309 protein-coding genes, 4 tRNA genes and 7 pseudogenes are annotated in these 343,568 nt (G+C 71.0%); 222 read left to right on the top strand and 98 right to left on the bottom strand.

Going from position 1 to position 343,568, the window contains the following annotated elements:
• Positions 1-639 precede the first annotated feature (639 nt).
• A complete protein-coding gene (locus P3T39_RS06550) occupies positions 640-1,038 on the bottom strand; it encodes a PLD nuclease N-terminal domain-containing protein (protein WP_280696368.1) in 399 nt (132 codons plus the stop codon).
• Between the two features lie 79 nt (positions 1,039-1,117).
• On the opposite strand from P3T39_RS06550, the gene P3T39_RS06545 reads away from it, so the two are divergent.
• The 3 genes from P3T39_RS06545 to P3T39_RS06535 all read left to right on the top strand — a co-directional run bounded on the left by P3T39_RS06545 (position 1,118) and on the right by P3T39_RS06535 (position 3,911).
• Complete coding sequence (locus P3T39_RS06545; protein WP_280696367.1) at positions 1,118-2,569, top strand: menaquinone biosynthesis decarboxylase; 1,452 nt, start codon at positions 1,118-1,120, stop codon at positions 2,567-2,569.
• Positions 2,566-3,459, top strand: a complete 894-nt coding sequence (gene mqnP / locus P3T39_RS06540; RefSeq protein ID WP_280696366.1) for a menaquinone biosynthesis prenyltransferase MqnP — start codon at positions 2,566-2,568, stop codon at positions 3,457-3,459. Before P3T39_RS06545 ends, mqnP begins: the two co-directional genes overlap by 4 nt.
• A 71-nt stretch (positions 3,460-3,530) precedes the next feature.
• A complete protein-coding gene (locus P3T39_RS06535; RefSeq protein WP_280696365.1) occupies positions 3,531-3,911 on the top strand; it encodes a VOC family protein in 381 nt (126 codons plus the stop codon).
• A 74-nt stretch (positions 3,912-3,985) separates the two neighbouring features.
• Here the strand turns inward: P3T39_RS06535 and P3T39_RS06530 are convergent, their stop codons facing one another.
• A complete protein-coding gene (locus P3T39_RS06530) occupies positions 3,986-4,696 on the bottom strand; it encodes an MOSC N-terminal beta barrel domain-containing protein (protein ID WP_280696364.1) in 711 nt (236 codons plus the stop codon).
• Positions 4,697-4,814: 118 nt separating this feature from the next.
• A complete protein-coding gene (locus P3T39_RS06525; protein WP_280696363.1) occupies positions 4,815-5,513 on the bottom strand; it encodes a cyclase family protein in 699 nt (232 codons plus the stop codon).
• Positions 5,514-5,629: 116 nt separating this feature from the next.
• Between P3T39_RS06525 and P3T39_RS06520 the strand changes: the two genes are divergently transcribed.
• The 6 genes from P3T39_RS06520 (at position 5,630) to P3T39_RS06495 (ending at position 11,196) form a co-directional block, all read left to right on the top strand.
• Positions 5,630-6,271: a UbiX family flavin prenyltransferase gene (locus tag P3T39_RS06520; RefSeq protein WP_280696362.1), complete on the top strand. Its 642-nt coding sequence runs from the start codon at positions 5,630-5,632 to the stop codon at positions 6,269-6,271.
• A 136-nt stretch (positions 6,272-6,407) separates the two neighbouring features.
• On the top strand, positions 6,408-6,869 hold the full coding sequence (locus tag P3T39_RS06515; protein WP_045305763.1) for an Lrp/AsnC family transcriptional regulator: 462 nt from the start codon (positions 6,408-6,410) through the stop codon (positions 6,867-6,869).
• Positions 6,870-6,884: 15 nt separating this feature from the next.
• Entirely contained in the window at positions 6,885-7,847 is a 963-nt protein-coding gene (locus P3T39_RS06510) for a threonine/serine dehydratase (protein WP_280696361.1), read from the top strand.
• Positions 7,848-7,894: 47 nt separating this feature from the next.
• Positions 7,895-9,058: an aminofutalosine synthase MqnE gene (gene mqnE / locus P3T39_RS06505; RefSeq protein ID WP_280696360.1), complete on the top strand. Its 1,164-nt coding sequence runs from the start codon at positions 7,895-7,897 to the stop codon at positions 9,056-9,058.
• A 154-nt stretch (positions 9,059-9,212) separates the two neighbouring features.
• On the top strand, positions 9,213-10,145 hold the full coding sequence (locus P3T39_RS06500) for a L,D-transpeptidase family protein (protein WP_280696359.1): 933 nt from the start codon (positions 9,213-9,215) through the stop codon (positions 10,143-10,145).
• Between the two features lie 109 nt (positions 10,146-10,254).
• Entirely contained in the window at positions 10,255-11,196 is a 942-nt protein-coding gene (locus tag P3T39_RS06495) for a beta-ketoacyl-ACP synthase III (RefSeq protein WP_280696358.1), read from the top strand.
• Positions 11,197-11,501: 305 nt separating this feature from the next.
• Here P3T39_RS06495 and P3T39_RS06490 read toward each other — a convergent pair whose 3' ends face one another.
• Positions 11,502-12,143: a TetR family transcriptional regulator gene (locus P3T39_RS06490; protein WP_280696357.1), complete on the bottom strand. Its 642-nt coding sequence runs from the start codon at positions 12,141-12,143 to the stop codon at positions 11,502-11,504.
• Between the two features lie 337 nt (positions 12,144-12,480).
• On the opposite strand from P3T39_RS06490, the gene P3T39_RS06485 reads away from it, so the two are divergent.
• Positions 12,481-14,775 carry a serine/threonine-protein kinase gene (locus P3T39_RS06485; RefSeq protein WP_280696356.1) on the top strand — a complete coding sequence of 765 codons (2,295 nt, stop codon included), beginning with the start codon at positions 12,481-12,483 and terminating at the stop codon, positions 14,773-14,775.
• 52 nt (positions 14,776-14,827) lie between these two features.
• Here the strand turns inward: P3T39_RS06485 and galE are convergent, their stop codons facing one another.
• Positions 14,828-15,811 (bottom strand): UDP-glucose 4-epimerase GalE, encoded by a 984-nt coding sequence (gene galE, locus P3T39_RS06480; RefSeq protein WP_280696355.1) that lies wholly within the window; start codon positions 15,809-15,811, stop codon positions 14,828-14,830.
• A 206-nt stretch (positions 15,812-16,017) separates the two neighbouring features.
• Here galE and P3T39_RS06475 point away from each other — a divergent pair, with 206 nt between their 5' ends.
• The 4 genes from P3T39_RS06475 (at position 16,018) to P3T39_RS06460 (ending at position 23,200) form a co-directional block, all read left to right on the top strand.
• Positions 16,018-17,640: a glycosyltransferase family 2 protein gene (locus P3T39_RS06475; RefSeq protein WP_280696354.1), complete on the top strand. Its 1,623-nt coding sequence runs from the start codon at positions 16,018-16,020 to the stop codon at positions 17,638-17,640.
• 209 nt (positions 17,641-17,849) lie between these two features.
• Positions 17,850-20,759 carry a bifunctional glycosyltransferase family 2 protein/CDP-glycerol:glycerophosphate glycerophosphotransferase gene (locus tag P3T39_RS06470; RefSeq protein WP_280696353.1) on the top strand — a complete coding sequence of 970 codons (2,910 nt, stop codon included), beginning with the start codon at positions 17,850-17,852 and terminating at the stop codon, positions 20,757-20,759.
• A complete protein-coding gene (locus P3T39_RS06465; protein WP_280696352.1) occupies positions 20,756-21,898 on the top strand; it encodes a glycosyltransferase in 1,143 nt (380 codons plus the stop codon). Before P3T39_RS06470 ends, P3T39_RS06465 begins: the two co-directional genes overlap by 4 nt.
• A gap of 174 nt (positions 21,899-22,072) precedes the next feature.
• On the top strand, positions 22,073-23,200 hold the full coding sequence (locus tag P3T39_RS06460; protein ID WP_280696351.1) for a trypsin-like peptidase domain-containing protein: 1,128 nt from the start codon (positions 22,073-22,075) through the stop codon (positions 23,198-23,200).
• Positions 23,201-23,294: 94 nt separating this feature from the next.
• Here the strand turns inward: P3T39_RS06460 and P3T39_RS06455 are convergent, their stop codons facing one another.
• Entirely contained in the window at positions 23,295-24,494 is a 1,200-nt protein-coding gene (locus P3T39_RS06455) for a sensor histidine kinase (protein WP_280696350.1), read from the bottom strand.
• A gap of 308 nt (positions 24,495-24,802) precedes the next feature.
• Here P3T39_RS06455 and P3T39_RS06450 point away from each other — a divergent pair, with 308 nt between their 5' ends.
• From P3T39_RS06450 to htpX, 11 genes are all read left to right on the top strand, one after another.
• The gene (locus tag P3T39_RS06450; RefSeq protein WP_280696349.1) at positions 24,803-25,210 is read left to right on the top strand and encodes an NADH-quinone oxidoreductase subunit A; all 408 of its coding nucleotides are present in this window, start codon (positions 24,803-24,805) and stop codon (positions 25,208-25,210) included.
• Between the two features lie 71 nt (positions 25,211-25,281).
• Positions 25,282-25,863 (top strand): NADH-quinone oxidoreductase subunit B family protein, encoded by a 582-nt coding sequence (locus P3T39_RS06445; RefSeq protein ID WP_280696389.1) that lies wholly within the window; start codon positions 25,282-25,284, stop codon positions 25,861-25,863.
• The gene (locus P3T39_RS06440; protein WP_280696348.1) at positions 25,860-26,966 is read left to right on the top strand and encodes an NADH-quinone oxidoreductase subunit C; all 1,107 of its coding nucleotides are present in this window, start codon (positions 25,860-25,862) and stop codon (positions 26,964-26,966) included. The genes P3T39_RS06445 and P3T39_RS06440 overlap by 4 nt, the downstream gene beginning before the upstream one ends.
• A gap of 2 nt (positions 26,967-26,968) precedes the next feature.
• A complete protein-coding gene (locus tag P3T39_RS06435) occupies positions 26,969-27,922 on the top strand; it encodes an NADH-quinone oxidoreductase subunit H (RefSeq protein ID WP_280696388.1) in 954 nt (317 codons plus the stop codon).
• The gene (locus P3T39_RS06430; RefSeq protein ID WP_280696387.1) at positions 27,919-28,470 is read left to right on the top strand and encodes an NADH-quinone oxidoreductase subunit I; all 552 of its coding nucleotides are present in this window, start codon (positions 27,919-27,921) and stop codon (positions 28,468-28,470) included. Before P3T39_RS06435 ends, P3T39_RS06430 begins: the two co-directional genes overlap by 4 nt.
• 2 nt (positions 28,471-28,472) lie before the next feature.
• Positions 28,473-29,132, top strand: coding sequence for an NADH-quinone oxidoreductase subunit J (locus tag P3T39_RS06425; protein ID WP_280696386.1), 660 nt, complete (start codon positions 28,473-28,475; stop codon positions 29,130-29,132).
• 6 nt (positions 29,133-29,138) lie between these two features.
• A complete protein-coding gene (nuoK, locus tag P3T39_RS06420; RefSeq protein WP_280696347.1) occupies positions 29,139-29,507 on the top strand; it encodes an NADH-quinone oxidoreductase subunit NuoK in 369 nt (122 codons plus the stop codon).
• Complete coding sequence (locus tag P3T39_RS06415; protein WP_280696346.1) at positions 29,504-31,549, top strand: NADH-quinone oxidoreductase subunit L; 2,046 nt, start codon at positions 29,504-29,506, stop codon at positions 31,547-31,549. The genes nuoK and P3T39_RS06415 overlap by 4 nt, the downstream gene beginning before the upstream one ends.
• A 52-nt stretch (positions 31,550-31,601) precedes the next feature.
• Positions 31,602-33,155 (top strand): NADH-quinone oxidoreductase subunit M, encoded by a 1,554-nt coding sequence (locus P3T39_RS06410; RefSeq protein WP_280696345.1) that lies wholly within the window; start codon positions 31,602-31,604, stop codon positions 33,153-33,155.
• 51 nt (positions 33,156-33,206) lie between these two features.
• Positions 33,207-34,805, top strand: a complete 1,599-nt coding sequence (locus P3T39_RS06405; protein WP_280696344.1) for an NADH-quinone oxidoreductase subunit N — start codon at positions 33,207-33,209, stop codon at positions 34,803-34,805.
• Positions 34,806-34,934: 129 nt separating this feature from the next.
• Positions 34,935-35,798 carry a zinc metalloprotease HtpX gene (gene htpX / locus P3T39_RS06400; protein WP_280696343.1) on the top strand — a complete coding sequence of 288 codons (864 nt, stop codon included), beginning with the start codon at positions 34,935-34,937 and terminating at the stop codon, positions 35,796-35,798.
• A 7-nt stretch (positions 35,799-35,805) separates the two neighbouring features.
• Here htpX and P3T39_RS06395 read toward each other — a convergent pair whose 3' ends face one another.
• The 5 genes from P3T39_RS06395 to P3T39_RS06375 form a co-directional block, all read right to left on the bottom strand.
• Positions 35,806-36,258 carry a hypothetical protein gene (locus tag P3T39_RS06395; protein WP_280696342.1) on the bottom strand — a complete coding sequence of 151 codons (453 nt, stop codon included), beginning with the start codon at positions 36,256-36,258 and terminating at the stop codon, positions 35,806-35,808.
• A gap of 113 nt (positions 36,259-36,371) precedes the next feature.
• The gene (locus P3T39_RS06390) at positions 36,372-36,725 is read right to left on the bottom strand and encodes a hypothetical protein (RefSeq protein ID WP_280696341.1); all 354 of its coding nucleotides are present in this window, start codon (positions 36,723-36,725) and stop codon (positions 36,372-36,374) included.
• 68 nt (positions 36,726-36,793) lie between these two features.
• The gene (locus P3T39_RS06385; protein WP_280696340.1) at positions 36,794-37,441 is read right to left on the bottom strand and encodes a hypothetical protein; all 648 of its coding nucleotides are present in this window, start codon (positions 37,439-37,441) and stop codon (positions 36,794-36,796) included.
• 64 nt (positions 37,442-37,505) lie between these two features.
• Positions 37,506-38,081, bottom strand: coding sequence for a TerD family protein (locus tag P3T39_RS06380; RefSeq protein ID WP_280696339.1), 576 nt, complete (start codon positions 38,079-38,081; stop codon positions 37,506-37,508).
• 145 nt (positions 38,082-38,226) lie between these two features.
• A complete protein-coding gene (locus P3T39_RS06375; protein ID WP_280696385.1) occupies positions 38,227-39,651 on the bottom strand; it encodes an LCP family protein in 1,425 nt (474 codons plus the stop codon).
• Between the two features lie 460 nt (positions 39,652-40,111).
• Between P3T39_RS06375 and P3T39_RS06370 the strand changes: the two genes are divergently transcribed.
• The 5 genes from P3T39_RS06370 to P3T39_RS06350 all read left to right on the top strand — a co-directional run bounded on the left by P3T39_RS06370 (position 40,112) and on the right by P3T39_RS06350 (position 43,751).
• Positions 40,112-40,519, top strand: a complete 408-nt coding sequence (locus P3T39_RS06370) for a BlaI/MecI/CopY family transcriptional regulator (RefSeq protein WP_280696384.1) — start codon at positions 40,112-40,114, stop codon at positions 40,517-40,519.
• 3 nt (positions 40,520-40,522) lie between these two features.
• A complete protein-coding gene (locus tag P3T39_RS06365; RefSeq protein WP_280696338.1) occupies positions 40,523-41,470 on the top strand; it encodes a M56 family metallopeptidase in 948 nt (315 codons plus the stop codon).
• A gap of 81 nt (positions 41,471-41,551) precedes the next feature.
• Positions 41,552-41,953, top strand: a complete 402-nt coding sequence (locus P3T39_RS06360) for a YccF domain-containing protein (RefSeq protein ID WP_280696337.1) — start codon at positions 41,552-41,554, stop codon at positions 41,951-41,953.
• Between the two features lie 505 nt (positions 41,954-42,458).
• Positions 42,459-42,662 (top strand): cold-shock protein, encoded by a 204-nt coding sequence (locus tag P3T39_RS06355; protein WP_280696336.1) that lies wholly within the window; start codon positions 42,459-42,461, stop codon positions 42,660-42,662.
• Between the two features lie 168 nt (positions 42,663-42,830).
• Positions 42,831-43,751 carry a squalene/phytoene synthase family protein gene (locus P3T39_RS06350; RefSeq protein WP_280696335.1) on the top strand — a complete coding sequence of 307 codons (921 nt, stop codon included), beginning with the start codon at positions 42,831-42,833 and terminating at the stop codon, positions 43,749-43,751.
• A gap of 8 nt (positions 43,752-43,759) precedes the next feature.
• Here the strand turns inward: P3T39_RS06350 and P3T39_RS06345 are convergent, their stop codons facing one another.
• Positions 43,760-44,650: a LysR substrate-binding domain-containing protein gene (locus P3T39_RS06345; RefSeq protein ID WP_280696334.1), complete on the bottom strand. Its 891-nt coding sequence runs from the start codon at positions 44,648-44,650 to the stop codon at positions 43,760-43,762.
• A 126-nt stretch (positions 44,651-44,776) separates the two neighbouring features.
• On the opposite strand from P3T39_RS06345, the gene P3T39_RS06340 reads away from it, so the two are divergent.
• Positions 44,777-45,148 carry a nuclear transport factor 2 family protein gene (locus P3T39_RS06340; RefSeq protein ID WP_280696333.1) on the top strand — a complete coding sequence of 124 codons (372 nt, stop codon included), beginning with the start codon at positions 44,777-44,779 and terminating at the stop codon, positions 45,146-45,148.
• A 43-nt stretch (positions 45,149-45,191) separates the two neighbouring features.
• On the opposite strand, the pseudogene P3T39_RS06335 reads toward P3T39_RS06340, so the two are convergent.
• Positions 45,192-45,401 (bottom strand): annotated as a pseudogene (locus tag P3T39_RS06335) (NADP-dependent oxidoreductase); the annotation flags it as partial.
• A gap of 1 nt (position 45,402) precedes the next feature.
• Between P3T39_RS06335 and P3T39_RS06330 the strand changes: the two are divergent.
• Positions 45,403-45,492: pseudogene (locus P3T39_RS06330) on the top strand (LysR family transcriptional regulator); the annotation flags it as partial.
• Between the two features lie 95 nt (positions 45,493-45,587).
• On the opposite strand, the gene mug reads toward P3T39_RS06330, so the two are convergent.
• The gene (gene mug, locus P3T39_RS06325) at positions 45,588-46,157 is read right to left on the bottom strand and encodes a G/U mismatch-specific DNA glycosylase (protein WP_280696332.1); all 570 of its coding nucleotides are present in this window, start codon (positions 46,155-46,157) and stop codon (positions 45,588-45,590) included.
• A 123-nt stretch (positions 46,158-46,280) separates the two neighbouring features.
• Here mug and P3T39_RS06320 point away from each other — a divergent pair, with 123 nt between their 5' ends.
• A complete protein-coding gene (locus P3T39_RS06320) occupies positions 46,281-46,754 on the top strand; it encodes a hypothetical protein (protein ID WP_280696331.1) in 474 nt (157 codons plus the stop codon).
• A gap of 322 nt (positions 46,755-47,076) precedes the next feature.
• Here P3T39_RS06320 and P3T39_RS06315 read toward each other — a convergent pair whose 3' ends face one another.
• The gene (locus tag P3T39_RS06315) at positions 47,077-47,565 is read right to left on the bottom strand and encodes a YajQ family cyclic di-GMP-binding protein (protein ID WP_280696330.1); all 489 of its coding nucleotides are present in this window, start codon (positions 47,563-47,565) and stop codon (positions 47,077-47,079) included.
• Positions 47,566-47,780: 215 nt separating this feature from the next.
• Between P3T39_RS06315 and P3T39_RS06310 the strand changes: the two genes are divergently transcribed.
• A tRNA-Tyr gene (locus tag P3T39_RS06310) sits at positions 47,781-47,861 on the top strand.
• 129 nt (positions 47,862-47,990) lie between these two features.
• On the opposite strand, the gene P3T39_RS06305 is transcribed toward P3T39_RS06310, so the two are convergent.
• Positions 47,991-48,590, bottom strand: coding sequence for a superoxide dismutase (locus P3T39_RS06305; RefSeq protein WP_280696329.1), 600 nt, complete (start codon positions 48,588-48,590; stop codon positions 47,991-47,993).
• 369 nt (positions 48,591-48,959) lie between these two features.
• Between P3T39_RS06305 and P3T39_RS06300 the strand changes: the two genes are divergently transcribed.
• The 4 genes from P3T39_RS06300 (at position 48,960) to P3T39_RS06285 (ending at position 54,366) form a co-directional block, all read left to right on the top strand.
• Positions 48,960-49,574 (top strand): universal stress protein, encoded by a 615-nt coding sequence (locus P3T39_RS06300; RefSeq protein WP_348534310.1) that lies wholly within the window; start codon positions 48,960-48,962, stop codon positions 49,572-49,574.
• Positions 49,575-49,585: 11 nt separating this feature from the next.
• Positions 49,586-49,987 carry a hypothetical protein gene (locus tag P3T39_RS06295; RefSeq protein ID WP_280696328.1) on the top strand — a complete coding sequence of 134 codons (402 nt, stop codon included), beginning with the start codon at positions 49,586-49,588 and terminating at the stop codon, positions 49,985-49,987.
• A 196-nt stretch (positions 49,988-50,183) separates the two neighbouring features.
• Positions 50,184-52,055 (top strand): APC family permease, encoded by a 1,872-nt coding sequence (locus P3T39_RS06290; protein WP_280696327.1) that lies wholly within the window; start codon positions 50,184-50,186, stop codon positions 52,053-52,055.
• 316 nt (positions 52,056-52,371) lie between these two features.
• Complete coding sequence (locus tag P3T39_RS06285; RefSeq protein ID WP_280696382.1) at positions 52,372-54,366, top strand: APC family permease; 1,995 nt, start codon at positions 52,372-52,374, stop codon at positions 54,364-54,366.
• A gap of 378 nt (positions 54,367-54,744) precedes the next feature.
• Here P3T39_RS06285 and P3T39_RS06280 read toward each other — a convergent pair whose 3' ends face one another.
• Complete coding sequence (locus tag P3T39_RS06280) at positions 54,745-56,040, bottom strand: hydrolase (RefSeq protein ID WP_280696326.1); 1,296 nt, start codon at positions 56,038-56,040, stop codon at positions 54,745-54,747.
• 256 nt (positions 56,041-56,296) lie between these two features.
• Between P3T39_RS06280 and P3T39_RS06275 the strand changes: the two genes are divergently transcribed.
• The 6 genes from P3T39_RS06275 to P3T39_RS06250 all read left to right on the top strand — a co-directional run bounded on the left by P3T39_RS06275 (position 56,297) and on the right by P3T39_RS06250 (position 58,936).
• Positions 56,297-56,369, top strand: a tRNA-Thr gene (locus P3T39_RS06275).
• Positions 56,370-56,412: 43 nt separating this feature from the next.
• Positions 56,413-56,485 (top strand) — tRNA-Met (locus P3T39_RS06270).
• 82 nt (positions 56,486-56,567) lie between these two features.
• Positions 56,568-56,732 carry a 50S ribosomal protein L33 gene (gene rpmG / locus P3T39_RS06265; RefSeq protein WP_006604855.1) on the top strand — a complete coding sequence of 55 codons (165 nt, stop codon included), beginning with the start codon at positions 56,568-56,570 and terminating at the stop codon, positions 56,730-56,732.
• Positions 56,733-56,847: 115 nt separating this feature from the next.
• A complete protein-coding gene (locus P3T39_RS06260) occupies positions 56,848-57,306 on the top strand; it encodes a MaoC family dehydratase N-terminal domain-containing protein (protein ID WP_280696325.1) in 459 nt (152 codons plus the stop codon).
• 4 nt (positions 57,307-57,310) lie between these two features.
• Complete coding sequence (locus tag P3T39_RS06255) at positions 57,311-57,733, top strand: MaoC family dehydratase (RefSeq protein WP_280696324.1); 423 nt, start codon at positions 57,311-57,313, stop codon at positions 57,731-57,733.
• A gap of 162 nt (positions 57,734-57,895) precedes the next feature.
• Complete coding sequence (locus P3T39_RS06250; protein ID WP_280696323.1) at positions 57,896-58,936, top strand: UDP-N-acetylmuramate dehydrogenase; 1,041 nt, start codon at positions 57,896-57,898, stop codon at positions 58,934-58,936.
• A gap of 67 nt (positions 58,937-59,003) precedes the next feature.
• Here P3T39_RS06250 and P3T39_RS06245 read toward each other — a convergent pair whose 3' ends face one another.
• Both P3T39_RS06245 and P3T39_RS06240 read right to left on the bottom strand, forming a co-directional pair.
• The gene (locus P3T39_RS06245; RefSeq protein WP_280696322.1) at positions 59,004-60,032 is read right to left on the bottom strand and encodes an adenosine deaminase; all 1,029 of its coding nucleotides are present in this window, start codon (positions 60,030-60,032) and stop codon (positions 59,004-59,006) included.
• Positions 60,033-60,268: 236 nt separating this feature from the next.
• Positions 60,269-61,507: a pyridoxal phosphate-dependent aminotransferase gene (locus tag P3T39_RS06240; protein WP_280696321.1), complete on the bottom strand. Its 1,239-nt coding sequence runs from the start codon at positions 61,505-61,507 to the stop codon at positions 60,269-60,271.
• A gap of 259 nt (positions 61,508-61,766) precedes the next feature.
• Here P3T39_RS06240 and P3T39_RS06235 point away from each other — a divergent pair.
• From P3T39_RS06235 to P3T39_RS06185, 11 genes are all read left to right on the top strand, one after another.
• Positions 61,767-61,839: transfer RNA gene (locus tag P3T39_RS06235), tRNA-Trp, on the top strand.
• A 247-nt stretch (positions 61,840-62,086) separates the two neighbouring features.
• Positions 62,087-62,353 (top strand): preprotein translocase subunit SecE, encoded by a 267-nt coding sequence (gene secE, locus P3T39_RS06230; protein ID WP_280696381.1) that lies wholly within the window; start codon positions 62,087-62,089, stop codon positions 62,351-62,353.
• Between the two features lie 213 nt (positions 62,354-62,566).
• On the top strand, positions 62,567-63,472 hold the full coding sequence (nusG, locus tag P3T39_RS06225) for a transcription termination/antitermination protein NusG (protein WP_280696320.1): 906 nt from the start codon (positions 62,567-62,569) through the stop codon (positions 63,470-63,472).
• A 192-nt stretch (positions 63,473-63,664) separates the two neighbouring features.
• A complete protein-coding gene (gene rplK, locus P3T39_RS06220) occupies positions 63,665-64,099 on the top strand; it encodes a 50S ribosomal protein L11 (protein ID WP_280696319.1) in 435 nt (144 codons plus the stop codon).
• A 107-nt stretch (positions 64,100-64,206) separates the two neighbouring features.
• The gene (rplA, locus tag P3T39_RS06215; RefSeq protein WP_280696318.1) at positions 64,207-64,929 is read left to right on the top strand and encodes a 50S ribosomal protein L1; all 723 of its coding nucleotides are present in this window, start codon (positions 64,207-64,209) and stop codon (positions 64,927-64,929) included.
• A 172-nt stretch (positions 64,930-65,101) separates the two neighbouring features.
• Entirely contained in the window at positions 65,102-66,031 is a 930-nt protein-coding gene (locus P3T39_RS06210; RefSeq protein WP_280696317.1) for a hypothetical protein, read from the top strand.
• Positions 66,032-66,073: 42 nt separating this feature from the next.
• Positions 66,074-66,901 (top strand): hypothetical protein, encoded by an 828-nt coding sequence (locus P3T39_RS06205; protein WP_280696316.1) that lies wholly within the window; start codon positions 66,074-66,076, stop codon positions 66,899-66,901.
• A 391-nt stretch (positions 66,902-67,292) separates the two neighbouring features.
• Positions 67,293-67,856: a 50S ribosomal protein L10 gene (gene rplJ, locus P3T39_RS06200; protein WP_280696315.1), complete on the top strand. Its 564-nt coding sequence runs from the start codon at positions 67,293-67,295 to the stop codon at positions 67,854-67,856.
• Positions 67,857-67,943: 87 nt separating this feature from the next.
• Positions 67,944-68,327 (top strand): 50S ribosomal protein L7/L12, encoded by a 384-nt coding sequence (rplL, locus tag P3T39_RS06195; RefSeq protein ID WP_280696314.1) that lies wholly within the window; start codon positions 67,944-67,946, stop codon positions 68,325-68,327.
• A gap of 739 nt (positions 68,328-69,066) precedes the next feature.
• On the top strand, positions 69,067-72,543 hold the full coding sequence (gene rpoB, locus P3T39_RS06190) for a DNA-directed RNA polymerase subunit beta (protein ID WP_280696313.1): 3,477 nt from the start codon (positions 69,067-69,069) through the stop codon (positions 72,541-72,543).
• 99 nt (positions 72,544-72,642) lie between these two features.
• Positions 72,643-76,536: a DNA-directed RNA polymerase subunit beta' gene (locus P3T39_RS06185; RefSeq protein ID WP_280696312.1), complete on the top strand. Its 3,894-nt coding sequence runs from the start codon at positions 72,643-72,645 to the stop codon at positions 76,534-76,536.
• A 37-nt stretch (positions 76,537-76,573) separates the two neighbouring features.
• Here P3T39_RS06185 and P3T39_RS06180 read toward each other — a convergent pair whose 3' ends face one another.
• Positions 76,574-76,696 (bottom strand): hypothetical protein, encoded by a 123-nt coding sequence (locus P3T39_RS06180; protein WP_280696311.1) that lies wholly within the window; start codon positions 76,694-76,696, stop codon positions 76,574-76,576.
• Here P3T39_RS06180 and P3T39_RS06175 point away from each other — a divergent pair.
• The 8 genes and pseudogenes from P3T39_RS06175 to P3T39_RS06140 all read left to right on the top strand — a co-directional run bounded on the left by P3T39_RS06175 (position 76,695) and on the right by P3T39_RS06140 (position 83,777).
• Positions 76,695-77,455 (top strand): annotated as a pseudogene (locus P3T39_RS06175) (Sir2 family NAD-dependent protein deacetylase). The gene P3T39_RS06180 and the pseudogene P3T39_RS06175 sit on opposite strands and share 2 nt — an antisense overlap.
• Before the next feature lie 156 nt (positions 77,456-77,611).
• Complete coding sequence (locus P3T39_RS06170) at positions 77,612-78,295, top strand: DUF4097 family beta strand repeat-containing protein (protein ID WP_280696310.1); 684 nt, start codon at positions 77,612-77,614, stop codon at positions 78,293-78,295.
• Positions 78,288-79,664 (top strand): histidine kinase, encoded by a 1,377-nt coding sequence (locus P3T39_RS06165; RefSeq protein WP_280696309.1) that lies wholly within the window; start codon positions 78,288-78,290, stop codon positions 79,662-79,664. The genes P3T39_RS06170 and P3T39_RS06165 overlap by 8 nt, the downstream gene beginning before the upstream one ends.
• A gap of 44 nt (positions 79,665-79,708) precedes the next feature.
• A complete protein-coding gene (locus tag P3T39_RS06160; RefSeq protein ID WP_280696308.1) occupies positions 79,709-80,389 on the top strand; it encodes a response regulator transcription factor in 681 nt (226 codons plus the stop codon).
• 220 nt (positions 80,390-80,609) lie between these two features.
• A complete protein-coding gene (locus P3T39_RS06155; protein WP_280696307.1) occupies positions 80,610-80,918 on the top strand; it encodes a GNAT family N-acetyltransferase in 309 nt (102 codons plus the stop codon).
• Between the two features lie 20 nt (positions 80,919-80,938).
• The gene (locus P3T39_RS06150) at positions 80,939-81,475 is read left to right on the top strand and encodes a hypothetical protein (RefSeq protein ID WP_280696306.1); all 537 of its coding nucleotides are present in this window, start codon (positions 80,939-80,941) and stop codon (positions 81,473-81,475) included.
• 77 nt (positions 81,476-81,552) lie between these two features.
• Positions 81,553-82,761 (top strand): cytochrome P450, encoded by a 1,209-nt coding sequence (locus P3T39_RS06145; protein ID WP_280696305.1) that lies wholly within the window; start codon positions 81,553-81,555, stop codon positions 82,759-82,761.
• An 11-nt stretch (positions 82,762-82,772) separates the two neighbouring features.
• Positions 82,773-83,777, top strand: a complete 1,005-nt coding sequence (locus tag P3T39_RS06140) for an ADP-ribosylglycohydrolase family protein (protein ID WP_280696304.1) — start codon at positions 82,773-82,775, stop codon at positions 83,775-83,777.
• Positions 83,778-83,865: 88 nt separating this feature from the next.
• Here the strand turns inward: P3T39_RS06140 and P3T39_RS06135 are convergent, their stop codons facing one another.
• Positions 83,866-85,116 carry a DUF2786 domain-containing protein gene (locus P3T39_RS06135; RefSeq protein ID WP_280696380.1) on the bottom strand — a complete coding sequence of 417 codons (1,251 nt, stop codon included), beginning with the start codon at positions 85,114-85,116 and terminating at the stop codon, positions 83,866-83,868.
• 559 nt (positions 85,117-85,675) lie between these two features.
• On the opposite strand from P3T39_RS06135, the gene rpsL reads away from it, so the two are divergent.
• The 4 genes from rpsL (at position 85,676) to tuf (ending at position 90,095) form a co-directional block, all read left to right on the top strand.
• Complete coding sequence (gene rpsL / locus P3T39_RS06130) at positions 85,676-86,047, top strand: 30S ribosomal protein S12 (RefSeq protein WP_014144289.1); 372 nt, start codon at positions 85,676-85,678, stop codon at positions 86,045-86,047.
• Positions 86,048-86,049: 2 nt separating this feature from the next.
• Entirely contained in the window at positions 86,050-86,520 is a 471-nt protein-coding gene (gene rpsG / locus P3T39_RS06125) for a 30S ribosomal protein S7 (RefSeq protein WP_030457432.1), read from the top strand.
• A 39-nt stretch (positions 86,521-86,559) separates the two neighbouring features.
• Positions 86,560-88,665: an elongation factor G gene (fusA, locus tag P3T39_RS06120; protein WP_280696303.1), complete on the top strand. Its 2,106-nt coding sequence runs from the start codon at positions 86,560-86,562 to the stop codon at positions 88,663-88,665.
• A gap of 236 nt (positions 88,666-88,901) precedes the next feature.
• Positions 88,902-90,095, top strand: a complete 1,194-nt coding sequence (tuf, locus tag P3T39_RS06115; protein WP_280696302.1) for an elongation factor Tu — start codon at positions 88,902-88,904, stop codon at positions 90,093-90,095.
• Between the two features lie 176 nt (positions 90,096-90,271).
• Here the strand turns inward: tuf and rfbC are convergent, their stop codons facing one another.
• A complete protein-coding gene (gene rfbC, locus P3T39_RS06110) occupies positions 90,272-90,862 on the bottom strand; it encodes a dTDP-4-dehydrorhamnose 3,5-epimerase (protein ID WP_280696301.1) in 591 nt (196 codons plus the stop codon).
• Entirely contained in the window at positions 90,859-91,734 is an 876-nt protein-coding gene (rfbA, locus tag P3T39_RS06105; RefSeq protein WP_280696300.1) for a glucose-1-phosphate thymidylyltransferase RfbA, read from the bottom strand. The genes rfbC and rfbA overlap by 4 nt, the downstream gene beginning before the upstream one ends.
• Positions 91,735-91,815: 81 nt before the next feature.
• Between rfbA and rfbB the strand changes: the two genes are divergently transcribed.
• The 38 genes from rfbB (at position 91,816) to truA (ending at position 115,736) form a co-directional block, all read left to right on the top strand.
• On the top strand, positions 91,816-92,799 hold the full coding sequence (gene rfbB / locus P3T39_RS06100) for a dTDP-glucose 4,6-dehydratase (RefSeq protein ID WP_280696299.1): 984 nt from the start codon (positions 91,816-91,818) through the stop codon (positions 92,797-92,799).
• The gene (rfbD, locus tag P3T39_RS06095; protein WP_280696298.1) at positions 92,796-93,674 is read left to right on the top strand and encodes a dTDP-4-dehydrorhamnose reductase; all 879 of its coding nucleotides are present in this window, start codon (positions 92,796-92,798) and stop codon (positions 93,672-93,674) included. Before rfbB ends, rfbD begins: the two co-directional genes overlap by 4 nt.
• A 302-nt stretch (positions 93,675-93,976) precedes the next feature.
• Positions 93,977-94,342, top strand: a complete 366-nt coding sequence (locus P3T39_RS06090) for a DUF2304 domain-containing protein (RefSeq protein ID WP_280696297.1) — start codon at positions 93,977-93,979, stop codon at positions 94,340-94,342.
• Positions 94,339-95,139, top strand: a complete 801-nt coding sequence (locus P3T39_RS06085) for a glycosyltransferase family 2 protein (protein WP_280696296.1) — start codon at positions 94,339-94,341, stop codon at positions 95,137-95,139. Before P3T39_RS06090 ends, P3T39_RS06085 begins: the two co-directional genes overlap by 4 nt.
• Positions 95,140-95,147: 8 nt before the next feature.
• Positions 95,148-96,032, top strand: a complete 885-nt coding sequence (locus P3T39_RS06080; RefSeq protein WP_280696295.1) for a glycosyltransferase family 2 protein — start codon at positions 95,148-95,150, stop codon at positions 96,030-96,032.
• Positions 96,033-96,040: 8 nt separating this feature from the next.
• The gene (locus tag P3T39_RS06075) at positions 96,041-97,354 is read left to right on the top strand and encodes a hypothetical protein (protein WP_280696294.1); all 1,314 of its coding nucleotides are present in this window, start codon (positions 96,041-96,043) and stop codon (positions 97,352-97,354) included.
• Positions 97,355-97,830: 476 nt separating this feature from the next.
• The gene (gene rpsJ, locus P3T39_RS06070; RefSeq protein ID WP_012785157.1) at positions 97,831-98,139 is read left to right on the top strand and encodes a 30S ribosomal protein S10; all 309 of its coding nucleotides are present in this window, start codon (positions 97,831-97,833) and stop codon (positions 98,137-98,139) included.
• A gap of 14 nt (positions 98,140-98,153) precedes the next feature.
• A complete protein-coding gene (rplC, locus tag P3T39_RS06065) occupies positions 98,154-98,801 on the top strand; it encodes a 50S ribosomal protein L3 (RefSeq protein ID WP_100889769.1) in 648 nt (215 codons plus the stop codon).
• 4 nt (positions 98,802-98,805) lie between these two features.
• The gene (gene rplD, locus P3T39_RS06060; protein ID WP_280696293.1) at positions 98,806-99,483 is read left to right on the top strand and encodes a 50S ribosomal protein L4; all 678 of its coding nucleotides are present in this window, start codon (positions 98,806-98,808) and stop codon (positions 99,481-99,483) included.
• Positions 99,483-99,803, top strand: coding sequence for a 50S ribosomal protein L23 (gene rplW / locus P3T39_RS06055; RefSeq protein ID WP_280696292.1), 321 nt, complete (start codon positions 99,483-99,485; stop codon positions 99,801-99,803). The genes rplD and rplW overlap by 1 nt, the downstream gene beginning before the upstream one ends.
• Positions 99,804-99,846: 43 nt before the next feature.
• Positions 99,847-100,683 carry a 50S ribosomal protein L2 gene (rplB, locus tag P3T39_RS06050; protein ID WP_280696291.1) on the top strand — a complete coding sequence of 279 codons (837 nt, stop codon included), beginning with the start codon at positions 99,847-99,849 and terminating at the stop codon, positions 100,681-100,683.
• A gap of 11 nt (positions 100,684-100,694) precedes the next feature.
• A complete protein-coding gene (gene rpsS / locus P3T39_RS06045) occupies positions 100,695-100,976 on the top strand; it encodes a 30S ribosomal protein S19 (RefSeq protein ID WP_280696290.1) in 282 nt (93 codons plus the stop codon).
• A 58-nt stretch (positions 100,977-101,034) separates the two neighbouring features.
• Positions 101,035-101,382 carry a 50S ribosomal protein L22 gene (gene rplV / locus P3T39_RS06040; protein WP_280696289.1) on the top strand — a complete coding sequence of 116 codons (348 nt, stop codon included), beginning with the start codon at positions 101,035-101,037 and terminating at the stop codon, positions 101,380-101,382.
• Positions 101,382-102,206 carry a 30S ribosomal protein S3 gene (gene rpsC, locus P3T39_RS06035; RefSeq protein ID WP_280696288.1) on the top strand — a complete coding sequence of 275 codons (825 nt, stop codon included), beginning with the start codon at positions 101,382-101,384 and terminating at the stop codon, positions 102,204-102,206. Before rplV ends, rpsC begins: the two co-directional genes overlap by 1 nt.
• Positions 102,207-102,209: 3 nt before the next feature.
• Positions 102,210-102,629: a 50S ribosomal protein L16 gene (rplP, locus tag P3T39_RS06030; RefSeq protein WP_057231329.1), complete on the top strand. Its 420-nt coding sequence runs from the start codon at positions 102,210-102,212 to the stop codon at positions 102,627-102,629.
• Positions 102,629-102,853 carry a 50S ribosomal protein L29 gene (rpmC, locus tag P3T39_RS06025; protein WP_280696287.1) on the top strand — a complete coding sequence of 75 codons (225 nt, stop codon included), beginning with the start codon at positions 102,629-102,631 and terminating at the stop codon, positions 102,851-102,853. Before rplP ends, rpmC begins: the two co-directional genes overlap by 1 nt.
• The gene (rpsQ, locus tag P3T39_RS06020) at positions 102,853-103,125 is read left to right on the top strand and encodes a 30S ribosomal protein S17 (RefSeq protein WP_014136278.1); all 273 of its coding nucleotides are present in this window, start codon (positions 102,853-102,855) and stop codon (positions 103,123-103,125) included. The genes rpmC and rpsQ overlap by 1 nt, the downstream gene beginning before the upstream one ends.
• A gap of 102 nt (positions 103,126-103,227) precedes the next feature.
• Complete coding sequence (gene rplN, locus P3T39_RS06015) at positions 103,228-103,599, top strand: 50S ribosomal protein L14 (protein ID WP_030232481.1); 372 nt, start codon at positions 103,228-103,230, stop codon at positions 103,597-103,599.
• A gap of 15 nt (positions 103,600-103,614) precedes the next feature.
• Positions 103,615-103,926, top strand: a complete 312-nt coding sequence (rplX, locus tag P3T39_RS06010; protein ID WP_030232484.1) for a 50S ribosomal protein L24 — start codon at positions 103,615-103,617, stop codon at positions 103,924-103,926.
• The gene (gene rplE, locus P3T39_RS06005; protein ID WP_030280779.1) at positions 103,926-104,495 is read left to right on the top strand and encodes a 50S ribosomal protein L5; all 570 of its coding nucleotides are present in this window, start codon (positions 103,926-103,928) and stop codon (positions 104,493-104,495) included. Before rplX ends, rplE begins: the two co-directional genes overlap by 1 nt.
• Positions 104,496-104,499: 4 nt before the next feature.
• Entirely contained in the window at positions 104,500-104,685 is a 186-nt protein-coding gene (locus P3T39_RS06000; protein WP_045305888.1) for a type Z 30S ribosomal protein S14, read from the top strand.
• A gap of 309 nt (positions 104,686-104,994) precedes the next feature.
• Positions 104,995-105,402, top strand: a complete 408-nt coding sequence (rpsH, locus tag P3T39_RS05995) for a 30S ribosomal protein S8 (protein WP_033213994.1) — start codon at positions 104,995-104,997, stop codon at positions 105,400-105,402.
• A gap of 22 nt (positions 105,403-105,424) precedes the next feature.
• Positions 105,425-105,964, top strand: a complete 540-nt coding sequence (rplF, locus tag P3T39_RS05990) for a 50S ribosomal protein L6 (RefSeq protein ID WP_280696286.1) — start codon at positions 105,425-105,427, stop codon at positions 105,962-105,964.
• A 3-nt stretch (positions 105,965-105,967) separates the two neighbouring features.
• Complete coding sequence (gene rplR, locus P3T39_RS05985) at positions 105,968-106,351, top strand: 50S ribosomal protein L18 (RefSeq protein WP_280696285.1); 384 nt, start codon at positions 105,968-105,970, stop codon at positions 106,349-106,351.
• Between the two features lie 48 nt (positions 106,352-106,399).
• The gene (rpsE, locus tag P3T39_RS05980) at positions 106,400-107,020 is read left to right on the top strand and encodes a 30S ribosomal protein S5 (RefSeq protein WP_280696284.1); all 621 of its coding nucleotides are present in this window, start codon (positions 106,400-106,402) and stop codon (positions 107,018-107,020) included.
• Positions 107,020-107,202 carry a 50S ribosomal protein L30 gene (gene rpmD / locus P3T39_RS05975; RefSeq protein WP_030055835.1) on the top strand — a complete coding sequence of 61 codons (183 nt, stop codon included), beginning with the start codon at positions 107,020-107,022 and terminating at the stop codon, positions 107,200-107,202. The genes rpsE and rpmD overlap by 1 nt, the downstream gene beginning before the upstream one ends.
• 1 nt (position 107,203) lies before the next feature.
• Positions 107,204-107,656, top strand: coding sequence for a 50S ribosomal protein L15 (rplO, locus tag P3T39_RS05970; RefSeq protein ID WP_280696283.1), 453 nt, complete (start codon positions 107,204-107,206; stop codon positions 107,654-107,656).
• A gap of 266 nt (positions 107,657-107,922) precedes the next feature.
• Positions 107,923-109,230, top strand: coding sequence for a preprotein translocase subunit SecY (gene secY, locus P3T39_RS05965; RefSeq protein WP_280696282.1), 1,308 nt, complete (start codon positions 107,923-107,925; stop codon positions 109,228-109,230).
• Positions 109,230-109,889 carry an adenylate kinase gene (locus tag P3T39_RS05960; RefSeq protein ID WP_280696281.1) on the top strand — a complete coding sequence of 220 codons (660 nt, stop codon included), beginning with the start codon at positions 109,230-109,232 and terminating at the stop codon, positions 109,887-109,889. The genes secY and P3T39_RS05960 overlap by 1 nt, the downstream gene beginning before the upstream one ends.
• A gap of 125 nt (positions 109,890-110,014) precedes the next feature.
• A complete protein-coding gene (gene map / locus P3T39_RS05955) occupies positions 110,015-110,854 on the top strand; it encodes a type I methionyl aminopeptidase (protein WP_280696280.1) in 840 nt (279 codons plus the stop codon).
• Positions 110,855-110,975: 121 nt separating this feature from the next.
• Positions 110,976-111,401 (top strand): large conductance mechanosensitive channel protein MscL, encoded by a 426-nt coding sequence (gene mscL / locus P3T39_RS05950; protein WP_280696279.1) that lies wholly within the window; start codon positions 110,976-110,978, stop codon positions 111,399-111,401.
• A gap of 188 nt (positions 111,402-111,589) precedes the next feature.
• Complete coding sequence (gene infA, locus P3T39_RS05945) at positions 111,590-111,811, top strand: translation initiation factor IF-1 (protein WP_003956442.1); 222 nt, start codon at positions 111,590-111,592, stop codon at positions 111,809-111,811.
• A 35-nt stretch (positions 111,812-111,846) separates the two neighbouring features.
• Complete coding sequence (rpmJ, locus tag P3T39_RS05940) at positions 111,847-111,960, top strand: 50S ribosomal protein L36 (RefSeq protein ID WP_003956441.1); 114 nt, start codon at positions 111,847-111,849, stop codon at positions 111,958-111,960.
• A 174-nt stretch (positions 111,961-112,134) separates the two neighbouring features.
• Positions 112,135-112,515, top strand: a complete 381-nt coding sequence (gene rpsM, locus P3T39_RS05935) for a 30S ribosomal protein S13 (protein ID WP_280696278.1) — start codon at positions 112,135-112,137, stop codon at positions 112,513-112,515.
• Between the two features lie 72 nt (positions 112,516-112,587).
• Positions 112,588-112,995 (top strand): 30S ribosomal protein S11, encoded by a 408-nt coding sequence (rpsK, locus tag P3T39_RS05930; protein WP_030232513.1) that lies wholly within the window; start codon positions 112,588-112,590, stop codon positions 112,993-112,995.
• Positions 112,996-113,139: 144 nt separating this feature from the next.
• Positions 113,140-114,162, top strand: a complete 1,023-nt coding sequence (locus P3T39_RS05925) for a DNA-directed RNA polymerase subunit alpha (RefSeq protein WP_030263446.1) — start codon at positions 113,140-113,142, stop codon at positions 114,160-114,162.
• Between the two features lie 125 nt (positions 114,163-114,287).
• Positions 114,288-114,752: a 50S ribosomal protein L17 gene (gene rplQ, locus P3T39_RS05920; protein ID WP_280696277.1), complete on the top strand. Its 465-nt coding sequence runs from the start codon at positions 114,288-114,290 to the stop codon at positions 114,750-114,752.
• 75 nt (positions 114,753-114,827) lie between these two features.
• Positions 114,828-115,736, top strand: a complete 909-nt coding sequence (truA, locus tag P3T39_RS05915; protein ID WP_280696276.1) for a tRNA pseudouridine(38-40) synthase TruA — start codon at positions 114,828-114,830, stop codon at positions 115,734-115,736.
• A gap of 68 nt (positions 115,737-115,804) precedes the next feature.
• On the opposite strand, the gene P3T39_RS05910 is transcribed toward truA, so the two are convergent.
• Positions 115,805-116,956: a hypothetical protein gene (locus P3T39_RS05910; protein ID WP_280696275.1), complete on the bottom strand. Its 1,152-nt coding sequence runs from the start codon at positions 116,954-116,956 to the stop codon at positions 115,805-115,807.
• 105 nt (positions 116,957-117,061) lie between these two features.
• Here P3T39_RS05910 and P3T39_RS05905 point away from each other — a divergent pair, with 105 nt between their 5' ends.
• From P3T39_RS05905 to glmM, 4 genes are all read left to right on the top strand, one after another.
• The gene (locus P3T39_RS05905) at positions 117,062-118,720 is read left to right on the top strand and encodes an ATP-binding cassette domain-containing protein (RefSeq protein ID WP_280696274.1); all 1,659 of its coding nucleotides are present in this window, start codon (positions 117,062-117,064) and stop codon (positions 118,718-118,720) included.
• 210 nt (positions 118,721-118,930) lie between these two features.
• On the top strand, positions 118,931-119,374 hold the full coding sequence (gene rplM, locus P3T39_RS05900; RefSeq protein ID WP_035848207.1) for a 50S ribosomal protein L13: 444 nt from the start codon (positions 118,931-118,933) through the stop codon (positions 119,372-119,374).
• Positions 119,375-119,425: 51 nt separating this feature from the next.
• Positions 119,426-119,929, top strand: a complete 504-nt coding sequence (rpsI, locus tag P3T39_RS05895; protein ID WP_280696273.1) for a 30S ribosomal protein S9 — start codon at positions 119,426-119,428, stop codon at positions 119,927-119,929.
• A gap of 176 nt (positions 119,930-120,105) precedes the next feature.
• Positions 120,106-121,470, top strand: a complete 1,365-nt coding sequence (gene glmM / locus P3T39_RS05890; RefSeq protein ID WP_280696272.1) for a phosphoglucosamine mutase — start codon at positions 120,106-120,108, stop codon at positions 121,468-121,470.
• A 67-nt stretch (positions 121,471-121,537) separates the two neighbouring features.
• Here glmM and coaA read toward each other — a convergent pair whose 3' ends face one another.
• Complete coding sequence (gene coaA / locus P3T39_RS05885; protein ID WP_280696271.1) at positions 121,538-122,530, bottom strand: type I pantothenate kinase; 993 nt, start codon at positions 122,528-122,530, stop codon at positions 121,538-121,540.
• A gap of 100 nt (positions 122,531-122,630) precedes the next feature.
• On the opposite strand from coaA, the gene glmS reads away from it, so the two are divergent.
• Complete coding sequence (gene glmS, locus P3T39_RS05880; RefSeq protein WP_280696270.1) at positions 122,631-124,487, top strand: glutamine--fructose-6-phosphate transaminase (isomerizing); 1,857 nt, start codon at positions 122,631-122,633, stop codon at positions 124,485-124,487.
• 71 nt (positions 124,488-124,558) lie between these two features.
• Here the strand turns inward: glmS and cspE are convergent, their stop codons facing one another.
• Positions 124,559-124,768, bottom strand: a complete 210-nt coding sequence (cspE, locus tag P3T39_RS05875; protein WP_280696269.1) for a transcription antiterminator/RNA stability regulator CspE — start codon at positions 124,766-124,768, stop codon at positions 124,559-124,561.
• A gap of 85 nt (positions 124,769-124,853) precedes the next feature.
• Between cspE and P3T39_RS05870 the strand changes: the two genes are divergently transcribed.
• The 6 genes from P3T39_RS05870 to P3T39_RS05845 all read left to right on the top strand — a co-directional run bounded on the left by P3T39_RS05870 (position 124,854) and on the right by P3T39_RS05845 (position 130,562).
• Positions 124,854-125,261 (top strand): holo-ACP synthase, encoded by a 408-nt coding sequence (locus P3T39_RS05870; RefSeq protein WP_280696268.1) that lies wholly within the window; start codon positions 124,854-124,856, stop codon positions 125,259-125,261.
• Between the two features lie 16 nt (positions 125,262-125,277).
• Positions 125,278-126,789: an NAD(P)H-hydrate dehydratase gene (locus tag P3T39_RS05865; protein WP_280696267.1), complete on the top strand. Its 1,512-nt coding sequence runs from the start codon at positions 125,278-125,280 to the stop codon at positions 126,787-126,789.
• 279 nt (positions 126,790-127,068) lie between these two features.
• Positions 127,069-128,268 (top strand): alanine racemase, encoded by a 1,200-nt coding sequence (gene alr / locus P3T39_RS05860; protein ID WP_280696266.1) that lies wholly within the window; start codon positions 127,069-127,071, stop codon positions 128,266-128,268.
• A 26-nt stretch (positions 128,269-128,294) separates the two neighbouring features.
• On the top strand, positions 128,295-129,641 hold the full coding sequence (locus P3T39_RS05855; protein ID WP_280696379.1) for an alpha/beta hydrolase: 1,347 nt from the start codon (positions 128,295-128,297) through the stop codon (positions 129,639-129,641).
• Between the two features lie 52 nt (positions 129,642-129,693).
• On the top strand, positions 129,694-130,200 hold the full coding sequence (tsaE, locus tag P3T39_RS05850; RefSeq protein WP_280696265.1) for a tRNA (adenosine(37)-N6)-threonylcarbamoyltransferase complex ATPase subunit type 1 TsaE: 507 nt from the start codon (positions 129,694-129,696) through the stop codon (positions 130,198-130,200).
• A 161-nt stretch (positions 130,201-130,361) separates the two neighbouring features.
• Positions 130,362-130,562, top strand: coding sequence for a hypothetical protein (locus P3T39_RS05845; protein ID WP_280696264.1), 201 nt, complete (start codon positions 130,362-130,364; stop codon positions 130,560-130,562).
• 51 nt (positions 130,563-130,613) lie between these two features.
• Here the strand turns inward: P3T39_RS05845 and P3T39_RS05840 are convergent, their stop codons facing one another.
• Positions 130,614-131,225 carry a hypothetical protein gene (locus tag P3T39_RS05840; protein ID WP_280696263.1) on the bottom strand — a complete coding sequence of 204 codons (612 nt, stop codon included), beginning with the start codon at positions 131,223-131,225 and terminating at the stop codon, positions 130,614-130,616.
• A 133-nt stretch (positions 131,226-131,358) separates the two neighbouring features.
• Here P3T39_RS05840 and tsaB point away from each other — a divergent pair, with 133 nt between their 5' ends.
• From tsaB to P3T39_RS05815, 5 genes are all read left to right on the top strand, one after another.
• A complete protein-coding gene (gene tsaB / locus P3T39_RS05835; protein WP_280696262.1) occupies positions 131,359-132,012 on the top strand; it encodes a tRNA (adenosine(37)-N6)-threonylcarbamoyltransferase complex dimerization subunit type 1 TsaB in 654 nt (217 codons plus the stop codon).
• Positions 132,013-132,155: 143 nt separating this feature from the next.
• Entirely contained in the window at positions 132,156-132,656 is a 501-nt protein-coding gene (gene rimI, locus P3T39_RS05830; RefSeq protein WP_280696378.1) for a ribosomal protein S18-alanine N-acetyltransferase, read from the top strand.
• Positions 132,649-133,731 (top strand): tRNA (adenosine(37)-N6)-threonylcarbamoyltransferase complex transferase subunit TsaD, encoded by a 1,083-nt coding sequence (gene tsaD, locus P3T39_RS05825; protein WP_280696261.1) that lies wholly within the window; start codon positions 132,649-132,651, stop codon positions 133,729-133,731. Before rimI ends, tsaD begins: the two co-directional genes overlap by 8 nt.
• The gene (locus P3T39_RS05820; protein WP_280696260.1) at positions 133,728-134,042 is read left to right on the top strand and encodes a hypothetical protein; all 315 of its coding nucleotides are present in this window, start codon (positions 133,728-133,730) and stop codon (positions 134,040-134,042) included. Before tsaD ends, P3T39_RS05820 begins: the two co-directional genes overlap by 4 nt.
• The gene (locus tag P3T39_RS05815; RefSeq protein ID WP_280696259.1) at positions 134,039-134,911 is read left to right on the top strand and encodes a polysaccharide deacetylase family protein; all 873 of its coding nucleotides are present in this window, start codon (positions 134,039-134,041) and stop codon (positions 134,909-134,911) included. The genes P3T39_RS05820 and P3T39_RS05815 overlap by 4 nt, the downstream gene beginning before the upstream one ends.
• On the opposite strand, the gene P3T39_RS05810 is transcribed toward P3T39_RS05815, so the two are convergent.
• Both P3T39_RS05810 and P3T39_RS05805 read right to left on the bottom strand, forming a co-directional pair.
• Positions 134,893-136,083 (bottom strand): class I SAM-dependent methyltransferase, encoded by a 1,191-nt coding sequence (locus P3T39_RS05810; protein WP_280696257.1) that lies wholly within the window; start codon positions 136,081-136,083, stop codon positions 134,893-134,895. The two genes, P3T39_RS05815 and P3T39_RS05810, sit on opposite strands and share 19 nt — an antisense overlap.
• A 165-nt stretch (positions 136,084-136,248) precedes the next feature.
• Positions 136,249-136,674 carry a DUF6234 family protein gene (locus P3T39_RS05805; protein ID WP_280696256.1) on the bottom strand — a complete coding sequence of 142 codons (426 nt, stop codon included), beginning with the start codon at positions 136,672-136,674 and terminating at the stop codon, positions 136,249-136,251.
• Between the two features lie 260 nt (positions 136,675-136,934).
• Between P3T39_RS05805 and groES the strand changes: the two genes are divergently transcribed.
• From groES to P3T39_RS05790, 3 genes are all read left to right on the top strand, one after another.
• Positions 136,935-137,240, top strand: a complete 306-nt coding sequence (gene groES / locus P3T39_RS05800; RefSeq protein WP_280696255.1) for a co-chaperone GroES — start codon at positions 136,935-136,937, stop codon at positions 137,238-137,240.
• A 95-nt stretch (positions 137,241-137,335) separates the two neighbouring features.
• Positions 137,336-138,970 carry a chaperonin GroEL gene (groL, locus tag P3T39_RS05795; RefSeq protein ID WP_280696254.1) on the top strand — a complete coding sequence of 545 codons (1,635 nt, stop codon included), beginning with the start codon at positions 137,336-137,338 and terminating at the stop codon, positions 138,968-138,970.
• A 241-nt stretch (positions 138,971-139,211) separates the two neighbouring features.
• Positions 139,212-140,210, top strand: a complete 999-nt coding sequence (locus P3T39_RS05790) for a LysR family transcriptional regulator (RefSeq protein WP_280696253.1) — start codon at positions 139,212-139,214, stop codon at positions 140,208-140,210.
• An 85-nt stretch (positions 140,211-140,295) separates the two neighbouring features.
• Here P3T39_RS05790 and P3T39_RS05785 read toward each other — a convergent pair whose 3' ends face one another.
• Positions 140,296-140,622 (bottom strand): WhiB family transcriptional regulator, encoded by a 327-nt coding sequence (locus tag P3T39_RS05785; RefSeq protein WP_280696252.1) that lies wholly within the window; start codon positions 140,620-140,622, stop codon positions 140,296-140,298.
• A 536-nt stretch (positions 140,623-141,158) separates the two neighbouring features.
• Here P3T39_RS05785 and P3T39_RS05780 point away from each other — a divergent pair.
• The 11 genes from P3T39_RS05780 (at position 141,159) to P3T39_RS37515 (ending at position 158,962) form a co-directional block, all read left to right on the top strand.
• Entirely contained in the window at positions 141,159-141,770 is a 612-nt protein-coding gene (locus P3T39_RS05780; RefSeq protein WP_014136228.1) for a response regulator transcription factor, read from the top strand.
• 305 nt (positions 141,771-142,075) lie between these two features.
• Positions 142,076-142,753, top strand: coding sequence for an RNA polymerase sigma factor ShbA (shbA, locus tag P3T39_RS05775; RefSeq protein WP_280696251.1), 678 nt, complete (start codon positions 142,076-142,078; stop codon positions 142,751-142,753).
• A 285-nt stretch (positions 142,754-143,038) separates the two neighbouring features.
• Positions 143,039-144,541 carry an IMP dehydrogenase gene (guaB, locus tag P3T39_RS05770; RefSeq protein ID WP_280696250.1) on the top strand — a complete coding sequence of 501 codons (1,503 nt, stop codon included), beginning with the start codon at positions 143,039-143,041 and terminating at the stop codon, positions 144,539-144,541.
• A 238-nt stretch (positions 144,542-144,779) separates the two neighbouring features.
• Positions 144,780-145,907, top strand: coding sequence for a GuaB3 family IMP dehydrogenase-related protein (locus P3T39_RS05765; protein ID WP_280696249.1), 1,128 nt, complete (start codon positions 144,780-144,782; stop codon positions 145,905-145,907).
• Positions 145,908-146,294: 387 nt separating this feature from the next.
• The gene (locus tag P3T39_RS05760; protein ID WP_280696248.1) at positions 146,295-148,205 is read left to right on the top strand and encodes a serine/threonine-protein kinase; all 1,911 of its coding nucleotides are present in this window, start codon (positions 146,295-146,297) and stop codon (positions 148,203-148,205) included.
• Positions 148,206-148,558: 353 nt separating this feature from the next.
• The gene (locus P3T39_RS05755; RefSeq protein ID WP_280696247.1) at positions 148,559-149,692 is read left to right on the top strand and encodes a hypothetical protein; all 1,134 of its coding nucleotides are present in this window, start codon (positions 148,559-148,561) and stop codon (positions 149,690-149,692) included.
• A gap of 242 nt (positions 149,693-149,934) precedes the next feature.
• Positions 149,935-151,608 carry a serine/threonine-protein kinase gene (locus P3T39_RS05750; protein ID WP_280696246.1) on the top strand — a complete coding sequence of 558 codons (1,674 nt, stop codon included), beginning with the start codon at positions 149,935-149,937 and terminating at the stop codon, positions 151,606-151,608.
• Between the two features lie 66 nt (positions 151,609-151,674).
• Positions 151,675-153,306 carry a succinic semialdehyde dehydrogenase gene (locus P3T39_RS05745; protein ID WP_280696245.1) on the top strand — a complete coding sequence of 544 codons (1,632 nt, stop codon included), beginning with the start codon at positions 151,675-151,677 and terminating at the stop codon, positions 153,304-153,306.
• Between the two features lie 55 nt (positions 153,307-153,361).
• Positions 153,362-155,173, top strand: coding sequence for a GMC family oxidoreductase (locus P3T39_RS05740; protein ID WP_280696244.1), 1,812 nt, complete (start codon positions 153,362-153,364; stop codon positions 155,171-155,173).
• A 930-nt stretch (positions 155,174-156,103) separates the two neighbouring features.
• Positions 156,104-157,699 (top strand): glutamine-hydrolyzing GMP synthase, encoded by a 1,596-nt coding sequence (gene guaA / locus P3T39_RS05735; RefSeq protein WP_280696243.1) that lies wholly within the window; start codon positions 156,104-156,106, stop codon positions 157,697-157,699.
• A gap of 201 nt (positions 157,700-157,900) precedes the next feature.
• Positions 157,901-158,962, top strand: a complete 1,062-nt coding sequence (locus tag P3T39_RS37515) for a Rieske 2Fe-2S domain-containing protein (protein ID WP_348534309.1) — start codon at positions 157,901-157,903, stop codon at positions 158,960-158,962.
• A gap of 48 nt (positions 158,963-159,010) precedes the next feature.
• Here P3T39_RS37515 and P3T39_RS05720 read toward each other — a convergent pair whose 3' ends face one another.
• A complete protein-coding gene (locus tag P3T39_RS05720) occupies positions 159,011-159,244 on the bottom strand; it encodes a hypothetical protein (protein ID WP_280696242.1) in 234 nt (77 codons plus the stop codon).
• Positions 159,241-160,845 (bottom strand): PspC domain-containing protein, encoded by a 1,605-nt coding sequence (locus tag P3T39_RS05715; RefSeq protein WP_280696241.1) that lies wholly within the window; start codon positions 160,843-160,845, stop codon positions 159,241-159,243. Before P3T39_RS05715 ends, P3T39_RS05720 begins: the two co-directional genes overlap by 4 nt.
• A gap of 240 nt (positions 160,846-161,085) precedes the next feature.
• On the opposite strand from P3T39_RS05715, the gene P3T39_RS05710 reads away from it, so the two are divergent.
• Both P3T39_RS05710 and P3T39_RS05705 read left to right on the top strand, forming a co-directional pair.
• Positions 161,086-162,435 carry an ATP-binding protein gene (locus tag P3T39_RS05710; protein ID WP_280696376.1) on the top strand — a complete coding sequence of 450 codons (1,350 nt, stop codon included), beginning with the start codon at positions 161,086-161,088 and terminating at the stop codon, positions 162,433-162,435.
• On the top strand, positions 162,428-163,123 hold the full coding sequence (locus P3T39_RS05705) for a response regulator transcription factor (protein ID WP_280696240.1): 696 nt from the start codon (positions 162,428-162,430) through the stop codon (positions 163,121-163,123). The genes P3T39_RS05710 and P3T39_RS05705 overlap by 8 nt, the downstream gene beginning before the upstream one ends.
• Before the next feature lie 166 nt (positions 163,124-163,289).
• Here P3T39_RS05705 and P3T39_RS05700 read toward each other — a convergent pair whose 3' ends face one another.
• Positions 163,290-164,543 carry an acyltransferase gene (locus P3T39_RS05700; RefSeq protein WP_280696239.1) on the bottom strand — a complete coding sequence of 418 codons (1,254 nt, stop codon included), beginning with the start codon at positions 164,541-164,543 and terminating at the stop codon, positions 163,290-163,292.
• Between the two features lie 293 nt (positions 164,544-164,836).
• On the opposite strand from P3T39_RS05700, the gene P3T39_RS05695 reads away from it, so the two are divergent.
• Together P3T39_RS05695 and P3T39_RS05690 are read left to right on the top strand one after the other, a co-directional pair.
• Positions 164,837-166,105 (top strand): hypothetical protein, encoded by a 1,269-nt coding sequence (locus tag P3T39_RS05695; protein ID WP_280696238.1) that lies wholly within the window; start codon positions 164,837-164,839, stop codon positions 166,103-166,105.
• Positions 166,106-166,188: 83 nt separating this feature from the next.
• A complete protein-coding gene (locus tag P3T39_RS05690; RefSeq protein ID WP_280696237.1) occupies positions 166,189-167,712 on the top strand; it encodes a glycosyltransferase family 39 protein in 1,524 nt (507 codons plus the stop codon).
• Between the two features lie 77 nt (positions 167,713-167,789).
• Here the strand turns inward: P3T39_RS05690 and P3T39_RS05685 are convergent, their stop codons facing one another.
• Positions 167,790-168,899, bottom strand: coding sequence for a C40 family peptidase (locus tag P3T39_RS05685; RefSeq protein WP_280696236.1), 1,110 nt, complete (start codon positions 168,897-168,899; stop codon positions 167,790-167,792).
• A 296-nt stretch (positions 168,900-169,195) separates the two neighbouring features.
• Between P3T39_RS05685 and pcrA the strand changes: the two genes are divergently transcribed.
• Positions 169,196-171,826, top strand: a complete 2,631-nt coding sequence (gene pcrA / locus P3T39_RS05680; protein WP_280696235.1) for a DNA helicase PcrA — start codon at positions 169,196-169,198, stop codon at positions 171,824-171,826.
• Positions 171,827-171,877: 51 nt separating this feature from the next.
• On the opposite strand, the gene P3T39_RS05675 is transcribed toward pcrA, so the two are convergent.
• Positions 171,878-172,621 carry a M23 family metallopeptidase gene (locus P3T39_RS05675; protein WP_280696234.1) on the bottom strand — a complete coding sequence of 248 codons (744 nt, stop codon included), beginning with the start codon at positions 172,619-172,621 and terminating at the stop codon, positions 171,878-171,880.
• Between the two features lie 126 nt (positions 172,622-172,747).
• Positions 172,748-173,539: an alpha/beta fold hydrolase gene (locus P3T39_RS05670; RefSeq protein WP_280696233.1), complete on the bottom strand. Its 792-nt coding sequence runs from the start codon at positions 173,537-173,539 to the stop codon at positions 172,748-172,750.
• 330 nt (positions 173,540-173,869) lie between these two features.
• Here P3T39_RS05670 and P3T39_RS05665 point away from each other — a divergent pair, with 330 nt between their 5' ends.
• Positions 173,870-174,277 carry a cobalamin B12-binding domain-containing protein gene (locus tag P3T39_RS05665; protein ID WP_280696232.1) on the top strand — a complete coding sequence of 136 codons (408 nt, stop codon included), beginning with the start codon at positions 173,870-173,872 and terminating at the stop codon, positions 174,275-174,277.
• Positions 174,278-174,416: 139 nt separating this feature from the next.
• On the opposite strand, the gene P3T39_RS05660 is transcribed toward P3T39_RS05665, so the two are convergent.
• Together P3T39_RS05660 and P3T39_RS05655 are read right to left on the bottom strand one after the other, a co-directional pair.
• On the bottom strand, positions 174,417-176,117 hold the full coding sequence (locus P3T39_RS05660; RefSeq protein WP_280696231.1) for a DUF5691 domain-containing protein: 1,701 nt from the start codon (positions 176,115-176,117) through the stop codon (positions 174,417-174,419).
• A 253-nt stretch (positions 176,118-176,370) separates the two neighbouring features.
• A complete protein-coding gene (locus P3T39_RS05655; protein ID WP_280696230.1) occupies positions 176,371-177,711 on the bottom strand; it encodes an SWIM zinc finger family protein in 1,341 nt (446 codons plus the stop codon).
• A 237-nt stretch (positions 177,712-177,948) separates the two neighbouring features.
• On the opposite strand from P3T39_RS05655, the gene P3T39_RS05650 reads away from it, so the two are divergent.
• The 5 genes from P3T39_RS05650 to sucD all read left to right on the top strand — a co-directional run bounded on the left by P3T39_RS05650 (position 177,949) and on the right by sucD (position 185,792).
• The gene (locus P3T39_RS05650; protein WP_280696229.1) at positions 177,949-179,073 is read left to right on the top strand and encodes an AAA family ATPase; all 1,125 of its coding nucleotides are present in this window, start codon (positions 177,949-177,951) and stop codon (positions 179,071-179,073) included.
• A gap of 31 nt (positions 179,074-179,104) precedes the next feature.
• On the top strand, positions 179,105-181,594 hold the full coding sequence (locus P3T39_RS05645) for a DUF5682 family protein (protein WP_280696228.1): 2,490 nt from the start codon (positions 179,105-179,107) through the stop codon (positions 181,592-181,594).
• A gap of 518 nt (positions 181,595-182,112) precedes the next feature.
• On the top strand, positions 182,113-183,342 hold the full coding sequence (locus P3T39_RS05640) for a VWA domain-containing protein (RefSeq protein WP_280696227.1): 1,230 nt from the start codon (positions 182,113-182,115) through the stop codon (positions 183,340-183,342).
• 369 nt (positions 183,343-183,711) lie between these two features.
• Positions 183,712-184,887: an ADP-forming succinate--CoA ligase subunit beta gene (sucC, locus tag P3T39_RS05635; RefSeq protein WP_280696226.1), complete on the top strand. Its 1,176-nt coding sequence runs from the start codon at positions 183,712-183,714 to the stop codon at positions 184,885-184,887.
• A 17-nt stretch (positions 184,888-184,904) separates the two neighbouring features.
• Positions 184,905-185,792: a succinate--CoA ligase subunit alpha gene (gene sucD, locus P3T39_RS05630; protein WP_280696225.1), complete on the top strand. Its 888-nt coding sequence runs from the start codon at positions 184,905-184,907 to the stop codon at positions 185,790-185,792.
• A 118-nt stretch (positions 185,793-185,910) separates the two neighbouring features.
• Here the strand turns inward: sucD and P3T39_RS05625 are convergent, their stop codons facing one another.
• On the bottom strand, positions 185,911-187,629 hold the full coding sequence (locus P3T39_RS05625; RefSeq protein ID WP_280696224.1) for a LuxR C-terminal-related transcriptional regulator: 1,719 nt from the start codon (positions 187,627-187,629) through the stop codon (positions 185,911-185,913).
• 117 nt (positions 187,630-187,746) lie between these two features.
• Here P3T39_RS05625 and P3T39_RS05620 point away from each other — a divergent pair, with 117 nt between their 5' ends.
• Complete coding sequence (locus P3T39_RS05620) at positions 187,747-189,177, top strand: DUF6350 family protein (protein ID WP_280696223.1); 1,431 nt, start codon at positions 187,747-187,749, stop codon at positions 189,175-189,177.
• A gap of 26 nt (positions 189,178-189,203) precedes the next feature.
• Here P3T39_RS05620 and P3T39_RS05615 read toward each other — a convergent pair whose 3' ends face one another.
• Complete coding sequence (locus tag P3T39_RS05615; protein WP_280696222.1) at positions 189,204-189,812, bottom strand: hypothetical protein; 609 nt, start codon at positions 189,810-189,812, stop codon at positions 189,204-189,206.
• A 498-nt stretch (positions 189,813-190,310) separates the two neighbouring features.
• On the opposite strand from P3T39_RS05615, the gene purN reads away from it, so the two are divergent.
• Both purN and purH read left to right on the top strand, forming a co-directional pair.
• Positions 190,311-190,970 (top strand): phosphoribosylglycinamide formyltransferase, encoded by a 660-nt coding sequence (purN, locus tag P3T39_RS05610; RefSeq protein ID WP_280696221.1) that lies wholly within the window; start codon positions 190,311-190,313, stop codon positions 190,968-190,970.
• On the top strand, positions 190,967-192,550 hold the full coding sequence (purH, locus tag P3T39_RS05605) for a bifunctional phosphoribosylaminoimidazolecarboxamide formyltransferase/IMP cyclohydrolase (protein ID WP_280696220.1): 1,584 nt from the start codon (positions 190,967-190,969) through the stop codon (positions 192,548-192,550). The genes purN and purH overlap by 4 nt, the downstream gene beginning before the upstream one ends.
• Positions 192,551-192,610: 60 nt before the next feature.
• Here purH and P3T39_RS05600 read toward each other — a convergent pair whose 3' ends face one another.
• From P3T39_RS05600 to P3T39_RS05590, 3 genes are all read right to left on the bottom strand, one after another.
• A complete protein-coding gene (locus P3T39_RS05600; RefSeq protein WP_280696219.1) occupies positions 192,611-193,285 on the bottom strand; it encodes an RDD family protein in 675 nt (224 codons plus the stop codon).
• 150 nt (positions 193,286-193,435) lie between these two features.
• On the bottom strand, positions 193,436-193,846 hold the full coding sequence (locus tag P3T39_RS05595) for a DUF2752 domain-containing protein (RefSeq protein WP_280696218.1): 411 nt from the start codon (positions 193,844-193,846) through the stop codon (positions 193,436-193,438).
• A 35-nt stretch (positions 193,847-193,881) separates the two neighbouring features.
• On the bottom strand, positions 193,882-194,286 hold the full coding sequence (locus P3T39_RS05590; RefSeq protein ID WP_280696217.1) for a hypothetical protein: 405 nt from the start codon (positions 194,284-194,286) through the stop codon (positions 193,882-193,884).
• 267 nt (positions 194,287-194,553) lie between these two features.
• Here P3T39_RS05590 and P3T39_RS05585 point away from each other — a divergent pair, with 267 nt between their 5' ends.
• From P3T39_RS05585 to P3T39_RS05535, 11 genes are all read left to right on the top strand, one after another.
• Positions 194,554-195,411, top strand: coding sequence for a bifunctional methylenetetrahydrofolate dehydrogenase/methenyltetrahydrofolate cyclohydrolase (locus tag P3T39_RS05585; protein ID WP_280696216.1), 858 nt, complete (start codon positions 194,554-194,556; stop codon positions 195,409-195,411).
• A gap of 4 nt (positions 195,412-195,415) precedes the next feature.
• Positions 195,416-195,826 (top strand): DUF3017 domain-containing protein, encoded by a 411-nt coding sequence (locus tag P3T39_RS05580; RefSeq protein ID WP_280696215.1) that lies wholly within the window; start codon positions 195,416-195,418, stop codon positions 195,824-195,826.
• Between the two features lie 420 nt (positions 195,827-196,246).
• Complete coding sequence (locus tag P3T39_RS05575) at positions 196,247-197,452, top strand: mannosyltransferase family protein (RefSeq protein WP_280696214.1); 1,206 nt, start codon at positions 196,247-196,249, stop codon at positions 197,450-197,452.
• A 59-nt stretch (positions 197,453-197,511) separates the two neighbouring features.
• The gene (locus P3T39_RS05570) at positions 197,512-198,048 is read left to right on the top strand and encodes a phosphatase PAP2 family protein (protein WP_280696213.1); all 537 of its coding nucleotides are present in this window, start codon (positions 197,512-197,514) and stop codon (positions 198,046-198,048) included.
• Positions 198,045-199,055, top strand: coding sequence for a decaprenyl-phosphate phosphoribosyltransferase (locus P3T39_RS05565; RefSeq protein WP_280696212.1), 1,011 nt, complete (start codon positions 198,045-198,047; stop codon positions 199,053-199,055). The genes P3T39_RS05570 and P3T39_RS05565 overlap by 4 nt, the downstream gene beginning before the upstream one ends.
• On the top strand, positions 199,052-199,552 hold the full coding sequence (locus P3T39_RS05560; protein ID WP_280696211.1) for a GtrA family protein: 501 nt from the start codon (positions 199,052-199,054) through the stop codon (positions 199,550-199,552). Before P3T39_RS05565 ends, P3T39_RS05560 begins: the two co-directional genes overlap by 4 nt.
• A 93-nt stretch (positions 199,553-199,645) precedes the next feature.
• Entirely contained in the window at positions 199,646-200,635 is a 990-nt protein-coding gene (locus tag P3T39_RS05555) for a malate dehydrogenase (RefSeq protein ID WP_280696210.1), read from the top strand.
• Between the two features lie 72 nt (positions 200,636-200,707).
• A complete protein-coding gene (locus tag P3T39_RS05550) occupies positions 200,708-202,021 on the top strand; it encodes a hemolysin family protein (RefSeq protein ID WP_280696209.1) in 1,314 nt (437 codons plus the stop codon).
• 30 nt (positions 202,022-202,051) lie between these two features.
• Positions 202,052-203,089, top strand: a complete 1,038-nt coding sequence (gene trpS, locus P3T39_RS05545) for a tryptophan--tRNA ligase (RefSeq protein WP_280696208.1) — start codon at positions 202,052-202,054, stop codon at positions 203,087-203,089.
• 13 nt (positions 203,090-203,102) lie between these two features.
• Positions 203,103-203,660, top strand: coding sequence for a 2'-5' RNA ligase family protein (locus P3T39_RS05540; protein ID WP_280696207.1), 558 nt, complete (start codon positions 203,103-203,105; stop codon positions 203,658-203,660).
• 343 nt (positions 203,661-204,003) lie between these two features.
• Positions 204,004-204,402 (top strand): stealth conserved region 3 domain-containing protein, encoded by a 399-nt coding sequence (locus P3T39_RS05535; protein ID WP_280696206.1) that lies wholly within the window; start codon positions 204,004-204,006, stop codon positions 204,400-204,402.
• On the opposite strand, the gene P3T39_RS05530 is transcribed toward P3T39_RS05535, so the two are convergent.
• The 3 genes from P3T39_RS05530 to P3T39_RS05520 all read right to left on the bottom strand — a co-directional run bounded on the left by P3T39_RS05530 (position 204,361) and on the right by P3T39_RS05520 (position 211,393).
• On the bottom strand, positions 204,361-206,793 hold the full coding sequence (locus tag P3T39_RS05530) for a CDP-glycerol glycerophosphotransferase family protein (protein WP_280696205.1): 2,433 nt from the start codon (positions 206,791-206,793) through the stop codon (positions 204,361-204,363). The genes P3T39_RS05535 and P3T39_RS05530 overlap by 42 nt on opposite strands.
• A gap of 214 nt (positions 206,794-207,007) precedes the next feature.
• Complete coding sequence (locus tag P3T39_RS05525; protein ID WP_280696204.1) at positions 207,008-210,628, bottom strand: bifunctional glycosyltransferase family 2 protein/CDP-glycerol:glycerophosphate glycerophosphotransferase; 3,621 nt, start codon at positions 210,626-210,628, stop codon at positions 207,008-207,010.
• Positions 210,629-210,757: 129 nt separating this feature from the next.
• Positions 210,758-211,393, bottom strand: coding sequence for a methyltransferase (locus P3T39_RS05520; protein ID WP_280696203.1), 636 nt, complete (start codon positions 211,391-211,393; stop codon positions 210,758-210,760).
• 314 nt (positions 211,394-211,707) lie between these two features.
• On the opposite strand from P3T39_RS05520, the pseudogene P3T39_RS05515 reads away from it, so the two are divergent.
• The 5 genes and pseudogenes from P3T39_RS05515 to P3T39_RS05495 form a co-directional block, all read left to right on the top strand.
• A pseudogene (locus tag P3T39_RS05515) lies at positions 211,708-212,559 on the top strand (glycosyltransferase); the annotation flags it as partial.
• Positions 212,560-213,068: 509 nt separating this feature from the next.
• Positions 213,069-215,090, top strand: a complete 2,022-nt coding sequence (locus P3T39_RS05510; RefSeq protein ID WP_280696202.1) for a hypothetical protein — start codon at positions 213,069-213,071, stop codon at positions 215,088-215,090.
• 179 nt (positions 215,091-215,269) lie between these two features.
• Positions 215,270-217,024 (top strand): hypothetical protein, encoded by a 1,755-nt coding sequence (locus P3T39_RS05505; RefSeq protein WP_280696201.1) that lies wholly within the window; start codon positions 215,270-215,272, stop codon positions 217,022-217,024.
• 140 nt (positions 217,025-217,164) lie between these two features.
• On the top strand, positions 217,165-218,079 hold the full coding sequence (locus P3T39_RS05500; protein WP_280696200.1) for a YihY/virulence factor BrkB family protein: 915 nt from the start codon (positions 217,165-217,167) through the stop codon (positions 218,077-218,079).
• A gap of 37 nt (positions 218,080-218,116) precedes the next feature.
• Positions 218,117-218,965: a class I SAM-dependent methyltransferase gene (locus P3T39_RS05495; RefSeq protein ID WP_280696199.1), complete on the top strand. Its 849-nt coding sequence runs from the start codon at positions 218,117-218,119 to the stop codon at positions 218,963-218,965.
• Here P3T39_RS05495 and P3T39_RS05490 read toward each other — a convergent pair.
• Positions 218,962-220,176 carry a D-alanyl-D-alanine carboxypeptidase gene (locus tag P3T39_RS05490; protein ID WP_280696375.1) on the bottom strand — a complete coding sequence of 405 codons (1,215 nt, stop codon included), beginning with the start codon at positions 220,174-220,176 and terminating at the stop codon, positions 218,962-218,964. The genes P3T39_RS05495 and P3T39_RS05490 overlap by 4 nt on opposite strands.
• A 190-nt stretch (positions 220,177-220,366) precedes the next feature.
• Here P3T39_RS05490 and P3T39_RS05485 point away from each other — a divergent pair, with 190 nt between their 5' ends.
• Complete coding sequence (locus P3T39_RS05485; protein WP_280696198.1) at positions 220,367-220,606, top strand: hypothetical protein; 240 nt, start codon at positions 220,367-220,369, stop codon at positions 220,604-220,606.
• A gap of 72 nt (positions 220,607-220,678) precedes the next feature.
• On the opposite strand, the gene P3T39_RS05480 is transcribed toward P3T39_RS05485, so the two are convergent.
• The 4 genes from P3T39_RS05480 to sdhC are packed head-to-tail and all read right to left on the bottom strand — an operon-like array spanning position 220,679 to position 224,107.
• A complete protein-coding gene (locus P3T39_RS05480) occupies positions 220,679-221,452 on the bottom strand; it encodes a succinate dehydrogenase iron-sulfur subunit (protein ID WP_280696197.1) in 774 nt (257 codons plus the stop codon).
• Complete coding sequence (sdhA, locus tag P3T39_RS05475) at positions 221,452-223,194, bottom strand: succinate dehydrogenase flavoprotein subunit (RefSeq protein WP_280696196.1); 1,743 nt, start codon at positions 223,192-223,194, stop codon at positions 221,452-221,454. Before sdhA ends, P3T39_RS05480 begins: the two co-directional genes overlap by 1 nt.
• 35 nt (positions 223,195-223,229) lie before the next feature.
• Entirely contained in the window at positions 223,230-223,721 is a 492-nt protein-coding gene (locus P3T39_RS05470) for a succinate dehydrogenase hydrophobic membrane anchor subunit (protein WP_280696195.1), read from the bottom strand.
• A gap of 5 nt (positions 223,722-223,726) precedes the next feature.
• Positions 223,727-224,107: a succinate dehydrogenase, cytochrome b556 subunit gene (gene sdhC, locus P3T39_RS05465; RefSeq protein WP_280696194.1), complete on the bottom strand. Its 381-nt coding sequence runs from the start codon at positions 224,105-224,107 to the stop codon at positions 223,727-223,729.
• A gap of 273 nt (positions 224,108-224,380) precedes the next feature.
• Between sdhC and P3T39_RS05460 the strand changes: the two genes are divergently transcribed.
• A complete protein-coding gene (locus P3T39_RS05460) occupies positions 224,381-225,106 on the top strand; it encodes a hypothetical protein (RefSeq protein ID WP_280696193.1) in 726 nt (241 codons plus the stop codon).
• Between the two features lie 7 nt (positions 225,107-225,113).
• Here the strand turns inward: P3T39_RS05460 and P3T39_RS05455 are convergent, their stop codons facing one another.
• On the bottom strand, positions 225,114-225,728 hold the full coding sequence (locus P3T39_RS05455; protein WP_280696192.1) for a 2-oxo-4-hydroxy-4-carboxy-5-ureidoimidazoline decarboxylase: 615 nt from the start codon (positions 225,726-225,728) through the stop codon (positions 225,114-225,116).
• Positions 225,729-226,043: 315 nt separating this feature from the next.
• Entirely contained in the window at positions 226,044-226,787 is a 744-nt protein-coding gene (locus tag P3T39_RS05450; protein WP_280696191.1) for an SDR family oxidoreductase, read from the bottom strand.
• A 171-nt stretch (positions 226,788-226,958) separates the two neighbouring features.
• Here P3T39_RS05450 and P3T39_RS05445 point away from each other — a divergent pair, with 171 nt between their 5' ends.
• A complete protein-coding gene (locus tag P3T39_RS05445; RefSeq protein ID WP_280696190.1) occupies positions 226,959-228,548 on the top strand; it encodes a methylmalonyl-CoA mutase family protein in 1,590 nt (529 codons plus the stop codon).
• A gap of 88 nt (positions 228,549-228,636) precedes the next feature.
• On the opposite strand, the gene P3T39_RS05440 is transcribed toward P3T39_RS05445, so the two are convergent.
• Positions 228,637-230,703 (bottom strand): S53 family peptidase, encoded by a 2,067-nt coding sequence (locus tag P3T39_RS05440; RefSeq protein ID WP_280696189.1) that lies wholly within the window; start codon positions 230,701-230,703, stop codon positions 228,637-228,639.
• A gap of 472 nt (positions 230,704-231,175) precedes the next feature.
• Between P3T39_RS05440 and P3T39_RS05435 the strand changes: the two genes are divergently transcribed.
• The 7 genes from P3T39_RS05435 to P3T39_RS05405 all read left to right on the top strand — a co-directional run bounded on the left by P3T39_RS05435 (position 231,176) and on the right by P3T39_RS05405 (position 239,960).
• Positions 231,176-232,366, top strand: a complete 1,191-nt coding sequence (locus tag P3T39_RS05435; protein ID WP_280696374.1) for an amidohydrolase — start codon at positions 231,176-231,178, stop codon at positions 232,364-232,366.
• 279 nt (positions 232,367-232,645) lie between these two features.
• Positions 232,646-233,707 (top strand): BMP family ABC transporter substrate-binding protein, encoded by a 1,062-nt coding sequence (locus P3T39_RS05430; RefSeq protein ID WP_280696188.1) that lies wholly within the window; start codon positions 232,646-232,648, stop codon positions 233,705-233,707.
• Positions 233,708-233,964: 257 nt separating this feature from the next.
• The gene (locus tag P3T39_RS05425; RefSeq protein ID WP_280696373.1) at positions 233,965-235,662 is read left to right on the top strand and encodes an ABC transporter ATP-binding protein; all 1,698 of its coding nucleotides are present in this window, start codon (positions 233,965-233,967) and stop codon (positions 235,660-235,662) included.
• 5 nt (positions 235,663-235,667) lie between these two features.
• Complete coding sequence (locus P3T39_RS05420; protein ID WP_280696187.1) at positions 235,668-236,819, top strand: ABC transporter permease; 1,152 nt, start codon at positions 235,668-235,670, stop codon at positions 236,817-236,819.
• A 73-nt stretch (positions 236,820-236,892) separates the two neighbouring features.
• Entirely contained in the window at positions 236,893-238,161 is a 1,269-nt protein-coding gene (locus P3T39_RS05415; protein ID WP_280696186.1) for an ABC transporter permease, read from the top strand.
• Positions 238,158-238,553 (top strand): cytidine deaminase, encoded by a 396-nt coding sequence (locus tag P3T39_RS05410; protein ID WP_280696185.1) that lies wholly within the window; start codon positions 238,158-238,160, stop codon positions 238,551-238,553. Before P3T39_RS05415 ends, P3T39_RS05410 begins: the two co-directional genes overlap by 4 nt.
• Positions 238,554-238,676: 123 nt before the next feature.
• Entirely contained in the window at positions 238,677-239,960 is a 1,284-nt protein-coding gene (locus tag P3T39_RS05405; protein ID WP_280696184.1) for a thymidine phosphorylase, read from the top strand.
• A gap of 116 nt (positions 239,961-240,076) precedes the next feature.
• Here P3T39_RS05405 and P3T39_RS05400 read toward each other — a convergent pair whose 3' ends face one another.
• Complete coding sequence (locus P3T39_RS05400; RefSeq protein ID WP_280696183.1) at positions 240,077-241,387, bottom strand: MFS transporter; 1,311 nt, start codon at positions 241,385-241,387, stop codon at positions 240,077-240,079.
• A 66-nt stretch (positions 241,388-241,453) separates the two neighbouring features.
• On the opposite strand from P3T39_RS05400, the gene P3T39_RS05395 reads away from it, so the two are divergent.
• Positions 241,454-242,407, top strand: a complete 954-nt coding sequence (locus tag P3T39_RS05395) for a LysR family transcriptional regulator (protein WP_280696182.1) — start codon at positions 241,454-241,456, stop codon at positions 242,405-242,407.
• 94 nt (positions 242,408-242,501) lie between these two features.
• On the opposite strand, the pseudogene P3T39_RS05390 reads toward P3T39_RS05395, so the two are convergent.
• Positions 242,502-242,795, bottom strand: a pseudogene (locus P3T39_RS05390) (MFS transporter); the annotation flags it as partial.
• Between the two features lie 120 nt (positions 242,796-242,915).
• Between P3T39_RS05390 and P3T39_RS05385 the strand changes: the two are divergent.
• Both P3T39_RS05385 and P3T39_RS05380 read left to right on the top strand, forming a co-directional pair.
• A complete protein-coding gene (locus tag P3T39_RS05385; protein WP_280696181.1) occupies positions 242,916-244,064 on the top strand; it encodes an adenosine deaminase in 1,149 nt (382 codons plus the stop codon).
• A gap of 229 nt (positions 244,065-244,293) precedes the next feature.
• Positions 244,294-244,680, top strand: a complete 387-nt coding sequence (locus P3T39_RS05380; protein WP_280696180.1) for a hypothetical protein — start codon at positions 244,294-244,296, stop codon at positions 244,678-244,680.
• A gap of 129 nt (positions 244,681-244,809) precedes the next feature.
• On the opposite strand, the gene P3T39_RS05375 is transcribed toward P3T39_RS05380, so the two are convergent.
• From P3T39_RS05375 to P3T39_RS05355, 5 genes are all read right to left on the bottom strand, one after another.
• Positions 244,810-244,992 (bottom strand): PspC domain-containing protein, encoded by a 183-nt coding sequence (locus tag P3T39_RS05375; protein ID WP_280696179.1) that lies wholly within the window; start codon positions 244,990-244,992, stop codon positions 244,810-244,812.
• Between the two features lie 188 nt (positions 244,993-245,180).
• Positions 245,181-245,948, bottom strand: coding sequence for a VanZ family protein (locus P3T39_RS05370; RefSeq protein ID WP_280696178.1), 768 nt, complete (start codon positions 245,946-245,948; stop codon positions 245,181-245,183).
• 68 nt (positions 245,949-246,016) lie between these two features.
• Positions 246,017-246,385 carry a hypothetical protein gene (locus P3T39_RS05365; RefSeq protein ID WP_280696177.1) on the bottom strand — a complete coding sequence of 123 codons (369 nt, stop codon included), beginning with the start codon at positions 246,383-246,385 and terminating at the stop codon, positions 246,017-246,019.
• A complete protein-coding gene (locus tag P3T39_RS05360; protein ID WP_280696176.1) occupies positions 246,382-247,932 on the bottom strand; it encodes a HAMP domain-containing sensor histidine kinase in 1,551 nt (516 codons plus the stop codon). The genes P3T39_RS05365 and P3T39_RS05360 overlap by 4 nt, the downstream gene beginning before the upstream one ends.
• 48 nt (positions 247,933-247,980) lie before the next feature.
• The gene (locus P3T39_RS05355) at positions 247,981-248,664 is read right to left on the bottom strand and encodes a response regulator transcription factor (protein ID WP_280696175.1); all 684 of its coding nucleotides are present in this window, start codon (positions 248,662-248,664) and stop codon (positions 247,981-247,983) included.
• A 275-nt stretch (positions 248,665-248,939) separates the two neighbouring features.
• On the opposite strand from P3T39_RS05355, the gene P3T39_RS05350 reads away from it, so the two are divergent.
• Positions 248,940-249,851, top strand: coding sequence for a SigE family RNA polymerase sigma factor (locus tag P3T39_RS05350; RefSeq protein WP_280696174.1), 912 nt, complete (start codon positions 248,940-248,942; stop codon positions 249,849-249,851).
• Positions 249,852-250,080: 229 nt separating this feature from the next.
• On the opposite strand, the gene P3T39_RS05345 is transcribed toward P3T39_RS05350, so the two are convergent.
• Positions 250,081-251,301, bottom strand: coding sequence for a helix-turn-helix domain-containing protein (locus P3T39_RS05345; protein ID WP_280696173.1), 1,221 nt, complete (start codon positions 251,299-251,301; stop codon positions 250,081-250,083).
• Positions 251,302-251,470: 169 nt separating this feature from the next.
• Here P3T39_RS05345 and P3T39_RS05340 point away from each other — a divergent pair, with 169 nt between their 5' ends.
• Both P3T39_RS05340 and P3T39_RS05335 read left to right on the top strand, forming a co-directional pair.
• The gene (locus P3T39_RS05340; protein ID WP_280696172.1) at positions 251,471-252,418 is read left to right on the top strand and encodes a diaminopimelate decarboxylase; all 948 of its coding nucleotides are present in this window, start codon (positions 251,471-251,473) and stop codon (positions 252,416-252,418) included.
• Positions 252,419-252,421: 3 nt separating this feature from the next.
• A complete protein-coding gene (locus tag P3T39_RS05335; protein WP_280696372.1) occupies positions 252,422-252,763 on the top strand; it encodes a hypothetical protein in 342 nt (113 codons plus the stop codon).
• On the opposite strand, the gene P3T39_RS05330 is transcribed toward P3T39_RS05335, so the two are convergent.
• Positions 252,760-253,692, bottom strand: a complete 933-nt coding sequence (locus tag P3T39_RS05330; protein ID WP_280696171.1) for an AraC family transcriptional regulator — start codon at positions 253,690-253,692, stop codon at positions 252,760-252,762. The two genes, P3T39_RS05335 and P3T39_RS05330, sit on opposite strands and share 4 nt — an antisense overlap.
• Positions 253,693-253,835: 143 nt before the next feature.
• Between P3T39_RS05330 and P3T39_RS05325 the strand changes: the two genes are divergently transcribed.
• Positions 253,836-254,822 (top strand): zinc-dependent alcohol dehydrogenase family protein, encoded by a 987-nt coding sequence (locus P3T39_RS05325; RefSeq protein ID WP_280696170.1) that lies wholly within the window; start codon positions 253,836-253,838, stop codon positions 254,820-254,822.
• 84 nt (positions 254,823-254,906) lie between these two features.
• Here P3T39_RS05325 and P3T39_RS05320 read toward each other — a convergent pair whose 3' ends face one another.
• The 5 genes from P3T39_RS05320 to deoC all read right to left on the bottom strand — a co-directional run bounded on the left by P3T39_RS05320 (position 254,907) and on the right by deoC (position 259,687).
• Positions 254,907-255,548: an ATP-binding protein gene (locus P3T39_RS05320; protein ID WP_280696169.1), complete on the bottom strand. Its 642-nt coding sequence runs from the start codon at positions 255,546-255,548 to the stop codon at positions 254,907-254,909.
• 115 nt (positions 255,549-255,663) lie between these two features.
• On the bottom strand, positions 255,664-256,062 hold the full coding sequence (locus tag P3T39_RS05315; RefSeq protein WP_280696168.1) for a hypothetical protein: 399 nt from the start codon (positions 256,060-256,062) through the stop codon (positions 255,664-255,666).
• Positions 256,063-256,301: 239 nt separating this feature from the next.
• On the bottom strand, positions 256,302-257,222 hold the full coding sequence (locus P3T39_RS05310) for an aldehyde dehydrogenase family protein (protein ID WP_280696167.1): 921 nt from the start codon (positions 257,220-257,222) through the stop codon (positions 256,302-256,304).
• A complete protein-coding gene (locus P3T39_RS05305; RefSeq protein ID WP_280696166.1) occupies positions 257,215-258,696 on the bottom strand; it encodes an aldehyde dehydrogenase family protein in 1,482 nt (493 codons plus the stop codon). The genes P3T39_RS05310 and P3T39_RS05305 overlap by 8 nt, the downstream gene beginning before the upstream one ends.
• A 4-nt stretch (positions 258,697-258,700) precedes the next feature.
• The gene (gene deoC / locus P3T39_RS05300; protein WP_280696165.1) at positions 258,701-259,687 is read right to left on the bottom strand and encodes a deoxyribose-phosphate aldolase; all 987 of its coding nucleotides are present in this window, start codon (positions 259,685-259,687) and stop codon (positions 258,701-258,703) included.
• Between the two features lie 88 nt (positions 259,688-259,775).
• Between deoC and P3T39_RS05295 the strand changes: the two are divergent.
• Positions 259,776-259,931, top strand: a pseudogene (locus tag P3T39_RS05295) (ATP-binding cassette domain-containing protein); the annotation flags it as partial.
• 28 nt (positions 259,932-259,959) lie between these two features.
• Here P3T39_RS05295 and P3T39_RS05290 read toward each other — a convergent pair.
• Positions 259,960-260,505 carry a TetR/AcrR family transcriptional regulator C-terminal domain-containing protein gene (locus P3T39_RS05290; protein ID WP_280696164.1) on the bottom strand — a complete coding sequence of 182 codons (546 nt, stop codon included), beginning with the start codon at positions 260,503-260,505 and terminating at the stop codon, positions 259,960-259,962.
• 96 nt (positions 260,506-260,601) lie between these two features.
• On the opposite strand from P3T39_RS05290, the gene P3T39_RS05285 reads away from it, so the two are divergent.
• Positions 260,602-261,849: an NAD(P)/FAD-dependent oxidoreductase gene (locus P3T39_RS05285; protein ID WP_280696163.1), complete on the top strand. Its 1,248-nt coding sequence runs from the start codon at positions 260,602-260,604 to the stop codon at positions 261,847-261,849.
• A gap of 66 nt (positions 261,850-261,915) precedes the next feature.
• Positions 261,916-262,608: a PH domain-containing protein gene (locus tag P3T39_RS05280; protein ID WP_280696162.1), complete on the top strand. Its 693-nt coding sequence runs from the start codon at positions 261,916-261,918 to the stop codon at positions 262,606-262,608.
• A gap of 209 nt (positions 262,609-262,817) precedes the next feature.
• On the opposite strand, the gene P3T39_RS05275 is transcribed toward P3T39_RS05280, so the two are convergent.
• The 3 genes from P3T39_RS05275 to P3T39_RS05265 all read right to left on the bottom strand — a co-directional run bounded on the left by P3T39_RS05275 (position 262,818) and on the right by P3T39_RS05265 (position 266,171).
• Positions 262,818-264,515: a phospho-sugar mutase gene (locus P3T39_RS05275; RefSeq protein WP_280696161.1), complete on the bottom strand. Its 1,698-nt coding sequence runs from the start codon at positions 264,513-264,515 to the stop codon at positions 262,818-262,820.
• A 226-nt stretch (positions 264,516-264,741) separates the two neighbouring features.
• Complete coding sequence (locus P3T39_RS05270; RefSeq protein WP_280696160.1) at positions 264,742-265,575, bottom strand: purine-nucleoside phosphorylase; 834 nt, start codon at positions 265,573-265,575, stop codon at positions 264,742-264,744.
• Between the two features lie 158 nt (positions 265,576-265,733).
• Positions 265,734-266,171 (bottom strand): gamma-glutamylcyclotransferase, encoded by a 438-nt coding sequence (locus tag P3T39_RS05265; RefSeq protein ID WP_280696159.1) that lies wholly within the window; start codon positions 266,169-266,171, stop codon positions 265,734-265,736.
• Positions 266,172-266,294: 123 nt separating this feature from the next.
• Between P3T39_RS05265 and P3T39_RS05260 the strand changes: the two genes are divergently transcribed.
• A complete protein-coding gene (locus P3T39_RS05260; protein ID WP_280696158.1) occupies positions 266,295-267,749 on the top strand; it encodes an NAD(P)H-quinone dehydrogenase in 1,455 nt (484 codons plus the stop codon).
• A 198-nt stretch (positions 267,750-267,947) separates the two neighbouring features.
• Entirely contained in the window at positions 267,948-268,910 is a 963-nt protein-coding gene (locus P3T39_RS05255) for a DeoR/GlpR family DNA-binding transcription regulator (RefSeq protein WP_280696157.1), read from the top strand.
• Positions 268,911-269,187: 277 nt separating this feature from the next.
• On the opposite strand, the gene P3T39_RS05250 is transcribed toward P3T39_RS05255, so the two are convergent.
• The 6 genes from P3T39_RS05250 to P3T39_RS05225 form a co-directional block, all read right to left on the bottom strand.
• Entirely contained in the window at positions 269,188-270,963 is a 1,776-nt protein-coding gene (locus tag P3T39_RS05250; protein WP_280696156.1) for a biotin carboxylase N-terminal domain-containing protein, read from the bottom strand.
• A 251-nt stretch (positions 270,964-271,214) separates the two neighbouring features.
• Positions 271,215-271,979: a hypothetical protein gene (locus P3T39_RS05245; protein WP_280696155.1), complete on the bottom strand. Its 765-nt coding sequence runs from the start codon at positions 271,977-271,979 to the stop codon at positions 271,215-271,217.
• 261 nt (positions 271,980-272,240) lie between these two features.
• On the bottom strand, positions 272,241-272,837 hold the full coding sequence (locus P3T39_RS05240) for a nucleoside triphosphate pyrophosphatase (RefSeq protein WP_280696154.1): 597 nt from the start codon (positions 272,835-272,837) through the stop codon (positions 272,241-272,243).
• A gap of 59 nt (positions 272,838-272,896) precedes the next feature.
• A complete protein-coding gene (locus P3T39_RS05235; RefSeq protein WP_280696153.1) occupies positions 272,897-273,022 on the bottom strand; it encodes a hypothetical protein in 126 nt (41 codons plus the stop codon).
• Between the two features lie 134 nt (positions 273,023-273,156).
• A complete protein-coding gene (locus P3T39_RS05230) occupies positions 273,157-273,375 on the bottom strand; it encodes an acyl-CoA carboxylase subunit epsilon (protein ID WP_280696152.1) in 219 nt (72 codons plus the stop codon).
• 76 nt (positions 273,376-273,451) lie between these two features.
• Entirely contained in the window at positions 273,452-275,041 is a 1,590-nt protein-coding gene (locus P3T39_RS05225; protein WP_280696151.1) for an acyl-CoA carboxylase subunit beta, read from the bottom strand.
• Positions 275,042-275,559: 518 nt separating this feature from the next.
• Between P3T39_RS05225 and P3T39_RS05220 the strand changes: the two genes are divergently transcribed.
• The 4 genes and pseudogenes from P3T39_RS05220 to P3T39_RS05205 all read left to right on the top strand — a co-directional run bounded on the left by P3T39_RS05220 (position 275,560) and on the right by P3T39_RS05205 (position 280,241).
• A complete protein-coding gene (locus P3T39_RS05220) occupies positions 275,560-276,453 on the top strand; it encodes a biotin--[acetyl-CoA-carboxylase] ligase (RefSeq protein WP_280696150.1) in 894 nt (297 codons plus the stop codon).
• Between the two features lie 193 nt (positions 276,454-276,646).
• Positions 276,647-277,762, top strand: a complete 1,116-nt coding sequence (locus P3T39_RS05215; protein WP_280696149.1) for an adenylate/guanylate cyclase domain-containing protein — start codon at positions 276,647-276,649, stop codon at positions 277,760-277,762.
• 323 nt (positions 277,763-278,085) lie between these two features.
• A pseudogene (locus P3T39_RS05210) lies at positions 278,086-279,111 on the top strand (sensor domain-containing diguanylate cyclase); the annotation flags it as partial.
• An 872-nt stretch (positions 279,112-279,983) separates the two neighbouring features.
• Positions 279,984-280,241, top strand: a complete 258-nt coding sequence (locus tag P3T39_RS05205) for a hypothetical protein (RefSeq protein ID WP_280696148.1) — start codon at positions 279,984-279,986, stop codon at positions 280,239-280,241.
• A gap of 51 nt (positions 280,242-280,292) precedes the next feature.
• Here the strand turns inward: P3T39_RS05205 and fdhD are convergent, their stop codons facing one another.
• The gene (fdhD, locus tag P3T39_RS05200) at positions 280,293-281,108 is read right to left on the bottom strand and encodes a formate dehydrogenase accessory sulfurtransferase FdhD (RefSeq protein ID WP_280696147.1); all 816 of its coding nucleotides are present in this window, start codon (positions 281,106-281,108) and stop codon (positions 280,293-280,295) included.
• 199 nt (positions 281,109-281,307) lie between these two features.
• Between fdhD and hutH the strand changes: the two genes are divergently transcribed.
• From hutH to hutI, 7 genes are all read left to right on the top strand, one after another.
• Positions 281,308-282,882: a histidine ammonia-lyase gene (gene hutH, locus P3T39_RS05195; RefSeq protein ID WP_280696371.1), complete on the top strand. Its 1,575-nt coding sequence runs from the start codon at positions 281,308-281,310 to the stop codon at positions 282,880-282,882.
• Between the two features lie 356 nt (positions 282,883-283,238).
• Positions 283,239-284,108 carry a MurR/RpiR family transcriptional regulator gene (locus tag P3T39_RS05190; protein WP_280696146.1) on the top strand — a complete coding sequence of 290 codons (870 nt, stop codon included), beginning with the start codon at positions 283,239-283,241 and terminating at the stop codon, positions 284,106-284,108.
• Positions 284,109-284,207: 99 nt separating this feature from the next.
• A complete protein-coding gene (locus tag P3T39_RS05185) occupies positions 284,208-284,510 on the top strand; it encodes a hypothetical protein (protein ID WP_280696145.1) in 303 nt (100 codons plus the stop codon).
• A gap of 141 nt (positions 284,511-284,651) precedes the next feature.
• Positions 284,652-286,325 (top strand): urocanate hydratase, encoded by a 1,674-nt coding sequence (gene hutU / locus P3T39_RS05180; protein ID WP_280696144.1) that lies wholly within the window; start codon positions 284,652-284,654, stop codon positions 286,323-286,325.
• Between the two features lie 17 nt (positions 286,326-286,342).
• A complete protein-coding gene (locus P3T39_RS05175; RefSeq protein ID WP_280696370.1) occupies positions 286,343-287,536 on the top strand; it encodes an allantoate amidohydrolase in 1,194 nt (397 codons plus the stop codon).
• A complete protein-coding gene (locus P3T39_RS05170; RefSeq protein WP_280696143.1) occupies positions 287,518-288,876 on the top strand; it encodes a formimidoylglutamate deiminase in 1,359 nt (452 codons plus the stop codon). The genes P3T39_RS05175 and P3T39_RS05170 overlap by 19 nt, the downstream gene beginning before the upstream one ends.
• Positions 288,877-288,962: 86 nt before the next feature.
• Complete coding sequence (gene hutI, locus P3T39_RS05165) at positions 288,963-290,132, top strand: imidazolonepropionase (protein ID WP_280696142.1); 1,170 nt, start codon at positions 288,963-288,965, stop codon at positions 290,130-290,132.
• A 67-nt stretch (positions 290,133-290,199) separates the two neighbouring features.
• Here the strand turns inward: hutI and P3T39_RS05160 are convergent, their stop codons facing one another.
• Both P3T39_RS05160 and P3T39_RS05155 read right to left on the bottom strand, forming a co-directional pair.
• A complete protein-coding gene (locus P3T39_RS05160; RefSeq protein ID WP_280696141.1) occupies positions 290,200-291,711 on the bottom strand; it encodes an oligopeptide:H+ symporter in 1,512 nt (503 codons plus the stop codon).
• Positions 291,712-291,996: 285 nt separating this feature from the next.
• Positions 291,997-293,526, bottom strand: coding sequence for a peptide MFS transporter (locus P3T39_RS05155; protein ID WP_280696140.1), 1,530 nt, complete (start codon positions 293,524-293,526; stop codon positions 291,997-291,999).
• Positions 293,527-293,676: 150 nt separating this feature from the next.
• On the opposite strand from P3T39_RS05155, the gene P3T39_RS05150 reads away from it, so the two are divergent.
• A complete protein-coding gene (locus tag P3T39_RS05150) occupies positions 293,677-294,351 on the top strand; it encodes a response regulator transcription factor (protein WP_280696139.1) in 675 nt (224 codons plus the stop codon).
• Between the two features lie 43 nt (positions 294,352-294,394).
• Entirely contained in the window at positions 294,395-295,630 is a 1,236-nt protein-coding gene (locus P3T39_RS05145; protein ID WP_280696138.1) for an ATP-binding protein, read from the top strand.
• Positions 295,631-295,687: 57 nt separating this feature from the next.
• Here the strand turns inward: P3T39_RS05145 and P3T39_RS05140 are convergent, their stop codons facing one another.
• Positions 295,688-296,209 (bottom strand): GtrA family protein, encoded by a 522-nt coding sequence (locus P3T39_RS05140; RefSeq protein ID WP_280696137.1) that lies wholly within the window; start codon positions 296,207-296,209, stop codon positions 295,688-295,690.
• A 238-nt stretch (positions 296,210-296,447) separates the two neighbouring features.
• Between P3T39_RS05140 and P3T39_RS05135 the strand changes: the two genes are divergently transcribed.
• Genes P3T39_RS05135 through P3T39_RS05125 form a run of 3 tightly spaced genes read left to right on the top strand, consistent with a single transcriptional unit; the run spans position 296,448 to position 299,112 of the window.
• Complete coding sequence (locus tag P3T39_RS05135; protein ID WP_280696136.1) at positions 296,448-297,605, top strand: 5-(carboxyamino)imidazole ribonucleotide synthase; 1,158 nt, start codon at positions 296,448-296,450, stop codon at positions 297,603-297,605.
• Positions 297,602-298,135, top strand: coding sequence for a 5-(carboxyamino)imidazole ribonucleotide mutase (purE, locus tag P3T39_RS05130; protein WP_280696135.1), 534 nt, complete (start codon positions 297,602-297,604; stop codon positions 298,133-298,135). The genes P3T39_RS05135 and purE overlap by 4 nt, the downstream gene beginning before the upstream one ends.
• Before the next feature lie 8 nt (positions 298,136-298,143).
• Positions 298,144-299,112, top strand: a complete 969-nt coding sequence (locus P3T39_RS05125) for a TAXI family TRAP transporter solute-binding subunit (protein WP_280696134.1) — start codon at positions 298,144-298,146, stop codon at positions 299,110-299,112.
• Positions 299,113-299,239: 127 nt separating this feature from the next.
• Here P3T39_RS05125 and P3T39_RS05120 read toward each other — a convergent pair whose 3' ends face one another.
• The 3 genes from P3T39_RS05120 to P3T39_RS05110 all read right to left on the bottom strand — a co-directional run bounded on the left by P3T39_RS05120 (position 299,240) and on the right by P3T39_RS05110 (position 302,715).
• Positions 299,240-300,559 (bottom strand): HAMP domain-containing sensor histidine kinase, encoded by a 1,320-nt coding sequence (locus tag P3T39_RS05120; protein WP_280696133.1) that lies wholly within the window; start codon positions 300,557-300,559, stop codon positions 299,240-299,242.
• Positions 300,559-301,224, bottom strand: coding sequence for a response regulator transcription factor (locus tag P3T39_RS05115; protein ID WP_280696132.1), 666 nt, complete (start codon positions 301,222-301,224; stop codon positions 300,559-300,561). Before P3T39_RS05115 ends, P3T39_RS05120 begins: the two co-directional genes overlap by 1 nt.
• 156 nt (positions 301,225-301,380) lie before the next feature.
• Positions 301,381-302,715, bottom strand: a complete 1,335-nt coding sequence (locus P3T39_RS05110; RefSeq protein ID WP_280696131.1) for an MFS transporter — start codon at positions 302,713-302,715, stop codon at positions 301,381-301,383.
• Between the two features lie 158 nt (positions 302,716-302,873).
• Here P3T39_RS05110 and P3T39_RS05105 point away from each other — a divergent pair, with 158 nt between their 5' ends.
• On the top strand, positions 302,874-304,088 hold the full coding sequence (locus P3T39_RS05105) for a dipeptidase (protein WP_280696130.1): 1,215 nt from the start codon (positions 302,874-302,876) through the stop codon (positions 304,086-304,088).
• Positions 304,089-304,165: 77 nt separating this feature from the next.
• On the opposite strand, the gene P3T39_RS05100 is transcribed toward P3T39_RS05105, so the two are convergent.
• Together P3T39_RS05100 and P3T39_RS05095 are read right to left on the bottom strand one after the other, a co-directional pair.
• Positions 304,166-304,576 carry a CoA-binding protein gene (locus P3T39_RS05100; RefSeq protein WP_280696129.1) on the bottom strand — a complete coding sequence of 137 codons (411 nt, stop codon included), beginning with the start codon at positions 304,574-304,576 and terminating at the stop codon, positions 304,166-304,168.
• Positions 304,577-304,622: 46 nt separating this feature from the next.
• Positions 304,623-305,966 (bottom strand): UDP-glucose/GDP-mannose dehydrogenase family protein, encoded by a 1,344-nt coding sequence (locus P3T39_RS05095; RefSeq protein WP_280696128.1) that lies wholly within the window; start codon positions 305,964-305,966, stop codon positions 304,623-304,625.
• A 220-nt stretch (positions 305,967-306,186) separates the two neighbouring features.
• On the opposite strand from P3T39_RS05095, the gene P3T39_RS05090 reads away from it, so the two are divergent.
• Complete coding sequence (locus P3T39_RS05090) at positions 306,187-307,338, top strand: LCP family protein (protein ID WP_280696127.1); 1,152 nt, start codon at positions 306,187-306,189, stop codon at positions 307,336-307,338.
• Positions 307,339-307,450: 112 nt separating this feature from the next.
• Positions 307,451-308,614, top strand: a complete 1,164-nt coding sequence (locus P3T39_RS05085) for an acyl-CoA dehydrogenase family protein (protein WP_280696126.1) — start codon at positions 307,451-307,453, stop codon at positions 308,612-308,614.
• A gap of 60 nt (positions 308,615-308,674) precedes the next feature.
• Here P3T39_RS05085 and P3T39_RS05080 read toward each other — a convergent pair whose 3' ends face one another.
• A complete protein-coding gene (locus P3T39_RS05080) occupies positions 308,675-310,030 on the bottom strand; it encodes an LCP family protein (RefSeq protein WP_280696125.1) in 1,356 nt (451 codons plus the stop codon).
• Positions 310,031-310,520: 490 nt separating this feature from the next.
• On the opposite strand from P3T39_RS05080, the gene ssuE reads away from it, so the two are divergent.
• The 3 genes from ssuE to P3T39_RS05065 all read left to right on the top strand — a co-directional run bounded on the left by ssuE (position 310,521) and on the right by P3T39_RS05065 (position 314,736).
• On the top strand, positions 310,521-311,099 hold the full coding sequence (gene ssuE / locus P3T39_RS05075) for an NADPH-dependent FMN reductase (protein WP_280696124.1): 579 nt from the start codon (positions 310,521-310,523) through the stop codon (positions 311,097-311,099).
• 273 nt (positions 311,100-311,372) lie between these two features.
• Positions 311,373-312,161, top strand: a complete 789-nt coding sequence (locus P3T39_RS05070; protein WP_280696123.1) for an ABC transporter ATP-binding protein — start codon at positions 311,373-311,375, stop codon at positions 312,159-312,161.
• 10 nt (positions 312,162-312,171) lie between these two features.
• Positions 312,172-314,736: an FtsX-like permease family protein gene (locus P3T39_RS05065; protein ID WP_280696122.1), complete on the top strand. Its 2,565-nt coding sequence runs from the start codon at positions 312,172-312,174 to the stop codon at positions 314,734-314,736.
• Positions 314,737-314,868: 132 nt separating this feature from the next.
• On the opposite strand, the gene P3T39_RS05060 is transcribed toward P3T39_RS05065, so the two are convergent.
• Complete coding sequence (locus tag P3T39_RS05060; protein WP_280696121.1) at positions 314,869-316,431, bottom strand: LCP family protein; 1,563 nt, start codon at positions 316,429-316,431, stop codon at positions 314,869-314,871.
• A 186-nt stretch (positions 316,432-316,617) separates the two neighbouring features.
• Between P3T39_RS05060 and P3T39_RS05055 the strand changes: the two genes are divergently transcribed.
• Together P3T39_RS05055 and P3T39_RS05050 are read left to right on the top strand one after the other, a co-directional pair.
• A complete protein-coding gene (locus P3T39_RS05055) occupies positions 316,618-317,679 on the top strand; it encodes a glycosyltransferase family 2 protein (protein ID WP_280696120.1) in 1,062 nt (353 codons plus the stop codon).
• Positions 317,680-317,749: 70 nt separating this feature from the next.
• Positions 317,750-318,361: an acyltransferase gene (locus P3T39_RS05050; RefSeq protein ID WP_280696119.1), complete on the top strand. Its 612-nt coding sequence runs from the start codon at positions 317,750-317,752 to the stop codon at positions 318,359-318,361.
• Between the two features lie 51 nt (positions 318,362-318,412).
• On the opposite strand, the gene P3T39_RS05045 is transcribed toward P3T39_RS05050, so the two are convergent.
• The 4 genes from P3T39_RS05045 to P3T39_RS05030 all read right to left on the bottom strand — a co-directional run bounded on the left by P3T39_RS05045 (position 318,413) and on the right by P3T39_RS05030 (position 324,134).
• On the bottom strand, positions 318,413-320,059 hold the full coding sequence (locus tag P3T39_RS05045) for an LCP family protein (RefSeq protein WP_280696118.1): 1,647 nt from the start codon (positions 320,057-320,059) through the stop codon (positions 318,413-318,415).
• A 140-nt stretch (positions 320,060-320,199) separates the two neighbouring features.
• On the bottom strand, positions 320,200-321,840 hold the full coding sequence (locus P3T39_RS05040; RefSeq protein WP_280696117.1) for an LCP family protein: 1,641 nt from the start codon (positions 321,838-321,840) through the stop codon (positions 320,200-320,202).
• Between the two features lie 139 nt (positions 321,841-321,979).
• On the bottom strand, positions 321,980-323,305 hold the full coding sequence (locus P3T39_RS05035; RefSeq protein ID WP_280696116.1) for an LCP family protein: 1,326 nt from the start codon (positions 323,303-323,305) through the stop codon (positions 321,980-321,982).
• A gap of 37 nt (positions 323,306-323,342) precedes the next feature.
• Complete coding sequence (locus P3T39_RS05030; protein WP_280696115.1) at positions 323,343-324,134, bottom strand: TIGR03089 family protein; 792 nt, start codon at positions 324,132-324,134, stop codon at positions 323,343-323,345.
• Between the two features lie 102 nt (positions 324,135-324,236).
• On the opposite strand from P3T39_RS05030, the gene P3T39_RS05025 reads away from it, so the two are divergent.
• Both P3T39_RS05025 and P3T39_RS05020 read left to right on the top strand, forming a co-directional pair.
• On the top strand, positions 324,237-325,382 hold the full coding sequence (locus tag P3T39_RS05025; protein ID WP_280696114.1) for an N-acetylmuramoyl-L-alanine amidase: 1,146 nt from the start codon (positions 324,237-324,239) through the stop codon (positions 325,380-325,382).
• A gap of 176 nt (positions 325,383-325,558) precedes the next feature.
• Positions 325,559-326,467, top strand: a complete 909-nt coding sequence (locus P3T39_RS05020; RefSeq protein ID WP_280696113.1) for a DNA-3-methyladenine glycosylase 2 family protein — start codon at positions 325,559-325,561, stop codon at positions 326,465-326,467.
• Positions 326,468-326,762: 295 nt separating this feature from the next.
• Here P3T39_RS05020 and P3T39_RS05015 read toward each other — a convergent pair whose 3' ends face one another.
• From P3T39_RS05015 to P3T39_RS05000, 4 genes are all read right to left on the bottom strand, one after another.
• A complete protein-coding gene (locus tag P3T39_RS05015; protein WP_280696112.1) occupies positions 326,763-327,560 on the bottom strand; it encodes a hypothetical protein in 798 nt (265 codons plus the stop codon).
• Between the two features lie 42 nt (positions 327,561-327,602).
• Positions 327,603-328,889, bottom strand: coding sequence for a coenzyme F420-0:L-glutamate ligase (locus P3T39_RS05010; RefSeq protein ID WP_280696111.1), 1,287 nt, complete (start codon positions 328,887-328,889; stop codon positions 327,603-327,605).
• A complete protein-coding gene (gene cofD / locus P3T39_RS05005; protein ID WP_280696110.1) occupies positions 328,889-329,848 on the bottom strand; it encodes a 2-phospho-L-lactate transferase in 960 nt (319 codons plus the stop codon). Before cofD ends, P3T39_RS05010 begins: the two co-directional genes overlap by 1 nt.
• A gap of 137 nt (positions 329,849-329,985) precedes the next feature.
• On the bottom strand, positions 329,986-330,627 hold the full coding sequence (locus P3T39_RS05000; protein ID WP_348534308.1) for a cysteine dioxygenase family protein: 642 nt from the start codon (positions 330,625-330,627) through the stop codon (positions 329,986-329,988).
• Positions 330,628-331,311: 684 nt separating this feature from the next.
• Between P3T39_RS05000 and P3T39_RS04995 the strand changes: the two genes are divergently transcribed.
• The 3 genes from P3T39_RS04995 (at position 331,312) to P3T39_RS04985 (ending at position 337,437) form a co-directional block, all read left to right on the top strand.
• Entirely contained in the window at positions 331,312-331,584 is a 273-nt protein-coding gene (locus P3T39_RS04995; RefSeq protein WP_280696109.1) for a WhiB family transcriptional regulator, read from the top strand.
• A gap of 300 nt (positions 331,585-331,884) precedes the next feature.
• Positions 331,885-335,751 (top strand): glycosyltransferase family 2 protein, encoded by a 3,867-nt coding sequence (locus tag P3T39_RS04990; RefSeq protein WP_280696108.1) that lies wholly within the window; start codon positions 331,885-331,887, stop codon positions 335,749-335,751.
• Between the two features lie 9 nt (positions 335,752-335,760).
• Positions 335,761-337,437: a DUF5719 family protein gene (locus P3T39_RS04985; protein ID WP_280696107.1), complete on the top strand. Its 1,677-nt coding sequence runs from the start codon at positions 335,761-335,763 to the stop codon at positions 337,435-337,437.
• 110 nt (positions 337,438-337,547) lie between these two features.
• Here P3T39_RS04985 and P3T39_RS04980 read toward each other — a convergent pair whose 3' ends face one another.
• Positions 337,548-338,006, bottom strand: coding sequence for a metallopeptidase family protein (locus tag P3T39_RS04980; RefSeq protein WP_280696106.1), 459 nt, complete (start codon positions 338,004-338,006; stop codon positions 337,548-337,550).
• 130 nt (positions 338,007-338,136) lie between these two features.
• Here P3T39_RS04980 and P3T39_RS04975 point away from each other — a divergent pair, with 130 nt between their 5' ends.
• The 6 genes from P3T39_RS04975 to P3T39_RS04950 all read left to right on the top strand — a co-directional run.
• A complete protein-coding gene (locus tag P3T39_RS04975; protein ID WP_280696105.1) occupies positions 338,137-338,508 on the top strand; it encodes a DUF3499 domain-containing protein in 372 nt (123 codons plus the stop codon).
• A 166-nt stretch (positions 338,509-338,674) separates the two neighbouring features.
• Positions 338,675-340,060 carry a phosphomannomutase/phosphoglucomutase gene (locus P3T39_RS04970; protein ID WP_280696104.1) on the top strand — a complete coding sequence of 462 codons (1,386 nt, stop codon included), beginning with the start codon at positions 338,675-338,677 and terminating at the stop codon, positions 340,058-340,060.
• A gap of 168 nt (positions 340,061-340,228) precedes the next feature.
• Complete coding sequence (locus P3T39_RS04965; RefSeq protein WP_280696103.1) at positions 340,229-340,411, top strand: Trm112 family protein; 183 nt, start codon at positions 340,229-340,231, stop codon at positions 340,409-340,411.
• A 39-nt stretch (positions 340,412-340,450) separates the two neighbouring features.
• Entirely contained in the window at positions 340,451-341,689 is a 1,239-nt protein-coding gene (locus tag P3T39_RS04960; RefSeq protein ID WP_280696102.1) for an SIS domain-containing protein, read from the top strand.
• A gap of 136 nt (positions 341,690-341,825) precedes the next feature.
• On the top strand, positions 341,826-342,800 hold the full coding sequence (locus P3T39_RS04955) for a cation diffusion facilitator family transporter (protein ID WP_280696101.1): 975 nt from the start codon (positions 341,826-341,828) through the stop codon (positions 342,798-342,800).
• 265 nt (positions 342,801-343,065) lie between these two features.
• A partial coding sequence (locus P3T39_RS04950) for an adenosylhomocysteinase (protein ID WP_280696100.1) occupies positions 343,066-343,568 on the top strand: 503 nt, incomplete at its 3' end.

Raw genomic sequence — 343,568 nt, 5'->3', positions numbered from 1 at the left:
GAGCCGTCAGCTTCCCCTTGGCATGCTGCGCCTCGGTCGCCTTCTCGCTCGGGCCCCGGCGGACCTTCTCCCGGAGGTCGTGCAGCTCGGCCACCCGCCCGTGAGCGTCGGCCGGGATCTCGGGGATCTCGTCGCCGACCGGCGCCTCGTGCAGAACCGTCATCTCGAACCACTCCAAGTGTGAGGGAACTGTCCGACAGCCGGCCTGCTGTGGCGGCTGCTGCTGCGAACACTTCTTCACCTACGACACTACGAGGGGACGGGCCCGGGTTTCGGCGTCGATTCCGTACAAGGTCGGGCCCGAGAACATGTGAAAGCCGTACAGAAAGCATGTGTGGTGGCCCGGTGACACGCAGCCCGGGACCGGTCACCGGGATGAGTGGCGGGGGAGGTGCACGATGGCTGGACTGTGCAGGTCAGGAGGGCTTTCCGGGGCTCTGGGGGCCGTTTTGCGGGCCTTCTGCGGGCGAGGTCGCGGTGTCGGCCGCAGCGCACGGGCGGGGCCTGATTCCGGCGCCGGATGGTAGGGATGCGCCAAACCCGGTCCGGCACGCGGGCCGACCTGGGGGGAGGGCGCCGAACGGGTGGGAGGCGGGCTGCCGGGCCCGGTTCCGGGGAGCCCGAAGCCGTCGGACGCCGTCAGTGCCCGGGGCCGTCCTCCGGCTCGTCCCCGCCGCGCAGCTCCTCCTCGCGGCGGCGCAGGTCGGCCTCCCACTGCCGGAGCATGTCCTCGTGCTGATGGGCGTCCTTGTGGGGAGTCTCCTTGCCCAGGGAGGCCAGGAACTCGGGGTCGTCGTCGGGCGCGAGCCGACGGCCGCCCCGCGCACCGCCGGCGGTGCCCGGGTGGGCTCCGGCGTGGCCGCGCCGCTTGCCCGCCGCCAGCCAGGCGATCGAGCCGACCAGCGGGAAGAGCAGCACGATGATCACCCAGGCCACCTTCGGCAGGTGGCGGACCTCTTCCTCGGGGGTGGTCAGGCAGTCGATGAACGCCCAGATCCACAGGGCCAGGACGAGCAGTGGCGGCAGGATCCTCAGCACAGCGGTGATCTCCCCCGGGCGATGACAGTTGGGGCCCTCTTGGCGGGCCCAGGGTAGTCGGTGTCGGATACTGACACGTATGGCATACGACGATCTCCGCTCGTTTCTCCGGGCACTGGAACGTGAAGGCGACCTCAAGCGCATCAAGGCCGAGGTCGACCCCTATCTGGAGATCGGAGAGATCGTCGACCGCGTGCAGAAGGCCAAGGGCCCGGCGCTGCTGTTCGAGAACGTCAAGGGCGCCTCGATGCCGCTGGCGATGAACGTCTTCGGTACCGAGCGCCGGCTGGCCAAGTCGCTCGGCCTGAAGTCGCCGGACGAGATCTCGGAGAAGATCGCCGGTCTGCTGAAGCCCGAACTGCCGCAGGGATTCACCGGTTTCCGGGACGCCTTCGGCAAGCTGGCCTCGATGGCGCACGTGCCGCCGCGCAACGTCAAGGACGCCCCCGTCCAGGAGGTCGTCCTCACCGGGGACGACGTCAACCTGGACGAGCTGCCCGCACTCTTCACCTGGCCGCTGGACGGCGGCTCCTTCTTCAACCTGGGTCTGACCCACACCAAGGACCCGGACACCGGCATCCGCAACCTCGGTCTGTACCGCCTCCAGCGGCACGACAGGCGGACCATCGGGATGCACTGGCAGATCCACAAGGACAGCCGCAACCACGCCGCCGTCGCCGCCAAGCGCGGCGAGCGGCTCCCGGTCGCCATCGCCTTCGGCTGCCCGCCCGTCGTCACGTACGCGGCGACCGCGCCGCTGCCGGGCGACATCGACGAGTACCTGTTCGCGGGCTTCGTGGCCGGCGAGCGGGTGCGGATGGTCGACTGCAAGACCGTTCCGCTCCAGGTCCCGGCCGATGCCGAGGTGGTGCTGGAGGGCTGGCTGGAGCCCGGCGAGATGCTGCCCGAGGGGCCGTTCGGCGACCACACCGGTTTCTACACGCCGCAGGAGCCGTTCCCGGCGCTGAAGATCGACTGCGTGACGATGCGCCGCCGTCCGCTGCTCCAGTCCATCGTGGTCGGCCGCCCGCCGACGGAGGACGGGCCGCTCGGCAAGTTCACCGAGCGCTTCTTCCTGCCGCTGCTGAAGATCATCATCCCGGACATCGTCGATTACGACCTGCCCGAGGCCGGCGGCTTCCACAACTGCGTGATCGTCTCGATCGACAAGAAGTACCCGAAGCACGCCCAGAAGGTCATGCACGCCATCTGGGGTGCCCACATGATGTCGCTGACCAAGCTGATCATCGTGGTGGACTCCGACTGCGACGTGCACGACTACCACGAGGTTGCCTGGCGCGCCTTCGGCAACGTCGACTACAGCCGGGACCTCACCGTGGTCGAAGGCCCGGTGGACCACCTCGACCATGCCTCCTACCAGCAGTTCTGGGGCGGCAAGGCGGGCATCGACGCCACCCGCAAGCTCCCGGAGGAGGGCTACACCCGAGACGGCGGCTGGCCCGAGATGGTCAGCTCCGACCCGGAGACCGCCGAACGAGTGACCCGCCGCTGGAAGGAATACGGACTGTGACCACCGCCGCAGTCACACCGGGTAGGACCAGGGCCTTTCTCCGCCTGGTCGTGATCGAGCACTCGGTCTTCGCCCTGCCCTTCGCGTACATCGCCGCGCTCACCGCGATGTTCCTGGACAACAGCCGGATGCACTGGCGCGAGCTGGTCCTGGTCACCGTCTGCATGGTCGGCCTGCGTACCTTCGCGATGGCCGCCAACCGGATCATCGACCGTGAGATAGACGCCCGTAACCCCCGTACGGCCAACCGCGAGCTGGTCACCGGTGCGGTCTCCCTGCGTACCGCGTACACCGGCTCGGCGATAGCCCTGCTGGTCTTCCTCGGCTCGGCCGCCGCGCTCAACACCCTCTGCCTGCTGCTCGCCCCGATCGCCGTCATCCCGATGGTGGTCTACCCGTACGGCAAGCGCTTCACCGACTTCCCGCAGGCCGTCCTGGGCATCGCCCAGGCGATGGGCCCGATCGGCGCCTGGCTGGCCGTCACCGGCACCTGGTCCTGGGACGCCGTGGTGCTGGGCCTCGCCGTCGGCATCTGGATCGGCGGCTTCGACCTGATCTACGCCTGCCAGGACGTCGCCGCCGACCGTGCCGACGGCGTCCGCTCCGTCCCGGCCCGCTTCGGCATCTCGGGTGCGCTGTACGGCGCCCGCGCCTGCCACGCCGTCACCACCGGTCTGCTCGTCTGGTACGCCGTCCGCACGGACGCGGGCCCGGCCTTCTGGGTCGGCCTGGCCGTGGTGGCCTGCGCCTTCGTCTACGAGCACTCCATCGTGAAGCCCGGCGACATCTCGCGCCTGAACCGGGCCTTCTTCAGCATCAACGGCTTCGTCGGGATCTCCCTCTTCGCCTTCGCGCTCCTCGACCTGATCATCCGCGGCCTGGGCGTGTGATCCTCCCGGCCGCACCCGCCGCTGCCTATGCTGCCGAGCAAAAGGGCGGGTGCGGCCGGCGAGGAGAAACGATGATCGGCAAGCTGCAGTGCGTGGTGCTGGACTGCCACTACCCGGCCGGGCTGGCGCACTTCTACGGCGCCGTCCTCGGCGGCGAGGTCGACCGTCCCGACGCCCGGTGGTCGCTGGACGAGGAGTGGTCCACCGTGCACCTGCCCGGCGGCATGGTGCTGGGCTTCCAGCGGGTCGAGGACTACCGCCCGCCGATGTGGCCGGATCCGGCGCACCCGCAGCAACTGCACCTGGACATCGAGGTCGACGACCTGGACGCGGCCGAGGAGCGGATTCTGACACTCGGCGCGGTCCGCAAGGACGCCGAGACGGGATGGCGGGTCTACGTGGACCCCGCCGGACACCCGTTCTGCCTGATCGAGCGCACCCCTCGGGGCTGACGGGTTCACCAAGAGCGTCCGCCAGCAGGCAACCCGTCAGGACGGGGCGTCCCAGAGCCTCGCGCCCTGAGAACTCAGGTCAGCGAGACGGTGTCGCCGACGCGGAGGCATCCCGGGTGGGTGACCTCGGCCAGCGCGTCGAGGCGGGTGTCGTGCGCCCGGGCGATCGCCTTGAGGATCTCGGGGGCGTGCGGCAGACTCGGCTGCGCGGTGCCGGTCATCGCACAGCGCTCGCTGGAGCGGGTGAAGGCCAGCCCGGCGCCGCCCTTCACCCGGCCCTCACGGCCGAACCAGTCGTCCTCGACGAACGGCCGGGTGCCCGGCGGGGTGCGCAGCAGGATGTTGGGACGGAAGCGGCGTTCGTCCACGATCGCGGACGGTACGGCTCGGCGGACCCAGTCGAGGGTGGCCGTGCTGAGCACGCTGACCGGCAGCTGGTCGAAGTGGGAGACGGCGTCCTCACGGGCCAGTTGGACGTCCTCGCGCTGGAGGTAGGCGCGCAGGAAGGCGTCCGGGTCGGCGACGGGCGTGCCCAGGGGGTCGAGCAGTTCGGGTGCGTCGAGCCGGTTGCCCAGGCGGGAGGAGAGCCGCAGCAGGCCGTCCATCCGGCGGAAGCGGCGGGTGTTCTTGCCGGAGCCGAACTTCCCGTCCCCGTCCCGGACGGCGTACAGCCGGTCCCCGGCCAGCCCGCGTTTGTCCACCTCGACGGCATCCATCCGCTCGCCACCGGTGGACTTGACCGGGTAGCGCCAGAGGGCCTCGACCACACCGATGATCTCTGCCATGAGGAGGAGCCTAGCGGCGGCCTTCAAGGATGGTCTAGACCTATACCTGCGCACTGCCTCAGGGGCAGGAGGCACTCCGACGACCTTGCACTGTCCGGGGCCGATCGGGTGCCGAGGCTCAGCCCAGGCGGGCGATCGCGCGGGTCGGTGCGCCGTCGGCGGCGACCAGGCGGAGCGGGAACAGGGAGAGCTCGATCGGGAGGCCGGCCGACTGGGCGTCGAGCAGCGGGGTCAGGCCGGTGAGGTTCTCGGCGATCACCGCGCCGCCCGGGGTCCCCAGCAGGATCCGGTGGGCGGCCAGGGTGGTGTCCTCCTCGGCCGGGCCTGGGTCGGGGTCGTGGTCGGGGGTGGGGTCGATGCTGAGGGCGTCCACGCCGAGAGTGCGCACGCCTGCGGCGGCGATCGCCTCGGCCGCCTCGGGGGTGAGCCAGGGGTGGGCGAGGTAGCGGTCGGTGCCCCAGTACCGGGGCCAGCCGGTGGCGAGCAGCAGGATCGTGTCGGGGGTGCACCGCTCCAGCGCAGCTGCCAGCCGATCGGGCGTCACCCCGGTACGGGGGTCGAGTCCGCGCAGGTCGGCGACGACGGCGGGGCCGGTGAACAGCTCCAGCGGCAGCCCGTCCAGCGTGGGCCAGGTGACGTCCACGTGGTACGGGGCGTCCACATGCGTACCCGACTGCGAACCCAGGTGCAGGCCGAGCACGTTGACCCCGGCGGTGGCCGTGGTGAGCGCGGGTCGCAGTTCCACCTCCGGATCCCCGGGGTAGACGGGCATACCGGTGGTGACCGGATGCGTGAGGTCGATCAGCGTCGGAGCCATACCCACATCCTCCCGCAAAGGGCCGGCCGGGCAGAGCCCCGCGCCCCGGGGCCACCCCCTGCCCCCGGAGGGCTCTCCCGAAGGGTTGGCTCGTCGCCCGGGCTATGGTGCGGAGCATGCAGCAGCAGAGGGTGCGTCAGCCGTGGGTGGTCGGGGTCTCGGGAGCGTCGGGGACGCCGTACGCGGCCTCCGTGATCAGGGCGTTGCTGGCGGCGGGCGAGGCGGTGGACCTGGTGGTGAGCCGGGCGGCGCGGCTGACCATCCTGGACGAGACCGGGGTCTCGTTCCGTGACGCGCACTGGCAGGAGGACCTGACGGCCTGGACGGGCGCCGAGGAGCTGGACGACGTCCGCTACTGGGCGGCGGGCGACTTCGCCGCCGGCCCTTCCAGCGGTTCGTACCCGGCGAAGGGGATGCTGGTGGTCCCGGCGACCACCGGCGCGGTGGCCGGGATCGCGCTCGGCCTGAGCAAGGATCTGCTGCAGCGCGCGGCCGCCGTGACCCTGAAGGAGCGTCGCCCGCTGGTGGTGTGCGTGCGTGAGACACCGCTCGATGGGGTGACGCTGAAGCACCTGGTGGAGCTGGACGCACAGGGTGCGGTGGTGCTGCCGGCCTCGCCGGGCTTCTACGCGGGCGGCTCCACGGCCCGTGAGCTGGTGGACTTCGTGGCGGGCCGGGTGCTGGACGCGGTGGGCGTGCCGCACGGGCTGTACCGGCGCTGGGAGGGCGAGCTGGGTTCGGGGGGCAAGACCGCCTAACGGCAAGGTCGCGTAAAGGTCCGCAGCGGGGGAGAGTATGTTCTTTGCGATATCCGGGTTGATCCGCGCACAGCGCCTTTGATTCCGGATAATGATCTGTGGGTCTGTAGCGGTTCGGAAGGACGCGGGCGGATATATGGACACGGTTGACAGACAGCTCATCCAGGCGCTGAGGGAGAACGGCCGCGCCTCGTACGCCGAGCTGGGCCGTCTGGTGGGCCTGTCGGGCCCGAGTGTGACGGATCGCATCAACCGGCTGGAGCAGGCCGGTGTGATCACCGGCTACCGCGCCACGGTCAACCCGGCTTCGCTGGGTTTCGGTGTCACCGCCCTGATCGGTCTTCAGCTGACCGACGCGGCCGACCACGAGGACGTCGCGCACCGGCTGAAGGATCTCGCCGAGGTCGAGGACTGCTGGTTCATCGCCGGTGACGACTCGTACATGCTCAAGGTCCGGGTGCCGGACGTGGAGGGCCTGGAGTCGGTGGTCAAGCGGCTCTCCGGCACCAAGGGCGTGGCCCGTACCAGGACCACGGTTGTACTCTCCACCAAGTGGGAGAACCGCGTGAGCGAACTCCCCCTGGACGCCTTGGAGTAGAGACGGGGAGGGCTCATGACTCTGGTCGGCCTGGAGGAGCTGCGCGCCGCGCAGCAGCGGATCGCCGGTGTCGCCGTACGGACGCCCCTCATGCCGTGCCCGTGGGCCTCGGTGGGCGCGCGGCGGCTCTGGCTGAAGCCGGAGAGCCTGCAGCCGACCGGGGCGTTCAAGATCCGTGGCGCGTACAACCGGCTGGCCGCTCTCGGGGAGGACGAGCGGGCGCGCGGCGTGGTGGCCCAGTCCAGCGGCAACCACGCCCAGGCGGTGGCGTACGCGGCGCAGCTGCTCGGTATCAAGGCTGTCATCGTGATGCCGGACACCTCACCCGCGATAAAGGTGGAGAACACCCGTTCCTTCGGTGCCGAGGTGATCCTGGTCGCCCCCGGCGAGCGGGACACCCTGCCCGCCGAGCTGGCGGCCGAGCACGGCTACGTCTGGGTGCCGCCGTACGACGACCGGTACATCGTGGCCGGTCAGGGCACGGTCGGCCTGGAGATCGGCGAAGACGCCCCGGACGAGCTCGACACCGTGCTGGTGCCGGTCAGCGGCGGCGGCCTGGTCTCCGGTACGGCGGCCGCGCTCAAGCTGACCTGCCCGGGCGTGCGGGTCGTCGGCGTCGAGCCGGAGCTGGCGGCGGACGCTCAGCAGAGCCTGCGCACCGGCCGGCTGACGGTCTGGCCGGTGGCAGACACCTACCGGACGATCGCGGACGGGCTGCGCACGCCGTCCGTCGGCGAGCTGCCCTTCGAACACCTCCAGGCGTACGTGGACGACATCGTGACGGTCTCCGAGCAGGAGATCCGGGACACGGTGGCGCTGCTGGCCCGCCGGGGCCGGCTGGTCGCGGAGCCCTCGGGTGCGGTGGCCCCGGCCGCGTACTTCCACCGGGCCGAGGAGCTCGGCGGCCGGGTCTTCGCAGCCGTCGTGAGCGGCGGCAACGTCGAACCCAAGCTCCTTGCCGAGCTTCTCCAGGCGTAGGCTCGGTCCGGCACAGTGTCGGCAGGATCGAGGAGGCGGGGCACCGCATGGACGCAGGGCTCAAGCGCGAGCTGGAGGCGAAGGTCTACGCGGGTGAGCGGCTGACCCGCGAGGACGGCATCGCACTCTACGAGAGCGACGACCTGGCCTGGCTGGGTGGCCTCGCCCACCACGTGCGGACGCGGAAGAACGGCGATGTCGTCCACTTCAACGTCAACCGCCACCTCAATATGACCAACGTCTGCGCCGCCTCGTGCGCGTACTGCTCGTTCCAGCGCAAGCCGGGCGAGAAGGACGCGTACACCATGCGGATCGAGGAGGCCGTCCGCCTCGCCAAGGCGATGGAGGTGGACTCGCTCACCGAGCTGCACATCGTCAACGGCCTGCACCCGACCCTGCCGTGGCGCTACTACCCGCGTTCGCTGCGCGAGCTGAAGGCGGCGCTGCCGAACGTCTCGCTGAAGGCGTTCACCGCCACCGAGATCCACTGGTTCGAGAAGATCAGCGGCCTGTCGGCGAGTGAGATCCTCGACGAGCTGATCGACGCCGGTCTCGAGTCGCTGACCGGCGGGGGCGCGGAGATCTTCGACTGGGAGGTCCGCCAGCACATCGTCGACCACGAAACCCACTGGGAGGACTGGTCGCGGATCCACCGCCTGGCGCACGAGAAGGGTCTGAAGACCCCGTGCACCATGCTGTACGGGCACATCGAGGAGCCCCGCCACCGGGTCGACCACGTGCTGCGGCTGCGTGAACTGCAGGACGAGACCGGAGGTTTCCAGGTCTTCATCCCGCTGCGCTACCAGCACGACTTCCACGACTCCAAGGACGGTGTGGTCCGCAACCGGCTGATGGCCCGTACGGAGATGGCCACCGGCGCCGAGGCCCTGAAGACCTTCGCGGTCTCCCGGCTGCTCTTCGACAACGTCCCGCACGTCAAGGTCTTCTGGGTGATGCACGGCGTCACCACCGCCCAGCTGGCGCTCAGCCACGGCGCGGACGACATGGACGGCTCGGTGGTCGAGTACAAGATCACCCACGACGCGGACAACTTCGGCACGCCGAACAAGCTCGGCCGTGACGACCTGCTCGACCTCATCAGGGACGCGGGCTTCCGCCCGGTCGAGCGCAACACCCGTTACGAGGTCATCCGCGAGTACGACGGTCCCGACCTGCAGCGCCGTGAGACCCCGCAGGCGATGCGACTCTGATCACACCGTGACGCACCCCTCGGGTCCAACCGCCCGAGGGGTGCGCGGCGTCTTCGAGGACGGCATCTCCCGCCCAGCGAGCGCGCGTATGCTCACAGGCTCACCACACGCCACGGGTTCCGTCCGGCCCGGTGGCTTTGGAAGGATCGTCAGCATGTCCGTTTCCCATCGCGTCACCGTTCAGCCCTATGCCGGGACCGGCCCCGAGGCGGTCCAGGGCGAGGAGGGAACGGCTCGCCGTCCACGGGGGCACCGGCGCAAGGCGCGCAAGCGCCGCGGCAAGGCGCTGATGGGCGGTACGGCGATGCTGCTGGCGGCCACCGCGGGCTGGTTCACGGTGGGCCCGGGAAGTGGCAGTTCGCCGCAGGTCACCGCCGCGGGCAGCGCTGACAAGCCGGACCCTGACGCCGCGTCGCTCAAGGCCGGCACCACGCAGGCGGGGACGCTCCGCAGCGAGCCCGCCGCCGCCAACCGCTCGGACCGCGCCGACGGCACCTATGCGTCGATACCGGGCCTCGGCCCGGCCTTCAGCGCGAAGATCCCGCAGCAGACCCGCCAGCTGGTGGTGGCCTCCGGCAAGGACCGGAACGCCTCCGACACCACCGTCACCCTGTGGACCCGCACCCCCGACAACCGCTGGAAGCCCGGCACCGCCTGGCAGGGCCACAACGCCTACAAGGGCTGGACCACCGACAAGCACACGGACGACCTGCACAGCCCGATCGGGGTCTTCTCGCTGACCGACGCGGGCGGCCGCAAGGCCGACCCGGGCAGCAAGCTCCCCTACGACCAGGACTCCCACTTCGTGGTCGGCGGCACCGGCTTCAACGGCGAGCAGCTGGCCGGGTCCTTCGACTACGTGGTGGCGATCAACTACAACCGGGTCACCGGGGTCTCCCCGCTGGACGGACGCTTCCCCGACGGCAAGTCCAAGGGCGGCGGCATCTGGCTGCACGTGGACCACGGCGGCCCGACCCACGGCTGTGTCTCGCTGCCCGAGGACCAGATGATCGAGTTGCTCAAAACACTGGATCCGGCCGCCCACCCGATGATCGCCATGGCGGATGCCGCCACCCTGGCGACCTGACCCCGCCCTTTCACCGCAAGGCGGTTGTCCGGCCCCTACAGCTTCTGGCCTGGGACGTTGTACCCGGACGTCAGCACCGGACCGGCGGGTAACGGGGTTGAGTGGCAGTATGACCGCCTCCAGAATCGTGTCGCTCGGCCACTACCAGCCGCCCAAGGTCCTCACCAACGACGACCTGGCGAAGCTGGTCGACACCGACGACGAGTGGATCCGCAGCCGGGTCGGCATCCGCACCCGGCACATCGCGGTCGAGGAGACCCTGGTCGACCTCGCCACCGAGGCGGCGCAGAAGGCGCTGGCCAACAGCGGACGGCAGGCCGGGGAGATCGACCTGGTGGTGGTGGCCACCTGCACCGCCGTGGAGCGCAGCCCGTACACGGCCGCCTCCGTCGCCGCCCGCCTCGGTATCCCCTCGCCGGCCGCGTACGACATCAACACGGTCTGCTCGGGCTTCTCGTACGCGCTGGCGACCGCCGACCACGCGATCCGGGCCGGGGCGGCCACCCGGGCGCTGGTGATCGGTGCCGAGCGGATGACCGACACCATCGACTGGACCGACCGCACCACCTGCGTGATCTTCGGCGACGGCGCGGGCGCGGCCGTGGTGGAGGCGGTCCCGGACGAGCGGGCCGGGATCGGCCCGGTGGTCTGGGGCACCGAGACGGAGAAGACCGACGCCGTGGTGATCACCGGCTGGGACCCGACCATCAGTCAGCAGGGTCAGGCGGTCTTCCGCTGGGCCACCACCAAGATCGCCCCGCTGGCCAGGGAGACCTGCCACAAGGCCGGTCTCGACCCGGCCGAGCTCAAGGGCTTCGTCGCACACCAGGCCAATCTGCGGATCATCGACGCGATCGCCAACAAGCTGGGTGCCCCGGACGCGGTGATCGCCCGCGACGTGGTCGACTCCGGCAACACCTCGGCGGCCTCCATCCCGCTGGCCCTGAGCAAGCTGGTGGAGCGCGGCGAGCTGCGCTCCGGCGACCCGGTGCTGCTCTTCGGCTTCGGCGGCGGGCTGGCCTACGCCGGGCAGGTCGTGCGCTGCCCCTGAGCGGCCCCCGGACATAGCTGTGGGGGGGGGGGGGGGGGCGGGGCCCCCCCCCCCCCCCCGGGGGGGGGGGGGGGGGGGGGGCCCCCCGCCCCCCCCGGGGGGCCCCCCCCCCCCCCCCCCCCCCCCCCCGCCCCCCCCCCCCCCCGGGGGGGGGGGGGGGCCGCCCCCCCCCCCCCCCCCCCCCACAGTGGTTTCAAGCGCGTCGCGGTACGCCGGCGAACCTCCCCCGAGGACACAGCCGCCGTCCGACGCACCCCGGACAGGAGGCCGGAGCTGCGCGCAGTGGATGGGTGGTACGGGTGGACCTACTTCGGCGGCTTCTTACCGGTGACGCCCAGGTAGACCTGCAGGGCCAGATTCGGCCTGAGGTCCTTGACCTTGACGCCCCACGAGGTGAACGCCTTCGAATGCTCTGCCGCGGAGGCGAGCAGCGAGACCAGCGCGCCCGACACGGCGGCCGGATCGACCGTCTTGTCGGTCTTGCCCTGGTTCGCCTTGACGGCTTCGGTGAGGGGAGACACCACCGAGTTGAGAACCTTCATGCGGATCTTGAAGAACCGCTTGTCCCCCTCGGCTGCACCGAGAGTGACGACTCGGAGAATGGCGTCGTTCTTGCGCCAGAAGGCAAGGAATCCGTCCACCAGTTCTTCCGAAGTGGCGTAGCCGGTCTTTCCTGCCCAGGACTTTCCATCGACGAGCTCTTTGAGCCCGGCGCTGTCCTCGGCCATTTCCTCGGCGATCTCGAGGACAGCGCCCTCGACATCCGGGAAGTACTGGTAGAAGGTCGCGGGGGAGGTACCCGCCATACGGGCGACGTCGATGACCTTGACGTCCCGGTAAGGCGACGTGCTGAGCATCTCGCGGAGGCAGTCGAGCAGCTTCTGCCGCGTCTCCTGTCCGCGTCGCCCGGCGACGCGACCGTCGACGGTGCGAACTTGTCCTGTCATGCCGTCAGCTTACCGTGGCACGATCTTGGCGCGATTCGGTGATGCGACTATTACTCCGCCCGGGGGTGGTATGAGGCGTTCATCGGGGCGCCTCCCGCGAAATTCGTTACGGATCTGAAGCCCCCCCGTGTGCTGATGACCCCACAGCGTGACGGCCGGTCGGCTGAGGGGATGTCGGGTAGCTCAGAGTGACCGTCAGGGACGCTTCGGGACGGCGTCCGGGCGCCTGCGGTCCTGGCGTGTCACCCGCAGGGGAGATTGGATCCGGCGGGGCGGGCATTGGAGAATCGGGGCGGCGACCCGGCAGGGTGGCGGTGAACGGGGAGGAGGCAGCGGAGTGGATCAGCTGACGGCGCACGATCCGAGGCGGATCGGGCCCTTCGAGGTGCTGGGGCGGCTCGGCGCGGGCGGGATGGGGCTGGTCTACCTGGCGAGGTCGGCGTCCGGCCGGCGGGTGGCCATCAAGACCGTCCGGGGGGAGCTGGCCGAGGACGAGCTGTTCCGGGTCCGCTTCGCGCGCGAGATCGCCGCCGCCAAGACGGTCGGCGGCTTCTACACGGCGGCCGTGGTGGACGCCGACGCCGACGCCAGGGTGCCCTGGCTGGCCACCGCATACGTGCCCGCGCCCTCGCTGGAGGACCTGGTCACCGAGTGCGGACCGCTGCCGGTGGACGCCGTCCGCTGGCTGATCGCCGGGATCGCCGAGGCGCTGCAGTCGATCCACACGGCCGGTCTGGTGCACCGTGACCTCAAGCCGTCCAATGTGCTGGTGGTCGAGGACGGCCCGCGCGTGATCGACTTCGGCATCGCCGCCGGGGTGTCCAACGCCCGGCTCACCATGACCAACGTCGCCGTCGGCACTCCCGCCTACATGTCCCCCGAGCAGGCCAGGGACAGCCGCAGTGTGACCGGCGCCAGCGACGTCTTCTCGCTCGGCTCGCTGCTGGTCTTCTGCGCCACCGGGCACCCGCCCTACCGGGGCGGCAATCCGGTCGAGACGGTCTTTCAGCTGCTGCGCGAGCAGCCGGACCTCTCCGGGCTGCCGGTCGAACTGGTCGATCTGGTCAGGGCCTGTATGCGGCCGGCGGCCGAGCACCGGCCGACGCCCGCTCAGATCCAGTCCGAGCTGGCCCCGCACCTGTTCTCCAGGGACGACGCCTCGGGGGAGGCGGGGGACTGGCTGCCTCCCAGTGCACTGGCCCTGATCGAGCAGCGCCGCGGCCGCCGCCCGTCCGCCGTGCCCCCGCAGCCCGTGGTGCCGCCGCCCGCCCCCGTGGTGCCGCCGCAGCCGCCCGCCCCACCGCTCACCCCGCCCGTCGCGCCCCCGGCGCCGCCCGCCCGCAGCGGCGTGCCGACCGACGAGGTGGCCACCGAGAAGCTGGCGGACCGGCGGCGGCAGGCCGCCGGCGGCTCGGTCGAGGTGCAGCTCTCCGGCGCGGCCGTACGGATAGGGCCAGGACCACGGGCCGACCAGACCGGCGCCGCCGACCGCGCGGCGGCCGGGACGGACTGGGTGCGCCGCGCCACCCCGCCTCCGGCGGCCCGCTGGCGGCCGTGGCGGTTCCGGATGTCCAACGACGTCTGGGGCACCCCCGTGGTCGCCGACGGCACCCTGTTCGTCTCCAGCTTCGAGGTGCACGCCCTGGACATCGGCTCAGGGCAGCGCCGCTACAAGACCCGCGACGTCGCCTGGGCCCTCACCGTGGACGCCGGCCGGGTGTACGCCGCCGACGGCCCGCACCTGTACACCGTGGACGTCGCCGACGGCACCGAGCGCTGGCGCAGCTCCCTGGACGGCTGGATCTACTCCCTGGACGCCGCAGACGGTGTGCTCTGCTGCGGCATCAGGGGCGGCGGCGTCCAGCTGCGCTCGGCCGCCAACGGTGCCGAGCTGTGGCGCGCCGACGACGCCCAGCAGGACTACGAGAACCCGCAGTCGGGCCCCTCGCTGGTGGCCGGAGCGGCGTACTACCACGGTGGCGGACGGCTGCACTGCGTCGATCCGCGCGGCGGTGGCGAGCGCTGGTCGGTGCCGGTCGGCGAGGACGTCCCGTCCAGGCCCGTCGAGCGCGCCGGGGTGCTGTACATCACGGCCGGGCACCGGGTGCACGCACTGGACGCCGCCACCGGTCGGGAGCGCTGGCGCTTCGACGCGGCCGTGGTGCTCTTCACCCCGCCCGCGCTGGACGCCACCTCGGTGTACGTCGCGGACTACCTGGGCACCGTGTACGCGCTGGACGCGGCGAGCGGCCGCGAGCGCTGGCGCGGACGCACCGGCAGCCGGCAGGGCGCCGAGCCGGTGGTGGTCGCCGACGGCGTCGCCCTGGTCGGCGCCGGGGACACCCTGTACGCCTTCGACACGGCCTCGGGACGGGAGCGCTGGCGCTACACCGCCAGGGGCGAGATCGTCGGCTCTCCGGCCACCGCGGACGGCCTGGTCCACCTGGGCAGCCGCGACCACTCGCTGCACACCCTGGACCTGGCCTCCGGGCGCCTGCGCTGGGAGCTCGGCACCAAGGGCGAGCTGACCGGCTCTCCGGTGGCCGTGGGCGGCCGGGTCTTCGTCGGCAGCAAGGACCGCTGCGTGTACGCCCTCGACGCCTTCTACGGCACCGCCGTCCCCCAGGGCTGACCCTCCGGGGGCAAGGGCGAGCACCCCTGGGTGCTCGCCCTTCTGGCCCCGGTCAGGCCTGGCGGGCCTCGGGGTGGCGGCTGAGCCAGCCCTCCCAGGCGGAGGCGACCATGGTGTCGACGTCGTACTCGGCCGTCCAGCCGAGCTCCTTGCGGATCAGGTCGGCGGCGGCCACCACGCGGGCCGGGTCGCCGGGACGGCGCGGGGTGACCTCGGGGGCGATGTCCCGGCCGGTGATCCTGGCGATCACGGCGAGCATCTCGCTGACCGACACACCCTCGCCGCGCCCGATGTTCAGGGTCAGGCTGACCGGCTCGGCGGCGGCGTCGAGCCGCTTGACGGCCGCGACGTGCGCCGAGGCGATGTCCGAGACGTGGATGAAGTCGCGGATGCAGGTGCCGTCCGGGGTCGGGTAGTCGGCGCCGAAGATCAGCGGGGGCAGGCCGTCGGTCAGTCGCTGGAAGACCATCGGGACGAGGTTGGTGACGCCGTCGTCGGCCAGCACCGGCGAGGCCGCGCCCGCGACGTTGAAGTACCGCAGCGAGACCGTGGAGAGCCCGTACGCCTTGGCGGCCGCGTCGAGCAGCCACTCGCCGACCAGTTTGGTCTCGCCGTACGGGTTGATCGGCGCGCAGGGCGTGTCCTCGGTGACCAGGTTCACGTCCGGCATGCCGTACACGGCGGCGGAGGAGGAGAACAGCACCTTGCGCACGCCCGCCGCGACGGCCGCGTCCAGGACGGTCCGCAGACCCTCCACGTTCTCCCGGTAGTAGAGCAGCGGCTCGGCCACAGACTCGCCGACCTGCTTCTTCGCGGCGATGTGCAGCACGCCGGTGACCTCGTGGGCCGAGATCGCCTCGTCGAGGGCGGCCCGGTCCAGGGTCGAGCCGACGACCAGGGGCACGCCCTCGGGCAGCCGGTCCCGGGACCCGCTGCTCAGATCGTCCAGCACCACGACCCGCTCGCCGGCCGCGACCAGCTGGTGCACCACATGTCCGCCGATGTAGCCGGCTCCGCCGGTGATCAACCAAGTCATGGCCGGAATCCTATGCCGAGTGCTCTCGGCGGGGTCCGGTCCGGAGCGGGCGGGGACGCCGGGACGGGCCGATCCGGCGCCGAATGGAACCGGACACCCGGCAAGGACCGTCCGGTACGATCGCAAGCGATTATTGGGATCACCGGGCGGCCGTCCCTCCCCTGAGTGGCGCGGATGTGAGTGTGATGGAGGGGCTAGGGGCCCGAATGACCAGTAGCAATTCCGGCAATCCTCCCCGGGTCGGCATCGTGGTGATCGTCTTCAACGACGCCGAACGAATCGCCGACGCGGTCCACTCCGCCCTGGCGCAGGGCGAGGCGGTCGGCGAGGTCATCGTGGTGGACGACGCTTCCACCGATGGCACTGCCGAGCGACTGGCCCAGCTGGCCGCCGAGGACAGCCGGGTGCGGGTGATCACCAGGACCGAGAACAGCGGTGGCTGCGGCACCCCCCGCAACCAGGGGCTGAGCGCTGCCCGCGAGCAGTACGTGATGCTGCTGGACAGCGACGACGTCCTGCCGCCCGATGCCGTCCGCACCCTGCTGGACACCGCCGTCGCCGAGCGGGCCGACGTGGTCGCCGGTGTCTGCGTCCGCCGGGAACTGCCCGCCGGTACCGACAGCCCGTGGCAGCGCGACCTCTTCCCGGCCGACGGTGCCCCGCCCGAGCGCTACGACGGCATCGGCGCCCGGCCCGACTTCCTGCGCGACACGCTCTGCGCCAACAAGCTCTACGAGCGCGCCTTCCTGGACCGCCACGGGGTGCGCTTCGCCGAGGGCGCGGTGCACTACGAGGACTTCGTCTTCACGGCCCGCCTCTACGCCGCCCGCCCCCGGCTGATCGCGATCAGTGACACCGTCTACCTCTGGCACGTCCGCCGGGTCGTCGGCCAGCCGTCGATCTCGCTCCGCCGGGACGAGATCCGCAACTGGCAGGACCGGGTGGACGCGCACGCCGAGGTGGTCCGCATCCTGCTCGACGCCGGGCAGCCGGAGCTGGCGAGCGCGGCCCGGACCAAGTTCGTCGACTACGACCTGCGGATGTACGCCCGTGAGCTCCGTCACAAGTCCGCCGGGTACCGCACCGAGTGGTGGCGGATCGCCCGTGCCCACCTGACGGGCTTCGAGCCCGCCGTACTGGCCGCCGCCACCCCCTCGGGCCGCTGGGTCGCCGAGGTGCTGGAGGCCCGCCCCGAGGCCGTCGAGGGCGCCGAGCTGCGCCGCGTGGGAGAACTGGCCGCCAGCCCGCCCAGGCTCGCCCCGCCGTACCCGGTCGACGTCGAGGGCCGCCCCGAGCTGGTCGAGGGCGTCCCGTTGACCGGGCTGACCGAGCTGGCCCCGGAGGAGCTGCCGGTGGCCGTGGACGGCGTCGTCCGTCTCGCCCCCGACTGCACCGTACGGCTGCGGATGCACGACGCCTACGGCGTGGTCTCCGCCGCTCGGCCGGTCGCGGCCGCGCTGGAGCTGAGCACCAGGGTCGGCCCGCCGCTGACCGTCCGCCGCCCGCTCGAACTGGCCCCCCACCCAGAGGGCGGCTGGACGGCCGCCACCTCGGTGGACACCTTCGAGCTGCGCGACGCCGGTGAGATGACCGCCTGGGCCGTCCGGATCGAGGTCGTCTTCGCCGACGGCAGCCGCGTCCTCACCGCCGTCCGCTCGGCGACGCCCGCCAAGCGCCATGCCGTCTTCCGGCCGCCGTCCCGGATCGCCCTCGTGCAGGTGTACGAGACCGGAAACGGCGAGCTGGGCCTGCGCGTCGCCGACGGCGTCCGCGGCGGCTGGGAGGTCGTCCGCAGCCGCTTCCGCCGCGCACTCGCCCGCCGCAGCTGAGGCTCCCCGCCGGGGGGCCGCCGGTGCCCGGTGGACGGGGCCGGGCGAGGCGGATGGCAGAATTTATGGGATTCCCGTGGGATTTCCACAGGAAACGCAGTATGTCCTGCCATGTGGACATCGCCCGGTGGCCCGCCGCCGGTCGACAACGCCCGAGGGCCCGGTACCACCGGGGCCTGTGCTCACCCGACGACAAGGACCCTCGCTCTATGCCCCCCAGCCAGGCGACGCCGCTGGTCAGCATCATCGTGATCGTCTACAACGACGCTGCCCGGCTGCCGCGGGCAGTGAGCTCCGCACTCCGTCAGTCGCTGCGCGGCGTCGAGGTGCTGATCGTCGACGACTGCTCCACCGATGACAGCTTCGCGGTCGCCCAGCGACTCGCGGCCGAGCACCCCGGCCAGGTCCGGGCGCTGCGCCTGGCCGAGAACAGCGGCGGCTGCGGCGGCCCCCGAAACCACGGCATCGCCGAGGCCGAGGGCGAGTTCGTGATGTTCCTGGACAGCGACGACGAGCTGGACGATCACGCCTGCCGCAACCTCTACGAGGCCGGCCGGCGCACCGGCGCCGAGTTGGTCTGCGGCCTGAGCGTCCGCCGCTTCCTGGGCAACCGGCACGGCAAGACCGACGCCTGGTATCCGTGGATCTACTCGCGCACCAGGACCCTGGACTCCATCGCCGAGATGCCCGATCTGCTGGTCTGGGACACCCTGTCGACCAACAAGGCGTACCGGCGCAGCTTCCTGACCCGGGCGAAGCTGCAGTTCCCGCTCGGCATCCTCTACGAGGACCTGCTCTTCTCCTCGCAGGCGTACCTGGCCGCCGAGCGGATCACCCTGATCCCCAACCGGGTCTACTTCTGGGACCAGTGGCCGTCGTCCAAGGACAAGAGCGGGGCCTCGCTCTCCAACCGCCGTCACGAGATCCGCAACTTCACCGACCGGCTGGAGATCCACCGCCGGATCGACGCGATGCTCGCCGACCGGGGCATGGCCGAGCTCAAGTACTGCAAGGACGTGAAGTTCCTCAAGCACGACCTGGTGCTGCACCTGCGCGACCTGCCCTTCCTGCCGGAGGACTTCCGGCAGGAGTTCGCCGAGCACGCCCGCGCCTACCTGGCGGGTCTCGACCCGGAGGCGGTCGCCGAGAGCCCGAGCATCCAGCGGATCTGCGCCTACCTGCTGACCAAGGGCGACTGGGCGAACCTGCTCCCGGCGATCGACACCCTGCTCAACCGGGACAAGCTCTCCAGCACCCTGGTCGAGAAGGACGGCCGGATCTTCTGGTGCGACGGGCACCTGGACGACCCCGAGGGCCGCCGGGTCCTGGAGGTGACCGACCAGGGCTACCACGCCAGGGCGATCGGCCAGCTCTTCCTGCGCAACCAGCTGACCCGCTACGCCTCCGGGCCGCAGGGCGTCGAGCTGGCCGGCCGGATCGTCAACCCGCTCGGCCGGATCCCGGCCGGGGCCAAGCTCGCCGCCAAGCTGGAGTTCACCAGCCGCCGCAAGACGCTGCAGTCGAAGTTCGCCTTCCCGGTCCGCGAGGTCCGGCACGACGGCGACGGGATCGTCTGGTCCGCCACCGTCGATCTGGCCAAGGCGCTGCGGCCGCTCGGTGTGATCGACGGCGTCTGGGACGTCCGCTGCGTGCTCACCGCGGACGGCGAACGCACCAGCACCCGGCTCACCGTCGGTGACCTCGACCTTTCGGCGTCCCCCGCCGCCCCGGTCCGGCCCCGGCTCACCCGGTTCACCGGCGACCGGCTGGAGCCGCACCGCTCCGCCCGTGGCCACCTGGCCTTCGAGCTGACCGCCGAGGGCAACGCCGCCCGCAAGGGCACCGACCTGATCGAGCGTGCCCTGCGCGGCGAGGCCGGACCGATCGCCAACACCGCCGTGGACCGGGCTCGCGCGGGCGTGCGCGGTGCGCTCAAGCTCAGGCGGCAGCTGAACAACGGCGACACCAAGCTGAAGGTCTACCACCAGCTGCTGAACCGGTTGCCGGTGGTCAAGGGCCAGGTGGTCTTCGAGAGCCAGCAGGGCAAGCAGTACAGCGACAACCCGCGTGCGGTCTACGAGGAGCTGGTGCGGCGCGGCGCCCCGATGAAGGCCGTCTGGTCGTACTCGGACAGCCCCAAGGGCTTTCCGTCCGGTGCCACCCTGGTCAAGCGCTGGTCGTGGGACTACCTGCGGGCGCTCGCCCAGGCCGAGTTCTGGGTGGACAACCAGGGCTTCCCGTACCGGCTGCGCAAGCGGCCCGAGACGACGTACATCCAGACCTGGCACGGTTCGGCGCTCAAGAAGATGGGCTTCGACCTGGCCTCGCTCAAGCGGCAGACCCCGGTCCAGCAGGCCGAGTACCTGGCCGGTCTCGACCGCTTCGACCACTTCGTGGTCCGCTCCGAGCACGATGTGCGCACCCTCGCCCCGGCGTACCGGGTCAGCGAGGAGCGGCTGCTGCGGGTCGGTTACCCGCGCAACGACATGCTGCGGCGCGAGGGCACGGCCAAGGACCACCAGCTGGCCGGCGAGCTCGGCATCGACCTGACCAAGCCGGTCGTGCTCTACGCGCCGACCTTCCGCTCGGACGCCGCCGGCAAGGTGAAGTCCTTCGAGCTGCCCTTCGACGTCGAGGACTTCGTCGAGCGCTTCGGCGACCGGATGACCCTGCTGGTGCGCTGTCACTACCTCAACAAGGTGGTGCTGCCGCCGTCGGTAAGCGGCAAGGTGATCGACGTCTCCGACGTGCAGGAGGTCACACCGCTCTACCTGATGGCGGACGCGCTCATCACCGACTACTCGTCGCTGATGTTCGACTATGCCCTGCTGGACCGGCCGATGCTCTTCTTCGCCTACGACTGGGACGAGTACGCCGACGACGTCCGCGGCACCTACTTCGACCTGCTGCGGGAGGCGCCGGGCCCGGTGCTGCGCGAGATCGGGGACCTCTACGAGGCGCTTGCCGACCTGGACCTGGTCGGCAAGGAGTACGCGGATGCCCGGCGGCAGTTCGTGGCCGAGTACGGCGAGTACGACCAGGGCGATGCGGCGAAGCGGATCGCCGATCTGATGTTCGGTGCACCCGGTGCCCAGACGGAGCAGGAGGCCGGTCGATGAGCCGCGACATCTTCATCGTCAGCAACAGCGTGGACGAGCTGGGCGGCGTCTCCAGCTGGTCGCACCGGATGGCCGAGCTGCTCAGCGCCAGGGGCCACGGGGTGCAGCTGATCGGCATCGCCCCCGCCGTGCTGCACAAGGACTTCGGCGACGACCTGCCGTACGGCATGACCACCCTGTACAGCGAGCGCCCGGCGTCCGCGTGGACCCCCCGCTACCCCTGGCAGCGCCTGGATGGCAAGGCCCGCCGTCAGGAGGCGCAGCGCGCGGCCGGGGTGCGCAGCGCGGCCGCCCGGATGAACCAGCTGTTCCGGGCCGCCCGCCCGGGTGCGGTGGTCATCGTCACCCAGGTTTGGGCGATGGAGTGGGTGGCCCAGGCCGACCTGTCGGGCCTTCAGGTGATCGGCATGACCCACGAGTCGTACGAGACCTGCAAGGCCACCTCGCGCTACGGCCGGGTCAAGCGCTACTACGCGGATGTCGACCGGCTGGTGGCGCTCACCGACGAGGATGCCGACGCCTGGATCCGCGACGGGATGAACAGCACCTGCGGCATCCCCAACCCGCTGCCCTTCTCGCTGCCCGAGACGGTGCCGTCGGCCACCAAGACCGTGATCAGCATCGGGCGACTGTCCCAGGAGAAGGGCTACGACCTGCTGCTGGAGGCGTGGGCCACGGTCGTGGACCGGCGCCCCGGCTGGCAGCTGAAGGTCTACGGCCTGGGAGAGGAGGAGGCGGCGCTGCGGGCGCAGTGCACCGCGCTCGGCCTGGACGGGTCGGTGGAGTTCGCCGGGCGGACGGACGATGTGCCCGGCGCGCTGGCCGGTGCCTCGATCTTCGCGATGTCCTCGCGCGGCGAGGGCTTCCCGATCTCGCTGATGGAGGCGATGGCCTGCGGTGTGCCGTGTGTGGCCTTCGACTGCGCGCCGGGTGTCCGCGAGATCATCCGGGACGGCGAGGACGGCCTGCTCGCGCCGACCGGCAACACCACCGCCCTGGCCAAGCAGCTCGGCCGTCTGATGGACGACCAGGAACTGCGCGACACCATGGCGAAGAAGGCCCGAGAGGCGATCGTCCGGTATTCGCCGGAGCAGGTGACGGCCCGCTGGGAGGAGCTCTTCGCCCTCCTGGACTCGTAGCCGTCCCGGGCCGGGGTGCGTGGTCGTCCCCGGCCCGACACGTCCTCGGGTTGCCAGGCGCTGCCGCGACTCCCGGGCGGTGCCCCGGGCGCGCCATGCCATGAATCGGACATACCGGTGAAATGCTGACAAAGTTCGGCCCTTCACCACGTCCGGAACCGGAGGCAGGCCAAGGTGCACCCCAAGAAGGAACCCACCCGTCCGATCCCGGCGGGGCCGCGCCCCACCGGTCCCAGGGTGCTGCTCTGCGGTGTGGCCGCTGCTCTGACCGGGCTGCTGGTGAGTGGCTGCACCAGCAGCTCGTCGTCCTCCTCGACCGCCTCCTCCGCCTCGCCGAGTGCCTCGGGCAGCACCCTCGCAGCGAGCAACGGCGGTCTCCAGTTGCAGGAGGACTACCAGAAGGTCATCTCCGATGTGCTGCCCTCGGTGGTGCAGATCACCACCCCGAACGGCCTCGGCTCCGGGATCGTCTACGACACCAAGGGCAACATCGTCACCAATGCCCATGTGGTCGGCACAGCCCAGAGCTTCTCCGTCAGCCTGGCGAACAGTGCCAAGACCCTGGACGCCACCCTGGTCGCCAGCTACCCGGATGCCGACCTCGCGGTGATCCGGCTGAGCAGTCCGCCGAGCGGCCTCAGGCCGGCGACGTTCGCCGACAGCAGCAAGGTCGAGGTCGGACAGATCACCCTGGCCATGGGCAGTCCGCTGGGCCTGTCCTCCAGCGTCACCCAGGGCATCGTCTCGGCCACCGGTCGGACAGTCACCGAACCGAGGAGCCCGGACGCGCCGGGGGCCACCATCGGCAACATGGTGCAGACCTCGGCCGCCATCAACCCCGGCAACAGCGGTGGCGCACTCGTCAACCTGAACAGCCAGGTGGTCGGGATCAACACCCTGGCCGCCGTGGACCAGGAGGCCAACGGCAGCGCCGCGCCGGGCATCGGCTTCGCCATCCCAGCCGTGACCGTCACCAGCATCGCCGACCAGTTGATCAAGGAAGGCAAGGTCACCAACTCCGGCCGGGCCGCCCTCGGCATCTCGGCCAGGACGTACTTCAACTCCGACTTCCGGCCCGCCGGTGCCGTTGTCGTCACCACCACCTCGGGCGGCCCGGCCGCCTCGGCCGGGCTCCAGACGGGCGATGTGATCACCAAGCTGGGCGATACCGAGATCGACTCGCTCGGCGCGCTGACCACCGCCCTGGCCTCGCTCCAGCCGGGCGCCAAGGTCACCGTGACCTACCAGCGGGACGGCCAGAGCAAGACCGCCGACGTCACCCTCGGCACCCTGGAGAGCTGACCCCCGTCACGACCCCGGGCCCGGCAGCCGCACCGCGCAAGGGTGGCGGCTGCCGGGCCCGGTCGTGTCTTGCCGGTCGTGTCTTGTGCGGGCCTCAGCGCGCCCTGGTCCGCCAGGGGAGCTCGACCGTGACGCCGGTCGGACCGCCCACGGGGCTCTTCACCACCAGGACCCCGTCCACCGCGCCGACGCGCTCGCCGAGGCCGGCAAGACCGCTGCCCGGGTAGGCCGCGGCGCCGCCCCTGCCGTCGTCCTGGACCAGCACCATCAGACGGTCGGCGGCGCGCCAGACGTCCACCGTGGCGGTGCGGGCGCCGGAGTGCTTGGAGATGTTGGTCAGCAGCTCGCTCACGGTGAAGTACGCGATGCCCTCGACCGCCGAGTCCGGGCGCTGCACGGTGCCGTCCGGGCCCTTGAGATCGACGTGCACCTTGACGCCCCCGGGGACGGTGCAGCGGGCGGCGACCGCCGAGAGCGCGGCGTCCAGGCCGCGGTCGGTCAGGACGGCGGGGTGGATGCCCCGGGCGAGGTCGCGCAGCTCCTGCAGGGCCAGTTTCACCTCGCCGTGCGCGGCGTCCACCATCTGGGCGGCGGCCTGGACACCCTCGGTGTCCGAGGCCTCGGCGGTCTCGGCCAGCTTCTCCTTGGCGAGGCCGAGATCCATCGCCAGGGCGACCAGCCGGGCCTGGGCGCCGTCGTGCAGGTCGCGTTCGATCCGGCGCAGGTCGGCGGCGGCCGTGTCGACGACCGCTCCCCGGTCGTCCTCCAGCTCCTTGACCCGCTCGGTGAGCGCGCCCGGGGCGAGCAGGCTGCCGATCAGCATCCCGTCCACCGCGCCGAGGCAGCGCATCGCCCAGGGCAGCACCGGCCAGCCGACGACCAGCAGGAGCAGGGTCAGCGTGAAGCTGAGGATGCCCCAGGGCAGCAGCAGGATCGCGTAGAGCGCGCAGCGCCAGCTCAGCCAGTCGGTGAGCACGGCGATCACCCAGCCCGCCACCCCGGTCCTGGCGACGACCACCGGGCCGGGATCCGGTACGTCCAGGTCGAGCCCGACCCGTGCCCGGCGGCGCGCCAGGGAGCCGAGGGCACGGCAGCCCACCAGCCCGGCCGCGAGCAGCGGCAGCCCGACCACGGTGACGGCGAGCCCCAGACCGGCGGTCAGCGTCACCGCGGTGAAGACGAAGCCGACGACGCCGATCGGCAGGTTGAGCAGCAGGTGCTGCACCTGACCCCACATCTTCGCCCCGTACGGCGCAGGGCGGTTCTGTGGGTGGCTCGGCGGCGCGTCGTTCATGGCGTTGACCCTCTCGCTGGACTGTTGCGTCCAGCATTCCGGGTCGGCGCATGATGGGGCCATGGGGGTGATCGGCGTCCCGGTCAGGGGGTTATCCCCACCCTGCCGGTGCACCCGGACACGGAGGTGCCGCGTGGGACAGCGCAGGGCCCGGTGTCCACCGGACGTCTTGAAGACCGGGCAGGGTGTGGGAAGAGTACATCGCTGCACTTAGACTCACGCCGTAGCGATGGTTATGACCGCGTAAAAAGAGGCCCAGTGAGCCCACCGGGAACGGTGGGACCGGGGCGATCTGGAGGCGAAGAAGCATGGAGGGGCCGCTGGCCGCTGCCGACCCCGCCGTGGGCGGCGGTTACTTCGACGCGTACGCGACGGTGGGCCTGATGGCCGTCGTCGGCGTGCTCTTCGTCGCGGTGGCCTTCACCGCCAACCGTCTGCTGCGGCCGGTGGTGTACTCGCCGGAGAAGCTGCTCACCTACGAGTGCGGTGTCGACCCGGTCGGCGAGGACTGGGCGCACACCCAGGTCCGGTACTACGTCTACGCCTTCCTTTATGTGATCTTCGCGGTCGACGCGATCTATCTCTTTCCCTGGGCGACGGTCTTCGCCGCCGCCGGGTTCGGCATGACCACCCTGGTGGAGATGTTCGTCTTCATCGGCTTCCTCGCGGTGGGTCTGCTCTACGCCTGGAGGAAGGGCGTTCTGGAATGGACGTGACCCACGACGTGAACGACAACGTCACGCACAGCCACTCGCACGGTTCCGGCGACGGACCGATCGCGCTCGGCATGCCCGATCCGGCGCGTCCGGGCGGGGTCGAGCCGCAGCGCCTGGGCCCGCTCGCCCGGCTCGCCCCCGACCCGGTCAAGGTGGTGCTCAACTGGGGGCGCCGCTACAGCCTCTGGTGCTTCAACTTCGGCCTCGCCTGCTGCGCGATCGAGTTCATCGCCGCGTCGATGGCCAAGCACGACTTCATCCGGATGGGAGTCATCCCGTTCGCGCCCGGCCCGCGCCAGGCCGACCTGATGATCGTCTCGGGCACGGTGACCGACAAGATGGCCCCGGCCGTCAAGCGCCTCTACGAGCAGATGCCCGAGCCCAAGTACGTGATCTCCTTCGGCGCCTGCTCCAACTCGGGCGGCCCGTACTGGGACTCGTACTCCGTCACCAAGGGCGTGGACCAGATCATCCCGGTCGACGTCTATGTGCCCGGCTGCCCGCCGCGCCCCGAGGCGCTGCTCCAGGGCATCCTCAAGCTGCAGGAGAAGATCGCGGCCGAGTCGCTGCCCGCGCGGTACGCGGCACCCGCGTCCGCGCTGCGGCGGCCGCTGGTGCCCGGTCCCGCGCGGACGCCGGAGGGCGCGAAGTGATCCCCGTCGGTGCTGAAGAGGTCGCGGCCGCGATCGGCGAGTGGGCCACCGCCGGCGAGGCGTACGAGCTGCTGACCGTGGACGTCCCCGCCGAGCACTGGATCGAGGCGCTCACCGCCGCCCGCGACGGCCTCGGGCTCGGCTTCTTCGACTGGCTGAGCGCGGTGGACGAGCTGGCCGAGGGCTTCTCGGTCGCCGCCCACCTCGCCGCGCCCGGCGAGCCGGGCGTACGGCACCTGGTGGTGCGTACCCGGATCCCGCGCGAGGGAGCCGTGCTGCCGACCGCCGTCGAGGTCTACGCTGGTGCCGCCTGGCACGAGCGGGAGACCCACGAGATGTTCGGCATCGACTTCACCGGCCACCCGCACCTGGTCACCCTGCTGCTGCCGGACGGCTTCGAGGGCCACCCGCTGCGCAAGGAGTTCGTCCTGGCCGCCCGCGTCGCCAAAGACTGGCCCGGCGCCAAGGAACCGGGCGAGAGCGACCACGGCGGTGGCCCGGCACGCCGCAAGATGCAGCCCGCCGGTGTCCCCGACCCCAACGAGTGGGGCCCGCTCAAGGGCACCCTGCCGCCTGCCGCCGAGCGTCCGGCCCGCGTCGCCCGAGGGCCGCGCGCGGCCGCCGGCGCAGCTGCGGGTGCGGCTGCTTCCGCCACCGAGGGCGGGCCCGCGGTGCGGGCGGACCGGCCGCGCCGGACCCGCACCATCGGCGACGGTTCGGTGAGCCAGGCTGCTCCTGCGGGTGAGACTGCGCCCGGGGAGGGCGGTGCGCCGATCCGGGCGGACCGGCCGCGCCGGACCCGCAGCATCAGCGAGGGCTCGGTGAGCCAGGCTGCTCCTGCGGGTGAGGCCGGTGCGACCGGCGAGGCGGGCGAGGCCGGCGTGTCGGCCGAGCAGCCGCAGCCGTCGGCACCGGGCCGGCCGACCGTTGCTCGTACGCAGTCCTCCGACGCCCCGTGGCACGCTCCGGTCCCGGCCGAACCTGCGTCGGCCGAACCGCGAGCCGTCGACGCGACCTCGGCCGAGCAGACCCCGGACGAGAAGACGCCGGCCCCCGAGGCCCCCCCCACCCAGGCACCCGCCCAGGACGGAGACAGCACGTGAACCTGCTCGACACGCTGCTGCGCTGCGTCGCCGCCCTGGTCGTCTTCCTGACCTTCCCGCTGATCATCGGCCAGACCGAGCACAAGGTGATGGCCCATATGCAGGGCCGCCTCGGTCCGATGTACGCGGGTGGTTTCCACGGCTGGGCCCAGCTGGTCGCGGACGGCGTCAAGTTCGCCCAGAAGGAGGACGTGGTCCCGGCCGAGGCCGATCGCAGGGTCTTCCAGCTGGCCCCGGCGGTCTCGCTGCTCCCGTACCTGATCGTGCTGCTGGCCATCCCGGTGGGCCCGGACGGGTTCGTCGGTCAGGCCGTGGACGCCGGTCTGTTCTTCGTGCTAGCCGTCCTGGGCGTCGGTGTCATCGGCAAGCTGATGGCGGGCTGGGCCTCGGCGAACAAGTTCTCCCTGCTCGGCGGTCTGCGGACGGCCGCTCAGCTGATGTCGTACGAGCTGCCGATGGTTCTCGCCGCCGCCTCGGTGGCGATGGCGGCCGGGACCATCTCGCTGCCCGGGATCCTGGGTGCCTTCCACTGGTGGTGGGTGCCGTGGCAGCTGATCGGCGCGTTCGTGTTCTTCACGGCGGGTCTGGCCGAGCTGCAGCGTCCGCCGTTCGACATGCCGGTGGCCGACTCCGAGATCATCTTCGGCGCGTACACCGAGTACACCGGCCTGCGGTTCGCGTTCTTCCTGCTCTCCGAGTACGCGGGCATCCTGGTGGTCTCCGCGCTGACGGCGGTGCTCTTCCTGGGCGGCTGGCACGGGCCGATGCCGGAGCACCTCGGCTGGCTGTGGACGATTCTCAAGACCTTCGCGCTGGCGTTCGTGGTGATCTGGATCCGGGTCACCTACCCCCGGCTTCGCGAGGACCAGCTGATGCGCTTCGCCTGGACGTGCCTGATCCCGCTCGCGCTCCTACAGCTGGCCATCACCGGCGTCGTCAAGGTGGCGATCTCCTGATGAACATTCCAGGCACCGGCCTCGCCAAGGGCTTGGCCGTCACCCTGCGGACGATGACGAAGAAGTCCGTCACCGCGCAGTACCCCGAGGTGCAGCCCGAGCTGCCGCCGCGCACCCGCGGTGTGATCGCGCTGCTGGAGGAGAACTGCACGGTCTGCATGCTCTGCGCCCGTGAGTGCCCCGACTGGTGCATCTACATCGACTCCCACAAGGAGACGCTGCCCGCCGCCGACCCGAACGCGCGCGCCCGTACCCGCAATGTGCTGGACCGCTTCGCGATCGACTTCTCGCTCTGCATGTACTGCGGTATCTGCATCGAGGTCTGCCCGTTCGACGCGCTGTTCTGGTCGCCCGAGTTCGAGTACGCGGAGACCGACATCCTGGAACTGACCCACGAGCGCGACCGGTTGCGCGAGTGGATGTGGACGGTCCCGCCGCCGCCCGCGCTCGACCCGGCGGCCGAGGATCCCAAGGAGATCGCCGCCGCCCGCAAGGCGGCCGAGAAGCTGGCCGCCGCGGCCGAGGCCGCCAGAGGTGAGTCGGAGTGAACATGCTGCTCGCCACGGCCGGTCCGCTGGACCCAGCCACCCGCTCCTTCCTCTCCCCGACCGGCGTGGAGGTCGTCTTCCTGCTGGTCGGACTCGCCGTACTCGGCTCCGCCGTGATCACCGTGACCACCAAGCAGCTGGTGCATGCCGCGCTCTGGCTGGTCGTGTCGCTCGGTGGCCTTGCGATCGAGTTCCTGCTGCTGACGGCCGAGTTCATCGCCTGGGTGCAGGTGCTGATCTACCTCGGCTCGGTGGTCGTCCTGGTGCTGTTCGGCCTGATGCTCACCAAGGCGCCGATCGGCCGCTCGCCCGACGCCGACTCCGGCAACCGCTGGGTGGCGCTCGGTGTGGCCCTGGCCGCCGCCGGGACGCTGGTCACCCTCGTCGTGGACGCCTTCCGCACCTCCTGGGTGGACCTGGGCGCGGGCGGCGGCAGCACCAAGGTGACCGGCGAGAGCCTGTTCCGGCACTGGGTACTGCCCTTCGAGGCGCTGTCCGTGCTGCTGCTGGCCGCGCTGGTCGGCGCGATCGTGCTCTCCCGCACGCGTGACAAGCGGCTGCCCAGGCCGCGTGCCGGCAAGCTCCGTGCGGGCAAGCCGGTCGGTTCCAACGGCCCGGCCGCGCGGGTCACCGCCTCGACGACCCCTCCGCAGGAGAGCTGACCGCCGATGCACCTCGTGTACCCAGCCGTCCTCGCCGCGCTGCTGTTCAGCGTCGGTGTCTACGGCGTGCTCGCCCGGCGCAACGTCGTCCTGGTGCTGATGTCCGTCGAGCTGATGCTCAACGCCGTCAACCTGAACCTCGTCGCCTTCGACGCCTGGCTGCGCGACTCGCTGCACGCCGGGCAGGCGCTCACGCTCTTCACCATCACCGTCGCCGCCGCCGAGATCGGCCTCGGTCTCGCCATCGTCCTGCTGGTCTTCAGGACCAGCGGGACGGCGGACATCGACCGTCTCACCGCCCTCGGCGACCCCAACGAGGACACCGCTGAACCGGAGACGGCCGGAGCCTCCGAGAACAAGGCGGCCGCCGTATGAACCTCGCACTCCCCGCCCTGGTGCCCGCGCTGCCCGCGCTCGGTGCCGCCGCGATCTTCGCCACCGGCCGCCGCGCCCCCGGCTTCGCCCGGCCGCTGGCCGTCCTCCCGGTGGCCGCCTCGGCCGTGCTGGCCCTGGTCGTCGCGCTCCAGCTGGGCACCGACCAGAGCCTGGACGCCGCCACCCGGCTCACCCCGACCGGCGGGCCGGACATCCTCCTGGCCATCCACCTGGACGGCTTCAGTTCACTGATCTCCCTGCTGGTCGGCCTGGTCGCCACGTGCGTGCAGATCTACTCCACGGCCTATCTGAAGGACGATCCGCGCTACCCCTCGTACGCGGCGCTGGTCTCGCTCTTCACCGCCGCGATGTTCCTGGTCGTGTACTCCGGCGACCTGATCGTGCTGCTGGTCGGCTGGGAGATCATGGGCATCTGCTCGTACTTCCTGATCGGCCACCACTGGGAGACCGCCGACGCCCGTTCGGCCTCGCTCAAGGCCTTCCTGGTCACCAAGCTCGGCGACGTCCCCTTCCTGTTCGGGATCTTCCTGCTGGGGGCGGACGCCGGAACGTTCAGGATCAGCGGGGTGCTTCAGGCGGCGGCCGAGGGCAGACTCGGCCACCCGACCCTGATCGCGCTGCTGCTGCTCGCCGGAGTCGCCGGCAAGAGCGCCCAGTTCCCGCTGCACACCTGGCTGCCCGACGCGATGGCGGGCCCGACGCCGGTCTCCGCGCTGATCCACGCCGCCACCATGGTCGCCGCCGGCATCTACCTGGTCGCCCGGCTGCTGCCGGTCTTCCTGCTCTCCGGCGCCGCGCTGCTGGTGCTCTCCGTGATGGCGGCCGTCACCATGGTCGGCTCCGCTCTCTGCGCCCTCGCCCAGGACGACCTCAAGCGGGTGCTCGCCTACTCGACCGTCGGCCAGCTCGGTTACATGGCCGGCGCCCTGGCCAGCGGCGACCGCGACGCGGCCGTCTTCCACCTGGTCAGCCACGGCGCCTTCAAGGCACTGCTCTTCCTCACCGCCGGTGTGGTCATCCACGCCGCGCACACCAACTCCATCTCCGCGATGTCCCGGATGCCGGGTCTGCGGGGGCGCGTCCCCGACGCCTACTGGACGATGGGCATCGCGCTGGTCGCCCTGGTCGGACTGCCGCCCTTCGCCGGGTTCTTCAGCAAGGAGGCGGTGCTCACCGCCGCCGAGCACGCCGCGACCGGCGAGGCACTCACCAACGGCCTCGGTCCGGCCTCGGCGGTGCCCTCCGCCGCCGGGTGGATCGTGCTCGTCTCCGGCGCGCTCACCGCGCTGCTCACGGCGGCGTACGCGACCCGGCTCTGGCTGGTCGCCTTCCACTCGCCGGCGGGTGCGGCAGCACCCGTCACCGACCAGGCCAACGGCCACGCCGCCGGCGCGCCGTACTCGCCCGAGATCGACGAGGCCGACCCGGCCCAGGCCGAACCGCACGCCATGCGCTGGCCGCTCTGGGTGCTCGCCGTCCCGACCATGGGACTGGGCGTTGCCGGGCTGCGGCCCGAGTGGCTGCCCAGCCTGCTGGACGGCGGCTCGCTGCGGCCCTCCACCGGCACCGCCGTGGTCGGCACCGGTCTCGCCCTGGCCGGGGTGCTGATCGCGTACGCGGCCTGGCGCTCCGCCACCGCACGCGCCGCCGCCCCCGGCCGAGTGCCCGGACAGGCAGGGCCGCCCGCCGTCGAGGCGATCCCGGCGGCCGAGCCCGCCGTGACGCCCGTCGCCGACCCGGGACGGACCTTGCTCGGCCCGCTCTTCGGCCCCGCCCAGCAGGGCTTCCACGTGGACCGCCTCTACACCGTGCTCTTCGTCCGCCCGACGACCGCCGCCGCCCAGCTGGTCCGCTTCCTGGACCGCGAGGTCGTCGAGACCTATGTGCGCGGCGCGGGCAACGGCGCCACCCTGCTCGGCTGGCTCGTCCGGCGCGCGCAGAACGGCAACGCGCAGACGTACGTGAGCGCACTGCTCGCCGGCGTCGTCCTGCTCGCCGTCCTGGTGGCGGTCGGCTCATGACCCGTACCGCCCCCTCCGTCCCATCCACCGCAGCACGCCCTTGGAGCCCCCGATGAACGCAGTCCTCATCGCCCTCCTGCTGCTGCCGCTGCTCGGCGCCGCCGCCACCCTGGCGCCGTTCGGCGCCGACCCCGAGGCCGCCGACCGGCGCGCGCTGCGCCTCGGAGTGGCCGTCACCGGTGCCGTGCTGCTGCTCACCGTCGGGCTTGCGGTCGGCTTCGACCACGGCACGCCGAGCCGGATGCAGGCCGTCACCGACCTGCGCTGGATCCCGGCCGTCAACGTCCGCTTCCACCTCGGCGTGGACGGCATCTCGCTGCCGCTGATCGTGCTCACCGCCCTGCTCACCTTCCTCTGCGCGGTGTACTCGACCAAGCGGCTGCCGAGCGGCGAGGGCACGCCCAGCGCCCGGTCGTTCACCGGCCTGCTGCTGCTCCTCGAGGTCGGCATGCTGGCCACCTTCGCGGTGCTGGACCTGGTGCTCTTCTTCCTGGCCTTCGAGATCGTGCTGATCCCGATGTACTTCCTGATCGCCCGCTGGGGGAGCGGGCAGCGAGTGCCGGCCGCCAACCGGTTCATCCTCTACACGCTGCTCGGCTCCGCCGTGATGCTGCTCGGCTTCCTGCTGATCGGCACCCAGGCGGGCACCTTCGACATGACCGAGCTGGCCGCCGCCCACGGCAGGGGGCTCAACCACACCACCCAGGTGATCGCCGCCCTGGCCATCGTCGTCGGCCTCGCGGTGAAGGCCCCCGCCTGGCCACTGCACAGCTGGCTCCCGGACGCGCACACGGCTGCCCCCACCGTCGGCTCGGTGCTGCTCGCCGGTGTGCTGCTGAAGATGGGAACGTACGGCCTGGTCCGTGTCCTCCTCCCGATCGTGCCGGACGGCACCGCCACCTTCGCCCCCTACCTCGGGGCCTTCGCCGCCGTCGGCATCGTCTACGGTTCACTGGCCTGTCTGGCGCTGGCGCGGCCCGGCGCCAAGGGCGACCTCAAGCGCCTGATCGCCTACTCCTCCGTCGGCCACATGGGCTTCGTGCTGCTCGGCATCGCCTCCCTCACCCCGGTGGGCGTCAACGGCGCGCTGTTCGCCAACATCGCCCACGGCCTGATCACCGGCCTGCTCTTCTTCCTGGTCGGCGCCGTCAAGGACCGCTACGGCACCGCCGATCTGGACACCCTCGCGGGTGCCACCGGGGCAGCCCTCTACGGCCGGGCACCGCGCATCGGCGCGCTGCTCGCATTCGCCGCCGTCGCCAGCCTCGGCCTCCCCGGGCTGGCGGGTTTCTGGGGCGAGCTGCTGGCGATGTTCGGCGCCTTCGACCCGGCCGCCGGGCTCTCGCGCCCCGCCTTCGTGACGTACATGGTGATCGCCGGACTCGGCACCCTCCTCACCGCCGCGTACCTGCTGGTCGTCGTCAAGCGCGTCTGCATGGGCGACCCCGACCAGCCGGCCGTGGCGGCCGAGATCCCGGACCTCCGCCCGTACGAGGCCGTCAGCTGGACCCCACTGGCCGCGCTCACCGTGGTGGCCGGGCTCTGGCCCGCCCTACTGCTCGGTCTGTCCGACCCGGCCGTCAAGCACCTCCTCGGGGGTGGCTGACCGATGCTCCCCACCCTGCTCGGCTCTCACCTCCCCCTGGGGCAGCCCGCCATGACCTCGTCCGACGCCGGCCCACTGGCCGCCACCAGCCCGCTGGCCGCCGCCGACCCGGGCAGCCTCATCCAGTCGATCGACTGGATGGCCATCGCGCCCCCGCTGATCGCCGCCCTGGCCGCCATCGCCGTGCTGCTCGCGGACCTCTTCCTCCCGGCGGGCCGGAAGAAGGCCCTCGGCTGGCTCACCGTCGGCGGACTCGCCCTCGCGCTCATCGCACTCCTCCCGCTGGCCCATGGTGACGTTCGGTCGACCTTCTGCCTGCGGAACGTAGCAGCCGCCACTGACACTGCGACCATCAACGGCGGAGCGTGCTCCTACGTGGCGGACCACTTCGCGCTGGCCTTCCAGCTGCTGGCGCTGGGGGGCGCGCTGATCGTGGCCCTGCTCTCCGTCCACACCGTGGACGAGGAGGCGTCGATCAGCGGATCCGCCGCGGGTCTGCCCGCCGGCGAGTACTGGTTCCTGCTGCTCAGCAGCGCCACCGGCGCCGCCCTGCTGCCCGCCTCCCGCGACCTGGCGACGCTGATCATCGCCCTTGAGGTCGCCTCGCTGCCGGCCTTCGCACTGGTCGGCCTGCGCCGGGACGGCCGGGGCGCCGAGGCCGCACTGAAGTTCTTCCTCTCCTCGGTCACCGCGACGGCCGTGATGCTGTTCGGCGTCAGCTTCGTCTACGCCGCCACCGGCAGCCTGCACCTGTCCGCCGTCGCGGACGGCCTGACCCACGCCCCGGCGCAGCTCAAGCCGCTGGCCGAGGCGGGCGCGGCGCTCACGCTGGTCGGCTTCGCGTTCAAGGTCGCCGCCGTCCCGTTCCACTTCTGGGTGCCCGACACCTACACCGGCGCGCCGATCCCGATCGCCGGTTACCTCTCGGTGGTCGGCAAGGCGACCGGCCTCTCCGGTCTGGCCCTGGTCACCACGCTCGCCTTCCGCCCGTACGGCCACACCTGGGGCCTGGCGCTGGCGGTGCTGGCGGCACTGACCATGACGGCCGGCAACGTGGCTGCGCTGCGCCAGCGCGGGAGCACCGCGCACAGCGCCGTCCGGCTGCTCGCCTGGTCCTCGGTCGGCCAGGCCGGCTATCTGCTGGTGCCGCTGGCCGCCGCCGGGTACGCCGACGCGGCCGAGCCGATCGGTGCCACCGTCGCGTACGCGCTCATCTACGGCGTGGTGAACCTCGGCGCCTTCGCCGTGGTCGCCGCCGTCGGCCGCGGCACCGGCAGCCGGCTGGACGACTACGCGGGCCTGTTCGCCCGCCGTCGCTGGACGGCGCTCGCGCTGGCCTTCTTCCTGCTCTGCCTGGCCGGACTGCCCCCGGGCATCGTCGGCCTGTTCGGCAAGGTGGTGGTCTTCAGGGCGGCCGTGGACGCCGGCCTGGGCTGGCTGGCCGTGGTGATGGCGGTGAACGTCGTGATCGCCCTGTACTACTACCTGGTCTGGACGGCCAAGCTGTTCGCCCCGGCGGAGCAGCCGCTCACCGACCGCCGTCTCCCGGCCCCGCTGGCCGCCACCATGGGCCTGACCGCCGTTGTCGCGGTCGTGCTCTCGGTGGCGCCGCAGCTGGTCCTCCAGGTGGCCGGCGGCAGCCTGTTCTGAGAACCCGGCAACGCCCCAGCCCACTGGGCGGTCTGTGCACAAGGGAACGAACTCGGCTCATCCCGCCGTTGATCTCAGCAGAGGGATGTGAACCGAAGGCTTCCCGCCGCACCACTTGGAGGGCCTGCCGTGCACCGCCAGCACAACGGGTTGAGAACGGCCGCGCTGATCGGCGGCCTGTCAGCGCTGATTCTGGTGATCGGCAGCTTCTTCGGCCGTACCGGCTTCGTGCTGGCCCTGCTGATCGCCCTGGGCACCAACGCGTACGCGTACTGGAACAGCGACAAGCTGGCCCTGCGGGCCATGCGGGCCCGCCCGGTGAGCGAGATCGAGGCGCCGCAGCTGTACCGGATCGTCCGTGAGCTCTCCACCTCGGCCCGCCAGCCGATGCCCCGTCTGTACATCTCGCCCACCCCGGCGCCGAACGCCTTCGCCACCGGCCGCAACCCGCGCAACGCGGCGGTCTGCTGCACCGACGGCATCCTGCAGCTGCTGGACGAGCGCGAGCTGCGCGGGGTGCTCGGCCATGAGCTGAGCCATGTCTACAACCGGGACATCCTGATCTCCTCGGTGGCCGGGGCGCTGGCCTCCGTGATCATGTTCCTGGTGAACTTCGCCTGGCTGATCCCGTTCGGCCGCAGCGAGGACGACGACGGTCCCGGCCTGTTCGGCATGCTCGCCATCATGATCCTCGGCCCGCTCGCCGCCACCCTGATCCAGCTGGCCGTCAGCCGCTCCCGCGAGTACCAGGCCGACGCGGACGGGGCCAGGATCACCGGTGACCCGCTCGCCCTGGCCGGCGCCCTGCGCAAGCTGGAGGTGGGCACCCTGCGGCTGCCGCTGCCGCCGGAACCGCAGCTCCAGACGGCCAGCCACATGATGATCGCCAGCCCCTTCCGTCCGGGGGAGGCCGGTGCCCGGCTCTTCTCCACCCACCCGCCGATGGCCGAGCGGATCGCCCGTCTGGAGCGGATGGGCGGCTACCACCGCTGAGCGCGGATCACATGGTGGTGTGGGAGTGGTAGAGGCACAGCGACCAGAGAATGATGCTGTCGATCGCGATCACCACCAGCGACCAGAGCGGGTAGTACGGCAGGAAGACGAAGTTCAGCGCCAGACCGAGGGAGACCACCAGGATGGCGATCACTCGTCCCCATGAGGAGCCCTTGATCACGCCGTAGCCGACCGCCGCGATGGCCAGGCCCCACACGATGTGGATCCATCCCCAGGCGGTGAGGCTGAACTCGAAGGTGTAGTGCTGGGTGGTCACGTAGACGCTGTCCTTGGCCACCGCGACGATGCCCTGGAGGATCCCCAGCAACCCGTTGACCAGCATCATCACCCCGGCGAACAGCACCAGCCCGGTGACGGCAGCCGTGGGCCGCGATCCGGGTGAGTGCCCGCCCGGAGCGGGGCCCGACGGGTCGTGGAGCGGACCAGAAGCCTGAGACATGGTTGCCTCCCTGCTGCTGTGGACGCTTCAACATTCAATGATTCGTCCGTCATCTGCAGCGTAGAAGGCCCCCGCGACCTCGCAACTCGTCGGGCCGGGGCGGCAGGCGGCCGCTAGCGCCGTCGGAAGATCCGCTTGATCGCGAACACGATCGCGACGATCAGTCCGATCGCGAAGAGGATGATCAGCAGGATCACCACGATCACTGCGATGCCGAGCTTCTTGAAGAAGCCGCCCTTCTTCTTGGTGTCCTTGGTCTTGGCGGCGAGCTGTTGGGTGCCCTGCGTCTGCGGCTGCACCGGCGCGGCGGCCGGTGCGGGAGCGGCGATGCCGGCGGCGGGAGCGGCTGGTGCGGCGGCCACCGTACGGGCCGTCACAGGGGCGGCCTGGGCGGCGGTCTGCTGGCCCAGCAGCAGCGCGGCCAGCATCAGAGCGGGCACGGCCCCTGCGATACGGCGTATGTTCACTTCTGGTTCCTCGGGTCTCTCGTACGGTTCGGCGGACCGGCTCCCCGGCAGGTCCGTCCGGCCCGAGGCTACTGGAGCCGAAGGAGGAGGAAGGGCAGCAGTCCCCGCTCCAGCAGCGCCGTCCGCCATGCCTCGCGGGCCCGCTCGAGCTCCTCGGAACGGGCAGTGCCCGGCGCTGCCTCGGACTGCACCGCCTCGGACTGGGCGGCGCGGCGGCGGGCAGCGGTGGCCAGAAGTCCGGAGACCCCCGCGACGACACAGATTCCGGCGACCACGGCCGCCGCCCAGCCCGCCGTGAGCAGTGAGTCGGCCAGGTGGCGCTGGGACTTGGCCAGTCCCAGCGCGTACCCGAGCAGCAGCAGGATGCCCGCGGCGGTGCCGGTGAGCAGGGGAACGAGGACGGCGAGTACACCCATCAGCCCGCCCGCCCAGTCGGGGTCGATGCTGCGGGAGTCGCCGGTCCCCGTGGAGTCGGCCGGGCCCGAGGTGCTGCGGACCCGCAGGTACTCGATGTACTCGTCGGCAGCGGCTGCCGCGATCTCGCCGCTGGCCGTGCGGGCGAGCGCGCGGAGCTGTTCGCTGCCGAGCCCCGGGTTCCGCCGCAGCGCCTCCCGGATCTCGTCCCTGGCCAGGGCCTGACCGAGCGCCAGCTCGAAGTCGGCCCGGTCCTGCTGGGGCAGCTGGGTCAGCTGAGGCGGACGGGGAAGTCGGTCCATGCGTTCCCCCGGGTCATGGATAGGGATGGAACGGCCGTCGGCCCGTACGGGCCTGTCGGTCCGCTCAGACGTTGACGCCGTAGTCCAGGGCGATGCCGCGCAGGCCGGAGGCGTAACCCTGGCCGATGGCGCGGAACTTCCACTCGGCGCCGAGGCGGTAGAGCTCGCCGAAGACCATGGCGGTCTCGGTGGAGGCGTCCTCGGTCAGGTCGTAGCGGGCGATCTCGGCGCCGGTGGCCTGGTCGACCACGCGGATGAAGGCGTTGCGGACCTGGCCGAAGTTCTGCAGTCGGGTGTCGGCGTCGTAGATGGAGACCGGGAAGACCACCTTGGCGACCCCGGCCGGGATGGCCATGAGGTCGACCTTGATCTGCTCGTCGTCGCCGTCCCCGCCGCCGGTGAGGTTGTCACCGCTGTGCTCGACCGAACCCTCGGGGCTGCGCAGGTTGTTGAAGAAGACGAAGTGCTGGTCGCTGAGCACCCGGCCGGCCTCGTTGCAGAGCAGCGCGCTGGCGTCGAGGTCGAAGTCGGCGCCGGTGGTGGAGCGGACGTCCCAGCCGAGGCCGACGATGACGGCCGTCAGGCCGGGGGCCTCCTTGGTCAGCGAGACGTTGCCGCCCTTGGAGAGAGTGACTCCCATGATTGCCCCTCCTGGAGTTCTCGCGCCGGTCCGACAAGGCGCGTGCTTGGCTGTGCAGCCGGTCTGGTCAATGAATCTACATCACTGTAGAGAAGGCGAGAATCGGTCTGCCGAGCTTGACGACAAGTCAGTCCCCGGGCGCCGGTCAGCCGTACGAGACATTGCTGCACAGGTCGTCGTCGGCGGAGCGGGCCGCGCCACTGACGCTGGTCGGCAGCGGCCCCGACGGAACTGCGGGGCTCGCGCCGCCCGAGGAGGCGAAGTCCCGGCCGAGGATCAGGTTGATGCCCGAGCGGTCGACCGGCTCGAGTCGGGCGCCGGGGAAGAGCTGGGCCACCTTCTCGGCCCCGGCCTTCTCGCCGGGTCCGTACTCGACGACGGTGGTGGCGTGGTTCTGGGCGGCCGCGTTCGCCTTGCCGGTGACCGTGAACTCGGCCCCCTCCAGCAGGTCGGCGGCCTTGGTGGTCAGCCCAGGGGTGGTGGTCCCGTTGTAGACGGCGACTCCGAGACCGGCGCCCTTCACCGACGGCGTGGTGGAGGGGCTCGGTGCCGCGTCCGTCGGCGAGGCGCTGGACGTGCCCGGGGTGCCGCTGCCCGCGTCCTGGCCGTCCAGGGTGCGGTCGGCCTTCAGTGCGGCCCACAGCTGGTCGATGTCGGGGTGGACCAGCGAGACCCGCGCGCCGTTGTACTGCCAGGGAGCCGTGAGGAACTTGACGTTGTGCAGGTCGATGTCCTTCAGCGACAGGGCGAAGGACATCAGCTTGTCGGCCGAGCCCAGGCCCGGGTCGACGGTCAGCGACTTGGTCGCCGCGTCGGCGAGCGGCAGCAGGGTGGTCGGATTCATGCCCTGGCTCTTGATGTTCTTGATCAGGGATGAGAGGAAGGCCTGCTGACGCTGCATCCGGCCGATGTCCGAGCCGTCGCCGATGCCGTGCCTCAGCCGGACGTAGTCCAGGGCCTGCTGGCCGGACAGCTTCTGCGGGCCCTTCGGGAAGAGCAGCTCGCCCTTGCTGCCGAGGTTGGGGTTGAGATCACCCTCGTAGACGGCGTTCGGAACACAGACGTTCACCCCGCCGACCGCGCTGGTCATGGCCGCGAAGCCCTGGAAGTTGACGACTATGGTGTGGTCGACCCGCAGGCCGGTCAGCTTCTCGACGGTGTTCTGGGTGCACGCCGGGTTGCCCTGGACGGAGTCGCCGACCGAGAAGGCGCTGTTGAACATGACGTTGGTCTGCGGCGCCGTCCACTTGCCGTTCGCCTTGCAGGGCGGGATGTCCACCAGCGAGTCGCGGGGGATCGAGACGCCCACCGCGTGCTTGTGGTCGGCGTAGACGTGCAACAGGATCGTGGTGTCCGAGCGCGCCCCGCCGTCGCTGCCGCCGCCGAGGTCCTTGTTGGCGCCGTCGCGCGAGTCGGAGCCGATCAGGAGCAGGTTGACCGGGGTGTTGCCGTTGGCGTCCGGGCCGGCGGCCGCCGGGCGGTCCGCGCTGAGGCCGCCGCCGTCGAAGGTGCTGATGTTGGCGTTGAGCTTGTAGTAGATCCCGGCGCCGCCGAGGACCGCCACCGACATCGTCGCCGCGCCCGCCCAGAGGGCGATCTCCTTCTTGCTGCGTCGCCGCTTCGTGCCCTGGTCGCCCGGGGCCCGGGCCGCTCTCGGCTCCGCCGTCCCGTCGCCGGCAGTCGGGCGACCTCGGCGAGGCGTACGCGGTTCCGGGTCGGTCATGCGCGCACCTTTCGCGGCGGGTACAGGGGGGGTCTCGCTGCTGCGGAAGCGGCAGGCGAAGGCGCCTGGCCGTCGCGATGCGGGCGAGAACGGCGGCGGGTGAGCGCAGAGCCGGGCCGGCCGCACCATCTTCTACAGTCGTGTAGAGGACCAGCGAAGCATACAAAGTCACCACGGTGAAGTCACCCCTCCCGGTTCCACCGGCGACCCGCTCTCCGCGCCGGACGACGGCGTGGGGTGGCTCAGTAGGATGAGAGGCGTGCCCCGGCCCGGCGGGGCGGCAGCAGCGGAGGGGGAGGTCGTCGCCATGGGCGAGGAGCTGAACGCATCGGCGAGGGACCCCCGGGTGCGCCGGCGGGGCCAGGGCGAACTGGAGGCCCAGGTCCTCGCCGTCCTGCGGAAGTCACCCGGCCCCGCGACCGCAGGCTGGGTGCAGGAGCGCCTGGACGGCAACCTCGCCTACACCACCGTGATGACCATCCTCTCCCGGCTGCACGCAAAGAACGCCGTCTCCCGCACCAGGACAGGCCGCTCCTACCTCTGGCTCGCCGCCTCCGACGCCGCCGGCCTCGCCGCCCTGCGGATGCGCAAGGTCCTCGACAGCGAGGACGACCGCGACGCGGTGCTCGCCAGTTTCGTCAGCGCCCTCCTCCCGCACGACGAGCACCTGCTGAGGGCCCTGCTCGACAGCACATCGGACGACCAAGAAGGCTGAGAGATGGGTTTCTTCGTCTTCCTTCCGCTCGTCCTCCCGCTCACCGCACTGCCGATCTCCCGCCTGGCCGAGCAGCACCTCCACCCGCGCAGTGCGGCCCGCCTGCTCACCACCATCAGCGTCGTGATGGCCGTGTGCAGCGCACTGTGCCTCGGGCTGCTCGGCGTGGTCGGCACCGCGCAGATCCCCGGCAACCCGCTCCCCGACAGCTGGTCGGACCCGGAGGTCCGGGCGGCCGTACCGTTCCACGAGATCGTGGGCACCGCCGCACTCTGCCTCCTCGGACTGCTCATCGCGGCCTGCGCCCTGATCGCCGTCCGCCACCTGCGGATCCGCTCCCGCGCCCGACGGGCCCTCGCCACGGCACCCGGCGACCTCGACCTCGCCGTCCTGCCCGACGACAGTCCGTACGCCTACGCGCTGCCCGGCGCACCCGGACGGATCGTCGTCTCCACCGGCATGCTCGACAGCCTCAGCTGCGACGAACGCGAAGCCCTGCTCGCCCACGAACGGGCCCACCTCGCCAACCACCACCACCGCTACCTGCTCGCCACCCAGCTCGCCAGCTGCGCCAACCCCTTCCTGCGGCCGCTGCAGCAGGCCGTCGCCTACGGCGCCGAACGGTGGGCCGACGAGGAGGCCGCCCAGGCGGTCGGCGACCGCCGCCTGACCGCCCGCGCCGTCGCCAAGGCCGCCCTGGTCTCCCACGGCGCCGCCGCCCACGGCCTCGGCGCCTCCCCACTCGCCGCCTTCGCCGCGCCCGGCCCGATCCCGCGCCGCGTGGCCGCGCTCCTCGGCCCCGTCCCCACCAGCGCCAACTGGCCCCCCGCCCACAGCCCGGCCGGCCTCGCCGCCATGGTCGCCGCTGCCGGTGCGGCTGCCTCGGCGCTCTCCGCCCTCAACGCGGCGGTCGCGCTGCTGCTCGTCCTCAAGGCCGTCACTCCGCTGTAGCCCTTCGCCCCGGATCCGCGCCCGCCGGCCGGAGTGTGTCCGCGCACGGTGGGGGGAAGAGAAGCGTGGGAGGGTGGGCGCATGAGGGTGCTCGATTTCGTACTCAACGTCCTGTGGCTGATCTTCTGCGGGATCTGGATGGCCATCGGCTACGCCGTCGCCGGGATCATCTGCTGCGTCTTGATCATCACCATCCCGTTCGGCATCGCCAGCTTCCGTATCGCCGGGTACGTGCTGTGGCCGTTCGGGCGGACGACGGTGGAGCGGCCCGGTGCCGGGGCGGCGTCGTTCGTCGGCAACGTGATCTGGTTCGTCTTCGCGGGCTGGTGGCTGGCGCTCGCGCATCTGGCGACGAGTATTCCGCTGTTCCTGTCGATCATCGGAATCCCGTTCGGGTGGGCCAACCTGAAGATGATCCCGATCTCGCTGATGCCGCTGGGGCGGGAGATCGTCTCCACTGACGAGAAGTTCGGGGGCCGCTGACTCCACGGGACGGCCTTGGATAATGGCCGGCCGAGGTCAGTAGAAATTATGAGTGGATATTCGTAGCGGGTGGATGTGAAGCCGCCCGTTGCACGGCGGCGCTGCCGGAGCACCGGTCGAGTCCGCTGGTCGAGCTGGCCCCCGGAGCGGATGGCAGGCCGCCGAACGGGTGGTTGCCGCGTCCGGTTCGCGCCCGTTGCGGCACGCCCGGAGCGGTGCGGCGCCAGGGCTGCGACACGGTCGGGCTCGGCTCGGCCGACACGCCGCACAGGGCTTGGGGTGCCTGTTTTTCAACCGGACACGATTTTCCCTTGCCGATCGGGCGTACCGTGCTACGCTGGACCAAGTTGCAGTTTTGGTTCCCATGAATTTATGTGCGCCTGCTGGTTTCGACCCCGCGGCGCATTTTTTATTTTCTTCTCCGGTTTCTTTGGATGGGTGATCAGGGCGACGACGCGGCGACCCGCAAGGTGCGGGACGCTGGATTCACCTGAAGGAGAAATCAATGGCCACCGGTACCGTGAAGTGGTTCAACGCCGAGAAGGGCTTCGGCTTCATCGAGCAGGACGGCGGCGGCGCCGACGTCTTCGCGCACTACTCCAACATCGCCGCCCAGGGCTTCCGCGAGCTCGTCGAGGGCCAGAAGGTCCAGTTCGACGTCACGCAGGGCCAGAAGGGCCTGCAGGCGGAGAACATCGTCCTCGTCTGATCCGACGGTCGATGTGAGCGGCGACAGCGCCGCACCGAGGGGCTCGCAGGAGACTGCGGGCCCCTCGTCGTCGTCCGGCTCGGGTGCTCGACCGGACGGACGGACCTGCTTCGGTACCGTGTGGGCGGGCTTCCGATCCCGCGTGCCGATGAAGGAGAAGACACCGCCGTGCCGACCTGGCGCCGTACCCTGACCGCCGCCGGAATCACCGAGGCGCCGGTGCGCGCGGTCTACACGGCTGCCGCCCGGCGGGTGCTGCGGCGGGAGCAGGCCCCGTACCTGGCGCTGCGACTGCTGGCGGAGCCCGCGTTGGTGCCGTATCTGGCGGCCGGACTGGCGTTCATGAACCTGGTGGACGATGTGGCCGAGAGCGGTTCCGTGGAGCAGCGCACGGCCGGTCTGCGCCGGCTGGGCGAGCGGACGGCCGAGGCGCTGTCCTCGGGGCACAGCGCCGACCCGGTGCTGGCGGCGTACGCGCATGCGGTGGCCGCGCGCGCCCTGCCGCTCTCGTGGGTCTCGTCCTTTCTGGAGGGCGCGGCCGCCGTCGAGGCGTCGTTCGCGGGCTTCGAGACCGACCGGGACTATCAGGCGTACCTGGACGACTACGCCTGCCCCGGTCTGCTGGTCTTCGCCGGGTTGCAGTACGAGGGCGGGCCGGATGCGCGGGCGGCGGCCGGTTGGCGGCGGTTCGTGGACGCGGCCCAGCGGGTGGACTTCCTGGCCGATCTGGCCGGGGACTTGGGGGACGGCCGGCTGTGCATACCCCGTGAGCAGCTGGACCGGTACGGGGTGACGCGCCGCCAGCTGGAGCAGGGTGCCGACACCGAGGCGGTGCGGGCGCTGCTGGCCGAGCTGTGCGGGCAGGCGAGGGCGGCGCTGGAAGGCTCTCGGGATGTGATCGGCCTCAGCGCTCCGGGGCTGCGGCCGGTGGTGCAGGTGATGGCCGAGTTGATGGAGTGCCAGTTGCGGGCGGTCGAGCGAGCGGGAGCCGGGGCGCTGAGACGCGATGTCGGATACGGCGTGGTGGCGCCGCTCCGGGTGCTCGCGCGGGCCCGGCGCGACGCCGGGCGGAGTCTTCGGGCCGGGTAGCGGAGGGCTCAGCGGTCCGGGAGTGCGGCTCGGGCGTGCCGGACCAGGGAGTTGGCGGCCGGGCTGACCGGTCCGTTGGCGCGCCAGGCGAGGGCGAGGCGTCCGCGCAGACCCGGGCGGGTGATGGTCAGCGGGTGCAGTGTGTCGGGGCGCGAGAGGGCGAGGGACTCGGGCAGGACGGCTGCGCCCAGGCCGCGTGCGGCCAGTTCGGCGAGGACGTTCGGATCGCGCGCCTCGAAGGCGATCTGCGGGCGGAGTCCGGCTGCGGCGCAGGCGTTGTCGAGTGCGGCACGCAGCCCGGTGCCGACGGGGAGGCACATCAGGGGCCGCTCGGTGAGGGCGCCGAGCGTGATGCTGTCGCGGCCGGCCAGCGGGTCGGTGTGGTCGACGGCCAGAACGAACGGCTCGTCCACCACGGTCTGGATGTCGATACCCGCCGGGGTCGGGCCGGCCAGGCCGATGATCGCCAGGTCGATCCGTCCGGCCAGCAGGGCCTGGACCAGCTGGTCGGAGTTGTCCTCGGTGAGGCCGATCTGTACGGCCGGGTGGGCCTGGTGGAAGTCGGCCAGGAGCCCCGGCAGGTCGATGCCGGGTCCGAGCGAGGTGACGGTGCCGACGGCGACCTGCCCCCGGACCAGGCCGGTGAGCTCCTGGACGGCCTGCCGGGCGCCCTCGACGGCGGCGAGCGCGGCCCGGGCATAGGGCAGGACGGCGGCGCCGACCTCCGTGGGGCGCACCGTACGACCCGAGCGGTCGAGCAGCTCCTGTCCGAGTTCGCGCTCCAGCTGGCGGATCTGCGCGCTCACCCCGGGCTGGGCGACGTGCAGCCGGGCTGCGGCGCGGGTGAAGTTGGCCTCTTCGACGACGGCGACCAGATACTCCAGCTGGCGAAGTTCCATAACGATTAATGCTAGCAATCAGAAGATCCAGATGTTGGACGTATGGAAGCCAGGGGGTGCAGAGTAGCGGTACGGCGGGCCGGACAGCGGACGCCGCAAGGGAATTGACGGGGAAGGACGTATCTCATGACCGAGAATGCCGCGCAGGTGGCCGCCGCCTACTTCGAGTCCTGGCGGACGAAGGACTTCGACCGTCTGGGGTCGCTGCTCGCCGATGACGTGACCTTCGCCGGACCGCTCGGGCAGGCGAACGGTGCCGAGGAATGCCGGCAGGGGCTTGAGGGGCTCGGGCGGATCACGACCGACGTGGTCGTCCAGCAGACCTTCACCGACGGCTCGGACGTACTGACCTGGTTCGAGCTGCACACCACCGTGGTGCCGCCGTTCTCGGTCGCGAACTGGAGCCGGGTGGAGAACGGGCGGATCACCAGGGTCCGGGCGACCTTCGACCCGCGTGCCCTGCTCGCCGCGTCGGAGCCCCGCAAGGACGAGGAGTGACGGCCGTCGGGCCGAGCGCCGGCGCGTGAAGCCCGGGGCGTGCTCAGCGCGGGTCGGAGACCCGGACGGTCATCTTTCCGGTGTTCTCCCCGCGCAGCATGCCGAGGAAGGCGTCGACCACGTTCTCGAAGCCCTCGATGACGGTCTGGTCGGCAAGGACCCGGCCGGAGCGCAGGTGCGAGGCCAGGAACTCCTGCAACTCGTCCTGCAGATGGCCGTAGTTGCGCACCAGGAAGCCTTCCAGCCGCAGGCTCCCGCAGGTGCGGATCGTCCGGGAGGTCGGCCGCGGCACCGCCGGTGAGGTGGCCGGCGGCCGTGCCGATCTCGGCATCGCCACCCTCGACACCCCGTGGCCGTCCGGGCGCTCGTCCGGGAACTCCGCTCGGCCGATCTTCCGGACGGACTCGCCGCAGCCGCCTGACCGCCGCCGGTCGCGTCGTCAGTCGACCGGCGGCAGCGACTCGCGCAGTATGCGGAACTCGGCCGCCAGGCCGTCCAGCGTGTAATGGGCGTTCAGGCCGCTGGGGTTGGGCAGTACCCAGACCTCGGTGCCGCCGATCCGATCCGGCTGGCAGCCGATCCGGGCCCGCGGCCGGCCGAAGCCCGTACGGTAGGCGCCGATCCCCAACACGGCCAGTGCGTAGGGGCGTAGCCGCTCCACCCGCTCCACCAGTGCGGCGCTGCCCTGTCGGTACTCCTCGGCGCTCAGCTCGTCGGCCTTCGCGGTGGTGCGGGCGACGACGTTGGTGATGCCCAGGCCCAGTGCCGGCAACTCCCCCTGCTCGTCCGGCCGGAGCAGGCGGGGAGTGAAGCCGGAGCGGTGCAGCGCGGGCCAGAAGCGATTGCCTGGACGGGCGAAGTGATGGCCGGTGGCACCCGACCAGAGCCCGGGGTTGATCCCGCAGAAGAGCACTCGCAGTCCCGGGGCGGTGACATCGGGGATGGTCGTGCCGTGGGCGGCGGCGAGCTGTTCGGCGGTGGGGCGGACGGTCCTGGTCGGGTTTGTCATCGGGCCAGTCTGCCCGGCGCGGGCTTCGGCCTCCCATTCCCGGTTCCTGGCTTAAGATCTAATAAATACTCAGTTCGATTATTTCTGTGGTCCGGCATGGCGCGAGTAGCGCAGAATGACTGAGTGTCATACGAACTCAGAGCGCTGATCGCCACTGCCGAACTGGCCAGTGTGGTGGCCGCGGAGGTCCGGCTCGCGCGGGCCGTGCGGCTGGAGCAGGAACTGGCGCTGATCCCGATGACGGATGCGCTCCTCGCCGCCCTCCATCAGCCCGAGGGTGCTGTCGTGCCGGGCTTCGGGTTCTTCCCCGGCGGCTTCGGCCACCGGCTGGGGGCCTGGTCCAAGGCCGGTCCGGTCGCCTATGTCGAGGCCGACTACTTCGGTGGCCACGGCAGTCAGCAGGCGGCGGTCTGGGTGGACGGGAAGATCGAACTCGGCCCGCTGGCCAGCGCGCCGGGCGAGCCCTTCCCCGCCGAGGGCAGTCCGATATCCCGAGTGCTGCGCCGGCTCGGCGCACACTCCTCCTGCGGGGGCGACGAGTTCGAGGCGGTCGGTCTCGGACGGCACCGCCACCTGGAGGGCTGGCTGGGGCACTGACCCGGCCTCACCCGGCGTGCTCCGAGCTCGGCGCCGCCGGGGCATGGCGCCATTCGGCGTACATTCCGTGTGCGAGCGGTGGCCGGGCCGTACGGGGTGGCCCAACGTGTGGGGCAGGCGAAATGCCTGAACCTCACCGAAAGGAAGACGCAACTCGTGCGCGCCTCCCGGACGCCGTCCAGGGCCTGCCGGGCAGGCTGCCGGCCTCACCGGCACCTGACCGGAGTGGTCGCGCCTCGGCCCCGGACCGTGCACGGTCCGGGGCCGAGGTGTGCGGCCGACGGCGCGACCGCTCTGCGCCGGTTCAGCGACAGGCGCGGGTTCAGCGGTAGTTCACGAACTGGATCGCGAAGTCGAGGTCCTTGCCCTTCAGCAGGGCCTGGATCTCCTGCAGGTCATCCCGGCTCTTCGAGGTGACACGCAGCTCGTCGCCCTGGACCTGGGCCTTGACGCCCTTGGGGCCCTCGTCACGGATGATCTTCGCGACCTTCTTGGCATCCTCCTGGGAGATGCCCTCCTTCACATCCGCGAAGATCTTGTACTCCTTGCCGGAGAGCTGCGGGTCGGCCGCGTCCAGCGCCTTGAGCGAGAGCCCGCGCTTGATGAACTTGCTCTGCAGCACGTCCAGGATCGCCTTGACCCGCTCCTCGCCGCTGGCCTTCATCTCGATCTTCTCGCCCGACCGGCTGATCTCGGCGCCGACGTTCTTGAAGTCGAAGCGGGTGGCGATCTCGCGGGAGGTCTGGTTGATCGCGTTGTCGACCTCCTGCCACTCGACCTTCGAGACGATGTCGAAACTGGAGTCGGCCATGGTGTGTTGGTCTCCTTGATGCTCTGGCTTCACTGTCCGCGCCCGCCCGCACGGGGCAGGCGCCGCCCCAGCCTATCCAGCACGGCCCCCGCCCGCCCCCGACAGCCACGCGGCCCGCGTGATCGTCACGGGGCCTATCGAGTGGCGAACCACCCCCACCCATCAGGTATGGTTTACCACGTCGAACGGGGCGAGCCCCGGGAGGCGCAATCCCTGGCTGGTTGCCCGAGTGGCCAAAGGGAGCAGACTGTAAATCTGTCGCGCAAGCTACGCAGGTTCGAACCCTGCACCAGCCACCGGATAACGGAACGGCCCCTGATCAGCGGAAACGCCGATCGGGGGCCGTTCTCGTTCCGGGCCGCAGCGGGCCGTAGTGGCCCGCAGGGCCGGCGGGGCCGCTGCTGCGGGCCCCGCCGGACGAGGGGTCAGGCCTGGGTGGCGGCGAAGCGGGTGCTGACGTCGGTCCAGTTGACGACATCCCAGAGCCGGGTGACGTAGTCCGGGCGGACGTTCCTGTACTGCAGGTAGTAGGCGTGCTCCCAGGCGTCGAAGGCGAGCAGCGGGGTGGTGCCCTGGCCGACGTTGCCGTGGTGGTCGTAGACCTGCTCGACGATCAGGCGCTTGCCGAGCGGCTCCCAGGAGAGGATGCCCCAGCCGGAGCCCTGGACGCCGACGGTGGCGGTGGTGAGCTGCTTCCGGAACGCCTCGAAGCTGCCGAAGTGCTCACTGATGGCGTCCCCGAGGGCGCCCTCGGGACGGTCGCCGCCCTCGGGGGAGAGGTTCTGCCAGAAGAGGGAGTGCAGGACGTGGCCGGAGAGGTGGAAGGCCAGCGTCTTCTGCAGGCCGACCAGGCCGCCGAGCTGCTCCTTGTCCCGCGCCTCGGCGAGCTGCTCGATGGTGTCGTTGGCGCCCTTGACGTACGCGGCGTGGTGCTTGGAGTGGTGCAGTTCGAGGATCTCCGCCGACATGGCGCGCTCAAGGGCGGAGTAGTCGTACGGAAGGTCGGGGAGCGTGTACTGACCCATGGTTGAGATGGCTCCTAGTCGCTGTGCTTCACAGGTGGTCGCCGTGCCCGGCCAACACTATTGCGTATAGGTTGCAATTACATCTGAATGGCAGGAGAGTGTTGCGCGGGGGTGGGGGCCAGTCAGCCTCCCCGCTGAAGACCGTCCCGGCGTCCCGCCGGGAGTCCTCCGCCAGAGCTGATCGTCTTCCCGACCGGCGACCGCCGGGACACCTGGCCGACCCACCCCCACCACCCCCTCGGCCCGGTGACGCCGATTCGGTCGCGGCCGGTCCGTCCACGCACCGTCAGGGTCGCGTACGGATCTCCCACCGCCCCGTCAGGGCTCCGTCAAGGAACCGCTCGCGGGCCCTGGCCGCTGATTCGCTGGATGCGTCGAGCCGGACGGGCCGAGCAGAGCGAAGGGGCGGAGATGGAGCACAGCCGGGAGTACGGGGCGGAGCGCCGCCTGGTGGTCGGCGTCAGCGGCTCGCTGGGCAGTCTGGCCGCCCTGCACCGGGCCGTCGCCGAAGCCCGCCGTACCGATGCCGAGGTGCTCGCCGTGCTCGTCTGGGAGCCCCCGGGCGGGGAGCACGGCTACCGCCGCTCGCCCTGCCCCCCGCTGCTCACGGCCGTCCGCGACGCCGCCGTCGAACGGCTCAGGACGGCACTGGACGACGCCTTCGGCGGCACGGTGGCCGATCTCGGGGTGCGCTTCGAGTCGCTGGCGGTCCGCAGCGAACCCGGCTATGCCCTGGTGCAGTTGGCCGACCGGCCGGGCGATGTCCTGGTGGTCGGGGCGGGCGGCGGCCGCAGGCTGCGCCCCTCGGTCGCGAAGTACTGCCTGAGGCACGCCAGTTGCCCCGTGCTCGCGGTGCCGAGGCCACCGCTCCAGCGTGAACTGGAGAGGTGTGGGCATTGGTCCGTCCGCAACCTCCGTACGCTCTGGCACCCGCGAACTCCCGAGACCGTCCAAGAAGATCTCGAACTCGCCTTCAAGCGCTGAGGGGCCGGGCCGTGCAGCTGTACCGGGCCAGGCCCGGCAGCCACTGGTACCGTCCGGTCACCTCCCGGCTCGCGGTGGACATGTCGGGCGCGCTCGGGCTCGTTGGCGGCGCCGCGCTGGCCGGGGCACTCGCCGGGGTGGGGGAGTTGCGGGAGAGCTGGTTCGCGCTGGGCGCGTACGCCGTGCTCTGCGGCGTACTCGGTGCGGTCTCGCGCCCGGCGGCGGCACCGCTGATAGCGGGTGCGGGCTGGCTCTTCTTCGACGGCTTCGTCGTCCACCGCTACGCCCAGCTCGGCTGGTCGGGCACCGGGACCGAACTGGCCCGCTTCGCGCTCTTCGCCGCCGCCGCCCTGCTCGCCTCGCTCCCGGCTGCCCTGCCGCGCCGGAGGGTACGCGTCGAGCGGCTTGCCTGAAGCAAGGGGCAACCGGCGGGACGCGGGGCTGTCGGGCCCCCGGGTTCTGCAGGGGGTGCAGAGCTGCCCGTGCTCCGGGGTGCCGTCAACACGGCGTCAGTTCGCCCGATCGCCGCGTCAAGAAGCCGTCAGGAGCGGCCGGTGAAGCGCCCGGCCCGGTGACGATCAGAGAACACCGACGATGGAGGTCAGGCCGATGCCCGGCACCGACATACAGCGCCCGGCGAATGCCGTCGCTGCCGACGAGGAGCCACCCGATACCGACGCCCGGCAGGAGGACGCGCACTCCCGCGACAAGCTGACAGCCCTCGGCGGTCTGGCTGCACTGTCGCTGGACGCGATGGCCTCCGTCGCCTACGGCCCGGAGTCGATCGTGCTGGTGCTGGCCGCCGCCGGGGCGTACGGCCTCGGGTTCACGCTCCCCGTCACCGTCGCGATCGCCGTACTGCTGGCCGTCCTGGTGGCGTCCTACCGCCAGGTGATCGCCGCCTTCCCGGACGGTGGTGGCTCATACGCCGTCGCCAAGGCGCACCTCGGCCGCCGGGCCGCGCTGACCGCCGCGGCCTCGCTGGTCATCGACTACATCCTGAACGTCGCCGTCTCCGTCACCGCCGGTGTCGCCGCGCTGACCTCCGCCGTGCCCTCGCTGTTCGACCAGCGGGTCTGGCTGTGCCTGGGCGTTCTGGCCCTGGTCACGGCCGTGAATCTGCGGGGAGTCGCCGAGTCCGCGCGCTGGTTCATGGCCCCCACGGCGGTCTTCGTCCTCTCCATCCTGGCGATCATCGTCGTCGGCCTCTTCCGGGACGCGCCCGCCAGTACCGAGGCCGCCGCCGGACACGCCTCCACGCTCGCCGGGAACGCCACCACCGTCGGCGCGCTGCTGCTGCTCAAGTCCTTCGCGGCCGGCTGTTCGGCGCTGACCGGTGTCGAGGCGGTGGCCAACGCCGTCCCGTCCTTCCGTACGCCGCGGGTCAAGCGCGCCCAGCACACCGAGGTCGCGCTGGGCGCGCTGCTCGGTGTGATGCTGATCGGCCTCGCCGTGCTGATCGGCCGCTTCCACCTCCAGCCGGTCGAGGGCGTCACCGTGCTCGCCCAGCTGGCGGACGCCTCGCTCGGCCACGGCTTCGGCTTCTACCTGGTCCAGTTCGCCACGGTCGTCCTGCTGGGGCTCGCCGCCAACACCTCCTTCGGCGGCCTGCCCGTCCTGATGCGGCTGCTGGCCCGCGACAACCACCTGCCGCACGTCTTCGCGCTGCGCGCCGACCACCAGGTCCACCGGCACGGTGTGCTCTTCCTCTCGCTGGTCTCGGCCGTGCTGCTGGTCGGCTCGGGCGGCGATGTGAACAGCCTGGTGCCGCTCTTCTCGATCGGTGTCTTCGTCGGTTTCACCATCTGCCAGGTCGGCATGGTCAGGCACTGGAACGGCGAGCGCGGGCCCGGCTGGCGGGGCAAGGCACTGCTGAACGGCTTCGGCGCGCTGCTCACCGGCACCGCCACGCTGGTGGTCACCGGTACCAAGTTCACCGAGGGCGCCTGGGGCATCTGCCTCGCCCTGCCGCTGCTGGTCGTCCTCTTCGAGCTGGTGCACCGCACCTACGCCCGGATCGGCGAGCGGCTGGAGCTGGGCCGGGTGCCCGGCGCGGTCACGCGGCAGCGCTCGCTGGTCGTCGTCCCGGTCACCGCGATCTCCCGGCTCACCAGGGACGCCCTCTCGGCGGCGGTCTCGCTCGGCGACGAGGTCCTGGCCGTCACCGTCGTCCACACCGCCCCGGACGCCGAGGACCGGCAGGCCGCCGAGGCACTGCGCCGCGACTGGGAACTCTGGCAGCCAGGGGTGCCGCTGGTGGAGGTACCGGACGCGCACCGCCGGCTCGGCGCTCCGCTGGCCGCGTACGTCAATGAGCTCGGTGTCGAGCGGTCCTATGAGCGGATCACCGTACTGATCCCCGAGGTCGAGCCCACCAGGCTCTGGCAGCGTGCCCTGCAGAACCAGCGCGGCGCGGTGATCGACCGGGCGCTGCGCCGCCGGACCGACGCGGTGGTCTGCCGCCTGCGGCTGCGGATGTAGCGCCGAAGCGGGCGGCGGTACCGGGAACAGGCTGTGCGCAGGCTGGAAACGGCCTGAAAGATAACTGTTAGCCCATATGCCCGATTACAGCTCGACATCTTGACGCAGCCTTAACGCCGGGCCCGCACCCCACCGCAGGCCCCGCCCAAATCGCTTGCGCCAACTGCTCCGACCTGGGGAAACATTGCTCCCAATGGGCGAGTGGACGCCGCGCCGCGCGCCGCATGGGCCTATTAAGACCCCGTATAGGGGCCCTACGCTCGCTGGTGTGTTCAACGTGCCCCAGGCGCTCAAGCGCCTTGTGATCGGTAAGGCCATGCGCAGCGAGGAGCTGGGCGAGACGCTGCTGCCCAAGCGTCTCGCCCTGCCGATCTTCGCTTCCGACCCGCTCTCCTCGGTGGCCTATGCCACCGAGGAGATCCTGCTGGTGCTCACCGTCGGTGGCACCGCGTTCCTCTACCTGACCCCGTGGATCGCGGCGGCCGTGGTCGCGCTGATGGCGGTCGTGGTGATGTCGTACCGCCAGGTGGTGCACGCCTATCCGGGTGGTGGCGGCTCGTACGAAGTGGTGACCAGGAACCTCGGGGCCAAGCCCGGACTGGTGGTGGCGGCCGCACTGCTCGTCGACTACGTGATGACCGTCGCCGTGTCGGTGGCCTCCGGCGTGGACAACATCATCTCGGCGTTCCCGGGCATCAACGACTACCGGGTCCCGATGGCGGTCGCCTTCGTGGCGCTGCTCGCCGCGATGAACCTGCGTGGCGTACGGGAGTCGGGCAAGGCCTTCGCCGCGCCGACGTACCTGTTCATCGGCGGCATCCTGCTGATGATCGCGACCGGCCTGATCAAGATGGCCTTCGGGCACACCCCGGTGGCCGCCAGCGCCCAGTACGGCATCGCGCCGATCGACCACAACGACACCCTGAAGGGCATCGGCCTGCTGATGCTCGGCCTGCGCGCCTTCGCCTCGGGCTGTACCGCGCTGACCGGGGTCGAGGCGATCTCCAACGGTGTGCCGGCCTTCCGGGCGCCGAAGGCGAAGAACGCCGCCCGCACCATGAGCGCGATGGGCATCATCGCCGTGGTGATGTTCATCGGCGTGACCGTGCTGGCGCTGGTCGCCAAGGTGCACAAGACCGATGACAGCTGCCAGCTGATCGGGTACGTCGGCGACTGCCACAGCTACTCCCAGCCGACCGTGATCGCCCAGCTGGCCTCGGCGATCTTCGGCGGCGACCACAGCATCATGTTCTACGTGATCCAGGCGGCCACCGCGCTGGTCCTGGTCCTGGCCGCGAACACCGCCTTCAACGGCTTCCCGCTGCTCGGCTCGATCCTCGCCCAGCACAGCTACCTGCCCCGGCAGATGCACACCCGAGGCGACCGGCTGGCCTTCTCCAACGGCATCATCGCGCTGGCAGTGGTCAACATCGCGCTGCTGTGGGCCTACAAGGCGAACGTCAACAACCTGATCCACCTGTACATCCTGGGTGTGTTCACGTCGTTCACGCTGTCCCAGATCGGCATGGTCCGGCACTGGAACGAGGTCCTGGGCACCGAGACCGACCCTGCGGTCCGTGGCTCGGCCCAGCGCTCGCGCGTGATCAACGCCTTCGGTGCGCTGACCACCGGTCTGGTGCTGGTGATCGTCATGGCCACCAAGTTCACCCAGGGCGCCTGGCTCGCCGTGGTCGCCGCGCTCGTGCTGTTCGTGATGATGCGCGGCATCCGCAGGCACTACGACTCGGTCGCCGACGAGCTGGCCGTGGAGGACCCCCGCGAGGAGTCGGTCCGCCCGTCCAAGGTCCATGGCATCGTCCTGGTCTCCAAGCTGCACCGGCCCACCCTGCGCGCCCTCGGCTACGCCCAGGCCTTCCGGCCCGACGCACTGGAGGCCGTCTCCGTCGCGGTCGACAAGGACGCGACCAAGGAGCTGGAGGAGCACTGGGACCAGTACGACATCCAGGTCCCGCTCAAGGTGCTGGACTCCCCTTACCGTGAGATCACCAAGCCGGTGGTCGCCTACGTCCGCTCGATCCGCCGCACCAGCCCGCGGGACGCGATCGCCGTCTTCATCCCGGAGTACGTGGTCGGCCACTGGTGGGAGCACCTGCTGCACAACCAGTCGGCGCTGTGGTTGAAGAGCCGCCTGCTCTTCACCCCCGGCGTGATGGTGATCAGCGTGCCCTGGCAGCTCACCTCCGCCCGCCGGGCCGACCACCCGTCCCGCCGCGCCCCGGGCTCGGTCCGCCGTGGCGAGCCGGCGATCAAGTCGGAGCACGAGAAGCTCCCGGCCCCCGAGAACGTCTGACGTACGGCCGGCGAGGCCCCGGACAGCACCGCTGTCCGGGGCCTCGTGCGTCAACGGGGTGTCAAGAGCGGTCCGCCACCCGCCAAGGGGGCGTCAGGAGCCGCGTGGCAGCCCTCGGCGGCGCATAGCGTCGTCCTCGAAGGCCGGAGCCGCTCCGTGGGGGATGCGGCAGCCGGCCGCACGGTGGGCGTGGGGGTCCACCGGCCGCGTTGCCCAAGCGGCAGATCGGGCGCCGCCGTACCGGGGAGACGGGTACGGCGGCGGCCCAGGCATCGCCGCAGCTCTGAGAGCCAAAGCTTTGCGCGCCGCGGTCCTGAGGGCCGCAGTCTGCGACAGCAGCGCGCCGACCACGCGGTATCCACCCCCCGCCGCGGCGGCTCAGCCCGGGCTGCTCTGGCGGGGCAGCGCGAGGGCGACGGTGTCCGCGAACTCCCTTACCGCGCTGGTGCGGCTGACGATCCGCCCGCTGTGCACCACCAGCCGGCTGTGCCCGCCGGCCAGCGCCCCGGCGAGGCTGTCGCCGCGTACCGCGAGCAGCTCGGCGGGGAACCCCGCGTCCACCCGGACCGGGGGCAGACCGAGGGTGATCCTGGCCTGGTTGCTGACCGCCTCGTACGCGGCCTCAGGGTCCAGCGTGCCGCCCGCCGCCAGCAGGTAGGCGGCCTCCAGCGGGTCGGCCCGGCCGACCGGGTTGCTGAGGTCGCGCAGGGCGCCGCTGCCCGCCGCGAACGGCACCCTGGCCTCGGCCAGCTCCCGCACCAGTGAAGGCCGCAGGCCCGGGGCCGGGCCTTCGAGGCCGGTGCAGCAGCCGTTCTGCGGCAGGCAGACGAGCCGGATGCCGCTGGTGGCCAGCACGGCGGAGCCGCCGGGTGCCAGGGCGCTGCACGGGCCGAGGGTGATCCGGGGGCGCAGCGGGGCGAGGGCGCCCGCGAGCCGGGCCAGCTGCGCCGGGTCGGCGGCGGCGGTGTGCAGGTCCACGGGGCAGTCGGCCTCGCGGGCGGCGTCCAGCAGCACCTGGACGTAGCCGACCGGGTCGGGGTCGAGGTCGGGACAGCCTCCGGCGGCGGTGGCGCCGAGCCTGAGGGCCTCCCGCAGCTGGGCCCGTCCGTCCGCCCCGGCGAGGCCCGTGAGCAGTCGGGGCATCGCGACCGCCTGGAGCTCGGCGAGCCCGCGCAGCGCCTGCCGGGCGGTGAGTACGGCCTCCAGGCGACGCAGGCCGTGGACGTCGCCGATCCGGACGTGGGTGCGCTGGGCGGTGGCGCCGTAGCCAAGCGAGGTGAGGGCGGCCTCGGTGACCCGGCGGACCAGATCGGGCGCCTTCTCCGAGGGCGGGGCGGCCAGGGCGGCGGAGAAGGCGGCGTCGTAGTGGGCGTGCGCCTCCGCCGGGGCGGGGAGCAGCAGGTAGCCGCCGAGGTCGATCCGGGCCCCAGTGGTGGAGGTCGGGCTGCCGGGGAGGGCGGGCAGCGGGCCGAGGCTGCCGGTGGTGCCGACGGCCTGGATCCGGTCGCCGCTGATCCGGACGTCCACCACCCGGCCGTCGGCCAGCCTGGCGCCGGCGAGCAGCAGGACGGGCCCGTGGCTGAGCGGCCCCTCCTGCCCCACCCCGGGGCAGGAGGGCGGGTTGCCGGCTCGGCCGGGCCCCGGGCCGTCGGCGGGTGTTCTGTCAGCGCTCATCGGCCGGCTCCTCGCTGTCCGACGGCCCAGGGGCGCCCCGCGAGCCGCAAGATCACTGAGGGTCGAGCCTATGGGGAATGGGGGCGGGGCGCTCGGAGGCTGGCAAAAGTCGTATCGGGTCGGGCCGTGGGTTCTCAGGCGCGCCTCGAACGCGAGTCTCGGATCGGTGCGTCCGTACGGCCTGCCGACCTGGGATCTTCCGCGTCGGATACGGATTTCACCTCTGGCCGGGAAACGTGTAATCTCTTCCTCGTTCGCCCCTATAGCTCAGTCGGTAGAGCGTCTCCATGGTAAGGAGAAGGTCTGCGGTTCGATTCCGCATGGGGGCTCTGGTGAGAAGCCTCACATTTCGGTGTGAATGCTGATCATCTAAGCGGTGTAGCTCAGTTGGTAGAGCAAGCGGCTCATAATCGCTGTGTCACCGGTTCAAGTCCGGTCACCGCTACCCGCGTAGTCGATCGGGAGATCGAACTCCCGATCGGCTACTCTTGTCGTGTTCTTATTCGTTGTCCCAGGAAGGCACTCCCGTGGCTGCCACCGACGTCCGCCCGAAGATCACGCTGGCCTGCGTGGAGTGCAAGGAGCGGAACTACATCACCAAGAAGAACCGGCGTAACGACCCGGACCGTCTTGAGATGAAGAAGCACTGCCCCCGCTGCAACTCGCACACCGCGCACCGCGAGACCCGCTGACCCCGCAAGGTGTCGCCGGGCCTGTGTGACATAGGCTCTTGGCTCCAGGCCGCATCCCGCAAGGGGCGCGGCCTGGAGCTTTTTTCGCATGACCAAGTAGTCAGAGGAGTTGCCCATGCCGCTCGACCCCTCGTTCATCGGGCGGACGTACCCGCCCACCGCGCCGTACGAGGTCGGCCGGGAGAAGATCCGCGAGTTCGCCGTCGCGGTCGGGGACGCCAATCCGGCGTACACCGACCCGGAGGCCGCCAAGGCGCTCGGACATCCGGATGTGATCGCGCCGCCGACCTTCCCGTTCGTGATCACGTATCAGGCGTCCGCCCAGGTGGTCGAGGACCCCGAGCTGGGCCTGGACTTCTCCCGGGTGGTGCACGGCGACCAGAAGTTCACCTACACCCGCCCGGTGCGGGCCGGTGACCGGCTGGCCGTCACGGTGACCATCGACAACATCAAGTCGATGGTGGGCAACGACATCCTCTCGGTCCGTGGCGAGGTGCACGACGAGGGCGGTGAGCACGTGGTCACGGCGTTCATGACGCTGGTGGCGCGCGGCGCGGACGAGGCGGGGGAGTAGCACCATGGCGATCAGCTTCGACGAGGTCGAGGTCGGCACCGTGCTGCCGGCCCAGTCCTTCCCGGTGACCCGGGCCACCCTGGTCCGCTACGCGGGCGCCTCGGGTGACTTCAACCCGATCCACTGGAACGAGAAGTTCGCGCTGGAGGTGGGCCTGCCCGACGTCATCGCGCACGGCATGTTCACCATGGCCGAGGCGATCCGGGTCGTCACCGACTGGGTCGGCGACCCGGGCGCGGTGGTCGAGTACGGCGTGCGCTTCACCAAGCCGGTGCCGGTGCCCAACGACGGCGTCGGCGCGGTGATCGAGGTCAGCGGCAAGGTCGCGGCGCTGCTGGACGACCGGCGGGTGCGGGTCGACCTGGTGGCGATGAGCGGCGGCCAGAAGGTGCTCGGCATGTCCCGGGCCGTGGTCCGGCTCGCCTGACGTCCAGGAGGCCGGGGAGGTCCGCCTCCCCGGCTGGCCCCCCGCAGGCACGGCTCCGCACCTCCGGGCAGTGCCTGGCCGACGTCGCAGCCAGGATCGGCTGGGCCGAGGCGGAGCGACGCCTCGCCGAGCCGCTGGAACACACCCCGTAGTCTGGAGCGCGTGCTTGTAGAACACGACGCCCCGCTCGCCCCGCTGACCACGCTCCGGCTCGGCGGGCCGGCCCGCCGCCTGGTCACCGCCACCACGGACGCCCAGGTCATCGCCACCGTCCAGGAGGCCGACGAGGCCGGGCAGCCGCTGCTGGTCATCGGCGGCGGCTCCAACCTGGTGATCGGGGACGCCGGATTCGACGGCACCGTCCTGCGGATCGCCACCACCGGCTACGACCTGGACGGCACCACGCTGGAACTGGCCGCCGGAGAGGTCTGGGCCGAGGCGGTCGCCCGCACGGTCGACAAGGGCCTGGCGGGCATCGAGTTCCTGGCAGGCATCCCCGGCTCGGCCGGGGCCACCCCGGTGCAGAACGTCGGCGCGTACGGCCAGGAGGTGGCGGGCAGCATCACCGAGGTCGTCGCGTACGACCGTCTGGCGCGCGAGACCGTCACCCTGGACAGCGCCGAGTGCGAGTTCTCCTACCGGCACAGCCGGTTCAAGGCGCAGCCGGACCGCTACGTGGTGCTGCGGGTGCGCTTCGCGCTCGAGGACGCGGGCGGGCAGTCCTCGCCGGTGAAGTACCCCGAGGTGGCCCGGACCCTGGGCACCGAGGCCGAGCAGCGGGTGGACCTGCGAACGGCGTACGAGACGGTGCTGCGACTGCGGGCCGGCAAGGGCATGGTGCTGGACCCGGACGACCACGACACCTGGTCGGCGGGCTCCTTCTTCACCAACCCGATCCTGACGTCCGACCAGTTCGCCGCCTTCCAGGCCCGGCTGGACGGGCGGAGTGCACCGGCGTACCCGGCGCCGAACGGCTGCACCAAGACCTCCGCCGCCTGGCTGATCGACCAGGCCGGTTTCGGCAAGGGCTGGGGCAGCGGCCCGGCGACCCTCTCCACCAAGCACACGCTCGCGCTCACCAACCGGGGCGGCGCGAGGACGGAGGACCTGCTGGCGCTGGCGCGGGCGATCCGGGACGGAGTGCGGGACGCCTTCGGCGTGGAGCTGGTGAACGAGCCCGTGATGGTGGGCGTCACCCTCTGATCGCCGGGTGAGCTTCCAGAGCCACGCGCCCCTGAAAGCTCACCCGCTCGCCCGTGCTCCTGAGGGGTCAGTCGGTGAGCCAGGCGTCGATGTCGGCGAGCAGGACCTTCCGGACGTCGTCCGGGGCGCGTGAGCCTCGGACGGACTGGCGGGCCAGTTCGGCGAGTTCGGGGTCGGTGAAGCCGTGGACCTCGCGGGCCAGCCGGTACTGCGCGGCCAGTCGGGAGCCGAAGAGCAGCGGGTCGTCGGCGCCGAGCGCGAGCGGGACGCCGGCCTCGAAGAGCGTCCGCAGCGGGACCTCCCCGGCGCGTTCGTAGACGCCGAGCGAGACATTGGAGGACGGGCAGACCTCGCAGGTGATCTGGCGGTCGGCCAGGCGCTGCATCAGCCGAGGGTCCTCGGCCGCCCGGACGCCGTGGCCGATCCGGGCCGCGCCCAGGTCGTCCAGGCAGTCCCGGACGGACTCGGCTCCGGCCAGTTCGCCGCCGTGCGGGGCGGCCAGCAGTCCACCCTTGCGGGCGATGGCGAATGCACGGTCGAAGTCCCTTGCCAGGCCGCGTCGTTCGTCGTTGGAGAGACCGAAGCCGACCACGCCCTGGTCGGCGTAGCGGACGGCGAGCCGGGCCAGCGTGCGGGCGTCCATCGGTGACTTCATCCGGTTCGCGGCGACCAGCACCCGCATCCCCACCCCGGTCCGCTCGGAGGCATCCCGGACGGCGTCCAGGATCAGCTCCAGCGCGGGGATGAGGCCGCCGAGCCGTGGTGCGTACGAGGTCGGGTCGACCTGGATCTCCAGCCAGCGGGAGCCGTCCCGCCGCTCGTCCTCGGCGGTCTCCAGGACCAGGCGGCGGATGTCCTCCTCGTCGCGGAGTACCGAGCGGGCGGTGTCGTACAGCCGCTGGAAGCGGAACCAGCCGCGCTCGTCGGTGGCCCGCAGCTTGGGCGGAGTGCCCGAGCTGAGCGCCTCGGGCAGTCGGACCCGGTGCTTGGCGGCGAGTTCCAGCAGGGTGGCGGGCCGCATCGAGCCGGTGAAGTGCAGGTGCAGATGGGCCTTGGGGAGGTTCCGGATATCGCGGGGCGGCAGCTGGTGGTCCAATCCGGCTCTCCTTGGTATTCCGACGACGCGAATCCACTACATCGGGCTCCTGCCCACAGGCAGCGGTCAGGGCTTGGCCGTCATGAGTCCGTGTCAACGGGCGAGTGAGAAGCCGCCTCGTTCACGAGGGGGAGGAGTCACTCACTGATCCTGCCGTATTCGGTACAGGAACGGGAAGCGCCCCCTTCGGGTCCCCCGAAGGGGTGAAGGGGGCGACACGTCCCAGTCGGCCTGTGTCAGTCGCGGGCCTCGCCGAGCAGCTTCTGCATCCGGCTGACGCCCTCGACCAGGTCGGCGTCACCCAGCGCGTACGACAGGCGCAGGTAGCCCGGGGTGCCGAAGGCCTCGCCGGGGACGACCGCGACCTCGGCCTCGTCCAGGATCAGCGCGGCCAGCTCCGAGGAGTCCTGGGGCCGCTTGCCCCGGATCTCCTTGCCCAGCAGGGCCTTGACGGACGGGTAGGCGTAGAAGGCGCCCTCGGGCTCGGGGCAGTAGACGCCCTCGATCTCGTTGAGCATCCGCACGATCGTCTGGCGACGGCGGTCGAAGGCGGTCTTCATCTCCTCGACGGCCGCCAGGTCGCCGGAGACGGCGGCCAGCGCGGCCCGCTGGGCCACGTTGGAGACGTTGGAGGTGGCGTGCGACTGCAGGTTGGCGGCGGCGCTCACCACGTCCTTGGGGCCGATCATCCAGCCCACCCGCCAGCCGGTCATGGCGTAGGTCTTGGCCACGCCGTTGACCACGATGCACTTGTCGCGCAGCTCGGGCAGCAGGGCGGGCAGCGAGGTGAACGTGGCGTCGCCGTACACCAGGTGCTCGTAGATCTCGTCGGTGAGCACCCACAGGCCGTGCTCCAGCGCCCACTCGCCGATCGCCCGGGCCTCGGCCTCGGTGTAGACCGCGCCGGTCGGGTTGGACGGCGAGACGAACAGCACGACCTTGGTGTTCTCGGTCCTGGCCGCCTCCAGCTGCGCCACCGAGACCTTGTAGCCGGTGGTCTCGTCGGCCACCACCTCGACCGGCACACCGCCCGCGAGCTGGATCGACTCGGGGTAGGTGGTCCAGTACGGCGCCGGGACGATGACCTCGTCGCCCGGGTCCAGGATGGCGGCGAAGGCGTTGTAGATGGCCTGCTTGCCGCCGTTGGTCACCAGTACCTGGGAGGCGTCCACCTCGTAGCCGGAGTCGCGCAGCGTCTTGGCGGCGATCGCGGCCTTGAGCTCGGGCAGGCCACCGGCCGGGGTGTAGCGGTGGTTCTTCGGGTCCTGGCAGGCGGCGACGGCGGCCTCGACGATGTAGCCGGGGGTCGGGAAGTCGGGCTCGCCCGCGCCGAAGCCGATCACGGGACGGCCGGCTGCCTTGAGGGCCTTGGCCTTGGCGTCCACCGCGAGCGTCGCGGACTCGGCGATGGCGCCGATCCGGGCGGAGACGCGGCGGTCTGCGGGGCGGATGGGGGCGGGGGTGGAAGCGCTCATACCTGCATCGTTGCAGAGTCTGCGACGGCCGGGGGAAGCGGTTTCAGCATGTGTACCGCTCCGTCCACGATGTGTGCGTTCACGGGCGCCCTCCGACGGATCCTCGACGGGGGACGGCCGAAGGGGTTCGACCAATCGCCGAAGAACCCGTACACTCACTGCTCGATGGCTTCCGAACTGCGGATCCGCCGAGGCGTACAGCACGCAGCGGCGCGGATGCGGTAGGTTGGGGGGCATCTCCGGAGCCGCGAGGCACCGTAGGGCAATAGCTCAATTGGTAGAGCACCGGTCTCCAAAACCGGCGGTTGGGGGTTCGAGTCCCTCTTGCCCTGCTGCTTGATCCGCACTAAGCCCGTTCGCTCCGCAGAGCGAGCGGGCTTGATGCGGAAAGGGCCCCAATAGCACTGCTTTCGCCGGACCGCCCGTGTTTCACAGGCACGCAAGCGACGCTCGGCAGGACCCGGATTCAGGTGAGGACGAGTGACGGAGACCACGGGCTCCACCGCAACGCCTGAGAGCGGCAACCCCGAGGGTGCCGACGGCGCGGACGAGACCACGCCTGTCGACGCCGATGGCAAGGTGCTCTCGCGCCGCGAGCGCAAGCGAGCCAACAAGGCTTCGGGTGGCGACCAGAAGTCCGGCAAGCGGGCCAAGAAGGGCCTGTTCGCCCGGATCGGGCTGTTCTACCGCCAGATCATCGCCGAGCTGCGCAAGGTCGTCTGGCCGAGCCGCTCCGATCTGATCCAGTACACCAGCGTCGTGGTGACCTTCGTGGTCGTGATCATGGGCCTGGTGTACGGCCTCGACACCGGTTTCGGCAAGCTCTCCTTCTGGATCTTCGGCTGACCCTCGGTCTCCTGCGCACCACCACCCGACCCGGGCCGTCCCTCGCCACTGCGCAGGGTGCCCGGGTCGAGCTGTCGGCGCCGACCGGACGAGCCCGCTACCGTTGACTCGGTACTGTTGAGTTATCCGAGTCTTCATCCACGCGTGCCCGCGAGGGCGCCGGGTGGCCCCGGAGCCGTTCCATCTCCACATCCCAGGAAAGAAGCAGCCACCGTGTCTGAGTCCCCCCTGTACGACGCCGCCGAGCTGGACGCGGCCGACGCCGTCGACGCCGAGGCTGCCGAGCAGATCCTCGACGCGGCGGACGCCGAAGCGGACGAGGTCGAGGCTGCGGACGAGGCCGAGGCGGGCGTGGCGGCCGAGAGCGCCGCGATGCACGAGGAGCCCGAGGAGGAGGCCGCGGCGGACGAGGCGTTCGCCGAGGCCGTGGCCGAGGTCGAGACCGCTGAGGCTGTCGAGGTCGCCGAGGTCGCCGAGGTCGCCGAGGTCGCCGAGGCCGTTGAGGCTGTCGAGGTCGACCCGGTCGCCGAGTTCCGCGAGAAGCTGCGCTTCGCGCCGGGCGAGTGGTACGTCATCCACACCTACGCGGGCTACGAGAACCGGGTCAAGCAGAACCTGGAGCAGCGCGCGGTCTCCCTGAACGTCGAGGAGTACATCTTCCAGGCCGAGGTGCCGCAGGAAGAGGTCGTCCAGATCAAGAACGGCGACCGCAAGACCATCCGCCAGAACAAGCTCCCCGGCTACGTCCTGGTGCGCATGGACCTGACCCCCGAGTCCTGGGGCGTCGTCCGCAACACCCCGGGTGTCACCGGCTTCGTCGGCAACGCGTACGACCCGTACCCGCTGACCCTGGACGAGGTCGTCAAGATGCTCGCCCCCGACGTGGAGCGCCAGGCGGCCAAGGAGGCCGGCAAGCCCTCGCCGGTCAAGCCGAGCGAGATCCAGGTGCTCGACTTCGAGGTCGGCGACTCGGTCACCGTCACCGACGGCCCGTTCGCGACCCTGCAGGCGACCATCAACGAGATCAACCCCGACTCGAAGAAGGTCAAGGGCCTGGTCGAGATCTTCGGCCGGGAGACCCCGGTCGAGCTGTCCTTCGACCAGATCCAGAAGAACTGACGCAGTCCGAAGAGCCGATGCAGATCTAATGCATTAGGTTTTGGGTTCGGGGCGGGGCTTCGGCTCCGCCCCGAACCCGTTTTGGTCCAGCGGCGCATCCGCGTTAGCCTGGCTCGATGTGTGTATTCCCGGCCGGGTGTCGCCCCGGCCGGTGCACACCAGCAATCACCTCTCGGAAGGACCCGGAGAGAAATGCCTCCCAAGAAGAAGAAGGTCACGGGGCTTATCAAGCTCCAGATCAACGCTGGTGCGGCTAACCCCGCCCCGCCGGTCGGCCCCGCGCTGGGTCAGCACGGCGTCAACATCATGGAGTTCTGCAAGGCGTACAACGCTGCGACCGAGTCGCAGCGCGGCATGATCGTGCCGGTGGAGATCACCGTCTACGACGACCGCTCCTTCACCTTCATCACGAAGACCCCGCCGGCCGCTCGCCTCATCCTGAAGGCCGCGGGCATCGACAAGGGCTCCAGCGAGCCGCACAAGACCAAGGTCGCGAAGCTCACCAGCGCCCAGGTCCGCGAGATCGCCACCACGAAGCTCCCCGACCTGAACGCCAACGACCTGGACGCCGCGGAGAAGATCATCGCCGGCACCGCCCGGTCGATGGGCATCACGGTCGAGGGCTGAAAGTCCTCGCCCCCGCAGGGCTGATTGATTCAGCCCCGCGTCCCACGTGGTAGGGCCTGCGCGGCCCGTACACACCACGACTCCTCCATTCACCTTCAGGAGAAGCAGTGAAGCGCAGCAAGGCTCTCAAGGCCGCGGACGCCCAGGTCGACCGCAGCCGTATCTACGCCCCGCTCGAGGCCATCCGCCTCGCCAAGGCGACCTCCACCACCAAGTTCGACGGCACCGTCGAGGTTGCCATGCGCCTGGGTGTCGACCCGCGCAAGGCCGACCAGATGGTCCGCAGCACCGTGATCCTCCCGCACGGCACCGGTAAGACCGCTCGGGTCCTGGTCTTCGCGACCGGCGAGCGTGCCGAGGCCGCGCGTGCTGCCGGCGCCGACATCGTCGGTGCCGACGAGCTGATCGACGAGGTCGCCAAGGGCAAGCTGGACTTCGACGCCGTCGTCGCCACCCCGGACCTCATGGGCAAGGTCGGCCGCCTCGGCCGCGTGCTCGGTCCCCGTGGCCTGATGCCGAACCCGAAGACCGGCACCGTCACCCCCGATGTCGCCAAGGCTGTCAACGACATCAAGGGCGGCAAGATCGAGTTCCGCGTCGACAAGCACTCGAACCTGCACTTCATCATCGGTAAGGTCTCCTTCACCGACGAGCAGCTGGTCGAGAACTACGCCGCCGCGCTGGACGAGGTCCTCCGGGCCAAGCCCGCCGCCGCCAAGGGCCGCTACATCAAGAAGACCGCGGTCTCCACCACCATTGGCCCCGGCATCCAGGTGGACCCGAACCGCACCCGCAACCTCCTGGTCGAGGAGGACCCGGCCGCCGTCTGAGCCCTTGAGCTCTAGGCTGCCGCGTCCTGGGCGCGACTGAAGTCCGTACGACGGGCCCGTACCCCTTCGGGGGTGCGGGCCCGTTGTCGTACCCCGCCCTTGTCCGGCCGCGGGGGGCATCGGTTAGAGTCCGACCCAATCTGATCAGCGTGAGATATGAGGGGGGAACACTGTGCGCACCCTGCGCCTTGCCTCAGTCGTCGCGGCCTCGGCCCTGCTGGTGGGCGGACTCACCGCCTGCAGTAGTTCCGGGAGCGGCGCCGCCGACACAGCCGGGCCTGCCGCCTCCGGCGCCACGGCGCCGTCCGCCGCCTCCGGCAGCGGGGCGCCGAGCACCGGAGCGGCGGGCGGATCCGACACCGGCGGTGGGGCGGTGAAGCCCGACGCGAACCAGGACCCGAAGGCCGCTCTGCTGGCCTCGGCCGCCGTGATGGAGAAGGCCAGGGGCGCCAGGCTGACCCGGACCACAGGTGGTGGCGGCTCGGGCACGTACGTCTGGGCGACGAGTGGACCCGCCCTCGACCTCGCGCTGAAGGACGGCGGCACGGAGTCCAGGATGCTGGTCGCCGGCCAGGCGCTGTACACCGGTCTGGACGCCGAGACCGCCGCGCTGGTGAACGGCAAGAAGTGGCTGAAGCTGGACCCTAAGTCGACCGGTGACGGGAGCAGGGCCGGCGGCGGCGAGGACTACGGTTCGATCGCCAGCATGCTCGTGACGCTCAGCCCGGGCGCGCAGCTGACGGCCAACGCCGGGGCGGGGAAGCTGGCCAGGGTCGGCGAGGAGAAGATCGACGGTGCGGACACCGTCCACTACCGCAGCGAGGCCCCCGTCGATGCGTTGGCCAAGCTGCTGCCGATCTCCCAGGACCGGCGGGAGCTGGTGACGGGGATGCTCAAGAAGGACGGCGACAGCTCCACCGTCGACTTCTGGATCGACGGCAAGGGTGAGCTTCTCCAGCAGACCAACACCAACATGGGCGCCGGGCTGGGGGGCCCGCAGACCTTCAAGTACAGCGAGATCGGTACCACCCAGGCGGCCAAGGCACCCGCCGACAGCGAGGTCATGGACTTCGCGGACATGTTGAAGAGCCTGGGCAACTGACCTGAGCGCAGGGCACGGTCGAGCGAGCGGAGGAGCACGGGAATGGCACTGGTAAGGCGGGCGGTGACCGCAGCGCTTGCCGCCTGCCTGTTGGCCGGGTGCGGCAGCGGCGCGGGCGGCGCGGGCTCCTCGCCGGGCACCTCGGCCGACAGCCCCTCAGCCCTCGCCACTCCCACCGACCGTTCGCCGCACGGTGTGCTGCTCTCCGCCCAGCTGCAGATGGACACCGCGCGCCGCGCGAAGTTCGGCTACCGGCTGGACGGGGAGGGCGCCAGCGGGATGCTCTTCTGGGCGCCGAAGACCGTCCTCGTGCTCAACCGTTTCGGCACCGCACAGCAGCTCATAGTGCTCGACACCACCGCCTATCTGGGGGGTGACCAGCCCACTGCCGCCAGGCTCGGCGGGCGGCACTGGCAGAAGTTCACCACCGTCCCGGGCCCGGACGGCCAGCGCGAGGTCCCGTACTCGGCGCTGGTCGACCGGCTCAACCCGATGGTGGCGCTCACGGCGGCGGTGGCGGCCTCGGACCCGCAGCTGGTGGGGGAGGAGAAGCGGACCGAGGGAGTGGTCCAGCACTACCGGGTGACCGTCTCCGCCGACGCGTACGTCGCCGCGCAGACCCAGCTGAGCGCCGCCCGCCGGGCCGCCCTCAGGAACGCCCTGGGCAAGGTGGCCTTGGTGACGCTCGACTTCTGGCTGAACGACAAGGACCAGCTGGTCGAGCTGCACCGGGCCGGCCAGGGCCCGTCGGTCAAGCTGGACGACACCGTCCAGTACACCGAGCTCGGCGGCCCGCTCTCGGTGCAGGCCCCGGCCGAGGGCGACACCGTGGACGCCGGGAAGCAGAGCCTGCCGCCGCTGACGCCTTAGATCCGCGCCCCTGGGATGCCCTGTCCTGATGGGCTGCCTACCGGCGGACGCCCTGAGAGCGTCCGGGGCGGATTTGGTGGTTTTCCGGACGGTCCGGTACGGTGGTGTCTGCCAAAGACCGCTGGCTGTGGTTCTGCGCCCGTAAGGGGGCGGAGCCACCGAAGGATCTGCGATTTTCGCAGACGGCCCGCGCAGGAGTGTCTGGAGCTTGGACTTCCGGTCCGTACGGTTTTCCGTGCGGCCGTCGAGGTCTCACTGAGCCCCGTGCGACTGCGCACTGGGGCTCTCACTGTTTCTGCAGGGCTTCCTCCTGGCCGGTCGGTTCGAGGCGTTGAATGGTCGACTTTCGCGGTCGGCCCGACTTCGACATCACGGAAGGAGGCGTAAGCCAATGGCAAGGCCCGACAAGGCTGCTGCCGTCGCCGAGATCACGGACAAGTTCCGTGCCTCGAACGCGGCCGTGCTGACCGAGTACCGCGGTCTGACGGTGAAGCAGATTAAGACTCTGCGTCGCTCGCTGGGTGAGAACGCCCAGTACGCCGTGGTGAAGAACACGCTGACCAAGATTGCGGCCAATGAGGCCGGGATCTCCGAGCTGGACGACCTGTTCGCGGGTCCGACGGCTGTCGCCTTCGTCACCGGTGACCCGGTGGAGTCGGCGAAGGCTCTGCGTGACTTCGCCAAGGACAACCCCGCTCTGATCATCAAGGGCGGTGTCCTTGACGGCAAGGCGCTGTCCGCCGATGACATCAAGAAGCTCGCGGACCTCGAGTCCCGCGAGGTGCTGCTCGCCAAGCTGGCCGGCGGCCTGAAGGCGTCCATGGCCAAGGCCGCGGCGACCTTCCAGGCTCCGCTGGTCGAGTTCGCTCGTACCGCCGAGGCGCTGCGTGCGAAGGTCGAGCAGGGCGGTGCCGGTACGCCGGCTCCCGCCGCCGAGGACGCTGCCGCGGAGTAATCCGCGAAGGCTGCTGCCTCGCTGCGGGCCCGTACGCCCGCCAACCAATACATCCGGCACCTGCCGATTTAGTGGAAGGACGCCATCATGGCGAAGCTGACCCAGGACGAGCTGCTCGCGCAGTTCGAGACCCTGACCCTGATCGAGCTCTCCGAGTTCGTCAAGGCGTTCGAGGAGAAGTTCGACGTCAAGGCTGCCGCTCCGGTCGCCGTTGCCGCCGCCGGTGGCGCTGCCGCCGCCGTCGAGGCCGTTGAGGAGCAGGACGAGTTCGACGTCATCCTCGATGGCGCCGGCGACAAGAAGATCCAGGTCATCAAGGAGGTGCGCACCCTGACCTCCCTCGGCCTGAAGGAGGCCAAGGACCTCGTTGACACCGCCGGTGCGAAGGTCCTGGAGAAGGTTGCCAAGGACGTTGCCGAGAAGGCCAAGGCTGCCCTCGAGGCCGCTGGCGCCAAGGTCACCGTCAAGTGACTTCTCGCCCCCTCTGAGGGGGCTCACGGGCCGGGCCGATCACCCTTGCGGGTGGTCGGCCCGGCCTGTTTCCGTACCCGCCGGTCACCTGACGGGATAGTGGTCGATCGGCTGTGCGCTCGGCCACTGTCGGTGGGGGCGGGTATGGTGATCGCTGTCATCGCAGACGGCTCCCACCACGGGTTCTGTAACGCCCTGGGGGCGTCGAACGATGAGCAGACCGAGGTCCACGCTCTGGTGTGGGCCTTGACGAACGGCACCGGGCGCGCGATTCTCAAGGCGCGCGCCCAGCGTGGAGTTCACGTTCCAAGTCGGAGCGGCCCCGGATGCATATTCAGTGGCCCCGACGGGAAGTGACTGCATGTGAGGTGCGGTGGCCCGGCGTAGTCCGGGCCAAGGTTGTGCGAGGCAGGCGCCGTCCTGCGGCACGGTCCCCCGGCGGGGGTCGGGCCGGCTGGATGGCTACCGGAGGGAGCGTCCGATTCGGTCTCCGAATCAGGGCTTGTCAACAGTGTGCCTTTTGGCTACACTGTCCCTTTGCGCTGCCTGTTAGCTGCTCCGTGACTCGTCGCCCGGAGTCTGCGTTGCCCTGAAGGGGTCTGGCACCGCCTCCGCAAAGCGGCTCTGACCTGGGACTTGCTCCCGGCTGAGACCCTCGGCGCCGGAGGTGGCTCCAAGCCTTTGCAGGCCCGGCTGGTACGCGCGTAGTGAGCTCCGAGCCCTCGGAAGGACCCCCCTCTTGGCCGCCTCGCGCAACGCCTCGAACACATCCGCCGCATCCACCGCCCCGCTTCGCGTTTCGTTCGCGAAGATCAAGGAGCCCCTTGAGGTCCCGAACCTCCTGGCCCTGCAGACCGAGAGCTTTGACTGGCTGCTCGGCAACGCGGCCTGGAAGTCCCGGGTCGAGGCGGCCCTGGAGAGTGGTCAGGACGTCCCCACCAAGTCCGGTCTGGAGGAGATCTTCGAAGAGATCTCGCCGATCGAGGACTTCAGTGGGTCGATGTCGCTGACCTTCCGCGACCACCGTTTCGAGCCGCCGAAGAACTCCATTGACGAGTGCAAGGACCGCGACTTCACGTACGCGGCTCCGCTCTTCGTCACGGCCGAGTTCACCAACAACGAGACCGGTGAGATCAAGTCTCAGACGGTCTTCATGGGCGATTTCCCGCTCATGACCCACAAGGGCACGTTCGTGATCAACGGCACCGAGCGCGTCGTCGTGTCGCAGCTGGTCCGTTCCCCCGGCGTGTACTTCGACTCGACGCTGGACAAGGTGTCCGACAAGGACATCTACTCCGCCAAGATCATCCCCTCCCGCGGTGCCTGGCTGGAGATGGAGATCGACAAGCGCGACATGGTCGGTGTCCGCATCGACCGCAAGCGCAAGCAGTCGGTCACCGTTCTGCTGAAGGCCCTCGGCTGGACCAACGAGATGATTCTCGAGGAGTTCGGCGAGTACGAGTCGATGCGCGCCACCCTGGAGAAGGACCACACCCAGGGCCAGGACGACGCACTCCTCGACATCTACCGCAAGCTGCGCCCGGGCGAGCCGCCCACGCGTGAGGCCGCGCAGACGCTGCTCGAGAACCTCTACTTCAACCCGAAGCGCTACGACCTCGCCAAGGTCGGCCGCTACAAGGTCAACCGGAAGCTGGGCAACGCCGAGTCCCTGGACTCGGGCGTGCTCACCGAGCCGGACATCATCAACACCATCAAGTACCTGGTCAAGCTGCACGCCGGTGAGGTCGACTGGCGTGACAACGAGGGCCGCGACATCGTGGTCGAGGTCGACGACATCGACCACTTCGGCAACCGTCGCCTGCGCAACGTCGGCGAGCTGATCCAGAACCAGGTCCGTACGGGTCTCGCCCGTATGGAGCGTGTCGTGCGCGAGCGCATGACCACCCAGGACGTCGAGGCGATCACGCCGCAGACCCTGATCAACATCCGGCCGGTCGTCGCCTCCATCAAGGAGTTCTTCGGCACCAGCCAGCTGTCCCAGTTCATGGACCAGACGAACCCGCTGTCGGGCCTGACCCACAAGCGTCGTCTGTCCGCGCTGGGCCCCGGTGGTCTCTCCCGTGAGCGCGCCGGCTTCGAGGTCCGTGACGTTCACCCGTCGCACTACGGCCGTATGTGTCCGATTGAGACCCCTGAAGGTCCCAACATCGGTCTTATCGGCTCGCTGGCCTCGTACGGCCGGGTCAACGCCTTCGGCTTCATCGAGACCCCGTACCGCAAGGTCGTCGACGGTGTCGTCACCGAGAAGGTCGACTACCTGACGGCCGACGAGGAGGACCGCTTCGTCATCGCGCAGGCCAACGCCCCGCTGACGGACGACCTGCACTTCGCCGAGCCCCGTGTCCTGGTCCGTCGCCGTGGCGGCGAGATCGACTACATCCCGGGCACCGAGATCGACTACATGGACGTCTCGCCGCGCCAGATGGTGTCGGTCGCGACCGCCATGATCCCGTTCCTCGAGCACGACGACGCCAACCGCGCGCTCATGGGCTCGAACATGATGCGTCAGGCGGTGCCGCTGCTGAAGAGCGAGGCCCCGCTGGTCGGCACCGGCATGGAGTACCGCTGTGCGGTCGACGCCGCCGACGTGATCACGGCCGAGAAGCCGGGTGTGGTCCAGGAGGTCTCCGCCGACTACGTCACGGTGGCCAACGACGACGGCACGTACACCACGTACCGCGCCGCCAAGTTCACCCGCTCCAACCAGGGCACCGCCTTCAACCAGAAGGTGCTCGTGGACGAGGGCGCCCGGGTCGAGACCGGCCAGGTGCTCGCGGACGGTCCTTGCACCGACGAGGGCGAGATGGCCCTCGGCAAGAACCTGCTCGTGGCGTTCATGTCCTGGGAGGGTCACAACTACGAGGACGCGATCATCCTGTCGCAGCGCCTCGTGCAGGACGACGTCCTCTCCTCGATCCACATCGAGGAGCACGAGGTCGACGCCCGTGACACCAAGCTGGGCCCGGAGGAGATCACCCGGGACATCCCGAACGTCTCCGAGGAGGTCCTCGCCGACCTCGACGAGCGCGGCATCATCCGTATCGGCGCCGATGTCGTCACCGGCGACATCCTGGTCGGCAAGGTCACGCCCAAGGGTGAGACCGAGCTGACCCCGGAGGAGCGCCTGCTGCGCGCGATCTTCGGTGAGAAGGCCCGTGAGGTCCGCGACACCTCGCTGAAGGTGCCGCACGGCGAGTCCGGCAAGGTCATCGGCGTCCGCGTCTTCGACCGCGAAGAGGGCGACGAGCTGCCCCCGGGCGTGAACCAGCTGGTCCGCGTCTACGTGGCCCAGAAGCGCAAGATCACCAATGGTGACAAGCTCGCCGGCCGTCACGGCAACAAGGGTGTCATCTCCAAGATCCTGCCGGTCGAGGACATGCCGTTCCTGGAGGACGGCACCCCGGTCGACATCATCCTCAACCCGCTGGGTGTCCCGTCCCGAATGAACCCGGGACAGGTCCTGGAGATCCACCTCGGGTGGCTCGCCAAGCAGGGTTGGGACGTATCCGGCCTCGCCGACGAGTGGGCCCAGCGCCTGCAGGCGATCGGCGCCGACACGGTCGAGGGTGGCACCAACCTCGCCACCCCGGTCTTCGACGGCGCCCGCGAGGACGAGATCACCGGCCTGCTGGACAACACCACCCTCACCCGTGACGGTGAGCGCCTGGTGAACTCCACTGGCAAGGCCCGGCTGTTCGACGGCCGCTCCGGCGAGCCGTTCCCGATGCCGGTCTCGGTCGGCTACATGTACATCCTCAAGCTGCACCACCTGGTCGACGACAAGCTGCACGCCCGTTCGACCGGTCCGTACTCGATGATCACCCAGCAGCCGCTCGGTGGTAAGGCGCAGTTCGGTGGTCAGCGATTCGGTGAGATGGAGGTGTGGGCCCTGGAGGCGTACGGCGCTGCGTACGCACTGCAGGAGCTGCTCACCATCAAGTCCGACGACGTCCTCGGCCGAGTCAAGGTCTACGAGGCCATCGTCAAGGGCGAGAACATCCCCGAGCCCGGCATTCCCGAGTCCTTCAAGGTCCTCATCAAGGAAATGCAGTCGCTCTGCCTCAACGTGGAGGTGCTGTCCTCGGACGGCCAGTCCATCGAGATGCGGGACTCCGACGAAGACGTGTTCCGCGCTGCCGAGGAGCTCGGCATTGACCTGTCCCGGCGCGAGCCGAGCAGCGTCGAAGAGGTCTGACGGAGGTTGGGCCGGCCTGGTTGAGCCCAGGCCGGCCCGCCCCCAGGCCCCCTCAGACCACAGATAACTCTCGACTTACGAAAGAGGGCTTGACGACCAGTGCTTGACGTCAACTTCTTCGACGAGCTCCGTATTGGCCTGGCCACGGCCGACGACATCCGCCAGTGGTCGCACGGCGAGGTCAAGAAGCCGGAGACCATCAACTACCGCACCCTGAAGCCCGAAAAGGACGGCCTCTTCTGCGAGAAGATCTTCGGCCCGACCCGGGACTGGGAGTGCTACTGCGGTAAGTACAAGCGCGTCCGCTTCAAGGGCATCATCTGCGAGCGCTGCGGCGTCGAGGTCACCCGCGCCAAGGTGCGCCGTGAGCGGATGGGCCACATCGAGCTGGCCGCTCCGGTCACCCACATCTGGTACTTCAAGGGTGTCCCGTCCCGTCTGGGCTACCTGCTGGACCTGGCGCCGAAGGACCTCGAAAAGGTCATCTACTTCGCCGCCTACATGATCACCTGGGTCGACGACGAGCGCCGTCAGCGCGACCTGCCGTCGCTGGAGGCGCATGTCTCCGTCGAGCGTCAGCAGATCGAGAACCGCCGCGACGCCGACCTCGAAGCCCGCGCCAAGAAGGCCGAGACCGACCTGGCCGAGCTGGAGGCCGAGGGCGCCAAGGCCGACGTCCGCCGCAAGGTGCGTGAGGGCGCCGAGCGTGAGATGAAGCAGCTGCGCGACCGTGCCCAGCGCGAGCTGGACCGCCTCGACGAGGTGTGGAGCCGCTTCAAGAACCTCAAGGTCCAGGACCTCGAGGGCGACGAGCTGCTCTACCGCGAGCTGCGCGACCGCTTCGGCACCTACTTCTCCGGCTCGATGGGCGCCGCGGCCCTCAAGGACCGCCTGGAGACCTTCGACCTGGCGGAGGAGGCCGAGCGCCTCCGCGAGATCATCCGCACCGGCAAGGGCCAGAAGAAGACCCGTGCGCTCAAGCGCCTCAAGGTCGTCTCCGCCTTCCTGCAGACCAGCAACAAGCCCAACGGCATGGTGCTGGACTGCGTGCCGGTCATCCCGCCGGACCTGCGTCCAATGGTGCAGCTGGACGGTGGCCGCTTCGCGACCTCCGACCTGAACGACCTGTACCGCCGCGTGATCAACCGCAACAACCGCCTGAAGCGGCTTCTCGACCTCGGTGCCCCCGAGATCATCGTGAACAACGAGAAGCGCATGCTCCAGGAGGCCGTCGACGCGCTCTTCGACAACGGCCGTCGTGGTCGCCCGGTCACGGGCCCCGGCAACCGTCCGCTGAAGTCGCTGTCCGACATGCTCAAGGGCAAGCAGGGTCGTTTCCGTCAGAACCTGCTCGGCAAGCGAGTCGACTACTCGGCCCGTTCGGTCATCGTCGTCGGCCCGCAGCTGAAGCTGCACCAGTGTGGTCTGCCCAAGGCCATGGCGCTGGAGCTCTTCAAGCCGTTCGTGATGAAGCGCCTGGTCGACCTGAACCACGCGCAGAACATCAAGTCGGCCAAGCGCATGGTCGAGCGCGCCCGCCCGGTCGTGTGGGACGTCCTCGAAGAGGTCATCGCCGAGCACCCGGTTCTGCTGAACCGTGCGCCCACCCTGCACCGCCTCGGCATCCAGGCCTTCGAGCCGCAGCTGGTCGAGGGCAAGGCCATCCAGATCCACCCGCTCGTCTGCACCGCGTTCAACGCGGACTTCGACGGTGACCAGATGGCCGTCCACCTGCCGCTCTCCGCGGAGGCGCAGGCCGAGGCCCGCATCCTGATGCTGTCCTCGAACAACATCCTGAAGCCGGCCGACGGTCGCCCCGTCACCATGCCGACCCAGGACATGGTGCTGGGTCTGTTCTTCCTCACCTCGGACCGCGAGAACGTGAAGGGCGCCGGCCGCTCCTTCTCGTCCACCGCCGAGGCGATCATGGCCTTCGACGCCCGCGAGCTGGACGTCCAGGCCCCGATCGACCTGCGTCTGCCGGTCGGCACCGTGCCGCCGCGCGGCTGGGTCGCCCCGGTCGACGAGGAGGGCCAGTCGAGCTGGTTCGAGGGCGAGTCCTTCCGACTCAGCACGACCCTGGGCCGCGCGCTCTTCAACGAGCTGCTGCCCGAGGACTACCCCTTCGTCGACTACGAGGTCGGCAAGAAGCAGCTGTCGGCCATCGTCAACGACCTGGCCGAGCGCTACCCGAAGGTCGTCGTCGCCGCGACGCTCGACAACCTGAAGGCGGCCGGCTTCCACTGGTCGACCCGTTCCGGTGTCACCGTCTCGATCTCGGACGTCGTCGTCCCGCCGAGCAAGGGCCAGATCCTTGAGGGCTACGAGGCGCAGGCCGAGAAGATCCAGAAGCAGTACGAGCGCGGTCTGATCACCAACGACGAGCGCAAGCAGGAGCTCATCGGCATCTGGACCCGGGCGACCAACGAGGTTGCCGAGGCCATGAACGCGAACTTCCCGAAGACCAACCCCATCTTCATGATGGTCGACTCGGGTGCTCGTGGAAACATGATGCAGATGCGTCAGATCGCCGGTATGCGTGGTCTGGTGTCCAACGCGAAGAACGAGACCATCGCGCGGCCGATCAAGGCGTCGTTCCGTGAGGGTCTGTCCGTGCTGGAGTACTTCATCTCCACCCACGGTGCCCGTAAGGGTCTCGCGGACACCGCCCTCCGTACCGCCGACTCCGGTTACCTCACCCGTCGTCTGGTCGACGTCTCCCAGGACGTCATCATTCGCGAGGAGGACTGCGGCACCGAGCGCGGCCTGAAGCTGTCGATCGGTTCCGTGGACGCCACCGGCGTGCTGCGCAAGGCCGACGACGTCGAGACCAGCGTCTACGCCCGGATGCTCGCCGAGGACATCACGGTGGACGGCAAGCTCATTGCCACCGCCAACACCGACCTCGGTGACGTCCTCATCGACGAGCTGATCCGCCACGGCATCGGCGACGTCAAGGTCCGCTCGATCCTGACCTGTGAGTCGGCCGTGGGCACCTGTGCCTTCTGCTACGGCCGCTCGCTGGCCACCGGCAAGCTGGTCGACATCGGTGAGGCGGTCGGCATCATCGCCGCCCAGTCCATCGGTGAGCCCGGTACCCAGCTGACCATGCGTACCTTCCACACCGGTGGTGTGGCCGGTGACGACATCACCCAGGGTCTGCCGCGTGTCGTCGAGCTCTTCGAGGCCCGTACCCCCAAGGGTGTGGCCCCGATCTCGGAGGCGCAGGGCCGGGCCCGCATCGAGGACACCGAGAAGACCCGCAAGATCGTCATCACCCCGGACGACGGCACCGACGAGATCGCCTACCCGGTCTCCAAGCGTGTCAAGCTCCTGGTGAGCGAGGGCGAGGCGGTCGAGGTCGGCCAGAAGCTGACCGTCGGTGCCACCAACCCGCACGACGTCCTGCGCATCATGGGCCAGCGTGCCGTCCAGATCCACCTGGTGGCCGAGGTCCAGAAGGTCTACAACTCGCAGGGTGTGTCGATCCACGACAAGCACATCGAGATCATCATCCGGCAGATGCTCCGCCGCGTGACGATCATCGAGTCGGGCGACGCCGAGCTGCTCCCGGGCGAGCTCGTCGAGCGCGGCCGCTTCGAGACCGAGAACCGTCGTGTGGTCTCCGAGGGCGGTCACCCCGCCTCCGGTCGTCCGCAGCTGATGGGTATCACCAAGGCCTCGCTGGCCACCGAGTCCTGGCTGTCGGCCGCCTCCTTCCAGGAGACGACCCGGGTCCTCACCGACGCGGCGATCCACGCCAAGTCGGACCCGCTGCTGGGCCTCAAGGAGAACGTCATCCTCGGTAAGCTCATCCCGGCCGGTACGGGTCTTCCCCGCTACCGCAACATCCGGGTCGAGCCGACCGAGGAGGCCAAGGCCGCCATGTACTCGGCCGTCGGCTACGACGACTACGACCTGTCGCCCTTCGGCGCCGGCTCCGGCCAGGCGGTCCCGCTGGACGACTACGACTACGGCCCGTACACCGGCTGACAGTTCGGCTCGCAACGCCGCAGGGCGGCCACCCCGATCACGGGGTGGCCGCCCTGCGGCGTTCTGCGTTGCCCGTTCCTCGGGCCGGTGCGGCCAGCGCCTCGCCCTTGAGGATGGCATCGAGACCGTACGCAGGCGGCGGCCCGTACGGTCCGGGCATGAGTGCGAAGCGTCCGCTGATTGCCGTGCTGACCGGGGCCGGGATTTCGACCGGTTCGGGGATTCCGGACTACCGGGGGCCGCAGGGGTTGTGGCAGCGGGATCCCAAGGCGCAGGAGTTGTGACGATCGGGCCGTATCTGGCCGATCCCGAGGTGCGGCGCCGTTCGTGGCTGATGCGCCAAGGCGCCGGGGCGGCAGGGGCGGAGCCGAATGCCGGGCATCTGGCGCTGGTGGAGCCGGAGCGCAGCGGGCTGCCGGTGCGGGTGCTGACGCAGAACGTGGACGGGCTGCACCAGCGTTCGGGGCTGCCCGAGCGGAAGGTGCTGGAGCTGCACGGGACGGCGCAGCAGGTGCAGTCGTCCGTTGCCGGGTGCGCAGTGGGATGGCACAGGCGCTGGAGCGTGTGGCGGCGGGGGGCCGGACCCGGCGTGTCAGACCCGGCGTGTCAGGAGTGCGGGGGAGTGCTCAAGCCGCGCACGGTGATGTTCGGTGAGGCACTGGACCCGGTGGTGCTGGGCCGGGCGGAGGCGATTGCCAAGGCGTGCGATCTCTTCGTGGCGGTCGGCACGCTGCTGCAGGTGTATCCGGTGGCGGCGCTGCCGCAGACGGCACTGGACGGAGGCGCCCGGCTGGTGATCGTGAACGCCGAGCCGACGCCGTACGATCCGGCGGCGTACGAGGTGATCCGCGAGGCGATCTCGCTCGCGCTGCCCGCGTTGGTGCGGCGGATCGTCGCGGGCGGGCTCGTCGGGGAGTGAACCCTGCGGGGGAGACCCTGAGCCGGGGGGCTCTCCCCCGCAGGGGGGAGACGGATAAACCGCTCTGGAGGGGGATCCGGAGCGCGGTGGCCGACGGGCAGTCTGATGGCGTGCCGGTCGCAGTGGACACCCGGCCGCCGATCGAGGGGAACTGCCGTGAACTACAAGGTCCGTCTGCTGACATACACCGCCATCACCGTCGTCGTCGTGGGCGGCATGTCCGGCTGCTTCCCGGACGACGACAAGACGAAGAGCGTCAGTTACGGCATCTCGGATCCCGTGCAGACGCTGGTGATCGAGGGCAGCACCGGAGACATCCGGGTGACGGGCGGCGGCAGCGGTGTCCAGGTGGTCGAGCATCAGACGTACCGCTCCAAGCCGCCCGCCGCCGTCCACAGCACCGCCGGCGGCACGCTCACCCTCAGCTACAAGTGCCCCGACGGCAACTGCGGCGTCGGGTACGAGGTGGAGGTCCCGGCCGGCACGGTGGTGCGGGTCAGCGACGACACCGGTGCTGTCCGGCTCACCGGCCTGAGCGGGCAGATCGAGGCCCGCAGCGACACCGGCAGCATCGAGGCCACCCGGCTGAGTGCCGCCAGCGTCGACCTCAGGACGAGCACCGGTGGTGTCACGGCCTCCTTCGAGACCCAGCCCGAGACGGTCAAGGCCACCACGGACACCGGCAGCGTCCGGGTGAAGGTGCCCGCCGGAGATCCGTACACCGTCGCCGCGAGGGCGGACACCGGCAGTGTGAACGTGGCGGTCAGTCAGCAGCCCGGCGCCAGGCGCACCATCACCGCCAGCACCAGCACCGGGAATGTGACGGTCGCCAATGCCTGAGCACCCCTTCGGGGGTGGTGGCCGGCTTCCTGCGCCGGTCGGTGCGGCGCTGGTCCGCCTGGTACGGCAGGATCATCCCCCGGAGCACGGCGGGGGAGGGGCGGACGTGGAGCGGATAACGCGCGCACAGGCGCGGATCATGGCGCTGGGGCAGCGCTGGCAGGCTCGCGTAGGCAGGGTCAACCCGTACGTGGTGGACATCGGGCTGACGGTGTTCTCGGCGCTCATCTCGGCCTGGGCGGTGTTCTTCGACAACGCGGGCTGGGGCTGGTGGATCTATCTGCTGGCCGTCTCCAGCGCCTTCGGGCTGCCCTGGCGGCGCCGCCTCCCGGGCACCGTGTTCCTGCTCACGGGGCTGCCGGCGCTGGCGCTGTCGTATGCCGCGCACTCGGCGCAGCCGCAGGTCTCGCTCTCCGCCGTGCTCGCGATGTACACCCTCGCCGACCGGGGCCGGGACTGGCAGCGCTGGCCGCTGCTGGTCATCACCGTGGTCGCCAACATCCTCGGCACCCACTCGCCGAACGGCATGCTGTTCAGCCTGCTCATGACGGTCGGCAGCTTCACCTTCGGCGCGCTGGTGCGCGACTGGCGCAGGCTGGCCAGGACGGAGGCCGAGCGGGCGCATCAGCTGGGTCTGCAGGCCGCCAGCGAGGCGGCCCGGGCGGTGGCCGAGGAGCGCAGTCGGATCGCCCGTGAGATGCACGACATCCTGGCGCACGCGGTCTCGCTGATGGTCATTCAGGCCGAGGCGGGCCCGCTGGTGGTGCACAAGGATCCGGACCGGGCGATCCGGGCCTTCGACACCATCGCCGACTCCGGCCGTGACGCGATGGTGCAGCTGCGCCGGGTGCTCGGTGTGCTCAAGGAGGAGGGCGCGAGCCCCGAACTCGCCCCGCAGCCCCGGCTGACCGAGCTTCCCGCCGTGGTCGAGCGGGTGCGTCAGGCGGGTGTCCGGGTGGAGCTGGAGCTGACCGAGCTGGACCGCGCGATGCCGGCCGACGTCGAGGCGGCGGCCTACCGGATCGTCCAGGAGGCGCTGACCAATATCGTCAAGCACTCCGGCGCGGACTGCGCCGCGATCCGGGTCGCCCGGCTCGCCCGGACGCTGGAGATCGTGGTCTCCGACAACGGGCGCGGCGCGGCGGGTGCGGGTGCGGGTGCGGCAGGCGTGACGGGTGCGACGGCTGCGGCGGTTGCAAAGGGCGGGCCGAACGGGCGGCCGGTGGACGGCTGGTCGGGCGGGCGGGGCCTGGTCGGTATCCGCGAACGCGCCGCGGCCTGCGGGGGCAGGGCGACGGCCGGTCCGGGGCCGCAGGGCCAGGGGTTCCTGGTCACCGCGCAGCTGCCGCTGAGCGCAGCCGTACTGTAAGACCGGCCGTACGGCGAGGGCCGTCGAGAGGGATGGGAGCTGCGGTGAACGCGATTCGAGTGGTGGTCGCCGACGACCAGGAGCTGGTGCGGGCGGGGTTCGGCATGATCCTGGACGCCCAGCCGGACATCGAGGTGGTCGCCGAGGCGGCGGACGGCGCGCAGGCCATCGAGGCGGTCCGGGAGCACCGCCCCGACGTGCTGCTGCTGGACGTCCGGATGCCCGTGATGGACGGCCTGGAGGCCGCCCGCCGGGTCTACGCCGAGTTCCCGGGCACCAAGGTGATCATGCTGACCACCTTCGACATCGACGACTACGTCTACGACGCCCTCTACGCCGGGGCCAGCGGTTTCCTGCTCAAGGACGTGCGCCGGGACGACCTCGCGCACGGCGTCCGGATGGTCGCCTCCGGCGAGGCCCTGCTGGCGCCGTCGGTGACACGCCGTCTGATCGCCGAGTTCGCCGCGCGCAAGCCCTCGGGGCCGGCCGCCGTGGTGCGGGCGCCCTCCAGGCTGCTCGACCAGCTGACCATCCGCGAGCAGGAGACCCTGCGCCTGCTCGCCCGTGGCCTCTCCAACGCCGAGATCGCGGCCGAACTGGTGGTCAGCGAGCACACCGTGAAGACCCATGTCAGCAATGTGCTGAGCAAGCTCCAACTGCGAGACCGGGTGCACGCGGTGGTCTTCGCGTACGAGGCGGGCGCGGTGGTCGCCGGCGAGGTGTAGGCCGTGTCCGGCCACGCTCCTGATGCACTGCGCGACCGCCGCGGTCGGCCCGGGCGGAAAGGGGTTGCCGCCCTGGAGGCACCGTGATTTTCCGTTCCACCGTCGAGTCCGATCTCGACCGCTTTCTCCCGCTCCTGGTCGCCGACCCGGCCGCCGACATGATGACGGCCGACGCGTACCGGTTGAAGCTCGCCGACCGTGAGTACCGCCCCGAGTGGACGTGGATCGCCGAGGAGAGCGCTCCTGGTGGCGGATCGCCGAGACGGCGGACGGAAAGGTGGTCGGCTTCGGCTTCCCCTCGCGCAATCCCGCCTTCCCCGTGGTCGGCTACCTCGGGGTGCTGCCCGGACACCGTGGCCGGGGCTACGTGGATGGGATACTCGCCGAGAACACCCGCCTCCTCGCCGTCGAGCTCGGCGCCGAGACCGTCCGCGCCGACACCGATCTGACGAACCTGCCGATGGCGGCGGCCTTCGAACGGGCCGGCTACCGCAACTTCGCCCGCCGACTGGTGCTCTCCGCGCGCTGAGTCCTGACCAGGTGAGAGAGATGACCGGAGAAGCGGCGATCGGCCGGATCCACATGCTGGCGATCGAATGGATCGTCGACTGGCAGTGGGTTACGGCCGATCGCCTGGTCCAGGCGGCCGAGGACGCGCTCCGCGCCGGAGTCGACACCCCGTCGCTCTGGTTCCTGGCGGAACTCGGGCGCAGCGAGAACGCCGAGGCACGTGAACTGTTCGGCGGCGTCCTCGACGAGCTGGGGCTGCGGCCCCAGCTGCCCGGGGACAGAGCCGGGGCCCGCTGGGAGCTGGCCCACTGGTGGGCCGGTCAGATCGCCGAGGGTGTGCTCGACCCCGCCCTCGGGGCCAACCTGATCTGGCGGGAGGCCGCGAACGAACTCGGCCACCCCCAGGCCCTGCAACCCTTCGTCCGCTGGGCCAGCGAACTCGACGACTGGCACGAGGGCTTCGCCATGTCCCGGCAGCGGATCCTCGACAACATCGTCGCCGCTGCCGGGGACCTGGTCGGCCGCGCGCCGTGCGGCGGGGTCCGGCCCTTCCCGCAGGGGCCGCACGGGCGGTAGGAGAGGCGTGCAACCTTGCCCGTCCCGGTTCCGCACGCGTCCGACTAGCATGGCCACCCGACCAGCAGGAGTGATCGATGTCTGCTCAGTTCGACCCCTGGTCCGCCGAGTTCGTGGCGCACCCCTACGAGGCGTACACGGCCCTGCGCGAGCAGGCGCCCGTGAGCTACTACGGGCCCAGCGACCAGTGGCTGGTCTCCCGGTACGAGGACGTCAGCGCGCTGCTGCGGGACCGCCGCCTCGGCCGTACCTACAGCCACCGCTACACCCACGAGGAGTTCGGCCGCCCGGCGCCCGACCCCGCCCACGAGCCCTTCCACACCCTCAACGAGCACGGCCTGCTCGACCTGGAGGCCCCCGACCACACCCGGATCCGCCGACTGGTCTCCAAGGCCTTCACCCCGCGCATGGTCGAGTCCCTGCGCCCCACCGTGGCCCGGCTGGCCGGCGAACTGGTCGGCCGGCTGGTCGAGGACGGCGGCGGTGACCTGATCGCGCGCGTCGCCGAACCGCTGCCGGTCGCGGTGATCGCCGAGATGCTGGGCGTGCCCGAGGCCGACCGAGGGCTGCTGCGCCCGTGGTCGGCCGACATCACCGGCATGTTCGAGCTCAACCCCTCGGCGGAGGTGGCGAAGCGGGCCGTGCGGGCGAGCGTCGAGTTCTCCGAGTACCTGCGCAAGCTGATCGCCGAGCGGCGGGCCGACCCCGGCGACGACCTGATCAGCGCGCTGGTCCAGGTCGCCGACGGCTCGGACGCGCTTCGGGAGCAGGAGATGGTCTCCACCTGCGTCCTGCTGCTCAACGCGGGCCACGAGGCCACCGTCAACACCACCGGCAACGGCTGGTGGGCCCTCTTCCGCAACCCCGGTGAACTCGCCCGGCTGCGCGGCGCGGTGGACGAGCTGCTGCCCACCGCCGTCGAGGAGCTGATGCGCTACGACACCCCGCTGCAGATGTTCGAGCGCTGGGTGCTGGAGGACATCGAGGTCGCCGGGGTCACCGTCCCGCGCGGGGCCGAGGTCGCCCTGCTCTTCGGCTCCGCCAACCGCGACCCGGCCCGCTTCACCGACCCCGACCGCCTTGACCTGGGCCGCAGCGACAACCCGCACATCACCTTCGGCGCCGGAATTCACTTCTGTCTGGGCGCTCCGCTTGCCAGACTGGAACTCACCGAGTCGTACGGGGCGCTGCTGCGCCGGGCGCCCGCTCTGCGGCTGGTCCGCGAGCCGAACTGGCGTCCCGGGTACGTCATCCGGGGGCTGGAAAAGCTGATCGTCGAGGTCTGAGGGGGCACATGATGGGCAGCGCGACCGGAGCACTGCTGGGCCTGGCGATCGGCGACGCCCTGGGCCACCGCACCGAGTTCGACGAGATCGAGCACATCGCGGCCTGGTGCCCCGACTGGCGCGAACTTCCCCTGCCCGAGCCCGCGTTGGTGACCGACGACACCCAGATGACGCTCGCCCTCGCCCGCGGACTGCGGACCGCCCTCGCGGGCGGCCCGCTCACCCCGAACTCCCTGGAGGCGCCCGTACGGGCCGAGTTCGTCGCCTGGTACCGCTCGGAGGACAACAACCGGGCGCCCGGGCAGACCTGCCTGCGGGCGTGCTGGCGGCTCAGCAAGCCGGACCTGCGCTGGCAGCAGGCCAGCGAGGTGGGCTCCAAGGGCTGCGGCGCCAATATGCGGGTCGCCCCGCTCGGACTTATCCCCGGCCTGAGCGACTCCCAGCGCTCCGGCGCCGCCCAGTTGCAGTCCGCGCTCACCCACGGCCACCCCACCGCGCTGGCGGCGAGCGACCTCACCGCGCACGCCGTACGACTGCTCACCGAGGGCGCCGAGCCGCGCGAACTCCCTTCGCTGTTGCGGGAGTACGCGCACGCCAGGCGTACCCGCTACGACGCCGACTGGCTCGGGGACCTCGCCGCCCATGCCCAGGACCCCTCGGCGGAGTCCTTCACGGCACGCGGCTGGGACGACTGCCTCTTCGTCCTCGACCGCCTGGACGCCGCCCTCGCCCGGCCCTCGCTGGAGACCGACCCCTGCGAGATCACGGGCGAGGGCTGGATCGCCGAGGAAGCCCTGGCCACCAGCCTGCTCTGCTTCCTGCTCCTGTCCGACGACCCGGTCGCCGCAGTCCGCCGGGCCGCCTACTCCTCGGGCGACTCCGACTCCATCGCCTGCCTCACCGGCGCCTTCGCCGGCGCCCACCACGGCGAGTCGGCCTGGCCCGAGGACTGGGTGCGCCGGATCGAGTACCGGGACGAGCTGCTCGACCTCGGTGCACTGTGGGACGGCCGCTGACCGCAGGGGGAGACGAGTAAGGGCCGGGGAGTTGCGCTCCCGACGCCCGCAGTGACGGCGTTCTGCTGCGAGCGCGGACGGTGCTCGCCTAGCGTCGAATGGCTCCCGCGCGGCCGTGCAGCGACGCCCGGTCGGCGGCGGCCCGCCCGGCGGCCCAGCCCTCGCCGTCGCTGACCCGCACCCGCTGGGCGGTCAGCTTCGGGAACATCCGGCCCACCGCGCCGTCCACCGCCTCCTCGCGCGCCGCCAGGACCGGCAACAGCCGCTCGTCCGGCGCCAGTTGCTCGGAGGTGCCGTCCTCGCGCAGATGCCGCCCGGCGGCCGCGTCGCTGGTCGCCTGCTCGGTCGCGGCCGTCAGCCGCTCCCGGATCCGCGCGGCGTACGCGACCAGGAAGGACTGCCGGAAGGACTTGGTACGGGAGGCGCCGTCCAGGTGCTGTCGGCTCCCTGCCCTGTGCATGGCGGAGGTCGCCTGCACCAGAAGCGAGGTGTAGAGCAGCTCGACCGCGTCCAGGTCGGAGTCGAAGCCGACGATCGTGCAGAACCCGAACTCCTTCGCCCACACCACCCGGCAGCGGTTCGCCGCAGCTACGGCGTCCAGCAGCATCGTCTTCGGGCCCTCGTACGGGTTGTCCACACCGATCCGCAGCGCCGCCGGGGCGTCCTTCGACGGGTGGGAGGCGGCCAGCAGGGCCTCGTCGATGCTGTGCTGGGCCATCAGCTGCTGGGCCTTGGCAGTCAGCGCCTCGGCCTCCTCCGGATACTCCGTGGACTCCGCCTTCGCCAACAGCGCCCGGATCCGCGACAGCATCCTCGGCTCGCCCTCGACCGGGCCGCTCGGACGCTGCGGTGCGACGCCGGGGACGGGGCCGACCGGCGCGATCGGGGGCAGTTGGCTCCAGCTGCGCAGCAGCTCCAGGAGGGCGGTGGCCAGCGCGAAGCGGTCCAGGCGGTGGCGGTGCGCGAAGCCCGGCAGATACTGGTCGTCCGCCTGCCACCACGCCTCGACGGACAGCTCGCGCAGCTGCTCCTGCCAACGGCGGTCCAGAGCGGCGGCGGGGTACCGGCGGCCCTCGGCGGCGATCAGGTCCACGGCCAGCGCCTGGTGCACCGGGCCGAGGCCGCGCCGCACCACCCGTGCCAGATCGCTCGGACGCCAGCCATTGGCCCAGGCCCGGCCGACCGCCCGCTCCGCGAACGCCAGCACCGCACGGCTCACCTCCGGCCAGCGCTCGGGCGAAGCCGCGAGCAACGAGGCCCCGGTGTCCAGCGCCAGATCGAGCCCCTCCGCCGGAGCCCCGATCACCTGATACGCGGCCTGCTCGACCAGCTCGTCCATGGCAGGCCCCCGCTCACCCTTGCGCTTACCCACGGTGCATCTGCCTTCTCCCGCACGCCGAAACCCCCACCCAATGATGCCGGAGCCCCGGGCGATGCCCCGATCACCGCCTACGGCGGGCAACAAGGGGTGCTGCCGCCGGTTCCGCCGCCACTGTTCACCGGCCGGGCACATCCGGTCGACGGTCAGGACTCGCCGCTGTCGGCCATCTGTGGTAAGACGGCAGAGCCCGGTTACGCCGTCCGGGCGCCCGTGCCCCTTCAGGGCTGAGCTGCGGCGTTGCATTTGTTTTGACCGGCGCCGATGCGCTAGGTACGCTCTGACCTTGTGCCTGGGGTGTCCCCGGGTCCTTGTGCGTGCATGCACACCGGCCGCCGCGCCACACCGGAGCTTCGCAACACGCTCCGCTCGCGCGAGCGCCGTCGCTGCACATCAGCATCATGGGATTCCGTGATTCCTCCACTTAAGAGGCTCAACACACCCGACCGCGTGGGTCGGCGAGTTGGGGTCACCGCAGGTTAGTTTGACGCAGCCTTGGCACACAGAAAACGGAGAAACGGTGCCTACGATCCAGCAGCTGGTCCGAAAGGGCCGGCAGGACAAGGTCGAGAAGAACAAGACTCCCGCGCTGAAGGGCTCCCCCCAGCGCCGCGGTGTCTGCACGCGTGTGTACACGACCACCCCGAAGAAGCCGAACTCGGCGCTTCGTAAGGTCGCCCGTGTGCGCCTCACCAGCGGGATCGAGGTCACCGCTTACATCCCGGGCGAGGGCCACAACCTGCAGGAGCACTCCATCGTGCTGGTGCGCGGTGGTCGTGTGAAGGACCTTCCTGGTGTCCGCTACAAGATCATTCGCGGTTCGCTTGACACCCAGGGTGTCAAGAACCGCAAGCAGGCTCGCAGCCGCTACGGCGCCAAGAAGGAGAAGTAAGAATGCCTCGTAAGGGCCCCGCCCCGAAGCGCCCGGTCATCATCGACCCGGTTTACGGCTCCCCGCTGGTGACGTCGCTGGTCAACAAGATCCTGCTGCACGGCAAGCGCTCCACCGCCGAGCGGATCGTCTACGGTGCCCTCGAGGGCGTCCGTGAGAAGACCGGTGCCGACCCCGTGGTCGCCCTCAAGCGCGCGCTTGAGAACGTCAAGCCGACCCTTGAGGTCAAGTCCCGCCGCGTCGGTGGCGCCACCTACCAGGTGCCGGTCGAGGTCCGCCCGGGCCGCGCCAACACCCTGGCGCTGCGCTGGCTGGTCGGCTACTCGCGCGCTCGTCGTGAGAAGACCATGACCGAGCGTCTGCTGAACGAGATCCTGGACGCCAGCAACGGTCTGGGCGCCTCGGTGAAGCGTCGCGAGGACACCCACAAGATGGCCGAGTCCAACAAGGCCTTCGCGCACTACCGCTGGTAGTCCGTACCCCGTCACTAGACAGAGAGAGAACGAGCCACAATGGCTGCAACCTCCCTTGACCTCGCCAAGGTCCGCAACATCGGGATCATGGCGCACATCGACGCGGGCAAGACCACCACCACCGAGCGGATCCTGTTCTACACCGGTGTCTCGTACAAGATCGGTGAGGTCCACGATGGCGCTGCCACCATGGACTGGATGGAGCAGGAGCAGGAGCGCGGCATCACGATCACGTCGGCCGCGACGACCTGTCACTGGACGCTCGACAATGTCGAGAACACCATCAACATCATCGACACCCCGGGCCACGTCGACTTCACCGTCGAGGTGGAGCGCTCGCTGCGCGTGCTCGACGGTGCCGTGACGGTGTTCGACGGCGTTGCCGGTGTCGAGCCGCAGTCCGAGACCGTGTGGCGGCAGGCTGACCGCTACGGCGTCCCGCGCATCTGCTTCATCAACAAGCTGGACCGCACGGGCGCGAACTTCTTCTTCTGCGTCCAGACCATCGTGGACCGCCTCGGCGCGACCCCGCTGGTCATGCAGCTCCCGATCGGTGCCGAGTCCGACTTCGTCGGCGTCGTCGACCTGGTGAAGATGAAGGCTCTGGTCTGGTCCGCCGAGGCCACCAAGGGCGAGATGTACGACACCGTCGACATCCCGGCCGAGCTGGCCGAGCAGGCTGCCGAGTACCGCGAGGCGCTCATCGACACCGTGTCGAACATCAGCGACGAGGTGATGGAGCTCGCCCTGGAGGGCGAGGACATCCCCGAGGAGCTGCTGGTCGCCGCGATCCGTCAGGGCACCCTGAACTCGGACTTCACCCCGATCTTCTGCGGCACCGCGTTCAAGAACAAGGGCGTTCAGCCCCTGCTCGACGCCGTCGTGAAGTTCCTGCCGTCGCCGCTGGACATCGAGTCCATCAAGGGCCACAAGCCCGGCGACGAGTCGGTGGAGATCGCCCGCAAGGCCTCCGACGACGAGCCGCTTGCCGCGCTTGCGTTCAAGATCATGTCCGACCCGCACCTGGGCAAGCTCACCTTCGTCCGGGTTTACTCGGGCCGCCTGGAGTCCGGCACCTCGGTGCTGAACTCCGTCAAGGGCAAGAAGGAGCGCATCGGCAAGATCTACCGCATGCACGCGAACAAGCGTGAGGAGATCGACTCGGTGGGCGCCGGCGACATCATCGCCGTCATGGGTCTGAAGCAGACCACCACCGGTGAGACCCTGAGCGACGAGAAGAACCCGGTCATCCTGGAGTCCATGGACTTCCCGGCCCCGGTTATCCGCGTCGCCATCGAGCCCAAGTCCAAGGGTGACCAGGAGAAGCTGGGTGTTGCCATCCAGCGTCTCGCCGAGGAGGACCCGTCCTTCCAGGTCAACACGGACGAGGAGACCGGCCAGACCATCATCGCGGGTATGGGCGAGCTGCACCTCGAGGTGCTGGTCGACCGTATGAAGCGTGAGTTCAAGGTCGAGGCCAACGTCGGCAAGCCGCAGGTCGCGTACCGCGAGACGATCCGCAAGGCCGTCGAGCGTATCGACTACACGCACAAGAAGCAGACCGGTGGCTCCGGCCAGTTCGCGAAGATCCAGATCGCGATCGAGCCGATCGAGTCCGGCGAGGGCTACGAGTTCGTCAACAAGGTCACCGGTGGCCGTGTGCCGAGGGAGTACATCCCCTCGGTCGACGCCGGTTGCCAGGAGGCCATGGAGTTCGGTGTTCTCGCCGGTTACCCGCTCCAGGGTGTCCGCGTGACCCTGCTCGACGGTGCTTCGCACGACGTCGACTCCTCCGAGCTGGCGTTCAAGATCGCCGGTTCGATGGCCTTCAAGGAAGGCGCCCGCAAGGCCGGTCCGGCCCTGCTGGAGCCGATGATGGCCGTCGAGGTCACCACGCCCGAGGACTACATGGGCGATGTGATCGGCGACATCAACTCCCGCCGTGGCCAGATCCGGGCCATGGAGGAGCGTCACGGTGCTCGCGTCGTCAAGGCGCTGGTGCCGCTCTCCGAGATGTTCGGCTACGTCGGTGACCTGCGCAGCAAGACCTCTGGTCGCGCAAGCTACTCGATGCAGTTCGACTCGTACGCCGAGGTTCCGCGGAACGTGGCGGACGACATCATCGCCAAGGCCAAGGGCGAGTAAGTACCGACTCCGGTCGGCTCCTTACCCGAGCTCACAGGACTTCCCGACAATCGGGATGTTTGTGACCCCTTAGGCTATTAGGAGGCAAACCCGGGGGGATCTACCCAGATCCCCCCGGCGCCTCCGGCCCCCACCCGCGGGACGGCATGGAGCGCACTCCAGCGTTCCGTACCAAACCCGATCACAAGACCAACTGACGTCGTACGGCGTACAGAACTGTCCTCAGGAGGACTGCAGTGGCGAAGGCGAAGTTCGAGCGGACGAAGCCCCACGTCAACATCGGCACCATCGGTCACATCGACCACGGTAAGACGACCCTTACCGCGGCCATCACCAAGGTGCTGCACGACGCGTACCCGGAGATCAACCCCTTCACGCCGTTCGACCAGATCGACAAGGCGCCGGAAGAGCGTCAGCGTGGTATCACCATCTCGATCGCTCACGTCGAGTACCAGACCGAGGCGCGTCACTACGCTCACGTTGACTGCCCGGGTCACGCTGACTACATCAAGAACATGATCACCGGTGCCGCCCAGATGGACGGCGCCATCCTGGTGGTCGCCGCCACCGACGGCCCGATGCCGCAGACCAAGGAGCACGTCCTCCTGGCCCGCCAGGTCGGCGTCCCCTACATCGTTGTCGCCCTGAACAAGGCCGACATGGTGGACGACGAGGAGATCCTGGAGCTCGTCGAGCTCGAGGTCCGTGAGCTCCTCTCGGAGTACGACTTCCCGGGCGACGACCTGCCGGTCGTCCGCGTCTCGGCGCTGAAGGCGCTCGAGGGCGACAAGGAGTGGGGCGAGAAGCTCCTCGGCCTGATGCACGCGGTCGACGAGTCGATCCCGACCCCGGCCCGCGCCGTGGACCAGCCGTTCCTGATGCCGATCGAGGACGTCTTCACGATCACCGGTCGTGGCACCGTCGTCACCGGTCGTATCGAGCGTGGCATCCTCAAGGTCAACGAGACTGTCGACATCATCGGCATCAAGGAGACCAAGACCACCACCACGGTCACCGGCATCGAGATGTTCCGCAAGCTGCTCGACGAGGGCCAGGCCGGTGAGAACGTCGGTCTGCTCCTCCGTGGCATCAAGCGCGAGGACGTCGAGCGCGGCCAGGTCATCATCAAGCCGGGTTCGGTCACCCCGCACACCGAGTTCGAGGCCCAGGCCTACATCCTGTCGAAGGACGAGGGTGGCCGCCACACCCCGTTCTTCAACAACTACCGCCCGCAGTTCTACTTCCGTACCACGGACGTGACCGGCGTTGTGACCCTCCCCGAGGGCACCGAGATGGTCATGCCGGGCGACAACACCGCCATGTCGGTCGTGCTGATCCAGCCGATCGCCATGGAGGAGGGCCTCAAGTTCGCCATCCGTGAGGGTGGCCGCACCGTCGGCGCCGGCCAGGTCACCAAGATCGTCAAGTAATTCCGACGCTCTGACCTGAGCTCTGCACCGCAGGCTCAAAACACAGAGGGCCCTCCCCGTCCGTCAGGACGGGGAGGGCCCTCTGTGTTTTCACGACGACGGGTTCACGACGACGGGTTCGCGACGGCGTCGGCGGCGGAGTGCCTGCTGATGGCGTGTCGCTTCGGCCTCCTGTCTCACAGCCCCGCGGTGTACGCCCGACAGGTCCGGTACGAGGGGAGCAGGCCGCTCGCCAGCGCCTCGGTCAGCGAGGGCGCTTCGGTGTCCTTGGCGGAGAGCTGCGGGACCTCGACCGGCCAGTCGATGGCCAGTTCCGGATCGAGCGGGTGAACGCCGTGTTCACCGGTCGGATTGAAGGTCTCCGAGCAGAGGTAGGAGAGCGTGGCGCCGTCGGTCAGCGCACAGAAGCCGTGTCCGAGACCCTCCGAGAGGTAGACCGCGCGGCGGTCCACATCGTCCAGCCGGACGCCTTCCCAGTGGCCGAAAGTGGGGGATCCGACCCGCAGATCCACCACCACGTCCAGCACCGCACCGCGTACGCAGGTCACGTACTTGGCCTGCCCGGGCGGGACATCGGCGAAGTGGACGCCGCGCACCACGCCCCGGGCCGAGACCGAGAGATTGGCCTGGGCGAGTCGCAGGGGATGGCCGACCATCTCGGTGAGCCGGTCGAAGCGGTACCACTCGGTGAACAGGCCGCGTGGGTCGCCATGCAGCTGCGGAGTGACCTCGAAGGCGCCTTCGATGGCCAACTCGCGGAATTTCACTGGGAGTTCTCCTCGTCGAGCAGATCCGTCAAGTACTGGCCGTAGCCGCTCTTGCGCAGGGGCTCGGCCAGCGACCGCAGCTGGGTCGAGCCGATCAGCCCGGCGCGCCAGACCGCCTCCTCCAGACAGCCGATCTTGAAGCCCTGGCGCTCCTCGATCACCTGGACGAAGTCGGACGCCTGCATCAGCGAGACGAAGGTGCCGGTGTCCAGCCAGGCGGTGCCCCGGTCGAGCTTGGTGACATGCAGCTCGCCGGCCTGGAGATAGACGTCGTTGACGCCGGTGATCTCCAGCTCGCCCCGGGCGCTGGGCCGCAGACCCCGGGCGATCTCCACCACCCGGTTGTCGTAGAAGTACAACCCCGGTACGGCGTAACGGGACTTGGGGAACTCGGGCTTCTCCTCGACGGAGATCGCCTGGCCCTCCTCGTCGAACTCCACCACACCGTACGCCCTCGGGTCGGCGACCGGGTAGGCGAAGACCAGGCCGCCCTTGAGCTCGGTGTGCTGGGCGAGGCGGGTGCCCAGACCGCTGCCGTGGAAGATGTTGTCGCCCAGGATGAGCGCCACCGACTCGTCGCCGATGAACTCGGCGCCCAGGAGGAAGGCCTGGGCGATCCCCTCCGGTCTCTCCTGGACGGCGTACTCCAGTCGCAGCCCGAACTGCGAGCCGTCGCCCAGCAGTCGGTGGAACTGGGACTGGTCCTGCGGGGTGGTGACGATCAGGATCTCGCTGATGCCCGCCATCACCAGGGTGGAGAGCGGATAGTAGATCATCGGCTTGTCGAACACCGGCAGGAGCTGCTTCGAGACCGCGCGGGTCAGCGGCCACAGTCGTGAGCCGGTGCCGCCCGCCAGGAGAATTCCTCGCATGGGAGGCAGGTTATGCGTCCGGGGCCGAAGAGTCCCGACCTGATTTCGCCGATCTTCACCGAGAGGTACACTGTGCGCACTATGCGCATCCTCGTTACCGGCGGTGCCGGGTTCATCGGTTCGGAGTTCGTCCGATCGCAGCTCGGCGCGGACGACGAGGCCAGGATCACGGTCCTGGACAAGCTCACCTACTCGGGGGTCGAGGCCAATCTCGCCCCCGTGGTTCACCATCCCGGGTACGCCTTCGTCCGGGGCGACATCTGCGACCCCGAGGTGGTCGACGGCGTGATGCCGGGCCACGACGTGGTGGTGCACTTCGCCGCCGAGTCCCATGTGGACCGCTCGATCGAGGGTGCGGGCCCGTTCGTGCGGACCAATGTGATGGGCACTCAAGTCCTGCTGGACGCCGCCCGGAAGCACGGCGTGGCGCGCTTCGTGCACGTCTCCACAGACGAGGTCTACGGCTCGATCGCGGAGGGCTCCTGGACGGAGGAGTGGCCGCTGGTCCCCAACTCCCCGTACTCCGCCTCGAAAGCGGGCTCCGACCTGCTGGCGCTGGCCTACCACCGCACCCACGGTATGGACGTGGTGGTCACCCGCTGCTCCAACAACTACGGGCACCACCAGTTCCCGGAGAAGGTCATCCCGCTCTTCACCACCAACCTGATCGACGGGAAGAAGGTGCCGCTGTACGGCGACGGCGCCAACGTCCGCGACTGGCTTCATGTTTCGGACCACTGCCGGGGCATCGACCTGGTGATGCGCGGCGGCCGCGCCGGGCAGGTCTACAACATCGGCGGCGGCACCGAGGTCACCAACAAGGAGCTGACCGGCATGCTGCTGGAGGCCGCCGGCTGCGGCTGGGAGATGGTCGAGCGGGTGCCCGACCGCAAGGGCCACGACCTGCGCTACTCGCTGGACATCGGCAGGATCCGCGCGGAGCTCGGGTACGAGCCACAGGTCTCCTTCGCCGACGGTCTGGCCGCCACCATCGCCTGGTACCGGGAGAACCGCGACTGGTGGGAGCCGCTCAAGCAGGGCCTCAGGCCCGGGATCCAGGCATGACGCACACGACGCGCTGGCTGGTCACCGGCGCGGGCGGGATGCTCGGACGGGACTTGCTGGACGTACTGGCCGGGGAACCGGTCACCGCCCTGGACCGGGCGGCCCTCGACATCACCGACGCCGAGGCCGTCCGAGCCGCCGTCGCCGGGCACGACGTGGTGGTCAACTGCGCGGCCTGGACGGATGTGGACGGCGCCGAGAGTGCCGAGGAGTCCGCAACCGCGGTGAACGGTACGGCGGTTGCCGATCTGGCGGTCGCCTGCGCCAGGAGCGGTGCGCGACTGCTGCAGGTGTCCACCGACTATGTGCTGCCCGGCGACGCCGAGCACCCGTACCCCGAGGACGCCGCCACCGGGCCGCTGAACGCGTACGGCCGCAGCAAGCTCGCCGGAGAGCGGGCGGTCGCCGAACTCCTGCCCGACGCCGGGTACATCGTCCGTACCGCCTGGCTCTACGGCGAGCACGGGCGGAACTTCGTCGCCACCATGCTCTCCCTCGCCGCCCGGCAGGAGAACGTCCAGGTCGTCGACGACCAGTACGGCCAGCCCACCTGGTCGTACGAACTGGCGCTGCGGCTGGCCGAGTTGGGCCGATCCGGGCAGGCGCCGCCAGGGGTCTACCACGCCACCGCCGCGGGGCGCGCCAGCTGGTACGAGCTGGCACGGGCGGCGTACGAGCTGAGCGGCCTCGACCCGGAGCGGGTGCGGCCGACGGACTCCTCGGCCTTCTCCCGCCCGGCCAGGCGGCCCGGCTTCAGTGTGCTGGGCCATGCCCGCTGGGCCGAGGCCGGACTGCCGCCGTTGCCCGAGTGGCGGGAGTCGCTGGCCAGGGCACTGGACCGGCCAGCCTTCCGCGCACTGGTGGCCAAGCACTGAGCCCGGGGATCTCCGTGAGCAACGGCGCAACCACCTGAGGCGCGCGTGGATCTCCGTGGGCAACCGTGCAACCACCTGAGGGGCGCGGGGGACTGCGCGGGCAACCGTGCACGTGGGTGGGGGCTGGTCGCGCAGTTCCCCGCGCCCCTGGGTGGTGCGTGGTTGGTGAGCTGCGCGAAGTCTGTACGTGGTTGGTGCGTGGCCGGTCTGTGTGGAATTCACTCGTTTGGCGCGTTACTCGGGATCTGTGGTGGGCGTTCCCTTCTCAGGGACCGCCCTGGCCACGGAAGGCGTCAACGGCTGTGCAACTCTCGACCCTCACCTCGATCACCGGCATCGTGGTGCTGGCCTACATCCTGGAACTGCTCCGCAGGCAGCAACTGCGTGAGAAGTACGCGGCCATCTGGCTCTGTATCGGCCTGGTGGTGGCCCCGCTGGGGTTCTTCCCCTCGCTGCTGGACTCCACCGCCCGCAGCGTCGGGGTGGCCTCCGGGGTCAGTCTGGTGCTCTTCGCCGGATTCGTCCTGGTGCTGCTGGTCAGTCTCCATCTCAGCTGGGAGGCAAGCCGGTTGGAGGCCAAGACCCGTACCCTGGCCGAGGACGTCGCGCTGATCCGCTCCCAACTCGCGGAAAGCGCAACCCCGTCCGGCGGGGGAGAGGTCCGATGACCCCCGACGGGCGAAGCGTCCTGATCATCCTTCCGGCGTGGAACGAGGCCGACGGCCTCTCCGCCGTGCTCGGCGAGATCAAGCAGCAACTTCCGTACGTGGACACTCTGGTGGTGGACGACGGCTCCTCGGACCGGACGGCCGAGGTGGCCGCCGCCGCGGGTTCGGCGGTGGCCCGGCTGTCGTTCAACCTCGGCGTCGGCGGTGCGATGCGGCTCGGCTACCGCTACGCCCGTGAGCACGGCTACGACGTGGCGGTCCAGGTGGACGCCGACGGTCAGCACGACCCGTCCTACGTCCCGGCCCTGCTGGCGCACCTCGGGGAGGCCGACCTGGTGATCGGCGCCCGCTTCTGCGGCGAGGGCGAGTACAAGGTGCGCGGCCCGAGGCGCTGGGCGATGCAGCTGCTCTCCGCGATCGTCTCCCGGATCGCCCGTACCCGGCTGAGCGACACCACCTCCGGATTCCGGGCCTGCAACCGACCGCTGATCGAGTTCTTCGCGCGCTGGTACCCCGTCGAGTACCTCGGTGACACGGTGGAGAGCCTGGTCGCTGCGGCCCGCTGCGGCTTCGCCGTCCGCCAGGTGCCGGTCGCGATGCGCGCCCGCACCACCGGGCGGCCGAGCGCCTCGCCCGTGAAGGCGATGATCTACCTGGTCAGAGCCGGTCTGGTCCTGCTGCTCGCGGTGATCCGGCGGATGCCGAAGGAGCTCAGGGAGCTTGCCCCCGGCTCACCCGCCTACGCCGCCTATCTGGAAGAGCTGCTGGCGAGGCGTCAGCTCGCGGCGGAGGGGTGAGCGGCCGGATGTCGCGTTTCGAGATCGCACTGCCGTACTACGGCGACGTCCCCCTGATGCAGGACGCCGTCCGCAGCGTGCTGGCCCAGGACGGCACGGACTGGCGGCTCACCGTGGTGGACGACGGCCGTGAGAGCGGTGTGCCCGAGTGGTTCGAGCAGCTCGCCGACCCCCGGGTCCGGTACTACCGCAATGAGCGCAACCTGGGCGTCACCGGCAACTTCAACCGCTGTGTCGAACTCGCCGAGTACGAGTACCTCGTCCTGATGGGCAGCGACGACCTGATGCACGCGGACTACCTGGACGTCGTCCGCAAGGCCGCCGAACGCGAGCCCAAGGCCGCGATGATCCAGCCCGGCGTCCGGGTGATCGGCAGCGACGGACGGCCGTACGAGACCCTCGCCGACCGCACCAAGCGAAGGCTGTACGCCCCCAGAGGCCCTGCGCGGGCGCTGCTCGGCGGCGAGGAGCTGGCCGTGAGCCTGCTGCGCGGCAACTGGCTGTACTTCCCGTCCATCTGCTGGCGCACCGAGGCCGTCCGGCGCTTCGGCTTCCGAGCCGACCTCGGGGTGATCCAGGATCTCGCCCTGGTGATCGACCTGCTGGTGGCGGGGGAGAGCCTGGCCACCACCCCCGAGGTCTGCTTCAGCTACCGACGGCACGCCGGGAGCGAGTCCTCGGCCAAGGCGTACTCCGGACACCGCTTCGGGGAGGCCAAGCGCTTCTTCCGGGAGACCGCCGACCGGCTCGCCGCCTTCGGCTGGCACCGCGCGGCCCGGGTCGCCCGGCTCCACCTGTCCTCCCGGCTGCACGCCCTCACCCTGCTGCCCGCAGCCGCCCGCCACGCCGGTGGGGCGGGCATCTCGGCGATGCTCGGCCACGCCACCCGATAGCGCCGACCGTGGACCCAACAGCCAAGCTGCGCAGGGCACTTCCACCCGGCACCCAGGCCGTTGCGATCGGTACGGCGATCCTCGGCGCCGCGTCCTACCTGCACCTGGCGATCGCCGGGCACAGCCTGCCCATCCGGGACATGGCGGGCGTCTCGGTGCTCTGGACGATTGTGACGTCTGTCGGCATCGGCCTGTTCTTCCCCGTGGAGCAGGAGCTCACCCGGATCGTCGCCGCCCGCGCCGTGCGCGGCGAGGGCGCGGGCCCCGTACTGCGCCGGGCCGCCCTGCTCACCGGTGGCATCCTGGCCGCCGTCCTCGGCGTGATGGGCGCCGCGGCCCGGCCAGTGGCCGGGCTGCTCTTCCACGGTGATCTCGGCCTGCTCGCCGCCCTCGGCACCGCCTTCACCGCGATGGCCTGCTGCTACCTGACCAGAGGCGTACTCGCCGGTCTGGGCCGCTTCGGCGCGTACGGCACCCAGCTCGGCCTCGACGGCGGCCTGAGGATCCTGCTGGCCCTCGGCTGCGCCGTACTAGGGCTGCACTCCGCGCTCGCCTTCAGCCTGATCCTGACGGCGGCCCCGCTGCTCGCGCTGCTCGCCACCCTCCCCGCGACCGTTCGTGCCGCCCGGGCCGGGCCGCCGATCGGCTGGTCCGAACTGGTGGGTGGACTGGGCCTGTTGGTGTGCTCCACGCTGCTGGCCCAGTGGATGGTCAGCGCCGCAGTGGTCAGTGTCCAGCTGCTCCAGCCGGCCGCCGTCGACCTGGTCACCGCCCTGCTCAGCGCCCTGGTGCTGGCCCGGGTGCCGATCTTCGTCTTCGGGTCCCTGCAGGCGTCCCTGCTCTCCGGCCTGGCCGCCTACGCCGCGCAGGGGCGGCACGCCGCCTTCGGCGCGCTGCTGCGCAAGGCCGCCCTGGTGGTCGGGCTGCTCTCACTGACCCTGGGCCTGCCCGCCGTGGTGCTGGGGCCGTGGCTGATCCGGCTGCTCTTCGCCGCCCCGCCCGTGCTGACCAGGTGGGGCTTTCTCTGGCTGGTGCTCGGCACGCTCTGCTATCTGCTGGCGATGGTGCTCGGCCAGGGCCTGATCGTGCTGCACCGCCACCGCACCCAGCTCGCCTGCTGGGCGCTGGGCGCCGCCGTCCTGACCGCCGTCACCCTGCTGCCGGGCGGGCTGGGCGCCAGGGTCTGCCTGGCGTACGCCGCCGGGACGGCGGTCACGGTCGCCGGGATGCTGGCCGGGCTGCGCCGCCGTCCGGGTGGGCCGGTCCCGGAGGGGGCTGCCGAACGGGCACTGGACGCGGCCGCGGTGGACGGTTCGGTTTGACAGTCCGTGCCACCTGGGTAGTGTGCCGGGTCCCGATTGGCGTTCGGGTCCTTTCCTGTGGCAGTATGTCCAAGTTGCTCGGTTGAGTGCCGATGCTGCGCGCCTCCCGCCGGGAGGACTGGAAGCGAGTCCCATGTACTCGTCGTTCCCGTGATGGCCGTTCATGTGTCCACGTGCTTTGTGTGGATCGCAGTGGTGTGTAAGCGACACCGCGGCAGCTGCGGGGCGAAAGTACGGGAATCTTCCGGGAAGCGTGGGCGGGGCCTCGACCCGGCGCCTGGTGGGTGCAAGACCTCCACCGATCGAGAGCAGAATCCGAGAGAGGAACATCTCTCCGGTTTTTTGCAAGCGACAGGGCGACACGCCCGACCGCGTGGGTCGGAAGAAGTAACCATCCAGGGGTGCCACCGGACCAGTCCACCCGGACGAATCCGGCCGTAGAGGCAACAGACGACACAAAGGACTACTGAGTAGCCATGGCGGGACAGAAGATCCGCATCCGGCTCAAGGCCTACGACCACGAGGTGATTGACTCCTCGGCGAAGAAGATCGTCGAGACCGTCATTCGCACTGGTGCGCAGGTCGCAGGCCCGGTGCCGCTGCCCACTGAGAAGAACGTGTACTGCGTCATCCGCTCGCCGCACAAGTACAAGGACTCGCGCGAGCACTTCGAGATGCGTACTCACAAGCGTCTGATCGACATCCTCGACCCCACGCCGAAGACGGTTGACTCGCTGATGCGTCTCGACCTGCCGGCCGGCGTCGACATCGAGATCAAGCTCTGAGAGGCGCACCGAAGATGGCTAAGCAGATTAAGGGCATCCTGGGCGAGAAGCTCGGCATGACCCAGGTCTGGGACGAGAACAACCGGGTTGTCCCGGTGACTGTCGTCAAGGCTGGGCCCAATGTCGTGACCCAGGTCCACACCGCCGACAGCGAGGCCGGCTACGACGCCGTCCAGCTCGGCTTCGGCGAGATCGACCCCCGCAAGGTGAACAAGCCCCTCGCGGGTCACTTCGCCAAGGCCGGTGTCACCCCGCGCCGCCACCTGGTCGAGATCCGTACCACGGATGCCTCCGAGTACACCCTCGGCCAGGAGATCACCGCTGAGCTGTTCGAGGCGGGTGTCAAGGTCGACGTGACCGGCACCTCCAAGGGCAAGGGCTTCGCCGGTGTCATGAAGCGTCACAACTTCAAGGGCCTCGGCGCCGGTCACGGCACCCAGCGCAAGCACCGTTCGCCCGGCTCGATCGGTGGCTGCGCCACCCCGGGTCGTGTGTTCAAGGGCATGCGTATGGCGGGTCGGATGGGCCACGAGCGTGTGACCACCCAGAACCTGACCGTGCACGCGGTCGACGCGGAGAAGGGTCTGCTGCTCATCAAGGGCGCGATCCCGGGTCCGAACGGCGGCCTCGTCCTCGTCCGCACTGCGGCGAAGGGGCTGTGAATAAATGAGCACCATTGACATCCTGTCGCCGAACGGCGACAAGGCCGGCAGCGTCGAGCTGCCCGCCGAGATCTTCGACGCCAAGGTCAGCATCCCGCTGATGCACCAGGTCGTCGTGGCGCAGCTCGCTGCGGCCCGTCAGGGCACTCACAAGGTCAAGAACCGTGGCGAGGTCCGTGGTGGCGGCAAGAAGCCGTACCGCCAGAAGGGCACCGGCCGCGCCCGTCAGGGCTCGACCCGCGCGCCGCAGTTCGCCGGCGGTGGCGTTGTGCACGGTCCCGTGCCGCGTGACTACTCGCAGCGGACCCCGAAGAAGATGATCGCCGCCGCTCTGCGCGGTGCGCTCACCGACCGGGCCCGTCACGAGCGCATTCACGTCATCACCGCCGTGACCGCGACCGAGGCGCCGTCGACCAAGGCCGCCAAGGGCCTGTTCGGCAAGATCACCGAGCGCAAGAACGTCCTTCTGGTCGTCGAGCGCGAGGACGAGCTGGGCCTCAAGTCCGCTCGCAACCTGCCGCACGTCCACATCCTGGACGCCGGTCAGCTGAACACCTACGACGTGCTCGTCTCCGACGATGTGGTCTTCACCCAGGCCGCCTTCGAGCGCTTCGTGACCGGTCCGGTCGCGTCCGCCAAGGCCGTTGCCGCTGAGGGCGAGCTCGAAGGGAGCGCCGCCTGATGAGCGACGTTACGAGCAAGACGTTCACGGACCCCCGTGACGTCCTGGTGAAGCCGGTCATCTCCGAGAAGAGCTACTCGCTCCTCGACGAGAACAAGTACACGTTCATCGTGTCGCCGGGCGCCAACAAGACCCAGATCAAGCAGGCCGTCGAGGCGGTCTTCTCGGTCAAGGTCGAGGCCGTCAACACGATCAACCGTCAGGGCAAGCGCAAGCGCTCCAAGACGGGCTTTGGCAAGCGCAAGGACACCAAGCGCGCCATCGTGACGCTGGCCGAGGGCAACCGCATCGACATCTTCGGTGGTCCGGTCTCCTCCTGACGGAGAGACGGATCGTCGATAAGGACGAGGACGAGAGAGCCAAATGGGCATCCGCAAGTACAAGCCGACTACGCCGGGCCGTCGTGGCTCCAGCGTGGCCGACTTCGTAGAGATCACGCGGTCCACGCCGGAGAAGTCGCTGGTTCGCCCCCTGCACAGCAAGGGCGGCCGTAACAACGCCGGTCGTATCACCGCTCGCCACCAGGGTGGCGGACACAAGCGCGCCTACCGCGTGATCGACTTCCGTCGTCACGACAAGGACGGCGTGCCGGCCAAGGTCGCTCACATCGAGTACGACCCCAACCGCACCGCGCGCATCGCGCTCCTGCACTACGCGGACGGCGAGAAGCGCTACATCATCGCCCCGCGCGGTGTTGCTCAGGGTGACCGGATCGAGAACGGCGCTGGCGCCGACATCAAGCCGGGCAACAACCTGCCGCTGCGCAACATCCCGGTCGGTACCACCATCCACGCGGTGGAGCTGCGCCCCGGTGGCGGTGCCAAGATGGCCCGCTCCGCCGGTTCGGGCATCCAGCTGCTCGCGCGTGAGGGCAAGATGGCGCACCTGCGCATGCCCTCCGGTGAGATCCGCCTGGTCGACGCGCGCTGCCGCGCCACCATCGGCGAGGTCGGCAACGCCGAGCAGTCGAACATCAACTGGGGCAAGGCCGGCCGTATGCGCTGGAAGGGCGTCCGCCCGACCGTGCGTGGTGTGGCCATGAACCCGATCGACCACCCGCACGGTGGTGGTGAGGGTAAGACCTCCGGTGGTCGCCACCCGGTCTCGCCGTGGGGTAAGCCCGAGGGCCGTACCCGTCGCCCGAACAAGGCGTCGGACAAGCTCATCGTGCGCCGCCGCAAGACCAACAAGAAGCGCTAGGAGCAGGTCAGATGCCGCGCAGTCTCAAGAAGGGCCCCTTCATCGACGGCCACCTTCTCAAGAAGGTGGACGTTCAGAACGAAGCCGGTACCCAGAACGTCATCAAGACCTGGTCCCGTCGTTCCGTGATCTCCCCGAGCATGCTCGGTCACACGATCGCGGTTCACGATGGCCGCAAGCACGTCCCGGTGTTCGTCACCGAGTCGATGGTCGGCCACAAGCTCGGCGAGTTCGCTCCGACCCGTACCTTCCGTGGCCACGTCAAGGAAGACCGCAAGTCGAAGCGTCGCTAAGCGCCTGAGCTTGACGCGCCAGAACGACTCAATGACTTACTCCATTAAGGGGACAACCATGGAAGCCAGGGCCCAGGCGCGGTACATCCGCGTCACGCCCATGAAGGCCCGCCGCGTGGTGGACCTCATCCGTGGCATGAGTGCCACGGAGGCCCAGGCCGTCCTGCGTTTCGCTCCGCAGGCAGCCACCGTGCCGGTCGGCAAGGTGCTCGACAGCGCCATCGCCAACGCCGCACACAACTACAACCACTCCAACGTGGACGACCTCGTCATCTCCGAGGCGTACGTTGACGAGGGCCCGACCCTGAAGCGGTTCCGTCCGCGTGCTCAGGGCCGTGCCTACCGGATCCGCAAGCGGACCAGCCACATCACCGTGGTCGTCAGCAGCAAGGAAGGGACCCGGTAATGGGCCAGAAGGTTAACCCGCACGGGTTCCGTCTCGGCATCAGCACGGACTTCAAGTCCCGCTGGTACGCCGACAAGCTGTACAAGGACTACGTCAAGGAAGACGTTGCCATTCGTCGCATGATGACGAAGGGCATGGAGCGGGCCGGTATCTCGAAGGTTGAGATCGAGCGCACCCGTGACCGCGTCCGCGTTGACATCCACACCGCTCGCCCCGGCATCGTCATCGGTCGCCGTGGCACCGAGGCCGACCGCATCCGCGGCGACCTCGAGAAGCTGACCGGCAAGCAGGTCCAGCTGAACATCCTCGAGGTCAAGAACCCCGAGCTGGACGCCCAGCTCGTGGCTCAGGGCGTCGCGGAGCAGCTGTCCTCCCGCGTGTCGTTCCGCCGTGCCATGCGCAAGTCGATGCAGGGCACCATGAAGTCCGGCGCCAAGGGCATCAAGGTCCAGTGCTCCGGTCGTCTCGGCGGCGCCGAGATGAGCCGTTCGGAGTTCTACCGCGAGGGCCGTGTGCCGCTGCACACCCTTCGTGCGAACGTCGACTACGGCTTCTTCGAGGCCAAGACGACCTTCGGCCGTATCGGCGTGAAGGTCTGGATCTACAAGGGCGACGTCAAGAACATCGCCGAGGTCCGCGCTGAGAACGCCGCTGCCCGCTCGGGCAACCGCCCGGCCCGCCCCGAGGGTGGTCGTCCCGCCCGCGGTGGCGAGCGCCGTGGTGGCGAGCGCGGTGGCCGTGGCCGTCGTCCCGCCGCTGCCGAGGCCCCTGCGGCCCCGGCCGCCGAGACTCCGGCTGCTGAGAACACCGGAACGGAGGCCTGACCCATGCTGATCCCTCGTAGGGTCAAGCACCGCAAGCAGCACCACCCCAAGCGCCGTGGCGCTGCCAAGGGTGGCACCGAGCTCGCGTTCGGCGAGTACGGCATCCAGGCCGTGACCCCGGCCTACGTGACGAACCGGCAGATCGAGTCCGCTCGTATCGCCGTCACCCGTCACATCAAGCGTGGCGGCAAGGTCTGGATCAACATCTACCCGGACCGTCCCCTCACCAAGAAGCCGGCCGAGACCCGCATGGGTTCCGGTAAGGGTTCGCCGGAGTGGTGGATTGCCAACGTTCACCCGGGACGGATCATGTTCGAGCTGTCCTACCCCAATGAGAAGGTTGCTCGTGAGGCGCTCACCCGCGCTGCTCACAAGCTCCCGATGAAGTGCCGGATTGTCCGGCGCGAGGCAGGTGAGAGCTGATGTCGGCCGGCACCAAGGCTGCTGAGCTGCGCGAGCTGGACAACGAGGCTCTCGTTGCCAAGCTCCGCGAGGCCAAGGAGGAGCTGTTCAACCTCCGCTTCCAGGCGGCGACCGGGCAGCTCGACAACCACGGACGGCTCAAGCTCGTCCGTCAGGACATCGCGCGGATCTACACCCTGATGCGCGAGCGCGAGCTGGGCATCGAGACGGTGGAGAACGCCTGATGACTGAGAACACCAACGAGACGCGCGGTTTCCGCAAGACCCGTGAGGGTCTCGTCGTCAGCGACAAGATGGACAAGACCGTCGTCGTCGCCGTCGAGGACCGCGTCAAGCACGCTCTGTACGGCAAGGTCATCCGCCGTACGAACAAGCTGAAGGCGCACGACGAGCAGAACGCGTGCGGCGTGGGCGACCGGGTCCTCCTGATGGAGACCCGCCCGCTGTCCGCGACGAAGCGCTGGCGCGTCGTCGAGATCCTCGAGAAGGCCAAGTAACGAAGTCGATGTGGTACGGCCGTATGTGCATCGGGTCCCCTGTGGACGCCGGTGTGAGCAGCGGCCGGCCCGTCAACTCTCGTTGACGATCAGGAGAAAGCTGTGATCCAGCAGGAGTCGCGACTGCGCGTCGCCGACAACACGGGTGCCAAGGAGATTCTCTGCATCCGCGTTCTCGGTGGCTCCGGTCGCCGCTACGCCGGCATCGGGGACGTCATCGTCGCGACCGTCAAGGACGCGATCCCCGGCGGTTCGGTGAAGAAGGGCGACGTCGTCAAGTGCGTCGTCGTTCGCACCGTCAAGGAGCGTCGTCGCCCGGATGGCTCGTACATCCGCTTCGACGAGAACGCCGCTGTCGTCCTCAAGAACACCGAGGGTGACCCCCGTGGCACCCGCATCTTCGGCCCGGTGGGCCGCGAGCTGCGCGACAAGAAGTTCATGAAGATCATCTCGCTGGCGCCGGAGGTGCTTTAACCCATGGCGAACAGCATGAAGATCAAGAAGGGTGACCTGGTTCAGGTCATCACCGGCAAGGACAAGGGCAAGCAGGGCAAGGTCATTCAGGCCATGCCGGCTGAGAACAAGGTCCTGGTCGAGGGTGTGAACCGGGTCAAGAAGCACACCAAGCCGGGCCCGGGCACCCAGGGTGGCATTGTCACCGTCGAGGCTCCCGTGCACGTCTCCAACGTCCAGCTGGTCGTGGAGAAGGACGGCAAGAAGGTCGTCACCCGCGTTGGTTACCGCTTCGACGACGAGGGCAACAAGATCCGCGTTGCCAAGCGAACCGGTGAGGACATCTGATGTCTGAGACGACTGTTGAGAAGGTGGCCCCCCGTCTCAAGGAGCGTTACAACTCCGAGATCAAGGGCCAGCTGCAGGAGCAGTTCTCGTACGAGAACGTCATGCTGATCCCCGGCCTGGTCAAGGTCGTGGTCAACATGGGTGTCGGCGAGGCTGCCCGTGACAGCAAGCTGATCGAGGGCGCGATCCGCGACCTGACCGCGATCACCGGTCAGAAGCCGGCCGTGACCAAGGCTCGCAAGTCCATCGCGCAGTTCAAGCTGCGCGAGGGCCAGCCGATCGGCACCCACGTCACCCTCCGTGGTGACCGCATGTGGGAGTTCCTGGACCGTCTGGTGTCGCTGGCTCTGCCGCGTATCCGTGACTTCCGTGGTCTCTCCCCCAAGCAGTTCGACGGCCGTGGCAACTACACCTTCGGTCTGACCGAGCAGGTTATGTTCCACGAGATCGACCAGGACAAGGTCGACCGTCAGCGCGGTATGGACATCACCGTCGTGACCACCGCTCAGACCGACGACGAGGGCCGGGCGCTCCTGCGCGCTCTGGGCTTCCCGTTCAAGGAGGCGTGAGCCAATGGCGAAGAAGTCCCTCATCGCAAAGGCCGAGCGTAAGCCGAAGTTCGCTGTCCGGGCGTACACCCGGTGCCAGCGCTGCGGCCGTCCGCACTCGGTGTACCGCAAGTTCGGCCTGTGCCGTGTGTGCCTCCGTGAGATGGCCCACCGCGGCGAGCTGCCGGGCGTGACCAAGAGCTCCTGGTAGTCCTCCTCTTCATTCAGAAGAGGGACATCCACCAGCTCTGGGCATCCAGCGACGCAGAGGTGCCCGGCCCCACTCCTTCTTCCCCTTCGGGGGGAGTTTGGGCTCCCGCCAGGGATCCCGTAAGGTAGTGGGGTCGGGCCCCCTGCCGCGGCATTCCCTATGGATGCACGCGGCTCTCTTATGAGGGCTCGCACACCCAGTCTTACTACGTCGTAGGTCCCCTGCGCTTGTGCCCCTTTCGCACTCTTCCGAGTGCGCGGAGGGGGACCTGGCGCGGAGAAACCACGGCGAGAGAGGCCTGAGGCCACCATGACCATGACCGACCCCATCGCAGACATGCTCACGCGTCTGCGTAACGCTAACTCGGCGTACCACGACTCCGTGGCGATGCCGGCTAGCAAGATCAAGGCGCACGTCGCCGAGATCCTGCAGCAGGAGGGGTACATCTCCTCCTACAAGGTTGAGGAGCCCACTGAGGGCGAGGTCGGCAAGAAGCTGACCATCGAGCTCAAGTTCGGCCCGAACCGTGAGCGCTCCATCGCCGGCATCAAGCGCATCAGCAAGCCGGGTCTGCGCGTTTACGCAAAGTCCACCAACCTGCCGAAGGTTCTCGGCGGCCTGGGCGTGGCGATCATCTCCACGTCCTCCGGCCTCCTGACCGACAAGCAGGCCGCCAAGAAGGGCGTAGGCGGAGAAGTTCTCGCCTACGTCTGGTAATTCGGGAAACGGAGGTACAGCAATGTCGCGCATTGGACGGCTGCCCATCCCGGTTCCCGCCGGCGTGGACGTCACCATCGATGGCCAGGCGGTCTCGGTGAAGGGCCCGAAGGGCTCTCTCACCCACGTTGTCGCCGCGCCGATCGAGATCGGCAAGGACGAGAACGGCACCCTGGTCGTCACTCGCCCGAACGACGAGCGTCTGTCGAAGGCCCTGCACGGGCTGAGCCGCACGCTGGTGGCGAACATGATCACCGGCGTGACCGCGGGCTACCGCAAGTCGCTGGAGATCAGCGGTGTTGGTTACCGAGTCGCAGCGAAGGGCTCCAGCATGGAGTTCCAGCTCGGCTACAGCCACCCGATCCTGATCGAGGCCCCGGAGGGCATCTCCTTCGTGGTCGAGTCGCCCACCAAGTTCCACGTGGACGGGATCGACAAGCAGCTGGTCGGCGAGGTTTCGGCCAAGATCCGCAAGCTGCGTAAGCCCGACCCGTACAAGGCCAAGGGCGTCAAGTACGCGGGCGAGGTCATCCGCCGCAAGGTCGGAAAGAGTGGTAAGTAAGCGATGAGCGTCTCTGTCAAGATCGGCAAGGGCAACGCCTACAAGAGCACCGCTCGCAAGCGCCGCGCGATTCGCGTTCGCAAGCGTGTCGTCGGCACCGAGGTGCGTCCGCGTCTCGTTGTGACGCGCTCGAACCGTCACATGGTCGCCCAGGTCATCGACGACGCCAAGGGTCACACCCTGGCGTCGGCGTCCACCCTCGACGTGTCCATCAAGGGCACCGAGGGCGACAAGACCGAGCTGGCCAAGAAGGTCGGGAGCCTGGTCGCCGAGCGCGCCAAGGCCGCCGGCATCGAGTCGGTCGTCTTCGACCGCGCGGGCAACCGGTACGCCGGCCGCATCGCCGCCCTGGCGGACGCGGCCCGTGAGGCCGGGCTCGACTTCTAAGCCGCTCGTCGGCTCTGTCGACGGACGTAAACGAGAGAGGTAATTCCAATGGCTGGACCCCAGCGCCGCGGTAGCGGCGCCGGCGGCGGCACCGGCGGCGAGCGGCGCGACCGTAAGCGTGACGACCGGGGCGCTGCCCAGGTTGTCGAGAAGACCGCTTACGTCGAGCGCGTCGTCGCGATCAACCGTGTCGCCAAGGTTGTCAAGGGTGGTCGTCGTTTCAGCTTCACCGCGCTGGTCGTGGTGGGCGACGGTGACGGCACCGTGGGTGTCGGTTACGGGAAGGCGAAGGAGGTTCCGGCCGCCATCGCCAAGGGTGTTGAGGAGGCCAAGAAGAGCTTCTTCAAGGTCCCCCGTATCCAGGGCACCATCCCGCACCCGATCCAGGGCGAGAAGGCCGCCGGCGTCGTGCTGCTGAAGCCGGCGTCCCCCGGTACCGGTGTTATCGCCGGTGGCCCGGTGCGTGCCGTCCTGGAGTGCGCCGGCGTTCACGACATCCTGTCGAAGTCGCTCGGCTCGGACAACGCGATCAACATCGTGCACGCCACCGTGGCTGCTCTGAAGGGCCTCGTGCGCCCCGAGGAGATCGCCGCCCGTCGTGGCCTGCCGCTGGAGGACGTGGCTCCCGCCGCTCTGCTGCGGGCGCGTGCTGCCGGGGTGAGCGCCTGATGGCTCGCCTCAAGATCACGCAGACCAAGTCCTACATCGGTAGCAAGCAGAACCACCGTGACACCCTGCGTTCGCTTGGTCTCAAGCGCATGCACGATGTGGTCGTGAAGGAGGACCGTCCCGAGATCCGCGGGATGGCCCACACCGTCCGTCACCTCGTCACGGTCGAGGAGGTTGACTGACATGGCGGACTCTCCGCTGAAGGTCCACAACCTGAAGCCTGCCCCGGGTGCCAAGACCGCCAAGATCCGTGTTGGTCGTGGTGAGGGCTCCAAGGGTAAGACCGCAGGTCGTGGTACCAAGGGCACCAAGGCCCGTTACCAGGTTCCGCAGCGCTTCGAGGGTGGCCAGATGCCCCTCCACATGCGCCTGCCGAAGCTGAAGGGCTTCAAGAACCCGGCCCACAAGCAGTTCCAGGTCGTGAACCTGGAGAAGCTGGCCGAGCTCTACCCGCAGGGTGGCGAGGTCACCATCGCCGATCTGGTCGAGAAGGGCGCCGTTCGCAAGAACGAGCTCGTCAAGGTCCTCGGCCAGGGTGACATCTCCGTGGCGCTGCAGGTGACGGTCGACGCCGTCTCCGCCTCGGCCGCAGAGAAGATCGCCGCCGCCGGTGGCTCCGTGACCGAGCTCATCTGAGACCGGTGACCTACGGGCCCGGTACTTCCCGAAAGGGAGGTACCGGGCCCGTTCTCTTTGTGTGTCAAATCCGGGCATCTGGTACCCCATAAGAAGGGGACCGGCGGCACACGCTTTTTCCGAGTGGCCACACACTGTTAGAGTCCGTGGAGTTCCCTTGTACGCTGGCGCGAGATTTGCCTGCGCCGCCCGTATCGGGGCTCGTAATCTCCCCCCATCAGGACCGACCCTCCCGCCGACGACGCGTGGGAGGCGCAGGAGGCACCGTGCTCAGTGCGTTCGCGCGGGCGTTCCAGACGCCCGACCTGCGCAAAAAGCTGCTGTTCACGCTGGGCATCATGGTGCTGTTCCGGCTGGGCGCACACATCCCAGTGCCGGGCGTCAACTTCGTCGCGGTCAACCAGTGCTACAAGCAGACGACTTCCGGTCTGTTCGGCCTGGTCAACCTCTTCAGTGGTGGAGCACTGCTCCAGCTGACGATCTTCGCGCTCGGCATCATGCCGTACATCACGGCCAGCATCATCCTCCAGCTCCTCACCGTGGTGATTCCGCGGCTTGAGGCGCTGAAGAAGGAGGGGCAGGCCGGTACGGCGAAGATCACCCAGTACACCCGGTACCTGACCATCGCGCTCGCGGTGCTCCAGGGCACCGGCATCGTGGCCACGGCCTCCAGCGGCGCGCTGTTCTCCGGCTGCCCGCTGGCCAACCAGATCGTGCCGGACCAGTCGGTCTTCCGGATCGCGGTCATGGTCATCACGATGACCGCCGGCACCACCGTGATCATGTGGCTGGGTGAGCTGATCACCGACCGCGGTATCGGCAACGGCATGTCGATCCTGATCTTCACCTCCATCGCGGCCGGCTTCCCGGGCTCGATGTGGGCAATCAAGACGTCGGGCAAGCTCTTCGGCGGCTGGGGCGAGTTCTTCAGCGTCATCCTGGTCGGCGTCGTCGTCGTGGTCCTGGTCATCTTCGTCGAGCAGGCCCAGCGCCGGATCCCCGTCCAGTACGCGAAGCGGATGATCGGCCGCCGCGCCTTCGGCGGCACCTCGACCTACATCCCGTTGAAGGTGAACCAGGCCGGTGTCATCCCGGTCATCTTCGCTTCGTCGCTGCTCTACATTCCGGCCCTGGTGGTTCAGCTGACCAACAGCCAGGCCGGCTGGGCGACCTGGATCCGCACCAACTTCGTCAAGGGCGACCACCCGATCTACATGGTCACGTACTTCGTGCTGATCGTGTTCTTCGCCTTCTTCTACGTCGCGATCTCCTTCAACCCCGAAGAAGTTGCCGACAACATGAAGAAGTATGGTGGGTTCATCCCGGGTATCCGGGCCGGCCGCCCGACGGCCGAGTACCTTAACTACGTGCTGACCCGAATCACGTGGCCGGGTGCGCTCTACCTGGGCCTGATCGCGTTGATCCCGATGATCGCCCTGGTCGCCTTCGGACAGCAGACCAACTTCCCGTTCGGCGGCACCAGCGTGCTCATCGTCGTCGGCGTCGGACTCGAAACTGTGAAGCAGATCGAGAGCCAGCTCCAGCAGCGTAATTACGAAGGGTTCCTCCGCTGATGCGTATCGTCCTCGTCGGACCTCCCGGGGCCGGGAAGGGTACTCAGGCGCATGTGCTCGCCAAGACCCTGTCCATCCCTCACATCTCCACCGGTGACCTGTTCCGCGCCAACATCAGCCAGGGCACCCCGCTGGGGCTCGAGGCGAAGGCGTACATGGACGCGGGCCGCCTGGTACCGGATGAGGTCACCATCGGCATGGCCAAGGACCGGATGCTGCAGCCGGACGCCAGAGGCGGTTTCCTGCTGGACGGCTTCCCGCGCAACCTGGGCCAGGCCAAGGCACTGGACGAGTTCCTGACCGAGCAGGGCATCGCCCTGGACGGGGTGCTCGACCTGGAGGTCCCCGAGGACGAGGTCGTCAAGCGGATCGCCGGCCGCCGGCTGTGCCGCAAGGACGGCGCCCACGTCTTCCACGTGGTCTACAACCCGTCGGCCGTCGAGGGCGTCTGCGACGAGTGCGGTGGCGAGCTCTACCAGCGCTCGGACGACACCGAAGAGGCCGTCCGGGTCCGCCTGGAGGAGTACCACTCCAAGACCGAGCCGATCATCGGCTACTACGCGGACCAGGGCCTGCTGGTGACCATCTCGGCGCTCGGCAAGGTCGACGAGGTCACCGAGCGCGCGGTCTCGGCCCTGGAGCAGAAGAAGCACGCCTGACGACGTCCGAGACGGCCGGGAAGCCCCCAGGAGGGGCTTCCCGGCCGTCTCGGCGTCGTACGGTGGTACGAGCACGGCCGCCCGGCAAGGACCGGGCGCGCGACAACAGTGGAAGGCGTGACCAGATGGTGGAGATCAAGACCCCCGAGCAGATCGCGAAGATGCGGGCGGCCGGGCTGGTCGTCGCCGAGGCGCTCAAGGCCTGCCGGGAGGCGGTCGCCCCCGGCATCACCACGGGCGAGCTCAATGACATCGCGGACAAGGTCATCACCGGCCACGGTGCCACCTCGAACTTCCGGGCCGACCACGGTGGTCTGTGGTTCCCGGGTGTGATCTGCGCCTCGGTCAACAACGAGGTGGTGCACGGCATCCCGGGTGACCGGGTGCTTCAGGAGGGCGACCTGATCTCGATCGACTGCGGCGCGATCGTGGACGGCTGGCACGGCGACGCCGCCATCTCCGTCCCGGTCGGCGAGGTCCGGCCGGAGGTCGCGATGCTCAGCGACGTCACCGAGGGCTCGATGTGGGCGGGTATCGCCCAGATGAAGAAGGGCAACCGCCTGGTCGACGTCTCCAAGGCGATCGAGGGCTTCATCCGCCGCCAGCCGCTGCCGCCCAAGGGCAAGTGGGGCATCACCGAGGGATACGGCGGCCACGGCATCGGCACCTCGATGCACATGGAGCCCCACGTGCTGAACTACGTCGAGGGCCGCCGCGGCAAGGGCGTGAAGCTGATCCCGGGCACCGTGCTGGCGATCGAGCCGATGGTCTCGCTCGGCACCCCGCACACCGCGGTGCTCGAGGACGACTGGACGGTCGTCACCAACGACGGCACCTGGGCCGCGCACTGGGAGCACTCGGTGGCCGTCACCGAGCAGGGCCCGCTGGTGCTCACCGCCTTCGACGGCGGCAAGGCCGCGCTGGCGAAGCTGGGTATCACCGCAGCTCCGGACCCTCTGGCCTGATCGTCCGTCGGAGTAACGCTGTTTCAGGGCCTGGCGGCCTTCTGTCGCCAGGCCCTTTGTCCTATTTTGGTGCTGCTAAGCTCCCAGGCTCGGCCAGGACCTCAGGACAAAGGGGACAGCAGTGCTCAAGGGCTTCCGCGACTTCATGATGCGCGGCAACGTGATCGACATGGCGGTCGGTGTCGTCATCGGTGCGGCCTTCACCGCGGTGGTGACCGGCTTCGTCTCGGCCTTCCTCACCCCGCTGGTGGGTGTGGTGGTCGGCGCGGCCGGGGACTTCAGCAGCTACAAGTTCAGCGTGGCGGGGGTCACCTTCCCGTACGGTCAGTTCCTCAACGTGCTGATCGCCTTCTTCATGACCGCGGCGGTGCTGTACTTCTGCGTGGTGCTCCCGATCACCAAGGCGACCGCCCGGTACCTGCCCAAGAAGCCCAAGGTGGCCAAGCGCCCCTGCCCCGAGTGCCTGACCGAGATCCCCGAGGCCGCCCGCCGCTGCTCGGCCTGCACCGCGCATGTCGAGCCGCTGGCCTACGCCCCGCAGCGCTGATTTCGTCTTGGTGCGGTGCTTGGTTTACGATGGTGCGTCGGCTCACTCGTAGCGTGCTTCGGCACGCCCTCTTCCCACAGGGCCCGTCCTTTGCGGCGGAACCAGCCTTGACAGGGGTGGGGTGGACCCAGGCTCGCACGAGCGTGCCGCATGCGGTAGCCGGCCCCGGAAGGTGGATCTCGCAGTTCATGGCAAAGAAGCAAGGCGCCATTGAGATCGAGGGCACCGTGATCGAGTCTCTTCCGAACGCCATGTTCAAGGTCGAGCTGCAGAACGGTCACAAGGTCCTCGCGCACATCAGCGGCAAAATGCGTATGCACTACATCCGCATCCTCCCGGACGACCGGGTCGTTGTAGAGCTCAGCCCTTACGACCTGACTCGCGGCCGGATCGTCTACCGGTACAAGTAAGCAACTGTCAGATCTAGACCCGGAGAACCTGAACCATGAAGGTCAAGCCGAGCGTCAAGAAGATCTGCGACAAGTGCAAGGTGATCCGCCGCCACGGTCGGGTCATGGTGATCTGCGACAACCTGCGCCACAAGCAGCGCCAGGGCTGATCTCGCCCCAGCATTTCTCGTAGTACTTCGCGCGACGCGAAAACGTCATAAGCGGGCCGTCCGATCCAGCCGAGAGGCTGGACTGCCACCCCCGGTCAGAGGCCGGGGCTCCCATACCGAGAGGTATCGGAGTAGGCGGCACGTCAGACCTCTGAAGAAACACAGGAGCCATGAATGGCACGCCTCGCCGGCGTTGATCTCCCCCGTGAAAAGCGGATCGAGATCGCCCTCACCTACGTCTACGGCATCGGCCGTACCCGCGCCCAGCAGACGCTGGCCGAGACCGGTGTGAACCCGGACGTCCGCGTCCGCGACATCACCGAGGACGACCTCGTCAAGCTGCAGAAGTTCATCGACGCGAACTTCGAGGTCGAGGGTGACCTCCGCCGTGCAGTGGCCGCCGACATCCGCCGCAAGGTCGAGATCGGTTGCTACGAGGGTCTGCGTCACCGCCGTGGCCTGCCGGTCCGCGGTCAGCGCACCCACACCAACGCGCGTACCCGCAAGGGCCCGCGTCGCGCGATTGCCGGCAAGAAGAAGCCGGGCAAGAAGTAGTCCGCCCGTTAACCGGACATCCCTCCGGCCCGCGGGTTAGCGGACCGACCACCTCAGTAGGAGAACAGACTTATGCCCCCCAAGGGTCGTCAGGCTGCCGGCGCGAAGAAGATCCGCCGCAAGGAAAAGAAGAACGTCGCTCACGGCCACGCGCACATCAAGAGCACGTTCAACAACACCATCGTTTCGATCACCGACCCTGCGGGCAACGTGATCTCCTGGGCCTCCGCCGGTCACGTCGGCTTCAAGGGCTCGCGCAAGTCCACCCCGTTCGCCGCGCAGATGGCCGCCGAGGCCGCTGCCCGTCGCGCGCAGGAGCACGGCATGCGCAAGGTTGACGTCTTCGTCAAGGGTCCGGGCTCGGGCCGCGAGACCGCGATCCGTTCGCTCCAGGCCACCGGCCTGGAGGTCGGCTCCATCCAGGACGTCACCCCCACCCCGCACAACGGCTGCCGTCCGCCGAAGCGCCGCCGCGTCTGACGCGGTGCCTTCGGGCACGCAGTCTGCTTGAAACCTCGTACGGGGTCCTGCTCGGTTGATTCGGTACCGCGTGCAGGACCCCGTACGCTTGGTCCTGTCGGCATCAAATAGTGGGTGCCGAAGACAACTGGAGGAATACCCCTCATGCTGATCGCTCAGCGTCCCTCGCTGACCGAAGAGGTCGTCGACGAATTCCGCTCGCGGTTCGTGATCGAGCCGTTGGAGCCGGGCTTCGGCTACACCCTCGGCAACTCGCTCCGCCGTACGCTCCTCTCCTCGATCCCCGGCGCTGCTGTCACCAGCATCCGGATCGACGGTGTCCTGCACGAGTTCACCACCGTGCCGGGCGTCAAGGAGGACGTCACCGACCTCATCCTGAACATCAAGCAGCTGGTCGTCTCCTCGGAGCACGACGAGCCGGTCGTGATGTACCTGCGCAAGCAGGGCCCGGGTGTGGTCACCGCCGCCGACATCGCGCCGCCGGCCGGTGTCGAGGTGCACAACCCCGAGCTGGTCCTCGCCACGCTGAACGGCAAGGGCAAGCTGGAGATGGAGCTGACCGTCGAGCGCGGTCGCGGCTACGTCTCCGCCGTGCAGAACAAGGCTTCCGGCCAGGAGATCGGCCGCATCCCGGTCGACTCGATCTACAGCCCCGTGCTGAAGGTCACCTACAAGGTCGAGGCCACCCGTGTCGAGCAGCGGACCGACTTCGACAAGCTGATCGTCGACGTCGAGACCAAGCCCGCCATGCGCCCCCGTGACGCCATGGCCTCGGCCGGTAAGACCCTGGTCGAGCTGTTCGGTCTCGCCCGCGAGCTGAACATCGACGCCGAGGGCATCGACATGGGCCCGTCCCCGACGGACGCCGCCCTGGCCGCCGACCTGGCGCTGCCGATCGAGGAGCTGGAGCTCACCGTTCGGTCGTACAACTGCCTCAAGCGCGAGGGCATCCACACCGTGGGTGAGCTCGTTGCCCGCTCCGAGGCCGACCTGCTCGACATCCGCAACTTCGGTGCGAAGTCGATCGACGAGGTCAAGGCGAAGCTGGCCGGCATGGGCCTGGCCCTCAAGGACAGCCCGCCCGGATTCGACCCGACCGCTGCCGCCGACGCCTTCGGCGCCGACGACCTGGACGACCAGGGTTACGCGGAGACCGAGCAGTACTAAGGATTTGTGATGGGGGCGACTCCCCGTGAGTCGCCCCCGTTCCATGCAAGTCGTGCGGGCACAGTGCTCGTACGCCCGCTGCGGTACCTGATACGGCCGCAGTCGGAGATTCAAGGAGAAATCCCATGCCGCGTCCCACCAAGGGTGCCCGCCTCGGCGGCGGCCCGCACCACGAGCCGCTGCTGCTCGCCGGTCTGTGCCGGGAGCTGTTCCAGTACGGCCGCATCACCACGACCGAGGCCAAGGCCCGTCGGATGCGCCCGCTGGCGGAGAAGCTGATCACCAAGGCGAAGAAGGGCGACATCCACAACCGTCGCCTGGTCCGCAAGACCATCACCGACGTCGCGGTGCTGCACACCCTCTTCACCGAGATCGCGCCGCGCTACGAGAACCGCCCGGGTGGTTACACCCGTATCACCAAGATCGGTCCCCGTCGTGGCGACAACGCCCCGATGGCCGTGATCGAGCTGGTCGAGGCGCTGACCGTCGCGCAGACCGCTGTCGGCGAGGCCGAGGGTGCCACCAAGCGCGCCGTCAAGGAGGCCGACGAGGCCGCCGCGGTCGAGACCACCGAGGTCGAGAACGCCTGACACCTTTAGGTGTGTGACGGGCCCGCTCTCCCAGCGATGGGGGAGCGGGCCCGTTCCTTATCGTGTGGAGAAGCAGTGCTGAAGGATTGCGAGCAGACGCCGCCGCAGCAGGACGGCCCCTCGGAGGGGTTCAGACGGATCAGGTTCGACCTGGCGTACCAGGGCGCCGAGTTCTCCGGCTGGGCACGGCAGCGGGGCCGCCGCACCGTGCAGGAGGAGATCGAGAGCGCGCTGCAGATCGTCACCCGGAGTCCGGAGCCGTACGCGCTGACCGTGGCCGGGCGGACCGACGCCGGGGTGCACGCGCGCGGCCAGGTCGCCCACGTGGACCTGCCGGTCGAGCTGTGGGTCGAGCACGGGGAGAAGCTGCTCCGCAGGCTGGCCGGGCGGCTGCCCGCCGACATCCGGATCTACCGGGTGAGCGAGGCTCCGTACGGTTTCGACGCCCGGTTCGCCGCGATCTGGCGTCGGTACGCCTACCGGGTCGCCGACCACCCCGGCGGGGTGGACCCGCTGCTGCGCGGCCATGTGCTCTGGCACGACCGCCCGCTGGACGTCGAGAAGATGAACGAGGCGGCCGGGCTGCTGCTCGGCGAGCACGATTTCGCCGCGTACTGCAAGAAGCGCGAAGGCGCGACCACCATCCGCACCCTGCTCGAACTGCACTGGGACCGCGTGCCGGTGGACGCCTACGCGGCCCAGGAGGGGACGCTGGCGGTGGCCACCGTCCGGGCGGACGCCTTCTGCCACAACATGGTGCGCTCGCTGGTCGGCGCGATGCTGCTGGTCGGGGACGGACATCGGCCGGTGGAGTTCCCCGGCGAGGTGCTGGCGGGCCGGGTGCGCAACAGTGCGGTCAACGTGGTGCGACCGTACGGGCTGACGCTGGAGGAGGTCGGCTACCCCGCCGACGACCAGCTCGCCGAGCGCAACCGGGCGTCCCGGCGGATGCGCACCCTCCCGGGGCAGCCGCTCGGCATGTGAGCAGGCACCCGATCAGCCATGCCCCTGGTGGTCCGTGCGTGGCTGATCGGGTTGCCTGTGGCGCTGCGTCAGCCGGTGGGGGAGGAGCTCGGGGCGGGTGAGCCTGCGGGGGCGGTCCTGGCGGCGTCCATGGCGGCCTTGCCGCGGGCCGTCAGGATGGTGTTGGCGTAGCCGACCAGGTCGCGGGCGGCCACCGGGATGGCCTTGTCGGCGGCCGTGGCCGGCTTGCCGTCGGACCGGCCCGCGAGAGCGACCATGAGGTAGCGGCCCAGGGAGTCCCGGCTGGTGCGGCAGGCGGTGTCGCCCTGGCAGAACTTCGGTGCGTTCCCGTCGGCCAGCGCCTTGACGGTCATCGAGGACGCGGCGGAGACCGTCTTGACGGCGTTGCCGCTGTTGGGGAAGTCCACGATGGCCAGCGTCACGGCGACCGGGCCGTTGACGTAGGTGGCCCGGAAGACGTGCAGGCAGCCGTTGCTGTTCAGGACCTTGGCCAGGTCGGCGTCGGCCGCGCCCGAGCAGTCCTTGAGGTTGGTGACATCCGTCGCGGCGAGGCTGTACTGGTGGCCGTTGGTAGTGATCTTGTCGTCGGCGAAGAGACTCTTCACGTTCAGCGGGACTGTGTCGGTCTTGACCCGGCTGATGAAGCCCTCGGGCGAGGTCGGCGCGGGGGCCGGAGTGCCGTTGTCGCCGTCGTCGCCGCCGTCGGTGGGAGCGGCGCTCGGGCTGCCGGTCACGGAGGCCTGGGAGGTGCCGTCCTTCTTGCCGGAGAGCACCAGCGTGGTGGCCACGATCCCGACCACGGCGGCGACCGCCAGCACACCGCCGCTGATCATCAGCAGGCGCTTGCGGCGGCGGTTGGCCGCCTCGTTCTGCTCGGCCAGCTCCATCCAGTCGGGCTCGCCCGCCTGTGCGAGGGGCGGATAGCCGTACCCGCCCTGCGGCGGCGGGTAGCCGTAGCCACCGCCCTGGGCGGGCGGGTAGCCGTAGGTGGGCTGGGCCGGGGGGTAGCCGTAGCCGGAGGCCGGCGGCACGGACGCGGCCGGGAAGCCGGGCTGCGGCTGTATCGGCTGCTGGCCCGGGGCAGGGGCCTGCGGCTGGGCATGGGAGGGGAACTGTGCGGCTGGCGGTGCCGCCTGCGGCGGGACCGCCGCGGGGTTCTGCGGCTGCTGCTCGCCCGACTGCTCGCCCGGTCCAGGTGTGGTTGCCGACCCATCGCTCATAAGCGCGAATTTTAGGGCATGACCTGGTCCTGGCCTGGTCCGCATACCGAATCGGTACCGAAATCCGTTTGGGCCGGGGAGGTGGGCCGTAGCAAAATCCGACCTATGGGACACGTCGAGATTTCGCACCTTGAGTACTACCTGCCGGACGGGCGGGTGCTGTTCGACGACGCGTCCTTCCGGGTGGGGGAGGGCGCCAATGTCGCCCTGGTCGGCGCCAACGGTGCCGGTAAGACCACCCTGCTGCGCATGATCGCCGGGGATGTCCAGCCGCACGGCGGCACGGTGACGGTCAGCGGCGGCCTGGGCGTGATGCGCCAGTTCGTCGGCACCACGGGACGCGAGGACCAGCGGGAGACTCCCGGCGCACTGCCGCCGGACGCCTCCGTACGCGACCTGCTGGTGTCGGTCGCCCCCGCCCGGATCGCCGTCGCCGCCCGCGCCGTGGACGCCGCCGAGCTGGCGATGATGGCGCAGGAGGACGAGAAGACGCAGATGCAGTACGCCCAGGCCCTCGCCGACTGGGCGGACGCCGGCGGCTACGACTACGAGACCGACTGGGACGTCTGCACCATGGCGGCCCTCGGCATGCCCTTCGACAAGGCCCAGTGGCGCGGCCTGAACACCCTCTCCGGCGGTGAGCAGAAGCGGCTCGTCCTGGAGGCGCTGCTGCGCGGCCCCGAGGAGGTGCTGCTGCTGGACGAGCCGGACAACTACCTGGACGTCCCGGGCAAGCGCTGGCTGGAGGAGGCGATCCGGGCCACCTCCAAGACGGTCCTGTTCATCTCGCACGACCGTGAGCTGCTCTCCCGCACCGCCGACAAGATCGTCAGCGTCGAGTCCGGTGCGGCCGGCAGCAGCGTCTGGGTGCACGGCTCCGGCTTCGACTCCTTCCACCAGGCCCGCAAGGAGCGCTTCGAGCGCTTCGAGGAGCTCGGCCGCCGCTGGGACGAGGAGCACGCCAAGCTCAAGAAGCTGGTGGTCAACCTGCGCCAGGCGGCCTCGGTCAGCCATGACATGGCCTCCCGGTACTCCGCCGCGCAGACCAGGCTCAAGAAGTTCGAGCAGGCCGGCCGCCCCGAGGCCCCGCCGCGTGAGCAGAAGATCAGCATGCGGCTCAAGGGCGGCCGTACCGGCGTGCGGGCCCTCACCCTGGAGAAGCTCGAACTCACCGGCCTGATGCGGCCGTTCGACCTGGAGATCTACTACGGCGAGCGGGTCGCGGTGCTGGGTTCCAACGGCTCCGGCAAGTCGCACTTCCTGCGGATGCTGGCCGGGGACGAGACCGTCGCGCACACCGGCACCTGGAAGCTCGGCGCCCGCGTGGTGCCCGGTCACTTCCGGCAGACCCACGCCCACCCCGAGCTCTTCGGCCGTACCGTCCGTTCGATCATCGAGGAGGAGCACGCGCTCGACCGCAAGGCCGCGATGGGCGTGCTGCGCCGCTACGAGCTGGACCGCCAGGAGGAGCAGCGCTTCGAGTCGCTCTCCGGCGGCCAGCAGGCCAGGCTGATGATCCTCAAGCTGGAGCTGTCCGGTGTGACGGCCCTGCTGCTGGACGAACCCACCGACAACCTGGACCTGGAGAGCGCCGAGGCCCTGCAGGAGGGCCTGGAGGCCTTCGACGGCACGGTCGTGTGCGTCACCCACGACCGCTGGTTCGCCAGGACCTTCGACCGTTTCCTGGTCTTCGGCTCGGACGGCAAGGTGTACGAATCGCCCGAACCGGTGTGGGACGAGACTCGTGTGGAGCGCGAGCGATGACTGTTTTTGACCCGTACGGGCCCGCCCGGTAGGCTGGGCGCTTGTTGTGCGTATTGGCTCGCTCCATCTCACGTGAGAGGTCGGTACGCCGGAGATACCAGGCCGATGACCAGCGGCCCCCCTTGAATTGCGTCCAAGTGGGTCCAGGCTGATCTCTTCGTCCAGGTGCTCCTGTCAGGACTCACTCACTGAAAAGCGAAGGCTACGACCGTGCGTACGTACAGCCCCAAGCCCGGCGACGTCCAGCGTCAGTGGCACGTCATCGACGCGACCGACGTCGTGCTCGGCCGCCTGGCCTCCCAGGCCGCCAACCTCCTCCGGGGCAAGCACAAGGCGATCTACGCGCCGCACGTTGACACTGGTGACTTCGTCATCATCATCAACGCGGACAAGGTGCACCTCTCGGGTAACAAGAAGACCCAGAAGCTGGCCTACCGCCACAGCGGTTTCCCGGGCGGTCTCCGCTCGGTCCGCTACGACGACCTCCTGGACAAGAACCCGGAGAAGGCCGTCGAGAAGGCCATCAAGGGCATGATCCCCAAGAACAGCCTGGGCCGTCAGATGCTCTCGAAGCTCAAGGTCTACTCGGGCGACCAGCACCCGCACGCTGCCCAGCAGCCGGTGCCGTTCGAGATCACCCAGGTCGCGCAGTAATTCCGGCCACCCCACCCCATCACTGATTTTTAGCAGGAGCTGAGGAACACCGTGGCCGAGACTGCCATCGAGAACACCCTCGAGGTCGACTTCGACGAGACCGTCGAGGAATACACCTCCGAGACCGAGTACACCTCTGAGTCGCTGGCCGGCCGCTTCGGCGAGGCCACCCCGGGCGCCGGCCTCGGCCGCCGCAAGGAGGCGATCGCCCGCGTGCGCATCGTCCCGGGCACCGGCCAGTGGAAGATCAACGGCCGCACCCTGGAGAACTACTTCCCCAACAAGGTGCACCAGCAGACCGTCAACGAGCCCTTCAAGCTGCTTGAGCTTGACGGCCGTTACGACGTCGTCGCCCGCATCTCGGGTGGCGGCGTCTCCGGTCAGGCCTACGCGCTGCGCCTCGGCGTTGCCCGTGCGCTGAACGAGGCCGACGTGGACAACAACCGCGGCGCCCTCAAGAAGGCCGGCTTCCTGACCCGTGACGCCCGCGCCGTCGAGCGCAAGAAGGCCGGTCTGAAGAAGGCCCGCAAGGCGCCGCAGTACAGCAAGCGCTAAGCACCTCCGCCGGGGGGCGTACCATCTGCGATGGTTCGCACCCTTGGGTGCAGTCGTACGCCCCGGAGCACCCCGTGTGCTCCGGGGCGTCGTGCTTTTCTCCCCTTCACGCCGGTGCGGAGGCAGGGGAACCGCGAGAAATTGGCCAGTGACTTTGGCGACGGAGGACCAGGAACGTGGGACGACTCTTCGGTACGGATGGTGTGCGCGGTGTGGCCAATGAGGGCCTGACCGCCGAACTGGCGCTCGGCCTGTCGGTGGCCGCCGCGCACGTTCTCGGCGATGCGGGGGCTTTCGACGGCCATCGCCCGGTCGCGGTGGTGGGCCGTGATCCGCGCGCGTCCGGGGAGTTCCTGGAGGCCGCGGTGATCGCCGGTCTGGCGAGTGCCGGCGTGGACGTGCTGAGGGTCGGCGTGCTGCCGACGCCCGCCGTGGCGTACCTCACCGGTGCGCTCGGCGCCGACTTCGGTGTGATGCTCTCCGCCAGCCACAACGCGATGCCGGACAACGGCATCAAGTTCCTTGCGCGCGGCGGCCACAAGCTCGACGACGCCATCGAGGACGCCATCGAGGCGCACTACACCCGCTACGGCGTCGGGGACGAGAACTGGAAGCGCCCCACCGGTGCCGCCGTCGGCCGGGTCCGCCAGTACACCGAGGGCTTCGACCGCTACGTCGCCCACCTGATCGGGGTGCTGCCCAACCGCCTGGACGGCATCAAGGTCGTCATCGACGGCGCCCACGGCGCCGCCGCCCGGGTCGCCCCCGAGGCCTTCGCCCGCGCGGGCGCCGAGGTCGTGCACACCCTGGGTACCGAGCCGACCGGGCTCAACATCAACGACGGCGTCGGCTCCACCCACCTGGACAAGCTGCGCGTCGCGATGAAGGAGCACCAGGCCGACCTCGGTATCGCCCTGGACGGCGACGCCGACCGCTGCCTGGCCGCCGACGCCGAGGGCGACGAGGTGGACGGCGACCAGATCATCGCCATCCTCGCCGTCGCCATGAAGGAGGCCGGCACGCTGCGCCGCAACACCGCCGTCGCCACCGTGATGTCCAACCTGGGCTTCAAGCTGGCGATGCAGCGTGAGGGCATCGAGCTGGTGGAGACCGCCGTCGGCGACCGGTACGTGCTGGAGGCGATGAAGCAGGAGGGCTACGCGCTGGGCGGCGAGCAGTCCGGGCACGTCATCCTGCTGGACCACGCCACCACCGGCGACGGCACCCTGACCGGTCTGATGCTGGGCGCCCGACTGGCCGCCACCAAGCGGCCGCTGGCCGACCTGGCCGCCGTGATGACCCGCCTGCCGCAGGTCCTGATCAACGTCAAGGGCGTGGACAAGAGCCGGGTGACCACCTCCGAGGAGCTCACCCAGGCGGTCAAGGAGGCGGAGGCCGAGCTGGGCGACACCGGCCGCGTCCTGCTCCGCCCCTCGGGCACCGAGCCGCTGGTCCGGGTCATGGTCGAGGCGGCCGACCCGGAGCAGGCCAAGGCCGTCGGCGAGAAGCTGGCCGAGGCCGTGCGCACCCACCTGGGCTGAGCCCACGTCAACAGCCCCTTGCCCGGCGGGCAAGGGGCTGTTGAATGCCCGTCGGGGTGAGCGCGCGTCAGAGTTTGCGCAGCAGTGCGCGACGGACCTTGTGGTCCGCGCCCTTCTGCAGGACCAGGGTCGCCCGGCCGCGGGTCGGCAGCACGTTCTCCAGCAGGTTCGGCTTGTTGATGGTGCGCCAGACCTGGCGGCCGTACTCCATCGCCTCCTCCTCCGGCACCTCGGTGAAGCGGCGGAAGTAGGAGTTGGGATCCTGGAAGGCCGTGTTCCGCAGCTTCCTGAACCGGTCGAGGTACCAGCTCTCGATGTCGTCGGTGCGGGCGTCCACGTAGATCGAGAAGTCGAAGTAGTCGGCCACCGCCAGGCGGGTGCGGCCGTCGGTGCCCGGCAGGGCGGGCTGCAGTACGTTCAGGCCCTCGACGATCAGGATGTCGGGGCGCTCCACGGTGAGCCGCTGGTCAGGCACGATGTCGTACACCAGGTGCGAGTAGACCGGCGCGGAGACCCGCTCCTTGCCCGCCTTCACGTCCGCCACGAAGCGCATCAGCGCCCGGCGGTCGTAGGACTCGGGGAAGCCCTTGCGGGCCATCAGGCCGCGGCGGCGCAGCTCGGCGTTGGGGAGCAGGAAACCGTCGGTGGTGACCAGCTCGACCCGGGGGTGCTCGGGCCAGCGGGCGAGCAGGGCCTGAAGCAGGCGGGCGGTGGTGGACTTGCCGACCGCGACCGATCCCGCCACCCCGATCACGAACGGGGTGCGGGTGCGCTCGGTGTCCGGCGTGTCCAGGAACGTGCCCAGGGTGCCGCGCAGTTCGTGCGTGGCGTGGATGTAGAGGTTCAGCAGCCGGGACAGCGGCAGATAGACGTCTCTGACCTCGTCCAGGTCCAGTGCGGTGCCCAGGCCACGGAGTCGCTCCACCTCCTCGGCGGTCAGCGGCATCGGCGTGCGCTCGCGCAGGGCGCTCCACTCGGCCCGGTCCAGATCCACGTACGGGGAGGGGGTGGGCGTGGCGGGGGCGCCCCTCGTACAGAGTTCGGTCAGCACATGCTCCATTGTGGGCCGTCGCGGACCACCTGGGTGGTGTGGTGTCGGTCACGGGCCTTGGCCCACCGGCGTTTATAGGGCGAACGCCGCCGCGCTTATGCTGGCTCACATGTGCGGAATTGTTGGATATGTGGGGTCCCAGACGGCCCTCGACGTAGTGATCGCAGGACTGCAGCGCCTGGAGTACCGGGGGTACGACTCCGCCGGTGTGGCCGTGCAGACCCGGGGCGCCGACGGGCAGTGGAGCCTCGCCACCGACAAGCGGGCCGGAAAGCTCGCCAACCTTGAGAAGTCCCTTGCCCAGACGCCGCTGCCCGGCGGCACCACCGGCATCGGCCACACCCGTTGGGCCACCCACGGCGGCCCGACCGACGCCAATGCCCACCCTCACCTGGACGACCTCCAGAAGGTCGCCGTCGTCCACAACGGCATCATCGAGAACTTCGCCCAGCTGCGTGCCGCGATCGCCGAGCGGGGTCACACCCTGCGCTCGGAGACCGACACCGAGGTGGTCGCCCACCTGCTGGCCGAGGCGTACGACGGTGACCTGGCCGAGGCCATGCGGGCCGTCTGCTGCCAGCTGGACGGCGCGTTCACCCTGGTGGCGGTACACGCGGACGCCCCGGACGTGGTGGTCGGCGCCCGTCGCAACTCCCCGCTGGTCGTCGGCCGCGGCGAGGGCGAGAACTTCCTCGCCTCCGACGTCGCCGCCTTCATCGCGCACACCCGCGAGGCGATCGAGCTGGGCCAGGACCAGGTCGTCGAGCTGCGCCGCGAAGGTGTGACGGTCACCAACTTCGACGGCACCCCGGCCGAGGTCCGCGAGTACCACGTGGACTGGGACGCCTCCGCCGCCGAGAAGGGCGGCTACGACTACTTCATGCTCAAGGAGATCGCCGAGCAGCCGAAGGCCGTCGCCGACACCCTGCTCGGCCGGATCGGCACCGACGGCCGGCTGACCCTGGACGAGCTGCGCATCCCGGACTCGGTGCTGCGCGAGGTCGACAAGGTCGTCATCGTGGCCTGTGGGACGGCGTTCCACGCGGGCATGATCGCCAAGTACGCGATCGAGCACTGGACCCGTATCCCGTGCGAGGTCGAGGTCGCCTCGGAGTTCCGCTACCGCGACCCGATCATGAACGACCGGACCCTGGTCATCGCCATCTCCCAGTCCGGCGAGACCATGGACACCCTGATGGCGCTGCGCCACGCGCGCGAGCAGGGTGCCAAGGTGCTGGCGATCTGCAACACCAACGGCTCGACCATCCCGCGTGAGTCGGACGCCGTGCTGTACACGCACGCCGGTCCCGAGGTCGCGGTCGCGTCCACCAAGGCGTTCCTGACCCAGCTGGTGGCCTGCTACCTGGTCGCGCTCTACCTCGGCCAGGTGCGCGGCACCAAGTGGGGCGACGAGATCTTCGACATCATCCGCGAGCTCGGCGACGCGCCGAAGCAGGTCGAGCAGGTCCTGGAGACCATGGAGCCGGTGCGCGAGCTGGCCCGCTCGCTGGCCGACGCCAAGTCGGTGCTCTTCCTCGGCCGCCACGTCGGCTTCCCGGTCGCCCTGGAGGGTGCGCTCAAGCTCAAGGAGCTGGCGTACATGCACGCCGAGGGCTTCGCGGCGGGCGAGCTCAAGCACGGCCCGATCGCGCTGATCGAGGAGGGGCTGCCGGTCGTCGTGGTGGTGCCGTCCCCGCGCGGGCGCTCGATCCTGCACGACAAGATCGTCTCCAACATCCAGGAGATCCGGGCCCGTGGCGCCCGCACGATCGTGATCGCCGAGGAGGGCGACGAGGCCGTCGTCCCGTACGCCGACCACCTGATCCGCATCCCGGCCACCCCGACCCTGCTCCAGCCGCTGGTGTCCACCGTTCCGCTCCAGGTCTTCGCCTGCGAGCTGGCCACCGCCAAGGGCCACGAGGTCGACCAGCCGCGCAACCTGGCCAAGTCCGTGACGGTCGAGTAGCCGAGCGACAGGTGCCACAGAGGGCCCGCCCTTCCCGGCTGTCCGGGAGGGGCGGGCCTTTCGCACACCGGCTAGATTGCGGTCACGTTGACGGCTGACGGGCCCTTCTGGCCGTCCTGGATCTCGAACTCCACGTTCTGGCCTTCCGCAAGGGTCTTGAAGCCGTTGCCCTGGATCGCGCTGAAGTGGACGAAGACGTCCTTGCTGCCGTCAGCGGGGGTGATGAAGCCGAACCCCTTGGACTCGTTGAACCACTTGACCTGACCCTTGAGCTTTGACATCGGTACTTTCCTCACTCGACGGGGATGCGCTTGGTGCGGCACCCCTGAACCGCTGGTAGCCATCCTTTCCCAGGCGTCGGCTTCTATGTCAGTGATCCGAATAATCGAGGCAAGGAGTCGCAGGGTGATCATCGGGGTCGGTATCGACATCGCGGAGATCGGTCGGTTCGAGGCGTCGTTGGCGCGTACACCCGGCATGGTGGAGCGGCTGTTCACCGAGGCGGAGCTGCTGCTGCCGTCCGGGCAGCGGCGCGGGGCGGCCTCCCTGGCCGCACGGTTCGCGGCGAAGGAGGCGCTGGCCAAGGCGCTGGGCGCGCCGCGCGGACTGTGCTGGACGGACGCCGAGGTGCACACCGAGGACTCCGGGCGCCCGGTGCTGCGGGTCAGCGGCACGGTCGCGGCACGGGCGGCCGAGCTGGGTGTGACCTCGTGGCACGTATCGCTCAGCCACGACGCGGGCGTAGCGTCGGCGGTAGTGATCGCTGAAGGCTGAGCCCGGGGAGGGCGTCGTGCGCCAGGCACATACGGTCGAGCAAGTACGGGCAGCGGAGGCCGAACTGATGGCCCGCCTTCCGGAGGGCGCCCTGATGCAACGTGCCGCTGCCGGACTGGCCGCAACCTGTGCCCGGCTCCTCGGACGGGTGTACGGCAGCCGCGTCGTGGTGCTCGCGGGCAGCGGCGACAACGGCGGCGACGCCCTCTATGCGGGGGCCCGGCTGGCCCGGCGCGGCGCGGCGGTGAGCGCGATCCTGCTCAGGCCGGAGCGGGCGCACGCGGACGCCCTCGCCGCGCTGCGGGCGGCCGGCGGCCGGGTGACGGCCGATCGGGCGGAGTTCGGGCGAGCCGACCTGGTACTCGACGGGATCGTCGGCATCGGCGGCCGGGGCGGGCTGCGGCCCGAGGCACAGCCGTACGTGAGCGCCGAGCGGCGCGGCGTGCTCGTCGCCGTGGACGTACCGAGCGGGGTGGACCCGGACAGCGGCGAAGTGCCGGGGGCCGCGCTGCGGGCGGATGTGACGGTGTGCTTCGGCACCTACAAGCCGGGGCTGCTGATCGACCCCGGCGCTTCGTACGCGGGCGCGCTGCAGCTGGTGGACATCGGGCTGACACCGCCAAGCCCCGCCGTGACGGCGCTTCAGCACCGCGATCTGGCCGCGCTGCTGCCGGTGCCGTCGGCGGAGAGCGACAAGTACCGGCGCGGGGTCGTCGGAGTCGCGGCTGGGTCGGCGCGGTACCCCGGGGCTGCGCTGCTGGCGGTGGCGGGTGCGCTGCGGGGCGGCGCGGGCGCGGTGCGGTACGTGGGCACGGCGGCCGAGGAGGTCGTCCGGCGCTTCCCGGAGACACTGGTCACCGAGGGCGGCCCCGCCGGGGCCGGGCGGGTGCAGGCATGGGTGGTCGGACCGGGTTCCGGCGACGGGGCCGCACGGGCGCTGGAGGAGGCACTGGCGAGCCAGGTCCCGGTCCTGGTGGACGCCGACGGCCTCACCGAACTCGCCCGCCTGGGCCCCACCGCCCTGGCCGGTCGCACCGCACCCACCCTGCTCACCCCGCACACGGGCGAAGCCGCCCGCCTGCTGGCGCGCGCGGGCGGGGACGGTGACCCGGTGACGTCCGTGGGGGCGGAGGTGTCCGGTGTGCGGGGCGGGGGTGCACCACCTGCGGCCGAGGAGTTGGCCGCTGCCCGGCTTGCCACCGTGCGGCGGCTGGCCGGGGCGTACGGGGCGACGGTGCTGCTCAAGGGCTCCACGACGGTGATCGCCACGCCCGACGGGGAGGTACGGGTCAACCCGACCGGCACCCCTTGGCTGGCCACGGCGGGCAGCGGCGACGTCCTCTCCGGGCTGGCGGGTTCCCTGCTCGCTGCCGGGCTCGGTCCGCTCGACGCCGCCTCGGCCGCCGCCTACCTGCACGGTCTCGCAGGTCGCGAGGCCGCCGCCGGCGGCGCCCCGGCCACCGCGCTGGACGTCGCCGCCGCACTGCCCGCGGCGTGGCGGACCGTACGGACGTCGGCCGGGGCCTGAGCCGGGCCGATGGGCCGGGTACGCATCCGTCGTCAGCCGGGCAGTCCCTGGGGGGTGCGAGGCTCCGCTCGATCAACTGCGTGCGCGACCAGCCGTGCACTGCCGCAGCTCTTGGTCATCTCTGGTCGCGCAGGTTCCTCCCGGGTGCTCATCCCGGGGTCATCCGTTCGGTGGACAGGGGGAACCTTGCGGTGGATCTACGCGTCTCCAGAGGTTCTGCCGCCGCGTCGACGAGGGGTCCGCCGGGGGCGCCGGGCGGGTCTGGGAGACTGATACGCGATGACAACTGCGAACACGACCGGTACGGCCCTGCTCACCCATGGGGCCCGGGCCGAGGCGACCATTGATCTGGCCGCCCTGCGCGGGAACCTGGCTGCGCTGCGCGACCGCACCGACGGCCCTGCACTGATGGCGGTGGTCAAGGCGGATGCCTATGGCCACGGCGCGGTGCGGTGTGCCCGCGAGGCCGTCGCGGCCGGCGTGAACTGGCTGGGTACGGCGACGCCGGAGGAGGCGCTGGCGCTGCGCGCGGCGGGGATCGGCCCGGACCAGGCGCGCGTGCTGTGCTGGCTCTGGACCCCGGGCGGCCCCTGGCAGCAGGCGCTCCGCGCCGAGCTGGACATCTCGGTGAGCGGCCAGTGGGCCCTGGACGAGCTGCTGGCGGCGGTCCGCGCGACCGGCATCAGCGCCCGGGTGCACCTGAAGGCCGACACCGGCCTGGGCCGCAACGGCTGCCAGCCGCGCGAGTGGCCCGAACTGGTGGCTCAGGCACTGCGCGCCGAGGCGGAGGGCCTGATCCGGGTGGTGGGCATCTGGTCGCACTTCGCGGCGGCGGATGAGCCGGGCCACCCGTCCATCCAGGCGCAGCTGGACAGCTTCTCCGCAGCCCTGGCCTACGCCGAGAGCGCCGGGGCGCGCCCGGAGGTGCGGCACTTCGCCAACTCCCCGGCGACGCTGCTGCTGCCGCAGTCGCACTACGACCTGGTCCGTACGGGCCTGGCGATGTACGGGCTGTCGCCCGTTCCCGAGGTCGGCTCGCCGGCCGACTTCGGGCTGCGCCCCGTGATGGCGCTGAGGACCCGCCTTGCGCTGGTGAAGTCGGTGCCGGGCGGCCACGGTGTCAGTTACGGGCACCACTACACGACCCCCGGCGAGACCACCCTGGGCCTCGTCCCGGTCGGTTACGCCGACGGCATCCCGCGCCACGCCAGCGGCACCGGTCCGGTGCAGGTGGGCGGCAAGTGGCGGATCGTCGCGGGCCGGGTGGCGATGGACCAGTTCGTCGTGGATCTCGGCGGTGACACGCCCGAGGTCGGCGAGGAGGTGCTGCTCTTCGGCAACGGCGAGCACGGCGGGCCGACGGCCGAGGACTGGGCGCTGGCCTGCGGCACCATCGCGTACGAGATCGTCACCCGGATCGGCGCCCGGGTACCGCGCCGCTATCTCGGCGGCTCGCAGGGCACGGGTCTGCTGCCGTGAGTGAGCCGACCGTCAGCCGCAACCCGGTGGCCGCCGTGGCGAAGGCCGCCGAGTCGGCCTCGGCCGGGGTGAGCCGGGCCGGGCTGATCGGTATCTCGGTCGGCGTGGTCGCGGCCGGTGCCGCCGCCGGGGTGGCGATAGAACGGCTGACGGTCGGCCGTACGATGCGCCGCCGGGCGCGGCAGGAGCTGGACGCCGCCGCCCCGTACGGTTCGCTGCGCGGCCGCCCGCGCACGGTGGCGGCCCCGGACGGCACCGAGCTGTACGTGGAGCTGGACGGCACCGGCTGGGCCGGCCCCGTCCAGGTGCACCCGGAGGACGGCAGAGGCGGGCGGGGCTGGTTCTCCCGCATGCGCGGCGAGAACCACGTCGACCGGACGGGGCTGCCGGGCGTACTGGCGGGCTCCGGCGCGCTGGTGCGGGCCGCCAACCGCCGCAGCTTCGGCGCGGCGGCCCCCGAGACCCCGGGCGCGGCGGTCACCGTGATCTTCTGCCACGGCTACTGCCTCAGCCAGGACAGCTGGCACTTCCAGCGCGCCGCACTGCGCGAGGGCATGCGGCTGGTCTTCTGGGACCAGCGCAGCCACGGCCGCTCCGAGCGCTCCCGCTCCTTCCTGGCGGGGGAGGCGTCCTCCATCGACCAGCTGGGCGGCGACCTCAAGGCGGTCGTGGACGCCGTCGCCCCCGAGGGCCCGATCGTCCTGGTCGGCCACTCGATGGGCGGCATGACCGTGATGGCACTGGCCGACCAGTACCCCGAGCTGTTCCGCGACCGCGTCGCCGGGGTCGCCCTGATCGGCACGCTGGCGGGCAACTGGAACTCCGTCACCCTCGGGCTGCCCGCCGCCGGTGCCAAACTGCTGCGCCGCCTCGCCCCCGGGGTGGTGAGACTGCTGGGCCGCCAGGTCGAGCTGGTGGAGGCCACCCGCCGCCTGGGCTCGGACCTGACGGGTGTGCTGTACCGCAGGTTCTCCTTCGGGACGAAGGATGTGGACCCGGCCGTGATCCGGTTCGCCGAGCAGCTGCTGGACGCCACCCCGATCGACGTGGTGGCCGAGTTCTACCCGGCCTTCGGCGCCCACGAGAAGACCGAGGCCCTGGTCGCACTGCGGGGCATCCCGACCCTCGTCCTGGCCGGTACCAAGGACCTGCTCACGCCGCCCGAGCACAGTGAGGCGATCGCCCGGGAGCTGCCCGAGGCCGAGCTGGTGCTGGTCCAGGACGCCGGCCACCTGGTGATGCTGGAACGCCCGGAGCTGGTGGACCAGCGCCTCGCCGGGCTGCTCGGGCGGGCCGTCGAGCACATCGGCGCGGCTCCGCTGCCGCAGGCCGTCCGCGACCTGGCCGGGTCGGACGGCGACCCCGAAGCCTGACCGTCACCGGCACCAGCCGGTCGAACACCCCCGGAAGGAATCCGTGACCCCGATGGGCTCGCAGACCGCCATCACTGTTGCCTCCCCCGAGCGGATGAACCGGCTCGGCCGGGACCTCGCCGCGCTGCTCAGGGCGGGTGACCTGGTGCTGCTCTCCGGCGAGCTGGGCGCCGGGAAGACCACCCTGACCCGCGGCCTGGGCGAGGGCCTCGGCGTACGGGGCGCGGTGACCTCGCCGACCTTCGTGATCGCCCGGGTGCACCCCTCGCTGACCGGTGGTCCCGCGCTGGTGCACGTGGACGCCTACCGGCTGGGCGGCGGACTGGACGAGATGGAGGACCTCGACCTGGACGTCTCGCTGCCCGAGTCGGTGATCGTGGTCGAGTGGGGCGAGGGCAAGGTCGAGCAGCTGACCGAGGACCGGCTGGAAGTCCGGATCGAGCGGGCGATCGGCGGCACGGCCGAGGACGATTCGGACCCGCGCCGGGTGACGGTGACCGGTCTCGGCGAGCGCTGGGCGGCCGTCGATCTCTCGGCCCTGGCTGTCGAGCCGGCCTGAGCCGAACGGCCCGGTCCCACCGGATTCCATCACCGGATCGAGTGAAGGCGGTCGCACGTACGAGGGAGGTTTCCGACAGGGCGTCGGCAAAGTGTTGCGGCCGGGCCCTCCGGCATGGTGGGATGGTGCTGCGGTTAGGTCTGCCTAACTAGGGAGGCGCCATGTCGAGCACCACCCCCGCCGCCAAGCCCACCCCGCACCGGCGGGTTCCGGATGACTGCCCCGCCGAGGACGGCCCGGCGGTCCCGATGCGTACGTTGCTGGCCGCCTGCGCGGCCGCCGCCGCCGTGTCCACCCCGCCGAAGCCGGAGGCGGACGCCAAGTCGGCGAAGCCTCCCGCCCACACCCCGAAGGCCGCGTAGGCCGCAGCCCGCCGCCACATCCCCCCCGGGGGGGATCCGGCGGTCCCGGGGCTACGGGATCACGACGACCTTGGTGCCGGTCGGGGCGAAGTCCCACAGTGTCTGGCCGTCGGTCCGGCTGGAGCGGATGCCGCCGGTCTTCAGCCTGCCCGCGTCCGCGGTGGCGGACGGCGAGGCGCTCGGGGTGACCGTCCCGCCGTTCACGGCGGCGCTGAAGCCGAAGACCGTCCCGCTCTGCTGGCTGAAGCGCACCACGTGCTCGATCTGCACGCCGTCGGTGCCGGTGGTCGAAGCCGTGCGGCTGTAGACGCTGTAGTTGCCGGGGCTCGGCTCGGCCGTCCCCGGGGTGACCTTGAAGGCCGCCTGGACCGGCGGCGTCTTCCTCGGGTCCACCAGCCAGACCGAGTTGCTGCCGAGCGAGTACACCACCCGGCGGCCGGTGCCCGAGGTGGCGGGCAGCGGGGGAGGGGTGGGGGCGGCGCCGGCGGCCGGGGCGGTCGTGGTGCCGGTGCCGGCACCGGTGCCGGCACTGGTGCTCGCCGACGGCTTGGCGGCAATGGCCCTGGTCTCCGCGCCGTTGGCCTGGAACGCCAGCAGGCCGACCACCGCCAGGGCACCGACGGTCAGGCCGGTGACCACCACTCCAGGACGCGTGTTCGCCACGTGCGCTCCGATCGCCGCCTCATGCTGTCCGGGCCCATCGTGCCAGGTCTGTCGGGCTGCACCGGACCGATCCGGACGTGTGTTCCGAACCAGTACGAAATGTCGACCCCGGCGACCCTCTAACCTTGACCCCGTGCTGCTGCTCGCGTTCGACACCGCAACCCCCGCCGTCACCGCCGCCGTCCACGACGGCACGGCCGTCCTCGCCGAGACCTTCCAGGTCGACGCCAGAAGGCATGGCGAGCTGCTGCTCCCTGCCGTGGAAGAGGTGCTGCGCACCGCAGGCGTCGACAAGCACCGGCTGACCGCCATCGCGGTCGGTGTCGGCCCGGGCCCCTACACCGGTCTGCGGGTCGGCCTGGTCACCGCCGCCGCGCTCGGAGACGCGCTCGGGGTGCCCGTCCACGGTGTCTGCACCCTGGACGCCATCGCCCACCAGGCCCGTGCCGAGGGCCTCACCGGACCGTTCACGGTTGCCACCGACGCGCGTCGCAAGGAGGTCTACTGGGCCTCGTACGACGACTCCGGCATCCGGGTGCAGGGCCCCGCCGTGGACCGCCCTGCCGAACTGGCCCCCGAGGCTCGCTCGGTCGGCGCCGGAGCGCTGCTCTACCCCGACACCTTCCCCCACGCGCAGGGGCCCGAACACGTCTCGGCCGGTGCGCTCGCGGACTTCGCCGCCACCGAGCTGGCCGCCGGGCGCGAACTGCTGCCCAATGTCCCGCTCTACCTGCGCCGGCCGGACGCCCAGGTGCCTGCGGGCTACAAGGCGGTGCTGCCGGCGTGAGCGAGCGTAGCGAGCTCACCGATCGGCCCGGCAGCGAGCGTAGCGAGCTCACCGATCGGCCCGGCAGCGAGCTCACCGATCGGCCGACCGGCGACCGGATCGAGCCCACCGATCGGCGCCGCCGTGCGGTGGCCCTCCGGCCGATGCGCTGGTGGGACATCGACCCGGTGATGGAGCTGGAACTCCGGCTCTTCCCCGAAGACGCCTGGTCGCACGGGATGTACTGGTCCGAGCTGGCCGAGGTCCGTCCCGGCGGCACCCGCCACTACACCGTCGCCACCACGCCCGACGGCGCCATCGTCGGCTACGCAGGGCTGATGGTGGTCTCCGGTGAGGGCGATGTCCAGACCATCGCGGTCGAACCCGGCCACCAGGGCACCGGCCTCGGCAGCGCTCTGCTGGCCGATCTGATCGCGGAAGCCGCCCGCCGGGACTGCGCCGAGCTGCTGCTGGAGGTACGGGTGGACAACCCGCGCGCCCAGCGCCTCTACGAGCGCTTCGGCTTCCAGCCGGTCGGCATCCGGCGCGGCTACTACCAGCCCGCCAATGTGGACGCACTGGTCATGCGTCTCGACAACCCGCAGGAGGACGCCCCGCAGCAGGACGTCCCGCAGTACGACGTGAAGGAACCTGAGCATGGCTGACGAACCGCTCGTCCTCGGTATCGAGACCTCCTGCGACGAGACCGGAGTCGGCATCGTCCGGGGGACCACCCTGCTCGCCGACGCGGTCGCCTCCAGCGTCAACGACCACGCCCGCTTCGGCGGCGTCGTCCCCGAGATCGCCAGCCGGGCGCACCTGGAGGCGATGGTCCCGACCATTCGGCGCGCCCTGGACACCGCCGGGATCAAGGCGTCCGACCTGGACGGCATCGCCGTCACCGCAGGTCCCGGCCTCGCCGGGGCGCTGCTGGTCGGCGTGAGCGCGGCCAAGGCGTACGCGTGGGCGCTGGACAAGCCGCTGTACGGGGTCAACCACCTCGCCTCGCACATCTGCGTGGACCAGCTGGAGCACGGCCGGCTGCCGCAGCCCACGATGGCCCTGCTGGTCTCCGGCGGCCACTCCTCGCTGCTGCTCAGCGCCGACATCACCACCGATGTCCGCCCGCTCGGCGCCACCATCGACGACGCGGCGGGCGAGGCCTTCGACAAGGTCGCCCGGGTGCTCGGCCTCGGCTTCCCCGGCGGCCCGGTGGTGGACCGCAAGGCCCGCGAGGGCGACCCGAGGGCGATCGCCTTCCCGCGCGGTCTGAGCGGCCCCAAGGACCCCGAGTACGACTTCTCCTTCTCCGGCCTCAAGACGGCCGTCGCCCGCTGGGTCGAGGCCAGGCGCCGGGCGGGCGAGAGCGTGCCGATCGCCGATGTCGCCGCTTCCTTCCAGGAGGCCGTCACCGATGTGCTCACCCGCAAGGCCGTCAAGGCGTGCAAGGCCAACGGTGTCGACCATCTGATGATCGGCGGCGGTGTGGCGGCCAACTCGCGGCTGCGCGAGATGGCCCAGCAGCGCTGTGACAAGGCGGGCATCGTGCTGCGGGTGCCGCGTCCGGGCCTGTGCACCGACAACGGCGCGATGGTCGCCGCGCTCGGTGCCGAGATGGTCTGGCGCGACCGGGCGCCGTCCGCCTTCGACCTCTCCGCCGACTCCTCGCTGCCGGTCACCGAGGTCTCGGTGCCGCACACCGACCTGCACTCCGCCGCGCACCGGGCGCTTCAGTCGTGACCGTCGCGCAGATGTGGGAGGCCAGGGCGGCCGAGGGCCGGGGCGGCGAACTCTACCGCTGGGTGCACGACGCCGCCCTGCCCGCGCTGCGCGGCTCGGCCGGTCCGGCCCGTACGGAGGTGTTCACCGCCCCGGGGGACCGGGTGCTGCTGATCACCTGGTGGACGGCGGAGCCGTCCCCCGTCCCCGACCCGCCCGCCGAACTGCTCTCGCGCCCGGTGCACCGCTGGAGCTTCACCAGCAACCACGTGGAACAGCGTGACGTCCCTGTGAGTGTTGGGCGGACAAGGACTGGGAGCGCGGCGCGGTGAGGAACTTCAGGACGTACGCGGCCGGGGCGGCGGTACTGCTGCTGTCGGTCACGGGGTGCAGCAGCGGCGGCGGTGGCGGCAAGGCCGCCGCACCCGAGAGCCCGGCGGCCCCGACGGCCCAGGCCTCCGCCGCACCCCAGGCCTCCGATTCCCCGGGCGCGCCGCAGACCGCGGCGTGGTCGAAGTGGGGCCTCAAGCCGCTGCCGCAGGCGCCCGCCGCGCCGGCCGACAAGCCGATCAAGCTGGCCAGGACCGGCACGGTGCCGGTCTTCAGCGAGGTGCCGACCAAGGACAAGGTCGTCTTCGTCACCATCGACGACGGGGCCGAGAAGGACCCCAAGTTCGTCGAGATGCTCACCGACCTCAAGGTGCCGATCTCGATGTTCCTGACCAAGGACATCGTCAAGAACGACTACGGCTACTTCAAGCCGCTCCAGGCCCTCGGCAACCACATCCAGAACCACACCGTGGACCACCCGCAGATGAGCAGGATCTCGGCGGCCAGGCAGAAGTCCGAGGTCTGCGACGACCAGTCGGCGCTCACCCAGCAGTACGGCACGGCCCCGCTGCTCTTCCGCCCGCCGTTCGGCGACGGCGCGCACACCGCCACGCTGAACACCGCGGTGCAGGAGTGCGGGCCGCGCGCCGTGGTGCTGTGGCGGGAGTCGATGCAGATCCACGACATGCAGTACCAGTCCGGCGACAAGAAGCTGAAGCCCGGCGACATCATCCTCGCCCACTTCCGCGGACCCTCGGAGCTCAAGGGCGAGACCATGACCCAGATGTTCGGCGAGCTGCTCAGCCGCATCCAGGAGCAGGGCTTCGCGGTCGCCCGCCTGGAGGACTACATTCAGGCGCCCACCGGCTGAGCGGCCGTCACCGGCCGGCCCAGCATCATCAGCGGGCCGTGGTCGGTCCGGCTGAGGATCACCGTCAGCTCGTTCGGCCCGCTGGGCTTGAGCTGGCGGCGCAGCTCCTCCGGGGTGATGCCGATACCGCGCTTCTTGATCACCACCGTGCCGACCCCGCGCTCGCGCAGCAGGGCCTTCAGCTTCTTCACGTTGAAGGGCAGGACGTCGGAGATCTCGTACGCGTGCGCGTAGGGGGTCGCCACCAGCCGGTCGGAGGTCAGGTAGGCGATCATCGGGTCGATCAGCGTCCCGCCGATCTGCTCGGCCACCTCGGCGACCAGGTGGGCCCGGATCACCGCGCCGTCCGGCTCGTAGAGGTAGCGGCGCACCGGGCCGGCCGCGGGGTCGGGCAGCAGGCCGCCGGTCAGGGTGCGGTCGCCGGGAAGCAGGGTCGCCCGGTGCGGGTGGGCGGCCCGGGTGCCGAACCAGATGGCCGCCTCCTTCACCTCGCCGTGGTCCGAGACCCACTCGGCCTCGGCGCCCTCGGGGACCAGCTCGTGCGGGATGCCGGGCGCGATCTTCAGTGCACCGAAGGGCGTACGGCGGGCTGCCTCGATCGCCCAGGAGAGCGGCGGCGAGTACGCCTCCGGGTCGAAGACCCGGCCGCGTGAGGTACGGCGCGCCGGGTCGGTGAAGACCGCGTCGTACCCGGTCACATCCACCTCGGTGACATCCGCGCAGCGCACCTCGATCAGCTCGGACAGGCCCAGCGCTGCGGCGTTCGCCTCGGCGACGGCGCAGGTCAGCGGGTCGCGGTCGACCGCCAGCACCGAGATGCCGACGCGGGCCAGCGCGATCGCGTCCCCGCCGATCCCGCAGCACAGGTCGGCCAGGCGGCGCACCCCGAGCGCGGCGAAGCGCTGCGCGCGCCACTCGGCCACGCTGCGGCGGGTCGCCTGCTCGACGCCGTTCGGCGTGAAGTACAGCGCATCCGCCTGCTCGCGGAACTTCGCCCTGGCCCGCTGCCGCAGCTGTGCCTGGGCGAGCGCGGCCGACACCAGCCCGGCCGGGTGGTCACGGCGCAGCCGGGTGGCCAGCGCCAGCTCCTCGCCGGGCTTGAAGTCGCGCAGCTCGGCCAGCAGCGCCCGGCCCTCGTCGGTCAGCAGGGCCCGGAACGATTCGATCTCCACGGGGCCATTCTCCTCGGTCGGCGCGCGACGACGACCGGCACCGTCGAGGGCGCTGCCCCGCTCACCCGCGGCGGTACCCGTTCCCCGGTGCGGACTGGCGGCGACGGTGTTGGCCGTCGGCCCGGCGCGGGCGTGCAGGGGTCGTCAACCTCCTTGTGGCCGGGGTCAGTTGCACTTGCCGCTGCCGCTGCCGCTGCCGCTGTAGCACGGCTGGTGGTTCGACGGGAGCGGGTGGGGTCTGCGCTCCTCGTCGTGGCGGTGGCCGTACCCGTAGTTGACGGAACCGAGAACCAGCAGGATGACGAGTGCGACCACCATGGCGGCCGGGGCGATCCGCAGCCGGAAGCAGGCCGTCACCACGGCGGCCAGCAGAAGGGCGGCGGTGAAGCCCCAGTACGTCACCACCGGGGGCCAGTCGTACGGCAAGGGCAGGGTGCCGTCCGACGTCTGCCAGTTCCGGAAGAAGGTCCGGAGGACCAGCAGGGCGGCGGCGACGGCGCCGGCCGGCACGAAGGCGGCGAGCAGCACGCCGGTGACCAGGAAGTCGTTGTCCCGGCGCAGGCGCGGCGGTTCTGACGCGTGATCGGACATGGCGGCAGTCTGCTCCGGCCGGGGTGGGTCGTACATGCGTACGGCTACTCGGGTGCGGCGGCGAGTTCTGCCGAATACCGAGCCACGCCGTTGGCACTCTGGTTGACTGAGTGCTAACGGCCGCCTATGGTCGTTCCTGGCACTCCCCACCGGGAGAGTGCTAATGCGATGGAGTGTGTCTGACCCCCGCGACGGCAGATCCGCAGACATCGCCACCGACCTGTAGAACAACCCCGTAATCTCCGAAGGGGAGCTCGGACGTGACCGCCAGCAGCAAGGTTGCCATCAAGCCGCTCGAGGACCGCATCGTGGTCCAGCCGCTCGACGCCGAGACCACCACGGCCTCCGGCCTGGTTATCCCGGACACCGCCAAGGAGAAGCCCCAGGAGGGCGTCGTCCTGGCCGTCGGCCCGGGTCGCTTCGAGGACGGCCAGCGTCTTCCGCTCGACGTGACCGTCGGCGACGTCGTCCTGTACTCGAAGTACGGCGGCACCGAGGTCAAGTACAACGGCCAGGAGTACCTGGTCCTCTCGGCCCGCGACGTCCTCGCGATCATCGAGAAGTAAGACGTACCGACCCGCCCCGGATTCGTGTCAGCACTGACAGGAGCCCGGGGCGCGGTTGTTGGCTCACGTATGCAGAAACCTTAGGGAACGGAACCATGGCGAAGATCCTGCAGTTCGACGAGGACGCCCGCCGCTCGCTGGAGCGCGGTGTCAACAAGCTGGCCGACACCGTCAAGGTGACCATCGGCCCCAAGGGCCGCAACGTCGTCATCGACAAGAAGTTCGGCGCCCCCACCATCACCAACGACGGTGTGACCATCGCCCGCGAGGTCGAGCTCGACGACCCGTACGAGAACCTTGGCGCGCAGCTGGTCAAGGAGGTCGCCACCAAGACCAACGACGTCGCGGGTGACGGCACCACCACCGCCACCGTGCTCGCCCAGGCCCTGGTCAACGAGGGCCTGCGCAACGTCGCCGCCGGCGCCGGCCCGGCCGCCCTCAAGAAGGGCATCGACAAGGCCGTCGCCGCCGTCTCCGAGCACCTGCTCTCCGTCGCCCGCGAGATCGAGGGCAAGGACGACGTCGCCGCCGTCGCCTCCCTGTCCGCCCAGGACACCCAGGTCGGCGAGCTGATCGCCGAGGCGATCGACAAGGTCGGCAAGGACGGTGTCATCACCGTCGAGGAGTCGAACACCTTCGGCGTGGAGCTGGACTTCACCGAGGGCATGCAGTTCGACAAGGGCTACCTCTCGCCGTACTTCGTCACCGACGCGGAGCGTCAGGAGGCGGTCCTCGAGGACCCGTACATCCTGATCAACCAGGGCAAGATCTCCTCCATCCAGGAGCTGCTCCCGCTGCTGGAGAAGATCCTGCAGGGCGGTGCCTCCAAGCCGCTGCTGATCATCGCCGAGGACGTGGACGGCGAGGCGCTCTCCACCCTCGTGGTGAACAAGATCCGTGGCACCTTCAACGCCGTGGCCGTCAAGGCCCCGGGCTTCGGTGACCGCCGCAAGGCCATCCTCGGCGACCTGGCCACCCTGACCGGTGCCACCGTCATCTCCGAGGAGGTCGGCCTCAAGCTCGACCAGGCCGGTCTGGACGTGCTGGGCAGCGCCCGCCGCGTCACCATCACCAAGGACGACACCACGGTCGTCGACGGCGCCGGTGACCACGAGGCCGTGGCCGGCCGCGTGGCCCAGATCAAGGCCGAGATCGCCGTCACCGACTCGGACTGGGACCGCGAGAAGCTGCAGGAGCGCCTGGCCAAGCTGGCCGGCGGCGTCTGCGTCATCAAGGTCGGCGCCGCCACCGAGGTGGAGCTCAAGGAGCGCAAGCACCGCCTGGAGGACGCCATCTCGGCGACCCGTGCCGCGGTCGAGGAGGGCATCGTCGCCGGTGGCGGCGCCTCCCTCGTCCACGCCGCCAAGGTGCTGGACGGCGGCCTGGGCCTGTCGGGCGACGAGGCGACCGGTGTCGCCGTCGTCCGCAAGGCGCTCGCCGAGCCGCTGCGCTGGATCGCCCAGAACGCCGGCCTCGAGGGCTACGTCATCACCCACAAGGTCGCCGAGCTGGAGGCCGGCCACGGCTACAACGCCGCCACCGGCGAGTACGGCGACCTGCTGAAGGCCGGCGTCATCGACCCGGTCAAGGTCACCCGCTCCGCCCTGGAGAACGCCGCCTCCATCGCCTCCCTGCTGCTCACCACCGAGACCCTCGTGGTGGAGAAGAAGGAAGAGGAGGAGGCCGGTGGCGGCCACGGCCACTCGCACGGCCACGGCCACTCCCACTGACGCCTGACTCAGTGACCGGAGGCCCGGCCCGTACCCTTGGGGGTGCGTGCCGGGCCTCCGGCGTCTCCCCAGGGTGATCACTGTGCGCGCGAAGTCGGATGCAACTGCGGTCAGCCGGGCGCGGTGGACACGTTGTACCCCCGGGCAGAGCCCTGCGCCCCTGAGTGGTCGGCCGATTGCGTGAGCATGGCGAGCATCAGGAAAATTTTGCGATGGCCAAAGTCTGCCTTATAACTGAGGCATGATCGAGGCCCGCCATCTGCGTGTTCTGCGTGCTGTCGCCCGGACCGGCTCCTTCTCCGCCGCCGCCCGCGAACTCGGCTGTACCCAGCCCGCCGTCAGCCAGCAGATGAAGGCTCTGGAGAAGTCCGTCGCCACACCGCTGGTGGTCCGCTCGGGGCGGGGCATGCAGCTGAGCGAGGCGGGCCAGGTGCTGCTCAAGCACGCCACCGGCATCCTCGCCGGACTCTGTGCCGCCGAGGAGGAGGTGGCCGCGATCGCCGGGCTGCGGGCCGGGCGGGTACGGCTGGTCTCCTTCCCGACCGCCAGCTCGACCCTGGTCCCGCCGGCCGTCGCCCGGCTGCGGGGCGCCCATCCGGGCGTGCGTGTGTCGCTGGTGGAGGCGGAGCCGCTGGAGTCGCTGGCGATGCTGCGCGGCGGTGAGTGCGAGATCGCGCTGGCCTTCCGCTACCCGGACTCCCAGGGCGGTCTCTTCCCCGCCAGTGCGCACAGTTCGCCGCGCGAGGCCCGCGCCGAGGCGGCCCTGGAGGCCGCCGCCACGCTGGCGGCCAACGACTGGTCGGATCTGGTGGTCCGGCCGCTGCTGGACGATCCGCTGGTCGGCCTGCTCCCGGCCGGGCACCCGCTGGCCGGACGGGACGAGAGCAGCCCGGTGGACCTGGCCGAACTGGCAGCCGAACAGTGGATCGCGGGCTGCCCGCAGTGCCGGGGTCATCTGGTGGAGCTCTGCGCCGCCGCGGGCTTCGACCCCCGGATCGACTTCGCCACCGACGACTACCCGGCGGTGGTCGGCCTGGTGGCGGCCGGGCTCGGGGTGGCGGTGCTGCCCGGCCTCGCGCTGCGATCGGTGCGTCATGCGGGTGTGGTGGCGGTTCCGGTGCGGGCGGCGACCGGTGATCCGGCCGTCCGCCAGGTGGTCGCCCTGACCCTGCCGGATCTTGCGGAGGTACCGGCCGTCTCCCTGATGCTGGATCAGCTCTCGGGTTCCGTCGTCGACTGACCGGTGGTCGGGGAGGGGTCCTCGTAAGGGCGTGAGGCATGCGGAAGCCTCGTGAAGAAACGTTTCTTCACGAGGTGTCGGACCGTCAGTGCCCCGCTGTCGTGGGTGCAGCGAGCGGGGCCTCGACCAGGCGGTTGCGCGAACGCCCCATCAGTTCCTCGCGCTCGTCCTCGGTCAGCCCGCCCCAGACGCCGTACGGCTCTCGTACGGCCAGCGCGTGTGCCGCGCACTGGGCCCTCACCGGGCACCGCATGCAGACCTCCTTGGCGCTTGCCTCGCGCGAGCTTCGCGCAGCCCCGCGCTCGCCCTCCGGGTGGAAGAAGAGCGAACTGTCCACGCCGCGGCAGGCGGCGGAGAGCTGCCAGTCCCAGAGGTCTGCGTTGGGGCCGGGGAGGCGGGAGAAATCTGCCATGGCTCATTCCCTTCGAGGGTTCGACGCCGGGAGACTCGTCGGCTCGGCGAGGCTGCGATGGGCCGGTATGGACACCTGGAAATATGACTTACGGCAACCACTGGGACAAGTCACCCACAGAGTTACACAACAGTCAATGACCGTACAGAAGCTATAAAAACGGACAAACAGGGGCATGGTGTTTGGCGAGCCTCGCTGTGGCAACCGGGTGGCGCCGGGGGCGTGGGCGGGCATCCTGGCGCGCGTGTGGTGCGCGGACCGCGCGCGAGCAGCACAAAAGTGCGGCGTGTGCACCGCGAGGTAGCTGATCCGTAATGGGTTGGCCACGTACAGTGGTGGAGATGGCCCTGAGGGCCGTAACTCATTCGAGTGACGGTCGTTGGTTGTGCGGAGGCGGTTAGCGGGCGCTGGGCGTCGGGAACGATCGCGGGGTAGTCGGCGATCCGAACGAAGTCCGTCGCCAATCGGCCGTGTCGGAGAGAGTTCGAACCAGCCAGGAGGCTCAACGTGACGCGGATCAGCTGCGGAGGACGGTCATGACATCCGTACTCGTCTGCGACGATTCACCCCTCGCCAGGGAGGCGCTTCGCCGCGCGGTGGCGACGGTGCCCGGTGTCGACCGGGTGACCACTGCGACGAACGGTGAGGAGGTACTCCGCCGCTGGGTGGCCGACCGCTCCGATCTCGTTCTGATGGACGTCCGAATGCCTGGCCTGGGCGGGGTGGAGACGGTCCGGCGGCTGCTGTCGGCCGACCCGGGCGCGCGCATCATCATGCTCACCGTCGCCGAGGACCTGGACGGGGTCGCCCTCGCGGTCGCCGCCGGCGCCCGCGGCTACCTGCACAAGGACGCCTCGCGGGCCGAGCTGCGGGCCACCGTCACCCAGGCGCTCGCCGACCCGACCTGGCGGCTCGCCCCGCGTCGGCTGCGCAGCCCCGACATGGGTGCGGCTCCCACGCTGACGGCGCGTGAGATCCAGGTGCTGGAGGGGATGAGCCACGGCCGCAGCAACGCGGAGATCGGCCGGGAGCTCTTCCTCTCCGAGGACACCGTCAAAACCCATGCCCGGCGCCTGTTCAAGAAGCTGGGCGCATCGGACCGGGCACACGCGGTGGCCCTCGGCTTCCGCTGGGGCCTGGTCCGCTGAGCGAGGGCCGCCCGGCTGTTTCGATCGCTCAGACGTATGACGTTGAGGTCCCGAGGCTGCACCATGGAGTAGTGGAGCACCTCGGGGACCGGCGGACAGGAACTGCGGCGACGAGTGCGGCCGCAGGAGGCTCGGCGAGCGGAACGACAATGGGCCCCTCCGGCCCGGTGGCGGAGTCGGAGGGCGGGGCGGGAGGCGGCGCGGTGCGTACGGTGCCAACGCACAACGGTGCGGTGCATAACGTTCCGATGCACAACTCCGGACGCGGTGCCGCGTTTTCCGGCTCGACAAGGCACCATGGACCGATGTACGACGACGAGGCCCGGTCCGAAGAGCCACCCCCCGGTGCTCCCGCGACCGATCAGTCGTACCCGGAGGACAGCGAGACCCGTCGGCCGGTGCTCGGCACCGGCGGTTCGGCGCAGTTGGGCGGTCTGGTGACCGCCGCCGTCCGCGGCGAGGGTCCGGCGATTGATGCGTTGCTCGCCTATGTCCACCCGCTCGCCCTGCGCTACTGCCGTGGCCGGCTGGTCCGACTGCCGGGTGGCGCCCGGCACCATGTGGACGATGTGGCCCAGGAGGTCTGCGTCGCGGTGCTCTGTGCGCTGCCGCGCTACAAGGATGAGGGCCGCCCGTTCGAGGCCTTTGTGTACGGGATCGCCGCGCACAAGATCGCGGACCTCCAGCGGGCCGCGATGCGCGGACCGGGATCGACCGTGATCCCCCCCGACGACCTGCCGGAGCTTCCCGACGAGGCGCTCGGCCCGGAGGAGCGGGCGCTGCTCAGCAGCGACGCCGCCTGGGCCAAGGAACTGCTCTCCAACCTGCCCGCCAGGCAGCGCGAGCTCGTGCTGCTGAGGGTGGCCGCCGGGCTGTCTGCGGAGGAGACGGGTGAGGTGCTCGGCATGTCGCCGGGTGCCGTCCGGGTGGCCCAGCACCGGGCGCTGAGCCGACTTCGGGCGCTGGCGGAAGAGTCCTCGTAGCTCCAGCGTTGTCAAGGGGGCGCGATTCAATACCCCGGACACCAGTACCATGGGGTATCGGCGCCTGGTCGGGTCGCCCAAAGTTTCGTAGGTGCGTGCGAGGTTCCCTTGGAGGTTCCTCCAAGCGTGCGGAGCGTTCTGGTGGCCTGAGCCTGAGCCGGTGTGCGCGGGCGGACCATGGCCGTACGACGGCCGATCCTCCGCCCAGCTGAGAGCTACGCGCCCGGAAACCCCTCACCGGGTGCGGATTCAGATCGACGGCCCGCCACGGAAGGTCCCCCTCACATGTCTTATAACGCCGCAGGCGTACCCGAGAAGTTCGCCATGCTCGGGCTCACGTACGACGACGTCCTGCTGCTGCCCGGGGCTTCCGAGGTGCTGCCGAACGAGGTGGACACGTCCTCGCGGATCTCCCGCAACGTCCGGGTCAACATCCCGCTGCTCTCGGCGGCCATGGACAAGGTCACCGAGTCCCGGATGGCCATCGCGATGGCCCGCCAGGGCGGCGTCGGCGTGCTGCACCGCAACCTGTCCATCGAGGACCAGGTCAACCAGGTCGACCTGGTCAAGCGCTCCGAGTCCGGCATGGTCGCCGACCCGATCACCGTCGGCCCCGAGGCCACGCTGGCCGAGGCCGATGCGCTCTGTGCCAAGTTCCGGATCAGCGGTGTTCCGGTCGCCGACCCCGAGGGCAAGCTGCTCGGCATCGTCACCAACCGCGACATGGCCTTCGAGTCGGACCGCAGCCGCCAGGTCCGCGAGATCATGACCCCGATGCCGCTGATCACCGGCAAGGTCGGCATCTCCGGCGACGAGGCCATCGGCCTGCTGCGCCGTCACAAGATCGAGAAGCTGCCGCTGGTCGATGACGAGGGCCGGATCAAGGGCCTGATCACCGTCAAGGACTTCGTCAAGGCCGAGCAGTACCCGAACGCGGCCAAGGACGCCGAGGGCCGTCTGCTGGTCGGTGCCGCCGTCGGCGCCTCCGCAGAGGCCTTCGACCGCGCCCAGGCCCTGGTCGGTGCGGGCGTCGACTTCCTGGTCGTGGACACCTCGCACGGCCACAGCCACAACGCGCTCGCCTGGATCGCCAAGATCAAGGCGGCCGTCGGCGTCGATGTCATCGGCGGCAACGTCGCCACCCGGGACGGTGCCCAGGCGCTGATCGACGCGGGCGTGGACGGCGTCAAGGTCGGTGTCGGCCCGGGCTCCATCTGCACCACCCGCGTGGTTGCCGGTATCGGCGTCCCGCAGGTCACCGCCATCTACGAGGCCTCGCTGGCCTGCCAGGCGGCCGGGGTGCCGGTGATCGGCGACGGCGGCCTGCAGTACTCCGGCGACATCGGCAAGGCGCTGTGCGCCGGTGCGGACACCGTGATGCTCGGCTCGCTGCTGGCCGGCTGCGAGGAGTCGCCGGGTGAGCTGATGTTCATCAACGGCAAGCAGTTCAAGTCGTACCGCGGCATGGGGTCGCTGGGTGCCATGCAGTCGCGCGGCCAGGGTCGCTCGTACTCCAAGGACCGGTACTTCCAGGCCGAGGTGGCCTCGGACGACAAGCTCGTGCCCGAGGGCATCGAGGGCCAGGTGCCGTACCGGGGTCCGCTGGGTGCGGTGCTGCACCAGCTGGTCGGTGGTCTGCGGCAGACCATGGGCTACGTCGGCGCCGGCACCATCGAGGAGATGCAGACCAAGGGGCGGTTCGTCCGGATCACCTCGGCGGGGCTGAAGGAGAGCCACCCGCACGACATCCAGATGACCGTCGAGGCGCCGAACTACACCACCCGGTGACGGTGCGCTGAGCGATGGGGCCCGCTGCCGTCCGAGGACGGTGGCGGGCCCTTTCCCGCTCTCGGGTGCCCCCCTATGGGCCGACCGATCCCGTCCGCTGAACGGTTCTGTGCAGTTCTCCACGCCGATGGGGGGCTCCCGATGGGTCGCTCGGGCGCCGGGGTGTGCGGGTGCGGGATACTGGGGGCGGCCGGGGTGACCCGGTCGGTACGAGCATTACGCAGCAGAAGGGCTCGAAGTGACTGAGATCGAGATCGGGCGAGGCAAGCGCGGCCGCCGGGCATACTCCTTCGACGACATCGCCGTCGTCCCCAGCCGTCGCACCCGGGACCCGAAGGAGGTCTCGATCGCCTGGCAGATCGACGCCTACCGCTTCGAGCTGCCGTTCCTGGCGGCCCCGATGGACAGCGTGGTCTCGCCGGCCCAGGCCATTGCCATCGGCCAGCTCGGCGGCCTCGGCGTGCTGAACCTGGAGGGTCTGTGGACCCGCTACGAGGACCCGCAGCCGCTGCTGGACGAGATCGCCGCCATCAAGGACGAGGCCGCCGCGACCCGCCGCCTGCAGGAGATCTACGCGGCCCCGATCCAGGCCGACCTGATCGGCAAGCGGATCAAGGAGGTGCGCGAGTCCGGTGTGGTGACCGCCGCCGCGCTCTCGCCGCAGCGCACCGCCGAGTTCTCCAAGGCCGTCGTGGACGCCGGTGTGGACGTCTTCGTGATCCGTGGCACCACGGTCTCCGCCGAGCACGTCTCGGGAGCCGCAGAGCCGCTGAACCTGAAGCAGTTCATCTACGAGCTGGACGTCCCGGTCATCGTCGGCGGCTGCGCCACGTACACCGCCGCGCTGCACCTGATGCGGACCGGCGCGGCCGGTGTGCTGGTCGGCTTCGGCGGCGGCGCCGCGCACACAACCCGCAATGTGCTGGGCATCCAGGTTCCGATGGCGACCGCCGTGGCCGACGTGGCCGCCGCCCGCCGCGACTACATGGACGAGTCCGGTGGCCGCTATGTGCACGTCATCGCGGACGGCGGTGTCGGCTACAGCGGTGACATCGCCAAGGCCGTCGCCTGCGGTGCGGACGCGGTGATGATCGGTGCCGCGCTGGCCCGTGCCACCGACGCCCCGGGCAAGGGCTTCCACTGGGGCATGGAGGCCGTCCACGACGAGCTGCCGCGCGGAAAGCGGGTGGACCTGGGCACGGTCGGCACCACCCAGGAGATCCTCACGGGTCCGTCGCACACCCCCGACGGCACCATGAACCTCTTCGGTGCGCTGCGCCGCGCGATGGCCACCACCGGCTACTCGGAGCTCAAGGAGTTCCAGCGGGTCGAGGTCACCGTCAACCCGGCGCTCAACCACCGTTAGGCGCCGTCACCGCTGACGGACCGTACTCGACATCAGGGCCCCCTCCTCGGCGGGGGCCCTGATGCGTTTGGCGCCGGAGGCGGGTGTGCGCAGGGTGGTGTCCCTCCGGGGAGATTCGGTGAACGGTCGAAGGTGCCGGTGAGGACAACGGGCGCTCGGGCGGTCATTTCTGATGGCGGATCGGATACGGACCATCGCTCTCCCGGCCGGAACCCGACGGCGAACCCCGGGGCGGGTGGTGGGACGCCGCCAGGACAGGGGATGATGGAGGCTTGGCGTTCGGAGCCCCGCCGCCGGGTGCAGTCCACGGCCCCGGCCGGTCTGTCCACGGCCTCCGCCGACGCGCCGTCATCCCGAACGCCGCCGCACATGGGGGAAGAGGCACCAATGACCCAGCCGCAGGGTTCCACCGGACGTCTCCTCGCCGGCCGTTACCGGCTGAACGAGGTGCTCGGCCGGGGCGGGATGGGGACCGTGTGGCGGGCCGAGGACGAGCTGCTCGGCCGGATCGTCGCGGTCAAGGAACTGCGTATGCAGGGCGGCACGGACGAGGACGAGAAGCACCGTCTGATCGTCCGTACGCTGCGCGAGGCCAAGGCGACCGCGCGGATCCGGCACACCGCCGCCGTCACCGTCTTCGACGTGGTCGAGGAGGACGAGCGGCCGTGGATCGTGATGGAGCTGGTCGAGTCGCGCTCGCTGGCCGAGGTCATCAAGGAGGAAGGCACGCTGAGCCCCGGCCGGGCCGCCGAGATCGCGCTCGACGTGCTGGGCGTGCTGGGCGCCGCCCACAGCCAGGGCATCCTGCACCGGGACGTCAAGCCGTCGAACGTCCTGATCGGCGAGGACGGCCGGGTGGTGCTCACCGACTTCGGTATCGCCAGCGTCGAGGGCGACGCCTCGATCACCTCCACCGGCATGCTGGTCGGCGCACCCTCGTACATCTCGCCGGAGCGGGCGCGCGGGCAGAAGCCGGGACCGCCCGCCGACCTCTGGTCGCTCGGCGGCACGCTGTACGCGATGGTCGAGGGCCGTCCGCCGTACGACCGGGGGTCGGCGCTGGCCACGCTCACCGCCGTGATGACCGAGACCCTGCCCGTGCCCGAGAAGGCCGGGCCGCTTCAACCCGTCATCGAGGGCCTGCTGGAGAAGGATCCGGCCCGGCGACTGGACGCCTCCACCACCCGCTCGATGCTCAAGCGCATCGTCGCCCAGGAGACCAGCAAGGCGGAGGCCACCACCCAGCAGGCCGTACCGCCTCCCGTCGTTGACGCGCCGTCGGTCGAACCGAAGAAGCCCGGCAAGCCGGAGAAGGCCGAGGAGACCGGCAAGGCCGCCCAGGCGGTCGAGGCCGAGGGCGTCAAGGGCCCGGAGGGTGCGAAGACCGAGGGTTCCAAGCGCAGGGTGAGCGGACTGCTGGGGACGGTACGCGTCGGCAGCAGGTCGGCCGAGCCGCCCGCTGCGGCGTCCATACCCGGGCCCGCGCCCGCCCCGGTTGCCGCGCCCGCGCCCGCGCCGATACCGGTGCCGCCGTCCGCAGCGCCGCCCGGCGAGCGCGGCTTCGCCCAGCGGCCCGCGGTGCTCGCCGGGGCCGCGCTGGTGGTCGTCCTGCTGGTGGTGGCCGTGTTGTTCGTGCTGCTGCGTGACAAGGCCGACGGCGCCCAGAGCGCCAAGTCCTCGGCCGGCGTGGCCGCGTCGGCCCTGTCACCCTCGCCGTCGGCCTCGAAGGCCGCTGCCGCGCCGCCCGCCACCACCCCCGGTGCTGCGAGCCAGAGTGCCGCCGTCTCGCCGAGTACCCGGCCGCCGGCGAGCAACCCGCCCGCCACACCGGTGAACAGCGCCGCCGCCCCCGGCACGGACATGCCGGCGGGCTTCCACCGGTACACGGATCCGTCGGGCTTCTCGATCGTCATCCCCGACTGGCTGGAGAACCAGGGGGTCGACTCCAGCGGCCGCACGTTCGAGGGGAACGGCGCGAAACTGGTCGTCGCGTGGACCGACGAACCCGGCAAGAGCGCTCTCGGCGCCTGGCAGGAGGAGGAGAAGTCGGCGTCGGGCGGCTGGAACAACTACCAGCCCATCCAGATGAAGCAGATCACCTACCGGCAGTGGAGCAACGCGGCCGACTGGGAGTGGACGTTCGGCAGCAAGACCACGCTGCACTCGCTCAACCGGGGCTTCGTCACCGGCAAGTACGGCTACGCCCTCTACTGGACCATCCCGGACGAGGCCTGGAACGCACCCGCCAACGCCCAGGCCCGTGAGATCGGCTTCAGCAGCTTCCAGCCCGCGTCCTGAAAGCGGCCGCCGTGGCCCGGATCTGCTCGGCGAAGCTCCCGGCCTCGACCACGTCCTCCGAGAGGCTCCGCCAGTAGGCACTCACCGGAGTCAGTTGCACTGTCCAGGGGCGCGCCGGCCATCGTGACGGCCTTGAGCAGCTCGCCGTTCAGCCGGGTCTTCGCCGTCGTGCCGGTGACCGCGTCCGGTGCAACCGGGAGCGGAGGCATGCCGTCCTTGAGGAAGAGCAGGCGGCGGTGGTCAGGACGAGGGCGCCCCGGCGGAATCGGATCGGTCCGGTCCATGGGCCGATCCTGCCCATCGGGCCACGTACCCTGACGGGACTGGCAGTCCGACCGAGTTGAGGAACGCGCATGCGAGCGGCCCCCGGCCAAGTGGTGGCCGGACGGTACCGGTTGACGGACCGTCCGGAGGGTCGCGGTCTGCTCGCGCTGGACCTGCAGACCGGCGACCAGGTGCTGGTGCACGCCCTTGACCTGCCGGAACTGCTGATACCCGGCCGGTTCTCGGTCGAGCCCGACCCTGCGTTCGGCGGGCGGATCGCCCGGCTGGTGGCGGCTTCGGTCGAGGGCGCACCGGCCCATCCGAGGCTCCTCCTCGGGGTCGAGGCCGTCGCCGAGGAGGAACTGCTCTGGGTGGCCGAGGAACGTCCGGCGGGCCTGTCGCTCGCCGAACTGACGGAGTCGGGTCCGCTCCCGCCGTACCGGGCGGCGGAGATCGCCGCCGACCTGGCGGGGGCGCTGCACACGCTGCACCGGGCCGGTCTGGCGCACGGAAACGTAACTGCGGACACCGTGGTGGTCTGCGAGGACGGCGCCGCGCTGCTGGGCGGCCTGCTGCTGGGTGCGGCCGAGGAGGAGCTCTGCGCGGCCCTGGGCGGCCCCGAGGACGGCTCGCCGGGTCTGCTCCAGGCCCGGCGCATCCTGGAGGCCAGATCGGCCCTGCTGGGCCCGCGCGCCGAGCGCTGGGCCCTGGAGACGGGCCCCGCCGGGGACTGCTGGGCGCTGGGCGTCCTGCTGTACCGGTTGCTCACCGGCCGCGCGCCGTACCCGGAGAACGACCTGCCGACTCTGCTGGCCGCCGTCCGTACCGGGCGGCCCGAACCGGCCGACGGCTGCGGGCCGCTGCGCCCGCTGGTCGAGCGGCTGCTGCTGCCCGACCCGGCCGCTCGGGCCGGGGCGGCACAGGTCCGGCGGGAGCTGGCCGAGCTGCTCGCCGGGGCCCCGGACCCGTACGGGCCGCAGGCCCGCGCCGACCGGGCTGCCGTCCCGCAGGGGCTGCCGGTGCGGCGGCCGGAGGGGCCGTTGGTCCGCTATGCGGGCGGGTCGTCGGTGTGGCGGCACAGGCCTGGCGCGGCAGAGCCGCAAGGGCGGGGGGTCGGGCGGCGGTCGGTGGTGCCGCCCGCGCTGCTGGGTCCGCTGCTGGTCGGCGGGGTGCTGGTGCTGCTGGTGGCAGCCCTGGTGCTGGTCGTGTCGCTGGCGGGTTGAGCGGCCCGTGCGTTCCGGCTGCTTCCGAGTAGCAGCCGTCTGCCGCCGGGTAGTTGGGCGTCCGACGGGATCAACGCGACGTAAGGCCAAGGTCACAGCGTGGTCACCTGGGCGGGGTGAGATTCCGGGACCGGCCCGGGGCGCCTAACCTGTGCATGGAAGTTGTCCTATCGGTGAGTCAACGGTGCACCGGAACCACCTCCGTCAGGGTGACGGTGGGCTGATGAGGGGGAACGGTCGCCATGGGCGTGCAGGACCAGTCGGCGCAGGCCAGAGACGCGCAGCGAGTGCTGGTCGGGCGCTACACCCTGGGCGATCGGCTCGGCCGCGGTGGGATGGGCACGGTATGGCGGGCCCGGGACGAGATGCTGGACCGCGAGGTGGCGGTCAAGGAGCTGACGGTCAACCACCTCCCGGAGGAGGAGTTGGAGATCCTCCAGTCCCGGATGAAGCGCGAGGCCAGGGCCGCCGCGCGGATCAAGCACCCGGGCGTGATCACCATCCATGACGTGGTGGAGCAGGACGGCCGCCCGTGGATCGTGATGGAGCTGATCGACGGCCGCTCGCTGGCCGATGTGATCAGCCAGGACGGCACCCTGCTGCCCCGGGAGGCCGCCGAGGTCGGCGTGCAGGTGCTCGCCGCCCTGCACCGGGGCCATCAGCTGGGCGTACTGCACCGGGATGTGAAGCCCGCCAACGTGCTGCTGGAGCACAACACCGGACGGGTCGTACTGCTGGACTTCGGCATCGCCACCTTCGAGGGCTCCACCGAGCTGACCCGCCCCGGCGACCTGGTCGGCTCGCCGGACTACCTCGCGCCCGAGCGCGCCCAGGGCGAGCGCCCGGGGCCGGCCTCCGACCTGTGGGGGCTCGGCGCGACGCTGTACGCGGCGGTGGAGGGCGAGTCGCCGTTCCGCCGCACCTCCCCGATCACCACGCTGGCGGCGGTGGTCGGCGATCCGCTGCCGGAGCCGCGCCGGGCCGGGGCGCTCGGTCCTGTCCTCGCCGCGCTGATGGCCAAGGATCCGGCGGAACGGCCGGGCGCGGACGAGGCGCTGCGGATGCTGACCGAGGTGACGGCCGGGCACACCCTCGACATCAAGCCGGTGCCGAAGGTCGCGCAGAAGATGCCGACCCAGAGCGTGCCGGTGGTGGACCGCTCGGAGGCGGCGGAACCGGCTGCCGAGGAGGCCGGGCAGGCACAGTCGGCCCGGCTCACCCGGCCGACCGTCGCTGCCGCCGAGCCGGTGCCCGCGCCCGCTCAGGCGCCCGCTCAGGCCGAGCCGCCCGCCACGGTGAAGCCCGAGCGCCGCAAGGGCCTGCGGATCGCGGTGGCCCTGGTGGTCGCCGTCGTGCTGGCCGGCGGTGCCGCGTACGCGGCACCCAAGCTGCTGCACCACAACCCGACCGCGCAGGACGCGGGCCCCGCCGTGAGCATCTCCGAGGCCCCTGCCCCGGGACCGGCGCCGACCGGCTACACCTGGGTCGACGACCCGGCGGGCTTCCGCTTCCCGGTGCCGAACGACGGCACGCCGTGGGTGCGCACGACGGACAGCCTCGGCCAGATCCTGTACAGCCCGGACGGCCGGATCCACTTCCTGCAGTTCGCGGTCACGGTCGGACAGTCGCTGACGCCGCGTGAGCACTTCCTCCAGATGGAGGGCGGCATCACCAAGACGCTGAGCAACTACCACCGGGAGAACCTGAGCGACACCAAGGTGAACGGGCACGAGGCCGCCTCCTGGGAGTTCACCTTCGTCGCGACGGACGGCTCGCGGCGGCACGCCAAGGAGGTGGAGTTCCGGGACGACAACGGCACGTCGTACGGCCTCTACGTCTCCGCCCCGGACAAGGACTGGATCACCGCGCAGCGGCGGCTCACCACGGTGCTCAACAACTTCACCCCGATGCGCTGACGGTCCGGCGAAATCGCGTGTTACCGACGGGTACCGCACCGGCGGCCGAGCGCCTAGGCTGCGCCCATGACGGACATCACGGCAGACGGTCAGGCCCCTGTCCGGGGCGAGTCGCGCAACCCGGCCGCCGGTGGCGGCGCCCGTACGGTCGCCTCGGCCATCCCGGTCTCGCTGGTCGACCGGCTCGCCAGGGGTGTCACCGCGACCGGCGAACCGGTCCTGGTGCACACCGCCGCCCCGCTCACCGGCGAGCGGCTCGCCACCCTGCCGCAGTCCGCCCCGGCGGATGTCGAGGTGGCGTACCAGCTGGCCCGCCGCGCGCAGCGCAGCTGGGCCGCGCTGCCCGTCCGACGCCGTGCCGCCGTCCTGCTGCGCTTCCACGACCTGCTGCTCAAGCGGCAGGACGAGGTGCTCGACCTGATCCAGGCCGAGACCGGAAAGGCCCGGCTGCACGCCTTCGACGAGGTGCTGGCCGTCGCGATGGCGGCCCGGCACTACGGCCGCAAGGCGCCCGCCTACCTGCGCGACCGCCGCCGCCCGGGCGCCGTCCCCGCACTCACCCACGCCGTGGAGTCCCGCCGCCCCAAGGGCGTGATCGGCCAGATCTCCCCGTGGAACTACCCGCTGGAGCTCTCCGTCGGCGACGCGCTGCCCGCCTTCGTCGCCGGGAACGCCGTGGTCAACAAGCCCGACACGCAGACCGCGCTCACCGCGCTGTGGGCCCGCGAGCTGCTGGTCGAGGCCGGGCTGCCGGCCGACCTCTGGCAGATCGTGATCGGCGACGGGCCGGTCGTGGGACCCGCCGTGATCGAGCACGCCGACTACGTCTCCTTCACCGGCTCCACCAACACCGGCCGCCAGGTCGCCCGGCAGGCCGCCGCCCGGCTGGTCGGCGCCTCGCTCGAACTCGGCGGCAAGAACGCCATGCTGGTGCTCGCCGACGCCGACCTCGACCGCGCCGCAGAGGGCGCGGTGCGGGCCTGCTTCGCCTCCGCCGGGCAGCTCTGCATATCCATCGAGCGGCTCTTCGTGCACCGCTCGGTGGCCGAGGACTTCCTGGCCCGGTTCGTCGCCCGCACCGCGGCGCTGCGCCTCGGCGGCGGCCTGGCGTACGGGGCGGACATGGGCTCGCTGGTCTCCGAGCGCCAGCTGGAGACCGTCACCCGGCATGTCGAGGAGGCCGCCAAGGCCGGGGCCATCGTCCTCACAGGTGGCCGCCCCCGCCCCGACCTCGGCCCGCTCTTCTACGAGCCGACCATCCTCGACGGCGTCACTCCCGAGATGGCGGTCTGCGCCGAGGAGACCTTCGGCCCGGTCGTCTCGATCTACCGCTTCGACGGCGAGGACGAGGCCGTCGCCGCCGCCAACGCCACCCCGTACGGCCTCAACTCCAGTGTCTGGACCAGGGATTCGCGCCGAGGGCGCGCCGTCGCGGCCCGGCTGCACACCGGCACGGTCAATGTCAACGAGGCGTATGCGGCGGCGTACGGCTCGGTCGCCTCCCCGATGGGCGGTATGGGCGACTCCGGGCTCGGCCGCCGGCACGGCGCCGAGGGCATCCTGCGCTACACCGAGGCGCAGACCATAGCCACCCAGCGGCTGATGCCGCTCGCACCCTCCTTCGGCCTGGATGACGAGCGCTTCGCCGCGCTGTTCACCACCGGCCTCAGGGCGATGAAGGCACTGCGGCTCAAGTAGGCGGCTGGCGTCGCCAATTCTGTTACCCGGCAGGTTACTTCGAAGGAGCAGTGACATGGCGTCCGGCGGCATGGTCCAGGGCGGCGGGCCCGACTACGACGTGGTCGTGATCGGCTCGGGCTTCGGTGGTTCGGTCGCGGCGCTGCGGCTGACCGAGAAGGGCTACCGGGTCGCCGTCCTGGAGGCCGGGCGGCGCTTCGGTCCCGACGAGCTGCCCAAGACCTCCTGGGACACCAGGAACTACCTGTGGGCGCCCGCACTCGGTCTGTACGGCATCCAGCGGATCCACCTGCTGGCCAATGTCCTGGTGCTCGGCGGCGCGGGGGTGGGCGGCGGCTCGCTCAACTACGCCAACACCCTGTACGTCCCGCCGAAGCCCTTCTTCGAGGACCGCCAGTGGCGGCACATCACCGACTGGCAGGAGGAGCTCGCCCCCTTCTACGACCAGGCGCAGCGGATGCTCGGGGTGCGCACCAACCCGACCGTGACCCCCTCCGACGTCCATCTCAAGGCCGCCGCCGAGAAGATGGGCGTCGCGGACACCTTCCACCTCGCCCCCGTCGGCGTCTTCTTCGGCGACGGCCGTGACTCCGACGGCACCGCCAAGGCCGCGCCGGGCGCCGAGGCGGAGGACCCGTACTTCGGCGGGGCGGGCCCGCGCCGCAAGGCGTGCATCGAGTGCGGCGAGTGCATGACCGGCTGCCGCCACGGCGCCAAGAACACGCTCACCGAGAACTACCTCTTCCTGGCCGAACGCAACGGAGCCGAGATCCACCCGCTCACCACGGTGGAGCGGATCCGGCAGGCGGGGGAGTACTTCGCCGTGGACGTGCGGCGTACCAACTCCCGCTCCAGGGACCGGATCAAGGCCGGAGCCCGGACGGTGACCGCCGCCCGGGTGGTGGTCGCCGCCGGGACGTACGGTACCCAGACCCTGCTGCACCGGATGCGCGACCGGGGCCACCTGCCCGCGATCTCGTCCCGGCTCGGCGAGCTCACCCGTACCAACTCCGAAGCGCTGGTGGGGGCTTCGACCACCGACCGGCGGTACGGCTCCCGGGTGGACTTCACCAGGGGCGTGGCCATCACCTCGTCGATCCACCCGGACGAGAACACCCATATCGAGCCCGTCCGCTACGGCAGGGGATCGAACGCGATGGGCGCGCTGAGCGTCCAGCAGGTGCCCGGCGCCGGGCGCGGCCCGCGCTGGCTGCGCTACGCGGCCACGGCGGTCAGGCACCCGCTGATCTTCGCGCAGTCGATGAACCAGCACCGCTGGTCCGAGAAGATCATCATCGGCCTGGTGATGCAGTCGCTCGACAACTCGCTGACCGTCTCGCTGAAGAAGACCGGCCCCGGCAAGGGCAGGCTGACCTCCCGGCAGGGCCACGGCACCCCCAATCCGACCTGGATCCCCGCCGCGGAGGAGGGCGCCAGGGCCCTGGCCGAGTCGATCAACGGCTTTCCCGGCGGCACCATCGGCGAGATCTTCGACATCCCGATGACCGCCCACTTCATCGGCGGCTGCCCGATCGCCGACGGCCCCGAGCGCGGCGTCGTCGACCCCTACCAGCGGCTCTACGGCTATCCCGGAATCAGCGTGGTGGACGGCTCCGCGATCTCCGCCAACCTCGGCGTCAACCCCTCGCTGACCATCACGGCCCAGGCCGAGCGGGCCATGTCGATGTGGCCGAACAAGGGCGAGGCCGACCCCAGGCCCGCCCAGGGCGAGGCGTACCGGAAGGTCGCCGCCGTCACCCCGAAGCAGCCCGCCGTACCGGCCGGGGCCTTCGGTGAGCTGCGGCTGCCACTGCTGGCGGTGCCGAAGGTACCCGCGCGAGGCTCCGCGCCGAGCCCCGGCGAGTAAGACCCTCCGGCAATTGGGGGGTGGGTGAAGGAGCGGCGTTGGGGTGCGTGCATCGCAAGGCGGACGGGTCGAAGCAGCGATGGACAGGGCAAAGGGCCCCGTGGGGGAACGGGGCCCTTTGTCGCTCAGCACTCGGCGTCAGGGCGGCACCGGTGCTGGGGCGACGGCGCCGGGGGAGGAGCGCCGTCTCTTCGGATGGCTCTGGGATCGGCGCACCCTCACGGAGCGTGAGATGAAAGCCGTTTTCTCCGGCGGCCCGAGCGGCTGCCCGGACAGGTGCTCGGGCCGCCCCGGAGTCGAATCGGGTCGCTCTGCGGAGGTGTGGCCAACCCCCGCAGTCAGCATCGTGCTGGACGGGAGCCTTACTGTGCAACCGATTCGACGCAGTTCGGCACAGTCCAATTTCCGGTGGCCCCGCCTGCCGTACCCTGTGCGCCGCAATCCGGCTCGGTCCCGACGCCGTCCGGGGGACGGATGGTGGTGACTACGGTCCGTAGTAGTGGTGGCCGTGGGTGTGTGCCGGGGTGGTCGGCCGTGGGCGGGGGCGACCGGGCGGTGCGGCGGCCGGGGCCGGGCGTCCCGGGCTCCGGCCGCCGCACCTCCATTGGTCAGTCGTGACCGGCGGCTGTCCCCTGCCGTCCGGCCACTGCACCCGAGCACGGTCCCACGGCGGGCCGCGCCCGGTACGGCCGGGGGCGGCAGCGCCACGTGCACGGGTGGACTGAGATGAGATCCACGCGTGGTTCGGTGGCCGTACCGGGCGGCCCGAACCTGGGGGGTGCGAGGCGCTCGTACGGTCGTCCGGTGCAACGATTCGGCGCCTGGAGAGGTCACGGTGCGGCCTCCTGGCAACTGGGTGAAACCACAGTCTTCGTGCCGCCCGGTAGACTCAGGGGCAGACACCCCCACACCGCTGCCGGAAGGCCGTCCGTGTCCTCTGCTATTCCCGACAAGTCCGCACACGAGCTCGACACCGTCCTGGTCGTCGACTTCGGTGCCCAGTACGCCCAGCTCATCGCCCGTCGGGTGCGTGAGGCGCGGGTCTACAGCGAGATCGTCCCGAGCACCATGCCGGTCGCCGAGATGCTCGCCAAGAACCCGAAGGCGATCATCCTCTCCGGTGGCCCGTCCTCGGTCTACGAGGAGGGCGCACCGCGGCTGGACCGCGCCATCTTCGAGTCCGGTGTGCCGGTCTTCGGCATGTGCTACGGCTTCCAGCTGATGGCCATCACCCTCGGCGGCACCGTGGACAACTCCGGTGCCCGCGAGTACGGCCGGACCGAGCTTGCCGTCGGCAAGACCGGTTCCACCCTGTTCGAGGGCACCCCCGCCCAGCAGTCCGTCTGGATGTCGCACGGCGACGCCTGCTCGGCCGCTCCCGAGGGCTTCACCGTCACCGGGTCCACCGACGTGTGCCCGGTGGCGGCCTTCGAGAACGACGAGAAGAAGCTGTACGGCGTCCAGTACCACCCCGAGGTGCTGCACTCCGACTACGGTCAGCAGGTGCTGGAGCACTTCCTGTACCGCGGCGCCGGTATCGCCCCGACGTGGACCACCAGCAACGTGGTGGACGAGCAGGTCGCCCTGATCCGCGAGCAGGTCGGCACCAAGCGCGCCATCTGCGGCCTCTCCGGCGGCGTGGACTCGGCCGTGGCGGCCGCCCTCGTCCAGAAGGCCATCGGCTCCCAGCTCACCTGCGTGTACGTGGACCACGGTCTGATGCGCAAGGGCGAGACCGAGCAGGTCGAGAAGGACTTCGTCGCCGCGACCGGCGTCCAGCTGAAGGTCGTCGACGCGCAGGAGCGCTTCCTGAACGCCCTCGCCGGGGTCACCGACCCCGAGGAGAAGCGGAAGATCATCGGCCGCGAGTTCATCCGGGTCTTCGAGCAGGCCCAGGTCGAGATCATCGCCGAGGCCGGCGCGCACGGCGAGCCGGTCGAGTTCCTGGTGCAGGGCACCCTCTACCCGGACGTGGTCGAGTCCGGCGGCGGCACCGGCACCGCGAACATCAAGTCGCACCACAACGTCGGCGGCCTGCCCGAGGACCTCGAGTTCCAGCTGATCGAGCCGCTGCGCAAGCTGTTCAAGGACGAGGTCCGGATGGTCGGCCAGGAGCTCGGCCTGCCGGAGGAGATCGTCCAGCGCCAGCCGTTCCCGGGCCCGGGCCTGGGCATCCGGATCGTCGGCGAGGTCACCAAGGAGCGCCTGGACCTGCTCCGCGAGGCCGACGCCATCGCCCGCGAGGAGCTGACCGCCGCCGGTCTCGACCGCGAGATCTGGCAGTGCCCGGTCGTCCTGCTCGCGGATGTGCGCAGCGTCGGCGTCCAGGGCGACGGCCGCACCTACGGCCACCCGATCGTGCTGCGCCCGGTGTCCTCCGAGGACGCCATGACCGCAGACTGGTCGCGTCTGCCGTACGAGGTGCTGGCCCGGATCTCCACCCGGATCACCAACGAGGTCAGCGATGTGAACCGCGTGGTGCTGGACGTCACCAGCAAGCCGCCGGGCACCATCGAGTGGGAGTAGTCCTCCCTCAGGCCCGGTCCGGCCGATCTTGCCGGACCGGGACCGGGCTCAGCCCGAACGGCCGCGCCGCCACTTCCGTATCGAAGGGAGTGGCGGCGCGGCCGTTTGCGGTGCGGACGCTACGGGGGAAAGCCACTCAGAACAGTGCAGAATCGGACCGGACCTGTCAGCAGTTGACGGGCCGAGAGCGAAGGGGTCGGCATGACGACGGCGGCGCACGACGGACAGGAACGGTCGGGCAGAGCCGGTCGGGCGGTCGAGCTGCGGGCTACCGCCTCCCGGTACGCGCTGCTGCCGCTGCGGATCTTCCTCGGAGCGACCTTCGTCTACGCGGCCTTCGACAAGCTCTCCGACTCGCACTACCTCGCGGGCGCCGGCGACCCGGCCTCCTTCGTCTCGCAGACCCAGGCGGTGAAGGCCGCCAGCCCGATCGGTTTCCTGCTCGGGCCCGCCCTCAACGCACCCACCGTCTTCGCGCTGCTCATCGCCTTCGGTGAACTGGCGGTCGGGCTCGGCACGCTCTTCGGGCTCTGGGGCAGGCTCGCGGCGCTCGGCGGCGCACTGATCAATTTCAGCCTCTGTCTCACCGTCAGCTGGAACGTCACGCCGTACTACCTCGGCAACGATCTCGCCTATCTGATGGCCTGGACCCCGCTGCTGCTGGCCGAGACGCCCTACCTCTCGATCGACGGCTATCTCGCCCGGCGGGCCGAGCGGGACCGGGAACGCGGGCTGGAGGAGGGCCAGGTCATGCGGCGGGCGCTGATGGACGGCGGGATCGCGGCCGTCGCGCTCGGCGGCGCGGGGCTGCTCGCCGGCTCGCTGACGGCCACCTTCGGGCGGTCGAAGAGAGCCATCACGCCCGTCACACCCGCCCCGCCGACGGCGACGGCCACCCCGTCGGCCCCGACGACCACGGCCACCCCGTCGGCCGCCGCTCCCGCCCCGGGCGGCAAGGTCTCGATCGCCGTCTCGGCCGTGCCGGTCGGCGGATCCGCGCAGGTCGCGGACCCCGAGACCGGTGACGCGGTCTACATCGTCCAGCCCAAGAGAGGCCAGTACTGCGGTCTCTCCTCGATCTGCAGCCACTCCGGCTGCACCGTGGACGCCCCGAAGAACGGCCAGCTGCTCTGCCCCTGCCACGGCTCGCGCTTCGACGCGGCGACCGGCGCCGTGATCAACGGACCGGCCACCAAGCCGCTGCCCAAGTACACCGTCACCAGGGAGGGCGACCGGCTGGGCCTCGGGGCGATCGAGCACTGAGCGCGCCGGCCCGCAGTCGCGGGCCCGTCGGGGCTTGTGGACCAGGCCCTACCGGCCGTCCTGGCCGTCCGCTCCCGGAGGCTGGGTCTCACGTCCGCGCCGGGACATCGCCGCGACCGCACCGGCCAGGCCCGCCACCCCCAGCACGATGAAGGTCACCGGGATGACGATCCGCCCGTTGACCGAGAGGCCGCCCGGCGAGGCCATCAGGTAGAGCACCGCGATCACGGTGAACAGCCCGCCCGCGATCAGCGAGAAGAGGTCGAGTCGGTGCTTCCTCATGCCTGTACCACCTGGATGTCGCCGAGCCCGAGCTTGACTGTCAGGTCGAGCGTCCCCTTGGACGCCCGGCCGTTGGCCGGGTGCAGCTGGTACTCCCGGCTGTTGCCCACCCCGGAGGCGGACTCGCCGTTCGGCATCTGGACGTTGCCGACGGCGTTGCGCAGCGTCAGCCGGACGTCCACCCCGGCCGGGACGGTCACCAGCAGATCGCCCATACCCACCCGTACGGTGGTGCTGAGCGTGCCGCCCGCCGGGTCGAGGCCGCTCAGATCGAGCTGGGCGTCCCCGGCGCCGAGGGTGTAGTCGCTCTGCATCTCGGCCGCCGAGGCCGGGGCCCAGTCACGGTTGCCGAAGGCCGACTGGACGGTGGCCCCGGAGCCCGAGATCCCCGTCAGCAGCACGGTCAGCAGCAGCGCGGGGATGACCAGTCCACGCGCCCGGCCGAACTTCGCCGCGATCAGCAGCGCCACCCCCAGGCCAAGCAGCGTTGCCGCCACCACGGTGGAGAGCCGCACGGTGGAGCCCTGGAGGTAGGGCACCCACCAGGCGAGCGCACCGGCGCCGCCCGCGAGCAGCAGCCCCAGCGGACCGAGGAAGGACCGGTGCCGCCGCGGTCGCGTCACCGTTGCGGCACCTGCCGCTGCTCCGGACGCCGGGCCGGTCTTGCGCAGCGGATCGCCCTCCGGCAGGTCGGCGCGCTGCCACCATGCCTGCGCGGGCGCACCCAGCGGCAGGGGAGCTCCGGGCGGGGGCGTGTGCGCCGCGTACGGGTTGCGCTCCGGGTGCCGTGGATCCCACAGGTAGCCCGAGGAGCCTGGCGCGGGAGTGTCCGCGGGCACGGTGCCTTCGGCGCGCGCCCGCGCGTGCTGTTCGCGAGCGAGTTGCTCGGACTCGTCCATGGGCGGCGGATCCCCGGGGTCGCCGGTGGGCCCGGCCTCCTTGGAGAGGTTGACCCGCAGCTGCCCGTCCCAGGACGCCTTGCGGGTGTCCCACTGGGCCTTGCGGCTGTCCCACTCGACCTTGCGGTCCTGCCACTCGGTCTTGAAGTCCTGCGCGAACCGCTGCCCCCAGGCCGACCAGTCGAAGTGCCCGTCCGGCCCTTCGGCCAGCCGGTCGTACGGCCCGCCGGAGCCGTGGTGGCGGCCGAGTCCCTTGGCGCGCCGGCGCCGCTCCGGGTCGTACCGGACCGCCATGAAGATCATTCCGCCCAGCAGCAGGAACGGGAACATCTGGCCGCCGTCGCCCATCGAGGAGAAGAACACCCCGGTGCCGATCACGGTCAGCAGCACCGCACCGACCGACTGCCCGTCGACCCGGCCGGTCAGCACCCGCTGGAGCTCGGTCCGCCCCGGCCTGCCCTCGACCGGCTCCCTCGGGACGATCAGCCAGGCCAGCCCGTACAGGAAGAGCCCGAGCCCGCCGGAGAGGCAGAGCACTGCCGTGACCACCCGGAAGACCACCGGGTCGATGTCCAGATGGCGGCCGAGCCCGCCGCACACACCGGCCACCACGCGGTGGCGCTCGCTGCGGGTCAGCGGCGGTCGCTGCTCCGGTCGGGTGGCGGCCGCTTCCTGGTCCGCTGTGCTCTGCTCGTCCGTCATGCCCTCCATCCTCCCGGTCCGAAGGGCCGCGCCCAACCGGCAGCGGCCCGGTGCGGACCCTGATCTCTCCCTGAGACGCAGCTCGGGGACGTACCCTGATGCGCCCGGAGGTGCAAACGTGTGACCATCGGTGGCGTGGCAGCACCCGGCACCGATCCCAAGAACCCCGCCCCTGACAGCCCGTCGGCTGCGGGGCCGGAACCGACCGCGCTCGACGCGGAACGACCGCCGTACCGCAAGCTGTACCGCAGCCCGCACGGACGGATGCTCGGCGGTGTCGCGCACGGGCTCGCCGTGCACCTGGGGCTGCCGGTCGCCTGGGTCAGGGCGGCGTTCGTCCTCCTCTTCTTCGCCCAGGGCATAGGTGTGCTGCTGTACGCGGCGTTCTGGTTCGTGGTGCCGATCGGCATCGGTGAACCCGCGCGCAGCGGCGGCACCCAGTGGGTCTACCTCAACGGGACCTTCGTCCCCGCGGGCGGGGGCGCCGGCGGCGAACTCCGCAAGGGCGGTTCGCGCCGGATCGGCCGGCTGCGTGAACTGCTCCAGCGCACCTTCCACGGCGAGCCCACCGAGACCGGCGGCGCGGCGGCCGCCTCGGCCGTCCCGCCCGAGAGCACCCGGGGCGGCCTCGGCCAGCTGTTCGCCCTGCTGATGCTGGTGGTCGGCATCATGGCGCTGCTCAGCGCCCTGCACATCCAGACCGCCAAGCCGTACGTCTGGCCGCTGCTCACCGTCGGCGTCGGTGTGGCCCTGGTGTGGCGGCAGGCCGACGACTCACGCTGGCAGCGCTGGTTCGGCCTTGAGGAGGCCACCAAGCGGCGTGCCGCCTACACCCGGGTCGGCGGGGGAGTGCTGCTGGTGGTGGCCGGGATCGTCGGCTTCCTCGTCCTGCAGAACAGCAGCTCCACCCTGGCGGCCGTCATCGAGGCCTCGGTCGCGGTGCTGGCAGGTGTGCTGGTCCTGGTGGGCCCGTACGTGCTGCGCATGTGGCAGGACCTCGGCGCCGAGCGCACCGCGCGTATCCGAGCCCAGGAGCGCGCCGAGATCGCCGCCCACATCCACGACTCCGTGCTGCACGCCCTGACGCTCATTCAGCGCCGCGCCGAGGATCCCAAGGAGGTGCTGCGGCTCGCCCGCGCCCAGGAGCGCGAACTGCGCCTGTGGCTCTACCGTCCGGAGGCCGCGGCCGAGGCCGCGCCCGACACCCTGGCCGAGCGGATCCGCGAGGTCGTCGCCGAGGTCGAGGACCGGCACGGTGTCGCGGTGGAGCTGGTCTGCGTCGGTGACTGCCCGATGGACGACCGGATCGCGGCACAGATGCAGGCGGCGAGGGAGGCAATGGTCAATGCGGCCAAGTACGGTGGCGGGGGACCGGTCCAGGTCTACGCAGAGGTGGAGGGGAGGACGGTGTCGGTGTTCGTGCGCGACCACGGCCCCGGCTTCGACCCGGACACCGTGCCCGAGGACCGGATGGGCGTACGGGAGTCGATCATCGGCCGGATGAAGCGCAACGGCGGCACCGCACGGGTGCGGCCCGCGCCGGACGGCGGCACCGAGGTCGAGCTGGAGATGGAGAGAGCTGATGACTGACCTTGCTGGTGCGGCCGCCGGGGGACCGGGACGGGTGGCGCGTGTGGTCCTGGTGGACGACCACCGGATGTTCCGGACGGGCGTCCGCGCCGAGATCGGCCGTACCGAGACCACCGGCATCGACGTGGTCGGTGAGGCGGACGACGTCGAGTCGGCGGTCCAGGTGGTCGCCGAACAGCGGCCCGACGTGGTGCTGCTGGACGTCCACCTGCCCGGCGGCGGTGGCGTCGAGGTGCTGCGGCGCTCGGCCCCGCTGATGGGGGACTCGGGCGGGGTGAAGTTCCTGGCGCTGTCGGTGTCGGACGCCGCCGAGGACGTGATCGGCGTGATCCGGGGCGGTGCGCGCGGCTATGTCACCAAGACCATCACCGGCACCGACCTGGTCAACGCCGTCTTCCGGATCGCCGACGGCGACGCGGTCTTCTCGCCGCGCCTGGCCGGTTTCGTCCTGGACGCCTTCGCGGCCACCGACACCCCGCCGGTGGACGAGGACCTGGACCGCCTCACCCAGCGCGAGCGCGAGGTGCTGCGGCTGATCGCGCGCGGCTATGCGTACAAGGAGATCGCCAAGCAGCTCTTCATCTCGGTCAAGACCGTGGAGAGCCATGTCTCGGCGGTCCTGCGCAAGCTCCAGCTGAGCAACCGCCACGAACTCACCCGCTGGGCCACGGCCCGCCGGCTGGTCTGAGCCCGGCGGCAGCCGGCAGGACCGGGCAGTGGAGAAGGTGATTCCCGGACGCGGAACGGCTCGCGTCCGGGAATCACCCCTCTTCGGGGCCGGGTGGGGACGGCTGCCCTGCGGGCGCAGCGGTCGGGCGGTGCAGCAGGGGTGGCTGCCGTACCGCCCGTGACGGTCAGGTCGTGCCGTTGTGTGCGGCGGCGGCCGGGCTCCCGGCTGCCGCCGCGGACCGCCGGTCGAGGGCCTTCAGGACGCGGCGCCCCAGCTTCTGCCCGGGCAGCTCGACCAGACGGTACGTCAGGTGGCCGAGCAGCAGGACGGCCGCCAGGAAGATCAGCGCGGGGATGAACCTGCCGGGCCCGGTGCTGGGGAAGGTGCCGTCGGGGATCAGCCAGCGGACGGCGTGCAGGACGGGTATGTGGACCACGTACACCGAGTAGCTGATCGCGCCCAGCCAGGTGAGAACGCGCGGGAAGCGGCGGTGACGCAGCAGCATGCCGAGGCCGAAGGTGAGCCAGGCGGCGGCGTACGGCAGGGAGAAGCCGATCCAGCCGGAGGTCCAGGTCCGGTAGAGCGCGTCGCCGTGGTTGTACAGGTAGCCGGCCAGGACGCCGGAGACCAGGACGAAGCCGCAGCAGAGCGTCCCCTGCAGGCGGTCGAGCCGGCCGCGTTCGATGCGGTGGATCGCGGTGCCGGCGAACATCGTCGCGAGGATCATCATCGACTCGAAGAACGTCGACCTGGCGTTGAGGAACAGCAGGACCGCCCCGAGTCCGCCGAGGACCAGCGAGCCGAGCCTGACCAGCGCCGTCCGCCCGGTGAGGATGCAGACCAGGCCCATCGCCATGACGGCGGCGGCGGCCGCGATGAGATTGCGGGTCGAGCCCTGGTCGACGGTGATCATGGCGGGTGTGACCGCGGCCCCCAACAGCAGGGCCAGCGCGGCGAATCCTATGGCGATCGGGCTGCTCCACCGGTGCCGGCCCTGGACGAAGAGCGCCCCGACGAAGAAGTAGAAGACCATCTCGTAGCAGAGCGTCCACATCGCGCCCAGCGCGCTCGGCACGTTCAGCATCTCGTGCAGCAGCAGGGTGTTGGCCAGCGCGGAGCGCACCGGGTGGTCCAGGACGACATCGGGCACGGCGGACTGGGTGCGCGGAAGGATCAGCAGCGCGGCCGCAATGACCACGATGAGCAGTGGATAGATTCGGAAGATGCGACCGATCCAGAACCCTCTGACGTCGCCCCGCCGTTCCAGCGAGGCGGGCACAATGTAACCGCTGACCAGGAAGAACAGCATAACGGCGTATATACCGAGATCGAACTCCCGGTTAATTGTTCCCCCGTACGGGAGCAGGTGCAGCAACCCGAAATGATGAACGGCGACCAGCAGTGCGGCCACACCGCGCAGGGCGTCCAACCATCCCATGCGAAGGGCTGGTTGGCCTGACGTCGGCCGACCGGCGCCGTCTACGGGTTTGGCAGGCTGCTGTTCGATTACGGTCACGGGCAGAGGCTAGCCCAACCCGCCGCCTCCGTACACCGATTGCCTGTTCGCTTAACGCCGGGCACAATCCTTGCCCATTGGGCGACTGGTGAACGGGCGCGTTTTTTTCCAGGGTCATAATGAGGGTGCGCGGTCGCGTATGCGGGCGGATTCCGAAGTGGGTTGCGCGAACCATGACCGCTGCCCGCCCGTACCGGCTCGAACGACGGAGCAAGATGTCAGACACCTCGGTCGAGGGTGGGGCGCGGACCCGGGCGGCGGTCACCGCTCCCGGCGCGCTGCGCCCGCTCACCCCGCACCACGGCGGGCGGGGACTCCTCAACCGCCTGCTCGCCTCGGCCCGTTACGCGGCCCCCGCCCTGCTCGGCTACGCGGCGGTCCGGGCCGTCGGACTCGCCTTCCTGGCGCTGTGGGACGCCAAGCACGGCACTCACAGCCTGCACCGGCTGAGCACGATGTGGGACGCGTACTGGTACCAGGACATCGCCGTGCACGGCTATGCGGGCTCCAGACCCGTTCCCGGTCCGCACGGCCCCTACCAGGCGTACGCCTTCTTCCCCGTCTACCCGATGCTCGTCCGGCTCGTCTGGTGGGTGCTGCCGCTGCCGGTCAACTACGCGGCGCTGCTGGTGGCCTGGGCCGGGGCCGTACTGGCCGCCTGGGGCATCTTCGCGGTGGCGGCCGGGCTGTACGGCCGTCGGACGGGTGTGATCGCGGCGGCCCTGTGGGGGGTGACCCCGTACGCCGTGGTGGAGAACATGGCGTACTCCGAGCTGCTGTTCACCGCCTTCGCCGCCTGGTCCATGTACGCGGCGGTGACGCACCGTTGGCTCTGGGCCGGAACGCTCAGCACACTCGCCGGGCTGACCAGGCCGACCGGGGTCGCCGTGGCGGCGGCGGTGGGGATCGGCGCGCTCGGCACACTGGCCGCGCACCGGTGGCACCGCCGCGGCGCCCGGGCCGCGCAGCCCGGCGAGGCCTGGGGGCGGCCGCTGCTCGGGATGACGGTCGCCCCGCTCGGTTTCGCCGCCTTCATCGCCTGGGTCGGTGTGCAGAAGGGCAGTTGGGACGGCTACTTCCGGGTCCAGGAGGCGTGGGAGTCGCACTTCGACTACGGCCGCTCGACCTTCGAGGTGCTCCGGTCGATGCTCGTGGACGCAAGTCCGGTGTGGCTGACCGATGTGGTGGTGGCCGGGACGCTCGCGGCCTCCGTGCTGCTCTTCGTGATCTCCGTACTGCAGCGGCAGCCGCTGACGCTGCTGGTGTTCAGCGGGGTGGTGCTGCTGCTGGCGCTCGGGGACGCGGCGTACTTCAACTCCCGCGCCCGTTTCCTCCTCCCGGCCTTCGCCCTGCTGCTGCCGGTGGCGGCCGGTCTGGCCAGGCTGCGCACCCGGGGCGCGGCGGCCGCCGTCCTCGGCTTCGCCGCGCTCTGCTCCGCCGGGTACGGAGGCTATGTCGCCTTCGTCTACACCAACTCGCCCTGAGCGCCCACCACGTGCCTTAGGGATCCAGCACTTCGAGATCCAGCCCGACCCAGAGATCCGGCCGTTCCGAGCGGGAGTCCGCGATGACAGCGAGTGCGACCCAGACCGTACCGATAGCCGGGCGAGAGCCCGGCCCCGCCCGGGGCTCTCGCCGCGCACTCGCGTCCGGCGGCCGCTTCCACTGCCTCTGGCCCGCCCTGCTCACCCTGCTGATCGGTCTCTACCGCAGCGGGCGTCCCGCGCTCTGGCCCGACGAACTGGTCACCGTGTCCGCGGCCCGCCGCAGCACCGCGGAACTCTTCGACCTGCTCGGCCATGTGGACGCGGTCACCGGCGCCTACTACCTGCTGATCCACTGCTGGATCGGCCTGTTCGGGGACTCGCAGGCCATGCTGCGACTGCCCTCGGCGCTCGCGATGGCGGGCGCGGCGGCCTTCGTGGTGCTCACCGGCGAGCGCCTGTTCGGACGGCGTGCCGCACTGGTGGCCGGGACGCTCTTCGCGCTCCTCCCGTCCGTCTCCCGCTACGCCCAGGAGGCCCGCGGCTACGCCTTCGCGGTCCTCGCGGTGTCCGCCGCGACCTGGCTGCTGCTGCGAGCCGTCGACCGGCCGAGGCCGCTCCGCTGGGCCGTCTACGGCTGCGCGGTGAGCGCGGCCGGGATCTTCCACCTGGTCTCGCTGGTCTTCCTGGCAGCTCACGGTGTGGTCGTGCTGGCCCGCTGGTGGCGGCTGCGGCGGCACGCGGTGCCCGGACAGGGCCTGGCCGGCTTCTGGGCCGCCGCCGTGGCGGGGCTGCTTCCGGTGCTGCCGCTCGCCCTGCTGGGCCGTCGTCAGGTGGGGCGGCAGCTGGCCTGGTTGGAGGCACCGACCCTCCGCTACGTCGTCGACGTGTTCTGGCGCTCGCTGTTCGGCTCGACCGCGGTGAGCCTGGTGGTCCTGGCCCTCGCGGTACTGCCGCTGGCCTGGTCGCGCGGGCGGCGGCCCGCCTACGAGATCGGGCTGATGGCGGTGCTGCCGATCGTGCTGATCTGGCTGGTGTCCCAGGGCACGACCGCGTACTTCCTCGACCGCTACCTCCTGTTCACGCTGCCCGCCTGGGCGGTACTCGCCGGAGCCGGGCTGACCGCGCTGCGCCCGAGGTGGCTGGCGCCGCTCGGACTCGTCCTCGTGCTGATCGCCGGGCTGGGCGAGCAGCGCAGCAGCCGCGAGCCGTTCGCGCGGACGAACTGGGACGCCAAGTCGGCCGCCGCAGTGATCGCCCAGGGCTACCGGCCGGGCGACGGTCTGGTGGCACTGCGGGGCAGCACCCTCGCCTTCCTCCAGGTCGACACCGCGATCCGCTACCACCTGCCGCCCGCGGTCGAGCCGAAGGACGTCCTGGTGGCGCGTAGCGCGGAGCGGATCGGCGACATCTACCCGCAACTGTGCCCGGACCCCGTCGCCTGTATCGGGAACACCCCCCGGGTGTGGGTGGTGGCCACGGGCTCCTCGGTGGACAAGCCGCTCGGGGAGTACGGCGCTCCGCAGGCCGACGCGCTGGCGGCCCTCTTCCCCAGGCGCACGGTGACGGCGGTGCCCGGCATGATCGTGACGCTGCTGGAGCGCTGAGCTCGCGTCGCTGCGGGTGCTGTCGGCTCAGGGCTCCCGGCTGCCGGGACGCCCAGTGCTACGCGGGACGGCCAGTGCTACGCGGGACGGACAGCGCCGCCGAAAGGCATGGCGTCGACGGACTCGAACCGGACCGGTGCGCCCGGGTGCGGAGCGTGGATCATCCGGCCGTGGCCTGCGTAGAGGCCGACATGGCTGACGCCGGAGTAGAAGAACACCAGGTCGCCGGGCCGGAGTTCGCCGCGTGGAACCCGAGGTGCGGCGCCGATCTGGGCGTAGGTGGTGCGCGGGAGCGGGACCCCGGCGGACTGCCAGGCGGCCTGGACCAGCCCGGAGCAGTCGTACGAGTCCGGCCCGGTCGCGCCCCGGACACAGGGCTTGCCGAGCTGGGACCGGGCGAAGGCGATCGCCGCCGCGGCCCGGCCGACCGCCGGACCGGCGGCCGCGTCGGACCCGGCTGCGTCGGACCCGGCTGCGTCGGACCCGGCTGCGTCGGACCCGGCTGCGTCGGACCGGGTGGAGCCGGTGCCCGTGGAGTCGGCGCCGCCGAGGGCGACGGCCCGCTCACCAGCGGTGAGCCGGTCGAGCAGTGCCTGCGCCCGGGCCAGTTTCCGCTGGACGGCGGCCCGGTCGGCGGCGAGCTGCCGTTGGCGGTGGGCCGGTTCGGTCAGCCCGGACCCGGTCTCGGCGGCCCTGGTGTCCGGGGCAACGCTCTGCTGACCGTACTGCTGGAGGGTCTGCTGTTCGATCGCCCCGGCCTGGTCGAGCATCCCGGCGCGCTGCAGGAACTGCTGCGGGTCGTCGGTGAGGGCGAGCTGGAGAGCTCCGGAGAGACCGCTGCTGCGGTACCGCTCGGAGGCGAGGGAGCCCAGCCGGGTACGGGCGGCAGCGAAAGCGGTGGTCCTGCGGGCCGGCTCGTCCTGGAGCCGCCCGACCTGCCGCTGGAGTACGTCGGTCTGCTCCCCGGCGCCGTCGTAGCGCCCGGGGGACTGCTCGGCCTCCAGGTAGGGCGCGTCCACCTGGATCCTGATCTGCTCGGTGGCGGGTGCAGGCTCGGCCTGGGCGGGCGCGGCGAGGGCGGTGACGGAGGCGGTCACCGAGACGGCGGCTCCGGTGGCGACGGAGGCCACGGTGCCGGGCCGGAAGCGGCCCGGGTGGCCGGTCCGGGGTTTCCTGTGCGACGCCATGGCGGCGTCCTCCTTTCGGGCCGGGCCACGGTGGTGCAGGTGGTACCTGGTGCGGGTGGGACCTGGCGCGGGTGGGTGGAGACCCGCTGCGGACCGGCTTCGGACGGGGACGCTAGTGGTCCTGCGGGGGCCGCCGGGCCGTCAGTCACGGCTCTGAACGGTTTTCTGCGGAAGTGTCCGTTCCACTGGGAGATGGTGAACGGAACGGCGCCACTGCGGTCTTGAAGTGGGCGGATGCGGGAGGGGTGGGATCGTCCGGCGGGGTTGTCGGCGCCGGGTCATAGACTCGAAGGGCCATGACTAGCCTCTTTGACGACCTCCCGCTCCCCGGCTTCGAGGCCCCCGCCGCCGGGTCGAAGCAGACCGCCGCCACCGACGAGCCGTACGACCCGTCCGCCTCGTACGAGCCGGCTGATTCGTACGAGCCGTACGAAGAGGCACCGTACGAGGAGGACTTGCCCGACGGCCTGTTCCGGACCGACTACGCCGCCGCCACCGAGCGCGACGCCTGGCACCGCAACGGCGCCGCCCGTACGGTGGCCGACCCGGCACAGCTTCTGGAGGGCATGAACGACCCGCAGCGCGAGGCCGTGCTGCACGCGGGCTCCCCGCTGCTGATCGTGGCCGGTGCTGGCTCCGGCAAGACCCGGGTGCTGACGCACCGGATCGCCCACCTGCTGGCCGCGCGCGGGGCGCAGCCGGGGGAGATCCTGGCGATCACCTTCACCAACAAGGCCGCCGGCGAGATGCGCGAGCGCGTCGAGGCACTGGTCGGTCCGCGTGCCCGCGCGATGTGGGTCTCCACCTTCCACAGTGCCTGTGTGCGGATCCTGCGCCGGGAGTCCAAGCTGCTGGGCTTCACCTCCAGCTTCTCCATCTACGACTCGGCCGACTCGCAGCGGCTGATGTCCCTGGTCTGCCGCGACCTGGACCTGGACCCGAAGCAGTTCCCGCCGAAGTCCTTCACCGCGAAGATCAGCAACCTCAAGAACGAGCTGATCGACGAGGAGACCTACGCCGACCAGGCGGCCAACCCGATGGAGAAGAAGCTGGCCGAGGCGTACGTCCTCTACCAGCGGCGCCTGCGCGAGGCCAACGCGCTGGACTTCGACGACATCATCATGACGACGGTGAACCTGCTCCAGGCCTTCCCCGACGTGGCCGAGCATTACCGGCGGCGCTTCCGGCACATCCTGGTCGACGAGTACCAGGACACCAACCACGCCCAGTACACGCTGGTGCGAGAGCTCAGCGGCGGCTCCGCCGTCAGCGCCCCGAAGCGCACCGTGGACGGCGACTGGGTCAACGAGGCTGCCGGGCGCCTGGCCGAGGTGCCGCCCGCCGAGCTCTGCGTGGTCGGTGACGCGGACCAGTCGATCTACGCCTTCCGTGGCGCGACGATCCGCAACATCCTCCAGTTCGAGGAGGACTACCCCAACGCCACCACCATCCTGCTGGAGCAGAACTACCGCTCCACCCAGACCATCCTCACCGCCGCCAACGCCGTCATCGAGCGCAATGCCAACCGCCGCAAGAAGCGCCTGTGGACGGCCGGCGAGGACGGCGAGAAGGTCGTCGGCTACGTCGCGGACGACGAGCACGGCGAGGCGCAGTTCATCGCCGACGAGATCGACCGGCTGACGGACGCCGGTGACGCCCGCCCCGGTGACGTGGCGATCTTCTACCGGACCAACGCCCAGTCCCGCGTCTTCGAAGAGGTGTTCATCCGGGTCGGCCTGCCGTACAAGGTCGTCGGTGGCGTCCGCTTCTACGAGCGCAAGGAGGTCCGGGACGTCCTTGCCTACCTGCGGGTGCTGGCCAATCCCGAGGACACCGTGCCGCTGCGCCGGATCCTCAACGTCCCCAAGCGCGGTATCGGCGACCGTGCCGAGGCCATGATCGACGCGCTCTCCGCGCGGGAGCGGATCAGCTTCGCCCAGGCGCTCGTGCGGGTGGACGAGGCGTACGGGATGGCCGCGCGCTCGGCCAATGCGGTGAAGAAGTTCAATGCGCTGATGGCCGGGCTGCGCCAGGTCGTGGAGTCCGGCGCAGGACCGGCCGCCGTGCTGGAGGCGGTCCTTGAGGAGACCGGCTACCTGGCCGAACTCCAGGCGTCCACCGACCCGCAGGACGAGACGCGGGTGGAGAACCTCCAGGAGCTCGCCTCGGTGGCGTTGGAGTACGAGCAGGACCCTGGCGAGCGGCCGGACGCGGACGACGAGGGCGCGCCGCCGGTCGGCTCGCTCGCCGACTTCCTGGAGCGGGTCGCGCTGGTCGCCGACTCCGACCAGATCCCGGACGACGAGGACGGCGCGGGCGTCATCACGATGATGACCCTGCACACCGCCAAGGGGCTGGAGTTCCCGGTCGTCTTCCTGACCGGCATGGAGGACGGGATCTTCCCGCACATGCGCGCGCTCAACCAGGTCAAGGAGCTGGAGGAGGAGCGCCGCCTGGCCTACGTCGGCCTCACCCGGGCCCGGCAGCGGCTGTACCTCACCCGCTCGGTGCTGCGCAGCGCCTGGGGCCAGCCGTCCTACAACCCGGCCTCGCGCTTCCTGGAGGAGATCCCGGACACGCTGGTGGAGTGGAAGCGGACGGGAGGGGCGGCCGTGCCGTCCTCGCGGGGCTTCTCGTCCTCGCGCTCGTCGGGCGGGTCGTCCTACGGCTCGTCCGGTTCCTCCTCGTCGGGGGCCTCGCGGACAGCGGCCGGGCCGAAGTCAGGCTGGGGCCAGTCGGCCCGCCGGATGGTCGAACGCGAGGTGGTCTCGCTGGCCGTCGGCGACCGGGTCACCCACGACAGCTTCGGCCTCGGCACGGTGGTGGCCACCACGGGCGTGGGCGACAAGGCACAGGCGACGATCGACTTCGGGGGCTCGGGCCGCAAGCAGCTGCTGCTGCGGTACGCGCCGGTGGAGAAGCTCTGACATCCTGACGTCTCCCGTTGGAGCTCAGCCGTTGGAGCTCGGCTGTCGGCCTCAGCGCGGGTCGAGGCCGCGTTCGAGCAGCCAGGGCAGCGGGTCCACCGGGCCCGCGCCCGGCGGGCGGACCTCGAAGTGCAGATGCGGTCCGGTGCTGTTGCCGCTGCTGCCCGAGTAGGCGATCACGTCCCCGGCCCGGACCTGGCCGCGCCGCACCCGGTAGGTGGCGAGGTGGCAGTACCAGGTCTGGGTGCCGTCGGGGGCGGTGACCTGTGCCATGTAGCCGTACGCGGTGTTCCACCGGGTCCGCACGGTGCCGTCGGTGACGGCGCGGACCGGGGTGCCCCGGCGGACCGGGAAGTCGATACCGGTGTGCCGGGTCAGCCAGTGCGTGCTGCTCTCACCGAAGCGGGCGCTCAGGCCGTGGTCGGCGACGGGGAGCGTGAAGCGGGGGCGCTCCCGCTCCTTCCTGCGCTGCTCCTCCGCCGCCTCCTGCTGTTGCTGACGTCTCGCCAGTTCCTGGCGGGCGGCCGAGCGGGTCGCCCGGTCGGCGGCTTCCTCGGCTCCGGCTCCGGTACCGGTGGGTGGTGCGGTTGTCGGGGGAGCGGTCCCCGGTGCCTGAGCGACGGGGGCGGGCACCGTGCCGAGGGAGGCGACGGCTGCCGCACCGAAGACACCCAGTGTCGCCATCGAGGGGAGTGCCACGGTCAGCACGGCCGTGCGGGTGGCGGCCCGGCTGCGGGCCCGCGCCTGGGCGCGGGCGGCAGCCCGGGAACCGGAGCGGAGACCGTCGGCTGTCATGGCTGCCTCGGAGAGTCGGAGGTGAGCACTCGGATAATTCGGGTACTCGGGCACTCGGACGAGCGGAACCGGAGAAAGCAGCCGAGACTGTAGTGCTTATGGAGCAGCCAGGACAAAACGTGCATCTCAGGAGGCGTGGCGTTCTGTCAGCGGCCCTGCCTCCCGTGCCTCCAGGGCGTTCCGTACGGACTCGACCGCGCGTGGGTGAGCGGGCAGGCCGACATGTCCGGCGCCCGGTACGAGCTGGTTGTCGGCGTCCAGGTCCGGGTGGTGCAGCCAGGCATGCGGGCCCGGCAGGATCAGCTCGTCCAACTCGCCCCGGACTGCGGTGAAGTGGGTACGGCATCCGGGCGCCGGCAGCCGGAGCTCGGCCAGCAGTGCGCTGTCCGGCCTGAGTTGACGGGTGATCGGGAAGGGCGTGGGCAGCAGTGCGGCCGTCGTGCCCTCGTGCGGGGTCGCCAGGGTGATCAGGATGTCCACCAGCTCGTCGCCGCCCAGGCGTTGGACGTAGTACCGGGCGATCAGTCCGCCCAGGCTGTGTCCGACCAGTGCGACCGGGGCGCCGTCGTGCGCCTCTCTGGCCCACTCGACGTGCCGGGCCAGCAGAACGGCGGCGGCGCGCACATCCTTGGTCAGCGGGCTGTGGTTGAGGGCGTGCAGATGCGTCCAGCCGTGGCCGGCAAGGGCTCGGCGGAGCGGTGTGAAGACCGCCCGGTTGTCGATGAAGCCGTGCAGCAGCAGGACCGGGCTGTGGTGCGCGGGCGGCGCAGCGTACCGGGCCGGGCAGGGGCGTGCCCGCCGTTCGGGCTGGACACCGGTCGGGTAGCGGAGCAGGTGTCCGGCGAGGGCGGCGGCCTCCGCGCCCGCGCCACGGACGGTACGGACGGTGTCGGCGGCCCGTTGGAAAGGGATGGTCATTCGGCTCTCCCCGGCAGGACGGCGCGGGGGCCCACGGTCCGGTCGGCACCGGGGGTGGGCAGTGCTCGTGGGAGGGTGCAGGCAAGGCGTGTTCGCGGGAGTGCGCGGGACGCTCGCACAGGTCTATGCAGGGTGGTGTGCAGGGCGCGGGAGCGGGTACGCACAGCGGCGACTGGTGGGTGGTGCTGTGATTTTCCCCTCCTCTTGACGGGCGAAACAGCCAACCGGCCCCGGTGGCGCTAACCTCCCCTCAGGTTTGTTATCGGTGGTTAACCGCGCACGTCCGATCAGTCGGCCGGTGTGGTGGACGACGTGGTCCAGGAGGCAGTGATGGGTGTGTCAGGGCCGATCCGTGTGGTGGTCGCCAAGCCGGGCCTGGACGGCCACGATCGAGGCGCCAAGGTCATCGCACGGGCACTGCGCGACGCCGGTATGGAGGTCATCTACACCGGGCTGCACCAGACGCCGGAGCAGGTCGTGGACACCGCGATCCAGGAGGATGCGGACGGCATCGGGCTGTCGATCCTCTCGGGTGCGCACATGACCCTGTGCGCGCGGGTCATCGAGCTGCTCAAGGAGCGGGACGCCGCCGACATCAAGGTCTTCTGCGGCGGGATCATCCCCGACGACGACATCGCCGAACTCAAGCGGCTCGGCGTCGCCGACATCTTCACCCCTGGGACCCCGACCCGGGACGTGGTGGCCTGGGTCGAGGCCAACCTGCGCGCCGCCGGCTGAACCACGCCGAGCTGAGCCCTGCCCGGTGGAAGCCGCACCGTCCAGGGCTCAGCGCCCCTGAGCCGTGCGCGGCTGTTCGCAGGGTCCGCTCGCAGGGCCCGCTCGCGCGGCTGAGGCCGTGCGCGGTGCCGCCGGATGCTCAGCCGTCCAGTTCGATGAGCATCGCCTCCCGGAAGCGCAGCGTCGCGGCCAGCCGGTTGAAGGTGTCGGCCCAGGCGCTGTCGGCCGCGGTCTCGGCGGCCAGGGCCTCGACGGCGGGGGCGGTCTCGGGCGCCAGCGCGCGCTCGGTCATCCCCAGCACCCCGCTGTGGCTCCACGGGTACGCCCCGGACTGGGCGGAGCGCGACAGGGCCGCCACCACGGCGGTGCTCAGCGGCGGTGTCCACGGGGTGGCGCAGGCCCCCAGCAGCTGGAACGCCTCGCCGAGCCCGTGTGTCTGGATGAACGCCGCTGTCCAGGCCGCCCGTTCGGCCGGTGGCAGGACGGCGAGCAGTCTGGCGGGCGCGCCCGCCGCACCGCCTGCCCGTCCGGGGCGGGGGACCGGGCCGAGGAGTGCCCGTGCCCAGTCGGCGTCGCGCTGACGGACGGCGGCGCGCGCCCAGCCCTCCCGGAGGTCGTCGGCCCAACTTCCGGCCTCGGCAGGCGGAGTGCTGCCCTCGCCCTTGCCCGCGTCCTCGTCCTCGCCGGTGCTCTCGGCCTCGGGCCCGCTGTCGCCGACGGGCAGGCGGAGCAGTTCCCCGGGGGTGAGCCCGGCCTCGGTGGTCCACAGGCTCAGGGGCGCGGCCGCGATGACCTCGCCGAACCACCAGGCCCGTTCGCCCCGCCCGGTGGGCGACTTGGGAGGTATGCCGTCCCGTTGCATCGCCGCGTCGCACTCGCTGGGTGGGTTGACGACCAGCCGGACACCGTCCGCCCCGGACTTCGGACGGGCGAGGCGTACGGCGGCGCGGGCGCGCTCCGCCATCCGGGTGGCGAGCGCGGACTGCGGCAGGGTGGAGAGCAGCTCGGCGGCCGTGGCCCGGACGTTCTTGCTGCGGTCCGAGAGAGCGGCCTCCAGAAACGGCTCGTCGATGGGGGAGAGGCCCTCTGCCAGGGCGTCCAGGAACAGCACTCGATCCTCGGCGCGCTCGGTGGACCAGGTGGTGCGCAGCAGCGCGAGGGCGGCGGCCGGGTCGCTGCGGCGGAGCCTGGTGAGACAGGTGACCCGCTCGGCGAACAGGCCCTCCTGCCAGAGCCGATCGACCGGGGTGTCCGAGTCGGGGGTGTCCGAGTCGGGAGTGTCCGGGGTGCCGGGGGCGTTGGCTGCCTCTGCTGCGGTGCGGGTGACGAACCGCCAGTCCGGGTTCTGAGCGGCCAGCCAGCGGCCGAGCGGGCCCGTCAGGGCGACCGTGTCCGCGCGCAGTTCACTACGGGCCCGAGCGGCATCCAGCAGCGCAGGGACGAGCGCTGCGGGCGCTCGGTAGTCGCGCTCTCGGGCGGTGGCGAGCCACTGCGGCAGCAGCTCGCCGAGATTGGCCACCATGCCCGCACCGCTGCGCCCGCCGACCAGGACGGCTAGCCGCCGGGCGGCGGCCTCCGGCAGCTCGCGCCGCGTGTCGGGCGCAGCCGGGTCGGGCAATCCGTCGGCCTCGGCGGCCACCGCGCCGGCTCGCCGCCGGACGGCCTCCAACGCGGCCAGCTCCAGCAGAGCGGTCGCGGCGTCCGTACGGTCGACGGCGCTTGCTGCCTCGACGAGCGCGGGGGAGCCGCTCAGCTCGGGCAGCGGGCGGCGGTCGGTGCCCAGCAGGGCGGTGGTCTGGAGCTCTTCCCAGCTGTCGTTGACGGTCGTGAAGGCGGTCACTGCTCGGCTCCTCTGCTCCGGCGGGTCGGCTGGTCCTCGACGGTGCGTATGGCGGTGGCGGGTTGGGGTGAACGACTGGGGCCGGGCAGGATCCGGCGCTGCGGTCCTGCCCGTCTGCGCCCGGGCGGGGCCGGACGGCCTGCGGGGTGCGCGGTGCCGGCGAGCCGGAGCGGACCGCCCTGGGCCCGCACCCGATGACGGTCGATCCTCACGCTCACGCCCCGGCGGGCGGTGGGCGGGCCGGAAGAGGTGGTCACTGGGCCACCCCCGTCGGGCGGTTGTCCCGGCCCCAGGCGGTGACCGGGGCGAAGCCCGCGTGTCCGTACTCTCCGAAGAGCGTCACCGGGTGGCCCGCCGAGACGGCGGCCAGTCGCCACAACGCGGAGTCCGGGGTGCTGCCGCGCCGGACCGGAATGCTGTGCCGTCCGTCCGTCAGCTGCCAGCCTTCGGGGCCGAGCACGGGCACCGCGCCGCTCAGCGTGGTGGGCCAGGAGTCCAGCCACGGATCGTCCGCCACCGCCGCGCCGTACTCGGTGACGGCCTCCGTCACCGACAGCCCGCCAGGGGCCTCGGACGGGCCCGCCTCGGGTGCGCCGTACCGGGTGCCGAGGACGGCACGGAGCGGCCGGACGCCGGGATGGAAGGCCAGGTCGGCTTCCAGCAGGCGGCCGGTGGGGAGGGCCAGATCGGGCGCCTGGCCGGGGCGGCCGAAGGAGAGCAGCAGGGCGGGACGCCCGGTCTTGGCGCCGCGCAGCCAGATCCGACGGGTGGTCAGCCGCTCGTCCGAGCCCCCTTCGAGTGGCACTGTCCGGGTGCCGAGCACCAGCCAGCGGTCCCGCACCGTCGGCCCGGCGAGCAGCTCGGCGGTGTCGGTGGTGAAGCCGACCCTGGTTCGTACGGTCGCGGCGAGTGGCTCGGGCAGTTGCCCGACCCGGCCGTACGCGCCGGCCAGCAGGTGCAGCAGCGCGTACTCGGCGAGCAGGCCCTGCTGCGGGGTGTTGTCCAACTCCCTTGCTCGGGAGGCCAGGCCGGGCGCCTGGGCGTCGACCATCCGGGCCGCGACCTCGCCCCAGCCGCCCGCGACCGAGGTGTGGTCGGCCAGCCCGTGCCGTATGCGGTCGGCGATGCGGAGCCGCAGCTCCTGTGCGCCCGCCGCGACCCGGTCGGCCCGGCGGTCGGCCCGCCGCTGTGCCGCTGCCGGGTCGGCCGCCACTGCCTCCGCCCTCGCCGCCCGGCGTTCGACGGCCTGCTCGCTGCGCTGCTGACGGCCGTTCAGCCACTCGGCGGCCCACTCGGGTGGCTCGGCGTTCCCGGTGACCGCCTCCGGGCTGCCGCTCCACAGCAGCAGCAGGCCCAGTGCGTGTTTGCACGGGAACTTCCGGCTGGGGCAGCTGCACTTGTACGCGGGTGTGGTCAGCTCGACCACTGTCCGGTACGGCGTACTGCCGCTGCCCTTGCACTGCCCCCACAGCGCACCCTGCCCCCAGCCGACCTGCGACCAGGGCGCGGGCGCCGACAGCTTCCCGGCCGCCTTGCACGACGCCTGGTCGGGCGCGAGGGACAGGACGTGTTCGGTGCTCCAGCGTTCCTCCATGCCGATGACGCTAGGAGGGGGCACTGACAAACGAGCCGGGCGAACTGACGTCCGGTCACCGGGGCGGCGTCCGCTGTCAGTGGTCGGGTGCATGGTTGTTCCAGCAAGACGGGAACAGGCGTACGGCCAACCCGTTTTCGCACGTCGGACGACATCTGCGCGGATGCTCCCCACTGATCCCCAACCACCCTGAGGCCCTTTCGGAAGGGCCGGGCGGCCGACCCCGAGGAGCTTTTGATGACCACCCTTGCGAGTGAATCCCCGACCCCGGACGGCGCCGCGGCCGAGGTTCTGCGCCGGCACGCCGAGGACGCGTTCGCGGCCGAGCTTGCCGCCCTCGCCGCGCAGGACGACCGGCCGCGCCCCGAGCGGTGGCGGCTCTCGCCCTGGGCCGTCGCGACCTATCTGCTGGGCGGCGAGCTGCCCGACGGCACCGTGATCAGCCCCAAGTACATCGGCCCGCGCCGGGTCGTCGAGGTCGCGGTCACCACGCTGGCCACCGACCGCGCCCTGCTGCTGCTCGGCGTCCCCGGAACCGCCAAGACCTGGGTCTCCGAGCACCTCGCCGCCGCGATCAGCGGTGACTCGACCCTGCTCGTCCAGGGCACCGCGGGCACCCCCGAGGAGGCCGTCCGCTACGGGTGGAACTACGCCCAGCTGCTCGCGCAGGGCCCCAGCCGGGACGCCCTGGTGCCCTCGCCGGTGATGCGGGCGATGGCCGACGGCAAGATCGCCCGCGTCGAGGAGCTCACCCGCATCCCGGCGGACGTCCAGGACAGTCTGATCACCATCCTGTCCGAGAAGACCCTGCCCATACCCGAGCTCGGCGCCGAGACCCAGGCCGTGCGCGGCTTCAACCTGATCGCCACCGCCAACGACCGCGACCGGGGCGTCAACGACCTCTCCAGCGCGCTCCGCCGCCGGTTCAACACCGTGGTGCTGCCGCTGCCCGGCTCGCTGGAGGAGGAGGTGGACATCGTCACCCGCCGGGTCAACCAGCTCGGCCGCTCCCTCGATCTGCCTGAACTGCCCGGCGGTGCCGAGGAGATCCGACGGGTCGTCACCGTCTTCCGCGAGCTGCGCGACGGCATCACCGCCGACGGCCGCACCAAGGTCAAGACGCCCAGCGGCACCCTCTCCACGGCCGAGGCGATCTCCGTCGTCACCAACGGCCTTGCCCTGGCCGCCCACTTCGGCGACGGCGTGCTGCGCGCCGCCGACGTCACCACCGGTATCGCCGGGGCGGTCGTCCGTGACCCGGTCGCCGACCAGGCGGTCTGGCGCGAGTACGTAGAAGGGGTGATCCGCGAGCGTGACGGCTGGAAGGACTTCTACCGTGCCGCCCGCGAGCACTCCCGCTGATCCGTCGGACTTGTTGAGAGGGGAGGGCACCATGAGTACCGAGGTGACCTTGCTGGGCGTACGTCACCACGGGCCGGGATCGGCCCGCGCGGTGGCCGCCGCGCTGGAGCAACTACGGCCGGACGCCGTACTGATCGAGGGCCCGCCCGAGGCCGATCAGATCATCATGCTGGCGGGCGAGAAGGACATGGTGCCGCCCGTCGCCCTGCTCGCCCACGCCGTCGACGACCCGGCCAAGGCCGCGTTCTGGCCCTTTGCGGCCTTCTCACCCGAGTGGGTCGCCATCCGGCACGCGGTCGAGCACGAGATCCCGGTCCGCTTCATCGACCTCCCGGCGGCTCAGACCTTCGCCCTGGCGGGGTCTCCCGGGGGAGTGCCGGGGGGCACTTCCCCGGAATCCGACGCGGAATCCGACGCGGAATCCGACGCGGAATCCGAGGCGGAATCCGAGCCGCCGGCCGTCCTGGATCCGATCGGCGCGCTCGCCGAAGCCGCCGGGCACGATGACCCCGAGCGCTGGTGGGAGGACGTGATCGAGCACCGCGTACCCGGCGCCGACGCACTCGCACCGTTCGCGGCCGTCGCCGACGCGATGGCAGCCCTGCGCGAGCACAGCGCCGACAACGGTGGTCGCGCCGCCGGCGTCGGCCGCCGGGACGAGCTGCGCGAGGCGTACATGCGTCAGCAGATCCGCGCCGCCCGCCGGGCCGGGCATACCCGGATCGCCGTGGTCTGCGGCGCCTGGCACGTTCCCGCACTCCGGGCCATGCCGACGGTCGCCCACGACCGGGCCCTGCTCGCCGGCCTGCCGAAGAAGGTGAAGACCGACATCACCTGGGTGCCCTGGACGCACCGCAGGCTCTCCCAGCACACCGGCTACGGCGCGGGTATCGACTCGCCCGGCTGGTACCACCACCTGTTCACCGCCGGGTCCGAGCCGGTGGCCCGCTGGATGACCAGGGTCGCCGAGCTGCTCCGCGCCGAGGACCACCCGGTCTCCTCCGCCCACGTCATCGAGGCCGTCCGGCTCGCCGACACGCTCGCGGTGATGCGCGGCCGCCCGCTCGCCGGGCTCACCGAGACCCTTGACGCCGTACGGTCCGTCATGTGTGACGGCTCCGACATCGCCCTCGCCCTGGTGCACGAACGGCTGGTGGTGGGCGATGCCCTGGGCGAGGTGCCCGACGCGGCGCCCGCCGTCCCGCTCCAGCGCGACCTTGCCAGGCTCCAGCGCAGCCTCCGCCTCAAACCCGAGGCGGAGGAGCGTCTGCTCGACCTCGATCTGCGCAATGAGCTGGACGTCTCCCGCTCCCAACTCCTGCACCGGTTGCGGCTGCTGGGCCTCGACTGGGGCATGCCGAGCCGATCCGCGGTCAACTCCACCGGCACCTTCCGGGAGAGCTGGCGGCTGCGCTGGGAGCCGGAGTTCGCGGTACGGATCGTCGAGGCCGCCCAGTGGGGCACCACGGTCGAGGAGGCCGCGACCGGCAAGGCCGTCGAGGCGGCTGCAAAGACGGCCGAACTCGCCGAACTCACCGGCCTCGTCGAGCACTGCCTGCTCGCCGGCCTGCCTACGGCGCTGCCCGCCGTGATGCGGGTCCTCGCCGACCGGGCCGCGCTGGACACCGACGTCGCCCACCTCGCCGATGCGCTCCCCGCACTGGTCCGGGCCCTGCGCTACGGCGACGTGCGCGGCACGGACAGCAGCGCGCTGGACGGCGTGGCCCGCGGCCTCGCCGACCGTGTCTGCGTCGGCCTCCCACCCGCCTGCACGGGCCTCGACGCGGACGGCGCCGCCACCATGCGCACCCGCCTCGACGCCGTCCATGCGGCAGTCGGCCTGCTGGAGCCGGCGGTGCGACAGAAACAGCGGGCGGCTGAGGTCGCCTCGGAAGCGGAAGCGGAAGCGGAAGCGGAAGGCGGGGCTGGCGGCCCGGCGAGGCCCGGCGAGGCCGAGTCGCTGGCCGGGCGGTGGGCGGCGACGCTGCACTCGCTCACCCGCCGCGAGCCCTCGGCCGGTCCGGCCACCGGTGTGCCGGGGCTGTTGCGGGGCCGGGCGGTCCGGTTGCTGCTGGACGACGGACGGTTCGACTCCGAGGAGGCCGGGCGGCGCATGGGCCTGGTCCTCTCGACGGCCAACGCCCCGGCGGACGCGGCCGGTTGGGTGGAGGGCTTCCTCTCCGGCGGCGGCGCCCTGCTGCTGCACGACGCGCGGCTGCTGGGATTGCTCGACGAATGGCTGAGCGGAGTCCCGGGCGAGGTCTTCGTCGACGTACTGCCGCTGCTCCGGCGCACGTTCGCCGAGCTGGAGGCGGGCGTCCGGCGGACGGTCGGCGAACGGGTCGCCGCCGGTCCTCTCGGTGCCCCCACGGTGGCGGCGGCCGTCGCCACCGCCGACATCGACCACACCAGGGCCGACGCGGCACTCCCCACCCTCGCCCTCCTGCTCGGCCTGCCAGCCACGGGGCAGGCCCAGGCGGCTCCCCGGATCCCCCGCCAGTCCGACCGTCGCGCCTCCTGACGACAGGTCACCAGTCCCGGCCCGCGAGGTGACCGCACGGCGATGCCGGTGCCTGCGGGCGGCCGAGGGCGGGCCGAGCGCAGCTGCCAGGCTCGGCGTCACCCGATCCCCGAGTGCCGCGCGCACATCGTGGCGCCTGTGCCCGCCCGGTCAGGTGGCCGCGAGGCGGCAAGGCCCCGCTCTGGTCGGTGACTTCGGCTCTGCCGCCGGTGCGGCCGGACCGGCCGACGGCCGTCTGGGCGCCGGTGTCGCGAGAGCCGCGAGAGCCGCGATGTCAGTGGCATCCACGAGGCTGATGGTCAGCCGGTCGAGCCGGGCAGACGGGACGTCAGGCGTCGAACTGTCCTTCCGAGCCAACCGCCGTCGCCGTCCGAACCCCACCCACACCCACCGCCCCCAACGGTCCATCCACCCACCCACCCATCCATCCATCCATCCATCCATCCATCCATCCATCCACCCATCCGCCCAACCGTCCCCGCGTCCGACCCGAGAGCTCTCCAGACGAGGAGATCGAGATGCCCACCGCAACCGGCCCCACCGCAACCGACCCCACCACCCTCCCGGCCGCAGGCACGGACGCCGCCGCCGAGCGGCTGCGCCGTTGGCGGCTCGTCCTCGGCGGCGAGTCGGACGGCACCGGCTGCCGCCTCACCGGCCGGGACGCAGCGATCGACGGTGCGCTGGCCGCGCTCTACCGGGGTGCGGCCGACCCGGCGGCGGACGGCAGGCGCCAGGGCTCGCGCAGCGCGGGTCTCGGCGGCTCGGCACCGCAGGTGGCCCGCTGGCTGGGGGACATCCGGGAGTACTTCCCGACCTCCGTGGTCCAGCTGATGCAGCAGGACGCGATCACCCGCCTCCGCCTCGACCGGCTGCTCCTGGAGCCGGAGATGCTGGAGGCGGTCGAGCCGGACGTCCATCTGGTCGGCACGCTGCTCTCACTGAAGCACGCCCTGCCCGAGACCACCCGGGAGACGGCCCGGATGGTGGTCGGCAAGGTGGTCGCGGAGCTGGAGCGCCGTCTGGCGGACCGCACCCGGGCGACGCTCGGTGGCGCGTTGGACCGCAGCGCCCGGGTCAACCGGCCGCGCCACCGCGACATCGACTGGGACCGCACCATTCGGGCCAACCTGAAGAACTACCTGCCCGAGGCCGGCCCGGGCGGCCGGGGCACGGTCGTCCCCGAGCGCCTGATCGGGTACGCCCGGGCCCAGCGGGCGGTGAAGAAGGACGTCATCCTCTGTATCGACCAGTCGGGTTCGATGGCACCGTCGGTGGTGCACTCGGCGGTGTTCGGGGCGGTGCTGGCCTCGATGAAGAGCCTGGACACCCGGCTGGTCGTCTTCGACACCTCGGTGGTCGACCTGACCGAGCAGCTGAGCGATCCGGTGGACGTCCTGTTCGCCACCCAGCTCGGCGGCGGCACGGACATCAACCGTGCCCTCGCCTACTGCCAGTCGAAGATCACCCGCCCGTCCGAGACCATCGTGGTGCTGATCAGCGACCTCTACGAGGGCGGTATCCGCAACGAGATGCTCAAGCGGGTGGCCGCGATGAAGGCCGCAGGCATCCAGTTCATCGCCCTCCTCGCGCTCTCGGACGAGGGCGCCCCGGCATACGACCACGCGCACGCCGCCGCCCTGGCCGAACTCGGGGCCCCGGCCTTCGCCTGCACGCCGGACGTCTTCCCGGAGATCATGGCCGCCGCGATCGAGAAGCGCCCGCTGCCCGTACCGGAGCAGTGCTGACAACCCGGGGAGACGGAGTGCGGAACTGACGGAATCACCTCTCCTTCACACCTCCGGCCGCGAGATCCGGCCCGTCTTCACCCGACCTGCGTACCCCGTGTGAGCTGGGGCGCACGACAAGCTCGGATACGCCCGTTGTGACGGTTCTCACCAAAGCGGACGGGGCCCGGGGCGAAACAGGGCCGCCCCACGGGGATAACCTGCCAGACGGACGTGACGCGCGTGTTGATTGACGGTGCGCCCGAGGCTCCGCAGGCCGCAAGGCCGTACATCTGCGTACCTGCCCAGCCCCGACGACCCGCAGCGAAGATCCTGCCGTGGCACGCTCGTAGAGACACAATCCGCGACCACGAACAAGGACGAACACACGTGGACCTGTTCGAGTACCAGGCGAGGGACCTCTTCGCCAAGCACGGCGTGCCCGTGCTTGACGGCGATGTCATCGAGACCCCGGAAGCTGCCCGCGCGATCGCGGAGCGCTTCGGCGGCCGCGCCGTCGTCAAGGCTCAGGTGAAGGTCGGTGGCCGAGGCAAGGCCGGTGGCGTCAAGCTCGCCTCCGACCCGGCGGACGCTGTCGCCAAGGCCGAGGCGATCCTCGGTATGGACATCAAGGGCCACACCGTTCACAAGGTGATGCTGGCCCAGACCGCGGACATCAAGGACGAGTACTACGTCTCGTTCCTGCTGGACCGCACCAACCGCACCTTCCTGGCCATGGCCAGCGTCGAGGGCGGCGTGGAGATCGAGGTCGTCGCCGAGGAGAACCCGGACGCGCTGGCCAAGATCCCGGTCGACGCCAACGAGGGCTGCACCCCGGAGAAGGCCGCCGAGATCGTTGCCGCGGCGAAGTTCCCGGCCGAGGTCGCCGACCAGGTCGCCGACGTGCTGCAGAAGCTCTGGAAGGTCTTCATCGCCGAGGACGCGCTCCTCGTCGAGGTCAACCCGCTGATCAAGTCCGGCGACGGCAAGATCATCGCGCTTGACGGCAAGGTCTCCCTGGACGAGAACGCAGAGTTCCGTCAGCCGGAGCACGAGGCGCTCGAGGACAAGGCCGCCGCCAACCCGCTGGAGGCCGCTGCCAAGGCCAAGGGCCTCAACTACGTCAAGCTCGACGGTGAGGTCGGCATCATCGGCAACGGCGCGGGTCTCGTCATGAGCACCCTCGACGTGGTCGCCTACGCCGGTGAGAAGCACGGTGGCGTCAAGCCCGCCAACTTCCTCGACATCGGTGGCGGTGCGTCCGCCGAGGTGATGGCGAACGGCCTGGAGATCATCCTGGGCGACACCGACGTCAAGTCGGTCTTCGTCAACGTCTTCGGTGGCATCACCGCCTGTGACGCGGTCGCCAACGGCATCGTGCAGGCCCTGGCCCTCCTCGAGGAGAAGGGCGAGCAGGTCACCAAGCCGCTCGTCGTCCGTCTGGACGGCAACAACGCCGAGCTGGGTCGCAAGATCCTGACCGACGCCAACCACCCGCTGGTCGAGCAGGTGGACACCATGGACGGTGCGGCCGACCGCGCCGCCGAGCTCGCGAACGCCAAGTAAGGAAGGGGACTAACACCATGGCTATCTTCCTTACCAAGGACAGCAAGGTCATCGTCCAGGGCATGACCGGCTCCGAGGGCATGAAGCACACCCGCCGCATGCTCGCCTCGGGCACCCAGATCGTCGGTGGCGTGAACCCGCGCAAGGCCGGCACCACGGTTGACGTCGACGGCACCGAGGTGCCCGTCTTCGGCACCGTCGCCGAGGCCATCGAGAAGACCGGTGCCGATGTCACCGTCATCTTCGTGCCGCCGAAGTTCACCAAGGACGCCGTCGTCGAGGCGATCGACGCCGGGATCGGCCTCGCGGTCGTCATCACCGAGGGTGTCCCGGTCCACGACTCGGCCGCCTTCTGGGCGTACGCCGGTGCCAAGGGCAACAAGACCCAGATCATCGGCCCGAACTGCCCCGGCCTGATCTCCCCCGGACAGTCCAACGCGGGCATCATCCCGGCGGACATCACCAAGGCCGGCAAGATCGGCCTGGTCTCCAAGTCCGGCACGCTGACCTACCAGCTCATGTACGAGCTGCGTGACATCGGCTTCTCCTCGGCCGTGGGCATCGGCGGTGACCCGGTCATCGGTACCACCCACATCGACGCCCTCAAGGCGTTCCAGGAGGACCCGGAGACCGAGCTCATCGTCATGATCGGTGAGATCGGTGGCGACGCCGAGGAGCGTGCCGCGGCCTACATCGCCGAGCACGTCACCAAGCCGGTCGTCGGCTACGTCGCGGGCTTCACCGCCCCCGAGGGCAAGACCATGGGCCACGCCGGCGCCATCGTCTCCGGTTCCTCGGGCACCGCCCAGGCGAAGAAGGAGGCCCTGGAGGCCGCCGGTGTCAAGGTCGGCAAGACGCCGTCCGAGACCGCCCGCCTGGCCCGCGAGCTCTTCGCCGCCAAGTGAGCCGCGCGGCCGACGCCGGCCGTTAGGCCGTAGTCGAGCACGCACAGAGGCGCCCCCGCCAAGGACCACCGGTCCCGGCGGGGGCGCCTCCGGCGTTCCCGCGCTCTGCCACCGGCCGTCAGCCGTCCCAGTCGGAGTACCAGAACGGCGCGGGCAGGCCGGAGGGCGAGGGGGTCGGGCAGAGCCGCAGCGGCGGGCACGCCGCGGACGGGACGGCGACCGGCGGTGTCGGCTGCGCCTGCTGAGCCGACTCGTTGCCCGGAGCGCTCGGCACTCTCTGTGAAGGACGGACCGGAGGCTGGAGCGGCACGGCCACCGGCGGAACCCTCGGCGGGCGGACCCGCAGCGGGGGAGGCGCGACCAGCGGCAGCGGACGGCCCGGCGTCGGGCCGCACCACGCGGTGTGCAGTCCGGGCTCGCCGACCGGGAGGGCCGGACCCGCGCTCCCGCTGCCCACACCCGTGCAGAGCGGTGGCGGTACCGGTGCAGGCGGCCGGAACAGCCGTGACGGACCGAAGCCGGCGGCAGTCACCACGATCGCGCCGCCCATCGCCACGACCACCGTCGTGGCGGAAGCCGTCAACAGGCCGCTGCGCAGCCTGTTCTGCACCTTCAGCCGCAGCGTCGAGGGACGGTGCGGCGCCGGGCAGCCGTGCACTGCCGCCCGGTGCAGCAGGGCGCCCAGCTGCTCTCCGAAGCCCGGTGCCGCAGGGTCCTGCCCCACCAGATCGGGTACGGACCGCGAGAGCGCCACGCGGGCCGTGAGCACCCGCCCCTGGGCCGCGGCCGAACTCGACTCCACCTCCGCCGCCAGCTCGGCCACGGGCAGTCCCAGCAAGTCGTGCAGCACCAGTGCATGCCGCTGGGGTCGGGAGAGCCGTCGAAGGGCCTTCAGCAACGCCTTGTCGCGGGACGTCAGCCGCTCCTGCTCGGTGGAGCGTTGCTGCTCCTGGCGCGCCGGGTGGACCTTGATCCGACGGCGCGGCAGACGCCACGGATGCGTACGCCGGGGACCGCCCCGGCGCCAGGGGGAGAGCGCCGCCTCGAAGGCGTACGCGCGGACCCAGCCCTCGGGGTCCGGGAGCACCGACACCTCGCGCCAGTTGCGACCGGCGGCGCCGAGCGCCAGGTGAACGGCATGCACGGCACGGTGGCGGCAGGCGATGAGCAGGAAGGTCTGCTGCACCAGCCGGGTGTGCACGGCGGCGCACAGCGCATCGAGGTCGGCGAAGACGAGCCGCGCCGGGATCGACGGTCCGTCGAGCGGGTCGAGCAGGATGCCGTTCGCGTCCTTCAGCGCCCTGGACGCCCTGGACGCCCCAGACGCCTTGGACGCCCTGGACGCCCCGGACGCCCCAGACGCCCCGGACGCCCCGGACGCCTTGGGGCCTTTGGCGGTCCCGGGGAGCTCAGGGCCCTCTTCGGCACTCGCCACGTCTTCTGCGCCGCTCGCAGGCTCCGCAGTGCTCGTGTCCTCCGCGTCACTCGCCTCCTCCGGCGCGGTCGGCTCCGGGCCGGAGGAGGCGAGTGGCGACTGGGCGGCGGGCGGAGTCGGTGCTCCCGGTGCTGCCAGCGCGGCCAGTGCTGTCGGAACGGAGGCGTTGAGCACGGTCGCCTGAGCGGCTGCCTCCGCCCTGGTGCGCACGCCCAGCTTCCGCATGGCCCGGTACAGATGGCTGCGGGCCGTGTTGGGGGCGATGCCGAGTTTCTGGGCGATGGCCCGGAGGTCCTCACCGGCCGCGAGCCGGGCCAGAACCTGGGCCTCACGCGGCGACAGCGCCCGGAGCAGCCTGGCCGCCTCCGGGTACCTGCGTGCCGCTGTAGGTGTTGTCGTCACCGCACCACCTGGCCGCTGACGCGCGTTCGGGATTGGCACATAAGCAAATAATCCGGGACACGGCGAGATTTTGCCGCTTGACGTGGCGCAACGGGTGACCTTGGGAGCATGAAGCCCATGACGCAGCTGATGGGTCGTCCGATTCTGGGCGTGCCGGGCGAATTGGGCACCCGTTCGGTCCTCGCTGACCTGCTCGCCGGCGTACGGACGGCACTGCTCACCCTCGCCGGGGTCGGCCTTCCCGTCCTCGGGCTCTGGGTGTGCACCCCGTACGCGAACGACACCGCCTCCGGCGCGGGGCGGCTCGTCTGCGCGCTCTGGCTGCTCGGTCACGGCGCACCGCTGACCGGCGCCGATCAGACGTCTCCCGTGACGCTCACGCCGCTGCTGCCGACCCTGTTCACCGCAGTGCTGCTCTTCCGGACGGGGGCGGGTGTGGGGCGGCGCGAGCCCGTTCAGTGGCGAGCACTGCCGGCGGTGTGCGCCGGCTATCTGGCCGTCGCGGTGGCCGTGGTGGCCGCGTGTACGAGCGAAGGGCCCTTCCGGGCCCGCCCGTTGCTCGATCTGCTCGCTGTCGCGGCACTGGTCGCCGCCGCCCTGTGGGGCGGCGCGCTGGCGGAGGGGGCGCGCCCCGGGAACGGCCGGCGGCCGCAGTGGGCGGTGCACTCCGTCGCACGGCTGTGGACCCGGCTCCCCGAGTGGGCCAGGCCGACCGGCGGCGGCCCGGCCGTACGGCGTGCCGCCGCGGCCGGGGGCCTCGGTCTGGTGGCGGTGGGGGGGCTGGTGCTGATCGCCGCCCTGCTGGTCGGCCTCGGCGCGGCCGGAAGATCCGCCAGGACTCTGGACCAGAGCGCGGCCGGCTATGCGGGGCTGCTCGTCGTCTGCCTTCTGCTGCTGCCCAACGCGGTCCTGTGGTCGGCCTCGTACGCGCTCGGGACCGGCTTCGCGGTGGGTACCGGTACGGCGGTCGCGCCCACCGGTACCCGGCTCGGACCGCTGCCCGACTTCCCGCTCTTCGCGCTGCTGCCCGATGCCGGCCCTCCCGGGTGGCGGGCGGCGGCCTGCGCGCTGCCGCTCCTCGCGGGCCTGGTGCCGTCGCTGCTGATCGGCCGAGCGGCAGCCGGGGAGCGGCTCCCGGCCGCGCGGGAGGAGGAATCTGGCGAACCGTCGGATGCCGAGGCGGCCGACGGCCGACCGTGGCACCCGGCGGCAACGGCGTTCGCCGTGCTAGGCAGCGCGTTGCCGACCGGTCTCGCGGCGGCGCTCTGTGCCTGGCTGGCGGGTGGTGCGCTCGCGGGCGGACGGATGTCCGAGCTCGGCCCGGCCCCCTGGCTGGCCGGACCGGCCGCCGCGGGCTGGCTGGCAGCGGTTACCCTCCCGGGCGCGCTACTGAGCCGCTGGTGGCTCACCCGCGCCGGTGCACCCGCCTGGTGGGAGCGGTTCACCTCCCTGGCCAACCGTCGCACCGTCCGGAGCCGGGCCGCCCTCCATCGCACCCTCACCCGGGCCGCCGACCTCCAGCCCCCCTGGAAGCGCGCCCGGGACTGACGCGGCTCGGCGGTGGCGAAGATCTGCTACTGGTTGGCGCCGTTGTACAGGTCGACCAGCATCTTCGGGCCGAGGGGGCTGCAACCCTGCTGCGCCTCCGCCGTGAGGGAGTCGTTCACGCAGGTCACGTAGTCGTTGTAGTAGAGGTTGACGCCGAGGAAGCCGAGGACGAAGAGCACCGCGACGCCCCCCGTCACCAGGCCGCCCACCGCCGCCGGGGTCTGCGGGCGGACCGGCGTCGGGCCGACCGGGGCCGGTGTGCCCTCGGTGGCGCTCTGCCGGGGGGAGCGCAGCGCGCTGACGCCCCAGTAGAGGGCGAGCGCGCCGAGCAGCAGGGAGACGTACGCGATCCCGGTGACCAGGCAGAACAGGGCGCCCATGCCTGCGGCGAGGGCGTAGCGGGAACGGCGCTGAACGGGGTCGTTCGGGTCGAACTTCGGCTGCTGCGGTGCGGACCAGCCGCCCTGGTAGTGCGGGCTCCAGGGGTGCGGCGGCGGTACGGCGGCCCGCTCGTCCTCGTCCTCGGGGGCGGCCGGGGGCTGCTGCGGGGTGCGCGGCTGCCACGGCTGATCGGGGGCACCCGCAGGCGGGGGCGCGAAGGGGTTGCGCTCGCCGGTGTCGTCGCCGCTGCTCATCGGGTCAGCCATTCCTTCTCGTCGGTGCGATCGGTGCGGGTGTCGGTACCCGTTCGGTGCGGGTCCGCGCAACCAATGATCCCGCAGGTCGCTGTGGGCCGTACGCCGCCCTGCCGACCTGGACCATCGCTCCCTTCCCGCGGGTATCTCCGCAGACTGCAACGATGCACTGCCCAGGGGCACAGGACCATGTACTGCCCAGGGGCACACCGAACCCGATCGGCCACGCAACCACCCGGGGCCCCGCGCCCCCGGGGAGTGCATGGCCGACGAGAGATCCCCGTCTCAACTACGCGCGTAGCGCCGCCAGGTGCGTACGGGTGGCCTCCGACCAGCCGTTATCGTGGTGACGGTCAGCAGCTCAGAACGGTTCCCGGGCCCGCAGTGCAGCGTATGTCCCGGCACCCCGACATTCGGCTTTGACCTGTTCGCCGCCCGTAGTGGCCCCACCGACGGTGGATGTACCAGCGGGCGCAAAGACGTACGGAGATTCGCGCAGTGGCCGCTGCTTCCGCCCAAGTCTTTCCGCCGCGCACGTCGGGACCGGCCCGTCTGGTGGTCCTGGTCTCAGGCTCCGGCACCAACCTCCAGGCGCTGATCGACGCCGCCGCCGATCCGGCCTTCGGGGCCGAGATCGTCGCCGTCGGTGCCGACCGGACCGCCATCGCAGGCCTCAAGCGTGCCGAACAGGCGGGTATCCCGACCTTCGTCCACCGGGTCCAGGACCACCCCGACCGGGCCGGCTGGGACCGCGCGCTGACCGCCTCGGTCGCCGCCCACAGACCCGACCTGGTGGTCTCGGCCGGATTCATGAAGATCCTCGGCGCCGAGTTCCTGGCGGCCTTCGCCGGACGGATCGTCAACACCCATCCCGCCCTGCTGCCGTCCTTCCCCGGCGCCCACGGTGTCACCGACGCGCTCGCGTACGGGGTGAAGGTCACCGGCTGCACCGTCCACCTGGTCGACGCCGGTGTGGACACCGGGCCGATCATCGCGCAGGGCGTCGTCGAGATCGAGGACGCCGACCACGCCGATGGCGGCGACGCGCTGCACGAGCGCATCAAGACTGTCGAGCGCACCCTGCTCGTCGACGTCGTGGGCCGCCTGGCCCGCGAAGGTCACCGCATCGAGGACCGAAAGGTATGGATCCCGGCATGAGCGCCGCCTCCAGCACCACGCCCCCTGTCTCCGAGAACGTCCGGCCGATCCGCCGCGCCCTGATCAGCGTGTACGACAAGACCGGTCTGGAGGAGCTGGCCCAGGGCCTGCACGCCGCCGGGGTCGTCATCGTCTCCACCGGTTCCACCGCCGGGCGGATCGCCGCCGCCGGTGTCCCGGTCACCGAGGTCTCGGAGCTGACCGGTTTCCCGGAGTGCCTGGACGGGCGCGTGAAGACGCTGCACCCCCGCGTGCACGCCGGTGTGCTCGCCGATCTGCGCCTTGAGTCGCACCGTGCGCAGCTGGCCGACCTGGGCGTCGAGCCCTTCGACCTGGTCGTGGTGAACCTCTACCCGTTCAAGGCCACCGTCGCCTCCGGCGCGACCCCGGACGAGTGTGTCGAGCAGATCGACATCGGCGGCCCGTCGATGGTTCGCGCCGCCGCCAAGAACCACCCCTCGGTCGCCGTGGTCGTGGACCCGGCCCGCTACGCCGACGTGCTGGGTGCCGTCGCCTCGGGCGGCTTCGACCTGCTGACCCGCAAGCGCCTCGCGGCCACCGCCTTCGCGCACACCGCCGCGTACGACGTGGCCGTGGCCAACTGGTTCGAGACCTCGGGCTACACCGAGACCGAGGACGCGTTCCCGGCCTTCCTCGGCGCCGGTTACGAGCGCCAGAACGTGCTCCGCTACGGCGAGAACCCGCACCAGGGCGCGGCCCTCTACTCCGACGGCACGGGTGGCCTGGCCGGCGCCGAGCAGCTGCACGGCAAGGAGATGTCCTACAACAACTACGTGGACACCGACGCCGCCCGCCGGGCCGCGTACGACCACGCCGAGCCGGCCGTCGCGATCATCAAGCACGCCAACCCGTGCGGCATCGCCACCGGCAAGGACGTCGCCGAGGCGCACCGCAAGGCGCACGCCTGCGACCCGCTCTCCGCCTACGGCGGTGTGATCGCGGTCAACCGCCCGGTCACCCTCGAACTGGCCGGGCAGATCGCCGAGATCTTCACCGAGGTCGTCGTCGCCCCGGCGTACGAGGACGGTGCGGTCGAGGTGCTGGCCCGCAAGAAGAACATCCGGGTGCTGCGCGCCCCCGAGGCTCCGTGCAACCGCAAGGAGGCCCGTCCGATCTCCGGCGGCGTGCTGCTTCAGGAGACCGACCGGATCCACGCCGAGGGCGACGACCCGGCGAACTGGACGCTGGCCACCGGTGAGGCCCTGTCGGAGGCCGAGCTGGCCGAGCTGGCCTTCGCCTGGCGGGCCTGCCGGGCCGTCAAGTCGAACGCGATCCTGCTCGCCAAGGACAGCGCCTCGGTCGGCGTCGGCATGGGCCAGGTGAACCGGGTCGACTCCGCCAAGCTGGCGGTGGCGCGGGCCGGTGAGCGCTCGCAGGGCTCCTACGCAGCGTCCGACGCGTTCTTCCCGTTCCCGGACGGCCTGCAGGTGCTGATCGACGGCGGCGTCAAGGCCGTTGTGCAGCCCGGTGGTTCGGTGCGCGACGAAGAGGTGGTCGCGGCCGCCGCCGCGGCCGGGGTGACGATGTACCTGACCGGCACCCGCCACTTCTTCCACTGATCGGACGAGCGAACGCCGAGGGCCCGTACTTCGCAGGAAGTACGGGCCCTCGGGCTTGGCTCACTGGGCCTTGACGACCACGGTGTTCATGACCTTGTCGGCAAAGGTCTGCTTCTTCGCGTCCCACAGCGGCCACAGGTAGCCGATGCAGCAGATGCTGTCCAGGACGTGGCAGATCTGGCGGACGAAGGCCATGCCGAAGCCCATCGGCTGGCCGTCGGTCTCGCGCACCAGGCGGATGTTGACCGCCCGCTGGCCCAGGCTCTGGCCCTTGGTGCCCTGCAGGTAGGCGAACAGCAGGAGCGCGGCCAGCTGCAGCACACCGCCGAGCAGGAAGAAGACCGAGCCGCTGCTGCTGGTGGTGGTGGTCGCGGGGGTGGTGCCGTAGGTGCCGGCGGTGTTGATGGTCTGCACCGTCTGGCTGATCATCTTGCTGTAGCCGATGCCCAGCACGATGCCGGGGATCAGGAAGATGGTGAACTGGTCGATGATGCGCGCGACCACGCGCGAACCCCAACCGGCGTAGAACGGCTGAACATAGGCCGCGTTGCCGTACGGCGGGCCCGGCTGCGGCGGGATGCCGTAGCCCTGCGGGGCGCCGTAGCCGGGGGCCGGGGGCTGCTGCTGCGGGTAGCCGTAACCCGGCTGCGGGGGCTGCTGCTGCGGGTAGCCGTAGCCGGGCTGCGGCGGGGGCTGCTGGCCGTACGGGTTGTTCGGGTCGGGCGGGTAGCTCATGGATGCCTCCGAGCAGGATGGGACGTGGGACGGGTGGTACGGGGACGAATCCCGTGGACGGACGGGCAGTTGAGCGTGCCGACCGGGTGGGACACTAGCGGACCGGCCTGACACCGAGACAGGGTCAAAGCCGCCAGAGATCCGCGGAGTTCAGGGGCGGATGATGCCGAATCGGCACAACTGCCATGCCCAGGCGACCGTTAAGGCGGCGCCCAGCAGGAGATTCCGGCGCCTGTCCGGCAGTTGCCACCACCAGCGGCCGGGGCCGAGCGGCGCGGCCAGCAGTCCGACGGCGGCCACCACCGTGACCGGGTTCGCGGCCAGGGCGGCCGACCAGTGCCCGTGGCCGGCCTCGATGAAGACCGTGGTGCTGCCGCAGGCCGGGCACGGAATGCCGGTGAACCGGCGCAGCAGGCAGAGAGCACCGGGGTCGTGCGCATCGTGCAGCCCGGCCACCGCCAGTGCGGCCGCGGCAACGCCGCCGACGCGCAGCACCACCCGAAGCACGGCGCCAGAGAGCCGGTCGGCGGACTGGTGCCAACGGCCCGTCAAGCCGTTCACCAGGCCCGCGACGCTCGTAGCTGATACGGCCACGGTCAACCGGCGCTGACCACGAGCAGGACGACGAGCGCGATGGAGATCAGCAGGGCCAGGGTGTTGAGCACGATGCCGCCGAGTGAGGCGTTGCGGCCGATGCCGGTGGTGCCCGAGCGGTTCAACCCGCCGATGCCGATGCCGAGTCCGATCAGCCCGAGGACGCCTCCGTACAGGAAGAAGCTGAGCAGCACCGCGACGAAACCGAGCGCGACCGAGGCGGTGGCCAGCGAGTTCGGCTGCGGCGCGAGGGGAGCGGGCGGCGGGGCCATGAACGGTTGCGGCTGCTGCGGGTAGCCGTAACCGGGCTGCTGCGGCGGCTGCTGGTACTGCGGTGCACCGTACGGCTGCTGCTGGCCGTGACCGCCGTACGGACCGGGCGGCGGTGTCTGATACGGATTGCTCACTTGTCTCTTCCCCCGGGGTCTCCCCGTTGTTGTCTCCGACGGCCCGTCACCGGACGCAGCCGACGGACGTCGGGGATTACAAGGCTCCTATCGTCAACCGGGCCGCGCGGCGGTGTCCAGCCGAGGCTGGTCCGGGCGCCCAACTGTGGCGCAACCGCAACCCGAAGCCCACAATCCGTATTCCGGATCGGCACATACGGCGCCGCCGTCCCGCGCTCGATGCGCTCGGCGACGAGGGCACCCCGACGGATCCAGGAGAATGGGGCCATGACTGCCCAGATTCTCGATGGCAAGGCCACCGCCGCCGCGATCAAGTCCGAACTGGCCGTGCGCGTCGCGGCCCTCAAGGAGCGGGGCATCGTCCCCGGCCTCGGTACCGTCCTGGTCGGCGACGACCCGGGCAGCCGTTGGTACGTCAACGGCAAGCACAAGGACTGTGCGGAGGTCGGCATCGCCTCCATCCAGCGCGAGCTGCCCGCGACCGCCACCCAGGAGGACGTGGAGAACGTCGTCCGCGAGCTCAACGCCGACCCGGCCTGCACCGGCTACATCGTCCAGCTGCCGCTGCCCAAGGGACTCGACCAGAACCCCGTCCTGGAGCTGATGGACCCGGACAAGGACGCCGACGGCCTGCACCCCACCTCGCTGGGCCGCCTGGCGCTGGGCATCGAGGGCCCGCTGCCCTGCACCCCGCTCGGCATCGTCGAGCTGCTGCGCCGCCACAAGGTCGAGATCAACGGCGCCGAGGTGGTCGTACTCGGCCGCGGTATCACCGTGGGCCGTTCGATCGGCCTGCTGCTCACGCGCAAGAGCGAGAACGCCACCGTCACCCTCTGCCACACCGGCACCCGTGATCTGGCCTACCACCTGCGCAAGGCCGACATCATCGTGGCCGCTGCCGGTGTGCCGCACCTGGTCAAGCCGCAGGACGTCAAGCCGGGCGCGGCCGTGCTGGACGTGGGTGTCAGCCGGAACGGCGAAGGCAAGATCGTCGGAGATGTCGACCCCGAGGTGGCCGAGGTGGCCGCCTGGATCTCCCCGAACCCCGGCGGTGTCGGCCCGATGACCCGCGCGATGCTGCTCAACAACATCGTCGAGGCGGCCGAGCGCCGCGCCGGTCGCTGAGCCGATGGCCATCAAGGTGAGCCGGTCGCGTCGGCGGCCGGTGAAGACCACGGGCACGCTGCCGCCGGAGGGCTCGGCGGCGGCGCTCGGCCGCAGCCACGTCCTGCCGGTCCGGCAGTGGCCGATAACGCTGGTTCTGGGGGTGGCCTGCCTCGGGCTCGCCATCACCTGGTTCGGTGACTTCAAGCCGGGTCTGCTGACGGTCGGCTGCTCGCTGCTGCTGGGGGCCGTGCTGCGGCTGACCCTGCCGGAGGTCGGCATGCTGGCGGTGCGCAGCCGGTTCACCGACATCAGCGTGCTGGCCTTCCTGGGCGGTGTGATCGTGCTGCTCACCCTGGTCGCGCAGCCGGACCCGTGGCTGCACCTGTCGGTGCTGGACAACATCGGCCAGCTCATCGGCCGCCAGCGCCACTGACCGACCGCGCCGACCGGCGCGGGAGGCTCGCTGACGGTGCCCGGCTGCCCCGGGCACCGCAGTACCCGTCGACGCCGTCGACGTGATCGAGCAGGCCGACGCGATCAAGCAGTAGGGGCTCGGCGGAGTGGCGCCGCCCGGCCGGCCGGGTCGTACCGGCAGTGGCCGAGGGCCCGGTACGCATGCGTACGGGGCCCTCGCCGCCGCTGTGGGACGTCGCCGTGGTTCGCGCAAAGTGTGCGTACGCGGTATCGGCCGGGTGAGAGGCGGGCGACTATACTCCGTCGGGTCGCTTCATCGGCCCTGCGGTGCGGTCTCGCGGTGTGACCGAGGGGCGGCGCCCATTCCCCGGGAGGACGAGTCGCCTGGGGCGCTCGGAGCGCGTCGAGCGCGACATCCGCCCAACCCCAGGACCCACTCATGACCTCAGCAGTAGAGCAGGCGCCCGCCACCCGGGTCGCCGGGCCCCGTGCGTCCGCCGCCGGCCCGAGCGCCCGGCTCGTCCGGCAACTGCGCGCCGCCGCGCCCGCCCTGGCCGTGTACGCCGGTCTGCGGGTGATGAGCCTGCTGGTCTTCTTCTGGCTCGCCGCCCAGGCCAAGGTCGACCCGCTGCACAACTTCGGTACCCAGTGGGACTCGGAGTTCTACAACGACATCGCGCGGCACGGCTACCCGAGTGAGCTGTACACCACCCCGGAGCCGGGCCGGCCGCTGACCTCCACGACCCAGGCGTTCTTCCCGCTCTACCCGCTCCTGATGCGCTGGCTCGCGCTGCTCCCCGGCGTCAGCGTGACCACCGCCGGGGTGGTGATCTCCTGCGTGGCCGCTCTCGCGGCCGCCTGGGGCCTGTTCAAGATCGGCAGCCACCTGCGCGACGCCAGGACCGGTGTCGTCCTCGCCGGCCTCTGGGCCGTCTTCCCCGCCGCCGGTGTCCAGCAGGCCGTCTACACCGAGTCGCTCTTCATGGCTCTGGCCGTCTGGGCGCTGTACGCAGGGCTGCGGCACCGCTGGGTGACCGCCGGACTGATCTGCATCGTCTGCGGCCTGACCAGGCCGACCGCCGCCTCCGTGATCGGTGCCGTCGGCCTGGCCGCCCTGGTCGCGCTCTTCCGGCGCACCGACGGCTGGCGCCCGGTGGCAGCGATGGTGCTCGCGCCGCTCGGCCTGCTCTCGTACTTCGGCTACCTCGCCGTGCGGTACGGGCGGGTGGACACCTACTTCGTGATCCAGAAGAACATCTGGGGCGAGACCTTCGACGGCGGGAAGACCACCTGGAACACGCTGATGGGCGTGCTCCCGGCGACCGGTGGGCTCTACCTCCTGATCGTGGTGACCGCGGTCTGCCTGCTGGCCGTGCCCGGACTGACCTTCCTGATGCTCCGTGAGCGCCTCCCGCTGGTCCTGCTCTCCTACGGCCTGGCCTCGCTGGTGCTGGTGCTCGGAGTCCACCACTGGGCCGGCACCATCCCGCGCTATCTGATGCCGGTCTTCCCCCTGCTGATCCCCCTTGCGTACGGTCTCGCCAAGTCCCGGCTCTCGACCAGGATCACGGTGCTGCTGACGCTCGGGGTGGCCTCCGGCTGGTACGCCGGCTGGCTCGTGCTGCACGCCAACATGGCCCCGTAGCCGCAGGCCCCGCCGCGGCCGCCGACTTCGTCGTACGCCTTCCGAGAGGACAACTCCCCATGCCTGACCTGAGCGGTGCCGTGGCGAACGCCGACCGGCGGATCTCGCTCGCCGTGCGCGGACGCTTCAAGGACCAGCGCTCCGTCCAGGCCAGTCGTGCCCTGTCCTTCTGCGGTGAGCACGCCGCCGGCTGGCTCGCGATCGGTCTGGCGGGAGCCGTCGTCGACACGGAGCGCCGCGGGCAGTGGCTGCGCGCCACCGCCGCCGTCGCCGGCGCACACGCCGCCAGCATGGTCGTCAAGCGGGTCGTCCGCCGGCCCCGGCCGCACGGCCCCGGCCTGGAGCCGCTGGTGCAGACGGCGGGCAAGCACAGCTTCCCCAGCTCGCACGCTGCCTCCTCGGCCGCAGCCGCGGTCGCCTTCGCACCGCTCATGCCCGCCTCCGCGCTGGCCCCGGCCGCCGCCGCCGCGATGTGCTTCTCCCGCATCGTGGTCGGTGTGCACTACCCGAGCGACATCGTCGGCGGCGCCGCGATGGGCGCCGGCCTGGCCCGGCTCGGCCGGAAGTGGATAGCAGCCGGAGGACGGGACCGATGACCGACACCGCCGTAGCGAAGCACACCGCCGCAGCCGATGAGAGTGCCCCGGTCGAGGAAGCCACCGTCGGTGACGAGGCCAGCGAGGCCAACGAGGCCGCCGAGGCGCCGTTCCGGCCCGCCCGGTTCCGCCTCGGCGCCCTGCCCGCAGGGCTGCTGCGCAACGCCCGCCCGCGTCAGTGGGTGAAGAACGTCCTCGTACTGGCCGCGCCCGGTGCGGCCGGCCTGCTGGACGACGGGTCGGTGCTCAAGCAGGCCGCTGTCGTCTTCGTCCTGTTCTGCGCCGCCGCCTCGGGGATCTACTTCATCAACGACGCGCTCGACGTCGAGGCCGACCGGGCCCACCCGGTCAAGCGCAACCGGCCGATCGCGGCGGGCATCGTCCCGCTGCGCGTCGCCTACGCGGCCGGTGCGGTGCTCGGACTCGGCGCCCTGGCCGGCGCGCTGCTGCTGTGCAACGTCGGCACCGCCATCGTGCTCGGCACCTACCTGGCCATGCAGCTGCTGTACTGCACCAAGCTGAAGCACGCCCTGGTCGCCGACCTGGCCTTCGTCACCTCCGGCTTCGTGCTGCGCGCGATGATCGGCGGCGTCGCGGCGGGCATTCCGCTGTCCCGCTGGTTCCTCATCACCACCGGCTTCGGCTCGCTCTTCATGGTCGCCGCCAAGCGCTACTCGGAGCTCGTGCTGATGGGTGACCAGGCGGCGGAGTCGCGCAAGCTGCTCGCCTCCTACAGCACCAGCTACCTCCGTTTCGTCTGGCAGGCCTCGGCGAGCATCGCGGTGCTGGCGTACTGCCTGTGGGCGCTGGCCGACCCGGTCAACCAGGACACCCTGTGGCGGCAGCTCTCGATCGTCCCGTTCGTCTTCGCGATACTGCGCTACGCGCTGTTCGCGGACCGCGGTACGGCCGGAGCGCCCGAGGACGTCGTCCTCAAGGACCGCGCCCTGCTCGGCCTCGGCCTGGTCTGGGGGATCCTCTACGCCTTCTCGGTCGTCGGACTGTGAACGCGAAACTGCGCGCCCTGCTGCCCGAGTTGACGAAGTTCGGGGTGGTCGGCGGCGCCGGATTCGCCACCGACGTCCTGCTCTTCCTGCTGCTGCGCCAGCAGGCCGGCATCGGGTCGATCCCCGCGAAGGTGATCTCGCTCGCCGCCTCGATCCTGGTCGCCTACCTGGGCAACCGCTGGTGGACGTACCGCGACCGGGTGGGCGGCCGGGCCGACGGCCGGATCGGCCGCGAGACCCTGCTGTTCGTCACCGTGAACATCGGCGGCGCCCTGATCCAGCTGGCCTGCCTGGGCATCTCCCGGTCCGTCCTGGGCTTCACCAGTGCCACGGCGGACCTGGTCTCCGGCAGCCTGGTCGGGATGGCCCTGGCGACCATGTTCCGTTTCTGGGGCACCAGGACTCTCGTCTTCCCGGAGACGGAGGCTCTCCCGAGGGCGGAGGCTTTCCCGGAAACGGAGGCTCCCGCCGACACCGAAGCGGCAGCCTTGCGATAACCTGACGCCAGTTCTCTCGATGTCGAGAGATCATCCTCGGCTCCGGCGCGCCGACGTGCCTGGGGCACTGGCGATTTGCTGGAGAAGGTAGAAATGACTCGCACCCCCGTCAATGTCACCGTCACCGGAGCGGCCGGCCAGATCGGCTACGCGCTGCTCTTCCGCATCGCCTCGGGCCACCTGCTCGGCGCGGATGTGCCGGTGAACCTGCGCCTGCTGGAGATCCCGCAGGGCGTCAAGGCCGCCGAGGGCACCGCGATGGAGCTGGACGACTGCGCCTTCCCGCTGCTGCGCGACATCACCATCACCGACAACGCCGACGTCGCCTTCGACGGTGCGAACGTCGCGCTGCTGGTCGGCGCCCGCCCGCGTACCGCCGGCATGGAGCGCGGCGACCTGCTCCAGGCCAACGGTGGCATCTTCGGCCCGCAGGGCAAGGCCATCAACGACAACGCCGCGGACGACATCAAGGTCCTGGTGGTCGGCAACCCGGCCAACACCAACGCCCTGATCGCCCAGCGCCACGCCCCGGACGTCCCGGCCGACCGCTTCACCGCGATGACCCGCCTGGACCACAACCGCGCGATCGCCCAGCTCGCCAAGAAGCTCGGCGTCACCGTCAACGAGATCAAGAAGCTCACCATCTGGGGCAACCACTCGGCCACCCAGTACCCGGACATCTTCCACGCCGAGGTCGTGGGCAAGAACGCCGCCGAGGCCGTCAACGACGAGAAGTGGCTGGCCGAGGAGTTCATCCCGACCGTCGCCAAGCGCGGTGCGGCCATCATCGACGCCCGTGGCGCCTCCTCCGCCGCCTCGGCCGCCAACGCCGCCATCGACCACGTCCACACCTGGGTCAACGGCACCGCCGAGGGCGACTGGACCTCCATGGGCATCGTCTCCGACGGCTCCTACGGCGTGGAGCCGGGCATCATCTCCTCCTTCCCGGTCACCACCAAGGACGGCAAGTTCGAGATCGTCCAGGGCCTGGAGATCAACGAGTTCTCCCGCAAGCGGATCGACGCCTCCGTCGCCGAGCTGGTCGAGGAGCGCGACGCGGTCCAGGCCCTCGGCCTGATCTGAGCCGAACGCTGAACCGAAGGCTGCGGCCGGGCATCCGAAAGGGGCCCGGCCGCAGCCTTACACTGGCCCACCGTGAGTGAAACCCTGCAGGACGCCGCCCTCGTCCTGGTCTTCATCATGCTGGGCGGCCTGTTCAACGTCGCCGAGATCTCACTGATCTCGCTGCGCGAGGGCCAGATCCGGGAGTTGGAGGCCCGCGGCACCCGAGGCGCCGCCCGCGCCGCGCACCTCGCCGCCGACCCCAACCGCTTCCTGGCCGCCGTCCAGGTCGGCGTGACCTGCATGGGCTTCCTCTCCGCCGCCTTCGGCGCCGACACCCTGGCCGGGAAGGCCACCCCGTTCTTCGTCGGCCTCGGTCTCACCACCGGTGTCGCGGACGCCGTCGCCCTGGTCGGGCTCACCCTGGTGATCAGCTACGCCTCGCTGGTGCTGGGCGAGTTGACCCCCAAGCGGATCGGCCTTCAGCGCGCCGACTCCATCGCGGTGCTGGCCGCGCCCGTGGTCGATGTGATGTCCGTCGTCCTGCGCCCGGTGATCTGGCTGCTCGGGGTCTCCACCAACGTGATGGTGCGGCTGCTCGGCGGTGACCCCAAGGCCGGGCGAGGCAGCATGAGTTCGGAGGAGCTGCGCGGCCTGGTCGCGGCCAACACCGAACTCGGCAGCGACGAACGCGCCCTGATCGCCGACGTCTTCGCGGCCGGGGAGCGCCAGCTGCGCGAGGTGATGGTGCCGCGCACCGAGGTCACCTTCCTGGACGCCGACCGGGTGCTCACCGAGGTCCGTGAGGAGACCAGCTCCTCCCCGCACTCCCGCTACCCGGTGGTCGAGGGCTCCTACGACGCCGTGGTCGGCTTCGTCCACGTCCGCGACCTGTACGGGCCGCGCGGCGGGCAGGCGGTACGGATCCGCGACCTCGCCCGGCCGGTCAAGCTGCTGCCCGCCACCAAACGGGTGCTGGAGGCGATGAGCGAGATGCGCCGCGAGGGCCACCACCTGGCCATCGTGGTGGACGAGTACGGCGGCACGGCCGGGATCGTCACCCTGGAGGACCTGGTCGAGGAGGTGATCGGCGAGATCCGCGACGAGTACGACGCCCAGGACACCACCGCCACCCGCCGGCTGGCCGGCGGCGGCATGGAGCTGGACGGGCTGCTCAACCTCGCCGACTTCGCCGAGGAGACCGGCGTCACCCTCCCCGAGGGCCCGTACGAGACCGTCGCCGGATACCTGGTGAGCGCACTCGGACGGCTGCCGAGAGCGGGTGACCAGACCGTCACCGAGCACGGCGTACGGCTCACCGTGGCCAAGCTCGACGGCCGCCGGATCGAACGCATCAAGGTGAGTGCTGTCACACTGTCCGAACCTCCGAGCCAAGACGTTTCCTGACCGGTCGGTGGAGCTGGAACAATGGCACCCATGGTCAACGCAGCGGTCACCGGTCCGGTGAAGGACCGTCCCCGGGTGCTCTCCGGCATCCAGCCCACCTCGGGCTCCTTCCACCTGGGCAACTACCTGGGCGCGGTGCGCCAGTGGGTCTCCCTCCAGGAGGAGAACGACGCCTTCTACATGGTCGTCGACCTGCATGCGATCACCGTCGAGCAGGATCCGGCGACACTTCGCCAGAACACCCGGATCTCGGCGGCCCAGCTGCTCGGCGCCGGTCTCGACCCCGAGCGCTGCACCCTGTTCGTGCAGTCGCACGTGCCCGAGCACGCCCAGCTCGGCTGGGTGATGAACTGCCTCACCGGCTTCGGCGAGGCCGCCCGGATGACCCAGTTCAAGGACAAGTCCGCCAAGCAGGGCAGCGACCGCACCTCGGTCGGCCTCTTCACCTACCCGATCCTCCAGATCGCCGACATCCTGCTCTACCAGGCCGACGCCGTCCCGGTCGGCGAGGACCAGCGCCAGCACCTGGAGCTCACCCGCGACCTCGCCGAGCGCTTCAACACCCGCTACGCGCCCACCTTCACCGTGCCGAAGCCGTACATCCTCAAGGAGACGGCCAAGATCCTGGACCTCCAGGACCCGACCGCGAAGATGAGCAAGTCGGCCGCCTCGCCCAAGGGCCTGGTCAACCTGCTGGACGAACCCAAGGCCAGCGCAAAGAAGTTCAAGAGCGCCGTCACCGACACCGGCACCGTGGTCTCCTACGACGAGGAGAACAAGGCCGGGGTCTCCAACCTGCTGCGCATCCACTCCGCGCTGAGCGGCCAGTCGATCGAGCAGCTGGTCGAGCACTTCGAGGGCAGGATGTACGGCGCCCTGAAGACCGAGCTGGCCGAGCTCTTCACCGAGTGGGTCACTCCCTTCCAGGCCCGCACCAAGACCTACCTGGACGACCCGGCCGAACTGGACCGCGTCCTCGGACTCGGTGCCGAGAAGGCCCGCGAGGTCGCCTCCCAGACCCTCGCCACGGTCTACGACCGCATCGGCTTCCTGGCGCCGAAGCGCTGAGTCCCAGCCGCCGATGCCGTCGATCGAGCTGCCCGGTGGTGGCGACCTGACCGAGGTCGTCACCATCGGTGTGTCCATAACCGTCCCGGAACCGTACGGCAGTGCCGTCCAGGACGCCCGCGACGGGCACGGCGACCCGCTGGCCCGCTCGATACCGACCCACGTCACCCTGCTGCCGCCGACCGAGGTCCGGGCCTCCGGGCTGCCCGAGATCGAGAAGCACCTGACCGCGGTCGCCATCGAGCACTCCGCCTTCCGGATGCTGCTTCAGGGCAGTGGCACCTTCCGGCCCGTCTCCCCGGTGGTCTTCATCCGGGTCGAGGAGGGCTCCCAGGAGTGCCGTGTCCTGGAGGCCGCCATCCGCTCGGGGCCGCTCGCCAGGGAACTCGCCTTCCCCTACCACCCGCATGTCACGGTCGCCCACGGCCTCGCCGACGAGATCCTCGACCGGGCCTACGAGAAGGCCCGTGCCTTCCACGCGGCCTTCGCCGTACCGGGCTTCTGCCTCTCGCGCTTCGACGCCGACGAGGTCTGGCGCCCCTGGCGCGGCTACACCTTCGGCCGAGGCTGAGCCCCCGGGGGCCGATGCAAAGGGGCAAGGGGCAACTCCTAGGGGCGCCCCGCGCCCCTAGGGGTGGTGCAACTTGCCCGCTGCTGCGGGCGGCCGGGGTGCGGTACGTCGTGATGCCGCACCCGCTGGTGGGCTGCCGGATCGCCGTCGCACCCGGCCTGCGGCCGACGGTGCTCGCAGCTCTCGCCGGGGCGTTCGCCGAACAGCACTGCTACGCCGATCTGTTGGGCCACGACGAGACCTTCGAGACGGTACCGGCCGGGATGCTGGTCGAGGCGGTCTCCGCGTACGAGCAGCTGAGGAACGAAGAGCTCGCGGCCGAGGACGAGTCCGCCACCTGGAGGTGTCGGCGCACCGCTTCCCGGCCGAGCTGGCCGCGACCTCCGCCTCCGTCTTCCGCTCCCGGACGGATGTCGCCCCGACCACCCTGGCCGCGCACTTCGGTTATCCCACCGCTCGGGCGACCTGGAGCGAGATCGGCCACACCTATGTGGACGTGGACAGGTACGCGGGTCTGGAGCTGCTGGAGCGGCTGCTCGCCGACCGTTCCTCGGACACCTTCTGCCTCAACGACGGCCGTCTGGACGGGATCCCGCCCGAGGAGCAGGACCGCAGGGTGGTCGGCTTCCTACAGGCGTACTTCCCGGTCCCGGGCCCGTTCGAACTGCCGGGCGCGGGGCGGGAGTCCGGCCTCCAGGTGTCACAGAGCGAGCATCCGGTCGACGACCCGGGCGGCGGCTGAGCCGTCGTCCAGGTGGCAGAACCGGCGGCGGAACGCCGCGTACCGGTCCGCGTGCTCGGCGGCCACCGCGTCCACCCGGCCGAGTGCCGCGACCAGTTCGGCCGAGGTGGCGAGCAGCGGCCCGGGGGCTTCGGCCTCGAAGTCGAGGTAGAAGCCGCGCAGGTCGTCCCGGTAGTGGGTGAGGTCGTGGGTGAAGAAGAGGATCGGGCGGCCGGTGTTGGCGAAGTCGAACATCACCGAGGAGTAGTCGGTGACCAGGACGTCGGCGATCAGCAGGAGTTCGGCCGTGTCGGGGTAGTCGCCGACGTCGTACAGGAAGCCGTCGCCGCTGACCGGCAGGCGTTGCAGGACGTGTGAGTGCGGGCGGACCAGCAGCACGTGGTCGTCGCCCAGCGCGCGGCGGGCGGCGCCCGGATCGAGTCGGAGGTCGAGCCGGTAGCCGTCGCCCAGGCGGGCGTCCTCGCGCCAGGTGGGTGCGTAGAGGACGACCCGCCTGCCCTCGGGGATGCCCAGGCGGCGCCGGACGGTGGCGGCAAGCCGGGGGTCGGGGCGGGCGAGCAGGTCGTTGCGGGGGTAGCCGCTCTCCAGGATCTCCCCGGTGTAGCGGAAGGCCCGGCGCATGATCGGGGTGCTGAAGGAGTTGGGCGACAGCAGGAGGCTCCACTGCGGGGCTTCGCGCGCCAGCCGGTCCAGGTAGCCGTCGTCGGCGAGCCAGCCGGTCTCGACATCGTGGGCGATCCGCTTCAGCGGGGTGCCGTGCCAGGTCTGGACGACGAGCTGCCCGTCGCGGCGTTCGACGAACTCGGGGAAGTGGGTGTTGCCGACCAGGTACCTGCTGGTCGCCAGTGCCTCGTACCACTCGGGGCTCCAGACCGTCACCGCCTCGACGCCGTCGGGCAGCGCCGCCTGGGCGTCGTCGACCGCCCAGAGGTGGCGCAGCCCGGGTTCGCGCCGCGCCAGCTCGGCGTGGATCGCCCGGGGTGAGTCGGCGTAGCCGCGGCCGCCGAAGACGTCGTACAGCACGGTGTCGCGCAGTGGGCGCTGCCGGGCGGCCGGGTAGCGCCGGGTGCGCAGGTGGAGCTGGCGGTGGGCGCTGCGCTCGGCGGCGGGGAGTACGGGGGTGGAGTCCAGGATCAGGGTGTCGTGCCAGCGCCGTTGCAGCAGGATGCGTTTGCCCTGGGCCTCGGCCAGGAGCGGCAGGGCGCGCAGGACGTCGGGGCCGAGAACGACCCGCTGCTCGTGCGCGGCGTCGCCCGAGGGCCGGATCAGCGCGTCCCAGACGCCTTTGCGCAACGGCAGCCGGGTGCCGTACGAGGTGGGGGCGGTGACCGGTACCCGTACCCGGAACCGGTTGCCCGTCAACGGCTCGACGGGGAGCAGCTGTTCGCCGCAGCCGCCGCCGTGGCGCAGCACGAGTTCGTACGAGGTGTCGTCGCGCTGCGGGAAGTGGCCGGTGAGCAGGAAGCCGTCGGCGGCCGGGGCCAGGGTGTCCACCACCGGGACGCTGGGCTGCTCGCACAGTTGCAGATGGCTGTCGGCGAGGTGCTTCAGCCGGAGCGTCCGGCCTTCGGCGGGCAGCGCGAACTGGGTGGCGCAGTCGCCGGAGCGGTGGTCGAGGACGAGTGGTTCCGACCGGCCGTCGGCGTAGTGGAGGACCGGATCCCAGTGGGTGGTGTCGTCCTGGCCGGGCGTCGGCCGGCCGCTCTGCTCGAAGGCGCCGAGCGGGATGCGGACGGTGAGGGTGCGGCCGCCACCGGGGAGGGCCGGGCCCGGCAGGGCGGGCAGTGCGATGACGGCCCCGGACTGGCGGTGTGCCAGGCGGACGGTGGCCCCCTCGGGCCCCCGGCTGCTCAGGCAGGCCAGTTCGACGCCGTCACCGACCGCGCGGGTGGCGCTGACCCTGGCCCGTGCGGTCTCGACCCGCAGATGCAGCTGGTCGTCCTGGAAGTACGGGATGGCCTGGACGCCCTCGGCGACCCAGGCCGCGGGCGGGTACTCGCCGGAGCCGCACCAGTGGGCGGCGAAGCCGCCCGGCTGGAGCCGCAGCCCGGCCAGCAGCAGGCCGCCGATCCGCCACACGCCGTCCTCCCAGCGGCCGCCGCGCCGCAGCAGCGCGGGGTCGATCCGGACGGTGAACCCGGCCCAGTCCAGGTTGAGTCCGGGCTCGGCGAGGTCGTCGGTGATCTCGGGGAGATAGCGGGGGGTGGTGCGCAGCACGGTGAGGCGGCGCTGGTCGGGCCGGTGGAGGGTGATCAGGGTGCGGGCGGTGCCCAGGCGGTCGGCGCTGCGTCCGGGGGCGTGGGCGTGGCCGACGAGTTCGAGCAGTCCGTCGACCCAGGCGGCGGTGCGGATCCCTATCCGGGGAGCCGGGACGGCGGGCGCTGCCGGCATCGTTCGGCGGGGGAGGGGAACGCGGGGGAGGGAAATGGAGAAGCCGAGGGATCTGGCGGATGAAGGTCGAGGCACCGGAATGCCCTTCGCGCTGCGGGAATCGAGACCCTGCTGATATCCCCGTATTCCACACCACATTCATCCGGCGGGTCAATTTTCAAATGAAAGTGAAAATATGACGGCCCGCTATTAAAAACAGCGGGCCGTCCAGTGGTCAGCTACTGCCCCTGCGCAGCAGCGCATCCACCACCCGGGCCGACGCCTGCCCGTCGTCCAGGTCGCAGTACCGCTCCCGGAACGCCGCGTACCGGTCCGCGTGCTCGGCGGCCACCTCGTCCACCCGGCCGAGTGCCGAGACCAGTTCGGCCGAGGTGGCGAGCAGCGGCCCGGGGGCCTCGGCCTCGAAGTCGAGACTGAAGCCGCGCAGATTGTCCCGGTAGTGGGCGAGGTCGTGGGTGAAGAAGAGGATCGGGCGGCCGGTGCCGGCGAAGTCGAACACCACCGAGGAGTAGTCGGTGACCAGCACATCCGTGATCAGGAGCAGCTCGGACATGTCGGGGTAGGTGCCGACGTCCCAGACGTAGCCGTTGCCGGCGCCCGGGATCTGGCCGCACATCACCTCATGGCTGCGCACCAGCAGGACCTGGTCCCCGCCCAGTGCCGCCTGCGCGGCGGCCAGGTCGATCCGCAGGTCCAGCTGGTAGCCGTCCTGCGGTCGGCGCCGGTCCTCGCGGAAGGTCGGGGCGTACAGCACCACCTTCCTGCCCTCGGGCAGGCCGAGCCGCTCGCGGACCTGTTCGGCGGTCTTCTCCCGGTCGGTGGCGAGGAGCAGGTCGTTGCGCGGGTAGCCGCTCTCCAGGATCTCGCCCTGGTAGCGGAAGGCCCGGCGCAGCACCGGAGTCGACCAGCGGTTGCCGGAGACCAGCAGGCTCCACTGGCCCACCTCGCGGTCCAGGTGCTTGAGGTACTGGGCGTCGGTGAACCAGACCTTCTCGAAGTCGTGCCCGATCCGCTTCAGCGGAGTGCCGTGCCAGGTCTGCAGGACGACCTGGCCGGGGCGGCGTTCGAAGAAGTCGGGCAGGTGGGTGCTGGTCACCACGTACCGGGCGGTGGCCAGCGCCTCGAACCACTCGGTGGACCACTGCCGGACGGCTCCGGCGGTCTGCGGCAGGTCCGACTGCCGGTCGTCGGAGGTCCACAGGTGGCGCAGCGGTGCGCCCCGGCGGACCAGTTCCTCGTGCACGGCCCGTGGTGAGCCGTCGTACCGGGTGCCGAAGGCGGCGTTGTAGAGCACGGTGTCGGTCAGCGGACGCTGTTGCAGCGCGGGGAACTCGCCCCGCAGCTGCCGCTGACGGTAGCCGCTGCGCTCCTGCGGACGCAGGTCGGAGTGCGACTCCAGGGAGAGGCAGTCGTAGCGGCGGCGCTCCAGGGCGATCCGCTTGCCCCTGGCCTCGACCTCGAGCGGCAGCGAGCCGTGGCAGGAGGGTGCCAGCAGCACCTGCGGCCACGGGCTGTCGACGGGTGCACCGACGGGCCGGAAGAAGACCTCCCAGGTGCCCCGGCGCAGCGGTACCTGCCCGGCGAAGGAGGCCGTGGGCACGGCGGGCAGCGCGGCCCGGAACCGGCCCTCGGTGATCTCGACGGGGTAACTGTGCTCCTCCTCGCGCCAGTTGTGCCGGATCACCAGCTCGTACCGGTGCGTGCCGGGGAGCGGGAAGCTGCCGCTGAGCAGGAAGCCGTCGCCGCCCCTGGCGGCCGCCACCTCCTCGACCACCGGCTGCAGGACCTGGTCGGTGAACTGGAGATACCCGCTGGGGGAGGGCTTGGAGTAGAGCGCCCGCCGCCCGTCCTCGATCGGTACGTCCAGCTGGGCGGGGGCCCGGCGATCGTCTATCACCACGGGCACGGCGGAGCCGTCGAGCAGCAGCAGCTCGGTGTCCCAGCGGTCGCGCAGCCGGTCGGCGGCGGCCGGGTCCAGCGCGTCCCAGGCGGCCCGGACGGCGGTCAGCTCCCGGATCGCGAAGCCGGCCGTGAACGGGATGTGCCGTCCGGCGGGAGTGCCGAGCTCCAGCGGGAAGAGCAGCTCGCGCTCGGACTCGACGTGCTTGAGCCGCAGCCTCGCCCCGGCCAGATCGGCCCCGGACCGCACCGTCCCGGTGATCCGAACCTCGCCCGAGGCCGAAGCCACCTGCACCGCACGGGCGCGGACCTGCTCGACCCGCAGGTAGACGTGGTTGTCCTTGAGCCAGGGCACGATCCGCACGTCGTCCTCGACCCAGTGCACCGGCGGGTACTCGGCGGTGTCGCTCCAGCCGCCGGAGATCCGGCCCTTGTAGACACCGCCCTTGCCGACGCCCGCGATCAGCACCCGCCAGGAGCCGTCCCGCCAACGGCCCCGGTGCTTGAGCCGCTTGGGGTCGATCACGGCGGTGAACCCGGCCCAGTCGCAGTTGTAGAGATCGTGCGGGGAGGAGGCGGTGGCCTCCGGGCTGTACACCGTCCTGGTCTGTACGGCGAGCACCCGGTGGCCCTTGGCCTCGCGCAGCACCAGCACCTTGACCATGTCGTGCCGGTGCTCGGCGCCCAGGTGCTCGGGGAAGGCGTGCCCGCCGATCCGCAGCTTCCCGTTCTCCCAGGCCGATTCGTACAGCCGGCTGCGCATCACCAGCGCGTTGTCCAGGCGCAGCACCTCGGCGGGCACGCTTCTGCGGCCGCCGCGCAGGAAGGGGTAGTCGGCGTACGGGCGGAGCAGGCCGCGGGCGGGGGCTGCGCCGTTGCTGTCCTTCTCGAAGCGCATCTGTTCGACGAACTCGTCCATCCGCCCCTGCAGGGTCAGGTGGTACTTGAGCCGCAGCGGCGCCCGCAGCCTGCGGACCTGCTCGGGGCCGATCGCGCGCAGCAGTCGGCCGACGTGCTCCCGGTAGGCGTCCCGGTAGTCCTGGTCGCCCTCCAGCACCGACCAGAAGAACATCGGGATCTCCTCGACCAGGTTGTTCTCGTCGTAGGAGCGCAGATAGCGGCGGTACTTGGCGTCGCGCTGCTCCAGCAGCCAGGCGCGGACCAGCTCCATCGACCTGACCCGGTCGATCAGCCCCTTGGGGTTGGTCCGCATCTGGGTGATCGACATCTCGCCGACCTCGCGCTCGCGCCAGTGGTAGATCGGCTCGCAGAGCACGTCGACGCTGCCGGCCAGGAAGTGGTGCGGCACGCTGACCGGCGCGTCCTCGTAGAGGATCCCCTCGGGGTAGAGCACGCCGGCGGCGTCGAAGAACGAGCGGCGGTACACCTTGTTCCACGCGGTCCGGTCGGTCACCAGCGAGGGGATCTCGGTGACATGGGTCCGCAGCCTGGTCTCCTTGAACGGCTTGCGGTGCCCGCCCGACGGGTAGTACCCGACGGCGCGGAAGCGCAGCACATTGCCGGTGGCGAAGTCGGATCCCGTCTCGTCCAGGGTGCCGATCATCAGCTCGTACGCGCTGGGCGGCAGGGTGTCGTCACTGTCCACGAAGGCGAGGAACTCGGTGCCCTTGCCGAGGTGCCGGTAGCCGGTGTTGCGGGCGGCACCGAGGCCCTTGTTCTCCTGCCGCACCAGCCGGAACCGGGGGTCCTTGGCCGCGTACGCCTCGGCGATGGCCGCACTGCCGTCCTTGGACCCGTCGTCCACCATGACGCACTCGAAGTCGGGGAAGGTCTGCGCCGCGATCGAGTCCAGGCACTCCTCCAGATAGCGCTCGACGTTGTAGATCGGGACGACGACGGAGAGGCGGGGAGGCATCGGCTGCGCGGGCCTTTCATCGGGGATCTTGGCGGCCAGGGCCAGAGCGGCGTCGGCCAACCGGGGAGGTCCGGGGCTGGCAACACGGGCGGATAGTACAGCCCGGAAGTAACCGTTTCGGGGAGCCGAGCCGGGCTCGGCGCGGGGCGTTCCGGCGGCCCGCCGACGGCGGTCGGGGCCCGCCGGTGCTCAGGGGACGAGGGCCACCAGGACGTACTCGTTGTACTTGAAGAACCTCCCCGCGAACTGCGGAAACGGGAAGGAGTACCGGCGTTCCACCGTCAGCCGGGCCTGCTCGGCGTGCGCGCGAAGGCCGTCGAAGTCCACGAATCGGACGTGCGTCGGATCCGATCGGTACCCGGCCGGCTGAGGGGTGATCAGGACGACCCGGCCGCCGGGGCGCACGCTCGGCAGGTAGCTCTTCAGCAACTGTTCACCTGTCGCCGCGTCCAGGTGCTCCAGCACATGGGCGACCAGCATGCCGTCGAAGGCCCCGGGCCCGGACAGCTGCGGATCGGCCTCGAACTCGGCTGCGGTGTAGGCCTCGAGACCGCGTGCCCGGGCGGTGGCCACCGAGGTCTCGTTGTGGTCCACGCCGACGCTGCCCACCGCGCAGTGCTGGAGGTTGCGGCCGACCCCGCAGCCGACGTCCAGCACCCGGCCGAGACCGAGCCGCCGCAGGTTCCAGCGGTACGGAGCCTGGGCGGGCAGCAGCCGCCTGAAGCCGGACTGCTCCAGGGTGACCAGCCGCTCGGTGTAGGCGGCGTCGGCGGTGGCACCCCCCTTGGGGGAGCCGGGCTGCTGCGGCTCGCGGACTTCGGACATGGCGGGGCCTCCCCAGGCTGCCGACGCGGGATCTCCCGGACGCGGCGCGGTAGGTGTGCGATGGAGCTGTCACGGAGAGTAGAGGTGCCAGGCGGTCCTCGTGCGCGCGATTCACCCGAAGGTACGACGGAGGTAACCGAGACTCCGCCGGCTCGTTACGGCGTTGATGGCACAGTCGGTCGAGGCCGCTCGGGGGTGCGGGAAGGCTCCGTGAGGGCTGCGCCGCGACCGGTTTCCCAGGCCGCACCAGGCCTGTGCCGCCCCGGCGTCCGGTGAACTCCGGCGGCCTTCGCGTCCCCCTGGAATGAGTACCAATGCCCCGTTTCAGCGTGATCGTCCCGGTCTACCGGGTCGAGGCATTTCTGACCGAGTGCCTTGAATCCGTCCTCACCCAGTCCTGGGCGGACTTCGAGCTGATCGCGGTTGACGACCGCTCACCCGACGGCTGCGGCGGCATCCTGGACCGGGCCGCCGAACAGGACGGGCGCATCCGGGTGGTCCACCTCGCGGAGAACGTCGGCCTCGGCCGCGCCCGCAACGCCGGGCTCGAACAGGCCACCGGCGACTACGTCCTCTTCCTGGACAGCGACGACACGCTCACCCCCGGACTGCTCGCGGCCGTCGAGGACCGGCTGAACGACTGCGCCGACCCGGAGGTCCTGGTCTACGACTACGCCCGCTCGTACTGGGACGGCCGCGTCGTCCGCAGCAGTTCGGCCCCCGTCTTCGCCCGCCGGGGGCCGGACGTCTTCGACCTCGACCAGCGCCCCGACCTGCTCGAACTGCTGATGGTGGTCTGGAACAAGGCGTACCGCCGCAGCTACATCGAAGAACAGGGCCTGACCTTCCCGGCCGGGTACTACGAGGACACCCCCTGGACCTTCCCCGCCATGCTCGCCGCCCGCCGGATCACCATGCTCGACCGGGTCGGCGTCCACTACCGCCAGCGCGAGGGAGGCGGCAACATACTCGCCACCGCGACCCGCCGGCACTTCGACGTCTTCGACCAGTACGACCTGGTCTTCGCCTTCCTCGACCGCCGCCAGGACCTGGCCCGCTGGCGCGCCGTGGTGTACGGGCGGATGCTGCACCACCTCAACACCGTGATCAGCAAGCCGGGCCGGATCCCGCCCGGCGACCGCCGCGAGTACTTCCGCCGCGCCGCCCGGCACTGCGCCCGGCTGCGGCCGGCCGGCTACCGGTCCACACCGGGCAGTGGCGGAGTCCGCGCCGAACTCCTCAGTCGGGGACGCTACTTGACCTACCAGAGCGTCCGGGCGCTGGCCCGCACCCGCCACGCCGCCGCCCGAGCCGCCCGCCGTCTCCGGCCGACCCCCGCGGCCGGCGGCAGCCAGGCACTGTCTCAGGGGCGCGAGCCTCTGCATTGATCAACCGTGCACCTTCGCAAGGGGTCGTTCGCGCAGTTCCCCGCGCCCCTGGTGGTGCATGGCAGGCCTTTCCGCGTAACCGTGCACCCTCGTAGGGGGTTGTTCGCGCGCGCAAGATCCGTCGTCCATGCGGGTGGTCGTCGCCGGTGGGAGTCGAACGGTGATGGAGGGGAGGCCCGGACTGTGCCAACCTCGGTCCGGTGGGGCCGCCTCGCCGGCGGAGCGCCAGGCCGCGCGCTCACCGTTTCCGCCCCACCTCCCGACGGAACCGACGGAAGCGGGCCACCATGCCGGACGCGGTCACCAAGGCTCCCAAGGACTCCGAGGTCCACCGCACCCGCCCCGGCCGCCTCGACCCGGCCCTGCTGTCCGTGGCCGCCGCCCTGTTGGTCGCTCCGCCGCTGCTCCATCTGCTCCGGGCCGACCTGCTCACCCTCGCCCTGCTCTGGGGCCTCACTGCTCTCCAGTTCCGCTCCCGCCTCACCGTGCTCGACCGGCTGGCGCTGTCCGCCGGGCTGCTCACCGGCTGGTGCTGTCTGCTGGGCGTCCTCGCCTCGCTCTGGCCCTGGGGCCTGCACCCGGTCGCCCTCGCCGAGGCCACCGTCCTGCCGCTCGCCGCAGCCGTACTGACGCGTCCTCAGTGCATCCGCCCCGGCTTCCCCCTCGCCGACCGCCTGCTGCTGCTCGCGGTCGCCGCCGTCGGCTGGTTCTACCTCGGCCCGCTGCTCGACAAGGACGCCACCGGCCGTCTGGCCGCCCTGTTCCACGGCGAGGACCTGGCCAGGCACTTCGCGCTGTACGACAGCGTGCTCCGGTTCGGCGGCTACCTGGTCTTCCACCGCGAGCAGGCCGCCGTCGCCCTCCAGGACGGCTTCCAGAGCTATCCGCAGGGCAGCCACCTGGTCCTCGCCGTCCTCACCGCCTTCGCCAGGGGCGGCACCGCGACGCCGGAGGCACTCGTCAGCCTCGGTGCCTTCACCCTGCTCGTCGGAGCCCTGCTCGCCGCCTGCGTGGCGGCCGCGCTCTGGGCGGTGTGCCGGGTGGCCGGACCGGCGTTCGGCGGCTGGGCGGTGCTGCCGCTGTGCGCACTGACCGGCGGCTACCTGGTGCTCGTCGAGGCGACGCCGCTGCTGTTCGCGGGTTTCGAGAGCGAGATCTTCGGGCTCGCCCTGTTCGCCCTGCTCACCGCGCTGGTCCTGCGCCCGCTCGCCCGGCCGGGCGAACAGCTGCTGCTGATGGGCTCGTTGACCGTCGGCCTCTCCTTCGTGTACTACCTGCTGCTGGGCGCCGCCGTCCCGCTGCTGCTGATCTGGGCGGTGGTGCACCGGCGCCGCTGGCGCCCCGTGCGGCGGGCCGCGTCGGCCGCCGCCGTACTCACCGGTGCGGCCGCGGCACTGCCCGTGCTCGCCAACTGGCAGCAGGCGGATTCGGCCTCCGTCCTGGCCATGCCGGGCGCGGTCTATCCGATCGCCCGGCACCTGCTGCTGCCGCTGCTCGCACTGACCGTTCTCGGCCTGCTCACCCGGGCCGCCCGGCGCAATTCCGTACGGCGGGCCGCACTCTGCGCCGTTCTGGCGGTGGCCGGGCTCGCGCTGTCGCTGCGGGAGTACCAGATCGCCAGCACCGGGAGCACCGCGTACTACTACGAGAAGCTGCTGCACCAACTGGTCGTGGTCGGTGTGATCGCGCTCGCCGCCGCCGTGGTGCCGCTGTTCGGGTCGCCCGAGCGGCGCAGCCCCACGGTGGGCACGACCGAGTGGCGGGCCCGCGCGGGCCGGCCGCTGCGTGCGCTCTGGGCCGGGACCGCCGCCTTCGCGCTGCTGGCCGTCCTGGTCCTCAACGCCCAGCCCGACAAGTGGATCACTCGCAGCGGCTGGCAGGACAGCAGCGGTGCCGTCTACCGGCACGGCGGTCGTGCCGCCCCGTTCAGTGCCGCCCTGGTCACGGCCGTCAACGCCACCCGCCCGGTGCCCGACCCCCGGATCGGGGTCCTGCTCACCGAGCCCCGCCAGGGCGAGGACCCGCGCTTTTACGAGGGCAACCTCTGGCTGGGTGTCCTCGCCCGCGACAACGGCTGCTCGTGGCGCGCCTGGATCTGGGGCCGCTGGCGCCGCAGCCCGCAGCAGATCGTGGACTTCGCCGACAGTTCGTCGGTCCCGCTGCGGGTCTACCTGGACGACCCCGAGCTCGCCGCCGACACCGAACGCCTCGCCGGACCGGACCGCCCCGGCCGACTGGAGATCGCCCTGGTCCGCTACGGCGGGGACGGTCGCCCGGTCGTCACCGAAAGCCCGGGCGACCATGACTGACGGACCGTCAACAATGCTTTCCGCAATGCCCGTCAGGGCGAAAGAAGCCCCGATTCAGTACCCCACTCGGGTGATGTCTCGTTACGCCGGGCGCAGTGCCGGAGGACTGCCCGGCGCCGCCCGACGGTGAGGCCGCGCCACCCGCACTACTCGTCACCTCCCGACGGAAACGGAGCAGCATGCCCGACGTGGTCGCCGAGGCACCCGACGAACCCCGGCTCATCCCGCCCGACCCGCCATCGCCCGCCTCCCCGCCCCGGCCCAGAACACCCGCCCGACGGCTGCTCGCCGCCTCGGCCGAGGCGGCTGTCGCACTCGTCCTCGCCGTCGGCTTCATGGTCTGGGCCCGCAACATCCAGGTGGACCCGATGATCAGGGTCGGTCAGGTCAGCGGCCTGGCCAAACTCCAGTTCCGGGCCGCCCTGTTGACGATCCCGCTGCTCGCCGCCGTCGTGCGGGCCGCCCACCGGGCCGAGGACCGCCGCTACGGGCTGGTGCTCCGGCTCGGCTGCGCCGCCGTCGCGGGACTCGGTACCGGCATCGTCGCGGGCGGCATCGCCGTCGCCCTGCGCGGCACCCCCTGGGGCCTCGGCGGTCAGGACGGCGACCCGGGCACTCTCCAGGGCTACGCCGCCTCCTTCCTGCGCGGCGAAGGACTGCCCGACGTCTACCCGCCCGGCTTCATCGTGCTGCTTGCCGCGTGGGCCAAGTACCTACGCCAGGGCCACGTCGGTTTTGCCCTCAAGGACCTCCAACTCCTGCTCAGCGCCGTCTTCGGCCCACTCTGCTACCTCGCCTGGCGCACCCTGCTCCGCCCCGTCTGGGCACTCGTCCTCGCCCTGCCCGCCGCGATCCTCTTCCTCGACCCGATCCGGCCGTACAGCCACCTGGTGATGGTGGTGCTGCTGCCGCTGATCGGCCGCCTGCTCACCGAACTCGTCCTCGCCGGCCGCCGGACCGTCCGCGCCGCCCTGCTGCGCGGCGCCGCCCTCGGCGCCGTCCTCGGCCTGCTCTTCCTGGTCTACTCGGGCTGGTTCGTCTGGTCCACCCCGGGTGTCCTGGTCGCCGTCCTGGTTCTGGTCCCGTGGCGGCAGGGCAGAGCCGCGCTGGCCAGGGCCGCCGCACTGCTCGGCGCCACGGGGGCCGCTGCGGCCGCCGTCGGATCCCCGCTCCTGCTCAAGCTGGCCGAGCACGGTGCCAGCACCGTCGACCGCTACGCCTACTTCGACGTCTACACCGACCCGGCGTACGTCCTCGGCTGGCGTTCGGACCGCTCCGGCTGGCCCGCCGCCTGGGCCTGGCCACCGCCCGGCGAACTGGCCGGGCAGACCACCTTCTCGCTGCTCGTGCTGGCCGGCCTCGGTCTCGCCCTGGCGCTCGGCCTGCGCCGGCCTCCGGTGATCGCCGCGCTCAGCTGCCTGGTCAGCGCCTGGGTGCTGCGCTTCTGGTTCGCCGGGCACATGCAGCGCGACCAGGCCGTGATGCTCTACCCGCGCACCACCTGGCTGATCCTGTACTCGCTGATCGTCCTCACCGTGCTCGCCGCGATGCTGCTCTCCGGTGCCCTGCGCACCGCCTGGCTGCGGCTGACCCCCGGCCGACCGGTACGGCTGCCGCGGTTCCTCGGCCGACGGCTGGCGGCGGGATCGCTCTGCGCGCTGGCCGTCTTCGGCGCGATGGCCGCCTCGTGGTCCGCCAACCGGTACATGCCCGCCGTGCCGCAGACCGGCACGATGGGCATCGACGCCTGGCGCTCGCACACCCTGGAACGCGCCGACGGCAGCTGCCCGCGCTACGCCCCCGGGCACACCTGCACCGCTCCGCACGAGGACTGGCGGCCGCAGGACAGCAAGGACACCCGGCTCTGGTGCGGCAACGTCGACTTCAAGAACTGGACCGCCTACTGCGGCGGCAAGCCGCCGTCACCGGAGTAGGACCGCAGGGTCCAGGCCGCCGATGCTGCTGATGACGTGAACTCGGAGTGCCGTATCCCGTCCGGCCGACCTGCCGGGATATACAGGGTTGCTGTCTGCTCTGTCCCTTTCGTCTGCCCCGGCGGGGCGGGAGCGTGCCGATGGAATTCCTGACCCGACTGCCGGTGATCGGCCCGCTCGTCGCCCGGGTGCTGCGCAGCCGCCCGTACCTGGCATATGCCCACTTCACCGCACTCAGGGGCAACCGTCTCGCCGGAGCCGTCACCTTCTTCGGCTTCCTCGCCCTCTTCCCACTGCTGACCGTGGCCCTGGCCATCGCCGCCGGTACGCTCTCCGCCTCCCGGGTGCAGCAGCTGCAGAAGGACATCGGCCGGCAGGTCCCCGGCCTGTCCAGCGCACTCGACCTGAACGCTCTGGTCGCCAACGCCGCGACCATCGGGGTGATCAGCGGCGTCGTCCTGCTGGTCTCGGGCCTCGGCTGGGTGGACACCATGCGCGGCTCGATCCGCGACATCTGGCAACTGCCCGAGGAGAACGCCAACTTCGTGCAGCGAAAGGTCTGGGACTGCGTGGTCCTGGTCGGTCTCGGCCTGGTCACCACCGTCTCCCTGGGTGCCTCCGCCGTGGGCAGCAGCCTGGCCCAGCGGGTGGCCGAGCGGATCGGCCTCGCCGGTGACGGTCCCGGCCGCTACCTGCTGACCGCCGTCGGCTTCCTGATCGCGGTCGCCTCCGACCTGGTGCTCTTCGCCTACCTGCTCGGTCCGTTCCCCCGGATCGGCGGCCAGCACCGCAGCGCGGTACTGACCGGTGCGCTGATCGGAGCGGTCGGCTTCGAGGTGCTCAAGGTACTGCTCTCCTCCTACCTCAACAGGGTGGCCGGGAGGAGTCTGTACGGCGCCTTCGGCGTCCCGGTCGCCCTGCTGCTCTGGATCAACTTCGTCTCCCGGCTGCTGATGTACTGCGTCTCCTGGACCGCCCTCGCCGATCCCGAGGCCGCCCGCGAACGCGCCGCCGAACAGGCCAGGGCCGCCCTCGCGGCCGCCACCTCCGACTGACCGCCCACGCCCCGCCACCCCCCCCTGGACCCACTCCGTGATCACCACAGAAGCCGACCCCGGCAACCCCACCCCCCGTACTCCGGACGACGTTCCCGGCTGGTTCTGGAAGGCCGACCAGCAGGTCTTCGACTGGCTGCTGGACCGTCAGACCGCCGCCGGGACCACCGGCGACATCCTGGAGCTCGGCACCTATCTCGGCCGCAGCGCGATCCTGCTCGGCGGCCACCTCGGGCCCGGCGAGACGCTCACCGTCTGCGACCTCTTCGACTCCGATGCACCGGACGATGACAACTCCGCCGAGATGTCCATGTCCTACCGGCACACCCTCACCCGCCGGGCCTTCGAGGCCAACTACCTGGCCTTCCACCGCCGGCTGCCCACGGTGATCCAGGCCCCGACCTCGGTCCTCGCCGACGGACGCATTCCCGCCGGGAGCTGCCGCTTCGTCCATGTGGACGCCTCGCACCTGTACGAGCACGTGGCCGACGACATCCAGGTGGCCAGGGCCGCGCTCGGCCCGAACGGCCTGGTCAGCCTGGACGACTACCGCTCCGAGCACACACCGGGCGTCGCGGCGGCGGTCTGGCAGGCGGTCTTCGACCACGGCCTGCGGCCCGTCTGCCTGACACCCGAGAAGTTCTACGGCACCTGGGGTGACGCCGAGGCCGCCCGGCACGAGCTGTGCACCCGGGACTGGCGCGCCGAGGGGTACCGGATGGACGAGGAGACCATCGCCGGCCACACCGTCCACCGCCTCGCCTGGGACGAACCCGCCGGGCCCGCCCCGCAGCCGCCCAGGCGCTCCACCACCCGCCGCCTCGCCCTCGACCTCCTCCCCCCGATCGCGACCCGAGCCCTCCGCCGCCGCCTGGCCGCACGCTAGGCCCTGCCCGGGCGAGACTCTGCGTGCTCAGCGGGGTCCACGGCGGTTGCGCCCACGGCCTCGGTGCCGGTCTCGGACGGGGTCCCGGGCCAGAGCCGCCGGGCCCGGCGACGCCTCGTCAGCAGACGGAGCAGCGCGGCCATCCCGGCCATCCCGGCCAGCCCGCACAGCCCGGCCGCGACCCAGCCGCCCACCCCGGCCTCGTCCCGCCGCACCGCCGCCGTTTTCGCGGGCCCACCGGCCTGTGCGGCCCTGGCCGTCTGGGCCGCGGCGTCGTCCTTCCCCGCCGAATCCTCCACCAACTGCCCCACGGGGGCGACCTTCCCGGCCGCCGCGAAGCCCCAGTCGAGGAGCGCCGCCGTCTCGTCGTAGACCTTCATGTACGACTCCGGGTGCATCACCGCGACCAGCAGCGTCCGGCCGCCGCGCTCGGCGGCCCCGACGAAGGTGGCACCGGCCTTGGTGGTGAAGCCGTTCTTGACCCCGATCAGACCGGGGTAGCGGCCCAGCAGCCGGTCGGTGTTGGCGATGCCGAAGCTGGTGCGCCGGCCGGTGGCCTGGTCGAGGGCGCCGGGGAACACGGCCACCTTGGTCGCGCAGTAGGACCGGAAGTCGGCGTTGCGCAGCCCGGCACGGGCGAACAGTGTGAGGTCGTACGCCGAGGAGAGCTGCCCGTCCTCGTCGTAGCCGTCGGGGGAGACCACATGGGTGTCGCGGGCACCCATCACCTCCGCGCGGGCCTGCATCTGGGCGACGGTCTGCTCGATCCCGCCGTTCATATGGGCGAGGACGTGCACTGCGTCATTGCCCGAGCGCAGGAAGACACCGCGCCACAGATCCTCGACCCGGTAGTCGAGGTCCTCCTTGATGCCGACCAGGCTGCTGCCGGCGCCGAGGTTCTTCAGCTCCTCGGCAGCGACCCGGTGCACCGTCGAGCGCGGGAGCTTCGGCAGGACGGTGTCGGCGAACAGCATCTTCAGCGTGCTGGCCGGGGGCAGCCGCCAGTGCGCGTTCTGCGCGGCCAGGATGTCGCCCGTTCCGGCGTCCGCGACCAGCCAGGACCGGCCGGTCAGGCCGGCCGGCAGCGCGGGCGCCCCGGCCCCGGGGGCCACCTGGACCCCGGGCTGTGCCAGCCGGGCGCCGCCGAGTGCCGACATCCCCGGCGGGGGCTGGTCATCCCGGGGAGCCGCCGTGGCGGCGCAGAACGACATGGCGGTGGCGACGACCGCACAGCGGTACGTGAAGTGACTGACTGGGAGCACGCGGTGACCGTACCCGCGGTGCCGGGCGGTCGGTCGCCGCGCCGAAAGCGTCCCCCCAACGAGTGCCGGTCACTCGGCTGACCGGCGCACTCCTCATACTGGACGGTGACCCGTCTGCCCACCCGTCCAAGGACTTCCCATGAAGCTCAGCCGCCGCACCTCCTGGTTCCTCACCGCCTTCGGCGTCTGGTCCCTGATCATCTGGACCACCTTCGTGAAGAACCTCTGGAAGGACTCCGGCGGCCAGGCCTTCACCGGCGGCGACCACTCCCAGCCCACCGCCTTCTTCTGGATCCACCTCCTCCTCGCCATCACCTCCATGGTCCTCGGCCTCCTGGTCGGCAGTATCGGCGTCCGAGGACTTCGAAAGCAGCGCTGACGAGCAGCAACGCCTGAGGCCCCGTCCGGTCGGACGGGGCCTCAGGCGTTGTTCAGGTGATCGTCCAGGCGATCAGAAGCGGCGAGTCACCAGCGCTCGCTTCACTTCCTGGATCGCCTTGGTGACCTCGATGCCGCGGGGGCAGGCCTCGGAGCAGTTGAAGGTGGTCCGGCAGCGCCAGACGCCATCACGGTCGTTGAGGATCTCCAGGCGCTGCTCGGCACCCTCGTCGCGCGAGTCGAAGATGAAGCGGTGCGCGTTGACGATCGCGGCCGGGCCGAAGTACTGGCCGTCGTTCCAGAAGACCGGGCAGGACGAGGTGCACGCGGCGCACAGGATGCACTTGGTGGTGTCGTCGAACCGCTCGCGGTCCTCCTGGGACTGCAGGCGCTCGCGGGTCGGCTCGTTCCCCTTGGTGATGAGGAACGGCATGACGTCCTTGTACGCCTGGAAGAACGGGTCCATGTCCACGATCAGGTCCTTGAGGACCGCGAGGCCCTTGATGGCCTCGATCGTGATCGGCTTCTCCGGGTTGACGTCCTTGAGCAGGGTCTTGCACGCCAGCCGGTTGCGGCCGTTGATGCGCATGGCGTCGGAGCCGCAGATGCCGTGCGCGCAGGAACGACGGTAGGTGAGGGTGCCGTCCTGCTCCCACTTGACCTTGTTGAGAGCGTCCAGGACGCGCTCCTTGGGGTCCATCTGGAGCTGGTAGTCGACCCACACCGGGTCCGGGTGCTCCTCCGGGTTGAACCGGCGGATCCGGAGGGTGACGGTGATCAGCTGGGTGCCGTCGGCCTCGGCCGCGTCCAGAGCGGCCGAGTGCTTCTCCACGGTCGGAGTGCTCATCAGTACTTACGCTCCATCGGCTGGTAGCGGGTCTGCACGACCGGCTTGTAGTCGAGGCGGATCGAGGTGGTGCCGTCCTCGGCAACCTCCTGGTACGCCATGGTGTGCTGCATGAACTTCACGTCGTCGCGCTTGGGGAAGTCCTCGCGGAAGTGACCGCCGCGGGACTCCTCGCGGGCCAGCGCGGAGACGACCAGCACCTCGGCCAGGTCGAGCAGGTTGCCCAGCTCCACGGCCTCGAGGAGGTCCGTGTTGTAGCGCATGCCCTTGTCCTGGATGGCGACGTTCTTGTACCGCTCGCGCAGCCCGGCGATGTCGGCGACGGCCTGCTTCAGGGTGTCACCGGTGCGGTACACGGACGCGTTGGTGTCCATGGACTCCTGCAGCTCCTTGCGGATCTGCGAGACCGACTCGGTGCCGGTGGACTCACGCAGGCCGTCGACCAGGTCCTGGACGAGCTTGCCCGGGTCGGCCGGGAGCTCGACGTAGTCGTGGTTGTCGGCGTACTCGGCGGCGGCGATGCCCGCGCGGCGACCGAACACGTTGATGTCCAGCAGCGAGTTGGTGCCCAGACGGTTGGCGCCGTGCACCGAGACGCACGCGACCTCGCCGGCCGCGTACAGGCCGGGGACGATGTCGGTGTTGTTGCGCAGCACCTCACCCTCGACGTTGGTCGGGATGCCGCCCATGCCGTAGTGCGCGGTGGGCTGGATCGGGATCGGGTCCGTGTAGGGCTCGATACCGAGGTAGGTACGGGCGAACTCGGTGATGTCCGGGAGCTTGGCGTCCAGCTGCTCCGGCGGCAGGTGGGTCAGGTCCAGGTAGACGTGGTCGCCGTCGGGACCGCAGCCACGACCCTCGCGGATCTCGCTGTAGATGGCACGCGAGCAGACGTCACGGGACGCGAGGTCCTTCATGACGGGGGCGTAGCGCTCCATGAAGCGCTCGCCGTCCTTGTTGCGCAGGATGCCACCCTCGCCACGCGCACCCTCGGTGAGGAGGATGCCCATGCGCCAGATGCCCGTCGGGTGGAACTGGAAGAACTCCATGTCCTCCAGCGGCAGGCCCCGGCGGTACGCCACGGCCTGGCCGTCACCGGTCAGGGTGTGGGCGTTCGAGGTGACCTTGAACATCTTGCCGGTGCCGCCGGAGGCGAAGACGACCGCCTTGGCCTGGAAGACGTGGATCTCGCCGGTGGCCAGCTCGTAGGCGACGACGCCCGCGGTCTTGCCCTCGTTCATCAGCAGGTCGAGGACGTAGAACTCGTTGAAGAACTCGACACCGTGCTTGACGCAGTTCTGGAACAGCGTCTGGAGGATCATGTGGCCGGTGCGGTCCGCCGCGTAGCAGGACCGGCGGACGGGGGCCTCACCGTGGTTGCGGGAGTGCCCGCCGAAGCGGCGCTGGTCGATCCGGCCCTGGTCGGTCCGGGAGAAGGGGAGACCCATCTTCTCCAGGTCGAGGACGGCGTCGATGGCCTCCTTGCACATGATCTCGGCGGCATCCTGGTCGACCAGGTAGTCACCGCCCTTGACCGTGTCGAAGGTGTGCCACTCCCAGTTGTCCTCCTCGACGTTGGCGAGGGCGGCGCACATGCCGCCCTGAGCCGCGCCGGTGTGGGAGCGGGTGGGGTAGAGCTTGGTCAGCACCGCGGTGCGGCCGCGCTGCGTCGACTCGATGGCCGCGCGCATGCCGGCGCCGCCCGCGCCGACGATGACGGTGTCGTACTGGTGAATCTGCATGGGGGTTTGTCGCCTCGTCCGGGTCGCTTACCGAATTAGATGTTCGGGTCGAAGGTGAAGATCACCAGGGTGCCGAGCAGGACCGTGAAGACGGTCGCGGCACCGAGGAGGAGCTTCAGCCACAGGCGAGTGGAATCCTTCTCGGCGTAGTCGTTGATGACCGTGCGCATGCCGTTGGCGCCGTGCAGCATGGCCAGCCACAGCATCAGCAGGTCCCAGCCCTGCCAGAACGGCGAGGCCCAGCGGCCGGCCACAAAGGCGAAGCTGATCTTGGAGACACCGCCGTCGAGGACGATGTTGATCAGCAGGTGACCCAGGATCAGGACGACCAGCACGACACCCGACAGGCGCATGAACAGCCAGGCGAGCATCTCGAAGTTGGTGCGCGTACGGCGAGGGGTCCTCTTCGTACGGGTACGGGCCGGCTCGACGACGAACGCGTCGGCCGGGTTGCCGGTGCCCAGACCCTGGCCCGTGTGGGCGTGGGCGGAGGGGACGACCAGCGTGTCGGAGATCTCAGTAGCCATCGGGATCAGCCCCCGAACCAGGTGCGAAGGGTGTGCTGCAGGATCGGGTAGAAGGCGCCGGCCAGCAGGACGACCCAGATGCCGACCACGGACCAGAGCATCTGCTTCTGGTACTTCGGGCCCTTGGCCCAGAAGTCGACCGCGACGACACGCAGGCCGTTGAGGGCGTGGAACAGGATGGCGGCGGTCAGGCCGTACTCCATCAGGTTCACCAGCGGCGTCTTGTACGTCTGAATGACGGAGTCGTACGCCTGCGGCGACACCCGCACCAACGCGGTGTCGAGGACATGTGCGAACAGGAAGAAGAAGATGAGGACGCCGGTGACTCGATGAGCCACCCAGCTCCACATGCCTTCCCGGCCGCGGTACAGCGTTCCAGCCGGCACGGAAAACCCTCCGGAAGCGGATTGGGGGCTCGGCCGGCTTCGGTGTCGGTCAGCCCGGCCGGGTACGGTCCACCGGCCGCGAGCATCCTATCGACGCCTTGTCGTGAACCGCCTCCGGGGGTGTCAGGTGTGATCAAAGCAGCACTCACGGCCTAATGGCACCCGGATGCAGTGACGGTGCGTGCCCGTCCGGTTGCGCTACGGTGCCGCGCACCCCACCGCCCGCTCCCACCTCCCCCGGACTTCGTCAGGGGGTACCCCTGAGGACCGCCCGTGCCGTACCGCCCCCTCCGAGTCCTCTGCTGCGCGCTGCTCGCGCTGGTGGCCGGCTGCACCACCGTCACCCCGTCCTCGGACCGGGCGGGGGCCGCCCAGCAGCTGACCGCCGATCAGCTGCGCGCCGCCGCCGTCGGCGATGCCGACCTCGGCCCCGGGTACGCGGTCACCGTGATGACCCCCGGCCATGAGACGGCGCAGGGTGCGGACCACGAGACCTCGGACACGGCGGCGTGTCAGCCCGTGCTCAACGCCCTGGCACCGACCAAGGCGACCTCCGGGCCGATCGCCGAGACCGACCTGAGCGTGGCGCCGGCCACCGGGCCGACGGGCAGCGTCTACACCGGCCTGCTGGCCTTCAGGCCCGGGCGTGCCGCGGACATCCAGACCGAGCTGGAGCAGGTGCTGGCCCAGTGCGGCAGCTTCACCTCGATCGGACACAGCGCCGGCCCGGCGGGGCACACGGGGGGCGTGGTGCGCACCAGGCATCGGCTGACCAGGCTCGACACGCCCACCCCCGAGGGAGCGGACGGCGCGACCGCGTTCACCCTGACGAATGAATCGGGTTCGGCCGTGCTCGCGCAGCGCGCCCTGATGGCGCGGACGGGCACGGTGCTGGCGGTCTTCAGCACCGTCGGGGTGGGCAAGGATCAGCCACCCGCGCCGGACGACAGGCTCGTCCGGGCGCAGGTGGCGAAGCTGCTGAAGGCGCAGCAGCGGTAGGGGCGGGCTAGCGGGCGGGGCTGGCCTGTGAGTGGGTGGCGACCAGGTGTTCCAGTCTGGTCAGGGCGATCCGACGGAGTTCGTCGGAGGCGATCAGCCGCTCCTCGTCCGGGTCGTTCGCCAGCCGGGTGCGGATGGAACTGAGCACGGTGTCGAGCATCTCCTCGGGGTCCACGCCGTCCAGGCAGACCACGAAGACATGGCCGAACCGTGCCTCGTACGCGGCGTGCGCCGCGCGCAGGGCGGTGTGGGCCGCCTGGCTGCCGGGTGCGCGCATGCCGAGCAGTGGCTGCGGCATCCAGCTCTCGTCCGCCAGCGCCTCGGCCAGATCGGTCGGACGCAGGTCGTACGAGGCCTCGCTGGCCGCGGCCAGCAGGGACTCTATGTCGGGGTAGGGGCGATGGGCGGTGAGCCGCAGGGCCCATCGGTGGCTGCCGCAACAGGCCAGCAGGGCCTCCTCGGCGGCGCCGGGGTCGGCCTCGTTGAAGCGGTGAAGCCCGAGCAGGGACGGCGCCGACAGGGGGGTGAGTCGCTGCGGCGGGATGTCGCTGGCCAGCGGGTCCTCCTCGTGAGGAGTGGGCAGGGAGGTGGGTGCTCCACCCAGCATGGGGTACGGGGGCACCGGGTCGGCAGACGAAAGCTAAGTGCTGTGCGATAGCGCGACGTACCTGTGGAAGCGGGGCCGGGGCGGGTGTCAGAAGGCCCGGCCCGGCAGCGGGACCACGGTAGTTGAGGGCTCATCAGTTTGGGAGGTGGCGCGCAGAATTCATCCGATCGAGCTATCAAGTTGTGACGTTGACACCCGCAAGTCAGGTAGAGGCAACCAAGCGCAAGTCACCTGGTGGGGCGAGGTCCCCCGCGCCCCTTGGGGGTCGCGCCTGCGCCACCGCGCTCCTTGGGGGTTCGCGCCTGCGTTTGCCGGTGCTGCTTGTGGGGGTCAGAGGTCGCGGTGGACCTTGTGGTTGGCGGCCTGGGCGCGGGGGCGGACCACCAGGAGGTCGATGTTGACGTGGGAGGGGCGGGTGACGGCCCAGGAGACGGTGTCGGCGATGTCCTCGGAGGTGAGCGGCTCGGCGACACCCGCGTACACCGCCGCGGCCTTGTCCTCGTCGCCCCGGAAGCGGGTGACCGCGAAGCCCTCCGACCTGACCATGCCCGGGGCGATCTCGATCACCCGGATCGGCTCCCCGCACAGTTCCAGCCGAAGTGTCGCCGCGATGGTGTGCGCGGCGTGCTTGGCCGCGACGTACCCGCCGCCGCCCTCGTATGCGGCCAGCGCCGCCGTGGAGGAGAGCACCAGCACCGTCCCGTCGCCGGTGGCCCGCAGGGCGGGCAGCAGTGCCTGCGTCATGTGCAGGACGCCGATCACGTTGACTTCGTACATGGCACGCCAGTCGTCCGGGTCGCCGTTCTCGACGGACTCCGCACCGATGGCGCCGCCGGCGTTGTTGATCAGCACGTCCACCCGGCCGACCTCGGCCGCGAAGGCGTCCACGGCGGCGCGGTCGGTCACGTCCAGGGTGTAGGCGCGACCGCCGATCTCCTTGGCCAGGGCCTCGATCCGTTCGGTGCGTCGTGCGGTGAGGACCACCTCGAAGCCGTCCGCCGCCAGCCGTCGGGCGGTCGCCGCGCCGATTCCGCTGCTCGCACCGGTGACCACGGCCACCTTCTGCTCGGTCATTGCCACTCCTGGGGAGAGATACCGGTTGTGCAACGATCATCGCATTCGGCCGGTCATCCCAATCCGAGGGTGGGGGGCCTGCGGGCGAGGCCACGGCCGTGGCGGGTGCCGGTTTTGCGCATGCCCCACTACATTGCGTAGCAGTCGCGCCCTCACCCCGCGGAGGATCCCATGGCAGCCGAGCCCCGCCGTTCCGAGTCCGGTCACCCGATCGAGCCGCTCTACGGTCCCGAGGCGCTCGCCGACTGGGATCCGGCCGCCAAGCTCGGCAGGCCCGGTGAGTACCCCTTCACCCGGGGCGTCTACCCGACGATGTACACCGGCAAGCCGTGGACCATGCGCCAGTACGCGGGCTTCGGTACCGCCGCCGAGTCCAACGCCCGCTACAAGCAGCTGATCGCCAACGGCACCATGGGCCTCTCGGTCGCCTTCGACCTGCCGACCCAGATGGGCTACGACTCGGACGCCCCGATCGCGGCGGGCGAGGTCGGCAAGGTCGGCGTGGCGATCGACAGCGTCGAGGACATGAGCGTGCTGTTCGGCGGTATCCCGCTGGGCGAGGTCTCCACCTCGATGACCATCAACGCACCGGGCAGCCTGCTCCTGCTGCTCTACCAACTGGTCGGTGAGGCACAGCAGGTGGCGTCCGACCGGCTCACCGGCACGATCCAGAACGACGTGCTGAAGGAGTACATCGCGCGCGGGACGTACATCTTCCCGCCGAAGCCGAGCCTGCGGCTGATCGCGGACGTCTTCCAGTACTGCCGCGCCGAGATCCCGAAGTGGAACACCATCTCGATCTCCGGCTACCACATGGCCGAGGCCGGGGCGAACCCCGCGCAGGAGATCGCCTTCACGCTCGCCAACGGCATCGAGTACGTCCGTACCGCCGTTGCCGCCGGGATGGACGTGGACGACTTCGCGCCGCGCCTCTCCTTTTTCTTCGTCTCCCGCACCACGCTGCTGGAGGAGGTCGCCAAGTTCCGTGCGGCACGCCGGATCTGGGCCCGGGTGATGCGCGAGGAGTTCGGTGCGAAGAACCCCAGGTCGCTGATGCTGCGCTTCCACACCCAGACCGCAGGCGTCCAACTCACCGCCCAGCAGCCGGAGGTGAACCTGGTCAGGGTCTCGGTCCAGGCGCTGGCGGCGGTGCTCGGCGGCACCCAGTCGCTGCACACCAACAGCTTCGACGAGGCGATCGCGCTGCCCACCGAGAAGGCCGCCCGACTGGCACTGCGCACCCAGCAGGTGATCGCGTACGAGACCGACGTCACCGCGACCGCGGACCCGTTCGCGGGCTCGTACGCGGTCGAGTCGATGACCGACGAGGTCGAGGCCGCCGCGCTCCAACTCATGGCCAGGGTCGATGAGATGGGCGGTGCGGTGGCCGCGATCGAGCAGGGCTACCAGAAGTCGGAGATCGAGCGCACCGCGTACCGGATCCAGCAGGAGACCGACTCCGGCGCACGGACCGTGGTCGGCGTCAACCGCTTCCAGCTGGACGCCGAGGAGCCCTACGAGCCGCTGCGGGTGGACCCGGCGATCGAGGCCCGGCAGGCCGAGCGGCTGGCCAGGCTCCGTGCGGAGCGCGACAGTTCGGCCGCCGAGCGGTCGCTTACCGCGCTGCGCAGGGCGGCCGGGGGCAGCGACAACGTGCTCTACCCGATGAAGGAGGCGCTGGCGGCCAGGACGACCGTCGGCGAGGTCTGCGACGCGCTGCGCGAGGTCTGGGGGACGTACACCCCGGTCGACCGCTTCTGAGACCGGCCGCTGAGACCGGCTTCCGGCACCGGTCGGGAAGGCCGAAGGGCCCCGGGTCGCGGACGACTCGGGGCCCTTCGGTTCATCCTCAGTGCTTGCGCAGCTGGAAGGACTTGAAGTAGTCCACACCGTTCGGGGTGCCGACACCGGTGGCGGTGTCGTAGCCCTTCGACGCGGTCAGACCGTAGTCGGCGCCGACCTTGTACAGGCGCACCTTGAGCTGGCCGCCGATCATGCCGAGGTCGACGACGTTGCCGAACGGGGTGTGCACGGCGGCGTTGTTGACGTCGTGGAACGCCTTGGTGCCGGCCCGGTCGTAGAGGACCGGGTTGGCGAAGCCGATCGCACGGCCGCCGCGCTCCTGGATGGTGTCGGCCAGCACGGCCGCCAGCTCCGGGGAGGAGACCGAGGTGCCGCCGTAGCCGCCCTCGCTGTAGGCGCCCTTGTCGGGGGTGTAGCCGACCAGGGTGGCGGCGACCAGGTCACCGCTCATCGCGACGTCCGGGGTGGCGCGCAGCGGGGTCAGCGACTTGGTGCCGTCTGCCGCCACCTTGGCGATGGAGTTCGGGACGACGCCCTTCTGGTACCAGGGCTGCTGGAAGTCCTTGGAGACGCCGCCGCCACCACCGAAGTAGAAGAAGCCGGGCATCGGGTCCCAGGACTTGCCGTCGGCCGAGAGCACCGAGCGCTGGTCGCCCATGGAGACCTCGTGGCCGTACTTGCCGCTCTTGTCGGCGAGCTCCAGGGCGGTGCCGCCGACCGAGGTGACCCACGGCGAGGCGGACGGCCAGTCGGCCTGGGCCTCCTTGGTGTCCTTCTCGCAGTTGATGCCGGTCGCGGCAGCGCCGGGCGAGCTGTTGCCGCAGTCACCGCTGGAGACGGTGAAGCTGATGCCCTCGAGGGCACCGAGCTCGAAGAGCTGGTTGTCGGCGGCTATGACGGCGGGGTCCAGGTCGCCGCTCTTGCCGTGCATGATCTCGCCCCACGAGTTGGAGACGACATCGGCCAGGTGACCGTCGACGACCTTGGCCAGGGCGGCGTTCAGGTCGGCGTCCATGCAGGAGTTGGCACCGACGTAGACGACCTTGGCGTCGGGCGCGAGGCCGTGCGCCATCTCGACGTCGAGGGCCTCCTCGCCGGACCAGTCACCGCAGTCGGCCTGGTGGTTCCACTTGTCCTTGGTGACGACCTCGGTGTACTGGCCCTTGGCGAACGGCTTGTCGCCGTGCAGGGAGGCGAAGTGGTTCGCGTCCTGCTCCATGGTGCCGAGCGCGTAGGCGTCGATGATGGCGACCCGGGCCCCCTTGCCGGTCACCTTGGCATCGGTGATGCCGTACGCCTTGCGCAGCTGGGTCGGGGTGTACGAGCAGGGAGCGAAGGGCTCGTTCTTCTCGTACCCGGCCGGAGCGCCCTTGGCGACCTTGCTGGCGTAGCCGTTGTCCGAGCAGGTCGGCACGGTCGGCAGACCGGCGTCCGGCTTGGCGGCCTGGGGGGAGAGGCCGAGCCGCGGCTGGGCGGCGGCTGCGGCGTTCTCGGCGTCCTTGACCGACACGGCCTGCGAGACGGCCTTGTGCGGGGCGTCGCTCAGGTTGCCGACGGCCAGCACCGCGTTCGCGACGGCGGCCGGGACCACGGCGTTGCGGGCCGGGGCGCGGTGGGTGCCGTCGGCCGTCCGGTAGCTGTGGAAGGGGGTGCCGAAGGCCTTGGTCAGCGCGCTGGTGCTGCCGGAGACCTGGATGTAGTGCGAGGTGCTCTCGGAGATGCTGAGGCCGGCGCCGGTCAGCCAGGCGGTGACCGCCTTGACCTGGGCCGGGGTGGCGCCGAACTTGGCCTGGGTGTCCTCGGTGGAGAGGAACTCACCGTACTTGGGCGAGTTCACGTCCGAGACGGCCTGGGCGAGCGCCGCCAGGCCGGCCTGGTCCTGACCGGCCAGGTAGACCCGCGCGGTGCTCTGGGCGGAGTCGGCGACGGCGCCGAGGTCGGCCTGTGCGGTGGCCCAGGCCGGGTGGCTGCCCGGGAGCTCCTTGGCGGTCTGCTCGTTGACCGGGGTGGCAGCTCCGGCGGGAGCAGCGACCGCGAGCGTCCCCAGGATCAGCGCGGCAACGGCCGGAGCCGCCACCGCCGTCCGGGTGCGCAGGGTTCGTGCAGTTGGCACGTGGGTTCCCCACATTCTTCGAATGGACGGGCCGTCAGGGCGCCTTCGTGAGGGCATGACGGAGCACGCCGCGACCGGTTCACCCGGTCGTGGCTGGAAAGTTGACTGTGCGCTAGTTGTCTATTCGCGTATGTGTGCGTTGTTCAAGAGTGCATGTCAAAGCTTTGCCAGTGCATGACCGGCCTGTAGGGGCGCATGGCGGGGCAATGCGGGCAGAGGGGGGCATTGCGGAAGGTGAGGGATGCCGCCGTGTCCGTCCGGCCGGGAGCTCGTTGCACAGGACAGTGATCATCGGGAAGGCGGCTGAAACGGTATGTCATACCCACCTGCACGACCGGTAAGCGCAGGTTCGCCGGAAGTCAGGCCAAATCCCTTTCACCGGCCTACTCTTGTTGAGGTGAACGAACCTCAGGCCGCCGAGACCGCACCCAAGCCCCCCGTCCGTGCCGGCGCCGCCCGTCCAGGGTCCGATCTGCGGGCCCTGGTGCGGGTGTACGAGGCTGAGCTGATCGCCTTCCGGCGCGACCTGCACCGCCACCCGGAACTGGGCCGGCAGGAGTTCCGTACCACCAGACTGCTGCGCGAGCGCCTGGTGGAGGCCGGGCTGACCCCCAGGGTGCTGCCCGGCGGCACCGGCATGATCGTGGACCTTGTGCCGCCCGGGACGAAGCCCGGCACGCCGTTCCTGGCCTTCCGCGCCGACATCGACGCGCTGCCGATCGACGACGCCAAGACCGAGGTCCCGTACCACTCCACCCTGCCGGGCCGGGCGCACGCCTGCGGGCACGATGTGCACACCTCCATCGCGCTCGGCACCGCACTGGTGCTGACCCAGGCCCTCGGGACGGGGGAGCTGAAGCAGCCGGTCCGGCTGATCTTCCAGCCGGCCGAGGAGGTGATGCCGGGCGGCGCGCTGGATGTGATCGCGGCGGACGGCATGGAGGGGGTCGGCCGGATCTTCGCGCTGCACTGCGACCCGAGGGTGCCGGTCGGCCGGATCGGCCTGAAGATCGGTGCGATCACCTCGGCCTGCGACCGTCTGGTGCTGCACCTGGACGGCCCCGGCGGCCACACCGCCCGGCCGCACCTGACCACGGACTTGGTGACGGCGATCGCGCGGATGGCCGCCGACCTGCCGGCCGCGCTGGGGCGCCGGATGGATCCGCGCTGGGGCGTCAGCCTGGTCTGGGGCCGGATCACCTCGGGATCGGCGCCGAACGTCATCCCGCAGCACGCCGAACTGGAGGGCACCGTTCGCTGTCTGGAGCTGCCGGGCTGGCGCGAGGCGCCGGAGACGCTGCACGAGCTGATCGCCAAGATCGCCGAGACCTACCGGGCCAAGTGGACGCTCGACTACCACCGAGGTGTGCCCCCGGTGGTGAACGAGCACGAGTCCATCGGCCAGTTGGAGGCCGCGATGACGGCCCGCTTCGACGACGGCAGCGGCCCGGTGGTGGAGGACACCGAACAGAGCCTCGGCGGCGAGGACTTCTCCTGGTATCTGGAGCAGGCTCCGGGTGCGCTGGCACGCCTCGGGGTCCGGGCGCCGCACGAGAAGGGGGTGCGTGACCTGCACCAGGGCGATTTCGACGTGGACGAGCGGGCGATCGGTATCGGCGTGGAGCTTTTCGCGGCCCTTGCGCTGGAGTACGGGCGGGTGTGAACGACGGGATGTGAATGCGGGATGTGAACGCCAAAGGGCGAACGGCGGAGGTGTCTTGGCGTAGGGTGTTCATTCACTGGCGCAGGGTGTTCGTCCTTACCATCCGGTACTGACAGTTCGGGTGGTGCGGGTATCGGGATTTGTCCGCTTCGTCCGGACGTAGGACCACATTTTGATAACAACCCGAATGCCCTCGCAGGCCGTAACCCAACCGTGTTCTACGCGCGTTACGGTGGCGCTCGACCACGCCAAACGGGTGTGTGAGAAGGAGAAACTCCCTTGCGCCGTTCAATGAAGCTCGCCGCGGTTGTGCTCTCGGGATCCCTGGGCATCGCCTCGCTCGCCGCTTGCGGCGCAAAGAGCACCGACACCTCCGCCTCCTCCGGCTCCTCGGGCGGCTCCGGTCTCAAGGTCGGTATGGCCTACGACATCGGTGGCCGTGGCGACCAGTCCTTCAACGACTCTGCCGCCAAGGGTCTCGACAACGCCAAGGCCCAGCTCGGTGTGAGCGTCACCGAGGCCGAGGCCAAGACCGGTGAGGCCGAGGCCGACAAGGAGACCCGTCTCAAGACGCTGGTCTCCAACGGCTACAACCCGGTCATCGCCGTCGGCTTCGTCTACCAGTCGGCCGTCGAGAAGGTCGCCAAGGACAACCCGAACGTCAAGTTCGCGATCATCGACTCCGCCTCGGCCACCCAGCCGAGCAACGTCACCTCGCTGACCTTCTCGGAGCAGGAGGGCTCGTACCTCGCCGGTGTCGCCGCCGCGCTGAAGACCCAGAAGAAGCACGTCGGCTTCATCGGTGGTGTCCAGTCCGAGCTGATCAAGAAGTTCGAGGCCGGTTACAAGGCGGGCGTCGCCTCGGTCGACCCGAGCATCAAGGTCGAGACCACCTACCTCACCACCCCGCCGGACTTCAGCGGCTTCAACGACCCGGGCAAGGGCAAGGAAGCCGCCCAGGGCCAGCTGGACAAGGACGCGGACGTCATCTACACCGCCGCCGGTTCCTCCGGTGCCGGTGCCATCGAGGCCGTCTCGCAGGCCGGCAAGTGGGCCATCGGTGTCGACGCCGACCAGGCCCAGCAGCCCGCGCTGTCCAAGTACAAGGACCACATCCTCACCTCGATGGTGAAGAACGTGAACGTCGCGGTGTTCGAGTACATCAAGGCGGCCAAGGACGGCAACCCGTTCACCGGCGTCAAGAACTTCGACCTGAAGAGCAACGGTGTCTCGCTGGCCACCAGCGGCGGCCACATCGACGACATCAAGGGCAAGCTGGACGACGCCACCAAGGCGATCACCACGGGTGCCACCAAGGTCCCGACCGCTCCGCAGAGCTGACACCAGCCTCGCCTGCCACTGCCTTCTGCCAGGCAGCGGGCATGATTGACGCACCATCAGGGAGGGGCCCGGCAGGGCGCGCATGACGCGCTCCACCGGGCCCCGTCCCGTCCCCCCTCCCCCCTCCCCCCTTTGCCTTGGCCCTCCAGCGCAACGACGCGCCTCCAGACCACCAGGAGATCGCCATCACCGCTTCCGACCCCGCCCTCAGCAAGGGCGGCACCCCCAGCGCGGGGACGGCGACACCGGCCGTCGAACTGCGCGGCATCACCAAGCGCTTCCCCGGTGTCGTGGCCAACCACGACATCAACCTCACCGTGCAGCGCGGAACCGTGCACGCCCTGATGGGCGAGAACGGCGCCGGCAAGTCCACGCTGATGAAGATCCTCTACGGGATGCAGAAGCCCGACGAGGGCACCATCGCCATCAACGGCGAGCAGGTCGAGTTCAACACCCCCGGCGACGCCATCGTGCGCGGCATCGGCATGGTGCACCAGCACTTCATGCTGGCCGACAACCTCACCGTGTGGGAGAACGTCGTCCTGGGCGGCGAGAAGCTGCACGGAATAGGAGCCACGGCCAAGGCCAAGATCAAGGAGATCTCGGACCAGTACGGCCTGGGCGTCCGCCCGGACGCCCTGGTCGAGGACCTGGGCGTGGCCGACCGCCAGCGCGTCGAGATCCTCAAGGTGCTCTACCGCGGCGCCAAGATCCTGATCCTGGACGAGCCCACCGCCGTCCTGGTGCCGCAGGAGGTGGAAGCGCTCTTCGGCAACCTCCGCGAGCTCAAGGCCGAGGGCGTCACCGTCATCTTCATCTCGCACAAGCTGCACGAGGTGCTCTCGGTCGCCGACGCGATCAGCGTCATCCGCCGTGGCACCACCGTCGGCGACGCCGACCCGGCCGATGTGACGGCCCGTCAGCTCGCCGAGATGATGGTCGGTGCCGAACTCCCCTCCCCGGAGAGCCGCGAGTCCACCGTCACCGATGTCGAGATGCTCAAGGTCGAGGGCCTGCGGATCGCCAAGGCCGACGCCGAGGGCATCGAGCGCGTCGTCCTGGACGACATCTCGCTGCGGATCCGCAAGGGCGAGATCCTCGGTATCGCCGGTGTCGAGGGCAACGGCCAGGCCGAACTGGTCGAGGCCATCATGGGCATGCTGCCGCTGGACGCGGGCAGCGTCGTGCTGGACGGTGCGGACCTCTCGGGATCGCTCACCCGGGTCCGCCGCGAGGCCGGTATCGGCTACATCCCAGAGGACCGCCACAAGCACGGCCTGCTGCTGGAGGCCCCGCTCTGGGAGAACCGCATCCTCGGCCATGTCACCGAGGCCCCGAACTCCAAGGGCGTGCTGCTCGACCCGGCTGCCGCCCGTAAGGACACCCAGCGGATCGTCGAGGAGTTCGATGTCCGTACTCCCGGTATCGACGTCACCGCGGCCTCGCTCTCCGGTGGCAACCAGCAGAAGCTGATCATCGGCCGCGAGATGAGCCACGACCCCAAGCTGCTGATCGCCGCCCACCCCACCCGCGGTGTGGACGTCGGCGCACAGGCGCAGATCTGGGAGCAGATCCGCGGTGCCCAGCGCGAGGGCCTGGCCGTCCTGCTGATCTCCGCAGACCTGGACGAGCTGATCGGCCTCTCCGACACCATCCGGGTCATCTACCGCGGCCGCCTGGTCGCGGACGCCGACCCGGCCACCGTCACCGCCGAGGACCTGGGCACCGCGATGACCGGTGCGGCCGCCGGCCACATCGAGTCGCCCCCCGAAGCCGTAGCCGAGGCCCACGCCATCGCGATCGAGGGCACCGAGGCCGAGGCCGCCGAGGCTGCTGAGGCTGAGACCGCTGAGGCCGAGACCGCCGGAGCCGAGACCGCTGAGGCCGAGGCCGAGACCGCCGAGGGCGACCAGCCCACCGACACCGCCGACGGCAACGCGCAGGCGGGGGAGTAAGTCACATGACCAGTAGTCCTGACACCGCCAAGAAGCCGGCGGCCAAGCGTTTCGACGGCGAGCGCATCCTGCTCGGCCTCGCCGCGCCGGTGCTGGCCGTGCTGCTCTCGGTGGTCATCTGTGCCGCCCTGTTGGCGACCTCCGGCAAGGATCCGTTCCACGCCTTCGACGTGATGTTCACGTACGGCACCAAGTCCGACGCCCAGGTGCTGACCCTCAACCGGGCCACCACCTACTACCTCGCGGGTGTCGCGGTCGCCTTCGGCTTCCGGATGAACCTGTTCAACATCGGTGCCGAGGGCCAGTACAAGCTGGCCGCGCTGTTCGCCGCCTTCATCGGCGCCCAGGTGGACCTGCCCTCGTTCATCCAGATCCCGCTGCTGCTGATCGTCGCCATGCTGGTCGGTGGCATCTGGGCCGGTATCGCCGGTGTCCTCAAGGTCACCCGAGGCGTCAGCGAGGTCATCTCGACCATCATGCTGAACGCCATCGCCACCGCCGTGGTCGGCCTGCTGCTCGTCCCCGGCGTCTTCGCGCCGAAGTCCAGCGGCACCAGCAACTCCATCCAGACCGACCCGATCTCGGCCTCCAGCCACTTCTTCGCGCTGGACACGCAGGGCGGCAGCCTCTGGGGCTTCATCGTCGTCGCCGCACTGGTCGGCGTGGTCTTCCAGCTGGTGCTCACCCGCACCCGCTTCGGCTTCGACCTGCGCGCCACCGGCCGCTCGGAGAGCGCCGCCCACGCCTCGGGCGTCAACGTCAAGCGCATGGTGCTCACCAGCATGGTGGTCTCCGGCGCGCTGGCCGGTCTGATCGGTCTGCCCGACCTGCTGCAGAACTCGTACTACTACGGCCAGAACTTCCAGCCTGGCCTGGGCTTCCTCGGTATCGCCATCGCCCTGCTCGGCCGCAACTCGCCGATCGGCATCGCCTTCTCGGCGCTGCTGTTCGCCTTCCTGGACGTCACGGCTGTCCAGCTGCCGTTCGCCGGCTACCCGCAGGAGATCGTCACGGTCATGCAGGGTGTCATCGTCATCTGTGTCGTCGTCGCCTATGAGCTGGTGCGCCGCTTCGGTCTGAAGCGCCAGCAGCAGAAGGTCGGCGCGGAACTCGCCGCGCAGGCCGCTGCGGCCGCCAAGAAGGAGGTCTCGGCGTGAGCGAGCGCAGCGAGCGAACCATCAAGAACTGTGTGTTGTGCGAAGCACGCACCGAGCGAAGCGAGGTGTGGGCATGAGTACCGCAACTGCAACTCGTCCCAAGTCGCCGGGCAGCGCGCCCGCCAAGAAGGCCAAGCTCTCGGCCCCGGTCGTCCTGCTGCTGATCGCAGCCGCCATCGTGCTGCTCTCGGTGGTCGGCATACTGACCGGCAACCACGGCCTGACCTCCTCCGGCCAGGTCGCCGCCGCGCTCGGCTCGGCGGTGCCGATCGCCCTCGCCGGTCTCGGCGGTCTGTGGGCCGAACGCGCCGGTGTGGTCAACATCGGCCTCGAAGGCATGATGGTCGCCGGTACCTTCTGCGGTGCCTGGGGCGGCTACCTGGTCAACCCCTGGTTCGGCCTGCTCGCCGGTATGGCGGGTGGCGCGCTCGGCGGTCTGCTGCACGCGATCATCACCGTCACCTTCGGTGTCGACCACATCGTCTCCGGTGTCGGTATCAACCTGCTGATCCCGGGCATCTGCGCGTACGTCAACAAGATCTACTACACCGACTACGTCTCCGCGGGTGCCGGTGCCAACCAGTCCCCGCCGGCCGACTCGCTGCCGTATCTCACGGTGCCGGGCCTGTCGCACTGGCTGGAGACCGTCGAGTCCCACCACTGGTTCCTGCTCTCGGACGTCGCGGGACTGCTGGGCGGTGTGGTCACCAACCTCTCGGTGGTCATCCTGATCGCCGCCGCGCTGATCGTGGGCAGCTACTTCCTGCTCTGGCGCACGGTCTTCGGTCTGCGCCTGCGCTCCTGCGGTGAGAACCCGACGGCCGCCGAGTCGCTGGGTGTCAACGTCTACAAGTACAAGTACCTCGCGGTGATCGCCTCCGGTGCCTTCGCGGGCCTGGCCGGTTCGTACCTCTCGCTGGTGGCGGCCCACTTCTACAAGGACGGCCAGACCCAGGGCCGCGGCTACATCGGCCTCGCCGCGATGATCTTCGGCAACTGGCTGCCGGGCGGCCTGGCCGCCGGTGCCGGTCTGTTCGGCTTCACCGACAGCCTCCAGCTGCGCGACGCCGACTCGGTGCACGTGCTGCTGATCGTGGTTGCCGTCGCGATGGCGCTGCTGGCGCTCTGGCAGCTGTACCGGCGCAAGCTCACCGGTGCGCTCATCAGCATCGTGGTGGCCGGTGGCCTCGCGGCCTGGTTCGCCGCCACCGACTCGGTGCCGCGTCCGCTGATCGTCGCCACCCCGTATGTGATCACCCTGGTGGTGCTCGCACTGGCCTCGCAGCGGCTGCGTCCGCCGAAGGCCGACGGGCAGATCTACCGCAAGGGCCAGGGCAAGTGACATCGACTCGGATTCCCGACTGGGAGGCGCTGCGCGCCGCCGCCCGCGACGCGATGTCGCGAGCGTATGCGCCGTACAGCAAGTTCCCGGTCGGGGCCGCGGCCCTGGTGGACGACGGCCGTACCGTCACCGGCTGCAATGTGGAGAACGCCTCGTACGGGCTCGCCCTGTGCGCCGAGTGCGGACTGGTGTCCGCGCTGCACGCCTCGGGCGGCGGCCGGCTGGTGGCCTTCACCTGTGTGGACGGCACCGGTGAGCTGCTGATGCCGTGCGGGCGCTGCCGCCAGCTGCTGTACGAGCACGGCGGCCCCGAGCTGCTGGTCGAGCTGCCCTCGGGCGTGAAGACCATGGCCGAGGTCCTGCCGGATGCATTCGGCCCCGAGCGGCTCTAGCAACGGCTCTTGTTACGCGCGTAGAGTGTCGCGAAGAGACCGAGAACCGGTCTTTTCGCGGCACTCTTCGTTTTTGCGGCACTCTACGCATGTGAGTATCTGACCCACCCTCTTGGAGATTCCATGTCCATGGACGCCCCCTCCGTCATCCGGACCAAGCGCGATCGCGGAGAGCTGACCGACGCTCAGATCGACTGGGTGATCGACGCCTACACCCGTGGCGAGGTCGCCGACGAGCAGATGTCCGCCCTGGCCATGGCCATCCTGCTGAACGGCATGAACCTCCGCGAGATCAGCCGCTGGACGGACGCGATGATCCGCTCCGGTGTCCGGATGGACTTCTCCGCCCTGGGCGTCCCCACCTCGGACAAGCACTCCACCGGCGGCGTCGGCGACAAGATCACGCTGCCGCTCGCCCCGCTGGTCGCCGCCTGCGGCGCGGCCGTACCCCAGCTGTCGGGCCGCGGCCTCGGCCACACCGGCGGCACCCTGGACAAGCTGGAGTCCATCCCCGGCTGGCGGGCGCTGCTCTCCAACGACGAGATGATGACCGTGCTGCGCGACACCGGCGCCGTCATCTGCGCGGCGGGCGACGGCCTCGCCCCCGCCGACAAGAAGCTCTACGCGCTGCGCGACGTCACCGGCACCGTCGAGGCGATCCCGCTGATCGCCTCCTCGATCATGTCGAAGAAGATCGCCGAGGGCACGGGCGCCCTGGTCCTGGACGTCAAGGTCGGCTCCGGCGCCTTTATGAAGAACCTCGCCGACGCCCAGGAACTCGCCCGCACCATGGTCGGCCTGGGCACCGCGGCCGGGGTCAACACCGTCGCCCTGCTCACCGACATGTCCACCCCGCTCGGGCTCACCGCCGGCAACGCGCTGGAGGTTCGCGAGTCGGTCGAGGTGCTGGCGGGCGGCGGTCCGGCCGATGTGGTCGAGCTGACCGTCGCCCTGGCCCGCGAGATGCTCGCCGCGGCGGGCGTCCACGGCAAGGACCCGGCCGAAGCGCTGCGCGACGGCTCCGCGATGGACCACTGGCGCCGCATGATCACCGCTCAGGGCGGCGACGTCGACGCCCCGCTCCCGGTCGCCCGTGAGCAGCACGTCATCACCGCCTCCGCCTCCGGCGTGCTCACCCAGCTCGACGCCTACGCCGTCGGCGTCTGCGCCTGGCGCCTCGGCGCGGGCCGCGCCCGCAAGGAGGACCCGGTGCAGGCCGGTGCCGGTGTCGAGATGCACGCCAAGCCCGGCGACACCGTGACGGCGGGCCAGCCCCTGCTGACCCTCCACACCGACACCCCCGAGCGCTACGACTACGCGATCGAGGCCCTGAAGGACGGCGTCACCATCGCCCCGGCGGGCACCGCGTTCACCCCGACCCCGATCGTCCTCGACCGCATCGCGTAGGTCCGCGTCGCGTAGGACGCAATCACGTAGGGCAACGCCCGTGCGTTGCGGTGCATCTGCACCGTGACGCACGGGCGTTGACCGTTTCGCCGTCGAGAAACCCGGGCCGGGCGAGGTCAGTGGGCGGCCATGGCGCGGCGGGCGGTGACGGCCCGGCGGGTGGCGTAGAGGGTGATGGCGGTGGCGAGGGTCATGGCGATCAGGCCCACGGCGGCGGCGCCGGTCCAGCCGGTGGAGTGGTAGGCGTCGGCGCCGACGGTGCCGCCGAGGCTGTTGCCGAGGTAGTAGGCGATCAGGTAGAGCGCGGAAGCCTGGGCACGGCCGTGGGTGGCGGTGCGGCCGACGGAGGACGAGGCGGTCGCGTGGCCGGCGAAGAAGCCGGCGGTGATCAGGACCAGGCCGAGCAGCGTGCAGGGCAGCGAGCCCGTCAGCGAGATCAGCAGCCCGGTGGCCGTGGTGCCGATCGCGACGTACAGGGCACCGCGCCGGCCGAGGCGTCCGGAGAGCCGTCCTGCGGAGGCGGAGGACGCGGTGCCGACCAGGTACACCACGAAGATCGAGGCGGCCACCGACTGCGGCAGACTGAAGGGCGCTGCGGTGAGCCGGTAGCCGACGGTGTTGTAGACCGCGCCGAAGACGGCCATGAACAGCAGTCCGAGCGCGTACAGCCGCAGCAGCAGCGGATTGCGCAGATGGGCGGAGACCGTACCGGCCAGGGCGCGGGGATCCACCGGTGCTCGGCGGAAGTTCCTGGCGGCCGGGATGAGCAGCCGGAAGGCCAGGGTGGCCAGCAGCGCCATGACGGCCGAGGCGGCGAGCCCCCAGCGCCAGCCCCAGGCGGCGGCCACCCAGCCGGAGACCAGACGCCCGCCCATGCCGCCGATACTGTTCCCGGCCACGTACAGACCCATCGCGGAGGCCAGCGCGCTCGGGTGGACCTCCTCGGCGAGGTACGCCATCGCGGTCGCCGGCAGCCCGGCGAGTGCGGCGCCCTGGAGAACACGGAGGACGACCATGCTGGTCAGGTCCGGTGCGAAGGGCAGCGCCAGGGCGAGGAGGGAGGCGGCCACGGTGGAGGCCGTCATCACGGCCGTGCGGCCGTAGCGGTCGGAGAGGGCGCTGGCGGGGAGCAGGGCCAGAGCGAGACCGAGAGTGGCGGCCGAGGCGGTCCAACTGGCCTGGCCCGGGGTGAGGTTGAGGTCGGCCGAGAGGATCGGCAGCAGGCCCTGGGTGGAGTACAGCAGGACGAAGGTGGCGATCCCGGCGGCGAAGAGCGCGAGGTTGGCGCGGCGGAATCCGCGCTCGCCCGGGCGGTGACGCAGGTCCTCCTCCGGCGATCCGGCGGGAGCGGCGGGGCCGGCAGGGGACGGCTGGGGGAGGGCATCCGGCAGCGGTGCTGCGGATGCCCCGGTACTGGCAGGCGACATGGTTCGACCGTAGGACCGGTCTGCTTGATGCGTCCAATGCATGGATCACGGAGAATCAATGCTGTGATGTATGAGAGCAGCTCGCAGCCCCTGCACCTCGCCGACCTGGGCCAGGACTCGTCCGCCCTCCAGTTGGCGCCGCAGCTGGCGCAGTTCGCGGCCGTGGCCCGGCTGGAGCATGTGACGCAGGCGGCGCAGTTGCTGGGCATGCCGCAGCCGACGCTCTCCCGTGCGGTGGCCAGGCTGGAGGCCGAGCTCGGCGTGGACCTGCTGGCCAGGCAGGGCCGTACGGTGCGGCTGACCAGGGCGGGCCGCCTGCTGCTCGGCTCGGTCGAGCGGGCACTGGCCGAGCTGGAGCGCGGGGCGGAACAGGCCCGCGCGGAGGCGGACCCGGTGGCCGGCCGGGTGGCGTTCGGCTTTCTGCACACCATGGGGACGGACGCGGTGCCCGCGCTGCTGCGGGGCTTTCGGGCGGAGCATCCACAGGTGCGGTTCCAGCTGGTGCAGGACTATGTCGCGGCGATGCTGGAGCGGCTGCGCGCGGGCGAGTTGGACCTGTGCCTGGTCGCGCCGCTGCCGGACGCATCCGATCTGACGGCCCGCCCGCTGGACGAGCAGCGCCTGTACCTGGTCGTCCCTGCCGACCACCGCCTCGCCGGGCGGCGGCGGATCCGGCTGGCCGAGGTGGCGGACGAGCCGTTCGTCGCGGTCGAGGAGGGGTACGGGCTGCGCGTGATCACGGACGGGTTCTGCGCGGAGGCCGGGTTCACGCCCCGGGTCGCCTTCGAGGGCGAGGAGGCGGAGACCCTGCGCGGGCTGGTCGCGGCCGGGCTCGGGGTGGCGCTGCTGCCGCCCGCGCTGGTACCGCGCCCGGGGGTGGTCGAGCTGGAGGTGACCGCCCCCAGGACCCGCCGGGCGATCGGCCTCGCCTGGGTGACCGGCCGCCCGCTGACGCCACCGGTGGCGGCGTTCCGGGACTTCGTCCTGTCCCGACGCGGGCGGCTGCTGGACCACGACTAGCCCGGGCGACTGCGCGGCTTCCCGTGGCACGCGAGGACTTGCCCTTCAGGGGTGGGTGACCGGGGAGGCGGTGGCGGGCGTGGTCTGGTGGGGGGCGGCGTTCGAGGGCGGCCGACAGGATGGCGAGGGCGAGAGCGGCGGCTGTCATTGCCGCGCCGACCAGATTGGGGACGGTGTAGCCGTACCCGGCGCTGATGACCAGGCCGCCGAGCCAGGCGGCCAGGGCGTTGCCCAGGTTGAACGCGCCGATGTTGACTGCGGAGGCCAGGGTGGGCGCCTCGGCGGTCTGGTCGAGTACGCGCTTCTGCAGTGGCGGCACGGTGGCGAAGCCGAACGCGCCGAGCGGCGTCACGGTCACGGCGGCCGCGATCCGGTTGTGCGCGGTGACGGGCCCGGGCGGGGGCCGGCGCAGGCGCGTTGGGCCACCCGGTGGAACTCGGTGCGCGACGGCGCGACCGGCCGGTGATCGACGTGGTCAATCTACGCGCGTAGGGGCTACACTCCCGCAATGGAGAAGCAGATCCCTGCCACTGCGGGCACCACAGGCCCCCGCATTCCCACCGCCGACCAGATCGCCCGTGCCCCGAAGGTGCTCCTGCACGACCACCTCGACGGCGGGCTGCGCCCCCAGACCATCGTCGAACTGGCCGCCGCCTGCGGCTACGAGGGGCTCCCCACCACCGACCCGGCCGAGCTCGGGGACTGGTTCCGCGAGGCCGCCGACTCCGGCTCGCTGGTTCGCTACCTGGAGACCTTCGCCCACACCTGCGCCGTGATGCAGACCCGTGAGGCGCTGATCCGGGTCGCCGCCGACTGTGCCGAGGACCTGGCCGCCGACGGCGTCGTGTACGCCGAGGTCCGCTACGCCCCCGAGCAGCACCTGGAGGCCGGCCTCACCCTCGACGAGGTCGTCGAGGCGGTCAACGAGGGCTTCCGCCTCGGCGAGGCCAAGGCCCGGACCAACGGCCACCGGATCCGGGTCGGCGCACTGCTCACCGCGATGCGCCACGCCGCCCGCTCGCAGGAGATCGCCGAGCTGGCCAACCGTTTCCGCGACCAGGGCGTGGTCGGGTTCGACATCGCCGGTGCCGAGGCCGGCTACCCTCCCACCCGTCACCAGGCCGCCTTCGACTACCTCAAGGGCGAGAACAACCACTTCACCATCCACGCCGGTGAGGCGTTCGGTCTGCCCTCGATCTGGGAGGCCCTGCAGTGCTGCGGCGCCGACCGGCTCGGCCACGGCGTGCGCATCATCGACGACATCACCGTCCACGAGGACGGCCGCGTCGAGCTGGGCCGCCTGGCCGCGTACGTGCGCGACAAGCGCGTCCCGCTGGAGATGTGCCCGACCTCCAACCTGCAGACGGCGGCCGCGACTTCGTACGCCGAGCACCCGATCGGCCTGCTGAGCCGGCTGAAGTTCCGGGTCACGGTCAACACCGACAACCGGCTGATGAGCGGCACCAGCATGAGCCGCGAGTTCGGGCACCTGGTCGAGGCGTTCGGCTACACCCTGGGCGACATGGAGTGGTTCACCGTCAACGCGATGAAGTCGGCGTTCCTCCCGTTCGACGAGCGGCTCGCGATGATCAACGACGTGATCAAGCCCGGGTATGCCGAGCTCAAGGCGGAGTGGCTGTTCAGCCCGGTCGTCTGAGGCTTGACCGAGCGGGCGCCCCGAGCGCCCGGACAGTCGTCGGATGGGCGCGGGACCGTCGCCGGGGCCCCGCGTTCATCCGACTACTCACTCCTGTGAGTTAACGGTCGTTGTGCCTCACGGAGTCAAGTCACTACGGTGTGCCAGTCACTGTTGACACGGTGTAGCGGCAGGCGTCCCCCGGGCGTGCCCGCACACCGGCCACCGACGAGGACTTGAGGACCAACTCATGAAGCAGGCCACCCTGAAGGCTGCCGGAACTGCGGCGCTCGGCATTGCGATCGCGGCGGCTGCGGGTTCGGCGTCCGCTGCCACCGGCGGTGGGTTCGGGACCCCGGTCAGCGCGCTGAACCACACCGAGGCACTGACCGGTGCGGCCGGCGGCGCCGTCAACAAGCTGCCGGGCGGCGACGGGGTCACCGAGACGGTCGGCACCCTCAACCCCGGTGTCGCCAACGCCCTGGCCCCCGCCGCCGACGCGGCTCCGGATGCGGCCACCCGTGCTCTGCGCGGTGGCAACCCGGTCACCGGCGCGCTGGGCAACGTCCCCGGTGCCGGTGCCCTCACCGGCGCGCTCGGTGGCGGCGTGCCCGGCGTTCCCGGCCTCGGCGGCTGAGCCGCCGGGCCGTGTGAGCACGGCGCGGTACCGACCCGGGCACGTCGCACGCCCGAACGCCCCGAAGGGCCGCCGATCCAGGGCGGCCCTTCGGGGCGTTGTCGTGCCGTGCGGGCCTTCCCCGAAGGCTCACGGCTCCTGGGGCAGCAGCAGCCACAGTGCCAGGTAGATCAGGAACTGCGGGCCGGGCAGCAGGCAGGACGCCAGGAAGAGTATGCGGACGGTCCAGGGGGAGAGACCGAAGCGGTTGGCGATCCCGGCGCAGACGCCGGCGATGACGCGGTTGTGGCGAGGGCGGGCAAGCCTGCTCATGGAAGCTCTCCGAAGTCTTCTGTCCCGATCCGGTCCCTCCGGCGGGCATGTCTCAATCTTCGGATTTCGACGGGCTCCAGGCGTCAGCCCCAGTGGCGATCCCGTCCCCTGAGCTCTCACCGGGGCGGCGTAGCCGGACCTAGGGGTCGGCTCAGGGACGACCCCTGAGAACCGTGCTGCGTGCGGGCTCAGCGCGGTTCGGCCGGGGCCGCCGCCAGGCTGTACGGCTTCGCCGCAGGGGCCACGGGCGCCGGAACGTGGCCGGCCGGTGCTGGTGCCGGGTCGGGCTCGGCAAGGGACGGAGCGGGCGGCGCGGGTGCCCGGGGCACAGGCGCCGCGGTGGCCCGGGTGCGAAGGCGGGTCCGGCCGGCCGGGACGAAGGTCAGATGGGTGGCCGCGACGCCGAGCGTCCCCAGCAGGATGTTGTCGACGTCCAGGACGTGCCCCGGCGTCCAGCCCTTGAGGATCTCCAGGGCGGTGGCCAGCAGCGCCGAGCCGCCCACGGTGTGCAGGAAGGACGGCAGCCAGCCGATCCGCAGCCGCCCACCGGCCAGCGGCAGCAGGATGCCGAGCGGCGCCAGCGGCAGCAGTCCGGCGGCCAGCTGCCGAGCGCCCGCGAGACCGCCGATGGCCATGGCCTGGTCGACCGAGGCGAAGGGCGTCAGATTGGCCGGCGCCGTCCAGCCGACCGCCAGCGGACGGAGGATGAACCACCCGGCAATCACCAGGTACGCGGTGAGCAGGCTCAGCCCGAGCCTGCGTACCGGCAGCGAGACCTCGGGGAGGGGTTCGGGTGGCGGTGGCTCCTCAGGCCGTCCGTCCTCCGGCGGCCGGGAGAGCGCGGACTGTGAGGAGTCCGGCGCGGGTGGCGGAGCGTACACCCTGTCGGTGGGGCCGCCCCCGGCCTGCACGCCGGTTCCGCGCTCGTGGCGCGTGGTGGTGCCATCTCGCTGCACGCCGGTGAGGACGCCCGGTCTGCCGTCCGTGGTTCCGGACCCTTGCCCGCGGGATTCGGTTAAGCCTTTCATGAGCAGCGGGACGCTCCCGGTGAGGGGACGGCGCTGAACACGCTGTTCGGCGCCTTCGCCGAGGGGGCCACACTCGCCGGAGCGGGCGTGCCGGGCGCCGTTGCCGGCGCAGACCTGCCCGGATACCCGGGGGAGCGCGCGGCCGTCGGGTATCCCGGTGGTGTCGAAGGCACCGGGGCGACGGTCGGCGACGGCGTGGGGGCCAGGATCGCCGTCGGGACGCTCTCCGGGGTCGGGCAGGACGTCCGGCTGGCCGGCGCGCCCGCGTCCACGGGAACGGTGGTCGGCCGGATGCCGCAGCCCGTCGCGGCCGCCAGGGCGGCGGCCAGCAGTGCGGCCGCGGCCGCGGTCCTGCGTACGTTCACTGGACACCTTCCTGATCGGCCGCCTTGGCCTGCTGCCCGGTCGAGGGCCTATCCGGGGCAGGGGCCGTCGGGTCGGCCGGGGTGAGTGGCAGGGTCAGCGTGAACACCGCGCCGACCTCGCCGTTGGCCGCGGTGATGGTGCCGCCGTGGATCTGCGCGTTCGCCATCGCGATGGACAGCCCGAGCCCGCTGCCCTCGGAGCGGGCACGGCCCTTGTCGGCCTTGTAGAAGCGGTCGAAGACATGCGGCAGGACGTCCTCGGGGATACCGGGGCCGCTGTCGGACACCTCCACCACCACGGACTCGTCGTCCTGGCGGACCTTCACCCGCACCGGCGAGCCGCCGTGCTTGAGCGCGTTGCCGATCAGGTTGGCGAAGACCACGTCCAGGCGGCGCGGGTCCACCACCGCGAGAATCCCGCGCGGGGCGTCCACCTCGACCGCGTCATACCAGGCCCGGCCGTCGATGCAGGACATGATCAGGTCGGCGATGTCCACCTCGTCGGCGACCAGCTTGGCGGTGCCCGCGTCGAAGCGGGTCACCTCCATCAGGTTCTCGACCAGGTCGGAGAGCCTACGGGTCTCGCTGACCACCAGCCGGACGGCCGGCTCGATCATCGGGTCCAGCGACTCGGCCTCGTCCTCCAGGATGTCCGTCACCGCCGTCATCGCGGTGAGCGGGGTGCGCAGTTCGTGCGACATGTCGGCGACGAAGCGCCGGCTCTGCGCCTCGCGCGCGCTCAACTCCTCGACCTGCTCGGACAGTGACTCCGCCGCCCGGTTGAACGTCCTCGCCAGGTCGGCGAGTTCATCGCCGCCCTCGACGTCGAGCCGGGTGTCCAGCTTGCCCTCGCCGAGCCGCAGCGCCGCCTCGGCGAGCCGCTTCACCGGCCGCAGTACCGTTGCCGAGGCGGCCTGCGCCAGCAGCGCGGAGCCGATCAGCGCGAGCAGGGTGGCGATCGCCAGTGACCAGCCCAGCGTGTTGAGGTCGGCCCGCTCGTTCTCCAGCGACTTGAACATGTACGCCGTCGGCCCGGTCGGCACCACCTTCGTCCCGCCGACCACGTACGGCTTGCCGTCCAGGTTCACCCGCTGCCAGTACAGGTGGTACGGGTACGCGTTGCCCGAGCCGACCTCGCGCGGCTTGGCGACCGTGGTGCGCAGTGCCTGCGGCACCTGGGCGAGGGTGAAGTGCGACGGGTCCGAGGAGGCGGTGCAGTCGGGCTGGCTCTCGTCGGTCACCACCACCTGGTAGTTGAGGCCGGAGGTGGCGACCAGATCGGCCAGGTTGGTCAGTTGCGGACAGCTGGCGTTCAGCGGCAGGTCGGAGACGTTGCGGGTGAGCGAGACCCGGAAGTCCCTGAGCGCGGTGTCCTGGGCACGCTTGAGCACCGCATCGCGGTTGAGCCAGTAGGCGATGCCGGAGGCCGAGACGGCGGTGGTCAGCGCGACGACGGCGAACACCGCGATCAGCCGTACCCGCAGCGAACGCAGCTGTCGCCACCGCCAGGGGCGCGGACGGCGCGAGGTATGAGGGTCAACAGTCAACAGGGATTCTCACCAATGGTCGTTCAGGGCTGGGCCGCCGGTGCTGGGTCAGAGCTGTGACGGTGGGTCCAGACGGTAGCCCACGCCGCGCACCGTGCGGATCAGTGTCGGTGCCGAGGGCACATCCTCCACCTTGGCCCGCAGTCGTTGCACGCAGGCGTCCACCAGTCGGGAGTCGCCCAGGTAGTCGTGCTCCCAGACCAGGCGCAGCAGCTGCTGGCGGGACAGCGCCTGACCGGGTCTGCGGCTCAGTTCGAGCAGCAACCGCAGCTCGGTGGGGGTCAGTTGGAGGTCCTGGCCGTCCTTGGTGACGGTCATCGCCGAGCGGTCGATCACCACGCTGCCGTACACGGAGGAGTCCGAGCTCTCCCGCTCGCCGCGCCGCAGCACGGCGCGGATCCGGGCGTCGAGCACCCGGGGCTGCACCGGTTTCACCACATAGTCGTCCGCGCCGGACTCCAGCCCGACCACCACGTCGATGTCGTCCGAGCGCGCGGTCAGCAGGATGATCGGCAGCTGGTCGGTACGGCGGATCCGCCGGCAGACCTCGAATCCGTCGATGCCGGGCAGCATCACGTCGAGCACGATCAGATCCGGACGCTGCTCCTTGAAGAGCTTCAGACCGTCCTCGCCGGAGGCGGCCGTGACTACGCGGTGACCCTGGCGGGTGAGGGCGAGTTCGAGGCCGGTCCGGATGGCGTCGTCGTCCTCGATCAGAAGGAGGTAAGGCACGGGCTCATTCTGGCCCACTCGGCGCAGCGAATCACCCACTGTGTCACGCCCGCCCATCACGGGAACCGGAATCGGGCTCTCAGGCGTCCCGGCTGGTGCGGAGGAGATGTGGACCAAAGTCCCGGCCGCTGTGACAGCCCTGTGACAGTCGACGGACAGCGCCATGACGACCGGCGGGCAAGATTTTCTCTGTCGCCGCAACAACGCCCGGCCCGAACGGCCGGCAGTGCGGCGGCGGACAGCGAACCGCTCGTACCGACCATGGGGGTGTCACGATGAACGCCACGCTCAAGACCCGCAGCACCGCGGCCGTCCGCAACGCGCGTTCATCGGCAGTCGCCGCCAGGACGCGCTTCGAGGTTCGCACCGACGAGTCGTCCGGTGCCGTGATCGTACGGGGGTGCGCACACAGCACCGGAGCCCGCCGCATTGCCGGTGGGAGCAGGACGGGGGAGCTGCACGGGATCGGCCGCCGGGGGATTCCGGCCGACTCCGCCTCGACCCTCACGCTGCGGGGAGTCCTCCCCGTCCGCGTGGAGGGCCAGGAGAGCGGCAACGGCCCTGCGGCCGGTCGCGGTTCGGGGGAGCCGGCCGGCCGCGCGGCCGCCGGTGCGACGCTGCTGCGGCTGACGTCCACCGACCAGGCCGAGGCGACCGGCGACGACCACATCACCGAGTTCACCGCCTACGTCCGCGAGCGCCGCGCCTCGCTCTACGCCACCGCCTACCACCTCACCGGCGACCGCCACGAGGCCGAGGACCTGCTGCAGAGCGCGCTCTTCAGCACCTACCGCGCCTGGGGCCGGATCACCGACAAGGCGGCGGTCGGCGGCTACCTCCGCCGCACCATGACCAACCTGCACATCTCCGCCTGGCGGCGCCGCAAGGTCAACGAGTACCCGACCGAGGAGCTGCCGGAGACGGTCGGCGACACCGACGCGATGGGCGGCACCGAGCTGCGCGCCGTGCTCTGGCAGGCGCTGGCCAAGCTGCCGGAGAACCAGCGCACCATGCTGGTGCTCCGCTACTACGAGGGCCGCACCGACCCCGAGATCGCCGACATCCTCGGCATCAGCGTCGGCACGGTGAAGAGCAGCATCTGGCGCGCGCTGCGCCGGCTGCGGGACGACGAGCAGCTGAACCGCACGGGTGACACCGTGCTCGCGTTCGGGGAGCTCGTCGCCTGACAGACTCCCGTCGGGGGACGGGTGGGGCAGATTCAGGGGCGCGGACGTCGGCTCGGGGGAGCGGCGACCGACGGGGGGCTCCCGGGATCCGACCCAGCGCAAGGCCCGGTGCCGGGGAGAGGCACCGGGCCTTGCGCTGTGCGCAGCGAACCTTGCCAGGGGCGCGAGCCGTGAGGCTTGCGCCCCTGGATGCTTGCGCCCCTTGAGCTTGCCCCTTGCCCCCGAGGGCTTACTGCCGTTGCTGGACGCGTAGTTGGAGCCAGCAGGAGAGCCGGTCGTCCGGGTGGTCCAGGTCGAGGCCGAACAGCTCCCGGGCGCGGCGCAGCCGGTACTTGAGCGTGTTCGGGTGCACCGAGAGCCGCTCGGCCGCCTGCCCGACGTTGCCGACGGCGTCCAGCCAGGCGGTGACGGTGGCCGCGTAGTCGGTGTGCTGGGTGCGGTCGTGCTCGACCATGGCGGCGATGCCCGGGTGGCGCAGCCTCGGGAGCCGGGCCAGCTCGTCGGCGAAGTGTGCCAGCAGGACGCGCGCATGGGTCTGTGTCAGATCCGCGACGGCCGGAGCCTGCTGGTCGCAGGTGGTCACGCGGAGGATGTCGTCGACCTCGGCGCGCAGGTCGGTCAGCTCGGTCAACTCCTCGGCGGGACGGCTGATCGCGGCCCGCAGCGCGGTGGTGACCGGCTCGTCGCGCGGTCTGAGCAGCGACTGGCCGATGGTGGCCACGGCCTGTTCAGCCAGCCGCCGCACGGCGGCCGGTTCGAGCTCGGGCAGCAGGACGTACACCGTCCGGCCGAGTGCGGTGATGGCCGCCTCCGCGTGGACGGCCGCCCAGTGCCGGGCGGCGACGGCGGCGATCCTGGTGATGGCCGGCGGCTCCTGGTCCGGCAGGCACAGCGCCGCCAGCCCGAGCAGTGTCACCGGCCGGGTACGGTCAGAGAGGCCGAGCCGGAAGCGGACCTCCGCCGGTGACCAGTGCCCGCTGAGCGCGCCGCGCAGCGCCTCCTCGCGGGCGTGCAGATCGAGTTCGGCGGCGCTGCGGCGGCGCAGCATGTGCAGGGCGGCGAGCCGGGCGCCGTCCAGCAGCGCCCGTTCTCCGGGCGGGTCCAGTCCGTCGGGGCCCTCGATCGCCCAGAGGGTGCCGAGCGGCAGGTCCCCGGCCCGGATCGCGACGGCGGCCCGCGGCAGTTCGTCCTCGGCCAGCGGCGGCAGCCGGAGCACCCCGGGGGCGGCCAGCACCTCCCGGTACTGGCGGTGCAGTGCCGGCGGCTCGGCTCCCTCCGGCACCCGGCGCTCCAGGATGCCCCGGCGGCGCAGCTCGTCCATCGGCTGGTCGGGCAACGAGGAGTAGGCGAGCACCCGGCGGTCCAGGTCCTCGACGGCCACCGGGCCGCCGACGACCGCGGCCACGGCGTTGGCGAGGGCGAACAGCTCCTCGCTCGTGCCGTCGAGCATTGGCGATTCCGTTGCCTCCATGTCCGAACATTAGGCGATTTCGCCAGAGACCGGCTGCTCGTGCGTCGCGCACCATGGCACGGATGCACCGATCGCAACAGCGTGCGGGCAACGTCCGTCAGGGTCCTTGCCCACGGGCCCGTACCGTCAACGAACCGGGAGAGGCAGCATGACCCTCGGCGCCGTCACGCCCGCAACCGCCCAGAACCGGCTGTTGGGCCTGTTCCCGCAGGGCACGACCGTCGCCGAGGGCGGCGAGTTGCTGATCGGCGGGTGCCGGGCGAGCGAACTGGCCGAGCAGTACGGCACCCCGGCGCTGCTGGTGGACGAGGTGGCCCTGCGTACCCGCGCCCGCCGTTACGCCGACGGGCTGGCGGCACGGTGGCCGAACTCGCGGGTGGCCTTCGCTTCCAAGGCGTTCCCCTGCACCGCCGTGTACCGGCTGCTGGCCAAGGAGGGCCTCGGCATGGACGTGGCCGGCGGCGGCGAACTGACCCTGGCCCTGGCCGCCGGGGCCGATCCGGCCACACTCGTCGTCCACGGCAACGCCAAGACCGAGGAGGAGCTGCGGCTGGCGGTGACGGCGGGCGCCGGGCTGATCGTCGTCGACAACTTCGACGACATCGACCGGCTGGAGAAGATCCTCGCCGACCACCCCGAGCACGACCAGGGCGTGCTGGTCAGGGTCACCCCCGACATCCGCCCCGACACCCACGCGGCGGTCTCCACCGGCCAGGCCGGATCGAAGTTCGGGCTGCCGGTGCCGCAGGCGCGGGAGGCGATCGCCCGGCTGCGCGGCAGCGACCGGCTGCGGCTGGACGGCGTCCATGTGCATGTCGGCTCGCAGATCCTCCGGACCGAGCCGTTCGTCCGTGCGGTGGAGGCGGTCGCCGGGCTCGGCGAGTTCGCGGTGTACGACTTCGGCGGCGGCCTCGGCGCCCGCTACACCTACCAGGACCGGCCGCCGAGCATCGAGCACTACCTGGACGCGCTGGTCGACACCGCCCGACGGGTCCTGCCCGCCGAGGCCCGTCTCCTCATCGAGCCGGGACGTTCGCTGGTCGCCGGGACCGGGGTCTCGCTCTACCGGGTGGTGACGGTCAAGGACGGCGAGTAGCCGATCGTCGCGGTCGACGGCGGTATGGGCGACAACCTCGAAGTCTCCCTGTACGCCCAGCGGTTCGAGGCCACGGTCGCCACCCGGGTCGGCGGTGGCCTGCCCTGCCGCCTGGTCGGCCGCCACTGCGAGTCCGGTGACACGCTCAGCGCCGGCGTCCTGCTGCGCAACCCGAGCCCCGGTGACCTGATCGCCGTCCCGGCCACCGGCGCCTACACGTACTCGCTCAGCAACAACTACAACGGCGCCCGTCGCCCCCCGGTGGTCTTCTGCGGCGAGGGAGGTTCGCGGGCGGTCGTGCGGCGTGAGACCTACGAGGACCTGATGCGGCGCGACCTCTCCTAGCCCGCTCTGCCCGGCCGGTGCCGCTCGCGGTACTGGCCGGGGGAGAGACCGTACTCCCGCTTGAACGCCTTGGCGAAGGCGAACTCCGAGGTGTAGCCCGTCTGTCGGGACACCACCCGCAGCGGAGCGTCGTCCGCGCGCAGCAGCCGGCCGGCCGTGGTCATCCGCCACCAGGTGAGGTAGCCCAGCGGCGGCTGCCCGACCAGGGCGGCGAACCGTCGGGCGAAGGCGGCCCGGGAGAGTCCCGCCCTGGCGGCCAGCTCCTCGACCGTCCACAGGCGGGCCGGGTCGCCGTGGATGTCGCGCAGCGCCGAGGCGACGGCCGGATCGCCCAGTGCTGCCGCCCAGCCGGCGGCGCACCGGTTGGACTCCTCCTCGAACCAGGCCCGCAGGACGAGGAGCAGCAGCGTGTCGAGCAGTGCGGGGACAGCGGCGTCCGAACCCGGCCTGCGGTCGGTCGCCTCGCTGCCGAGCAGATCGACCACCGCGCGCAGCCCCGGGTGATGGCCGACCCGGGCGGGCAGGTGGAGCGTCGACGGCAGTCCGGCCAGCAGCGGGTGAGCCCGGACCTGGTTCAACTGGTAGGCACCGCAGAGAAGTTGGGTGGAAACCCCGCTTCCCTCCGGCCGGTCCGGCTGTATGGGCAGGCTGCCGTCGGGTTGCAGTTCCACCTCCTCCAGTGGAGTGTCCGGCCGGTCGGCAAGGCCGTACCTGCCGCCGCGCGGCAGCAGCACCACATCGCCGGTACCGAGCTGCACCGGCTCGGAGTCGTCCGCAGGCAGCAGCCAGCACGATCCCTGGAGCACCACGTGCACCCCGGTGCCCTCGGAGGCCGGAAAGCGGATGCCCCACGGGCTGAACCTGCGCGACCGGCCCGCGTGCGGCTGGCCCGTGCGCATCGCGGTGATCGCGTCGCTCAGTACGTCCATGTCCGGCAGCGTATCGGGGTGGACGATCGGACATGATCACGAGCGTCTGTGGCATGGGCGTCCATGCCCCGGCCTTCGTACGGTGAAGGGGTCAACGGCGCACCGCAACTGATGGGGCGTCATATATCTCTGGGGGATCCACCATGGCCAAGACGGTTGTGTTCGACGAGATCGGCGGCCCCGAGGTGCTGCGCATCGTCGAGGTCGAGCTCGGCGAGCCGGGGCCCGGCGAGGTGCTGGTCCGGGTCGATGCGCTCGGACTGAACCGCGCCGAGGCGCTGTTCCGTTCGGGCGGCTACTACTACCAGGCGACCCTGCCCGGCTCCCGGCTCGGCTACGAGGCCGCCGGTGAGATCCTCGCCGCCGGCGAGGGCGTCACCGGCTTCGCACCCGGCGACCCGGTCATCACCGCAGGGCTCGGCGACATGAGCCGCAACGGCGTGTACGGAGACCGGGTCGTCATCGCCGCCGACGACCTGGTCCGCCGGCCCGCTACCGTCGACGCCGTCACCGGCGCCGCCTCCTGGCTGTCCTACGGCACCGCGTACGGCGCCCTGGTCGAGCGGGGCGGACTGCGCCCCGGTGACACCGTGCTGATCACGGCCGCGTCCAGCAGCGTCGGCGTCGCCGCGATCCAGGTCGCCAACCACCTCGGTGCCGTTCCCGTCGCGGTCACCCGCAGCGCCGAGAAGCGCAAGCAGCTGCTGGAGCTGGGCGCGGTGCACGTCATCGCCCTGGACGAGGAGGAACTGCTCGACCGGGTCCGGGAGATCACGGACGGACGGGGAGCCGAGTTCGTCCTCGACCCGGTCGCCGGTCCGGGCCTCCAGACCGTGGCCCAGGCGGTCGCCCCCGGCGGCCTGCTCATCGTCTACGGCTGGCTCGACCCGCGTCCGGCCCCGCTGCCGCTCAACTGGGGTCTGCGGATCCTCGGTTACGCCCACGGCGACGTGATCGCCGACCGGGCAGCCCGTCGCCGCGCCGAGCACTTCATCAACGCCGGTCTGCGTGCCGGAACGCTGGCTCCGGTGATCGACCGCACCTTCGACCTGGACGACATCGCCGAGGCCCACCGCCACCTGGAGTCCAACTCCCAGGTCGGCAAGGTCGTGGTCACCGTCCGCCACTGACATCCCCGGCGACCGGGGCGCCGCGCTAATCGGCCGATGGGTTGCACCGCCCCGGGGGCACGGGAGCGGCTCGCTTCAGGAGCTTCAGGCGCCGACCACCGCGGGCCGCTCCGCCGTCACGGTACGTACCCTGCGCTCGGCCTCCGCCCCCGCGCAGGCGTACGCGCCGAGGCCGACCTGACGCGCCACGATGCCGTGCTCGGCACGCATCAGCCGCCAGCCGCGCCGCAGCAGCACCGGCAGCGACTTACGCCCCTCGCGGACGTCCCGCCGCAGGCGCCGCCATGCGGTGGTCAGCGGGTGGTTGCGCAGGCAGAGTGCGTCGCCGAGGACCTCCTCGCCCGCGCACTGCTCGACGATCTCGGCGGCGAAGATGCCCTCGGCGATGAACGCGGGGGCGCCGCCGAGGTCCAGGGTGTGCGTACCCACCCTGCCGTTGTCCGGGATCGAGTACACCGGGACTTCGGCGCGGCCGTGGTCGGCCAGTCGGCGGATCGTTGCCACGGCCTGGTCGCGGTGCCAGGCGAGCGGTGAGTCCCAGTCGACCCCGCCGTCCGGGAGGAGCGGCAGCGTCGGGTCGTCGCCGTCCTTGTAGAAGTCGTCGAGCTGGAGCACCGGCAGCCCGGTCCGGGCGGCGAGTGAGGACTTGCCCGAGCCGGAGGGCCCGGAGAGCAGCACCACGCGGGCACGGGGTATCGACGGCTGGTTCAGCGGGGAGTCACTCACGGGACACCAGTCTGACGCATCCGACACCCATGCCGAAACCAGGCGTCGGTCACTTCCGCCGCCGCACCGTCCCGCCCGGGGCACTCCTGGGCGCTCCGGGTGCGCTCCGACCGCGTCAGAGCCGTACTTCGCCGAGCCCCAGCCGTACGGCGTCCAGATAGCCGGTGTACGCCTGGACGCTCACGGCGGGCCCGTCACCGGGCGGCTGGTAGGCGGCGGCCGCCCAGTCCAGCTCGTACCAGGTGTCCGGCTCCGGGGCGAAGAACTCGCCGCCGACCGCGAACTCCAGGTAGGGGTACTCCCGCGAGCCGAAGGCTGCCGCGGGCCTGCCGGGGGTGATCAGGATGCTGCCGCTGGTGTACTCGGTCGGCCAGCCGGGGCGTTCGGAGCGGACGGAGCACGGAATCCGGGCCGCCAGCCCCGCCTTCAGCCGCCGCTTCGCCCGATGCACCCGCAGCGACCGGAACGGCCCGTTGCCCAGCGTCACGGCCGGATCGGCCAGGATCTCCCACACGGCTGTCTCCCCGAGATCGCCAGAAACAAGATCGTAACTATCCGGATTATGAGCATCCGTCAGAAGAGACAGCCCGGACGCAGCCCCGGTTGCCCGCCGATCGGCTGCTTCCGACCCCGCAGGGTGGCGGGCGGAGAGGGCGACGGGCCCGCACCAGGGGGGAGAGGTGCGGGCCCGTCTTCGGCACGTCCGGGCCCCTGGGGGAGAGGGGCGCTGGGGACGGCCGGTCCGTGGTGCGGTCAGATACCCATCGGGTGCCAGACCGTCTTGGTCTCCAGGAACGACAGTAGCCGCTCGGTACCGGGCGCATTGGTCCAGTCCAGGGCCGCCTGGTCGAGGGCCGGACGGATCACCCGCTTGAGCGTGTCGGCGGCCGCGGCCTCCAGCTCGGTGGCCGAACCGGGGCCTTCGGCGGCGATCGCACCGGAGAGGTCGAGGCCGTTGACATCCTGGTGCGAGGCCAGGGTGGGGGCGATGTCGGCGGTACGGCCGGAGATCACGTTGACCACGCCGCCCGGCAGGTCGGAGGTGGCCAGCACCTCGCCCAGCGAGAGCGCGGGCAGCGGAGCGTCGGCGGCGGCGGCCACCACGACCGTGTTGCCGGTGGCGATCACCGGGGCGATCGCCGAGACCAGGCCGAGGAAGGAGAAGCCGTAGCCGGACTGCGGCGCCACGACGCCGACCACCCCGGACGGTTCGGGGGTGGAGAGGTTGAAGTACGGACCGGCGACCGGGTTGGCCCCGCCCGCGATCTGCGCCACCTTGTCCGTCCAGCCCGCGTACCAGACCCAGCGGTCGATCGCGGCGTCCACCAGCGCGGCGGCCTTCTTGCCGCTGATGCCCTCGGCGGTGGCCACCTCGGCGGCGAACTGCTCGCGACGGCCCTGGAGCATCTCCGCGACCCGGTAGAGCACCTGGCCGCGGTTGTACGCGGTGGTGCCCGACCAGCCCTTCACCGCCGCGCGGGCGGCGACGACGGCGTCCCGGGCGTCCTTGCGGGTGCCGAGCGGGGCGTTGGCGAGCCACTGGCCCTTGCTGTCGGTCACCTCGTACACCCGCCCGCTCTCGGAGCGCGGGAACTTCCCGCCGACGTACAGCTTGTAGGTCTTGCTCACCTGAATCCGTGCAGGGGCATCAAGACGCGAGGCAATGTCAGACATCGAGGTAGGCCTCCAGACCGTGGCGGCCACCCTCGCGGCCGTAGCCCGACTCCTTGTAGCCGCCGAACGGCGAGGTCGGGTCGAACTTGTTGAAGGTGTTGGCCCAGACCACACCGGCCTTGAGCTGGTTCGCCATCCACAGGATGCGCGAGCCCTTCTCGGTCCAGATGCCCGCCGAGAGGCCGAACGGGGTGTTGTTGGCCTTCTCGACCGCCTCGGTGGGCGTGCGGAAGGTCAGCACCGAGAGCACCGGGCCGAAGATCTCCTCGCGGGCGATCCGGTGCGCCTGGCTGACCCCGGTGAACAGGGTCGGGCGGAACCAGTAGCCGGCGGAGGGGAGTTCGCAGGCGGGGGACCAGCGCTCGGCGCCCTCGGCCTCGCCGGCCAGGGACAGCTCGGTGATCCGGGCCAGCTGGGCGGCCGAGTTGATGGCGCCGATGTCGGTGTTCTTGTCCAGCGGGTCGCCGACGCGCAGGGTGGCCATCCGGCGCTTGAGGGCGTCCAGCAGCTCGTCCTGGATCGACTCCTGGACCAGCAGGCGCGAACCCGCGCAGCAGACGTGGCCCTGGTTGAAGAAGATGCCGTTCACGATGCCCTCGACCGCCTGGTCGATCGGCGCGTCGTCGAAGACGATGTTGGCGGCCTTGCCGCCGAGTTCGAGCGACAGCTTCTTCCGGGTGCCCGCGATCTGCTTGGCGATCGCCCGGCCGACCGGGGTCGAGCCGGTGAAGGCGACCTTGTTGACGTCCGGGTGCGCGGTGAGCGCGGCGCCGGTGCGGCCGTCACCGGTCACGATGTTGACGACGCCCTTGGGCAGACCGGCCTGGCGGCAGATCTCGGCGAAGCGCAGCGCGGTCAGCGGGGTGGTCTCGGCCGGCTTGAGCACCACGGTGTTGCCGGTGGCGAGCGCGGGGGCGATCTTCCAGGCCAGCATCAGCAGCGGGAAGTTCCACGGGATGACCTGGCCGGCCACACCCAGCGGCTTCGGGTTGGCCCCGTAGCCGGCGTAGTCGAGCTTGTCGGCCCAGCCCGCGTAGTAGAAGAAGTGCGCGGCGACCAGCGGAAGGTCGACGTCGCGGGTCTCGCGGATCGGCTTGCCGTTGTCGATCGACTCCAGCACGGCCAGCTCGCGCGAGCGCTCCTGGATGATCCGGGCGATCCGGAACAGGTATTTGGCGCGCTCGCTGCCCGGCAGCGCCGACCAGTCGGTGAACGCCTTGCGCGCGGCCGCGACCGCGCGGTCGACGTCCTCGTCGGTGCCCTGCGCGAACTCGGCCAGCACCTGCTCGGTGGCCGGGTTGACGGTCTTCAGCGCCTCGCTGCCGCTGGAGTCCACGAACTCGCCGCCGATGAAGTGGCCGTACGAGGTCGCGATGTCGCCTGCGGCTGCGGGGGACTCGGGCGCGGGGGCGTACTCGAAGAGGCGGCCCTTGGGGGTCACGGTCTCTTCCGCCTTCTTGTTGTTCTTGGCCATGGTCTCAGTCCACCGTCACGTAGTCGGGACCGGAGTACCGGCCGGTGGTCAGCTTCTGACGCTGCATCAGCAGGTCGTTGAGCAGGCTGGAGGCGCCGAAGCGGAACCAGTGCGGGGTCAGCCAGTCGTCGCCGAGGGTCTCGTTGACCATCACCAGGTACTTCATGGCGTCCTTGGTGGTCTTGATGCCACCGGCGGGCTTCACGCCGACCTGGATGCCGGTCTGCGCCTTGAAGTCGCGGACGGCTTCCAGCATCAGCAGGGTCACCGGGGGAGTCGCGTTGACCGCGACCTTGCCGGTGGAGGTCTTGATGAAGTCGGCCCCGGCGAGCATCGCCAGCCAGGAGGCGCGGCGCACGTTGTCGTACGTCTGCAGCTCGCCGGTCTCGAAGATCACCTTGAGGTGGGCGGCGGTGCCGTCCGGGCGCTTGCACGCCTCCTTGACGGCGACGATCTCGTTGAAGACGTCCAGGTACCGGCCGGAGAGGAAGGCGCCACGGTCGATGACCATGTCGATCTCGTCGGCCCCGGCCGCGACCGCGTCGGCGGTGTCGGCCAGCTTGACCGGGAGCGCGGCGCGCCCGGCGGGGAAGGCGGTGGCGACGGAGGCGACCTGGATGTCGGTCCCCTCCAGCGCGGCCTTCGCGGTGGCGACCATGTCCGGGTAGACGCAGATCGCGGCGACGCGGGGGGCGCCCGGGTCGCTGGGGTCGGGGTTCCTGGCCTTGGTGCACAGTGCGCGCACCTTGCCGACCGTGTCCGCGCCTTCCAGCGTGGTCAGGTCGATCATCGAGATGGCCAGATCAATGGCATACGCCTTGGCCGTGGTCTTGATCGAACGGGTGCCGAGGGAGGCGGCGCGGGCTTCCAGGCCGACGGCGTCGACGCCGGGCAGGCCGTGCAGGAAGCGACGGAGCGAGGCCTCGGACGCCGCAACGTCCTGAAGGCCGCCGCCCGCAGCGCCGAGGGCGTTGGCTGCAACAGTGGACATGGTCACAAGAGCAGCATATCTACGCGCGTAGCCACGTGCTAGAGAGGGCTCCTTTTCGATGCGGGACCGAGACCTGGCCGATGCCGCCGACCACGCCCGGGTGATCGCCCAGGCCGGCCTCGCCGCTCAGGCGCACGCGCTGGTCGCCGGGCTCTCCGGCCGTCAGCGGGCCAGGGTCTCGCTCGCCGCAGCCCTGCTCGGACGCCCCGGACTCCTCGTCCTCGACGAGCCCACGGCCGGCCTCCGCCGCCGCACGGCCTGAGCCGCCCGGCTCAGCGTTCCAGCAGTTCGGCGCGGATGCCGCTGATGACGATGGCCAGCTCCCGGGCGAAGGTCGCATCGCGCAGCCGCGCCGGGACGATGCCCACCTTCCGGGCCTGTTCTTCCAGTGTGTAGCCGTTGACGAAGCTGGTGACCGCGTCGGCGCCGATGGCCGCGTCCTCCTCGGACGCGCCCGCCGAGCGCAGGGTGTCGATCAGCGTGCGCATGAAGCGCACCGCGGCGGGCGGCGGGGCGGTGAAGGAGGCCACCACTCGGGCGCCGTCGCGGTGCGCCAGTACCGACTCGCGTGCCCGCACGGCCAGTTCTCGCAGCCGGTCGGCCCAGTCGCCCGTCGCCGCCGGCTCGATGGACACCTCGCCGATGATCTGCTCGGCCAGGGCGTCCAGCAGTGCGGCCTTGCTCGGGTAGTGCCAGTACAGGGCACCGGCCCTGACGCCCAGCCGGTCCGCCAGGCGGCGGGTGGTCAGCTCGTCGAGGCCCACCTCGTCGAGCAGTTCCATCGCACCGCGGAGCACATCTGATTGTCGGAGCGGCATCGGTCCTCCTGTCCGCATGCATCTTGCCACTTGAACACCGACCAAGTAACTTGAACACCGTTCAGGTGAACGGTGTTCAAGTAGAGGGGGCTCGCGATGCGGGTACTGGTGATCGGGGCGGGCGTCGGAGGACTCTGTCTGGCACAGGGGCTGCTCAAAGCCGGCATCGACGTGCGGATCTACGAGCGGGAACCGGGTGTCGACAGTCGCTACCAGGGCTTCCGGATCGGACTGGGCGGCGCGGGCCTGGACGCGCTGCGAGCATGCCTGCCACAGCGACTGCACGCCCTGCTGGAGGCCAGTACGGGCGAGATCGCCGGTGAGCGGGTGATGGTCGACCAGCAACTGAAGGTGATCGGCCGACTCGGCGCGATGTACGGAGGCATGGCCACCGACCGGCACGTCCTGCGGCACCTGCTGCTCGCGGGCCTCAAGGAGCGCATCGAGTTCGGCAAGCGCCTGGTCGAGTACGTCGAGCAGGCCGACGGCACGGTCACGGCCGTCTTCGCCGACGGCAGCACCGCGACCGGCGACCTGCTGGTCGGCGCGGACGGGGTCGGCTCGCCGGTGCGCCGCCAACTCCTGCCCCACGCCGAGGTGGTGGCGCTCGACGGCCGTGCTGTCCTCGGGCGCACCCCGCTGACCGATCGCTTCGCCCGGCTGGTTCCGGGATTCGGCACGATCGTGCGCGGCTCAGAGGTGAGCGTGCTGCTCGGCAGGATGGAGTTCCGCCGCCCACCCCACCTCGCTGCCGCCGAACTGGCACCCGACGTCGAACTCCCCGCCGCCGGAAGCTATGTGCGCTGGGTCATGTTCCTCCCCGAAGGCACCGGAGAACTTCCGGACGACGGCTGGGCGCAGACCCGGGAGCTGCTGCTGAAGCTCGTCGACGGCTGGCACCCGGACCTCGTCGAGCTGATCCGGCAGTCCGACGTGGTGAACAGCTCGACCCTGACCGCCAGGTACGCCAAGCCCGTACCGCACTGGGGAAGCCGCCGAGTCACCCTGCTCGGCGACGCCATCCATGTCATGCCACCCAGCGGTGGCAAGGGAGCCAACACCGCGTTCCGGGACGCGGCCCTGCTCTGCCGCAGGCTGACCGAGGTCGAACGCGGTGAAGCCGAGCTGCTGACCGCGGTCGAACGCTACGAGCGGGAGATGCTCGACCACGGCTTCGCCGCGGTGGCCGAGAGCCTGGAGAAACTGCCGGCCTTCACCAGTCGCCCGGTCGAGCCCGCACCGAACCCCGTCGAGCCCGCACCGAACGCGGGTGGGCGGCAACGGGACGCGGCCGAGCCGGCGGCGGAAGCGGACGAGCGCGCAATGCGTGCGTCCACACGCTGAAAACGTCGATATTTCGTGATGGCAGGGCCATGGGGAACCCGTTGCCCATGGGGCAGAATCGTGCCCATGACCGAATCCGACGGCACGCCCGACCAGGGCTCCGCCGCCCCCGAGCCGAAGTACGCCGACCGCGTCTACCGCTCAGTTCCCGGTGTCATCTCCGGTGTGCTGCTGCTCGCCGTCGCCGGATGGCTGATCATCGACGCCATGCTGACCGGCACCGGGCGTACCCCGTGGATCGCGCTCGCCGCCGCCCCGGTCTTCGCCTTCCCCGTGATCGCCTACACCCTGCGTCCCGTCGTGTACGCGAACGACCGGCGGCTGCTCGTCCGCAATCCGCTGCGCACCGTGAACGCCCCCTGGGCCTCGGTCGAGGGGCTGCGCGCCGGGTACTCGGTGGAGCTGTTCGCCGGCGGGAAGAAGTACCAGGTCTGGGCCGTCCCGGTGTCGCTCCGCCAGCGCAAGCGCGCCAACCGGGCGGTCAACAAGGCGGCGACCTTGGCCGCGTCGGGCGGCTTCGGGGAGAATGCGCGTGCCTCGGCGCAGTCCGCGCGGCCCCGGATCGGTCTGCGGCAGGGGGACTCGGACCCGACTCGCGCGTGGTCGGACCAGGTGGTCGACACCCTGCAGGAGATCGCCGAGCGCAATGCCGCGAGGCCCGACGCGGCCGGTCGGGTCGAGGTCCGCTGGTGCTGGTGGATCATCGCCCCGACGCTGCTCGGTCTGATCGTCTTCGTCACCCTGATCGCCGCGACCTGACGGTGCGTCACCCGGTCCGCCCGATCTCCCGGCAGACGCCGGCCAGGGTGGTCTCTCCCGGGCGCGCGGCTGATCACTCGCTCGGGAGCGGTCCGGCAGGTCGGTTCTGAGCCGTCGCAAGTGCCGAAGGTGACATCACCACGCGGACGGGCCCGGTGCCCCGACCCTCAGGGGTTCGGGGCACCGGGCCCGTCCGCGTGGTGGTGCGGTCAGATGCCGGCGGCAGCGGCGAGGTCGCGCTTGATGGCGTCCAGCACGGCCGCGGCCCGCTCGCGGGTGGTGGCGAGCTCGGCGGCGGTGGCTACCTGGAGGACGACCTCCAGGTAGCACTTCAGCTTGGGCTCGGTGCCCGAGGGGCGGACCACGATCCGCGCCGAACTGACGCCCTCGCCCTCCAGGTAGTAGCGCAGACCGTCGGTGGGCGGCAGATCGGCGGAACCCTCGGTCAGGTCGTCGGCCCGGGTGACCCGGAGCCCGGCCAGAACGGCCGGCGGCTGATCGCGCAGGCGCTGCATCGCGTTGGCGATCAGCGACAGGTCGTGCACCCGGACGGAGAGCTGGTCGGTGGCGTGCAGGCCGTGTTCCAGCGCCAGATCGTCCAGCAGGTCGGTCAGCGTGCGGCCGGACTGCTTGAGGGTGGCGGCGAGTTCGGCGACCATCAGGGCGGCGGTGATGCCGTCCTTGTCCCGGACACCCTCCGGGTCGACGCAGTAGCCGAGCGCCTCCTCGTAGCCGTAGCGCAGGCCGGCGGCGCGGGAGAGCCACTTGAAGCCGGTGAGCGTCTCGGTGTAGTCCAGCCCGGCGGCGGCCGCGATCCGGCCCAGCAGGGTGGAGGAGACGATGGTGGTGGCGAAGGTGCCGACGGCCTTCTTGGCGACCAGGGCCTCGCCGAGCAGCGCGCCCACGTCGTCGCCGCGCAGCATCCGCCAGCCGCCTTCGGTGCCCGCGTCGGGCACGGCCACCGCGCAGCGGTCGGCGTCGGGGTCGTTGGCGATGACGATGTCCGGGCCGACCGCGGCGGCGGTGCGGAACGCCAGGTCCATCGCGCCCGGCTCCTCCGGGTTGGGGAAGGCCACGGTCGGGAAGTCGGGGTCGGGCTCGGCCTGTTCGGCGACCACGGTGGGGGCGCGGAAGCCGGCCTTCTCGAAGGCGGCCAGCAGGACGTCCCGGCCGACGCCGTGCAGCGGCGTGTAGACGACGTCCAGGTCGCGTGCACCGCCCGCGTCGACGGTGGTGACGGCCCGGGCGAGGTAGGCGTCGATGACGTCCTCGCCGAGCACCTCCCAGCCGCTCTCGGCCCGGGGCACCTCGGTGAGCGAGCCGATGGCGTCGATCTCCTCGGCGATACCGGCGTCCGCGGGCGGGACGATCTGCGCGCCGTCGCCCAGGTAGACCTTGTAGCCGTTGTCCTGCGGCGGGTTGTGGCTGGCCGTCACGGTCACACCGGCGGCGGCGCCCAGGTGGCGGATCGCGAAGGCCAGGACGGGGGTGGGCAGCGCGCGCGGCAGCAGGGCGGCGCGCAGCCCGGCGCCGACCATCACGGCGGCGGTGTCACAGGCGAAGTCGTACGACTTGTGCCGGGCGTCGTAGCCGATCACCACCAGGTCGCCGAGCTGCTGCCGCTTCACGTAGGCGGCCAGGCCGGCGGCGGCGCGGATGACCACGGCGCGGTTCATCCGCATCGGGCCCGCGCCGAGTTCGCCGCGCAGCCCTGCGGTGCCGAACTGGAGGCGGTCGGCGAAGCGCTCGGCCAGGTGCGACCAGGCGATGCGCTCCTCGCTCTCGGCGTCGGGGCCTTCGGCGGCGGCCAGCAGCGCGGTCAGTTCCTCGCGGGTCTGCGGGTCGGGGTCCTCGGCGAGCCAGGCCCGGGCCCGGCTGAGGAGGTCGGTGGTGGATGCCTGCGCCATCGCTGCCAGCTCCATCTGAGGTCGGTGGGGTCCAGGACGCGGTGAGGCCCGGGACCGGGGAAGGTCGAGGGGAGGTCCGGGCCCCAGACAGGCCCGGGTCGGTCGACTGCCGACACGGGGCCGCCGGACCGATGACGGACGACGGGCGACGGATCGTGAGATCCGTCGCCGGTCGTCGGTCGTCGCTCCGACGGCCCCTGTCTACTGATTCTGCGTCAGGCCGGGCTCAGATCCGCTCAAGGACCTTGGCCAGCAGCGTGCCCATCCGCTCGGCGCTGGCCTTGCCGGCCTCCAGCACCTCGGCGTGGTTGAGCGGCTCGCCGGTCATACCGGCGGCCAGGTTGGTGACCAGCGAGATGCCCAGGACCTCGGCGCCGGCCTCGCGGGCGGCGATGGCCTCCAGGGTGGTGGACATGCCGACCAGCTCGCCGCCGAGCACCCGGGCCATGTTGACCTCGGCCGGGGTCTCGTAGTGCGGGCCGCGGAACTGCACGTACACGGCCTCGTCCAGCGACGGGTCGACCTCGCGGCAGAGCTCGCGCAGGCGCGGCGAGTACAGGTCCGTCAGGTCGACGAAGTTGGCGCCGACGATCGGGGAGTCCGCGGTGAGGTTGATGTGGTCGCTGATCAGGACCGGCTGGCCGGGGACCCAGCCCTGGCGCAGACCACCGCAGCCGTTGGTCAGCACGATGACCTCGCAGCCCGCCGCGGCCGCGGTGCGGACACCGTGGACCACGGTGGCCACGCCGTAGCCCTCGTAGTAGTGGTTGCGGCCGAGGAAGATCAGGGCGCGCTTGTCGCCGATCTTGACGGACCGGATGTTGCCGGAGTGGCCCGCGACCTTGGGGGCCGGGAAGCCGGGGAGCTCGGTGATCGGGAATTCGAAGTTCCCCGGGGCCGAGGGGTCGCCCAGCGCGTCGGCGGCCGGCACCCAGCCGGAGCCCATCACGAGGGCGAAGTCGTGGCGCTCGGCACCGGTCAGCTCGCGCAGGCGCGCGGCGGCGGCCTGGGCGGCGGCGTAGGGGTCGGCGGAGACGACCGACTGAGGAGTTGCGTTCACACCGCCGAGGATAGACAAGATTCGCCTACGCGCGTAGACATCCCGCCCAAGCCATGCCGGATTGTTACCCGGTTGACCGGAAACAACAGGCCACAGCCGGTTTCCGGCACCGCGGACTGTCGGAAGCTCCGAAGCCCGGGTGCTGTCCCGCACCGATCTCAGCAGGGTCGGTGCCGCAGATCCAGGACATAGTCGTCGGGCGCGCCCGCGCTCTCCGCCGCGTCCGCGATCAGCCCGAGGTAGCGGGCGGCGGGCAGCCCGCCCTCGTAGTCGTTCAGGACGTAGGTCCACACCGGGATGTCCCCGTCGAGGGTGTGGGCGCGCAGCCGGATCTTGCGGTAGATGCCGAGCTGGAGTCCCTCCCAGCGGTCGAGGCCGTCCTCGTCCATCGGCGCGACGTCGTAGAGGGAGACGAAGACCTGGTGCTTCTCGTCCTCGACCACGGTGGCCAGCGAGCCCTCCCAGCCGAGCTGTTCGCCGCCGAAGGTCAGCCGCCAGCCGTCGAGCCAGCCCGTGCCGCGCAGCGGGGAGTGGGGCGCGCGGCGGCTCATCTGCCGGGCGTCGAGGTTGGTGGCGTACGCGGCGTAGAGGGGCATGGTCGTCAGCCTACGGGAGGGCTTCGCGCGCGCAGGGGCCGGGGAGTGTTCACCGTCACATCGGATCGGAGGTGAGCACATGGCAACGCCCCCGGCGTGGCTTTGGTTCCGGCATGCGGGACAATGGTGGACGTGACTCGGATCGTGATCATCGGTGGCGGACCCGGCGGATACGAGGCAGCCCTGGTGGCTGCCCAGCTCGGCGCGGAGGTGACCGTTGTCGACCGCGACGGTCTGGGTGGATCGGCGGTGCTGACGGACTGCGTGCCGTCCAAGACTCTTATCGCCACCGCCGAGGTGATGACCACCTTCGACAACTCCTACGAGGAACTCGGCATCACCGTGGCGGACGGGGCCGCGCCGCAGGAGCGCGCAGCCCGCGTGGTCGGCGTCGACCTCGGCAAGGTCAACCGACGGGTGAAGCGCCTGGCGATCGCCCAGTCCCACGACATCACCCAGTCCGTGACCCGGGCGGGCGTGACGGTCCTTCGTGGCAAGGGCCGCCTCGGGCCCGGCGGCCAGCACGTGGACGGCTCGCGCGACGTGATCGTCGAGCGCGAGGACGGCAGTACCGAGTCGCTGCGGGCGGACGCCGTGCTGATCGCCACCGGAGCACACCCGCGCGAGCTGCCCGACGCCCAGCCGGACGGCGAGCGCATCCTCACCTGGACCCAGGTCTACGACCTGGAGGAGCTGCCGCGCGAGCTGATCGTGGTCGGCTCCGGAGTCACCGGCGCCGAGTTCGCCGGTGCCTACCAGGCGCTCGGCTCCGAGGTCACCCTGGTCTCGTCCCGCGACCGGGTGCTGCCCGGCGAGGACCCGGATGCCGCCGAGGTGCTCGAGGAGGTCTTCCGCCGCCGCGGCATGAACGTGATGAGCCGCTCGCGCGCCGAGGGCGCCAAGCGCGTCGGCGACCAGGTCGAGGTGACGCTGTCCGACGGCAAGGTTATCCGGGGCACCCACTGCCTGATGGCGGTCGGCTCGATCCCGAACACCGCCGACATGGGACTGGAGGAGGCCGGGGTCAAGCTCAACGACTGGGGCCAGATCCAGGTGGACCGGGTCTCCCGCACCAGCGCCCCCGGCGTCTACGCGGCCGGTGACTGCACCGGCGTCTTCATGCTCGCCTCGGTCGCCGCGATGCAGGGCCGGATCGCCATGTACCACGCGCTGGGCGACGCGGTGCAGCCGCTCAACCTCAAGACCGTGGCCTCCAACGTCTTCACCGACCCGGAGATCGCCACCGTCGGCTACACCGCCGCGGACGTCTCCTGCGGCAAGATGGACGCCGTCGAGGTCAAGCTGCCGCTGCGCGGCAACCCCCGGGCGAAGATGCAGGGCATCAGGGACGGCTTCGTGAAGCTGTTCTGCCGCCCCGGCACCGGCATTGTGGTCGGCGGTGTGGTGGTCGCTCCCCGAGCCAGCGAACTCATCCATTCGATCTCGCTCGCAGTGGACAACAACTTGACGGTCGAACAGGTGGCCAGTGCGTTCACCGTCTACCCGTCCGTCTCCGGCTCCACCGCCGAGGCCGCCCGGCAGCTGCACATCCGCAAGCGCGAGGTCCCGGACTCCTGAGCTGCCCAAGCGAGTTGAGGCGGCCGCCCTGGCGGCCGCCTTTTTCGTGCCGCCCGGCCGTCACCCGGGCGGCGGAGCGCTCATCGGCCTTGCTGACGGCGCGTATTGTACGGTCGCACGCTGCTCCGAGGTGAGCATTTCCCGTTACCAGGAGCAAACGCCTGAAAGCAGACGGTCATTCAGGTTACCGTCGGTTCTGTGTTTGCAGCAGAACGTCGCCAGTTGATCCTCGAAATGGTGCGGGCCAACGGAGCCGTGTCGCTCCGTGAGCTGGCCCGCGTCGTCCAGACCTCCGAAGTCACCGTACGCCGAGACGTCCGGGCCCTGGAGGCCGAAGGGCTGCTCGACCGCCGGCACGGCGGCGCGGTGCTCCCCGGCGGCTTCACCCGGGAGCCCGGCTATCCGCAGAAGACCCACCTCGCCGCGGCCGAGAAGAGCGCGATCGCCGACCTCGCGGCAAGTCTGGTCGAGGAGGGCGACGCCGTGGTCGTCGGCGCCGGCACCACGACCCAGGAGCTGGCCCGCCGCCTCGCCCGCGTCCCCGGCCTGACGGTGGTCACCAACTCGCTGCTCGTCGCCCAGGCCCTGGCGCACGCCAACCGGGTCGAGGTGGTGATGACGGGCGGCACCCTGCGCGGCTCCAACTACGCCCTGGTGGGCAGCGGGGCCGAGCAGTCGCTGCACGGCCTGCGGGTCTCCAAGGCATTCATCTCCGGCAGTGGACTGACGGCCGAGCGCGGCCTGTCCACCACCAACATGCTCTCCGCGAGCGTGGACCGGGCACTGGTGCAGTCGGCCGCCGAGGTGATCGTCCTCGCCGACCACACCAAGCTCGGCGCGGACACCATGTTCCAGACCGTGCCCACCGAGGCGATCACCCGCCTGGTCACGGACGAGCACGCGGTGGCGGAGGACCCGACCGCCCGCGAGCTGGACGCGCTGGCCGACTGCGGCGTGCAGATCGCCGTGGCACCGCTCGGCCTGCCCGGCGAGCCGCCCGTGCACCAGCCGGTACCGTCCGCCGTCATGGCCCCGCGCCGCACCGGCCCGCCGCCGGGTCCCGCCCCCCTCCCCGGCCAGCGCCGCCCGGGGGCACACGGCGGCCCAACCGGCCAACTTCCTTCCCGCCTGGCTGAATTGGGTGCGCCCCGCGTGCGGTGAGCCCTCCCGGGTGCGGGAGCGGTTCTGTGGGGCGCGGGGAACTGCGCGGCTTCTGTGGGGCGTGATCGCTGGTTTTCAGGGGCGCGGGGTTGTGCTTGATCAACTACGTGCGCGAAACCGGAAGGCGACTGCGGTCAGTCTGGCCCGGCGGGCACGTTGTACGACCTGCCAGTGGGGTGGTGCAGCGCGCCCCTGGGCGGGTTGCGTCCGGTGGGGACGCAATGCGAACGGTCCGCACGCCTTGAGGTGTGCGGACCGTCCGGTGGGTGGCGCTGGGTCAGTCCTTGATCTCGCAGAGTGCCGCGCCGCTGCTGACGCTGGCGCCGACCTCGGCCTTGAGGCCGACGATGGTGCCCGCCTTGTGGGCGTTCAGGGGCTGCTCCATCTTCATCGCCTCCAGGACGACGATGAGCTCGCCCTCGGCGACGGTCTGGCCCTCCTCGACCGCGACCTTGACGATGGTGCCCTGCATCGGTGAGGCCAGCGTGTCACCGCTGACCGCCGAGCCGGCCTTCTTCGCGCCGACCCGCCGCTTGGCCTTGCCGGCCGCCGGGGCGCCCGCGGCCGGGGCCGACGCGACACCGAGCGAGGACGGCAGCGACACCTCGATGCGCTTGCCGCCGACCTCGACGACAACGGTCTCGCGGCCCTCGGGCTCCTCGCCGTCGCCGCCCGTGCCGGTGAACGCGGGGATGGTGTTGTTGAACTCGGTCTCGATCCAGCGGGTGAAGACCGTGAACGGCTCGTCGCTGCCGGTGAGTTCGGGGGCGAAGGCCGGGTCGGTGACGACCGCCTGGTGGAAGGGGATGGCGGTGGCCATGCCCTCGACCTTGAACTCGGCCAGTGCCCGGGCGGCCCGCTGCAGGGCCTGCTTGCGGGTGGCGCCGGTGACGATCAGCTTGGCGAGCAGGGAGTCCCAGGCGGGGCCGATGACCGAGCCGGTCTCGACGCCCGCGTCCAGGCGCACGCCGGGGCCGGACGGCGCGGAGAACAGCGTCACCGTGCCGGGGGCGGGCAGGAAGTTGCGGCCCGGGTCCTCGCCGTTGATGCGGAACTCGAAGGAGTGGCCGCGCACCTCGGGGTCGTCGTAGCCCAGTTCCTCGCCGTCGGCGATCCGGAACATCTCGCGGACCAGGTCGATCCCGGTGACCTCCTCGGAGACCGGGTGCTCCACCTGCAGACGGGTGTTGACCTCCAGGAAGGAGATCAGACCGTCCTGGGCGACCAGGAACTCGCAGGTACCGGCGCCGACATAGCCCGCCTCGCGCAGGATCGCCTTGGAGGCGCGGTACAGCTCGGCGTTCTGCTCCTCGGTCAGGAACGGAGCCGGGGCCTCCTCCACCAGCTTCTGGTGGCGGCGCTGAAGCGAGCAGTCACGGGTGGAGACCACGACCACATTGCCGTGACTGTCGGCCAGGCACTGGGTCTCCACGTGACGGGGGTTGTCGAGGTAGCGCTCGACGAAGCACTCGCCACGCCCGAACGCGGCCACGGCCTCGCGGACCGCGGACTCGTACAGCTCGGGGATCTCCTCCAGCGTGCGGGCGACCTTCAGGCCGCGACCGCCTCCGCCGAACGCCGCCTTGATCGCGACCGGCAGCCCGTGCTCGGTGGCGAAGGCCACGACCTCGTCCGCGCCCGAGACCGGGTCCGGGGTGCCCGCGACCAGCGGGGCGCCCGCGCGCTGGGCGACGTGCCGAGCGGTGACCTTGTCGCCGAGGTCGCGGATGGCCTGCGGCGGCGGGCCGATCCAGATCAGCCCGGCGTCCAGGACGGCCTGGGCGAACTCGGCGTTCTCGGAGAGGAAGCCGTAGCCGGGGTGGACGGCGTCCGCACCCGAGTCGGCCGCCGCCTGCAGGACCTTGGCGATGTCGAGGTAGCTGGTGGCGGGGGTGTCGCCGCCGAGCGCGTAGGCCTCGTCGGCCGCGCGGACGTGCAGCGCGTCCCGGTCCGGTTCTGCGTACACGGCGACGCTGGCGATGCCGGCATCCTGGCAGGCCCGGGCGACGCGGACAGCGATTTCTCCGCGGTTGGCGATGAGCACCTTACGCACTGTGGCTCCCTTCTTGAACCTCGTTGAGTCTAGGGATTGCCGGGTCATACCGGCGAGTAGCCCCAGGTGGTGAGCTTGCCCACACGGAGCGTGACACTATTTCGTGATCAGTTGGGCACGGAGCGGGACGCTCCGCAGGTAGAGACGTTGCGCATGGCGATTGATGATGGCTCAAGACGGTCCGGAGCCTCTCCGGACCCGCCGTGGCCTTCGCCACAGTCGGCCCGCTGCGGGGGTCTGGCGGTTGACGTTCATGCGGCCGCCGCGGGCGCGGGGGCGGTGGCGGCCACGGTGACGTCCGAGGCGAGTTCGACCACATCGGGGCCGTACGCCGTCGGGTTGACCACCCGCAGGACCAGCGCGAAGCTGCCGTCCGTGCCGTATCTGCGGGCCAGCTTCCGGTGGTTGGCGACCAGGTAGCGCACCGCCGCGTGGTTCGAGGTGGCGGCCTGACCCGCGATCAGGAAGACCGGACGCGCGCCCCTGGCGGCGTGCAGCCGGGCCAGCAGGACGTACATCTGCCCACCGGGCACCTCGGTGTCGGGTTCGAAGCGGAACTCCTGCCCGCCGACCGAGACGGTGTCGCCGTACGGGCGGCTCCCCCCGGCGGTGTCGCCCTGCTCGGCGGTGAAGCGAACGCCCGGCAGCCAGGAGACCAGATGGGCGGCCGTCCGCTCGTTGCTGGCCGGGCCGCCCAGGCAGAACTCCGCCTTGCCGCCCAGCCCTTGACGGACCTCGTCGTGGGCCACGATCTCGGCCCGCGCACCGCACTCCTTGACCAGGGCGGCCAACTCCATCAGCGCGTACACATCGCTGCGCGACACGCTCTTCGGATCGGCCACGGCCACCCGGCGGTTGACCACCAGCAGGCACTCGGTGCCGCCGGGCATCCCGAAGAACTCCCGGACCCGCTCCAGTCGTCGGCGACGGCGCAGGGTCTGTGCCAGCCAGCCCAGGCCGGCGCTGATCGCACTGGCGACCAGTCCGAGCAGCACATTGAGCACGATGTCGGCCATCCCCCGCTCCTTTCCCGAGTTTTCCCAGTCGACGGCGGCGCCAGCCTAGCCGCCGACCTCGCCGTCGGTGGTGGATCGGAGCGACAGATGTGGGGGGCCGGTTCTGTCCGGATCCGCAACATGAATCGGAACCCGGCCTGCCACTTCCCCCGCGACCGGTCACCGTGCCGACCACGCGCCCGGGATTCCCGCAGGCGGTCACCGTGCGACAGGGCCTTCAAAATCCCGTCGGCGGCCGTCGCCGCCAGGGCAGCGGGCCCATCAGGCCCAGAGGTCGACCAGCCGGATGTCGATGTCGGCCAGCAGGCGGCGCAGCAGCGGCAGTGAGAGGCCGATGACATTGCCCGGGTCGCCGTCGATGCCTTCGATGAACGGTGCCGAGCGGCCGTCCAGCGTGAACGCTCCGGCCACGTGCAGGGGTTCGCCGGAGGCGATGTACGCGGCAACCTCGGCGTCGTCCGGGTTGCCGAAGCGGACGGTGGTGGAGGCGGTCGCGGAGGACTGCTTGCCGGTGGTGGTGTCGATGACGCAGTGGCCGGTCCGCAGCACGCCGTCCCGGCCGCGCATCGACTGCCAGCGGGCCAGTGCCTCGGCGGCGTCGGCGGGCTTGCCGAGGGCCTGGCCGTCCAGTTCGAGGACCGAGTCGCAGCCGATCACCAGCTGTCCGTCGGTGAGCCGGGCGGCGATCGCGCGAGCCTTGGCCTCGGCCAGCACCAGGGCGAGTTCGCCGGGGGTCGGCGCGGTCAGCGCGTCCTCGTCCACCCCGCTCACGATCACCTGCGGGTCCAGGCCGGCCTGGCGCAGCAGCCCGAGCCGGGCGGGGGAGGCGGAGGCGAGTACGAGGGTGCGCTTGGTCATGCGGTCAAGCCTATGCGGTCGGGCTGTGCGGCCGGCCGGGAGCGGAGTGCCGAGAGGGTTCAGGTCAGCGCCAGGACGGCGATCACCAGTATCAGCACGGCGAGCACCGGACCTGCTCGGCGCAGGCGCTCCTGCACCTGCCGGGTTTCGGACGACGGCTCGTCCCGTGGATCTGACCAGAGCACCCGTCCAGCCTGCGTCGCCCGCCGTGCCGGGCGCTTGAGTATCCGTACTCAGTTCCTTCGGATTTTTGGGCGCGCACATGACATATCCCGGCCGGGTGGGAGAACCCCACCCGGCCGCGGGTCCTGTTGCCGGTTTACCCGGCCCAGCCGGAGCTGCGCCAGGCGCCCGGTCCGTGCTGCGGGATGCGGCGCATGCGCCGGGCCCGGTCGTTCCACGTGGAGACCGGGCCGCTCGCCCGCCGGGCCGCCTCGGCAGCGGCCTGCGCTGCGGCGGCCCGGGCTGAGACCACCGCCAGGACGGTGGCGAGCTCCTCGGGGGTCGGCTGCCCGTGCAGCACCTGAATCGGAGGCATGCTCAAATCCTCTCTCTGTTCCGTCGTTCCGTCCTTTCCGGAACGCGCGCCGTCCGAAGGGCTCGAAAGGGTCTGGTTACAGCGGGATGTTGCCGTGCTTCTTGGGCGGCAGCACCTCGCGCTTGCCGCGCAGCGCGCGCAGCCCGCGCACGATGTGCCGACGGGTCTCGCTCGGCGCGATGACGGCGTCCACGTACCCGCGTTCGGCGGCCAGATAGGGGTTGAGCAGGGTGTCCTCGTAGGAGGCGAGCAGCTCGGCCCGCTTGGTGTCGGCGTTCCCGGCGGCCTCGGCTTCCGCGATCTCCCGCCGGTGCAGGATGTTGACCGCGCCCTGCGCGCCCATGACGGCGATCTGGGCGGTCGGCCAGGCGAGGTTGAGGTCCGCGCCCAGGTGCTTGGAGCCCATGACGTCGTAGGCGCCGCCGAACGCCTTGCGGGTGATCACGGTGATCAGCGGGACGGTGGCCTCGGCGTAGGCGTAGATCAGCTTGGCGCCGCGCCGGATGATGCCGTCCCACTCCTGGCCGGTGCCGGGCAGGAAGCCGGGGACGTCGACGAAGGTGAGCACCGGGATGTTGAAGGCGTCGCAGGTGCGCACGAAGCGGGCGGCCTTCTCACTGGCGGCGATGTCCAGGCAGCCGGCCAGGTCCATCGGCTGGTTGCCGACCACGCCCACCGGGTGGCCCTCGACCCGGCCGAAACCGGTGAGGATGTTGCCCGCGTACAGCGGCTGGGTCTCCAGGAACTCGCCGTCGTCCAGGATGTGCTCGATCACCGTGTGCATGTCGTACGGCTGGTTCGCCGAGTCCGGAACGAGCGTGTCGAGTTCGAGGTCCTCGTCCGTCACGGAGAGGTCGGCCTGCTCGGGGTAGGACGGCGGGTCGGAGAGGTTGTTGGAGGGCAGGTAGGAGAGCAGGTTCTTGACGTACTCCACCGCCTCCTTCTCGTCGGCGGCCAGGTAGTGCGCGTTGCCGGACTTGCTGTTGTGGGTGCGCGCGCCGCCCAGCTCCTCCATGCCGACGTCCTCACCGGTGACGGTCTTGATGACGTCCGGGCCGGTGATGAACATGTGCGAGGTCTGGTCGGCCATCACCACGAAGTCGGTGACCGCGGGGGAGTAGACCGCACCGCCCGCGCAGGGGCCCATGATCAGCGAGATCTGCGGGATGACACCCGAGGCGTGCACATTGCGGCGGAAGATCTCGCCGTACAGGCCGAGCGAGACCACGCCCTCCTGAATGCGGGCGCCGCCGGAGTCGTTGATGCCGATGATCGGGCAGCCGGTCTTCAGGGCGAAGTCCATCACCTTGACGATCTTCTCGCCGAAGACCTCGCCCAGTGAACCGCCGAAGACGGTGAAGTCCTGGGCGAAGACGGCCACCTGCCGTCCGTCGACCGTGCCGTAGCCGGTGACCACGCCGTCGCCGTACGGCCGGTTCTTCTCCTGGCCGAAGTTGATGGAGCGGTGGCGCGCGAACTCGTCGAACTCCACGAAGGAGTCCTCGTCCAGGAGTTCGGCAACCCGCTCACGGGCCGTCAACTTGCCCTTGGCGTGCTGCTTCTCGACCGCGGCGGCGGAGCCGGAGTGCACCGCCTCGTCCAGCCTGCGCCGCAGGTCGGCGAGCTTTCCGGCGGTGGTGTGCGGGTCGTACGGCGCCTCGGTCATCCGGTGGCTCTCCCTGGTCCATGGGCCGCGACCTGTTCAGTACTACGCGTGAGAATGCGTGAGGGCAGGGCGGCGCTGCGAACTACCGTTGGGTAGCGTAGCCAGCGCGGGCGGCTTCCGGTTATGGCCAGCGACACAGTGTGTTCATCGGAGTTTCTGCGGGACTATAGGGCGGCCTACGGCCACCTTCCCCAGGCCAAGGACGAGTCTGCCAGGGGCAGGGGGCGACTTTTCAGGGGCGCGGGGCCGTGCTTGATCAACTACGTGCGCGAAACCGGAAGGCGTCGGGCCCGCACTGGCCTCCGGCGGGAAGCTGCACCACCTCACTGGAACGTCACGAGATGCAAGTGGCCCACCGGGCCCGGCTGACCGCAGCCACCTTCCGAATCGCGCAGTTCCCCGCGCCCCTAAAGGCATCAGAGGCTCACCCTTGCTCCTGGAAGGCAGCTCCTCGGGTCTGGCGGGTTCCGGCGGTGTCCAGCGCGCTGTGGGAGGGCCGCCGTCGGTACGCTGGCCAGGTGACCGAGCCCACCCGCCCCCGCCGCAGCGGCCTGCGTGGCTTCGGCCACGACGGACCGTCCCCCTGGACCGACCTCGACCGCCCGCCGCTGGACAGTGCCCGGCTCCGCCGGGACCTCGTCCTCCCGGGCGGGTTCTGGACCGCCCTGGACGTGGTGACCGAGACCGGCTCCACCAACACCGACCTCGCCGCCCGCGCGAAGGAGGGCGAAGCCGAGGGCGCCGTGCTGGTCGCCGAGGCGCAGAACGCGGGGCGCGGCCGGCTCGAACGGCAGTGGAGCGCCCCCGCCCGCTCCGGCCTGTTCCTCTCCATGCTGCTGCGCCCGGCGGCCGTCCCGGTCGAGCGGTACGGCTGGCTGCCGATCCTGGTCGGCGTCGCGGCCGCGACGACCCTCGGACGGGTGGCCGAGATCGAGGTCGGCCTGAAGTGGCCCAACGACCTGCTGGTCACCGTGGACGGTGCGGAGCGCAAGCTGGGCGGCATCCTCACCGAGCTCAGCGGCGGTGCGGTGATCGCCGGTCTCGGCGTCAACGTCTCCCTGCGCGAACCCGAACTGCCCGTTCCCACCGCCGCCTCGCTGACCCTCGCCGGTGCCAAGGTGGCCGACCGGGAGACGCTGCTGCGGGCGCTGCTGCGAGAGTTCGCCGAGCTGTACGGGGAGTGGGTGGCGGCCTCGGGCGACCCGCACGCCAGCGGACTGCTGCCCGCCTACGCGGGCCGCTGCACGACCCTGGGCCGGCCTGTCCGGGTCCAACTCCCGGGCGGGCGCGAGCTGGTCGGCGAGGCGGTGGCCGTGGACGGCGACGGCCGCCTGGTGGTCCGTACCCCGGACGGCAACCGCACCCCCGTCGCGGCCGGGGACGTCGTGCATGTACGGCCCGAGCAGGGCTGACCGGCACCGTCGCACCGGCTCCGACGTGGCCCTGATGTGGTGCCGTCCCGGCCGGATGCCCCGGATTGCGTGATTCCGTGCGAACATTCCACCTGGCAGCGGTGTGAGGCGCGCCACTACCTGCGCGGTGGTCGGGGCGCCCCTGGACAGGCAGGACGAGAGGCAAGTGCGGCAACCGCACGGGGATGGACCGGTGGTAGGCGAAAGCGTCGGCGGGAACAACGGGAACGACGGCAACGGCGGCGAGCCGGAACCGGACGCTCAGACGGTCGCGTTGGATCTCGAACGGCTGATCCTCGATGCGCCACGCCGGTACACGCCCTATCAGGCAGCCCGCGCCGCCGATGTTCCGATGGAGGTGGCCACCCGCTTCTGGCGGGCCATGGGCTTCCCGGACATCGGCCAGTCCCGGGCCCTGACCGACGGTGATGTGATCGCGCTGCGGCGGCTCGCCGGCCTGGTCGAGTCGGGCCTGCTCAGCGAGTCGATGGCGGTGCAGGTCGCCCGTTCCACCGGGCAGACCACGGCGCGGCTGGCCGGCTGGCAGATGGACACCTTCCTGGAGAACCTCACCCAGTCCATCGAGCCCGGTATGACCAGGGCGGACGTCGCCTATCCGCTGGTCGAGCTGCTGCTGCCGGAGCTGGAGCAGTTCCTGGTGTACGTCTGGCGGCGCCAACTGGCCGCCGTCACCGGCCGGGTGGTACAGGCCGCCGAGGACACCGAGATGACCAGCGGCCGCCTCGCCGTCGGCTTCGCCGACCTGGTCGGCTTCACCCGCCTCTCCCGCCGGCTGGAGGAGGAGGAGCTCGGCACCCTGGTCGAGAGCTTCGAGAACACCTGCTCCGATCTGATCGCCGGATTCGGCGGCCGGGTGATCAAGACCCTGGGCGACGAGATCCTGTACGTCTCCGAGGACCCGGCCACCGCCGCCGAGATCGCGCTCAGCCTGGTCGAGGCACTCGCCAAGGAGGACACCATCCCCGCGGTGCGGGTCGGGATGGCCTTCGGCACCGTCACCTCGCGGATGGGCGACGTCTTCGGCACCACCGTCAACCTGGCCAGCCGCCTCACTTCGATCGCGCCCAAGGACGCGGTACTGGTGGACGGCGAGTTCGCGGCGGCGCTGGAGCTGAACGGCGCGGTGCCACCGTCCGTCTCCGGGGCGGTGGACGGCTCCGGGGAGCACCCGGCCGGGGCCGACGTCCCCGAGCACCGCTTCCATCTGCAGCCGATGTGGCGCCGGCCGGTGCGCGGGCTCGGGCTGGTCGAGCCCTGGCTGCTCAGCCGTCACGTCCACGACTTCTGAGCCCGACCTCGGGGGCACGGGCGCGGTTGCGACGGTGAGGGCATCGGATTCGCACACATTCGCCTTGACAAATGGGGCAAAGTCTCAGCAAAGGGCCATAACCTTGGTCCAGGGTGGCAGTCCTCGGCAATCCGGGGCAGGCCATGGCGAGTCGTGGCAGGCCGGGGCGGCACAGGATGGCATGGGGCGGGTCCGTGGCAGGTCGAGGCACCAGGGATGAGGCGGAGCCGGTGAGCGAGGCGACCATGACGGAACCGGTGAACGTATCCGTACCTCCGGCCCTCGACCCGCGCCTGCAGGCCGTCGTCGAGCTGGCCCAGGACATGGCGGCGGCCCTCACCCCGCTGGATGCCGTCCGCGCCGCCACCGCCCGCTCCACCACCGCGCTCGGCGCGACCATGGCCGCCATCTCCGTCTGGGACCGCGAATCGGGCCGGCTGCGGGTGCTGGTCAACCACGGTGACCTGGCGCCGGGCGAGGAGGAGCAGCCCGAGGACGAGTCCTACCCGGTCGCGGACTTCCCCGAGATCGTGACCTATCTCGAAGAGCACTGGACCACCGGCCGGTTGCCGCGCGCCTGGGTGCAGACCGCCGAGAACCTCACCCCGCACTCCGCCCACGCGCACCCGGGCTCCGGCGCGTTCTGCCAGGAGCGCGCCGCCGGACTGCGCCGACGCGGGCGTGAGTGCTGCCTGGTCGCGCCGATCGTGCTGCACGGCCAGGCCTGGGGCGAGCTCTATCTGGCCAGGGCGGTCGGTCTGGCGGTCTTCAGCGACGCGGACGCCGACTACGCGACCCTGCTCGCCGCCCAGATCTCCGCCGGACTCGCCCAGACCGAGCGCCTCGCCGACCTGCGCCGGCTCGCCTTCACCGACCCGCTCACCGGCCTGGCCAACCGCCGCGCCGTGGACGCCCGGCTGGAGAGCGCACTGGCGGCCCACAACCGCGACAACACCGTGGTCAGCCTGGTGGTCTGTGACGTCAACGGCCTCAAGCGGGTCAACGACCGGCTCGGCCACGAGGTCGGCGACCGATTGCTGGAACGATTCGCCCACCAGCTCTCGCTCGCCGCCGCCAAGCTCCCCGGCAGCCTCGCCGCCAGGCTCGGCGGCGACGAGTTCTGCCTGCTCGCCGAGGGGCAGAAGGCCGACGAGGTGGTCGCGGTCGCGGAGGAGCTGTGCGTCCGCGCGCTGGCGCTGGCCGACGGCGAGGGCGTCGCCTGCGGGGTGGCCTCCACCGGCGACTCGATCGGCCCGGTCACCACCTCCGACCGGCTGTTCCGCCTCGCCGACGCCGCCCAGTACCGGGCCAAGGCCGCCCGGGCTGCCCATCCCGTGGTCGCCGGGCGCAGCCACGGCCCCGGCTTCGCCCCCGACCCGACCGTGCTGCTCGCCGACTCCGCCGACCCGCACCACCGCGCCGACGGCCGTCGCCCCGGCCTGGGCCGCGCCGGGTTCGGCGACCGCCGCCGCTTCCGGGGTGCCGCCCACAGCGCCGACCCGGGGCAGCTGCTCGCCGTCGTCCTCGCCTCGCTCGACCAGCACGGCACGCTCCGCACCAACCACCACGCCGACACCCTCAGCAGACTGGTCACCGTCGCCGAGACCACCGCCCGACTGCTGGACGCGGTCGGCTGGTGGGTCTCCTACGTGCCACCCGGCTCGCAGCTGATGCGCACCGCCCAGTACGCCGTCTACCGGATGACCAGCGGGCCGACCAGCAGCGGTGCCGAGACCCAGCGGGCCCAGATCGAGGCACCGGACGCCGTCTTCGACCTCGGCCACTACCCGCTCACCCGCCGGGCCGTACGCGGCGGTGCCTTCGCCCTGCGCTCCGGCGCCGCCGGGAACGACCCGGCGGAGGAGGCGATGATGGTGGTCAGCGGTTACAAGGGGATGGTCGCGGCGGGTGGCGGCAACGCGGCGGGCGGCTGGCTGATCGAGCTCTTCGCGGACGAGTCCACCCTGCCGCTCGGCCAGGTGGCCGCGGCGCTGCGGGCCCTGGTTGCGGTCGCCCTCTCGGGCCCGGCCTCCCCGCCGCCCTGAGCCTGTCACAACTGCGGGCCGGAGTAGGACAGTTGGTACTGCCGCCCGACCGCAGGGGCCGGGCGGGAACGGGGGTTGTGATGCGAACATGTGCTGCATCTGTCCGCAGTGCGATGGGTTTCAGCCGGGTGATGAGGCGGATCTTCGGCCGGGAGGTGCGGAGCGTCGGAGTGACCGTGTGCACTGTCAGTGGCGTGTGGCGTGGTGACCATCGCCGACCGGAGGGGGTGTTCGGCGTCTTCAACGACGACCACACGGTCCTGCGCGACAGCCTCGTGAACGGGAACACCTCCGGCACCGGGACCTCCGGCACCAGCGCGGGCTGCGTCTGGACGAACACCCAGTTCCGTGTCCTCCGGGACTCCGCGATCGTCGACAACCATCCCACCAACTGCACCGGCAGCCCGATCGCCGTCAGCTTCTGCACCAACTGAGCCTTCGGCGGCGCTGAGCGCCGTACGGCTGCCGCCCGTGGCAGGGGCTCCTCAGACCACCCGGTCCGGGCGGGTGTAGACGTTGGCGCTCTGCCCGCGCAGGAAGCCGACAAGGGTGAGGCCGAGATCCTCGGCCAGATCCACCGCGAGCGAGGACGGCGCCGAGACGGCGGCCAGCAGCGGTAGGCCCGCCAGTGCCGCCTTCTGCGTCAACTCGAACGAGGCGCGGCCGCTGACCAGCAGCAGATGCCCGGTCAGCGGCAGCCGCCCCTCGCGCAGGGCCCAGCCGATCACCTTGTCCACCGCGTTGTGCCGCCCCACGTCCTCGCGGGCGCAGAGCAGTTCACCGCTCGGTGCGAACAGCCCGGCGGCGTGCAGGCCGCCGGTGGACTCGAAGGTCCGCTGCGCCGCACGCAGGCGGTCGGGCAGCGCGTACAGCAGCTCGGGGGAGACCGTGAGCGGGTCCTGGTCGAGCGGGTGGCGGATGTGCATCCGTACCGCGTCGACGGTGTCCCGGCCGCAGAGGCCGCAGGCGCTGGTGGTCAGCAGGTTGCGGTGGCTGGAGAGGGCGGTGGCGGCCCCGCGTACGGTGGCGTCCACCACGTTGTAGCTGTTCTCCCCGTTGTCGTCCGTCCCGGCGCAGTAGCGCAGTGCGGCCAGCTGCTCACCGCGCTCCACCATCCCCTCGCCCACCAGGAACCCGGCCACCAGGTCGAAGTCGTGTCCGGGCGTCCTCATGGTCACCGTCAGCGCCTCCCCGCCGACCCGGATCTCCAGTGGCTCCTCCGCCGCGAGCGCATCCGGCCGCGCCCCCCGCTCGTCCCCGCGCAGCCGTACCACCCGTCGCCGCACCGTCGCCCGTGCCATCCCCGGCCGCCTCCCGCTCGCTGTTCCGCCCCCAGCCTGCGTCATCCGCCCGGAGTACGGGAAATCCGCCCTCGGCTGCCGGCCGGTCGGACCCGCAGCTCCCGGGCAGAGTGGTCGTGACGGGGAGGCCGGCCGGAAGGTTCGGCGGAATCAACGGTTGTCATATCTTCATTCACCTGGTGTGATTGTGTATATGGATATGCACAGTGCTGTGGCCCCCGATGCGCCGCTCGTGCTGGTCGGCAAGGCCGACGTCAGCGCCGAGGACGTGCTTGCCGTCGCGCGGGGCAATGCCCGGGTCGAGATCGGACCGGATGCGCTCGCCGAGATGGCAGGCTCCCGCGCTCGGATTGATGCTCTCGCGGCCGAGCCGCGTCCCGTCTACGGCGTCTCCACCGGCTTCGGTGCGCTCGCCGTCCGGCACATCAGCCCCGAGCTGCGGGCGCAGCTCCAGCGTTCGCTGGTCCGCTCGCACGCCGCGGGGATGGGCCCGACGGTGGAGCGCGAGGTGGTCCGCGCGCTGATGTTCCTGCGGATGAAGACCCTGGCCTCCGGACGTACGGGTGTGCGTCCGCTGGTCGCCCAGACCATGGCCGCCATCCTCAACGCGGGCATCACGCCCGTGGTGCGGGAGTTCGGCTCGCTCGGCTGCTCCGGCGACCTGGCGCCGCTCTCGCACTGCGCACTCGTCCTGATGGGCGAGGGCACCGCCTTCGGCCCCGACGGGGTGGAGAAGCCCGCCGCCGAACTCCTGGGCGCCGCCGGGATCGAGCCGGTCGAGCTGCTGGAGAAGGAGGGCCTGGCCCTCATCAACGGCACCGACGGCATGCTCGGCATGCTGGTGATGGCCATCGCCGACCTGACCCGCCTGTTCACCACGGCCGACATCACCGCCGCGATGAGCCTGGAGGCGCTGCTCGGCACCGACAAGGTGCTCGCCCCCGAGCTGCACGCCCCGATCCGCCCGCACCCCGGCCAGACGCTCAGCGCCGCCAATATGCTCGCCGTCCTCAAGGGCTCCGGGCTGACCGGGCACCACCAGGACGACGCTCCGCGCGTCCAGGACGCCTACTCGATCCGCTGCGCCCCGCAGGTGGCCGGCGCGGGCCGGGACACCCTGGCGCACGCCCAGCTGGTGGCCTCGCGCGAGCTGGCCGCCTCGGTGGACAACCCGGTGGTGCTGCCCGACGGCCGGGTGGAGTCGAACGGCAACTTCCACGGCGCCCCGGTCGCGTACGTGCTGGACTTCCTCGCCATCGCCGCCGCCGACCTCGGTTCGATCTCCGAGCGCCGCACCGACCGGCTGCTCGACAAGGCCCGCTCGCACGGCTTGCCGGCCTTCCTGGCCGACGACCCGGGCGTGGACTCCGGCCTGATGATCGCCCAGTACACCCAGGCCGCCCTGGTCAGCGAGAACAAGCGCCTCGCCGTCCCGGCCTCGGTGGACTCGATCCCGTCCTCCGCGATGCAGGAGGACCATGTCTCGATGGGCTGGTCCGCCGCCCGCAAGCTGCGCCAGGCCGTGGACAACCTGGGGCGGATCCTCGCCGTCGAACTGACCGCCGCCGCCCGTGCGCTGGAGATCCGTACGGACAACGGCAGCGGCCCGACCGCTCCCGGCACCGCCGCCGCGGTGACCGCCGCCCGCGAGGCCGGTGTCGGTGGACCAGGTCGGGACCGCTTCCTCGCTCCCGACCTGGAGGCCGCCGCCGCGCTGGTCGCCTCGGGTGAGCTGGTCCGTGCGGTCGAGCAGGTCACCGGACCGCTCGCCTGACAGTCCTGGGCAGTCGGGTACGTCAACAGGGGCGCGGGACTCTGTCTGACCAACTGCGTGCGCGCAGCGGAAGGTGACTGCCTTCAGCCGGGCCCGGTGGGCCAGTTGCACCTCGTAAGCCTCGGTGGGGCGGTGCAACTGGCTCTACGGAGGCCAGGTAGGGGCTCGTTGCCTTCCGATTCGCGCACGCAGTTGGTCAGACAGAGCCCCGCGCCCCCAACGGCCTTCGGCCGTTGCCCCTGGCGGCCCGTCCGCTGTTCGATACGTCGTTGCCCCGCCTGGCAGGACTGCGCCACAGTCGTCCCAGCCGCCATGGCCAAAGGCGTGCGCTGCAACCAAGCTCGGAGGTACCGCTGATGACCGCCATGGACGAGACCGGCACCGTCGGCCCCTCCTCCCGACTGCTCCAGCTCTTCGAGGGCCACCGGCTCACACCGACCCAGCGCCGGATCGCGCACTCGCTGGTCAGGCACGCCACCGAGGCGCCGTTCCTCTCCAGCGTCGAGGTGGCCGAGCTCGCCGGGGTCAGCCAGCCCTCGGTGACCCGCTTCGCCGTCGCGCTCGGCTTCGACGGCTACCCGGCGCTGCGCAAGCAGCTGCGTGAACTCGGCGCGGGCGAGCCGTCCGCACCCGAGACACCCGCCGACGTGGTCCGCAACGAGCACCAGCAGGCCGTACTCGCCGAGATCGAGCATCTGCGCCACCTCGCCGAACTGCTCGCCGACCCCGAGCCGATCGTCCGGGCCGCCCGGCTGCTGGCCGCCTCCCGCCCGCTGCCCGTCCTCGGCCTGCGCGCCGCCTCCGCCCAGGCCAGGGGCTTCGCGTACTTCGCGGCCAAGGTGCACCCGGACATCCGGCTGCTGGACGAGGGCGGCAGCATGCTCGCCGACCGTCTCGAACAGGCTGCCGCGGCCGGTGCCACCGCGCTGCTCTGCTTCGCCCTGCCGCGCTACCCGCGCGAACTGATGGACGCGCTCGCCGTCGCCCGTGACTGCGGCCTGACCGTCCTCACCGTCGCCGACAGCGCCTTCGCTCCGGTTGCCAAGCTCTCCGACCTCCTGCTCCCGGCCGCCGTCGGCACCGGTCTGGTCTTCGACACCGCCTGTGCGCCGATGATGCTCGGCCGGGTGCTGATGCAGGCAATGTGTGACGAACTCCCGGGCGCGGAAGCCCGGTTGGAGGCGATCGAGCAGTCGGCGACGGCCCGGGGATTGTTCCTCGAATAGCTCCTGGGGAGTTGCTGACGGCCCGTGAGCGGGCATCCCATCAACAGGCCCCGGTGCAGGGGCTCGACGGGGGTGTCCGCCATGCGTCCGATCCATCAGATGAGACTGACCGGCCGGCTCGCCTCGGGGGCCGACGAGTGGTCCTGCCCGACCTGCGGGCGGCGCATCGCGCTGCGCCGCCCGCCCGACCCCGAGCTGACCGTTCTGGAGACCGGTGACGAGTCGGCCGTCCATGTCGGCGTCATCGAACCGAACGCGGCTGCCGCGGCCGCCGCCGAGAAGTACGGCCTGGGCCCGATCCAGGAGGTTCCGCGCCCGCCCCGCCCCACCGCCCCGGATGCCGAGGACCGCGCCTGGCTCGCCGAGATCGGTATCGACTGGGACGGTGACGCGGTGGCCTGAGCGGTCGAGTCGCGGCGGTGTCCGGGGTCGGCCACGCTCCTTTACGGGACTGGTATTCAGGGGTCTGGTCGCCGCCGGACTGTTTGGATATATTCAGTCTCGTCAAGGTTGAATGAATCCATCCGCAAGGAGGCCGGAAGCATGGTGCAGCAGCAGGCGGGCAGTGGTCCGCGTGAGGTGCGTGCGGCGCGTGGGACGCAGCTGACCGCGCAGGGCTGGCAGCAGGAAGCCGCTATGCGGATGCTCATGAACAACCTCGACCCCGAGGTTGCCGAGCACCCGTCCAAGCTGGTCGTCTACGGCGGCACCGGCAAGGCGGCCCGCGACTGGCGCTCGTACGACGCGATGGTCCGCACGCTCCAGACCCTGAAGCAGGACGAGACCATGCTGGTCCAGTCCGGCCGTCCGGTCGGTGTGATGCAGACGCACGAGTGGGCGCCGCGCGTGCTGATCGCCAACTCCAACCTGGTCGGCGACTGGGCCAACTGGGAGGAGTTCCGGCGGCTGGAGAGCCTCGGGCTCACCATGTACGGGCAGATGACCGCCGGGTCCTGGATCTACATCGGCACCCAGGGCATCCTCCAGGGCACCTACGAGACCTTTGCCGCCGTCGCCGCCAAGAAGTTCAACGGCTCGCTGGCGGGCACCATCACCCTGACCGCCGGTCTCGGCGGCATGGGCGGCGCCCAGCCGCTGGCCGTCACCATGAACGGCGGCGTGGCGATCTGCATCGACTGCGACCCGTCCCGCATCTCCCGCCGGATCGAGCACCGCTACCTCGACGTGGAGGCCAAGGACCTGGCCCACGCGCTGGAGCTGGCCACCGCCGCCCGCGACAAGAAGCAGCCGCTCTCCATCGGCGTGCTCGGCAACGCCGCCGAGATCTTCCCGCAGCTGCTGGCGATGGACGCCCCGATCGACATCGTCACCGACCAGACCAGCGCCCACGACCCGCTGAGCTACCTGCCGATCGGCGTGGCCTTCGAGGACATGGCGGACTACGCGACGGCCAAGCCCGCCGAGTTCACCCAGCGCTCGCGCGAGTCGATGGCCAAGCACGTCGAGGCGATGGTCGGCTTCCAGGACGCGGGCGCCGAGGTCTTCGACTACGGAAACTCGATCCGCGGCGAGGCCCAACTGGCCGGTTACGACCGGGCGTTCGCCTTCCCTGGCTTCGTCCCGGCGTACATCCGCCCGCTATTCTGCGAGGGCAAGGGCCCGTTCCGCTGGGCTGCGCTCTCCGGCGATCCGCAGGACATCGCGAAGACCGACAAGGCCGTGCTCGACCTCTTCCCGGAGAACGAGTCGCTGCACCGCTGGATCAAGATGGCCCAGGAGAAGGTGCACTTCCAGGGCCTCCCGGCGCGCATCTGCTGGCTCGGCTACGGCGAGCGCGACAAGGCCGGCGAGCGCTTCAACGACATGGTCGCCTCGGGTGAGCTCTCCGCGCCGATCGTGATCGGCCGCGACCACCTCGACTGCGGCTCGGTCGCCTCCCCCTACCGCGAGACCGAGGCGATGCTGGACGGTTCGGACGCCATCGCCGACTGGCCGCTGCTCAACGCCATGGTCAACGTCGCCTCCGGCGCGTCCTGGGTCTCCATCCACCACGGCGGCGGCGTCGGCATCGGCCGCTCGATCCACGCCGGTCAGGTCACGGTCGCCGACGGTACGGCGCTCGCCGGCGAGAAGATCCGCCGGGTGCTCACCAACGACCCGGGCATGGGTGTCATCCGGCACGTCGACGCCGGCTACGACCGCGCGGTCGAGGTCGCGGACGAACGCGGCGTTCGCGTCCCGATGGGCGAGCTGTGACCGACACTTTCGGCCGGATGTGGGCGGAGCTGCTCCCCGTGGGCCGCTCCGCCACCTCCGGTGGCTACCGCCGCTTCGCCTGGAACTCGGCCGACGCCGAGTGCCGTGCCTGGTTCGAGGAGCAGGCCCGCGCGCGTTCGCTGACGTACGAGCTGGACCGCAACGGCAACCAGTGGGCCTGGCTCGGCGACCCCAACGGCGAGGGCGCGATCGTCACCGGCTCGCACCTGGACTCCGTCCCGGACGGCGGCGCCTTCGACGGTCCGCTGGGCGTGGTCTCCTCCTTCGCCGCACTGGACGAACTCCGCTCGCGCGGCGCCCGGTTCACCAGGCCGCTGGCCATCGTCAACTTCGGCGACGAGGAGGGTGCCCGGTTCGGCGTCGCCTGCATCGGCTCCCGCCTCACCGCCGGAGTCCTGGGGCGCGAGCAGGCGTACGAACTGCGCGACGCCGACGGCATCCGGCTGCCCGACGCGATGGAGAAGGCCGGCTACGACCCGACCGCGATCGGCGCGGACGGCGACCGCCTTGCGCGGATCGGCGCCTTCGTCGAGCTGCACGTCGAACAGGGCCGGTACCTGACCGAGGCCCATCCGGTCGGCGTGGCCAGCGCGATCTGGCCGCACGGCCGCTGGCGCTTCGACTTCCACGGCGAGGCCAACCATGCGGGCACCACCCGCATCGAGGACCGCCGCGACCCGATGCTCACCTACGCCAACACCGTGCTCGCCGCCCGTAAGAAGGCCAAGCTGGCGGGCGCCCTGGCCACCTTCGGCAAGGTCGCGGTGGAACCCAACGGCACCAACGCCATCGCCTCCCTGGTCCGGGGCTGGCTGGACTCCAGGGCCGCCGACGAGAAGATCCTCGACGCTCTGGTCGAGGAGATCCGGCAGGCGGCCCACGAGCGCGGCGGGCGCGACGGCGTCCGGGTCGAGCTGACCCGTGAGTCGTACACGCCCGTGGTGGACTTCGACGGCCCGTTGCGCGACCGCCTCGCCGGGATCCTCGGCGACGTACCCGTCCTGCCCACCGGCGCAGGACACGACGCCGGAATCCTGGCATCGGCGATCCCGACCGCCATGCTGTTCGTACGGAACCCGAGCGGTGTCTCGCACTCCCCGGCCGAGCACGCCGAGGAGGCCGACTGCCTGGCCGGCGTGGCCGCCCTCGCCGATGTACTGGAGGACCTCGCATGCCAGCCGACCACCTGACGTACTGGGCGGAGTACGCCTGGCTGCCGCACGTCAACGGACCGGTCGTCGAGCAGGACGTGCTGATCGTGGTCGGCCAGGGCGGCAGGATCGCCAAGGTCACCCCGGACTGCGGGCCCTGCCCGGCCGGGGCCGTCCGGCTCGACGGCCTGCTGCTGCCCGGGCAGGCCAACGCCCACTCGCACGCCTTCCACCGTGCCCTGCGCGGAAGCGTCCAGGTCGGCTCCGGCACCTTCTGGACCTGGCGGGACACCATGTACCGCTTCGCCGGTGCGCTCGACCCGGACAGCTACCTGGCACTGGCCACCGCCGTGTACGCCGAGATGGCACTGGCGGGAGTCACCGCCGTCGGCGAGTTCCACTATCTGCACCACGCCCCCGGCGGCGGCCGCTACGGCGACCCGAACGCCATGGGCGAGGCACTGATCGAGGCGGCGGCCCGGGCCGGGATCCGGATCACCCTGCTGGACACCTGCTACCTCTCCTCCGGCTTCGGCGCCGAGCCGACCAAGCCGCAGCTGCGCTTCAGCGACGGCGACGCCGACGCCTGGGCAGCCCGCGTGTCCGGACTCAAGGGGAACGAGCACGCCAGGATCGGGGCGGCCGTCCACTCGGTGCGGGCCGTCCCGGCCGACCAGCTGAGCACGGTCGCGCACTGGGCGGCGATGCGCAAGGCAGTGCTGCACGTGCACCTCTCCGAGCAGACCGCCGAGAACGACGCCTGCCTCACCGCCCACGGCGTCACCCCGACCCGGCTGCTCGCCGACCACGGCGTCCTCGGCCCGCGGACGAGTGCCGTGCACGCCACCCACCTCACGGACGAGGACATCCGGCTGCTCACGGACTCCTCCACCAACATCTGTATGTGTCCGACCACCGAACGCGACCTCGCCGACGGCATCGGCCCCGCCCGCCGACTCGCCAGCGGCGGCTGCCCGATCACCCTGGGCAGCGACAGCCACGCCGTGGTCGACCCGTTCGAGGAGGCACGGGCGCTGGAGCTGAACGAGCGCCTGCGCACCCGCACCCGGGGCCACTGGACGGCCAACGCCCTGCTGCGCGCGGGCACCGAGGACGGCCACGCCTCCCTCGGCTGGCCCGAGGCCGGGCGGGTCGAGGCCGGGGCGCTGGCCGACTTCACCGTGGTCGCGCTGGACTCCGTCCGTACGGCCGGGCCCGCGCCCGCGCTCGGGGCCGAGACGGCGGTCTTCGCGGCCACGGCCGCCGACGTGCGGCACGTGGTGGTGGGCGGCCGCCACATCGTCCGCGACGGCGTCCACCAACTGATCGCCGACGTCCCGACCGCCCTCCGCGACTCGATCGCCGCCCTGCGGTCCTGACTCCCGGGGGCAGAGCCCCGCGCCCCTCGAAGACCGGCCGGTTCCCCGCGCTCCTATCGGTGTTCCCCTCTACGAAAGGTCATCCGTTGAGCACTCTTCTGATCACCGATATCGGCAGTCTGGTCACCAACGACCCGGCCCACGGCACCGGCCCGCTCGGTCTGCTCCAGGACGCCGCCGTGGTGGTCGAGGCCGGACGGATCACCTGGGTCGGCTCCGCCGCCTCGGCCCCCGCCGCCGACGAGCGCTACGACGCCGGGGGCCGCGCCCTGCTGCCCGGCTTCGTCGACTCGCACGCGCACCTGGTCTTCGCGGGCGATCGCACCGCCGAGTTCAACGCCCGGATGTCCGGCCAGTCCTACAGCGCGGGCGGCATCCGCACCACCGTCGCCGCCACCCGGGCCGCCAGTGACGAGGAGCTGGACGCCAACCTGGTCCGCTTCCTGGACGAGGCGCTGCGCCAGGGCACGACCACCGTCGAGTGCAAGTCCGGCTACGGGCTGACCGTCGCCGACGAGGCCCGTGCGCTGCGTATCGCCGCCTCGCACACCCCCGAGACCACCTACCTCGGCGCGCATGTGGTCGCGCCCGAGTACGCCGAGGACCCGGCCGGGTACGTCGACCTGGTCACCGGCGAGATGCTGGACGCCTGCGCCCCGCACGCCCGCTGGGTGGACGTCTTCTGCGAGCAGGGCGCCTTCGACGGCGATCAGGCCCGTGCCGTCCTCAAGGCCGGGCAGGAACGCGGACTGATCCCGCGCGTGCACGCGAACCAGCTCTCGTACGGTCCCGGTGTGCAGCTCGCGGTCGAACTCGGCGCAGCCTCCGCCGACCACTGCACCCACCTCACCGACGCCGACGTGGCGGCCCTCGCCGGGTCGGACACCGTTGCCACCCTGCTGCCCGGTGCCGAGTTCTCCACCCGCGCGAAGTACCCCGACGCGCGCCGACTGCTCGACGCGGGCGCCACCGTCGCGCTCTCCACCGACTGCAACCCCGGTTCCAGCTTCACCAGCTCGATGGCCTTCTGCATCGCCGTCGCCGTCCGGGAGATGGGTATGTCCCCGGACGAGGCGGTGCACGCCGCCACCGTGGGCGGTGCCCGTGCACTGCGGCGCAGCGATGTCGGCGGCGTCACCGTCGGTGCCCGGGCCGACCTCCAGCTCCTGGAGGCCCCCTCGCATGTCCACCTGGCCTACCGTCCGGGCGTACCGCTCACGGCTGCGGTCTGGCGGGCGGGCGTGCGGATGGCCTGAGCCCGAGTCCACGGACGCCGAAGGGCCGGTACCCGTAGCGGGTACCGGCCCTTCGCTCATGCGGACGTCAGTGCACGTCGCCCATGAGCTTGACGACCTTCTTGCGGTACATCGCCAGCGCGACACCGGCGATGAGCGCCATCACGCCCTGGACCGCGAAGTACCAGGTGCTGCCGACGACGTTGTCGCCGAGGACCAGCTGGAAGATGGCGGCGACACAGTCACCCGCCGTGACGGCGAGGAACCAGACACCCATCATCTGGCTGGCGTACTTGGTCGGGGCCAGCTTGGTGGTGACCGAGAGGCCGACCGGGGAGAGGGTCAGCTCACCGATGGTCTGGATCAGGTAGACCATGGCAAGCCACAGCGGCGTGACCTTGACGCCACCGGCGGAGGCGGCCATCGCCATCATCATCACCAGGAAGGAAGCGCCGATCATCAGCAGACCGATGGCGAACTTCATGGTGGTGGTGGGGTTCTTGGCGCGCTTGGCCAGCCAGACCCAGAGCCAGGCGAAGAGCGGGGCCAGCGCCATGATGTACAGCGGGTTCAGCGACTGGAACCAGCTGGACGGGAAGTCGAGGCCGAACATCGACGAGGCGGTGTTCTTGTCGGCGAAGACGTTCAGCGTCGAGCCGGACTGGTCGTAGATCATCCAGAACACGGCGGCGGCGACGAAGAACCAGATGTAGCCGCTCATCTTGGACTGCTCGTCCGAGTTGAGGTCCTTGTCCTTCTTCACCTTGGCGAAGACGACCACCGGGATCGCGATGCCCGCGATCGACAGCGGCCAGACGGCCCAGTCGATGGTGAAGTGGCCGGTCAGCGCGACGATGCCGTAGAAGACCACGGCCAGCGCCAGCCAGAGGCCGGCCTTGCGGAAGATCGCGCTCTTCTCCTCGGCGGAGATCGGCGAGGTCACCACGTCGCTCTTGGCGCTGAGGTGGCGGGTGCCCAGCAGGAACTGGCCGAGGCCGAGCGCCATGCCGACACCGGCGAGAGCGAAGCCGAGGTGCCAGTCGACGCTCTGGCCGACGGTGCCGATGACCAGCGGAGCCGCGAAGGCACCGAGGTTGATGCCCATGTAGAAGATGGTGAAGCCACCATCACGGCGCGGGTCGTTCGGGCCGTCGTACAGGTGGCCGACCATCGTGGAGATGTTGGCCTTGAGCAGGCCGGAGCCGATGGCGATGAGAGCCAGGCCGGCGAAGAACGACACGGAGGCCGGGACAGCCAGCAGGAAGTGGCCGATCATGATGATCGAGCCACCGACCGCGACGGTCTTGCGAGCACCGAGGAAGCGGTCGGCTATCCAGCCGCCCGGCAGAGCCAGCAGGTAGACCATCGCCGTGTACACGCTGTACACGGCGCTGGCGACTGCCACCTTCATACCGAGGCCGCCCTCGGCGACGGAGGCGGTCATGTAGAGCACCAGCAGGGCACGCATGCCGTAGTAGCTGAAGCGCTCCCACATTTCGCTCATGAAGAGCGTGGCGAGTCCACGGGGGTGCCCGAGGAAGGTCTTGCCGCTGGAGGGTGCCGACTTATCAAGATCGACAGCCACGGTCGTAGACGCCATACGTAGTGGTTCCTTGCCTGACGTCGTCCGCCCAGAGGGGGGGTTGAGGCGGACGGGGACCAGACCACTGTACGTGGCGGTATTCGGACCAATGGGAGGACAAAAGTTGCTATGTACGTATTGTCTAAGCAAAGGACGAGGGCTGTCCGGTACGGCAATCCATGGTCGGCATGGAATTCTCCCTTCGAACCACAGGTCGAATCGCGATATTTTTCGACCATGCCCTCCTGGCCCTCCTGGCGACCGAGGGCATGACAACATTCGATAACAATCACGCTCTGTGAACTACCTCACAGTGCCCATCAGTCGCCGGATCCGGCCCGCCGCCAGCAGAAAGGCGGCCCCGCAGGCCACCGCCAGCGCGCCCTGGAGGTAGAAGTAGGCCATCGGGCTGATCACGTTGCGCAACTGGGTCGTCCACCCTGCGACGGCATCCCCGGTCGCCATCGAGAGGAACCAGAGGCCGAGCATCTGGCTGGTGTACTTGGCCGGGGCCAGCTTGGTGGTCAGCGACAGGCCGACGGGGGAGAGGAAGAGCTCGGCGACGGTCTGGACGAAGTAGACGCCGACCAGCCAGAGCGGGGAGACCCGGGTGCCGCCCGAGGCGGCCAGCTCGGCCAGGCCCATCACCCCGAAGGAGGCGCCGATCAGCAGCAGTGCGACGCCGAACTTCACCGGCGTGCTCGGATTGCGCCCGCGCCGCTGGAGCCACTGCCAGAGCCAGGCGAAGAGCGGTGCCAGCAGGATGATGAAGAGCGGGTTGACGGAGTTGAACCAGCTGGACGGGAAGCGCACGCCCAGCAGCGACAGCTCGGTGGACTCCTTGGCGAAGAGGTTCAGCGTCGAGCCGGACTGGTCGTAGATCATCCAGAACACCGCCGAGGCGACGAAGAACCAGAGGAAGCCGGACATCCTGGTCCGTTCCGGCACGCTCAGCTCGCGGTCCCGGCGCAGCCTGGTGAAGTACCAGAAGGGCAGTGCCGTCCCGGCCAGGCCCAGGACGTCCACCATCTCGTGCACCGAGAACCGGCCCAGCAGCACGTCCGCCGTGAGGAGCAGCGTCGCGGCCACCGCCCAGAGCGCCGCCGACCGCAGCATCCGGCGCCGCACCTCGGGCCCGGCCGGCCGTCCGGGCAGCTCGCCCGCCCGGCCCAGGTGCCGACGGCCCAGGACGTACTGGAGCACGCCGAGGCCCATGCCGACCCCGGCCAGCGAGAAGCCCAGGTGCCAGCCGACCCGCTGGCCGACCGTGCCGATCGCCAGCGGAGCGAGGAATGCGCCGCTGTTGATGGCGAGGTAGAAGACGGTGAAGCCGCCGTCCCGGCGTGGATCGTCCGCCCGGTACAGCTGCCCGACGATGGCGGAGACATTCGGTTTCAGCAGACCGGTGCCGACCGCGATCAGTCCAAGGCCCGGCCAGAACGTCGCACCGAGCGGCACCGCGAGTGTGAAGTGCCCGCCCATGATGACCAGGGCGCCGACCAGCACCGCCCGGCGAGCCCCCCACACGCGGTCCGAGAGCCAGCCGCCCAGGATCGCCAGCATGCAGATCATCGAGCTGTAGACGGAGAAGACCGAGGCCGCCGTCACGCTGTCCAGGCCGATCCCGCCCTCGGCGGTCGGCACGGTGAGGAAGAGCACCAGCAGCGACCGCATCCCGTAGTAGCTGAAGCGCTCCCACAGTTCGGTCATGAAAAGCGTGGCCAGGCCGCGCGGATGCCCGAAGAAGGCGTGCTCGTCCTCGGGCGGTGCGCCCGAGGCGGAGAACGGATCCGGCTCCCGCTCGTCCTGCAACTCGGTTGCGCCGCTTGCCATCTGTCCTCCCGAACTCGCCGCCCGTGGCTGATCACGCTAGGAGTCGGCGGAGTGTCAGGCGTGCAGGACGGGATGCGATTGCGCCGTCCGGGGAGAATCCGCACTCCGGGAGGCCTGATCGTCGGCCGTCAAGCCGACTACCATCGCCCCATGACCTGTGTGCTGCTGGCCGAGGACGACCCGGCAATCTCCGAACCGCTGGCCCGCGCCCTGCGCCGCGAGGGCTACGAGGTCCTCGTTCGCGAGGACGGCCCGTCCGCGCTCGGCGCCGCTCTGACCGAGGAGGTCGACCTCGTCGTCCTCGACCTCGGCCTGCCCGAGATGGACGGCCTCGAAGTCTGCCGCCGACTGCGCGCCGACGGCCGCAGCTGTCCGGTGCTGGTGCTGACCGCGCGCGCCGACGAGGTGGACACCGTGGTCGGCCTGGACGCCGGCGCGGACGACTACGTCACCAAGCCCTTCCGGCTGGCCGAACTGCTCGCCCGCGTCCGGGCGCTGCTCCGGCGCGGCAACGTGGACCAGCTCACCACCGGCGCCCATGGCGTGAAGATCGACATCGAGTCGCACCGCGCCTGGCTCGGCGAGGAGGAGCTCACCCTCTCCGCCAAGGAGTTCGAGCTGCTGCGGGTGCTGGTCAGAGACGCCGGACGAGTCGTCACCCGCGAGGAGATCATGCGCCAGGTCTGGGACACCACCTGGTGGACCTCCACCAAGACCCTGGACATGCACATCTCCTGGCTGCGCAAGAAGCTCGGCGACGACGCCGCCAACCCCCGCTACATCGCCACCGTTCGCGGCGTCGGCTTCCGCTTCGAGAAGAACTGACCATCAAGACGGCCCAGCCGAACCGAGCAGAGAGCACGCCGGCGTGAAGCGCAGAATGATCAACTCGCTGCTGGGCGTGGTCCTGGTGGTGGTGGCGGTGTTCTGCGTCCCGCTCGCCCTGATCGAGAAGCAGAGCATCGTCAACGCCGCCAACGACCGGGTGGACGCGGCGGCCGTGCGCGTGCTCGGCCTGGTGGAGAGCCGGCTCGCCGCGGGCGAGCCGGTCACCGGGGAGAAGTTCGCCGCCCAGGTCACCGACGGCAGCTTCGTCACCGTCGACATCCCCGGCCAGCCGCTGATCGCAGCCGGCCGCCCGGTCACCGGGCCCGCGCTCACCGCCACCGAGGAAGGCGCGAGCGGGGAGACCGTCACCGTCGTGCAGTCCAGGAGCGACGTGGACCACGAGATCGGCAACATGCTGCTGCTGCTCGGACTGGTCGCCCTGCTGGCCGTCCAGGCAGCGGTCGCACTCGCGGTCTGGCAGGCCAAGCGGCTCGCCCGCCCGCTCACCGACCTCGCCGAGACCGCCGAGCGGCTCGGATCCGGCGACCCCCGCCCGCGCGACCGCCGCTACGGCGTCCCCGAACTCGACCGGGTCGCCGAGGTCCTGGACACCAGCGCCGAGCGGATCGCCCGGATGCTCACCGCCGAACGCCGCCTGGCCGCCGATGCCTCGCACCAGCTGCGCACGCCGCTCACCGCGCTCTCCATGCGCCTGGAGGAGATCACCGCACTGGCCGAGGACTCGAACACCGTCCGGGAGGAGGCGACCATAGCGCTCCAGCAGGTCGAGCGGCTCACGGACGTGGTGCAGCGCCTGCTGACCAACCAGCGCGACCCGCACAGCCCGACCGCCGTCGCCTTCGACCTGGACGACGTGATCAAGCAGCAGATCGAGGAGTGGGGCCCCTCGCTCCGCGAGACCGGCCGCAACCTGCGGATCGAGGGCCTGAAGGGCGTCTCGGTGATCGGCACCCCCGGCACGGTCGCCCAGGTGCTGGCCACCCTGATCGAGAACTCCCTGATGCACGGCGCCGGAACCATCACCGTCCGGGTCCGCCCCTCCGGCAACTCGATCGTCGCCGAAGTCCAGGACGAGGGTCTCGGCGTCCCGCCCGAACTCGGCAACCGCGTCTTCGAACGCGCCGTCAGCGGCCGCAACTCCACCGGCATCGGCCTCGCGGTGGCCCGCGACCTCGCCGAGGCCGACGGCGGCCGTCTGGAACTGCTCTCCCTCCAGCCCCCGGTCTTCGCCCTCTTCATGAGCCGCAGCAGATAAGCCGCAGCGGATAAGCGGTCCGCAGACGAGGGGTCCGGGGCGAAGCCCCGGGAGGCCCTACTTCGCGTACTGCGCCGGCTCCGCCGCCAGCAGCAGCTCCGCCTCCTCGACCACCTGCGGCTCCGCCAGCTCCGGCATCGCCTTGAACACCCAGGTGCGGTACGAGAAGAACCGGAACACCGTCCCGGCCGCCAGGCCGACCACGTTCTTGGCGAACAACTGACTGCCGGGCGAGGTGTAGTGGAGCACATGCACCGAGAACGCCAGGATGCCGTTCTCGATCAGCATGCCGATGCCGCTGAAGACCAGGAAGAGGGTGATCTCCCGCTTGCGGGAGGCCGCGTCGCGCTCCCGGTACAGCCAGTACCGGTAGCCCAGGTAGTTGGTGCCGATCGCGACGGCGGTGGCGATGAAACCGGCCAGCGAGTGGATCAGCCCGTCGCCCTTGAGGCAGACCCAGAAGACCCCGGCGTTCACCACGACGCCGACCAGCCCGACGACACCGAACTTGATCACTTCACCGGAGAGCCCGCGCAGCCGCTGGGACAGCGAGGGCCTGGTGTTGGTGGTCGCGGTCATACCCGGCAGTCTCCTGTGCTCGCGTACGAGAGGTCGGTGGGCGCTCGCGCGGGCGCAGCGCGACCGGGCCCCTCGTGTACAAGATCGGATAGTGCTTCTTGGGGCCCGGCCCTCCAGGCTACTCGCTCCCACCAGCCCCGTTGGCGCCCAGGGCCGCAGCGGGGTTGGCGCGCGCGGGCGTTGCCTCGGACCCTCCACCGGTGCACCGCCTGCGACCGGCCCGGATATCCTGGACAGCGTGACTTTCGCGGGCAGTGCAAATTTTCCAGTAGTCGGCATGATCGGCGGTGGGCAGCTTGCCCGCATGGTGCACGAGGCGGGGATCCCGATGGGCATCCGCTTCCGGCTTCTCGCCGACACTCCGCAGGACTCCGCCTCGCAGGTGGTCTCGGACGTCGTCCTCGGCGACTACCGCGACCTGGACACGCTGCGCCGCTTCGCGGCCGGCTGTGACGTGATCACCTTCGACCACGAGCACGTCCCCACCGAGCACCTCCATACTCTTCAGGCCGAGGGCATCGCGGTCCGGCCGGGTCCGGACGCCCTGGTCAACGCGCAGGACAAGGGCGTGATGCGGGCCAGGCTGGACTCCATCGGTGCGCCCTGCCCGCGCCACCGCCCGGTCGCCGACCCGGCGGACGTCACCGCCTTCGCCGAGGAGGGCTCCGGCTACCCGGTGGTCCTGAAGACCGTGCGCGGTGGTTACGACGGCAAGGGCGTCTGGGTGGTCGACAACGAGCAGGAGGCGGCGGCGCCGTTCCTGGCCGGGGTGCCCGTCCTGGCAGAGGAGAAGGTCGACTTCCTGCGCGAGCTCGCCGCCAACGTGGTCCGTTCCCCCAGCGGCCAGGCCGTCGCGTACCCGGTGGTGGAAAGCCTCCAGGAGAACGGCGTCTGCGCCGAGGTGACCGCCCCCGCGCCGGGCCTCGACCCCGAACTCGCCGCCGAGGCCCAGGCGTTGGCGCTGCGGATCGCCGGTGAGCTGGACATCACCGGCCACCTCGCGGTCGAGCTCTTCCAGACCCGGGACGGCCGCATCCTCGTCAACGAGCTGGCCATGCGCCCGCACAACTCCGGCCACTGGTCCATGGACGGTGCCGTCACCTCGCAGTTCGAGAACCACCTCCGCGCCGTCCTCGACCTGCCGCTGGGCGACCCCCGCCCGCGCGCCAGGTGGACGGTCATGGTCAATGTGCTCGGTGGCGACTACCCGGACATGTACCACGCCTTCCTGCACTGCATGGCCCGCGACCCGGGCCTGCGGATCCACATGTACGGCAAGGACGTGAAGCCCGGCCGCAAGGTCGGTCACGTCAACGTCTTCGGGGACGACCTCGACGACGTGCGCGAGCGCGCCCGCCACGCGGCCGCCTACCTGCGAGGGACCATCACCGAATGAGCAACAGCAACGGCCCGGTCGTCGGCATCGTCATGGGCTCGGACTCCGACTGGCCCGTGATGGAGGCCGCCGCCCAGGCCCTCGACGAGTTCGAGATCCCCTACGAGGTCGACGTGGTCTCCGCGCACCGGATGCCGCGCGAGATGGTCGCGTACGGCGAGAACGCACACAGGCGCGGGCTCAAGGCGATCATCGCGGGCGCGGGCGGCGCGGCCCACCTGCCGGGCATGCTCGCCTCGGTGACACCGCTGCCGGTGATCGGCGTTCCGGTGCCGCTGCGCTACCTGGACGGCATGGACAGCCTGCTCTCCATCGTCCAGATGCCGGCCGGGGTGCCGGTGGCCACCGTCTCGATCGCGGGCGCCCGCAACGCCGGCCTCCTCGCGGTCCGGATGCTCGCCGCGTTCGACCCCGAACTGACCGAGCGGATGGCCGACTTCCAGGCCGAGCTGAACAACCAGGCCACCGACAAGGGCAAGAAGCTCCGCGCCAAGGTGGCGGGTTCCACCTCCTTCGGCTTCGGCGGCTGACCTCCGGCATGCCGCTCCTGACGCGCCGAACGCTGCTGGCGCTCGGCGCGTCGGGAGTCTGCGGCGCGGGGGCGCTGGGCGTCTGCGCCGTGGCGGGCTGCTCCGCCGAAGAGCCGCACGCCGTACTGCGGTTGGCGGCCGGCCCCGAGGGCGGCCCGTACGAGACCTTCGGCCGACGGCTCGCGGTGGAGGTCCACCGGGCGCACGACGGCCTGACCGTGCAGGTGCTCGACACCGCCGCCAGCGTCCGCAATCTCCAGCTGATCGGCGAGGGCGGAGCCGAGCTGGGGCTCACCCTCGCCGATACCGCGGCGGATGCGATCGCCGGTCGGGCCTCCTTCGCGCAGCCGGTCGCGGTGGCCGCGGTCGCCCGGCTCTACCTCAACTACCTGCATCTGGTGGTGCTTTCCGCCTCCCCGGTGCGGACGGTCGGCCAACTGGCCGGTCGTGCCGTCTCGTTGGGTGCGGCAGGATCCGGTACCTCGGTGGTGGCCGAACGCGTGCTGGCGGCAGCAGGGGTGGACAGCACGGGGGCACGGCGGCTCGGGCTGACCGAATCGGTGGCAGCACTGCGCTCCGGCCAGGTGGACGCCTTCTTCTGGTCCGGCGGCGTCCCCACCCGGGCCATCGCGGACCTGGCCGCCGACACCCCGATCCGGCTGGTCCCGCTCGGCGAGACCGTCACCGCCCTGCGCCGGACGTACGGCCCGGTCTACGAGAGCGTCGCCGTACCGGCGGACGCCTACCGCGCCCAGGCACCGGCCGACACCCTCGGCACCCCCAGTTACCTGGTCTGCCACGCGGCCCTGCCGACAGCGACCGTCCGGGCCGTCAGCGAAGTCCTGTTCCGCAGCCGCGACCGCCTCCAGGTCCCCGACGCCCCCGGCAGCCGCCTCGACGAACGCTACGCGATCGGCACCGGCACGATCCCCCTGCACCCGGGCGCGGCAGCCTACTACCGCTCGGTCTACGGCTGACCCCTCCCGGCAACGGGGAACTGCGCGGCTTCCCGTGGGGCCGGGGGGGTCAGGGGCGCAGTTCCCCGCGCCCCTGACCCCCCGCGCCCCTGAAATGCAGCCCCTCGCGCCCCGCGAGTCGCCGCGCCTAGATGCCGTGGAGCTCGACGATCAGGCCGTGGGGGGTGTTGGGCAGCAGGGTGAGGGTGGCGCCGCAGGTGCGGGCGAGTTCGGCGGCGATGGCCAGGCCGAGGCCGCTGCCGGGGACGTTGCTCTGGTCGGGGGCGCGCCAGAAGCGGCCGAGGGCGGCCTCCCGCCCGGCGGCGTCGAGGCCGGGGCCGTTGTCGGCGACGGTCAGGACGTGCTCGGCGAGGGTGACGGTGACCTGCCCTCCGGACGGGACGAACTTGGCGGCGTTGTCGAGCGCGATGTCGGCGATCCGGGCGACGGCCGCGGGCAGGGGCGAGTCGTCGTCGGAGAGGTCCACGGTGAGGGACAGCCCCTTGGCGGCGTACAACTCCTTCCAGCCGGTGAGTCGTTCCCGCAGCGCGCCCGAGGGGCCGGCACCGGTCAGGCCCGCGTCGGCCTCGACGCGGGCGAGGGTGAGCAGGTCCTCCAGGAGCGCTGCCAGCCGGTCGAGTTCGGCCAGCGTCTCCTCGTACTCGGCCTGTCCGGCGGGGGTCAGGTGCGGTTCGAGGTTCTCCAGGCGCAGCGAGAGCACGGTGAGCGGGGTGCGCAGTTCGTGCGAGGCGTCGGCGACGAAGGCGCGCTGGCGCTCCAGGGCGGCGGAGATGGCGTCGGCCATGGTGTTGAACTGCTCCTCCAAGCGCCGTAGTTCGACCGGTCCGCGCATCAGGCCGATCCTGGCCTCCAGCCGTCCCTCGGCGATCGCCCGGGTGGTGCGGTCGAGTTCGCCGACCGGGCGCAGGATCCAGCCGGACAGCCGGCGTGCGGCCACCAGCGAGCAGCCGAGTGCCGCGAGCGAGCCGGCCGCGAGGACGGCCCAGACCGTACCGACGGCCCGGCGTGCTGCGGTGGTGGGTGCCCGCAGCAGGACCACACCGGACACCTGGGCATCCCGCCCCGCGGGTTCGGCGATCAGCACGGTGGACGGCCCGAGGGGTGTGAGCAGCGGTAGTCCCTCGGTGATCCGGCCGGACAGTGCCCGCCCGGCCGCGGCGGTGTCGTCGACGCCGCCGCCCGCCAGTAGGCGGCCGTCCCGGTCGCGGATCTCCACCGCTGCCCCGTACAGCCCGGAGTACCGGGAGACCTCGGCGGCCAGTGCGGCCGAGTCGCCCTCCCGGATGGCCCGGTCGGTGAGTTCGGCGAAGCGGGTGGCGTCGGCCCGGCGGGCGAGCAGCAGGCGCCCGGTGCGGTGCGAGGAGTAGGCCAGGGCGAGCGGTACGGCGAGCGCGGCCACCAGGCAGACGATCAGCAGGGTGGTGACCAGCAGCAGTCGGCGCTGCATCAGTCGACGGCCAGTCGGTAGCCGGTGGCCCGCAGGGTCTCGACCAGCTGCGGCCGGCCGGTCTTGGCGCGGATACCCGCGATGTGCACGTCCAGCGAGCGGGAGGCGGACATCAGGACGTCGCCCCAGACCTCGTCGAGGATCTCCTCCCGGCTGCGGACGACGCCGGGTTCACGGGCCAGCAGCGCGAGGACGTCGAACTCGCGCCGGGTGAGTGCGACCTGCGCGCCGTTCACGGTGATCTGCCGCGTCTCCAGGTCGATCCGGGTGTCGCCGACCTCGACCACCGCCCGTCCGGCGGCGGCCAGCGGACGGGTGCCCCGGCGCAGTACGGCGCCCATCCGGGCCACCAGTTCGGCCGTCCGGAAGGGCTTGACCAGGTAGTCGTCGGCGCCGGAGCGCAGGCCGCGCAGCACGTCGCGCTCCTCGGTCCTGGCGGTCACCACGATCACCGGGACGGTGGAGACCCGGCGCAGCCGGCGCAGCGCGTCCAGGCCGTCCATATCGGGCAGGCCGAGGTCGAGCAGGACGAACTCGGCGCTGTCCTTTAGCCGCAGGGCGTCGTCGGCCCGCCCGGCGCGGACCACCTGGTGGCCGTGCCGGGCGAGTGCGGAGATCAGGGCGGCAGCGAGCCGGTCGTCGTCCTCGACCAGGAGTACGCGCATGGCCCCAACCATAGGGGCTGTCCAGCCGACCTCTCCCGGGGCTAGGGCAGCCCCCAAGGGCAAGCGGCAACTCTTCAGAGCCCCGCGCCCCTGAAAACCCAGTGCTCGCGCCCCACGAGTAGCCGCGCAGTTCCCCGCGCCCCTCACGACGGAGGGTCAGACGGTGGCGCGGGTGCCGTCGGCCTCGGCGGACTGCTGCTCGGCGGCGGAGAGCCTGGCGCTGCCGGTCTCCCGCATGCACAGGTAGACGACCAGCGAGACGGCCGCGCAGCCGGAGACGTACCAGTAGTAGCCGGACTCGGCGCCCGCGTTCTTGAACCAGAGGGCCACGTACTCGGCCGTGCCGCCGAACAACGCGTTGGCCAGCGCATAGGGCAGGGCGACCCCGAGTGCGCGGATCTGGGTGGGGAACAGCTCGGCCTTCACCACCGCGTTGATCGAGGTGTAGCCGGTGACCAGGACGAGGGCCACGATCGCCAGCAGCAGTGCGCCCGTGAAGCTGCCGGTGTGCGAGAGCGTGGTCATCAGCGGCACGGTGCCGAAGGTGGCGCCGACACCGAAGGTGATCAGCAGCGGGCGGCGGCCGATCCGGTCGGAGAGTGCTCCGGCGAAGGGCTGGAGCAGCATGAAGACGGTCAGCGCGAAGAAGCTGATCAGCGCGGCGTCGTTCTTGCTCAGACCGACGGTGTTGGAGAGGTACTTGGTGAGATACGTGGTGTACGTGTAGTAGGCCACGGTGCCGCCCATGGTGAGTGCCATGACCAGCGCGAACTCCCGCTTGTGCTGGAGCAGTCGGCGCATGCTGCCGCGCTCGGCGTTCTCCTCCTGGCTCTGTGCCTCGGCCTCGGTGTACGCCTCGGTCTCCATCAGGTTGCGCCGCAGCCAGAGGATCGCCGCCGCGCCGAGTGCTCCTACGACGAACGGAACGCGCCAGCCGTAGGAGTGCAGATCCGCAGCGGACATGGCGTGCTGGAGCAGGATCTGCAGGGCGAGGCCGAGCAGCTGCCCGAACGTCATCGAGACGTACTGGAAGCTGGAGACGAAGCCGCGCCGCCCGGGGTTGGACGCCTCGGTCAGGTAGGTGGCGCTGGCCGCGTACTCGCCGCCCACCGACAGGCCCTGGAGCAGGCGGGCCACCAGCAGCACGACCGCTCCGGCGTAGCCGACCTGGTGGTAGGTCGGGGCAAGAGCGATCAGCAGTGCGCTCAGCGACATCATGGTCACGGTGAGGGTGAGCGCCGCCTTCCGCCCGCGCCGGTCGGCGTAGCGCCCGAGCAGCCAGCCGCCGACCGGGCGCATGAAGAAGCCGACGGCGAAGATCCCGGCCGTGTTGAGCAGTTGGGCGGTGGGGTTGCCGTGGGGGAAGAAGGAGCTGGCGAAGTAGGTGGCGAAGCTCGCGTAGACGAACCAGTCGTACCACTCGATCAGGTTGCCGATCGAGCCGCCGACGACGGCTCTCCAGGGCGTGGCGGTGCTGCCTGCTGCGGGCATGGGGACCTCCGGGCTCGGCCGGCGGCCGGGTGGGGCCGCCGTCGGAGGCAGCGTCCACCAGCGCGGGAGGCCGGGGCGAGAGCCCGGGCCGAGAGCTAACGTCCGGTTAACACTTCGGCCCGATCACGGCCGGCCGGCATGGGTATAGAACAGGGGATATGACTCCTGAGCTGCTCGCCCGCGCCCGCGCCGTCCTCCGCGACACCCCGGTGGTGGACGGCCACAACGACCTGCCCTGGGCGATGCGCGCCCAGGTGGGCTACGACCTCGACGCGCTCGACCTGGCCGCCGACCAGAGCGCCCGCCTGCACACCGACCTGGCCAGGCTCGCCGAGGGCGGCATCGGTGCGCAGTTCTGGTCCGTGTACGTACGTAGCGACTACGCGGGCGACCGGGCGGTCAGCGCCACCCTGGAGCAGATCGACTTCGTCCGCGCGCTGACCGACCGGTACCCGGACCGGCTGCGGCTCGCGCTGAGCGCCGACGACATGGAGGCGGCCCGCGCCGAGGGCCGGATCGCCTCGCTGATGGGAGCCGAGGGCGGCCACTCCATCGCCTGCTCGCTCGCCACCCTGCGCGCGCTGCACCGTCTGGGCGTCCGCTACATGACGCTCACCCACAACGACAACCTGCCCTGGGCGGACTCGGCCACCGACGAGCCGGTGGCGGGCGGTCTCACCGCCTTCGGCGAGGAGGTGGTCAGGGAGATGAACCGCCTCGGCATGCTGGTCGACCTCTCGCACGTCTCCGCCGACACCATGCGGGACGCGCTGCGCGTCACCGAGGCGCCGGTGCTGTTCTCGCACTCCTCGGCGCGCGCCGTCTGCGACCACCCGCGCAACATCCCGGACGACGTCCTGGCCCAGCTGCCCGCCAACGGCGGTGTCGCGATGGCCACGTTCGTCCTGAAGTTCATCCTGCCCGCCGCCATCGAGTGGACCCTGGCCGCCGACGAGAACATGCGCGCCCACGGTTTCCACCACCTGGAGACCACCCCCGCCGCGATGGACTGCCAGCGTGCGTTCGAGGCCGGCCACCCGCGCCCGGAGGCCACCGCCGCCACCGTCGCCGACCACCTCGACCACATGCGCGAGGTCGCGGGCATCGACCACATCGGCATCGGCGGCGACTTCGACGGCACCGCGTTCGCCCCCGCCGACCTGGACGACGTCGCCAGCTACCCCAACCTGATCGCCGAACTGCTGCACCGCGGCTGGTCCGAAACCGACGTCTCCAAGCTGACCTGGCACAACGCGGTGCGCGTGCTGCGCGATGCGGAGTCGGTGGCGGCCGGGCTCCAGCGCACCCGCAAGCCCTCGATCGCGACCATCGCCCAGCTCGACGGCGGCATCGCTGAGACCGACCGGCAATAGGGCCCGCGGCATCGCTGTTGCCGGTCGGTCTGAGCCAGGTGCGCCTCCCCGGTGAACTGCCGACCCTGCCCGTGGGGTCAGTCGAGCAGCGGCAGCTCGATCGCCGGGCAGCGGTCCATGACCATGTCGAGACCGGCGGCGGTGGTCCGCCGGTAGGCCGCCTCGTCGATCACGTCCAGCTGGAACCAGACGGCTTTGGCACCCACCTCGACGGCCTGGTCGGCAACCTCGCCGGCCAGGCCGGAGTTGACGAACACATCCACCACGTCGACCTCGAACGGGATTTCGGCGAGAGTGGCGTAGCCCTGCTCGCCGAGCACCGTCTCGGCCTTCGGGTGCACCGGCACCACCCGCTTGCCCGCCCGCTGCAACACCCGGGCGACGCCGTAGGCGGCCCGCGCGGTGTTGTTGGACAGGCCGACCACGGCCCAGGTGTCGCCGGTGTCCCTGAGGATCATGCGGACCGCGGCTTCGTCTCCGTACGTCATGCCAGTCTGCAACCGCGGTACGGGCCGCGGCATTCCGGGCCCGGCGCTACTCGATGCCGGGGCGCCCCATCGCGCGGTACGTCCAGCCGGCGGCCCGCCACTTCGCATCGTCCAGCACGTTGCGCCCGTCCAGCAGCCGCCGCTCGGCGACGAGGGCGCCGACCGTCTCCGGGTCCAGCTCGCGGAACTCCTGCCACTCGGTCAGGTGCAGCACCACATGCGCACCCTCGACGGCCTCCAGCGCGGACTCGGCGTAGGCCAGGCCGGGGAACATCTTCCGGGCGTTGTCCATGGCCTTGGGGTCGTAGACGGTGACCTGGGCGCCCTGGAGCTGGATCTGGCCGGCGACGTTGAGCGCGGGGGAGTCCCGGATGTCGTCCGAGTTGGGCTTGAAGGCCGCGCCGAGCACGGCGACCCGGCGGCCGAGGAAGCCGCCGCCGCACTGCTCGCGGGCCAGCTCGACCATCCGGGAGCGGCGGCGCATGTTGATCGAGTCGACCTCGCGCAGGAAGGTCAGCGCCTGGTCGGCGCCCAACTCCCCGGCGCGGGCCATGAAGGCGCGGATGTCCTTGGGCAGGCAGCCGCCGCCGAAGCCGAGCCCGGCGCCGAGGAACTTGGCGCCGATCCGGTCGTCGTGGGCGAGGGCCTGGCTGAGCTGGACGACGTCCGCGCCGGCACTCTCGCAGACCTCGGCCATCGCGTTGATGAAGGAGATCTTGGTGGCCAGGAAGGAGTTGGCGGCGACCTTGACCAGCTCGGCGGTCGGGAAGTCGGTGACCACGAACGGCACGCCCTCGGCGATCGGCGTCGCGTACACCTCGCGCAGCAGCTGCTCGGCGTGCTCGCTGCGCACGCCGGCCACCAGCCGGTTGGGGTGCAGGGTGTCGCCGACGGCGTAGCCCTCGCGCAGGAACTCGGGGTTCCAGGCCAGCTCGGCGGCCTCGCCGGCGGGGGCGAGTTCGGCCAGCCGCTCGGCCAGGCGGCCGGCGCTGCCGACCGGCACGGTGGACTTGCCGACCACCAGGGTCGGCCGGGTCAGGTGCGGCGCGATCGAGTCGAGCGCGGCGTCCACGTACGACATGTCGGCCGCGAACTCGCCCTTCTTCTGCGGGGTGTTGACGCAGATGAAGTGCACGTCGCCGAAGTCGGCGACCTCCTGCCAGGAGGTGGTGAAGCGCAGCCGCCCGGTGGAGCCCTCCTGCCCGGCGACATGCTTGAGCAGCAGCTCGCCGAGGCCCGGCTCGTACATCGGCACCCGGCCCGCGGCCAGGGCGGCGATCTTCTCCGGGTCGATGTCCAGGCCGAGCACCTCGAAGCCGAGCTCCGCCATGCAGGCGGCGTGCGTGGCGCCGAGGTAGCCGGTGCCGATCACCGTGATGCGGAGGGTCACGCGCTTCCCCTTGTCAGTAGTGCCGGACCGTACGGTCCCGTCCGGCCGCAGCCACCGATGGTATCCGGCGCCCGGCCGGGCGCCGCAGCGGTCCGGACCGGGGGCAGGGGCGGGGCCAGGCCGCCGGTCGGTAACGATGTGGTCCCCGGCCGGTTGCGGACAGCCCTGAACCGCCGTTCCGATGGCGGAAATCCGTGTGATTGACGGCAGAATGCCCGGCATGGATTCGAAGGACGACATGCAGTACGAGCCGGTCGCGGCCCAACCCGCCCACCTGAGCCTGTTCGACGACCAGCCCGCACCGGTGTCCGACGGAGCCCAGCTGGCCGAGCCGGTCGGCGGCCGCAAGCGCCGCACCCGACGGGTGCTGATCTGGTCGCTGGTGGCGCTGCTGGTGGTGCTCGGCGGCGGGGTCGGCGCGCTCTACTGGACGGCGGACCACTACGCCTCCTCGGTGCAGCGCATCCCGAACGCCTTCCCGACCCTTCCGGACTCGGCCCAGCCGCAGCCCGTCGCGCACAGCGGTATGACCTTCCTGCTGGTCGGACTGGACGCCCGCTCGGACGTGCCGACCACGGGGTCGGACGCCAAGGCCCCGGCCTGGAAGGAGGGCGCGGCCCGCAGCGACACCATGATGCTGATGCACATAGCCGCCGACCGGAAGAGCGTCTCGGTGGTCTCGATCGCCCGTGACACCTGGGTGGACATCCCCGGCCACGGCCAGGCGAAGATCAATGCCGCGTACTCCTGGGGCGGCCCGGCGCTGATGGTCGAGACGGTGCAGAACCTCACCAACATCAGGATCGACCATGTCGCGGTGATCGACTGGAACGGCTTCCGCTCGCTGACCGACACGGTCGGCGGCGTGGACATCACCATCCCCAAGACCATCGAGGCCGTCGGCGGCGCCCAGCACTGGGACGCGGGAACGCAGCACATGGACGGTGCCACCGCCCTGAGCTACGTCCGCGAGCGCCACGGCCTGCCCAACGGGGACCTGGACCGCACCAAGCGCCAGCAGAACTTCCTGCGTGCCCTGATGAAGCAGACCCTCAGCTCCGGCACCCTCTCCAGCCCCACCAAGCTCGGCGGCCTGCTGAAGTCGGTCGGCGATGTGGTGAGCGTGGACGACAAGCTGAGCAACAGCGACCTCTACGACCTCGCCTGGAGCCTGCGCGGTGTGCGCGTCGGCGACGTGAGCTTCATGAACGCGCCCTTCGGCGGCTTCGCCACCATCGACGGCCAGGCGGCGGTGAAGCTGGACCAGCAGGCGGCGACCCCGCTCTGGGAGGCCATGCGCAACGACCGGATGAACCAGTACTTCGCCGAGCACAGGACCACCAGCGACATGCTGGGCGACAGCGTCCGCTGATCGCCTGTGCGGGTGTCGCGGATGTCACGTATGGGGTAGGCAGGGACCGAGCCTAGAATTAGGATCAATACTGCTACTTAACAGTAACTAACACGGTCAAGGGGCGAGGCAGATGGCGGGCAACTCTGGGGCGGACTTCGACCTGTTCCGGCTCAGCGACGAGCACGAGATGCTCCGCGAGGCGGTGCGTTCGCTCGCCGAGGCGAAGATCGCCCCGTACGCGGCCGAGGTGGACGAGCAGGGCCGTTTCCCGCAGGAGGCGCTGGACGCGCTGCAGGCCAACGACCTGCACGCCGTCCACGTCCCGCAGGAGTACGGCGGCGAGGGTGCGGACGCCCTGGCCACGGTGCTGGTGATCGAGGAGGTCGCCCGGGTCTGCGCGTCCTCCTCGCTGATCCCGGCCGTCAACAAGCTGGGTTCGCTGCCGGTGCAGCTCTCGGGCTCCGAGGAGCTGAAGCAGAAGTACCTGGGCGCGCTGGCCCGCGGCGAGGGCATGTTCTCGTACTGCCTCTCCGAGCCGGACGCCGGTTCGGACGCGGCCGGAATGAAGACCCGCGCCGAGCGCGACGGTGACTTCTGGGTGCTCAACGGCGTGAAGCGCTGGATCACCAACGCGGGCGTCTCGGAGTTCTACACGGTCATGGCCGTGACCGACCCCGAGAAGCGCTCCAAGGGCATCTCGGCCTTCGTGGTCGAGAAGAGCGACGAGGGCGTCTCCTTCGGCGCCCCGGAGAAGAAGCTGGGTATCAAGGGCTCGCCGACCCGCGAGGTCTACCTGGACAACGTCCGGATCCCCGCCGACCGCATCATCGGCGCCGAGGGCACCGGCTTCGCCACCGCGATGAAGACGCTGGACCACACCCGCATCACCATCGCCGCCCAGGCCCTCGGCATCGCCCAGGGCGCCCTCGACTACGCCAAGGGCTACGTCAAGGAGCGCAAGCAGTTCGGCAAGGCCATCGCCGAGTTCCAGGGCGTCCAGTTCATGCTGGCCGACATGGCGATGAAGCTGGAGGCCGCCCGGCAGCTCACCTACGCCGCCGCCGCCAAGTCCCAGCGCCTGGACGGCGACCTGACCTTCTTCGGCGCCGCGGCCAAGTGCTTCGCCTCGGACGTCGCCATGGAGATCACCACCGACGCCGTCCAGCTCCTCGGCGGCTACGGCTACACCCGCGACTACCCGGTCGAGCGCATGATGCGCGACGCGAAGATCACCCAGATTTATGAAGGCACCAACCAGGTGCAGCGCATCGTCATGGCGCGCAACCTGCCGTAACGGTCCGCAAGTCGAAGGGCCCCGCCGGGTGGCGGGGCCCTTCGTGCTGTCCGGTGGGTGCTACTTGACGTCCGGTACCGCGGTGTCGTTCTTGAAGGCGTCGAAGACCTCCTTGGACTTCACCGGATCCCACTTGAGCGCAGACTCACCGTCCGGGGCACGGTAGTTGGCGTTGCCGACCGGAACGGTGACGGTCTTGCCGCTGCCGCCGGAGATGCCCTTCATGGCGAGGAAGAACGAACCGAGGTCGGTCAGACCGGTGTCGTTGTCCACGATCAGGGTGCCGAGGCCCGAGCTGATCAGCGGGTAGAGCGTGAAGGGGTTGAGCAGGGTGGCCGGGGAGGCGGCCTGCTTGGCCAGCGCCGAGAGGAACTTCTGCTGGTTGCGCATCCGGCCCAGGTCCTGGTCGGCCATCTGGTGCCGCTGCCGGACGAAGGCCAGCGACTGGGTGCCGTTCAGACTCTGGCAGCCGGCCTTCAGGTTGAGGCCCGAGTCCTGGTCGGAGATGTCCTTGTCGATGCACATGTTGACGCCGCCGACCGAGTCCACGATGCCGACGAATCCGGCGAAGCCGATCTCGGCGTAGTGGTCGATGTGGATGCCGGTGTTGGTCTCGATGGTCTGCACCAGCAGTTGGCCGCCGCCGTTGTTGAAGGCCGAGTTGATCTTCGAGGTGGTGGCGGGAATGGTCTTGCCGTTCCCGTTGGTGTTCAGGTGCTGCGGGATCGGCACCCAGGAGTCGCGCGGGACGCTCATCAGGGTGTTCCCGTGGTCCCCGATGTGCAGGATCATCATCGAGTCGCTGCGCTTACCGGTGTCGGTACCGGTGTGCATCGCGTCCTTCTGCGCGTCGCTCAGCCCGTCCCGGCTGTCGGAGCCGACGATCAGCCAGTTGGTGCCCTTCCCGGCGGGCGGGCGGCCCGGGTAGGAGGCCAGGGTGTTCTCGTGGTTGAGCTTGGAGTCGGCCCAGAAGTAGGTGCCGAGACCGGTGACCAGGAGTGCACCGACCAGGGCGAGCGCGGTCACCTTGATCTTCCGGCTGCGCGGCCACCGCGAGTTCGCCGCACCCCCGGGCGCCACCCGAGGGGCCGGCGGTACCGCACCGGGGGGTATCGAGCCGGGGGGTATCGAGCCGGGCTGCGGTATGGACCCGGGAGGTATGGACCCCTGCGCCGGCACACCCGCGCCCCGAGGAGCGCCGCCCGGTCGCGACGGGTACCCGGGCTGTGCGCCGTACCCGCCGCCCTGCGGCGCAGCGGGCTGCGGACGCCGGGGCGAGGGTGCTCCGGGGCCGCGCGGGTTGAGCCCGGGCGGCAGCGGGGGCTCGGCGCCCGCGCCGCCGCCCCCGTACCCGCCGTTGCCCTGACCGTACGAGCTGCCGCCGCCGCTCGGGCGGTCCTCCTGCCACGTGTTCATGTGGGGAAGGATGCCCGAAACGGGTGGCCGGCAGTGCGGCCGGGGTGTCCGGAGGCCTCGTTGTAGCAGTTTTGATGCAAGGGCCGGATGGTTCCGCCGCATGTTCACGCCGGTCCGGGCGCGTGCGCGCATGACTGTGCGTGTTCACCGGCCGAAACGGTCCTTGACCAGCTCGAACACTGCGTGTTTGCATGATGCGCATGGAGCAGCGAAGGATCCTCACGCGTCGGCGGCACGTCGACCTGCTGCGTGTGTCCTGTTCGCTGTGTCGTGGCTGACCGCTCGCCACCGTTCGACCCTCACCACGCCTCGCCCGCACCCCGGGCTCCCGGCTCTCCCGCTTCCGCTCCGCCTTCTCGCCGGCCTGACGTCCGGGCCTCTCGACAGCCCCCGGCTGCCCGACCGCTGTCCGACGATTCCCGGTCGCCCCCGACGGCCCGGGCCGGTGTCCCCGCACGGTTCTGCCGTGCCCTTCCCCGAGGTGAACTCCATGGCCACCGTCCTGTCCGTCTCCGGATCCCCCTCCCCGACCTCCCGCACCACCCGCCTGCTCCGCCACGTCGACGCCCGGCTCGCGGCGCACGGCCACCGGGTCGTCCCGTTCGAGGTCCGCAGCCTCCCTGCGGAGGCGCTGCTCGCCGCGGACACCTCGCACCCCGAACTCGCCCGGGCCCTGGACCTGTTCGGCCAGGCCGACGGCGTGGTGATCGGCACTCCCGTCTACAAGGCCGCCTACTCGGGTCTGCTCAAGGCCCTGCTGGACGTGCTGCCGCAGTACGCCCTGGCGGGAAAGACCGTGCTGCCGCTGGCGACCGGCGGCTCCACCGCGCACGTCCTCGCGGTGGACTACGCGCTGCGGCCGGTGCTCGCCTCGATGGGCGCCGAGCACATCACCCAGGGCTGGTTCGTCCTGGACCGGCACATAGGGGTCAGGGAGGACGGCAGCACCGCCGTCGAGCGCGAGACGGACGTGCTGCTCACCCCGGTGGTGGACGCCTTCGCCGCGGCCCTGGACCGCCGCTCCCGGCCGGCCGGAGGGAAGGCCCCCGAGCCGGTCCTGGCCGGCTGACCCTGAGTGGGGATGGCGTGGGCCCCTAGGGGGAGGGGCCCCGAATCCCGTACATCGGGAGTCCTCCGGCTTCCTCCCGGCGGATGACGATCCGTTCCCGACGGGCTCCTAACGTGGTTCTTGGCTCCCCGCCGCACCGGTTGTCCTGGAGGCAACTCCACCGCAGGGGTGGGGGCAACCCGAGGATGAAGACGGAAGCCCGCACCATGTCGGCGGGCGGGTGGTCTGCGTCAGGCTCGGGGTCAACGGGTGGACACGATCTAGGAGACTCCAGTGACGACGGCAGCGACAGCCGTACATAACGCGCCGCTTCCCGGGGCTCAGGCCGCCCCGGCGGCCGCCGCGCGGCAGGTGACCAAGGCGTACGGCGCGGGGGAGACCAGGGTCACTGCGCTCGACTCGGTCGACGTGGACATCCAGAGCGGCCGGTTCACCGCCATCATGGGACCCTCGGGCTCGGGCAAGTCGACTCTGATGCACTGCCTGGCCGGGCTCGACACCGTCTCCTCGGGCCGGATCTGGATCGGCGACACCGAGATCACCGGGCTGAAGGACCGGCAGCTCACCAGGCTCCGCCGGGACAAGATCGGCTTCATCTTCCAGGCGTTCAACCTGCTCCCGACGCTCAACGCGCTGGAGAACATCACCCTCCCGATGGACATCGCCGGCCGTAAGCCCGACCGGGCCTGGCTGGACCAGGTGGTCGCCACCGTCGGCCTGGCGGACCGGCTGAAGCACCGTCCGACCCAGCTCTCCGGCGGCCAGCAGCAGCGCGTCGCGGTGGCCAGAGCCCTGGCCGCCCGTCCCGAGATCATCTTCGGTGACGAGCCCACCGGCAACCTCGACTCCCGCTCGGGAGCCGAGGTGCTGACGTTCCTGCGCCGCTCGGTGGACGAGCTGGGCCAGACGATCGTCATGGTCACCCACGACCCGGTCGCCGCCTCCTACGCGGACCGCGTGCTCTTCCTCGCCGACGGCGTGATCGTCGACGAGATGCACGCCCCGACCGCCGACTCCGTCCTTGAGCGCATGCGCCGTTTCGACGGCAAGCGCACCAGCTGAGGGGCCTGGGATGCTGCTCAAGACCTCACTGCGGAGCTTCTTCGCGCACAAGGGGCGAATGGCGCTCTCGCTGATAGCCGTGGTGCTCTCGGTAGCCTTTGTCTCCGGCACGCTGGTCTTCTCCAACACGGCCACCGCCACCTTCGACCGGCTCTTCGCCTCCACGGCGTCGGACGTCTCGGTCGGCCCGCACAGCGACCGGACCGCCGATCGGCAGGTCGGCGCAAAGGTCAGGACGGTCCCGGTCGGGACGGTGCAGAAGGTCTCCGCCCTGCCGGGCGTCAAGTCCGCGGTCGGCGAGATCTTCGTGTCGAGCGCCGTCCTGGTCGACCCGGCCACCAACAAGACGGTCGGCCCCACCACCGGCGCCCCGACCCTGACCGGCAACTGGGTCGAGACCCCGCGCGACTCCCTGGAGATCACCTCTGGCCACGCCCCCCAGGGCTCCGGCCAGATCCTGCTGGACAGCGACACCGTCAAGAAGGCGGGCCTGGGCCTCGGCAGCCAGCTCCGCCTGGTCACCGCCACCGGCAACTACGACCTCGAAATCTCCGGGATCGCCACCTTCAAGACCACCAACCCCGGTGCGGCGCTCGCCTTCCTGGACACCCAGACCGCTCAGCGGACACTGCTCGGCACCGCCGCCTACACCTCGGTCGAGGTCTTCGGCGACGGCAGCCGCAGCAACGACGCCCTCAAGGCCGAGGCCGCCACCGCCGTCGGCACCGGCTTCGACCTGAAGACCGCGGCCGAGCAGAAGGCGGAGAACGCCAAGGGCGTCGGCTCCTTCCTCGACTTCATGAAGTACGCCATGCTCGGCTTCGCCGGGATCTCCCTGCTGGTCGGCGGCTTCCTGATCATCAACACCTTCTCCATGCTGGTCGCCCAGCGCACCCGTGAGATCGGCCTGATGCGTGCCATCGGCGGCAGTCGCGGCCAGGTCAACGGCTCGGTGCTGGTCGAGGCGCTGATCCTCGCGGTACTCGGCTCGACGCTCGGCCTCTTCGGCGGCATCGGCCTGGCCATGCTGCTGATCCGGCTGATGAGCGCGGTGGGGATGAACCTGACCTCCGCCGGTCTGGAGATCGGCGCCTCCGTCCCGATCGCCTCGTACACGGTCGGCATCGTGATCACCGTGCTGGCGGCCTTCATACCGGCCCGCCGGGCCGGAAGGATCTCCCCGATGTCCGCCCTGCGCGACCACGGCACCCCGGCCGAGGGCAAGGCCAACCGGATCCGCGCCGCCGTCGGCCTGGTGCTCACGGCCGGTGGCGCCGCCCTGCTCGTCACGGCCGCCCAGGCGGACAAGCCCGCCACCGGCGGTGCACTCCTGGGCCTGGGCGTGGTGCTGACGCTGATCGGCTTCGTGGTGATCGGCCCGCTGCTCGCCACGGGCCTGATCCGGGTGCTCGGCGCGGTGCTGCCCGCGCTCTTCGGCCCGTCCGGCCGCCTCGCCCAGCGGAACGCTATGCGCAACCCGCGCCGTACGGGTGCCACCGCCGCCGCGCTGATGATCGGCCTGGCGCTGGTCATCGGAGCATCGGTCTTCACCTCCTCGTACGTCAGCTCCACCAACGAGCAGATAGACAGGTCCGTCGGCGCCGACTACATCGTGGACGGCGGCCGGAACGGTCTCACCCCGGCCATGGTGAGCGCCGCGAAGTCCGTCAAGGGCCTCGACCACCTCACCGAGCAGAAGGAGATCGCCGCCACCCTCACCCTGCCGGACGGCACCAGGAGCGACACCGGGCTGTCGGCCGTCTCACCGGCCTTCGTCGACGACTTCCGCCTCCCCGTCAAGGCCGGTTCGGCCACCGCGATCACCGGCGGCGGCGTCTCGGTGGACGAGGCCTTCGCCACGGCGCACCACCTCTCGGTCGGCGACAGGCTCACCTTCGACTACGGCCAGGGCCGCACCCAGAGCCTTGAACTGGGCCTGATCACCGCCAAGGGCAACTCGCTCTTCGACGGTAACCTCTTCACCGGCATCGACACCGTCGCCAAGGCCGTCCCGGCCGCCGAACTCCCGCAGGACGTCGTGCTGTTCGGCAAGGCCGAGTCCGGCGTGGACAAGGCCAGGACGCTCGACGCCCTGCAGGAGTCGCTCAAGGCGTACCCGCAGCTCACCGTCAAGGACCAGGCCGGGTACAAGAAGATCATCCAGGACCAGATCAACAGCCTGCTGTATCTCGTCTACGGCCTGCTCGGGCTGGCCATCGTGGTCGCGATCCTCGGTGTGGTGAACACCCTGGCCCTCTCGGTGGTCGAGCGCACCCGCGAGATCGGCCTGCTCCGCGCGATCGGTCTGTCGCGCCGCCAGCTGCGCCGGATGATCCGGCTGGAGTCGGTGGTGATCGCGATCTTCGGCGCCGTCCTCGGCACGGGCCTCGGCCTCGCCTGGGGGATCACCGCCCAGCGGGTCCTCTCCGGAAAGGGCCTGAGCACGCTGAGCATCCCCACCGGGACGATCGTCGGTGTGCTGCTGGCCTCGGCCGCGATCGGTCTGCTGGCGGCGCTGCTCCCGGCCTTCCGGGCCGGGCGGATGAACGTCCTCGCGGCGATCGCGACGGACTGACGATGACAGCGGACTGACGATCGCGACGGACCGACACGGAGCGGCCGGTTGGCGACAGCCGGATCGGGGGAGCGGGTGGCCGGGTGCGCAAGCGCCCGGCCACCCGCTGGTCTGCGCGGTGGACCTCTGCCCTCAGGGGCAGCTGATCTCACTGCCGGTGGCAGCCGAGACGGTCGGCGCGGGCCCGGGGGAGAGGGACGAGCGCAAGGACGGGGGCGACGCATCCGGCGCCGGGCCCGACGTGGAGCTCGGCAGCGCGGTCACCCCCAGGTAGTCGCTGCCCGCGATCACCTGCATCGTCGCGCCCAGCCCCGGCACCTGGACCGGCTCTGCGGCGGGCAGGGCGGCAGCGAGGGTACGCACGGAGTCGTCCCAGCGAGGGTCGTACCTGATCACCGTCCTCGTCGCGGTACCGGCGCCCGCATTGGACGGCGTCCCGGTGGTGGCGAAGCCGAGTCTGCGCAGATCGCCGTCCACTCTGGCCCCCAGACCCAGGAGCCCGGCGCCGTTGAGCACCTGCACGTGGATCTGCCCGGGAGGCACGCTCGGAGCGGACGGAGCGGACGGCACGCCCGGGGCGGCCGCGCCGGGAGGGGGAGCGGGAGCGGCCGGTGCCTCCGGTCGGCCGGTGAGCGGCCTGCCCTCCCGCACCGCGGTGAACAGGGCCTTGGCGCCGCGCTGGTCCCAGAGCACCGTGGAGCCCCAGCCGCTGACCTGGTGGTCGATGACCGAGAGCGGGATGGTGGCGAAGTCCGCATTGGCCGCCGACAGGTCCTTCAACCGGGCCGCCAGGGCGAGCAGGTCGTCGGGGGAGAGGTTCTTGTCGACCTTGACCGACCGCAGCACGCTGTCCATGACCCGGCCCAGGCGCGCCGGATTGAACAGGGTGCCGGTGCCGGCGGCCTGGCGCAACAGCTGGGCCAGGAACTTCTGCTGACGCTGCATCCGGCCGAGGTCCGAGCTGCCGTCCACATGCCGGGCGCGGACGTACTTGAGCGCACCCGCGCCGTCCAGACGGGACGTTCCGGCGCGCAGGTCCAGGCCCGCGTACTCGTCCTTGAGCGGCTTGGCGGTGCACACCTCGACCCCGCCCAGCGCGTCCACGGTGGAGACGAAGCCGAGGAAGTCGACCTGGAGGTAGTGGTCGATCCGCAGGCCGGTGTTCTGTTCCACGGTGCGGACGGCGAGTGGTGCACCGCCCATCCCGTACGCCGCGTTGATCCGGCCCTTGCCGGCCGGGACCTGCTTGCGGGTGGCCGGGTCCTGGTGGGCCGGGATGGTCACATAGGAGTCGCGCGGGATGCTGATCACACTGGCCCGGCCGCCGTCCTTGGCGAGTTGGACGATCATCATCGTGTCGGTGCAGTGGCAGGACTCGCCGCCCGCGTGCAGCACGTCCTTGAGGGTCGTCTCCGGAATGCCCTCGCGCTCGTCCGTCCCGACGACCAGGAAGGTGGTCCCGCCGTCGTCGTCGGGGCGGTCCCCGGCCTCGGCGAAGGCGTCCACCCGGTCGATCGAACCGCCGACCCCGTTGAGCACCGCCCAGCCCGTGCAGGAGGTGGCCAGCACCGCCGTCGAGACCGAACCGGCCAGCCAGAGCCCCACCCGGCGCCGGGCCGCACCACGGACGGAACCGGATTCTGCGAACGGCCCGGTGGATACAGCGGCGGGATGCCGACGGGATGAAGAGGCCATCTCCCGGATGGTAGGCGCGCCGCCGCACGGCCGGGCGGGGACGCGCCGGGACGTACGGCGGGGCGGCGCAACGCTCCTCCCCGATGGATCGGACCGCCGGACCGGTCGGCACATCCGGGCCCGGAAGATCGTTGCGGGCAACCCGAACCTGACAATGCAGGTCGGCCGCCGGTACGGTGGGCCACGATGAACACCAAGGCTGCTGAGGAGCTGCCGGCGGTCTCCGTGATCATGCCGGTGCTCAACGAGGAACGACACCTGCGCACCGCCGTCCGGCACATCCTGGAGCAGGAGTACTCCGGCGACCTCGAGGTGGTGATCGCTCTCGGCCCCTCCACCGACCGGACCGACGAGATCGCCGCCGAGCTGGTCGCCGAGGACCCCCGGGTCCGTACCGTGCCCAACCCCACGGGCCGCACCCCCGCCGGTCTGAACGCGGCGATCCGGGGCTCCCGCCACCCGATAGTGGTGCGCGTGGACGGCCACGGCCTGCTCACCCCCGGGTACATCGCCACGGCCGTCCGCCTGCTCGGTGAGATGGACGCCGCCAACGTCGGCGGCATCATGCACGCCGAGGGCGAGACCGAGTGGGAGAACGCGGTCGCCGCCGCCATGACCTCCAAGATCGGGGTCGGCAACGCGGCCTTCCACACCGGCGGTCTGGCCGGTCCGGCCGAGACGGTCTACCTCGGTGTCTTCCGCCGTGAGGTGCTGGAGAAGCAGGGCGGCTACAACGAGGAGTTCATCCGCGCCCAGGACTGGGAGCTCAACTACCGCATCCGCCAGGACGGCGGGCTGATCTGGTTCACCCCGCAGCTGCGGGTGACCTACCGGCCCCGGCCCAGCGTGCGAGCGCTCGCCAAGCAGTACAAGGACTACGGCCGTTGGCGCCGAGTGGTCACCCGCTACCACCGGGGCTCGGTCAACCTGCGCTACCTGGCACCGCCGACCGCCCTGCTCGGCGTGGTCGCCGGACTGGTGCTCGGTGCCGCCGTGCACCCCGCCTTCCTGGTCGTCCCCGGTGGCTACCTGCTCGGCATCCTCGGCGGCTCCGTGGTCGAGGGCCGCGGCCTCTCCGCCCGGGCCCGCCTCCAACTGCCGGTCGCCCTCGCCACCATGCACATGAGCTGGGGCTTCGGCTTCCTCACCTCGCCGCGCTCGCTGGCCCGCCGGGTCATCGACAGCAAGCGCCCGACCCCGATGAACAGCGCCGCAGCCGACGCGAGTCAGAGCAGCCCGCGCGCCTGAGACCGGATGCGGCCGGTGAAGTGGGCGGTATCGCCCACCTCCTGGGCCGTGGGCCGCTAAGTTCGGCGGCATGGCGATTCCTGATGAGGCATCAGTACGCATCGAGCCGAGCGCCGATGTGGACGAGCGGTCCGTGATCGGCCCCGGCAGTACGGTCTGGCATCTCGCGCAGGTGCGTGAGGGGGCCGAGATCGGGGCCGACTGCATCATCGGGCGCGGCGCCTATGTCGGCCCCGGCGTGCGGATCGGCGACCGGGTCAAGCTGCAGAACCATGCCCTGGTCTACGAACCCGCTGTCGTCGAGGACGGTGTCTTCATCGGCCCGGCGGCGGTGCTGACCAACGACATGTACCCGCGCTCGGTCGACCCGGACGGCAGGCTGAAGCGCGGTGACGACTGGCATGCCCAGGGGGTGACGCTTCGCCGGGGCTGCTCGGTCGGTGGCCGGGCGGTGCTGGTCGCCGGGGTGACGGTGGGCCGCTGGGCACTGGTCGCGGCCGGTGCCGTGGTGCACCGGGACGTCCCGGACTTCGCGCTGGTGGCCGGTGTCCCGGCCCGCCGGATCAAGTGGGTGGGCCGGGCGGGTGAGCCCCTGACGGACGCCGGTGGCGGGCGCTGGCGCTGCCCGCGCACCGGCGAGGAGTACATCGAGACCGACGGCGTACTGACCGAGGCCCGGTAGGGCCCCGCGCCCCGGGAAAGCGTACGGCTGATCGGTCGCCCCGCTCGGCGCTCAGTAGGTGTAGATGTGGCCCTGCGGGTTGACGGTCATACAGGTCTTGTCGTCGTCCGCGCTGGTGGACTCGACCGACTTCGGCAGCTTGGTCGGGGCCGAGCCGCCGGCAGAGGTGCCACCCGAGTCCGGGTAGCCGGCACCGCTGGTCCAGTCGGTGCCGATCACCAGACTGAGCGTCTTCTCGCTGCCGGACTCCTTGAGCGCGCTGCTGGGAAGGTTCAGCGCGTTGGCTATCGCCTGGGCCTGGGAGCTCTGGCCGCTGCCGTACGTGAGTACGGTGCTCTCCTGGGAACCGCCGCCGCCGATCGCCGTGGCCTTGGTGAAGCCCGCCTCGATCAGGGCGTCCTTGATCTCGGTGGCCCGGGCGGTGGCACCGGAGGCGTTCTGGACGGTGATCGAGACATTCCCCTTGGCAACCTCCCTGGCCGGAGCGGCGGCAACGGTGCCGCTCGGCGACGGGCTTGCCGAAGCATCGGGCGATGCGCCGCCCGATGCGCCGCCGCCCTTGACCGACTTGCCGTCGATCGGGGTGTCGGCCAGCAGCATCTTCCAGATCTGGTTGGTGTCCGGCTGGACGAGCTCCAGCCGGTCCGGGTCGCTCTTCGCGGCGTCCACCGGGACGGTCAGGCTGGTGGTGCGCTCGGTGGGCACGGAGCGCAGGTCGTTGCCCAGGTCGTAGAGCTTCTTGATGTCGGCGATCGGCTTGTCCACGGCGATCGACTTGGTGGCGGCCTCGGCCAGCGACATCAGCTGGCCCGGGTCGGCGAGCGAGCCGTTCTTCTTCAACTGGCGGACCATCGCGCTGAGATAGAGGTGCTGCGCCTTGGTGCGGCCGATGTCGTCGCCCCAGGCATCGCGCGTCCGCAGCCACTGGAGGGCCTGCTCACCCTTGATGTACGTGGTGCCCTTGGGCAGCTTGAGGCCGGTGCCGCCGATACCGGGCTGGTACCGGTCGTACAGGTTCATGTTGACGCAGACCGGGACCCCGCCGACCGCGTCGGCCATGCTCACCACGCCGGCGAAGTCGACCATCATGTAGTGGTCGATCTCCAGGCCGGTCAGCTTGATCCAGGTACCGACCACGCAGCCGGGGCCGCCGTTCGGCAGTGCCTCGTTGATCATTGCGTGCTTACGGGCGGGGTAGGTGGTCTTGCCGTCCTCGCTGTGGCAGGTCGGGATGTCCACCAGGGTGTCGCGGGGAATGCTGATCATCGACGCGTTGGAGCGGTCGGCCGAGATGTGCAGCAGCATCTGGACGTCCGCGAGTCCGGCCCGTCCAGCGTCGCCCGCGGAGCCGCCGAGGGCGACATCGGCGGCGGAACCGCGGGTGTCGGTGCCTATCAGCAGGATGTTCAGGGGGGTCTGCCCTGCGGCGTTGGGCGCGGTCCTGGCGCCCTTGGCGTCGCTGAGGTTCTTGCTGCCGGACAGGATGTTGTCGTTCAGGTGCTGGTAGTAGAGGTACGCCGCGCCGCAGCCGGCCACCAGGGTCAGCCCGAGGGTGATAGAGGTGATCTTGATCCAGCGGCGGCCGCGCTTGCCCCCGCCGCCCCGCCGAGCCGCCTGTCGAGCGGCGGTCCGCCCGCCCAGTTCGGGCATGCCGTGGTCGGCCGCCGGTTCGCCGGATATCGGCTCGACGTTCGTCATGGCTGGTCAGCCGCCTCTCGTGATCGGGCCCCCGTCGGCCACCTCCCGGGAACCTACCGGACATCACGAGCAGGAATGAATTTTGTTACATAATCAGAACTTCACTACTATCTAGGTTTGACCGCGGGTAGAGCGCCTCCTCACTTGGCGCACACCTCGGTGTCGTCCGCCTGTACCCGCTGCAGATCCTTCGGCACCTCCGTGGGCACCGGAGCCGGACCGCCGACCCCCGTGTAGTCCTTGCCGAGCACCGCCACCAGCGGATCCCTCGCCCCGTACCGGGAGTTCTCCCGTGCCGCGCCCGCAGGGAGTCCGAGCGCCGTCGCCAGTGCGGCGGCCTGGTCGGCCCGCCCGGGCGGGTAGGAGACCGTACTGGTCGCCGCGGTCTCGGCGTCCCGTCCGGCGGCGGCATTGGTGAAGCCCTTGCCCTGGAGGGAGGTTGCGGCCTTCCCGGCCCGGCCCGGCTGCCCGGTGCCGTTCCGTACGGTGACCTTGACCTGTGCCGGATCGACCGGGGGTGCACTCGGCACACCGGACGCGGCGGCACCGGCCGAGGGGCCGGTGGACGGTGCCGTGGTGGCGGTCAGCGAGCGGTCGGCCGCGATCAGCGCGAAGAGCCGGGCCGCGTCGGGCGTGAGGATCAGGCGCCCGTCGTTCCTCGGGTCGTCGGCCACCGGAACCGTGGTGAAGGTGATGTTCCTGGTGTCCACCCGGCTCAGATCCAGGGCCAGGTTCTTGAGCTTGTCGATGCCCTTGATCTGCGAGTCCACGGTGAGGGCCCTGGTGGCGGCGTCCGCGAGCCGCCAGAGCTTGGTGGGGCTGGTCAGGGTGTCGCTGCTCTTCATCCTGCGGATCATCGAGCCGATGAACTGCTGCTGGAGCGGAATCCGGGTCAGGTCGCCGCCCAGGCCCACCGAGTGCCGGGTGCGGACGAAGGCCAACGCCTCCTCGCCCTGCACGGTGTGCCGGCCCTTGGACATCTTCAGATGCGAGCCGGGATCGTCGATGTCCTTCGCCGCGCAGACCTCGACGCCGTCCACGGCGGTCGAAAGGGTCTTCACCGCTTCGAAGTTGACCATCATGAAGTGGTCGACCCGGATGTTCGTCAGCTTCTCGACGGTCTTCCAGGTGCAGCCGGGGTCACGACCTGCCTGGCCCAGGCTGGCGTTGAACATAGTGCGGCTCTCGCCCGGGATCTTCGTGGTGCCGGTCTGGCAGTCGGGGATCTGCACCATCAGGTCGCGCGGGATGCTGATCACCGTCGCGTTGCTGCGGTCCTTGGCGACGTGGAACAGCAGGGTGGTGTCGGCGTGCCCGGCGCTGCCCTCGTCGCCGTACTCACGACCGAGGCCCTCCCTGCTGTCGGTGCCGATGACCAGGATGTTGAGCGCATCCGTGACCGCCGCTGGCCGGTCGGCCTCATTGCCGAGGTTCACGTCGACGGCGGAGATGTTCCGGTTGAAGTACCGGTACGCGTAGAACGCGCCGCCGCAACCGACCACCAGGGCTAAGGTGCCCGCGCCCGCGGTCCACTTGAGCACCCAACGGCTGCCGTGGGAGCGGCGCCGGGCGGCCCGGCCGCCGGGAGCCGCGTCGTTCGGTGTACCGCTCGGGGGATCGGCGGACTCCCCGGTCCGGGGGCGCGGTACGGCGGCCGTGCGCCGTTCCGGGTCCAGCCGGAACTCCCCGGTGGCCGGGTCGCGTACCCACTGGCCCGCCGGGTCGACCTCGCGCCGCGGCCCCTTCGAGGCGCTGTTGCTGTACCGGTGTCCGCTGTTCACCCCGGACACCCTAGACGAGCCCCGGCAGCCGAACGCCCTTGGCGCAGACGGGAGTACAGGACGGATACCGTCCAAAGCCGGACAGAACTCCCGAGGTCTTCCGAGCCTTCTCCCGGCGGCGGGAGACGCCGATGACCTGTCAGTGCATGGCGCAGGCGTCCCGGTCCGCGGTGCTGCCCTCCAGCGTCGGACCCGTTTCGGGGACGGTGCTGCCCGAGGCTGACGGCGTGCCGGGGGTGCCGGGGAGCGCGAAGGCCGTACTACCCGCTGCCGGGGCGCTGCTCACGGCCGCTTCCGCGCCGCCCGCGCTACCTGCGCCGCGCGAACCGGCGCTCGGGCTCAGGCTCGGGTCAGGATTTGCGCCATGGCTCGCGGTGGCGGTCGGTGTCGGTGCGTACGGCTGCACCTCCACCGGCCGGTCCGCTCGCAGTGCCGCGAACAGCTGGTCGGCCTGCGGCTGGACGAACTGGTCCCGGTCCCCGTTCCCGGGGTAGGGGCGGCGCGGGGTGGTGAGGAAGGCCAGGTCCTCGGGCGGGATCTCGCGCAGGTCCTGGGTCAGGTCGTAGAGCGCGCTCAGCCGGCTCAGCTCCGCGTCGGCGGTGATCGAGGAGGTCGCGGCGTCCAGCAGCGGCCACAGTTTGACCGGGTTCAGCAGTACTCCCTGCGACTGCACCTTGCGCATCAGCGAGGCCAGGAACTGCTGCTGACGCCCCATCCGATCGGTGTCGCTGCCGTTGCCCAGCGTCTCGCGGGCGCGGACGTACCCGAGCGCCTGCTCGCCGTGCAGGGTCTGCCGCCCGGCGGGCAGATCCAGGTTCGCGTCGCGGTCGTGGATCGGCTTCGGTACGCAGACGTCCACGCCGTCGACGGCGTCCACCATCTTCTTGAAGCCGGTGAAGTCCAGGATCAGGTGGTGGTCGATCCGGATCCCGCTGAACTTCTCCACGGCCCGGATGGTGCAGGCCGGGCCGCCCAGCTCGAAGGCCCAGTTGAACTGAATGAACCTGGTGGCCGTGCGGGTGCCGTCCGACAGCTCGCAGGGCGGCACCGTCACCATCACGTCGCGCGGGATGCTCACCGCGGTGGCGTGCCGCCGATCGCCCGAGAGGTGCAGCAGGATCGTGGTGTCCGAGCGCTGCCCGCCGTCGTACGAGCCGTCGGACCCGTACGCGGCGTTGGCGCCGGCCCGGGAGTCGCTGCCGATCAGCAGGATGTTCAGGGACTGCCCCGCTCCGGCGTCCCGGCTCGGCCGGCTCGATTCGTCGTTCTGCAGTCGTCGGCCGGTGACGGTGTCGGTCCCGATGTTGCCGTCCAGCCTGCGGTACGCCAGCCAGGCCAGCGTGCCCCCGGCGAGCAGCAGAAAGGCCAGGGAGCCCGCCGTGATCAGCAGAAATCGGCGGCGCCCCCCGCCCTTGGAGGTCAGGGGGCGCTTACCGGAGTCGTCCCTGTGGTCATCCTCGGCCATGGTGGGGATGCCTACCCCTGCGGCCGGGTGCGTCGGGTCAGCCCAGACGCAGAGTCACCCGTTCGGATTCGATCCGCTTGTCCCACTGGTCGGCCGTCAGATCACCGGAGTTCCGGCAGAGCACCACCGAGGCGCCGACCGCCAGCGGGGCCAGCAGCCCGGCCTCCAGGCCGGCCCAGTCCTCGTACGAGAGGGTGCTGAGCACCCGGCTGCCGGGGCCGAGGCCGAGCCGCAGCGCGCCCTCGCGGGCGAGCTGGACGGTCTGCTCGCCGGTCAGCTTGAGCGGCAGGCCGTCCACGGCGGTCTCCAGGGCCGGGCTCTGAGGATCGACGGGGGAGTACGGGGCGAAGCGGTCGCCCTGGCCCGGTACCTCGGCGGCGTAGTCGAGGAAGCCGTCCGGGCGCTGCGGGAAGCGACCGCCCAGCGGGCGCAGTGCGAGGGCGACCCGCTCACCGGTGCACGCGTGGGCGGCCTCCAGACCGTCCGGGCCGCTGATCACCAGGTCGGCGGCGGCCGGGTCGCCGCCGGGCACCGCCGTCACGCCGACCGACCAGCAGGCCAGTAGCCAGACGGCGGTCTGCCAGTGCGCGGGCAGCAGCAGTGCGGCCCGGTCGCCGGGGCCGGCGTTGAGTTCGTCCTGAAGCAGGTTGGCCGTCTTGGCTACCCAGTTGTCAAAGGTCTTGGCGGAGAGTTCGACTCTCTCGCCGGTGGCATCGTCGTAGAAGGTGACCAGAGGGCGAGAGGAATCCGCATCGGGGGCCCCGGCGCGCAGGTAAGCGTGCAGCAGCTCGGCGGGGGTGCGGGCGTCGGCAGCGAAAGGCGCAGTCATGGTGCCGTCCAGCCTACGACCTTCGGAGATGCCCCCGAGAGGGAGGCGGCACCTCGCCCAGTGGCGTGGCGTCAGAGCCGATTTGCCCCCAATATCCCCTTTATGCGTATCTCTCTCCTCGCTGCCATCGGCGCGACCGCTGTCGCCCTGTTCGCCCCGCCCGCCGCCGCAGGCCCGGTGGTGGCGGGCGGGGCCCTGGGGAGCGTCACCACCCTGCCACTGGCGCCACCTCAGCCAGGGTCGGCACTCCGGCGCGAAGCCCCGGGCGGACCCGGCGAGAGCCGGGAGATCCGTGCCCGCGCCACCGCCGCCTTCGCCCTGGTCGGCGTCAGCTGGGACGACCCCCGGGTCACCCTTGCGGGTAGTGTCGAGGTCCGTACCCGAAGCGCCGTCACCGGCGAGTGGAGCGACTGGTACCGGCTCTCCGCCGATGCCGAGGACGGGCCCGACCCCGCCGAGCGCTCCAGCCGGGGCGCCACCGTACCGCTCTGGGTCGGCCCCAGCGACGGCATCGCCGTCCGCGCCACCGCGCCCGACCGCCCACTGCCCGCCGGGCTGCGCGCCGAACTCGTCGACCCCGGAACAGCCTCGGGCGCCGGTCCTGGCCGACCCGGCGAGCGTGCCGAGTCCGGGGCCGGGCACGCCGCGCCCCGCCCCGGGATCGTCACCCGCTCCGGCTGGGGCGCCGACGAGTCGCTGCGCGATCCCGACTTCCAGTACACGGGTGCCGTCCGGGCGGTCTTCGTCCACCACACCGACACCAGCAACGACTACAGCTGCGCCGACTCCGCCAAGGTGATCCGGGCGATCTACCAGTACCACGTGAAGAGCAACGGCTGGCGCGACATCGGCTACAACTTCCTCGTGGACAAGTGCGGCACCATCTACGAGGGCCGGGCCGGCGGAGTCGACCAGCCGGTCCTCGGCGCGCACACCCTCGGCTTCAACAGCAACAGCTCCGGGGTCGCCGCGCTCGGCAGCTACGGCTCGGCCGCCGTGCCGCAGGCCCAGCTGGACGGCATCTCCAAGATCGCCGCCTGGAAGCTCGGCCTGACCGGGGTCGACGCCAAAGGCACCACCACCCTCGTCTCGGCCTCGGACTCCAGCCGCTACCCCAAGGGGCGGACCGTCACCTTCAACACGATCTCGGGCCACCGCGACGCCTTCGCGACCGAGTGCCCCGGCGACGTCCTCTACGGCCACCTCCCCGGCGTCCGCTCCACGGCGGCCGGCCTCCAGGGCCGCTGAGCGGCCGTCCGCCCCGCTCCCCCCGCCGGTCGATCCCGGTTCCGAAGCGGAGGGCACCGGTTCCAGGCGCCCGACAGCCGTCGGCAGAGCTACTCGACTTCGCGCGTATCGTTCATATGCCCATGCCGGGAGCCCCCGCAGACCAGGGCCAGTCGGACACGAGGCGGTGAGCGGGCATGCCGGGAACGGAACGGCGCTGGCGTCCCGGCTACCCGCTCGATGCCGCGCGCACTCTGCTCCCGCTGCGCCGGGGACCGGCCGACCCCTCGTACCGGACGACCGGCGACGGTGCGATCTGGCGCGCCTCCCGCACCCCGGACGGCCCCGGCACGATAAGGATCATCGCCCGCGCGGGCGAGGTGACGGCGCAGGCGTGGGGGCCGGGGGCCGACTGGCTGCTGGAGCGCTTGCCCGCCCTGCTCGGCGCCGAGGACGACCCCGGCGCGCTGGTCCTGCCACCGGGTTCGCTGCGCGAGGCGCAGCGAACCCACGCCGGGGTGCGGCTCGGCCGGACCGGGCTGGTGCTGGAGTCCCTGGTGCCGGCGATCCTTGAGCAGAAGGTCACCACCGACGAGGCGTACCGGGCGTGGCGCATACTGCTGCGCGACTTCGGCACGCCCGCGCCGGGGCCCGAGGAGGGGATGCGGGTGGCACCCTCGGCCCGGGCATGGGCGCTGATCCCGAGCTGGGAGTGGCACCGCGCCGGGGTGGATCCCAAGCGGTCGGCGACGATCACGCGGGCCGTCCGGCTGGCGCCCCGTCTGGAGGAGGCGTCCGCCCTCGGCCACGCCGACGCGCTGGCCAGGCTCACCGCCGTACCCGGCATCGGTCTGTGGACGGCCGCCGAAACCCTCCAGCGCAGCAACGGCGACGCCGATGCCGTCTCGGTCGGCGACTACCACCTCCCCAACCTGGTCGGCTGGGCCCTCGCCGGACGTCCTCGCAGCACCGACGAGCAGATGCTCGACCTCCTCGCCCCGTACACCGGCCAGCGCTACCGCCTCTGCCGCCTGATCCTCCTGACCGGCACCCACGCCCCGCGCTACGGCCCCCGCCTGACCCCCAACGACCACCGCCGCCGCTGACCCCTCAACGACGCGGGGAACTGCGCGACCCTTGCGGGGCGTGAGGAACGGCGCGGCTGGGCGCTGGCTTTGGGGGCGCGGGGAACTGCGCGAAATCGGAAGGTGACCGCGTTCAGCCGGGCCCGGTGGACCACTTGCACCTCGCGACCTTCCGGTGAGGCGGTGCACCTTACCCACCGGAGGACAGTGCGGCGCCGGTACCTTCCGATTCGCGCACGAAGTTGATCAAGCAGAGCCCCGCGCCGCCAAAACCACCGTCCGCGCCCCGAAGGGCACTGCGCAGAGCCCCGTGACCCTAGGCGCCGAGAGCGAGCGCGGCTTCGATGGCCATGGTGGTGAACGCCGTGGTGTCCCGGCCTCGGCGGGCCGGGTCCTCGTCGTAGGGGGAGGGGGTGCCGGGGTTCTCGCGGCTGCGGAGGGCCTCGGTGACGATCGGGTGCCACCGGGGGCCGAAGACGGTGAGCGCGTGCCGCCCGCCGCCGCTCTTGGAGGTGAGGGTGCCGGTGGTCAGCAGGTGGTGCAAGCGGCTGACGCCGAGCACGCACCACTCGGCCGCGCCCGGCGTCGCCGCGTGCTCGGGGCTTCGGCCGAGGACATCGGCGACCCCTGCCCAGTAGCTGGTCAGGTTCTCGTACGTGTATGCGCGCAGGGTGGCGTCGTCGGTCCACAGCTGCGCCTCGGTGAGCCGGCTGCCGCGTACGGGGACCGAGTGCCGGGCGAGTTCGTGCCAGGTGACCGGGTTGACGCCGGACCGTCCGGTCTCGGCGAAGACCCCCTCCAGTACGCAGGGCAGGTCCGGACACACCGCCGGTGGCCGACTGAGATCCGCTGCGAGCAGGTGGATACCGTCGAAGGGCGGCCTGGGGTGTCGGCGGCTCGCCTCCTGGTGGGCGGCGGCGAGCGCCGCCACCGCGGTCCGGTCGGGCCGCCGTGAGAGGACGGCCACGAAGTCCACGTCGCTGCGGCCGGGGAAGAACTCGCCGAATCCGAGCGAGCCGTGCAGATGGAGCCCTTCGACCAGACCGGGCGCGGCCGCGTCGATCGTGTCGAGAAAGGTACTGGTCAGCTGGTGTGCTTCGGTCGGTAGCGCCATGACAGGCACGCTAGTCAGCGGCTGTCCGAGGACCGGCCGTTATCACCGAACGGTGACAAAACCGTCCGCCGTACGGGCCGGTCGCTCCCTCGGTGCCTCGGCGGGGCGGCCGACGGCGACGGCTCCCATCGGATCCCAGCCGGGCGGCAGGTCGAGGGCGGCGCGGACGGTGTCGCGGCAGAACATGGTGGACGAGACCCAGGCCGAGCCGTATCCCTCCCCGGCCAGGGTGACCAGCAGATTCTGCACGGCGGCACCGATCGCGACGGTGAACATCTCGCGCTCGGCGGTGGACCTGCGCTCGTCCGGGTAGTCGTGCGAGCCGTCCATCACCAGACAGGGGACGACCAGGTACGGCGCGGCGCGCAGCACATCGCCCCTGGCGGTCCGGCGGGCGATCTTCTCCTCGTCCCAGCCGTCGAGTTCGCGCAGGTCGTGCTGCCAGGCGGCGAGCATCGAGTCCAGCAGCCGCTCCCGAGCCCCGGGCGTCTCCAGCAGGACGAAGCGCCAGGGCGTGGTGTGGTGCGGTGCGGGTGCGGTGACGGCGGCGGCCACCGCGCGGCGCACCGCTTGGGGGTCGACCGGCTCCGCGGTGAACGAGCGGATGGTCCGCCGGAGCGTCACGGCCTCGCGGACTGCCTCCGAGGTGCCGAGCCGGAACATGTCGTCGGCGGCCGCGCGGATGAGGGGCCGGGCGCCCTCGCCATCCTCGGCGGTGACCAGATGGCCCAGACCCCGGACCACGGCGACCGGGGTGCCGGTGGCCTTGCCCTTCACCAGGTCGGCGGCGGCGGCGAGTTCGTCGGCGGTGGCGGTGACGGTCATCGCCAGCTCGTTGCCGTGGCTGTCGGTGCGGCCCCGGTGGTCGTCCAGGACGGGCAGTCCGGCGGCGCCGATGGCGACGTCGGTGAGTCCGGTGCGCCAGGGGCGGCCGAAGGTGTCGGTGATCACCACTGCGAGCCGGCGGCCGGTCAACTTCTGGATTCGGGCGCGCAGTTGGCGGGCGGAGGCATCCGGGTCCTCGGGCAGCAGCAGGACGGTGCCTGGCGCGGTGTTGGAGGCGTCCACCCCGGCGGCGGCCATCACCAGGCCGTTGCGGTTCTCCACGATCCGGACGGGACCGCGCCGGGCGACCAGCCGGACGGTCTCCGCGTCGATCGCCGCCTCCCGGTCGGTGGCCCGCAGGATCCGGCCCTCGGCCTTGCTGACCACCTTGGAGGTGACCAGCAGGATGTCGCCGTCCTCGAACTCCCCGGCCTTGGCGATCAGTTCGGCCAGGTCCGCACCGGCCTCGATCTCGGGCACGCCTGCCACGGGCAGCAGCCGCATCACCTGCGGACCTGCTCGGCCAGCTCCAGCGCGGCGCGGGCCATCGCGGCCGTCGCCTCGACATCGGTCATCAGCAGCGGGATTGCCCGGCAGGTGATCCCGGCCGCCTCCACGGCCTCGACGGCCGCGGCGTCCGCGCTGTCCACCAGCCAGCCGTCGATCAGGTCGGAGCCGTAGTGCCGGGCCACCGCCTCCGCAGTGGTCTCCACGCCGACGGCCGTGAGCACCTTGTCGGCCATGCCGCGCACCGGGGCGCCGCCGATGATCGGGGAGAGGCCGACCACCGGTGCGGCGGCCGAGGCGACGGCCGCCCGGATGCCGGGGACGGCGAGGATGGTGCCGATGCTGACCACCGGGTTGGACGGCGGGAAGAGGATCACGTCCGCCGCCGCGATGGCGTCGAGCACACCGGGCGCGGGCTTGGCGGTGTCGGCACCGACCGGGACGATCGCCTCGGCATCCACGGCGGCGTGCAGCCTGACCCAGTACTCCTGGAAGTGGATCGCCCGGGTTCCCGCCTCGTCGGTGATCCGCACATGCGTCTCGACCCGGTCGTCACTCATCGGCAGCAGCCGTACGCCGGGCTTCCAGCGGACGCACAGTGCCTCGGTGACCTGGCTCAGGGTGTAGCCGGCGGTGAGCATCTGACTGCGCACCAGGTGGGTCGCGAAGTCCCGGTCGCCGAGGCCGAACCACTCGGGCCCGATGCCGTACTCCTTCATCTCGGCCTTGATCGACCAGGTCTCGTCGGTCCGGCCCCAGCCCTGTTCCTCGTGAATGCCACCGCCGAGGGTGTACATCACGGTGTCGAGGTCGGGGCAGACCTTCAGACCGTAGAGGTGGATGTCGTCGCCGGTGTTGCCGATGACGGTGATCTCGTCCCCGGGGGCGACGGCCGCCTTCAGCCCGCGCAGAAAGCGCGCCCCACCGATCCCGCCTGCCAGTGCCACGATGCGCATGGCCCCATCCTGCCAGGCCCCCTGACGCACCACCGCATCTCTGCCTCTGGCGGCGACCATGCAATCGCCACAGAGTCCCGCGGCCCTGAAGACCGCTCGCGCCCCTGAAAGAGCGCCTCTGGGCTCAGCAGCCGGGCCTACCTGGTCTCGGGCTGCTTCTCCGGGGCGGGGGTTTCGGCGTACTGGTTCATCTCGACCAGGCCCGGCGAGTAGAGGTGGATGCTGACGGCCGGTTCCAGCGAGGCGTTGACGACCTCGTGCAGATAGCCGGAGGAGAAGACCCGCTGCCCGCCGGGGCGGAGGCTGCGAGCTCCCTCGCCCGCGTGGGTGAGGGAGCGCTCGACGAGTTCGCCCTGAACGACCGTCATCACGCCGGAGGACTGGCCGTGGTCGTGGAAGCCGCTGCCCTGTCCCGGCAGCCAGCTGAGCAGCCAGACCTCGTACCCGGGTCCGGTCTCCAGCCGGGCGTACCAGCGGGTGAGGGCGTCGTACCGGACCAGCGGCGCCCAGCGGTCGCGGTCGGCGGCGATCTCGCGGACGAGCTGCGCGTACCCGGCCACCGTGGTGGGGTGCCGCGGCAGGTCGGTGCGGGCGAGGTGCGGAAAGGCGAGCGGGTCGCCCGCGATGGAGACGTCGCTCAGGCCGTCGGCCCAGGAGGTGCTGTGCGCCTCGTGCTGACGGGGGGTGTCCGGGCGGCGGGGCTGGGCGATCCGGACGGGGTGGCGGCGGGCGAGCTTGCTGCGGTCTCGGTTGCGCTTGCGGATGCGCGGCATTCGCACGGTGGGTTCCTCGGGCGGCTGGTCGATGGTCTGGGGATCAGCCGGATCCGCGGAGATTCAGGGGGACTGTCGTCGCGCGGTCGGCCTCGATGCTCGTGCTGGGCGGCGCGCGGTGGGACGCGTGCGCCTAGATACAGCAGGAACAGAGGCGACAACAGAGCGAGTTCACGGCACGACGAAGCGACGCCTGGCGGGTGCTCCGGTGGGTGGCGAACTCTGACATGGGAGCAAGGAGACCGCAGGAGGGGCGGCAGTGTCAACCCGAGCCGACCGACATTTAGGACAGATCATCTACGAACCACCGGATGGGGTGATAAATCACCCTCTCGGTTTCAATGCGAAGATCGCCGGGAAGGCAGCCGAATGACCCGGCAACCGGAGCCCATGCCCCGGACGTCCCCCCGTTCAGGGGGTGGTCAGGTTCGACGTGATCCGTGTTGACTGCAAGTCAGCGGGCGGGCGGTTCCGGGCGTTTGGCGGGGATCGGCACGATAGGTCCTGAATGTCCGGATATGTACACTTGTCGTAGTGCCTTGGTTCCGGGGAGTGAATCCTTGGCCCAATACCAGAGCTCGGCTTGACTGGGCCAGAGTGACGCACATGTAATTTCACTCGTGTCGTTCCGCCGCTCCAGGCAACGGCAACACCACGGGGACGCCAAAAGGGGCAGAGGAGGCGCGCCAAATGAGCGAGCTCTTTGAGCTGTTGATCGGTGCGGGCATCGAAGAGGACGAAGAGGAACTCGGCTGGCAGGAGCGCGCGTTGTGCGCCCAGACCGATCCGGAGTCCTTCTTTCCGGAGAAGGGCGGCTCCACCCGCGAGGCCAAGAAGGTCTGCCTCGCCTGCGAGGTCCGTTCCGAGTGCCTCGAATACGCCCTCGCAAATGACGAGCGTTTCGGAATCTGGGGTGGCCTCTCCGAGCGTGAGCGCCGTCGGCTCAAGAAGAGCGCGGTCTGACCGCACCGCACACCACGGCCCCATCACCATCGCCGCGACCCTCTGAACCAGCCGGGTCCACCGCAGCAGCTGTGCCAGCGCCTCACCGGGACGGTGGGGCGCTTTCGCATTCCCGGACCACCTTCTCCACGCACTCCGGGAGCAACCCGGGCATCGGGAGCCGTTAGTGTGGTGCGCCATCCGGATGTCTCGCATTCGGCCTGCGCGCCGCCGCCCGCTCTCCGTCTCCACGCCACCGGACGGCATCGCACACCACCTGCCGTCCACTGGCTGCGTCCACTGACTGCGTCCACTGAAAACTTGGGGCCCGCGCACTCGATGACCGTCTACAGCCACCAGAGCGGCTTCTCCGCCGCCAGGCCGCCCGCGTACCCGCGCCACCTGGTCACCGCCGTGATCGTCTCGCACGACGGGGCCCGCTGGCTCCCGCAGGCGCTGGCCGGCCTGCTCGGCCAGGACCGCCAGGTGCAGCGCATCCTCGCCGTCGACACCGGCTCGACCGACTCCTCGCCACAGCTGCTGCAGGACACCCTCGCCGACTGGCTGCCCGAGAGCGGCCCGCTGGTCCTCGGCCGGCGCGCGGGTTTCGGCACCGCCGTCGGCCAGGCCGTCGCAGGCAGTGCGCCCCTGAGGCCGGAGGACCTCCCCTACAGCCTCGACCCGTCCGGCTACGACCCGGTCACCGGTGGCTGGGACGACTTCGGCGACCCGCTCGGCACCGAGGACGACCTGGGCCGGGGCGGGCCGCGCGAGACTCGCCCGATCGAGTGGCTCTGGCTGCTGCACGACGACTGCGAACCGCAGACCGACGCCCTGCGCCGCCTGCTCCAGGTCGCGGACTCCACCCCCACCGCCGCCGTCGTCGGACCCAAGCTGCGCAGCTGGTACGACCGCAGGCAGCTGCTGGAGGTCGGCGTCAGCATCGCCCGCTCCGGGCGCCGCTGGACCGGACTCGACCGGCGTGAGCAGGACCAGGGCCAGCACGACCAGGTCCGTCCGGTGCTCGCCGTCTCCACCGCGGGCATGCTGGTCCGCCGCGACGTCTTCGAGGAGCTCGGCGGCTTCGACAAGGCCCTGCCGCTGATGCGCGACGACACCGACTTCTGCTGGCGGGTCAACGCCGCAGGACACCGCGTGGTGGTCGCCCCCGACGCCATCCTGCGGCACGCCGAGGCCGCCAGCCGCGAACGCCGCGCCATCGACTGCGGCCCGGCCCACCCGCACCGGGTCGACAAGGCCGGCGCCGTCTACACCCTGCTCGCCAACTCCAAGGGCGTACTGCTCCCGTACGTCCTGCTCCGGCTGGTGGTCGCCACCCTGCTGCGGGTGCTCGCCAACCTGGTCGGCAAGGACCCCCGCCAGGCGTTCGACGAACTCGCCGGCCTAGGCCACGAACTGGTGCGGCTGCCACGGGTGATGACCGCCCGCAAACAGCGCAAACGGACCAGGGCCGGAGACGCCCTCGACGACCGCACCCTCTTCCCGGCCCCCGGCGCGACCGCCCGCCTCGCCGTCGAACAGGCCATCAGCTCCCTCGGTATCGGCGGAAGCGACGACTCCGGCGCAGGCCGGCACGGCTCCGTCGAGTCGGGGCCGGGCGACGACGACACCGACGACCTGGTGGTCGAGCAGTTCGCCCTGCTCAAGAAGCTGGCCAGGCGCCCCGCGCCGCTGCTCTTCACCGCCCTGCTGGTCTTCGCCCTGATCGCCTGCCGCAATCTGCTCGGCAGCGGCAGCCTGCTCGGCGGCGCCCTGCTGCCCGCAGCGGACGGGGCGTCAGGGCTGTGGAACATGTACGCCGACTCCTGGCACCCCGTCGGGACGGGCTCCACCGCCACCGCACCGCCGTACCTCGCCGTGCTCTCGGTGCTCTCCTGGCTGCTCTTCGACCACGCGAACCTGGCGATCACCCTGCTCGTGGTGCTCTCCATCCCGCTCGCCGCCGTCAGCGCCTACCTGGTCTCCCGCCCGCTGATCGAGTCCAAGATGGTGCGCGCCTGGGCCAGCGCCAGCTATGCGCTGCTGCCCGCCGCCACCGGCGCCCTCGCCCAGGGCCGGATCGGCACCGCCGTCCTCGCCATCCTGCTTCCGCCGCTGGCCCGTGCCGCCGCCGTCACCGCCGGACTCGGCATCCGTACCGAGACCGCCGCGCGCGGCGGCCGCCCCGGGTGGCGCAGTGCCTGGACGACGGTGCTGATGCTCACCATCAGCACCGCCTTCGTCCCGCTCACCTGGGCCATCGCCGTCCCGCTCAGCCTCGCCGCACTGCTGCACGCCGTACTGCGCGGCGGTGCCTTCGGCTCGGGTCTGTCGGCGCTGCGCCTGCTGGGGCTGCGGGTACTGGTCGTCCTCGGAGTGCCCGTGCTGGTGCTCGCACCCTGGTCGGTCCAGGTGCTGACGCACCCCTCCCGACTGCTGCTGGAGGCCGGCCTGCCCGGCTTCAACGGGCGCGCCGCGACCCCGCTCGGCCTGATCCTGGTCAACCCCGGCGGCAACGGGGTCCCGCCGGTCTGGCTCTCCGCCGGTGTCGTCCTCGCGGCCCTCGCTGCCCTGCTGCGCGCGGACCGCCGCCGGGCCGTCCTCGCGGCCTGGGGCGCGGCCGGGGCCGGACTGCTCTTCAGCGTCGTGGTCGCGGCCACCGCCGTCACCCCCGCCTCCGGGGGCACCGCCACCGCGGCCTGGGCCGGGTCCGCCACCCTGCTCACCGGCGTCGCCCTGCTGGCCGCCGCCGCGATCGGCGCCGACGGCGCCAACGCCCGTGTCTCCGGCATCGCCTTCGGCTGGCGCCAGCCGGTCGCCGCACTGGTCCTGGCCGCCGCCGTGCTCGCCCCGCTGGGCACCGCCCTGTGGTGGTGCACGGTCGGCGCCGACTGGCCCCTGCGCCGTGGTGACGCCACCCAGGTCCCCGCCTTCATCGCGGAGGAGGCCGCCACCACCGACCGCCCCCGCACCCTGGTCCTCAACGGCGCGCCGGACGGCACCGCCATCCGCTACACGCTGGTCCGCGGCGCCGGGCTGACCCTCGGTCAGGCCGAGGGCACGGTGGACACCGGCGACACCGCCAAGGACGACCTGACCAAGCTGGTCGGCCAGCTCCTCGCCGGATCCGGCGGCGAGCAGGCCAAGGCCCTCGGCGGGTACGCGATCGGGTACGTCGAGACCAAGGACCCGCTGACCGACAAGGCCAGGGACGTCCTCGACAGCACCCCCGGCCTGGTCAAGCTCAGCGAGGACAACGGCGTCGCCCTCTGGCAGGTCACCGGCGCCCCGACCACCAGGGCCGTGATCATCAGACCCAAGGGCGCACCCGTCTCCGTCCCCTCCGGGGCCCACGACATCGACACCACCATCCAGGCCGGCCCGGACGGCCGGGTGCTGCGCCTCGCCGAGAGCGCCGACCCCAACTGGCAGGCGACCCTCGACGGCACCGCCCTCGAACGCGTCACCGTGGACGACTGGGCGCAGGGCTTCAAGCTCCCGGCCCAGGGCGGCCGCCTCGAGGTCACCCGCGACAGCGGCCTGCTGCACGACGGCTGGATCTGGCTGCAGCTGCTGCTCGGCACCACCGTCCTGGTGCTCGCCCTGCCGGGGCGCCGCAACCACAACGACGACGACCTGCCCGACGAGGTGGTCGCCGCCCAGGCGCTGGCCGCCGCCACGCAGGCCCAGGCTCCCCTCCCGGGCAGCCGCCGCGCCCGCCGCCTCGCCGAACGCGGCGAGGGCGAGGGCACCGAGCCGGAGGCCGGGGTGTACGCGGGGTCCGTCCCGGACCAGCCCCACGGCGAGGCCGAGCCCGCAGCCCCCGCCGACCCGCACCAGGGCCGGTACACGCCGGAGCAGTACGCCCAGGACCAGTACCAGCAGGCCGACCCGTACAGCCAGGCCGACCCGTACACCTGGGACCAGTACGGCCAGCCCGCCGGGGTGCAGTACGGCCAGCAGCCGTACGCCGACCAGGGCACCGGTGTCCAGCCGCAGTACTCGGACCCCTACGCCCAGCAGTACGGCTACGAGCAGTACCAGGGCTACCCGGAGGCCGAACAGCAGCAGCCCTGGGTGCCGGGACAACAGCAGCCCGAGACCTACTACGACCCCCAGGCCGAGTTCGACCCCAACAACCCTTACGGCACCGGTGGTCACCCGCACCACAACGGAACGGGGAGCTGACCCGCGCTCATGAAGAAGCCCAGCCTCAAGGCCCCCGGCCTGAAGAAGCCGTCCTTCGGCAAGTCCGCCAAGCCCGGCCCGTCCGGGGCAGAGCCGGCGGTGGAGCAGCCCGCCACCGGCAGGCCGTCCTCCGGGGGCGGCCCGCGCACCGGCATCTCCCTGCTGGCGGCGGCGGCCGTGCTCGCCGCCGCCTTCGGGATCGCCGAGCTGCGCCCGCCGCTCGCCCCGGCCGCCACCGGTGGCGGGGGCAGCTCGACCACCGCGCAGGTCGAGCGCACCTCCTTGGTCTGCCCGCAGCCCTTCCAGGGCGTCACCGGCAGCACCGACCTGACCATGTTCACCCCGGCGGGCGGCTCGGCGGGCTCCGCGAGCGGTGGCTCCGCCACGGTCACGGACGTCGGCAGCCAGTCGGGTACGCCGTCCGCCGCGCCGTCGGGCGACCCCTCGGCGAGCCCGTCCGCCGCCGCCTCGGGCGCACCCGGCGGTGCCCGGCTCTCGCTGGGCAAGGTCGGTGTCCCGGTGACCGGCAATGCGGCCACCGGTGACACCCCGCCCGGCACCACGGCCGTGGCCGGCGGCGCGTACGCGCCCGGCTTCACGGTCAGTCAGACCACCACCGTCACCGACTCCCGCACCGCGGGCCTGTCGGGCATCGGCTGCGCCCCGGCGGGCACCGGCTTCTGGTTCGCCGGGGCCAGCACGCTGAGCTCCCGGACCGACTACGTGAACCTGGTCAACGCCGACTCGACCCCGGCCGTGGTGGACCTGAAGTTCTACGGCGACAAGGGCCCGATCGAGGTGGACGCCGCGACCGGGCTCACCGTCGCGGCCAACAGCACGCAGTCGTTGCGGGTCGCCTCACTCGTCAAGGACCAGGTCAAGGACCTCGCCGTCCAGGTGGTCGCCCGCAGCGGCCGGGTGGCCGCCGCCCTGCACACCATCGACGAGGCCAAGGGCGCCGACTACGTACCGGCATCCGCCGACCCGGCCGCCACCCAGGTGCTGCCTGGCCTGCCCGCCGATGCCCCCTCGGCGCACCTGGTGGTCGTGGCCCCCGGGGACGACGACGCGGACCTCAAGATCCAGATCTCCGGCAAGAACGGCTGGTTCACCCCGGCCGGACACGAGACCATCCACATCAAGGCGGGCATGGTCAACATCGCCGATCTGAACCAGATCACCCGGGGCGAGGTCGGCGCGCTGCGGCTGTCCCCGAGCGACCCCGCGCATCCGACCCCGGTGGTGGCCGCGCTGCGGATCGACCGCACCCAGAACGGCAAGTCGGACTACGCCTGGATCAGCGGCAGCAACCCCGTCGGCAAACGGGCGAGCATCGCCGACAACCGGGCCGGTGCGTCCACCGTCTACCTCACCTCGACCGGCGATGCGGCCACCGTACGGCTGACGTCCTCGGCCGGTAGCGCCGGTGGCACACCGGTGACCAAGGAGGTCCAGATCGCGGCCGGAGCGACGGTCGGCCTCCCGGCGCCGGAGCCGGGCGGCCTGAACGGTGTCTTCGGACTTACCGTGGAGACCGTCTCGGGCGGCCCGGTGGTGGCTGCCCGGATGCTCGCGGTGAACACCAAGGACATCCCGATGTTCACCATCCAGGCGCTCAGCGATGACCACAGCACCGTCCAGGTGCCGCACGCCGACCAGGACCCGGCCGTCCTGATCCACCCCTGACAGCCGAACCAGCCCTTCGGGCTCAACCTCTCAGGCACAGCCCCGCGCCCCTGTGGGGGTTACCCCTTGCCCCTAAAAGATGGCTCGCCCTCGCCCCAGAAGGTCAGGCACTAGTCCTCGTCGTAGCGGGGGTCGATCGCGTCGGGTGAGAGTCCGAGCAGATCGGCCACCTGTTCGATGAGGATCTCGTGCACCAGAGCCGCCCGTTCGTCGCGGGTCTTGGCGCGGATCTCCACCGGGCGGCGGTAGATCACGATCCGGCTCTTGCGGCCCTGCTTCGCCGTGATCAGCCGCCCGAGCGGCACACTGTCGGGGTCGGGCACGCCCGGCTCGGGCAGCGGCACCTCCTGGACGGCGAACTCCACGTCCACCAGCTGGGGCCAGCGCCGCTCCAGCCGTTCCACCGACTCGCGCACATAGTCGTCGAACAACTCGGAGCGGGTGAGCGAGATCGGCACCTGAGGCGGTGCCAGCGGCCCGCGCAGGCCGCGTCCGTGCCGGTCACGATGCCCTGAGCGCCGGGACGGGCCTGTCGGCTCTGCCGATGAACGGTGTGCGGAGCTGTCCATATCAATACTGAGCGTAGTCCTCTCGCGCCCGGAAGTGGACCATCTCGACGGCCTTGCGTCGGCGACACGAGACCCTCGGCAGGGGGAGGGTCTTCGCGGCCCGGTCAGGAGTGCTGTACCGTCCACCCTCGTGAGCTCTGTACGTCGTTGTTCGCGGACCGCGTGCGGCCGTCCGGCCGTCGCGACGCTGACGTACGTCTATGCGGACTCCACTGCCGTCCTCGGCCCGCTGGCCACCTACGCCGAGCCGCACTGCTACGACCTGTGCGCCGAGCACGCCGAGCGCCTCACCGCCCCGCGCGGCTGGGAGGTTGTCCGCCTCGCGGCCGACGCCGGTCCGCTCCGCCGTACCAGCGACGACCTCGAAGCCCTCGCCAACGCCGTCCGCGAGGCCGCCAGGCCGCAGGAGCGCACGCCCCGTCAAGGCCGTGGCCCCGAAGGTGACCCGACCGAGATCGGCCGCCGAGGCCACCTCCGGGTGCTGCGTTCCCCGGACAGCTGACGGGGTTCCCCGGACAACTGACGGGCAACTGGCGGGCAGCCGACGGACATCTGACGGACGATCCGGCGCGGGCGACCGATGCCCGTCCGGCGGAGTTCACTTTCACCCCTCCCCGGCCCGGTACGCTGCCGTACGTCGAAGTACCCAACATCTTGGTGGAGCGGTTGTGCGTGACCTGAAGCAGCTGGTGAAGGCGTACGACGTCCGGGGTGTGGTGCCGGACCAGTGGGACGAGTCCCTGTCGCGGGCGTTCGGTGCGGCGTTCGTGCAGGTGACCGGTGCGTCGGCGGTGGTGGTGGGGCACGACATGCGGCCGTCCTCGCCCTCGCTGACGCGGGCCTTCGCCGAGGGCGCCGCCGCGTACGGGGCGGACGTGGTCGAGATCGGGCTCTGCTCGACGGACCAGCTCTACTACGCGTCGGGCTCGATGGACCTGCCCGGGGCGATGTTCACCGCCTCGCACAACCCGGCGCAGTACAACGGGATCAAGCTCTGCCGGGCGGGTGCCGCCCCGGTGGGGCAGGACACCGGCCTGGCCGAGATCCGCGAGCTGGTCGAGTCCTGGTCGGAGGAGGACGGCTCCGTCGCCATCCCGCCGCGCGAGGTGACGCCGGGTGGGCTGTCCGCCCAGGACACCCTGCGGGGGTACGCCGACCACCTGCTGTCGCTGGTCGACCTGGCCACGATCAGGCCGCTCAAGGTGGTCGTGGACGCGGGCAACGGTATGGGCGGGCACACCGTCCCGACCGTGTTCTCGGGCCTGCCGATCGACCTGGTCCCGCTCTACTTCGAGCTCGACGGCACCTTCCCCAACCACGAGGCGAACCCGCTCGACCCCAAGAACCTGGTGGACCTCCAGGCCAAGGTGGTCGAGGTCGGTGCCGACCTGGGCCTGGCCTTCGACGGTGACGCCGACCGCTGCTTCGTGGTCGACGAGCGCGGCGAGCCGGTCTCCCCGTCCGCGATCACCGCGCTGGTCGCCGCCCGGGAGATCGCCCGCGCCAGGGCGGCGGGCGAGGAGCGGCCCACCGTCATCCACAACCTGATCACCTCCTGGACCGTGCCCGACGTCGTGCACACCCTCGGCGGCAACCCGGTCCGCACCCGGGTCGGCCACTCCTTCATCAAGCAGGAGATGGCCGTCACCGACGCGGTCTTCGGTGGCGAGCACTCCGCGCACTACTACTTCCGGGACTTCTGGCGGGCGGACACCGGCATGCTCGCCGCCCTGCACGTCCTGGCCGCCCTCGGCGGGCAGAAGGACACCCTCTCCGAGCTGACGGCCGAGTACGACCGGTACGCGGCCTCCGGAGAGATCAACTCCACCGTGGGCGACCAGGCGGGCCGTACCGAGGCCGTCCGCGCCGCGTTCGCGAACCTGGAGGGTGTGAGCGTGGACGAGCTCGACGGGCTGACCATCGCCGGCGCCGACTGGTGGTTCAACCTCCGCCCCTCCAACACCGAGCCCCTGCTGCGCCTGAACGTCGAGGCGAAGGACCCGGCGAAGATGGCCGAGGTCCGCGACGCCGTGCTCGCCATCGCCCGCGCCTGAGCGAGGGCCCGCGTCCGAGCGTGCGGGTCCGATCAGACGCGAGGCCATGACCTCGCGGGTGCCCCGGCCGGTAGTGTTGCTACCGGCCGGGGCAGTCTGCCGTACCGACCCCGCACGACCGGGTTTCCCGAGAACTGCGCTTTCCGACGAACGTGGAGCCGAACGACCATGAGCCTGCCGTCCTTCCTGCTGGAGATCCTGGTCTGCCCCGAGTGCCACTCCGCGCTCGTCGAGTCCGGTCAGGACGACGAGCACGAGCTGCGCTGCACCGGTGAGAGCTGCGGTCTGGTCTACCCGGTCCGCGAGGGCATCCCGGTCCTGCTGGTGGACGAGGCCCGCCACCCCTCCTGACACCCCGCCCGATGTGAGGCCCACTGGGAGGCCAGCCGCATGTTCGACGACAGCCTGCTCGACGACCCGGCCGCCCTCCAGCGCGCCGACCGCGACCACGCCCTGCTGGCCCTGGCCGGAGCGGGCGCCCGGATCCGCACCGCGCTGCGACTGGCCGACGCGGCCGGTCTCGCCGAGCTGCGGCCCGACGGACGCCCGCGCACCGTGCTGGTGGCAGGCCACGGCAGTGCACTGGCCGCAGGGGCGGCACTGGCCGCACTGGCCGTCACCGGCTGCCAGGTCCTCCCGCTGGCACCGTCCGACGCGGCACCGGTCGAGCGGGGCGATTTCGGACCTGCGGCCTTCACGGCCGGTCTGGTCTGGCAGCTGCCGGGCTGGGCGGGCCCGTTCGACCTGGTGGTCATCGCCTCCGCCGAGGGCAGTGAGCAGGGTCTGATCAGCATCGCCGAGCAGGCGTACGCGCGCGGCTGCGCCATCGTCGTGCTCGCCCCGGCCCAGAGCCTGCTGGCCGAGGCCGCCCTCCAGGTGCGTGGCCTGCCGCTGCCGTTCGTCCCGGCCGCGTCGCCCGCCGTGGCGGAGGAGGAGCGCCGCTGGGCGGACGAGCGCCAGGAGCCCGATCTCCCCGCCGAGGACCCGGGCGCGTTCTGGGCCTTCCTCGCGCCGCTGCTCGCCCTCACCGAGAAGGTCGGGGCCACCCAGCTGTCCCCGGGCTCGCTGGAGGCCACCGCCGATCGGCTGGACGAGGTCGCCGTCCGCTGCCGCCCGGACGCCGCTTTCTACCTCAACCCGGCCAAGGAGCTGGCGGTCCGGATCGCCGGTACCGTCCCGCTGCTCTGGGCCGAGGGGCCGGTGGCCGGTGCTGCCGCCGAACGCTTCGCCGCGATGCTGGCCGAGTGGGCCGGGCGCCCCGCGCTCACCGGCCTGCTGCCCGGGGTGATCACGGCCCACCGTGGGATGTTCGTGGGCCAGCTGGCCTCCGCCGCCGCCGATCCGGACGACTTCTTCCGCGACCGGGTCGAGGAGCCCGACCCGCTCCAGCTCCAGGTGCTGCTGCTGCGTCAGGCCCCGTCGGACTCGGCCGGCGAGGGCGAGCAGGGCGCCGAGGTGTCGCCGGGCGGCCACAGCGTCTCCCGTGCCCACCGCCTTGCCGAGGCGCACGAGGTACGGCTCACCGAGCAGACCAGCAGCCGGCAGGACCCGCTCCAGGCACTCTGCGAGCTGATCGCGGTGACCGATTTCGCCGCCGTCTACCTGGGTCTGGCCTCGTCCTCCGGCTGAGCGCCGTTCGGCCTGTGGAGTGTTCTCATCGCGGTCGGCCCCGGCTCCTGACGCCGCCTCGGGATACTGTGTGCGGTCGTCGGACCGAGCGTTGGCCGGGGCAGCGGCCCGGTCGGAGGGAGAACCTGAGCCGAGCATGAGCACCGAAGGCGGTACCAAGGCACTGGTCGCGGCACTGTCCGCGAACCTGGCGATCGCGGTGGGCAAGTTCACCGTCTTCGCCTTCACCGGCTCCTCGTCGATGCTCGCCGAGGGAGTCCACTCGGTGGCCGACTCGGGCAACCAGGTGCTGCTGCTGATCGGCGGCAAGCGGGCCGCCCGTGCGGCGGACCGGGAGCACCCCTTCGGCTACGGCCGCGAGCGGTACATCTACGGCTTCCTGGTCGCCATCGTGCTGTTCAGCGTCGGTGGTCTCTTCGCCTGCTACGAGGGCTACGAGAAGATCAAGGAGCCGCACGAGCTGGAGGGCTGGCCCTGGGCCGTCGGTGTCCTGGTGTTCGCGATCCTGATGGAGGGCTGGTCCTTCCTGACGGCCTATCGGGAGGCTTCCTCGACCAAGGGGACGCAGAGCTGGCCCCAGTACATCCGCCGTGCCAAGGCTCCCGAGCTGCCCGTGGTGCTGCTGGAGGACACCGGCGCGCTGATCGGCCTGGTGCTCGCCCTGCTCGGCGTCGGCCTGACCGTCGTCACCGGAGACGGGATCTGGGACGGTGTCGGCACCCTGTGCATCGGCCTGCTGCTGGTGGTCATCGCGATCGTCCTGGCCCTGGAGACCAAGTCGCTGCTGATCGGCGAGTCGGCCGACAGGGCGGTGGTCGGACGGATCCACGACGCGCTGGTGGACCACGACTCCGTCACCGGGGTGATCCACATGCGCACCCTGCACCTGGGCCCGGAGGAACTGCTGGTCGCGGCGAAGATCGGGGTCAACGCCCAGGACAGCGCCTCCCAGGTCGCCGAGGCCATCGACGCCGCCGAGGCCCGGGTCCGCCGGGCCGTCCCGATCGCCCGTGCGATCTACCTGGAACCGGACATCTACAGCGCGGAGAAGGCCGCCGCGGGCCCCGACCCCGAGGCCACACCCGGTGGTCCCGGGCCCGGTGAGCACTGACCGAATCCGTCCTTACCGATCCCTCCCGGACGGGCCGTCGGTGTAGATTCGTCCCCAGAGCCAAACGTCGCTGCTGATGGCGGTCGATTCGGGGGCGCGGTCTTCGCACCGCGCGTACCGGTCGAGGGAGAGAGGTCCTCCGACGGATTGTGCTGCAGCAGAGCGCCGAGCCGTCGGGCACTCTGCCGCCGAGCACACCCGAAAGCCTGACCTGTGCGCGAGACCTCCGTCTACGCGCAATCCCACGCAGCGAGGAGCGAGACGCATGTCGTCGAACATCACCGGTGACTTCAAGGTTGCCGATCTCTCCCTGGCGCCTTTCGGGCGTAAGGAGATCCAGCTGGCCGAGCACGAGATGCCCGGTCTGATGTCGATTCGCAAGGAGTACGCGGCGTCGCAGCCGTTGGCGGGTGCGCGGATCACGGGTTCGCTGCACATGACGGTGCAGACGGCGGTGCTGATCGAGACGCTGACGGCGCTGGGTGCCGAGGTGCGCTGGTGCTCGTGCAACATCTTCTCCACCCAGGACCACGCGGCCGCCGCGATCGCGGTCGGCGCGGAGGGTACGCCCGAGGACCCGCGGGGTGTGCCGGTGTTCGCCTGGAAGGGCGAGACGCTGGAGGAGTACTGGTGGTGCACCGAGCAGGCGCTGACCTGGCCGGACGGTCAGACCCCGAACATGATCCTGGACGACGGCGGTGACGCCACGCTCCTGATCCACAAGGGTGTGGAGTTCGAGAAGGCCGGGGAGGCGCCGGATCCGTCGAC

Origin of the sequence: Kitasatospora sp. GP82, from assembly GCF_029892105.1 — a bacterium.
Lineage (GTDB): Bacteria > Actinomycetota > Actinomycetes > Streptomycetales > Streptomycetaceae > Kitasatospora.
This window is presented reverse-complemented; position numbering and strand designations above follow the sequence as displayed.

Excerpts from the sequence above, each read along its gene's own strand:
- P3T39_RS06545 (WP_280696367.1), top strand. The coding sequence starts at position 1,118 with ATGGCATACGACGATCTCCGCTCGTTTCTCCGGGCACTGGAACGTGAA.
- P3T39_RS06535 (WP_280696365.1), top strand. The coding sequence starts at position 3,531 with ATGATCGGCAAGCTGCAGTGCGTGGTGCTGGACTGCCACTACCCGGCC.
- P3T39_RS06530 (WP_280696364.1), bottom strand. The coding sequence starts at position 4,696 with ATGGCAGAGATCATCGGTGTGGTCGAGGCCCTCTGGCGCTACCCGGTC.
- P3T39_RS06525 (WP_280696363.1), bottom strand. The coding sequence starts at position 5,513 with ATGGCTCCGACGCTGATCGACCTCACGCATCCGGTCACCACCGGTATG.
- P3T39_RS06520 (WP_280696362.1), top strand. The coding sequence starts at position 5,630 with ATGCAGCAGCAGAGGGTGCGTCAGCCGTGGGTGGTCGGGGTCTCGGGA.
- P3T39_RS06515 (WP_045305763.1), top strand. The coding sequence starts at position 6,408 with ATGGACACGGTTGACAGACAGCTCATCCAGGCGCTGAGGGAGAACGGC.
- P3T39_RS06510 (WP_280696361.1), top strand. The coding sequence starts at position 6,885 with ATGACTCTGGTCGGCCTGGAGGAGCTGCGCGCCGCGCAGCAGCGGATC.
- mqnE (WP_280696360.1), top strand. The coding sequence starts at position 7,895 with ATGGACGCAGGGCTCAAGCGCGAGCTGGAGGCGAAGGTCTACGCGGGT.
- P3T39_RS06500 (WP_280696359.1), top strand. The coding sequence starts at position 9,213 with ATGTCCGTTTCCCATCGCGTCACCGTTCAGCCCTATGCCGGGACCGGC.
- P3T39_RS06495 (WP_280696358.1), top strand. The coding sequence starts at position 10,255 with ATGACCGCCTCCAGAATCGTGTCGCTCGGCCACTACCAGCCGCCCAAG.
- P3T39_RS06490 (WP_280696357.1), bottom strand. The coding sequence starts at position 12,143 with ATGACAGGACAAGTTCGCACCGTCGACGGTCGCGTCGCCGGGCGACGC.
- galE (WP_280696355.1), bottom strand. The coding sequence starts at position 15,811 with ATGACTTGGTTGATCACCGGCGGAGCCGGCTACATCGGCGGACATGTG.
- P3T39_RS06475 (WP_280696354.1), top strand. The coding sequence starts at position 16,018 with ATGACCAGTAGCAATTCCGGCAATCCTCCCCGGGTCGGCATCGTGGTG.
- P3T39_RS06470 (WP_280696353.1), top strand. The coding sequence starts at position 17,850 with ATGCCCCCCAGCCAGGCGACGCCGCTGGTCAGCATCATCGTGATCGTC.
- P3T39_RS06465 (WP_280696352.1), top strand. The coding sequence starts at position 20,756 with ATGAGCCGCGACATCTTCATCGTCAGCAACAGCGTGGACGAGCTGGGC.
- P3T39_RS06455 (WP_280696350.1), bottom strand. The coding sequence starts at position 24,494 with ATGAACGACGCGCCGCCGAGCCACCCACAGAACCGCCCTGCGCCGTAC.
- P3T39_RS06450 (WP_280696349.1), top strand. The coding sequence starts at position 24,803 with ATGGAGGGGCCGCTGGCCGCTGCCGACCCCGCCGTGGGCGGCGGTTAC.
- P3T39_RS06445 (WP_280696389.1), top strand. The coding sequence starts at position 25,282 with ATGCCCGATCCGGCGCGTCCGGGCGGGGTCGAGCCGCAGCGCCTGGGC.
- P3T39_RS06425 (WP_280696386.1), top strand. The coding sequence starts at position 28,473 with ATGCTGCTCGCCACGGCCGGTCCGCTGGACCCAGCCACCCGCTCCTTC.
- nuoK (WP_280696347.1), top strand. The coding sequence starts at position 29,139 with ATGCACCTCGTGTACCCAGCCGTCCTCGCCGCGCTGCTGTTCAGCGTC.
- P3T39_RS06415 (WP_280696346.1), top strand. The coding sequence starts at position 29,504 with ATGAACCTCGCACTCCCCGCCCTGGTGCCCGCGCTGCCCGCGCTCGGT.
- P3T39_RS06410 (WP_280696345.1), top strand. The coding sequence starts at position 31,602 with ATGAACGCAGTCCTCATCGCCCTCCTGCTGCTGCCGCTGCTCGGCGCC.
- P3T39_RS06405 (WP_280696344.1), top strand. The coding sequence starts at position 33,207 with ATGACCTCGTCCGACGCCGGCCCACTGGCCGCCACCAGCCCGCTGGCC.
- P3T39_RS06395 (WP_280696342.1), bottom strand. The coding sequence starts at position 36,258 with ATGTCTCAGGCTTCTGGTCCGCTCCACGACCCGTCGGGCCCCGCTCCG.
- P3T39_RS06385 (WP_280696340.1), bottom strand. The coding sequence starts at position 37,441 with ATGGACCGACTTCCCCGTCCGCCTCAGCTGACCCAGCTGCCCCAGCAG.
- P3T39_RS06380 (WP_280696339.1), bottom strand. The coding sequence starts at position 38,081 with ATGGGAGTCACTCTCTCCAAGGGCGGCAACGTCTCGCTGACCAAGGAG.
- P3T39_RS06375 (WP_280696385.1), bottom strand. The coding sequence starts at position 39,651 with ATGTCGGTGGCGGTCCTCGGCGGCGCCGGGATCTACTACAAGCTCAAC.
- P3T39_RS06370 (WP_280696384.1), top strand. The coding sequence starts at position 40,112 with ATGGGCGAGGAGCTGAACGCATCGGCGAGGGACCCCCGGGTGCGCCGG.
- P3T39_RS06365 (WP_280696338.1), top strand. The coding sequence starts at position 40,523 with ATGGGTTTCTTCGTCTTCCTTCCGCTCGTCCTCCCGCTCACCGCACTG.
- P3T39_RS06360 (WP_280696337.1), top strand. The coding sequence starts at position 41,552 with ATGAGGGTGCTCGATTTCGTACTCAACGTCCTGTGGCTGATCTTCTGC.
- P3T39_RS06355 (WP_280696336.1), top strand. The coding sequence starts at position 42,459 with ATGGCCACCGGTACCGTGAAGTGGTTCAACGCCGAGAAGGGCTTCGGC.
- P3T39_RS06345 (WP_280696334.1), bottom strand. The coding sequence starts at position 44,650 with ATGGAACTTCGCCAGCTGGAGTATCTGGTCGCCGTCGTCGAAGAGGCC.
- P3T39_RS06340 (WP_280696333.1), top strand. The coding sequence starts at position 44,777 with ATGACCGAGAATGCCGCGCAGGTGGCCGCCGCCTACTTCGAGTCCTGG.
- mug (WP_280696332.1), bottom strand. The coding sequence starts at position 46,157 with ATGACAAACCCGACCAGGACCGTCCGCCCCACCGCCGAACAGCTCGCC.
- P3T39_RS06315 (WP_280696330.1), bottom strand. The coding sequence starts at position 47,565 with ATGGCCGACTCCAGTTTCGACATCGTCTCGAAGGTCGAGTGGCAGGAG.
- P3T39_RS06305 (WP_280696329.1), bottom strand. The coding sequence starts at position 48,590 with ATGGGTCAGTACACGCTCCCCGACCTTCCGTACGACTACTCCGCCCTT.
- P3T39_RS06300 (WP_348534310.1), top strand. The coding sequence starts at position 48,960 with ATGCGTCGAGCCGGACGGGCCGAGCAGAGCGAAGGGGCGGAGATGGAG.
- P3T39_RS06290 (WP_280696327.1), top strand. The coding sequence starts at position 50,184 with ATGCCCGGCACCGACATACAGCGCCCGGCGAATGCCGTCGCTGCCGAC.
- P3T39_RS06285 (WP_280696382.1), top strand. The coding sequence starts at position 52,372 with ATGCGCAGCGAGGAGCTGGGCGAGACGCTGCTGCCCAAGCGTCTCGCC.
- P3T39_RS06280 (WP_280696326.1), bottom strand. The coding sequence starts at position 56,040 with ATGAGCGCTGACAGAACACCCGCCGACGGCCCGGGGCCCGGCCGAGCC.
- P3T39_RS06260 (WP_280696325.1), top strand. The coding sequence starts at position 56,848 with ATGCCGCTCGACCCCTCGTTCATCGGGCGGACGTACCCGCCCACCGCG.
- P3T39_RS06255 (WP_280696324.1), top strand. The coding sequence starts at position 57,311 with ATGGCGATCAGCTTCGACGAGGTCGAGGTCGGCACCGTGCTGCCGGCC.
- P3T39_RS06240 (WP_280696321.1), bottom strand. The coding sequence starts at position 61,507 with ATGAGCGCTTCCACCCCCGCCCCCATCCGCCCCGCAGACCGCCGCGTC.
- rplK (WP_280696319.1), top strand. The coding sequence starts at position 63,665 with ATGCCTCCCAAGAAGAAGAAGGTCACGGGGCTTATCAAGCTCCAGATC.
- P3T39_RS06205 (WP_280696316.1), top strand. The coding sequence starts at position 66,074 with ATGGCACTGGTAAGGCGGGCGGTGACCGCAGCGCTTGCCGCCTGCCTG.
- rplJ (WP_280696315.1), top strand. The coding sequence starts at position 67,293 with ATGGCAAGGCCCGACAAGGCTGCTGCCGTCGCCGAGATCACGGACAAG.
- rplL (WP_280696314.1), top strand. The coding sequence starts at position 67,944 with ATGGCGAAGCTGACCCAGGACGAGCTGCTCGCGCAGTTCGAGACCCTG.
- P3T39_RS06180 (WP_280696311.1), bottom strand. The coding sequence starts at position 76,696 with ATGCCCGGACCGTACGGGCCGCCGCCTGCGTACGGTCTCGATGCCATC.
- P3T39_RS06165 (WP_280696309.1), top strand. The coding sequence starts at position 78,288 with ATGCCTGAGCACCCCTTCGGGGGTGGTGGCCGGCTTCCTGCGCCGGTC.
- P3T39_RS06150 (WP_280696306.1), top strand. The coding sequence starts at position 80,939 with ATGACCGGAGAAGCGGCGATCGGCCGGATCCACATGCTGGCGATCGAA.
- P3T39_RS06145 (WP_280696305.1), top strand. The coding sequence starts at position 81,553 with ATGTCTGCTCAGTTCGACCCCTGGTCCGCCGAGTTCGTGGCGCACCCC.
- P3T39_RS06140 (WP_280696304.1), top strand. The coding sequence starts at position 82,773 with ATGGGCAGCGCGACCGGAGCACTGCTGGGCCTGGCGATCGGCGACGCC.
- P3T39_RS06135 (WP_280696380.1), bottom strand. The coding sequence starts at position 85,116 with ATGGACGAGCTGGTCGAGCAGGCCGCGTATCAGGTGATCGGGGCTCCG.
- rpsG (WP_030457432.1), top strand. The coding sequence starts at position 86,050 with ATGCCTCGTAAGGGCCCCGCCCCGAAGCGCCCGGTCATCATCGACCCG.
- fusA (WP_280696303.1), top strand. The coding sequence starts at position 86,560 with ATGGCTGCAACCTCCCTTGACCTCGCCAAGGTCCGCAACATCGGGATC.
- rfbA (WP_280696300.1), bottom strand. The coding sequence starts at position 91,734 with ATGCGAGGAATTCTCCTGGCGGGCGGCACCGGCTCACGACTGTGGCCG.
- rfbB (WP_280696299.1), top strand. The coding sequence starts at position 91,816 with ATGCGCATCCTCGTTACCGGCGGTGCCGGGTTCATCGGTTCGGAGTTC.
- rfbD (WP_280696298.1), top strand. The coding sequence starts at position 92,796 with ATGACGCACACGACGCGCTGGCTGGTCACCGGCGCGGGCGGGATGCTC.
- P3T39_RS06085 (WP_280696296.1), top strand. The coding sequence starts at position 94,339 with ATGACCCCCGACGGGCGAAGCGTCCTGATCATCCTTCCGGCGTGGAAC.
- P3T39_RS06080 (WP_280696295.1), top strand. The coding sequence starts at position 95,148 with ATGTCGCGTTTCGAGATCGCACTGCCGTACTACGGCGACGTCCCCCTG.
- rpsJ (WP_012785157.1), top strand. The coding sequence starts at position 97,831 with ATGGCGGGACAGAAGATCCGCATCCGGCTCAAGGCCTACGACCACGAG.
- rplC (WP_100889769.1), top strand. The coding sequence starts at position 98,154 with ATGGCTAAGCAGATTAAGGGCATCCTGGGCGAGAAGCTCGGCATGACC.
- rplD (WP_280696293.1), top strand. The coding sequence starts at position 98,806 with ATGAGCACCATTGACATCCTGTCGCCGAACGGCGACAAGGCCGGCAGC.
- rplW (WP_280696292.1), top strand. The coding sequence starts at position 99,483 with ATGAGCGACGTTACGAGCAAGACGTTCACGGACCCCCGTGACGTCCTG.
- rplB (WP_280696291.1), top strand. The coding sequence starts at position 99,847 with ATGGGCATCCGCAAGTACAAGCCGACTACGCCGGGCCGTCGTGGCTCC.
- rpsS (WP_280696290.1), top strand. The coding sequence starts at position 100,695 with ATGCCGCGCAGTCTCAAGAAGGGCCCCTTCATCGACGGCCACCTTCTC.
- rplV (WP_280696289.1), top strand. The coding sequence starts at position 101,035 with ATGGAAGCCAGGGCCCAGGCGCGGTACATCCGCGTCACGCCCATGAAG.
- rpsC (WP_280696288.1), top strand. The coding sequence starts at position 101,382 with ATGGGCCAGAAGGTTAACCCGCACGGGTTCCGTCTCGGCATCAGCACG.
- rplP (WP_057231329.1), top strand. The coding sequence starts at position 102,210 with ATGCTGATCCCTCGTAGGGTCAAGCACCGCAAGCAGCACCACCCCAAG.
- rpmC (WP_280696287.1), top strand. The coding sequence starts at position 102,629 with ATGTCGGCCGGCACCAAGGCTGCTGAGCTGCGCGAGCTGGACAACGAG.
- rpsQ (WP_014136278.1), top strand. The coding sequence starts at position 102,853 with ATGACTGAGAACACCAACGAGACGCGCGGTTTCCGCAAGACCCGTGAG.
- rplX (WP_030232484.1), top strand. The coding sequence starts at position 103,615 with ATGAAGATCAAGAAGGGTGACCTGGTTCAGGTCATCACCGGCAAGGAC.
- rplE (WP_030280779.1), top strand. The coding sequence starts at position 103,926 with ATGTCTGAGACGACTGTTGAGAAGGTGGCCCCCCGTCTCAAGGAGCGT.
- P3T39_RS06000 (WP_045305888.1), top strand. The coding sequence starts at position 104,500 with ATGGCGAAGAAGTCCCTCATCGCAAAGGCCGAGCGTAAGCCGAAGTTC.
- rpsH (WP_033213994.1), top strand. The coding sequence starts at position 104,995 with ATGACCATGACCGACCCCATCGCAGACATGCTCACGCGTCTGCGTAAC.
- rplF (WP_280696286.1), top strand. The coding sequence starts at position 105,425 with ATGTCGCGCATTGGACGGCTGCCCATCCCGGTTCCCGCCGGCGTGGAC.
- rplR (WP_280696285.1), top strand. The coding sequence starts at position 105,968 with ATGAGCGTCTCTGTCAAGATCGGCAAGGGCAACGCCTACAAGAGCACC.
- rpsE (WP_280696284.1), top strand. The coding sequence starts at position 106,400 with ATGGCTGGACCCCAGCGCCGCGGTAGCGGCGCCGGCGGCGGCACCGGC.
- rpmD (WP_030055835.1), top strand. The coding sequence starts at position 107,020 with ATGGCTCGCCTCAAGATCACGCAGACCAAGTCCTACATCGGTAGCAAG.
- rplO (WP_280696283.1), top strand. The coding sequence starts at position 107,204 with ATGGCGGACTCTCCGCTGAAGGTCCACAACCTGAAGCCTGCCCCGGGT.
- P3T39_RS05960 (WP_280696281.1), top strand. The coding sequence starts at position 109,230 with ATGCGTATCGTCCTCGTCGGACCTCCCGGGGCCGGGAAGGGTACTCAG.
- map (WP_280696280.1), top strand. The coding sequence starts at position 110,015 with ATGGTGGAGATCAAGACCCCCGAGCAGATCGCGAAGATGCGGGCGGCC.
- infA (WP_003956442.1), top strand. The coding sequence starts at position 111,590 with ATGGCAAAGAAGCAAGGCGCCATTGAGATCGAGGGCACCGTGATCGAG.
- rpmJ (WP_003956441.1), top strand. The coding sequence starts at position 111,847 with ATGAAGGTCAAGCCGAGCGTCAAGAAGATCTGCGACAAGTGCAAGGTG.
- rpsM (WP_280696278.1), top strand. The coding sequence starts at position 112,135 with ATGGCACGCCTCGCCGGCGTTGATCTCCCCCGTGAAAAGCGGATCGAG.
- rpsK (WP_030232513.1), top strand. The coding sequence starts at position 112,588 with ATGCCCCCCAAGGGTCGTCAGGCTGCCGGCGCGAAGAAGATCCGCCGC.
- P3T39_RS05925 (WP_030263446.1), top strand. The coding sequence starts at position 113,140 with ATGCTGATCGCTCAGCGTCCCTCGCTGACCGAAGAGGTCGTCGACGAA.
- rplQ (WP_280696277.1), top strand. The coding sequence starts at position 114,288 with ATGCCGCGTCCCACCAAGGGTGCCCGCCTCGGCGGCGGCCCGCACCAC.
- P3T39_RS05910 (WP_280696275.1), bottom strand. The coding sequence starts at position 116,956 with ATGAGCGATGGGTCGGCAACCACACCTGGACCGGGCGAGCAGTCGGGC.
- P3T39_RS05905 (WP_280696274.1), top strand. The coding sequence starts at position 117,062 with ATGGGACACGTCGAGATTTCGCACCTTGAGTACTACCTGCCGGACGGG.
- coaA (WP_280696271.1), bottom strand. The coding sequence starts at position 122,530 with ATGGAGCATGTGCTGACCGAACTCTGTACGAGGGGCGCCCCCGCCACG.
- glmS (WP_280696270.1), top strand. The coding sequence starts at position 122,631 with ATGTGCGGAATTGTTGGATATGTGGGGTCCCAGACGGCCCTCGACGTA.
- cspE (WP_280696269.1), bottom strand. The coding sequence starts at position 124,768 with ATGTCAAAGCTCAAGGGTCAGGTCAAGTGGTTCAACGAGTCCAAGGGG.
- P3T39_RS05870 (WP_280696268.1), top strand. The coding sequence starts at position 124,854 with ATGTCAGTGATCCGAATAATCGAGGCAAGGAGTCGCAGGGTGATCATC.
- alr (WP_280696266.1), top strand. The coding sequence starts at position 127,069 with ATGACAACTGCGAACACGACCGGTACGGCCCTGCTCACCCATGGGGCC.
- tsaE (WP_280696265.1), top strand. The coding sequence starts at position 129,694 with ATGGGCTCGCAGACCGCCATCACTGTTGCCTCCCCCGAGCGGATGAAC.
- P3T39_RS05845 (WP_280696264.1), top strand. The coding sequence starts at position 130,362 with ATGTCGAGCACCACCCCCGCCGCCAAGCCCACCCCGCACCGGCGGGTT.
- rimI (WP_280696378.1), top strand. The coding sequence starts at position 132,156 with ATGCGCTGGTGGGACATCGACCCGGTGATGGAGCTGGAACTCCGGCTC.
- tsaD (WP_280696261.1), top strand. The coding sequence starts at position 132,649 with ATGGCTGACGAACCGCTCGTCCTCGGTATCGAGACCTCCTGCGACGAG.
- P3T39_RS05805 (WP_280696256.1), bottom strand. The coding sequence starts at position 136,674 with ATGTCCGATCACGCGTCAGAACCGCCGCGCCTGCGCCGGGACAACGAC.
- groL (WP_280696254.1), top strand. The coding sequence starts at position 137,336 with ATGGCGAAGATCCTGCAGTTCGACGAGGACGCCCGCCGCTCGCTGGAG.
- P3T39_RS05790 (WP_280696253.1), top strand. The coding sequence starts at position 139,212 with ATGATCGAGGCCCGCCATCTGCGTGTTCTGCGTGCTGTCGCCCGGACC.
- P3T39_RS05785 (WP_280696252.1), bottom strand. The coding sequence starts at position 140,622 with ATGGCAGATTTCTCCCGCCTCCCCGGCCCCAACGCAGACCTCTGGGAC.
- P3T39_RS05780 (WP_014136228.1), top strand. The coding sequence starts at position 141,159 with ATGACATCCGTACTCGTCTGCGACGATTCACCCCTCGCCAGGGAGGCG.
- shbA (WP_280696251.1), top strand. The coding sequence starts at position 142,076 with ATGTACGACGACGAGGCCCGGTCCGAAGAGCCACCCCCCGGTGCTCCC.
- guaB (WP_280696250.1), top strand. The coding sequence starts at position 143,039 with ATGTCTTATAACGCCGCAGGCGTACCCGAGAAGTTCGCCATGCTCGGG.
- P3T39_RS05760 (WP_280696248.1), top strand. The coding sequence starts at position 146,295 with ATGACCCAGCCGCAGGGTTCCACCGGACGTCTCCTCGCCGGCCGTTAC.
- P3T39_RS05755 (WP_280696247.1), top strand. The coding sequence starts at position 148,559 with ATGCGAGCGGCCCCCGGCCAAGTGGTGGCCGGACGGTACCGGTTGACG.
- P3T39_RS05750 (WP_280696246.1), top strand. The coding sequence starts at position 149,935 with ATGGGCGTGCAGGACCAGTCGGCGCAGGCCAGAGACGCGCAGCGAGTG.
- P3T39_RS05745 (WP_280696245.1), top strand. The coding sequence starts at position 151,675 with ATGACGGACATCACGGCAGACGGTCAGGCCCCTGTCCGGGGCGAGTCG.
- P3T39_RS05740 (WP_280696244.1), top strand. The coding sequence starts at position 153,362 with ATGGCGTCCGGCGGCATGGTCCAGGGCGGCGGGCCCGACTACGACGTG.
- P3T39_RS37515 (WP_348534309.1), top strand. The coding sequence starts at position 157,901 with ATGACGACGGCGGCGCACGACGGACAGGAACGGTCGGGCAGAGCCGGT.
- P3T39_RS05720 (WP_280696242.1), bottom strand. The coding sequence starts at position 159,244 with ATGAGGAAGCACCGACTCGACCTCTTCTCGCTGATCGCGGGCGGGCTG.
- P3T39_RS05715 (WP_280696241.1), bottom strand. The coding sequence starts at position 160,845 with ATGACGGACGAGCAGAGCACAGCGGACCAGGAAGCGGCCGCCACCCGA.
- P3T39_RS05705 (WP_280696240.1), top strand. The coding sequence starts at position 162,428 with ATGACTGACCTTGCTGGTGCGGCCGCCGGGGGACCGGGACGGGTGGCG.
- P3T39_RS05700 (WP_280696239.1), bottom strand. The coding sequence starts at position 164,543 with ATGGGATGGTTGGACGCCCTGCGCGGTGTGGCCGCACTGCTGGTCGCC.
- P3T39_RS05695 (WP_280696238.1), top strand. The coding sequence starts at position 164,837 with ATGTCAGACACCTCGGTCGAGGGTGGGGCGCGGACCCGGGCGGCGGTC.
- P3T39_RS05690 (WP_280696237.1), top strand. The coding sequence starts at position 166,189 with ATGACAGCGAGTGCGACCCAGACCGTACCGATAGCCGGGCGAGAGCCC.
- P3T39_RS05685 (WP_280696236.1), bottom strand. The coding sequence starts at position 168,899 with ATGGCGTCGCACAGGAAACCCCGGACCGGCCACCCGGGCCGCTTCCGG.
- pcrA (WP_280696235.1), top strand. The coding sequence starts at position 169,196 with ATGACTAGCCTCTTTGACGACCTCCCGCTCCCCGGCTTCGAGGCCCCC.
- P3T39_RS05675 (WP_280696234.1), bottom strand. The coding sequence starts at position 172,621 with ATGACAGCCGACGGTCTCCGCTCCGGTTCCCGGGCTGCCGCCCGCGCC.
- P3T39_RS05670 (WP_280696233.1), bottom strand. The coding sequence starts at position 173,539 with ATGACCATCCCTTTCCAACGGGCCGCCGACACCGTCCGTACCGTCCGT.
- P3T39_RS05665 (WP_280696232.1), top strand. The coding sequence starts at position 173,870 with ATGGGTGTGTCAGGGCCGATCCGTGTGGTGGTCGCCAAGCCGGGCCTG.
- P3T39_RS05655 (WP_280696230.1), bottom strand. The coding sequence starts at position 177,711 with ATGGAGGAACGCTGGAGCACCGAACACGTCCTGTCCCTCGCGCCCGAC.
- P3T39_RS05650 (WP_280696229.1), top strand. The coding sequence starts at position 177,949 with ATGACCACCCTTGCGAGTGAATCCCCGACCCCGGACGGCGCCGCGGCC.
- P3T39_RS05645 (WP_280696228.1), top strand. The coding sequence starts at position 179,105 with ATGAGTACCGAGGTGACCTTGCTGGGCGTACGTCACCACGGGCCGGGA.
- P3T39_RS05640 (WP_280696227.1), top strand. The coding sequence starts at position 182,113 with ATGCCCACCGCAACCGGCCCCACCGCAACCGACCCCACCACCCTCCCG.
- sucD (WP_280696225.1), top strand. The coding sequence starts at position 184,905 with ATGGCTATCTTCCTTACCAAGGACAGCAAGGTCATCGTCCAGGGCATG.
- P3T39_RS05620 (WP_280696223.1), top strand. The coding sequence starts at position 187,747 with ATGACGCAGCTGATGGGTCGTCCGATTCTGGGCGTGCCGGGCGAATTG.
- P3T39_RS05615 (WP_280696222.1), bottom strand. The coding sequence starts at position 189,812 with ATGAGCAGCGGCGACGACACCGGCGAGCGCAACCCCTTCGCGCCCCCG.
- purH (WP_280696220.1), top strand. The coding sequence starts at position 190,967 with ATGAGCGCCGCCTCCAGCACCACGCCCCCTGTCTCCGAGAACGTCCGG.
- P3T39_RS05600 (WP_280696219.1), bottom strand. The coding sequence starts at position 193,285 with ATGAGCTACCCGCCCGACCCGAACAACCCGTACGGCCAGCAGCCCCCG.
- P3T39_RS05585 (WP_280696216.1), top strand. The coding sequence starts at position 194,554 with ATGACTGCCCAGATTCTCGATGGCAAGGCCACCGCCGCCGCGATCAAG.
- P3T39_RS05580 (WP_280696215.1), top strand. The coding sequence starts at position 195,416 with ATGGCCATCAAGGTGAGCCGGTCGCGTCGGCGGCCGGTGAAGACCACG.
- P3T39_RS05575 (WP_280696214.1), top strand. The coding sequence starts at position 196,247 with ATGACCTCAGCAGTAGAGCAGGCGCCCGCCACCCGGGTCGCCGGGCCC.
- P3T39_RS05570 (WP_280696213.1), top strand. The coding sequence starts at position 197,512 with ATGCCTGACCTGAGCGGTGCCGTGGCGAACGCCGACCGGCGGATCTCG.
- P3T39_RS05565 (WP_280696212.1), top strand. The coding sequence starts at position 198,045 with ATGACCGACACCGCCGTAGCGAAGCACACCGCCGCAGCCGATGAGAGT.
- P3T39_RS05555 (WP_280696210.1), top strand. The coding sequence starts at position 199,646 with ATGACTCGCACCCCCGTCAATGTCACCGTCACCGGAGCGGCCGGCCAG.
- trpS (WP_280696208.1), top strand. The coding sequence starts at position 202,052 with ATGGTCAACGCAGCGGTCACCGGTCCGGTGAAGGACCGTCCCCGGGTG.
- P3T39_RS05540 (WP_280696207.1), top strand. The coding sequence starts at position 203,103 with ATGCCGTCGATCGAGCTGCCCGGTGGTGGCGACCTGACCGAGGTCGTC.
- P3T39_RS05530 (WP_280696205.1), bottom strand. The coding sequence starts at position 206,793 with ATGCCGGCAGCGCCCGCCGTCCCGGCTCCCCGGATAGGGATCCGCACC.
- P3T39_RS05520 (WP_280696203.1), bottom strand. The coding sequence starts at position 211,393 with ATGTCCGAAGTCCGCGAGCCGCAGCAGCCCGGCTCCCCCAAGGGGGGT.
- P3T39_RS05510 (WP_280696202.1), top strand. The coding sequence starts at position 213,069 with ATGCCGGACGCGGTCACCAAGGCTCCCAAGGACTCCGAGGTCCACCGC.
- P3T39_RS05505 (WP_280696201.1), top strand. The coding sequence starts at position 215,270 with ATGCCCGACGTGGTCGCCGAGGCACCCGACGAACCCCGGCTCATCCCG.
- P3T39_RS05500 (WP_280696200.1), top strand. The coding sequence starts at position 217,165 with ATGGAATTCCTGACCCGACTGCCGGTGATCGGCCCGCTCGTCGCCCGG.
- P3T39_RS05490 (WP_280696375.1), bottom strand. The coding sequence starts at position 220,176 with ATGTCGTTCTGCGCCGCCACGGCGGCTCCCCGGGATGACCAGCCCCCG.
- P3T39_RS05485 (WP_280696198.1), top strand. The coding sequence starts at position 220,367 with ATGAAGCTCAGCCGCCGCACCTCCTGGTTCCTCACCGCCTTCGGCGTC.
- P3T39_RS05480 (WP_280696197.1), bottom strand. The coding sequence starts at position 221,452 with ATGAGCACTCCGACCGTGGAGAAGCACTCGGCCGCTCTGGACGCGGCC.
- sdhA (WP_280696196.1), bottom strand. The coding sequence starts at position 223,194 with ATGCAGATTCACCAGTACGACACCGTCATCGTCGGCGCGGGCGGCGCC.
- P3T39_RS05470 (WP_280696195.1), bottom strand. The coding sequence starts at position 223,721 with ATGGCTACTGAGATCTCCGACACGCTGGTCGTCCCCTCCGCCCACGCC.
- P3T39_RS05450 (WP_280696191.1), bottom strand. The coding sequence starts at position 226,787 with ATGACCGAGCAGAAGGTGGCCGTGGTCACCGGTGCGAGCAGCGGAATC.
- P3T39_RS05445 (WP_280696190.1), top strand. The coding sequence starts at position 226,959 with ATGGCAGCCGAGCCCCGCCGTTCCGAGTCCGGTCACCCGATCGAGCCG.
- P3T39_RS05420 (WP_280696187.1), top strand. The coding sequence starts at position 235,668 with ATGACCAGTAGTCCTGACACCGCCAAGAAGCCGGCGGCCAAGCGTTTC.
- P3T39_RS05415 (WP_280696186.1), top strand. The coding sequence starts at position 236,893 with ATGAGTACCGCAACTGCAACTCGTCCCAAGTCGCCGGGCAGCGCGCCC.
- P3T39_RS05405 (WP_280696184.1), top strand. The coding sequence starts at position 238,677 with ATGTCCATGGACGCCCCCTCCGTCATCCGGACCAAGCGCGATCGCGGA.
- P3T39_RS05400 (WP_280696183.1), bottom strand. The coding sequence starts at position 241,387 with ATGTCGCCTGCCAGTACCGGGGCATCCGCAGCACCGCTGCCGGATGCC.
- P3T39_RS05395 (WP_280696182.1), top strand. The coding sequence starts at position 241,454 with ATGTATGAGAGCAGCTCGCAGCCCCTGCACCTCGCCGACCTGGGCCAG.
- P3T39_RS05385 (WP_280696181.1), top strand. The coding sequence starts at position 242,916 with ATGGAGAAGCAGATCCCTGCCACTGCGGGCACCACAGGCCCCCGCATT.
- P3T39_RS05380 (WP_280696180.1), top strand. The coding sequence starts at position 244,294 with ATGAAGCAGGCCACCCTGAAGGCTGCCGGAACTGCGGCGCTCGGCATT.
- P3T39_RS05375 (WP_280696179.1), bottom strand. The coding sequence starts at position 244,992 with ATGAGCAGGCTTGCCCGCCCTCGCCACAACCGCGTCATCGCCGGCGTC.
- P3T39_RS05350 (WP_280696174.1), top strand. The coding sequence starts at position 248,940 with ATGAACGCCACGCTCAAGACCCGCAGCACCGCGGCCGTCCGCAACGCG.
- P3T39_RS05345 (WP_280696173.1), bottom strand. The coding sequence starts at position 251,301 with ATGCTCGACGGCACGAGCGAGGAGCTGTTCGCCCTCGCCAACGCCGTG.
- P3T39_RS05340 (WP_280696172.1), top strand. The coding sequence starts at position 251,471 with ATGACCCTCGGCGCCGTCACGCCCGCAACCGCCCAGAACCGGCTGTTG.
- P3T39_RS05330 (WP_280696171.1), bottom strand. The coding sequence starts at position 253,692 with ATGGACGTACTGAGCGACGCGATCACCGCGATGCGCACGGGCCAGCCG.
- P3T39_RS05325 (WP_280696170.1), top strand. The coding sequence starts at position 253,836 with ATGGCCAAGACGGTTGTGTTCGACGAGATCGGCGGCCCCGAGGTGCTG.
- P3T39_RS05310 (WP_280696167.1), bottom strand. The coding sequence starts at position 257,222 with ATGTCTGACATTGCCTCGCGTCTTGATGCCCCTGCACGGATTCAGGTG.
- P3T39_RS05305 (WP_280696166.1), bottom strand. The coding sequence starts at position 258,696 with ATGGCCAAGAACAACAAGAAGGCGGAAGAGACCGTGACCCCCAAGGGC.
- deoC (WP_280696165.1), bottom strand. The coding sequence starts at position 259,687 with ATGTCCACTGTTGCAGCCAACGCCCTCGGCGCTGCGGGCGGCGGCCTT.
- P3T39_RS05290 (WP_280696164.1), bottom strand. The coding sequence starts at position 260,505 with ATGCCGCTCCGACAATCAGATGTGCTCCGCGGTGCGATGGAACTGCTC.
- P3T39_RS05285 (WP_280696163.1), top strand. The coding sequence starts at position 260,602 with ATGCGGGTACTGGTGATCGGGGCGGGCGTCGGAGGACTCTGTCTGGCA.
- P3T39_RS05280 (WP_280696162.1), top strand. The coding sequence starts at position 261,916 with ATGACCGAATCCGACGGCACGCCCGACCAGGGCTCCGCCGCCCCCGAG.
- P3T39_RS05275 (WP_280696161.1), bottom strand. The coding sequence starts at position 264,515 with ATGGCGCAGGCATCCACCACCGACCTCCTCAGCCGGGCCCGGGCCTGG.
- P3T39_RS05265 (WP_280696159.1), bottom strand. The coding sequence starts at position 266,171 with ATGCCCCTCTACGCCGCGTACGCCACCAACCTCGACGCCCGGCAGATG.
- P3T39_RS05260 (WP_280696158.1), top strand. The coding sequence starts at position 266,295 with ATGGTGGACGTGACTCGGATCGTGATCATCGGTGGCGGACCCGGCGGA.
- P3T39_RS05245 (WP_280696155.1), bottom strand. The coding sequence starts at position 271,979 with ATGGCCGACATCGTGCTCAATGTGCTGCTCGGACTGGTCGCCAGTGCG.
- P3T39_RS05240 (WP_280696154.1), bottom strand. The coding sequence starts at position 272,837 with ATGACCAAGCGCACCCTCGTACTCGCCTCCGCCTCCCCCGCCCGGCTC.
- P3T39_RS05230 (WP_280696152.1), bottom strand. The coding sequence starts at position 273,375 with ATGCCTCCGATTCAGGTGCTGCACGGGCAGCCGACCCCCGAGGAGCTC.
- P3T39_RS05225 (WP_280696151.1), bottom strand. The coding sequence starts at position 275,041 with ATGACCGAGGCGCCGTACGACCCGCACACCACCGCCGGAAAGCTCGCC.
- fdhD (WP_280696147.1), bottom strand. The coding sequence starts at position 281,108 with ATGGCACGGGCGACGGTGCGGCGACGGGTGGTACGGCTGCGCGGGGAC.
- hutH (WP_280696371.1), top strand. The coding sequence starts at position 281,308 with ATGCACAGTGCTGTGGCCCCCGATGCGCCGCTCGTGCTGGTCGGCAAG.
- P3T39_RS05190 (WP_280696146.1), top strand. The coding sequence starts at position 283,239 with ATGACCGCCATGGACGAGACCGGCACCGTCGGCCCCTCCTCCCGACTG.
- P3T39_RS05185 (WP_280696145.1), top strand. The coding sequence starts at position 284,208 with ATGAGACTGACCGGCCGGCTCGCCTCGGGGGCCGACGAGTGGTCCTGC.
- hutU (WP_280696144.1), top strand. The coding sequence starts at position 284,652 with ATGGTGCAGCAGCAGGCGGGCAGTGGTCCGCGTGAGGTGCGTGCGGCG.
- P3T39_RS05175 (WP_280696370.1), top strand. The coding sequence starts at position 286,343 with ATGTGGGCGGAGCTGCTCCCCGTGGGCCGCTCCGCCACCTCCGGTGGC.
- P3T39_RS05170 (WP_280696143.1), top strand. The coding sequence starts at position 287,518 with ATGCCAGCCGACCACCTGACGTACTGGGCGGAGTACGCCTGGCTGCCG.
- P3T39_RS05160 (WP_280696141.1), bottom strand. The coding sequence starts at position 291,711 with ATGGCGTCTACGACCGTGGCTGTCGATCTTGATAAGTCGGCACCCTCC.
- P3T39_RS05155 (WP_280696140.1), bottom strand. The coding sequence starts at position 293,526 with ATGGCAAGCGGCGCAACCGAGTTGCAGGACGAGCGGGAGCCGGATCCG.
- P3T39_RS05150 (WP_280696139.1), top strand. The coding sequence starts at position 293,677 with ATGACCTGTGTGCTGCTGGCCGAGGACGACCCGGCAATCTCCGAACCG.
- P3T39_RS05140 (WP_280696137.1), bottom strand. The coding sequence starts at position 296,209 with ATGACCGCGACCACCAACACCAGGCCCTCGCTGTCCCAGCGGCTGCGC.
- purE (WP_280696135.1), top strand. The coding sequence starts at position 297,602 with ATGAGCAACAGCAACGGCCCGGTCGTCGGCATCGTCATGGGCTCGGAC.
- P3T39_RS05125 (WP_280696134.1), top strand. The coding sequence starts at position 298,144 with ATGCCGCTCCTGACGCGCCGAACGCTGCTGGCGCTCGGCGCGTCGGGA.
- P3T39_RS05120 (WP_280696133.1), bottom strand. The coding sequence starts at position 300,559 with ATGCAGCGCCGACTGCTGCTGGTCACCACCCTGCTGATCGTCTGCCTG.
- P3T39_RS05115 (WP_280696132.1), bottom strand. The coding sequence starts at position 301,224 with ATGCGCGTACTCCTGGTCGAGGACGACGACCGGCTCGCTGCCGCCCTG.
- P3T39_RS05110 (WP_280696131.1), bottom strand. The coding sequence starts at position 302,715 with ATGCCCGCAGCAGGCAGCACCGCCACGCCCTGGAGAGCCGTCGTCGGC.
- P3T39_RS05105 (WP_280696130.1), top strand. The coding sequence starts at position 302,874 with ATGACTCCTGAGCTGCTCGCCCGCGCCCGCGCCGTCCTCCGCGACACC.
- P3T39_RS05100 (WP_280696129.1), bottom strand. The coding sequence starts at position 304,576 with ATGACGTACGGAGACGAAGCCGCGGTCCGCATGATCCTCAGGGACACC.
- P3T39_RS05090 (WP_280696127.1), top strand. The coding sequence starts at position 306,187 with ATGGATTCGAAGGACGACATGCAGTACGAGCCGGTCGCGGCCCAACCC.
- P3T39_RS05085 (WP_280696126.1), top strand. The coding sequence starts at position 307,451 with ATGGCGGGCAACTCTGGGGCGGACTTCGACCTGTTCCGGCTCAGCGAC.
- P3T39_RS05080 (WP_280696125.1), bottom strand. The coding sequence starts at position 310,030 with ATGAACACGTGGCAGGAGGACCGCCCGAGCGGCGGCGGCAGCTCGTAC.
- ssuE (WP_280696124.1), top strand. The coding sequence starts at position 310,521 with ATGGCCACCGTCCTGTCCGTCTCCGGATCCCCCTCCCCGACCTCCCGC.
- P3T39_RS05065 (WP_280696122.1), top strand. The coding sequence starts at position 312,172 with ATGCTGCTCAAGACCTCACTGCGGAGCTTCTTCGCGCACAAGGGGCGA.
- P3T39_RS05060 (WP_280696121.1), bottom strand. The coding sequence starts at position 316,431 with ATGGCCTCTTCATCCCGTCGGCATCCCGCCGCTGTATCCACCGGGCCG.
- P3T39_RS05055 (WP_280696120.1), top strand. The coding sequence starts at position 316,618 with ATGAACACCAAGGCTGCTGAGGAGCTGCCGGCGGTCTCCGTGATCATG.
- P3T39_RS05050 (WP_280696119.1), top strand. The coding sequence starts at position 317,750 with ATGGCGATTCCTGATGAGGCATCAGTACGCATCGAGCCGAGCGCCGAT.
- P3T39_RS05045 (WP_280696118.1), bottom strand. The coding sequence starts at position 320,059 with ATGACGAACGTCGAGCCGATATCCGGCGAACCGGCGGCCGACCACGGC.
- P3T39_RS05035 (WP_280696116.1), bottom strand. The coding sequence starts at position 323,305 with ATGGCCGAGGATGACCACAGGGACGACTCCGGTAAGCGCCCCCTGACC.
- P3T39_RS05030 (WP_280696115.1), bottom strand. The coding sequence starts at position 324,134 with ATGACTGCGCCTTTCGCTGCCGACGCCCGCACCCCCGCCGAGCTGCTG.
- P3T39_RS05025 (WP_280696114.1), top strand. The coding sequence starts at position 324,237 with ATGCGTATCTCTCTCCTCGCTGCCATCGGCGCGACCGCTGTCGCCCTG.
- P3T39_RS05020 (WP_280696113.1), top strand. The coding sequence starts at position 325,559 with ATGCCGGGAACGGAACGGCGCTGGCGTCCCGGCTACCCGCTCGATGCC.
- P3T39_RS05015 (WP_280696112.1), bottom strand. The coding sequence starts at position 327,560 with ATGGCGCTACCGACCGAAGCACACCAGCTGACCAGTACCTTTCTCGAC.
- P3T39_RS05010 (WP_280696111.1), bottom strand. The coding sequence starts at position 328,889 with ATGCGGCTGCTGCCCGTGGCAGGCGTGCCCGAGATCGAGGCCGGTGCG.
- cofD (WP_280696110.1), bottom strand. The coding sequence starts at position 329,848 with ATGCGCATCGTGGCACTGGCAGGCGGGATCGGTGGGGCGCGCTTTCTG.
- P3T39_RS04995 (WP_280696109.1), top strand. The coding sequence starts at position 331,312 with ATGAGCGAGCTCTTTGAGCTGTTGATCGGTGCGGGCATCGAAGAGGAC.
- P3T39_RS04985 (WP_280696107.1), top strand. The coding sequence starts at position 335,761 with ATGAAGAAGCCCAGCCTCAAGGCCCCCGGCCTGAAGAAGCCGTCCTTC.
- P3T39_RS04980 (WP_280696106.1), bottom strand. The coding sequence starts at position 338,006 with ATGGACAGCTCCGCACACCGTTCATCGGCAGAGCCGACAGGCCCGTCC.
- P3T39_RS04965 (WP_280696103.1), top strand. The coding sequence starts at position 340,229 with ATGAGCCTGCCGTCCTTCCTGCTGGAGATCCTGGTCTGCCCCGAGTGC.
- P3T39_RS04960 (WP_280696102.1), top strand. The coding sequence starts at position 340,451 with ATGTTCGACGACAGCCTGCTCGACGACCCGGCCGCCCTCCAGCGCGCC.
- P3T39_RS04955 (WP_280696101.1), top strand. The coding sequence starts at position 341,826 with ATGAGCACCGAAGGCGGTACCAAGGCACTGGTCGCGGCACTGTCCGCG.